This window comes from Streptomyces sp. JH34 (assembly GCF_029428875.1).
In the GTDB taxonomy this organism is placed as follows: domain Bacteria; phylum Actinomycetota; class Actinomycetes; order Streptomycetales; family Streptomycetaceae; genus Streptomyces.
This window is the reverse complement of sequence record NZ_JAJSOO010000001.1, coordinates 1,361,763-1,823,135: the sequence shown is the minus strand read 5'-3', so window position 1 is coordinate 1,823,135 and position 461,373 is coordinate 1,361,763. Positions and strand designations below refer to the sequence as shown.

At 71.3% G+C, this 461,373-nt stretch carries 342 protein-coding genes, 7 pseudogenes and 2 riboswitches (2 of these 351 running past the window's edge); of the genes and pseudogenes, 212 read left to right on the top strand and 137 right to left on the bottom strand.

The genetic code is table 11. The features are described from left to right. Positions 1 to 662: the 5' portion of an MBL fold metallo-hydrolase gene (locus tag LWJ43_RS07830; RefSeq protein WP_277331575.1), read on the bottom strand. Its footprint begins 253 nt before the window's first position; only the first 662 of its 915 coding nucleotides appear in the window; the start codon lies at positions 660 to 662; the stop codon falls past the left edge of the window. A 237-nt stretch (positions 663 to 899) separates the two neighbouring features. Beyond that, positions 900 to 1,445 (bottom strand): hypothetical protein, encoded by a 546-nt coding sequence (locus tag LWJ43_RS07825; protein WP_277336067.1) that lies wholly within the window; start codon positions 1,443 to 1,445, stop codon positions 900 to 902. A gap of 474 nt (positions 1,446 to 1,919) precedes the next feature. Between LWJ43_RS07825 and LWJ43_RS07820 the strand changes: the two genes are divergently transcribed. The 5 genes from LWJ43_RS07820 to hflX all read left to right on the top strand — a co-directional run bounded on the left by LWJ43_RS07820 (position 1,920) and on the right by hflX (position 8,859). Further along, positions 1,920 to 2,357: a hypothetical protein gene (locus LWJ43_RS07820; protein ID WP_277335833.1), complete on the top strand. Its 438-nt coding sequence runs from the start codon at positions 1,920 to 1,922 to the stop codon at positions 2,355 to 2,357. Between the two features lie 67 nt (positions 2,358 to 2,424). After that, positions 2,425 to 3,297, top strand: coding sequence for a diaminopimelate epimerase (dapF, locus tag LWJ43_RS07815; protein ID WP_277331574.1), 873 nt, complete (start codon positions 2,425 to 2,427; stop codon positions 3,295 to 3,297). Between the two features lie 140 nt (positions 3,298 to 3,437). Further along, positions 3,438 to 5,585: a RelA/SpoT family protein gene (locus tag LWJ43_RS07810; RefSeq protein ID WP_277331573.1), complete on the top strand. Its 2,148-nt coding sequence runs from the start codon at positions 3,438 to 3,440 to the stop codon at positions 5,583 to 5,585. Between the two features lie 101 nt (positions 5,586 to 5,686). After that, the gene (locus tag LWJ43_RS07805) at positions 5,687 to 7,204 is read left to right on the top strand and encodes a M1 family metallopeptidase (RefSeq protein WP_277331572.1); all 1,518 of its coding nucleotides are present in this window, start codon (positions 5,687 to 5,689) and stop codon (positions 7,202 to 7,204) included. A gap of 134 nt (positions 7,205 to 7,338) precedes the next feature. Beyond that, positions 7,339 to 8,859, top strand: coding sequence for a GTPase HflX (hflX, locus tag LWJ43_RS07800; RefSeq protein WP_277331571.1), 1,521 nt, complete (start codon positions 7,339 to 7,341; stop codon positions 8,857 to 8,859). Positions 8,860 to 8,984: 125 nt separating this feature from the next. Here hflX and LWJ43_RS07795 read toward each other — a convergent pair whose 3' ends face one another. After that, complete coding sequence (locus LWJ43_RS07795; RefSeq protein WP_277331570.1) at positions 8,985 to 10,196, bottom strand: trypsin-like serine peptidase; 1,212 nt, start codon at positions 10,194 to 10,196, stop codon at positions 8,985 to 8,987. 337 nt (positions 10,197 to 10,533) lie between these two features. Between LWJ43_RS07795 and LWJ43_RS07790 the strand changes: the two genes are divergently transcribed. Genes LWJ43_RS07790 through LWJ43_RS07770 form a run of 5 tightly spaced genes read left to right on the top strand, consistent with a single transcriptional unit; the run spans position 10,534 to position 18,565 of the window. Beyond that, the gene (locus LWJ43_RS07790) at positions 10,534 to 11,925 is read left to right on the top strand and encodes a diaminobutyrate--2-oxoglutarate transaminase family protein (protein WP_277331569.1); all 1,392 of its coding nucleotides are present in this window, start codon (positions 10,534 to 10,536) and stop codon (positions 11,923 to 11,925) included. Positions 11,926 to 11,953: 28 nt separating this feature from the next. Continuing rightward, positions 11,954 to 13,876 carry an IucA/IucC family protein gene (locus LWJ43_RS07785; protein WP_277331568.1) on the top strand — a complete coding sequence of 641 codons (1,923 nt, stop codon included), beginning with the start codon at positions 11,954 to 11,956 and terminating at the stop codon, positions 13,874 to 13,876. A gap of 31 nt (positions 13,877 to 13,907) precedes the next feature. Then, complete coding sequence (locus LWJ43_RS07780) at positions 13,908 to 14,627, top strand: GNAT family N-acetyltransferase (protein WP_277331567.1); 720 nt, start codon at positions 13,908 to 13,910, stop codon at positions 14,625 to 14,627. 60 nt (positions 14,628 to 14,687) lie between these two features. Next, positions 14,688 to 16,547 carry an IucA/IucC family protein gene (locus LWJ43_RS07775; RefSeq protein WP_277331566.1) on the top strand — a complete coding sequence of 620 codons (1,860 nt, stop codon included), beginning with the start codon at positions 14,688 to 14,690 and terminating at the stop codon, positions 16,545 to 16,547. Positions 16,548 to 16,597: 50 nt separating this feature from the next. Then, positions 16,598 to 18,565, top strand: coding sequence for an ATP-dependent DNA helicase (locus tag LWJ43_RS07770; protein ID WP_277331565.1), 1,968 nt, complete (start codon positions 16,598 to 16,600; stop codon positions 18,563 to 18,565). 178 nt (positions 18,566 to 18,743) lie between these two features. Here LWJ43_RS07770 and lexA read toward each other — a convergent pair whose 3' ends face one another. Then, positions 18,744 to 19,541, bottom strand: a complete 798-nt coding sequence (gene lexA, locus LWJ43_RS07765; RefSeq protein WP_277331564.1) for a transcriptional repressor LexA — start codon at positions 19,539 to 19,541, stop codon at positions 18,744 to 18,746. Positions 19,542 to 20,075: 534 nt separating this feature from the next. Between lexA and nrdR the strand changes: the two genes are divergently transcribed. Next, entirely contained in the window at positions 20,076 to 20,591 is a 516-nt protein-coding gene (nrdR, locus tag LWJ43_RS07760; protein WP_277331563.1) for a transcriptional regulator NrdR, read from the top strand. A 156-nt stretch (positions 20,592 to 20,747) separates the two neighbouring features. Beyond that, a complete protein-coding gene (locus LWJ43_RS07755) occupies positions 20,748 to 23,651 on the top strand; it encodes a vitamin B12-dependent ribonucleotide reductase (protein ID WP_277331562.1) in 2,904 nt (967 codons plus the stop codon). Positions 23,652 to 23,778: 127 nt separating this feature from the next. Here LWJ43_RS07755 and LWJ43_RS07750 read toward each other — a convergent pair whose 3' ends face one another. After that, a complete protein-coding gene (locus LWJ43_RS07750; protein ID WP_277331561.1) occupies positions 23,779 to 24,309 on the bottom strand; it encodes a TerD family protein in 531 nt (176 codons plus the stop codon). A gap of 204 nt (positions 24,310 to 24,513) precedes the next feature. Between LWJ43_RS07750 and LWJ43_RS07745 the strand changes: the two genes are divergently transcribed. The 6 genes from LWJ43_RS07745 (at position 24,514) to LWJ43_RS07720 (ending at position 31,150) form a co-directional block, all read left to right on the top strand. After that, a complete protein-coding gene (locus tag LWJ43_RS07745; protein ID WP_277331560.1) occupies positions 24,514 to 25,119 on the top strand; it encodes a YdbC family protein in 606 nt (201 codons plus the stop codon). Between the two features lie 91 nt (positions 25,120 to 25,210). After that, positions 25,211 to 25,870 (top strand): histidine phosphatase family protein, encoded by a 660-nt coding sequence (locus LWJ43_RS07740; RefSeq protein ID WP_277331559.1) that lies wholly within the window; start codon positions 25,211 to 25,213, stop codon positions 25,868 to 25,870. A gap of 12 nt (positions 25,871 to 25,882) precedes the next feature. Further along, positions 25,883 to 26,794 (top strand): ADP-ribosylglycohydrolase family protein, encoded by a 912-nt coding sequence (locus LWJ43_RS07735; RefSeq protein ID WP_277331558.1) that lies wholly within the window; start codon positions 25,883 to 25,885, stop codon positions 26,792 to 26,794. A 356-nt stretch (positions 26,795 to 27,150) separates the two neighbouring features. Continuing rightward, a complete protein-coding gene (locus LWJ43_RS07730) occupies positions 27,151 to 29,100 on the top strand; it encodes a DUF4153 domain-containing protein (RefSeq protein ID WP_277331557.1) in 1,950 nt (649 codons plus the stop codon). A gap of 641 nt (positions 29,101 to 29,741) precedes the next feature. Continuing rightward, positions 29,742 to 30,452, top strand: coding sequence for a ribonuclease HII (locus tag LWJ43_RS07725; protein WP_277331556.1), 711 nt, complete (start codon positions 29,742 to 29,744; stop codon positions 30,450 to 30,452). Positions 30,453 to 30,511: 59 nt separating this feature from the next. Continuing rightward, positions 30,512 to 31,150: a hypothetical protein gene (locus LWJ43_RS07720; RefSeq protein WP_277331555.1), complete on the top strand. Its 639-nt coding sequence runs from the start codon at positions 30,512 to 30,514 to the stop codon at positions 31,148 to 31,150. Positions 31,151 to 31,207: 57 nt separating this feature from the next. On the opposite strand, the gene LWJ43_RS07715 is transcribed toward LWJ43_RS07720, so the two are convergent. Next, positions 31,208 to 31,840, bottom strand: coding sequence for a hypothetical protein (locus LWJ43_RS07715; protein WP_277331554.1), 633 nt, complete (start codon positions 31,838 to 31,840; stop codon positions 31,208 to 31,210). Positions 31,841 to 32,057: 217 nt separating this feature from the next. Next, positions 32,058 to 34,229: a RecQ family ATP-dependent DNA helicase gene (locus LWJ43_RS07710; RefSeq protein ID WP_277331553.1), complete on the bottom strand. Its 2,172-nt coding sequence runs from the start codon at positions 34,227 to 34,229 to the stop codon at positions 32,058 to 32,060. 111 nt (positions 34,230 to 34,340) lie between these two features. Between LWJ43_RS07710 and LWJ43_RS07705 the strand changes: the two genes are divergently transcribed. The 6 genes from LWJ43_RS07705 to LWJ43_RS07680 all read left to right on the top strand — a co-directional run bounded on the left by LWJ43_RS07705 (position 34,341) and on the right by LWJ43_RS07680 (position 42,362). Further along, positions 34,341 to 35,681: a DUF4192 family protein gene (locus tag LWJ43_RS07705; RefSeq protein ID WP_277331552.1), complete on the top strand. Its 1,341-nt coding sequence runs from the start codon at positions 34,341 to 34,343 to the stop codon at positions 35,679 to 35,681. Positions 35,682 to 35,803: 122 nt separating this feature from the next. Next, complete coding sequence (locus tag LWJ43_RS07700) at positions 35,804 to 36,568, top strand: NUDIX hydrolase (protein ID WP_277331551.1); 765 nt, start codon at positions 35,804 to 35,806, stop codon at positions 36,566 to 36,568. Positions 36,569 to 36,714: 146 nt separating this feature from the next. Beyond that, on the top strand, positions 36,715 to 38,484 hold the full coding sequence (locus LWJ43_RS07695; RefSeq protein WP_277331550.1) for an ABC transporter ATP-binding protein: 1,770 nt from the start codon (positions 36,715 to 36,717) through the stop codon (positions 38,482 to 38,484). Between the two features lie 181 nt (positions 38,485 to 38,665). Further along, entirely contained in the window at positions 38,666 to 39,532 is an 867-nt protein-coding gene (locus tag LWJ43_RS07690; protein ID WP_277335832.1) for a FadR/GntR family transcriptional regulator, read from the top strand. 323 nt (positions 39,533 to 39,855) lie between these two features. Then, positions 39,856 to 41,397, top strand: a complete 1,542-nt coding sequence (locus LWJ43_RS07685) for an RNA polymerase sigma factor (protein WP_277331549.1) — start codon at positions 39,856 to 39,858, stop codon at positions 41,395 to 41,397. Positions 41,398 to 41,531: 134 nt separating this feature from the next. Next, complete coding sequence (locus LWJ43_RS07680; RefSeq protein WP_277331548.1) at positions 41,532 to 42,362, top strand: S1 family peptidase; 831 nt, start codon at positions 41,532 to 41,534, stop codon at positions 42,360 to 42,362. 114 nt (positions 42,363 to 42,476) lie between these two features. Here the strand turns inward: LWJ43_RS07680 and LWJ43_RS07675 are convergent, their stop codons facing one another. After that, the gene (locus LWJ43_RS07675) at positions 42,477 to 42,710 is read right to left on the bottom strand and encodes a DUF7455 domain-containing protein (protein WP_014153643.1); all 234 of its coding nucleotides are present in this window, start codon (positions 42,708 to 42,710) and stop codon (positions 42,477 to 42,479) included. 432 nt (positions 42,711 to 43,142) lie between these two features. Between LWJ43_RS07675 and LWJ43_RS07670 the strand changes: the two genes are divergently transcribed. The 3 genes from LWJ43_RS07670 (at position 43,143) to LWJ43_RS07660 (ending at position 47,636) form a co-directional block, all read left to right on the top strand. Continuing rightward, entirely contained in the window at positions 43,143 to 45,269 is a 2,127-nt protein-coding gene (locus tag LWJ43_RS07670) for a DNA gyrase/topoisomerase IV subunit B (RefSeq protein WP_277331547.1), read from the top strand. A gap of 304 nt (positions 45,270 to 45,573) precedes the next feature. After that, complete coding sequence (locus tag LWJ43_RS07665; RefSeq protein WP_277331546.1) at positions 45,574 to 46,047, top strand: DUF485 domain-containing protein; 474 nt, start codon at positions 45,574 to 45,576, stop codon at positions 46,045 to 46,047. Continuing rightward, entirely contained in the window at positions 46,044 to 47,636 is a 1,593-nt protein-coding gene (locus tag LWJ43_RS07660) for a solute symporter family protein (RefSeq protein WP_277331545.1), read from the top strand. Before LWJ43_RS07665 ends, LWJ43_RS07660 begins: the two co-directional genes overlap by 4 nt. Before the next feature lie 40 nt (positions 47,637 to 47,676). Here the strand turns inward: LWJ43_RS07660 and LWJ43_RS07655 are convergent, their stop codons facing one another. Continuing rightward, entirely contained in the window at positions 47,677 to 48,354 is a 678-nt protein-coding gene (locus LWJ43_RS07655; RefSeq protein WP_277331544.1) for a DUF7342 family protein, read from the bottom strand. Then, entirely contained in the window at positions 48,351 to 50,129 is a 1,779-nt protein-coding gene (locus LWJ43_RS07650) for a sensor histidine kinase (RefSeq protein WP_277331543.1), read from the bottom strand. The genes LWJ43_RS07655 and LWJ43_RS07650 overlap by 4 nt, the downstream gene beginning before the upstream one ends. Before the next feature lie 337 nt (positions 50,130 to 50,466). On the opposite strand from LWJ43_RS07650, the gene LWJ43_RS07645 reads away from it, so the two are divergent. Continuing rightward, positions 50,467 to 51,474: a LacI family DNA-binding transcriptional regulator gene (locus tag LWJ43_RS07645; protein ID WP_277331542.1), complete on the top strand. Its 1,008-nt coding sequence runs from the start codon at positions 50,467 to 50,469 to the stop codon at positions 51,472 to 51,474. Positions 51,475 to 51,504: 30 nt separating this feature from the next. Here the strand turns inward: LWJ43_RS07645 and LWJ43_RS07640 are convergent, their stop codons facing one another. Next, on the bottom strand, positions 51,505 to 52,845 hold the full coding sequence (locus LWJ43_RS07640; RefSeq protein ID WP_277331541.1) for a citrate synthase family protein: 1,341 nt from the start codon (positions 52,843 to 52,845) through the stop codon (positions 51,505 to 51,507). A 141-nt stretch (positions 52,846 to 52,986) separates the two neighbouring features. On the opposite strand from LWJ43_RS07640, the gene LWJ43_RS07635 reads away from it, so the two are divergent. Further along, positions 52,987 to 54,150 (top strand): citrate synthase/methylcitrate synthase, encoded by a 1,164-nt coding sequence (locus LWJ43_RS07635; protein WP_277331540.1) that lies wholly within the window; start codon positions 52,987 to 52,989, stop codon positions 54,148 to 54,150. Positions 54,151 to 54,171: 21 nt separating this feature from the next. Then, complete coding sequence (locus LWJ43_RS07630; protein WP_277331539.1) at positions 54,172 to 55,233, top strand: CobW family GTP-binding protein; 1,062 nt, start codon at positions 54,172 to 54,174, stop codon at positions 55,231 to 55,233. 60 nt (positions 55,234 to 55,293) lie between these two features. Here LWJ43_RS07630 and LWJ43_RS07625 read toward each other — a convergent pair whose 3' ends face one another. Next, positions 55,294 to 57,747 (bottom strand): DNA gyrase/topoisomerase IV subunit A, encoded by a 2,454-nt coding sequence (locus tag LWJ43_RS07625; RefSeq protein WP_277331538.1) that lies wholly within the window; start codon positions 57,745 to 57,747, stop codon positions 55,294 to 55,296. A gap of 246 nt (positions 57,748 to 57,993) precedes the next feature. Here LWJ43_RS07625 and LWJ43_RS07620 point away from each other — a divergent pair, with 246 nt between their 5' ends. The 4 genes from LWJ43_RS07620 to LWJ43_RS07605 all read left to right on the top strand — a co-directional run bounded on the left by LWJ43_RS07620 (position 57,994) and on the right by LWJ43_RS07605 (position 62,858). Then, positions 57,994 to 59,355: a M16 family metallopeptidase gene (locus LWJ43_RS07620; protein WP_277331537.1), complete on the top strand. Its 1,362-nt coding sequence runs from the start codon at positions 57,994 to 57,996 to the stop codon at positions 59,353 to 59,355. 26 nt (positions 59,356 to 59,381) lie between these two features. Continuing rightward, on the top strand, positions 59,382 to 60,764 hold the full coding sequence (locus tag LWJ43_RS07615; RefSeq protein WP_277335831.1) for a M16 family metallopeptidase: 1,383 nt from the start codon (positions 59,382 to 59,384) through the stop codon (positions 60,762 to 60,764). Between the two features lie 200 nt (positions 60,765 to 60,964). Beyond that, positions 60,965 to 61,132, top strand: a riboswitch (cyclic di-AMP (ydaO/yuaA leader). 13 nt (positions 61,133 to 61,145) lie between these two features. Continuing rightward, complete coding sequence (locus tag LWJ43_RS07610) at positions 61,146 to 61,937, top strand: M23 family metallopeptidase (protein ID WP_277331536.1); 792 nt, start codon at positions 61,146 to 61,148, stop codon at positions 61,935 to 61,937. Between the two features lie 234 nt (positions 61,938 to 62,171). Further along, complete coding sequence (locus tag LWJ43_RS07605) at positions 62,172 to 62,858, top strand: GntR family transcriptional regulator (RefSeq protein ID WP_277331535.1); 687 nt, start codon at positions 62,172 to 62,174, stop codon at positions 62,856 to 62,858. Positions 62,859 to 63,039: 181 nt separating this feature from the next. On the opposite strand, the gene LWJ43_RS07600 is transcribed toward LWJ43_RS07605, so the two are convergent. Beyond that, complete coding sequence (locus LWJ43_RS07600) at positions 63,040 to 63,321, bottom strand: HPr family phosphocarrier protein (RefSeq protein WP_277331534.1); 282 nt, start codon at positions 63,319 to 63,321, stop codon at positions 63,040 to 63,042. A gap of 165 nt (positions 63,322 to 63,486) precedes the next feature. Here LWJ43_RS07600 and LWJ43_RS07595 point away from each other — a divergent pair, with 165 nt between their 5' ends. The 4 genes from LWJ43_RS07595 (at position 63,487) to LWJ43_RS07580 (ending at position 68,970) form a co-directional block, all read left to right on the top strand. Beyond that, positions 63,487 to 66,393 carry a bifunctional acetate--CoA ligase family protein/GNAT family N-acetyltransferase gene (locus tag LWJ43_RS07595; RefSeq protein ID WP_277331533.1) on the top strand — a complete coding sequence of 969 codons (2,907 nt, stop codon included), beginning with the start codon at positions 63,487 to 63,489 and terminating at the stop codon, positions 66,391 to 66,393. Between the two features lie 87 nt (positions 66,394 to 66,480). Further along, positions 66,481 to 67,077 (top strand): DUF5998 family protein, encoded by a 597-nt coding sequence (locus tag LWJ43_RS07590; RefSeq protein WP_147959848.1) that lies wholly within the window; start codon positions 66,481 to 66,483, stop codon positions 67,075 to 67,077. Then, on the top strand, positions 67,077 to 68,264 hold the full coding sequence (locus LWJ43_RS07585) for an alkaline phosphatase family protein (protein WP_277331532.1): 1,188 nt from the start codon (positions 67,077 to 67,079) through the stop codon (positions 68,262 to 68,264). The genes LWJ43_RS07590 and LWJ43_RS07585 overlap by 1 nt, the downstream gene beginning before the upstream one ends. A gap of 55 nt (positions 68,265 to 68,319) precedes the next feature. Further along, the gene (locus tag LWJ43_RS07580) at positions 68,320 to 68,970 is read left to right on the top strand and encodes a thymidine kinase (protein ID WP_277331531.1); all 651 of its coding nucleotides are present in this window, start codon (positions 68,320 to 68,322) and stop codon (positions 68,968 to 68,970) included. Between the two features lie 180 nt (positions 68,971 to 69,150). On the opposite strand, the gene LWJ43_RS07575 is transcribed toward LWJ43_RS07580, so the two are convergent. Then, complete coding sequence (locus tag LWJ43_RS07575; RefSeq protein WP_277331530.1) at positions 69,151 to 69,927, bottom strand: VOC family protein; 777 nt, start codon at positions 69,925 to 69,927, stop codon at positions 69,151 to 69,153. Positions 69,928 to 70,166: 239 nt separating this feature from the next. Between LWJ43_RS07575 and LWJ43_RS07570 the strand changes: the two genes are divergently transcribed. Further along, on the top strand, positions 70,167 to 70,994 hold the full coding sequence (locus LWJ43_RS07570) for a sulfurtransferase (RefSeq protein WP_277331529.1): 828 nt from the start codon (positions 70,167 to 70,169) through the stop codon (positions 70,992 to 70,994). Positions 70,995 to 71,077: 83 nt separating this feature from the next. Here LWJ43_RS07570 and sepH read toward each other — a convergent pair whose 3' ends face one another. Then, positions 71,078 to 72,130 carry a septation protein SepH gene (gene sepH, locus LWJ43_RS07565; RefSeq protein WP_277331528.1) on the bottom strand — a complete coding sequence of 351 codons (1,053 nt, stop codon included), beginning with the start codon at positions 72,128 to 72,130 and terminating at the stop codon, positions 71,078 to 71,080. Between the two features lie 495 nt (positions 72,131 to 72,625). Between sepH and LWJ43_RS07560 the strand changes: the two genes are divergently transcribed. Continuing rightward, positions 72,626 to 73,657 carry a hypothetical protein gene (locus tag LWJ43_RS07560; protein WP_277331527.1) on the top strand — a complete coding sequence of 344 codons (1,032 nt, stop codon included), beginning with the start codon at positions 72,626 to 72,628 and terminating at the stop codon, positions 73,655 to 73,657. Positions 73,658 to 73,682: 25 nt separating this feature from the next. Here LWJ43_RS07560 and LWJ43_RS07555 read toward each other — a convergent pair whose 3' ends face one another. Next, the gene (locus tag LWJ43_RS07555) at positions 73,683 to 75,002 is read right to left on the bottom strand and encodes a D-arabinono-1,4-lactone oxidase (RefSeq protein ID WP_277331526.1); all 1,320 of its coding nucleotides are present in this window, start codon (positions 75,000 to 75,002) and stop codon (positions 73,683 to 73,685) included. Further along, positions 74,962 to 76,206 (bottom strand): MFS transporter, encoded by a 1,245-nt coding sequence (locus LWJ43_RS07550; RefSeq protein ID WP_277331525.1) that lies wholly within the window; start codon positions 76,204 to 76,206, stop codon positions 74,962 to 74,964. Before LWJ43_RS07550 ends, LWJ43_RS07555 begins: the two co-directional genes overlap by 41 nt. Before the next feature lie 126 nt (positions 76,207 to 76,332). Between LWJ43_RS07550 and LWJ43_RS07545 the strand changes: the two genes are divergently transcribed. After that, positions 76,333 to 77,457 (top strand): ferrochelatase, encoded by a 1,125-nt coding sequence (locus LWJ43_RS07545; protein ID WP_277331524.1) that lies wholly within the window; start codon positions 76,333 to 76,335, stop codon positions 77,455 to 77,457. A 64-nt stretch (positions 77,458 to 77,521) separates the two neighbouring features. Further along, the gene (locus LWJ43_RS07540) at positions 77,522 to 78,322 is read left to right on the top strand and encodes an inositol monophosphatase family protein (protein ID WP_277331523.1); all 801 of its coding nucleotides are present in this window, start codon (positions 77,522 to 77,524) and stop codon (positions 78,320 to 78,322) included. 113 nt (positions 78,323 to 78,435) lie between these two features. Here LWJ43_RS07540 and LWJ43_RS07535 read toward each other — a convergent pair whose 3' ends face one another. Continuing rightward, positions 78,436 to 78,609, bottom strand: coding sequence for a hypothetical protein (locus tag LWJ43_RS07535; RefSeq protein WP_176740391.1), 174 nt, complete (start codon positions 78,607 to 78,609; stop codon positions 78,436 to 78,438). Between the two features lie 358 nt (positions 78,610 to 78,967). On the opposite strand from LWJ43_RS07535, the gene LWJ43_RS07530 reads away from it, so the two are divergent. The 4 genes from LWJ43_RS07530 (at position 78,968) to LWJ43_RS07515 (ending at position 82,528) form a co-directional block, all read left to right on the top strand. Beyond that, a complete protein-coding gene (locus LWJ43_RS07530; protein ID WP_014153613.1) occupies positions 78,968 to 79,621 on the top strand; it encodes a response regulator transcription factor in 654 nt (217 codons plus the stop codon). Positions 79,622 to 79,628: 7 nt separating this feature from the next. After that, complete coding sequence (locus LWJ43_RS07525) at positions 79,629 to 80,870, top strand: sensor histidine kinase (RefSeq protein WP_277331522.1); 1,242 nt, start codon at positions 79,629 to 79,631, stop codon at positions 80,868 to 80,870. Positions 80,871 to 81,274: 404 nt separating this feature from the next. Next, the gene (locus LWJ43_RS07520) at positions 81,275 to 81,571 is read left to right on the top strand and encodes a DUF4193 domain-containing protein (protein WP_003965732.1); all 297 of its coding nucleotides are present in this window, start codon (positions 81,275 to 81,277) and stop codon (positions 81,569 to 81,571) included. A gap of 12 nt (positions 81,572 to 81,583) precedes the next feature. Continuing rightward, positions 81,584 to 82,528 carry a hypothetical protein gene (locus LWJ43_RS07515; protein ID WP_277331521.1) on the top strand — a complete coding sequence of 315 codons (945 nt, stop codon included), beginning with the start codon at positions 81,584 to 81,586 and terminating at the stop codon, positions 82,526 to 82,528. 11 nt (positions 82,529 to 82,539) lie between these two features. Here the strand turns inward: LWJ43_RS07515 and LWJ43_RS07510 are convergent, their stop codons facing one another. Further along, positions 82,540 to 82,995, bottom strand: coding sequence for a DUF3093 domain-containing protein (locus LWJ43_RS07510; protein WP_277331520.1), 456 nt, complete (start codon positions 82,993 to 82,995; stop codon positions 82,540 to 82,542). Between the two features lie 58 nt (positions 82,996 to 83,053). On the opposite strand from LWJ43_RS07510, the gene LWJ43_RS07505 reads away from it, so the two are divergent. The 8 genes from LWJ43_RS07505 to LWJ43_RS07470 all read left to right on the top strand — a co-directional run bounded on the left by LWJ43_RS07505 (position 83,054) and on the right by LWJ43_RS07470 (position 90,591). Further along, a complete protein-coding gene (locus LWJ43_RS07505; protein ID WP_277331519.1) occupies positions 83,054 to 83,638 on the top strand; it encodes a PaaI family thioesterase in 585 nt (194 codons plus the stop codon). Next, positions 83,638 to 84,165: a dUTP diphosphatase gene (gene dut, locus LWJ43_RS07500; RefSeq protein WP_014153608.1), complete on the top strand. Its 528-nt coding sequence runs from the start codon at positions 83,638 to 83,640 to the stop codon at positions 84,163 to 84,165. Before LWJ43_RS07505 ends, dut begins: the two co-directional genes overlap by 1 nt. Before the next feature lies 1 nt (position 84,166). Continuing rightward, complete coding sequence (locus LWJ43_RS07495) at positions 84,167 to 84,937, top strand: DUF3710 domain-containing protein (RefSeq protein ID WP_277331518.1); 771 nt, start codon at positions 84,167 to 84,169, stop codon at positions 84,935 to 84,937. Between the two features lie 151 nt (positions 84,938 to 85,088). Beyond that, on the top strand, positions 85,089 to 85,823 hold the full coding sequence (locus tag LWJ43_RS07490; protein ID WP_277331517.1) for an ABC transporter ATP-binding protein: 735 nt from the start codon (positions 85,089 to 85,091) through the stop codon (positions 85,821 to 85,823). A gap of 182 nt (positions 85,824 to 86,005) precedes the next feature. Continuing rightward, positions 86,006 to 88,549, top strand: a complete 2,544-nt coding sequence (locus tag LWJ43_RS07485) for a sensor histidine kinase (RefSeq protein ID WP_277331516.1) — start codon at positions 86,006 to 86,008, stop codon at positions 88,547 to 88,549. Positions 88,550 to 88,622: 73 nt separating this feature from the next. Continuing rightward, positions 88,623 to 89,330: a response regulator gene (locus LWJ43_RS07480; protein ID WP_277331515.1), complete on the top strand. Its 708-nt coding sequence runs from the start codon at positions 88,623 to 88,625 to the stop codon at positions 89,328 to 89,330. Positions 89,331 to 89,400: 70 nt separating this feature from the next. Beyond that, on the top strand, positions 89,401 to 89,817 hold the full coding sequence (locus tag LWJ43_RS07475; RefSeq protein ID WP_277331514.1) for an OB-fold nucleic acid binding domain-containing protein: 417 nt from the start codon (positions 89,401 to 89,403) through the stop codon (positions 89,815 to 89,817). 3 nt (positions 89,818 to 89,820) lie between these two features. Further along, the gene (locus LWJ43_RS07470; RefSeq protein WP_277331513.1) at positions 89,821 to 90,591 is read left to right on the top strand and encodes a DUF3159 domain-containing protein; all 771 of its coding nucleotides are present in this window, start codon (positions 89,821 to 89,823) and stop codon (positions 90,589 to 90,591) included. A gap of 73 nt (positions 90,592 to 90,664) precedes the next feature. Here the strand turns inward: LWJ43_RS07470 and LWJ43_RS07465 are convergent, their stop codons facing one another. Both LWJ43_RS07465 and LWJ43_RS07460 read right to left on the bottom strand, forming a co-directional pair. Next, complete coding sequence (locus LWJ43_RS07465; protein WP_277331512.1) at positions 90,665 to 91,342, bottom strand: potassium channel family protein; 678 nt, start codon at positions 91,340 to 91,342, stop codon at positions 90,665 to 90,667. Further along, the gene (locus LWJ43_RS07460) at positions 91,342 to 92,010 is read right to left on the bottom strand and encodes a potassium channel family protein (RefSeq protein WP_277331511.1); all 669 of its coding nucleotides are present in this window, start codon (positions 92,008 to 92,010) and stop codon (positions 91,342 to 91,344) included. The genes LWJ43_RS07465 and LWJ43_RS07460 overlap by 1 nt, the downstream gene beginning before the upstream one ends. A gap of 345 nt (positions 92,011 to 92,355) precedes the next feature. Between LWJ43_RS07460 and LWJ43_RS07455 the strand changes: the two genes are divergently transcribed. From LWJ43_RS07455 to LWJ43_RS07440, 4 genes are all read left to right on the top strand, one after another. After that, positions 92,356 to 94,407, top strand: coding sequence for an APC family permease (locus LWJ43_RS07455; RefSeq protein ID WP_277331510.1), 2,052 nt, complete (start codon positions 92,356 to 92,358; stop codon positions 94,405 to 94,407). A gap of 133 nt (positions 94,408 to 94,540) precedes the next feature. Next, positions 94,541 to 95,884, top strand: coding sequence for a class I SAM-dependent RNA methyltransferase (locus LWJ43_RS07450; RefSeq protein ID WP_277331509.1), 1,344 nt, complete (start codon positions 94,541 to 94,543; stop codon positions 95,882 to 95,884). 184 nt (positions 95,885 to 96,068) lie between these two features. Continuing rightward, positions 96,069 to 96,263, top strand: a complete 195-nt coding sequence (locus LWJ43_RS07445; RefSeq protein ID WP_277331508.1) for a ribbon-helix-helix protein, CopG family — start codon at positions 96,069 to 96,071, stop codon at positions 96,261 to 96,263. Then, a complete protein-coding gene (locus tag LWJ43_RS07440) occupies positions 96,260 to 96,652 on the top strand; it encodes a type II toxin-antitoxin system death-on-curing family toxin (protein WP_277331507.1) in 393 nt (130 codons plus the stop codon). Before LWJ43_RS07445 ends, LWJ43_RS07440 begins: the two co-directional genes overlap by 4 nt. Positions 96,653 to 96,819: 167 nt before the next feature. Here LWJ43_RS07440 and LWJ43_RS32865 read toward each other — a convergent pair. From LWJ43_RS32865 to LWJ43_RS07430, 3 genes and pseudogenes are all read right to left on the bottom strand, one after another. After that, positions 96,820 to 97,095, bottom strand: a pseudogene (locus LWJ43_RS32865) (FtsX-like permease family protein); the annotation flags it as partial. 154 nt (positions 97,096 to 97,249) lie between these two features. Then, the gene (locus LWJ43_RS07435) at positions 97,250 to 97,669 is read right to left on the bottom strand and encodes a DUF7919 family protein (protein ID WP_277331506.1); all 420 of its coding nucleotides are present in this window, start codon (positions 97,667 to 97,669) and stop codon (positions 97,250 to 97,252) included. 143 nt (positions 97,670 to 97,812) lie between these two features. Then, positions 97,813 to 98,079, bottom strand: coding sequence for a hypothetical protein (locus LWJ43_RS07430; RefSeq protein WP_277331505.1), 267 nt, complete (start codon positions 98,077 to 98,079; stop codon positions 97,813 to 97,815). A 325-nt stretch (positions 98,080 to 98,404) separates the two neighbouring features. On the opposite strand from LWJ43_RS07430, the gene LWJ43_RS07425 reads away from it, so the two are divergent. The 3 genes from LWJ43_RS07425 (at position 98,405) to LWJ43_RS07415 (ending at position 101,728) form a co-directional block, all read left to right on the top strand. Further along, on the top strand, positions 98,405 to 99,154 hold the full coding sequence (locus LWJ43_RS07425; protein ID WP_277331504.1) for a hypothetical protein: 750 nt from the start codon (positions 98,405 to 98,407) through the stop codon (positions 99,152 to 99,154). A 417-nt stretch (positions 99,155 to 99,571) separates the two neighbouring features. Further along, positions 99,572 to 99,898 carry a plasmid stabilization protein gene (locus tag LWJ43_RS07420; protein ID WP_277331503.1) on the top strand — a complete coding sequence of 109 codons (327 nt, stop codon included), beginning with the start codon at positions 99,572 to 99,574 and terminating at the stop codon, positions 99,896 to 99,898. Between the two features lie 297 nt (positions 99,899 to 100,195). Beyond that, entirely contained in the window at positions 100,196 to 101,728 is a 1,533-nt protein-coding gene (locus tag LWJ43_RS07415; RefSeq protein WP_277331502.1) for an FAD-dependent oxidoreductase, read from the top strand. A gap of 87 nt (positions 101,729 to 101,815) precedes the next feature. Here LWJ43_RS07415 and LWJ43_RS07410 read toward each other — a convergent pair whose 3' ends face one another. Continuing rightward, positions 101,816 to 102,385, bottom strand: coding sequence for an SMI1/KNR4 family protein (locus tag LWJ43_RS07410; RefSeq protein ID WP_277331501.1), 570 nt, complete (start codon positions 102,383 to 102,385; stop codon positions 101,816 to 101,818). Between the two features lie 99 nt (positions 102,386 to 102,484). Then, on the bottom strand, positions 102,485 to 103,069 hold the full coding sequence (locus LWJ43_RS07405) for a TetR/AcrR family transcriptional regulator (protein WP_277331500.1): 585 nt from the start codon (positions 103,067 to 103,069) through the stop codon (positions 102,485 to 102,487). 139 nt (positions 103,070 to 103,208) lie between these two features. Here LWJ43_RS07405 and LWJ43_RS07400 point away from each other — a divergent pair, with 139 nt between their 5' ends. Then, on the top strand, positions 103,209 to 104,084 hold the full coding sequence (locus LWJ43_RS07400; RefSeq protein ID WP_277331499.1) for a class I SAM-dependent methyltransferase: 876 nt from the start codon (positions 103,209 to 103,211) through the stop codon (positions 104,082 to 104,084). A 192-nt stretch (positions 104,085 to 104,276) separates the two neighbouring features. Here the strand turns inward: LWJ43_RS07400 and LWJ43_RS07395 are convergent, their stop codons facing one another. Continuing rightward, the gene (locus LWJ43_RS07395) at positions 104,277 to 105,278 is read right to left on the bottom strand and encodes a hypothetical protein (RefSeq protein WP_277331498.1); all 1,002 of its coding nucleotides are present in this window, start codon (positions 105,276 to 105,278) and stop codon (positions 104,277 to 104,279) included. A 281-nt stretch (positions 105,279 to 105,559) separates the two neighbouring features. Between LWJ43_RS07395 and LWJ43_RS07390 the strand changes: the two genes are divergently transcribed. Together LWJ43_RS07390 and LWJ43_RS07385 are read left to right on the top strand one after the other, a co-directional pair. Further along, entirely contained in the window at positions 105,560 to 107,635 is a 2,076-nt protein-coding gene (locus LWJ43_RS07390) for a M4 family metallopeptidase (protein WP_277331497.1), read from the top strand. A gap of 297 nt (positions 107,636 to 107,932) precedes the next feature. Next, a complete protein-coding gene (locus LWJ43_RS07385) occupies positions 107,933 to 109,237 on the top strand; it encodes a YncE family protein (protein WP_277331496.1) in 1,305 nt (434 codons plus the stop codon). 119 nt (positions 109,238 to 109,356) lie between these two features. On the opposite strand, the gene LWJ43_RS07380 is transcribed toward LWJ43_RS07385, so the two are convergent. Beyond that, positions 109,357 to 110,241 carry an aldo/keto reductase gene (locus LWJ43_RS07380; protein WP_277331495.1) on the bottom strand — a complete coding sequence of 295 codons (885 nt, stop codon included), beginning with the start codon at positions 110,239 to 110,241 and terminating at the stop codon, positions 109,357 to 109,359. A 567-nt stretch (positions 110,242 to 110,808) separates the two neighbouring features. On the opposite strand from LWJ43_RS07380, the gene LWJ43_RS07375 reads away from it, so the two are divergent. After that, positions 110,809 to 111,720, top strand: coding sequence for a helix-turn-helix transcriptional regulator (locus LWJ43_RS07375; RefSeq protein WP_277331494.1), 912 nt, complete (start codon positions 110,809 to 110,811; stop codon positions 111,718 to 111,720). Positions 111,721 to 112,047: 327 nt separating this feature from the next. On the opposite strand, the gene LWJ43_RS07370 is transcribed toward LWJ43_RS07375, so the two are convergent. Then, complete coding sequence (locus LWJ43_RS07370; protein WP_277331493.1) at positions 112,048 to 113,712, bottom strand: M4 family metallopeptidase; 1,665 nt, start codon at positions 113,710 to 113,712, stop codon at positions 112,048 to 112,050. A 542-nt stretch (positions 113,713 to 114,254) separates the two neighbouring features. Between LWJ43_RS07370 and LWJ43_RS33045 the strand changes: the two genes are divergently transcribed. Further along, positions 114,255 to 115,037, top strand: a complete 783-nt coding sequence (locus tag LWJ43_RS33045) for a hypothetical protein (RefSeq protein WP_462100868.1) — start codon at positions 114,255 to 114,257, stop codon at positions 115,035 to 115,037. A gap of 224 nt (positions 115,038 to 115,261) precedes the next feature. Beyond that, the gene (locus tag LWJ43_RS07360; protein WP_277331492.1) at positions 115,262 to 115,549 is read left to right on the top strand and encodes a metal-sensitive transcriptional regulator; all 288 of its coding nucleotides are present in this window, start codon (positions 115,262 to 115,264) and stop codon (positions 115,547 to 115,549) included. A 21-nt stretch (positions 115,550 to 115,570) separates the two neighbouring features. On the opposite strand, the gene LWJ43_RS07355 is transcribed toward LWJ43_RS07360, so the two are convergent. From LWJ43_RS07355 to LWJ43_RS07345, 3 genes are all read right to left on the bottom strand, one after another. Then, positions 115,571 to 116,314, bottom strand: a complete 744-nt coding sequence (locus LWJ43_RS07355) for a sulfite exporter TauE/SafE family protein (protein ID WP_277331491.1) — start codon at positions 116,312 to 116,314, stop codon at positions 115,571 to 115,573. Next, positions 116,311 to 116,676, bottom strand: a complete 366-nt coding sequence (locus LWJ43_RS07350; protein WP_277335830.1) for a rhodanese-like domain-containing protein — start codon at positions 116,674 to 116,676, stop codon at positions 116,311 to 116,313. The genes LWJ43_RS07355 and LWJ43_RS07350 overlap by 4 nt, the downstream gene beginning before the upstream one ends. A 100-nt stretch (positions 116,677 to 116,776) precedes the next feature. Further along, entirely contained in the window at positions 116,777 to 118,135 is a 1,359-nt protein-coding gene (locus tag LWJ43_RS07345; RefSeq protein ID WP_277331490.1) for an MBL fold metallo-hydrolase, read from the bottom strand. Between the two features lie 300 nt (positions 118,136 to 118,435). On the opposite strand from LWJ43_RS07345, the gene LWJ43_RS07340 reads away from it, so the two are divergent. The 3 genes from LWJ43_RS07340 to LWJ43_RS07330 are packed head-to-tail and all read left to right on the top strand — an operon-like array spanning position 118,436 to position 119,714. Beyond that, complete coding sequence (locus LWJ43_RS07340; RefSeq protein WP_277331489.1) at positions 118,436 to 118,897, top strand: SRPBCC domain-containing protein; 462 nt, start codon at positions 118,436 to 118,438, stop codon at positions 118,895 to 118,897. Between the two features lie 2 nt (positions 118,898 to 118,899). Then, complete coding sequence (locus LWJ43_RS07335) at positions 118,900 to 119,256, top strand: ArsR/SmtB family transcription factor (RefSeq protein WP_277331488.1); 357 nt, start codon at positions 118,900 to 118,902, stop codon at positions 119,254 to 119,256. Between the two features lie 14 nt (positions 119,257 to 119,270). Further along, positions 119,271 to 119,714, top strand: a complete 444-nt coding sequence (locus LWJ43_RS07330) for an SRPBCC family protein (protein ID WP_277331487.1) — start codon at positions 119,271 to 119,273, stop codon at positions 119,712 to 119,714. A 115-nt stretch (positions 119,715 to 119,829) separates the two neighbouring features. On the opposite strand, the gene LWJ43_RS07325 is transcribed toward LWJ43_RS07330, so the two are convergent. Both LWJ43_RS07325 and LWJ43_RS07320 read right to left on the bottom strand, forming a co-directional pair. Next, positions 119,830 to 120,051, bottom strand: coding sequence for a hypothetical protein (locus LWJ43_RS07325; RefSeq protein ID WP_277331486.1), 222 nt, complete (start codon positions 120,049 to 120,051; stop codon positions 119,830 to 119,832). Between the two features lie 93 nt (positions 120,052 to 120,144). Further along, positions 120,145 to 121,104: a GNAT family N-acetyltransferase gene (locus tag LWJ43_RS07320; protein ID WP_277331485.1), complete on the bottom strand. Its 960-nt coding sequence runs from the start codon at positions 121,102 to 121,104 to the stop codon at positions 120,145 to 120,147. Positions 121,105 to 121,164: 60 nt separating this feature from the next. Here LWJ43_RS07320 and LWJ43_RS07315 point away from each other — a divergent pair, with 60 nt between their 5' ends. After that, positions 121,165 to 121,797, top strand: coding sequence for a TetR/AcrR family transcriptional regulator (locus LWJ43_RS07315; protein ID WP_277331484.1), 633 nt, complete (start codon positions 121,165 to 121,167; stop codon positions 121,795 to 121,797). A 113-nt stretch (positions 121,798 to 121,910) separates the two neighbouring features. On the opposite strand, the gene LWJ43_RS07310 is transcribed toward LWJ43_RS07315, so the two are convergent. From LWJ43_RS07310 to LWJ43_RS07290, 5 genes and pseudogenes are all read right to left on the bottom strand, one after another. Further along, entirely contained in the window at positions 121,911 to 122,495 is a 585-nt protein-coding gene (locus tag LWJ43_RS07310) for a M78 family metallopeptidase domain-containing protein (protein WP_277331483.1), read from the bottom strand. Beyond that, positions 122,398 to 123,582 carry a reverse transcriptase domain-containing protein gene (locus LWJ43_RS07305; RefSeq protein ID WP_277331482.1) on the bottom strand — a complete coding sequence of 395 codons (1,185 nt, stop codon included), beginning with the start codon at positions 123,580 to 123,582 and terminating at the stop codon, positions 122,398 to 122,400. Before LWJ43_RS07305 ends, LWJ43_RS07310 begins: the two co-directional genes overlap by 98 nt. A 737-nt stretch (positions 123,583 to 124,319) precedes the next feature. Beyond that, positions 124,320 to 125,462, bottom strand: coding sequence for a MarR family transcriptional regulator (locus LWJ43_RS07300; protein WP_277331481.1), 1,143 nt, complete (start codon positions 125,460 to 125,462; stop codon positions 124,320 to 124,322). 648 nt (positions 125,463 to 126,110) lie between these two features. Next, on the bottom strand, positions 126,111 to 127,691 hold the full coding sequence (locus tag LWJ43_RS07295; protein WP_277331480.1) for an MFS transporter: 1,581 nt from the start codon (positions 127,689 to 127,691) through the stop codon (positions 126,111 to 126,113). A 157-nt stretch (positions 127,692 to 127,848) separates the two neighbouring features. Beyond that, positions 127,849 to 128,094 (bottom strand): annotated as a pseudogene (locus LWJ43_RS07290) (ATP-binding protein); the annotation flags it as partial. Positions 128,095 to 128,268: 174 nt separating this feature from the next. Here LWJ43_RS07290 and LWJ43_RS07285 point away from each other — a divergent pair. Further along, positions 128,269 to 129,150 (top strand): helix-turn-helix domain-containing protein, encoded by an 882-nt coding sequence (locus tag LWJ43_RS07285; RefSeq protein ID WP_277331479.1) that lies wholly within the window; start codon positions 128,269 to 128,271, stop codon positions 129,148 to 129,150. Next, the gene (locus tag LWJ43_RS07280) at positions 129,147 to 129,338 is read left to right on the top strand and encodes a DUF397 domain-containing protein (protein ID WP_277331478.1); all 192 of its coding nucleotides are present in this window, start codon (positions 129,147 to 129,149) and stop codon (positions 129,336 to 129,338) included. Before LWJ43_RS07285 ends, LWJ43_RS07280 begins: the two co-directional genes overlap by 4 nt. 54 nt (positions 129,339 to 129,392) lie before the next feature. Here LWJ43_RS07280 and LWJ43_RS07275 read toward each other — a convergent pair whose 3' ends face one another. The 3 genes from LWJ43_RS07275 to LWJ43_RS07265 all read right to left on the bottom strand — a co-directional run bounded on the left by LWJ43_RS07275 (position 129,393) and on the right by LWJ43_RS07265 (position 133,146). Next, complete coding sequence (locus LWJ43_RS07275) at positions 129,393 to 129,737, bottom strand: hypothetical protein (protein WP_277331477.1); 345 nt, start codon at positions 129,735 to 129,737, stop codon at positions 129,393 to 129,395. 128 nt (positions 129,738 to 129,865) lie between these two features. Then, positions 129,866 to 131,842, bottom strand: coding sequence for a beta-N-acetylglucosaminidase domain-containing protein (locus tag LWJ43_RS07270; protein ID WP_277331476.1), 1,977 nt, complete (start codon positions 131,840 to 131,842; stop codon positions 129,866 to 129,868). A gap of 311 nt (positions 131,843 to 132,153) precedes the next feature. Then, the gene (locus LWJ43_RS07265) at positions 132,154 to 133,146 is read right to left on the bottom strand and encodes a mannose-binding protein (protein ID WP_277331475.1); all 993 of its coding nucleotides are present in this window, start codon (positions 133,144 to 133,146) and stop codon (positions 132,154 to 132,156) included. A gap of 571 nt (positions 133,147 to 133,717) precedes the next feature. Between LWJ43_RS07265 and LWJ43_RS07260 the strand changes: the two genes are divergently transcribed. From LWJ43_RS07260 to LWJ43_RS07245, 4 genes are all read left to right on the top strand, one after another. Next, positions 133,718 to 134,473, top strand: coding sequence for a type VII secretion system-associated protein (locus tag LWJ43_RS07260; protein WP_277331474.1), 756 nt, complete (start codon positions 133,718 to 133,720; stop codon positions 134,471 to 134,473). Then, complete coding sequence (locus LWJ43_RS07255; RefSeq protein ID WP_277331473.1) at positions 134,470 to 135,675, top strand: ricin-type beta-trefoil lectin domain protein; 1,206 nt, start codon at positions 134,470 to 134,472, stop codon at positions 135,673 to 135,675. Before LWJ43_RS07260 ends, LWJ43_RS07255 begins: the two co-directional genes overlap by 4 nt. Positions 135,676 to 135,822: 147 nt before the next feature. After that, positions 135,823 to 139,134: a right-handed parallel beta-helix repeat-containing protein gene (locus LWJ43_RS07250; RefSeq protein WP_277331472.1), complete on the top strand. Its 3,312-nt coding sequence runs from the start codon at positions 135,823 to 135,825 to the stop codon at positions 139,132 to 139,134. Further along, positions 139,131 to 140,405 (top strand): S8 family serine peptidase, encoded by a 1,275-nt coding sequence (locus LWJ43_RS07245; protein WP_277331471.1) that lies wholly within the window; start codon positions 139,131 to 139,133, stop codon positions 140,403 to 140,405. Before LWJ43_RS07250 ends, LWJ43_RS07245 begins: the two co-directional genes overlap by 4 nt. A gap of 71 nt (positions 140,406 to 140,476) precedes the next feature. Here LWJ43_RS07245 and eccCa read toward each other — a convergent pair whose 3' ends face one another. After that, on the bottom strand, positions 140,477 to 144,517 hold the full coding sequence (gene eccCa, locus LWJ43_RS07240) for a type VII secretion protein EccCa (protein WP_277331470.1): 4,041 nt from the start codon (positions 144,515 to 144,517) through the stop codon (positions 140,477 to 140,479). Positions 144,518 to 144,928: 411 nt separating this feature from the next. Between eccCa and eccD the strand changes: the two genes are divergently transcribed. From eccD to LWJ43_RS07185, 11 genes are all read left to right on the top strand, one after another. Further along, positions 144,929 to 146,338 (top strand): type VII secretion integral membrane protein EccD, encoded by a 1,410-nt coding sequence (gene eccD / locus LWJ43_RS07235; RefSeq protein ID WP_277331469.1) that lies wholly within the window; start codon positions 144,929 to 144,931, stop codon positions 146,336 to 146,338. Between the two features lie 47 nt (positions 146,339 to 146,385). Then, positions 146,386 to 147,996, top strand: a complete 1,611-nt coding sequence (gene eccB / locus LWJ43_RS07230; RefSeq protein ID WP_277331468.1) for a type VII secretion protein EccB — start codon at positions 146,386 to 146,388, stop codon at positions 147,994 to 147,996. Between the two features lie 469 nt (positions 147,997 to 148,465). Then, positions 148,466 to 148,801 (top strand): hypothetical protein, encoded by a 336-nt coding sequence (locus tag LWJ43_RS07225; protein ID WP_031098256.1) that lies wholly within the window; start codon positions 148,466 to 148,468, stop codon positions 148,799 to 148,801. A 93-nt stretch (positions 148,802 to 148,894) separates the two neighbouring features. Continuing rightward, the gene (locus tag LWJ43_RS07220) at positions 148,895 to 149,203 is read left to right on the top strand and encodes a WXG100 family type VII secretion target (RefSeq protein WP_277331467.1); all 309 of its coding nucleotides are present in this window, start codon (positions 148,895 to 148,897) and stop codon (positions 149,201 to 149,203) included. A gap of 134 nt (positions 149,204 to 149,337) precedes the next feature. Then, the gene (locus LWJ43_RS07215) at positions 149,338 to 149,802 is read left to right on the top strand and encodes a type VII secretion system-associated protein (RefSeq protein WP_277331466.1); all 465 of its coding nucleotides are present in this window, start codon (positions 149,338 to 149,340) and stop codon (positions 149,800 to 149,802) included. A gap of 128 nt (positions 149,803 to 149,930) precedes the next feature. Further along, on the top strand, positions 149,931 to 154,100 hold the full coding sequence (locus LWJ43_RS07210) for an AAWKG family protein (RefSeq protein WP_277331465.1): 4,170 nt from the start codon (positions 149,931 to 149,933) through the stop codon (positions 154,098 to 154,100). A 180-nt stretch (positions 154,101 to 154,280) separates the two neighbouring features. After that, a complete protein-coding gene (locus LWJ43_RS07205; RefSeq protein WP_277331464.1) occupies positions 154,281 to 154,736 on the top strand; it encodes a YbaB/EbfC family nucleoid-associated protein in 456 nt (151 codons plus the stop codon). A 2-nt stretch (positions 154,737 to 154,738) separates the two neighbouring features. Further along, the gene (locus tag LWJ43_RS07200) at positions 154,739 to 155,107 is read left to right on the top strand and encodes a hypothetical protein (protein WP_031098241.1); all 369 of its coding nucleotides are present in this window, start codon (positions 154,739 to 154,741) and stop codon (positions 155,105 to 155,107) included. A gap of 81 nt (positions 155,108 to 155,188) precedes the next feature. After that, the gene (locus tag LWJ43_RS07195) at positions 155,189 to 192,970 is read left to right on the top strand and encodes a lonely Cys domain-containing protein (protein WP_277331463.1); all 37,782 of its coding nucleotides are present in this window, start codon (positions 155,189 to 155,191) and stop codon (positions 192,968 to 192,970) included. 67 nt (positions 192,971 to 193,037) lie between these two features. Next, positions 193,038 to 193,790 carry a type VII secretion system-associated protein gene (locus LWJ43_RS07190; protein ID WP_277331462.1) on the top strand — a complete coding sequence of 251 codons (753 nt, stop codon included), beginning with the start codon at positions 193,038 to 193,040 and terminating at the stop codon, positions 193,788 to 193,790. Continuing rightward, a complete protein-coding gene (locus tag LWJ43_RS07185) occupies positions 193,783 to 194,475 on the top strand; it encodes a type VII secretion system-associated protein (protein WP_277331461.1) in 693 nt (230 codons plus the stop codon). Before LWJ43_RS07190 ends, LWJ43_RS07185 begins: the two co-directional genes overlap by 8 nt. 137 nt (positions 194,476 to 194,612) lie before the next feature. Here the strand turns inward: LWJ43_RS07185 and LWJ43_RS07180 are convergent, their stop codons facing one another. Then, positions 194,613 to 195,260, bottom strand: coding sequence for a dihydrofolate reductase family protein (locus LWJ43_RS07180; protein WP_277331460.1), 648 nt, complete (start codon positions 195,258 to 195,260; stop codon positions 194,613 to 194,615). 102 nt (positions 195,261 to 195,362) lie between these two features. Beyond that, positions 195,363 to 195,524, bottom strand: a complete 162-nt coding sequence (locus tag LWJ43_RS07175; RefSeq protein ID WP_277331459.1) for a hypothetical protein — start codon at positions 195,522 to 195,524, stop codon at positions 195,363 to 195,365. Between LWJ43_RS07175 and LWJ43_RS07170 the strand changes: the two genes are divergently transcribed. The 3 genes from LWJ43_RS07170 to LWJ43_RS07160 all read left to right on the top strand — a co-directional run bounded on the left by LWJ43_RS07170 (position 195,523) and on the right by LWJ43_RS07160 (position 198,745). Further along, the gene (locus LWJ43_RS07170; RefSeq protein WP_277331458.1) at positions 195,523 to 197,034 is read left to right on the top strand and encodes a cryptochrome/photolyase family protein; all 1,512 of its coding nucleotides are present in this window, start codon (positions 195,523 to 195,525) and stop codon (positions 197,032 to 197,034) included. The genes LWJ43_RS07175 and LWJ43_RS07170 overlap by 2 nt on opposite strands. Before the next feature lie 61 nt (positions 197,035 to 197,095). Then, entirely contained in the window at positions 197,096 to 198,271 is a 1,176-nt protein-coding gene (locus LWJ43_RS07165; RefSeq protein WP_277331457.1) for a spore photoproduct lyase family protein, read from the top strand. 90 nt (positions 198,272 to 198,361) lie between these two features. After that, positions 198,362 to 198,745: a VOC family protein gene (locus tag LWJ43_RS07160; RefSeq protein ID WP_277331456.1), complete on the top strand. Its 384-nt coding sequence runs from the start codon at positions 198,362 to 198,364 to the stop codon at positions 198,743 to 198,745. 12 nt (positions 198,746 to 198,757) lie between these two features. Here the strand turns inward: LWJ43_RS07160 and LWJ43_RS07155 are convergent, their stop codons facing one another. Next, a complete protein-coding gene (locus LWJ43_RS07155) occupies positions 198,758 to 199,504 on the bottom strand; it encodes a dienelactone hydrolase family protein (protein WP_277331455.1) in 747 nt (248 codons plus the stop codon). A gap of 207 nt (positions 199,505 to 199,711) precedes the next feature. On the opposite strand from LWJ43_RS07155, the gene LWJ43_RS07150 reads away from it, so the two are divergent. Beyond that, entirely contained in the window at positions 199,712 to 200,329 is a 618-nt protein-coding gene (locus tag LWJ43_RS07150) for a TOPRIM nucleotidyl transferase/hydrolase domain-containing protein (RefSeq protein WP_277331454.1), read from the top strand. A 239-nt stretch (positions 200,330 to 200,568) separates the two neighbouring features. On the opposite strand, the gene LWJ43_RS07145 is transcribed toward LWJ43_RS07150, so the two are convergent. The 4 genes from LWJ43_RS07145 to LWJ43_RS07130 form a co-directional block, all read right to left on the bottom strand. Then, positions 200,569 to 201,861, bottom strand: a complete 1,293-nt coding sequence (locus LWJ43_RS07145) for a vWA domain-containing protein (RefSeq protein WP_277331452.1) — start codon at positions 201,859 to 201,861, stop codon at positions 200,569 to 200,571. Continuing rightward, on the bottom strand, positions 201,858 to 203,138 hold the full coding sequence (locus LWJ43_RS07140) for an AAA family ATPase (protein ID WP_277331451.1): 1,281 nt from the start codon (positions 203,136 to 203,138) through the stop codon (positions 201,858 to 201,860). Before LWJ43_RS07140 ends, LWJ43_RS07145 begins: the two co-directional genes overlap by 4 nt. A 116-nt stretch (positions 203,139 to 203,254) precedes the next feature. Then, a complete protein-coding gene (locus LWJ43_RS07135; protein WP_277331450.1) occupies positions 203,255 to 204,667 on the bottom strand; it encodes a hypothetical protein in 1,413 nt (470 codons plus the stop codon). Between the two features lie 193 nt (positions 204,668 to 204,860). Beyond that, positions 204,861 to 205,931: a glycoside hydrolase family 43 protein gene (locus LWJ43_RS07130; protein ID WP_277331449.1), complete on the bottom strand. Its 1,071-nt coding sequence runs from the start codon at positions 205,929 to 205,931 to the stop codon at positions 204,861 to 204,863. Between the two features lie 547 nt (positions 205,932 to 206,478). Here LWJ43_RS07130 and LWJ43_RS07125 point away from each other — a divergent pair. From LWJ43_RS07125 to LWJ43_RS07110, 4 genes are all read left to right on the top strand, one after another. Then, positions 206,479 to 207,687 carry a CaiB/BaiF CoA transferase family protein gene (locus LWJ43_RS07125; RefSeq protein ID WP_277331448.1) on the top strand — a complete coding sequence of 403 codons (1,209 nt, stop codon included), beginning with the start codon at positions 206,479 to 206,481 and terminating at the stop codon, positions 207,685 to 207,687. Between the two features lie 516 nt (positions 207,688 to 208,203). Then, complete coding sequence (locus LWJ43_RS07120) at positions 208,204 to 209,751, top strand: pectate lyase family protein (RefSeq protein WP_277331447.1); 1,548 nt, start codon at positions 208,204 to 208,206, stop codon at positions 209,749 to 209,751. 394 nt (positions 209,752 to 210,145) lie between these two features. Then, entirely contained in the window at positions 210,146 to 211,363 is a 1,218-nt protein-coding gene (locus LWJ43_RS07115; protein WP_277331446.1) for a cysteine desulfurase-like protein, read from the top strand. 292 nt (positions 211,364 to 211,655) lie between these two features. Further along, positions 211,656 to 212,873: an IS110 family RNA-guided transposase gene (locus LWJ43_RS07110; RefSeq protein WP_277330547.1), complete on the top strand. Its 1,218-nt coding sequence runs from the start codon at positions 211,656 to 211,658 to the stop codon at positions 212,871 to 212,873. 87 nt (positions 212,874 to 212,960) lie between these two features. On the opposite strand, the gene LWJ43_RS07105 is transcribed toward LWJ43_RS07110, so the two are convergent. Next, positions 212,961 to 213,749 carry an IclR family transcriptional regulator gene (locus tag LWJ43_RS07105; RefSeq protein WP_277331445.1) on the bottom strand — a complete coding sequence of 263 codons (789 nt, stop codon included), beginning with the start codon at positions 213,747 to 213,749 and terminating at the stop codon, positions 212,961 to 212,963. Between the two features lie 160 nt (positions 213,750 to 213,909). On the opposite strand from LWJ43_RS07105, the gene LWJ43_RS07100 reads away from it, so the two are divergent. The 3 genes from LWJ43_RS07100 to LWJ43_RS07090 all read left to right on the top strand — a co-directional run bounded on the left by LWJ43_RS07100 (position 213,910) and on the right by LWJ43_RS07090 (position 217,651). Further along, positions 213,910 to 214,818 (top strand): 5-dehydro-4-deoxyglucarate dehydratase, encoded by a 909-nt coding sequence (locus LWJ43_RS07100; protein WP_462100941.1) that lies wholly within the window; start codon positions 213,910 to 213,912, stop codon positions 214,816 to 214,818. 116 nt (positions 214,819 to 214,934) lie between these two features. Beyond that, complete coding sequence (locus LWJ43_RS07095) at positions 214,935 to 216,272, top strand: gluconate:H+ symporter (protein WP_277331443.1); 1,338 nt, start codon at positions 214,935 to 214,937, stop codon at positions 216,270 to 216,272. Positions 216,273 to 216,322: 50 nt separating this feature from the next. Next, positions 216,323 to 217,651, top strand: coding sequence for an enolase C-terminal domain-like protein (locus LWJ43_RS07090; RefSeq protein ID WP_277331442.1), 1,329 nt, complete (start codon positions 216,323 to 216,325; stop codon positions 217,649 to 217,651). A gap of 175 nt (positions 217,652 to 217,826) precedes the next feature. On the opposite strand, the gene LWJ43_RS07085 is transcribed toward LWJ43_RS07090, so the two are convergent. Then, positions 217,827 to 218,702, bottom strand: a complete 876-nt coding sequence (locus tag LWJ43_RS07085; RefSeq protein WP_277331441.1) for an SDR family NAD(P)-dependent oxidoreductase — start codon at positions 218,700 to 218,702, stop codon at positions 217,827 to 217,829. A 144-nt stretch (positions 218,703 to 218,846) separates the two neighbouring features. Between LWJ43_RS07085 and LWJ43_RS07080 the strand changes: the two genes are divergently transcribed. Beyond that, complete coding sequence (locus tag LWJ43_RS07080) at positions 218,847 to 219,806, top strand: LysR family transcriptional regulator (RefSeq protein WP_277331440.1); 960 nt, start codon at positions 218,847 to 218,849, stop codon at positions 219,804 to 219,806. A gap of 82 nt (positions 219,807 to 219,888) precedes the next feature. Here the strand turns inward: LWJ43_RS07080 and LWJ43_RS07075 are convergent, their stop codons facing one another. Next, complete coding sequence (locus LWJ43_RS07075; protein WP_277331439.1) at positions 219,889 to 220,908, bottom strand: hypothetical protein; 1,020 nt, start codon at positions 220,906 to 220,908, stop codon at positions 219,889 to 219,891. 196 nt (positions 220,909 to 221,104) lie between these two features. Between LWJ43_RS07075 and LWJ43_RS07070 the strand changes: the two genes are divergently transcribed. Both LWJ43_RS07070 and LWJ43_RS07065 read left to right on the top strand, forming a co-directional pair. Continuing rightward, complete coding sequence (locus LWJ43_RS07070) at positions 221,105 to 223,378, top strand: heavy metal translocating P-type ATPase (RefSeq protein ID WP_277331438.1); 2,274 nt, start codon at positions 221,105 to 221,107, stop codon at positions 223,376 to 223,378. 96 nt (positions 223,379 to 223,474) lie between these two features. Next, entirely contained in the window at positions 223,475 to 223,927 is a 453-nt protein-coding gene (locus LWJ43_RS07065; RefSeq protein ID WP_277331437.1) for a flavodoxin family protein, read from the top strand. A gap of 9 nt (positions 223,928 to 223,936) precedes the next feature. Here LWJ43_RS07065 and LWJ43_RS07060 read toward each other — a convergent pair whose 3' ends face one another. After that, positions 223,937 to 224,332, bottom strand: a complete 396-nt coding sequence (locus tag LWJ43_RS07060) for a TOBE domain-containing protein (protein ID WP_277331436.1) — start codon at positions 224,330 to 224,332, stop codon at positions 223,937 to 223,939. A 330-nt stretch (positions 224,333 to 224,662) separates the two neighbouring features. Between LWJ43_RS07060 and LWJ43_RS07055 the strand changes: the two genes are divergently transcribed. From LWJ43_RS07055 to LWJ43_RS07040, 4 genes are all read left to right on the top strand, one after another. After that, entirely contained in the window at positions 224,663 to 225,310 is a 648-nt protein-coding gene (locus LWJ43_RS07055; protein WP_277331435.1) for a TetR/AcrR family transcriptional regulator, read from the top strand. Between the two features lie 106 nt (positions 225,311 to 225,416). Beyond that, positions 225,417 to 226,604, top strand: a complete 1,188-nt coding sequence (locus LWJ43_RS07050; RefSeq protein ID WP_277331434.1) for an NAD(P)/FAD-dependent oxidoreductase — start codon at positions 225,417 to 225,419, stop codon at positions 226,602 to 226,604. Positions 226,605 to 226,652: 48 nt separating this feature from the next. After that, positions 226,653 to 227,876: a cytochrome P450 gene (locus LWJ43_RS07045; RefSeq protein ID WP_277331433.1), complete on the top strand. Its 1,224-nt coding sequence runs from the start codon at positions 226,653 to 226,655 to the stop codon at positions 227,874 to 227,876. A gap of 53 nt (positions 227,877 to 227,929) precedes the next feature. Continuing rightward, positions 227,930 to 228,121: a ferredoxin gene (locus LWJ43_RS07040; RefSeq protein ID WP_277331432.1), complete on the top strand. Its 192-nt coding sequence runs from the start codon at positions 227,930 to 227,932 to the stop codon at positions 228,119 to 228,121. Between the two features lie 94 nt (positions 228,122 to 228,215). Here the strand turns inward: LWJ43_RS07040 and LWJ43_RS07035 are convergent, their stop codons facing one another. Together LWJ43_RS07035 and LWJ43_RS07030 are read right to left on the bottom strand one after the other, a co-directional pair. Further along, positions 228,216 to 228,350 (bottom strand): hypothetical protein, encoded by a 135-nt coding sequence (locus tag LWJ43_RS07035; RefSeq protein WP_277331431.1) that lies wholly within the window; start codon positions 228,348 to 228,350, stop codon positions 228,216 to 228,218. A gap of 216 nt (positions 228,351 to 228,566) precedes the next feature. Beyond that, positions 228,567 to 228,797 (bottom strand): hypothetical protein, encoded by a 231-nt coding sequence (locus LWJ43_RS07030; protein ID WP_277331430.1) that lies wholly within the window; start codon positions 228,795 to 228,797, stop codon positions 228,567 to 228,569. 384 nt (positions 228,798 to 229,181) lie between these two features. Further along, a riboswitch (cyclic di-AMP (ydaO/yuaA leader) is annotated at positions 229,182 to 229,341 on the top strand. Positions 229,342 to 229,343: 2 nt separating this feature from the next. Between LWJ43_RS07030 and LWJ43_RS07025 the strand changes: the two genes are divergently transcribed. Further along, on the top strand, positions 229,344 to 230,213 hold the full coding sequence (locus LWJ43_RS07025) for a transglycosylase SLT domain-containing protein (RefSeq protein WP_277331429.1): 870 nt from the start codon (positions 229,344 to 229,346) through the stop codon (positions 230,211 to 230,213). Between the two features lie 273 nt (positions 230,214 to 230,486). Beyond that, positions 230,487 to 231,071, top strand: coding sequence for a hypothetical protein (locus LWJ43_RS07020; protein ID WP_277331428.1), 585 nt, complete (start codon positions 230,487 to 230,489; stop codon positions 231,069 to 231,071). A 64-nt stretch (positions 231,072 to 231,135) separates the two neighbouring features. On the opposite strand, the gene LWJ43_RS07015 is transcribed toward LWJ43_RS07020, so the two are convergent. Continuing rightward, entirely contained in the window at positions 231,136 to 232,029 is an 894-nt protein-coding gene (locus tag LWJ43_RS07015) for an SIS domain-containing protein (protein ID WP_277331427.1), read from the bottom strand. Between the two features lie 405 nt (positions 232,030 to 232,434). On the opposite strand from LWJ43_RS07015, the gene LWJ43_RS07010 reads away from it, so the two are divergent. The 17 genes from LWJ43_RS07010 to LWJ43_RS06930 all read left to right on the top strand — a co-directional run bounded on the left by LWJ43_RS07010 (position 232,435) and on the right by LWJ43_RS06930 (position 250,720). Beyond that, on the top strand, positions 232,435 to 233,427 hold the full coding sequence (locus LWJ43_RS07010) for an MBL fold metallo-hydrolase (RefSeq protein WP_277331426.1): 993 nt from the start codon (positions 232,435 to 232,437) through the stop codon (positions 233,425 to 233,427). Between the two features lie 81 nt (positions 233,428 to 233,508). Beyond that, positions 233,509 to 235,002 carry an ATP-binding protein gene (locus LWJ43_RS07005; protein ID WP_277331425.1) on the top strand — a complete coding sequence of 498 codons (1,494 nt, stop codon included), beginning with the start codon at positions 233,509 to 233,511 and terminating at the stop codon, positions 235,000 to 235,002. Beyond that, the gene (locus LWJ43_RS07000) at positions 234,999 to 235,421 is read left to right on the top strand and encodes a roadblock/LC7 domain-containing protein (RefSeq protein ID WP_124275220.1); all 423 of its coding nucleotides are present in this window, start codon (positions 234,999 to 235,001) and stop codon (positions 235,419 to 235,421) included. Before LWJ43_RS07005 ends, LWJ43_RS07000 begins: the two co-directional genes overlap by 4 nt. Then, a complete protein-coding gene (locus LWJ43_RS06995) occupies positions 235,418 to 235,771 on the top strand; it encodes a DUF742 domain-containing protein (RefSeq protein ID WP_277331424.1) in 354 nt (117 codons plus the stop codon). Before LWJ43_RS07000 ends, LWJ43_RS06995 begins: the two co-directional genes overlap by 4 nt. Continuing rightward, positions 235,749 to 236,363 carry a GTP-binding protein gene (locus LWJ43_RS06990; RefSeq protein WP_277331423.1) on the top strand — a complete coding sequence of 205 codons (615 nt, stop codon included), beginning with the start codon at positions 235,749 to 235,751 and terminating at the stop codon, positions 236,361 to 236,363. The genes LWJ43_RS06995 and LWJ43_RS06990 overlap by 23 nt, the downstream gene beginning before the upstream one ends. After that, positions 236,360 to 237,667, top strand: a complete 1,308-nt coding sequence (locus LWJ43_RS06985) for a cytochrome P450 family protein (RefSeq protein ID WP_277331422.1) — start codon at positions 236,360 to 236,362, stop codon at positions 237,665 to 237,667. Before LWJ43_RS06990 ends, LWJ43_RS06985 begins: the two co-directional genes overlap by 4 nt. A gap of 75 nt (positions 237,668 to 237,742) precedes the next feature. Next, entirely contained in the window at positions 237,743 to 238,150 is a 408-nt protein-coding gene (locus LWJ43_RS06980) for a cell division protein SepF (RefSeq protein ID WP_277331421.1), read from the top strand. A gap of 55 nt (positions 238,151 to 238,205) precedes the next feature. Then, positions 238,206 to 239,378: an AAA family ATPase gene (locus LWJ43_RS06975; RefSeq protein ID WP_346771978.1), complete on the top strand. Its 1,173-nt coding sequence runs from the start codon at positions 238,206 to 238,208 to the stop codon at positions 239,376 to 239,378. Next, positions 239,375 to 239,734, top strand: a complete 360-nt coding sequence (locus LWJ43_RS06970) for a nucleotide pyrophosphohydrolase (RefSeq protein WP_277331419.1) — start codon at positions 239,375 to 239,377, stop codon at positions 239,732 to 239,734. Before LWJ43_RS06975 ends, LWJ43_RS06970 begins: the two co-directional genes overlap by 4 nt. A gap of 136 nt (positions 239,735 to 239,870) precedes the next feature. Further along, positions 239,871 to 240,407: a DUF6099 family protein gene (locus LWJ43_RS06965; protein WP_277331418.1), complete on the top strand. Its 537-nt coding sequence runs from the start codon at positions 239,871 to 239,873 to the stop codon at positions 240,405 to 240,407. Between the two features lie 162 nt (positions 240,408 to 240,569). After that, entirely contained in the window at positions 240,570 to 241,493 is a 924-nt protein-coding gene (locus LWJ43_RS06960) for an LLM class F420-dependent oxidoreductase (RefSeq protein WP_277331417.1), read from the top strand. Between the two features lie 124 nt (positions 241,494 to 241,617). After that, positions 241,618 to 242,553 carry a homocysteine S-methyltransferase gene (gene mmuM / locus LWJ43_RS06955; RefSeq protein WP_277331416.1) on the top strand — a complete coding sequence of 312 codons (936 nt, stop codon included), beginning with the start codon at positions 241,618 to 241,620 and terminating at the stop codon, positions 242,551 to 242,553. Between the two features lie 43 nt (positions 242,554 to 242,596). After that, positions 242,597 to 244,072 carry a 3' terminal RNA ribose 2'-O-methyltransferase Hen1 gene (locus LWJ43_RS06950; RefSeq protein ID WP_277331415.1) on the top strand — a complete coding sequence of 492 codons (1,476 nt, stop codon included), beginning with the start codon at positions 242,597 to 242,599 and terminating at the stop codon, positions 244,070 to 244,072. After that, on the top strand, positions 244,069 to 246,612 hold the full coding sequence (locus LWJ43_RS06945) for a polynucleotide kinase-phosphatase (protein WP_277331414.1): 2,544 nt from the start codon (positions 244,069 to 244,071) through the stop codon (positions 246,610 to 246,612). The genes LWJ43_RS06950 and LWJ43_RS06945 overlap by 4 nt, the downstream gene beginning before the upstream one ends. Positions 246,613 to 246,680: 68 nt before the next feature. Further along, positions 246,681 to 247,913 (top strand): arginine deiminase, encoded by a 1,233-nt coding sequence (locus LWJ43_RS06940; RefSeq protein ID WP_277331413.1) that lies wholly within the window; start codon positions 246,681 to 246,683, stop codon positions 247,911 to 247,913. Between the two features lie 140 nt (positions 247,914 to 248,053). Further along, positions 248,054 to 249,070 carry an ornithine carbamoyltransferase gene (gene argF, locus LWJ43_RS06935; RefSeq protein ID WP_277331412.1) on the top strand — a complete coding sequence of 339 codons (1,017 nt, stop codon included), beginning with the start codon at positions 248,054 to 248,056 and terminating at the stop codon, positions 249,068 to 249,070. Positions 249,071 to 249,247: 177 nt separating this feature from the next. Next, the gene (locus LWJ43_RS06930) at positions 249,248 to 250,720 is read left to right on the top strand and encodes an amino acid permease (protein ID WP_277331411.1); all 1,473 of its coding nucleotides are present in this window, start codon (positions 249,248 to 249,250) and stop codon (positions 250,718 to 250,720) included. On the opposite strand, the gene LWJ43_RS06925 is transcribed toward LWJ43_RS06930, so the two are convergent. Then, positions 250,674 to 251,120 carry an ATP-binding protein gene (locus LWJ43_RS06925; RefSeq protein WP_277331410.1) on the bottom strand — a complete coding sequence of 149 codons (447 nt, stop codon included), beginning with the start codon at positions 251,118 to 251,120 and terminating at the stop codon, positions 250,674 to 250,676. The genes LWJ43_RS06930 and LWJ43_RS06925 overlap by 47 nt on opposite strands. A 267-nt stretch (positions 251,121 to 251,387) precedes the next feature. Between LWJ43_RS06925 and LWJ43_RS06920 the strand changes: the two genes are divergently transcribed. Continuing rightward, entirely contained in the window at positions 251,388 to 252,215 is an 828-nt protein-coding gene (locus LWJ43_RS06920) for an enoyl-CoA hydratase family protein (RefSeq protein WP_277331409.1), read from the top strand. A 4-nt stretch (positions 252,216 to 252,219) separates the two neighbouring features. Then, positions 252,220 to 254,556, top strand: coding sequence for a bifunctional salicylyl-CoA 5-hydroxylase/oxidoreductase (locus LWJ43_RS06915; protein ID WP_277331408.1), 2,337 nt, complete (start codon positions 252,220 to 252,222; stop codon positions 254,554 to 254,556). Positions 254,557 to 254,627: 71 nt separating this feature from the next. On the opposite strand, the gene LWJ43_RS06910 is transcribed toward LWJ43_RS06915, so the two are convergent. Continuing rightward, a complete protein-coding gene (locus LWJ43_RS06910) occupies positions 254,628 to 255,449 on the bottom strand; it encodes a GNAT family N-acetyltransferase (RefSeq protein WP_277331407.1) in 822 nt (273 codons plus the stop codon). Positions 255,450 to 255,500: 51 nt separating this feature from the next. Continuing rightward, a complete protein-coding gene (locus LWJ43_RS06905) occupies positions 255,501 to 257,123 on the bottom strand; it encodes an AMP-binding protein (protein ID WP_277331406.1) in 1,623 nt (540 codons plus the stop codon). Positions 257,124 to 257,214: 91 nt separating this feature from the next. Between LWJ43_RS06905 and LWJ43_RS06900 the strand changes: the two genes are divergently transcribed. The 11 genes and pseudogenes from LWJ43_RS06900 to LWJ43_RS06850 all read left to right on the top strand — a co-directional run bounded on the left by LWJ43_RS06900 (position 257,215) and on the right by LWJ43_RS06850 (position 266,789). After that, positions 257,215 to 258,348: an acyl-CoA dehydrogenase family protein gene (locus tag LWJ43_RS06900; RefSeq protein ID WP_277331405.1), complete on the top strand. Its 1,134-nt coding sequence runs from the start codon at positions 257,215 to 257,217 to the stop codon at positions 258,346 to 258,348. After that, positions 258,345 to 258,746, top strand: a complete 402-nt coding sequence (locus LWJ43_RS06895; RefSeq protein ID WP_277331404.1) for a RidA family protein — start codon at positions 258,345 to 258,347, stop codon at positions 258,744 to 258,746. The genes LWJ43_RS06900 and LWJ43_RS06895 overlap by 4 nt, the downstream gene beginning before the upstream one ends. 170 nt (positions 258,747 to 258,916) lie before the next feature. Next, entirely contained in the window at positions 258,917 to 259,159 is a 243-nt protein-coding gene (locus LWJ43_RS06890; RefSeq protein WP_277331403.1) for a hypothetical protein, read from the top strand. 159 nt (positions 259,160 to 259,318) lie between these two features. Continuing rightward, positions 259,319 to 261,664, top strand: a pseudogene (locus LWJ43_RS06885) (Na+/H+ antiporter subunit A); the annotation flags it as partial. A gap of 94 nt (positions 261,665 to 261,758) precedes the next feature. Further along, positions 261,759 to 262,223 carry an MnhB domain-containing protein gene (locus LWJ43_RS06880; RefSeq protein WP_346771977.1) on the top strand — a complete coding sequence of 155 codons (465 nt, stop codon included), beginning with the start codon at positions 261,759 to 261,761 and terminating at the stop codon, positions 262,221 to 262,223. Further along, positions 262,220 to 262,813 (top strand): Na(+)/H(+) antiporter subunit C, encoded by a 594-nt coding sequence (locus tag LWJ43_RS06875; protein WP_014153481.1) that lies wholly within the window; start codon positions 262,220 to 262,222, stop codon positions 262,811 to 262,813. Before LWJ43_RS06880 ends, LWJ43_RS06875 begins: the two co-directional genes overlap by 4 nt. Continuing rightward, positions 262,810 to 264,456 carry a Na+/H+ antiporter subunit D gene (locus LWJ43_RS06870; protein ID WP_277331401.1) on the top strand — a complete coding sequence of 549 codons (1,647 nt, stop codon included), beginning with the start codon at positions 262,810 to 262,812 and terminating at the stop codon, positions 264,454 to 264,456. Before LWJ43_RS06875 ends, LWJ43_RS06870 begins: the two co-directional genes overlap by 4 nt. Then, complete coding sequence (locus LWJ43_RS06865; protein WP_277331400.1) at positions 264,453 to 265,085, top strand: Na+/H+ antiporter subunit E; 633 nt, start codon at positions 264,453 to 264,455, stop codon at positions 265,083 to 265,085. Before LWJ43_RS06870 ends, LWJ43_RS06865 begins: the two co-directional genes overlap by 4 nt. Further along, entirely contained in the window at positions 265,082 to 265,402 is a 321-nt protein-coding gene (locus LWJ43_RS06860) for a monovalent cation/H+ antiporter complex subunit F (protein ID WP_277331399.1), read from the top strand. Before LWJ43_RS06865 ends, LWJ43_RS06860 begins: the two co-directional genes overlap by 4 nt. Then, positions 265,399 to 265,794 (top strand): monovalent cation/H(+) antiporter subunit G, encoded by a 396-nt coding sequence (gene mnhG / locus LWJ43_RS06855; RefSeq protein ID WP_277331398.1) that lies wholly within the window; start codon positions 265,399 to 265,401, stop codon positions 265,792 to 265,794. The genes LWJ43_RS06860 and mnhG overlap by 4 nt, the downstream gene beginning before the upstream one ends. A gap of 263 nt (positions 265,795 to 266,057) precedes the next feature. Next, a complete protein-coding gene (locus tag LWJ43_RS06850; protein ID WP_277331397.1) occupies positions 266,058 to 266,789 on the top strand; it encodes a CDP-alcohol phosphatidyltransferase family protein in 732 nt (243 codons plus the stop codon). Here LWJ43_RS06850 and LWJ43_RS06845 read toward each other — a convergent pair. Continuing rightward, the gene (locus tag LWJ43_RS06845) at positions 266,758 to 267,207 is read right to left on the bottom strand and encodes an adenylyltransferase/cytidyltransferase family protein (protein ID WP_277331396.1); all 450 of its coding nucleotides are present in this window, start codon (positions 267,205 to 267,207) and stop codon (positions 266,758 to 266,760) included. The genes LWJ43_RS06850 and LWJ43_RS06845 overlap by 32 nt on opposite strands. A gap of 166 nt (positions 267,208 to 267,373) precedes the next feature. On the opposite strand from LWJ43_RS06845, the gene LWJ43_RS06840 reads away from it, so the two are divergent. The 3 genes from LWJ43_RS06840 to LWJ43_RS06830 are packed head-to-tail and all read left to right on the top strand — an operon-like array spanning position 267,374 to position 271,541. After that, positions 267,374 to 268,618 (top strand): glycosyltransferase, encoded by a 1,245-nt coding sequence (locus LWJ43_RS06840; protein ID WP_462100940.1) that lies wholly within the window; start codon positions 267,374 to 267,376, stop codon positions 268,616 to 268,618. After that, entirely contained in the window at positions 268,615 to 270,303 is a 1,689-nt protein-coding gene (locus LWJ43_RS06835; protein WP_277331393.1) for a lipopolysaccharide biosynthesis protein, read from the top strand. The genes LWJ43_RS06840 and LWJ43_RS06835 overlap by 4 nt, the downstream gene beginning before the upstream one ends. After that, positions 270,300 to 271,541: an MATE family efflux transporter gene (locus LWJ43_RS06830; protein WP_277331392.1), complete on the top strand. Its 1,242-nt coding sequence runs from the start codon at positions 270,300 to 270,302 to the stop codon at positions 271,539 to 271,541. Before LWJ43_RS06835 ends, LWJ43_RS06830 begins: the two co-directional genes overlap by 4 nt. Here LWJ43_RS06830 and LWJ43_RS06825 read toward each other — a convergent pair. Further along, positions 271,510 to 273,045, bottom strand: a complete 1,536-nt coding sequence (locus tag LWJ43_RS06825) for a hypothetical protein (RefSeq protein WP_277331391.1) — start codon at positions 273,043 to 273,045, stop codon at positions 271,510 to 271,512. The genes LWJ43_RS06830 and LWJ43_RS06825 overlap by 32 nt on opposite strands. Before the next feature lie 110 nt (positions 273,046 to 273,155). On the opposite strand from LWJ43_RS06825, the gene LWJ43_RS06820 reads away from it, so the two are divergent. Continuing rightward, entirely contained in the window at positions 273,156 to 274,319 is a 1,164-nt protein-coding gene (locus LWJ43_RS06820) for a glycosyltransferase (protein WP_277331390.1), read from the top strand. A 12-nt stretch (positions 274,320 to 274,331) separates the two neighbouring features. On the opposite strand, the gene LWJ43_RS06815 is transcribed toward LWJ43_RS06820, so the two are convergent. From LWJ43_RS06815 to gmd, 5 genes are read right to left on the bottom strand one after another with little or no spacing between them, the layout of a single operon-like run. Further along, entirely contained in the window at positions 274,332 to 275,159 is an 828-nt protein-coding gene (locus LWJ43_RS06815) for a glycosyltransferase family 2 protein (RefSeq protein WP_277331389.1), read from the bottom strand. Next, complete coding sequence (locus LWJ43_RS06810; RefSeq protein ID WP_277331388.1) at positions 275,156 to 275,857, bottom strand: hypothetical protein; 702 nt, start codon at positions 275,855 to 275,857, stop codon at positions 275,156 to 275,158. The genes LWJ43_RS06815 and LWJ43_RS06810 overlap by 4 nt, the downstream gene beginning before the upstream one ends. Beyond that, positions 275,854 to 278,109, bottom strand: coding sequence for a LamG domain-containing protein (locus LWJ43_RS06805; RefSeq protein ID WP_277331387.1), 2,256 nt, complete (start codon positions 278,107 to 278,109; stop codon positions 275,854 to 275,856). Before LWJ43_RS06805 ends, LWJ43_RS06810 begins: the two co-directional genes overlap by 4 nt. Continuing rightward, the gene (locus LWJ43_RS06800; RefSeq protein WP_277331386.1) at positions 278,106 to 278,543 is read right to left on the bottom strand and encodes a DNRLRE domain-containing protein; all 438 of its coding nucleotides are present in this window, start codon (positions 278,541 to 278,543) and stop codon (positions 278,106 to 278,108) included. The genes LWJ43_RS06805 and LWJ43_RS06800 overlap by 4 nt, the downstream gene beginning before the upstream one ends. Beyond that, a complete protein-coding gene (gene gmd / locus LWJ43_RS06795; protein WP_277331385.1) occupies positions 278,540 to 279,553 on the bottom strand; it encodes a GDP-mannose 4,6-dehydratase in 1,014 nt (337 codons plus the stop codon). The genes LWJ43_RS06800 and gmd overlap by 4 nt, the downstream gene beginning before the upstream one ends. Positions 279,554 to 279,668: 115 nt before the next feature. Between gmd and LWJ43_RS06790 the strand changes: the two genes are divergently transcribed. Further along, positions 279,669 to 280,652 carry a GDP-L-fucose synthase family protein gene (locus LWJ43_RS06790; RefSeq protein ID WP_277331384.1) on the top strand — a complete coding sequence of 328 codons (984 nt, stop codon included), beginning with the start codon at positions 279,669 to 279,671 and terminating at the stop codon, positions 280,650 to 280,652. A 72-nt stretch (positions 280,653 to 280,724) separates the two neighbouring features. Here the strand turns inward: LWJ43_RS06790 and LWJ43_RS06785 are convergent, their stop codons facing one another. Then, entirely contained in the window at positions 280,725 to 282,272 is a 1,548-nt protein-coding gene (locus LWJ43_RS06785; protein WP_277331383.1) for a sugar transferase, read from the bottom strand. 202 nt (positions 282,273 to 282,474) lie between these two features. Between LWJ43_RS06785 and LWJ43_RS06780 the strand changes: the two genes are divergently transcribed. Next, entirely contained in the window at positions 282,475 to 282,852 is a 378-nt protein-coding gene (locus LWJ43_RS06780; protein WP_277331382.1) for an ankyrin repeat domain-containing protein, read from the top strand. Positions 282,853 to 282,976: 124 nt separating this feature from the next. Here LWJ43_RS06780 and LWJ43_RS06775 read toward each other — a convergent pair whose 3' ends face one another. Then, the gene (locus LWJ43_RS06775) at positions 282,977 to 284,443 is read right to left on the bottom strand and encodes a catalase (protein ID WP_277335829.1); all 1,467 of its coding nucleotides are present in this window, start codon (positions 284,441 to 284,443) and stop codon (positions 282,977 to 282,979) included. Then, entirely contained in the window at positions 284,436 to 284,915 is a 480-nt protein-coding gene (locus LWJ43_RS06770) for a Fur family transcriptional regulator (protein WP_277331381.1), read from the bottom strand. The genes LWJ43_RS06775 and LWJ43_RS06770 overlap by 8 nt, the downstream gene beginning before the upstream one ends. A gap of 132 nt (positions 284,916 to 285,047) precedes the next feature. Here LWJ43_RS06770 and LWJ43_RS06765 point away from each other — a divergent pair, with 132 nt between their 5' ends. The 8 genes from LWJ43_RS06765 to LWJ43_RS06730 all read left to right on the top strand — a co-directional run bounded on the left by LWJ43_RS06765 (position 285,048) and on the right by LWJ43_RS06730 (position 295,242). Next, positions 285,048 to 286,535 (top strand): AlkA N-terminal domain-containing protein, encoded by a 1,488-nt coding sequence (locus LWJ43_RS06765; RefSeq protein WP_277331380.1) that lies wholly within the window; start codon positions 285,048 to 285,050, stop codon positions 286,533 to 286,535. A 79-nt stretch (positions 286,536 to 286,614) separates the two neighbouring features. Further along, positions 286,615 to 287,124 (top strand): methylated-DNA--[protein]-cysteine S-methyltransferase, encoded by a 510-nt coding sequence (locus LWJ43_RS06760; RefSeq protein WP_277331379.1) that lies wholly within the window; start codon positions 286,615 to 286,617, stop codon positions 287,122 to 287,124. Positions 287,125 to 287,135: 11 nt separating this feature from the next. Next, positions 287,136 to 287,804 carry an alpha-ketoglutarate-dependent dioxygenase AlkB family protein gene (locus LWJ43_RS06755; RefSeq protein WP_277331378.1) on the top strand — a complete coding sequence of 223 codons (669 nt, stop codon included), beginning with the start codon at positions 287,136 to 287,138 and terminating at the stop codon, positions 287,802 to 287,804. A gap of 123 nt (positions 287,805 to 287,927) precedes the next feature. Further along, positions 287,928 to 288,446, top strand: a complete 519-nt coding sequence (locus LWJ43_RS06750) for a hypothetical protein (protein ID WP_277331377.1) — start codon at positions 287,928 to 287,930, stop codon at positions 288,444 to 288,446. Next, a complete protein-coding gene (locus LWJ43_RS06745; protein WP_277331376.1) occupies positions 288,446 to 289,834 on the top strand; it encodes a hypothetical protein in 1,389 nt (462 codons plus the stop codon). Before LWJ43_RS06750 ends, LWJ43_RS06745 begins: the two co-directional genes overlap by 1 nt. Beyond that, positions 289,831 to 291,255: a vWA domain-containing protein gene (locus LWJ43_RS06740; protein WP_277331375.1), complete on the top strand. Its 1,425-nt coding sequence runs from the start codon at positions 289,831 to 289,833 to the stop codon at positions 291,253 to 291,255. The genes LWJ43_RS06745 and LWJ43_RS06740 overlap by 4 nt, the downstream gene beginning before the upstream one ends. Before the next feature lie 82 nt (positions 291,256 to 291,337). Then, positions 291,338 to 292,450 carry an ATP-binding protein gene (locus LWJ43_RS06735; RefSeq protein ID WP_277331374.1) on the top strand — a complete coding sequence of 371 codons (1,113 nt, stop codon included), beginning with the start codon at positions 291,338 to 291,340 and terminating at the stop codon, positions 292,448 to 292,450. Then, positions 292,447 to 295,242, top strand: a complete 2,796-nt coding sequence (locus tag LWJ43_RS06730) for a DUF5682 family protein (RefSeq protein WP_277331373.1) — start codon at positions 292,447 to 292,449, stop codon at positions 295,240 to 295,242. Before LWJ43_RS06735 ends, LWJ43_RS06730 begins: the two co-directional genes overlap by 4 nt. Before the next feature lie 105 nt (positions 295,243 to 295,347). On the opposite strand, the gene LWJ43_RS06725 is transcribed toward LWJ43_RS06730, so the two are convergent. Together LWJ43_RS06725 and LWJ43_RS06720 are read right to left on the bottom strand one after the other, a co-directional pair. Continuing rightward, positions 295,348 to 295,818 (bottom strand): DUF3291 domain-containing protein, encoded by a 471-nt coding sequence (locus LWJ43_RS06725; RefSeq protein WP_277331372.1) that lies wholly within the window; start codon positions 295,816 to 295,818, stop codon positions 295,348 to 295,350. A 48-nt stretch (positions 295,819 to 295,866) separates the two neighbouring features. Then, positions 295,867 to 296,526 carry a helix-turn-helix transcriptional regulator gene (locus LWJ43_RS06720; RefSeq protein ID WP_277331371.1) on the bottom strand — a complete coding sequence of 220 codons (660 nt, stop codon included), beginning with the start codon at positions 296,524 to 296,526 and terminating at the stop codon, positions 295,867 to 295,869. A gap of 174 nt (positions 296,527 to 296,700) precedes the next feature. Here LWJ43_RS06720 and LWJ43_RS06715 point away from each other — a divergent pair, with 174 nt between their 5' ends. From LWJ43_RS06715 to LWJ43_RS06690, 6 genes are all read left to right on the top strand, one after another. Further along, the gene (locus LWJ43_RS06715) at positions 296,701 to 297,324 is read left to right on the top strand and encodes a DUF6058 family natural product biosynthesis protein (RefSeq protein ID WP_277331370.1); all 624 of its coding nucleotides are present in this window, start codon (positions 296,701 to 296,703) and stop codon (positions 297,322 to 297,324) included. A 926-nt stretch (positions 297,325 to 298,250) separates the two neighbouring features. Then, positions 298,251 to 298,493, top strand: coding sequence for an MbtH family protein (locus tag LWJ43_RS06710; protein WP_277331369.1), 243 nt, complete (start codon positions 298,251 to 298,253; stop codon positions 298,491 to 298,493). Positions 298,494 to 298,859: 366 nt separating this feature from the next. Further along, the gene (locus LWJ43_RS06705) at positions 298,860 to 313,352 is read left to right on the top strand and encodes a non-ribosomal peptide synthetase (RefSeq protein ID WP_277331368.1); all 14,493 of its coding nucleotides are present in this window, start codon (positions 298,860 to 298,862) and stop codon (positions 313,350 to 313,352) included. Then, positions 313,349 to 320,881, top strand: coding sequence for a non-ribosomal peptide synthetase (locus LWJ43_RS06700; protein WP_277331367.1), 7,533 nt, complete (start codon positions 313,349 to 313,351; stop codon positions 320,879 to 320,881). The genes LWJ43_RS06705 and LWJ43_RS06700 overlap by 4 nt, the downstream gene beginning before the upstream one ends. A gap of 57 nt (positions 320,882 to 320,938) precedes the next feature. Further along, a complete protein-coding gene (locus tag LWJ43_RS06695) occupies positions 320,939 to 321,400 on the top strand; it encodes a GNAT family N-acetyltransferase (RefSeq protein WP_277331366.1) in 462 nt (153 codons plus the stop codon). A gap of 323 nt (positions 321,401 to 321,723) precedes the next feature. Next, positions 321,724 to 322,089 (top strand): hypothetical protein, encoded by a 366-nt coding sequence (locus tag LWJ43_RS06690; protein WP_277331365.1) that lies wholly within the window; start codon positions 321,724 to 321,726, stop codon positions 322,087 to 322,089. 139 nt (positions 322,090 to 322,228) lie between these two features. On the opposite strand, the gene LWJ43_RS06685 is transcribed toward LWJ43_RS06690, so the two are convergent. Continuing rightward, positions 322,229 to 322,822, bottom strand: coding sequence for a GNAT family N-acetyltransferase (locus LWJ43_RS06685; protein ID WP_277331364.1), 594 nt, complete (start codon positions 322,820 to 322,822; stop codon positions 322,229 to 322,231). A 21-nt stretch (positions 322,823 to 322,843) separates the two neighbouring features. Further along, entirely contained in the window at positions 322,844 to 324,109 is a 1,266-nt protein-coding gene (locus LWJ43_RS06680) for a hypothetical protein (protein ID WP_277331363.1), read from the bottom strand. Between the two features lie 417 nt (positions 324,110 to 324,526). On the opposite strand from LWJ43_RS06680, the gene LWJ43_RS06675 reads away from it, so the two are divergent. After that, the gene (locus LWJ43_RS06675) at positions 324,527 to 324,727 is read left to right on the top strand and encodes a hypothetical protein (RefSeq protein ID WP_277331362.1); all 201 of its coding nucleotides are present in this window, start codon (positions 324,527 to 324,529) and stop codon (positions 324,725 to 324,727) included. A gap of 259 nt (positions 324,728 to 324,986) precedes the next feature. Here the strand turns inward: LWJ43_RS06675 and LWJ43_RS06670 are convergent, their stop codons facing one another. Next, a complete protein-coding gene (locus LWJ43_RS06670; protein ID WP_346771976.1) occupies positions 324,987 to 325,415 on the bottom strand; it encodes a MerR family transcriptional regulator in 429 nt (142 codons plus the stop codon). 77 nt (positions 325,416 to 325,492) lie between these two features. On the opposite strand from LWJ43_RS06670, the gene LWJ43_RS06665 reads away from it, so the two are divergent. Then, on the top strand, positions 325,493 to 326,200 hold the full coding sequence (locus LWJ43_RS06665; protein ID WP_277331359.1) for an SDR family oxidoreductase: 708 nt from the start codon (positions 325,493 to 325,495) through the stop codon (positions 326,198 to 326,200). A 337-nt stretch (positions 326,201 to 326,537) separates the two neighbouring features. Here the strand turns inward: LWJ43_RS06665 and LWJ43_RS06660 are convergent, their stop codons facing one another. The 5 genes from LWJ43_RS06660 to LWJ43_RS06640 form a co-directional block, all read right to left on the bottom strand. Beyond that, positions 326,538 to 327,755, bottom strand: a complete 1,218-nt coding sequence (locus LWJ43_RS06660) for an IS110 family RNA-guided transposase (RefSeq protein ID WP_277331358.1) — start codon at positions 327,753 to 327,755, stop codon at positions 326,538 to 326,540. Between the two features lie 503 nt (positions 327,756 to 328,258). Then, positions 328,259 to 329,770: a N,N-dimethylformamidase beta subunit family domain-containing protein gene (locus LWJ43_RS06655; protein ID WP_277331357.1), complete on the bottom strand. Its 1,512-nt coding sequence runs from the start codon at positions 329,768 to 329,770 to the stop codon at positions 328,259 to 328,261. Positions 329,771 to 330,031: 261 nt separating this feature from the next. Then, complete coding sequence (locus LWJ43_RS06650; RefSeq protein ID WP_277331356.1) at positions 330,032 to 331,135, bottom strand: FG-GAP repeat domain-containing protein; 1,104 nt, start codon at positions 331,133 to 331,135, stop codon at positions 330,032 to 330,034. Between the two features lie 92 nt (positions 331,136 to 331,227). Then, positions 331,228 to 332,112, bottom strand: coding sequence for an IS3 family transposase (locus LWJ43_RS06645; RefSeq protein WP_277331355.1), 885 nt, complete (start codon positions 332,110 to 332,112; stop codon positions 331,228 to 331,230). Further along, positions 332,109 to 332,414 (bottom strand): transposase, encoded by a 306-nt coding sequence (locus LWJ43_RS06640; RefSeq protein ID WP_277331354.1) that lies wholly within the window; start codon positions 332,412 to 332,414, stop codon positions 332,109 to 332,111. Before LWJ43_RS06640 ends, LWJ43_RS06645 begins: the two co-directional genes overlap by 4 nt. Before the next feature lie 99 nt (positions 332,415 to 332,513). Here LWJ43_RS06640 and LWJ43_RS06635 point away from each other — a divergent pair, with 99 nt between their 5' ends. Then, positions 332,514 to 333,362, top strand: a complete 849-nt coding sequence (locus LWJ43_RS06635) for an ATP-binding protein (protein ID WP_277331353.1) — start codon at positions 332,514 to 332,516, stop codon at positions 333,360 to 333,362. A 264-nt stretch (positions 333,363 to 333,626) separates the two neighbouring features. Here the strand turns inward: LWJ43_RS06635 and LWJ43_RS06630 are convergent, their stop codons facing one another. Together LWJ43_RS06630 and LWJ43_RS06625 are read right to left on the bottom strand one after the other, a co-directional pair. Further along, positions 333,627 to 336,086, bottom strand: a complete 2,460-nt coding sequence (locus tag LWJ43_RS06630) for a tetratricopeptide repeat protein (protein ID WP_277331352.1) — start codon at positions 336,084 to 336,086, stop codon at positions 333,627 to 333,629. 2 nt (positions 336,087 to 336,088) lie between these two features. Then, positions 336,089 to 336,490: a hypothetical protein gene (locus tag LWJ43_RS06625; RefSeq protein WP_277331351.1), complete on the bottom strand. Its 402-nt coding sequence runs from the start codon at positions 336,488 to 336,490 to the stop codon at positions 336,089 to 336,091. Between the two features lie 235 nt (positions 336,491 to 336,725). On the opposite strand from LWJ43_RS06625, the pseudogene LWJ43_RS06620 reads away from it, so the two are divergent. Next, a pseudogene (locus tag LWJ43_RS06620) lies at positions 336,726 to 336,893 on the top strand (IS630 family transposase); the annotation flags it as partial. Between the two features lie 266 nt (positions 336,894 to 337,159). Here LWJ43_RS06620 and LWJ43_RS06615 read toward each other — a convergent pair. The 3 genes from LWJ43_RS06615 to LWJ43_RS06605 form a co-directional block, all read right to left on the bottom strand. After that, positions 337,160 to 338,689 (bottom strand): helix-turn-helix domain-containing protein, encoded by a 1,530-nt coding sequence (locus tag LWJ43_RS06615; protein WP_277331350.1) that lies wholly within the window; start codon positions 338,687 to 338,689, stop codon positions 337,160 to 337,162. Between the two features lie 149 nt (positions 338,690 to 338,838). Next, the gene (locus LWJ43_RS06610) at positions 338,839 to 339,039 is read right to left on the bottom strand and encodes a DUF4236 domain-containing protein (RefSeq protein WP_277335828.1); all 201 of its coding nucleotides are present in this window, start codon (positions 339,037 to 339,039) and stop codon (positions 338,839 to 338,841) included. 78 nt (positions 339,040 to 339,117) lie between these two features. After that, complete coding sequence (locus LWJ43_RS06605; RefSeq protein WP_277331349.1) at positions 339,118 to 339,876, bottom strand: GNAT family N-acetyltransferase; 759 nt, start codon at positions 339,874 to 339,876, stop codon at positions 339,118 to 339,120. Positions 339,877 to 340,281: 405 nt separating this feature from the next. On the opposite strand from LWJ43_RS06605, the gene acnA reads away from it, so the two are divergent. The 3 genes from acnA (at position 340,282) to LWJ43_RS06590 (ending at position 344,594) form a co-directional block, all read left to right on the top strand. Beyond that, positions 340,282 to 342,996 carry an aconitate hydratase AcnA gene (gene acnA / locus LWJ43_RS06600; RefSeq protein WP_277331348.1) on the top strand — a complete coding sequence of 905 codons (2,715 nt, stop codon included), beginning with the start codon at positions 340,282 to 340,284 and terminating at the stop codon, positions 342,994 to 342,996. 70 nt (positions 342,997 to 343,066) lie between these two features. Further along, positions 343,067 to 344,296 carry an ROK family protein gene (locus tag LWJ43_RS06595; RefSeq protein ID WP_277331347.1) on the top strand — a complete coding sequence of 410 codons (1,230 nt, stop codon included), beginning with the start codon at positions 343,067 to 343,069 and terminating at the stop codon, positions 344,294 to 344,296. 103 nt (positions 344,297 to 344,399) lie between these two features. Next, positions 344,400 to 344,594: a nucleotidyltransferase domain-containing protein gene (locus LWJ43_RS06590; protein WP_277331346.1), complete on the top strand. Its 195-nt coding sequence runs from the start codon at positions 344,400 to 344,402 to the stop codon at positions 344,592 to 344,594. 735 nt (positions 344,595 to 345,329) lie between these two features. On the opposite strand, the gene LWJ43_RS06585 is transcribed toward LWJ43_RS06590, so the two are convergent. From LWJ43_RS06585 to xylA, 5 genes are all read right to left on the bottom strand, one after another. Further along, positions 345,330 to 346,709, bottom strand: coding sequence for a GH1 family beta-glucosidase (locus LWJ43_RS06585; RefSeq protein ID WP_277331345.1), 1,380 nt, complete (start codon positions 346,707 to 346,709; stop codon positions 345,330 to 345,332). A 10-nt stretch (positions 346,710 to 346,719) separates the two neighbouring features. Continuing rightward, positions 346,720 to 347,574, bottom strand: a complete 855-nt coding sequence (locus tag LWJ43_RS06580) for a carbohydrate ABC transporter permease (protein ID WP_277331344.1) — start codon at positions 347,572 to 347,574, stop codon at positions 346,720 to 346,722. A gap of 5 nt (positions 347,575 to 347,579) precedes the next feature. Further along, the gene (locus LWJ43_RS06575; protein ID WP_277331343.1) at positions 347,580 to 348,551 is read right to left on the bottom strand and encodes a carbohydrate ABC transporter permease; all 972 of its coding nucleotides are present in this window, start codon (positions 348,549 to 348,551) and stop codon (positions 347,580 to 347,582) included. Between the two features lie 11 nt (positions 348,552 to 348,562). After that, positions 348,563 to 349,825 carry an ABC transporter substrate-binding protein gene (locus tag LWJ43_RS06570; RefSeq protein ID WP_277331342.1) on the bottom strand — a complete coding sequence of 421 codons (1,263 nt, stop codon included), beginning with the start codon at positions 349,823 to 349,825 and terminating at the stop codon, positions 348,563 to 348,565. A 148-nt stretch (positions 349,826 to 349,973) separates the two neighbouring features. Continuing rightward, positions 349,974 to 351,143: a xylose isomerase gene (xylA, locus tag LWJ43_RS06565; protein WP_277331341.1), complete on the bottom strand. Its 1,170-nt coding sequence runs from the start codon at positions 351,141 to 351,143 to the stop codon at positions 349,974 to 349,976. A 325-nt stretch (positions 351,144 to 351,468) separates the two neighbouring features. On the opposite strand from xylA, the gene yicI reads away from it, so the two are divergent. Both yicI and LWJ43_RS06555 read left to right on the top strand, forming a co-directional pair. Next, positions 351,469 to 353,706, top strand: coding sequence for an alpha-xylosidase (gene yicI / locus LWJ43_RS06560; protein ID WP_277331340.1), 2,238 nt, complete (start codon positions 351,469 to 351,471; stop codon positions 353,704 to 353,706). Between the two features lie 200 nt (positions 353,707 to 353,906). After that, entirely contained in the window at positions 353,907 to 354,530 is a 624-nt protein-coding gene (locus LWJ43_RS06555) for a histidine phosphatase family protein (protein WP_277331339.1), read from the top strand. A 50-nt stretch (positions 354,531 to 354,580) separates the two neighbouring features. On the opposite strand, the gene LWJ43_RS33040 is transcribed toward LWJ43_RS06555, so the two are convergent. Then, positions 354,581 to 354,862, bottom strand: coding sequence for a DUF397 domain-containing protein (locus LWJ43_RS33040; protein ID WP_462100867.1), 282 nt, complete (start codon positions 354,860 to 354,862; stop codon positions 354,581 to 354,583). 44 nt (positions 354,863 to 354,906) lie between these two features. Here LWJ43_RS33040 and LWJ43_RS06545 point away from each other — a divergent pair, with 44 nt between their 5' ends. After that, a complete protein-coding gene (locus LWJ43_RS06545; RefSeq protein ID WP_277331338.1) occupies positions 354,907 to 355,986 on the top strand; it encodes a lytic polysaccharide monooxygenase auxiliary activity family 9 protein in 1,080 nt (359 codons plus the stop codon). Between the two features lie 79 nt (positions 355,987 to 356,065). On the opposite strand, the gene lepB is transcribed toward LWJ43_RS06545, so the two are convergent. From lepB to LWJ43_RS06525, 4 genes are all read right to left on the bottom strand, one after another. Continuing rightward, positions 356,066 to 356,734 (bottom strand): signal peptidase I, encoded by a 669-nt coding sequence (gene lepB, locus LWJ43_RS06540; RefSeq protein ID WP_277331337.1) that lies wholly within the window; start codon positions 356,732 to 356,734, stop codon positions 356,066 to 356,068. A 120-nt stretch (positions 356,735 to 356,854) separates the two neighbouring features. Continuing rightward, entirely contained in the window at positions 356,855 to 357,505 is a 651-nt protein-coding gene (locus tag LWJ43_RS06535; protein WP_277331336.1) for a class F sortase, read from the bottom strand. Positions 357,506 to 357,557: 52 nt separating this feature from the next. Next, the gene (locus LWJ43_RS06530) at positions 357,558 to 358,238 is read right to left on the bottom strand and encodes a hypothetical protein (RefSeq protein ID WP_277331335.1); all 681 of its coding nucleotides are present in this window, start codon (positions 358,236 to 358,238) and stop codon (positions 357,558 to 357,560) included. Positions 358,239 to 358,604: 366 nt separating this feature from the next. Then, entirely contained in the window at positions 358,605 to 362,453 is a 3,849-nt protein-coding gene (locus LWJ43_RS06525) for a GH92 family glycosyl hydrolase (protein WP_277331334.1), read from the bottom strand. A 496-nt stretch (positions 362,454 to 362,949) separates the two neighbouring features. Between LWJ43_RS06525 and ngcE the strand changes: the two genes are divergently transcribed. From ngcE to LWJ43_RS06505, 4 genes are all read left to right on the top strand, one after another. Then, the gene (ngcE, locus tag LWJ43_RS06520; protein WP_277331333.1) at positions 362,950 to 364,398 is read left to right on the top strand and encodes an N-acetylglucosamine/diacetylchitobiose ABC transporter substrate-binding protein; all 1,449 of its coding nucleotides are present in this window, start codon (positions 362,950 to 362,952) and stop codon (positions 364,396 to 364,398) included. Between the two features lie 50 nt (positions 364,399 to 364,448). Further along, entirely contained in the window at positions 364,449 to 365,372 is a 924-nt protein-coding gene (locus LWJ43_RS06515) for a carbohydrate ABC transporter permease (RefSeq protein WP_277331332.1), read from the top strand. 97 nt (positions 365,373 to 365,469) lie between these two features. Next, positions 365,470 to 366,387, top strand: coding sequence for a carbohydrate ABC transporter permease (locus LWJ43_RS06510; protein ID WP_277331331.1), 918 nt, complete (start codon positions 365,470 to 365,472; stop codon positions 366,385 to 366,387). Positions 366,388 to 366,734: 347 nt separating this feature from the next. Further along, a complete protein-coding gene (locus LWJ43_RS06505; protein ID WP_277331330.1) occupies positions 366,735 to 367,076 on the top strand; it encodes a hypothetical protein in 342 nt (113 codons plus the stop codon). Positions 367,077 to 367,244: 168 nt separating this feature from the next. On the opposite strand, the gene LWJ43_RS06500 is transcribed toward LWJ43_RS06505, so the two are convergent. Together LWJ43_RS06500 and LWJ43_RS06495 are read right to left on the bottom strand one after the other, a co-directional pair. After that, positions 367,245 to 367,712, bottom strand: a complete 468-nt coding sequence (locus tag LWJ43_RS06500) for a hypothetical protein (protein WP_277331329.1) — start codon at positions 367,710 to 367,712, stop codon at positions 367,245 to 367,247. Between the two features lie 10 nt (positions 367,713 to 367,722). After that, the gene (locus LWJ43_RS06495; RefSeq protein ID WP_277331328.1) at positions 367,723 to 367,938 is read right to left on the bottom strand and encodes a hypothetical protein; all 216 of its coding nucleotides are present in this window, start codon (positions 367,936 to 367,938) and stop codon (positions 367,723 to 367,725) included. Positions 367,939 to 368,596: 658 nt separating this feature from the next. On the opposite strand from LWJ43_RS06495, the gene LWJ43_RS06490 reads away from it, so the two are divergent. The 6 genes from LWJ43_RS06490 to LWJ43_RS06465 all read left to right on the top strand — a co-directional run bounded on the left by LWJ43_RS06490 (position 368,597) and on the right by LWJ43_RS06465 (position 377,026). After that, positions 368,597 to 369,796, top strand: coding sequence for an ROK family transcriptional regulator (locus tag LWJ43_RS06490; protein WP_277331327.1), 1,200 nt, complete (start codon positions 368,597 to 368,599; stop codon positions 369,794 to 369,796). A gap of 119 nt (positions 369,797 to 369,915) precedes the next feature. Then, complete coding sequence (locus tag LWJ43_RS06485) at positions 369,916 to 371,025, top strand: sugar ABC transporter substrate-binding protein (RefSeq protein WP_277331326.1); 1,110 nt, start codon at positions 369,916 to 369,918, stop codon at positions 371,023 to 371,025. Between the two features lie 194 nt (positions 371,026 to 371,219). Next, complete coding sequence (locus LWJ43_RS06480) at positions 371,220 to 372,008, top strand: ATP-binding cassette domain-containing protein (protein WP_147959947.1); 789 nt, start codon at positions 371,220 to 371,222, stop codon at positions 372,006 to 372,008. Next, a complete protein-coding gene (locus LWJ43_RS06475; RefSeq protein WP_277331325.1) occupies positions 372,005 to 373,282 on the top strand; it encodes a sugar ABC transporter permease in 1,278 nt (425 codons plus the stop codon). Before LWJ43_RS06480 ends, LWJ43_RS06475 begins: the two co-directional genes overlap by 4 nt. Positions 373,283 to 373,455: 173 nt before the next feature. After that, on the top strand, positions 373,456 to 375,369 hold the full coding sequence (dxs, locus tag LWJ43_RS06470; RefSeq protein ID WP_277331324.1) for a 1-deoxy-D-xylulose-5-phosphate synthase: 1,914 nt from the start codon (positions 373,456 to 373,458) through the stop codon (positions 375,367 to 375,369). A gap of 154 nt (positions 375,370 to 375,523) precedes the next feature. Further along, on the top strand, positions 375,524 to 377,026 hold the full coding sequence (locus tag LWJ43_RS06465) for an amino acid permease (protein ID WP_277331323.1): 1,503 nt from the start codon (positions 375,524 to 375,526) through the stop codon (positions 377,024 to 377,026). Between the two features lie 42 nt (positions 377,027 to 377,068). On the opposite strand, the pseudogene LWJ43_RS06460 reads toward LWJ43_RS06465, so the two are convergent. Continuing rightward, positions 377,069 to 377,250: pseudogene (locus tag LWJ43_RS06460) on the bottom strand (NTP pyrophosphohydrolase); the annotation flags it as partial. Positions 377,251 to 377,291: 41 nt separating this feature from the next. After that, positions 377,292 to 378,383 (bottom strand): LCP family protein, encoded by a 1,092-nt coding sequence (locus tag LWJ43_RS06455; protein ID WP_277331322.1) that lies wholly within the window; start codon positions 378,381 to 378,383, stop codon positions 377,292 to 377,294. Between the two features lie 233 nt (positions 378,384 to 378,616). Between LWJ43_RS06455 and LWJ43_RS06450 the strand changes: the two genes are divergently transcribed. Further along, positions 378,617 to 379,747: a hypothetical protein gene (locus LWJ43_RS06450; protein ID WP_277331321.1), complete on the top strand. Its 1,131-nt coding sequence runs from the start codon at positions 378,617 to 378,619 to the stop codon at positions 379,745 to 379,747. An 80-nt stretch (positions 379,748 to 379,827) separates the two neighbouring features. Here the strand turns inward: LWJ43_RS06450 and LWJ43_RS06445 are convergent, their stop codons facing one another. The 11 genes from LWJ43_RS06445 to LWJ43_RS06395 all read right to left on the bottom strand — a co-directional run bounded on the left by LWJ43_RS06445 (position 379,828) and on the right by LWJ43_RS06395 (position 394,866). After that, positions 379,828 to 381,462, bottom strand: coding sequence for a glycosyltransferase family 2 protein (locus LWJ43_RS06445; RefSeq protein ID WP_277331320.1), 1,635 nt, complete (start codon positions 381,460 to 381,462; stop codon positions 379,828 to 379,830). Positions 381,463 to 381,465: 3 nt separating this feature from the next. Continuing rightward, on the bottom strand, positions 381,466 to 382,275 hold the full coding sequence (locus tag LWJ43_RS06440; RefSeq protein WP_277331319.1) for an Ig-like domain-containing protein: 810 nt from the start codon (positions 382,273 to 382,275) through the stop codon (positions 381,466 to 381,468). Next, entirely contained in the window at positions 382,272 to 383,087 is an 816-nt protein-coding gene (locus LWJ43_RS06435) for a rhamnogalacturonan acetylesterase (RefSeq protein ID WP_277331317.1), read from the bottom strand. Before LWJ43_RS06435 ends, LWJ43_RS06440 begins: the two co-directional genes overlap by 4 nt. A gap of 35 nt (positions 383,088 to 383,122) precedes the next feature. Then, positions 383,123 to 384,634: a bifunctional cytidylyltransferase/SDR family oxidoreductase gene (locus LWJ43_RS06430; RefSeq protein ID WP_277331316.1), complete on the bottom strand. Its 1,512-nt coding sequence runs from the start codon at positions 384,632 to 384,634 to the stop codon at positions 383,123 to 383,125. A 57-nt stretch (positions 384,635 to 384,691) separates the two neighbouring features. After that, positions 384,692 to 386,716 carry a hypothetical protein gene (locus LWJ43_RS06425; RefSeq protein ID WP_277331315.1) on the bottom strand — a complete coding sequence of 675 codons (2,025 nt, stop codon included), beginning with the start codon at positions 386,714 to 386,716 and terminating at the stop codon, positions 384,692 to 384,694. A gap of 315 nt (positions 386,717 to 387,031) precedes the next feature. Next, positions 387,032 to 388,057 carry a signaling protein gene (locus LWJ43_RS06420; RefSeq protein ID WP_277331314.1) on the bottom strand — a complete coding sequence of 342 codons (1,026 nt, stop codon included), beginning with the start codon at positions 388,055 to 388,057 and terminating at the stop codon, positions 387,032 to 387,034. Positions 388,058 to 388,230: 173 nt separating this feature from the next. After that, the gene (locus LWJ43_RS06415) at positions 388,231 to 390,360 is read right to left on the bottom strand and encodes a 3-hydroxyacyl-CoA dehydrogenase NAD-binding domain-containing protein (protein WP_277331313.1); all 2,130 of its coding nucleotides are present in this window, start codon (positions 390,358 to 390,360) and stop codon (positions 388,231 to 388,233) included. A 73-nt stretch (positions 390,361 to 390,433) separates the two neighbouring features. Continuing rightward, positions 390,434 to 391,660, bottom strand: a complete 1,227-nt coding sequence (locus tag LWJ43_RS06410; protein WP_277331312.1) for a thiolase family protein — start codon at positions 391,658 to 391,660, stop codon at positions 390,434 to 390,436. Between the two features lie 274 nt (positions 391,661 to 391,934). After that, positions 391,935 to 393,209, bottom strand: a complete 1,275-nt coding sequence (locus tag LWJ43_RS06405) for an HRDC domain-containing protein (RefSeq protein ID WP_277331311.1) — start codon at positions 393,207 to 393,209, stop codon at positions 391,935 to 391,937. 115 nt (positions 393,210 to 393,324) lie between these two features. Beyond that, positions 393,325 to 393,987, bottom strand: a complete 663-nt coding sequence (locus LWJ43_RS06400) for a helix-turn-helix transcriptional regulator (RefSeq protein WP_069169388.1) — start codon at positions 393,985 to 393,987, stop codon at positions 393,325 to 393,327. 219 nt (positions 393,988 to 394,206) lie between these two features. Further along, positions 394,207 to 394,866, bottom strand: a complete 660-nt coding sequence (locus LWJ43_RS06395) for a DUF3000 domain-containing protein (RefSeq protein ID WP_277331310.1) — start codon at positions 394,864 to 394,866, stop codon at positions 394,207 to 394,209. A 92-nt stretch (positions 394,867 to 394,958) separates the two neighbouring features. On the opposite strand from LWJ43_RS06395, the gene hemE reads away from it, so the two are divergent. Further along, complete coding sequence (gene hemE, locus LWJ43_RS06390; RefSeq protein ID WP_462100866.1) at positions 394,959 to 396,068, top strand: uroporphyrinogen decarboxylase; 1,110 nt, start codon at positions 394,959 to 394,961, stop codon at positions 396,066 to 396,068. Here hemE and LWJ43_RS06385 read toward each other — a convergent pair. Further along, positions 396,065 to 397,447 carry an FAD-dependent oxidoreductase gene (locus tag LWJ43_RS06385; RefSeq protein WP_277331309.1) on the bottom strand — a complete coding sequence of 461 codons (1,383 nt, stop codon included), beginning with the start codon at positions 397,445 to 397,447 and terminating at the stop codon, positions 396,065 to 396,067. The two genes, hemE and LWJ43_RS06385, sit on opposite strands and share 4 nt — an antisense overlap. A 51-nt stretch (positions 397,448 to 397,498) precedes the next feature. After that, positions 397,499 to 398,458 carry a DUF4349 domain-containing protein gene (locus LWJ43_RS06380; RefSeq protein WP_277331308.1) on the bottom strand — a complete coding sequence of 320 codons (960 nt, stop codon included), beginning with the start codon at positions 398,456 to 398,458 and terminating at the stop codon, positions 397,499 to 397,501. A 127-nt stretch (positions 398,459 to 398,585) separates the two neighbouring features. On the opposite strand from LWJ43_RS06380, the gene hemG reads away from it, so the two are divergent. Together hemG and hemQ are read left to right on the top strand one after the other, a co-directional pair. Continuing rightward, on the top strand, positions 398,586 to 400,073 hold the full coding sequence (hemG, locus tag LWJ43_RS06375) for a protoporphyrinogen oxidase (RefSeq protein ID WP_277331307.1): 1,488 nt from the start codon (positions 398,586 to 398,588) through the stop codon (positions 400,071 to 400,073). A 4-nt stretch (positions 400,074 to 400,077) separates the two neighbouring features. Then, positions 400,078 to 400,791, top strand: coding sequence for a hydrogen peroxide-dependent heme synthase (gene hemQ, locus LWJ43_RS06370; RefSeq protein WP_277331306.1), 714 nt, complete (start codon positions 400,078 to 400,080; stop codon positions 400,789 to 400,791). Positions 400,792 to 401,075: 284 nt separating this feature from the next. Here the strand turns inward: hemQ and LWJ43_RS06365 are convergent, their stop codons facing one another. From LWJ43_RS06365 to LWJ43_RS06355, 3 genes are all read right to left on the bottom strand, one after another. Then, the gene (locus LWJ43_RS06365; protein WP_277331305.1) at positions 401,076 to 401,852 is read right to left on the bottom strand and encodes a TIGR04222 domain-containing membrane protein; all 777 of its coding nucleotides are present in this window, start codon (positions 401,850 to 401,852) and stop codon (positions 401,076 to 401,078) included. A 168-nt stretch (positions 401,853 to 402,020) separates the two neighbouring features. Further along, on the bottom strand, positions 402,021 to 403,043 hold the full coding sequence (locus LWJ43_RS06360; RefSeq protein ID WP_277331304.1) for a TIGR04222 domain-containing membrane protein: 1,023 nt from the start codon (positions 403,041 to 403,043) through the stop codon (positions 402,021 to 402,023). A 5-nt stretch (positions 403,044 to 403,048) separates the two neighbouring features. Then, positions 403,049 to 404,341 carry an MbnB/TglH/ChrH family RiPP precursor modification enzyme gene (locus LWJ43_RS06355; RefSeq protein WP_277331303.1) on the bottom strand — a complete coding sequence of 431 codons (1,293 nt, stop codon included), beginning with the start codon at positions 404,339 to 404,341 and terminating at the stop codon, positions 403,049 to 403,051. Positions 404,342 to 404,930: 589 nt separating this feature from the next. Between LWJ43_RS06355 and LWJ43_RS06350 the strand changes: the two genes are divergently transcribed. Further along, positions 404,931 to 406,289 carry a family 43 glycosylhydrolase gene (locus LWJ43_RS06350; RefSeq protein WP_277331302.1) on the top strand — a complete coding sequence of 453 codons (1,359 nt, stop codon included), beginning with the start codon at positions 404,931 to 404,933 and terminating at the stop codon, positions 406,287 to 406,289. A gap of 181 nt (positions 406,290 to 406,470) precedes the next feature. Here the strand turns inward: LWJ43_RS06350 and LWJ43_RS06345 are convergent. Then, a pseudogene (locus tag LWJ43_RS06345) lies at positions 406,471 to 407,236 on the bottom strand (peptidyl-tRNA hydrolase). A 74-nt stretch (positions 407,237 to 407,310) separates the two neighbouring features. Between LWJ43_RS06345 and LWJ43_RS06340 the strand changes: the two are divergent. From LWJ43_RS06340 to LWJ43_RS06325, 3 genes are read left to right on the top strand one after another with little or no spacing between them, the layout of a single operon-like run. Beyond that, positions 407,311 to 407,988, top strand: a complete 678-nt coding sequence (locus LWJ43_RS06340) for an AIM24 family protein (RefSeq protein WP_277331301.1) — start codon at positions 407,311 to 407,313, stop codon at positions 407,986 to 407,988. After that, positions 407,985 to 409,610: an ATP-binding cassette domain-containing protein gene (locus LWJ43_RS32860; RefSeq protein WP_346771975.1), complete on the top strand. Its 1,626-nt coding sequence runs from the start codon at positions 407,985 to 407,987 to the stop codon at positions 409,608 to 409,610. Before LWJ43_RS06340 ends, LWJ43_RS32860 begins: the two co-directional genes overlap by 4 nt. A 14-nt stretch (positions 409,611 to 409,624) precedes the next feature. Then, the gene (locus tag LWJ43_RS06325) at positions 409,625 to 409,804 is read left to right on the top strand and encodes a hypothetical protein (RefSeq protein WP_277331300.1); all 180 of its coding nucleotides are present in this window, start codon (positions 409,625 to 409,627) and stop codon (positions 409,802 to 409,804) included. 21 nt (positions 409,805 to 409,825) lie between these two features. Here LWJ43_RS06325 and LWJ43_RS06320 read toward each other — a convergent pair whose 3' ends face one another. From LWJ43_RS06320 to zapE, 4 genes are all read right to left on the bottom strand, one after another. After that, on the bottom strand, positions 409,826 to 410,689 hold the full coding sequence (locus tag LWJ43_RS06320; RefSeq protein ID WP_277335825.1) for a polysaccharide deacetylase family protein: 864 nt from the start codon (positions 410,687 to 410,689) through the stop codon (positions 409,826 to 409,828). A gap of 109 nt (positions 410,690 to 410,798) precedes the next feature. After that, positions 410,799 to 412,175: an alkaline phosphatase PhoX gene (locus LWJ43_RS06315; RefSeq protein ID WP_277331299.1), complete on the bottom strand. Its 1,377-nt coding sequence runs from the start codon at positions 412,173 to 412,175 to the stop codon at positions 410,799 to 410,801. Positions 412,176 to 412,318: 143 nt separating this feature from the next. Continuing rightward, entirely contained in the window at positions 412,319 to 412,744 is a 426-nt protein-coding gene (locus tag LWJ43_RS06310) for an OsmC family protein (RefSeq protein ID WP_015579261.1), read from the bottom strand. Positions 412,745 to 412,826: 82 nt separating this feature from the next. Continuing rightward, a complete protein-coding gene (gene zapE, locus LWJ43_RS06305) occupies positions 412,827 to 413,918 on the bottom strand; it encodes a cell division protein ZapE (protein ID WP_277331298.1) in 1,092 nt (363 codons plus the stop codon). 59 nt (positions 413,919 to 413,977) lie between these two features. On the opposite strand from zapE, the gene LWJ43_RS06300 reads away from it, so the two are divergent. From LWJ43_RS06300 to msrB, 4 genes are all read left to right on the top strand, one after another. Continuing rightward, the gene (locus LWJ43_RS06300; protein WP_277331297.1) at positions 413,978 to 414,757 is read left to right on the top strand and encodes a pyrimidine reductase family protein; all 780 of its coding nucleotides are present in this window, start codon (positions 413,978 to 413,980) and stop codon (positions 414,755 to 414,757) included. 152 nt (positions 414,758 to 414,909) lie between these two features. Further along, complete coding sequence (locus tag LWJ43_RS06295) at positions 414,910 to 415,362, top strand: indole-3-glycerol phosphate synthase (RefSeq protein ID WP_277331296.1); 453 nt, start codon at positions 414,910 to 414,912, stop codon at positions 415,360 to 415,362. A gap of 43 nt (positions 415,363 to 415,405) precedes the next feature. Further along, positions 415,406 to 416,800: a UDP-N-acetylmuramate--L-alanine ligase gene (murC, locus tag LWJ43_RS06290; RefSeq protein ID WP_277331295.1), complete on the top strand. Its 1,395-nt coding sequence runs from the start codon at positions 415,406 to 415,408 to the stop codon at positions 416,798 to 416,800. Between the two features lie 10 nt (positions 416,801 to 416,810). Continuing rightward, positions 416,811 to 417,218 carry a peptide-methionine (R)-S-oxide reductase MsrB gene (gene msrB, locus LWJ43_RS06285; RefSeq protein WP_277331294.1) on the top strand — a complete coding sequence of 136 codons (408 nt, stop codon included), beginning with the start codon at positions 416,811 to 416,813 and terminating at the stop codon, positions 417,216 to 417,218. A 127-nt stretch (positions 417,219 to 417,345) separates the two neighbouring features. Here msrB and LWJ43_RS06280 read toward each other — a convergent pair whose 3' ends face one another. From LWJ43_RS06280 to LWJ43_RS06265, 4 genes are all read right to left on the bottom strand, one after another. Further along, a complete protein-coding gene (locus LWJ43_RS06280) occupies positions 417,346 to 419,520 on the bottom strand; it encodes an MMPL family transporter (RefSeq protein ID WP_277331293.1) in 2,175 nt (724 codons plus the stop codon). Between the two features lie 40 nt (positions 419,521 to 419,560). After that, positions 419,561 to 420,109: a TetR/AcrR family transcriptional regulator gene (locus tag LWJ43_RS06275; protein WP_277331292.1), complete on the bottom strand. Its 549-nt coding sequence runs from the start codon at positions 420,107 to 420,109 to the stop codon at positions 419,561 to 419,563. Between the two features lie 191 nt (positions 420,110 to 420,300). Continuing rightward, positions 420,301 to 420,777, bottom strand: a complete 477-nt coding sequence (locus LWJ43_RS06270) for a hypothetical protein (RefSeq protein ID WP_277331291.1) — start codon at positions 420,775 to 420,777, stop codon at positions 420,301 to 420,303. 95 nt (positions 420,778 to 420,872) lie between these two features. Continuing rightward, on the bottom strand, positions 420,873 to 423,290 hold the full coding sequence (locus tag LWJ43_RS06265) for a GTPase-associated protein 1-related protein (RefSeq protein ID WP_277331290.1): 2,418 nt from the start codon (positions 423,288 to 423,290) through the stop codon (positions 420,873 to 420,875). 197 nt (positions 423,291 to 423,487) lie between these two features. Here LWJ43_RS06265 and LWJ43_RS06260 point away from each other — a divergent pair, with 197 nt between their 5' ends. Next, positions 423,488 to 424,324: an alpha/beta fold hydrolase gene (locus LWJ43_RS06260; protein WP_277331289.1), complete on the top strand. Its 837-nt coding sequence runs from the start codon at positions 423,488 to 423,490 to the stop codon at positions 424,322 to 424,324. Positions 424,325 to 424,377: 53 nt separating this feature from the next. Here the strand turns inward: LWJ43_RS06260 and LWJ43_RS06255 are convergent, their stop codons facing one another. Both LWJ43_RS06255 and LWJ43_RS06250 read right to left on the bottom strand, forming a co-directional pair. Then, positions 424,378 to 425,970, bottom strand: coding sequence for an MFS transporter (locus tag LWJ43_RS06255; protein ID WP_277331288.1), 1,593 nt, complete (start codon positions 425,968 to 425,970; stop codon positions 424,378 to 424,380). 152 nt (positions 425,971 to 426,122) lie between these two features. Further along, on the bottom strand, positions 426,123 to 426,596 hold the full coding sequence (locus LWJ43_RS06250) for a MarR family winged helix-turn-helix transcriptional regulator (RefSeq protein ID WP_277331287.1): 474 nt from the start codon (positions 426,594 to 426,596) through the stop codon (positions 426,123 to 426,125). 143 nt (positions 426,597 to 426,739) lie between these two features. On the opposite strand from LWJ43_RS06250, the gene LWJ43_RS06245 reads away from it, so the two are divergent. From LWJ43_RS06245 to LWJ43_RS06230, 4 genes are all read left to right on the top strand, one after another. Continuing rightward, positions 426,740 to 427,195: a MarR family winged helix-turn-helix transcriptional regulator gene (locus LWJ43_RS06245; RefSeq protein ID WP_277331286.1), complete on the top strand. Its 456-nt coding sequence runs from the start codon at positions 426,740 to 426,742 to the stop codon at positions 427,193 to 427,195. A 252-nt stretch (positions 427,196 to 427,447) separates the two neighbouring features. Next, entirely contained in the window at positions 427,448 to 428,476 is a 1,029-nt protein-coding gene (gene tdh / locus LWJ43_RS06240; protein ID WP_277331285.1) for an L-threonine 3-dehydrogenase, read from the top strand. A 42-nt stretch (positions 428,477 to 428,518) separates the two neighbouring features. Continuing rightward, the gene (locus LWJ43_RS06235) at positions 428,519 to 429,712 is read left to right on the top strand and encodes a glycine C-acetyltransferase (RefSeq protein ID WP_147961206.1); all 1,194 of its coding nucleotides are present in this window, start codon (positions 428,519 to 428,521) and stop codon (positions 429,710 to 429,712) included. A 30-nt stretch (positions 429,713 to 429,742) separates the two neighbouring features. Further along, positions 429,743 to 430,648, top strand: coding sequence for a LysR family transcriptional regulator (locus LWJ43_RS06230; RefSeq protein WP_277331284.1), 906 nt, complete (start codon positions 429,743 to 429,745; stop codon positions 430,646 to 430,648). A 15-nt stretch (positions 430,649 to 430,663) separates the two neighbouring features. Here LWJ43_RS06230 and LWJ43_RS06225 read toward each other — a convergent pair whose 3' ends face one another. Beyond that, positions 430,664 to 431,050, bottom strand: a complete 387-nt coding sequence (locus LWJ43_RS06225; RefSeq protein ID WP_147961208.1) for a VOC family protein — start codon at positions 431,048 to 431,050, stop codon at positions 430,664 to 430,666. 99 nt (positions 431,051 to 431,149) lie between these two features. On the opposite strand from LWJ43_RS06225, the gene LWJ43_RS06220 reads away from it, so the two are divergent. The 3 genes from LWJ43_RS06220 (at position 431,150) to LWJ43_RS06210 (ending at position 433,788) form a co-directional block, all read left to right on the top strand. Beyond that, on the top strand, positions 431,150 to 431,776 hold the full coding sequence (locus LWJ43_RS06220; protein ID WP_277331283.1) for a nucleoside/nucleotide kinase family protein: 627 nt from the start codon (positions 431,150 to 431,152) through the stop codon (positions 431,774 to 431,776). 92 nt (positions 431,777 to 431,868) lie between these two features. Continuing rightward, a complete protein-coding gene (locus LWJ43_RS06215) occupies positions 431,869 to 432,999 on the top strand; it encodes an aminopeptidase P family protein (RefSeq protein ID WP_277331282.1) in 1,131 nt (376 codons plus the stop codon). A 120-nt stretch (positions 433,000 to 433,119) separates the two neighbouring features. Next, entirely contained in the window at positions 433,120 to 433,788 is a 669-nt protein-coding gene (locus tag LWJ43_RS06210) for a hypothetical protein (RefSeq protein WP_277331281.1), read from the top strand. A 24-nt stretch (positions 433,789 to 433,812) separates the two neighbouring features. Here LWJ43_RS06210 and treZ read toward each other — a convergent pair whose 3' ends face one another. Beyond that, positions 433,813 to 435,573: a malto-oligosyltrehalose trehalohydrolase gene (treZ, locus tag LWJ43_RS06205; RefSeq protein WP_277331280.1), complete on the bottom strand. Its 1,761-nt coding sequence runs from the start codon at positions 435,571 to 435,573 to the stop codon at positions 433,813 to 433,815. A 203-nt stretch (positions 435,574 to 435,776) separates the two neighbouring features. Between treZ and LWJ43_RS06200 the strand changes: the two genes are divergently transcribed. Continuing rightward, positions 435,777 to 437,162, top strand: a complete 1,386-nt coding sequence (locus tag LWJ43_RS06200; RefSeq protein ID WP_277331279.1) for a GH1 family beta-glucosidase — start codon at positions 435,777 to 435,779, stop codon at positions 437,160 to 437,162. Here LWJ43_RS06200 and LWJ43_RS06195 read toward each other — a convergent pair. Next, positions 437,134 to 438,045 carry a GNAT family N-acetyltransferase gene (locus LWJ43_RS06195; protein ID WP_277331278.1) on the bottom strand — a complete coding sequence of 304 codons (912 nt, stop codon included), beginning with the start codon at positions 438,043 to 438,045 and terminating at the stop codon, positions 437,134 to 437,136. The two genes, LWJ43_RS06200 and LWJ43_RS06195, sit on opposite strands and share 29 nt — an antisense overlap. A 205-nt stretch (positions 438,046 to 438,250) precedes the next feature. Further along, positions 438,251 to 439,210: a GNAT family N-acetyltransferase gene (locus LWJ43_RS06190; RefSeq protein WP_277331277.1), complete on the bottom strand. Its 960-nt coding sequence runs from the start codon at positions 439,208 to 439,210 to the stop codon at positions 438,251 to 438,253. Positions 439,211 to 439,374: 164 nt separating this feature from the next. Here LWJ43_RS06190 and LWJ43_RS06185 point away from each other — a divergent pair, with 164 nt between their 5' ends. Then, entirely contained in the window at positions 439,375 to 439,941 is a 567-nt protein-coding gene (locus LWJ43_RS06185; protein WP_277331276.1) for a DUF1707 and FHA domain-containing protein, read from the top strand. Between the two features lie 61 nt (positions 439,942 to 440,002). Here the strand turns inward: LWJ43_RS06185 and treY are convergent, their stop codons facing one another. Then, positions 440,003 to 442,393, bottom strand: coding sequence for a malto-oligosyltrehalose synthase (gene treY, locus LWJ43_RS06180; protein WP_277331275.1), 2,391 nt, complete (start codon positions 442,391 to 442,393; stop codon positions 440,003 to 440,005). A gap of 97 nt (positions 442,394 to 442,490) precedes the next feature. Continuing rightward, complete coding sequence (gene glgX / locus LWJ43_RS06175; protein WP_277331274.1) at positions 442,491 to 444,647, bottom strand: glycogen debranching protein GlgX; 2,157 nt, start codon at positions 444,645 to 444,647, stop codon at positions 442,491 to 442,493. A gap of 379 nt (positions 444,648 to 445,026) precedes the next feature. Here glgX and LWJ43_RS06170 point away from each other — a divergent pair, with 379 nt between their 5' ends. Both LWJ43_RS06170 and LWJ43_RS06165 read left to right on the top strand, forming a co-directional pair. Beyond that, entirely contained in the window at positions 445,027 to 446,259 is a 1,233-nt protein-coding gene (locus LWJ43_RS06170; RefSeq protein WP_277331273.1) for an SAV2148 family HEPN domain-containing protein, read from the top strand. Between the two features lie 80 nt (positions 446,260 to 446,339). Then, positions 446,340 to 447,074, top strand: a complete 735-nt coding sequence (locus LWJ43_RS06165) for a 3'-5' exonuclease (RefSeq protein ID WP_277331272.1) — start codon at positions 446,340 to 446,342, stop codon at positions 447,072 to 447,074. A gap of 18 nt (positions 447,075 to 447,092) precedes the next feature. Here the strand turns inward: LWJ43_RS06165 and LWJ43_RS06160 are convergent, their stop codons facing one another. Both LWJ43_RS06160 and LWJ43_RS06155 read right to left on the bottom strand, forming a co-directional pair. Continuing rightward, a complete protein-coding gene (locus tag LWJ43_RS06160) occupies positions 447,093 to 447,446 on the bottom strand; it encodes a DUF4333 domain-containing protein (RefSeq protein WP_277331271.1) in 354 nt (117 codons plus the stop codon). Between the two features lie 76 nt (positions 447,447 to 447,522). After that, positions 447,523 to 448,389 carry a phosphotransferase enzyme family protein gene (locus LWJ43_RS06155; protein WP_277331270.1) on the bottom strand — a complete coding sequence of 289 codons (867 nt, stop codon included), beginning with the start codon at positions 448,387 to 448,389 and terminating at the stop codon, positions 447,523 to 447,525. Between the two features lie 125 nt (positions 448,390 to 448,514). On the opposite strand from LWJ43_RS06155, the gene LWJ43_RS06150 reads away from it, so the two are divergent. From LWJ43_RS06150 to LWJ43_RS06105, 10 genes are all read left to right on the top strand, one after another. Beyond that, a complete protein-coding gene (locus LWJ43_RS06150) occupies positions 448,515 to 449,453 on the top strand; it encodes a carbohydrate ABC transporter permease (protein WP_277331269.1) in 939 nt (312 codons plus the stop codon). After that, positions 449,450 to 450,289 carry a carbohydrate ABC transporter permease gene (locus LWJ43_RS06145; RefSeq protein ID WP_277331268.1) on the top strand — a complete coding sequence of 280 codons (840 nt, stop codon included), beginning with the start codon at positions 449,450 to 449,452 and terminating at the stop codon, positions 450,287 to 450,289. Before LWJ43_RS06150 ends, LWJ43_RS06145 begins: the two co-directional genes overlap by 4 nt. Beyond that, on the top strand, positions 450,289 to 451,593 hold the full coding sequence (locus LWJ43_RS06140; protein WP_277331267.1) for an ABC transporter substrate-binding protein: 1,305 nt from the start codon (positions 450,289 to 450,291) through the stop codon (positions 451,591 to 451,593). Before LWJ43_RS06145 ends, LWJ43_RS06140 begins: the two co-directional genes overlap by 1 nt. A gap of 64 nt (positions 451,594 to 451,657) precedes the next feature. Next, positions 451,658 to 452,851, top strand: a complete 1,194-nt coding sequence (gene mgt, locus LWJ43_RS06135) for a macrolide-inactivating glycosyltransferase (protein ID WP_277331266.1) — start codon at positions 451,658 to 451,660, stop codon at positions 452,849 to 452,851. Positions 452,852 to 453,138: 287 nt separating this feature from the next. Beyond that, a complete protein-coding gene (locus LWJ43_RS06130; RefSeq protein ID WP_277331265.1) occupies positions 453,139 to 454,341 on the top strand; it encodes a S8 family peptidase in 1,203 nt (400 codons plus the stop codon). A gap of 95 nt (positions 454,342 to 454,436) precedes the next feature. Next, on the top strand, positions 454,437 to 454,985 hold the full coding sequence (locus LWJ43_RS06125) for a DUF1697 domain-containing protein (RefSeq protein ID WP_277331264.1): 549 nt from the start codon (positions 454,437 to 454,439) through the stop codon (positions 454,983 to 454,985). After that, a complete protein-coding gene (locus LWJ43_RS06120; RefSeq protein ID WP_277331263.1) occupies positions 454,978 to 455,361 on the top strand; it encodes a nuclear transport factor 2 family protein in 384 nt (127 codons plus the stop codon). Before LWJ43_RS06125 ends, LWJ43_RS06120 begins: the two co-directional genes overlap by 8 nt. Positions 455,362 to 455,910: 549 nt before the next feature. Further along, positions 455,911 to 456,825, top strand: coding sequence for a S1 family peptidase (locus LWJ43_RS06115; RefSeq protein WP_277331262.1), 915 nt, complete (start codon positions 455,911 to 455,913; stop codon positions 456,823 to 456,825). 95 nt (positions 456,826 to 456,920) lie between these two features. Beyond that, complete coding sequence (locus LWJ43_RS06110; protein WP_277331261.1) at positions 456,921 to 457,922, top strand: ketopantoate reductase family protein; 1,002 nt, start codon at positions 456,921 to 456,923, stop codon at positions 457,920 to 457,922. Between the two features lie 66 nt (positions 457,923 to 457,988). Next, positions 457,989 to 458,576, top strand: a complete 588-nt coding sequence (locus tag LWJ43_RS06105; protein WP_277331260.1) for a TIGR03086 family metal-binding protein — start codon at positions 457,989 to 457,991, stop codon at positions 458,574 to 458,576. A gap of 282 nt (positions 458,577 to 458,858) precedes the next feature. Here LWJ43_RS06105 and LWJ43_RS06095 read toward each other — a convergent pair. The 3 genes and pseudogenes from LWJ43_RS06095 to LWJ43_RS06085 all read right to left on the bottom strand — a co-directional run. After that, a pseudogene (locus LWJ43_RS06095) lies at positions 458,859 to 459,541 on the bottom strand (IS701 family transposase); the annotation flags it as partial. Between the two features lie 157 nt (positions 459,542 to 459,698). Then, complete coding sequence (locus LWJ43_RS06090; protein ID WP_277331259.1) at positions 459,699 to 460,487, bottom strand: class I SAM-dependent methyltransferase; 789 nt, start codon at positions 460,485 to 460,487, stop codon at positions 459,699 to 459,701. A gap of 156 nt (positions 460,488 to 460,643) precedes the next feature. Next, positions 460,644 to 461,373, bottom strand: the 3' portion of a protein-coding gene (locus tag LWJ43_RS06085) for a sirohydrochlorin chelatase (protein ID WP_277331258.1). The gene runs 35 nt beyond the window's last position; 730 of the gene's 765 nt are visible here — the last part of the coding sequence; its start codon lies off the right edge, out of view — the gene reads right to left on this strand; the stop codon is at positions 460,644 to 460,646.

The following is a 461,373-nucleotide window of genomic DNA, read 5'->3' as shown; positions in this document are numbered from 1 at the left end:
CGGATGATGCTGTGGCCGGGGGTGTGACCGCCCGTGCGCTTGATCAGCACGCCCGGAGCCACCTCGCGTTCAGTCTCGAACGGCTGCAACTGGCCGCGGTACACGTCCAGGAACCGCGCGGCCGTCGTACGGAGTACCTCGGGCACCGGTGCGGGCATGGCAGTGCGGGAGAAGTCCGGCGCTTCCCAGAACTCGGCTTCGGCCGCTGCCAGATGTACGCGCAGATCCCTGCGGAGCCGCCCCCTCAGGCCTTCGACGAGCAGCCCTCCGATGTGGTCCATGTGCAGGTGGGTGAGCACCACGTCGGTCACGGACGCGGGTGAGATCCCGGCCGCCTCCAGCCTCATGGCCAGCTGCCCGGCCCTGGGGAAACCCGGGAACTCCGTCCCCAGCCCGGAGTCGACGAGGATGGTCTGCTCCCCGCTGCGCACCACCGCCACGTTCAGCGGGTAGTCGATCACATCAGGTGAAAGGAAGTTGTCACTGAGCCAGGCCGACAGTTCGGCCTTCTCCGCGTTGGTGGCAAGCGTCGCGGGATCGATGGCAAGCACCCCGTCGCTGATCACCAACACCTCGATGTCGCCGACGTTCAACGCGTAACGCGACGGGACAAGTTCATCCCTCCGAAGTGCGTCAGGCTGTGCGGCGTGGCTATGCGTCATGCTGAACTCCTCCTGCAGAGCGTCCACCGAGGGCATCGGCGGGAAACGGTGTCACTCCGTCCGTTCTCTCTCTGAGACCGGACAGGGCCCCGGCCTGTGACATGTGCTCTGCTCGCACCACTCACGTGGTTATTCGGAACTCGCCCCTGCAGTAACTCATTTGGCCATCCGCCCAGGTCATCGAACGGCCGGCCGGCCGGTCCTGGTCGACCGCGACCGCACCGCCTTGCGGCCGCATCATCTGTGGGGCCGGGCATGACGTATGTCCGCACATGGTTGGGTGGGCGTGCACGTGGTGTCCGACAGCGAGCAACGGATCTGTCCGAGGCCGGCCGGTACTTCAAGTCCCGGCGTCCCCAAGTGGACAAGGCATGCAGCGGCCGTCACCTGAGCGAATGGCTCTGTGGCGTGCGCACTGGGGTGCGTACCGCCCGCAAGCGAGTCGAGTCCGGGCAGCATCGGCTTTGACAGGTCACCCACGCGATCGGATGGGCGAACGCGCATGATCGATCCGGCGAGGCCGCCGCGCGTTCGGATCGCCGCGGCGTCGATGACGAGGTCCGCGCGCATGTGGCCGGCGATCGCCCAGCGGGCCAGACGTCGCGATGCGAGGTCGATGACGGTGAAGCGTTCCACCACGAAGCTGTCGAAGGAGCGCATCCTGCGTGAGCCGGTCTCCGGATAGGCGTGGGTGCGCATCCGGGACTCGGTCGCGGCTTGCCTGCTGCCGGTGAGTCCGCGCTTGCGGGCGAACCATGCCTTCGCGTACTCCTCGAAGGCCATTTCGTCGAGGGTCTCCTGTTGTTCGGCGAAGGTCCTCGGGGTGGTTTTGCGGGCGGTGCAGAGCTCGGTCAGGCGCTCGACGGCGGCGTCCTGGGTGGGGAAGCCGGACTCCTCGGCCTGCTTGCCCCGGGTGTTGCGGAAGCGGATCGTGCAGAGGTGCGCGCAGCCTGGCGGGCGGCGGCACTCGCAGGGCTGAAGAAGCTCCCCATACTCCGCGCAAGCTTGTTCGACATGGTTCCTTCTCTGGCTGGCCGCGGCTGGTCAATCCGGCGCTGACCTGCGGCTATTGCTGACCTCTGGCTGACTCGCCGACCAGCGGCAGGCGCCTGACCTGCATAAACCCTCAAGCGGGGCTATAACAGCCTGATCACGTGATGGCATCGGGAAGCTCCGCCCGTCATTTCGGCGGCCGGCGGCGTGCCATCATCGAGCATCGATCGACCAGTGGAGTCCGAGTTGGGAGGGCGCGTGGCGATGGAGGCCGGCCCTCGCGACACAGACCGAGACGCACCGCACACGCGGCACGAGGCAGGACGTCTGAGCCCTGACGGGCCGGACGAGCACGACATCGTCCCCGAGGTCGAGGTCGAGCTCCGCCCCGCCCGCCGGGTGCGCATCTGGCAGCTCGCACCGATCGTGGTGCTGGCGGCGGCCGGTTCCCTGATGTTCGCCTTCCCGCTCGCCTTCGAGTTCGGCGGGGGCGGCGCCGTGGTGGCGATGCTGGGGCTCCTGATCAGCTGCTGCGCCGCGGGCTGGGGCATGATGGCGGCGCGGCGTGTCGGTCACAACTGGCCCGGTCTGCCGGTCGGAGGAACGAACGAGCGCGCCGACTGGCGGGTGATCGCGCTGTACGTCGGCGTGTGCGGGGTACTGGTCGCCCTGGCCGTCTGGCGCGTGGCCCGCCTCCGCTGAGGAGCCGCGGCCGACGGCGCGGCCCCCGGACCGGCGAACCGCCGGCACGGCCTCGTACAGTTGATCCGTGAGCACCTCGCAGATCGCCTTCCTCAAGGGACACGGCACCGAGAACGACTTCGTGATCGTTCCGGACCCGGACAACTCCCTCGACCTGCCTGTTCCCGTCGTGGCCCGGCTCTGCGACCGCCGCGCGGGCATCGGCGGCGACGGACTCCTGCACGTCGTCCGGTCCGCCGCGCACCCCGACGCCCGCGCCATGGCGGAGGACGCGGAGTGGTTCATGGACTACCGCAACGCCGACGGGTCGGTCGCCGAGATGTGCGGCAACGGGGTCCGTGTGTTCGCCCGCTACCTGCAGCGTGCCGGGTTCGCGGCCGAAGGCGACCTGGCCGTCGCGACCCGGGGCGGGGTCAAGCGCGTGCACATCGCCAAGGACGGCGACATCACGGTCTCCATGGGGCGGGCGGAGCTCCCCGACGCCGGAGTCACGGTCACCCTGGACGGCCGTAGCTGGGACGCCCGGAACGTGAACATGGGCAACCCGCACGCCGTCGCGTTCGTCGAGGACCTGGACCACGCCGGGGACCTGCTCTCCGTACCGCCGTTCAGCCCGCAGTCCGTCTACCCGGACGGCGTCAACATCGAGTTCGTCGCGGACCGCGGACCGCGGCACGTCGCGATGCGCGTCCACGAGCGCGGCTCCGGCGAGACCCGCTCCTGCGGCACGGGCGCCTGCGCCGTGGCCGTCGCGGCGGCACGCAGGGACGGCGTGGACCCCGCGCAGACGGGAGCCCCTGCGACGTACACGGTGGACCTCCCCGGCGGCACCCTGGTGATCACCGAACACGCCGACGGCGGGATCGACATGACAGGCCCGGCGGTCATCGTCGCCGAGGGCGTGATCGACTCCGCATGGGTCGAAACGGTGATCGGTTAGAGCTTCGCTCGAATGGGTGATCCGTTTCACGCTGGGCGAGAGCTGGACTGCGCCACGTGGTGGGGTCGATAGCATCAAGCACCGGCCCTGGGGTGCATCCGCATCCCTTCCCTGCCGGTCGACGTCGCCGGAGGTGCCCCATGAGCGCAGAGGCCGCCAATCCAGGTGCTCCCCTTCGCAAGCGCGGTCGTGCGCGGATCGATCTGCGCAGGCTGGGCCGTGTCGCCCTGCTCGGGCCGGCCTCCCGTGACCGGCTCCCCGACGCCATCGGGCACGTGGCGGAGGCGCACCGCGCGCACCACCCGGACGCCGACCTGTCCATTCTGAGCAGGGCCTACGTACTCGCCGAGTCCTCCCACCGCGGCCAGATGCGCAAGAGCGGTGAGCCCTACATCACCCATCCCCTCGCGGTCACCCTCATCCTCGCCGAACTCGGTGCCGAGACGACGACCCTGACGGCCTCCCTGCTCCACGACACGGTCGAGGACACCGAGGTGACCCTCGATCAGGTGCGGGAGGAGTTCGGCGACGAGGTCTGTTACCTGGTCGACGGCGTCACCAAGCTCGAGAAGGTCGACTACGGGGCCGCCGCCGAGCCCGAGACCTTCCGCAAGATGCTCGTCGCCACCGGGAACGACGTCCGCGTCATGTCGATCAAACTGGCCGACCGGCTGCACAACATGCGCACCCTCGGCGTCATGCGGCCCGAGAAGCAGGCCAGGATCGCCAAGGTCACCCGGGACGTGCTCATCCCGCTCGCCGAACGCCTCGGCGTGCAGGCGCTCAAGACGGAACTCGAAGACCTCGTCTTCGCGATCCTGCACCCGGAGGAGTACGAGCGCACCCGTGCCCTGATCTCCGCCTGGGAAGGTGCGCAGGACCCGCTCTCGGAGATCGCCGACAGGGTCAGATCCACCCTGCGGGAAGCCGGCATCAACGCCGAAGTGCTCATCAGACCCCGCCACTTCGTCTCGGTGCACCGGGTCAGGATCAAACGCGGCGAGATGCGGGGCACCGACTTCGGACGGCTGCTCGTGCTGGTCGGGGAGGACGCCGACTGTTACGCCGTCCTGGGCGAACTGCACACCTGTCTCACACCGGTGATCTCCGAGTTCAAGGACTTCATCGCGGCCCCCAAGTTCAACCTCTACCAGTCACTGCACACGGCGGTGGTCGGTTCCGAGGGCGCGGTCGCCGAGGTCCTCATCCGCACGCACCGGATGCACAAGGTCGCCGAGGCCGGAGTCGTCGCGCTCGGCAACCCCTACACCCAGGACGGCACCACCGCCGGGCAGCAGCCGGAACCCGCGGACGGCGAACGTGCCGACCCGACCAGGCCCGGTTGGCTCTCCCGCCTCCTGGACTGGCAGGAATCGGCGACCGACTCCGACACCTTCTGGGCCACACTGCGCGCCGACCTCGCCCAGGACCGGGAGATCACGGTCTTCCGCACCGACGGCGGGACGCTCGGACTGCCGGCCGGCGCCAGCTGCGTCGACGCCGCCTACGCGCAGTACGGCGACGAGGCCCACGGCTGCATCGGAGCCCGTGTCAACGGCCGGCTGGCCACCCTCAGCACCGCACTGAACGACGGCGACACCGTGCAGCTCCTGCTCGGCCAGGACGCCTCGTCCGGACCCTCCCCGGAGTGGCTCGACCACGCGCGCACTCCCGCCGCCCGGATCGCCATCACCGGGTGGCTCGACGCCCATCCCGACGGCGCGCAGGGGGCGGGGAAGAGCCGGCCCGACACGCCGAGGCCGCAGGCGCAGCCCGCCGAGGACACGGCGAACAGCCGGAGCCGGGCCGCCGACCGGGCGGCCGACGTGGTCGTCGACATGCCGGGGGCGCCGGTCCGGCTCGCCGGATGCTGCACCCCCGTGCCGCCCGACAGCATCATCGGGTTCACCGTGCGCGGCGGGGCGGTCACCGTGCACCGCGAGGAGTGCCCGGCGGTGGCCCGTATGCGGGGGATCGGCCGGGCGGCCGTCGGGGCCCGCTGGAACGACCCGGGCGACTGGAGCGGCACCACCGACTACAAGGTCACCCTCGTCGCGGAGTCCTTCGGGCGTCCCCGGCTCCTCGCCGACCTCACCGAGGCCATCGCGACCGCGGACGCCGCCATCGTCTCGGCGACCGTCGAGCCGCCCAGCGAACAGCGTGTCCGGCACACCTACACGCTGCAGCTGCCGGACGCCGCAGGCCTGCCGGGCCTCATGCGGGCGATGCGTGACGTGCCCGGCGTGTACGACGTGAGCCGCGCCCAGCAGCCCGCCGCCACGGGCTGACCGCCGCCCCGGCCTCTCCTTGCCGCTGCGGGGCGACCCCGTTCGGGTGGTGCGGCGCGCGCCACTCCCGCGCGGACGGCGCACGCTGGTAGCCGTAGTCCATGCCGCTCACCTCCCGCCGACTGCGTGCAGCCCTGCTCGCCACCGCGTCGGTCACCCTCGTCGCCGCCACCCTGCCCGCACCCGAGCCGCTCGGCATCGGCGACCGACTGTTCCCCCACCTGGGCAACCCCGGATACGACGTCCTCTCGTACGACATCTCGTTCACCTACACGGGCGTCAACACCAGGCCCCTCGAAGCGGTCACCACCATCGACGCGCGGACCACGGCACCCCTGGACCGGATCAACCTCGACTTCGCGCGGGGCACCGTCCGGTCCGTCGAGGTCGACGGGCTCGGCTCTGAGTTCGCCACCGCGGGTGAGGACCTGGTCGTCGACACCCCCTCGTGGCTCCCGGCGGGAACGCCTGTGCGGATCACCGTCCGGCACACGAGCGACCCCTCGGGGGACAAGGCCAACGGAGGCTGGGTACCGACCTCCGACGGACTCGCGATGGCGAACCAGGCCGACGCCGCTCACCGCGTCTTCCCCGGCAACGATCACCCCGCCGACAAGGCGTACTTCACCTTCCGGGTGACCGCGCCGAAGGAGTTCACGGTCGTCGCCGGCGGTCTGCCCGCCGGGAGGCGCGAACACGCCGGCGCGACCACCTGGACCTACCGCACCGAGCATCCGATGGCGACGGAACTGGCCCAGGTGTCCATCGGCCGCTCCGCCGTCCTGCACCGAACGGGACCGCGGGGACTGCCGGTGCGTGACGTGGTGCCCGCCGCCGACCGGGCGAAGCTGGAGCCCTGGCTGAAGAAGACCCCGGCGCAGCTGGCCTGGATGGAGGAGCAGGTCGGCCCGTACCCGTTCGAGACGTACGGGCTCCTGGTCGCCGACGCCGAGACGGGCTTCGAGCTGGAGACCCAGACGCTCTCGCTCTTCGAACGCTCCCTGTTCACCGGGGCCGGCTACCCCGAGTGGTACGTCGACTCCGTGATGGTGCACGAGCTCGCCCACCAGTGGTTCGGCAACAGCGTCTCCCCGCGGTCCTGGTCCGACCTGTGGCTCAACGAGGGACACGCCACCTGGTACGAGGCCCGCTACGCCGAGGAACACGCGCGGAAGCCGATGGAGCGGCGGATGCGTGAGGCCTACGCCCGTTCCGACGCCTGGCGCGCCGCGGGCGGCCCGCCCGCCCGCCCCGACGCCCCCACCCCCGACCACAAGATCAGCCTGTTCAGGCCGGTCGTGTACGACGGGAGCGCGCTCATCCTGTACGCGCTGCGCGAGGAGATCGGCGAGGCCGCGTTCGACCGTCTGGAACGCACCTGGGTCCGGGCCCACCGGAACGGGTCGGCGACCACGCGGCAGTTCACGGACCTCGCGTCGAGGATCGCGGGGCGGGACCTGACGGCGTTCTTCGACGGGTGGCTGTACGGGGAGAAGACCCCACCGATGCCGGGGCACCCCGACTGGCGCAGCGAGACGCCCAGGAGCGCCGGAGGCGGTGGGAGTCCCGCGCCCGCCGTGCACGGGCAGGGCCCCGGGCAGGCACCGAAACCCCGGTGACGCGCCGGGCGGGAACATGTCACTATCGACGCGTCGGCACGGCGGCCGGCCGGTGGATCGCCCCACGGGGGAATCTTCCGGCGGGGTCACACGTTGTGACTGACGTATCGGACTTCTATCGACGTAAGGATCCAATGACCTCCTCTTCCTCCCTTCCCCAGGACGCGCAGGACGCGCAGAGCGCCACGGAAGCCAACTCCGAGAGCCTCACCGAGAGCCTTCGGGCCGACGCCCTGATGGAAGAGGACGTCGCCTGGAGCCACGAGATCGACGGAGCGCGGGACGGAGACCAGCTCGACCGTTCAGACAGGGCGGCACTGCGCCGTGTCGCGGGACTCTCCACCGAGCTCGAGGACGTCACCGAGGTCGAGTACCGGCAGCTGCGCCTGGAGCGCGTGGTTCTCGTCGGTGTCTGGACATCGGGGACCGTCCACGACGCGGAGATCTCCCTCGCGGAGCTCGCGGCCCTCGCCGAGACGGCGGGCGCCCAGGTGCTCGACGCCGTGTTCCAGCGGCGCGACAAGCCCGACCCGGCCACCTACATCGGCTCGGGCAAGGCGCTGGAGCTGCGTGACATCGTCCTCGAATCCGGGGCCGACACCGTCGTCTGCGACGGTGAGCTCAGCCCCGGCCAGCTGATCCACCTGGAAGACGTCGTCAAGGTCAAGGTGGTCGACAGGACCGCGCTGATCCTCGACATCTTCGCCCAGCACGCCAAGTCCCGCGAGGGCAAGGCGCAGGTGTCGCTGGCACAGATGCAGTACATGCTCCCGCGCCTGCGGGGCTGGGGTCAGTCGCTGTCCCGTCAGATGGGCGGTGGCGGTTCCAGCGGCGGTGGCGGCATGGCGACCCGTGGTCCTGGTGAGACCAAGATCGAGACGGACCGTCGGCGGATCCGCGAGAAGATGGCGAAGATGCGCCGGGAGATCGCGGAGATGAAGACCGGCCGCGAGATCAAGCGCCAGGAACGCAGGCGCAACAAGGTGCCTTCGGTGGCCATCGCCGGATACACCAACGCCGGGAAGTCCTCGCTGCTCAACCGGCTCACCGGCGCGGGCGTACTGGTGGAGAACGCCCTGTTCGCCACCCTCGACCCGACCGTGCGCCGCGCCGAGACACCGAGCGGCCGGATCTACACCCTCGCCGACACGGTCGGCTTCGTGCGGCACCTTCCCCACCACCTGGTCGAGGCGTTCCGCTCCACCATGGAGGAGGTCGGCGACTCCGACCTCATCCTGCACGTGGTCGACGGCGCGCACCCGGTGCCGGAGGAGCAGCTCGCCGCCGTGCGTCAGGTGATCCGGGAGGTCGGCGCGGTCGACGTACCCGAGATCGTCGTGATCAACAAGGCGGACGCGGCGGACCCGCTCGTGCTGCAGCGCCTGCTGCGCACCGAGAAGCACGCGATCGCGGTGTCGGCGCGTACCGGAGCCGGTATCGACGAGCTGCTCGCGCTGATCGACGCCGAGCTCCCGCGCCCGTCCGTCGAGATCGAGGCACTCGTGCCGTACACCCAGGGAGCGCTCGTCTCCCGGGTGCACGCCGAGGGCGAGGTCCTCTCCGAGGAGCACACCCCGGAGGGCACGCTCCTCAAGGCCCGGGTCCACGAGGAACTGAGCGCGGACCTCGGGATGTTCGCACCGGTCGCCCACTGACGCGACCGACGCACGGAGGCCGGGCCCCCTTCCTGGGGGCCCGGCCTCCGTGCGTCGTCCCGCTGTCGGTCATGCCCGGGACACCGTGGGGAGCCCGGGCACGACCGTCCGGCGACGGCCGCGGTCTACCGTCCCGCGTACTTCTTGCTCACGGCCTCGTAGACGCCCTTGGCCTCCTTGCCCAGGCGCGGGCCGGCCAGCCAGCCCGCCCTCACCGGGCCGATGGAGGTGTTCGAGACCAGGGCGGGCTCACCGTCCTGCCCCTCCGCGACCCAGCCACCACCGGAGGAACCACCGGTCATCGTGCAGCCGACGCGGTACATCGTCGGCTGCGCCTCGAAGACCGACAGGCGGCCCGGCCGGTCGGTGCACTGCAGCGCCTTCTGCCCGTCGTACGGCGGGGCCGCCGGGTAGCCGGTCGCCGTCATGCTGTCGATCTCGGGGACGGCCGGGGCGTTGAACTCCACCGGGAGCGCCGAACCGACGGTCTCCTCGAGGGACTTGCCTGTCGAGCCCTTCTCCGGAGCGACCTGCAGCACGGCGAAGTCGTAGGGAGCGCCCTGCCCGCCGGTCGCGGCGCCCTGGTTGATCCACTGGTCGGAGGTCTGCGCCCACTGGCCCCACCACAGGCCGTACGGAGCGATCTCCTCCTTGGAGGCGTTCTGCAGCTCGGCCGTCGACATGCCGCTGTCGTTGTACGAGGGCACGAAGGCGATGTTGCGGTACCAGCCGCCGTTCTTGCCCGCGTGCACACAGTGGCCGGCCGTCCAGACCATGTTGGACTTGCCCGGGTGGGCCGGGTCCTGCACGACGGTCGCGGAGCAGACCATCGAACCCTCGGGGCCGTCGAACAGGAGCTTCCCGGACGCGGGCGCGCTGTCGTGGTACGGGGTCTTCAGGCCCGCCGCCTCGACCGGTGCGGGGGTCGGGTCAGTCACACCCTCGTCGCCGGAGATGTCGTTGTCGACGGGGTTCTCCGGGGGCTTGTCGGCCTCCCGCATCCGGTCCGGGTCCCAGAGGTCCTCGATGATCGGGTTGACGTAGTCCTTGGCCTCACGCAGCCACGTGTCCTTGTCCCAGTTCTTCCACTCGCCGTCCCGCCATTTGTCGAGGTCGATCCCGTGCTCCTTGAGCCGGTCCTTGAGATCGTCCGGGATGGTGACCTTCCCGTCGGAGGACTGGCCGGTGGAACTGCTCGGTTCGCTGATCGCGCCGTTCTCGTCCGGCCCGCAGGCGGCGGCGGTGAGCGTCAGGACACCGGCGAGGGCGGCTGCGGCGAACACTCGGGGGGTGCGGCGGGCACTCCCCACGCGGTGTGCGGTATCGGTCGGGCGCATGGGTCGCATCTGGTGATCCCCCTGGGACTTCGTCACTGACGTCGGTACTGCACTGCGGACTCGGGGTGCGCGGTACGGAGTTGCCTCGACCGCGCACGCTTCGGAGCGGCGGCTCCGCCCCCGGTGCGGCCCCTACTATGCCGGTGCCGATGGGGACGGTGCGCGCCAGGGCCGCGGTTCCGCCTGCGCAAGGATCTTCCGATTCAGCCGTGATCTCCCGCGTTCCGCGTCGTTGGTACGTACGGGGGACACCCGGACGGCGTTCATGGGCGCGGTCCGTCTTCGCGGGACCGTACGCATGGCAACCCAACTGTTACAGCAGGAGGACCGAACAGCCGTGGCCGTGACCGAACCAGCTCCGGTGGGACTTCCCCCCGCGCACGAAGGCATCCTGCGGCGTCAGGCCCTCCGCGAATCGGCCGCCCGCACCTATGCGCGGTCCCTGCCGATCGTGCCCGTACGCGCGCGGGGCATGACCATCGAGGGGGCGGACGGCCGGCGCTACCTCGACTGCCTGTCAGGGGCGGGAACCCTGGCCCTCGGTCACAACCACCCCGTCGTGCTCGAGGCAGTCAGGAAGGTCATCGACTCCGGCGCGCCGCTGCACGTGCTGGATCTGGCCACACCGGTCAAGGACACCTTCACGACCGAGCTGTTCTCCACCCTGCCCAAGGAGCTGGCCGACAACGCCCGGATCCAGTTCTGCGGTCCGGCGGGCACCGACGCCGTCGAGGCGGCGTTCAAGCTCGTCCGTGCGGCGAGCGGACGCAGTGAACTCCTCTCGTTCACCGGCGCCTACCACGGGATGACCGCGGGCGCGCTGGCCGCATCGGGCGGCGCGACGGACGTGCGCGTGACGAGACTGCCCTTCCCGCACAGCTACCGCTGCCCCTTCGGAGCGGGCGGCGAGCGCGGCGCCGACATCGCCGCGCGCTGGACGGAATACCTCCTGGACGACCCCAAGGGCGGTGTGCCCGCACCGGCCGCCATGATCCTCGAACCGGTCCAGGGCGAGGGCGGGGTGAACCCCGCCCCGGACGGCTGGATGCGCCGGATGCGGGAGATCACCCAGGAGCGGTCCATCGCCCTGATCGCGGACGAGGTGCAGACCGGGGTCGGCAGGACCGGCACCTTCTGGGCGGTCGAACACAGCGGTATCGTGCCCGACGTGATGGTGCTCTCGAAAGCCATCGGAGGCTCGCTTCCCCTTGCCGTGATCGTCTACCGCTCGGAGCTCGACCTCTGGCAGCCGGGTGCCCACGCGGGCACCTTCCGGGGCAACCAGCTCGCCATGGCGGCCGGCGCCGCGACGCTCGCCTACGTGCGGGAGAACCGGCTCGCCGAACGCGCCGGAACGCTGGGCGCGCGCATGCTCGCCAGGCTCCAGGCCCTGAGCGCGGACCACCCGAGCATCGGTGACGTCCGGGGCCGCGGTCTGATGATCGGCATCGAGCTCGTCGACCCCGAGGCCGGGCCGCCGACCGTCACCGCGGAGAACGGCTCCGCCCCACCGCCCGACCCCGCGCTCGCCGCGGCGGTGCAGCAGGAATGCCTGCGCCGGGGCCTCATCGTCGAGATCGGCGGTCGCCACGGTGCCGTGGTCCGGCTGCTCCCTCCTCTCACGCTCACCGACGAACAGGCGACGGCGGTCGTCGACCGCCTCGCCGACGCGCTGAGAGCGGCCGAGTGCTCGCCGAACCGCCGGGCGGCCGCCGGGCCGACCCGCTGACTCCGGACCCCTCACAAGGAAGACAGCCGTGAACCCCACCCCCACGCCGCCCGAGGCCGACGGCCCCCCCACCGGCCGCCAGCGCGGACACGACCTGCCGGAGGGCCCGCTCGCCGTCGAGTCGACGACCGTGCCGCGCCAGAAGGCCGGTCCGCACGGAACCCCGCGTGCCGGGGCGACCGACCCCACCGGCGCCCCGGCCGACCGCCCCTGCCCCACGGAGCCGGATCCACTGGACCATCCGGATCCGCTCCGGGCCGCCGACTCGGCCGGTACGGAGAACCTGCTGCGCTGCTGGACCAGGGAGAACGACCTGCCCCGTCCGCAGGGCGACACCCTGCGCGTGCCCCTTCCCGCAAGCGGTACCGCACTGATCGTCCCGGTCACCCACTGGTCCGCCACCGGCTGGCACCGCTTCGGGTCCCCGGCCCTGGAGGGCGCGCCCGCGGGCGCACCGGGCGTCGACGCCGTCACCGTGGCCGCGCTCCTGAGCCGTGAGAGCGAGCGGAACTCCGCGGTCGATCTGGTGGCCAGGGTCGCCGACTCCGTACGGCACACGGCTGCCTTCATCGCGGCCCGGCGCCGCACACCCATCACGTCGTCCGAGGCCGACCTCTTCCTCACCGCCGAGCAGTCCCTGGTCCTCGGCCACCCCCTGCACCCCACACCCAAGAGCCGCGAAGGCCTCTCCGAGTCCGAAACGCTCCTCTACTCACCCGAGTTGCGCGGTTCCTTCCCGCTCCACTGGATCGCCGTGGACCGCTCCGTGCTGGCCACGGAGTCGACATGGACGAAGGCCGGCAGGCCCGTTCCGGCGGAAGCACTCCTCGCTCCGCACGCCGAAGGCCTGAGCCTCCCCGAAGGGAGCGCGGCCCTCCCGCTCCACCCCTGGCAGGCCGCGGAGGTCCTGCGACGCCCCGACGTCGTCGCACTGTGCGAGAAAGGCCTGCTGCACGACCTCGGCCCGCACGGGGAACGCTGGCACCCCACCTCCTCCGTCCGCACCGTGCACCGTCCCGGCTCCGACGTCATGCTGAAGCTGTCCCTGGGCGTGCGCATCACCAACTCCCGCCGGGAGAACCTCCGCAAGGAACTGCACCGCGGGGCCGAGGTCCACCGCCTGCTGCGCACCGGTCTGGCCGACCGGTGGCAGGAGGCGCACCCGGGCTTCGACATCGTCCGGGATCCCGCATGGCTGGCGGTCGACCACCCGGACGGCGGGCCCGTCCCCGGCCTCGACGTGATGCTCCGCCACAATCCCTTCGGCCCGGCCGACGACGCCGTGTGCATCGCCGGCCTCACCGCCCCCCGCCCGTGGCCAGGCCGGGCGGGCACACACTCGCGGCTCGCCGACACGATCCACTCGCTGGCCGCCCGCACGGGCAGGGCGACCGGTGCGGTGTGCGCCGAGTGGTTCCTGCGCTACCTCGACCGCGTCGTCCTCCCCGTCCTCTGGCTCGACGCGCACGCCGGCGTCGCACTGGAAGCCCATCAGCAGAACACGCTCGTCATCCTCGACGCGGACGGCTGGCCCGTCGGCGGCAGGTACCGCGACAACCAGGGCTACTACTTCCGGGAGTCCCACCGGTCCGCGCTCGAACGACGGCTTCCGGGCATCGGCGCCGTCAGCGACACCTTCGTCTCGGACGCCGTCACCGACGAGCGGCTCGCCTACTACCTCGGCATCAACAACGTGTTCGGTCTCATCGGAGCGTTCGGCGCCCAGCGGCTCGCCGACGAACAGCTCCTCCTCGCCGCGTTCCGACGCTTCCTCGAAGGCGCCGTACGGCTGGGCTCCCCCCTGCCCGCCTACCTTCTGGAAACCCGGCAACTGCGCTGCAAGGCCAACCTGCTGACCCGGATGCACGGCCTCGACGAGCTGGTCGGGCCGGTGGACACGCAGTCCGTGTACGTCACCATCGCCAATCCACTCCGCGGCGACACGGCATGACCGTCTGAACCCACGAGAGGAGAGCGTCACGGTGCATCACGCCGATGCCCACACCGAGACCGATGGCGATCCGTCCGACGCCACCGGCACCGAGGACACCCTGGAGCTGCGGCTCACCGAGGAACTCCTCGCCCTGCTCGGTGACCCCCCTGCGGCCGCGGCCGCAGGGGGTGACGCCTCCGCTCTCGTCGGCCGGCCCGGAGGGTGGAGCCCCGTCACCACCTCCGCCGGGGTGTTCCAGCTGGTCACGGTGGAACCGGAACGCGACCTGGCGGTGATCAGCCGCTGGATGAACGACCCCGCGGTCGCCGCCTTCTGGGAGCTCGCCGGACCGGATTCGGTCACGGCCGCCCACCTCGGCCGGCAGCTCGCGGGGGACGGCCGCAGCGTCCCCTGTCTGGGCGTCCTCGACGGTGTGCCCATGAGCTACTGGGAGGTCTACCGTGCCGATCTCGACCCGCTGGCCCGCCACTACCCGGCACGGCCGCACGACATGGGGGTCCATCTCCTCATCGGTGGCGTGGGCAACCGGGGACGGGGCATCGGGAGCGTCCTGCTGAGGACCGTCGCCGATCTCGTGCTCGACAACCGGCCCCTCTGCGCACGCGTCGTCGCGGAGCCGGACCTGCGCAACACCCCGTCCGTGTCCGCCTTCCTGAGCGCCGGCTTCCGCTTCTGCGCGGAAGTGGACCTTCCCGACAAGCGAGCCGCCCTGATGGTCCGTGACCGAGCCCACCGCGAACACCTGTGAACAACTCGCCGCACCGTACAGCCCGCTCGAACCCCATCGGTCCCACCCGGAGGAGTCAACGTGCCTGCATATCCCGCGAGTCACCATCAGACGGAGCCGCATACGCCGATCGACACACCGGAACTCAACCGGACCGTCTGGGACCGGGTGGCCGCGAGGCTCCTCGCCAAGATGCTCGGTGAGCTCGCCTACGAGGAGGTCGTCGAGCCAGTGCCCCGGTCCGGCGACGACGCGGGGCGGACCGGCCACTACGCCGTGCGCCTCGACGACGGGGCGACTCTGGTCTTCCACGCCAGGCGCGGCGTCTACGGCGGCTGGCGCGTCGACCCCGCGACGATCCGTGAGCTCCCCGGCGAAGGGCCCGGGGACCGGAGCGGCGACGGGACACCCTTCCGGGACCCACTGCGTTTCCTCGCCCGCGGACACCGCCTTCTGGGCCTCGACGGCGCCACGCTCGCCCACCTCATCCGCGAGCTGACCACCACACTCACCGCGGACGCCCGCCTCGACCACACCGCGCTCAGCGCGGCACAGCTCGCCGAGCTCCCCTACGCCGAGCTCGAAGGGCACCAGACCGGCCACCCCTGGCTCGTGGCGAACAAGGGACGCATCGGGTTCTCCGCCGGTGACGCGGCCCGCTTCGCACCGGAAGCCCGCTCCGCCACCACACTGCCGTGGATCGCCGTGAGCACCCGCATAGCGGACTACCGGGGAGTGGGCGGTGTCGCCACCCCCGACGACCTGTACGGCCAGGAACTCGACCCGGACGTCCGGGAGTCCTTCACCAGGATTCTGCGTGGACGCGGGCTCGACCCCGCCGACTACCTGTTCCTCCCCGTGCATCCGTGGCAGTGGGACGAATGGGTCGTCCCACTCTTCGCCCCCGCGATCGCCGGCGGCGACATCGTGCCCCTGCACCCCGACGCCGACCTCCGGCTGCCGCAGCAGTCCATCCGCACCTTCACCAACGTGGGGTGTCCCGACCGGCACACGGTCAAGCTGCCCCTGTCGATCCTCAACACCCTGGTCTGGCGCGGTCTGCCGACCGAACGCACGCTCGCCGCCCCGGCCGTCACCGCGTGGGTCCAGGGGATGTGCGAGAGCGATCCGTTCCTGCGCGACACCTGTGGCGTCATCCTTCTCGGAGAGGTCGCCTCGGTTGCCGTCGAGCATCCGCTCTACGACCATCTCCCCGAGTCGCCCTACCAGTTCAAGGAGATCCTCGGGGCGATCTGGCGGGAGCCTCTTCAGCCGCGGCTCGCCCCGGGCGAACGCGCCCGCACCCTGGCCTCGCTGCTGCACACGGACCCGGCCGGCCGCTCCTTCACCGCCGAGCTGGTCGCCCGCTCGGGACTGGCCCCGGCCGCCTGGCTGACCCGGCTCTTCGCGGCGCTCCTGCCTCCGCTCCTGCACTTCCTGTACCGCTACGGCACGGTCTTCTCCCCGCACGGTGAGAACGCCATCGTCGTCTTCGACGACAACGACGTGCCGGTGCGCCTCGCGATCAAGGACTTCGTCGACGACGTCAACGTGAGCGCCAGGCCGCTGCCCGAGCACGCGTCGATGCCGCCGGACGTCCGCGCCGTCCTGCTCACGGAGGACCCCTCCTTCCTCACCCAGTTCATCCACTCCGGACTCTTCGTGGGCGTCTTCCGCTATCTGTCCCCGCTCTGCGAGGAACAGATGGGCGTACCGGAGGGTGAATTCTGGTCACTCGTCCGTGCGGAGATCCTGAGGCACCACGGCCGCTTCCCCGACCTCAAGGAGCGGTTCGAGATCTTCGACATGCTGACGCCGACGATCGAGCGTCTGTGTCTCAACCGCAACCGTCTGCATCTGGACGGCTACCGCGACCGGCCGGAGCGCCCCCACGCCGCCGTCCACGGCGTCGTACCCAACCCGCTTCACCCCTCCGTGTGAGTCCGGGACCGGCTGCTGTTGTCAGTGGAGCGCCGTAGGGTGGACGCGCTATGACGAAGCCATCTCTCTCCGAGCTCCTCCACGCCGCCGTCACCGCTGTCGGCGGTACGGAACGGCCCGGCCAGGTCTCCATGACCGAGGCCGTCGCCGAGGCCGTCGACGACAACGCCCATCTGCTCGTCCAGGCCGGCACAGGGACGGGCAAGTCGCTCGGCTACCTGGTGCCCGCGCTGGCACACGGCGAGCGGGTGGTGGTGGCCACGGCCACACTGGCCCTCCAGCGCCAGCTGGTGGAGCGGGACCTTCCGCGCACGGTCGACGCGCTGCACCCGCTGCTGCGCCGCCGGCCGCAGTTCGCGATGCTCAAGGGCAGGTCGAACTACCTCTGTCTGCACCGGCTCCACGAGGGAGCCCCGCAGGACGAGGAGGAGGGGCTCTTCGACCAGTTCGAGGCGGCGGCGCCGTCGAGCAAACTGGGCCAGGATCTGCTGCGCCTGCGCGACTGGTCGGACGAGACGGAGACCGGCGACCGGGACGACCTGACACCCGGTGTCTCGGACCGCGCCTGGGCCCAGATCTCGGTCTCCTCGCGTGAGTGCCTCGGCGCCACCAAGTGCGCTTACGGTGCCGAATGCTTCGCGGAGGCGGCCCGTGAGCGGGCCAAGCTCGCCGATGTCGTCGTCACCAACCACGCGCTGCTCGCGATCGACGCGATCGAGGGAGCCCCGGTGCTCCCCAAGCACGAGGTGCTCATCGTCGACGAGGCCCACGAGCTGGTCTCCCGGGTCACCGGGGTGGCCACCGGCGAGCTCACCCCCGGCCAGGTGAACCGGGCGGTGCGCCGCGCGGCGAAGCTGGTCGACGAAAAGGCCGCCGACGCCCTGATGACGGCGTCGGAGGGGTTCGAGCGGGTCATGGAGCTGGCGCTCCCGGGGCGCCTCGAAGAGGTTCCGGAGGACCTCGGCTACGCGCTGATGGCTCTGCGTGACGCCGCGCGCGCGGTGATCACCGCGCTCGGTGGCACCCGCGACAAGTCCGTCCAGGACGAGGACGCGGTGCGCAAGCAGGCCATGGCGTCGGTCGAGTCCATCCACAGCGTCGCGGAGCGCATCACGCAGGGCTCCGAGTACGACGTCGTCTGGTACGAGCGCCACGACCGCTTCGGCGCCTCGGTGCGGGTCGCGCCGCTGTCGGTGTCCGGGCTGCTGCGGGAGAAGCTCTTCGCCGACCGCTCGGTGGTGCTGACCTCGGCCACGCTCAAGCTCGGCGGCGACTTCAACGGAGTGGGAGCGTCCCTGGGACTCGCTCCCGAAGGCACGGCCGGCGACGACATCCCGCAGTGGAAGGGCCTCGACGTCGGCTCGCCCTTCGACTACCCGAGGCAGGGCATCCTGTACGTCGCCCGCCACCTGGCCACGCCGGGGCGGGAGGGTTCCCGCACCGACATGCTCGACGAGCTCACGGAGCTGGTGGAGGCGGCGGGCGGCCGCACCCTGGGCCTGTTCTCGTCGATGCGGGCGGCTCAGGCGGCCGCGGAGGAGCTCCGAGGCCGGCAGGACAAGCCGATCCTGCTGCAGGGCGAGGAGACACTCGGCGAGCTGATCAAGAATTTCGCGGCGGATCCGGAGACCTGTCTGTTCGGGACGCTGTCGCTCTGGCAGGGCGTCGATGTCCCCGGTCCCAGCTGCCAGCTCGTGGTCATGGACCGGATCCCGTTCCCCCGGCCCGACGACCCGCTGATGAGCGCCCGCCAGAAGGCGGTCGAGGAAGCCGGCGGCAACGGGTTCATGGCCGTGGCGGCGACCCATGCGGCGCTGCTGATGGCACAGGGTGCCGGGCGGCTCGTCCGCGCCACGGGTGACAAGGGTGTCGTCGCGGTGCTCGATCCGCGGCTGGCCAACGCCCGGTACGGGAGCTACCTCCGTGCCTCGCTGCCCGACTTCTGGTACACCACGGACCGCAACCAGGCGAGGCGCTCGCTCGCGGCCATCGACGCGGCTGCCAAGACCACGGAGTGAACCGGCGGGCCGCGGTCGATCGAGATACGGCCCGTCAGGTGTCACGGGCGGGCCCTACCGCGCTCGGTCCGACGCCTGTGCGGTCGTAGGGCCTGTCGACTCGCGGCACGCACCGCAGACGCGTCAGAGCCCCGGGACCGGCGCAGGGGTCCCGGGGCCCAGGCCGGGCCGGCGGAGCTCAGACCCGCCGCAGCACAGCGACGACCTTGCCCAGGATCGTCGCTTCGTCACCGGGGATCGGCTGGTAGGCGGCGTTGTGCGGGAGCAGCCACACATGGCCGTCCTCGCGCTTGAAGCGCTTGACCGTGGCCTCCCCGTCGAGCATGGCGGCGACGATGTCGCCGTTCTCCGCGACGGGCTGGCGGCGGACCGTGACCCAGTCTCCGTCCATGATCGCTGCCTCGATCATCGAATCGCCGACGACCTTGAGCACGAAGAGCTCGCCGTCACCGACGAGCTGGCGGGGGAGCGGGAAGACGTCCTCGACGGACTCCTCGGCGAGGATCGGCCCACCGGCGGCGATCCGGCCGACCAGTGGCACGTACGAGGCGGCGGGCTTCCCGGTGGTGTCGGTCGGCTGCGTACTGGGCTGGTCCGAGCCCCGGACCTCGTAGGCGCGCGGCCGGTGAGGGTCGCGGCGCAGGAAGCCCTTGCGCTCCAGAGCCATCAGCTGGTGGGCCACGGACGAGGTGCTGGACAGCCCCACCGCCTGGCCGATCTCGCGCATCGACGGGGGGTATCCACGCCGCTGCACGGAATCCCGGATCACCTCGATCACGCGCCGCTGCCGGTCGGTGAGCCCCGAACTGTCCGCCCGGATTCCTGGGGGGCGGCCGGGCAGGGAGCGCGCGGGTCGCGCCGACTCTGGCCCCTCCGCGTTCATGACTGGGTCATTCATGGCATGCACCGGCTCAAGTCGGCTCTGGGAGCGGTGGTCATGGGCAGTGATGGTTGCACTGTCTGCGGTGGTGGTCACGTCGGCCCCTCTCGAGTGTTCTCCCTAGTTAGCCAACGGTAGTAGCTTTCGAAAGGTTGCGCCAAACACACGTTCGAGTGAAAAACAAATAAAGGGCTGTCACGGTCTTGCCGAGAGGTGTATGAGCTGGCGAGCGGACCTGGATCGAGCGGTGGCTCCCGGGGTCCCACGCTAGCCTCCGGCGGGTCCGGCCCCGCGTGCGGGGTGCGTGTCCCGGGCGGTCCCTGAGGCGCCTTTCCGGGCCCTGCCCGGGGCCGCGGCCGCGCGGGCCCGAGGGTCAGCCCTCCGCTCGCTTCCCGTACCCTCGTGCCGGGCCGTAGGCTGCCTCCCGGCCCCGGGGAAGCGCGACACGCGCGGGGGGCGGAGGCGGAGTAAAACCCTAGATGTAGTGGTTGCGTCGCTGTCGCCACCCACAAGTAGTGGTCCCCGGTCGGACGGGGTCTGGTTCATCGCCTATGCTTGTGACCGTCCTCAGGGGCCCTGAACAGGGCACGGAGGGCTATTCAGTCGTGCTGTGAAGGAGGGTTCGGAGACATGCACTGCCCCTTCTGCAGGCACCCCGACAGCCGGGTCGTGGACAGCCGCACGACGGACGACGGGACGTCGATCCGGCGGCGGCGTCAGTGCCCCGACTGCTCCCGTCGCTTCACGACGGTGGAGACCTGCTCGCTGATGGTGGTCAAGCGCAGCGGCGTGACCGAGCCCTTCAGTCGCACCAAGGTCATCTCGGGAGTCCGTAAGGCGTGCCAGGGCCGTCCCGTCACCGAGGACGCCCTGGCGAAGCTCGGACAGCGGGTCGAGGAGGCCGTGCGTGCCACGGGCAGCGCCGAGCTGACGACCCACGACGTGGGTCTGGCCATACTCGGCCCCCTGCAGGAACTCGACCTCGTCGCGTACCTGCGTTTCGCTTCGGTGTACCGGGCGTTCGACTCGCTCGAGGACTTCGAGGCCGCCATCGTGGAGCTCCGCGAACAGCGGCCCCGCGCAGAGCGGTGCGGGAGCGGTGAGGCCCCCGGGGTCCCCGCCCCCGCCGCGGTCGCCGCTGATTGATCATCGAGCCGGCCGCCGGAGGCGGAGGAGCCGGCGGCGGGCTGCACCAGACCTGTTCCGAGACGTGTGCGTGGCGTCCGGAGCATTCAGACACACACTGTGCCCTGGGAAGAACTGGGCACTTCAGGGCGTTTTTGCCCACATATGGGAGGCGGCATGACAGAGACGGCGAGCGGCCCGGCACGAGGTTCCCGCACCAAGGGAGCCAAGTCGACTGCGACCAAGCAGGGCCTGCGCATCGAGCGCATCCACACGACCCCCGGCGTGCATCCGTACGACGAGGTCGCGTGGGAGCGCCGTGACGTCGTCATGACCAACTGGCGCGACGGCTCGATCAACTTCGAGCAGCGTGGCGTCGAGTTCCCCGACTTCTGGTCGGTGAACGCGGTCAACATCGTCACCAGCAAGTACTTCCGGGGGGCTGTCGGCACGCCGCAGCGCGAGACCGGTCTGCGGCAGCTGATCGACCGGATCGTGAAGACGTACCGGAAGGCCGGCGAGGACTTCAGCTACTTCGCTTCCCCCGCCGACGCCGAGATCTTCGAGCACGAGCTGGCCTACGCCCTCCTGCACCAGATCTTCAGCTTCAACTCCCCGGTCTGGTTCAACGTCGGGACGCCCCAGCCGCAGCAGGTCTCGGCCTGCTTCATCCTGGCCGTCGACGACTCCATGGAGTCGATCCTCGACTGGTACAAGGAAGAGGGCATGATCTTCAAGGGCGGCTCCGGTGCCGGCCTGAACCTGTCGCGCATCCGCTCGTCCAAGGAACTGCTGTCCTCCGGCGGCAACGCCTCGGGTCCTGTCTCCTTCATGCGGGGTGCCGACGCCTCCGCAGGAACGATCAAGTCCGGTGGCGCCACCCGCCGCGCGGCCAAGATGGTCATCCTCGACGTCGACCACCCCGACATCGAGAACTTCATCGAGACCAAGGTGAAGGAGGAGGAGAAGATCCGCGCCCTGCGCGACGCGGGCTTCGACATGGACCTGGGCGGCGACGACATCACGTCCGTCCAGTACCAGAACGCCAACAACTCGGTGCGCGTGAACGACGAGTTCATGAAGGCCGTCGAGGCGGGCGGGAAGTTCGGCCTGCGCGCCCGGATGACCGGTGACGTCATCGAGGAGGTCGAGGCCAAGTCCCTCTTCCGCAAGATGGCGGAAGCCGCGTGGGCGTGTGCCGACCCCGGCATCCAGTACGACGACACCATCAACCAGTGGCACACCTGCCCGGAGTCCGGCCGCATCAACGGCTCGAACCCCTGCAGCGAGTACATGCACCTGGACAACACGTCGTGCAACCTGGCTTCGCTGAACCTCATGAAGTTCCTCAAGGACGACGGTGAGGGCCACCAGTCCTTCGAGGTCGAGCGCTTCGCGAAGGTCGTCGAGCTCGTCATCACCGCGATGGACATCTCCATCTGTTTCGCGGACTTCCCGACGCAGAAGATCGGCGAGAACACCCGCGCCTACCGCCAGCTGGGCATCGGCTACGCCAACCTGGGCGCCCTGCTGATGGCCACCGGTCACGCGTACGACAGTGACGGCGGCCGCGCGCTCGCCGGTGCCATCACCTCGCTGATGACCGGCACGTCCTACCGCCGCTCCGCCGAGCTCGCCGCGGTCGTCGGCCCGTACGACGGCTACGCCCGCAACGCCGAGCCGCACCAGCGCGTCATGAAGCAGCACTCCGACGCCAACGCCGTGGCCGTCCGCATGGACGACCTCGACGCACCGGTCTGGGCCGCCGCCACGGAGGCCTGGCAGGACGTGATCCGACTCGGCGCGAAGAACGGCTTCCGCAACGCCCAGGCCTCGGTCATCGCACCGACCGGCACCATCGGTCTCGCGATGTCCTGCGACACCACCGGTCTCGAGCCCGACCTCGCCCTGGTCAAGTTCAAGAAGCTCGTCGGCGGCGGATCGATGCAGATCGTCAACGGCACGGTCCCGCAGGCGCTGCGCCGGCTCGGCTACCAGGCGGAGCAGATCGAGGCGATCGTCGCCCACATCGCCGACCACGGCAACGTGATCGACGCCCCCGGCCTCAAGACCGAGCACTACGAGGTCTTCGACTGCGCCATGGGCGAGCGTTCCATCTCGGCCATGGGCCACGTCCGGATGATGGCGGCCATCCAGCCGTGGATCTCCGGGGCGCTGTCCAAGACGGTGAACCTGCCGGAGACGGCCACCGTCGAGGACGTCGAGGAGGTCTACTTCGAGGCGTGGAAGATGGGCGTCAAGGCGCTCGCGATCTACCGCGACAACTGCAAGGTCGGCCAGCCCCTCTCCGCCAAGACCAAGGAGAAGGAGAAGGAGGCGGTCACCGCCAAGGCCGAGGACACCATTCGGACGGCCGTCGAGAAGGTCGTCGAGTACCGCCCGGTCCGCAAGCGTCTGCCCAAGGGCCGTCCCGGCATCACCACCTCCTTCACGGTGGGTGGCGCCGAGGGGTACATGACCGCCAACTCCTACCCGGACGACGGTCTCGGCGAGGTCTTCCTGAAGATGTCCAAGCAGGGCTCCACCCTCGCCGGCATGATGGACGCCTTCTCGATCGCCGTCTCGGTCGGTCTGCAGTACGGCGTGCCGCTGGAGACCTACGTCTCCAAGTTCACGAACATGCGCTTCGAGCCGGCCGGTATGACGGACGACCCGGACGTGCGGATGGCGCAGTCGATCGTCGACTACATCTTCCGCCGCCTGGCGCTCGACTTCCTCCCGTTCGAGACGCGTTCCGCGCTCGGTATCCACTCGGCCGAGGAGCGTCAGCGCCACCTCGACACCGGTTCGTACGAGCCCGCGTTCGGGGACGAGGACCTGGAGGGCCTGGCCCAGTCCGCTCCGGTGCCCGTGGAGCCGCTGAAGGCCGTCGCCCCGTCCGAGGAGAGCGTCGCGGAGAAGCCGGCCCCCAGGGCCGCGCACACCTCGGCCGAACTGGTCGAGATGCAGCTCGGTATCAGCGCGGACGCACCGCTGTGCTTCTCGTGCGGTACGAAGATGCAGCGTGCGGGCTCCTGCTACATCTGCGAGGGCTGCGGCTCGACCAGCGGGTGCAGCTGAGCATGACCGCAGCCGCACCGGACGGAACGTCCGGTGCGGTCCGCGGGGACAGCTGATCAGCAGTTGACGAAGGGGACCGGCCGACGGCCGGTCCCCTTCGCCCTGCCGGGGCTGAGGCCCGCCCGTGTCAGCCCGCGCGGCTCCCCATCACGGCGGCGAACGAATCAGGATCGCCGTCGAATCCGCGTAGGGTCCCGAGGAAGCCCCAGGCCCCCGAGGTGTCCCGGACGAACTCCGCGACGACCGCGGCTGTGGCGGATCCCACCGACGAGAAGTCGTCCTCCGCCAGATTCGTGTAGCCCTCGCGGATCTGCACGGCCGTGTGCTCTATCCGGTCGAAGGTCTTGTGGCCGTCCCGCTGCTGGATGGCCACACCCACCACGACCCTCGCGTAGGCGTCCGACAGCCGGTCCAGTTCGAGCGTCATGACCTCGTCGAAGCCGAAGCCCTGCCCCGTCCGGCTGTCCCGGTTCAGTGTGATCGTCCCGTCCGGTGACCGGCTGTCGAAGTGCACGAGATAGGCGGGGCTGCCGTAGGGGGCGTCCGTCCCGTACGTGGCCGCGATGATGTCGAGGTCGTTGGCCGGCTCACCGGCGGCGCTGGGGTCCCATTTGACCCTCACCTCGACCTTCTCGATGTCCTTGTTGGGAGTGCTCATCACACGTGCCTCCTCGCTGCTGAACCGACGGACCTCATCCATCCTCAGATCATGTCGGTAACTGTCGGTGAAACCAACCGTGTTGGAAACGGACGTCACTTTCGGGCCATGGTGTGGCCGGGGAAGGTGCGCGGAGCGGTGCCGGCCGGCCCCCGTACGTCCGGAGCGTGACCCGCGCCGTGCCGGGCGCCGTACGATGGCGCAGTGCTGGTCAAGTGGATTCGCTGCACCGTGGTGGACCGCCACGGTTTCGAGCGGGGGCAGCGGAAGTGGGCGGGGCTGCTCGGTGAGCCGGGATTCCGGACACAGAGCGGTGGGTGGAGCCGAGGGCAGCCCGATGTCGCCCACGTGTTCGCGTTCTGGGAGAACAGGGTCTTCTACGACTCGTTCATGGCCCGAGGGCACGACCGGTTGGCCGCCCCGCAGTCCGGCATGTACAAGGACATGCAGGTCAAGCTCTTCGAGTACCGCTTCGACGTGAAGACCGGCTTCGAACCGGATTTTACGGACGCGGACGTGGTGAGGGTCGCGCACAGCCGGGTGTACGAGGACCGTGTCGACCACTTCTCGCTCGTGCAGCAACGGGTGTGGAACCCGGCCATGGCGGGTTCCCCGGGAATGCTGCGCGGAGTCTTCGGAGAAGCTCCGGGCCCTGAGTTCCTGGTGCTGTCCATGTGGCAGTCGAGCGCGGAACGCGGCAAGTACCGGCCCCGGAGCGCCGCCCGGCTCGCGGCGCGGGCGGAGACGGAACGGGACGTCGAGGCGCTCACCGGGGACGTGGTGCAGCTCGAACCGTCATGGACGGTCTGACGCGCGCCCCAGGACGGTTCCCTTGGTCACATACGCTCGATGGGGTCCGCGCAATTGCTCGATCGTGTCGGGCGGCATCTAGGGTCGGTACATGGCACGACCGCAGCGCATCGTCCTCGTCCGGCACGGTGAGTCCGAGGGCAATGCAGACGACACGGTCTACGAACGCGAGCCCGACCACGCTCTGAAGCTCACGGCGAAGGGCCTGGACCAGGCGCGGGCCGCAGGCTCCCGGCTGCGTGAGACCTTCGGCGGCGAGCGTGTGAGCGTCTACATCTCGCCCTACCGGCGCACCCACGAGACCTTCAGGGCCTTCGGCCTCGAAGCGGAACTCGTGCGTGTCAGGGAGGAGCCCCGGCTGCGCGAGCAGGACTGGGGCAACTGGCAGGACCGTGAGGACGTCAGACTGCAGAAGGTCTACCGGGACGCCTACGGGCACTTTTTCTACCGGTTCGCACAGGGCGAGTCCGGGGCTGACGTGTACGACCGGGTGGACGCGTTCCTGGAGAGCCTCCACCGCAGCTTCGAGGCGCCCGACCATCCGCCGAACGTCCTGCTGGTCACACACGGGCTGACGATGAGGCTCTTCTGCATGCGCTGGTTCCACTGGTCGGTGGCGGAGTTCGAGTCCCTGTCCAATCCTGGGAACGGCGAATCCCGGACACTGCTGCTCGGCGAGGACGGCCGCTATACGCTCGACCGGCCCTTCGAGCAGTGGCGCACCCCTGAGCCGTACGGCAGCACCGGATAGAGTGGCAGAGCGATGACCGCTGACTCCGCTTACGACCGCTTCGAACGCGCTCTGGCCAGCCTGCGTGGACTGTCCGTGGGAGATGCCCTCGGCTCCCAGTTCTTCGTCCCGGCCAATTACCCCCTGCTCAAGAACCGGACCCTGCCGCCCGGCGACTGGCAGTGGACCGACGACACCGAGATGGCCTCGTCCGTGCTCGCGGTGCTTGCCGCACACGAGCGCGTCGACCAGGACGCGCTCGCCCACTCCTTCGCACGGCACCATGACTTCGACCGGGGCTACGGGCCCGCGGTGAACCGGCTGCTCAGGCTGGTCAGGGAGGGTGGGGACTGGCGCGAGCTGGCGTCCGCGCTCTTCCAGGGCCAGGGTTCGTGGGGGAACGGTTCGGCGATGCGTATCGCGCCGCTGGGCGCCTGGTACGCGGACGACCCGGAGCAGGCCACCCATCAGGCCGAGGTCTCCTCGTACACCACGCATCAGCACCGCGAAGCCGTGGTGGGAGCCATGGCCGTCGCGGCGGCGGCCGCTCTCGTCGCCGCGCCCGGGCGGCCTCCGACGCCGGAGGCCCTGATCGACGGCGTGGTCGCCCTGATTCCGCGCAGCGCGGTCGGCGCAGGGCTGCGACGGGCGCGCGACATGCTCGACTACGGGGACGCCGGGACGGTCGCGGCGGTGCTCGGCAACGGACGTCGCACGAGTGCGCACGACACGGTGCCGTTCGCCCTCTGGTCCGCGGCACGGAGCCTCGGCGACTTCGAACAGGCCTTCTGGGCGACGGCTCAGGCGGGCGGCGACGTGGACACCACCTGTGCCATCGTCGGCGGAATCGTCGCCGCCGAACCGGTCGGCGCTCCTCCGGCCGACTGGCTGGCCCGGACGGAAGAACTGCCCGAATGGCTTCCACCGGGCCCGGTGCGCCGCTGAGACCAGGGCTCCCCCTGTGGGCTGCTGAGTACGAGGTTCCGTTCGGGATGCTGAGCACGAGGTCTTCGGAAGGCTGCTGAGCACCAGGTCTCCGATGAGCTGCTGAGTACCAGGATTCCGGTGAGTTGCTGACGGTCCGACGACGCGCTGCACAGTCGGGACCTCCACCGGGCCCCGCGCTTCCCTTGTCACGGTCCTGCCACAGCGCCGGCCCTGGTCGGCCGAACGCCCCGGGCGGGACTTACTCTTTCGCCCACGCCGCCCTCATCGATCTTGGTGGGCGTGCGCCTAGAGACGCCGGGGCCGACGCGCCGCGATGTGGCCGTGCGAGCGGACCTCGGTGAGGGAGGGGTCCCATGTCCGAACAGTCGTCCGATGCGTCCAGCAGGCCCGATGCGTCCGACAAGCCCGATGCGTCACCGGAGCCCGGTGACGCGGGACAGCCCGCGTCCGGCACCGCGCCCGAGCCGGGGAGCGACGCGGTGGGGGCCGTCGTATCACCGCGGCCCGGTGACGCGGACGCTTCCGACGGCGCGGGCGCTGCCGGTGATGCGGTGGGTTCGGGTGATGCGGGCGCTGCCGGTGATGCGGTGGGTTCCGGTGATGCGGTGGGTTCCGCTCCCGAGCCGGGTTCCGAGGAGCCCGCCAGGACGAGGGCGGCGGCCGGGGCGGCGCAGACTTCCGGTCGGCCGGTACCCACGCAGAACGCCGGTCCGGACGTGCCGAAGGTGCCCGCCCAGCCCCGGCCCGCGCAGCCGGCGGACGTCTGGCAGCGCCGGGGGCAGCAGCAGCCGCCCGGCGTGCTGACCCGGCTGCGTGCCGCGTCCCCGCCCGCGATCGGAGTGGGCACCCTCTGGTCGGTCTTCGCCACGGCCCTTCTGAGTGCCCTGCTGCTCGGCGACGGCCTGGGGGCGAACCTTCTGATCGTGGCTGTTCCCGCAGCCCTGGGGGCCTTCTTCGCCGCCCGCTCGGCGGGACGCCGGTTGCGGCCCTGGACCGCGGTCTGGGCGCTCGGCGGCCTGGCGCTCCTGGCGATCCCCGCCCTCCGCGACGCGGGGTGGCCGGTCTTCCTCGCCGTGGTGTCGGCCCTCGCCCTGGGTTCGCTCGCCCTGCACGGAAGCCGCAGCTGGCCAGGTGTGCTGCTCGGGTCGGTGGGCCTCGTCCCCTCGGTGGCGGGTGGGGCGCGCTGGGGGTGGCGCGGGGTGCGTGCCAGGGCGGACGACTCCCGCGGCCGGGTGCGCACAGTGGCGCGAACCACGGCGGTGGCCGTCGTCCTGCTCGTCGTGTTCGGCGCACTCTTCGCTTCAGCGGACGCCGCCTTCGCCGATCTGCTGGGCGGCCTCATCCCCGACGTGTCGATCGGTGACAGTCCCTGGCGTGTCTTCCTCTTCGTCCTCGGCCTCCTCGGGGCCCTCGCCGCCGCCTACAGTGCCGCGGCGCCGGTGCACTGGGACAACATCACCGTCCGCCCGGGCAAGGCCCGTAACAGGGCGGAGTGGGCGCTGCCGCTGATCGTGCTCAACCTGCTCTTCGCCGTTTTCATCGGACTCCAGCTGGTCGTTCTCCTGGGCGGGTACGACAAGGTGCTGGAAGAGACCGGCCTGAAGCCCGCCGAGTACGCACGACAGGGCTTCTGGCAGCTGCTGTGGGCCACCGTGCTGACCCTGCTCGTCATCGCGCTCGCCCTGCGCTGGGCCCCGCGGGGCAGACCAGGCGACCGGACGCTGGTCCGGAGCGTCCTCGGGGTCCTGTGCGTGCTCACGCTCGTCGTCGTGGCCTCCGCGCTGCGGCGCATGGACCTCTACGTGGACGCCTTCGGCCTGACCAGGCTCAGGATCTCCGTGGCCGCCGTCGAGCTCTGGCTCGGCGTGGTGCTGGTCCTCATCCTCGCGGCCGGAGTGTTCGGTGCCAGGCTGCTGCCGCGCGCCATCGTGGTGAGCGCCGCCGCCGGTGTGCTCGCCTTCGGGCTGATCTCGCCCGACGGGCTGATCGCCGAACAGAACGTCCAGCGGTACGGCAGCGGCGGGACGATCGACATCGAGTACCTCAAGGGGCTCTCCGCAGATGCCGTGCCGGCTCTGGACGGGCTGCCCGAACCACTGAGGTCGTGCGCCCTCGAGGACTTCCAGCGTGACCTCGCCCTCCCGGACGCTCCCTGGTACTCCACCAGCTGGGGCGAAGTCAGGGCCCGGGACATCCTCGAGGAGCACCCGGCGGAGAGCCACGGGGTCAAGTGCTACGACCTCGGCCGGGATGCCGACGAGCGGGACGGCTACGAGGAGGAGGACTCCTACGACCCGTACTGAGCGATGTCCCCCGGCCCCACCGAGCGCGGGACCGCCGGTTCTCGTCCGTAGTCACCCGCCGACACGAAGTTACCCGCCGGCACCCCGAGTCCTGGAACAACCCCTTGAGCGAGTGGTGTTCGAGGGGACTCTCCCGCGGGGACGGCCGACGGCGCAGGGGTGATCGGCACCCGGTGGGGGAGAGCTCGGCGACCAGTCGCCCTGCCCCCGGCTGAGTCGGCCCCGGGCCGGGGGCACCCAGTACGTGATGTTCGCTCCTGCGATGACGGGGTCGGGGACATGTTGGTGGGTGTGCGTCCCAGGTGGACGCAGGCGGTCGGACCGAGCTCTCGTAAGGGGCTGTGTAATGCGGTGAGGACCGCCTCGGCTCCTGGGTGCGGGCCATCGGCGCATGATTTTCGGTAGCGGAGATCGATCACACCGGTATGTGCAGAAGTGAAAGTCTGGGCCTGGGTGCAGGATGCGTGACGACCGGGCCGCGAAGCCGGTCGTCACGCCACGGCGCGGTCGCACCCCCGCAGCGACACCTTGTCCCCGCTCACCGTTCGCGGTGTCCCGGACGTGGCCGGACACAGGCCGGAGCGACGGACGGTGCCCCGGGGTGTTCTTGCCGTGGCCATCGGCGTAACCTGGCATGCGCCATGCCGTACGAACCACCCACGCACACCGTCGAGCGCTCACTGCGCGCCACATCCGGTGCCAGGACCGTCGCCGGTGTCGACGAGGTCGGACGCGGAGCGTGGGCCGGCCCCGTCACCGTGTGCGCGGCCGTCACCGGTCTCCGCAGACCCCCCGAGGGCCTCACCGACTCCAAGCTGCTCACCCCCAAGCGCCGGGCAGAACTCGCCCCGACGCTCGAGAAGTGGGTCACGGCCTACGGGCTGGGGCACGCGTCACCACTGGAGATCGATGACCTCGGCATGACCGCGGCGCTGCGTCTCGCGGCCGTAAGGGCGCTCGAAGCGCTGCCCGTTCGGCCTGACGCCGTGATCCTCGACGGCAAGCACGACTACCTCGGCCCGCCCTGGAACGTCCGCACCGTGATCAAGGGCGACCAGTCCTGCGTCGCCGTCGCCGCGGCCTCGGTGATCGCCAAGGTCCACCGGGACACGCTGATGGCCGAACTGGGCGCGGAAACGGGGCAGTACACAGACTTCGCCTTCGGTGCGAACGCCGGTTATCCGTCACCGGTACACCGGGCAGCACTGGAGGAGCGGGGGCCTACGCCTCACCATCGCCTCAGCTGGGCCTATCTCGACGCGCTGCCGAGGTGGCAGCACCTGAAGAAGGTCCGATTCTCCGCCGAGGCGGCGGCACTGGAAAGCGGGGGCCAGCTCGGCTTCGACTTCTGATCGCGCAGGCGCAACCCGTCCGCCGACACCTTCGCGTCGGCGGCGACAGACAACCATTCATGCCTCTCACCCCCGAGGAGCCTCAGATTCCCGAGAGCGCCCAGGGTCCCCGCGTAGCTCCGGCCGCCGGCCGCACCGCGCCGACCCCCCGTCCCGTCCCCGGCCCGCGTTCCGCGGCCACACCGCGTCCCGGAACCCCGGGCCGCAGCCCCGTGCGGCCCGCGCCCCCGGCGCAGCGCCCGCACCACACCCCCGCCTCTCCGGCTGTACCGGCTCCTGCCGGACGGAAGGGGACTGAGGCGACTTCCGTAGTACAGCTCCAGCTGATCCCTGCGACGGCGGAAGGCGCGGTCGACGCTGCCGACGAAGCCGTCGACCTGCTGCTCGACTCCGGTCAGGCACCCGGCGGCATCCTGGTGCTCACCACCGGTGAGCAGCACCCCTGGGCCGCTCACGAACTCTCCTTCGGAGAGGCCGCGTACTGGGCCCAGCACGACGCGGGTGACGACGTCTTCTTCGCCCGCACGGCGAACGCCGACCGTTGCGCCTCCCGTTCCGTCGTCGTTGTCGCCGTCAACGGAGAGCTCGACGAAGCGGCTGCCCGCGCGCTGTCCGGTCTGCGGGAGCGAGCCGGTGCGCTGCTGATCGTGTGCGGAGACCCGCAGAAGATCAACTCCGTGCTGGGCGCGGCGGTCTGAGCCGTTCGTCCGTGGGTCCCGGCCGTCTGTGAGGACGTCCGGGACCCACGTCCTGTTTCATCGTGCGGCGCTCCGCCGCAGTGCCTCTGCGGCCCCGCCGCCGGTGCGCAGCGGAACGAGGTCATGGTCGGTGGAGGTGTCCGCCAGGGCCGACGGACTGGACAGCAGCGTCGGTCTGCGACCGCCCCGGCCCTCGCCGAGCACCTGCCAACCTCCGCGCGTCAGAGTGATGTAGGCCCCGCAACGAAGACCGTGCAGTGTGCAGGCGTCTCTGAGCCCCCACATCCACGCACCGTCCTCCTCCGTCCAGCGCTCGTCGCCCTCACGGCAGTAGAGCAGGACTGCGGTGCGCACCGGGGTGCGGCGGCGCAGGTCGTGCGGTATCACCCGGCGCAAGTGCGCCAGCAGGGCGTTCCGGAACTCCCAGCCGTCCGGGGGCATGGTGGACCGTCGGACGAACGAGGCGCTGGCTGTGAGGCGTTCCTCGTGGTCGAGCACGGCGACGACCGCGGTGGCCGGGGTCGGCCGGTGTCGTGCGTGGAGCCCACTGACGACCTCACGCGGACTGCGCAGCAGAGGTATGCCCGCCGCGGCCCACTCGGCCGGTTCGAGCAATCGGGCGAGGTGGTTGACGGAGCCCGCGGACGCCGACAGTGAAGTGGCTGCGGACGGAGCGAATCCGAAGGTCACGGTCCTCCCTTCGCTACGCGCCCACGATGCGGGCAGGGTCGAGTGAGGGCGCGCCGCGGCACAGCCCTTCCGGGCCCGCTGGAAGACCGTGCGGGGAGCGACTCCAATTCTTCCTGTCGTATCGGCAGGCGGCAACGAGCAATTGGCTCGGCTGACGGGTATCTGACGGAATGACACGGATATCCCTGCCCGTTTCGGTGACGAGCAAAGCCAGGTGTCAGGCCTGAACCGCGAGGACCAGCGGAAACACCCCCTCCGCTCCCGCCCGTCGGAGCAGTCGTGCCGCCACGGCCAGTGTCCATCCGGTGTCCGAGAGGTCGTCGACGAGCAGCACGGGCCCTCCCGCCGCCGTGAGTGCCTCCGCGAGTGCGGGCTCCACGACCAGGCTCTCGTGCAGCGTCTTCACCCGCTGGGCGCTGTTGGTCTGCGAGATCCGCAGATCCTCGCCACCCGGGGCGTAGGTGACCGTACCCAGCAGAGGCATCCGTCCGACCTCGGCGATGCGGCTGCCGAGTGAGTGGACCAACTGCGGCCTCCGGCGCGAGGCGATCGTGACGACACCCACCGGCCGGGGAGCCGCGTCCGGCCCCCCGGACGCCCAGCCGCCGGGGCCCTTCGCCCAGTCCGCGATCACCGTGACCACCGCGCTCGACACGTCGTCGGGAACGGGAGCGTCCTGCGCCTGGGGCGCGAGCAGCGGACGGAGCCTGTTGCCCCAGCCGATGTCCGAGAGCCTGCCCAGGGCCCGGCCCGGGCGGGCAAGTTCGCCCGCCGGGATCCGGCCCTTGAGATCGACACCCACCGCTGAGAGTCCCGTGGGCCACATCTTGCGCGGCTCCACCTCCACCCCGGGCCTGCCCAGCTCACCGCGCGCTCCGTCGAGAGCGGCCGTGGAGACCTTGTCGTCGAAACGCGCACCCGCGCAGTTGTCACAGCGTCCGCAGGCGGTGGCCTCGTCGTCGTCCAGCTGGCGCCGGAGGAACTCCATGCGGCAGCCGGTCGCCGACGCGTAGTCGCGCATGGACTGCTGTTCGGCGGCCCGCTGCCGCGCGACCCAGGCGTAGCGCTCCGAGTCATAGACCCACGGCTCGCCCGTGGAGATCCAGCCGCCCTTGACCCGCTTCACCGCACCGTCGACGTCCAGCACCTTGAGCATCGTCTCCAGGCGGGTGCGCCGCAGGTCGACCAGCGGTTCCATGGCGGGCAGTGACAAGGGACGGCCGGCCTGGGCGAGGACATCGAGAGTCCGGCGGACCTGCTCCTCCGGGGGGAAGGCGACGGAGGCGAAGTACTGCCAGATGGCTTCGTCCTCCTTGCCCGGGAGCAGCAGCACCTCGGCATGCTCGACGCCGCGGCCCGCGCGACCGACCTGCTGGTAGTAGGCGATGGGCGAGGACGGCGATCCCACGTGCACGACGAACCCGAGGTCCGGCTTGTCGAAGCCCATGCCGAGCGCGGACGTGGCCACCAGGGCCTTGACCCGGTTGGCCAGGAGATCGTCCTCGGCCTGTTGCCGGTCGGCGTTCTCCGTCCTGCCGGTGTACGAGGCGACCGGGTGCCCGCACTGGCGCAGATAGGCGGTGATCTCCTCGGCGGCTGCGACGGTGAGCGTGTAGATGATGCCCGAGCCCGGCAACTCCCCGAGATGGTCACCCAGCCAGGCGAGACGGTGCGCGGCGTCGGTCAGTTGCAGTACCCCGAGGCTGAGGCTCTCCCGGTCCAGAGGGCCCCGCAGCACCAGGGCGTCGGTGCCCGCCCCGGTGCCCAGCTGCTCCGCGACGTCCGCGGTCACACGGGCGTTGGCGGTGGCCGTCGTGGCGAGCACGGGGACGCCCGCGGGAAGATCGGCGAGCATGGTCCGAAGTCTCCGGTAGTCCGGGCGGAAGTCGTGGCCCCAGTCGGAGATGCAGTGCGCCTCGTCGACCACCAGCAGGCCCGTCGCAGCGGCCAGACGAGGCAGCACCTGGTCGCGGAAATCGGGGTTGTTGAGTCGCTCCGGACTGACCAGGAGGACATCCACCTCGCCGGCCGCCACCTCTGCCTGGACCGTGTCCCATTCCTCCGTGTTGGAGGAGTTGATCGTGCGGGCGCTGATACCGGCCCTGGCCGCCGCCGCCACCTGGTTGCGCATCAGGGCGAGCAGCGGCGAGACGATCACCGTCGGCCCGCTCCCCTGCGCGCGCAGCAGTGACGTGGCCACGAAATACACCGCGGACTTGCCCCATCCCGTCCGCTGGACGACCAGGGCTCTGCGCCTGTCGGCGACGAGGGCCTCGATGGCCCGCCACTGGTCCTCGCGCAGCCGGGCGGTGCCGGTGGCGTCCCCGACCAGTCGGGCGAGTACGGAGTCGGCCGAGGCCCTGAGCTCTGCGCGGTCTGCGTTGGTCATGCCCCCATGCAACCCGATGCCTACGACAAACCGCGAACGGTGGCCGACCCCCTGTGGACAAAGTTATCCACAGGGGTCGCGCGAATCGGCGGCCCGGGGGACGGTCGTGCCATGAACAAGCACGATGCAACCACCGGACCGTCCGACGTGCAGCAGATCACCCTGCGCGGCCCCGCAGAGCTTGCCGACGCCCTGCCGTATCTCATGGGCTTCCACCCGAACGACAGCGTGGTCATGGTGGCCCTGCACGGAGGCCGGGGCCGCTTCGGGGGCAGGCTCAGGCTGGGCATCCCCAAGGATCCGGAGGAGTGGGCGCCGGTCGCCGACCAGCTGGCGCAGAGCCTGATCGCGGGGAGCGAGCGGCGTGAGTCACGTCCCGACGCGATCGTCGTCTTCCTCTGCCAGGACCCGGTCGAGGGTGAGAGCGCTCCTCAGGCCATGGAGCGGCTGAGGCCGCTCGCGCAGCGCCTGCGCACGGCCTGCGGGGCGCTCGACGTTCCCGTGCTCGAGGCGCTGTGCATCTCCGACGGCCGCTACTGGTCCTACTGCTGTCCCGATGCCCGGTGCTGTCCGGCCGAGGGCAACCCGCTGGCGCTCCCCGGCACCACGGTGATGGCGGCCGCCGCCGCGTACGCCGGGGTCCAGGTGCGCGGATCACTGAGGGACATGGAGGCGCGGCTCACGCCGTGGGAATCCGTGGCGGCACAGGAACAGGAGCTGGCTCTGGACTCGGCGGGCGCCGTGCTGGTCTCCCGCATCCTCGACGTGGACGGCCGCGGAGAGGTGGCGAGGGAGACCTTGCGGCTCGCGCGTGAGCTCATGGAACGCCTCGGGAGCGCACCGGCGGCGGTACCCGTCGAGGCGGACAGCAGCGACGACGGTCTGATCGCCCATGGTGAGGCGGCGGCCGTGATCCTCGGGCTGCAGGACCGTGAGACGAGGGACCGGGCCGCCGAGTGGATGGAGGGCCGCGAGGCCGAGACGGCGCTGCGGCTGTGGCGAGCCCTCGCCCGTCGGTGCGTCGGCCCGTACGTGGAACACGCCGCCGCTCCGCTCACACTGGCCGGCTGGGTCTCCTGGTCCAGCGGCGACGAGGCGGCTGCCAGGGTGGCGCTGGGGCTCGCTCTGCGGGCCGACCCCGACTACACGTTCGCTCAGCTGTTGCACCAGGCGTGCAATCAGGGCCTGGACCCGGAAACCCTGCGTCGCTGTCTCCGCGGGGAGCGTGTGCTGCGCGACGGGACCGGGGGCGACACCGCCGCCGGGCAGCGGGGCGGAGGGCGGGCGGAGCGTCGGAACAAGCCGCGGCCGGGGCGCGCACCGGCCGGGAAGCGGAGGGGCGGCACAGCGCACCGGCGGGCACCAGGTGGCGCCTCCCGTCCGGCGCCGGTCGCGGGCCGGGCCGGGGACACGCGACCGCTGGGGCAGCGCGGAGCCAGGAGCCGCGATTGAGCGACCGCCTTCCGCAAGGTGGGCGAAGTCCCGTGCCGGTCTTGTCGGGGCCGGAGGAGGAACGCCGGAACGGGTGTCGCGAAGGGAGTGTTTATCGTCAGGCAGACGACTATGATTTCGGCATGCCGCCCTACGACCCGTCGACCTTCCCGCCCTTCGCCGTCACCGTCGACCTGGTCGTCCTCACGGTGCGACGTCACGCGCTCTGTGCGCTGGTGGTACGCCGTGGCGAATCGCCGTTCCAGGGACGGTGGGCGCTACCGGGCGGATTCGTCCGGACCGATGAGGATCTGGGTGCGGCCGCGGCGCGTGAACTCGTCGAGGAGACCGGGCTCTGCGCACATGACCCGGCCGCCCCGGCCGTCGGGAACGGCGCCCACCTGGAACAGCTGGCCACGTACGGCGACCCGGGGCGTGACCCCCGCATGAGAGTCGTCAGCGTCGCGCATCTCGCTCTGGCACCCGATCTGCCCGCCCCGCGGGCCGGCGGTGATGCGAACAGCGCCCGCTGGGCCTCGGTCGCGGACCTGCTCGGGCCGGGGGGCGGTTTCGGCCGCGAGGACGAGCCGGCCGCGCAACTGGCCTTCGATCACGCGAGGATCCTCGAGGACGGGGTGGAACGCGCCCGCTCGAAGATCGAATACTCCTCGCTGGCCACGGCGTTCTGCCCGCCGGAGTTCACCGTCGGCGAGCTGCGGCGGGTGTACGAGGCGGTGTGGGGCGTGGTTCTGGACCCCCGCAATTTCCACCGCAAGGTCACGGGCACCCCCGGCTTCCTGGTTCCGTCCGGGGGGACGACCACCCGTCAGGGGGGACGCCCCGCACAACTCTTCAGGGCTGGGGCGGCGACCGTACTCAACCCTCCGATGCTGAGGCCCGAAGTCTGACCGGGCTCGGTGTCGGAGGCTCACACCGAGCGAGTCGGCGGAACGCCCACAGAAGCATCGGTGCACCAAAAGTCTGAAATGTCGCGTTATCTTGCTGAGGTACCCCGCCCTGCCGCCGGGCGGTCACACCCTCCTCGAGAGAAGCGATGCTCCAGGCCATCGGACTCACCAGCGCCCCTCGCCGCGACGGCCCTCCCGTCGTGGACGACCTGACCTTCGAAGCGCGGCCCGGCAGTGTCACGGCGCTGCTCGGCGCTCCTGGCTCCGGCAAGACCACGGCCCTCCGCCTGATGCTTGAACTCGAAGCGGGGAGGGGGGTCACCTACTTCAGGGGCCGCCCGCTGCACCGCATCGGTCACCCTGCCCGCGAGGTCGGGGTGCTCTTCGGGGACGTGCCTGGTCATCCCGCACGCACCGCGCGCGGCCAACTCCGCATGCTCTGCGCGGCAGCAGGGGTCCCCGCTTCACGAGCCGACGAACTGCTCGAGGTCGTCGGCCTCGCGGGGCTGGGGGACCAGCGCATCGGTACCCTCTCGGCGGGCATGGACCGGCGGCTGGGTCTAGCCTCGGCGCTGCTCGGCGACCCGCACACGCTCATCCTCGACGAGCCGGCCGACGGGCTCTCGCCACGGGAGAAGAGCTGGCTCCACGGCCTGCTCCGCGCGCACGCGGCCGAGGGCGGAACGGTCCTGCACACGACCGGGGATCCCAAGGAGGCGGCCCGCGCGGCCGACCGTGTGGTCACCATCGACGAGGGGCGCCTCGTCGCGGACCAGGACGTCGCCGACTTCTCCCGTACCCGCCTGCGGCCCCGGGTCGCCGTGCGCACCCCCCATGCGGCCCGGCTGGCCTCCGTGATGGGCCGTGAGGCCCGGGCCGCCCGGCGCTCGGTCGAGGTGGTGGCGGAGGGGGGCAATCGGCTGTCGGTGTACGGCAGCAGCTGCGCGGAGGTCGGGGACACGGCCTACCGGCACGGTGTCCCGGTGCACCAACTCGCGGACGAGACCGGGGACGCCGGCCCCGTGGCTCGTGCGGGAGGCGGTGCGGAGGGTCCGGGTGGTGGACCGGTGCGGGCCGCGCTCCCCGGTCCCGCGTCGACCGTGGCGCTCTCGCACCTGCCCCCGCCCATCCCCGTGCGTCCCGCACGGGGTCCGCTCCGACCTCTGCGGTACGAACTGCGGCGCCTCTTCGGTGTCAGGACGACCGCGCTGATCATGGCGGCCGTTCTGATCGTCTCCGCCGGTCTGTCCGTGCTCCTGGCCCGCTCCGGGAAGGTGCCCCTGCCCGATTTGCTGGTCGCCTGGCCCGACCTGTTGCCGCTTCCGCCCGCAGCGTTCGCCGCCGGACTGCTGGGCGCTCTCTCCTTCGGTGACGAGTTCCGCTATCCGGCGCTTGCCGCAGGGCGGGGGACGGTGCCGCGTCGTATCGGCCTGTTGATCGCCAAGCTGGTGGTCTCGGCGGGTGTCGCACTGCTGGTCGCCCTGCTCGCCGTGCTGGCGGACGCTCAGGCCCTGCGCCTCGCCTACGGCGGGGACTTGGTGACGGTGCCGGAGAACGCCGTGCAGCTGGCCTTCAGTTGGGCTGGACTGGCGGTCGGGTGCGCGTGGGCCGGGCTGCTGGGGGCCGGTGTGTTCCGGCTGGCGGTCGCCGGTGTAGCGGCCGTGCTCGCGGTTCCGGTACTCGTCGTACCGCTGATGCGGAAGCTCCTGGAGGGGCCGTCCGCCCGTTCGGTCGGCGGGCTGCCGGGCCGGTTGCGTGAACTCGGCTGGCTGCAGTGGCCGTACGAGGCGGACCGATGGGCCTTGATCGCTGTACGGGTTGTCGCCCAACCCGTGGGGTTGGCGCTTTCCTTGTCGTTGTCCGCCTTGATCTGCGCGTATGTGTTCACGAGCCTTCGCGGGAGGGCCCGTTGGTGACCACGTCGACAGCGCTTGATGTCACGCAACGGACAAGTGCCCTGAAAACATATGATTTCTACCGGTAACCCGTCAATTGCGGGGTGAGTGCCGATCACCCTTTCGTGTGCTTTTCAGCAAAGACCTCAAGGGGTGGGTGAGCCGCGCCGACAAAGGATGCGTGAGTACCCTTGCGCACACCATGATGACCGCCGCCCGCTCCGCCGACTCCGGCCTCGCCGGCCCGGGCGAACTCGACCGCTTTCCCTATACGGAGTCGCCGGCCGGCGAGCGTGCCGCCGTCCGTCCTCCCTGGGGTGGCCCCGAATCCGAACTGGGGCGGGCGAGCCGGCGTGGCACGGCCAGTCGAGGCCGTGGACTTCACGGCCAACTGGTCCAGCAGTTGGGTCAGATGATTGTTTCCGGTGATCTCGGTGCCGACCGTCCGCTCGTCCCGGAGGAGATCGGCCAGCGATTCGAGGTCTCCCGCACCGTCGTGAGGGAGTCCCTGCGCGTTCTCGAGGCCAAGGGCCTGGTCAGCGCCCGGCCCAACGTGGGCACGAGGGTCCGGCCCGTGAGTGACTGGAATCTGCTGGACCCCGACATCATCGAATGGCGCGCCTTCGGCCCGCAGCGTGATGACCAGCGCCGCGAGCTGGACGACCTCCGCTGGACCATTGAGCCGCTCGCTGCCCGGCTGGCCGCAGGCCATGGACGTGAGGACATTCAGCAGCGCCTCGGCGACATGATCGAGATCATGGGGCACGCCATGGGGCAGGGGGACGCCATCACGTTCTCCCGGGCCGATGCGGAGTTCCACGCCCTGCTGATCCAGGCGGCGGGAAACCGCATGCTCGAGCACCTTTCCGGGATCGTGTCGGCGGCCCTGCATGTCTCCGGTGGGCCCGTGACCGGCTGTGACCGCCCCGCCGAGGCGTCCCTCGGCCACCACGCGCGGATCGTCGAGACTCTCGCGTCAGGTGATTCCGCCGGTGCCGAGGCCGCCATGCGGCAGCTGCTGGTCGGCCCCACCGACGCAGGGGTGGTTCCCGCGCCCCGCGAGCACTGAGCGCCGCACGACCGGGTATGCGCACCGTGTGCCGCCGGGCCCGAGCGGCTCGGCGGCATGATTACACGGAAATGTGATCTCTGGTTCTGTTTGTCGCGAATGAGGTGTGACTGGGGCCACGCGAATTGGGCGTAACACTCCTCGAAACAGTGCGATGACCTAAGAGGTGACCGCCGCGGAAGGAATACAGCAGCCACGTAGTGCGCTGTGCAGTTCTGAGGCCAAGCCCGCGACGTCGGCGACATCCCCAGCCGACGGTCGTCGGTTCCAGCCCTCTCCAGGGCCGGGCCGGAAGCCGTTTCCATCGTTCCGAGAGGTTGTTCGTGTCGGCCAGCACATCCCGTACGCTCCCGCCGGAGATCGCCGAGTCCGAGTCTGTGATGGCGCTCATCGAGCGGGGAAAGGCTGATGGGCAGATCGCCGGCGATGACGTGCGTCGGGCCTTCGAGGCTGACCAGATTCCGCCAACCCAGTGGAAGAATGTTCTGCGCAGCCTCAACCAGATCCTCGAGGAAGAGGGTGTGACGCTGATGGTCAGTGCCGCGGAGTCGCCTAAGCGCGCCCGCAAGAGCGTCGCAGCGAAGAGCCCGGTCAAGCGCACCGCCACCAAGACCGTCGCCGCCAAGACCACCGTGACGCGGACCGTCGCGGCGTCTGCCGCCTCGACGGCCCCGAGCGCGGACGTGGCGGCCGACGACGCTGCCGCTCCTGCGAAGAAGACCGCAGCCAAGAAGACGGTTGCCAAGAAGACCGCCGCGAAGAAGACCGCGGTCAAGAAGACCGCGGCGAAGAAGGCCGGCAAGCAGGACGACGAACTGCTCGACGGCGACGAGCCGGTCGAGGAAGTAAAGACCGGCAAGGGTGAGGAAGAGGAGGGCGAGGGCGAGAACAAGGGCTTCGTCCTCTCCGACGACGACGAGGACGACGCACCCGCGCAGCAGGTCGCCGTCGCCGGCGCCACGGCCGACCCGGTCAAGGACTACCTGAAGCAGATCGGCAAGGTCCCCCTCCTCAACGCCGAGCAGGAGGTGGAGCTCGCCAAGCGCATCGAGGCCGGACTCTTCGCCGAGGACAAGCTGGCGAACTCCGACAAGCTCGCACCGAAGCTCAAGCGCGAGCTGGAGATCATCGCCGAGGACGGCCGCCGCGCCAAGAACCACCTGCTGGAGGCCAACCTCCGTCTCGTGGTGTCGCTGGCCAAGCGTTACACCGGTCGCGGCATGCTCTTCCTGGACCTCATCCAGGAAGGGAACCTCGGCCTGATCCGTGCGGTCGAGAAGTTCGACTACACCAAGGGCTACAAGTTCTCCACGTACGCCACGTGGTGGATCCGCCAGGCGATCACCCGCGCCATGGCCGACCAGGCCCGCACCATCCGTATTCCGGTGCACATGGTCGAGGTCATCAACAAGCTCGCCCGGGTGCAGCGCCAGATGCTCCAGGACCTGGGCCGCGAGCCCACTCCGGAGGAGCTGGCGAAGGAGCTCGACATGACCCCTGAGAAGGTCATCGAGGTCCAGAAGTACGGCCGCGAGCCGATCTCCCTGCACACCCCGCTGGGTGAGGACGGTGACAGCGAGTTCGGAGACCTGATCGAGGACTCCGAGGCCGTCGTGCCCGCCGACGCGGTGAGTTTCACGCTCCTCCAGGAGCAGCTGCACTCCGTGCTCGACACGCTTTCCGAGCGTGAGGCCGGCGTGGTGTCGATGCGCTTCGGTCTCACCGACGGTCAGCCGAAGACCCTGGACGAGATCGGCAAGGTCTACGGGGTGACGCGTGAGCGCATCCGTCAGATCGAATCCAAGACGATGTCGAAGCTGCGCCACCCGTCGCGTTCGCAGGTGCTGCGCGACTACCTCGACTAGATCGTCCGCAAGCGGACATGGGCCGGGGCCCGGAACCTGACATGGTTCCGGGCCCCTACCCATGTCCGCATGCGGCGGGGGCAGGGGCGGATGACGCTGAGTGGGCACTGTTCATCTCGGCGTAAGGAGTCTCCATGCCCCGCATTCCGGTTCGCACCCTCCCGGCCGTCTGCACCCTGGCGGTCGCCGCGGCGGTGATACCGCTCGGCCCCCCGGCCCCCGCGGCGGCGGACAGCATCATCGTCGGTGGGAAGCCGGTGGCCGTCGCGGACAGTCCGTGGGCCGTGGCGCTGTCGAGCCGTGACCGGTTCGGAGGAATGCGCGCCGGCCAGTTCTGCGGGGGAGTCGTGATCGCACCCACCAAGGTGCTGACGGCCGCGCACTGCCTGCGGGAGGACGTCCTGGGAGCCGCCGTGTCCGAGGTCGGAGATCTCCGCATCATCGCCGGACGCGACGAGCTGGACGGACCCGGCGGTCAGGAGGTCCCCGTGCGTTCGACGTGGGTCAACCCTGGTTACGACCCCGGCTCGAATTCCGGCGACCTCGCGGTCCTCACTCTGGCCGGTGCTCTGCCCGAGGGCAGCGCCATCCCGATGGCACGAGCCGGGAGCGCCGCCTACGAGCCGGGCACCTCGGCGAAGGTGTACGGCTGGGGGGACACGACCGGATACGGGGCCTACGCGCCCCGGCTGCGGGCCGCCACGGTCCGGGTGCTGCCGGACGGCGACTGCGTCCGGGCGTACCCCGGAGGCACGCAGGGTGCGTACGACGCCTCATCGATGCTCTGCGCCGGTGACACCGCGGGAGGGCGGGATGCGTGCCAGGGGGACAGCGGAGGCCCGCTGGTGGCCCGTGGGCGCCTTGTCGGGCTTGTTTCCTGGGGCAGCGGCTGCGGCAGCCCGGACAGCCCCGGGGTGTATACGCGCGTCTCCGCGGCCATCCGGTGGATGGCTGACCGAAGCTGATCACTGGGACCGCACCATCGGGTCACAGTACGAGAACGGGCGGCTTTCCCCGGAGGGAGGCCGCCCGTCGGCCGGTCCTGGACCGTGCCCAAAGCTCGTCGTGGATGCGAGGTGTCAGTGTTGTTCCTCGTCGGCGGCACTTGCCTGTACGGCGGTGAGCCGGTCCGTCTCATCCTGTATTTCCGCGGCGATCTTCTTGAGTTCCGGCTCGAACTTGCGTCCGTGGTGGGCGCAGAAGAGCAGTTCACCGCCGCTGATCAGGACGACGCGCAGATAGGCCTGGGCGCCGCAACGGTCACAGCGGTCTGCTGCGGTCAGCGGGCTCGCGGGGGTCAGAACAGTAGTCACGTCGCCTCTTCTCTAGCTCGACGAGCTGTCGTACCAGGGTCAACATCCAACCAGGCCGAAAACGTTCCCGCTCGTGGCATTTCTTCGAAACTTCTTCTCGAGATGGCTGTCTGTTGCCGGTTGGCGGCGAATGTGCCGTATTGCGTAGCGCTACGGTTTCGCGTTGCTTGTGTGGGCCGGTCCGCCGGCTGGGTTGCCGGTTGTTCATGAGGACGTGCCCGGAGCCTAAATGGTTCATGCCTCGAAGGGAACGTGATGTGCACGTCACTCCAACGAATGATCGAACGCGTATGCGAGGCTGCACTAGCATGAGGATTCCCCCTGGGTGGCGTTACAACCGCTCTACCAGGCCTCGGTAGGCTCTCAGCGGCTACCGAGGCCGAGCCCCTGACCCACAGGGCCCCAAATGAAATTCAGCGAGGAGCGAACCGCGTGACCGCCGATTCCGTGCCGTCCACTGCGCTGCTGACCGGAGCAGGCGGCGCAGACAGGGACAGCTCCAACTACACCGCGCGGCACCTTCTCGTCCTCGAAGGGCTCGAAGCCGTCCGCAAGCGCCCCGGGATGTACATCGGGTCGACGGACAGCCGTGGACTCATGCACTGCCTCTGGGAGATCATCGACAACTCCGTCGACGAGGCTCTCGGGGGTTACTGCGACAACATCGAGGTCATCCTCCACGACGACGCCTCCGTCGAGGTCCGCGACAACGGCCGCGGCATCCCCGTGGACGTCGAGCCCAAGACCGGGCTCTCCGGCATCGAGGTCGTCATGACCAAGCTGCACGCCGGCGGAAAGTTCGGCGGAGGCTCCTACGCGGCGTCGGGCGGCCTGCACGGCGTCGGCGCCTCCGTCGTGAACGCCCTCTCCGCCCGGCTGGACGTCGAGGTCGACCGCAACAGCGCGACCCACGCCATCAGCTTCCGGCGCGGTGTCCCGGGCATGTTCACCGAGCAGGGACCGGACGGCCCCTTCGACCCCGCCAACGGCCTCCGCAAGGGCAAGCGCGTCCCGAAGACCCGGACGGGTACCCGGGTGAGGTACTGGGCGGACCGCCAGATCTTCCTCAAGGACGCGAAGCTCAACCTGGAGACGCTGTACCAGCGGGCTCGCCAGACCGCGTTCCTCGTGCCCGGCCTCACCATCGTCGTACGCGACGAGCGGGGCATCGACGGCGAGGGAAAGACGGAGGAGACCTTCCGCTTCGACGGCGGGATCAGCGAGTTCTGCGAGTACCTGGCCCAGGACAAGGCGGTCTGTGACGTTCAGCGCCTGAGTGGCACGGGAACGTTCAAGGAGACCGTGCCGGTCCTGGACGACCGCGGTCACATGACGGCGACCGAGGTCACCCGTGAGCTGGGTGTCGACATCGCCCTGCGCTGGGGCACCGGCTACGACACCAACCTCAAGTCCTTCGTCAACATCATCGCCACCCCGAAGGGCGGCACCCACGTCACCGGATTCGAGCGGTCCCTCACGAAGACGGTCAACGAGGTCCTGCGCTCCGCCAAGCTGCTGCGCGTCGCCGAGGACGACATCGTCAAGGACGATGCGCTGGAGGGCCTGACTGCGGTCGTGACCGTGCGTCTCGCGGAGCCGCAGTTCGAGGGGCAGACCAAGGAGGTGCTCGGCACGTCCGCGGCCAACCGGATCGTGGCCAACGTGGTCGCCAAGGAGCTCAAGGCGTTCCTGACGTCCACGAAGCGCGATGCCAAGGCTCAGGCGAGGGCGGTGCTGGACAAGGCGGTGGCCGCGGCCCGCACCCGCATCGCCGCCCGCCAGCACAAGGACGCGCAACGCCGCAAGACCGCACTCGAATCCTCCTCGCTGCCCGCGAAGCTCGCGGACTGCCGGAGCGACGACGTGGAGCGCAGCGAGCTCTTCATCGTGGAGGGGGACTCGGCCCTCGGCACCGCGAAGCTGGCCCGTAACAGTGAGTTCCAGGCGCTGCTCCCGATCCGGGGCAAGATCCTCAACGTCCAGAAGTCGTCCGTCTCGGACATGCTCAAGAACGCCGAGTGCGGGGCCATCATCCAGGTCATAGGAGCAGGCTCCGGGCGCACCTTCGACATCGACGCGGCGCGCTACGGCAAGGTCATCATGATGACGGATGCCGATGTCGACGGTTCTCACATCCGTACGCTGCTGCTCACGCTCTTCCAGCGCTACATGCGGCCGATGGTCGAGGCGGGGAGGGTCTTCGCGGCCGTGCCCCCGCTGCACCGGATCGAGCTCGTCCAGCCCAAGAAGGGCCAGGACAAGTACGTCTACACCTACTCCGACAACGAACTCCGGCAGACCCTCCTGGAGCTGCAGCGGAAGAACGTCCGGTTCAAGGACTCGATCCAGCGGTACAAGGGCCTGGGCGAGATGGACGCGGACCAGCTGGCGGAGACCACGATGGACCCGCGCCACCGGACGCTCCGCCGCATCAACATCGGCGACCTGGAGTCCTCGGAGCAGATCTTCGATCTGCTCATGGGCAACGAGGTCGCCCCTCGGAAGGAGTTCATCACCAGCTCCGCGGCCACCCTGGACCGTTCGCGCATCGACGTCTGACGGCTCCACCCGTGGGTGGCGAGGTCTTCTCCACCCGCGGTCGGCCCGGCGGCCGGTCCCATGACCGCCGCGCTTCCGTGGCGTCGAAGACATCACGTCCGCACGTCCTTCGGATTCTCCACGGCGGGCGCACGCGACAGGACAGGGGGCCGTGCGCCATGCGTACGGCCGGGGCCTCGCGCACCCACCCGGCACTTCCGTCACCTGAAATGGTGAAGCACCCCGAATGAAGTGCCCGGGATCTTCCCGGTCTGCCCATTCTTGGCTACGCGGCCGAAAAGGCTCGTGGACAAGGGAGTTGTCGGTGGAGAAGGAAGCAGGGCCGGACACCGCTGTGCTACGGCTCGACGATCCGTGGGACGAGGGGCCGGCCGCCGGGTGGGGCGAGCCGGACCTCGCCGGTGCCATGGCGGCCGACGGGCGGGCCCGGCCGGCGCAGCAGCGCGCCCACACGGCGGCGGAGGTCTATCTGGAGGTGCAGAACAGTCCGGCGTTCCGCGAAGTGCGCCGCCGCTACCGGCGGTTCGTGGTTCCCGCGGCGACGGCCTTCCTGCTCTGGTACCTCGCCTACGTGATCGCGGCAACCACCGCGCACGACCTGATGGCTCGGCCCGTGGCCGGCGCGCTCAACGTGGCGATGGTGGCCGGTCTCGGGCAGTTCCTGACCACGTTCCTGCTGACCTGGGCGTACGCCCGGCACGCGCGTCTGCACCGTGACCGTGTCGCTCTCGAACTCCGCTGGGAGACGCAGGAGATGACGAGAGGTGCCGGCCGGTGAGGGGGGACCACCAGACGCTGGCGCTCGTGCTGTTCAGCGTCTTCATCGCCGTCACGCTCGGCATCACCACCTGGGTCGGCCGGAACAGGCAGGGTTCCGCCGAGGAGTTCTACGCGGGCGGGCGGCTGTTCTCCCCCATGGAGAACGGATTCGCCATCGCGGGTGACTACATGTCCGCGGCGTCCTTCCTCGGCATCTCGGGGCTCATCGCTCTCTTCGGCTACGACGGGATGCTCTACTCCGTCGGCTTCCTCGTGGCCTGGCTCGTCGTGCTGCTTCTCGTCGCCGAACTCGTACGCAACTGCGGGCGGTTCACGCTCGCGGACGTGGTTGCCGCGCGCATGGCGGAGCGGCCCGTGCGCACAGCGGTGGGCACCTCCTCCGTCACCGTCTCGGTCCTCTACCTGGTGGCCCAGATGGTGGGCGCGGGGAGCCTCGTCGCGCTGCTGCTCGGCGGCACGAGCGACACCGTCCGGTCATGGACCGTGGTCGGGGTCGGAGCGCTCATGGTGGTCTATGTGTCGCTCGGCGGCATGCGGGCGACGACCTGGATCCAGATCGTCAAGGCTGTCCTGCTGATGGCCGGAGCCGTCGCGCTCACCGTGCTCGTGCTGGTCAGGTTCCACGGGGACTTCAACGCCCTGCTGACGTCCGCCGCCGAACGCAGCGGACACGGGCGTGACTTCCTGTCGCCGGGGCTTCGGTACGGCGGGAGCTGGACCGCCAGGTTCGACTTCGTCAGCCTCGGTCTGGCGCTCGTCCTCGGCACGGCCGGCCTGCCGCACATCCTGTCGCGCTTCTACACGGTGCCCACCGCGCGAGCGGCGAGACGCAGCGTCGTCTGGTCCATCGGACTGATCGGCAGCTTCTACCTGATGACGGTGGTGCTCGGGTTCGGTGCGGCCGCGCTCGTCGGTTCAGCCGAGGTGAGGGCGTCCAACGCGTCCGGGAACACGGCTGTTCCGCTCCTGGCGCTCGTCCTGGGAGGAGGAGAGGGTTCCACCGGCGGTACGGTGCTCTTCGCCGTCGTGGCAGCCATCGCCTTCGCCACGATCCTCGCGGTGGTCGCCGGGATCACCCTCGCCTCCTCCGCCTCCGTCGCGCACGACCTCTACGCTTCGCTCAGGCGCCCGGGCGCCAAGCCGCGCAGCGAGGTGGGGGTGGCCCGTGTCGCCGCGGCGGGCGTCGGAGTGGTGGCCATCGGGCTCGGCCTCCTCGCGCAGAACCTCAACGTCGCGTTCCTGGTGGGGCTGGCCTTCGCGGTCGCCGCCTCGGCCAATCTCCCGGCGCTGCTCTACTCGCTGTTCTGGCGGAACTTCACCACCAGGGGAGCGGTCTGGGCCGTCTACGGCGGACTCGTTCCGGCTGTCCTGCTCGTCCTGGTCTCGCCCGTCGTCTCGGGCAGCCCCACGTCGCTCTTCCCCGGCGTGGACCTCGCGTTCTTCCCTCTGGAGAACCCGGGGCTGGTATCGATCCCGGCGGGCTTCCTGGCCGGCTGGATCGGCACGGTCATCTCACCTGAGCCGCCCGATCCCGCCAAGCACGCGGAGACGGAGGTCAGGTCCCTCACCGGGGCGGGTGCGGCCTGAGGCCGGGGGCTGGGGAGCGCGGGCCGCAGCAGCGGCGCCGTCAGGTGCCGGATGCCCAGGTGTACCGGTGTTCCGGGCGGCCCGTTTCGCCGTATCTGAGGGACAGCCGCACCCTGCCCGTGCGTTCCAGCAACTTCAGATAGCGCTGGGCCGTCTGCCGGCTCATTCCGGCGCTCTCCGCGATCTCCTGTGCGGAGAGCGGACCGTCGGCCGAACGGAGGGCCTTACGGACCAGTTCCGCCGTCGTGGTCGAGTGACCCTTGGGGAGGTCGGATCCGCCCGTGGCCCACAGGGCTCCGAACAGTCGGTCCACTTCGGTCTGCTCGGCGTCCCCGCCCCCGTCGAAGGTGCGGCGCAGCGCCGCGTAGGCCTCCAGCTTGGTGCGCAGACCTGCGAAGGCGAACGGTTTCACCAGGTACTGGAGGGCTCCGTGGCGCATCGCCGCCTGGACGGTGGCGACGTCGCGTGCGGCCGTCACCATGATCACATCGGTGTGACGGCCGAGTTCGCGCAGTTCCCGCACCACGGCCAGACCGTTGCGATCGGGCAGGTAGTGGTCGAGGAGGATCAGATCGACGGGAGTCTCGTCGATCCTCGCGAGAGCCTCGGTCGCCGAGTGAGCCACAGCGGCCACCCTGAAGCCGGGCACCTTCGCGACGTAGGCCGCGTTGATCCGGGCGACCCGTACGTCGTCGTCCACGACCAGGACCTCGATCACGGGGCGTCTCCTGACGTCGGGGGGCGCGCGGGAGCCGCCGCGCCGCCCGGGTGGGAGGCGCCCGACGCATCGGCATCGCCTCGGGCGGGGATGCCCGGCCGGGTGGTCGCTCCCGGGCCGTGGGCGGTCGCCCCCGGGCGGGGGGCGCCGAGCCCGTTCGGTTCGCGCAGGGCCTCCGGCAGGACGACGGTGAACACCGCTCCGCCCTCGGGAGAGGCCGACACGGACACGCTCCCGCCCTGTCGCTCGGCGAGCCGTCGTACCAGCGGCAGGCCCAGGCCGCGCTTGCCGTGCGCCGGGAGTTCCTTGGTCGACCAGCCCTCCATGAAGATGGACTCGTGGTCACCGGCCGGTACGCCCGGGCCGCTGTCGCGCACCCGCAGTACCACCGTACGTCCGTCGGCCCTCAGCCCGACCTCGATCCGTGAGGCCGCGGAACCCGCGGCCGCGTCCAGCGCGTTGTCGACCAGATTGCCGAGGACCGTGACGAGTCCGCGTGGATCGACCAGCCGGTCCGGCAGCATGGTCTCCTCCGCCATGCGCAGGGCGACGCCGCGCTCGGCCGCGACGGTGGCCTTGCCCACCAGGAGGGAGGCCAGTAGGGGATCGTGGACCTTCTCGGTGACCTGCTCGGCCGTCGCCCGGTGGACGCCGACGACCTCCGTGACGAACTCCACCGCTTCGTCGTGCATCTCCAGCTCCAGCAGCCCCAGAAGGGTGTGCAGCCGGTTGGCATGCTCGTGGTCCTGGGCGCGGAGCGCGTCGATCAGGCCGCGGGTGGAGTCGAGTTCCCGGCCGAGGTACTCCAGCTCCGTACGGTCGCGCAGAGTGGCCACGGCCCCGCCGTCCTCGGTCGGCACCCGATTGGCGAGCAGGACCCGGCTGCCGCGGACCGCCACCAGGTCGTCGCCGACCACTCTCCCGGCCAGTACGTCGGTGGTCCGGCCCTCGCCCAGTGCCTCGTCGAGACGCATCCCAGCGGCGCCGGGGCCGAGACCGAGCAGCCGCTGGGCCTCGTCGTTCAGGAGCCTGATGCGCCCGGTGCGGTCGAGCGCGACCACGCCCTCGCGGATGCTGTGCAGCATGGCCTCACGTTCGGTCAGGAGCGCCGAGATGTCGGAGAACGCCAGGTCATGGGTCTGTCGCTGGAGGCGGCGGGAGATCAGGTAGGCGGCAAGCGCTCCCGCCGCGAGGGCTCCTCCCGCGTACGCCAGCAAGCCGGGGATCGCGGCGAGCAGCCGGGCGCGGACGCTGTCGTACGCGATACCGACCGACACGGCCCCGACGACCCGGTCCGACCGGTCCAGCAGCGGTACCTTGCCGCGGGCCGAGCGGCCGAGCGTCCCGCTGTCGATCTCCATCACCGACCTGCCGGCGAGGGCGGTGCTGGGGTCGGTGGACACGACGTCGCCGATGCGCGAGGTGTCCGTGTGGGACCAGCGCACGCCCCGCTTGTCCATGATCACGACGTACTCGGCACCGGTCGACCGCCTGATCCGCTCCGCCGCCGCCTGGACGGGGCCGTCCGCGCGCGGCCTCGTGGCGATCAGCGAATCGGCGATCTCCGGCTGTGCCGCCGTGCTCTGCGCGATCGCCAGGGCGCGGCGCATCGCCTGGTCGTCGAGCTGGTCGCTGAGGGGCGCCAGGAAGAGACCCGTGACGAGGACGGTGACGCCGGTGATGATGGCCAGCTGCATCAGCAGGACCTGCGAGAAGACCCGCTTCGGCCAGCCGATCCGGCGCGGTCCCCGTGAGGTGGGCGGTGGGGCGCTCATCGTACGAACGGTAAGGGGCAAACCGTGCTCACAGAAATCCCGGTCGGCCGACCGCCCCGCGGCCGCCGCTCGATCGCCGGAGAAGCGCCCGCCGAGCGGCCCGCGCCCACCCCACCGCCCCCGCTGCCCTTGCGGGTCGCCCCGCCACCTCCCGCCCGCTCCTGCAGGCCGCCGCGCCCCCTCAGCCGGCGCCTGCGCGCCGCCCCGCTCCCGCTGCCATGCGCCGGCCGACCGAGAGGAAGCGCGGCTCTTGCCTCCACGCCCTCCATCTGTGAGCGTTCTATGGGTATCAGCAATAACGCAATCTTCTTGCGTTTTTTGCGCTAATCTTGCGTTCATGACGCGACGACTTGCTCAGGTTGCCCAGAAAGTAGGAGTCAGCGAGGCCACGGTCAGCCGCGTGCTGAACGGCAAGCCGGGCGTCTCCGACGCCACGCGGCAATCGGTTCTCTCCGCTCTGGACGTGCTCGGCTACGAGCGTCCGACGCAGCTCCGAGGGGAGCGTGCCCGGCTGGTCGGGCTCGTCCTGCCCGAGCTGCAGAACCCGATCTTCCCGGCCTTCGCGGAAGTGGTCGGAGGCGCGCTCGCCCAGCAGGGGCTGACCCCGGTGCTCTGCACGCAGACCAAGGGCGGGGTCTCCGAGGCCGACTACGTCGAGCTGCTCCTGCAGCAGCAGGTGTCCGGAGTCGTGTTCGCCGGTGGACTTTACGCCCAGGCCGACGCCCCGCACGATCACTACAAGGTGCTGGCCGACCGCAAGATCCCCGTCGTCCTGATCAACGCCGCCATAGCCCACCTCGGATTCCCCGCGGTCTCGTGCGACGACTCGGTGGCGGTCGAGCAGGCCTGGCGCCACCTCGTCTCGCTCGGCCACGAGCGGATCGGGTTCGTCCTCGGCCCGGCCGACCACATGCCCTCGCAGCGCAAGCTCACCGCGGCCCGTGCGCTGGCGGCCCAGTCGGGGGTGACCCTGCCGGACGAGTGGGTGTTCCGGGCCATGTTCTCGCTCGAGGGCGGGCAGGCCGCCGCCACGCGGCTGCTCGACCAAGGGGTCACCGGCATCATCTGCGCCAGCGACCCGCTGGCCCTGGGCGCGGTTCGCGCGGCACGCCGCCGCGGTCTGTCCGTGCCGGGGGACGTCTCGGTCGTCGGCTACGACGACTCGGCGTTCATGAACTGCACCGAGCCCCCGCTGACCACGGTGCGCCAGCCGATCGAAGCCATGGGCAGGGCCGCCGTGGAGCTGCTCTCGGTGCAGATCGGGGGGCGCGCGGTGCCGTCCGACGAGCTCCTCTTCGAGCCGGAGCTGGTCGTTCGCGGTTCCACCGCACGCCTGCCCCGGTAGAGCTTCGGAGAGAATTTGCGTCGGCTGTAGCTATTTTGCGGGGCCGTGCCCTGATGGAGCTGCCGCCGGCAAGGGCGCCCCGGCGGGCAGCGGCTGCGGCGGTCGCGGACCGACGTACTGTCCGCTCGGCCGCATCCGCAGTGGCCGTTCCGCGTACTCCTCCATCGCGTGGGCGATCCAGCCGGCCGTGCGGGACACGGCGAACACCGTCTCGCCCGTCTGGACGGGCAGGCCGCACGCGACCGAGAAGACGGCCAGCGCCAGGTCGACGTTGGCGTGCAGAGGAGTGTGACGCGTGGTGGTCGCGACCACGTCGCGGGCCGCTGCCAACGCGGGGCCGGCCTGGGGCATCTCGTCCAGCAGCGAGAACAGCGCAGCCGCCCTCGGATCCTCCCCGGCGTAGAGGCGGTGCCCGAGCCCCGGAATCCGCCGGCCCGCGCGCAGGTGGTCCGCGACGACCGGAGCCGCGCCGCCCCGCTCCACGACCTCGGACAGCATGCGGTGCGCCGGCCCGCTCGCGGCGCCGTGCAGCGGGCCCTCCAGGACGCCCAGCCCCGCGGAGACGACGGCGTACGGGTGTGCGTGGGTCGACGCGGCGACGCGGGCCGCCAGCGTCGAGGCCGCGAGGTCGTGATCGGCCAGCAGCGCGAGTGCGGTGTCGAGGACGGTCAGCGACGCCGCGTCGGCGGGCCGCCCGGAGAGCTTCGGCCACAGCTGCGCGGCGAGCGAACCGTCGCCGCCTGCCCCGCCGTCGGGCTCCCCGGCCGTCGGCAGCGCGCCGACCAGGGTGGGAATCAGGCTCCGCGCGCTGTTGAGCACCGCTTCGGGTGAGAGGTCGAACCGCAGGGGATCGGAGGCGGCGGCCGCGGCGACAGCGGCCCGGAGCCGGTCCGTCGAGCTGCTGTGCCGTGGCAGTGAGGCGGCGGTGAGCCGCGCCGCCGCCAGGGACTCCGCCGCCGCCGTGAAGCGGATCCCCGGGCGGAGCTCACCCGTCCAGATCCACTCGGCGACCTCCTCGTAGCCGTAGCGGCGGGCGAGATCGGTCGCGTCCACTCCGCGGAAGTAGTAGCGGTCCGGCTCGATGAGCGTGACGCCGGTACGGAACACCAGGCCGTCCGTCGCGGGAGGAGGGTTTTCACGGCGTCCGGTGCGGCGGGCCAAGGCGTCGACCTCGGCGGCGTCGAAGGTGCTGCCGCGTCCGCCGGGAGTCCGCCTGCTGGTCAGCTGCCCCCGGCTCACGTACGCGTAAACGGTTTCCGGCTTCACCCCGAGACGCTCGGCCGCCTCCCTGGTGGTGAGCCTGCGGGCCGACGGGTCCCCTTCGGGTTGCGCGTCCTGCGTGCCGCTCCGGTGCACCGTGTCATGCGTCATGGCGCCCACCGTATCCGTAACCGTTGATGGCTGATCACCTCTGACGCACTTTTACATTGATCCAATCAATATTGACAGAGATTGAGTCAATCATGGACAGTCGAATCAATGTACAACTCATTGGTGGAGGAGAGACCTGTCATGCCTGCCACGCATACGGAAACAGCCCCGCTCGACGTGCCCAGGGGGCTCGCCGGTGTGATCGTCACCGACACCGGGCTCGGAGACGTGCGCGGACGCGAAGGCTTCTACCACTACCGGCAGTACTCCGCGATCGAGCTGGCGCAGAGCCGCAGCTTCGAGGACGTCTGGTTCCTGATGTTCCACGGCGAGCTCCCCGGCCGCGCGGCGAGCGCCGCCTTCGCCTCCCGCACCGCCGGCCTGCGCCGGCTGCCCGCGGAGGTGCGGGAGGCGCTGCCCGCGATCGCCCGGGCCGGCGTGGTCTCCGGACCGCTCGCCGGACTGCGCACCGCCCTCTCGCTGCTCGGAGCCGCAGCCGGGTTCCGCCCGGTGTACGACATCGACGCCGACCGCCGCCGCGAGGACGCGCTCGCCGTGTCCGCCGCGGTCCCCACCGTGCTGACGTCCCTGTACCGCCTGGGCCAGGGGCTTGAACCGGTCGAGCCGCGCGACGACCTCCCGTTCGCCGCGAACTACCTCTACATGCTCACCGGCGAGGAACCGGACGCCGCACGGACGGCGGCAGTCGAGCGCTACCTCGTCTCCACGGTCGACCACGGCTTCAACGCCTCCACCTTCACCGCCCGGGTGATCGCGTCCACCGGTGCCGACATCGCCGCCTGCCTCGTCGGAGCCGTCGGCGCGCTCTCCGGCCCGCTGCACGGCGGAGCGCCCAGCCGTGCGCTGGACACCCTGGACGCCATCCGCACCCCGGACCGGATCGACGGCTGGATCCGCGAGCGCGTCCTCGCGGGGGAGCGGATCATGGGGTTCGGGCATCCCGTCTACCGCACCGAGGACCCGCGCTCACGCATGCTCCGCTCGGTCGCCCAGAGCTTCGGCGGCCCGCTCGTGGACTTCGCCGTGGAGGTGGAACGCCAGGTGGAGGCGATCCTCGCCGAGCTCAAGCCAGGACGTGAGCTCCACACGAACGTGGAGTTCTACGCGGGCGTCGTCATGGAGCTCTGCGGGCTGCCGAGGGAGATGTTCACCCCCACCTTCTGTGCCGCGCGCATGATCGGCTGGAGCGCCAATATCCTGGAGCAGGCGGAGGACACGAAGATCATCCGTCCGGCGGCCCGCTATGTGGGGCCCCCGCCCCCGCATCCCGTACCGGCACTCTGACCGACCCCGAGGAAGGCACCGTTGACCCCGCCCCGCGCTCCGCAGATCCCGGTCGTCGTCCTGGCGGGGTTCCTCGGATCCGGTAAGACGACCCTGCTCAACCATCTGCTCCGCAACAGGGCGGGCAATCGGATCGGCGTCGTCGTCAACGACTTCGGATCCATCGAGATCGATGCCATGACCGTCGCGGGCCAGGTCGGGTCGACGGTCTCGCTGGGCAACGGCTGCCTCTGCTGCGCCGTCGACGCCAGTGAGCTCGACACCTACCTGGAGACGCTGACCGCGCCGGCCGCCCGCCTCGACGTGATCGTCATCGAGGCGAGTGGTCTCGCCGAACCCCAGGAACTCGTACGGATGCTGCTGGCCAGCGACAATCCGCACATCCGGTACGGGGGACTGGTCGAGGTCGTCGACGCCGCCGAATTCCCCACCACGCGGGAGCGGCACCCCGAGATCGACCGCCACCTCGCCGCCGCCGACCTGATCGTGCTGAACAAGACCGACCGGGTCACCGACGCCGGACTGCGGGCCGTGCGGGAGGCGGTCGGCACGGCGGCCGGAAACGCTGCGGTCATCTGCTCCGTCCACGGGAGGATCGACCCGGAGCTCCTCCTCGACCCCGTGCTGCGGACCGACGAGGACGGCTCCTTCCGCCAGCTGACCTTCGAGGACCTGCTCCCCGAGGCCGACCGCACGCACGACGAACACCTGCACGCGGCCTACGACAGCGTCTCCTTCACCACCGACGTGCCGCTCGGCCCCCGCCCCTTCATGGCGTTCCTCGACTCCAGGCCCGCGGGCCTCTACCGGATCAAGGGCTTCGTGGACTTCGGCGCGGGTGACCCCGGCAACCGGTACGCCCTGCACGCCGTCGGCAGGTTCCTGCGCTTCGTACCGCAGCGCTGGGCCCGCGACGAACCGCGGAGGACGCAGCTCGTCCTGATCGGCGCAGGTATCGACGCCGAGTCGCTGCGCAAGGAACTCGAGGGCTGCCGGGACGCGTGGCAGGACGCCACCGAGGAGCTGGAGCGCAGCATGTGGGGCGTCCTGCGGTACGTGCGACAGCCGGACGGCGAGGCCTGAGATCGGGGGCCCCGCGTCCGGATCAGGTGCGATCCGGACGCAGGGCCCCCGACCGTCGGTCTACTGCAGCGGTTCGGCGATCACCGCGACCGGGCTCGTGAGCGGAGTCCCCGAACCGTCGCGGCGCGGATCCGGTGCGGGCAACTGCGCCGGTGCGCCGTTCTTCTGTGCCGCCCGCGCCGGCATCCGGCCGGCCCAGGCGAACACCAGGACGTCCTCCCCCTTGAGGAAGCGCTGGCAGCGCACCCCGCCCGTGGCCCTGCCCTTGCGCGGGTACTGGTCGAACGGGGTCAGCTTCCAGGTCCGCTCGGAGTCGTCGAGCGTGCCGTGCGACCCGGCGACCGTGAACACCGCTGCGTCCTGAGAGGGGTCCACCGCGTTGAACGAGAGGACCGTCGTCCCCTCGGCGAGCTTGACGCCCGCCATGCCGCCCGCCGCCCGTCCCTGCGGACGGACCGAGGCCGCCGGATAGCGCAGAAGCTGCGCGTCGGACGTGATGAAGACCAGGTCCTCCTCGCCCGTACGCAGCTGGGTCGCGCCGACGATCCGGTCACCGTCCTTCAGCGAGATGACCTCCAGCTCGTCCTTGTTGGCGGGATAGTCGGGCACGACACGCTTCACCACCCCCTGCAGGGTGCCGATGGCCAGCCCGAGTGCCTCCTCGTCCAGGGTGGTGAGGCAGATCAGCTGCTCGTCCGCCTCCAGGGTGAGGAACTCCGCGACCTGGGCCCCGCCGGACAGGTTCGGAGCCGCGTGGGTGTCCGGCAGCTGCGGCAGGTCGATCACCGAGAGCCGGAGCAGCCGTCCGGTTGACGTCACCGCGCCCACGTCGCCGCGTGCCGTTGCCGGGACGGCCGACACGATGGCGTCGTGCTTCGTACGCCTGGCGTCCTCGGTCTGCTCGAGCGGCTCGGCGTTGGCCGTGCGGGCGAGCAGACCGGTCGAGGACAGGAGCACCTGGCACGGGTCGTCTGCGACCTCCAGGGGCACCGAGGCGACCTGCGAACCCGCCGACTCCAGCAGCACCGTACGCCGGTCGGTGCCGAACTTCTTGGCCACCGCTGCCAGTTCGGACGAGACCAGCTTGCGCAGCTCGGCGTCCGACTCCAGGATCGCCGTCAGCTCCGCGATCTCCTGGGAGAGCTTGTCCCGCTCGGTCTCCAGCTCGATCCTGTCGAAGCGCGTGAGCCTGCGCAGCGGGGTGTCCAGGATGTACTGGGTCTGGATCTCGCTCAGCGAGAAGCGCTCCATCAGGCGCTCCTTCGCCTGCGCGGAGTTGTCGCTGTCCCGGATGAGACGGATGACCTCGTCGATGTCGAGCAGCGCCACGAGGAGGCCCTCGACCAGGTGCAGCCGGTTGCGGCGCTTGGTCCTGCGGAACTCGCTGCGCCGGCGCACCACGTCGAAGCGGTGGTCGAGGTAGACCTCCAGGAGCTCCTTGAGCCCGAGGGTGAGCGGCTGTCCGTCGACCAGCGCGACGTTGTTGATGCCGAAGGACTCCTCCATCGGCGTCAGCTTGTAGAGCTGCTCCAGCACGGCCTCCGGCACGAAGCCGTTCTTCACCTCGATCACCAGACGCAGGCCGTGCGCCCGGTCCGTGAGGTCCTTGACGTCCGCGATGCCCTGGAGCTTCTTCGAACCGACCAGGTCCTTGATCTTGGCGATCACCTTCTCCGGGCCGACGCTGAAGGGCAGTTCGGTGACGACGAGGCCCTTGCGGCGGGCCGTGACGTTCTCTATGGCGACCGTGGCGCGGATCTTGAACGTGCCGCGGCCGGAGGCGTAGGCGTCCTTGATGCCGCCGAGGCCGACGATCCTACCGCCGGTGGGCAGGTCGGGGCCGGGGACGAAGCGCATCAGCGTCTCGAGGTCGGCGCCCGGGTGCCGGATGAGGTGGCGGGCGGCGGCGATGACCTCGCCGAGATTGTGCGGGGGCATGTTGGTCGCCATGCCGACCGCGATCCCGGAAGCGCCGTTGACCAGGAGGTTCGGGTACGCGGCCGGAAGGACGACCGGCTCCTGCTCCTGGCCGTCGTAGTTCGACTGGAAGTCGACGGTGTCCTCGTCGATCGACTCCGTCATGAGCGAGGTGGCGTCGGCCATCCGGCACTCGGTGTACCGCATGGCGGCCGGCGGGTCGTCGTTGCCCAGCGAGCCGAAGTTGCCGTGCCCGTCCACGAGGGGCAGGCGCATCGAGAACGGCTGTGCCATGCGCACCAGTGCGTCATAGATCGACGCGTCACCGTGCGGGTGCAGTTTGCCCATCACCTCGCCGACCACGCGTGCGCACTTCACGTAGCCGCGGTCGGGGCGGAGTCCCATCTCGTTCATCTGGGACACGATGCGGCGGTGCACGGGCTTCATGCCGTCGCGGGCGTCGGGCAGAGCCCTGGAGTAGATCACCGAGTACGCGTACTCGAGGAAGGAGCCCTGCATTTCGTCGACGACGTCGATGTCGAGGATCTTCTCCTCGAAGTCGTCCGGCGGCGGGGTTTTCGTGCTGCGGCGGGCCATCGCGGCTGCGACTCCTTCACAGATTCTGTCGGGCAACCTCAGGTTCTGACGCCGCCCATTGTGGACCGCCGTACCGACAACGCCGACCTCGACCCGTCCGAAGCGACCCCCGGGCCCTGCACGGAGCCCCTGATTACGGCAGCATCTACGACAACATTCACCCGACGGGAACTTCGCCAGGTGCCCGTGCGCTTGCCTAGAGTGGCAGGTCCGGCAGGAAATCCTGTACCGATCGAAGGGACGTACATGCCCATGGGTCACACGGCCACAGCCCAGGCCGGTTCCGGCGGCTTGACGGCGACCGAGCACCGTCTGGCCAACGGCCTGCGCGTGGTGCTCTCCGAGGACCACCTGACCCCAGTCGCCGCGGTCTGCCTCTGGTACGACGTCGGCTCCCGGCACGAGGTCAAGGGACGCACGGGCCTGGCTCACCTTTTCGAGCACCTGATGTTCCAGGGCTCGGGCCAGGTCAAGGGGAACGGGCACTTCGAGCTGGTGCAGGGGGCCGGCGGTTCCCTGAACGGCACGACCAGCTTCGAGCGCACCAACTACTTCGAGACGATGCCCACGCACCAGCTGGAGCTGGCCCTGTGGCTCGAGGCCGACCGGATGGGCTCACTGCTCGCCGCGCTCGACGAGGAGTCCATGGAGAACCAGCGGGACGTCGTGAAGAACGAGCGTCGTCAGCGCTACGACAACGTTCCGTACGGCACGGCCTTCGAGAAGCTCACCGCGCTCGCCTACCCGGAGGGCCACCCGTACCACCACACGCCGATCGGCTCGATGGCCGACCTGGACGCGGCGACCCTGGAGGACGCGCAGGCGTTCTTCCGCACGTACTACGCGCCGAACAACGCGGTGCTCTCCGTCGTCGGGGACATCGACCCGGAGAAGACGCTCGCCTGGATCGAGAAGTACTTCGGTTCCATCCCCTCCCACGACGGCAAGCAGCCCCCGCGCGACGGCTCGCTGCCCGGCATCATCGGCGAGCAGCTGCGCGAAGTGGTCCAGGAGGAGGTCCCCGCGCGTGCGCTGATGGCCGCGTACCGCCTGCCGCAGGACGGCACGCGCGAGTGCGACGCCGCGGACCTGGCGCTGACCGTGCTCGGCGGCGGCGAGTCGTCCAGGCTGCACAACCGCCTGGTCCGCCGTGACCGTACGGCCGTCGCCGCGGGTTTCGGGCTCCTCAGGCTGGCCGGGGCGCCCTCGCTGGGCTGGCTGGACGTCAAGACGTCCGGCGGTGTCGAGGTGCCGCAGATCGAGTCGGCCGTCGACGAGGAGCTGGCCCGTTTCGCCGAGGAGGGCCCGACCCCGGAGGAAATGGAGCGGGCGCAGGCGCAGTTGGAGCGCGAGTGGCTGGACCGGCTCGGCACGGTCGCCGGCCGCGCTGACGAACTGTGCCGGTACGCCGTCCTGTTCGGTGACCCCCAGCTCGCCCTGACCGCGGTGGGCCGCGTCCTCGACGTGACGGCCGACGAGGTCAAGGCCGCCGCCCGGGCGCACCTGCGCCCCGACAACCGTGCGGTCCTGGTCTACGAGCCGGTCGAACCGGCCGAGGAGACCGACGGGACCGACGGCACCGACGCGCACGAGGGGGCCGACAAGTGACCGACGCCGCCGTGACTGGAGTAGCGATGGAGTACCACCCGCAGCCGACCGCCGGCGAGGCCCGCCCCTGGGCCTTCCCCGCGCCCGAGCGCGGCACCCTGCCCAACGGGCTGACCGTGCTGCGCTGTCACCGGCCGGGCCAGCAGATCGTCGCCGTGGAGATCTTCCTCGACGCCCCGCTGGACGCCGAGCCGGAGGGCCTGGACGGTGTGGCCACGATCATGGCGCGCGCACTGTCCGAGGGCACGGACAAGCGCTCCGCGGAGGAGTACGCCGCCGAGCTGGAGCGGTGCGGCGCCACGCTGGACGCCCACGCGGACCACCCGGGCCTCCGCGTCTCCCTGGAGGTCCCGGTCTCCCGGCTGGCCAAGGCCCTCGGCCTGGTGGCCGAGTCCCTGCGCGCCCCGGCCTTCGCGGAGAGCGAGATCGAGCGGCTCGTGGGCAACCGGCTCGACGAGATCCCGCACGAGCAGGCCAACCCGGCCCGCCGGGCCGCCAAGCAGCTCTCCAAGGAGCTCTTCCCCGCCACGGCGCGGATGTCCCGTCCACGCCTGGGCACGGAGGAGACGGTCCGCCGGATCGACGCCGCCGCCGTACGCGCCTTCTACGACGCCCATGTCCGCCCGTCCACCGCCACGGCGGTCGTCGTCGGCGACCTCACCGGGGTGGACCTGGACGCGTTGCTCGCCGACACCGTCGGGGACTGGTCGGGCAACGCCGGCCAGGCCAGGCCCGTCCCCCCGATCACCGCGGACGACACCGGCCGCGTGGTCATCGTGGACCGTCCCGGGGCCGTGCAGACGCAGTTGCTGATCGGCCGCATCGGCGCGGACCGGCACGACAGCGTGTGGCCCGCCCAGGTCCTCGGCACGTACTGCCTGGGCGGCACCCTGACGTCCCGGCTGGACCGGGTGCTGCGCGAGGAGAAGGGCTACACCTACGGTGTCCGGGCCTTCGGACAGGTGCTGCGCTCGACGGCACCGGGGTCCTCGTCCGGGGCGGCCGGCGCCGCGATGCTCGCCATCAGCGGCTCCGTCGACACGGAGTCCACCGGTCCCGCGCTCGACGACCTGTGGAAGGTCCTGCGCACCCTGGCGTCCGAGGGCCTCACCGACGCCGAACGTGAGACGGCCGTCCAGAACCTCGTGGGCGTCGCCCCGCTGAAGTACGAGACGGCGGCCTCCGTCGCGGGGACGCTCGCCGACCAGGTGGAGCAGCACCTGCCGGACGACTACCAGGCCGAGCTGTACGCCCGCCTGGCCGGGACCGGCACGGTCGAGGCGACCGCCGCCGTGGTCAGCGCGTTCCCCGTCGACCGGCTCGTCACCGTCCTCGTCGGGGACGCCGCGCAGATCGCGGAGCCCGTCAGGGCGCTGGGTATCGGCGAGGTGTCGGTCGTCAGCGGCTGACGGAGAGCTGACGGAACGGACGTGACGGAACCCCGGCGACATCGGTCGCCGGGGTTCCGCCATGTGTCCGTTTCAAGTGTTATAGCGGCATTCATCCTGTGGGATGTGCGACAAAAGGCCCTTTCTGTTTGGTGAGGGAAAGTGCCCCGTTCTAGCGTCGGCCGGGCTGTCCGCCGGACGACTGCCGCGCCCGCGGCGCCGGACAGCCATCGCCGAGTCCCCGTCAGGCGCGAGCCTGGGGAGCCGGGGACCCACGAAGTCCCTGGGGTGAATCGGATCTCCGTGCCTCGTCAGAGGCCCGGTGGCCCGTAGGAGACCTTCCTGCTCCGAACCCGTCAGCTAACCCGGTAGGCGAGAAGGAAGGAAAGGATCAGCCCCTCCATGGCGTTCACCCGTGCCACCGGGAAGCACCGTGCCCCGAGCCGCCTGACGCGCAAGAGCGCCAAGGTCGCCGGCATCGCGGCCCTGGCCACCACCGGCGTCATCGGCGCCACGGCCTCCCCGGCCCTCGCCGCGGACTCCGAGGTCGCCGCCGGCAGCACCGGCCTCACCCAGACCGTCGCCCTCGACACCACCCTTGCCGCTCAGATCGAGGCCCAGGCGAAGGCCCAGCAGCACCAGGCCGACGTCGCCGCGAAGGCCGCCGCCGAAGCCAGGGCGAAGGCCGCCGCGAAGGCCGAGGCCAAGCGCAAGGCCGAGGCCCGCGCCAAGGAGGCCCGTGAGGAGAAGGCCCGTGCCGCCCGCGCCGCCGAGCGCGCCCGGCTGAACGCCTTCCACCTCCCGGTCGCCGGTTCCCACGTGACCACCGGCTACCAGTCCGGCGGCGCTCTCTGGTCCTCCGGCACCCACTCCGGCGTGGACTTCCAGGCCGCGTCCGGCAGCACCGTCGTCGCCGTCGGCGCCGGCACGGTCGTCGAGGCCGGCTGGGGCGGCGCGTACGGCAACAACATTGTGCTCAAGATGAAGGACGGCACGTACACCCAGTACGGCCACCTCTCCTCGATCGGCGTCTCCGTCGGTCAGAGCGTCGGCTCGGGCGAGCGGATAGGTGTTTCCGGCTCCACCGGCAACTCCACCGGCCCGCACCTGCACTTCGAGGCCCGCACCGGCCCCGAATACGGCTCGGACATGGACCCCGTCGCCTACCTCCGTGCCCACGGCGTCCAGGTCTGACCCCACGCGACACGACACCGCGTCCGACGGACACGACGAAGGGCCCCGGCATCCGCCGGGGCCTTCGTCGCATCACCGCCCGGACGCGCGCCGAAGCCCTCGCGGAAGTGGTTCCCGGCCAAAAGATATCCATGGATTCCACCCCGCCGTCGGAAATTCCGGCCGGTTGCAATAGAGTCACCGAACAGGCGTCGATCGGCCGCGTTCCGCGGGGATTAAGGCGGAGGTTCGGACATGCGCATTCCAGCGCATTCGGTATGCACGGCAATCCGTGACGACATCGTCTCCGGTGTCTTCGAGCGGGGCAGCCGCCTCACCGAAGAGGTGCTCGCGCGTCGGTACGGCGTCTCCCGCGTCCCCGTGCGCGAGGCGCTGCGCACCCTGGAGTCCGAGGGGTTCGTCGTCACCCGGCGGCACGCCGGTGCGTGTGTCGCCGAGCCCACGGAGCAGGAGGCCGCGGACCTCCTGGAGATCCGCATGTTCCTGGAGCCCCTCGGCGCCGCACGAGCCGCGCAGCGCCGCACCGAGGCGCATCTCAAGGTGCTCCGTGGCCTGGTCAGGCTGGGGCAGGAGCGCGTTCGCAGGGGTGAGGGGGAGGATCTGCGTTCGCTGGGCGGCTGGTTCCACGAGACGCTGGCGCAGGCATCGGGCAGCCCCGCGCTGATCGCCCTGCTGACCCAGCTCCGGCACAAGATCGCCTGGATGTACGCCGTCGAGCAGCCTGTCCGCCCCGCCGATTCGTGGGCCGAGCACGGCGCCCTCGTCGACGCCGTGGCGCGTCGCGATGCCGAGCGGGCCAGGACGCTCGCCGCCCAGCACGCCGAGCGGGCCACCTCCGCCCACCGACTGCGGCGCGCGGACCGCCCGGCCCGGGTGAGGACTTCGCAACACCCCGTAAACATCGCGGGAGTCCGCCATTAACAATTGCGCCGTATACAAAGAGGGTAATTATCGAAGGGCTTTCTTTTTGCTGCCCTGATTCAAGTTTTCCGAGTCCTGCCCGATCCGGTGCGCGTCGGATCGTAAATCAAAGAAAGCCGCGGATCCCCTGGGGGGTGCCGCGGCTTTCCGTAGAAATCATTCCGGCTCGGGGCGGCCGGGATCAGACGGTCTCCGGAAGCTCCTCGAGCCCCTCGGCGACCAGCTTCGCCAGGCGGTCCAGGGCGACCTCGGCGTCGTCCGCCTCGGACGCGAGGACGATCTCCTCGCCACCCTGGGCGCCCAGGCCGAGCACCGCGAGCATCGACGCGGCGTTGACCGGGTTGCCGTCGGCCTTGGAGATCGTCACGGGGACGCCGGAGGCCGTGGCGGCACGGACGAAGATGGAAGCGGGGCGGGCGTGCAGGCCCTCGGCCCAACCGACGTTGACGCGGCGCTCAGCCATGGTTCTGCCCTTCACGTAACGATGAGTTGTCTAGACCAGTCTCTCATGCGGTGCGGACTGCTGTGCCGGGCACCGCGAGCCGGTCGTCCGACGCCCACCGGCTCCCACAGCGTGCCCCTGCCACCGCCCCGCCGCGACCGGTGTCCCGGGCCGTAGGCTTTGCACATGGAGTCCACTCCCGAGCAGAGTCCGCATCACGCGTACCCCGATCACTGGGAGGCGGACGTGGTGCTCCGCGACGGCGGCACCGCGCGCATCAGGCCCATCACCACGGACGACGCCGAGCGGCTGGTCAGCTTCTACGAGCAGGTGTCCGACGAGTCGAAGTACTACCGCTTCTTCGCCCCGTATCCACGTCTCTCCGCCCGGGACGTGCACCGCTTCACCCATCACGACTACGTCGACCGGGTGGGACTGGCCGTCACGATCGGCGGCGAGTTCATCGCCACCGTCCGCTTCGACCGGATCGACGACCGGGGCAGGCCCGCCTCCGCCCCCGCGGACGAGGCGGAGGTCGCCTTCCTCGTACAGGACGCCCACCAGGGCCGCGGCGTGGCGTCGGCCCTCCTCGAACACATCGCCGCGGTTGCCAGGGAGCGGGGCATCCGCAGGTTCGCCGCCGAGGTGCTGCCCGCCAACAACAAGATGATCAAGGTGTTCCGGGACGCCGGGTTCACCCAGCAGCGCAGCTTCGAGGACGGGTCCGTCCACCTCACCCTCGACCTGGAACCCACGGCCGAGTCGCTCGCCGTCCAGCGGGCCCGCGAACAGCGTGCCGAAGCGCGTTCGGTCCAGCGCCTGCTGGCCCCCGGGTCCGTCGCGGTCATCGGCGTCGGCCGAGCGCCCGGTGGCGTCGGCCGGACCGTGCTGCGCAATCTCCTCGGCTCCGGCTTCACCGGACGCGCCTACGCGGTGAACACGTCGTTCGCCGAGGGCCTCACCGAGGTCGAGGGTGTGCCCGCCCACCGCTCCGTGGGCGGGATAGGGGAGCAGGTCGATCTCGCGGTCGTCGCCGTCCCTGCTGACCGGGTCCCCGAGGTCGTCGCCGACTGCGGGGAACACGGGGTCCAGGGACTCGTCGTCCTCTCCGCCGGATACGCCGAGCGCGGCACGGAAGGGCGGGAGCGCCAGCGGGAACTGGTCCGGCAGGCACGCTCGTACGGCATGCGCATCATCGGCCCGAACGCCTTCGGCATCATCAACACCTCCGACGCGGTCCGCCTGAACGCCTCCCTCGCCCCCGAGTCGCCCGAGCCCGGGCGCATCGGCCTCTTCACCCAGTCCGGCGCCATCGGGATCGCCCTCCTGTCCGGTCTCCACCGCAGGGGCGCCGGGCTGTCCGCCTTCATCTCCGCGGGCAACCGGGCAGACGTGTCAGGCAACGACTTCCTGCAGTACTGGTACGAGGACCAGGGCACCGACGTCGCCCTGCTGTACCTCGAATCACTCGGTAATCCCCGCAAGTTCACCCGGCTCGCCCGGCGGACAGCGGCCGTGAAGCCCGTGGTCGTGGTGAAGGGGGCCCGGCACAGCGGGACCAATCCGCCGGGCCACGCCGTACCGGTGAGCCGCATCCCCGACGCCACGGTCTCCGCGCTGATGCGCCAGGCGGGCGTGATCCGCGTCGACACCGTGACGGAGATGGTCGACGTCGGTCTGCTCCTCGCCGGCCAGCCACTGCCGGACGGTCCGCGCGTGGCGATCCTGGGCAACTCGGAGTCGCTCGGCCTCCTCACCTACGACGCCTGCCTGGCGGAAGGTCTGCGTCCGCGCCCGCCCCGCGACCTCACCACGGAGGCGAGCCCGCAGGACTTCCGGCGCGCGCTGGCCGAGGCGCTCGCCGACCGGACGTGTGATGCCGTGGTCGTGACGGCGATCCCCTGGGTCGGCGAGAACGGCGAAGCGCTGACCGGAGAGGGCGAGGTCCTGGCGGCCGCGCTGCGCGAGGCGGCGGCCACCGGTCCCGCGAAGCCGGTGGCGGTGGTGCACGTGGAGATGGGCGGCCTGGCCCAGGCCCTCGCCGCCGCCACGAGCACGGCCGGCCGAGCGGCCACCCGGCCCGGGCCGCGGCCGACCGCTCCGGACCCGCGGGCTCGGACCTCCACCCCGGCCGGGGCCACGACGCCGGCCGGGCCCGCAGGGGGAGCGGGTACCACCGACGGAGCGGCCCCCACCGGCGGAACCGGGTCCTCCGCGGGGCGGATCCCCGCCTACCCGGCCGCCGAGCGGGCCGTCCGCGCGCTCGCCGAAGTGGTGAAGTACGCCCAGTGGCGGCGCCACGCGGCGGCCCCCGGCAAGGTGCCCGAGTTCCTGGACGAGACCATCGACGAGCACGGCACCGCGGGGCTCATCGAGACGCTCCTCGGCCCGGACCCCGACCCCCGTGGCCGTCCGCTCACCCACGACGAGGCACGGGAACTGCTCGCCCGCTACGGAGTGACGGTACGGCCGGCGCTCCCCGCACCCGATCCCGAGGCGGCCGTCGCAGCCGCCGCGAAGCTCGGCTGTCCGGTGGCCCTCAAGACCACCGCACCCCATCTGCGGCATCGCGCCGACCTCGGCGGTGTCCGGCTCGACCTCGTCGACGAGAACGCCCTGCGCCGGGCGTACGACGAGCTGACCGAGCTGCTCGGCACGCCCGCCGAACTCCGGCCCGTCGTCCAGGCCATGGCCCCCAGGGGCGTCGACACCGTCGTCAGGGCGTCCATCGACGCGGCCGCCGGTGCCGTCCTCTCCTTCGGCCTCGCCGGCGCGCCCTCCGAGCTGCTGGGTGACACGGCCCACCGCCTGGTACCCGTCACCGACCGTGACGCCGCCGAGCTGATCCGTTCCATCAGAGCGGCTCCGGTGCTGTTCGGCTGGCGCGGCGCCGCTCCGGCGGACACCGCGGCACTGGAAGAACTGCTCCTGCGGGTGTCCCGGCTGGTCGACGACCACCCCGAGGTGGTCTCGGTCGCCCTGGAACCCGTCGTCGTGGCCACGCAGGGCCTGACGGTCCTCGGGGCGAGCGTCCGGCTGGCCCCGCCGCCGGCCCGCAGCGATCTGGGCCCCCGCCGGCTCCCCAGCTACTGACCGCGAGCGCGGGCCCGCGCGGTACTCCGTCCACGGACCCGTGCACGGAGTCCCCGGCAGCCACCGGCCCCCCGTAGGATGGTCCGCATGGCAAAGACCGGTACGACGACCCAGGGGCTGCGCGCGGCGATCGAGCGCAGCGGCTACTACCCGGCCCTCGTGGCCGAGGCGGTGGAGGCCGCCGTCGGCGGGGAGCCGGTCGCTTCGTACCTGGTGCACCAGGAGACCACCTTCGACTCCAACGAGGTCCGCCGCCACGTCACGGTCCTCGTCCTGACGGACACCCGCTTCATCGTGAGCCACACCGACGAGCAGGCAGCCGACACGAGTTCCCCCACGCCGTACGCCACGACGTCCACCGAGTCGGTCAAGCTGGACCGGATCTCGTCCGTCGTGGTCAGCCGCGTGGTCGCCAACCCCGAGAAGTACGTGCCCGGCACGCTGCCCCGCGAGGTCGTCCTGACCATCGGCTGGGGTGCCGTCTCCCGCATCGACCTCGAGCCCGCGGCCTGCGGCGACCCCAACTGCGAGGCCGACCACGGCTACACCGGCAGTTCCACCGCCGACGACCTGAGCCTCCGCGTCAGCGAGGCGGGGGACGGTCCGGACACGGTGCGCCAGACCCTCGCCTTCGCCCAGTCCCTCTCCGAGGCCACGGCCGCGACAGCGCCGACCGCCCGCTGATGGTCCAGCCCGCCTGGCAGGACCCCGTCCTGCTCGCACCCGAGGCCGCGCCCGCACCCGAGTACGGCACCGGCTCCCTCGCGGACCTGCTGCCGACCCTCGTCGCGGGGCAGGGCGTACCCGGCTTCGAGGCGGCGATCCCGGAGCTCGCCCCCGCCGACCGGAACTGCGTCTTCCTGATCGACGGGCTCGGCTGGGAGCAGATCAAGGCCCACCCGGACGAGGCGCCCTTCCTGCACGCGCTGCTCCCCACCTCCCGGGGCGGCACGGGCCGGCCGATCACCTCGGGCTTCCCGTCGACCACGGCGACCTCGCTCGCCTCGGTCGGTACGGGCCTGGCCCCGGGCGAGCACGGGCTCCCCGGCTACACGGCGCGCAACCCGGAGACGGGCGCGCTCATGAACCAGCTCCGCTGGAAGCCGTGGACCGCGCTCAAGGCCTGGCAGCCGTACCCGACCGTCTTCCAGCTGGCCGACGCCGCCGGGGTACGCACGGCACAGGTATCCGCCCCCGGCTTCGAGCAGACCCCCCTGACCAAGGTCGCGCTCAGTGGCGGCTCCTTCCTCGGCCGGCTCACCGGCGAGGACCGGATGGACCTCGCCGCGGAGCGGCTCGCCGCCGGCGACCGGTCGCTCGTCTACACCTACTACAGCGAGGTCGACGGCCAGGGCCACCGCTACGGCGTCGACTCCGACGCCTGGCGGGGCCAGCTGATGTACGTCGACGGGCTCGCCCGGCGCCTCGCCGAGCAACTGCCGCCCCGTTCGGCGCTGTACATCACCGCCGACCACGGCATGATCGACATCCCGTTCGACGAGGAGTCCCGTATCGACTTCGACGAGGACTGGGAGCTGAGCGCCGGAGTCGCCCTGCTGGGCGGCGAAGGGCGCGCCCGCCACGTGTACGCGGTCCCCGGTGCCCAGGCGGACGTGCTGACCGTGTGGCGCGAGGTGCTCGGCGAGCAGTTCTGGGTGGCGAGCCGAGACGAGGCCATCGCGGCGGGCTGGTTCGGCCCGAGGATCGACGAGCGGGTGTACGGCAGGATCGGCGACGTGGTGGCGGCCGCCCACGACGACGTGGTGATCACCGCTTCCGTCAACGAGCCCCACGAGTCCGCGATGGTGGGCATGCACGGTTCGCTGACGCCCGTGGAACAGCTGGTCCCGCTCCTCGAAGTACGCTCGTAGCCGACGTTCTCGTCGCCCGCCACTTCCCCCACCTCCGAAAGGCGCTTCCCCTCTCATGCCCGAGCTCGTGTTCTTCTCCGGAACGATGGATTGCGGAAAGAGCACGCTGGCTCTCCAGATCGGCCACAACCGGTCGGCGCGCGGTCTGCAAGGTGTGATCTTCACGCGGGACGACCGGGCGGGGGAGGGGAAGCTGTCGTCGCGGCTCGGTCTGGTGACGGAGGCGGTCGAGGCCGCCCCGGGGATGGACCTGTACGGCTACCTCGTGAACCGGATGTCGCAGGGCGACAAGGTCGACCACGTGATCGTGGACGAGGCCCAGTTCCTCGCCCCCGAGCAGATAGACCAACTGGCCCGTGTCGTCGACGAACTCGGCCTCGACGTCTTCGCCTTCGGCATCACCACGGACTTCCGCACCAAGCTCTTCCCCGGCTCGCAGCGTCTGATCGAGCTGGCCGACCGCCTGGAGACGCTCCAGGTCGAGGCGATGTGCTGGTGCGGCGCCCGTGCCACGCACAACGCCCGGACGGTGGGCGGGGTCATGGTGGTCGAGGGGGAGCAGGTCGTGGTCGGTGACGTGGACCGGCCGGCCGCGGACATCGGCTACGAGGTCCTCTGCCGCCGCCACCACCGCCGCCGCATGACGAGCGCCGCATCCCACGCGGGCGCGCTGTCACCGGACGTGCTGCCGGTCAACCACGGCTGACCGCGGCCCCGGAGGGTGACCGGCGCCCTCGGGCGCACGCCGGGCTGGTGGCCGCAGGCCAGGGGCCTCGGAGCAACGCCCTTGTGTCTGAAGCCGGTTGGCGCCGTCACACGTACGCGGCCACCGGTGCCCGCGGTCGTCACACGTACGCCGCCACCGGTACCCGCGGGCCGGCGCCGCTCAACTCCCCGGTGGGCGCACGATCGTGAAGACGGCGCCCTCCGGGTCCGCCACCGTGGCCAGCCGGCCGCTGGTGGCCTCTCGCGGCGGCTGGAGGACGTGTCCGCCCAGCTCCACCACGCGTGCCGCCGCCTCGTCGGTGTCGGCGACCTGGAAGTAGGTCATCCAGTGCGGGCCCCGGTCGCGCGGCAGGCCGTGTCCCACACCGTGCAGGGCGGCCACGGGACGGCCCTGGAGGTGGAGCGTCTGGTAGTCGAAGTCGGCCGAGACCACCGCCTCGATCTCGAATCCGAACACCGCCTGGTAGAACTTGGCGACCGACGCGGTCTCCCGGGTCACCAACTCGTTCCACACCGGGGTGCCCGGTGTGCCGGCGAGGGCAGTGCCGAGGTGCTCGGCGGCCTGCCAGGCCCCGAAGACGGCGCCGCCGGGATCGGACGCCAGAAGCAGGCGTCCGGCGTCCCCGGCGTCGAGAGGGCCGACGGCCACCGTCCCGCCGCAGGAGCGGATCGCCTCCGCCGTCGCGTCCGCGTCCTCCGTGGCCAGATAGGTCGTCCAGGCGATCGGGAGGTGCCGGCCGGGCGGGAGCTGCCCGATGCCCGCGACCTCCTTGCCGTCGAGGAGCGCCCGGACGTACGGCCCCAGCTGTTCGGGGCCCGGCCGGAACTCCCAGCCGAACAGCCGGCTGTAGAAATCCTGGGTCGCGGTCAGGCCGTGCACGATCAGACTCACCCAGCACGGTGCTCCGGGCGTGCGCCGGGTGGCAGCCTCGGTCATCTTCTTCCCTCTCCTCGTACCATCGGGGTCGCCGTACGGGGGGACGGGGCCTGAACGGCGTCCAGCGGTACGGATACGGGTGCGTACGCTCCGTGCAGATGCTCGCACCACTGGGGCGCCGAGGCACCCCGGCCGCGCCGCGTTTTCCGGCTTCCGCTCACGCCGAGGACCGATTTGATGTGATACGACCGTATTGGTGCGGCGGCATCAGGGGCGGCCTCTGGGCGAAGATGGCAGCCATGAAGCCCATCATCACCGAATCCGAATACCTGAGCGAGTCGGCGGGGCCGCGCCCGCCGGTGCTCCTGGACGTCCGCTGGCAGCTCGGCGGGCCGAACGGCCGCGCCGACTACGAGGCCGGTCACATCCCCGGTGCGGTGTACGTCGATCTCGACTCCGAGCTCGCCCGCCCGGCCGGCACCGGCGGTCGGCACCCCCTGCCGGACCCGGAGGACTTCGGAGCCGTCATGCGGCGGGCCGGCGTCGGACGCAGGACCCCCGTGGTCGTCCACGACGGCGGCCAGGGCTGGGCGGCCGCCCGCGCGTGGTGGCTGCTGCGCTGGACCGGGCATCTCGACGTCCGGGTGCTGGACGGCGGCCTCTCCGCGTGGACGGGTGCGCTCTCCACCGACATCCCGAAGCCCGAAGAGGGCGACTTCGAGCCGCAGCCGGGCGCGATGGGCCTCCTGGATGCGGACGGCGCCGCGGAGCTCGCCCGCTCCGGACTGCTGCTCGACGCCCGGGCCGCCGAGCGGTACCGGGGGGACGTGGAGCCAGTCGACCGCGTCGGCGGCCACATCCCGGGAGCGGTGTCCGCCCCGACCACGCAGAACGTCGACGAGGGCGGGTACTTCCTGCCCGCAGGCTCGCTCGCCTCCCGCTTCACGGCACTGGGCGCCGACGGCACCACGGAGGTCGGCGTCTACTGCGGCTCCGGCGTCTCGGGTGCCCACGAGGTGCTGGCGCTGGAGCTCGCCGGACACCGGGCCGCCCTCTACGCGGGGTCCTGGTCGGAATGGTCCTCCGACGAGTCCCGGCCCGTGGCCACGGGTCCGGAGCCCGCCTGACCCGGCCGGCACCGGAACGGAGCGAGGGCCCGTACGCCGTGGCGTACGGGCCCTCCTCGTGACGCGGGCCACCGGGCCCGCTCTCAGTCCTGCTTCTTCCGGCGGGTGCCGAAGACGATCTCGTCCCAGCTCGGGACCGCCGCCCGGCGGCCCGGCCGTACGCCGTCGGCCTCGGCCTGGCGGTCCGTCGTCCCCGTCAGCCGGTCACGGTGGCCCGCCACGGCGCGAGGCATCAGCACATCGGCGTACGCGGAACCCGCACCGGCCGCCGCGGCCGGGGGCTCGTCCGCCTCCGGTTCCTGGTGCGGCGCGGGCTCGAGCGCGGGCGGCTCCGGCTGCGAGGGCCGCTCCGGGACGACCATGTCGCCGCGGAAGCTCGGCACCGCCTCCAGGAGGCTGGTCAGCGAGTCCCGCTCGCCGGCGGACACACCGCTCACCCGGTCCTCCGGCTCCGGGGGAGCGGGACGCTCGAGCTGACGGTCCAGGGAGCGGTCCAACGGCCGGTCGCGCGGCAGCCGCGCGATCCGGGGCACGAACGGGAAGCTCGGCTCCGGGGCGGCGACGTCGTCGCTCTCGCCGATCAGCGAGCGCGCCTCCTCGTCCACGGCCTGGACCAGGCGCCGCGGCGGGTCGTACGTCCAGCTCGCGGAGTGCGGTTCGCCCGCGACGCGGTAGACCAGGAGGACCTCCCAGGTGCCGTCGTCGCGGCGCCAGGAGTCCCACTGGACGGTCTCCCTGTCGGCGCCACGCAGCAGCAGGCGCTCCTGCACCGCCTCGCCGAGCTGGGGTCCGGTGTTCTCGCCGGGACGGCGCACGGGAGTCTTCCGGGCACGCTCGGCCATGAACGCGCGCTCCGCGAGCACCGGGCCCTCGAAGCGGCGCACCCGGTCGACCGGGATGCCGGCGAACTGGGCGACCTCCTCGGCGGAGGCACCGGCACGTATACGCGCCTGGATGTCGCGGGGGCGGAGATGGCTCTCCACCTCGATCTCGATCTGGCCGAGCCGGGCGCGGTCGTTGCGCACGGCGGCACGCAGCCGTTCGTCGATCGGAAGCGTGTACTCCGTGCTGTCCGCAGCCTTGAGCACCAGTCGTGTGCCGTCGTTCGAGACGGCCACGACACGCAGTTCGGGCATGGGAACCTCCCGGGTGGTGCCTGCCGACGTCACGTGCGTCGCTGCTTCCGCTAGTCGAGTGTGACCTGCCCGGGTTCAGCCTGCCACAACCTTGCCAAGTTGCCCGGCGTGTCGGGCCTTGGCCCTGGAACGCCACGATGGCACGGTTACCTGGTTACGACGCGGAGCGACCGGTTGGCCGCTCCATGTAGCAGGCGCCCGTGCGATGCCGCGGCGCCGCCGGTTCGGGGGCCTCCTTCGGCCCCCTCCCGTGGTCCCGGACACCCGTGTGGGAGTCCGGCCCCAGGGCTCGTCACAGTACTCCATTCGGGCCACGTGGGTGGACCGGCGCGCCGCCGAAGTTCTCACCGGGCACGGGAGTTGGCTTACCCCGTTGTTCGCGGTATGCCCCCGATGCGTGTGGTGCTTCACAAAACCTCCAGAATCGGAACTATCTGATCCGCTCACATGTCCCTTCTGGTGCAAGGTGGCGTAGGTGTCGAGCAGGGGCAGGTCATGGTGCATAAGCCGCAGAGTGATGCGGAACACAAGGAAAGGCGCATAGATCTGAGTCTGCCCCAGGTCGCGGGCAGTGCTGTCGCGGCGGTGGCGGCGGCGGTGATGGCCTCGCAGCTCGGTGTGTACGGGACGATCGTCGGCGCGGGCGTGATGAGCGTGGTGGCCACCTGCGGCGGTTCCGTCTTCCAGCACTTCTTCCGTCGCACGGGGGAACAGATCCGCGAGGTCACCGTCCAGGTGAAGCACCCGGCGGGCCGACAGGTGACCGTGCGCACCAGGGAGACGCTGTCCGCGCCCCCGCGACAGGAGGACGATGCCACCCGGGTGCTGGGCACGGTGGGGCGATACGGCGACGCGGGCGGCGCGGACCGCACGACGGTGCTGCGCGCGGTGGAGCCCGGAGCGGACCGCACGACGGTGCTGCGGCGGTTCCGGCCCGGCGGGGCGGGCTCCGGCGACGGGCGTCCGGGAGAACCACGCCCCGGCGACGCTTCCACGGACGACACCTGGTCCGACGCCCGCACGCACGGCACCCGCGTCCGCGGCTGGAAGCGATCGGCCCTCGCGGCGACCGGGGTCTTCGTCCTGTCGATGGCCGGCATCACCGTGTACGAAATGGTCTCCGGCCACGATCTGGGGGGCGGCGGGCGGACGACCATCGGCTCCGTCGTCGGTGGCGAGCGCAACGGGGGCACGACTTCGCCCTCGCCCGCGTCCTCGGACGGCACGGGCCAGGAGGGCGGTCCGGACCGCGGCGACGACGGGTCCGTGCCGGAAGGCGGGAGCATGACTGCGCCCGGCACCGACCAGGGCGGAGGCGGGAGCGCGCGGCCCGACCCCTCCGGCGGCGACGGACCGGCCGACGATCCCGCCCCCACGCCTTCGGCCTCCGGTGACGCATCGGCACCGGCGACCGCCACCCCGACCACGCCGGGGGCGGACGGCACCACCCCTGCCACGCCGGATCCGACCGGCGCCGACGAGGTCCCGGACCAGCAGGGCGGGGCCGGGACGGACGCGGTCCGGTGATCCGGTCCTGTCCGCCGCCCCGGGCTCACCTCCCGAGCACGCGCCGCAGGTAGTCGTTGGCGAACAGCCGGTCCGGGTCGAGCCGGTCGCGCAGGGCGGTGAACTCGCCGAACCCGGGGTAGGCCCCGGCCAGGTAGCCGGAGTCCCGGGTGTGGATCTTGCCCCAGTGCGGGCGGCCGTCGTAGCCCGTCATGATCCGTTCGACGGCCGTGAAGTACGCCTGGTGCGGCGTGCCCCGGTACAGGTGCACCGCGATGTAGGCACTGTCGCGACCCGAGGCGGTGGAGAGCGTCATGTCGTCCGCGGGCGCCGTGCGGACCTCCACGGGGAAGCTGACGCGCAGCGGCGAGCGCTCCACCATGGCCTTGAGTTCACGCAGGGCGTCGACCGCCGCCTCGCGCGGCAGGGCGTACTCCATCTCGACGAAGCGCACCCGCCTCGGGCTGGTGAAGACCTTGTACGGGATGTCGGTGTACGTCCGGGCCGACAGGGCGCGGCTGGAGACCCTGGCTATGGAGGGGATGGCGGCGGGGACCGCCCGGCCCACCGAACAGGCGACCTGGAAGACACCGTTGGAGAGGAGCTCGTCCTCGATCCAGCCGGCGACGCGCCCGGGCGGAGCGGCGGGGCCGGCGCTGCGGTTGTTGCGCTTGGTGTTGCAGTTACCGGTGTGCGGGAACCAGTAGAACTCGAAGTGCTCGTTCTCCGCGACCAGCTGATCGAATTCGGACGTGACCCGGTCGAAGGGCATCGGCTCCTCGCGGGCCGTCAGGAAGAAGACGGGTTCCACGGCGAACGTCACCGCGGTGATCACGCCCAGCGCCCCGAGCCCGATGCGGGCCGCCGCGAAGACGTCCGGGCGGTCGTCGGCCGAGCAGCGCAGGACCGTGCCGTCGGCGGTGACCAGCTCCAGCGCGCGGATCTGCGCGGAGACCGACGCCGAGTCGCGGCCGGTGCCGTGGGTGCCCGTGGACGTCGCACCGGCGACGGTCTGCTCCATGATGTCGCCCATGTTGGTGAGGGAGAGCCCCTCACGGGCGAGCGCGGTGTTGAGGCGCTTCAGCGGTGTCCCGGCCTCGACCGTCACGGTCATCGCCTCGCGGTCGACGGCGCGGATGCCGGTGAGCAGGTCCGGGCGTACGAGGACCCCGTCGGTGGCGGCGGCCGCTGTGAAGGAGTGACCGGTGCCGACGGGCTTGACCGTCAGCCCGTCCTCGGAGGCCCTGCGGAGCACCTCGGCGAGCTCGTCGACGGAGGCGGGGGACTCCACGCGGGCGGGCCGGGCGGTGACGTTGCCCGCCCAGTTACGCCACGTGTTCGCCGTCCGTGCGTAGGTGTCGGTCATCTTCCCCGCGCCCTCCCGTAGGCGCCGGCTCCGCGAGCCGGCGGTACCCCAGGAGCGCCACCGCGGCCGCGAGCGCTCCCGCCACGGCGGGCACCGCGTACCCCGACTCGGCCCCGGAGGCGTCGACCACCCAGCCTGCGGCGGACGAGCCGAGCGCCACTCCGACGGCGAGTCCGGTACTGGTCCAGGTCATGCCCTCGGTCAGCTGGGTGCGCGGTACGTGCTGCTCGACGAGGGCCATGGTGGTGACCATCGTGGGTGCGATGGCGAGGCCCGCGACGAAGAGCGCCACGGCCAGGAACGGCAGGCTCCCGGCCAGTTGGAGGGGGATCATACTCACGGCCATCGCGCAGACCCCCACCAGCCACCTGGTGGACGGCTTCCCCTGGAGGTGGAGCAGGCCGAAGACCGCTCCGGCGAGGCAGGAGCCCAGGGCGTAGACAGCGAGGACGAGGCTGGCCGCCGCCTTGTGACCGCGCTCCTCGGCGAAGGCCACCGTCACCACGTCCACCGCGCCGAAGATCGCCCCGGTGGCGACGAAGGTCAGCACCAGCACCTGGAGGCCCGGCGAGCGGAGCGCCGAGCCGCCGGTGTGCTGCTCCTTCGGGTGCGGCCTGGGTTCCGTGGCGCGCTGCGCGGTCAGCCAGAACACGCCCGCCACCAGGAACCCGCCGGCCAGCAGGGGCCCCGCCTCGGGGAACCAGGCGGTGGACAGGCCGATGGAGACGATGGGGCCGAAGATGAAGCACACCTCGTCGACGATCGACTCCCAGGAGTACGCGGCGTGCAGCTGCCGCCCGGACCCCCGGTAGATCTCGGCCCAGCGGGCCCTGACCATCGACCCCACGCTCGGGACGCACCCGGCGCCCGCGGCGAAGACGAACAGCGTCCAGTCCGGGAACCGCTGTTGCGCGCAGACCAGAAGCCCGGCGACCGAGGCGGCCGCGAACAGGGTGACCGGGCGCAGGACGCGGCGCTGTCCGTAGCGGTCGACCAGCCGGGAGACCTGCGGTCCCATGACCGCCGCCGCCATGGCGAGCGTCGCGGAGAGCGCGCCGGCCAGCCCGTAGCGGCCGGTGAGCTGGGAGACCATCGTCACCACGCCGATCCCCATCATGGAGAGCGGCATCCTGCCGAGGAGTCCGGCCGCCGAGAAGGCCCGGGTTCCGGGTGCGGCGAAGATGGCGCGGTAGGGGCTGGGCAAGGGGTAGCTCCGGTGAAGCCTGTCAGGTGTGCGGATGGCTGACACAGCTTACGGGTGGCCGGTGACACGGGGCACCGGCCGATGGCGGTCGCCGCGCTGTCGGCGGCGGGTGGCAGGATCGGGTACATGTCCGATCTGCGCGATCCCGCTCCGTACGACGCCCTCCTCCTGCTGTCCTTCGGAGGTCCCGAAGGCCCTGACGACGTGGTCCCGTTCCTCGCGAACGTGACGCGGGGCCGGGGCATCCCCGAAGAACGGCTCAAGGAGGTCGGCAAGCACTACTTCCTCTTCGGCGGCGTGAGCCCGATCAACGCCCAGAACCGCGCGCTCCTGGAGGCGCTGCGCGAGGACTTCGCGGACCACGGCCTCGAACTGCCCGTGTACTGGGGCAACCGCAACTGGGCTCCGTACCTCACCGACACCCTCCGCGAGATGATCACGGACGGCCACCGCAGGATCGCCGTGCTCGCCACCAGCGCCTACGCCTCGTACTCCGGCTGCCGCCAGTACCGCGAGAACCTGGCGGAGTCGCTGTCCGCGCTGGAGTCGGAGGGACTGCCGGTGCCCCGGGTGGACAAGCTGCGGCACTACTTCAACCACCCGGGCTTCGTGCGCCCCATGGTGGACGGCGTCCTCGCGTCGCTGGCCGACCTTCCCGAGGACGTCAGGGCGGGGGCGCACCTCGCGTTCACCACGCACTCCATCCCGACCGCCGCGGCCGACGCCTCCGGACCGGACGGGACGCACGGCGACGGCGGCTCCTACGTGGCCGAACACCTCGACGTCGCCCGGCTGATCACCGAGGCGGTGCGCGAGGAGACCGGTGTCGACCACCCCTGGCAGCTCGTCTACCAGTCGCGCAGCGGCGCCCCGCACATCCCGTGGCTGGAGCCGGACATCTGCGACCACCTGGAGGCACTCCACGGCGACGGTGTCCCGGCGGTCGTCATGGCCCCCATCGGCTTCGTGTCGGACCACATGGAGGTGCTGTACGACCTCGACACGGAGGCGACCGCGAAGGCCGCCGAGATCGGACTCCCGGTGCGTCGCTCCGCGACGGTGGGGGCGGACCCCCGGTTCGCCGCCGCCGTCCGGGAACTCCTCCTGGAGCGCGCCGCCGCCGAACAGGGCCGCCCCGTCACGCCGTGCGCCCTGGGCACGCTGGGTCCCTCCCACGACGTCTGCCCGGTCGGCTGCTGCCCCGCCAGGGCCCCCAAGCCGGCGGCCGCCGGCGCCGACAGCCCGTTCTAGCCGCCCGCCTTCCCGCCGCCCGGGCGCGGACAAGCCCGTCCCGGGACACCACCTCTGGAGTGTCGTGACCGACCCCCTCCTGTCCGAACTGCTCGACCTCGCCCTGGAGGCGGCCCGCAGGGCCGGTGCGCTGCTGCGCGACGGCCGCCCCGCCGACCTCGGGGTGGCCGCGACGAAGTCCAGCCCCATCGACGTCGTCACCGAGATGGACATCCGGGCGGAGAAGCTGATCACCGGCTACCTCTCCGAGCACCGCCCCGCCGACGGCTTCCTCGGCGAGGAGGGCGCCAGCGCCGAGGGCAGCAGCGGGATCAGGTGGGTCATCGACCCGCTCGACGGCACCGTGAACTACCTCTACGGCCTCCCGACCTGGTCCGTCTCCATCGCCGCCGAGCGCGACGGCGAGCGGGTCGTCGGCGTGGTCGAGGCCCCGATGCGCCGCGAGACGTTCCACGCGGTCATCGGCCGCGGCGCCTACGGGAACGGCGACGCGCTGCGCTGCCGCCCCACAGCCCCCCTCGACCAGGCCCTGGTGTCGACCGGCTTCAACTACGTCACCGAGGTCCGCACCCACCAGGCCGCCGTGGCCCAGCAGATGATCCCCCGGCTGCGGGACATCCGGCGCGGGGGATCCGCGGCCATCGAGCTCTGCGACGTCGCGGCGGGCCGCCTCGACGGTTACTACGAGCGCGGGCTGCACCCCTGGGACGTGGCGGCCGGCGACCTGATCGCCCGGGAGGCGGGTGCGCTCACCGGAGGCCGGCCCGGTCTTCCCGCGGACGGCGACCTCACCGTCGCGGCGACCCCGGGGGTCTTCGAGCCGCTGCAGGCGCTCCTCGAGGAACTGGGGGCCTGGCACGACTGACCGGACACCTCCCTGACCTTGTCGAGACGCCCTGGGAGGGCGCCGGCAGGCGCCGGCACACGAGGAGGGCCCCGGACAGCCATGACGGCTGTCCGGGGCCCTCTCGTAGCGGCTCAGACGCTTGTGGCGCCGATTTCCACGCCGTGCTCGGCGGCGAGGCGGTGCAGGTCGTCGAGCTCTCCCTGCTCGACGTCCGCGAGGAAGTCGTCGCCCGTCTCGCGAGCCTTCGTGAGGTCGGACTCGGTGGTCTTGATTCGTTGCAGCAGACCTGCGGTGAAAGCGTCCATGAAGCGCCCCCTCGTCGTGGGTCGGTGGCACGGGGGTGTGCCCGGTGGTCCCCCGGCCGGGCCGGGGTGCGGGTGATCACGCAGTCCCTCTGGATGCAGGACGGGCTGTGGTACGCCACATACATGGCGTGATCGCGGGTGTGAGAGCGTCCTCCCCGCCGTGAACCTCTGAGAAACCTCAACTTGCCCGGAAATCCGATCAATTCCCTGGAGCGGCGGCCCGGCCCGCGTCGTCTTACCGCCGGTTTATGCGCGTTACAGGCAGGATGGACGCGCACAGTCGGTGCCGCTGACGTGCAGCGAGCGGCCGGATCGAGGGCCGCTCGCCGTTTTTCGGGATCTAGGGAAGGACTGCGCCGTGCGCGTACTCGTCGTCGAGGACGAGCAGCTGCTCGCCGATGCGGTGGCCACCGGACTGCGCCGGGAGGCCATGGCCGTCGACGTCGTCTACGACGGAGCGGCGGCGCTCGAACGCGTCGGGGTCAACGACTACGACGTCGTCGTGCTGGACCGCGACCTCCCGCTGGTGCACGGCGACGACGTCTGCCGCAAGATCGTCGAGCTCGGCATGCCCACCCGGGTGCTCATGCTCACCGCCTCCGGTGACGTCAGCGACCGGGTCGAGGGACTGGAGCTCGGCGCGGACGACTACCTGCCCAAACCCTTCGCCTTCAGCGAGCTGACCGCACGGGTGCGCGCCCTGGGGCGCCGCACCACGGTCGCACTGCCCCCCGTGCTCGAGCGGGCCGGCATCAAGCTCGACCCCAACCGCCGGGAGGTCTTCCGCGACGAGCAGGAGATCCAGCTCGCCCCGAAGGAGTTCGCGGTGCTGGAGGTCCTGATGCGCAGCGAGGGCGCGGTCGTCTCGGCGGAACAACTGCTGGAGAAGGCCTGGGACGAGAACACCGACCCCTTCACCAACGTGGTGCGGGTGACCGTCATGACCTTGCGCCGCAAGCTGGGCGAGCCCCCCGTCATCGTCACCGTCCCCGGCTCCGGATACCGGATCTGAGGACGTGATGGCAGCCTCCCCGGCGCCCATGAAGGCACCACCGAAACCCACCTGGGAACCCAAGGCGCAGGAGTCCCCGTACCCCTGGCTGCGCCCGACCATCCGGATACGGCTCACGCTGCTGTACGGCGGCATGTTCCTGATCGCGGGCATCCTGCTGCTGTCGATCATCTACATGCTGGCGGCGCAGGCGCTGCACGACGCCGGTGGGCTCGATGTCCAGGTCAAGGGCACGAGCGTCCAGATCTCCAGCGACATGTGCCCGCAGCTGAGCTCCGCTCTGAACAACACCCAGCTCAACGAGATGCTCAAGGACTGCACCGCCGCGCAGCGGCAGCACGCGCTCGACAGCCTGCTGAACAGGGCGCTCCTCGCCCTCGTGGGTCTCAGCATCATCGCCTTCGCCTTCGGCTACGCCATGGCCGGACGCGTGCTGTCCCCCCTGGGCCGGATCACCCGTACCGCCCGCAGGGTGGCCGGCACGGACCTCACCCGGCGCATCGAGCTGGACGGTCCGGACGACGAGCTGAAGGAGCTCGCGGACACCTTCGACGAGATGCTCGACCGGCTGGAGCGGGCCTTCACGGCCCAGCAGCGGTTCGTCGGCAACGCCTCGCACGAGCTGCGCACGCCCCTCGCGATCAACCGCACCCTGCTGGAGGTCCATCTCTCCGACCCCGAGGCCCCGCCGGAGCTCCACCAGCTGGGCAAGACGCTCCTGGCGACGAACGAGCGCAGCGAGCAACTCGTGGAGGGCCTGCTCCTGCTGGCCCGCAGCGACAACCAGATCGTGGAGCGGAAGCCCGTGGACCTCGCCGAGGTCGCGGACCGCGCCATCGACCAGGCCAGGTCGGAGGCGGCCGGCAAGGGCGTGCGGATCGTGGGGGAGCGCGCTCCCGCGGTCGTCCAGGGCAACGGAGTCCTCCTGGAGCGGATCGCGCTCAACCTCGTGCAGAACGCCGTGCGCTACAACGTGGCGCAGGAGGGCTGGGTGGAGGTCACCACCGAGTTCCAGCACGGGCAGGCGCTCCTGGTGGTGTCGAACACCGGGCCCGTGGTTCCGGCGTACGAGATCGACAACCTCTTCGAGCCGTTCACCAGGCTGCGGACGGAGCGCACCGGCAGCGACAAGGGCGTGGGACTCGGCCTGTCGATCGCGCGATCCGTCGCGCGGGCGCACGGAGGCCGTATCATCGCGGAGCCTCGTGAGGGCGGTGGTCTCGTGATGCGCGTCACCCTGCCCGTCTGAGAGGCTTCACGGTGTGAGGCCGCATCGGATCGCTCTGTTCGCTTTGGGCGGAATTTTCGAACCCCGTTTCCGTTCTGTCCCTGTGTGATCGATCACAGAAGCGGTTTTCGGTCTCTCTACTCTCCGTGATCACATCGCCGCCCGAAAGCCTGGAAACGTCCGGGTTTCCGGGGGGTGATATCACGGGAAGTACACGGGGTGGCGCCCGTGAACTGCAGCAATCGGACCGTGTACGGTCCCCATCGCCACCCAAGCTGATCGCTCACGAGGGATCCGGTTGGGTGTCGATTGAGTAACAGACCTTGATGTGAGGCAAAATCTCCGCCTCAGGTCGGGCACAAGTCCGGCCTCTCACGCGTTACGTGCGCTGAGACACCGCAGACACCCATGAGGGGGAGAGCGACATGGCAACGGATTACGACACCCCACGCAAGACCGACGACGACGTCGATCAGGACAGCCTCGAGGAGCTCAAGGCTCGTCGGAGCGACAAGACGGCATCCGCCGTCGACGTGGACGAGTTCGACGCGGCTGAAGGACTGGAGCTGCCCGGCGCGGACCTGTCCAACGAAGAGCTCGCCGTGCGGGTCCTGCCCAAGCAGGCCGACGAGTTCACCTGCATGAGCTGTTTTCTCGTGCACCACCGCAGCCAGCTGGCGCGCGAGAAGAACGGCCAGCCCATCTGCCGCGACTGCGACTGAGGTAGGCCGGCCGTGGCAGGCGACACACCGTTCCGGAAGCGGCGCTTGCGGCGCACGAAGTCGTCGGAGGCACACCAGGGCGGCGCGGGCCCGGCGAAGGGCGAGAGCCCCACAGCCGAGCACCGGACCGCCCTGTCCGCCTCTCCCGGCAGCACACCTGACGACGAGCGGGGCCGTCCGGCCTCGCTCGAGGCGCTACGAACAACTGACACACCACCCGGTCAGGAGGGGTCCCCGAAAGGCGCCGGCCGCCTGCGCGCACTGGGACGAGGCGTCGCCAGGAGCAGGGAGAGCGCCCTGACCGCCCTGGGCGCGGTGGCCGACCGGATCATCGACATCGCCCCCCGCGTCCCGGTGCGTGACCTCGCCACCCTGCGCAGACAGTTCCCGGGGCTCGGCCCCGAAGAGCTAGCCGACAAACTCGTCGCGGGCGCCTGCAACGCCACGGCGACCGTCGGCGCGGGCATCGGCGCCGCGGCGATGATGCCCGTCCCACCGGCCATGCTCGCCGAGCTGGCAGCCGAGATCACCGGAGTGGCCGCTGTCGAGCTGAAGCTCGTCGCCGAGCTCCACGAGGTCTACGGCCGACGCCCGCAGGGCAACCTCGGCCGGCGCAGCACCGCCTATCTGACGTCCTGGACGGAGGAGCGCGGCATCGACGTCTCCCGCCCCACCACGCTCGACGCGGCGCTGGGCGGACAGATGAAGCGCGAACTGCGCCAGCAGATCATCAAGCGCACCGTGCGCGACCTGCCGAACCTCATCCCGTTCATGATCGGCGCGGCCGTCGGCGCGATGATGAACCGGCGGGACACCAGGAAGCTCGCCGACCGGGTCAGGAACGACCTGCGGCGCCACCGGATCCCCTGGGACCGCCTCCCCGAACTCCCCCCGCTGGAACAGCCGGCGAAGCCCCCCGAGGAACTCCCCGAGGGGCTGGAAGGCCCCGGCCGCTGAATCCGGTCCTGTCAGGCGGCCACGGGCGCGAGTGCCGCCACCAGGGCCTGCGGCTCACGGGTCGACAGGTAGACGTACGGCGTCGGGTCCTGCGGGTCCGTGACCTCCACCCGCACCGCCGTCGGGATGTAGCTGCGCAGCAGCATGAAGGCGCGCGGATCCGCCTTGTACGAGCGCCAGGCGCGCGCCTCCTCCCCGTCCAGCACCTCGGCGTCGCCGAGCGCCTCCAGGGGGATCCGGGCATCGCCCGCGACGAGGGCGCCCGCGACGACACGGATGCGGGCGGAGCCGTACGAGCTGACGGCCACGCACGCCGCTGCCGTACCGGCCACGAGGCCGCCGAGCATGGGCAGCAGGCCGAGCGGCAGGAAGACGAGCGCGCACGCGACGCCGATCCCGAAGGCGATGAGCCACCACGAACGGGGCGCTGTGAGACGTTCGTCGAAGGGCGGTGCGGAAGGCTGCATGAAAGCAAGCTTGGCACGGCGCGACCCGCGGTCGACGGCGCGGGTAAGGTCTGCGGCTGTGAGTGGAACATCTGCACGTCTGACACCCCCGGCCGACGCGGTGAAGCCCGTCCGCCATCCTGACGCCCCCGCGCCCGGAGAGCTTCTCGGCTCCCACTACGAACACTGTTTCGGCTGCGGTGGCGGGCAGCCGCACGGGCTGCACCTCCAGGCGACGGCAGGGGAGGGCGTGAGCGTCACCGCCGAGTTCACCGTGAAGCAGGCCCACCAGGGCGCTCCGGGACTGGCGCACGGCGGTGTCCTGGCCACGGCGATGGATGAGACGCTCGGCGCGCTGAGCTGGCTGCTGCGGGTCATCGCGGTGACCGGACGGCTGGAGACCGACTACGTCCTGCCGGTCCCGGTCGACACCGTGCTCTTCCTGGAGGCCGAGGTCACCGCGGTCCACGGCCGGAAGATCTACTGCCGGGCCACGGGACGGACCGGCGGCCCCGAGGGGCCCGTCGCGGTCCGTGCGGAGGCCCTCTTCATCGAGGTCAAGGTGGAGCACTTCATCGACAACGGACGGCCGGAGGAGATCCAGGCCGCCATGTCCGACCCGGACCAGATCCGGCGTGCCCGCGCCTTCGAGGTGAACCCCTGATGCGCCACCCCGTCGACGTGCTCATCCGCCGGGTCGACCCGGACGTGCCGATCCCCGGCTACGGGCACCCCGGTGACGCGGGTGCCGACCTGGTCACCACCGAGGCCGCGGAGCTCGCCCCGGGTGAACGGGCGGTGCTCCCCACCGGGGTGTCGATCGCCCTGCCCGACGGGTACGCCGCCTTCGTGCACCCACGCTCCGGCCTCGCGGCCCGCTGCGGAGTGGCTCTCGTGAACGCCCCAGGGACGGTCGATGCCGGGTACCGTGGAGAGATCAAGGTCATCGTGGTCAATCTCGACCCACGCGAGACCGTGAGGTTCGAACGGTTCGACCGGATTGCCCAACTGGTCGTCCAGCAGGTCGAGAAGGTGCGCTTCCACGAGGTGACGGAGCTCCCCGGCTCGGCGCGGGCCGAGGGGGGCTTCGGATCCACCGGCGGCCACGCCGCGGTGGACGGCGTCACGGGCGGTAACACCCAGGGTGGGAACAGCTACGCTTCGGTCGTATCCGACCGGGAAGGACGTTGACGTGTTCGGACGTCGCAAGAACAGTGGTTCCGCCGAGGACACGGCGGACGAAGCGCGCGAGGCCGAGCAGGTCGCCGACGAGCTCGACGGCACCGGGGCCGAGAACGGCTCGCGCCGCACGAACCTTCCGCCGGCCCCCCGCCCCGACGGGCCGTGGGACATCTCCGAGGTCTCCCGGCCCGGCGAGGGCCGGGTGGACCTGGGCGGCATCTTCGTGCCCGGGGTCGAGGGCATGGAGCTCCGGGTGGAGGTCGCCGGTGACGCGATCGTCGCGGCCACCGTCGTGCTGCGCGACAGCGCGGTCCAGCTGCAGGCCTTCGCGGCCCCCAAGAAGGAGGGCATCTGGGGCGAGGTGCGTGAGGAGATCGCCTCGGGCATCACCCAGCAGGGCGGGGTCATCGACGAGGTCGAGGGCCCGCTGGGCTGGGAACTGCGCGCCCAGGTCCCCGTACAGCTCCCGGACGGGAAGAACGGCGTACAGCTGGTGCGCTTCGTCGGCGTCGACGGACCGCGGTGGTTCCTGCGCGGTGTGATCTCCGGCCAGGGCGCGGTGCAGCCGGACGCCGCCGGGCTGCTGGAGACGATCTTCCGGGACACCGTCGTCGTCCGCGGTGACGGCCCGATGGCCCCGCGCGACCCCATCGTCCTCAAGCTCCCCGACGACGCGCAGATGGTGCCCGAGGGCGTGCAGCAGGAGGACCAGGAGAGCTCGAAGTTCTCCGGTGGCATGGGCCAGCTCCAGCGCGGGCCCGAGATCACCGAGGTGCGCTGACCGCGCCCCCAGCTCGTTCCGGCCGGTGGGCCGCGTCCCGGAGAGGGGCGCGGCCCACCGGCCTTTCCATTGCCTCACCGGGCGCCTCACGCACATACTGGCCGTTGCCGAGGGAGCGGTACGCACGGCCGCGTACGCACGGGGGAGAGCGATGACACCGAGCACCGACGGACAGAGCGGCACGGGCCTGGCCGGGAGCCCGGCCGGCGGCCCCATGGTGCGCGTCGAGGACCTGCACCGCTCGTACGGCACCGGCGCCGCAGCCGTGCACGCCCTGCGGGGGGTCTCCTTCGAGGTCCCGCGCGGCGAACTCGTGGCGCTCAAGGGACGTTCGGGATCGGGCAAGACCACCCTGCTCAATCTCGTCGGCGGCCTCGACGCACCGGACGGCGGCAGGATCACCGTCGGTGGCACCGACCTCTCCGGACTCGACGAGGACGGCCTGCTGGAGCTGCGCAGGGACCGGATCGGCTTCATCTTCCAGTCCTTCGGGCTGATCCCGATCCTGACCGCGGCCGAGAACGTGGGCGTGCCCCTGCGCCTGCGGAAGGCCGATCCTCACGAGCGTGAGGAACGAGTGGCACTGCTGCTCTCCCTGGTGGGCCTCGGCGACCACAGCCGGCAGCGCCCGGGGGAGCTCTCCGGAGGCCAGCAGCAGCGTGTCGCCATCGCCAGGGCACTCGCCAACCGGCCCGCCCTCCTGATCGCCGACGAGCCCACCGGGCAGCTCGACGCGGAGACGGGCCTCTCGGTCATGCACCTGCTGCGGGCCGTCGTCCGCAGCGAGGGTGTCACCGTCCTCGTGGCCACCCACGACCCACAGCTGCTCAGCTTCGCCGACCGGGTCCTGGAGCTCAGCGACGGGCACATCGTCGAGCACGCGTAGCGGCGGGCGGGGCGGGGCCGACAGGGCTGTGACCTCGGCCCCGCGTCGGGTGCGGCCGCATCAGAATCCCGTCAAGACGGTCCCCGCGTCCGGCCCTGACCCCATATGCCGGATTTCCTCGGGGTAGCTTCGACACCGGCTCCCGTATCGGCGGCGGCCCGTTCAGAGAAGACAATGGGGCCATGGCACGCGGCAAGCTTCGGATCTACCTGGGTGCGGCACCCGGCGTCGGCAAGACGTACGCGATGCTGGCCGAGGCCCACCGCCGGGTGGAGCGGGGCACGGACTGCGTCGTCGCCTTCGTGGAGCACCACGACCGGCCCCGCACGGAGGTGCTGCTGCAGGGCCTGGAGCAGATCCGCCGCCGCGACATCGAACACCGCTCGGCCGTCTTCGCGGAGATGGACGTCGACGCCGTCCTGGAGCGGGCGCCCGCCGTGGCGCTCGTGGACGAGCTCGCGCACACCAACGTGCCCGGCTCCCGCAACGCCAAGCGCTGGCAGGACGTCGAGGAACTCCTCAAGGCCGGCATCGACGTGGTGTCCACCGTCAACATCCAGCACCTGGAGTCCCTCGGCGACGTCGTGGAGGCGATAACCGGGGTGCGACAGCAGGAGACCATCCCCGACGAGGTCGCCCGGCGCGCGGACCAGATCGAACTCGTCGACATGTCGCCACAGTCGCTGCGGCGCCGCATGGCCCACGGCAACATCTACCAGTCCGACAAGGTCGACGCAGCCCTGTCCAACTACTTCCGCCCCGGCAACCTCACCGCCCTGCGCGAGCTGGCACTCCTGTGGGTCGCCGACCGGGTCGACGAGTACCTCCAGCAGTACCGCGGCGAACACGACATCAGCGCCCCCTGGCAGGCCCGCGAGCGCATCGTCGTCGGGCTGACCGGCGGACCGGAGGGCCGCACGCTCATCCGCCGCGCCTCCCGGATGGCCGCAAAAGGATCCGGCAGCGAGATCCTCGCCGTGTACATCGCCCGCAGCGACGGCCTGACCTCCGCCTCCCCCAAGGAGCTCGCCGTCCAGCGCACCCTCGTCGAGGACCTCGGGGGCACCTTCCACCACGTCATCGGCGACGACATACCCTCCGCGCTCCTCGCGTTCGCCCGGGGCGTCAACGCCACCCAGATCGTCCTCGGCTCCAGCCGCCGCAAGGCCTGGCAGTACATCTACGGCCCCGGGGTGGGAGCGACCGTCGCCCGCGAGTCCGGGCCCGACCTCGACGTGCACATCGTCACGCACGAGGAGGTCGCCAAGGGGCGCGGGCTGCCCATCGCCCGCGGAGCCCGGCTCAGCCGCACCCGGATCATCTCGGGCTGGCTGGCCGGCGTCGGCGGACCGGCCCTCCTGACCCTGCTCCTGCACGGCATGGAGAACGGGCCGGGGCTCGCCAACGACGTGCTGCTCTTCCTCTTCCTGACCGTCGCCGCCGCCCTCCTCGGCGGCCTGGCACCCGCGCTCGCGTCGGCCGCCGTCGGTTCCATGCTCCTGAACTACTGGTTCACGCCGCCCACGCACACCCTGACCGTCCAGGACCCGGAGAACTTCGTCGCCATCGTGATCTTCTTCGCGGTGGCGGTCTCGGTCGCCTCCGTGGTCGACCTGGCGGCACGACGTACCCACCAGGCGGCCCGCCTGCGTGCCGAGTCGGAGATCCTCTCCACCCTGGCGGGGAGCGTCCTGCGGGGCGAGACCGCCCTGGACGCCCTGCTGGGCAGGGTCCGGGAGACCTTCGGCATGGAGTCCGTCGCCCTCCTGGAGCGGCAGAGCGACGTCGATCCCTGGACCTGCGCCGGATCCGTCGGCCCCGCGCCGGTCGCCCGGCCCGACGACGCGGACGTGGACATGCCCGTCGGCGACCACATGGCCCTGGCTCTCTCCGGCCGCGTGCTGCCCGCTGAGGACCGCCGGGTCCTGGGCGCCTTCGCCGCCCAGGCCGCCGTGGTCCTCGACCGGCAGCGCCTGGTGGGGGAGGCGGAGGCGGCCAGACGGCTCGCCGAGGGCAACCGGATCAGGACCGCGCTGCTCGCCGCCGTCAGCCACGACCTGCGCACCCCGCTGGCCGCCATCAAGGCCGCCGTGAGCTCCCTGCGCTCCGACGACGTCTCCTGGTCCGACGCGGACGAGGCGGAGCTCCTCGAAGCCATCGAGGACGGGGCCGACCGCCTGGACCACCTGGTCGGCAACCTGCTCGACATGTCACGTCTGCAGACCGGCACGGTCACCCCGCTGATCCGGGAGCTCGACCTCGACGAGGTCGTCCCCATGGCGCTCGGCGGCGTACCGGAGGGCAGCGTCGACCTGGACATCCCCGAGACGCTGCCCATGGTGGCCGTCGACCCGGGGCTGCTGGAGAGGGCCGTCGCCAACATCGTCGAGAACGCCGTCAAGTACAACCCCGGCCGGGAACGCGTCACGGTGGCCGCCAGCGCCCTGGGGGAACGCGTCGAGCTGCGGGTGGCCGACCGCGGGCGCGGAGTCCCCGACGAGGCCAAGGAACGCATATTCGAGCCCTTCCAGCGCTACGGTGACGCTCCGCGCGGTGCCGGCGTCGGGCTGGGGCTCGCGGTCGCCCGCGGCTTCGTGGAGTCCATGGGCGGCACGCTCGACGCCGAGGACACCCCCGGCGGCGGCCTCACCATGGTCCTCACCCTCACCGCCGCGCCCGGACAGGTGCGGGCCGGCCCGGTGCCTCCCGCACACATCAGCTCATGACATCCCCCGAGCTCATGAGGTCCCCGGGGCGCACCCCCACCCCGTACACGTATTTCCGAAAGGCAGGTCCGCGATGACCCGGGTGCTCGTGGTCGACGACGAGCCGCAGATCGTGCGCGCCCTCGTGATCAACCTGAAGGCACGCAGATACGAGGTGGACGCGGCGCCCGACGGGGCGACCGCCCTGCAGCTGGCGGCGGCCCGCCACCCCGACGTCGTCGTCCTCGACCTCGGTCTGCCGGACATGGACGGTGTCGAGGTGATCAGGGGGCTGCGCGGCTGGACCCGGGTGCCGATCCTCGTGCTCTCGGCCCGTCACACCTCCGACGAGAAGGTCGAGGCCCTGGACGCCGGGGCCGACGACTACGTCACCAAGCCGTTCGGCATGGACGAGCTCCTGGCCCGGCTGCGCGCCGCCGTACGCCGGGCGGAACCGGTCGGCCAGGACGGCGGCGACGACCTGGTGATCGTCGAGACCGAGGGTTTCACCGTCGATCTGGCGGCGAAGAAGGTCCACCGTGAGGGGCGCGACGTACGCCTCACGCCCACCGAGTGGCACCTGCTGGAGGTCCTCGTCCGCAACGCCGGGCGGCTCGTCAGCCAGAAGCAGCTGCTCCAGGAGGTCTGGGGCCCCTCGTACGGCACCGAGACCAACTACCTGCGGGTCTACATGGCCCAGTTGCGCCGCAAGCTGGAGGCGGACCCCTCGCACCCCAGTCACTTCGTCACCGAGCCGGGCATGGGGTACCGATTCGAGCGCGGACGGCCCGTTCCGGAGTGATCGCGCCTCACTCGTCCGAGTGAGGCTGTCCGGGCCCGTCCCTACCACAGGAGACCGGTACCCTTCGGGTATGAGCGCTGTTCCCCGATTCGAGAAGCCCGGCAGGGCGGCAAAGCCGTCCGGCCGCTTCCGCCGCATGCTCGACCGGCTGGCCAGCTCCCAGGAGGACCTCGAGTCCGAGGAGCTGCGGGAGGACACGCACGCGTCGGGCTGCACGCGCATCTCCGAGTGCACGGACCGCCAGATCGTCAAGGTCACTGGTACCTTGCGGACCGTCACCCTGCGTCCGCGGGCCGGAGTGCCCGCCCTGGAGGCGGAGCTCTTCGACGGCACCGCACCGCTCGACGTGGTCTGGCTCGGCCGGCGTTCCATCGTCGGCATCGAGCCGGGGCGCAAGCTCATCGCGTCGGGCCGCGTGGCCATGAGCCACGGTCGCCGGGTGCTGTTCAACCCCAAATACGAACTCCGACCACTCGGCAAGGAGTAGCCGGTGACGTCTCTCGACAAGCCGACGTCCGATACGGACCAGCCCCACCGCACCGACCAGCAGGACGCCGACGCGAAGGCGGTCACGGAAGCCGCGCTCTTCGAGGCCTTCGGCGGCGTGCGCGGCATGGTGGAGACAGTCCTTCCCGGGCTGCTCTTCGTCACCGTCTTCACCATCAACAAGGACCTGACGGCCTCGGCGGTCGCCGCGCTGGCCATCTCCTTGCTCCTCGTCGTCGTCCGGCTGCTCCGCAAGGACACCGTCAAGCACGCCTTCGGCGGCGTCTTCGGCGTGGCCTTCGGTGTGCTCTTCGCGAAGATGACGGGCACCGCGAAGGCCTTCTACCTGCCGGGCATGCTCTACACGCTCGGCCTCGCCCTCGCGTACCTGGTCACGACCCTCGCGGGTGTGCCGCTGATCGGCCTCATCCTCGGACCGGTCTTCAAGGAGAACCTCTCCTGGCGCACCAGGAACCCCGGCCGCAAGAAGGCGTACGCCAAGGCCAGCTACGCGTGGGGGCTGATCCTCCTCGCCAAGTGCGCGATCCTCTTCCCCCTGTACTGGTGGGCCGACACCACCCAGCTCGGCTGGGTCCTGGTCGCGCTGAAGATCCCGCCGTTCCTGCTCGCGGTCTACCTGACCTGGGTCTTCCTGGCCAAGGCGCCGCCGCCAATCGACGTCTTCGCCGAGATGGAGGCGGAGGAGCAGGCCGAGAAGGCACGTGAGGCGGAGCGGAGCGCCGGCGCCGCGGAGGCCCGCAACTCCGAGTTCTGACGCACGACGACGTACACGCGTGTGGGGCCCGGACCGTGCCACGGTCCGGGCCCCACACGCATGTACCGCCCGCTCAGTCCTCGGCGGGCTCGCGGCGGACCGACAACAGGTCCTCCAACTGCTCCTCGCGCGCCTGGGCGGCCACGAACAACAGCTCGTCGCCCGCCTCCAGGGTCTCCTCGGGGCTGGGTGTCAGCACCCGCGTGCCGCGGATGATCGTGACGAGCGAGGTGTCCTCCGGCCAGTCCACGTCACCCACCCGGATGCCGGCCAGCGCCGACTCCGGGGGCAGTGTCAGCTCGACCAGGTTGGCGTCGCCGTGGCTGAAGCGCAGCAGCCGGACCAGATCACCGACGCTCACCGCCTCCTCGACCAGCGCCGACATCAGACGCGGGGTGGAGACCGCGACGTCGACGCCCCAGGACTCGTTGAACAGCCACTCGTTCTTCGGGTTGTTCACCCGGGCCACGACCCTCGGCACGCCGTACTCGGTCTTCGCGAGCAGCGAGACGACCAGGTTGACCTTGTCGTCACCGGTCGAGGCGATCACGACGTTGCACCGCTGGAGCGCCGCCTCGTCGAGCGACGTGATCTCGCAGGCGTCCGCCAGGAGCCACTCGGCCATCGGCACGCGCTCCACCGAGATGGCGGTCGGAGCCTTGTCGATCAGCAGTACCTCGTGCCCGTTCTCCAGGAGCTCTGCCGCGATGGAACGGCCCACCGCACCGGCCCCGGCAATCGCGACGCGCATCAGTGACCGCCCTCCTCGGGACCTTCGGCGAAGGCCTCCTCGACCTTCGCGATCTCGTCCGTACGCATCATCACGTGAACGAGGTCGCCCTCCTGCAGAACCGTCTGCGACGTGGGCAGTATGGCCTCACCCAACCGGGTGAGGAAGGCGACGCGGACGCCGGTCTCCTCCTGCAGGGTGCTGATCTTGTGCCCGATCCAGGCCGGTGTGGTGTGCACCTCGGCGAGCTGCACACCACCGCTCGGGTCGCGCCACAGCGGCTCCGCGCCCGACGGCAGCAGACGCCGCAGCATCTGGTCCGCCGTCCACCGGACGGTGGCGACGGTGGGGATGCCCAGCCGCTGGTAGACCTCGGCGCGCCGCGGGTCGTAGATGCGCGCCGCGACGTTCTCGATGCCGAACATCTCGCGGGCCACCCGGGCGGCGATGATGTTGGAGTTGTCGCCGCTGCTGACCGCCGCGAACGCCCCGGCCTCCTCGATCCCCGCCTCACGCAGGGTGTCCTGGTCGAAACCGACCCCGCTGACACGACGGCCGCCGAAGCCGGAACCGAGGCGACGGAACGCCGTGGGGTCCTGGTCGATCACGGCGACCGTGTGCCCCTGCTGCTCCAGGGTCTGCGCGAGAGCGGCTCCGACGCGCCCGCAGCCCATGATGACGATGTGCACCTCGCGCCTACCTCGCCGTCCTGGTCGTCCGGATGACCTGCGAAAACACCCTGCTCACACTTCTCTCTCAGCTTGCGGGGCAAACAATGGGGCAACCACCTTCGGCGTTGCCCGTGGATGAGCTTATGCGGCGACGTCCGTGCCGCCTCATCCGAGTGTGCGTACGCTGCGGGCCGATGAGCAAAAGCGGGACCGGCCCGGAGCTCCGGGGACCTCCGCACCGCAAGGATTTCGTTAAGGATTCCATGGACTTCTGCGGTGAGGGCGGGTAATTATGAAGGTTTTCGGGGTGCCGAGGGGGTGGTGCCTCGGCGGCGTGTCCCGGCAGCGCTTACGATCCTCACCGTGTCCAAACTGACCGACGTGCCCAAACGGATCCTGATCGGCCGGGCGCTGCGCAGCGACAAGCTGGGGGAGACGCTCCTCCCCAAGCGCATCGCGCTCCCCGTCTTCGCATCCGACCCCCTGTCCTCCGTTGCGTACGCACCAGGAGAAGTCCTCCTCGTGCTGTCCATCGCGGGCGTGTCGGCGTACCACTTCAGCCCCTGGATCGCGGTCGCGGTCGTGGTCCTGATGTTCACCGTCGTCGCCTCGTACCGGCAGAACGTACGCGCCTACCCGAGCGGTGGCGGCGACTACGAGGTCGCCACCACCAACCTCGGCCCGAAGGCCGGCCTGACCGTAGCCAGCGCGCTCCTCGTCGACTACGTCCTCACCGTGGCGGTGTCGATCGCCTCGGGCGTCGAGAACCTCGGATCCGCGATCCCCTTCGTCGTCGAGCACAAGACGGTCTGCGCCATCGGGGCCATCGTGCTGCTCACGCTGATGAACCTGCGCGGCGTGAAGGAGTCGGGCAAGCTCTTCGCCATCCCGACGTACCTGTTCGTGGCCGGCGTCTTCGCGATGATCCTCTGGGGGGCGTTCAGGGGACTCGCCCTCGGGGACACCATGCACGCGCCCACCTCGGACTACGAGATCAAGCCCGAGCACCAGGGGCTGGCGGGTTTCGCGCTCGTCTTCCTGCTGCTGCGCGCCTTCTCCTCCGGCTGCGCGGCCCTCACGGGCGTCGAGGCGATCAGCAACGGCGTCCCCGCCTTCCGCAAGCCGAAGAGCAAGAACGCCGCGACCACGCTCGCGGCGATGGGCCTGCTCGCCGTCACGATGTTCTGCGGCATCATCGGCCTCGCCATGGCCACCGACGTGAAGATGGCCGAGAACCCGGCGAAGGACCTCATCCACAACGGTTCCCCGGTCGGCGCGAGCTTCACCCAGGACCCGGTGATCTCACAGGTCGCCGCAGCCGTCTTCGGCGAGGGCACGTTCCTCTTCGTCTTCCTCGCCGCGGCCACCGCGCTCGTGCTCTTCCTCGCCGCGAACACGGCGTACAACGGCTTCCCGCTGCTCGGCTCGATCCTCGCCCAGGACCGCTACCTGCCGCGCCAGCTGCACACCCGCGGCGACCGGCTGGCCTTCTCCAACGGCATCGTGCTGCTCGCCGGGGCCGCGATCCTGCTCGTCTGGATCTACGGTGCGGACTCGACCCGGCTGATCCAGCTCTACATCGTGGGCGTGTTCGTCTCCTTCACGCTCAGCCAGACCGGCATGGTGCGGCACTGGAACCGTCATCTGCGCACCGAGAAGGATCCCGCGGCGCGGCGCCACATGATCCACTCCCGGGCGATCAACACCTTCGGCGCGTTCTTCACCGGTCTCGTCCTGGTCGTCGTGCTCGCCACCAAGTTCACCCACGGCGCCTGGGTCGCGCTGCTCGGCATGGTCATCTTCTTCGGCACGATGACCGCGATCCGCAAGCACTACGACCGGGTCGCCGAGGAGATCGCCGCCCCGGAGACCCGGTCCGACGACAGCATCCGCCCCTCGCGCGTCCACTCGATCGTCCTGGTCTCCAAGCTCCACCGGCCCACACTGCGCGCCCTCGCGTACGCCAAGCTGGTGCGTTCCGACCAGCTGGAGGCCCTCTCCATCAGCGTCGACCAGGCGGAGACGAAGGCACTCAGGGAGGACTGGGAACGTCGCGGCATCGACATCCCGCTGAAGGTCCTCGACTCGCCCTACCGCGAGGTGACCCGGCCGGTCATCGACTACGTCAAGAGCCTCCGCAAGGACCGGCCGCGCGATGTGATCAGCGTCTACATCCCGGAGTACGTCGTCGGCCACTGGTACGAGCACCTGCTGCACAACCAGAGCGCGCTGCGGCTGAAGGGCCGGCTGCTGTTCACACCGGGTGTGATGGTCACCTCGGTGCCGTACCAGCTGGAGTCGTCCGAGGCCGCGAAGCACCGGGCCAGGAGGCGCGCGGACTGGATCGCGCCGGGCTCGGTCCGCCGCGGCCCCGTGGAACGGCGGCAGCCCAAGGAACCCGGCCAGAAGGGCTGACCCCGCACTCCGCCTGTGGTGAACGGCCGGCTTCCGCCCACGTAGACTGGTGGGCTGTTGTCCGGCCGTTTCCCGTCTTCCGTTCCGGCTTCCTCCTCTTCTCTCTCATCCCGATCTCTGGAGCCACCCCCTCATGCAGAACGAATCCACGTCGTCGCAGGCCGGGGAGTCGCTGATCGGCCAGGAGTACGAGGTCGAGGTCGGCCCCGTGGCCCACGGCGGCCACTGCATCGCCCGCACGTCCGAGGGCCAGGTGCTCTTCGTGCGCCACACCCTCCCCGGTGAGAAGGTCGTCGCCCGGGTAACCGAGGGCGACACCGACTCGCGCTTCCTGCGCGCCGACGCGGTCACGGTCGTCGAGGCGTCCAAGGACCGCGTCGAGGCCCCCTGCCCGTACGCAGGCCCCGGCAAGTGCGGCGGCTGCGACTGGCAGCACGCGAAGCCGGGCGCGCAGCGCCGCCTCAAGGGCGAGGTGATCGCCGAGCAGCTCCAGCGCCTCGCGGGCCTCACGCCCGAGGAGGCCAACTGGGACGGCACGGTCATGCCTGCCGAGGGCGACAAGCTCCCGCCGGGCGAGGTCCCGGCCTGGCGCACGCGCGTCCAGTACGCCGTCGACCAGGACGGCCTGGTGGGACTGCGCAAGCACCGCTCGCACGAGGTCCAGCCGATCGACCACTGCCTGATCGCCGCCCCCGGCGTCTCCGAGCTCGGCATCGAGAAGCAGGACTGGCCGCAGATGGCCACGGTGGAGGCCATCTCCGCCACCGGCTCCCACGACCGCCAGGTCATCCTGACCCCGCGTGAGGGTGGCCGGCTGCCGCTGGTCGAGCTGGACAAGCCCGTCTCCGTGATGCGCGTCGACGAGAAGGACGGCGGTGTCCACCGCGTCCACGGCCGCGCCTTCGTGCGCGAGCGCGCCGACGACCGTACGTACCGGGTCGGCTCGGGCGGCTTCTGGCAGGTGCACCCGCAGGCGGCGGACACCCTGGTCCGCGCGGTCATGCAGGGGCTGCTGCCCCGCAAGAACGACACCGCGCTCGACCTGTACTGCGGTGTGGGCCTGTTCGCGGGCGCCATCGGGCAGCGGATCGGCGAGAAGGGCGCGGTGCTGGGCATCGAGTCCGGCAAGCGCGCGGTCGAGGACGCCCGTCACAACCTGAAGGACCTGGACCGGGTCCGCATCGAGCACGGCAAGGTCGACCAGGTCCTGCCGCGCACGGGCATCACCGAGTGCGACCTGATCGTCCTGGACCCGCCGCGCGCGGGCGCCGGCAAGGCCACGGTGAAGCAGCTCGTCGCCCTCGGCGCCCGCCGCATCGCGTACGTGGCCTGCGACCCGGCGGCGCTGGCCCGGGACATCGCGTACTTCCGGGATGGGGGGTACCGGGTGCGGACGCTGCGGGCGTTCGACCTGTTCCCGATGACGCATCACGTGGAGTGCGTGGCGATTCTTGAGCCCGTGAAGAAGGACGACTGACCTGCGGTTTCGCGGATTGGGTGGGTCGCTCGCCTCGCACGGGCATCCTGCTGCCCCTCCTCGGCGGCGGCGCGAGCTGCCGTGTGCGGCCCGTCCGGGGCGTCACAGGGTGGCTTCGCGGTCCATGATCTCGAGTGGCTGTTGTCACCTCGCCGCACAGATACCAGCTTGGTATCATCGCTGTATGGCGATGACACTCCGGCTCCCCGACGACCTTGACGCCAAGCTCACCGAGCGTGCTCGTCGGGAGCGCCGCAGCAAGCAGGAGCTTGTGATTGAGGCCATTCGTGACGCCCAGGCCCGGGCCGAGCTGAAGGTCGATGACGTGCTGGCCGAGCTGATGGACAGCGATGCGGAGATCTTGGACTACCTGAAGTGACCGAGGTGCGCTACATCCAGATCGACGAGATCCTCGCCATCGCTCGTAAGGTCAACGGCACGGAGCACAGCGTGCGTGACATGGGGCTTCTGGTGTCTGCGATCGAACGGCCCCGGACCAACGTGTTCGGGGCCGAGCTTTATCCCGCACTGCACGAGAAGGCGGCGGCACTGCTGCACTCCGTGGCCCGCAATCACGCGTTGATCGACGGTAACAAGCGCACCGCCTGGCTCGCCATGCGTGTCTTCCTGCGGCTCAACGGCGTCAGCGCTCGTATCGCCCCGCCACCCGTCTCCACTGCCGGACCGTTCGTCGAGGACGTCGCGCAGGACCACATCGATGTCCCGGTCATCGCCAAGCGCCTCTCGGCCTGGTTCCCCGTTTCCTGACACGCGACGACGGATGGGCCGGGCACGCGCGTGCCCGGCCCTACGCACCTGCCGGTGCGCGTGCCCGTAAGGGCGGCCCGATCCCACGGGCCCGGGCCGCCCAAGGCGGCTGGGACCAGCGCGCCCAGCACTGCGATCACGACCCCGCCGAGCCCCGGCAGGAGCAGTTGCACAGGTCCGTACACATCAAGGAGGAGCGACGGCAGGCCGGTGCGTACGGCACGCCCCGTCACCGGCATGACGACGTGGTGCAGCGCGTACCCCGCAGGGACGCCGATCAGCCCGCCGACCACGCCGATCGCGGTCACCGAGGCGAGCACGAGGCTCACGGTCTGCCGCGGCGTCATACCGATCGCCTTGCAGACGACCAGGTCGTGGATGCGTTCCCGGGTGTCCAGGACCACGGAGTCGAGTACGCCGAGGCCGGCCGACGTGATCAGCATGAGTGAGCAGCACCGCGATCGCGGCCATGATGAGGATGACGCCCTCCTGCCCCGAGGGGGTTTTGGTGGTGGCGTCGCCGCCCAGCGGCTGTACGACTGCGGCGACCTTCTGGGCGTATCCGTCGTAGTGGACATTCGCCTTTGGCGCATCACACTAGTCAGCCAGGGCCAGCTCGTCGGTGGCATCCATCCCAGCCGTCCTGACCACCGCCCGGCAGAACTCCACGGGAGGGCAGTAGCGGTGCTCCGTGATGTAGTGGATGACGAGGTTGGGGGCCGAATAGACAGTGCCGTCGGTGTCCTGCGCCCGGATCTCGGCAGAGCCGAGCCACACCTGGGTGTCGAAGGCCGGACCACCAACAACGACGGGCCGTTCGGTGGAGCAGAACTCGCAGTGGTGGACACCGCGCATCTGGTTGTCGTAGGCACTGCTGAGGGCCTTCAGCGCATCTGTCACACGGTCGTCCACGATCCCGGTGCGGTAAGCACGATCGGGCGCCAGCCAGCCGACGTTGAGCATTTCCTGGTCCGATGTGTCGTACACGTAGGTGGTCATGTCGGGGTAGTGGGGCATCACCACTCCTCGGCGTGGGTTGCGGTGTTCTCTGCAGAAAGCGACCTCGCGGTGGGCGTTGGAGTCGTAGCCGCTCCGAGGGGCTGGGTCGAAGTGACCGACCTGTGGCCTGCGGCGCTCTGCCGGTGCTTCGACCCGTCAGTTCAGAAGAGGTCGAGCTCTGCGGACTCGACCGCACCCAGTAGTCGGCATTCTCCGGTCCTTCCGTCAACGCGCAGGTAGCCCGTGCCGACAGCCATGTCCTGGGGGTCTCCGTCGCGGAGCCAGGCAGCTGACTGGCAGTCGAAATAGAAGTGGTCTCCCACTCGGGCGCGTTCCCCTTCGGCGAGTGCGAAGGTCATGCCTTCGTGGCTGACCTGCTGGTCCAGAAAGTTCTGGGCCAAAACGGCAGCATCCTCGATGTCCAGCATCAGTCCGTCCTCACGAGAGGGAGGTCCCGTGTGCTCCTCTGGCCGATGACGATACCTCTGGCACCATCTCCTGCGCTTCGATCTCATCGACGCTGCCGGAGCTGGTCATGACGTGAACTGCGGCGCTCCGTAAGGAGTTTCGAGCGGTGTGGTCGAGTCGGCCGCGGATGTGCCCGGCGTCGAGGAGGGAGTGGCGAACACGAGGGTCGGCGTCGTGATGCTCTGGCCCCGCATCCTGTCCGGCGGATAGTGTGATCGCGGGGGCGAAACGGTCAACTCCGATGAGCAACGCCGGTGTTGTGTGCCGGCACCAGGGGGAGAGCTCATGATCGGTCGGTGGCGAAAGAAGTCCGCACCGGAGAAGAACGAGCCGATGACGGGCACGCGGGAGCGCTTGACGGGGTCGGTACGCGGGACGCTGCCTGCGCACATCGACGGACCCGGCGGACGGAGGGCGGTGACGCTCGCCGTGCACGACGACGGGGTGGTGCTGACCGACGGCGATGAGCATCGCGCCTACGTGTGGTCGGAGGTCGCCCATGTGTGGCACGCCAACGACATGGACGGCGAAGCGGCCGATGGTGTGATGATCACGGAGTGGCTGCACGAACTGCTGCTGGAGTTCACCGACGGCACGGTCGTGAACTCACTGCTGGCCGACCCGCCCGTCGTCACGCCGGAGTCCGAGTTCCGCACCGGCCGGCTGTCATCCTCGCCGCCCTCTGTCATCGCGCCGATGATGCAACGCGTCAACGCACCGGTGACCGAGCTGCATCTCGCCAGGGCGAAGGCGACGCTCGCGGCCGGCGGCCAGGTGGAGTTCGGTCCACTGACCGCCACGGCGGACGGGCTGCGCCATGACGGTAAGAGGATTCCCTGGCACACCATCACCTCATGCCGCTACGGCTTCGTCGTCTTCCACGAGGACGAGGACGAGCTGGGTGCGATGCTCCGCGTGGAATACGAGGTCGCCGGCGGTGCGAACGGGTTCCCGTTCGCCTGGCTGCGGATACCGGCGCTCGACGTCCCGGACCTGGATGTCCTGGTGCGGCTCGCCGACGAGAACCGCACCTGAGCAGCAGCGGCACCCGCCGCGCACCACTCCCACCGGCTTACCCGTCCTCCCGGCTCAAGGCCTACGTCCACCGCGGGCCCCCGCAGCTTCGACGCTGCTCAAAGGCCTCGGCGAGGGCTCGAGGTCCCGACCCGACACCCGAGGCTTCGCCGTGCAGTCCCGGCCGGCCGAGTGCGGACGGTCCGTGTACGAGCCCCGAGGGCCGGCGATTCCACTCCGGCTCACGCACCGTCCCGCGGATGCACAGCTGACGTCGTAGCCCGATCGGCTCATCGCGTCGGACGCCCGGTGGCCGGTTGTGCCGCGAGTGGTGCCCTCTGGGATCGCGAGCGCCAGGTTTTGCGCGTGTGATGGGGGTAGCCGTTCATGTGCCGCAAGTCGGGAGGCTTGTCGGCTGCCCAAGAAGGGGAGAGTGTCATGCCCGCCGGATCGAGTCCCAAGCGTGAGCGCCAGTACGAGCACATCAAGGAGGGCGCCGAGAAGCGCGGCACCTCCGAGAAGCGGGCCGCGGAGATCGCCGCACGCACGGTCAACAAGGAGCGGGCCCGCTCAGGGGAGTCGGAGTCGGCGAGCAGGACCTCCACGCGTGACCCCGAATCCGCCTCTCGACGTGGCGGCCGGCGCTCCCACAGCGGCCCCGGAGGACCTACCAGGGACCAGCTCTACGAGGAGGCCAAGAAGAAGAACATCGAGGGACGCTCGTCCATGAACAAGGAGCAGCTGAGCAAGGCATTGGGCCGCTGAGCACGCGCCACGGACCATGCTCGGCATCGACGCCGGGCCAACGGTGACCTGCCGGGATTCCGTAACCGGCAGAACGACGCCCACGTGGGCGGAACTGGCCGAGGTATGGAACGCCGCTGGAGACCGACACCTTGATCGGATGTCTGACGCCGCAAATCCTCGACAGTCTCTGACGCCTGCGCCGGCTGTGCCCGGACCTGCGCCGACTGTGTCCGGAGGACCACGGATGTCTGGGCCGCTCAGGGGAAGAAACCGTTCACGCCGTCTCCATCCGGTCGCCGGGGGAACACGTGGCCCATGACCACACGAGACACGCTCCCTGGAATGGCCGAGTCCTACTGGATGGCCACGACACCAGGCACTTCCTGGCCGCCGCCGGAAAACGAGATCACCACGGATGTCGTCGTGATCGGAGCCGGGATGGCAGGCCTGAGCACGGCCTGGGAGCTGACCGAAGCCGGACGGCACGTGGTCGTACTGGAAGCGGACCGCGTGGCCGCGGGCGTGAGCGGATACACGACCGCGAAGCTCACCGCTGCGCATTCCCTCGTCTACGACCGGCTCCGCCGCACGCGAGGGAGCGAGGGGGCGCGTCAGTACGCCCGTTCGCAACAAGCGGCGGTCCAGCGCGTCGCATCCGTCTCGGCTGAGCTCGGCATCGAGTGTGACCTCGAGCCCGCGTCAGCTCTGACCTTCACCACGGACCCCGGCGAACGTGCCACGTTCGAGGCTGAAGCCGCAGCAGCCGCGGAAGCAGGCCTCGACACCGACTTCGTGACGGAGACCGACCTGCCGTTCCCGGTGGCCGCAGCAGTGCGCGTCGCGCACCAGGCACAGTTCCACCCGCGCAAGTACCTTCTGGCACTCGCGGAGAACATCACCGCGCGAGGCGGTGTCATCCACGAACGAACCCGTGTGACCGGCCTCAGCGAAGGCAGTCCGTGCACCGTGACGACCGAGCGGGGAACGAAAATCACCGCGCGGGACGTCGTCGTCGCGACGCACTACCCGGTCTTCGACCGCGCTCTGCAGTTCGCGCGCCTGTCCCCACGCCGCGAACTGGTTGTCGCCGCGCCTATGCCCGCTGCCGGGGCCCCCGAGCACATGTACATCACGAACGACATGGGCAAGCGATCGGTACGTACCGCTCCCCTCGACGCGGAGCAGCGGCTGCTCATCGTCACGGGGGAGAGTTTCACGCCCGGTACGGGCGATGCCGGCGAACGGTTCAAGAAATTGGACGCGTGGATGCACGAGCACTTCCGGGTCGGCGCCACTGCCTACCGATGGGCGGCCCAGGACAACGATGCGAGCGACGGCGTACCGCTGGTGGGCCCCTTCCATCCGGGCGCCCGCCACGTGTACGTCGCGACGGGATTCGGCGGCTGGGGCATGAGCGGCGGCGCCATGGCCGGACAGTTGCTGGCCGCCACCCTCACGGGTGCCGTTCCCGACTGGGCCGGTCTCTACGACCCGCGTCGTCTGTGGCCCACCCTCCGGGAAGGCGCGACGCTGCTGAAACAGCAGGCCGAGGTCGCCAGGCATTTGGTGGGCGACAGGTTGAAGACCACTCACGTCGACTCGGTCGCCGAGATCGCTCCCGGTTCAGGAGCGGTCGTACGAATCGAGGGACGGCGCTGCGCCGTCTACCGGGATGAGGACGGTACAGCCCACGCCGTGTCCGCGCGCTGTACACATCTGGGGTGCCTGGTCGCCTTCAACGAGGCCGAGACCGCTTGGGAATGCCCGTGCCATGGTTCGCGGTTCAACATCGCTGGCGAGGTCCTCCAGGGCCCAGCTCTGCGGCCGCTGCCTCCCCGCGGCATCTGAGGTGCTGTCGCCGACGCGTCGCGGAACTTCCGCATACGGTGCAAGCCTTCGGCACTCTCCTGGCGGCGCAATCGGCCCCCATCCGGCTCAATCGATCGGGTAGAAGTCAGGCTCCGGCATCAGCCTCGCGATCGAGAACGGCGCGAACTCAGGATCCGTCAGTACGCGGTAGACGAACTCGCCTGTGGACATATTCACTTCTTTCCAGGGATACGGGTCGCCCCGCGTCACAATTGGCCAGTTCGCCGGATCCTCCTCGGCGGATGCCAGCCAGAAGTAGCTGCACCGCATCTCGCCGAACGCCCAGGGGATGAGACCGCGCTGGTCATGGCGGTACGTCCGGTAGGGGCTGAAGGCGGGGTCGGGCCCGCTCTCCGGGCCGCCGTCGAGGAACTTCTTCCAGATCCTGATCAGATCGAACTGCCTCGTGGCATCGACGGTGAAAATGCGCAAGAACTCCGAGAACTCTCCTTTGCCGAACGTACTGGCAAGCAGTTTGTAGTCCTCGGGCAGTGCCGTGCCGAGCTCCTCCTCAACGGTTTTCCAGGCAATTTCCAGCCGGGCCGGCTCCCAGTGCGTGGCCTCGGTGATTCGCTCGATCCACATTCTCTTCACACTTTCCGCGATCTGATCGGCGGCTTGGGCCGAGGTCACCACGTTGAGCTGGTGGGCTCGGTCCTCGCTTCCACCAGTCGGCAGACCAGGGCGGCGGCTCCTCCGGCCCGTCGAGTCGGTCCCTGACTCGCCAGACGGTCCCTAGCTCTGCACCAACGAGGCCACCAGGCGTGTCATGGCGGACCGTGGGTCAGGTGTGCCGGGCCAACTGGTCATCAGGAGATGGTGAGCGGTACCGACGATCGCGAGAGCGGCGGTGTGAGGGTCGACGGTCTTCGCCACCCTGCCGAGCCCCTGCTCGGCCTTCAGGTAAACGGTGATGGCCTCCTGGATCGCGTTGAAGCCCGGTGCCCCGCCGTGCAGGGCCGTGCGGATGCGCAACGCAGCGGCAGGGCGAGTCATGGCCAGGCCTGACAGGGCCGGGCCGCCTGAGTCGAACAGTGCGAGGACGACAGCGTCGAGGTTCCGCGCCACCGTGCCCTGCCCGGCGAGTACCGACAGCTCCTGCGCCTTCGTCGACGTCCGTGCGAACCGGTCGAGGCACAGCTCGGCCACGAACTCGTCGAACCCCGCGAAGTGCGCGTGCAGCAGCCCCTTGGCGCAGCCCGCCTCGGTGGTGACGGACCGACTGGTGAGCGCGCCGGGGCCGTCCCTCTCCACGACACGCTCGGCGGCCGCGAACAGCCGCTCGCGCACGTCCGGCGTCGCCACTCCGCGCGGTGACATGTGCCTCTCTTCCGTTCTGCCGCCATCGCCCCAAGGGGCACAACCCCGCTGATGGTAGCGGGGGATTGCCCATTTGGGCACGCGCCCATACAGTTTGGGCGCACGCCCATTCTCCGTTGTCCCGCCTCAGGAGGCGCCCGTGTCAGACGTCGTCAACATCGAGCAGGCAAAGGCGTGGAACGGTCCCGAAGGTGCCCACTGGGCACGCAACGAGGGCCGCTGGAACGCCGTGAACGAGGGGTTCAACGAACCGCTGCTCGAAGCCGCCGCGCTAACCGCGACTCATCGGACCCTCGACCTCGGCTGCGGCTCCGGCCAGACCACGCGCCTCGCCGCGGTCCGGGCACCCCGAGGGAGCGCGCTGGGCCTCGACCTGTCCGGCCCCATGCTGGCTGAGGCGCGGGCCCGCGCGGAGCAGGACGGCGTCACCAACGTCTCCTTCACGCAGGGCGACGCGCAGGTGTACCCCTTCGAAGCCGGCGCGTTCGACGCGGCCATCAGCCGCTACGGGGTGATGTTCTTCGCCGACCCCGTAGCAGCCTTCCGCAGCGTCGGCCGGGCACTGCGGCCCGGCGGGCGCCTGGCGTTCGTCTGCCCGGCCGATGCCATGCTCAACGGCTGGGTGGCGGCGCTGGCGTCACTGCGCGACTTCCTGCCGGTCGGCGACTTCGGGAGGTCGGGGCTGCCCGGCATGTTCTCCCTGGCCGCCCCGGACCACATCCGTGACGTCCTCGCCGCGGCTGAATTCACCGGCATCACCATCACCGAGGCGCAGGCCTACGGGGCATGGGGACGTGGAGCCGAGGACGCGGCGGAATTCCTGCTGGGAACGGGCCCCGGTCGACACCTGATGGAGCAGGCCGACGCGGCTGCACGGGCCGGAGCCCGCCGCACCCTGACGGAACATCTGCGCGACCACGAGGCGGCGGACGGCACGGTCCGGCTGCGCAGCACATCGTGGCTGGTCACGGCAGATCGCCCGGGCGACTCGTCGGAGAGGCGCCGGACGCATTGATCACGGGCGTTGTCGGCTTCCGGGGAAGTGACCTGGTCGGCGCCCCTCCCGCTGCTCGACGGCCTCAGCCGGCGCCACGGACTGGACCAGGACCCTCTCACCGGGCAACGGGAACGTGCGGTGCGCGCCCACCTGCTGCGGACGACCGGGGACACGCCGGCGGCGAGCGGAAGCGGCCGGCCGACCGGGACTTCACCGCCACTCCCAGCGCAGCGCACGGAAGCCGGGACCCGGGTTCTCGAAGACCGCGTGGACCCGTCCGGCCGCGCTGATCCACACCGGTTCCGCGGACAGCGGTATCCCGGTCACCGCGGTGCTGGAGCAGCGCAGGCAGCGCACGGGTACCGCGTCCGGGTGGAAGGCGACCTCCAGGGTGTAGAGGAGTGCCGGTGCGTGGAACCCCCGTCCGCACTCCTCGGCGCGGCGGCCGTTCTTCGGGAACCGCAGGGTGTACTCGACCAGCGTGGTCCCGCCCTCGGAGAGCGTCCGGTCCAGGAACAGTTCGGCGACCACCAGCGGCACACTGCGGTCCGAACGCAGTCGGCCCAGGCGGGCGTTGTGTACGCCGGTGAACTCAGGCAGCGCTCTGTCCGGGTCCTCGCCCCGGAGGACCACCACACAGCGGTCCACCCGGTCCCGGGTCGCCTTGAGCGTCAGACGGGTGGTCAGCCGGATTCCGGCGCCCTGCGCGTCGAGCTCGTAGCTGTCGTGGGCGGCTACCCGGAGCAGGCCGTCGTCCGTGCTGCCCAGCTCGGCCAGCAGCTCGGGGAGGCTGCCGAACTCCCGCCACAGGCGCTCGGTCTCCAGCACCTCGGAGTCACGGTTGACCCACCGGCCACGGGGGCGGCGCGGGCCCAGGAGTGAGACCAGGCCGTCGGTGGGGATGTCCAGCAGCTCCTCCAGGAGTCGGACCGCCTGCCGGGACTGCGGCCGTTCGGGGCGGCTGCGGCCGCGCCTCCAGTAGCTGAGCGTGGTGACGCTGATCTCCACGCCGCGCTCGGCGAGCCGGTGCTGGATGCGTTCGAGGCTGAGCCCGCTGGCCCGGACGGCGGAGTCCAGGGCGGCCTCGAAGGGGCCGGTGCGGAGTACGTCGAGGAGGTCGCCCGCTCCCTCCCGTGGTCGCACGGCCTTCAGCTCCGCGAGCCGTGGGATCTGGACCGTCCGCCCGAACCGTGTCGTGCCACTGGTGTCCACCGGTCTCTCGCCTCCTGCACCGACGTCGCGTGCCTGGGGATGGGGGCGCTGCCTGTGACAGCGTTCTCGTGGGGGATGAAATAGATCCACAGGTTAGCCATGGGCAGGCTGGATATCGCCGTTACGTTGGACAGTCTGTGAACAGTTTTGACCAAACCTGAGCGCGCGCCAGAGCCGTGACCGGGGGAGGAGCCGGACACGGGCCTCTTCACAGTGCCCGTAATTAAACAGAGTTGGCGTTCGTTGACCCGGGCTCCCGGCGGCGGCAACGATCCCGGCCCATGAAGCGAACTGTTCTTGCCACATCGATCTCGCTGGCCGTCAGCGCCCTGCTGATAGCCGGCGCGGGATCCCCCGCCTCCGCTGCCGACACCGCTCGGCCTCACCCGCCGAAGGCCGACAGGAGCCAGGCCGTCCAGGACGCCCGCGACTCGATCGCCGCCCACCCCGCGGCCGTTCGGGCGAGCTCGGACGACACCTTCAAGTCAGCCTCGGTACAGCTCGACAAGGACGGCACGCGTCATGTGCACATGACGCGTGAGTACCGCGGCCTGCCCGTGCTGGGCGGTGACGTCGTCGTGCACTCCGCGCCCAGCGGGGCGTTCCGCGAGAGCACCCTGACCCTCGAGGACAGTCTCTCCCTGCCGGTGACCCCCAAGGTCGGCGCCCGGCACGCGGAGACCCTGGCGCAGAAGAAGTTCCAGGGCAAGCGCGCCGGGACGACCAGCAAGCTGGTGGTGAACGCTCTCTCCGGCACCCCGCGGCTGGCGTGGCAGGTGACCGTCGACGGCATAGCCCCCGACCAGTCGCCCAGCCACTTCAACGTGCTGGTGGACGCCCTGACCGGCAAGGTCGGGCAGACGTGGAACGACTTCCACACCGCGGACGGCACCGGCCACGGCTACCAGGTGGGCGACGTCCCGCTGACGACCACCGCGGTCTCCGGCGGCTACCAGCTCAAGGACGCCACCCGGGGCAACGGCGAGACCAGGGACGCGCAGAACCTGACCGCGACCAACGACAGCCCGCCTGCCGGCTGGGGCAAGGCGTTCACCGACACCGACAACGTGTGGGGCAATGGCACGCTCAGCGACCGCGCCACCGTCGCGGCCGACGCCCACTTCGGCATCCAGGCGACCTGGGACTACTACAAGAACGTGCACGGCCGCAGCGGCATCAAGAACGATGGGGTCGGCGCCCGTTCGTTCGTGCACTACGGCAACAACTACGCCAACGCCGGCTGGGACGACACCAGCTTCAGCATGATCTACGGCGACGGTGCCCCCGGCGACAAGCCGTTCACCGAGCTCGACGTCGCGGGCCACGAGATGAGCCACGGTGTCACCTCCGCCACCGCCAACCTGAACTACTTCGGCGACGCGGGCGGCCTGAACGAGTCGACCAGCGACATCTTCGGCACCCTGGTGGAGTTCAACGCCAACAGCTCGGTGGACACTCCCGACTACCTCATCGGCGAGAAGATCAGCTCCACACCGCTGCGGTACATGGACGACCCGAAGAAGGACGGTGTCTCGCAGAGCTGCTGGACCACCGGCACCAAGAACCTCGACCCGCACTACTCCTCGGGTGTGGGCAACCACTTCTTCTACCTGCTGGCGGTCGGCTCGGGCTCTTCCCAGTGGGGCAACAGCCCGACCTGTGACGGCGGCACGGTGACCGGCCTCGGCAACGCCACCGCGGGCAAGATCTGGTACCGCGCGCTCACCACCTACATGACCTCGGGCACCACCTACCCCGAGGCCCGTACCGCGAGCATCAAGGCCGCGACCGACCTGTACGGCGCGACCAGCAGCCAGTGCGCCGCGGTGGAGAAGGCGTGGAGCGGCGTCGCCGTCGCCGCCACCGCCACCACCTGCGGGGGCGGCGGCACCCCGCCGAGCGGCTCCAACCTGCTCTCCAACGCGGGCTTCGAGTCCGGCGCGGTCAACTGGACCGCAAGCTCCGGCGTGATCACCAACGACGCCTCCGGCACCCCGCACTCCGGCTCGTACTACGCCTGGCTGGACGGGTACGGCAGCGCGCACACCGACACCCTGTCCCAGTCGGTGACCGTCCCGGCCACCGCCGCGGCACCCAAGCTCAGCTTCTTCCTGGCGATCGACACCAGTGAGTCGGGGACCACGCCGTACGACACGCTGAAGGCACAGGTCGTCAACGGCACCAGCACCACCACCCTCGCGACGTACTCCAACGCCACGCCGGGCGGCTACACCCAGCGCACGCTCGACCTGTCGGCGTTCAAGGGCAAGACGGTCACGATCAAGTTCACCGGTACCGAGGACTCCTCCGCGGCCACCAGCTTCATGATCGACGACACCGCGGTCACCACCGGCTGAGCCTGTCCACAGGCTCCGCGGATGCGCGCGGTGGGCCCCGGCCGGGGCCCACCGCGTGTCCCTGACCTCGGAGCCCAGGACGGGAGTGTCCGGCCGAGAGGCCGGCGAACGCCCCTCTTCTCAGGTGGCGGACCTGACCGCCCCGGCCCTCCGCCGTTTCCCTGCCCTCTGCCGGAAGCGGCAACGACCGCTGTCCGGGCTCTGTTCAACATCCGTCTCTCCTGGTTACGTTACCTCTGGTAACAGAAGCGGGCCTGCCTGACGGCGCGCCGTCCCCCTCTGCCTCTGGAGTTCACCGTGACTCGTTCCTCCGCCCGTCGTCCTCGCCGCCGGCGCTCGTTCGGCACGGCCGCCCTCATCGCCGCGGGACTCACCGCGGGCACTCTGCCCTCCGTCCCCGGCCCGGCCGGTGCCACCGAGGTATCCGAGCGGGCGCGCCGAGCCGCCCCGGAGGAGCTCAAGGAGGTGTTCTTCGTGGGAAACAACTGGGAGGGCACCGCCGACGTCATCAACTCCCGTGGCGACTACGCCAAGATCGGCCGGATCGACATGATCCCCGACAAGAAGGAGCGCCTGCGGGAGATCTACCTCAACCCCGTCAAGCTCGCCTTCTTCCTCGGTATCCGGCTCGGCCCGGGCGAGGGCCACGACCAGTACGTCGACGACATGTACACCACGAAGGACGGCAGGTCCGTCGTGGCCTCCCGGCCGAGCTTCGCCGACGTGGTCTCCATCGACGTGGAGAGCGGGCGGATCAACTGGCGCTTCCCGGTGTCCGGCTTCCGCTCCGACCACATGGCGGTCTCACCCGACGGCACCCAGGTCGCCGTGTCCTCGTCCACCGCCAACACCGTGCACGTCCTCGACATGGCGACGGGCAAGGAGGCGGGCAACTTCAAGACGGGCGACAAGCCGCATGAGAACGTGTACACCGACGGTGGCGAGTACCTCTGGAACATGGCCATCGGCGAGGTCAACACCGACATGGACGCGCCCTGGCAGGACTTCACCAAGGGCGACCGCCGCATCACCGTCGCCGACGCGAAGACCTTCGAGGTCAAGAAGATCATCGACATGCGCGAACGGCTCGACGCCTTCGGCCGCAAGGACCTGTCCGACGCGCTGCGGCCCGTCGCCTTCACGCCCGACGAGTCGAAGATGTACTTCCAGGTCTCCTTCTTCAACGGCTTCGTCGAGTACGACGTGGACGCCGACAGGGTCACCCGGGTGAAGACGCTGCCGAAGAACCCGCAGACCAGCGACGACCGCACGACCTTCGTCAACGACTCCCGCCACCACGGCATGTCCATGAGCCCCAGGGGCGACAAGATCTGCATCGCCGGGACGATGGACGACTACGTCACCGTCGTGAACCGCGAGACGCTCCAGGAGGGTCCGCTCGTCACCGCCTCCAAGCCGTACTGGGCCACCGTCAGCGGGGACGGCAAGCACTGCGTGGTGTCCGAGAGCGGCACCGACCAGGTGACGGCGATCGACTTCGCCACCGGCAGGAAGGTCGTCTCGATCCCCGTCGGAGACCACCCGCAGCGGGTCCGCCTCGGCCACGTCCCCACGGACTGGACCGGTCCCGCCACCGGCTGAGACCCCCGGAACCCGCCTCTCTCCCGACCACGGTCTGCCGGGCCACGGCTCTCGAGGCGCGGAGGGGCGGGTTCCACCGGGCCTACGGAGGGCGGAGGGCGGGTCCCTCCGGACGTCCGTCAGGCCTCGGGGATGGCGCGGCCGTAGTCGGCGAGCGTGACGGCCTCGGGCTCGGGGCCGCCGCGCCGACCGGTCTCCAGCGCGTCGAGGGCGGCGAGTTCACCGGCGGTGAGCTCGAAGTCGAAGACGTCGATGTTCTCGGCGATCCGCGCGCGCTTGGTGGACTTGGGGATGACCGAGCGGCCCTGCTGGAGGCCCCAGCGCAGGAGCACCTGGGCCGGGCTCTTGCCGTGTGCCTCGGCGATGCGTGTGACGGCGGGGTCCTGGAGGACGCTCCTGCGGTCCTCGCCGTAACCCGGGTAGAAGGTGATCCCTCCGATGGGGGACCACGCCTGGTTGAGGATGTGGTGCCGGTCGTCGAAGTCGAGGACGGCGCGCTGCTGGAAGTAGGGGTGGATCTCCAGCTGGTTGACCGTGGGAACGACGGCGGTGGCGTCGAGCAGTGCGGTCAGGTGGTCGACCATGAAGTTGCTGACGCCGATGGCGCGCACCTTTCCGTCGGCCAGGAGCTTTTCCAGGGCGCGGTAGGCGGCGAGGGTCCTGTCGAAGTCGGACGGCAGTGCCTGGTGCAGGATCAGCAGGTCGATCCGGTCGACACCGAGCTTGGCGGCGCTCTTGTCGAAGCCGTGCAGGGTCTCGTCGTAGCCGTAGTCGCTGATCCAGATCTTGGTCTCGACGAAGATCTCCTCGCGGGGCACCCCTGAGTCGCGGAGGGCCTGGCCGACCTCGCGTTCGTTGCCGTAGGCGGCGGCGGTGTCGACGTGCCGGTAGCCGAGTTCGAGCGCGGCCTTGACCGCGTCCCGTGTCTCGTCGGGCGGGGTCTGGAAGACGCCGAGCCCGAGGGCGGGCATCTCGACGCCGTTGTTGAGTGTGAGGGTCCGCATCACAGGAACCTTTCGTTTCGTACGGCCCGTGCGGGCGCGATGAGGGTCAGGACGGTCACGGCTGCCGGCGTGAGCAGGCCAGGGCGGAGAGGGCCGGTGCCGCGGCGCTACGCCCTGGAGCGCGCGTCCGCGCTGATCAGCCACCGCCGGGCCTGCGCGGGATGATCGTCCGGACGGCGGACGGAGGTGCCGCCGACGCGCCACCGTGATCACAGGTTGCCTGCTCACAGCCGTACCAGCACCTCGAGGGCTTCGCGCACGGTGTTCCTCCACGCCGGCTTCCTGTCCGGGCCCGTTCCCGACTCGCGGTCCCGGGCCTCCTCCAGACAACCGCAGACGGGCGGACAGGTGGGAGTCACCGCTCTTCCCGGTAACGGCAGTACCTCGCAGGTGCTCGCCGACGGACCTACCGTGAAGCGGACGGCTCACATCCGCGCCGCCCGATCAAGAGGAGGTCCCCGTGCCACTGGCCGCCACCGAAGCCCTCACCCACTCCGTGTCCGACACCGGCCGGTCGACGGTCACGTCCGTCCAGGGCGTCGCGGAACCAGCTCCCGGGAACTGACCATGGCCGACGACGACAGGAAGAACCTGGCCGCCGAGGTGCGCCAGTTCCTCGGCACCCGGCGGGCGCGTATCACCCCGGAGCAGGCCGGGCTGCCGGTCTACGGCGGGAAGCGCCGCGTCGCGGGCCTTCGCCGTGAGGAGGTGGCCCTGCTGGCGGGCATGAGCGTGGACTACTACGTGCGGCTGGAACGCGGGAACCTCAGCGGAGCCTCCGACTCGGTCCTCGAGGGCCTCGCGCACGCACTGCAGCTGGACGAGGCCGAGCGCACCCACCTCTACGACCTGGCCCGCTCGGCGACCCCGTCGGGCCGTCGCCCCACGGTGACCGCGTCCCGCGTACGGCCCACGATCCTGCGGCTGCTCGACTCCATGGCCGACGTGCCGGCGTACGTACGCAACGCCCGGTTCGACATCCTGGCCACCAACGCGCTGGGGCGGGCTCTGTACGCACCGGTCTTCGATTCGCCGCTGTTCGCTCAGCGCGGCCCGGTCAACAGCGCTCGTTTCATGTTCCTGGATCCCGCGAGCAGGGACTTCTGGACCGACTGGGACAAGGGCGCCGACGACGCGGTGGCCTTCCTGCGCACCGAGACCGGCCGGGCGCCCCACGACAAGGCGCTGACCGACCTGATCGGCGAGCTGACGACGAGGAGCGACGACTTCGCACGCCGGTGGGCACGGCACGACGTGAAGTTCCACCGCTCAGGCGTGAAGAACCTCCGGCATCCGCTGGTCGGCGAACTCGCCCTGCCCTACGAGGCGATGGACCTGCCGTCCGACCCCGGGCTCCGGCTCAACTTCTACACCCCGGAACCGGATTCGCGAGAGCGGGAGGCACTCGGCATCCTCGCCGGCTGGACCAGCACGGGCACGGCCGCCCCATCGAGGAACGGCCGGCCGAGGAACGCCTGACCGCACTGACGCCGACCGCCCCAGAAGCCGGAACCGGCCGAGGGCGCGAGTCCGGACGAGGTCGAGCGCGACGTCCCGGCCCTCGTCGCGGGCCTCCGTAACCTGATGCGCACGCCCTGAGCGGTCCGTACGCCCGCCGCGCGGCTCCCCGTCCCGGCCGGCGCATCCGTCTGAGCACGGCCGAGCGCCTGGCCCGGGGCGAAGAGCGGGCCCCGGGCCAGGCGCCATGACGTCGGCGGGAAAGCCGGACGTGTCGAACCGGTCATGCGACACGCAGTGCGGCGATGTCAGCCGCCGGAGTCGGGGACGGGGCCGCCCCGGCCCGGATCAGCCGACGTTGACCGCGGTCCAGGCGGCGGCGACGGCCTTGTACTCCGTGCTGGTGGAGCCGTAGAGGGACGACGCCGCGGAGAGTGTGGCCGTGCGGGCGCCCGAGTACTTGGTCGTCGACGTCATGTACGTCGTCAGCGCCTTGTACCAGATCTGCAGTGCCTTGGCCCGGCCGATCCCGGTGACCGTGGAGCCGTTGTAGGTCGGCGAGCTGTAGCTGACCCCGTTGATGGTCTTGGAGCCACTGCCCTCCGCGAGGAGGTAGAAGAAGTGGTTCGCGACACCCGACGAGTAGTGCACGTCGAGGTTGCCGAGGGTGGAGGACCAGTAGTCCTTCGAGCCACCGTCCTTGCTCGGCTTGTCCATGTAGCGCAGCGGGGTGCCGTCCCCGTTGATGTTGATCTCCTCGCCGATGAGGTAGTCGCCCACGTCGGAGGAGTTCGCCGCGTAGAACTCGACGCCCGTGCCGAAGATGTCGGACGTCGCCTCGTTCAGACCGCCGGACTCACCCGAGTAGTTGAGGCCCGCGGTGTTGGAGGTGACGCCGTGGCTCATCTCGTGGCCCGCCACGTCCAGCGAGGTCAGCGGGTGCGTGTTGCCCGAGCCGTCGCCGTAGGTCATGCAGAAGCAGCTGTCGTCCCAGAAGGCGTTCACGTACGCGTTGCCGTAGTGGACCCGGGAGTACGCCGCCACGCCGTTGTTCTTGATGCCGCTGCGGTTGAAGGTGCTCTTGTAGAAGTCCCAGGTCTTCTGGGCGCCGTAGGCGGCGTCGACGGCCGCGGTCTGGTCGGTGGTGGAGCTGGAGGCGGCGCCGGTGCCCCAGATGTCGTCGGCGTCCGTGAACAGGGTGCCCGCGGAAGAGGTGCTGGCGTGCGCCTTGTTGTAGGTCTTGTGACCGCCGCGCGTGCCGTCCGTCAGGTTGTACGTCGAACCCGACAGGGTGGTGTTGAGGGTGACCGTGCCCGAGTAGAGGCTCTTGCCGGTACCGGTCTCGATGCCCTGGTACTCGTAGAGCTTCTCGCCGGTGGCGGCGTCGGTGATGACGTGCAGCTCGTTCGGGGTGCCGTCGTCCTGGAGGCCGCCGACGACGGTCTCGTAGGCGAGGGTCGGCTTGCCGGTGGCGGCCCAGATGACCTTGCGGGGCGCCTGGTCGGCCGCGGTCTTCTCCGAGCCCGCGTCCCGGGCGGCGCTGACCGCCTGCTTCTCGGCCTTGGCGGCGGTGATCGTCGCCTTGAGGGAGGAGACCTTGATGGTCGCCTTCGTGGCCTTGGTGACGCCCTCGGCCTTCCCCGCCCTGGTCTCGTGCACGACGAGGTCGCCACCGAGGACCGGAAGTCCGTTGTACGTGCGTTCGTACCGCGTGTGAACCGTGCCGTCGACGTCCTTGACGACGTCTCTGACGAGCAGCTTCTCCTGTGTGCCGAGACCTATCTCCTGTGCCGTCTCCGCCGTGGAGGCGTCGGCCTGCTGGATGAGGGCGGTCCGTGCGGAGGCGGAGAGCTGGAGGGGCGAGCCGGCGAGAGGGGCGGGCTTGCCGGTGGGGAGCGCCGTGGTCTGGGCGGCGGCACCGGTGGTCATGCCGGTGGCGAGCAGGGATCCGGCGGCGACAGCGGTGGCGATCGCCAGCGTGGTCCGCTTGTGACGCGCGTAGAAGTGGGTCACGGAAGCTCCTTCTTGTGGGGACGACCCGACGGCCTGGGGTGGCCGGCGGGGCGCTGATAAGGGGGGTGCCACGTGCGATGGAACTTTGGCACTCATGCCCTGTTCATGTCATGAGGTGGCGGAGGGGTTGGCTGAAACACGCCGCATCCCGCATTGTTTCGGCCCTGTGAACAGTGCGTCGCGACGCGGGACGGGCCTGATACAGAGCCACGCTTCCGGTTACATGTCGCTGGTGAAACGGGCTGAGGCGCAGTCACCGATTGGTCTCCGGGACCGGAGTCAGTCCCGCGTGTGGCTTGAATTCACCCATCGGGCACGCACCCCTGTTTCGGGACGGTGCCGGTGCCGCGTACCGGCCACATCCGAGGCGCGTACGCACGGCGCACCTGGTGGCGGGCGCCGCGCGCCGACGTCGTGAGGCGCAGGACAAGCACCGCCCGCCCGTACGCCCTGCTCGTCGCGGAACTCCCGCCGGCGCCGCCACGCACGGGCGGGTTCCGGGCCGGGACTTCGAGGGCGTCGCTGAGGTCCTCGGCCGGACCGTGCGTATCGCGGTCTCCGACGCCTGGGGCGATCTTCGGCCGCCTGCCCCGGACTGGCTTCGTTCACCTTCAGGGACAGCGTTTGTCGACGAGTTCGGGTTCTGGTCCGACTTCCATGAAACGGTCACGCCTTGGTGCAGGCGGCGCGGGTTGTCAGCGGCGAGTGCGATGATCGCCTTCGTGGACCGCTACTCGGCTGATCAGATCCAGGTAATCACCTTCGAGGAGCGTGTTCGGACGCATCCTGCGATGTACTTCCGGGTCGCCCGGGAAAGTCCTGAGCTTCCGACAGAGATTCTTCAGCAGGTGGTGTGGGACGCGCTGCACCACCGCGACGGCACGCATGGCCAGATCAGCGTGGAGATCGAATCGGACCTGGTCTTCACCGTGGAGGATGATCAGCGCCGTACTTGCGACGAGCGGGATGGACCCATCCCTGGATTCTTCGGTTCTCTCCTAGACAAGGAGCGATGGGCGCCCGCGGCAGCCGCGGTCCTCAGCGTCCGTACGGTTGTCGAGGTGCGGCTGGACGGGCGAGGCCTCCGCCAGGAACTGGTCGGCGCCGTGCCGTCGGGTGACTGGGAGGAGTTCGCCACATCCAAGCCCTCTGGTACACGGACCACATTCCAGCTGGACCCGTCGTACTGCGGCCCCGACGAGGCCATCGCCTGGGCGTTGCGCCCGGAGGAACTTCACGGCCGAGGATGCGACGCGAGTCCTTCGCCGGTGACCTTCTCCATTCATGACCTGCGCGCCGAAGCTGAGAACTCAGCCGGCGAGTAGGACTCGCTTCCGCAGCAGCCCGAAGCCGGCGCACGCCATGTGACGCGATCTCCGTCACCTGGCGCGGTGGGCCGGGCCGTTTCCTGCTTTTCCTCTCACCGCTGCTCCCGCCTCGCGGATGATGGTCCTCGGCGCATCGTCACCGTCGTCGAGTCATCACGTTCGACGGTGTCCCCTTCAAGGGGAGTACATTTACCCCAGGGGGTATTTCATGAGGAGAGACCATGGAGCTTGATCTGGCGGCAGCGGAGCTGAAGGCGGTCCTGAACCGGCTGAGGCGGGCGCAGGGGCAGATCGCCGGGGTGATCCGGATGATCGAGGAGGGCCGCGACTGCGAAGAGGTCGTCACTCAGCTGGCAGCCGCGTCGCGCGCGCTGGACCGTGCCGGGTTCGCGATCATCGCCACCGGGCTCCAGCAGTGTCTGACCGAGACGGAGAACGGCATGCGCTCCGGCGAGAGCCGTGACGAGATGCGCGGCCGACTGGAGAAGCTGTTCCTCTCCCTGGCCTGAGTCTCCCGGTGGCGGCCGCGCTCAGACGATCACGTCGACGAGCATGAAGGCCGCCACCCCCAGCAGCACGCACGCGAACACCCTCTGCAGTCTGTGGCCCGTGAGCTTCGAGCCGAGCCGTTTCCCGTCCCAGGCACCGAGGATCGCGGCTCCGGTGAACGGCGCGATCACCTCCCACCGCAGGTCGCCGCCGGTACCCGCGCGTGAGGTCAGCGCGGCCACGGAGTTGACGGTGATGACCAGCAGACTGGTGCCGACGGCCTGCTTCATGCGCAGGCCCAGGACGCTCACGAGGGCGGGAACGGCGAGGAATCCGCCGCCCACGCCGAGGAAACCCGTCACCGCTCCGAGCCCGGCGCCGGCTCCCGCCGCGCGGGCGGGCCGTATCCGCTCCGGCGGCTCGGCGCGGGACGGCCGCAGCATCCGGAGGGCGGCCAGCGCGGCGACGACCGCGAAAGCCGTGGTGAGCGCCGCCGCCGGGAGACGGCCGGCGGCGTTCCCGGCGAGGAACGCCGGAACGATGCCCGCCGCCGCGAACAGCGCGCCGGTCCGCCAGGCCACGTTGCCGTCCCGCGCGTGGGCGTAGAGAGCGGTGGCGGAGGTGGCGGCGACGATGATCAGGGCGGCGGTGGTCGCCGACACCGGTGAGAACCCGAGCAGATAGATCAGCGCGGGTACCGCGAGGACGCTCCCGCCACCCCCGAGGGCACCGAGGGCCAGACCGATGACGGCTCCGGCCACCAGGGCCAGGACCAGGGCGCTCACGCTGTCGGTCCGCTGGTCCCGCGTTCGCCGACGACCGGGTATCCGGCGGCGGTCCACGCGTTCATACCGCCCTTGACGTCCACCACCTGTGCGCCCCGGGCGGCAAGGATCTTCGCGGCCTGCTGCGAGCGGTGCCCGCTGCGACATATCGCCGCGAGCGGGAGGCCCCGCGCATCCTCGGGCAGGGCGGCGCCCGCCGCGAGTCCGGACAGCGGGGCGTGTACCGCCTCCGGGGCGTGTCCGGCCCTCCACTCGGACTTCTCCCGCACGTCCAGCAGGACGGCCTCGGGCCGGTCGCCGCTGGTGCGGGTGCGCGCCTCGTCCACGGACAGTCGCTGTTCGCGCCTACGGAAGAGGAACATCGTCGGCGTCACCTTTCCTGTTTCCTGTGTCCTGGTTCTCGTTCATGTGCGGTCGGCCTGGTCAGCCCGGTCGGCCCGGTCGGACGGACCTGATACCGGTTCAGCCGGTGACGACGGTCAGCCCGGCCTCGGTGGCGGCGGCGAAGCCGTCGTCCACGGCGACGACGCGTCGCCCCGCGGCGTCCAGCAGCGATGCGGCGATCCCGGCGCGCATTCCGCCCGCGCAGTGCACCCAGACCGTGCCGTCGGGCACGTCGCCGATGCGGCGGTGCACCTCGTGGACGGGCACGTGCACCGATCCCTCGATCCAGCCCTCCGCACGCTCGGATGCGCGGCGTACGTCGAGTACGACGATCCCGTCCCTCGCCTGTGCCGAGAGTTCCGCGAACGTGGCCCGGGGGAAGGACGCCGCGCTCTCGTCGTCGCGGAGCCACGAGGCGGGGCCGCCGGTCGCGGCCGCGGCCGGGCGGTCGATGCCGACCCGCACCAGTTCCCGCTGGGCGGAGGCCAGTTGCTCGGCCGACTCCGCGAGGAGGGTGACCGGCTTGCCCCACGGGATCAGCCAGGCGAGATAGGTGGCGAGCTTTCCGTCGGCCTCGAAGTTGAACGAGCCCGCCACGTGCCCCTCGGCGAACGCGACCCGGTTGCGCAGGTCCACGACCCACTCCCCGGCCGCGAGGCGTGCGGCGATCTCCTCCGGGTCCGCGAACGCGGGCGGGGTCAGGTCGAGGGGGGCGGCGCCGGCGGCGTTGGCGGGGGCCATGTGAGCGTAGTACGCGGGCACGTCCTCCAGCCCGGAGAGCAGGTCGGCGACGAAGGTGTCCACGTCCGTGGTGAGGGCGGTGTTGCCGGCCCTCTCCTTGCCGATCGTCGTGGCGTCGCCGTCCGCCTGCGCGGAGGAGCAGAAGCTGCCGAAACCGTGCGTGGGCAGGACCGTGGTGTCGTCGGGCAGGGCGTCGGCGAGGCGGTGGGCCGAGGCGTGCTGGGCGCGTGCCAGCCGCTCGGTGAGGCGCGGCTCGACGAGGTCGGGCCGGCCGACGGTGCCGATGAGCAGCGAGCCTCCGGTGAACGCGGCGACCGGCTGCCCCGCCTCGGCGAGTACGTAGGCGGTGTGGTGCGGGGTGTGGCCCGGCGTCGCCACCGCCGCCAGGGTCAGGCCGTCGTCGACGTCGACCGTGTCCCCGTCGGCGACGGGGGTCCGGGCGAACGAGACGTGCGCACCGGCCGGGACGAGATAGACGGCGCCGGTCACGCGTGCGAGCTCCAGGCCGCCGGTGACGTAGTCGTTGTGGACGTGCGTCTCCACCACGTGGGATATCCGCACCCCCCGCCGGGCCGCGACGGCCAGGACCTGATCGAAGTCGCGCGGCGGATCCACGGCCACGGCCGCCCGGCCGCCGCCGGCGAGGTAGCTGCGGTTGCCCAGGCCCTCGAGCTCGATGGTGTCGATGAAGAACACGGGGATCCTCTCGTCGAAAATTACCCCCCGGGGTATTTGGTTTACCGTAACACCGTACCCCCGGGGGTATATTTCGGGGGAGGTGCGCCGTGCGGTGAACGGGCTGACCGGGCGTTTCATGGGCTCGGCCAGGCGTGCAGGGTCGGACCAGGTGACCTCCGGGCGCGTGGTGCGCGCCGTGTGCCGTGCGCTGTCACCGGCACGACCTCTTCGGCCTACCGTCACGCAACTAACGGTTGCGTAATCCTCGACGAGTCGACTAGGTTGATACGCAACCAAACGTTGCAGAAGGTGGCGAGCATGGAATTCGGAACGATAGAGCGGGAGATCCAGATCGACGCCTCCCCCGAGGTCGTCTTCGACGTGGTGAGCAGTCCCGAGCACCTGCGCGAGTGGTGGCCGGACGAGGCGGAGTTCCCGGCCGCGCCCGGGGGAGCGGGGCGGATCGGCTTCGGGGACTGCTCGCAGGGCGGTACCTGGGTGCAGTTCGCGGTCGTGGACGCCGTGCCGCCGCGGCTCTTCTCCTTCCGGTGGACCCACGAGGAGGGGGAGTCAGCCGCCCCGGGCAACTCGAACCTAGTCGTCTTCGAGCTCGAGCCCGTCGGGACGGGGACGCTCCTGCGGATGACCGAGAGCGGCTTCCGCGAGCGCGGCTGGGACGAGGCGAAGGTTGCCGCCGAGTACGCCGAGCACGTCACCGGTTGGGACTTCTACCTGCCGCGGCTGCCGGAGTACGCCGCGAAGGTCGGAGCGGGTGCGTAAGCGTGATGGTGGACGACGACCTCTGGTCGGCGGTCGGCGACCCGACCCGGCGCCGGATGCTCGACCTGTTGCTGAGCGAAGGCAGTGGGACGGCGACCAGCCTGAGCGAGCACCTGCCGGTGACCCGTCAGGCGGTGGCGAAGCACCTCGTCGTCCTGGACCGGGTCGGCCTGGTGCACGCCACCACAGCCGGCCGCGAGAAGCAGTTCCGCGTCGATCAGGCCCAGCTCGCCCGCGCCGTCACCCAGCTCGCCGACGTCGGCGCTGCCTGGGGCTCCCGTCTCCAGCGCATCAAGCGCCTCGCCGAGACGATCCAGCGCGGCAAGGAGACGAACAACGAGACCGAGAAGAAGCAGTAGAGAGGAACACGGAGATGGCAGACATCCTTCACCGCATCGGCGTCGAGCAGTCCTCGCCGGAGGACGTGTACGAGGCGCTGACCACCTTGGACGGTTTGTCCGGCTGGTGGACCGAGAAGACGTCGGGGGAGACCGACCCCGGGGGCGTGATCGAGTTCCGGTTCGGGCCGGGCGGGTTCGACATGAAGGTCGTCGAGCTCGATCCGGGCCGGCTCGTCCGCTGGGACGTCGTGGACGGACCGCAGGAGTGGATCGGCACCAGTGTGCAGTGGGACCTCCGTCAGGACGGCGACTACACGATCGTGCTGTTCAAGCACGAGGGCTGGCGTGAGCCGGTCGAGTTCATGTACCACTGCACCACCAAGTGGGCCACTTTCCTGATGAGCCTCAAGCGACTCCTGGAGACCGGGGAAGGTGCCCCCGAGCCGCGTGACGTGAAGATCAGCGACTGGCACTGACCCGACGACGCCCGAGGAGGGTTGCGACGACGCCGATCAGCAGGCCGATCAGTGCCGCCACGCCGATGAGTAGGGGAAAGGCGCTCCGGCCTCGCCTTCGCAGCACCTGCCACGGTTAGATCCACAGCAACCAATGGCCACAGCTGTCCGTGAACGTATGGGCGAAGACAGGTCCTGAATCGGCAGGAGACTCATTCGCTCTCGGCGGGCGCTCGATCTGGTGGTCGAGCTGGTTCTGGGCGATGGCCGCGTAACGGCTCGCCGCGGTGCGGGACAGGTTGAGGACCAGGGCGAGGTGCGGCGGGTCGGCGCCGACGGGCAGCGCCTCGTGCAGCACCCGGTCGCCGCGGACGCGTTCGAGGCAGACGTCTTGGTGCAGCAGGTGCCGCTTGAGGTATTCGGCACCGACAGACCCAGTCTGGGGGCCTGTCTAATTGTCCTCCCAGGTCAGCGCGGCCATCCGCCAGCCGGTGGGCGTCCGTACGAACTGGGTCGTCTTGCGGCCCGCGCCCTCGAACCGCTCGCCGTCGTGGAAGCCGGACTTGCGGTATTCGCTGGTGCGGTGCGCGATCGACTCGAAGATCTCCGTCCGCTCGGAGACCTCCCACTCGGAGAACTCCGTCAGCGTCCCGTCGGTGAGCATCTTCGCCCGAGGCTCGATGAACGCGTCGAGGTCGTAGACCACGGGGCCCGTCCCGGTGTTGCTGATGATCATTCCCTGAGGGATGAACACCTGGCGGATCACGTCGACTTCGGGGCTGGAGCCGTTCGTGTTGTCGAACGCGCCGAGGAAGTCGGACATCAGGCGGTCGAGCTCGGCCTTGTCGGTCGGCGCGGTGCTGCCGGATGCGGACGGCCACTCGTCGGAGAGGACCGACCAGATCTCTATGTCGCGTCGCTCGCCCCGGTACTCGGTGTGCCGCCGCAGCACCCCCTCCCTGGTCAGCCCGAGGCGGCGGGCCGCTTCGATGCTCCGGGTGTTGACCGAGGAGACCCACCATTCGACGCGGCTCATCCCGCGCTCCCCGAACGCCCAGTCGATCAGTACCCGGCAGGCCTGGTTCACCAGGCCCTGGCCCTGGCCCGCCTCCTCCGCCCAGCAGCCGATCTCGCAGTTCCCCGACGCCGTGTCGAAGCGCGTGAACATCACGCCGCCGACCAGGGTGCCGTCCCGCCAGATCCCGTAGATCCGGCCCGTGTCGCTGGCCTGCCTGTCGGCGTAGCGCTGGAGGGTGGCCGTGGCGGAAACGAGGTCGGTGCTGAAGGTCGCCCAGGGGATCCAGGGGTCGACGTTCGGACGGGCTCGGTCGATGTGGTCGAGGAACTCCTGTGCGTGCGCGGGCTCCAGGGGGCGGAGCTGGGCGTTCTCGCGGAGCGGGAGTATGAACACGGGGACCTCGGTTCGATGCTGCGGGGTACGTAACGAGCGTTCGGTACGTAAGCTAGCAGCATGCCGCCACCCGCACCCGGAGACCGTGAAGCCCGCCGCAAGGACGTTTCCGAGGCGGTGTGGGCCGTGCTCGCCGACAAGGGGTTCGGCGGGCTGACCCTGCGAGCCGTCGCCGCCGCGATGAACGGCTCGACGGGGATGCTCATGCACTACTTCCCGACCAAGCGCGCTCTGATCGCGCACGCGCTGGACCTGCTGGAGGTACGTACCGCGGAACGCCCGCGCCGCGCGCGGCCCGCCGAGGGGCTGCCGTCGGTGCGCGCCATACTGCTGGACATCCTGCCGCTGACGCCGGACGACACCGCCCGCAACCGCATCTGGGTCAGCTCCTGGGACCTCGCGCTTGCCGACGAGGGGCTGGCCGGCGAGCAGGCCGGGCGCTACACGCGGTTGCGGGGGATGGTCCGGCCGCATCTCGAAGCGGCCAGCCGGTTGGGACAGTTGGGCGATGCGCATGCCGACGCCGAACAACTGGCGGCTGCGGCAGTCGCGTTCACGCACGGGCTGGTCGTGCAGGCGCTCTTCGACCCCGACCGGTTCCCTGCCGACGTGCAGACCGTGATGCTCGACGACTTCCTGGCCTCGCTCGGGCGGTCGCCTCTGCCTTCGCCCGATGCGCGCACACCGGATTGATCGCTCGGCCGACCTCGGCGACAGCGGGCCGTGCCGTCTTCTCGACGCCAGCACGAGCATGCCTGACGGGTCCGCGCCACACTGGACTGACCCGTCCAGGGCGGCGGACCGGTCTACTTCTTGGGCTTCTGGAGCTTGGTAGCAGAGAGGCGCTTTGCGCCCATCTCGATGATCAGGCCGGCGGCCTTGAACGTGAGGTTGAGCGCAACGCTCTCCGGAACCTGCTGGCCGACGCCGAGGTGTCCGATGATGTAGTCGCCCATCTGGACATCCGGGTCCAGCCGTTTGAGGACCATGTAGGCGATGGACTCGGCCTCGACCTCATTGCGGGCATGGGCCGTGACGCGTTCCTCGTCCGAGAAGGGCCGCGATCTCCGGTCGGGCCAGGAGCCCCCGGGGCCCGCACCGAGATGCCCGCACAACAGATGGCCGAGCTCGTGGGCAAGGGTGGCGTACCGGTCCAGCAGAGGCAGGTTCCGGTTGACCTCGATCTCGAACAGCGTCGGGTACCTCTCCGGTCGATCCCCGGGCCTGCTGCCGGAACGCTCGACGAACCCGCCGGACCTGGTGCGATACGCACGCCCGTAGGAGGAGGCCCCGTCATTGACCAGGGTGAGACGGATTCCCAGGGGCGCGAGGTTCGTCCTGGTGTGGTGCCAGACCTCGACGAGCCCCTTCTCGCCGACGCGAGAGGACACCGACGCGGGGGCGGTGATCGTCCTGGGCAAAGGCTGAGCCCCGGGCAGGGCTTCGGTGTCCCCGACGTCGTACACGAGCATGTAGGGCCCGCGCGGCTGGAAGATCAGCAGCGGCGATGCGCTGGGCGCCGCGCACGAGGTCGTCGATGGATGCCTTGGCCAGGTCTGACGACTGCGAGACCTCGACCTCTTCGTCCCAGTACCAATCGAGACCGTGCTGCGTGATCACTGGTTCTTCGTGCTCGAACGGGATCTCGCGCAGCCGCTTCCAGTCCGTGAGTTGTTCCCCGGCCCAGCCGGGCTCGACCATGTGCGCGAACGACAGCAGCCCGGTCACGTGGGCGTCCAAGTCGGCCAGGCCCTTGAACCCCTGGTGACGGCTGTGCTGCTCGATACCGAACGACGCGGCTCCGCGCACATGCTTGGTGATGCGGCGCTTGTACTCGCGCGTCAGCCGCGGAGTGGGGCCGTCGACAAGGATGCCCAGCACGCTGCGGCGCGCGCCGGAACGGGCCACGTAGGTCTTCTTCGTGTTGAGTTTCATGCCCAGCGGGGTCAGTGCCTTCTTCACGCCGTCCACGAGGCGGTCGGCCTTCTCGTGGCGGACGAGCCGCCGGCTGGAGAAGTACATGTCGTCGCTGTAGCGCGTGTAGCGCAGACCCAAGGACTCTGCCAGGTGCGTGATCGCGGCGTCGACGTCGCGCATGACGATGTTCGACAGGTATCCGCTTGTGGGAGCGCCCTGAGGCAGGAACCCCTCGCGGGTGTCCTTGTGGAGCAGCTCGGGCCTACTGACGGTGAAGCTCTGCCCCGTGGCCTCCAGGTACACGCTGCGACGCCCGGTGCCACGGTTCGTCCACGTCCGACTCGGCCCGGGCGGAGACACGGTGACCAGCCGTGCGGTGGTGTACGTACTCAGGGTGCGGCCGACACGACGCAGGCCGACGTCCCGGCGGCCGTCACCGTCCTCCACAAGATCGATCCGGTACTTCCGCTCCGTCGGGCGAGCCCAGGCGTCTTTCAGCGCGGCGTGGACATGTCGCTCGCGGATGCTCCCGAAGAAGTCGGCGATGTCCAGGCGGATCACGGTGTGGGCACGTAGATGGATGGCGGCACAGTCCACGACCGAGCGGCCACCTCGGTAGGCGAACGCTGCCGGGTGAGGCTGGAACCTGGCTGGAAGAGTCCCCAGACGGGCCAGAATCCCCTGCTGCAACACGGACAGCCGCGGGACCGGAGCGTGCAAGGTCCGTATTCCGCCGCTGGGTTTGGGGATCCGGTGCTCGGTGTACGGGAAGATCGAGCCGCCGACCACCGCCTTGAGGAACTGCGTGTGGGAGAGGTGCAGGAAGTTGTCTGCCATGGTCACCGAACCGCCTCGTCCCTCACCTGTGAGACGCAGTCGGCGGGCCTCACCTTGAGTCGTTCCACCGCCCCGCTACTGGCGGTCCGCTGTATCCCTCCGCCACCCTGATGCGGACTCCGTGAACCGACCTCCGTGACCGGCTCACCGGTGCGGACTGGTACGAGGACGAGGACTACGCCGCGTACGGGCTCACCGCCCGGCAGATCGAAGAGCTCAAAGCGTGGGCGCTGGAGTGGGCGGAGGACCTTGGGGCGCGGATTCACGACGAGAACGCCTGACGAGTCCGTGCCCCTCTCCACCAGGCGCGGCCGTATCGCGGCGTCCGTACAGCCCCTCTCATGTCACGCCGGAAGAGCCGTCCGGTCGAGGCGATTTGTGCGGAGCCTTGAGCAGTGCGCAGTGGCGAGCCCTTGAACGAGCGTGACGGATTCCGCCGTCATAGGAATGCGCAGGTCGGTTCACGGAGTCCGCATCAGGTTGCGGAGGCTGCCGACCAGGGCGTGGATGTCGCGTTCGGCGGGCTGGTCGGCGGGGTCTGCGGGGGCGCTTTCGGGTGCCGGGGTGCGGCAGGGGCGGCAGAGGCCGTCGGGGAGTGTTTCGGAGGGGCCGGGCCTGCCGCATTGGGTGCATTCGACGAGAAGGCGCCGTACGGGAGAGTTCGGCGCGGTCGGTGCGGGGGTGGCGGGCAGGTGCGGGGGGAGCTTGTCCCGGAGGCGGCGGCGTACGAAGCCGACCGGGGAATCGACCTGGGTGGGGAGGCCGGAGGTGAGTGCGTGGGTGAGGTAGTCCGTGCTCACGCCCCGGTCCAGCCAGGCGGCGGCCAGCTCCTCGAGAACGGTGCAGTCGGCGGCGGAGAGGGCCAGGCGGGGGTCGGTGAGGCCGAGTCGGGCCAGGGCGAGGTAGGCGGGAGAAGGGTGGCCGCCTGCGACCGGCTCCGGGGTGCGCTGTCGCGGCACGGGCGGGGCGTGAGCGGGGGTGGGCTGCGGGGCCGGTTGCGGGGCCGGGCGTGGGGCGAGCCCGGGGGGCGTGGCGGGGGGTGCTTCGGTGGCCTGCGTGGGGGGTGCCTCGGTGGTTTCGGGGGCGGCGGTCTGCGGGGCCGGTGTCCCTGCGGCGACCTCCTGTTCGGCGGGAGTGTCGACCGGGGCCCACGGGGGCGGCGGCCCGGTCGGGAGCGCTGCGGCTTCCTGGGCTACGACCCGGGTGTTCTCGGCTGCCGCGAAGGCGTTCCACCACTCGTTGTCCCGGGCGGTGCGGGACCAGTACGTGAGAGTGACCCAACGGCTCTCGCCCTCGCCGGTCCGGCACTGTGCGCGTCGCAGGTGACCCGCGACGGTCAGGGCCCTCAGGGCGCTGCCGACGGCCATCTGACCGTACAGCGGAAGGTGCTTGGCCAGCGTCTTGATGTCCATGGCCGAGCCGTCGGGGAGGTGGTCGACGTAACCCGCGATGTGGCGCTCACGCTCGGGCAGCAGCGCGAAGTCGGACGCGTGCGGCGGGCTTTGGTCCGGTGCGGATCGCTTGCCGTAGCCGCGGGGGGACTTCGGGTACGGGCGGGAGGGTGCGGGGGTGCGCAGGGCAGAGCTAAGGTTCTTGGCAGCCACGAGATCGCTCTCTTCGATCTTGGGGTGAGACCCCGGCCTGGTGTTGATCGCACCGCGTCGGGGTCGTTTCGTTGGGGGCACCGTAAGCAGCCGTGACGTCGCGTTGCAAGCTGATCACATTTAGTCATACTTGCTGGCCGTGGCGGGGTGGGGAGGTGGGGAGGTTTTCCCAACCCCCTTCTTCTACCTACCGGTTATCAGAGAGCGCTCGGATCCCGGAGTCCGGATCCCGAGGCCCGAATCCCGAAGCTCGAGCGCCGGGCCCGGCCCTCTCGAGGTACACACGAACGAGTGAGTCGGCGCCTTCCGGAGCTCGGAGCTCGGAGCTCGGAACTCGGCGCTCGGCGCCCGGCGCCCGGAGCTCGGAGGAACGTAGGGCGTAGTGCCGGCCGCGAGCGGGAGTACATCAGCTGCTTCCTGGAGACCAAGTCCCTCGCGCCCGACGCGTTCGAGGAAGCAGAGGACCGGCGTCATCGCGCCCGACGCCGGTCACTACATCCCCCGGGAGCAGCCCGAGGCCGCCGCCGCCCTCACCGAATTCTTCAGCGGCCGCCAGTGCTCTGGTCCGTAAATCCGTTCAAGTGGTCTGGGTGGTCAACAGCGAGCTCGAGAAGGGGTCCCGGGTCATGGCGGGATCCAGGGGGCGCCCTACGGGTCTGGCCGGTCATCTGATCGGGGCCCGGCGACGGTGGCGTCGGCTTTGCTTCGGCGGGGCCACAGGAGGAATACGGCCGCCGTCCCCACGAAGGTGAGGACGGCCGTGACCGCCATCGTGTCGGCGACACCGGATGAGAACGCCGAGACGGCTGCCTGCTGCACGGTGCGCCCGAGGTCGGGCGGCAGTGAGGCGATCGCTTCCCGGAAGGACGAGGAGTTCACCAATGCCTGGCGGAACTGGGAGATCTCCGCCGGAGTCAGCCCCGACGCCTCGACGACAGAGGCCGCGTCTCTCGTCGTGAGTTCTCTGACGACCGCGGTGAGGACGGCGACCCCGAGGGCGCCACCGAGCATGCTGGACATCTTGAACACACCGGCAGCGGTGCCCGCAAGACCGATCGGGACCTCTCCGACGGTCGTGTTGGCCACCGGGGTGCTCACCAACCCCAGACCGAGCCCGATGACGATGAGTGCGACAGCGAGGTACTCCGTCGAACTGCGCGTACCGAGAGAACCGAGCAGAGTCAGGCCGGCGCCGGCCACGACGAGCCCCACCACCGCGGGAAGCCGTCCGCCCCGCCGGATCGCGAGCCTGCCGCCGAGCGGAATGAAGAGGAAGACCCCGACGGTGGCGGGCAGCATCAGCACCCCGGCCTCCACCGCGCTGTAGCCGCGTGCGTTCTCCAGCCAGAGCACGAGGAGGAAGCTCATCCCGGCAAAGGTGAAGTTCATCGTGAGGTTGGCCGCGAGCGCGCCGTTGTATGCCCGGATCTTGAACAGCTTCAGGTCCACGAGCGGCTGGCTCACACGGCGTTCGACGAACCACCACACGACCGCCAGCACCGCGGTTGCCACGAACAGCGCCACGATCAGCGGGCTGCCCCATCCCCGGCTCGGCCCTTCGGTGAGCGCGTACAACAGTGCGAAGACCGCAAGGACGATGGATGCCAGCCCCAGCCAGTCGATCGTGTGACCGGCCTTCTCGTCGCGGGACTCCGGAGTCGTGACCCGGACGATTACGAGAGTGATCGCAGCGAGCGGCAGGTTGATCCAGAACAGCCAACGCCAGCCGAGGCCGTCCGTGATGACCCCGCTGAGCGCGGGCCCGACGGACAGCCCGCCCCAGGCCACCGCCTGCCAGATACTGAACGCGGTGGTTTCCTCCTTTCCGGAGAACTCGGGCGGGATGAGCGCGAGCGAGGCCGGCAGAATCAGCGCAGCGCCGATGCCCATGAGACCACGGCTGAGGACCAGCCATCCGATGTCGGGCGCGAGCGCGGCAGGCACGGAGAAGGCAGCAAGCAGCACCGTGCCCACCTGAAGCATCCGGCGGCGGCCGAAGAGATCGCCGAACTTGCCGGCGGTGATCACGAGGGCACCGGTGACGAGGCTGAAGGCGTTGTTCGCCCACTGCAAGCTCGACAGGTTGCCGCTGAACTCGTCGGCGATCTGCGGAATCGCCACACTGAGGTCGCCGAACGCAAGCCAGACCATCCCTGCGGCCGTGCAGATCGCAAACAGTGAGACCCACCGGTGCGCGACGGCGGGGCTGCTGGAAGGGGGTTCGTTCATGGCGATGCTCCGGCTCCGTGCCGTCTCCGTTGGCTGTCGGTGTTTCCCGGCATGCGCACGGAGAGTAACAACCCGGTCGGGTGGCAGCGCGCCTGACGCGCCGCCCGGCGATCAACTCACGGAAACGCGGTCGCGCATGCTGCCGATGCGCTCCTACGGCCGCCGGGTCGTAGGCGAGGGTGAGCCGGAAGCAGCGACCCGGTACGAGGCCGTGGAGGACGGCGTTGGCCGCGAGCTCCGCGACCACGAGCTCGGCACGCTCCGTGAGGTCCTGCGGGGAACCCCATGCCCTCAGCTCGGTCCCGGCGAGCAGTCTGGCCAGCCGGGCGCCGCGTCGCGTGGACGACAGGAGCTGGGAGAAGGTGCGGGTGGGGCGGCCGACTTGGGGCAGCGCGTGGTTCATGGCGCCACAGTGACGGCAGGACGCGCCTGGGGACGAGAGCCGCACCCCGTACGCGGAGTCATCGTACGGGCACGAAGAGTGGACAGTACGGGGTCCGCTCCGTCACGCTGAGTGGTGAGCCCGGGGCGCTGTCAGGAGCCGTCGCGGTGCCGTGCGGAGAAAGGCGGGGGCCGGATGAGCATCGGTGTGGGGCAGGCGGCCGGGGGCGTCGGCGCGCAGGGAGTTCCGGCGGGGGAGTGGGAGCGGGAACCCCACCCGTCCGACAGTCTGCGCACGTTCGGCGCGGTCGTCCAGGCGTTGCGCGAACACGCCGGACTCAGCCGGATCGAGCTCGGCGCCCGGGTCCAGTACTCCAAACACACGGTGGAGTCGGTGGAGTTGGGCCGACGGATGCCGGACGAGGTGTTCGTGGAGCGTGCGGAGGAAGCGCTCGGCAACACCGGTGCCCTGCGGAAGGCCGCCTGCCATCTCACCCGGGGCGAGGCGGGCCTCGCGGCGTGGTTCCGGCGGTGGGCGCGGCTGGAGCGGGAGGCGGTCAGCCTGTGCACGTACGAGTGCCGGCTGGTGCCGGGGTTGTTGCAGTCGGAGGCGTACGCGCGGGCGGTGTTCGAGGGCACGATCCCCCTGCGGACGGACGTGGAGCTGGGCGAGCAGCTGGCGGCGCGGATGGAACGCAAGGCGATGATGCGGGAGCGGCCGACTGTGCCGTTCAGCTTCATCGTCGAGGAGCACGTGTTCCGGCGGCGGTTCGGTGGTGCGGAGATGATGTGCGAGTTGGTGGACCATGTCATTGAGCTCACCGCCCCACGCAACGTGACGCTTCAGGTGGTGCCGCTGGAGGCCGGGCTGCACGCGTGCCTGGACGGGCCGGTGCAGGTGCTGGAGACCCCGGAGGGGCGGCGGTTGGGCTACTCCGAGGGGCAGAAGAACGGGCGGCTGATCTCCGACCCGAAAGAGGTGAGTGTGCTCTGCCAACGCTATGACACACTGCGCTCGCAGGCCCTGAGCCCCAACGAATCCCGGGCCTTGCTGGAGCGACTTCGAGGAGAGCGATGAACAGCGGTACTACGGAACTCGCCTGGTTCAAGTCCAGCTACAGCGGGAGCGAGGGCGACAGCTGCGTGGAGGTCGCGGTCGCCGAACAGGGCGTGCACGTAAGGGACTCCAAGGACGTGACCCTTCCTGCGTTCGCGGTGGACCGCGAAGGCTGGGGACAGTTCGTGCGGTTCGCGTCGGAGTGCTGAGCGACTTGAAGGCGTGCCGTCCGCTGAGTGGTGGACGGCACGCTTTCGCCGGGCTCAGGAACCCTTGGTCTCGGTGTAACCGAGGGCCGCGCGGTTGATGAAGCGGTCACCGAGGCCGCGCACGGGCGCGGGCTTCGGCTTCGGTACGGCCTTCTTCGCCGTCGACTTCTCCGGCGCGGGCTTCTTGCCGCCCGCACGCTTGGCCGGCGCCGCCTTCGCCTGCCGGGCGTTCTTCGCGGCCGGTGTGTTGCGCGCCGCGTACTTCTGCCGGATCGCTGAGAGTTGCTCGCGTTCTTGAAGGGCCACGTCGACGGGGAGGGCGTTGACGAGGGCAGGGGCCCGGCTGAGCGCGTAACGCGCCTCGTTCCAGTGCTTCGTGTCGATGGCCAGGCGGGCCACCCCGCGCTTGTCCGCGGCGCCGGTCGGAATGTTCTGCTCACTGGCCCGGTAGCGGCACCTGTTGCAGGCGCGACAGCCAACGGCGGACGGCCCCGGGCGCCTGATCCGGGGCCGTCCGGGGCCGCGCGTCACATCGTGGGTGCCCGCCCGATGAACGTGTCCAGCACCCCGTCGGCCACCTTGACCGTGCCCTGCGGCCGGGTGGTGCCCGGGATGGTGGTGAACGCGGCGGCCTGCCTCGCCAGGTCGGCGGCCTCGGCGAAGTCCGCCTGTCCGCCGCCGGAGTGGAGCTGGGCCCGCAGCCCGTCCAGGGTGGCGTTCAGGGAGTCGCCCCATACGTCGAGGGCGTCCAGCCACGGTTTCGTCTGGGCCAGGAAGGCCGGGTCCCGGACGCCGGCGCGGATCTGCTCGGGAGCCCCGGCCAGCACGTCGGCGTAGGCACCGAGCTCACGCAGCGCGGCCTGCCGTCGGGCACGGGATCCGCTGTCCCATGCCTCGGTGAAGTCGGCCAGCCGCGCGGCCAGTCCGGGTGCCTGAGGCTGCCAGTCGGTGTCGCCGAAGGTCGGTGCGAGGTGCTGGGTGTCGAAGAACGCCAGCAGTGCCCGGGCGGTGGCCCGGTCACCGCCGGCCAGGTAGCCGGCCGCCGCGCGCCACGTGCGGTCCGGGTCGTAGTCCTCGTCGTTCCAGGCGAACGACGCACCGCCGAAGAGAGCGACCTTGCTGGCGGCCGCCTGGTTCATCGGATTGAGCACGATGCCGCTCAGTGCCTTGTGAAGGCCGGCTTCCCGCTTGTCGTACGGGGCCATCAGCAGCCGGCCCGTCGTCTGCCCGTAGTCGTTGACCGGGTAGTTGTCCCAGAGGAACACCTTGCGTCCCCACACCGCCGAGGCGGCCTCGGCGTCCGCCACGCTGATCGAGGGGGGAACGACGTCCGTGCCCGTCCACTGCACGACCACCTTCGGGTCCAGCTGCTCGCGCAGTACGGACTTGTAGGCGGAATCGGCCGTGTCGGAGTACTCCGTGGGCACGAACTGGAGCGGCTGGGCGTCCGGGTGGGCGTCGATGAAGTCGTGCTGCACGGCGTTGAGCAGGTCGGCCTGCGCCTGCCCGGCGCTGCCCCGGCCCGGGGCGCCGTACTTCTCCTTGTCGGCGTCGCAGTTCCACTTCGTGTAGCTGATGTCGTCCAGCGCCACGTAGAAGCCGCGCGCCCCCTGGTCGTAGAGGGCGCCCAGCTTCGTCTTGAGGGCGTTCACGTCACCGGGGTCGCTGTAGCAGACGGACAGGCCGGGGGAGAGGGCGTAGGTGAAGTCGACGTGGTGGGCGGTGGCCCGCTCGATCAGTTCGCGCAGTTCGGCCAGCTTGTCCGCGGGGTAGGGCTCGCGCCACTCCTCCCTCAGATACGCGTCGTCCTTCGGTGTGTAGATGTAGGTGTTGGCCTTGATGTCGCCGTAGAAGGCGAGTTGGTCGAGCCGGTCGGAGTGCGACCAGGGCGCGCCGTAGAAGCCCTCGATGCTGCCCCGCAGCGGCATGGCCGGGTGGTCGGTGATCGAGACGGCCGCCAGGGTGTGCTTCCCGGTCACCAGTTGCCGCAGCGTCTGGGCGGCGTAGTAGACGCCGTCCCCGTCGTTGCCGGCGAGCACGATGCTGTCGCCGCGGGAGGCGAGGGAGTAGCCCTCCGCGACCAGGGTGCCGGGTACGGTTCCGCCGGTGGCGCGCAGGGCGGCCGCCACCGCGCGGTCCATGACGGAACCGGCCATGACGGTGAGCTTCGACCGACCGGCGGGGGACGCCGCCGTGTCGATGTGACGTGCGCCGGCCGAGGCCAGTGCCTTCTTGATGACGTCGGCGCTCGCGGCGTCCACGTCGTCGCCGAGGACGAGGCGGACGCGGTCCGGGACACGGAGGTCCCGTCCCGCCGACTCCATGTGCTGAGGGGTGGGGGTGACGACGGGGGTGGCCGCGGACGGGGCGGGCGCCGGCGCGGTGGCGGACCCTCCGGCCGCCCACGCGGGAGCGGAGAGCGTACCCAGGGCGAGCAGGGCCGCGGCGCCGAGAAGGGGGAGCCGGGGGACACGGGGCGGACAGTACGGATGGCTTTCAGGCATACGGATCACTGCACCTCCACGTAAGTGGACCACCACATTCAGGTGGAGTGGTCTAAACCACCACTCGTGGGAGCCGGTGTCAAGATCGAGCCCTCGGAAAGAAGGAACGAATGAGCCGGGACCGGCCGCCGTGACGCGCACGGTGGCCGGCCCCGGCTCATCTCTGACCTGCCGCCTCGGGGCGCACGGTCGGCCCGGTGCACGGGGACGGGCCACCCGCCTTCATCGGCCGGTGGCCGGCCCCGCGAGAACGCGGCCGGCCCGCGCGCGGCAGGCCGGGAGCGGCGTGCCGGACGCGGCGCGACAGGGTGTCAGGTCGACCAGACGACGTTTCCGTTGTCCAGGACGACCACCCTGCCGTCCGCGCGCAGGACCAGCTGGGCTCCCGGGTGGTCGTGGGTCTTGGAGGCCCAGATCGGGCGGTCGTCACCGTTGTGGATGACGAGGTTGCCGTCGGGCTGGAAGATCGCCCGGTGGTTCTGGCCGAAGGTCATCGCAGCCCAGATCGGCTTGCCGAACTCGTTGAGGACCACGAGGTTGCCGTCGGTCTGCATGACCATCTTGATGCGGTTCGTCGTCCAGGCCTGGTTGACCTGGATGACGCTGGGAGCCGAGATGGCCACCGTGCTCCAGTCCGGCTTCGGGGACGGCTTGGGCTTCGGCTTGACCTTGACCTTGGCCTTGGGCTTCGTCGCGGACGGGCTGGGAGTCGGCTCCGGCGCGGGGACGACAGGGGCGACGGCCTTCGGTTCGACCGGCTTCGGCTTCTCCTTGGTCGGGGACGGGCTCGGCTTCCCGGCCACGTAGTCCTCGAGGTCGGCGGGGGCGGAGTCGGGGTTGAGGACGGTGTCGGCACCCCCCGCCACCGGCCGCATCGGTGTGTCGTCCCCACCCTTGTCGTTGGCGCTTCCCACCAGCAGCAGGGGTATGGCGACCAGGGCCGCGCCGAGGAACGCGGCACCCGCCAGGACCGGCGTACGGGGGCGGCCGCCGTTGACGCCGGTGGCGGTCTTGGTTCCGGGCGCCGTCACGGCTGCCGTCGCGACGCCGACACCCTCCTCGGATGCCTCGGGCGCCTCGGACTTGGCGGCCGCGGGAGGGGTGGCCGCGGCGTCCCCGGCCGGGGCGGCGCCGGACTCCGCCCCGGGGGCGGCCGCGAGGGTCGGTGTCTCCTCGGCCGGTGCCGGTGCCGGTGCCGGTGCCGGTGCCGGTGCCGGTGCCGCGGGCCGGGAGCCGGCCTCGTCCGCGTCGGGGGCGGCGGCCGCCGTCGTGTTCGCGCCGGGGGTGGGGGGCTGGGAGGACATGCGGTTACTCCTTCTCGGTGGCGGAGCTGTCGGTGGGCAGCGGTGGGGCCGGAAGAACACCTGCGAGCCCTCGACGCATCGGCGGACGTCCCGTCGAGGGGGCCGGGACGCCCCGGTCCTCGCAGTCGATGCCGGGTGACCCGGCGCGGTGGCGGCCACTGGTCCGACGCCCTTCCGAGCTGTGAGGTGGTGCCGTGCGGCCCAGGTCCAGGCGTCCGGACCGTGAGGTGCCGCACGTCGAAGAGGCCGATGGCGTACACAACGTAGCCCTTCGGGGCGAGAACGGCCGCTCCCCAACCCCGACACCCCCTGTCGCTTTGTCCTCTTCCTGCTCACTGCTCCCGGAAAGTTCTTCATTCGGGCAGGGAACGGGCACGTCAGCGGCCCAAACAGACCCACTCCGAACTCCCATGGGCAGGACTCGTATGACATCCTGTTGGCTCCCCGATCTGATCAATGTCGGCGTGCGCGCGTGGCGTTTCAACAGCCGAGAATTCGTACAGACCCAAGAGTTCAGGTGGAGATGCGGCCCGGAGAGCGACAAGAGGGCGCGAACGGCGCCCCGTTCGTCATGCCCGAAGCCCCGGACCCGGCCGCCGGACGCGGGGTGAACGCCACCGAGGACACCGTCGCCGCCGACATACCCGAAGCCGTGAAGGCCGCAGCCCGCCGTGCTCCGGGACACTGGATCGGGGTGGTGGACCCGGAATGGACCGAGGAACGCACACCGGCCGAGTGGGCGGTGCTGGGGGAGTGGCAGTCGGACGAGAGCGGCGAAGTAGGGGAGTACCGCCCCAACCCGGCGTACCGGCCCTCGGCACGGATGCTCGGATGGCCGGAGCCCACCGATCCGGTGGACGCCGCCGCGCAGCGGGCCGCCACCGGCTACGGCTCGGTGGAAGAGGCTCTTGCCGCGCTCGCCGAGGCGGACGTCACCGTGGCGCGCGGACCCGAGGGCGGGCCGCTGACGGCAGCCGGGCGGGACGGGGCGCCGGTGGTCCTGTTGTTCACCTCGCCCGCACACGAGTTCATGTCGTCGGCACTTCACCATGACAGGCTGCCGGTACAGGAACTGTCCCGCTCACTGAAGGATCCCGGCACCATGCTGATGGTCAACGCGGGAGCCGCCGCCCCGTTGCTCGTCCCGGCACGGAGCCTTCCCGGGGGCCCTGCGCGAGCCGAGGGGGACACATGGGCGCCCGCGGCGGAGTACGGCTCCGCCTCCGCTGCCGCGGACCCCGTCGGCACCGAGGCCGCGGAACCGGCCGCGGACCGGACCGACAGCACATCCGAACACCGGCCCCACACCACAGGGAGGACCCCGTGACGAGTTCGTCCCAGCAACCCCCCGCCTCCCCGAAGGCACGCGCCGAGTCGGCCGCCTCCGGGGGCGAGGAGCCGGCCGCCGGCACCGCCTCGGCCCCCGGCACCGCGTCCGCCGCCCCGGCCGCGCCCGCGTCCGGATCCGCAGGGTCGACGACCGCGGCGGAGCCCAGCACGGCCGGTACGCAGGCCGCGGAGGCCGGGAAGGCGTCCGGAGAGGCCGCGAAGAAGCCCGGCGAGACCGTGAAGGAACCCGCGGGATCCGCAGAGGGCACGACGGCCGGCCCCGGAGCCGGCGCCCGGTCGGATTCCGAGTCCGAGGCCGAACAGGGCGGCACCGCCGCCGCGCAGAGCCGGCTGCCCGCGCTCGTGCGGACCATGACCGCGACCGCGATCGGCCGGCCGGAGCACGACGCCGGCCCCGTGGGCAGGCCCGGCAAGGCGGTACTGGCCGGAGCGGCGGTGGCGGGGGCGCTGCTCGTGTCCGTGCCCTTCCTGATACTCGTCGGCAACGACGACAAGGGCCCCGAGCAGCCGTCGGTGGCCGCGGCGGGGACCGTGCTCGACGGGAGCGGGCCGGACGCACCGGGTGACTTCGCCGTGACGCCGGCCGAGACCACCTCACCGCCCGCCGAGAAGACGAAGGCCGCCGACAAGCCGGTGACCGAGAAGCCGGTGGAGAAGGTGCCGGTGCCGGAGAAGGCGAAGGACGTGCCGAAGAAGGCGGCCGAACCGGAGGAGCAGCCGAAGAAGGAGAGCGCGGAGAAGAAGTCCGACAGCGTCAAGAAGCAGCCCGCGAAGGCCGCTCCCGCCGTCACACTCAGTGGGCCCGTCTCCTTCCGCAGCCATCTCTCCGGCCGCTGCATCGACGTACCGGGCCATGACTTCAGCGACGGCAAGGCACTGCACGTGTGGGACTGCAACGGCGCCCCCGCACAGCAGTGGCAGTTCGCCTCCGACGGCACCATCCGCATCAAGGGCCTGTGCCTGGACGTGGCCAACGCGAACTTCAGCGACGGCACACCCATCCAGATCGCCTGGTGCAACGGCAACGCCGCCCAGAAGTTCGCTCTGAACGGTGCGCACGATCTGGTCAACACCGTCGTCGGCATGTGCGTCGACATCGCGGGCGCCGACCGGAACAGCGGGGCGGCGCTGCAGTTGTTGCACTGCTCGGGCAACCCCGCCCAGAAGTGGAGCACCTGACCGCGACTCCTCGACGCCGGAAGCACCGCTCCCGGAACCCGTACGAACCGGGAACGAGGCATGATGGCATCGTCGGCTCGCCGACACGCGCCCCCGGCGAAATGGGGGAGCCCGCAGAAGACGCCGCCGTAGCAAGGAGGTTGGTGCGTGTCGCGCCAGGTACTGTCGGTCGGCCCCACCGACCGCTTTTCGACGATCGGTGAGGCACTCGCCGCAGCCCGCACCGGGGCGCTCATCAGCATCCGGCCCGGTACGTACGCCGAGAACCTGGTGATCCACACCAGGGTCACCCTCACCGCCGCCGAGGGGCGGGGCACGGTGGAGATCAGGCCGCGTTCGGGCAGCGTGGTCGCGTTGCGCGCCGACGCCGTGATGCTCTCCGAGCTGACCCTGCGGGGCGGTGACGCCGAACTGCCGGCCGTGGACGTGCGGCGCGGGCAGGCCGCGCTCGACGGCTGCGAGATCATCGGCGCCGCGTGGACCGCGATGCTGGCCGGGGGTACCGGTTCCCTCGTGCTGAGGAACTGCCGGGTGAGCAACCCGCAGGGCGCGGGCATCGTGGTGACCTCGACCACCCTCACCACTGTCGAGTCCTGCACGCTCGAACACCTGGGAACCAGCGGCCTGGTCCTCGCCGAGCAGGGCGAGGCACGCATGCGTGACTGCACGGTGCGCGACGCCCGCGGCAACGGCCTGCTGGCCAACGGTGAGACCCGCGGCAACGTGGAGGACTGCGACATATCCTCCACCGACAAGCCCTCCATAGCCCTGGAAGGGAACTGCACCGTCTCGGTGGTCCGCACCGTGGTGCACGACACCAGCACGGGCGTGCACCTGAGCAGTTCGGGCCGCACGACCCTGGAGGACGTCCGCGTCACCGGGGCCTCCGGGAACGGGATCGCACTGGCCGGGGGCACCGACCCGGTGCTGCGGCGCTGCCGCGTCTCACGCGCACGCGGTCACGGCGTGCTGGTCACCGACCGGTCCCGCGGCACCTTCGAGGACTGCTGGGTGGACGGCGCGCAGGGCGCGGCGCTGCGGGTCGCCGGGGCCGCCTCCCCGGCACTGACCGGCCTGACGGTCCGCGACTGCGACGGTCCCGGACTGCTCCTGGAGGACGACTCGGCACCGGAGCTGGACCGCCTGGAGGTGATCGGCGGCACGCCCGCGGTCGCGGTGGTCGGCGGAGCCAACCCCTTGCTGCGCAGGGCCCGGCTGGTGGAGCCGGCCGGCGACGGCATCGCGGTGACCAAGGACGCCCGGGGCCGCGCCGAGGACTGCGAGATCGTCCGGCCGAAGGGCGCCGGTGTGCGCGTGGCCTCCGGCAGCACCCTCTACCTGGCCGGTGGCGGGGTGTCCGACCCCGCCACCAACGGGCTGGTGGTGGAGGACGGCGGCAACGTCACCGTCCGAGACTTCCGTGTCGAGACAGCCGGTGAGGAGGGCGTGGTGGTCGCCGCGGGCGGCGAGCTGACGGCCAACCGCACCGCCGTGCACGCCCCCAAGGGGCACGGCTACCTGATCCGTGAGGGCGCGCTCGCCTCGCTCAGCGGATGCGAGGCCACCGGCGGATCCCAGGACGGCTTCCGGGTGGAGTCCACCGCGCCGGTCTCGCTCGTCAACTGCCACGCGCGGGAGAACGAGGGCGGCGGTCTGGTGCAGACCGTGCCCGGCGAACGTCTCGCGGTGGACAACCTGAACAGCGTGAGCAACGGCAAGCGGGACGCCTGGGGCACCGGCAGCGCCGAGAACACCGACCCGGCCGGCTCCGGCGCCGCGGACGCGCCCCCGCCGGACCGCGCGGACGGCCCGCTCGGCGCCCTCAACGCGCTGATCGGCCTGGAGAACGTCAAGCAGCAGGTGCGTACCCTGGTCAACCTCACCCAGCTCGCCCAGCGCCGTGAACAGCTCGGCATGTCAGCACCGCCGATGAGCAGACATCTCATCTTCGCCGGCCCGCCCGGCACCGGAAAGACGACCGTCGCCCGCCTCTTCGGCGCGATCCTGGCCGAGCTGGGCTCGCTGCGCAGCGGGCACCTGGTGGAGGTCTCGCGCGCCGACCTGGTCGCCCAGGTCGTCGGCGGCACCGCGATCAAGACCACCGAGACCTTCCAGCGGGCCCTCGGCGGGGTCCTGTTCGTCGACGAGGCGTACACGCTCACCTCGGACAGCGGCAACGGCGGCGCCGACTTCGGCCGCGAGGCCGTGGACACCCTGCTAAAGCTGATGGAGGACCACCGCGACGACGTGGTGGTGGTCGCGGCCGGCTACTCCCGCGAGATGGACTCCTTCCTCGCCTCCAACCCGGGCCTGGCCTCCCGCTTCTCGCGGACCGTCGAGTTCGAGAACTACTCCGTGCCCGACCTGGTCGCGATCATGGAGAGCATGTGCACCCAGCACCAGTACGAGCTGGGCGAGGGCACCGCGGCCGCCCTGGCCGCGCACTTCGAGGCGATGCCACGGGACGCCGGCTTCGGCAACGGCCGTGCCGCACGCGGGGTGTTCGAGGAGATGGTGGACAGACAGGCGGTCCGGCTCTCCGAGCAGCCGCAGGTCAGTGAGCACGACCTGCGGCTCCTGCTGCCGGAGGACGTCTCCGCCACCGCAGCGGCGGCGGCCACCGACACCGCCGTTCCGGACGACGACCCGCTGACCCGCCTCGGCGACATGATCGGCCTCGCCGAGGTGAAGCGCGAGGTCGCGGACCTGGTCAACCTCATCACCACGGCCCGCCACCGTGCCGCTGCCGGACTGCCGGTCCCGTCGCTCAGCAACCACCTGGTCTTCACGGGCCCGCCCGGTACCGGCAAGACCACCGTCGCCCGCCTCTACGGGGAGGTCCTGACCCAGCTCGGGGTACTCGACCGGGGCCAGCTGGTCGAGGCGGCCCGCGCCGACCTCGTCGGCCGCTACATCGGCCACACCGCACAGCTCACCCGCGAGGTCTTCGAACGGGCCCGTGGCGGCGTCCTGTTCATCGACGAGGCGTACACCCTCACCCCGCGCGGGGGCGGTGCCGACTTCGGCCAGGAAGCGGTGGACACCCTGCTGAAGCTGATGGAGGACCACCGCGACGAGGTGGTCGTCATCGTCGCCGGCTACACCGACGAGATGGAGCGATTCCTCGGCTCCAACCCGGGCCTCTCCTCCCGCTTCCCGCGCCGGATCGCGTTCGCCGACTACTCCTCGGAGGAGTTGGTCACCATCGTGCGGACCCAGGCCGCGAACATGGGCTACGAGTGCGGGCCCGGCACCGGTCCCCTGCTCAAGGAGTACTTCGACGCGATGCCCAGGGACCGTTCCTTCGGCAACGCCCGGCTGGCCCGGCAGGTGGTCGAGTCCATGGTCACCCGCCAGGCGGGACGGCTCAGTTCGCTGGCCGCGCCGACCCTCGACGACCTGCGCGTCCTCCTCCCCGCCGACGTCACGGCCGCGGCACCGAAGGTGGCGCCCCGATGAGGCCTCAGGGGAACGGGGCCGCCCGCCTGCTGTCCGGTGCCGGCCTCGCCGCCGCGCTGCTGCTGCCCACGGCCCTTCCGGCGCAGGCGGCACCCCCCTCGCGCGTCCCCGCGGCCGACGGGAAGAAGGGCCAGGAACTGCCCGGGATGCCCTCCGCCCTCGACCCCGAGGCCGAGGAGGTGGTCTGCACCCCGGCCTCCCGCGAGACGGCGAAGAAGCAGGACTGGTCGCGCCAGCGCCTCGACCTGGACCGACTGCACCGGCACAGCACCGGTGCCGGGGTGACCGTCGCGCTCATCGGCACCGGTGTCGCCCCCGGCGCGGCCGGGCTCAAGGGCCGGGTCACCGCCGCCGGTGAGGCCGCCGACGACTGCGTAGGAAGCGGCACGTTCCTGGCCGGCCTGATCGCCGGGACCGGCGGGGACAGCCCCCCTCTGGCCGGGGTGGCCCCGGGTGCCAAGATCCTGGCCCTGCGCGGCACCGACCGACGTGGCGGGGCGAGCGCGGACCTGGTCGTGGACGCGTTGCGTGCGGCGACCGAGGCCCGCGCCGAAGTGATAGCGGTGACGGTGGCTCTGCCGCGGCAGGACGCGGCACTGAGCAGCGCGGTCGCGGAGGCCCGCCGCGCGGGCGCCGTCGTGGTCGCGGCGGCCACCCCCGACCCGCCGTCCCGGGGCGGGTCCGACGAGGTACCGTCCCGCACCTACTGGCCGGCCGGTGAGCCCGGCGTCCTCTCGGTCGCCGACATGCTTCCCGGCGGCGCCCGTCCGGAGGGCTCCCTGCCCACCGACGGCGTCGACCTGGCCGCCCCGGGTGCGGGGGTGGTCTCCGGCGGCCCGCGTGGCAAGGGCCACTACCTCGGCGGCGGCGTCCCGGTGGCCACCGCCTACGCCGCCGGGGCCGTCGCGGCCGTCCGCGCCGCCCACCCCGACGACTCGCCCGAGGACGTCGTGCGCCGTCTGACGGCCACCGCCTACCCGGCCGACATCCCTCAGCTGGACGCCTACGCCGCCGTCACCTCGGTGCTCGGTGAGCCTGTCGCGTCCGCCGGGTCCGCCGGGTCCGCCGGGTCCGCCGCGGACAAGGACGGAACGGAACCCGTGACCGTCCGCGACACGGCCGCCGCGGACCGCGCCACCGGCCGGGCCACCCTCTTCGTCCTGCTCGGCTCGGCCGCCGTCCTCGCCGTCCTCTGGGCCGGTTTCGCCCTGTCCCGGGCCCGCGCCCGGGGGTGGCGCCCGGCGGGAGCGGCCGCAACGACGTCCGACTGACCGATCCGTGGCATGACGACGACACCCTCCTGAGGTACCGCCGCAGGAGGGTGTCGTCGTCATGCGTTCCGTCAGTCCTGGCTCCGGCTCTCCTCGATCAGCGCCGTCTGCATGAGACGCGGCCGGCGGCGCGCGATGTGGAGGGCCCGGCCCGGCGGGAGGTTGAGGGGCTTCGCGTCGCCGAAGAGACGGCCCTCCGTGGGCGGGCAGGAGAGCAGGACCGCGGGGTTGTTGGCCTCGTCGAGGCGGCGGATGAGCCCGTCGCTGAGGCCGCGGCCGGCACCCATGGCACTGCGGGCGACGACCAGGTGCAGACCCATCTCGAAACCGAGCGTCAGATTCTCGAAGAGCGGTTCGAAGGGACTCTGGAAGGAGTTGCCGGAGACCATGTCGTAGTCGTCGATCAGGACGAACAGGCGGGGCCCCGTCCACCAGTCGCACTTGCGCATACGGGCGGGCGCGATGTCGGCGCCGGGGACGCGGGACTTCATCGCGCGGGCCGCGCCCTCGATGGTCTCCTTGAGGTTGTCCAGTGAGATCACGTGCCCGATGCGGTACTCCTCGGGGATGGCGTCCACCAGGGTGCGGCGGTAGTCCACCGCGATGATCTTCGCCTCCTCCGGGGTGTATCGGGTGGTGATGTTCTTGGTGATGCCGCGCAGCAGGTTGGTCTTGCCGCTCTCGGTGTCGCCGACCACGATCAGGTGCGGTGTACGGCTGAAGTCGTGCCAGACCGGTTCCAGCGCGTCCTGGTCGATGCCGAGCGGGATGCGCATGCCGCCGCCCTCGGTGGCCTCGGGTGCCGGGAGGTCGGAGGCCGGGAGCCTGTGCGGCAGCATCCGGACCTGCGGCGCGGGTGCCCCCGTCCAGTGCCGGGAGATCTCCGCGACCAGGTGCGTGACTCCGTCGCCGAGGTCGTCGAGGGAGCCGCTGCCGTCCAGCCGGGGCAGGCCGGCGAGGAAGTGCATCTTGCTGTCCGCGGTGATGCCGCGTCCACCGCTGCGCGGCACCGAGCGGGCCTTGCGGGTGTCGATCTCGGAGTCCATCGGGTCACCCATCCGCAGTTCCAGGCGGGTGGCCGCCTGGTCACGGACCTGGGCGGACAGCTCCACCCAGCGCGTGGTGGTGATGATCAGGTGGATGCCGTAGTTGAGCCCCCGGGCGGCGAGTTCGTTGAACTTCGGGATCAGGTCGTCGTAGTCCTGACGGACCGTGGACCAGCCGTCGACCACCATGAACACGTCGCCGAACGGCTCGTCGGGGAACTCCCCGGCGGCCCGGCGGCGGCGGTAGGACTGCATGGAGTCGAGCGTGTGGTCCACGAAGAACTGCTCGCGGCGGGCGAGCAGCGTCATCACCTCGGCGACGGTCCGGTGCACCCGCTCCGGGTTGAGGCGTGCCGCGACCCCGCCGACGTGCGGAAGGGCGGCGAGCTGCGACAGGCCGCCGCCGCCGAAGTCGAGGCAGTAGAACTGGATCTCGGCGGGGGTGTGGGTGAGGGCGAGGGCGGCGATGAGCGTGCGGGCGAGTGTGGACTTGCCGCTCTGCGAACCGCCCGCGACGGCGACGTGGCCGCCGGCTCCGGAGAGGTCCACGACCAGCGGGTCGCGGCGCTGCTCGAAGGGCTTGTCCACGAGACCGACCGGGACCCGCAGCCGTCCGGTGCCCGGCCACCCGGCGGCGGTGAGGCCGCGCTCCGGGTCGGGCGTGATGCCGGGCAGCAGGACGTCCAGCGGGGAGGGCTCGTCCAGCGGCGGCAGCCACACCCGGTGGGCGGCGGGCCCGGAGCCGCGCAGCCGGTCGAGGGCCACGTCGAGCAGGGCCTCCTCCTCGCCCGTCTCCTCGGCCTCCGGCTCCGGCTCGGTGGCCGGGTCCAAGGTGCGCGGCACCACCCAGCCGCTGGTCCACGGCACCACCTGGCTGGCCACCCGGGCCTGGACGACCGCGCCGGTGCGGCGCCCGTACGTGCCGGACGAGTAGGCGGCGCGGAAACGTGTGAGGGCCTCCACCCCGGACTTCAGGTAGCCGCTGCCCGGCTGGGCAGGCAGCTCGTAGGCGTCCGGAACGCCGAGCACACCGCGGCTCTCCATGGCGGAGAAGGTGCGCAGACCGATGCGGTACGAGAGGTGGCTCTCGAGCTGGTGCATGCGGCCCTCGTCCAGGCGCTGCGAGGCCAGCAGCAGGTGCACCCCGAGGGAGCGGCCGAGCCGGCCGATCATCACGAACAGGTCCATGAACTCCCGGTGCGCGGACAGCAGCTCACTGAACTCGTCGACCACCACGAAGAGGCTGGGCAGCGGGGTGAGGTCCGTCCCCCCGGCGCGGGCGCGCTCGTACTCCAGGGCGGAGGTGTAGTTGCCGGCGGAGCGCAGCAGCTCCTGGCGCCGGATGAGTTCGCCGTGCAGGGCGTCCTGCATGCGCTCGACCAGGGCGACCTCGTCGGCGAGGTTGGTGATGACGGCGGAGGTGTGCGGGAGTTCCTCCAGACCGAGGAAGGTGGCACCACCCTTGAAGTCGACCAGGATGAAGTTGAGGGTCTCGGAGGAGTTGGTCAGGGCGAGACCCAGGACCAGGGTGCGCAGGAGCTCGCTCTTGCCGGAGCCGGTGGCTCCGATGAGCATGCCGTGCGGGCCCATGCCGCCCTGCGCGGACTCCTTGATGTCGAGGTCCACCGGGCGGCCGTCCACGCCGACCGCGATCGGTACCCGCAGCCGTGCGGAACCGGTGTGCCGGTTGAAGAGGGTCTGCGGGTCGTGCCGGTGCAGGTCGGGGATGCCCAGCAGCGTGGTCAGCTCCACGTCCGTGTCCATCGGCTGCGCGATGTCGGTGCCCAGGCTCATCCGGCGGGGGGTGATCAGCCGGGCCAGCGACTCCGCGCCGAGGAGGCCGAGCCGGTCCGGCCGGCCGAGCGGCACCGAGCGCTCCTTGCGGCTGCGGTCGGTGCGCACCAGGCTCACCTGGTCCGTCCCGACGGTCAGCCTCAGGGTGTTGCGGCCCGGGCGCCAGCGCAGCGCCCCGGATATGTCGAGGGCGAGGGCGTTGCGGTAGCCGTGCCCCTCCCAGCGGTGGCCCTCGGGCACGGTGACGCCGTCCAGGACGACGATCGTGTAGGGCTCGTCGCGGCCGGGGCGCGCTTCCGGGTCGAAGCCGGGACGTTCGGCGAACTCGGCACCGAGGAGGTCGTCGAGTTCGGTGACGTCGGCGGTGATCCGGCGGGCCTGCCCGGCGCCGTCCTCCTCGTACGGGTCCAGCGTGTGCGGAAGCCACTTGGCCCATTCCCAGTCGGGCCGCCGCTCGTCACTGACGCAGAAGGCGATCCACAGCTCCTCCGGTGCGTGGAACACCGCGAGCTGCCCGAGCACGGCGCGCACCAGGGCGCGCACCGCCTCCTCGCCAGCCTCCCCGGACGGCGGGTCGCCCGCCCCGGCGGTCTCCTGGCCGGGTGTCTCCTCGGGGCGCAGCAGGATCCGGGCCGAGGACCGCAGGTAGAGGCCGAGGGGCTGCCCGGGGATCGTGGAGTAGGCGCGGACGAAACGGCGCAGGGCGTGCGCGCAGAGGGGTTCGAGGTCCTCCACCGGGCGGGTGGAGACCGGGGTCAGGGTGAGCGCGAGCTGCTGCTCGCCGACCGCGAGCCGGACCTCGCCGAAGTCCTCGTCGGCGGGACGGCGCTCCCACAGCCGTGAGGTGCGGGCCAGCGAGCGGAGCGACGCGGGCTCCGGGTGGCGCCAGGCCAGCGCCCGCTGCTGCTCCGTGATGGTGGCGCGGACCCGCTTGCGGATCTGTGCCAGGTACCGCAGGTAGTCGCGGCGTTCACCCTTCAAACGCTGCTTGCGCTCACTGGAGCGGCGCATCAGCTGACCCAGCAGCATGGCGCCGGCGGAGAGCGCCATGACACCCATCGCCAGGTACATGAAGACGCCGTTCCCGCCGCCGGGGCGCAGGAACATCAGCATCATCGAGACCGACATCAACGCCATCGGCAGATAGGTCCAGATCGCCGATGTGTCGGGCACCGTCTCGGCGAGGACCGGCGGCTCCTGGAGGGTCAATTGCCCTTCGGGCATCTCCGGCCCGCGCCTGCGGGCCGGGCGACGAAACAGCACGACACTCAAGGGAACAGAACCTCCGGTTCACTGAACTCTCCGGCCCGCACCGGAATTCCGGCGCACCCGGCGGTGGAAAGGGCCGCACCGCACTGATTCCCCGGGCACCACGTGACGCGCGGTGAACGCCGGATGAATGTTTCGAGCGGATGGCCGGGTGCGGGCACTTCCGTGATGGCCAACCACATACCGGATAAATGGAGTCCGGTCCGCAGCACGACCCCGTGGTCGTAGGCAGTAGTGTGCATTCACGGAACGCGACCTGTCCACGCGGGAGCGGTCGTCGCCGGGGCCCGCGGAGGCAAATTCCGCGCCCGGCCCCCCGGTTCGCGGCCGCGCGGACCTTCCGTACTGTTCGCACATCCCCTCTCGCGGGGAAGTCCTCCTGTCAAAGCCTTCCGGAAGACGAGAGTTCAGCTGATGACCGACAGCGCGGTGGCCGAATCGTGCCGCCTGACCGTACGTGCACCGAGCGTCAGCATCGATCTGGCGGTGCCCGCCGACGTACCGGTCGCCGATCTGCTGCCCACACTGCTGCGTTACGTCGGCGAGGAGGCCGAGGAGGCCGGACTCGACCACGCCGGCTGGGTGCTCCAGCGGCTGGGCGACGCCCCGCTCGACGAGGAGACCACCCTGGCACGTGCCGGGCTGGCCGACGGCGCCGTGCTCTACCTGCGCCCGCACACCGAGGCGCTGCCCGAGGCACGGCTCGACGACCTGGTCGACGGCATCGCGGAGACCGTGGGCCGACGGCTGCGCACGTGGTCGCCCGGCGCCGCCCGTGGCCTGCTGATCGGCACCGCGGTGGCGACCGTGGTGACCGCCCTCGTGCTGGTCTTCTGGCCGGGGGTGACGACCAGCTCCGGCGCCTCCCGGGCGGCCTGCGCGGCCTTGGTCGGGCTACTCCTGCTCGCGGGGGCGGGCTCCGCCAGCCGCGCGGTCGGTGACCGCCTCTCCGCGACCGCGCTCGGCCTGCTGGTCGCACCGTGCCTGGCGCTGGTCGGCTGGGTGCTGCCCGGCGGCGACCTGACCGGCCCCGACGCGGAGCAGGTCGCCGGCGCCCGGCTCCTGGCCGCGGGCGCCGCGGGCGCGGGAGGCGCGGTCCTCGCGCTCGCCGCCACCGCGGTCGGCGCCCCGGCCCTGCTGGCCACCGCGATGGTCGCGGTGGCCACGGCGATCGCCGGGGCACTGATGGGATACACCGGCCTGGACGTGCCTGCCGCGGTGGCGCTGGTGGCGACGGTGATGGTCCTCGCCGCCGGGGCGGTCGCACCGTTCGCCTTCAAACTGGCCGGGATGCGGATGCCTGCGCTTCCGTCCACCGCCGGACAGCTCCAGGAGGGCATCGACCCCTACGTGGGTGACGAGGTCGCCGAACGCACCGAGCTGGCCGGACGCTGGGTCACCGCGCTCTTCGCCGCCACCGGCACCATCGCCGCGGCCGCCCTGGTGGTCCTCGCCGAGAGGCCGAACCTGCCCGAGGTGCTGACGGGACTCGCGCTGAGCCTCCTGCTCCTCCTGCACAGCCGGGGCCTGGTGCACATCGGACAGCGGCTGACCCTGGCGCTGCCCGGGGTCCTGGGGCTGCTGCTGATGGCCAGGGCCTGGGCGTTCGACAGCGGGGCGGACGGCCGGGTGGTGGTCTTCGGCGTGCTGCTCGCCGCGGCGGCCGGACTCGTGACCGCGTCCTGGATACTGCCCGGCCGCCGTGTGCTGCCGTACTGGGGCCGTGCGGCGGAGCTGGCGCACACCGGCCTCGCCGTCGCGCTGCTGCCGTTCACCCTGTGGGTGGCGGGACTCTTCGGCTGGCTGCGCGGCCTGTTCGGCTGATGACGACAGCCGGACGCCGTTACACGAGAACGAGTTGAGGAGAGGCTGTGCAGTCCAAGCGCGACCAGGTACAGGCCCACGGTTTCATGATGGGCAGGCTCAGCTCGGGCCTGCTGACGGCCGACCCTGACGCCCCGGAGAGCCCCCTCGGGCGCACCACCCGGGGCGTGGTCTTCGGCGTGCTGGTGACGGTCCTGATCGGAGCGGGCGCCACCGTGTACGGATTGCTGCGCCCCGGCGGCAACGACGGCTGGCGTGACGCGAGGAACCTGGTGGTCAACAGGGACACCGGCGCCCGCTACCTGTGGACCGGCACCGACGGCGTGCTGCACCCCGTACGCAACTACGCCTCGGCGCGCCTGATCGGAGGCTCGGACCTTCCCACCGTGGACGTCGCCACCGCCTCGCTGCAGGACGTACCCGTGGGGTCCCCGGCCGGCATCCCCGGGGCACCGGACGCCCTGCCCGGACCGGGGCAGCTCGACGAAGGCGCCTGGCACATGTGCGTCACCGGGCCGGGCGGGGCGCTGGCCAGCACCTCAGGTGCCGCGGAGGGGACCGGGGTGGAGAAGCCGGGAGCCACGACCGTGGTCGCCGGGGCACCCCTGGACTCCCGCGGCGTCGGCGCCGACCGCGGGGTGCTCGTGCGCGGCCCGGACCGCACCGAGTACCTGGTGTGGCGGGGCAGCAGGCTGGCGCTGGACCGCGCCTCCGACGCCCGTACCGCTCTCGGTTACGGCTCCGAGCAGGCCATGCCCGTCTCGGCGGCCTTCCTCGACGCCCTTGCCCCCGGCCCCGCCCTGAAGCCGCCCGAGGTGGAGGGGCGCGGCGGGGAAGGACCGGTGCTCGGCGGTGAGGCCAGCCGGACCGGCCAGCTGTTCAAGGTCAGCGTGCCCGGCGGAGGCACCACGTACCACCTGCTGCGGAAGGACGGCCTGGTGCCGCTGACCCGGCTCGGCGCCGCGCTCGTACTGGGCGACCCGGCCACCCAGAAGGACGCCTACGAGGGGCAGTCGCCCGAGGCGCGTGCGCTCGGCGCTGACGCGCTGCGCGAGCACAGGGCGGAGGACTCCGGCACCGCCGGGTCCGCGGAGCTGCCCGAGACACCACCGGTCCCGCAGTCGGCGCCGCGGGGAACCGCGCTCTGCGCCCAGGTGGACGGCGACAACGGTGGCGCGCGGATCAAGTCGGTGCTGGTACCGCTGGCCGAGCTCGCCCCGGTCGCCGTGTCGGAGGGAACCGCCCAGCCGATCGAGGCGGCCTGTGTGAGGACGGACATCACGGTGGTGCGTCCCGGTCACGGGGCGCTCGTCCGCGCCCTGCACGCGAGCGGTGCCGCGCACGCCGGCACCACCTACCTGGTGGCGGAGAACGGCGTGAAGTACCGGGTTTCGGCCAAGGACTCCCTGGCGGCGCTCGGCTACGCCGAGAAGGACATCAGCTCGGTACCCGCACCCATGCTGGCAGCCCTGCCGACCGGCGCCGACCTCGACCCGGCAGCCGCGTCCGGTGCCGCGCAGGCCAAGGTCACGGCCCCGCGGTGCGGTCCCGACGAGCCGGGGAAGCAGGGCGGGGGGACGGCCGAGAAGGACGAAGCGGAGCGGGTGGACCAGGCCGCAACGGAGGGCGCGTCCGGGGCTGCCGGCTCCACGTCCTGAACACCCCGGCAACCGGCTCCCACAGCGTCGAGGAATGGGACGGGGAGGGCGGGTGTCACTTTATGCTGCGCTCTCGTCGCTCTGAGGTGAATTAGCCGCGCGTCGAACGCGGCGCGAAAGCTCAGAATTTGCTCAAACTTTTTCGACCGCCGCGCTCCCGGAGGCCCGGCCCCCGGTCACGCCCGCTTCACCGGAAACGGGCGGCTCCGATGACCGTTCACGGCGAAGGGCCGCCCGTTTACTGACCGCATGATTCGGAACGGGGCGTTGGCGGCCCATCCGCCCTGCCCACCGGGTGTCGCATGTTCATTTTGCGGAAACATCTCGACAACTCCATTGCCGTGCAGGGATTCCGGCGAGCTGACCTATGCTCAAATCTTCCCAGCATCCGTTGCGCCGGACGGTGGATTCTCTTTAGCCTCAGCGGGCAACGGTGCGAGGAGACTCGCCTGAACGAAGGGAGCGTGACATGGCGGACGGTTCCGGCAGGAAAGCGGAATATGCCAAGGGCTTGGGAGGTGTCTCCTCCCTGGAGTCGGCCCGGGCCGCGGTCGAGAAGATCCAGAACAACGTGGCCGAGGTCGCGGCGCGTTCGGGTGTCGGCGGCGACGAGGGCCAGGCTCTGCTGAAGCTCTTCCGCAGCTGGAACTCCGAGGCGCAGAAGGTCGTCGTCCAGATCAGCAAGATGATCGACGCGCTCCAGGAGAACGTGACCTCGGCCAACCGCCTGGCGAAGGAGAACCAGGACCTGACCGAGGTGCTCAACAGCAAGACCAGCCAGGGTGTCTTCGAAGCGCTGCGCTGACCCACCCCCCCCAGCGGCATCCGGCCCCTTCGAGGGGGCCGGCACCCGTGAGCTTCCCGGGCCTTGACGCCCGGCCACCCGAGAGGAGACGTCATGGCCGACGGCATCATCGATGTGCAGTACTCCACGGTCCGGAACGCGATTGAGGAGCTGAAGGGCCAGACCCAGCAGATCATCACGACCCTCAACAACCTGGAGGACGAGCTGAAGCCGCTCGTGCTGTCCTGGGAGGGTGACGACCAGCAGATGTACCGCGGAGTCCAGGCGGAGTGGGACCAGGCCACCAAGAACATGGCCCTGCTCCTCGGCGACAGCGGTGACCTGGTCCAGAGCATCCACGACAACCACTCCCGTGACGAGCGCAGGAGCGCCGACAACTGGGGCAATGTGCGAGCTCGCTGAGGTCTTCCGTGCGGGTCGTGTCGGGGCGTCGTGCCCCGGCACGACCCGCACGGCAGGTCCCCGGGGCCGGCCGGACTCCTCTTCGTCCGGCCGGCCCGCGTTCCGTCCGGTACCGAACGGCAGGAGGACGTCCCATGGCTGGTGAGAAGGCCGACGTCAAGCATTTCGACCTCAAGCAGATGGAGAACTTCCGGGACAACGAGGTGCAGCCGGTTTACACCAAGGCGAAGAAGCACCGGGAGGACGGCGAGCCGCCCAACATCCGGCCGCTCGGTGACCTCATCGACGGGCACACCAGCCCGGACAACCTCGTGCAGGGCCAGCAGCTCCTGCGCATCGGCAAGATGGCCACCGAGACGCTGGTCTCGGGACCCAAGCTGATCGAGGGGGTCCGCACCGCGGCCGAGGCGATCGACAAGCTGCTCGGCGACCAGATGGACCTCTTCAAGGAGCTGCAGGAAGCGCTCACCGACACCATCGAAGAGGCCAACAAGACCAAGAACAAGAACCTGGACGCGATCGACGCCCAGACACTGCTGCAGACCTTCGAAGAGGTCGACACGCTCACCAGCGGGTCATCGGAGACAGAGGGCACCTGACTCCGGTGCCGCGTGTGGCGGGGACGCCTCAGCCGCTCAGCACACGCACGTGAGAAACACCCGGTTGTACCCCCGCGCGGACGGGCGGCAGGCCGGCGCGGACGACAACCGACCAGAAAGGGTGCCCGGTGGCCGATCGGTACGATCCCAACTCCGTCACCAACATCGACAAGTACGACGACACCGGCGCAGCGTCTGCCGACACCTGGGCCACCCTGGTCACCCACATCACCGGCTATCCCGTGCCGGACCGCGCCACCGTCTTCGACAAGCTCCGCTCCGACCACGGCGGCAAGCTCTTCCGGATGGACATCAAGGAGCGCAGCCTCAGCCTGCTCGTCAAGGACTCCGGCTTCCTGCAGAACAAGGGCGAGGACTACGACATATGGTTCTTCGACAGCGGCAAGAAGCGCTCCATCATGCAGGCCCGCATCGTCTTCGAGGGGCGGGTGAAGGCCGGTGAGGAGGTCATCTTCGCCGGTACCGACTCCGACGACGTGCACAACGTCCAGGTCCGTGAAGGCAACGAGTTCACGGACTACAACAAGGACAAGATGAGCACCATCCCGCTCGCCCAGTACATGAACGGGCCGCGGGCGGCGCTCCTCGAACTCCTCAAGGGCGGCACCCAGGACGCCCGGTTCAGCAACCTCGGTGTGGCCGAGGAAGCCGTGGTGGACCTGAACTCCTTCAACCGGACGGGCGACTCCTTCGACTTCGCGGCGAAGTTCTTCAAGGACCAGGCGCCGCTGCTGAAGGACTGGGAGGACCGCTTCGGCCGGGACGACGCCAGCTGGAAGGGCGAGGCCGCCGAGGTCTTCCGCAGCCTGCTGAAGAAGGTCCGCGAGAACTACGACAGCTACGTCGAGACCTTCAACTCCTCGCCCGGCACGGGGGACGAGACCGGAACGGGTAACACGGTCTACTCGCGGGCGCTCTCCCTGGGCCGCTCCTACCTGGTGGACGCCGCCAACACGCTGTTGTCCGCGTGGCTGACGTGGGCCAAGTCCCCGTACTACGACCCGCACCGGGTCCTGCGCTACGTCCTGGACGACCTCGCGCAGTGGGTGGACGCCGAGAACGTGGCCAAGACGGACATCAAGTCCTACACCAGCCGCTACACGACGACCGTGAGCCACAGCCCGCAGGCCGGTTTCTCCCAGGTGCACCCCGACTACGGGGACCTCTCCGACATCGCCAACTGGGCCAAGGTCGGCGACAAGGCGGTCGAGATCTGGAACAGGGGCGTCGACGATCTCCTGGTCACCCCCGCCCGCCAGGTCCAGTCGGCTCTGAACAACCACTTCCTCGACCTGGGCAAGGACTTCGCCGACAACGTACCCAAACCGAAGTCGACCAGCACGGCCTCGGAGGAGTACGAGGAGAAGAAGCTCGAGGAGGAGAAGGAGGAGATCAAGAAGGAGAACGCGGAGAACAAGCAGTACCAGGACGAGCTGCGCGAGGAACAGCGGAAGCAGCGCGAGGAGGACAAGAAGTACCAGGACGAGCTGCGCGAGGAACAGAGGCTGCAGCGAGAGGAGGACAAGAAGCTCCAGGACGAGCTGCGGAACGAGCAGAACCAGCAGCGCGAGGAGGACAAGAAGTACCAGGACGAGCTGCGCGAGGAACAGAAGCGCGAACAGGAGGAGGCCAAGAAGCTCCAGGAGGATCTGCGGAACGAGCAGAACCAGCAGCGCGACGAGGACAAGAAGTACCAGGACGAGCTGCGCGAGGAGCAGAAGCGCGAGCAGGAGGAGGCCAAGCGGGAGGCCGAGGAGCAGCAGAAGATCGTGGAGGAGAGCCTCGGCGGCCTCAACGATCCGAACGCTCCCAACACACAGAACCTCGACGACCTGTTCAACGTGCCGGTCACCGAGAGCAACGGTGATCTCGGCAACATCAACAACCCGAGCGGCGCCGACGACCTGAACAACACGATCACCGAGGAGCTCGGCAACCTCGGCGACGTGAACAACCCCGGTGGCGAGAACCAGTCGCCCGCAGGGGTCGTGCCGCCCGTCTCCCAGAACCTCGGCAGCCTCGGCAACCTCAACAACGGCCCCGGCGGGACGAAGAACGCCACCGACGCGGCCAACGAGGCGATCGCCCAGAACCTGGGCAACCTCGGTGACCTGAACGGTGGTGCCGGCGGCTCCCTGGACACGCCGACCGGGGGCAGCACCCAGCTCGGTGACAATGGATTGACCACGGACTTCCCGGACGGCAGCAGCACGCAGTTCGACCCGGACAGCGGTGTGCTGACCACCACGCATCCGGACGGCAGTGTCACCACGCAGAACCTGGGTGACGGCGCACGGGTGACCAACCCGGACGGGTCGGTGACCTCGCTGGGTGACGACGGCAAGCTGACGACGACGTTCCCCGACGGCACCAAGCAGGTCGTGGACCCGGCGACCGGCCAAGCGGTCTCCACCGCTCCCGACGGCACCGTCACGACCGAGAACCTCGGCAACCTCGGCGGTCTGAACAGCGGAAACGGCGGCCTCGGAGACCTCGGCGACATCAACTCCTCGCTGCCCACCGACTCGATCGGCGACCTGGGCAACCTCGGTGACCTGAACGGTGGTGCCGGTGGCTCCCTGGAGACGCCGACCGGGGGCAGCGTCGAACTCGGTGACAACGGTCTGACGACGGACTTCCCGGACGGCAGCAGTACGCAGTTCGACCCGGACACCGGTCAGCTGACCACCACGCATCCGGACGGCAGTGTCACCACGCAGGACCTGGGTGAGCTGGGGCAGGTGACCAACTCGGACGGGTCGGTGACCTCGCTGGGTGACGACGGCAAGCTGACCACCACGTTCCCCGACGGCACCAAGCAGGTCGTGGACCCGGCGACCGGTCAGGCCGTCTCCACCGCTCCCGACGGCACCGTCACGACCGAGAACCTCGGCAACCTCGGGAATCTGAACGGTGGTGCCGGTGGCTCCCTGGAGACGCCGACCGGGGGCAGCGTCGAACTCGGCAACAACGGTCTGACGACGGACTTCCCGGACGGCAGTAGCACGCAGTTCGACCCGGACACCGGTCAGCTGACCACCACGCATCCGGACGGCAGTGTCACCACGCAGGACCTGGGTGAGCTCGGGCAGGTGACCAACTCGGACGGGTCGGTGACCTCGCTGGGTGACGACGGGAAGCTGACCACCACGTTCCCCGACGGCACCAAGCAGGTCGTGGACCCGGCGACCGGTCAGGCCGTCTCCACCGCTCCCGACGGCACCGTCACGACCGAGAACCTCGGCAACCTCGGGAATCTGAACAGCGGGAACGGCGGCCTGGGAGATCTGGGTGGCCTCGGGAACCTGGACGGCCTGGAGACCCCGACGGGCGGGCAGACCGGACTCGTCGACGGCGACTTCGCCACGATGTTCGCGGACGGTGGCTCGACGCGCTTCGATCCGGAGAGCGGGATGCTGACCAGCACCGGTCCGGACGGCTCCACCGTGGAGACCGATCTCACCCACGGGGCGAGGGTGAACAACCCGGACGGCTCCACGACCTTCCTGGACGACGGCCAGCTGACGACCACCTTCCCGGACGGCAGCAAGCAGATCATCAACCCGGACACCGGCGTCGCCACCGTCACCGATGCCCAGGGCAGGACCGAGACGGTGGACCTGAAGGACCTCAACTCGTCGATTCCGACCAACAGTTCAGGAATCCTCGACGAGCTGGGTGGCCTCGGTGATCTGGATGGCCTCGGTGGTTCCGGCGGTGGCGGCGGTGGTGGCACCACCAGCCGCGACGTACCGTTCTCCGAACTGGGCCTCAGCGGGGGCCAGATGACTGCCGGTGCGGCAGGCGGCGGCATCCCGGGAGCCTCCTTGGACGGCATCGGGACGGGCCAGGTCGCCCCCCTCTCCGACAGTGCCACCGCCGGCGTGGGAACCCCGCTCGCTGCCGCCGGGGGCGCCGGAGGTGCCCCCGGTGCCCCCGGCACGCCCGGCAGCCCCGGGATGCCGATGGGCGGCGGCATGGGCGGCATGGGCGCCGGCGGCGAGAAGGGCAACGGCGAGCGCGTGCGTTCCGTCCTGGTCGACGCGGCGGAGGAGAGCGAGCGCCGCACCCGCCGTCGGCGCAGCCCGTGGAACCGGCAGGAGGACAGCGACACCTTCCTGTCCCCGGCCTCCCGGGTGACGACCACCGGCGGCGATTCCCCCGAGGAGCCGGCCGAGCCGGGCCGCAGGCCCACCACGTCCGCCGACTACCTCGAAGAGGACGCGGACGTGTGGGGCACCGAGGAGGGCGGCACCCCGTCGGTGATCGGCCGGTGACCACCACCCAGGTGCGGCCCCGATGGCGGTGAGAGCGGCCCGGACCGACCCCGGCTTCCACAGCGGGGTCGTCACCAGGCAAGATCAACACAGTGGCCGGTGACCGTGGCCGGACACGGCCCGGTGGGCGCGAGAGCACCCGGACGCACGGACAGACGGACGGAGAGGGAGGGAACGAGCATGACGGAACCGCTGGAGAAGCGCCTCGAGAAGGCCATGGCCGAACTGCAGTCGGCCCAGGAGGCGGTCGCACGCACCGAACGCGAGCTGCGGACGGCGTCGTTCGCAGCACTCTCCTCCGACCGTGCGGTCCGAGCCACCGCGGGCCCGCAGGGTGAGCTGACCGGGATCGACTTCCTGGAGAACAAGTACCGCGACATGTCACCGCAGGAGTTGGCCGCCAGCGTTCTGGAGGCCGCGAGCGCGGCACGCCTCAAGATGAACCGTCATGTGATGAAGGCGATGGCGCCCTTCGCCGAGCCCAGCAGCAACGTGCCGGAGCTGAAGGGCTTCGAGATGGACTGGGAGCGCATCTTCGGTCCCGAGGTGTTGCGCGAGGACGACGGGGACACGGCTCGCGATGCTCAGGCCGCGCCCGCCTGGCGGGACGCGATCGGCGAAGAGGGAGAGGACTGACGATGGGACAGCGGTACTACGTAGACCCGCATCGCATCGAGGCCCTGGCCAAGCAGCTCGAGGAGATCGGCACCCTGACCAGGAGCATGACCGAGGAGTTCCTCGACGAGCTGGCACCCACGGTCAGCTGGCCGGGCACGGAGGGCGAGTTCGCGGAGAAGGCCAAGCCGCAGGAGCAGAAGGAACGGCAGACCACGAAGGACACCATGCTGTCCATCCGTGACGCACTGGTGGGCATCACCGACGCCACGCTCGGCAACGTACGGATGATGAAGGACACCCGCGACCGCAACATCGAGAACGTCGAGCAGGGCACCAACCGCATCAACACCGATGGACTCGACGGCCCGGGCGGGCATGGGCGCCGCTGACCTCCGCGCCGCAGGCCGCTCCCACGCCATGACGGGAGCGGCCGCTCCGTCCTGCCCGCGCGGGCACGAGGACGGCCCCCGATGAGCATCCGGGTGTCGCCCGAGGTCAACGCGATGATCTTCATCCTCACCGGGGAGAGGCTCATGGACGCCGACGAGGATCTCGCGTTCGAGAGCCGTCGGCCGTACTCCGGCCTGGGCCGCAAGCTGGACAGGCTGTCCTCGCTGATCGACAAGTCGGTCCACGACATCGGCGAGTCCATGCCGGACGACCTCGCCAAGTCGTACAGCAAGGCGATGGGCATGCTCATCGACGACGGCGGCAAGAACTACCTGCGCGACTTCGCCGAGCAGCTCGACAAGATCGCCGAGGGCCGGCGGAAGACCTCCATGGACATCATGGAGTCCAAGTGGCAGGTCATCGCCGAGATCATCCGGCTGCTCATCGAGATCGCCATCTATCTGGCCATGTCCTTCTTCACCGGCGGCGCCTCGGCCAGTCAGATCATGCTGGCCAAGATGCGCAGCCGGTTCTTCATCCTGACCACGCTCAGCCACCTGCTCCAGCGGCTGCACCTCGCTCCCTCGCTGACCGAGGCGTTCGCCGAGGCGTTCACGACCTTCGCGGTACGGCTGGCGATGATGAACTTCGCCCCGGACGGCCGCCGCCCCGACGGCATCGACTGGAGCGACATCGGCAAGGCCGCCGCGTTCGGTGCCGCGGCGGGCTTCCTCACCAGCGTCTTCGACAAGTTCGCGCGCGGCATCGTCAAGAGCTTCGACAACAACTTCCTCAAGAACGCCCCGGACCTCGATTTCAAGAACCCGCCCAATCCGAAGAACACCCCCGACCTCGACCTGCCGAACGACCGACCGAATCCCCGGCCGACCCCCGAGCCGAACCCGAAGCCCGACCGCGACAGCCTCCTCGACGACCGCCCCGACCCCAACCCGTACGGGAACGGCCCCGGCCCTTCGAGCAACCCGCCGGTCACCTTCCGGAACAACCCGCTGTCCTTCCGGAACAACCCCGAGCTGTGGCGCAACAACCAGCTCCTGCGCTTCAACGCCGACCGGCCGGGTGCGCTGGCCGGGCACTACGGACTGAAGGGCACGGCGGACTTCCTCGCCGCCGGCTCCGGTGAGGCGCTCGCCGAGATCCTGATCAAGGGCGCCTTCGACGGTGACTGGTCGACCAGCTGGTCCACCTTCGTCGGCGCGGGCATCAGCAGCCAGGTCGAGGCGACGCTCAGCGACACGGCCGTGAACAGCGCCGCCGAGCTGCGTCACGTCATCGACAAGCTGCGCAACCCGCCGCCCACCGTGTCCGGCGGCACCACCGACTCCGGCGACGGTGCGTCGCGCTCCGGCGGCGGCTCGGACCGCGCCGACGGTCCCTCGCGTCCGGACACCACGGGCGGCGACGGCCCCACGCCCACCTCACTTCCCCCGGTCTCCCAGCAGACCACCGGACCGGGGTCCGTCACCGGCAGCCAGTCGCCTCCGCCGTACGTCTCCGAGAACCCGCCGCCGTACACGTCCCTGGACCCGCCGCCGTACTCACCGGGGCCGCTGCCGGTGACCGCCACCGAGAACGCGCTGTGGCAGCAGGTCCACCAAGGCCCGGCCGAGGTGCGTGAGCAGGCGCTGCGTGACCTGGCCGCCCTGCGCGGCTCCCAGCCGCCCGGCACCTCCGAGATCGGTGTCCGCGACAGCCTGCACGGCAACCTGTCGCAGCTGCCCGAGGTCCGGGTGGTGCCCGCCGGCGGCAGCCCCGCGAACCAGATCGACACGGACGAGGTCCGCCGCGCCCTCGACGGCTTCGGCACCCAGATCACCGTGGACGCCCCGATCGCGGTGGGCGCCACACCTGGCGCGGTGGACGGCGCGGTGGACGGGCCGGGTGCGGTGAACGGTGCCGGCACCTCCGGCAACACGTCCGGCACGGTCGGCAGTCCCGGCGCGGTGGACGGGCCGGGTGCGGTGAACGGTCCCGGCACCTCCGGCAACACCCCCGGCACGAACACCGGGACCCCCGCCGCACGTCCGACCGGGGACAACGCAGACCTTGTGGTGGACCACGGCGCGGACGCGACGCCGGAGAACGTGGAGAACGGGCCGGGCGCCGCGCCCGGAACGTCCCCTGAGAACGTCACCGTGGACGTTCCGGTGGATTCCGCTGTGACGTCGCCGACCCCGGAGGGCAACACGCAGGGGTCTCCCAAGGGCAGCGTCCAGGGTGCTCCGGAGGGCAACACGCAGGGGTCTCCCGAGGACAATGTCCAGGGTGCTCAGGAGGGCAACACGCAGGGGGCCCCGGAGAGCGAACTCCAGACGTCTCCTGGGGAAGCGGCGGGCCGGAACGACGACACGGCCGCCGTGCCGGGTGGCCAGGGGAACGCCACTCCCGTGGCCACCGGCGGCAGCCCCACGGCCTCCACCACCCCCGCAACGGGCAACGGCGCCCGACCGGGTGGCGTGCCCACGGCGGGCGGTGCCCCGACTTCCTCCGCCACGTCCCCGCAGGGCACCCGCACTCCGGAGGGCGCAGCTCCGGTGGACGGCTCGCCGACCACGACGGACGACTCCCCGCAGAGCACTCCCGCTCCGGAGACCGTCGATCCGAACAGGCCCGAGGCCACGACGGACCCCGAGGCAACGACGGCCCCTGGCGTCACCACGGGTCCCGGCGTCACCACGGCCCCCGGTGCGACGACGGACCCCGGTGTGACGACAGACCCTGGTGTGACGACAGACCCTGGTGTGACGACAGACCCTGGTGTGACGACAGACCCTGGCGGGCGCGTCCCTGCCTCCGTCGGCGACAGCACCACGGTGGACACCGCCACAGACCCTTCCGTCGCACCCACCACCGACACCACTCCCGGCCTCGCTGCCGACACCGTCACGGCTCCGCCGAAGGTGAGCACCGTCGGCTCGTTCACCGACTCCGACTCCGGCGATGTACGCGATGTCAGCGGCACCACCGACGTGAAGTCCGACCCCACACGCGCCGTGGACCCCGCCTCCACCACGGCGCCGCCCCTGACGATCGTGGTGTCGCAGGTGCCGCCGCCGGGTGAGGGGTCGCGGCAGGCGGCCGAGCTGCTGGACGGAGCCGGCACCGACCGGGCCGTGGTGCTCGGGCCGGCCGTCGCGCCCGACGGGACGGGACGCCCGGTACGCGCCGCGGTCGAGCTGACCCGCGAGGGGCCGGGAGCCCCGGTCCAGGTCCGCACCCTCACCGGCCCGACGCCCGCCGCGACGGCTGACGGCACCGTGGACACCGCGTTCCCCGGCGCGGACGTGCTCCTGCCGCTCGCCGACGCACTCGGCCCGATGCCCCGCCCCGCCACCCAGAGCACCGAGACCGGCGACGGCGTCCCGGCCGTCACCTCCACCGACACGCTCCCGCCGACGGGTCCCGCGGAGAAGGCGACCCCCGTACACGGCAACCCGGTCGTCCCGGACTCCACCACCGCCACGACGCCCGCCCCCGACAAGCTCGCCACCCTGTCGCGGCCCTGGAGCGAGTCGGCCACCGACGTGTACCTGGAGTCGGGCGACCGCGACAGCGACCGTGACGGAGCCGGCGGACGGGCTCCCGGCCCCGGCACGGGACACGGCACCGGTAACGGCGGCACCCCGCCCCCGCTCGCCCCGGTCACCGCCGAACCCTCCCCCACGACACAGCCCGTGGCCCTTCCCCCGCCCAAGGCCCGGATCGTCGTGCGCCCCGTGGACGGCGCAGCCACCACCGACGGCGACGGAGACGGGACCGGCAGGCCCACGAGCGAGCCCGCCGTCGTCACCCTGGACGGCCTCACGGTGCCCCTCAGCCAATTGCGGCGCCTGGTGTCGGACACGACGTCGCAGCCCCAGCCGGGCCGTGCCGTCCGGACGCTGACCATCTCGCAGAGCCCGGCCGAGGACGGCACGCGACGCGACGCGGGGCGCCGGGCGCTGCTCGGCCAGGACACGTTCCGCGGGGTACGCACCGTGTCCGACGACGGCTCCCCCTCCTCGTCCCCGCGAGTCGGGACGGACGCCGCCGCGGGTACCGAAGCCCAGCAGTCCGCCCCTCGCACCGTCTTCACCGGCCCGGCGGTCCCACTCCCCGGTGCGGGCACCGAAGAGGGCGCCGATTACTTCGTGGAACACGGCACCCCCCGTACCGTCACGCTCGGCACCGAGGACGCGGCGCTGCCCAGCGTGGAGGTCAGCGGTGTCCAGTTCGGGAAGGCGCTCAAGTTCTGGGCGGTGGACGGCGATGAGAACCGGCCGCTGGTGCTGTTCTCCTGCAAGACCGGACAGCAGCCGGCGATCGCGGGCCTGCCGGTGGCGCAGCACGCCGCGAACGAGACCGGTCGGTCGGTGTGGGCGCCGACCACCGAGGTGGGCACCGCCCGGGACCGGGACGGCGAGGTCCGCGCTGTGCTCACCGAGGGCGCGGACGGGCCGGGGCGCTGGCGGTTGTTCACCCCGGAACCCAAGGGCGCGGACCTGGACCGGGTGGCGCGCGACGCCGGTCTGCACGCGGGCCCCGGTCCGGCCGACCCGTTCGCCCGGGCCCGCACCCTCCAGCAGATCCGTACACTGCGTGACGCCCTCGGAACGGACGCCGAACAGCGCCCCGAGAACGTGGAGTTGCTCGCCGGTCTCGCCTACGTGGACGGTCTGCGCTGGCTGAACGCGGACAGCGCCGCCCGTTACGGTGACGGCCGCATGACCCCGGACCTGCTGCGCCGCATGGTCACCGACTGGCACGCCGCCACCGGTGCCACGACGGCCGACCCGTCCGCCGACCCCACTGTGGAGCAGTACACGGCGTTCCTTCGCGCGGCGGCCGGATTGCGGGCCGGTGCCGGGCCCGAGACCACGCTCGTTGACCTGCTGCCCCCGCCGCCCGTCCAGCTGTCTCCGACCGCGTTGGTCTCGCGGGAGGACGTGCGGGGACTTTCCTACGCGCCGTCGGCGGAGGTGGCCTGGTCGTTGTCGAGCGCTCCGCTGCCGCTGTCCGAGCTGGCCCTCGGCCCCGAGGACACCGCCGAACTGGCTAGGCGCCTGAACGACCCGGCGCCCACGACCACCGGCCGGCAGGAACAGCCGACGCCCGAGCCGCTGAAGGCCGGTGAGGTCGATTCGTATGCGGCGCGTCATGTGTACGGGATGGCGGAGAAGGGGTTCAAGGAGTTCCGTGATCTGGCGCGGGACAAGAACGTGGTCATCGATGTGCGGCCGACGAATCCTCTGGCTCCGAAGTGGCTCGAGGCGGGGGCGTTGCCGAAGCCGGCGGAGATCAAGGCGAAGACGGTCGACGATGTCGATGTCCTTCTGGGTGCTGATCCCGCGGTTGTCGGGCTCGTGGGTTATTTCAAGCCGGTGCTGGCTGATGTGGAGGCTGTTCCGGAGGGTGATCGGGACAGGGTCCTGTCGCGTTTCAATCAGCGGTCGACGGAGTTTCACGAGCTCGCCGGGAAGATGGCGGGTTTCGAGGCGGAGAACAGGTTCGTCGTCCGGGACGGTGTGGTCCACGGGAGGAGGCCGGACGGTGAGTGGCGTCCGCTCACCGGTGACAACGACGTGTTCGACATCTCGACGCCTGACGGGGTGCGGGTCACGCTGCCGGAGCATGATGCGCTGATCGAGGAGATGCGGGCGAGGGACATCGCCGTGATGCACGGCGCGCACATGTTCTGGAATCCGCCGACGGCTTTCGACAAGTCGGTCTTCGACAAGATCGTCGGTTCTCATCAGGGGCCGGACGGCGAGCCGTTGCTCCGGTTCCGCCGGGAGAGCAACAACGCCGAGCTCACCTGGACCGAGCCGCTGAAGGCCGGTGAGGTCGATTCGTATGCGGCGCGTCATGTGTACGGGATGGCGGAGAAGGGGTTCAAGGAGTTCCGTGATCTGGCGCGGGACAAGAACGTGGTCATCGATGTGCGGCCGACGAATCCTCTGGCTCCGAAGTGGCTCGAGGCGGGGGCGTTGCCGAAGCCGGCGGAGATCAAGGCGAAGACGGTCGACGATGTCGATGTCCTTCTGGGTGCTGATCCCGCGGTTGTCGGGCTCGTGGGTTATTTCAAGCCGGTGCTGGCTGATGTGGAGGCTGTTCCGGAGGGTGATCGGGACAGGGTCCTGTCGCGTTTCAATCAGCGGTCGACGGAGTTTCACGAGCTCGCCGGGAAGATGGCGGGTTTCGAGGCGGAGAACAGGTTCGTCGTCCGGGACGGTGTGGTCCACGGGAGGAGGCCGGACGGTGAGTGGCGTCCGCTCACCGGTGACAACGACGTGTTCGACATCTCGACGCCTGACGGGGTGCGGGTCACGCTGCCGGAGCATGATGCGCTGATCGAGGAGATGCGGGCGAGGGACATCGCCGTGATGCACGGCGCGCACATGTTCTGGAATCCGCCGACGGCTTTCGACAAGTCGGTCTTCGACAAGATCGTCGGTTCTCATCAGGGTCCTGACGGCCAGCCGTTGCTCCGGTTCCGCCGGGAGAGCAACAACGCCCAGCTCACCTGGACCGAGCCGCCCGGACGACCTCCGGGCCTGCCTGCGACGGCGTCGGTCTCGCGGGAGGACGTGCGCGGACTCTCCTACGCGCCCTCCGCGGAGGCGGCCTGGGCGTCGTCGAGCGCACCGCTGCCGCTGTCCGAGCTGGCCCTCAGCCCCGAGGACACCGCCGAGCTCGCCCGCCGCAGACCCGATCTGCTGGTGCCGTCCGCGCAGCACCGGGCGGAGAGCCTCGCCGAGAGTCTGGCCCTGTTCGACAAGGGCAAGGGCCCCGTGACGACGCCCGACCCGGCGGACCTCGTTTGGGCGCAGGGCCGCGCCTTCCGACGGGTTGACGTCCCGGGTGACGGGAACTGCCTCTTCCGGGCGGTGCTCGACAGTGCGCGCGGTCGCGACGTGCCGCCCGCCTGGGCCGCGCGGAACATCGCCGGGCTGCGCGGACTGGTGCGTGACCGCGTCGCCGGGTCGGAGCTGGGCACCGTCGCCGACGCCCTCGTGCCGGACCCGGTGTTCACCGTGGTGGACGACCTACGGATACGCGCGCTGGCCGGCGTGACCGACGCGGACGAGCAACACAGGATCACCGAAGCCTGGAACAACGTCGCGCAGGCGGTCATCACCGACGGCGACGCCGACCGGTGGCGGCAGATCCTCGCCGACAGCGACTACCCGCAGCTCGCCCAGGTGGCGCCCACCCCCGCCGACGCGCGTCGGCTCGGCGGACGCGGCCTGCTCGCCGCGGCCGCGGAGCGGTCCGGACTGTGGTCGTCCCCCTTCGCCGACCTGCTCCCGGACGCGCTGGCGCACACCCTCGACCTCGATCTGCGTCTCGTACGGCCCGACCCGCAGACGACGGGCGCGCTCCTCGTCACCGAGCTGCACCCGGGCGGCACCGGCGGCACCCTGCATCTGGCGTACAACGGAAGCGATCACTACGACGCGCTGGTCCCCGCCCCGGAGCCCGCCCCGGACCCGGAAACCACGCCCGAGCCGAAGCCGAAGCCGGACCCGGAAGCGAAGCCGAAGCCGGACCCGGAAACCGAGCCCGAGCCGAAGCCGGACCCGGACCTCGTCACGCCCCCCGTGCCACCGGTCTCCCAGCAGCCGGACGGTTCCGACCCGTTCGGGGAGTGGCTGCGCAGCATGGCCGGGATCACCGGTTCCGACGATGCCGGGACCCCTGACCGGGGCGACCCGGTGCCACTGGAGACCCAGCTCGAACGGCACCGCCCCGCCCGTCTGCTGACCGGCGACGACGTCCGTCCGCCGGGGCCGGCCCCGCGCACGGTCACCTTCGAGGACGGCAGCAGGCTGCCCTCCGTCCTGATCAGGCCGGGCGCCGACCCGCGTGACACCGCCCCGGCCGGGGCGCCGCGGGGCGCGCGCACCGGGCTGCTCACCGGCCCCGGCACGCTCACCCTGCGCTCGCCCGAACTGGTGGCGCGGGAGATCCTCGACAAGCTGCCGGCCACGACGCGGGCACGCTTCGACGAGGCGGAGCTGCTGCGTCTGCTGACCCACCACCCCTCGGCGTTCACCGCCCCGCGCGGCGCCCGCATCGTGGGCCGGGAGAAGTCCGGGGTCGGCCTGGAGATGACGGTCGAGGCCATCCCGTACCACCGGTGGGAACGCTTCTCCGACGTCGGCGGTGCCACGGTCCGGGTGGACACGATGCGGCGCGGGCAGGCCGGTACGGGCGGCGGCCGCAGCGTGGGCTTCGGGCGCCGTATCGCCGGCGGCGTGGGCATGGGGCCGCCGCTCAACTGGCTGCTGAAGATCGGTACGTCACTGGGCTGGAGCCGCAGGACGGACTACTCCCAGGGCACCTCGGCGTACAACCAGGCCGAGCACCGCGCCCACGAGGGCTCGCACCTGCACCTGGACGACGTCCACTACCGGGTGCGGGTGGAGCGGGTCACCGAGGCGCCCAAGGCCACCGAGGCGCCCGAGGCCATCGGGACCGACACCGTGACGACCGGTCCCGTGGCGAAGCCGCGTTGGCAGCGCACCCAGGTGCACACCGCGGAGTTCGGCATGCGGGACGGGCTGACCTGGCGGCTGCCGGACGACCTCACCGTGCCGTTCACGGGGCCCCGCCGGGCACCGGAGACACTGACGTTCCCGGACGGGGTGGAACCGCGGCTGAACGACTCCACCGCCCTTCACCTGACGACCCCGCCGGAGGACATCGCGCTGGCCCTCTCCGGGGCCCGACCCGGCAGTTCGGCGCACCGCACGCTCGTCTCGTACGTCCGCCCGGGGAGGCTGCTCGGGCTGTTCGGGCGGCTCACCGGGCCGGTCAGCGGCCCCGAGCTCACCCGGGGCAGCGGCCAGCACCCGATGGGGCACCTGGTCGTGGAACGCTCGGTGCCGCACCGGGCCGTGCTGGTCACCGAGTCGGTCAAGGCGGAGGTGCGCGACCTCACCCAGACCACGTACCAGAACCAGCGCGGTCACGTCCGCGACACCAAGTTCGGCTTCCAGGTCACCGCCGGTCCGAACTACACGCTGCCCGGGCTCGAGACCGACGTACGCCTCCAGGGCGGCCCGCTGGTCCGCGCGGACCTCGGTGTCGGGCGGGGCCACTACCTGGGCACCGACGCGGCCCGCAAGGTCACCGGCCGGGTCCGCAACCATCCGATGGCGCTCTACCAGGTGGAGCGCACCCTGATGGTCCGCAAGGCCGGTGAACCGGCGTCCGCGGCCCGGCCGGTGCGGGTGGTCAGCCTGGACTGGATCTCCACCCAGGACGCCCGCCGGCTCGCGGGCTGGGACAGCCGTACGCCCGGCCGCACCGGACCGAACCCGGACGCCGAGCCGCCCGTGCCGTGGTACCTCACCCGAGAGGACCCGGTCCACCTCGGCGGCCAGGTCCGCGCGGAGGGCTTCCGCCCGCAGGCGCGCGCCGGGACACAGCCGCCGACGACGCAGCAGACGCCGCCGCCCGTCACCGATCAGCAGTCACCGCCGCCCGTCACCGATGAGCAGGCGCCACCGACGACCCAGGAGCAGGCACCCCCGACGGCCGGCCGGCAGACGCCGCCCCCGGTCCAGCAGCAGCCCGCCCCGCAGGACGGCACCACCCCGCAGGACGGCACCGTCGCGCCGGACCCCATGCGGGTCTTCACGGACGCCGTCCTGGACACCCTGCACCGCTCGTACCCGTCGATGTTCGTGCCGCCGATGATGCTGAAGCACCCCAAGCTGGCCCGGTTCTGGTACGGCGACGGGCGGTTGCGGACCGCCCTGCACAACGACCGGCAGGTACGCGAGGCGCTGAACCGGCCCACCCTGACGCAGAGCCTCGACGAACTGACCACCACCGGGGTCCCGGTCACGCTCACCGAGGACGGCATGGTGCGCCGCGGCCACCACACGCTGATCCTGCGGGCCTCGCTGACCGACCGCCGGTTCGAGACCACCATGAGCGAGCGGTCACTGCGCAACGCGGTGATCGGCAACGAGGTCTCCGGTCAGGGGCAGCAGGACTCCAGCACGTACTCCGCAGGCCTCGAGGTCGGCGTCTCGCCGCGCGACCACGACAAGGTGCCCGGACCCGATCTGCCGCGCCGGGCCGGCAACGTCTCGTTGGGCGCCCGCTACGCCCGCACCTACCAGAAGGCCACCCGGAACACGGTCACGGTCGCCCACGACCACCTGACGTTCCAGAACGGCGCCGATCTCTACAGCTACCAGGTGGAACTCGGCGCGACCTTCGAGGGCCACCGCCGGCCGCGCGGCTGGGCCCGGCTGCTGACGGTCGGTCTGCTCGGCGCGGGCGTCTTCGTCAGCAAGGTCGAGGAGCGCCCCCTGTTCAGCCGGGGCACGGAGACCGTGGGACGGGTGGAGCTGGCCGTGCCCGCCGCCCACGGATCCGACCGCCACGCGCCGGCCGACCCGCCCGCCGACGGCACGACACCCGCGCCGGCACCCGCCCCCACGCCGCAGCGCCTCTCCGCCGCGGAGGCGGACCAGCTCCTCGACGGCACCCGCCCGCTGCCCAGGGTGGACTCGGACGGCCGACGGCTCGTCCGGCAGCTGCTGAGCGCACCGCACGTCGTGCTCAGCGCCGAGGGCGGCCCGCAGCGCCAGCAGCTGATGCAGGACACCGCCGACCGCGCGTCGGGCGCCACCTGGCACGTCAGCGCGCCCGGGGCGCCGGTGCGCACCGCGCTGCGCCGGGCGATGGCCAACCTCGGTGTGGCCGGTCAACTGGGCCAGTACCTCGGGCCGTTCGGCTCCCGGATCGCCGGACTCAACGGCGCCGGGCCGTTCCGGACGCACTACCTGAAGGCCGCGGTCCGCGGTGAGCTCGACAACCTACGGGTCAAGAGCGATCCGAAGCCGGCCAGCCTCGAGAGCACCATCGCCAACGACCACCGGGTCGTCGGCAGCACGAGCACCGTCTCGCGCACCACACTGGGCGTGCAGGGCGGCTACATGCCGTTGCAGCAGCTCCCCGGCAAGGAGCCGGTCGTCGGCTCGTACTCCTCCGCCCTCCAGTACGCCTGGGGCAAGGGCCGCGGATTCTCGCAGGCCCTGACCCGGGGACGCAGCACCACCGTGACCTTCGCCGGGCGGATGTACCTGGTGGTCGCCGACGCCACCGAGACCGTGGCGGTGCGGGACCGCTGGACGGCCGCGGTGGGCACGGTCGGCACCCGTGCCGGGGGCCGCCTCAGCTCCGTCGCCGGGAAGGTGTCCAAGAGGCTCGGGCGCGGTCTGTCCCCGCGCCGGGCCGCCGCCGCGCTCCAGCGGATCCGTGACGCGGTGATGTTCCACCTGCCGATGCAGGACGCCATCGAGGCCGGGCTGGCCCCCGACGGGCTGGGCCCCACCACCCCGAAGAACCTCGGCGGCGGCTACCGGGTCCCGGGCTTCCTGCGCGGCCGGCGCTTCCCGACCCACCCCAGCGGCCAGCTGGACGCGAGCCGGGCCGCGCAGGTGCTGCTGCCGCGCCTGGAGAAGATCGGTGTGCCCTCGCACGACCGCGAACAGGTCCTGCAGCGGCTCTCGCCGGACTTCCTGCGCGCCCACCTGCACGAGCTGACCACCGAGGGGATGAGCCTGCCGGTCCGCTACCGCGCCTGGACCAGCCCGCACCTGCTGCCGGTCGGGGGCAGCCCCGGGCAGGTCCGGTTCAGACTGACACCGATCACCACGACCGTGCAGCGGCTGCGCACCGGGTTCGAGCTCGAGGACTACCGCAACATCACCCGTGACGACGCGGACAACACCCACCAGGACCGTGGCGCCGACCTCACCCTGAGCGCCGGCGAGCGCGCGGCGGAGAACGGTGTGCTCATCGCCAACCCCTCGCTCCAGGGAACGGCGGCCAAGCAGCGGGCGAGCAACCGGACCGAGACCGTGGGCACCACCTCCATGCCGAACATCGCCACCACGCAGGCGCACGCGGAGATCGTCACCGGCTACACCCTGACCGTCACCATGACGGACGCGGCCGGTGACCCGCTCGCGCCGCGTGCGGTCGCCCAGGTCGGCACCCTCAACGAGATCGCCCCGGCGGGTCTGCTCACCCCGGTGGGCGACGGCGACGACGGAGCGGTCACCGAACAGGACGTGCCCGAACCGGACCGTTCGGTACACCTGCTGACGGCCGAACAGGCCCTGCCGGACGGCATCGCCGCCTGGCGTGCCTCCGACGACGGCACGAGCGGCCCCGACCCCGACGTCCTGCCCTTCGACGACCGGATCGGCTCCGGCATCCTCGCCGTCGACATGCGCGGCGCGACGGGCGTGAACGACGCGCTGACCCTCGCCACCGCCCGCGCCGACGGCCTGGGCGATTCGGACCTCGGCAGCCGGCACACCGGCAAGGTCCTCGCCTCGCGCGTACGCATGGCCCGCCACACCCCGCTCACCGGCCTGGGAACGGCCCCCGCGCAGGCTCAGGCGGAGGCCACCTCCCAAGGGGGTCTGACCGCGGGATTCCGCGAGGCGCTCGGCGCGGGCGGCTCCCAGCTGCCCGTCCAGTCCTCCGCCCGTCTGTTCGGCCAGTCCCACACCGCCGACTCCCGCCTCTACGCGAAGATGCACCGCCGCGGCGCGCGGCTCCTCGCCGTGGAGAGCAAGCCCCGCATGGAGGCCATGCAGCGGGCCAAGACCTCCGACGCGCTGGAGGCCGGCATCACCGACAACGTCGAGGGCATGGCAGGCACCGCGCCGCTGGCCGGCAACAGCAACGCGGGTATGACCAATCCCGGTGGCGCGGTACCGATCGGCGGCTCGAACGACGGCACCACGCTCAAGGGCGCCACGGACACCACCCTGGGCACCCACGTCAAGGTCGTCACCGACCGCAGCATGCTGTTCGCGGTGCCGGTGACCTGGTTGGCGGTGGCCGAGGTGGACCACCGGATCACCGACAGCCGCCCGTTCCGCGCCCTCGGAGCGGCCCGGCGGGGACCGCGCGCCGCCGAGGCCGCGACCACCGCGCTGATCTGGCTGCGCGAGGACATCGCCCGCGACTACGGCCTCCTGGACGACAGCTCGTTCCCGGCCGAGGCAAGCACCGCCTGGGACGACATGGCCAAGGCGGCCGCCGACCTCGCCACGGCGGAGAAGGAGTACTACGACGCCCGCGCGCGGGCCCGTGAGGCCTGGCTCTCCCTGAGCCCGGCGGAGCAAGGCACGCTCGGCGACCCGCCCCTGACGACCGTGCTGCCGCGGGAACTGTCGCAGTCCCCGACGGTCATCACCTGGCAGGCCGCCCGCGCAGACGTACGGCTCTGGGAAGGCCGCACCGACGCGGCCGCCGCGGACCACCACCGGCTGCACCTCGCCGCCTCCCGTCTCACCTCCCACCACCAGGGCTCGGCGTCCGTCCCGGTCGCGGACGCGCCGCAGGAGTACACGGCGCCGGGATGGCGGTCCGAGGCGCCGGAGCCGTACGGGATCACCGACGCCACCGGCTCCGTCCCGCGCACCCTCACCTCGCCGGACGGCGCCACGGTGCGCGAGGTGCACGACGTGCCGCACGACGGCGCCTCGTTCTTCCACGCGCTGCTCGCCGCCGCCGACGTCAGGGGCCAGCTGCCCCGCCTGCTCGGCGGCGACCTCGCCGAACGCTTCGCGGAGGCCCCCGGCGACCCGGTGGTCGGCGCCGAGGCCATCCGCGCCGCCCGTGACCGCCTCGCCTGGGCCCTGGGTGAGGACGGCAACGAGGATCTGCTCGACGCCCTCGCCCTGGATGCCGCCGACACCTTCACCCAGGCCGAACTGGATGGCGCGGGCGTGGTGCTGACCACAGCACAGCAGGCCGAGTTCGACGCCTTCGGCCGTCTTCCGCTGACGCTCTGGCCGACGCCCGACCAGCGTGTGGCGCTGGCGACCGCCGCCCTGTCCCGTCCGTTCACGAGCGAGCCGTCCGGCACCGGTCGGCCGGAGGGCGCTCCGGCCCCGCCCGAGCGCCGCGCCGGGGACCACGGCGGCGCCGACCTGCTGCCCGCCCTCGCGGCGCGGGTCCTCGGTACCCCGCTGACCGTGGTGACCGGTGAGGGCCGCGATCAGCTGTTCCTCCCGCACGGCACCGATCCGGCCGCCGTCGATCCGGCCGCCGACCCGGTGCTGTTCTCCACCGGGGGCTTCTTCCACGCCGCCCTCCCACCGGGCTCACCCGCCCCGGCCACCGGCGCGCTGCCCGCCCCGACGGCCACCGGTACCACCGGCAGTGACGCCGGGGTCACCACGACCGCGCAGCCGGCCGCGCACCGCAGCCACACCACCGCGCCCTGGCTGCCGCCGGCCGACAGCAGCGGGCCCCGCTACCGTCTCGCACGCGACGGCGTCCTCACCGCGCCCGACGGGGCCACCTACACCCAGGGAACGCCCACGGGACGAGGCAACGGCTTCTTCGGCGCGCTCTCCACGGCCCTGCGCGACGCCGCCGGCCTGCCGGGGACGGACCGCCAGGACGCCGCCCGGCTGCGGATGCGCTCCGGGGCGATGCCGACCCAGCTCATGCGGCTGGCCGGCCTCCCGGGCGACCCGGCCGAGCGGGACGCCCTGTTCGCACCCCCGCCGCTCGTACCGCGCCGCGGTGCTCCCACGCCGAGCAAGGACGCCCTGGAGGGGCGCCTGCGCCGCCACCTCGCCGAGGCCCCCTGGGGCCCCGGGGCCGACCGGGCGGTCGCCGAGTGGGCCGCCGGCGCGACCGGCACCACCGTGACCCTGATCGAGGAGAACGGCACCGCCCACACCTACCCCGGCCCGGCCGGCGACAGCGGTCCGCACATCCGGCTCCGCCGCCGCGGCGGCGACTTCGTCCCGCTGGTCCCGCGCACCGCGGCGACCGGAACGGGAACCGAGGCCACGCCGGTGAAGGGGCCGCAGACCGACGGCACCACGCGGCACACCCCGACGACGCAGGTCACGTCGTCCTCCACCGTCCCGCCGGTGGCGGACCAGGAGACGCCGGTCCCGCCGCCGCTCCACGAACCCGCCTCCGACCCGCTGTCCCCGTCGTCGGCCCCCGGCGGAACGCCGGGTCTGCAGGGCGAGGAGGAGGCGTACGAGCTGGACACGCTGTCCGGCCGGCCGCGCCCCTCGCAGTCCGACGCCGCGGCGCTGGCGCAGTTCCGGTTCACCGACGACACCAGCGAATCCGAGAGCGATTCCGAGTCGGAGTCCGATTCCGACTCCGACTCGGACTCCGGCAGCGAGGACGGCACCACCGGGAGCACCCACGAGGCCTGGCTCGACCTCCTCTTCGGACCCGCGGTCCGGGACGACTACTCGCCCGAGATGCTCGTCGGCACGGCGCTGTCGCTGCGGGAACTCGCCCGGAGGGCCCCGCAGCCGGCCACCGGTGCCCGCGACCCCATCCGCGACCTGACCAGGCGTGTGCTGAACCTCGGCCCCGACGTCGCGGTGAGCGGGCAGCACCTCCTGCTCCTCGGTTCGCTGGCCCTCGGCGCGTCCCCGGCCGAGCTGGCCGACGAGGGCGCCCTCGCCTCGCACCTGCGGCGGCACGACGCGGCCCTGGACCGCAGCACCGCGCTGGTGTCGCAGGACGCCACCGTGCGCAACTGGACCGGCACCGGGGACCAGGTGCCGCCCCTGGACTCGTACGCCGTGGAGGGGGACGACGGCCGGGTGAGCACCTGGCCCGCGCCGTGGTCCGACCCGTACGTGGTCCTCGCCCAGGACAGCGAGGAAGCGGTCCTGCTGAACACGCCGCGCGGCACGTTGACGCTGGACGACCTCGGGGACTTCGCCCAGCTCGTCGCACGGGACCCGGCGAGGCCCGCGGACGCCGACGTCGTCCTGGCCTTCCCCCACCCGGACATCGAGGACCTGGCGCGGTACGTCGCCGAGCTGACCGGTTCCAGGGTCTGGTACTCGGAGCACGCCCCCCGCCCGTCCACCGACTGGCGGACCGGCACCGAGCGCATCACGCTGGGCCCCGCCGGGGACGACGTCGGCAGGGTGTGGAAGTCCGTCCAGCCGGCCCAGGACGCGGACGGCGCGGGCGACTTCGACGAGCTCATCGGCCTGTACGAGGACGACTCCGACGAGGACGACTCCGACCGGGCCGACTCCGGCCGGGCCGACGGGATCGCGGCGCGCCGGCCGGACCCGCTGACCACGACGGACTACGGCGTCGTGGACGACAGCGGCGAAGGAGTGCTGTTCCGCAGGCCCGGGGGCATCGGCGGCCGCTGGCAGACCCCCCGGGCGCTGAGCGGTACGGAGGACGCCCCCGAACTGGCCATGTCCGTGCAGGAGTACGGCAACACGCTCGTCAGCGACCGGCCCGCCCTGCGGATCTCCCCGGACCGCACGCTCGCCGTCGAGGACGGTGCCCACGGGCAGCAGGTCTTCGCCACGGAGGAAGCCGTCGCGAGCGCCTCCGTCAAGCTGTCACGTGCGGGCCTCGCGGTGCGGCTGCGGGCCGATCAGGAACTGAGCATCATCCTGCCCACCCCCGACGGGGGCAGCAAGCGACTGTTCCGCGTCACCCCCGTCTTCCTGACCCGTTCCGGTCAGTCCACGGAGGAGATCTGCCGGGACTTCGCGGACATGCTGGCCGACGGTGCCCGCACCTCGCACATGGTCTTCCGCGGTCCGGGGGGCGGACCGGCGGTCACGGCGCCCGTCAACGCCTCCGACGGCGCGGAGGTCACCGGCACCCATCACCTCGCCGACACCCTGAGCCACGTCGCGGACGGTGACATACCGGCGGAATCCGCGGATCCGGCCTGGGCGGCCTCCCTCGCCCGCCGGGACGACCGGCCCACCGGCGGCGACGGGGGTCCGCTGCCCGGCCGCGCGTACGGCAGCGCGCTGAGCCTCGACCAGCCGGACGACCCGCGCCGCGACGCCCTGTCGGACGCCGCACGCCGGATCGGGGTCAACGAGCACGCGTGGGCCGACATCGGCGAGGGCTACGTCGTCCAGTCCGTCGCGGCGGCCGGCGCACAGGGCCAGCCGAGCCTGGAGCAGAATTACGCCAAGCCGCAGAACGCCGCCGGAGGCGCGCACTTCGGCTACCACTTCGCCACGGTCGTCCTGGCAAGCGAGGACGGCAGCCACCAGATCTCCCTCGAGAACCACGCGCGTTCCTCGGTGCGCAACCACCGGCACCGCAGGACGGTCCGGGCGAACCTGGACTCCCTCACGGTGGACGAGATGCGGGAGAACGCGGCGCTCCTGCGCCAGGCGATCGAGGGGCGGCAGGAGACCGGGGACGACGAGCACCTCACGGAGCTGCGCGGCCACCTCGACCTGACCCTGGCCATGATCAGGGCCGGCCAGGCCCGTACGGAGATGCTGGCGGCGCCGGCCGGGTCGCCGGAGCGCGCCGCGGCCGAGCGAACCCTGGAGGCGGCCACCCGCGCGGCCGCGGCGCGCGTCGGACAGCTCGAAGCGGTCATCCCGGGCAAGCGGCAGTGGTACATGCGGATGTACGCGCAGCGTCCGGGGGAGTCGGCCCACGACACCAACGCGGAACTGCTGTCCGACAAGCCCTCCGCCGAGGCCAACCCGTTCACCGCCGTCGTGCTCCGCGGCCAGCTGGCACTGCCGGTGTCCGTCACCTTCGCCAAGGACGCGCAGCAGACGCCCGAGAGCGCGAAGCACCCCGTCCGGCACCTGGCCAAGGTGGTGGCCAGGACGGGGCTGTGGAACGCCGCGAACGGCCTGCCGCTGCCCGACGTCAGGATCAGCGGCGTGCGCGGGGGCCGCCTCCTCGGCCGGGACCTCACCAGGACACGTGCCGAGGCGGTCGCGGACTCGTTCCGGCAGGAACTCGCCGACGCTCTCGCGGAGTACCAGGAGGGAACCCCGCGACCGCACCTCACCGCGGACCGCTTCACCCTGGAAGCCGTCGCCGTGCGCGGCCGCCGGCCCTCCACCGGAGACGCGGGTACCGCCACCGTCGACATCACGGTCGACGACCACCGCGGCGGGCCCCGGGACGTCGCCACCCGCGGTCCGCGCGGCGGTTCCCAGCCGCGCCTGCCGGGCGGCTCCCGCGACGACGGCCTCGACCCGGTGGCGGAGCAGTGGCCCATCGGCCGCCCGGTCACCGTCATGCGGCCCCGCTACGGCGTCGACCCGGGCTTCGTCGTGTCCGCCGCCGACGTACCCGACACGAGCACACCCGCGACGGGTACACCCGCGGACGCCGGGAAGGGCAAGGCCCCGGCCGTCCCGGACACGGACGACGCACCGGCCACCGCGGGACCCCGGCCGAACCGGTGGTTCACGTACACGCGTTCCGCCGAGTCCCGCTCGGAGCCCTTCCGCTACGAGGTCGCCGACACCGGCCACATCCGGCTCCCCGGAGGGGACGAGATCCCGCCGACCGGGTGGACCAGGTTCGGTCACGACTTCGTCCACGGGACGGGCGCGATCCTGCGGGGCGACAGCGGCTGGATCGGCCGGGTGGACAACATGGAGACGCTCTCGCTCCTCATGGCCGACCTGGACCAGGACTCCACGCCCCACCGGGTCGTGGCGGACACCTCGGCCCTGTACGTGGTGCCGGAGGGCGACGGGGACTCGGCGCTGCGCATTCCGCTGCGGGAGACCGCCGACGCCACGCCCCCCGGGCCGTCCCCCTCCGAGCCGCCCCGTGCCCGCCTCGACGACCGGCCGCGCATCGTCGTGCGGTCGGCCTTCGACGTGCGGCGCCTCACGCACGGCGGCGAGACCGTCACCGACCTGACCGTGCGGCTCGCCCTCCGTCCCGGGGACGGACAGGCGGACACCGACGCCGTCCTGACGCGGGTGCTCCAGGGCGTGGAGGAGTTCTACAACCGGCCGGAGCACAAGCTCCCCAACGGGGACCGGTTGCACGTCACCGTCGAGCCCGTCCGGCCGGACGGGAACCCCCACCTGACGGTCGATCTCGTAGGCCGTGACCAGCGGATGAACCAGCGGGCGTGGTGGGCCGATGCCGACCCGGCGGACTTCGCGCACGAGCTGGCGCACCAGCTGTTCCTGCGCGACGAGACGCGCGACGCGAGCAACCCCGAGCGCCTGCACGCGCCGGGCAGCCTGCTCGGACCGTTCCGGGAGCAGGCCCCCGAGGGTCTCGCGCAGACCGGCCTGCGCCCGCGCCACCTCCAGCTGTGGGCGGCGGTCGCCGGGGACATCGACGCCCACACCTCACCGGAGGGCACGAGCTGGGCCGACGCGCGGACGGACGCCCCGGCGGAGAGCCGCGAGCCCGTGTGGGTCGACCCGGTGTCGCTCCCCGCCGCCTCGCCGCAGACCGGTCCGGACGGCGCGGTGCCGCCCCCGCTGCCGCCCGGGCGTGACCTCTCCCCGCTCGCGGAGGAGTCCGACGACTCCGACAGCGACTCCGACTCCGACGACGAGGCGTCCGACCCGGGCTGGCTGGACACCGTGTTCGGCCCGCACCGGGGAAGCATCCCGCGTGCCCGGCTCCGCGAGACCTCCCAGGCGCTGTTCGACCTCGTCCGGGAGGAGGCGGCCGCGCACCCGACGTCACGGGAGCTGCGCCACGGCCTGAACCGCGTCACCCACGAGGTTCTGCACATGGCCGGCGGGGCCCGGCCGGGCCCCGCGGACTTCCTGCTACTCGGTTCGCTGGCGCTCGACGCGTCCTCCGACGACCTCGCGAGCGTCGAGCGACTCGCCCTCTATTTCATCGAGCGGCAGATCGAGACGGGCCGCGGCGCCCTGGTCGAGGGCACGCTGCTGCGTGACGACGACGGGACCGCCGTAGGCCGTGACTTCACCGGGCAGGGGTTGCCCGCCCCCGAGCGGGCCTCCTACGCCGTGCGGGGCCGGGGCCGGGTCATCCCGCGTCCCGCCCCGTGGCAGAACCCGTACATGGTCGTGGCCAGGGCGGCCGGCCACGCCGTCGAGGTCGCCATGCCGGGGCGTACCTTCCGGGTCGAAAGCCCCGACGAGCTGGCCATGCTCATCTCGTACGACTCCCGGCGGCCCCGCGGCGCCGACATCGTCCTGGCGCTGCCCCCGGCGTACGCCGCGGCCGTCGCCTTCCTGGTCACCGGGACGACGGGCCGCCGCGTCTGGTACCCCGAGGCACCGGTCGACGTGGCCACGCACCCCACCGCAGGGACCCGGCACCTCATGCTGGACCTGAACGACGGCAACACCGGTGCGGGCTGGGTCTCCACTGACCCGTCCGAGGGCGACGGCCTGCCCGGAGCCCGCGACTTCGACAGCGACTTCGACAGCGACTTCGGCAGCGGACGGGACCCGGACAGCGACGACCCGTCCAGCTCCGACGGGGACGCGGAGTTCGACCGGCTGGCCGACCAGGCCGTCCGCGAACGAAAGATCGAGGAGCTCCGCCCCCGGCCGCTGACGACGCGTGACTACGGCGTCATCGACAAGCGCGGTACCGGGGTCCTGTTCACCCGGCCGCTCCCGCCCACCGCCGGCGAGGTCCGGGCGGGCACCGGCCCCGACGCGCTGGTCCTGCCGCGCCAGGACCAGGCGGCCGTCCCCATGGCCGGCCGGCCGCCGCTGCACATCTCCGAGGACCGGACGCTGGCGATGCTCGCGGGCGACGGGGACACCACCGGCCGCAGCCGCCAGGTGTACGCCACCCGAGCGGCGATAGGACGTGCCGCGGCGCGGCTGACCGCGGCCGGTGCCGGAGTCCGGCTGAAGGCCGACGAGTCGGCCGGCGTACTGCTGCCGGAGGAGGACGGTTCGTACGGCGAACCGCTGTTCCGGGTGGAGCCGGAGTTCCTGACGGCTTCCGGCGGTTCGGAACACGCCTTCACACGGTCCTTCGCCCAGATGGTGGCCGGCTCGGCGGACGCGCCCCTGTCCCACATCGCCTTCCGCGGCCCCGGCGGCACCATGGTCTCCACGGCGCCGGTCAACGGGCAGCACGGCCGTGAGGTCACCGGGACGCACCACCTGGCCCAGGCGCTGACGGAGGTCGCCGAGGGCTCGCGCCCCGCCACCGACGTCACCCCCCGCTGGGCCGCCCGCCAGACGGGCCGGGACAAGCGCTTCACCGGTGGCGTGGTGGGCGCCCCCACACCGGGCGAGCGCTACGGCCGGGCCCTGAGCTACGAACCGGACAACCCGCTGCGCACCCCGCTGGCGTCGGCCGCGCGGCGCATCGGTGTCAACGAGTACGCGTGGGCGGGGGTCGGCGAGGGCTATCTGATCCAGTCGGTCAGCACCACGAACGACGGCGGCGCGCAGTTGTTCACGCACAACCACGCCAAGCCCGGCGACCGGGTGGGCCCGCACGCCCCCTACCACTTCGCGCAGGTCGTGCTGGAAAGCGAGGACGGCACCCACCAGATCACCCTGGAGAACGAGACCCACTCCCGGAACGGGATCTCCGCCGAGGTCCTCGACGACGTCATCGACGAGAACCTCGACCGCTACTCGGAGCACGAGCTCCTCGAGCTGGCCCGCGGCGCCGAACGGCACGTCGCCGAGGCACGGGAACGCGGGGCGGACCCGTCGGAGACGGACGGCCCGGCGGGCTTCGCACGGGTGGCCAGGGCGCTGGCCGCTGTCCACGACGCCGAGCAACTGCCCCCCTTCTTCGACGAGGACCGGCCCGAACACGCGCTGGCACTGGGTGAGGTGGACCGGGCGCGCTCCCGCGCGAAGGAAGCGATCCGGGACGCCGCGCCGGTGATGGACGACAAGGACCTCTGGTCCTTCCGTGCGTACAGCAAGCGGCCCGGTGAGTCCGCGCACGAGGTCAACGCGGCACTGCTGTCCGACTCCTCGCCCGCGGTGGCCAATCCGCTGACGACGGTGGTGCTGCACGGCCACGCGCCGCGCTGGCACCAGCAGGCGATCCACTTCGACGAGGGGGACCACGCCGTCCCCGCCGACGCGGGCGGCACGATCGACGGCCTGGCGCAGTCGCTGGCGCGCGCGGGGCTGTGGAACCGCGCCCACGGACTGCCCCTGCCCAGGATCACCCTCACCGGGCACGGCAACCGCTCGCAGGCCAGCGGCCAGGACCGGGCGGACGCCGTCGCGAGGGCGCTCGCGGCGAGGCTGGCCCAGGTACTGACCACCTTCCAGGCGGACATGAGCGGGCCGCGCGTCGGCGTACGGGACTTCGGTCTCACCAAGGGCGCCAAGCGGGTGCGCAGGGCCACCGATCCGGCCCAGGGGCGCGTGGTGACGATCGAGATCGACGACCACCGCCGCGTCCCGCCGGGTTCGTCGGAGCCGTCGGGGACCACCACGCCCGTCAGGGAGACGGCTCCGTCGGAGCGGCCCGCACCCGAGCGGACCTCAGGGTCCCCGGTCACAGGGCAGGAGACCGGGGAATCCCCGTCCACCGGGCCCGAGGAGACCGCCGAGCGTTTGACGGTACCCACCCCCGAGCGCGGCAGGTCCCGCTCACGCGGCCGTTCCGCGCGTCCGAGCCCGGAGCGCAGGAACAGCGACGCGCCCCCGTGGGTCCTGACGCGTATCCGCTACGCCGAGGAGTCCGCCGCCTTCGACCGCCGGCTGGGCGAGTACCTGGCCGAACACGAGGCGGTCACCGCCGAGTTCAGGAAGATGGCGAGTGCCGCGTGGGCGGCGGCTCGCATGCGGCATCCGCGCGCGCTGGCGACGTTCGGCGACACCAGCAAGTTCAAGGCGGGCGTCGTCGGCACGTCCCGCGACGCGCTCCAGCGTGTGCTGAGGAGTGGGAACCTGCGGGAGCTCGTGGCGTTCCTCTACGAGGGGATCTCCGAGAACCTCGTGCCGGAGATGCTCGGCGGTGTGGAGGAGCAGCATCCGGAGATCGCCGCCGAGCGGCCGAGCCGCCGGCAGCGGGAGGCCTACGCCGAGTACATGCGGCGCGCCATCGAGATCCAGCAGTCGGCCATGACCCTGGAGGAGAAGGAGGCCGCCGTCAGGGAACTGCCGCGGCCCGTGGCGGACCCGGCACATCCGGACACCGCGCGTCCGCCGCTGAGCGCGGCGGAGCGCCGGATCGCGGTCGACGAGGCCGGACTGACCTGGATGCCCGCGACGGCGGTGTACGACCTCGCGATGAGCGCCGACTTCCAGGGCCGGTCCGAGGACTCGGGCGGCCTGGTGGCGACCGGCACCGCCGGGTCCACGTACCGCTTCGTACTGCACGCCGCCCGGATGCGGGACCAGTGGGGCCTCGACCTGGACCTCGGTCTGATCCGGGCCGGGATGCTGGCCATCTCGCTGACCGTGGGCCACCACACCGCCCATGAGGTGATGCGCGGCGCCCAGCTGGCACTGGACGGCGTCCCCGGCCACGACCCGGCCCTGGACTACGCGGACAACTGGGGCCGGTACTGGAACGTCTATCCCCTCGACGAGCGGGAGCTGAGGGAGAACGTCGCGCGGGACGGGCTCTTCCCCGACGAGCACGCCCAGGCCCTCCTGGACGAGCTGGAGCCGAAGCCCGTCGGCGGCGTCGTCCGCCAGGACGGCGCGTACACCCATGCGACGCTCCCGCACCGCCCGGGTCCGGCCCGCCGTCCGGTCCACACCCGGCCCGTCGCCTCCGAGCCGAACCACCCGGCTCCCCAGATGCCGAACCCTCCCGCCCCGCACCAGGGCACCACCGCCACGTCGCAGCAGGTGTCGCCCGACGACGCGGAGCGGCACCGCGAGGCGGTCCTCGACGCCCTGTACGGCCTCGGCGCCCTGAACGGCGTCGACCGGGGGCGCGCCGTCGAGGGGCTGGAGCGGCTCGACCGGCTGCGGGCCTCGGACCCGGAGCTGCGCGGCGGCTTCCTGGACCTGGACGCGCTGGTCCGCCGGACGCTGCTCCTCGACCCCTCCGACACCGTGAACGCCGCCGCCCGCGGAGCCCTGGTACGGCTGGTGACGGACCCCTCCACCGCAGGCGCCGCCACGCTGAGCGCGGTGTCCGCCCACTACCTCGCCCGACGCGGCGCCTTCCACGCGGACTTCCGGATCACCGACGCACACGGCCGCCCGCGCGGCTGGAACTGGCTCGGCAGGCCCCTGCCGGCCGACTTCGACCCCGGCACCACCGGCCGCGTCTCGCGCGCCCCCGACGGCACGACCGGCCACAGCGGGCCCGAGACCGCGCCGTGGCTCCCCACGCCCGGCCACCCCGACCCGTACCTCCTGATGCTCGGCGGGCGGTCCGACGCGGTCGTGGTGCGCGGGCTCGGCGGCTTCGCGCGTCCCGTACCGCCCGAGGTCCTGCACGAGCTGATGGCCCTCGACCGGAACCTCGCGGGCCGGCCGGGGCCGCTGCTGCTGCACGTCGACCGGCCCGGAGCAGCGTCCCTGGACCTGCCTCGCGGGCTCGCCGACCGCCTCGGCAGAGAGGTGTGGGCCACCACCGGCCGGTCGGCCGTCGGACGCCTCCCCGGAGCCCCGGACCGCTCGGTCGTCCTGCTGCTGGACGAGGAGAAGCAGGCGCCCAGGGGCCAGTGGTTCGCCAACGCGCCCGCCACAGCTCCCACTTCGACCGCCGACACGACGGACGACCAGGTCAGCTCCCTCTCCATCGCCCACCACGGGAACCGGTCCACGGGATACATCTCGATGGACCTCGCCGACTCCGACGACGGGGGCTGGTCGCGGACCCTGAACCACAGCCGGCTGGGGACGGTCACCTCGTACACCTTCCAGCGCACCTCCTACGACTTCACGCAACCCATGGCACCCGTGCCCTGGGTCGAACTCAACCTGCCGACGCCGTACTTCCCCAACAACCACGGTCTGCCGGGCTCCGTCATGTGGCACACCCCGCAGGGGGAGCGGACCGACGACGGGCCGCAGTTCGCCCGCAGGCTCGCCCGCCGCCGCAGCCTGGCCTCCCTCGCCCCCGAACACCCCGTGGTGCTGCTCGTCTGCTACGCGGCGGCGACCCCCGGCATCGGGGAGATGCACGGGCAGCACATCGACGGCCCGCTGCCGTTCACACCCGACCCGCTCGCGGACGTCGCGGTCGGCCAGCACACGGCCAACGAGACGGGCCGCACGGTGTTCGCGACCACCCTCATGAACGCCGCCGTCCAGTCGCGGCACGGCGCCCAGGAGGCCTACCTCAGCCTCCACACCGACGCGCGCGGCCGCGCCTACCCGTGGGCCATGTTCCGGCCGGAGCCCACCGGGGCCGCACTGGAGCAGCGGGCCCGCGACGCAGGGCTGCACCACGGCCCCGGGCCGGTCCCCGAGGCCGTACAGGAACGCACCCTGCGGCTGGTCCGCGCGCTGCGCCAGATCTTCGGCGCCACGGTCGACGACGCCCCGGACCACCATGTGCTGCTCCGCGGCATCGGCGCGCTCGACCTGATGCGCGAGGCCGATCCCTACCTGGACCGGGACGGCGCGCGCACGTTCACCCTGGACCTGTACGAGCAGCTCATGACCGGCCACCACACGGGAGGGTTCGCGACGGGGCCGGCACCGCAGTTCACGCCGGACGCCCACCGGAGCCTGCTGACGGAGGCGGCCCGGCGCCGGGACGTGGGGCCGCTCGAACCCCTGACCCGGTGGATCGCGCTGCCGCACCTGGTCCACATGCTGACGGACCTCGCCGCCACGCCCCGCCGCGAGGAGATCGCCCGCGACGTCCTGGGGCTCGACCTCTCGGCGCCGGTGGGCGAGGCCGAGTGGTCGCGGCTGGTGTGGGCGTCGTTCAAGGTCGCCCTGACGACCGGGCAGGTGGACCAGGGCGTGTTCGCCGCCACCGTGCTGCACCTGCCCGCGCCCGACCCGGCGCGGTTCGGTGAAGCGGTCCTCGTGGCACGGCGGGCCGCCGCCGCCGGCCGCGACCCGTGGCAGCTGAGCGAGCTGGCCGCACACCACCTGGAGCAGCAGGGCGCGCTGGACTCGGACCGGCTCCTGACGGACGACGACGGTACGGCCTGGGGCCGGGCGCTGGACGGTGTGTCGCGGCCCCAGGGCACGTTCGACCCTGACGTCGTCACCCTGCTGGGATACGCGCCCGACGGCACGCTCGTGCCCGTCGGCACCGAGCCCGCGCCCTGGACCGCCGACCCGCACCGCCCGCGGCCCTTCGTGTACGTCGCCGACGGTGACGCCGACGGTCTGCGGATGCAGGGACCGGTGCCGCCCGGCGAGTTCGGCGAACTCGTCTTCCGCGACCCGGAGCTGCTCTCCGAGGACGGGTACGCCGAGGTCATCGCCGTGGTGCCGCACGGCAGGCCGTCCGGTGCGCGGCCCGTCGAGGGCAGCGTCCCCGGTGAGGGCGCCCGCAACTCGGCCCGCAACTGGTGGGCCACCCACAGCGCCACCACGCTCCACCACGACCCGGCGACCGGGACGTACACCGTCGCGGTGCTGCCGGGTCCCGACGGACAGCCGGCCACGGCGGGCACCTGGGGGCGGATCACGAGTGCGGAGGGCGACGGCCCCGGCAGCACCGGCACGGCGGTGGCCACCAACGCGAAGTCGCCCCGCACGGCCCCGCAGACCTCCCCGCCTGCGGGAACCCGCGCGGGGACCGGCACCCCGGAGCTCGACGCCGCCCGGGACGCGCACGCACGGGCGCTGGGCGCACTCGGCGAGACCGCGGCCGAAGCCGCCACGACGGAGCGGATCAGTGGTGACGAGACCGCGGTGGCCGACGCCTGGGCCGGGGTCGACGGGGCGCGCCGCCTGGTGGAGGACGCCGAGGCGCGGCTGTGGGCCCTGGGCGTCACACCCGACGCGCGGGACACAGACCCGGACGACCCCTCCGACGCCGGTGACGCGGCCCCGGTGGTCCCGCGGGACGCCGATGAACGCGCATGGATCGCACGGCAGTTGACCGAGGGTGACCTGCCGCCCGCCCCGCTGCGACCCGCCGAGGACGAGACCTTCGGCCCGCAGGAACGCGAGGCCGTGGGCATCACGCTCTCCGTCGGCCAGCGGACCGAGATGATGCTGCGCGGCGACGACCGGCTGCCCGCGGGCGCGCTGTCGCCGCTGGACCTGATGCGGGTGCGGATGGCGGGTGACGGCGCCTGGTCGGACACGCTGGACACGGCCGCCGCGCACGCGTCACGACGGCTGTGGGCACGGGCGTACGCGGACTTCGCCGAAGCGGCTCCCGAGGGAACGGGCGAGAGCGGGACCAGCCGCGCCTGGGACGCCGCCGTCTCCCTGGTGCTGCCGGCGGAGCCGCACCCGGTCCTCGCCGACTCCCGGTACGCCGGTGACGGCTTCCGCGACGCCGTACGCCGCGTCGCCGGCCACCTGCTGGGCACCTGGACCGGCACCGGGGCCGCACCGGTGTCCGCCGTGGAGCTTGCCGACACGCTCCGCTCCGGGCTGGGCCTGCGGCACCGCTGGACGGCGCCCGCCACGGACACCGGCGCCGAGGCGGAAGCGACGACCCCGGCCCCGACCCCGGTGGCGCAGTCCGGCACCGACGCCGGAGCGACCCCGTCGGCGCAGTCCGGCACCGACGCCGACATGCCCGACATCGACATGTCGGTCCTGGACGAACTGGGCCTGGACACCGGCGACACCGGCGACCTCGACATGTCAGCGTGGGACGGCCTCGACCTCGGGGACTTCGACCCCGCAGACTTCGACTTCGGTGACTTCGACTTCGGCCTGCTCGGAACGGGCCTCGAGGACCTGACCGCCCCCGAGGCGACCGACGTGGACATGGCCGACGCGGAGCCCACCGGCCCGGACCCGACGGCGCTGGAAACGGGCGGCGCGCAGCCGGTGTTCGCCGCACCGACGGCCGCCGCCCCGGCCCGGCCACTCGCACGCCTGCCCCGGCAGAGCCTCGTGACGTACGGCCAGGGAGAGACGCGCCCCTCGGCCGACGCCCAGGAGAGCGTCGAACGGCTGGCGTTCCAGGTCGCCCGGGCAGGTCTGCGCAACCTGCGCACCCGGGTACCGCTGCCGAGGATCGACATCGCCGGCTTCGGTGCCGACGCCCGCGGGGCCGGAACCGCGCAGGAGCGGGAACAGGCCGCCCGGCAGAGGGGCGACCAGCGTGCCCGGACCGCGCACGACCTGTTCGTCCGCAAGCTCGACGACGCGCTGCGCGCCCTCCAGACGAACCTGCCGGCGGGGCGGACCCGGCTGACCCCGAAGGACTTCAAGATCACGCAGCGTGGCCGGGCGCGCCTGCCCGCCCAGGGCGGCACCGCCGGCATGCCCGGGTCGGTGAGCCGCGCGGACCTGGGCCGCCAGGCCACCATCGCCGTCACGTCACCGGGTCACGCGGCGGCGGTCGAGGCCCTGGACGCGGCACGCCGCGACGACCGGGAGCTGCGCACCGGGACGTTCGACGTGGACGCGGTCGCCCGGCGCGTCCTCCACCTCGGCCCGTCCGTCCTCGTCGACCCGGAGATGCGCAGGGACCTCTACACGATGGTCGAGCGGGCGCTCGCGGCCGGCCGGGCGGACGGCCTCGCGGCCCTCACGGCGTTCTCCCTCGAGGAGGAGGGCGTCCTCGCCGCGGACCGCGCCCGGCACGTCACCGTGGGCGGGGCCCGGGTGGCGGGCCTGAACTGGGCCGGATCCGACGTCGTCGAACTGGACAGCATGTTCATCGAGGGACTCCGGCCCGACGGGTCCGGCGGCTTCGAGTCGATGGGCATCACGGACTTCGCCCCGTGGACGTGGAGCGAGACGCCGTACGCCGTTCTGGCCGACGGTCGCCACGACACGGTGACGGCGCGGCTGCCCGACGGGACGACGCGCGACCTCCGCGCCGACGAGTTCGCCGAACTGGTGGCCGCCGACCCGGCGTTGCAGGGCCTGCCGGCCGGGATCCCGATCGTGCTGGCCGTCCCGTCGGCCGGTGACCGGTACCTGGACCTGCCGCGCACGCTCGCCGAGCGCACCGGCCGCACCGTGTGGGTCCACAGCGGCCAGGCGCGGCGTAACCCCGGTCCGGCCGGGCAGAGCACCATCGCCTTGATCCGCGAGGACGGACAGCCGCACGGCTCCTGGGTCCCGGTCCGGCCCGGCCTCGCGCCGGACGCCGACGACGGCGCACCGGACTGGCACCGTGACGTGCTGACCCAGCCCGTCGTCAGCGCGCTGACCGGAGAGCAGATCGGCCGCAGCCTGCACGAGCCCGGTGAGCTCGCCGGGTCACGCGAGCACAACTTCGGCCGCCTCGACCAGATGACGCTGTACGTCCACTTCGACCCCGCCACCGGCACGTACTCCGCGAAGCTCCCGCTGGACGATCCGGGGCCGAAGGACAAGGCGTACCACCTCGCGGGCCACGGCCTGCCGGGGCAGCTGGTGCTGCCGCTGGCCGGCGGCGGGTCGAGGACGGCGGACCGGCACGAGGCGGGCGAGTGGCTGCGCCGGCGCAAGAGCCTGTCGAGCAGGCCAGCCGACCACTGGATCGACATGGTGGTCTGCTATTCCTCGACTCCCCTGGACGGCACCACACAGGACCTCTCCCAGGCCGGCCACTCCTTCGCCGTGCCGTTCGCCGCCGATCCGCTCGCGGACGAGGCCCTCTCCCTGGGGCAGCACCTGGCGAACGAGACGCGGCGCACGGTGCGCCTCTCCTACGCCCTGCAGGGCGCGTTCACCTACCAGGACGACCCCGTGCGGGTGCTCTTCACCGAGGCGAGCGGCCGCCAGTGGTGGTGGGAGACCCGTCGTCCGGAGCCCGACGAGGCCGAGCTCGACCGGCTCGCGGGACTGGCCGGGTTCGAGGGTGCGGCGTCGCCGCGCAGCCGTGCCGCGCTGCTTCGCCTGGTGCGGGCCATGCGGCTGGTCTTCGGGCACGACGTGGAGGACGCGGACGACTTCACGACCCTGATCCGCGGAGCCGCCGCGGTCGTCAACATGTGGCACGCCGATCCGGACCTCGGCCCGACGGGACCGTTCTCGCACGACCTGCTGCGACGGGTGATCGCCGCCCACCCCGAGGCCGCGTCCGGCGTGGACCGGGACGTCACCCGTCGTGTCCTGGCCGCGGCGGCACAGGCATGGCAGGCCGGCCCCTCCCTGCCGGTGAGCCGCTTCGTCGACCTGCCGGTGCTCGACTCGGCCGCCCAATGGCTCACGGACACCGCGGAGGTGGACGCGGCGGCCGTCACCGCGCTGAAGCTCTCCGGCCCCGACGAGGTGGGCGAGGCCGGGCGGGCACGGATGTTCTGGGCGCGGGTCAAGGCCGAGGAGACACTGCTCGCGGCCCAGGACGCCGACGCGCTCACGACGAGGATGCTGCACCTCGACCCCGACGTCGAGGTGGACGAGACCCTGCGCGGCGAGGCACTGACCCTGCTCACCAAGGGCTTCGCGGCGGGCCGGAACATGACCGACGCGGATGTCGCGGCAGCCTACGACCTGGAGGCACGCGGCGCCTTCGACCGCACCTCGGCGGCCACGACCATGGGGGCCGCCCTGGGCGGCGGTCTCGACTGGAAGGACGGCGCCGCCGCCCTCCTGCCCGGACTGGACACGTTCCGGGTGCCGAGCGGCGTCGTCGCCGCCCCGTGGGCCGGGCAGGACGCCTCCGGCACGGCCAAGCCCGTCCCCTACCTGGTGCGGGCGTCCGTGGACCTCCAGGACGGCAACAACCTCCATGTGACCTTCAACGGCGCCGAGTACCAGGTGCAGGCCGCCGAGTTCGCCGAACTGCTCGCCGCTGACGTCGAGTTGCGACGCAAGGACCTGACGACCCCCGTCCTCCTGGTGCTCGACGGATTCGACGGGCCCGCACCCGGCGTCGCGGACCTGGTGGCCCAGCGGCTCGGCCGCGGCGTGTGGTGGAGCCCGTTCCCGGTGGAGCTGTCCGGCACGGACGACGCGGGTGTCACGGTGCCCACGCTCGTCGGCTCGCTGATGACACTGACCAGCCCGACGGCCGCCGACTGGCGAGAGGCGCGGCCCGTCGACCGGGGCGGGGTCCAGGAGGGCCGCCGCCCGGTCGATTCGCCCCTGCCCGCGGCACCGCCGTCCGGGACGGCCTCCACGGCCACGGGCGACGCCACGCCCGGCGACGCCGCTGCGGTTACCTCCCCCGCGAGGGCCCGCTCCTCGGCCGGGGACCCCATGGAGGGTGTCGAGACGGCCTCCGACCCCATGCAGGGGGTGGAGACCGCCTCGACACCCGTGTTCACCGCGCCCGTACACACGGCCCCGGCCGCCCCACCGCCGCCCGCGCTGCCCACGCGCAGCCTGGTGGCGTACGCGCACGGGGGCACGACACCGTCCGCGAACGGCACGGAGACCCTGCGCCTGCTGGCCTCCCAGGTGGCCACCGCGGGACTGCGCAACCAGCGGGCGGGCGTGTCGCTGCCGCGCGTCGCCGTCACCGGCTACGGCGCCGACGCGCGCCGGGCCGACGGCGCGCACCGTGACGAGCAGGTCACCACGGCCAGGCGGCGCGCACAGACAGCGCGGACCCTGTTCCGGCGGCTGCTGGCCCGCGCGCTCGACGACCTCCAGCAGGGCCGCCCCGCCGGCGAACCGCGCCTGACCGTCGATGACTTCACGGTCGGGGCGCGGAGCCTGACCCGGCCCGCCGAGGACTGGGTGGGCACGGGTGCCCTCGACGGCGTGACCCGGGCCGAGCTCGGCCGGCAGGCCACGATCGGCATCTCCCAGCCGCCCGACGCGGCAGCGGTGCAGACCCTGGACACCCTGCGGCGCCGGGACCCGTCGCTGCGCGACCGCCCGCTGGACATCGACGCCCTCGCCCGCCGCGTGCTGCACCTGGACCCCGGTTCGGATGTCGGACAGGACCGGCGTGCGGAGCTGTTCGCCCTGGTGGAACGGTCCACGGCGGCCGGAGCGGCGACGAGCCTCGCGGCACTGGGCGCCTTCCACCTCACCGAGCTGGGTGTGAGGGCACCCGGCCGCGCGCGCCACTTCACGGTCCAGGGCCGCCGGGTGCCGGGTCTCAACTGGGACGACGACGCCGTCGCGGAGCTGGACACCGCCAACGGCGACGTGCTGGAGGACACCCCGTCCGGTACGTACGACGTCCTCGACACCCAGGGGACCCCCTGGCCGCAGGGCGTGACCCCGTACGTCGTGGCCGCCGGCGGAGCGCACGACCGGGTGGAGGCACGACTGCCGGACGGCTCGACGCGCGAGCTGGGCGCCGACGAGTTCGTGGAGCTCGTCGCGGCGGACGTGGCGGGGGAGGGGCTGTCGCAGGGCACCCCCATCGTGTTGGCCGTCCCCTTCGCCGCGGACGCCTACCTCGACCTGCCGCGCAAACTCGCGGACCGTACCGGCCTGACGGTGTGGGCGCACAGCGGCGAGGCGACGCTCAGTTCGGCGCCCGGCGCGGCGAGCACCATCGACGTCGTCCGTCGCCCCGGCATCCCGCAGGGCGACTGGATCGCGAGCGTGCCCGGCCTGGCGCCCGACCCCGACGACGACGCACCGGACTGGCACCGCGACGTGGTGACACGGCCCATCGTCAGCGCCCTGAGCGGGAAGCAGATCGGCCGCGCCTCGCACCACCCCGCCGAGTACGCCAAGCACTTCGAGGACGAGGGCCGCCACTTCGACCGGATGACGACGTTCGTGCACCACTACCCCGCCACGGGCGGGATGTCCCAGGAACACGACCTGCCGCGCCCGGGACCCGAGGACACCGCCTACCGCCTGGACATGCACGGCGAACCGGGCGTCCTCCAGCTGGCGATGCGGGACGGCGGCGTCCGGCTGGTCGACGAGCGTGAGGCCGGGCCGTGGCTCAAGCGCCGCAAGAGCCTGGCGAGCCTGCCCGCGGACCACTGGATCGACATGGTGGTCTGCTGGAGCGGAGCGCCCAGGGGCAGCGCCGTGCCGGCCCCGGACACCGTGAGCGACGCCTTCCCCGGCCCGTTCGTCCCCGACCCGCTGCGCGACGTCTCGATGGGGCAGCACCTGGCGAACAGCACGGGACGCACCGTTCGCCTGGCGTACAGCTCGCAGGGGACGCGGTCGGCCGACGGCCGCTACATGCGCACCCTGTACGCGGACGCGCAGGGACGCCACCGGGCATGGGACCTGTTCCGGCCGGAGCCCACGGGCCCCGCACTGGACCGCCTGGCCGAGGTCGCCGGCTACCACCCGGGCGACGGACCCGTCACGGACGAGACGCGGGAGAGGACGCTGCGCCTGGTGCGGGCGTTGCGGCTCACGTTCGGGCACGAGGTGGACGACGCGCCCGACTTCGGCGATCTGCTGCGCGGTGCGGCGGCGGTGGACCACATGTGGAGCAGCGACTCCGACTTCGACGCGGCCGGCCCCTTCACGCTGGACCTGCTGCGCCGGGTGGCCGAGGCGCACGCGGGCGGCGCTGCCGCCGTGGACCAGGAAGCCACCCGTCGTGCGCTGACCGCCGCCGCCGAGCAGTGGTCGACGTGGCCCGGCGACGTGCTGGTCAGCTTCGTGGATCTGCCGGCGGTGGAGGCCGCCGCACAGTGGATGCGGGACGGCGACCCCGCGGACGAGGCCGCGACCGCCCTGGACATCGAGACCAACGAGGTCGGCGTGACCGAGCGGTCACGCATCTTCTGGGCCCGGGTCAAGGCCGAGGAGACGCTGCCCGACACCGACCCGGACCAGGGCGAGTTCATCGCGCAGGTCCTCCACCTGCCCCTGGGCGCCCGGACGGGCCGAGCGGAGCGCGACGAGACGCTGGACCTGATCACCCGCGCCTTCGCGGTGGGCCGCGAGGCGTCCGACCCGGACGTGGCGGCGGCATACGCCCTGGAGGAGTCCGGCGCGTACACCACCACCCGTCTGCGCACGGTCCAGGACGGCGTACACGGGGGCGGCCGCGACTTCACCGGCGGACAGCTGCCGCCGAGCGTGGACCTGGCGCAGTTCCACACACCCGCCGGGACGACGGACGCGCCGTGGAAGCAGGGGACGGACACACCGGTCCCGTACCTGGTGCGTGTCGCCCCGGACCCGCACGACCCCGACCTCCTCCAACTGTCCTACGACGGCGAGACGTCCAGCGTGCCCACCGGCGAGTTCGCGGAAGTGCTGGCGAACGACCTGCCGTTGATGCGCCGGGAACTGACCACCCCCCTGGTCCTGGCGTTCTCGGGACCGCCCGCCGACGCCGGGGACGTCGCCCACCGGCTCGCCCAGCGGCTGGGCCGCTCCGTCTGGTGGACCGACTTCCCGGCGGACCTGTCGGCGGCCGGCGACTCCGGACAGCCGGTGCTGACCCTGCACGACTCGCCCGTCGCGGGGAGCGTGCCGACCGCCGACGTCTGGCACGAGACGAGCCCGGTCCGGTACGCCGCACCCGGGGACGCGCCCCGCACGCTCCCCGCGCCGGTGCCCCGGTCCACCGGACGGGGCACCGCGAGCCCGGCCGTGTCCGAGCCGGCGTCCACCGCCTCGCTCCCGTCCGTCGCCGACGCCGCGGACCCGCTGCTGTCCGAAGCCACGCTGATGACCGACGCCCAGGGCGCTCCGCACGGGCGCGACTGGACCGGCACCGGCATCGAGAGCGTCGACGCCTCGCTGATCCGGCTCCAGGAACAGCGGGGCGGCGAGCTGCGGACGGTCTCCGAGGGGGCGTCACCGTGGGGCGAGACGGCGTACGTGGTGGCGGCCGAGGCCGGCTACGACGAGGCCCTGTTCGCCGACGGCCGTGAGCTCGGCCCGCAGGCGCTGGCAGACCTCCTGGCCGCCGATCCGGTGCTGGCCGCGCTGCCGCCGGACGTACCGGTGGTGCTGGTGAGCCCGTACGCGGGAGCGCAGTACGGGCCGCTGGCACGGGCCGTGGCGGAGCGGCTGGGCCGCAGGGTCTGGGCACCCAGCGGCGACGGCCGCCTCACCGGGACCGAGACCGGCCCCGACGTCACCACCGCCGGCCCCGACGTCACCACCGCCGGGCCCGTCGTCTCCGTACCGTCGCTCGTCGACTCCGACCCCGACGACGCCTACGGCGACTGGGTGCCGTTCGATCCCCCGGCGGACGGGACCGTGCGGCCCGAGGACCGCGAGTGGGTCACCGTGGACGGCGTCCGGTTCCGGGACAGCGACGTGGACACCCGCCCGCTGGTCGGGGCGGACCACCGCTTCGAGGGCCGCGAGTCGATGCCCGACGACGGCCGCAGGCGGCTGCGGGAACGGCGGCTGAGGCTGTACCGGGGCATGCGGGAGCGCACGCACGTGCTCCGCCTCGGCGACACCTTCCACACGGTCGGCGCCGAGGAGACCGCCCCGGACCCCGAGGCGTCCGTCTACACCTTCCACGCCCACGGAGTCCCCGGCGGACTGAAGCTGGCCGGCAAGGACGGCCGGGTGCTGCTGCTCGGCTCCGAGGACGGCGGGCGCTACATCGGCGGGCTGCCCGAGGTGGTCACGCGGGCGGCCGGGGACGCACTGCACGTCGCGAGCTGCTACGGCGCCGTGGCCGGCGACCCGCTTCGCCCGCAGTCCCTCATCAGGCCCGCGCCGCTCGTCGACGACCCCCTGGAGGAGGTCGCGCTCGCGCAGCACGCCGCCAACCACAGCGGGCGCACCACCACGGCCGCCACCGGCAGGACGGGCTACAACGACACCGTGCGGCTGCTCGCGGCGACACCCGAAGGCACTCTGGCGCGGATGGAGACCTTCCTTCCCGAACCGGTCGGCGCGATCGCCGAGTTGACGGAGGCGGCGGGCCTGCGACCCCTCCCGCGCCCCACCGGCCTCCCCGCCTGGGACGACGAGGCGCCGCGCGCCCTGCGGCTGGTACGGGCGCTGCGGCTGGTCTTCGGCAACGAGGTCGAGGCCGATCGCGGTGTGCCGGGCGGCCGTCACGAGCGGCTGCTGCGCGGGATCGGCGCCCTGGAGACGCTGCGCGCGAACGACCCGGCACTGAACGGGTACACCCCGCTGCGCATGGAGCTGTGGCAGCTCCTCGCGCCGACGCCCGACGGGGGGCCCGTCCCGCGGCCGGCCGACTTCGAGGCCGTGCTCGACCGGGCCCTGGCCGCGCCGGGGGACGCCGCGCTCACCGCCGTGTGGGACGTGCCCGCGCTGCGGGCCGCGTCCGACCGGCTCACCGCCGGTGGTGACGGAGCGGTGCGGTCGGTGCTGCGGATGGCCACCGGACCGCTCACGCGGCGCGCGTACGCCCGCGCGCTGTGGGCGATGACCGGCGCCGCACGGCTGTTCGACGCCAAGTCTCCGGCGGAACGCGAGGAGATGGGGCGCGCGGTGCTCCATCTGTCCGCCGGCACCACGTGGGACGCGGCGGCGGAGGCCCGGCTGAGGGAACTGACCGAGCAGGCCTTCGCCACCGGACGGGACTCCGGCCACCCGGACGAGTTGGCCGTCTTCCACCTGGAGACGATGGGGGCGTTCGCCGACGGAAGCCGGATGCGCACGCCCGACGGCCCCCTCCAGGGCCGCAACTGGGGCCCCACGCCGACCCCCGGCGGGCTGGATCCCGCACGTCTGTACACCGTCGGGGCCGGTGACACCGGCTCGCCGGAGTTCGCCCCGTGGGCCCAGGACGGTGCCGTCGCTCCGTACTTCGTGTACGCGGAGACGGACCCCGCCGGTGCGGTGGTCCTGCGGCTGCCGGGCGGCACCGCGCAGGTCACCGTGCGGGAGTTCCACGCGCTGCTGGAGGCCGACCCGGAGCTGTCGCTGATCGGCGCGCACCGCCCCCTGGTCCTGCTGGTGCCCGGCGTCGGCGCAGGGGAACCGCGCGATCAGCAGGGCTTCTCCCTCACGAACGACCGGACCGTGTGGAGCTTCGACGGCGCGTTCACCGTGTCCGGTGGCAGCGCGACGCAACCGGGCATCGTCACGGCCCTCCCGCGGCCGGAGACGCCGGAACCCACGTCGGACACCGCTGACGTGCGGCGGCCCGGTGGCTGGCACAGGACCGTGCCGCGGCTTCCGTCCACCCCGCCGTCCCCCACGGCTGACAGGACTGACACGGCCGACACGGCCGACATGGCTGACACGGCCCGGACCGCGGAGTGGAACGCGAGCAGCGCCACCGAGACCGACGCCGGTGCGGCCCCGGCCGGGCAGGCCCTGCCCTACTCGGCGGACGGCCGGTTCGACGAGCGGTTCGCTGAGACCCTTGAGGCCTTCCCCGTGGCCGCCTCCACCGACCGTCACACGGTGTGGGGTTACGGCCAGGAGGACGCGGAGTTCCACGTGTTCGTGGCCGAGATACCGTCGCTCGGACTGCGCGGCGAGTACACCTCCGACGGCCCGTCCGCCGGCGGTGTCACCGACATGGCCGGGAGGGTCTACTCCGACGGGCCGGCCTGGGACTGGTACCTGCCCGGCCGCGGACTCGTCGCCTCCTCCCGCCTGCTGACGGAGCCGCACACCGCGACCGAGGACGGCCCTCCGCCCGTACCGGTCATCTGGCCCGCCACCGGCCCGGTGAGCACCACCCCGCCCGTCGCCCCGGCCGCCGTCGCCGCCGACCCGGCCGCACTGGCGGGCAGCACGCTCCCTGACGCGCTGTGGCGCGACCACGACGGCCCGCTGTTCCGCTTCAGCCCCGACGGGCCCGAGCGGGTCTTCGATGAGGGCCTCCGGCCGTACGGCCCCGACATGGTGCACCTGATCGACCACGTCTACGGCGGCAGCTCCCTGGTGCCGACCACCGTCTTCGCGAGCACCACGGCGAACCGTCACTACGTGCGCGACAGCGCCCGCGCGAACCCGATGGGCGCCCCCGCCCTGTACCACCGCTACCGCTGGCGCTACGACATCCAGGTCCCCGGCGGCATCGACGTGAACGCCACCCTGGGCCTGGCCTCACCCTTCCCCGACCAGGAGGAGGTGCTCTTCCCCGGAGGCATCGACCGCCGGTACATCCGCGGCGCGCAGCCGATGGAGTACGGCATGCCGCTCGGACCGTACGTCGCCAACCCGCACTTCGCGCCCGCCCCGCCGCCCGGCAGGAACGGCGAGGACGACGGGCCGGGGGCGGGGGACGCCGGCGGTGCGCACGGGTGATGAGATGTCCTCGTGTCTTCCTCCGCGAGCCGGGCCTCCGCGCGGCGTGACTGTCTGGAGTGACCCCATGCCGACCACCAGCGGACAGCCGGGCGGCGCCCCCGGGCCCGGCGCGGTCCCCGCCCCCGTGTCCGCGCCGCCGCGCGTGACCGTCGCGCGGGGAGAGCCGGACTTCCCCGTCCCGCCCGAGGACGTCGTCGCCGCGGCCCGTACGGCCCCCGACCACTGGCTGTCCGTGACGGACCGGCACTGGCTGGGCGCGACGGAGGACGAGCCCGCGCCCCCTTGGGCCGTGCTCGGCCGCTGGCGCAGCAACGCACGAGGCCGGATCGTCTCCTGGGAGGCCAACCCGGACTACCGGCCCTCGCCCGCCGCGCTCGGCTGGGCTCCACCGGTCGACGACGCCGACGCCGCCCTGCACCTGGCAGCCACCGGATACGGTCCGGGCGAGGACGTCACCGAGGCGATCGCGGAGGCCGGTGCCGTGGCCGTGTGCGTCGCCGAGGACGGGGAGCCGGCGTGGACGCGGGCACCCGGGGGCGCACACACGGTGCCCGTCTTCACGTTGCCGCCGGGGGCGCCGGCGGACCGACTGCCCGCGCACGTGACGATGACGCTTCCCGATCTCCTGGACCGACTGCCGTCCGGCCGGGACGTGCTCCTCCTCAGTCCGTCGGCCCCGGCCTCGCTGCTCGTCCCGGCTGACGAGCTGCGTGCACGGTGGCAGGAGACGTCCGGCGAATTCGTGCACCGGGCCCGGACGGCCGGGCGCTCCCGCACCGAATCAGGTACCCCCAGCAAGCGAGGCCAAGATGAGTGAGTCCGGCGCCGAAACCCCCGCCACCCCCAAGGATCCCGTTCCGCCCGAGGAGTTCGTCCAGGCCGCCCGACTGGCACCCGACCACTGGCTCTACCTGGCCGATCCCGCCTGGCAGGGGGAGGGCCCGCCACCCGAGTGGGCCGTGGTCGGCCAGTGGCGCTCCGACTCCGAGGGCGAGATCGTCGAGTGGGAGGACAACGAGGCCTACAGGCCGTCACCCGAGGCGATGGGATGGCCCGAGCCCGCCGACGACGTGGACCGCGCGATCCAGCTCGCCACCACCGGGTACGGCCCGGTGGAGGACGTCACCTCCGCCCTGGCCGGGACCGAGGTCGCCGTGCTGGTCACGGCGGACGGCGAGCCGGTGAGCGCGTCGGCGTCCGACGGCACGGCGGTGGTCCCGGTCTTCACCTCCCCCCGCTATCTCCAGGCCGCAGGGCCGCTGGGCTTCGAACGGCTGCCGGTCGTGGACCTGCTCGGCCGGGTCCCTTCCGGTCACAGCCTCTGCCTCAACAGCTCGGCCCCGGTCAGCATGGTGCTGACCACGGACGGGCTCGCGGAGGTGCTGCGCGAGGCGCCGGGGCCCGGGGCCGCCGGCTCCCCGGCCGACGCGCCGGAGCGGGGCGATCTGCCGGGGGCCGGAGCCGGGGCGACGGCGGGCCCTCCCTCCGCCGAGGCTTCCTGACACCTGCCATCTGACACCGCACACCCTCCCGGCTCGTGCTGCCGTTCACCAGTGCCTGATCCGGCGATCGCGGCTCCCGCCGGAGACCTCCCGCGGCGGGCGCCGTACCGTCGCGGTGGGCTCCGGGGATCCCGCCGTCACCTCCGCCAGAACAAGTGGTGCGTCACGCCGCTCGGGCTGGGCACGACCTCCAGGTGGAACCTGTCGAGCAGCTCGTCGGGCGCGTCCCAGAGACGGAGACCGGAGCCGAGCGTGATCGGCGACACCGCCACGTGGAGGGTGTCGACGAGACCGGCGTCGAGGAACTGCCGGATCGTCGTCACCCCGCCGCCGAGCCGCACGTCCTTGCCCCGCGCGGCCTCCCGTGCCTGCGCGAGGACCGCGGCCGGGTCGTCGTCGACGAAGTGGAACGTGGTGTCGGAGAGCGTGAACGACGGGCGCACGTGATGGGTCATCACGAAGACCGGAGTGCGGAACGGAGGCTCGTCGCCCCACCAGCCCTGCCACTCGTGGTCGGTCCAGGGGCCACGCTGGGGGCCGAACTTGTTGCGGCCCATGATCTCGGCACCGATGTTGCGCGCGAAGTCCCGGGTGAAGTAGTCGTCGAGGCCGCGGCTTCCGCCGGGATCGGTGCGCCCGGGCCAGCTCGCCGTGGCGCCGGCCCACGCGACCAGCCGCTGGGGATCGACATGGCCGCCGAAGGGGTGCTCGAGGCTCTGGTCCTCACCGGCGGCGATGCCGTCACTCGAGATGCAGAAGTTCTGGACTCTCAGCAACTGGGTCATGCGTTTCTCCTGTGTCGTCGGTAACGCCGTTGAGACTCCCCGGACGGGAAGAACTCATCGTCGCGCCCGTGGCGGTCGCTGTCGCGGAACCGGACCGGTACATCACGCGACCGCGTCCACCGGGGCGCCGGCCGGAAGCCCCTGGGGTGACGCCCCCGGCGTGTGCTGGGTACGGGCCGCGCCGTCGTGCGCTTTGATCGTGAAGGGAAGCGTCGCGCGGTGCGCGCCGGCCAGGCAACAGACCGTCATCGGAGCGCTCGGCATGACTGAGGAAGAGTCCGGCACCCCACATTGGCTGTTCGGCGATCAGCTGGGCCCCCATTTCGTCGACCCCGCGCGGGGAGGCCCCCACCGGGACGCCCCGCTGCTGATGATCGAGGCCCGCAGTGTCTTCCGGCGACGGCGGTTCCACCGCGCCAAGGCCCATCTGGTCCTCTCCGCGATGCGCCACAGAGCCGCCGAGCTGGGTGACCGTGTGCGGTACGTCAAGGCCGACACCTACCGCCAGGGTCTGCGCGAGACGGTGGGGGACGGAAAGGTGACCGTGCACCACCCCACCTCCCACGCGGCCCACGCCTTCGTACGCTCCCTGCCCTCGGTGCGCGTCCTGCCGGCGCGCGGGTTCCTGGTGACGCACGACGAGTTCCGCACATGGGCGGACGACCGCGGCACGAAGCACCTCCGGCAGGAGGACTTCTACCGATGGGTCCGCGGGACCCACGACCTGCTGATGGAGGGCGACCAGCCGGTCGGGGGCCGGTGGAACCTCGACCACGACAACCGGCAGCCCCCGCCACGCGGATCCACCGACCTGGGCGTTCCGGCACCGTACCGCCCCCGGGAGAGCGAGATCGACGACGAGGTGCGCTCCGACCTCGACCGGTGGTCGCGCGACGGGGACGTCGAGTTCGTCGGCGAGGACGCGCCGCGCAGGTTCCCCGCCACCCGCCGGGAGGCACTCGCCGCGCTGCGCCGCTTCGTGGAGCACAGGCTCGCCACGTTCGGCGCGTACGAGGACGCGATGCTCGCCGGGGACACGACGATGAGCCACAGCCTGCTGTCCTCGTCGCTCAACCTCGGCCTGCTGGATCCCACGGAATGCGTCGAGCGGGCCGAGGCACGGTGGCGGTCGGGCGACGTGCCGCTCAACAGTGCCGAGGGGTTCGTGCGCCAGATCGCCGGATGGCGCGAGTTCGTCTGGCACGTGTACTGGTACTTCGGAACGCGCTACCGGGAGGGCAACGCCCTGCGCCACCACGCTCCGCTGCCCGACTGGTTCACGGAGCTGTCCTCGGACGCGACCGGTGCGAACTGCCTCTCCCACGTCCTCGACCAGGTCAGAACGACCGGCTGGACCCACCACATCCCACGCCTGATGGTCCTGGGCAGCTTCGCCCTGCAGCGCGGATGGGATCCCCGTGCCGTCACCGACTGGTTCCACCGCAGCTTCGTCGACGGCTACGACTGGGTGATGGTCCCCAACGTGGTGGGCATGTCGCAGTACGCCGACGGGGGCCGCATGACGACCAAGCCCTACACCTCCGGCGGCGCCTACATCGACCGCATGAGCGACCTCTGCGGCTCCTGCCGCTACAAGCCGTCCGTACGGGTCGGCGAGGACGCGTGCCCCTTCACCGCCGGGTACTGGAACCTCCTGCACCGGCATCGTGACCGCTTCGAGCACAACGCGCGGATGACCCGGGCCGTGCGCGGCCTGGACAGGCTCACCGACCTCGACGAACTGCTGGAGCAGGAGCGCCGCCGCCGGGACTGAGATCCTTGGGCAGGAGGCGTCGTGCGCTGCCCAGGTCGCGGCGCGCGGAAAGGACGGGCACATGGATCAGCCGGCGGCAGAACCCCCCTCGGGGGAACCCGGGCAGCAAGCACTCTTCGGGTGGTCGGACACGACGCCGGCCGAGGCCCCGCACGGGACCTTCCGGGACAGTCCGCAGGCCCGTCGGCTGCTCGACGTGCGCGAGGTCTACGCGGAGCCCGCCGCCCTCGACTCACCGCGCGGCAGACAGATCATGGACCGTCTGCCCGAAGTGCGCGTGACCGAGATCGCCAACCACTGGGGCATCCCCTCCCTCCACGGCAACGACGGCAACATCGCCCGCTGGGTCCGGATCAAGAACGGGACGCTGGTCCTCGGCGTCAAGCACACACTCCGGACACGCCCCAACGGCAGATCGGCCGACTTCATCGCCCCCGGCCCCTCCAACGGGTGCGCGATGGCCTGCGCCTACTGCTACGTCCCGCGCCGCAAGGGCTACGCGAACCCCATCACGCTGTTCACCAACATCGAGGCGATCGTGGCCCACGTCCGCCGCCACGTACGGGCGCAGGGCCCCAAACCGGAGCCCAACCAGTGCGACCCCCGGTCATGGGTCTACGACATCGGCGAGAACGGCGACTGCTCCGTCGACGCCCTCGTCTGCGACAACACCGCGGATCTCGTCGCCGCGTTCCGCGGACTGCCCACAGCGAAGGCGTCCTTCGCGACCAAGTTCGTCAACCCCGACCTGCTCGCACTCGACCCGCAGGGGCGCACCCGGGTGCGCTTCTCCCTCATGCCGCCCGACGACGCCCGGCTGCTGGACATCCGCACCAGCCCGGTCCCGGAGCGCATCGCGGCGGCGGCCGACTTCCTCGACGCCGGCTACGAGGTCCACTTCAACCTCTCGCCGGTCGTACTGCGCCCGGGCTGGCAGCGGGACTGGGCCGACCTGTTCACCCACCTCGACGACGTGCTGCCCGCCCGGGTGAAGGAGCAGGCGGCCGCCGAGATCATCATGCTGACCCACAACCAGGCGCTCCACGAGGTCAACCTCGGCTGGCACCCCCGGGCCGAGGAGGTGCTGTGGCAGCCGGCCGCCCAGGAGACCAAGCGCTCGGAGAACGGGGCCCTCAACGTCCGCTACGCCCGCGAGATCAAGCAGCGTTCCCTGACGCGCATGCGGGAGCTGCTTGCAGCGCACGCGCCGTGGCTGCGCGTCAGATACGCCTTCTGACGCTCGCCGCGCGGACGGCACGCGGCGGTGGCGGCGCGAGGGCCCTTCACGCGCCGGTCCGAACGTGTGTCTGCTGTCTAGGCTCGCCCCATGCTGAGACTCGGAATCCCCGTCATCGGGGCCACGGACGTCCCCCGTGCGGTGGCCTTCTGGACCGCCGCCCTGAATCTGGTCGCCACCGAGGAGCGGGAGAGCGAGACCTGGCGGACGCTGGAACACGCCGATGGTTCCGGCCGCGCCCTCGGCCTGATCCACAGCACGTCGGCGGCCGAGCCCCGCCCCCGTGTCCACCTGGACCTCTTCGCGCAGACACGGGACGAACAGCGATCTGAGATCACGCGGTTGCTCGGACTCGGCGCCCGGACCGTCGACTGGGACCTCTATCCGCCGGATCCCGACTTCGTCGTCCTCGCCGACCCCGACGGGAACATCTTCTGCGTGGTGGACCTGAGCCACGTGCCCAGCGAGGGGTGACCGGCCGGGGCGTCAGCCCTGGCGCAGGGTGCGGCCGAGGAGGGGGAGCAGACGGTCCCAGTGCCGCTGAAGCGCGGAGGCGCTGAAGGCGTCGGTGTCGGACATGGTGAAGCCGTGGACCGTGCCGGCATAGATCTCCGACGTGTGGTCGAGCTCCGCGGCGTCCAGCGCCTTGTTCAGCTCGCCGAGGGCCTCCGGCGTCAGATCGCTCTCGGCATGGCCGAGGTGGACCTGCGCGGTGATGGGCGAGAGGAGGCCGTGCAGGCCGTCCGGTCCGTCACCGACCACGGGACTGTGGAACCCGGCGACGGCGGCCACCCGGCCGGGGTGCGCCGAGGCGGTGCGCATCGCCAGCAGCCCGCCGACGCAGTAGCCGGTCACCGCGACCGGGCCGGGAGCGACCTCGGGCTGCGCGGCGAGGAAGCGGAGGCAGGCGTCGGCGTCGTTCAGGACGCGGTCGGTGGTGTGTGCCTCTATCAGGGGCATCAGCTCGGCGAAGATCTCACGCCTGGCGTCCTCCCCGATGTGCTCGGGTAGGGCGACCACGGGCGCCGGGCCGTTCCGGTGCAGGAAGTTGGGGACGAGCACGTGGTACCCGTGCCCCGCCAGTTCGAGGGCCATCTCCCGCAGTACGGGACGGATACCGAAGCCGTCCGGGTACATCAGCACCCCCGGGTGCCGCTCTCCGTCGTCGGGGAAGGCGGCGAAGCCGTCGGCCACGCCGTCCTCGGTGGGGATCCGCAGGTTCCTGAGGGGCAAGAGTTTCCTTCCCGGAGTCCACCCGACGGCGTCGGGCGCACCGACGTCCTCGGCGCGAGCGAACGTACATCGCCGGTCCGGCCGGCGCAACGGACCGAAGGGGGGCCGTGTCCGGGGCCGTGGCGGGGGCGTGTCCGACCGCGGTACGCGCAGGGCCTGCGGGGAAAACCGGTACCGCGGCGGTGCGGGGAGGGGGAGACTCGCCTCATGCCAGACATGGGGTCCTTCCGGGAAGCGGTCACCGCATGGGCGGCCGGTGGCCCCGGTGAACCGGCGCGGGAGCTGGCCCTGAGCCTGCCCGTCCGGGCCGTCGTCCTGCTCGAAGGGCCGAGCGACGTCGCGGCGGTGGACGCGCTGGCCGCCGGCCGCGGCCGGGACCTGGCGGCCGAGGGAGTCTGCGTCCTGTCGATGGGCGGCGCGATGAGCGTCGGGCGCTTCGCCCGACTCCTGGGTCCGACCGGTCTGGGCCTCCGCCTCACGGGCCTGTGCGACGAGGCGGAGCGTGGCTACTACACCCGCGGCCTGGAGCGCGCCGGCGCGGCACAGCAGACGTTCTTCGTCTGTGCGGCGGATCTGGAGGACGAACTGATCCGCGCGCTGGGAGTGACGCGGGTGGAGGAGCTCGTCCGGGTGGAGGGTGACATGCGTGCCCTGCGGACCTTCGTGAACCAGCCCGCGCAGCGTGACCGCAGCGCGCAGCAACAGCTGCGGCGCTTCCTCGGCACGAAGAAGGGCCGCAAGATCCACTACGGCCGCGTCCTCGTGGAGGCCCTCGATCCGGCCCGCGTTCCCGCCCCGCTCCACGGACTGCTCGCCGGCCTCTGACAGCCCTGCGGTCCTCCGTATCCTGCCGGCGCGTGGCTCGCACGGGCAGTCCCGCCGCTCCCGCGCCCCGTGGGGACCGCACCGCTCGGGGGTGGACGCGCACGGTCCTCGACCACGGCGGCCTCACCGGCCCGCCGGCCGCCTCCTCGACCGAAGTGTCGGGAAGCGACCGGCAGTGACCGACAGTGGCCGTTATCGATCGGATGCTACGGGCCCCCGCACCGGCGGCGAGCCCCCTCCTACCCGATGGTCACCGTCCGCGCCCACGCGGGCGGTCCGTCGGGTACGTACTCGGGGTTCGACTCGTCGTACGACGAGCGTCCGTGGTGCCGGCCGAACAGGCCGATCACCGTCCGGCACGGGGGCCGCCGGGACGGCCACGGGGTCTGGCCGTCCGTCAGCATCACCAGGACGTCCGGACGCGGACGGGACTCCAGTGCACGCGCGAACCCCGCACGCAGGTCCGTCCCCCCGCCGCCCAGCAGTTCGACGCCCTCCGCACCGCCGCACAGGGGCCGGACGCGGTCCGCCGCCGCGTCGCACGGGAGTACGCCGACGAGGTCACGGCGGCCGCCCACGGCCCGCGAGATCGCAGCCACCTCCAGCAGCGCGCTGCCCAGTTCGGCGTCACTGACCGAGCCGGAGGTGTCGATCACCACGACGACCCGCGTCGGCCTGCGCCGCAGGCTCGGCAGGACCGCGCCGGGGACCGCAGCCGACCGGCGTGCCGGTCTGCCGTAGACGTAGTCGTCGCCCGAGCCCGGCGCGGACGCGGCCGCCCGCACGGCCGCTCCCAGCAGCTGCCGCCAGGGCTGGGGTGGATGGAAGGCCTCATCGGCCCATCGCCGCCAGCCGGCCGGCGCGTTCCCCGGACTCCCGGTGATGCCCCGCGCCACCCGGAACCGCACCGCGTCCCGTTCCTGCGCACTGAGCCCGTCCGCGCCCTCCGGCCCCAGATCCCATGGCCGCGGGAGACCGTCCGCGCCGCTCCCGCACTCCAGCCACGCCAGGTGGGCGGTGTGCGGCCCCAGGCGGAACTGGCGGAGGTAGTCCTCCATCAGCTCCCCGTCCCTCAGCCCCAGGGACGCCGGACGGACGGCACCCTCGGGCGCCACCAGGCCCTCGCCGAAGACGTCGTCGTTGATCTCGCAGTCGGCCGCGATGTTCATCCGCAGCCGCTCCGCCGGTCCGGACAGGCCGTGCCGGTGCGCGTAGCGGTCGCCGCGCCCGTGGTGGTCGCGCAGCAGGTGCGACACCTCGTGCACCCACACGCCGGCCAGCTCCTCGACGGATGTGCGGTCCACGAAGGCCGGAGACACGTAACACCGCCAGTACGGGTCGACGGCCATCGTCGGCACGTGACGGGACTCCACCGGGTGCAGGGCGAACAGCGCCGTGGCCAGATAGGGCCGCGCGCGTACCGCCTGGAGACGGGCGGCGAAGAGCTTCCCGGTGTCGAGCGTGTCCGCGCGAACGCCGCGTGGGAGCACGGACCGTGGCGCGGCCGGCCGGCCGGGGGGGTGCGCGCTCATCGGTCCCCCCGCGTCACCGGGAGCGCACGGACCTTCGCCCGGTCCGCACGCTGCGAGACGGACACCACTCCGGCGAGACCCTCGATCGACACCGGCACCTCCCAGTCGTCGCGGCGCAGCGTGGCGAGTGTCGTCGCCGGGACCACCAGCAGATCCGGAGCACCGGTCTCCGCCGCCCTCGCCAACAGGGCCCAGGCGGCGTCCCAGCGGTCCCGCCCGGGGCGCGAACGGACCGCGGCGACCACCGCGTCCAGTGCCGCCTGGCGCAGATCACCGCGCTCCGGCAGTTCCGCACCCCCGGGGTCCGCCAGCAGGTCCTCCGGGTCCGGCAGGTCCATCCTGTCCAGGTAGGCCAGGAACTCCAGCCCGGGGCCGTCGCCCACCGTTCCCCTGACCAGCATCGACAGGACGTCGCGGGACGAGCCGGCCGCGGTCGCGAACGCGGTCAGGCACAGTGCCATGTCCCAGCTGCGCGGTGACGGCCACGCCCCGCCCCGCAGCGCCTCGCCGGAGGGCAGCCGGTGAACCAGCGCGGGCCGTGCGCCCAGCAGACCGCACACCGCTCGACGCGCGAACGCCACGGCGTCGGGCAGCTGTTCGGCGTCGAGTGTCGGCAGCACGGCCCGGGGCCAGACACCGCCCAGGCCCTGTACGACCACGTCGGCGTCGTGCACCCACCGCAGGTGGACGAACCGGTTGGCGAGCGGCGGACTCAGCTCCCAGCCGTCGGCCGCGGAGGACCGGGGATTGGCGGCGGCCACGATCCGGACACCGGGCGGCAGACGCAGTGCACCGACCCGGCGCTCCAGGACGAGGCGCAGGAGCGCCGCCTGCACGGCGGGCGGGGCGGTGGACAGCTCGTCGAGGAACAGCAGCCCGCGGCCCGCCCGCACCAGCCTGACCGCCCAGTCCGGCGGAGCCATCGGGATGCCGTTGCCCGCCGGGTCGTCCCCGATGACGGGAAGACCGGAGAAGTCCGACGGTTCGTGCACGCTGGCGATCACCGTGGTCAGCGGCAGGTCCAGGGTGGTGGCGAGCTGGGTGAGCGCCGCCGTCTTGCCGATGCCGGGTTCACCCCACAGCAGCACCGGCAGGTCGGCCGAGACGGCCAGGGTCAGCGCCTCCAGTTGCGGATCGGGACGTGGAGCGGTGGTCGTGTCACGGAGCAGGGCCAGCAACGCGCCGGAGACATCGAGCCGGGAACCACGTGGGGAGGGAGCCGGAGTGTCCGGGGTACCGGTGGACAGGGGTGCGGAGAGCGGGGCATATATGGACATGAGACATCACCTGAGGGTTCGTCGAAGGCCGCGCCCCGGGGTGAGGGGCGCGCGGAAGGCGGGAAGGACGGCACCGGGGTGCCGGACGGCGAGCGGCGGATCAGCGCTCGGGGCGGTCAGCGGTAGGCGGCGTTCCGTGGCCGGGTGCGGTGGACGCCGACGCGGAACCGTTCCCGTCCGGTCACGGGCTCCCTGGGCCCGGGATCGGCCAGACCGGCCCTGAACAGGCCGTGCCGTACCCGCTGCCGGGCCGCGTCGGTGAGCAGGTCGCGCAGGTCCCCGTCCCTCAGCAGCGCCTCGGCGCCGAGCAGCCTCTCGATCCCGGCCAGCGCCCCCGCCGGGTCCCCGTGGGCCAGCCGGTCACGGACGTCGTCCAGGCAGTCAGGCCGGCGGTGCGCCGCGTCGATGACCTGGAGGCAGGGGAGGGGAGTGCCGGTGAGCGCGGCGAGCAGTTCCTCCCGCCGGATCTCGTCGGGATCGTGGTCCAGGGGCACCAGTACCCCGTCGACCAGCCCGATCCGGTGCCGGGCGCCCCGGCAGTCCACCTCGCGCGGCGGCCCGTGGTCGTCCACGCGGGAGGAGCCGGACACCGGTGTTCCCGGAGCCAGGGCGGCCGCGACCAGCGGGTGCAGCCGTTCCGGGGCGACAAGACCCGAGCGCAGCAGCGCCAGGTCGGGCAGCACCCACGTCGCGGCGTCGGGGAGGACCGGGAGCCCGGCGGAGGCGCCCGCCCGCACGAACCGGGCGGACCGCACCCCGGGCGTACCGGCACCCTCGCGCGACGGGCCGGGGGAGAGCCGTACGTCCAGCAGCAGCCGGTGCCGTCCGCCGAGGCGCACGGCGACCTCGCCCCCATCCGCACGCCCCTCCGCGGCCAGGAGCAGGGCCGCCTCCTCGGCCCACCGGCCGAGCGCGAACCGCTGCGGCCCGGGCACCCGGGAGGCCCAGAGGGGTACCGGACCGTCGTCGGGCCCTGGCCCGTCCGCCCCGGCGCGCGGGCGCAGTTCGTGACTGCGGCTCGCGTCCCAGAGGTGCCGGTGCAGGTCCAGGCGGAACCGCCGGTCGGGAGGCCGGTAGCCGCGCGGCCCGTGGGCGCGTCCGTGCGGGGCGGGGCCGTCCCACACCGTGAGGCTGATCCGCTGCCCGGCCCCCGCCCACGCGGGTGCGGTACGCACCACGAGACGCACGGGACGGGGAGCCCCCGGCTCGTGGTACCGGGCGAGTGTGACGGTCGTACCGGTGCGCAGCAATCCGTCCGGTGCGGTCCTGGGCATGTGCCACCGCAACAGGTCGGGCGCCAGCCGGCGCAGGTCCGCCCGGAGCCGGGCGGCCAGGCCGCTGCCATGGACACGTGTGACGGTACGAAGGTCGAGATCGACGTCGAATCCGGCGGCGGCGCACGCCCCCGCCCAGTCGCCGGCGGTGCGCCGGGCCGTCGCGGTCTCGACCATGGAGGGCGGCACGGCGATCTCGCGCACGCGCGGCCAGAAGGAGGGGCGGGTGTCCTCGAACGCGGTTCCGGTGAGCATCAGCACTCACCTTGCGCGGTCAGGACCCCCAATCCACGGGCATGTCGGTTAGTCATCGGCGGAGCGTAGCCCGGACGGGCGCGAAGGGCCACGCCTTTTTCACCGACGGACGGACGCACGGCCGGACGGAGTGTCGGACAGGGGGCCGGGCGGACAGGAGTACAGCCAGGCGGACGGCCGCGGGCCGGGGCCGTCACTCGAAGAACTTGAGGCTCCAGCCGGTGCTGGTGTTGGAGCCGGGGACGTTGGCCCTGCTGTAGGTGATGTCGCCCCACCAGGCGAACGTACCCGTGTACCAGTACCGGTTCGCCCACGAGTACGGAGTCCCCTTCGCCACCGCGTGGAACATGAGAGGGAACCGCGGGCCGGCCGGCGGACTCGTGCCGATGTCGCCGTCCAGCAGGACGAAGCTGTGGTGGCCGGGTCCGTCCACGTACAGGGTGGGGTCCCAGCCGGGCATCATCGTCGCGCGGGCGGAGCCGAAGAGGCAGCCGTTCGACTTGTACCAGTCCCATACGTAGGTGGGGTCGCCCCCGGCCCTGAGGCGCAGGTCGGCCAGGCAGTACCGGTCGCTCCAACTGCCGTTGGCGGAGTACACGATGTGCAGCTGACCGTTCGGGTCCTTGATCGCCTCGGGCGCCTCGTTGATGAAGGGGTTGCCCACCACCCTTTCCCAGCTCTCCCGCGGCTGCGAGATGACGTACCGTGCTCCGGTCGGTGCCTTCGGGCTGCTCATCCGGCTGATGTAGAGGTTCTGTTCGACGTTCGTGTCGTCCGCCCAGCCGGACCAGACGAACCAGCGCTGCCCGTTGAAGGTGAACAGCGTGCCGTCGATGGCCCACTTGTCGTCGGCCAGCGCGAGCTTCGTCTCCCCGGTGTATCCGCTGTCGGGTGCGGCCGAGTCGATGACGTACATCCGGTGGGCCGCGCCTCGCCCCGCCGAGAAGTAGATGTAGTAGCGGCCGCCGTCCCGCACGATCTCCGGAGCCCAGACCTCGCCGAGGTCGCGGGTGTCCGACCAGACCTGCCGGGCCGGTGCCGAGGCGAGGGCCGCCGTCGAGGAAGCCTGCCGCACGGCGATGCCGCCGCCGGTCGACTGCACCGAGATGTACGTGCCGCCGACGCGCAGGACGCTGGGGTCCGCGGCCCGCAGGCCGGTCCGGTCGGCCCGCGCGGATCCGGCGGAGGCGAGGCACATCGCGGCGGCGAGCAGGACGGAGAGAGCGAACGCGGCGATACCGGAAAGGTGACGAGGAAGCTTCATCATCCCGCTCCATGGTCGGCCTCCGCGCCGCGACGCGGCAACCGGGGGAGCGGTCGCCGGCACGCGGACGGGGACTGGTCAGGACCACGTCGGAGAGGACACGAGGGATGACGGGCCGTCATGTCCCCCGCCTCCGCACCGACATGTACATCGATGAAAAGAGCGCTCTCACAGCATCACGAGTGGGTCTGCTCATGTCAATAACGAGGTGCCGTCGAGGACGGCCTGACCGCGTGGGCCCCGCGAAGGGCGCCCCGCTCAGGCCAGGAAGCCACGGACCACGGAGCCGGCCGGGTCCCGGTGCTCCTCGAAGTAGGCGTGGAGGATCCGCGTGGGTGCGGACACGGCGGGGAGGGCGTCGCACGCGTCGCGCCCGTCACTGGCGCGCAGGCGGCCGCGCCGGGCGTGCGGATGCGTCCGCGGGTCGCCCAGGGTCCGGTGTCCGTGTCCCGCGCGGCAGCGTCACGCGGTGTCGGTTCTCCGGGCCTCATGTGAACGCACATGATGGGACTCCCGCCCGGTTGACCGACCCCCGGAGGACGAACACATGGCCGAGGAAGCAGCGCCCGCCGGCGAGCTGCCGTTGTCCGGCATCACCGTCGTGAGCATCGAACAAGCGGTGGCCGCCCCCTTCGCCACCCGCCAGCTCGCCGATCTCGGAGCACGGGTGATCAAGGTGGAGCGCCCGGACGGCGGCGACTTCGCCCGCCGGTACGACACCACGGTGCACGGCCAGTCCAGCTACTTCGTGTGGCTGAACCGCTCCAAGGAATCCGTGACCCTGGACCTCAAAGCGGAACAGGGACGGAAGGTACTGGAGGAACTCCTCTCGGGGGCCGACGTGTTCGTGCAGAATCTCGCGCCAGGTGCGGCCGCGCGCATGGGCCTGGCCGCGGACGACCTGGCGGAGCGGTTCCCGACGCTGATCCCGTGCTCGGTCACCGGCTACGGATCGAGCGGGCCCTGGGCGGACCGAAAGGCGTACGACCTGCTGGTGCAGTGCCAGACAGGCCTGGTCTCCCTCACCGGTAGCGCCCGTGAGGCCGCCCGGGCCGGGGTGTCGGTCGCCGACATCGCCGCGGGCATGTACGCCTACAGCGGCATCCTCACCGCGCTGTTCACGCGTGCCACCCGCGGCTCCGTGCGCGCCGTGGAGGTCTCGCTGTTCGAGGCGCTCGCCGAGTGGATGGGGCAGCCCGCCTACTACACGGCGTACAGCGGTGCGCAGCCGCCGAGGGTCGGCACCCGGCACGCCACCATCGCCCCGTACGGCACCTACACCGCGGCCGACGGCAAGGACGTACTGCTCTCCGTGCAGAACGAACGCGAATGGGCCTCCCTCTGCGAGCGGTTCCTCGGCGACCCCGGCCTCACCGACGACCCCCGCTTCGCCACCGGCTCCGCCCGCGTGAGCCACCGCGAGGAGGTCGACGCACTCCTGGCCGGTCGTGTCGCGGCGTCGGGCAGCGGTGAGGTGATGGAGCTTCTCGACGCCATCGGCATCGCCAACGCCCCCGTGAACGACGTGAAGCAGTTCCTGGAGCATCCCGTACTGGCCGGCCGGGACCGCTGGCGGGAGGTGGCCGTACCCGGCGGAGAGACGGTGAGGGCGCTGCTGCCGCCCGTCGACCTGGCGGGCACCACCCCACGCATGGACGCCGTACCCGCGGCCGGCGAGCACACCCGGCCCATCCTGGCGGAACTCGGATACACGCCCGGGCGGATCGCGGAACTGCGGGCCCAGGGCGTCATCTGACCACCGGTCGGCGAGCAGGGGAGGCCGCCCACACGGGCCTCCCCGGCGTCCTGTCCGAGGAGCTGGCCTCCAAGTCCCCTGTACCTCTGGGGTGTTGTGGCTCCGGCTCGGTGGCCGAGTCATGGATCCAGGCCTGTCATGAACCTTGTCAGTTCGGTGGCGGGCCCTCTATTGTCACGGGCAGAAAGCGCTTTCCCTTCCTGGGTCCGGACCGGTGGAAGCGTCCCTCGCGACGGCCGTCGTGAAGGACGCGCGTGAGCCGCCACCTGCTCGGCCCGGGGCCTCAAGAGGAAGCCGGCCCGCCGGCGGACGACGGTGTACCCCACCTGTCCGCACCGGGCCCGGCCGCCTCGCTCGTCCCGGGACCGGCGGAGACCGCCGCCCCGACCGCTCGAGAAACATGCACCACCTGCCGACGGGTGCTGCCCGGCGCAAAGCCTCAGCCCCGCCGGTTCGCCGTTGCGACCGCGGCATGGAGCAGCAACACAGCATGTGAACACGAATGGGGACACCAACATGAGACGACCAGTCGCGCTGCGACTCAACGCCGCCCTGGCCACGCTGGCCGTGGCGGCCGCGACCGGCGTGGTGCTGTCGATGCCCGAGGCGGCGTCGGCGGCGGCGACCGGGAGTGCCACCGGATACGCGACCCAGAACGGCGGGACCACCGGCGGTGCCGGCGGGACGACCGTGCGGGCCACCACGGGTACCGCGATCCACACGGCCCTGTGCAACCGGGCCACCAGCAGCACCCCGATCACCATCCAGGTCGAGGGCACGATCAACCACGGCAACACCGCCAAGGTGTCAGGGAACAGCTGCAACACCGCCGCCGGTGTGATCGAGCTCAAGCAGATCAGCAACGTCACGCTCGTCGGCGTCGGCAGCGGTGCCGTCTTCGACCAGCTGGGCATCCACATCCGTGAGTCCAGCAACATCATCATCCAGAACGTGACCGTCAAGAACGTCAAGAAGTCCGGCTCGCCGACGTCCAACGGCGGTGACGCCATCGGCATGGAGAGCGACGTCCGCAACGTCTGGGTCGACCACACGACCCTGGAGGCCTCGGGCGGCGAGTCGGAGGGCTACGACGGCCTCTTCGACATGAAGGACAACACCCAGTACGTCACGCTGTCCTACAGCACCCTGCGCAACTCCGGCCGTGGCGGCCTGGTCGGTTCCAGCGAGACCGAGCTCTCGAACGGCTACATCACGTACCACCACAACCTCTACGAGAACATCGACTCGCGGGCACCCCTGCTGCGTGGGGGCATCGCCCACATCTACAACAACTACTACGTGAAGCTCAACGAGTCCGGGATCAACTCCCGGGCCGGAGCAAGGGCCAAGGTCGACAACAACTACTTCAAGGACTCCAAGGACGTCCTGGGCACGTTCTACACGGACGCGGCCGGATACTGGCAGGTCAGCGGCAACACCTTCGACAACGTGACCTGGTCCGCCAAGGGCAGCGAGAACAACCCGGCCGGTCCCGACCCGAAGTCCAACACCACCGTCAGCATTCCCTACTCCTACAGCCTGGACAACGCGAGCTGCGTCCCGGCGATCGTGGGTGCGACCGCGGGCGCCAACAAGGGGCTGAAGGTGTCGGACGGCAGCTGCTCGCCGACGACACCCACTCCCACGCCGGACCCCACGGACCCGACACCGGACCCGACCGACCCCACCGAGCCCGGCGGCACCAACCTCAGCATCGGTGCCGGATCCGACGGCTCCAGCAAGGCGAGCGGATCCAGCTACGGCAATGTGCGGGACGGTGACATGAGCACCTACTGGTCCCCGGCCGGCTCGACCGGTTCCATCTCGATCAAGTGGGGGACCGCCACCTCCGTGTCGAAGGTCAACATCCGCGAGGCGTCGGGTTCCACCGGCACCATCGGATCCTGGCGGCTCGTCAACGGTGACACCGGCGCGGTCCTTACCTCCGGTACCGGCGCCGGCGCCGTCACCGTCCCCAAGACCTCGCTGAAGAAGATCACCTTCGAGATCACCGGTTCGTCCGGGACCCCGAAGGTCGCCGAGTTCGAGACGTACGCCGGGTAGCGGAACGGTCCCGGCGTACGTCCGGGACCGGAGGTCTCCCGGAAGGCACCGGGGCGGCGTCAACGCACAGGGCAGGTGCCCAGGAACCACGGGCCGCTGTCGAACGCCCGGATCGGGGGCCGTCGGACGCGACGGCCCCCGATTCCGCGCGTCCGGGCGCGCGGCGGGGCCGGCGTCGGCCCGTGGGCTCCCCCTCCGGCCTCCTCTCCCGGGGCGGCCGCCGCGGGCTGAGACCCTGTGGTGGAATCGGCAGGGCGGGCAGGACACCCCACCGGCCGATCCGGTCCCGACGCATGGACAGGAACCCTCGATGACCAGCACGGACTCCGCGCCCTACGCGTCCGGATGCCGTCCTGGCCGACGAGCCCCACCCTCACCCCTCCCGGAGTATCCCTTGAGCAACGACACCGGCCACACCCTCGACGTGCGGGCGATCCGATCCTGCTTCCCGGCGCTCGAGGCGGGGACCGCCCGCTTCGACGCGCCGGGCGGCACCCAGACACCCCAGCAGGTCGTCGACGCGATCAGCGAGACGCTCACCCGCCCCCTGGCGAACCGCGGCGTGCTCACGGAGGCCGCGCGCAACGCCGAGGCGATCGTGGCCGGCGCACGGTCGGCCCTGGCCGATCTCCTCGGCTCGGAGGCCGGCTCGGTGGTGTTCGGGCGCAGCGCCACCCAGCTCGTCTACGACCTGGCGCGCACCATGGCCAAGGACTGGGGCCCGGGGGACGAAGTGGTGGTGTCCCGGCTCGATCACGACTCCAACATACGGCCCTGGGTACAGGCCGCCGAGGCCGTGGGGGCTACGGTCCGGTGGGCCGATTTCGACCCCGCGACGGGTGAGCTCGACGCAGGGCACATCGAGGCGGTTCTGTCCGGCCGCACCCGGCTCGTGGCCGTCACGGCCGCCTCCAACCTCATCGGAACCTGCCCCGGCGTCCCCGCCCTCGCCGCCCTGGTGCACGATGCCGGCGCGCTCCTCCACGTCGACGCGGTGCACTACGCCTCCCACGTCACGGTCGACCTGGCCGCGCTCGGTGCGGACACCCTGGTCTGCTCGCCGTACAAGTTCCTCGGACCGCATCTCGGTGTGCTCACCGGCCGGCGGGAGCTGCTCCACAGCCTGCGGCCGGACAAGCTGCTGCCCTCCAGCGACGACGTCCCGGAGCGCTTCGAACTGGGCACGCTTCCCTACGAGTTGCTCGCGGGTGCGACGGCTGCGGTGGACTTCCTCGCCGGGCTCGCCCCCGGTGACGGCAGCCGGCGGGAGCGTCTGGGCCGGGCGTTCACGGCGCTCGCCGCGCACGAGGACCGGCTGCGCGACCGCATCGAGGAAGGACTGGCCGCGCTGGACGGCGTCACCGTCTACTCCCGTGCGGCGCGGCGCACCCCGACCACGCTCTTCACGGTGGCGGGCAGGACCCCCGGGGAGGTGTCCCGGCAGCTGGCCGCACGCGGGGTGGACGCACCGGCCGGGTCCTTCTACGCCTTGGAGGCGTCCCGCCGGCTCGGACTGGGCCAGGAGGGCGGCGTACGGGTCGGCCTCGCGCCCTACACCTGCGACGAGGACGTCGACCGGCTGCTGGACGCGCTCGACGTGCCGCGCCGCTGACACGGCGGAAGATCCCCGGGGCGCTTGATCCCCGTTATGTTTTTCGCGGTCCTGCAACGGGGCCGCTGGCCTCTGGGCCCGGCATGACTGTGTCCCCCTGTCGAAGGCATGACCTGGGGGGTGGTGTCACCGGGTCCGGGGGTGTTCGTCGGAGACGCTGATCAGAGGTCCGGCCACCGTCCGGTCCGGCGCAATGCCGGACAGTTCGCGGGCGGCAGGTCTGCATAACGTGGATGCGCGAGCACGACACCCGAGCCGAGGCCGGCACCGTCAAACCCCCTGGAAGGGCGCGATGTTCGAGATCGAAGACGTGGGCGTGTTCCTCGGCCTGGACGTCGGCAAGTCCGCTCACCACGGGCACGGGCTCACCCCGGCCGGGAAGAAGGTCTTCGACAAGCCGCTGCCGAACAGCGAGCCGAAGCTGCGGGCCGTGTTCGACAAGCTGACCGCGAAGTTCGGCACCGTCCTGGTCATCGTGGACCAGCCCGCCTCCATCGGCGCTCTGCCCCTGGCCGTCGCCCGGGACACCGGCTGTCGCGTCGCCTACCTGCCCGGCCTGGCTATGCGCCGGATCGCCGACCTCTACCCCGGCGAGGCCAAGACCGACGCCAAGGACGCGGCCGTCATTGCCGACGCCGCACGGACCATGCCGCACACCCTGCGCTCGCTCGAACTGACCGACGAGATCACCGCCGAGCTGACCGTGCTGACCGGCTTCGACCAGGACCTGGCCGCCGAGGCCACCCGCACCAGCAACCGGATACGCGGCCTTCTCACCCAGTTCCACCCCAGCCTGGAGCGCGTCCTGGGGCCCCGCCTGGACCACCAAGCCGTCACCTGGCTCCTTGAACGCCACGGCTCCCCGGCCGCCCTGCGCAAAGCCGGCCGACGCCGCCTCGTCGAGCTGATCCGGCCCAAGGCCCCGCGCATGGCCGCACGGCTGATCGACGACATCTTCGACGCCCTGGACGAGCAGACCGTGACCGTTCCCGGCACCGGCACCCTCGACATCGTGGTCCCGTCCCTGGCCCGCTCGCTCGCCGCCGTCCACGAACAGCGCCGGGCCCTGGAAGCCCAGATCAACAGCCTGCTGGAGGCCCACCCTCTTTCCCAAGTCCTGACCTCGATGCCCGGCGTCGGCGTCAGGACCGCCGCAGTCCTGCTGGTCACCGTCGGCGACGGCACCAACTTCCCCACCGCCGCCCACCTGGCTTCCTACGCCGGCCTCGCACCGACGACCAAGTCCTCGGGCACCTCGATCCATGGCGAACACGCGCCCCGCGGCGGGAACCGGCAGCTGAAGCGGGCCATGTTCCTCTCCGCCTTCGCCTGCATAAACGCCGATCCGGCCTCCCGGACCTACTACGACAAGCAGCGAGCCCGCGGCAAAACCCACACCCAAGCCCTTCTCCGCCTCGCCCGCCAGCGCATCAGCGTCCTGTTCGCCATGCTCCGCGACGGCACCTTCTACGAATCGCGGGCGCCCAAGAACGTCGAGCTCGCCGCATAACCCCAGCAACACCGAACCACCCCAAACCCGACAGGGTGCCTTGACGAACGACATAGAGGCACCCCCCGCCGGCGGACGCGGGGCGGGTCAGCGCCAGTCGGGGGCGCCGGACGCGGGGGACAGGACGCTCTCGATCTTGGTCCGGATGTCCCGCATGACCGCCACGACCCGCCTCTCGTGGTCCTCGCCGAGCCGCGCCACCGGCACCGAGCAACTGATGGCGTCGACGGCCGGTGAGTCGTACCGCAGGGCGAAGCCGAAGCCGGCGATGCCCGTCACCGTCTCCTCGCGGTCGATCGAGTAGCCGCGCTCGCGCACCCCGGCGAGGTCTGCCAGCAGCGTGGCGCGTTCGGTGTGCGTGTTCTCCGTACGGGGCGTCAGGGGCCCCTCGGGGAGCGGCAGCCGATCGTCCGGGCGCTCGGCGAGCAGGGCCTTGCCGAGCGCTCCGGCGTGCGCCGGGATGCGGCGGCCGACCCGGTCGAGGGTGCGTACGTACTCGTGGGACTCGCGCGTCGCGAGGTACACGACGCTCGAGCCGTCGAGCCGTGCCAGATGGATCGTCTCGCCGAGCGCGTCCGAGGCCTCGTCGAGATAGGGCCGCGCCGCGCGCACATGCGGATCGCTGTCCAGATAGCTCGTCCCCGTGTGCAGGGCGCGGATGCCGATGCCGTACAGGGAGCCGGTCGTGTCGGTGCGTACCCAGCCGCAGTCGACGAGGGTCCGCAGCAGCTGGTACATGCTGCTGCGCGGTACGCCGAGTTCCCCGGCGAGTTCGTCGAGCCGCGCCGGCCGGTCGCCCCGGGCGGCGAGGAGTTCGAGCAGGGCGACCGTACGGGACGCCGACTTCACCCCACGGACCCCGCTGTTCTCCGGCATCCGCCCATCTTAAATCCGCGCTGTCGGACCCATTGACCCTGTCGCGTTCACCCGCCTAACCTCCGTTCCCATACATGTACGCCATCTGCATATGAGGATGAGATTTGTGGAGCGCATCAACGCGGACACCGAGGACGTCGTCCAGAGGCTGCGGGACGGCATGGCGAACGGAGTGCTCTCGTTCCCCCTCACCAGCTTCCGTGAGGACGGCGGTCTCGACCTGGAGTCGTACCGGGCGTATCTGAGTGGCCAGGTGGCAACCGCACCCGGCGCGCTGTTCCCGGCCTGCGGGACCGGCGAGTTCGGCGCCCTCGACGAGGACGAGTACCGGACGGTCGTCCGGGCGGCGGTGGAGACCGCCGACGGCCGGCTGCCCGTGGTGGCCGGCACCGGCTACGGCTGGGCGCAGGCACTGCGCTTCGCGCGCATCGCGGAGGAGGCCGGTGCGGACGCCCTGCTGGTCATGCCCCACTACCTGGTCGCGGCCCCGCAGGACGGACTCGTCGAGCAGTTGCGCCGGATCGCGGCCGGCACACGGCTGCCGCTGATCGCCTACCAGCGCGGCCAGGTCACCTTCACGGCCGACAGCGTGCGCCGGATCGCCGAGATCCCCACGGTCGTGGGCCTGAAGGACGGGCACAGCGACCTCGACCGGCTCCAGCGCCTCACCCTCGCCGCTCCCGACGGCTTCCTCTTCTTCAACGGTGCCGCCACCGCGGAGATCCAGGCCGGCGCCTACGCCACCGTCGGCGTCCCCGCCTACTCCTCCGCCGTCCACGCGTTCGCGCCCGAGATCGCCGACGCCTTCTTCACCGCCCTGCGGGACGGCGACGAAACCGTGACGCGGAAGCTGCTGCGCGGCTTCTACGTACCGCTGGTCGAACTGCGGGACCGGGTCCCCGGTTACGGCGTCTCCCTGGTCAAGGCGGCGGCCCGGCTGCGCGGACTGCCGGTCGGCCCCGTGCGCGCCCCGCTCACCGATCCGGGGCCCGTCGACCTCACCGACCTGGAGAAGGTCCTCGACACCGGGCTGGACCTGGTCGGCGCCGCCCGCCACCGCACCGCCTGAGCCGTGCCCCCACCGCTCCGGCCGACGGCTCCCGCGGAGGAGCCGTGCGGCGCCGGCGGTCCGACAGCCCGACAGCCCGACAGCCCGACAGTCCGACAGTTCGAAGGGGAACTGACATGCCGCTCGTCGTAGTGGGGATCAGCGTCGTGGCGCTGCTGCTCCTGATGACCCGTATGAAACTCAACGGCTTCGCCGCCCTGTTGCTGGTGGCCGTCGGCGTGGCTCTGGTCCAGGGGATACCCGCGGTCGAGATCCCGGACGTCCTCTCGGCGGGCATCGGGGACCAGATCGGCGACACCATGCTCACCATCGGCCTCGGTGCGATGGTCGGGCGGATCATGGGTGACTCCGGAGCGGCCCAGAGGATCGCGGGCAAGCTGCTCGACGCCTTCGGGCCGCGCGGGGTCCAGCTGGCCATGGTGGTCACGTCGATGCTCATCGGCGTGACCATGTTCTACGAGGTCGCCTTCATCATCATCGTGCCGATCGCGTTCACGCTCGTCAGGGTCACCGGGGTGAACCTGCTGTGGGTGGGCCTGCCGATGTCGATCTCACTGTCCACGATGCACAGCTTCCTCCCGCCGCACCCCGGTCCCACCGCCGTCGCCGCGACGTTCCACGCCTCCGTCGGCCACACCCTCTTCTACGGCCTCTTCATCGCCGTGCCGGCCGGTGCGCTCGTCGCGCTGCTGTGGCCGCGGCTGCCGTTCGTGAAGGCGATGAACCCCTCCATACCCAAGGGCCTGGTCAGTGAACGCGAGTTCACGGACGAGGAGATGCCCGGCATGGGGTGGTCGCTGTTCGTGGCGCTCTTCCCGGTGGTGCTGATCGCCGGCGCCGCCGTGGTCGACATGGCCGCGTCCGGCGACAGCCCGTTCCTGCACGGGGTCGCCTTCGTCGGCTCCGCGCCGATCGCTCTCCTGCTGGCCCTCCTCCTGGCGGCCTGGGCCTTCGGGCCGCGGATCGGCCGCAGCCTGGCCGACGTCGGCGCCTCCTGCGCCTCGGCGGCCCAGGCGATGGCGATGATCCTGCTGGTCATCGGTGCGGGCGGAGCGTTCAAGAACGTGCTCGTCGAGGGCGGGATATCCGACTACATCAAGGACATCACGGAGAGCTGGCCCGTCTCGCCGATCATCCTGGCCTGGCTCATCGCCGCCATCCTGCGCATCGCGCTCGGCTCGGCGACGGTCGCCGTGGTCACCGCCTCGGGCGTGGTGCTGCCGCTCCTCGCGGGAAGCGGCGCACACCCCGAGATGATGGTGCTCGCCGTCTCGTGCGGATCGATCGCCTTCTCCCACGTCAACGACCCGGGATTCTGGCTGTTCAAGGAGTACTTCAACCTCTCGGTCATCCAGGCGATCAAGGTCCGCACCGGCTACACGACCGTGCTCGCCGTCCTCGGTCTCGGCGGTGTCCTCGCGGCCGAGTGGACCCTCGACGTCATCGGCCTCTGAAGGCCCCCGCCCCGGCCCGTCCTCTCTCGCACCCAAGGAACCCGACCAGCATGAACCAGCCGACCGTCACCCACTTCGCCGTCTATCCCGTCGCCGGCCGCGACTCCATGGAGCTGAACCTCTCCGGCGCCCACGGCCCCTTCTTCACCCGCAACGTCGTCGTCCTGAAGGACTCCGAGGGCCGCACGGGACTCGGGGAGGTGCCCGGAGGCGAGAGGATCACCCGGACACTCCGCGACTCCGAGTCGCTGGTCCTCGGCGCGAAGGTGGGCGACTACCAGCGCGTCCTGCGCGAGATCGGAAGCAGGTTCGCGGACCGCGACTCCGGCGGACGCGGCGCCCAGACCTTCGATCTGCGGACCACCGTCCACGCCGTCACGGCCGTCGAGTCGGCCCTGCTCGACCTGCTGGGCCAGCACCTCGACGTGCCGGTCGCGGCCCTGCTGGGCGACGGTCAGCAGCGGAACTCCGTCAGGGTGCTGGGCTACCTCTTCTACGTCGGCGACCCCGACCGCACGGAGCTGGACTACGTCCGCGAGCCCGGGTCCGACGTCGACTGGTACCGCATCCGCCACGAGGAGGCCCTCACCCCCGGGGCGATCGTCCGCCAGGCCGAGGCCGCCCACGACCTGTACGGCTTCCGGGACTTCAAGCTGAAGGGCGGAGTCCTCGCGGGGCCCGAGGAGGTCGAGGCCGTCCGCGCGCTCAAGGACCGCTTTCCCTCGGCGCGGATCACCCTGGACCCGAACGGCGCCTGGTCGCTGCGCGAGGCGGTCGAACTGTGCTCCCCGCTCGTGGGCACCCTCGCCTACGCCGAGGACCCCTGCGGGGCTGAGGACGGCTACTCGGGGCGCGAGGTCCTGGCCGAGTTCCGCCGTGCCACGGGTCTACCGACCGCGACCAACATGATCGCCACCGACTGGCGGCAGCTGACCCACGCCCTCGCCCTGCAGTCGGTCTCCATCCCGCTCGCCGACCCGCACTTCTGGACCATGCGGGGATCGGTGCGCGTGGCCCAGCTGTGCAACGCGATGGGCCTGACCTGGGGCTGTCACTCCAACAACCACTTCGACATCTCCCTCGCCATGATCACCCACTGCGGTGCCGCGGCCCCGGGGGAGTACAACGCCCTGGACACGCACTGGATCTGGCAGGAGGGCCTGGAGCGGCTCACCGTCGCCCCGCCGCGCATCTCCGACGGCGAGATCGCCGTCCCCGACGCACCCGGGCTGGGCGTCGAACTCGACACGGACCGCCTCCACGCCGCCCACGAGCTCTACCTGAAGGAGGCCCTGGGGGCGCGTGACGACGCCGACGCCATGCAGTACCTCGTACCCGGCTGGACGTTCGACGCCAAGCGGCCCTGCCTGGTGCGGTAGACCCGGCGGAGCCCGGTGCGCGTGGCCCCACGCGACCGGAGCGGTGCGGGGCGGTCCCGCCGGACGGCGCCGGCTCCTCGCTCCGCAGGCCGATCCGGCCGGCACCGCCCCGTGCGCCCGTCCGGCGGGCACCGGCGTCCGTAGGCCGGTGCCCGCCCGGCGAGGCGGCGCCCCGTCAGGACCCGTGGCCCGCCTTCGCCAGAAGCTCGGCCGTCCAGACACGCACGGCCTCGGTGAGTTCGGGGGAGACGAAGGCCAGGAGTGTCTCGTCCACGGTCCCACCGGACCCGATCACCAGACCGGTGCGTCCTTCCATCGCCGGATCGGTGGCGGCGGCCAGGGGCCCCGCCGCGGCCGCCGCCACCGGGGCCGAGACACCCTTCTTGATCTCCTCCCAGTGGGGCCGCAGCGCGGGAGGCAGGATGTCGACCGTCATCTGTGCCGCGTTGTCCGTCGCGGCCGCACCGGGGTCGGCGGCGAAGACCGAGATGCCCCGGGGGCGAAGCCGGCCGGCGAGCTCCAGGGTATGGGCGAGATGGGCCAGCTTGGCCCGTCCGGTGGCGGCGAGACCGTAGTGGGGGCCGGGCGGTTCGGCCGCGTCGAACACCCCCTGCGCCGCGGCGACGGCGCTCGACGTGACGTTCACGATGCGGCTCGGTGCCGCCTCGGCGAGCGCGTCGGTCAGCGTCCCGGTGAGGACGTAGGGCGAGAGGTGGTTGAGGGCGATGCTCATCTCGACGCCCTCCGGGCTCTCCCGGCGCTCGGTCCACATGCCACCCACGTTGTTCACCAGCAGGGCGAGGCCGCCCTCGCCGGCGAGTCGCTCTCCCAGCCGCCGGGTCTCGGCGAGTGACGACAGATCCGCGCTGACGAAACGCCCGGCGCGGCGCCCCGCCGCCTCGTCGACGCGGGCCACCGCCGCCCCGCCCCTGTCCTGGTCGCGACCGACGAGCGTGAGGTCCCACCCCCGGCGCGCCAGCCCGAGGGCCGTCTCCAGTCCAATGCCGCCGGTGCCGGCCGTCACCACTGCCCTCGGGGCGTACTGAGTCATGCTGTGCTCCTGCTCGATGCCTCGGCCGGGGCGGGGTGCCGCCGTCCGTGCCTCCAGCAGACCGCCCCGCCGACGGTCATGGAAGTTCCGATCCCGCATGGCCCGATGCCGCGCGGGCATGGGGCCAGGTGGGAGGATGCGCGTATGGGTGACGTGGAGATACGGCAGGTCCACTACTTCATCGCCGTGGCGGAGGAGGGCAACTTCACCCGCGCCGCACACCGCCTGTCGATGACACAGCCCGCGCTCTCGCGCGCGGTCCTGGCCCTGGAGAAGTCCGTCGGCGCCGCTCTGCTGCTGCGCACACCGAAGGGCGTCACGCTCACCGCCGCCGGCCACGCGATGCTGGAGGAGGGCAGGTCGCTCCTGGCCCAGGCGGGGAACATGACCTCACGGGTACGCCGGGCTGCCGAGCGGAACGCCTCGGTGACGGTGACCGGCCCCGGCTGTGACGCGGCCCTGCTGGACGGGATGGTCCAGTCGTACAACGAAGCCGACCCGGCGCATCAGGCCCGGACGGCCGTCGGCACGATCGACGACCAGCTCGGCCGGCTGCGCTCGGGTGAGGCCGACATCGCCCTCGTCCGCGCCCCCGTCGGCGGCAACGGACTGAGCGGCGTGGTGCTGCGCCGCGAACGGATCAGCGTGCTGGTGGGCGCCCAGCACCGGCTGGCGGGCGCGAAGACCCTGCGGATCGCCGACCTGGCCGGTGAACCACTGCTCGGCTGGCAGGGCGCAGGCCCCCAGCTCAACGACCCGCGCCTCTGGCCGGACGGGCTGCCGGGGACGCCGGGCCCCCAGGTGAGCGACGGTCTGCAGATGCTGGCTGTGGTCCGGCTCGGGCAGGCGGTCGCGCTCGCCGCGTCGCCTTCGGGCGGCGCCGGCGCACCTGAGGGAACCGTCGGCATCCGTCTGGAGGACGGGCCGGCCGTGCCCCTGCGCCTGGTCTGGCCGAAGGAGCGGACGACACCCGGCATCCGGCGCTTCGCCGGACACGCCGTCGCGTTGTTCCGGGAGCCGGCACGGGGCGGTCCGGCGCAGGAGGTGCCGGACCGGGCGGCGGGCAGGAGCGCCGGGACCCGGTCCGCCGCCACGGCCGGCTGAACCGCGGCCCCTTCGTCAGCTTCCCCTGCCACCCCCGGGAGGACCGGGCCCCGCAGCTGCGCCGGGCGGCCGTCACCGATGCCTACGAGGGCCGTACCGGCACCGACGCCGAAGCCGCGCGCCTGGCCGCATGCCCGCCCGACGTGCCGTCGCCGTGCCCGTCCTCGTGCCCGTCCGCCGGTGCCGACGGGTGGGGCGTCCGCGTCGCCGCTCCGGACGGGAGGGTGAAGGCCGCCGTCCGGACGGTGCCGTCGTGCTTGAAGTCCAGGAACAGCCGGTAGGTGGCGGGACCGGGCGCCGTCGCGGTGAAGGAGACGCCGGGACCCGGCTTCGTGGAGCCGTCGCTGGGTTCGCCGTCGGGATGGACGTGAAGATGGGCGAGGTCTCCGGCGCGCAGGGCGACGAGGTGCCCGTACGCGCCCAGATAGGGCTGCAGGTCGGGGACCGGACGTCCGTTCTTCCGCACGGTGAAGGTGAGACGTTCCGGCACGTCGGGGCGCAGGGTGCCGTTCAGGGTGATCGTGTATCCGTCGACGACGGCCGTCGCGGCGGGCTTCGGGAGCTCCGCCGCCTTGTACGGCCCGGACACGGCCAGATCCGCTCCCAGGGTCAGACCGACGGCGTTCGCGTCCGCGGGTGTGAAGTCGGCGAAGACCCGGTAGTCGCCCGCCGCCGGCAGTTCGACCGGTGTGCTCCACGTGCCGTCGGCCGCCCGGGTCGGGTGCAGATGGCGGTAGGTGACCAGGTCGCGTGAGGCGAGGACCAGATGGAGTTCCTTGCCGTGCTCGCGCCGGTACTCCGTGACCAGTCGCCCGGCCAGGTCCCGGATGGCGAACCGCAGTTCGCTCCGCTGTCCGGCCTCCACTCGCGGGGTCCTCAGGTCGAGTGTGTAGCCGCCCTCGGTGAGCTGGAGGCCCCCCGGGGGATGCGCCGAGCGGCTCGGGTCCGTGTGCGGCGCCGAGCTCTCCGCGTGTCCGGCCCGCTCGTCGGGGGAGCCCGAGGTTCCGGTACCGGGGCCCACCGCGGCCCCGATGCCGAACGCGGCGCCGAAGGAAGCCGTGAGTGCGGTGACGAAGGCGGTGATCTTCGCGGCGGGGTTCATGACTGCTCCTGCTCCTGATGGCTCTGCTCGGAGGGGCCCGCAAGGGCGCCGATCTCGCTCGAGCGTATACCCGGCGGGGGTATACGCGACCGCTGGTGCCGAGATTTGCCATGCATACGGGTGGGGGGTATATCTGGAGAGGGGAAAGCGATACCCATGAGGGGTATGCTGATCCCGTACGGACGAGGAGCAGGAAATGACTCCCACCACTCCCGGCGCGGCCCGGGTCGAGCTAGCCGTCGGCGGCATGACCTGCGCTTCGTGCGCGGCCCGGATCGAGAAGAAGCTCAACCGCATGGAGGGGGTCCAGGCCACCGTCAACTACGCCACGGAGAAGGCCATGGTGGCCTACGCCGAGGACGTCTCGGTCGACGACCTGATCGCCACGGTCGAGGCCACCGGCTACACGGCCCAGCCGCCCGCCCCACCACGGGCCGAGCCCGGGACCGCCGACGACCGGGCCGGCGGCGGAGCCGAGGACGAGCGCGCCGACACCGAGCTGCGGTCCTTGCGGCAGAGGCTCGTCACCGCGGTCGTGCTGGCCGCGCCGGTCGTCGCGATGGCGATGGCCCCGGCTCTTCAGTTCGAGTACTGGCAGTGGCTCTCCCTCACGCTGGCCGCGCCGGTCGTGACCTACGCGGCCTGGCCCTTCCACCGTGCCGCCTGGACCAACGCCCGGCACGGCGCCGCCACCATGGACACCCTGATCTCGGTCGGCACGTCGGCGGCCTTCCTTTGGTCGTTGTGGGCGCTCTTCCTGGGGACCGCGGGGATGCCGGGCATGACGCACCCCTTCGAATTCACCATCAGCCGGAGCGACGGAGCGGGAAACATCTACCTGGAGGCCGCCGCCGGTGTCACGGCCTTCATCCTGGCCGGCCGGTACTTCGAGGCCCGCTCGAAGCGCAAGGCGGGTGCCGCGCTCAAGGCACTCATGGAGCTGGGCGCCAAGGAGGTCACCGTGCTGCGCGACGGCCGTGAGATCACCCTGCCCACGGCCGGGCTGCGGGTCGGGGACCGCTTCCTGGTGCGCCCCGGCGAGAAGATCGCCACGGACGGCACGGTGGTGGAGGGCTCTTCCGCCGTCGACGTCTCCATGCTGACCGGCGAGTCGGTGCCCGTCGAGGTCGCCGCCGGTGACCCCGTCACGGGAGCGACCCTCAACGCGGGTGGCCGACTGGTCGTCGAGGCCACCAGGGTCGGTGCCGACACCCAGCTGGCCCGGATGGCCGCGCTCGTGGAGGAGGCGCAGAGCGGGAAGGCCTCCGCCCAGCGGCTCGCGGACAGGATCTCGGCGGTCTTCGTGCCCGTCGTCATGGGGCTGGCGCTCGCGACACTCGGCTTCTGGCTCGGTTCGGGCGCCGGACTCACCGCCGCGTTCACCGCGGCCGTCGCCGTGCTGATCATCGCCTGCCCCTGCGCTCTCGGCCTTGCCACGCCGACCGCCCTGCTGGTCGGCACCGGGCGCGGGGCCCAGCTCGGCATCCTGATCAAGGGGCCGGAGGTCCTGGAGAACACCCGCAAGGCCGACACGATCCTGCTCGACAAGACGGGCACCGTCACCACGGGGCGCATGACGCTGCTGAAGGTCCACACCGCCGGACCCGCGGACGAGACCGAAGTGCTGCGCCTCGCGGGCGCGTTGGAGCACTCCTCCGAACACCCGATCGCCCGGGCCGTCGCCGAGGGCGCCGCAGCGAGGGTGGGAGCGCTGCCCGTGCCCGAGGACTTCGCCAACGTTCCGGGCCTCGGCGTCCAGGGCGTCGTGGACGGCCGTGCCGTGCTCGTCGGCCGCGAGAAGCTGCTGGGCGAATGGGCCATCGAGCTTCCCGAAGAGCTCAGGACCGCCGGGGAGGAGGCCGAGAAGAACGGGAGGACGGTGATCGCCGTGGCGTGGGACGGCGAGGCGCGTGCGGTCCTGGAGGTCGCCGACGCGGTGAAGGACACCAGCGCCGAAGCGGTCCGCAGGCTGCGCGCGCTCGGGCTGACCCCCGTCCTGCTGACCGGCGACAACACGTCGGTCGCCGAATCCGTCGCGGCGCAGGTCGGAATCGACGAGGTCGTCGCCGAGGTCATGCCGCAGGACAAGGTCGACGTCGTCAAGAGGCTCCAGGCGGAAGGGCGCAGCGTCGCCATGGTCGGCGACGGTGTCAACGACGCCGCGGCGCTCGCCCAGGCGGACCTGGGCCTGGCCATGGGGACCGGCACGGACGCCGCCATCGAGGCCGGCGACCTGACACTCGTACGAGGGGACCTGCGGGTCGCCGCCGATGCCATCCGGCTCTCCCGCAGGACGCTGGGCACCATCCGCTCCAATCTGTTCTGGGCCTTCGCCTACAACGTCGCGGCCCTCCCGCTGGCCGCGGCCGGTCTGCTCAACCCGATGATCGCGGGGGCCGCCATGGCCTTCTCCTCGGTCTTCGTCGTCGGCAACAGCCTTCGTCTGCGCGGCTTCCGCGCCGCCGGCTGAGGCGGGCCCCCGGCCCCGGCGACGGCGTCCCGCCTGCGGTGCGGCCGGGGCGGCGCGGGTTGCGTCCGGGCAGCCGGGGCGGCAGGGTTCGGGGGTGTGGCCACTCTGCTGATCGTGCATCACACCCCGTCGCCCAACTGCCAGGCACTGTTCGAGGCGGTGGTCTCCGGCGCGACGACGGAAGACATCGAGGGCGTACGGGTCGTGCGGCGGGCCGCGCTCTCCACCACGGCGTCCGACGTACTCGCGGCCGACGGCTATCTGCTCGGCACCCCGGCGAACCTCGGGTACATGTCCGGCGCCCTGAAGCACTTCTTCGACCAGGTCTACTACCCGTGCCTGGACGCGACGAAGGGCCGCCCCTTCGGCTACTACGTGCACGGCGGGAACGACGTCACCGGTGCCGTACGCGGCATCGAGGCCATCACGACGGGCCTCGGATGGCGTCGCGCGGCGGACGCCGTGACCGTCACCGGCGAGCCGGGCAAGGCCGACACCGAGGCCTGCTGGGAGCTGGGGGCGACGGTCGCCGCCGGACTGATGGACTGACGGGGGGCGTCAGGCGCGGTCGATGTGCACGCTGGTCGACTTCACACGTGCCGTCGCCTGCATCCCGACCTCCAGCCCCAACTCCTCCACGGCCTCCCGGGTCAGCAGGGACACGAGGCGGTGCGGTCCTGCCTGGATCTCGACCTGGGCGGCTACGTCACCGAGCTTCACCGCGGTGACGATGCCCGGGAAGGCGTTCCGCGCCGAGGTGTAGGAGGTCTCCTCCTCGCCGGATCCGGCCTGCGCGACCTCGACGGAGAACGCCGCCAGGTCACGCCCGTCGATGAGGCGGCGCCCGCTCTCGTCACGATGGGTCGTGACCCGGCCGGCATCCGCCCAGCGACGGGCGGTGTCCGGGCTCACGCCGAGAAGACGTGCCGCCTGGCCGATGGTGTAGGACTTCATGGGCGACACCATATGTGGCCCGCGCGCGCGGACCTCACCACGCGCACGCGCTCCGGCCGGGGACGGCTTTGCGCCAACCCGGTCCACCCAGCGGGCCCGCGCGTCCCGGGGCCCCGCGGCCACGGGCGGTGCGCGGTGGCCCGGCGCGCGGGCGTGACCGATGCCGCTGAGCGACCGATCACCGCAGGTGGCAGGGGTCTTGAGGCACCCGGGGGCATCAGGTGGCGGACGTGTGACCATCTCGGCCATCTTTAAATCAGTTGCTTGACTGATCTGCCGGTGCCGGATTGCCTTGATCTTCCGAGACGCCTTCGACCGAGGAGCCGGCGGATGGAACGCACGGTGCGGGCCGAGCAGGTCAGCGGGACCAGGGAGCGGATCCTGCACACCGCCGAGCGGCTGTTCGCCGAGCGCGGGGTGTACGCGGTGTCCAACCGCCGGGTCAGCGAGGCCGCGCAGCAGGGCAACAACGCGGCGGTCGGCTACCACTTCGGGACGAAGGCCGACCTGGTGCGCGCCATCGCCCGGAAGCACAGCCGGCAGATCGAGGAGGCCCGTGAACGTCGGCTCGCCGGCATCCGGGACCCGTCGGACATAGGGGAGTGGGTGGCCTGCCTGGTGCGCCCCACCACGGAGCACCTCGCCACGCTGGGCAGCCCCACCTGGTTCGCGCGGTTCTGCGCCCAGGTCATGACCGACCCGGCGCTGCAGGACATCATGGCCGAGGAGTCGCTCGCCTGCCCGCCGACCCTGCGGACCCTCGAAGGGCTCAACCGGTGCCTCCCCGACCTGCCCGCCGACGTCCATGCCGAGCGGGCCGCCATGTCGACCAACCTGATCCTCCACACCTGCGCGGAGCGTGAACGCGCTCTCGCGGACAACACCTCCACGCCCCGCACGAACTGGCACGACACCGCCACCGGTCTGATCGACGCCGTCGTCGGACTCTGGACGGCACCGGTCACGCCCTGCCGCTGACCCCTCCCGACTCCGCCACGGCCCGTTCCTCCTTCCCTCCTTCTTCTCCCCGACCGTGTCCGGGACGGCCCGATCCGGGCTGCCCCGAACCGAGGACAGAGGCTCCATGACCCCCTCCCGCGTTCTCGTCGTCGGCGCTTCCGCAGCCGGACTGGCAACCGCTGAGGCACTGCGCCGCAAGGGCTACGGCGGCACGCTGACCCTGCTCGGCGGCGAACCGCACCCGCCCTACGACCGCCCTCCCCTCTCCAAGCAGGTCCTGGCCGGCAGCAGGACCCCCGACACGACCCGGCTGCGGGCCCCCGAAGCTCTGGCGGCCCTGGACGCCGAACTGCTCCTCGGTGACCCGGCGGTCCACCTCGACCCCCGGACCCGGACGGTGCGTACCGCGTCGGGGCGCGAACTGCGCGCCGACGCCGTCGTGGTCGCCACCGGACTGCGGGCCAGAACCCTGCCCGGCCGGACCGGCGCCGACGGAGTGCACGTACTGAGGACGCTCGACGACGCCCTCGCGCTGCGGTCCGGCCTGCTGGCCGCGCGGCGGCTCGTCGTGGTCGGTGAAGGAGTCCTCGGCTGCGAGATCGCCGCCACCGCGCGCACCATGGGCCTGGAGGTCACCCTGGCCGGCCCCAGGCCGGGGCCCATGCTCACCCAGTTCGGCCCCGTGGTGTCGGACCTGCTCGCCGCGCTGCACACCGGGAACGGCGTACACCTGCGGCTGGGTCACGCGGTGACCGGACTGACCACGGAACAGGGCCGGGTCACCGGAGTGCGTCTGGACACGGACGAGGTGCTGCCCGCCGACGTGGTGGTCGTCGCCATCGGGGGAGACCCCGCCACCGGCTGGCTGGAGGGCAGCGGGCTGCGCGTCGACGACGGAATCGTCTGCGACTCCCGCTGCCGGGCGGCTGAGGGGATCTACGCCGTCGGGGACGTGGCCTCCTGGCACCACGAACTCCTCGACGCACCCATGCGCCTGGAGAACCGTACGAACGCCACGGAACAGGCCATGGCCGTCGCCGACAACATCCTCGGCGCCGACCGGCCCTACGTCCCCGTGCCCTATTTCTGGACCGACCAGTTCGACGCCCGCGTCCAGGCCCACGGCCTGCTCGGGCCGGACGCCGACGTGACCGTCGTGGACGGCGATCCGGCCACCGGGCGTTTCGTCGCCCGCTACGAGCGCGACGGCAGGGTCACGGGCGTCCTCGGCTGGAGCATGCCCAAGCAGGCGCGACTGCGCCGCCAGGAGATCGGCGGCCCGGCCCCGACCCTCGAACCGTCCGCGCCGTGAAAGCGGCCGACGCCACGTCAGCCACCCGCACGACGAAGTGAGGAAGCGATGACCAGCACGGTATCCACGGAAGGGGCGCACGCGCCCTCGGCCCCGGAATTCCCGATGCCCCGGGCGGCGGGCTGTCCGTTCGACCCACCGCCCGCACTGAAGTCGGAGCAGGAACTGGGGTCGCTCAGGAAGGTCCGGCTGTGGGACGGGACCACACCCTGGCTGGTCACCCGCTACGCCGACCAGCGCGCCCTCCTCGCCGACCCGAGGATCAGCGCCGACGTCACCCGCCCCGGCTACCCGAGCCCCACGCCCTTGCGGGGGGCGAGCTTCAGCTTCATCCTCATGGACGACCCCGAACACGCCCGTCAGCGGCGGATGGTCACGGCTCCCTTCACCATCAAGCGGGTCGAGGCGATGCGCCCGGCCGTCCAGAAGATCGTGGACGGTCTGATCGACGACATGCTGGCGGGGCCCCCACGGGCCGACCTCGTCCAGGCCTTCGCCCTCCCCGTCCCCTCGCTCGTGATCTGCGAACTGCTCGGAGTGCCCTACACCGACCACGACTTCTTCCAGGAGAACAGCAAGACCCTCATCAGCCGCAGCGCGGCACCCGAGCAGCGGGGCGCGGCCCACGCCAACCTGACCGGCTATCTGGACGAGCTGATGGGCCACAAGATCGCCCGGCCCGCCGACGACCTCCTGTCAGGTCTCGGCACCCGCGTCGAGGCGGGGGAACTGTCCCGCCGGGAGGCGGCGGAGATGGGCGTGCTCCTGCTGCTGGCCGGACACGAGACCACCGCCAACATGATCGCTCTGGGCACCCTCGCCCTGCTCGAGCACCCCGACCAGCTCGCCCTGCTGCGCGGAACCGAGGACCCCAGGGCGGTCGCCGGCGCCGTCGAGGAACTGCTGCGCTACCTCAACATCACCCACGGGGGCCGCCGTCGCGTGGCCCTCGAGGACATCGAGATCGGCGGCGAGGTGATCCGGGCCGGTGAGGGGGTCATCGTGCCCAACGACATCGGCAACCGCGACCCCGAGGTCTTCACCGACCCGGACCGGCTCGACCTCGGGCGGGACGCCCGGCGCCATGTGGCCTTCGGTTTCGGCGTGCACCAGTGCCTCGGGCAGCCGCTGGCCCGCATGGAGCTGCAGGTCGTCTACAGCACCCTCTACCGGCGCGTCCCCACCCTGCGTCTGGACGCCCGCCTGGAGGAAGTGCCGTTCAAACACGACGGGTCCGTGTACGGCGTGTACGAACTGCCCGTGGCCTGGTGACCTCCCGGGCCACGGCCCCCACCCCACGACGGAACCCCGATGAAGGAGTGCTCATGAAAGTGACCCTCGACCAGGACAAGTGCGTGGCGTCCGGCCAGTGCGTGGTCGCCGCGGACGACGTGTTCGACCAGGACGACGACGGCATCGCCGTACTGCTCGATCCCGCGCCGCCGTCGGCCCGCGCCGACGACGTCCAGCAGGCCGCAGCCGTCTGCCCCGCCCTCGCCATCCGTATCCAGGACTGACGCGAGCGGCCCGCCCGGCGTACCGGGCGGGCCGGACGGGTCCTGCGGACCGGGGGAGCAGATCCTGCTGCTGCGGAGCACATCCCCGCGCGGTTCAGGACAGGGACCGCACCGTGGAAAGCCCCGAGCAGAGCAGCGTCCCGGCGCGGCGTACGACGCGCACCGGCACCCGGACGGCCGTCCCGCCGCCCCGCACGTCGTACACGCCTTCGCCGCCCGTCGGCTCCACGACGGGCGGCGAAGGCGTCCCCGGACACGAAGTGCGCCGGTCCGGACCGCCTTCGCCTTCTCCCCGGTGGAGGTCGGCCCCGGCGACCGTCGCTCCCCGGCCTTCTACCAGCCGCGCCAACGTCCGTCCCGGGCATCCGGGCATCCGGGCGCCGAGTGCCCCGGCGCGGTCCGCCCCGGGAGCGCGGCACCGGGCCGGCGCCTTCCTGCGGTCCGCTCAGTGCGGCTTCCAGCGGAGCTTGCCGCCCCCCACCCACCGGACGGCGGCCGGGTCGTCGAGATCGTGGACCGGGATGCCGGCTGTCGCGGCGGCGATCAGCACGTCCGTCATGGCGGTGGCGCTCCCGATGACCTCGCCGTCGATCTCCACGACACGGAAGGGCGGGTCCCCGGGCTGGACGGGCAGGACGGTGATCCGCGGGGCCGAGGTGTGGGGGTTCTCAGTCATGGCGGATCGGTTCCACGTCGGCGTTCCAGGTATGCGCGACGGTCCCACCCACAAGTCGCATGCCCGTTTTGATACGTTTTTAGAATTTGATCCTGTAATCCATAAAAGGCCATTTCGTGTGACCTGAACCGCTTCGCTCTGGAGCAAATCGCCCGAATCGGACTCCGTGACCAGGGTCACTTGATGCCGCCCTGACGCCCGGGAGCGGCGGTCGGTTCCCTTCTGCGCCAAGAGAACCGGTCGGCGCGGTGTGCGGTGGATTACATGAATTCCCGTGAATTGATCTTGCGAATGAATTTTGATCACCGAACCAGGCTTGTTCCTTTCCCTATTTCTCGCCTACGGTCACCATCACTCCGGGCGGAACGCCGAATCCTGCCGCCGCCCGATTACCCGACCACTTCTCGTACGGCAGGAGCGGGGGACCCAAGTAAGCGCCGATCCGGTTTCCGGAGCGGCTCGGGGTGAAGTCGCATTCGCGTGCGGCCGGGCATCTCCAGCCCGAACCCGACAGCTCACTTCGCAGGCGACGGAGAGGAAATCAGCATGCCCGAAAACGGTAAGCACCGTCGTTTCAGGACCAGTTCGCTCACACGCGGCATCATCGCCGTGACCACGGGTGGAGCTGCCCTGGCCCTCCCTCTGATCGGTGCGACCGGCGCCTTCGCGGCCCCGGCCCAGTCGCCCGCCGTCGCAAAGGCTGTGACGTCGACTGCCGCGACCGGCAAGGGAATTGCCGCGCAGAAGTCCGAGTCGACCAGCTATTCCGTGATCTTGGGTGACACCCTCGCCAAGATCGCTCGTGAGCATTCCGTCAACGGTGGCTGGAAGGCCCTTTACGAGGACAACCAGAAGGCTGTCGGTGGAAACCCGGACCTGATTCACCCCGGTCTGAAGCTGACCATCGGCGCCAAGGCCGGCAACAAGTCGGCGGACAAGGCGGAGAAGGCCGAATCCAAGGCATCCGCCTCCTCCGACCGTGCCGACAAGAGCGCTGACCGCGCCGACCGCTCTGAGCGCACGAGCACCTCCCTGGCCGCGGAGGGCGCCCCTGCCGCCACCGAGGCCACTCCCGCCGCCGAGCCGGTCAGCTACACGAACGACCTCGACGGCTGGATCAAGGAGTCGCTCGCCGTCATGGCGGAGCACGGCATCCCCGGCACCTACGAGGGCATCCACCGCAACATCATCCGTGAGTCCGCGGGCAACCCCCAGGCGATCAACGACTGGGACATCAACGCGATCAACGGTGTCCCGTCCAAGGGGCTGCTCCAGGTCATCGACCCGACCTTCCAGGCCTACCACGTGCCCGGTACGTCGATGGACAGCTACGACCCGGTCGCCAACATCACGGCCGCGTGCAACTACGCCGCGGACAAGTACGGTTCGATCGACAACGTCTTCGGGGCCTACTGAGTCCTGGACCAGGCGAAGCCTCCGGCACCCGGGTGTGTGACGGAGGGGCAGGGATGACGGGTGGTGCGGGTTCGGCGGAACCCGCACCACCCGCTTCTCGTTCTCCGGGACCGTTCGCGCCCGGGCCGTCGGATCGCCGTGTCGCGGGCAGCGGTGCAGCGGTGCGGCGGTGCAGTGGCGTCGCGGTGGAGGAGGCGGGCGATGCCCCGGCGACAGGCCCGTCGGAGCGAGGGTGACTGGTCTCGTACAGGTTCGTCGTCCATACTGCCCGCCGTGGAGCAGCGCATAGATTCGAAGACCAAGCCCGAGTTCGCCGCGGGGACAGACCCGGCGTACATCCCCGGCCTGACGGCCCCTGCCCCCGCGCGGACGGAGGCGGAAGCGGAGAAGGCCGAGCCCGCGGAGCCCGAGGCCGCCGAAGCCGCGGAAGCGCCCGCCGAAGGGGCGGCGGACGAGGCCGTGGACGACGTCACCGCCGTCGCCGACGCGGACCCCGACGACATTGCCTCCCCTGACGTGGAGGAGAAGGGCGACGCCGACGAGAAGGCCGGTGCCGACGAGAAGACCGGTGCCGGGGACGGCCCCGTCTTCGAGGTCAGTGACCGGCGCGGATCCATCAGGGTGGACGCCGAGGGTGTCCGCTTCCGGCTCGACGACCAGGAGGCGGAGTTCGACTGGTCCGAGATCGGCGCGGTCGAGGTCACGACCGGCCGCTTCGGGCGCCGGTTCACCGTGACCGTCCACGTGTCGAGCCGCCGCTGGTTCAACGCCGAGGTCGAGGCGGCGGCCCGTAGCGACCTCAAGAAGTGGACCGCGGAGCTCGACGAGGCGCTGGACGCCTACTTCGAAGAGGCCTGACCTCCACGGTCACCGCCGCGCACCGGGCCGCCCGCCGGCCCGGTGCGCGGCATGCCGTGAGACGTCAGGTCCCGGCGGCCGTGCCGAGCACCACCGACCGGGTGAGGTGACGCGGCAGATCGGGATCGAGACCCCGGGCCGCCGCACGCGCGATCGCCAGGCGCTGGACCCTGACGAGGTCGGCGAGGGGGTCCAGGCCGCTCTCCACCCAGAGCGCCCCGGTGGCCCGCACCTGCTCCCGCAGTCCTTCCGGGGCGGTGCCGAACATCCAGGTCGCGGTCCCGGCCGTGGCGATGCTGATGGGGCCGTGACGGTATTCCATCGCCGGGTACGACTCCGTCCAGGACAGGGACGCCTCCTTCATCTTGAGCGCTGCCTCGTTGGCGAGCCCGACCGTCCAGCCGCGCCCCAGGAAGCTGAACTGGTCGCATGCCAGGAGGCCTTCGGGCAGTGGCTCCGCCAGGGCGGCCTCGGCGTCCCGGACGACGTCCTCGGTGTGCAGCCCGAGGTGCGCGCGGAACAGGGTCAGTGCGGTGGTCGCGAACCTCGTCTGGACCACGGACCGCTCGTCGGCGAAGTCGAGGACGACCACGTCGTCCGCGGCGTCCATCACCGGAGTGCGCGGGTCGGCTGTCACCGCGACGGTCCGTGCGGTGCCCCGCAACCGGGTCAGGAGGTCGAGCACCTCGGTCGTCGTCCCCGAACGCGTCAGCGTGACGACCCGGTCGTACGCGCGCCCGACAGGGAACTCCGAGGCGGCGAACGCGTCCGATTCGCCCTGCCCGGAGGCCTCGCGGAGCGAGGCGTACGCCTGCGCCATGTAGTACGAGGTTCCGCAGCCGACGACGGCGACGCGCTCGCCTGCGACGGGCAGGGCCGCCTCCCGGTGGGCGGCCACCTCGGCTGCGCGGCGCCAGCACTCCGGCTGGCCGGCTGTCTCGGTCTCGACATGCGACATGTCCGCACTCCGCTTCCGCTGCTGCTCGCACCTGATGGGGTGAGCTGGGTGAAATCGACGTCTGCTTGTTCAGTTCTGCATGTCAGTCAGGGTATTCGAGCAAGAACAAGCAAAGGGTCCACTCCTTCATGATCGTCGCAGCGGCTGTTTTCGGCCATGCTCGGTGGGTAGTCGGCTCAATCCGGTTCCGTCGTCGCCGTGTGGGTATCTGTTCGGTGGTGCAAGCCCTGTAGGGGATATGTCGCACATCTGACGGAAAATCTCCCGTGATGGCGATCTTTGACAACCTCGGACCGTCACCGTCGGGTGGGGAGATGTTCGAGAGGGGGTCGGTTTCGCGTCACCGGGATGCACTCCTGGCCGAGTTCGAACGCGCGGGCGTATCCAGGTCGGCATAATCGCCCCATGTCGATCACGGGTGGGGACGTCGTTGACCTCGGCAGGGGCCTGCACGCCTGGCTGCCGCCGAAGCGGGGCTGGGGGCTGGCCAACTGCGGCCTTCTCGTGTCGCCGCGCGGCGCGCTGTGGATCGACACCCCCTACGACCCTTTTCTGGCCGGTCAGTTCCTGGTGGAGAGCCGGAAGCGGCTCCCCGACGGTGTGGACATCGGCCGGGTGATCGTCACCCATGCCAACGGGGACCACTTCTGGGGTGCCGGAGTGCTTCCGGACGCGGAGATCATCGCGACCCGGGAGGCCCGGGAGCACATCCGTCACGACCCCACGCCCCAGCAACTGCACGCCCTGGTGGCCGGAAGTGATCCGTCCACACCCCTCGGTGCCTACCTCGGCCGGCACTTCGGCGTCTTCGACTGGTCCGCCACCGGGACGGTGCGTCCGACGACGTACTTCACCGGAGAACTCGAACTGACCCTGGGGGACTACGCGGTCCAGCTGTCGTCCCTGCCGCCCGCGCACACGGCCGGCGACCTGATGGTGTACCTGCCCGCCCAGCGAGCGGTGTTCAGCGGCGACGTGATCTTCTCCTCCACCTCCCAGCAGCCCGGAGACCACCCCGTGCACTGGGTGGGCCCCCTGGGCAACGTGATCGACGCCTGCGAACGCGTACTCGCCACCGGAGCCGAAGTGATCGTGCCCGGACACGGGCCGGTGCTCGACCCGGCCGGAGTGCGCGAGCACATGGACTATCTCGCCCACGTACGCGACCGTGCCCACTGCCTCCACGCGGCAGGCGTGCCAGCGGTCGAGGCGGCCCGCCGGGTGATCCGTGAGGGCCGCTACCCGGCGCTCGGCCTGCCGGAGCGGCTCGTCGTGACCATCGGGAGCGAATACCGCCACCTGGACGGCTCGGAACTCCCCGGAGTGCTGCGGGTGATGGCCGACGTGGCCGCCGTCGCCCACGAGACCGGAGCGGCGTGTACCGGCGGGTCCGCGTGACGGCCGGCCGTCACGACAGCCGCACCCCCCGCCGCCGCGCGGGCCGCAGACGCTCCCCGACAACAGAGACGCGGTGACGCCGTGCTGGCATGGATCGTGGCCCTGATCGCCGTGGTGGTGGCGACGTGGTCGGCCGTTGGTACCCATCAGGCCAGGCGGGAGGCGTACGGAGCCTCGGCCCGCGCGGAGCTGACCGAGCGACAGGCCAGGGCTGCCGAGGCCCGCACCCTGGCCCTCACCGAGGAGATCCGGCAACTCGCCCGCAAGCGGATACCCGCCGCGGCGACCGCGCTCTCCCACCGGACGGCGCCCGTCCCGGGACTGCGGGAAGCCGCGGACATCGAAGGCGACGCCGCCCGTCTGCTGACCGAGGCCGTACAGGCCGCGCGCACGGCGGTCCTGGAGGAACGCGCACGTGTCGACGCCGCGGCGAGGTCCGCCATGCGGGGCACCTCGGCCAAGATCCAGTCGCTGCTCAACCAGTCGCAGCACCTCCTGCACGAGCTCCAGCACGACTACGACGACCCCCGGATCCTGCAGCTCGACTTCCGTAACGAACTGGCGCTGCGCCGCACCCAGGCCACGGCCGTGCTCTGCGACGCCTGGCCCGGGCTCGCCCGGCAGAACTCCTCGCTCGTCGAGATCGTGCTCGGCGCCCAGTCCCGGGTGCCCGGGTACGAGCGGATCAAGGTCGCCAACCACCTGCGCCAGGAGCGGCTCGCCCTGGTCGCCAGGGCGGCCGAACCCCTCGCGATCGCGCTCGCCGAACTGCTCGCCAACGCCACGGCCTACTCCCACCCGGACACCGAGGTGCCCGTGACGGTCCAGCAGACCGCCGGGCGTGGGGCTCTGATCCTGGTCGACGACGCCGGGATCGGCATGGACGACGACGCCCTGGAGCGGGCCCGCGCGCTGCTGTCGGGCCCCTCCGAGGTGCTGCTCACCGAGCTGGGGGACCCGCCGCGGACCGGCTTCGCCGTGGTGGGCCGGCTCATCGCGCGCTACGGATTCAGCTGCCACATCGAGTCCTCGCCGTACGGCGGGATGCGCACGATGCTGCGCGTTCCCGCCCATCTGCTGACCGTGATGGACGACGACCGCACCCTGTCCGTGCTCGCACCGAAACCGGTGCACGCGCGGGGGGCCGGCGCCGCTGGAATCCAAGAGCCCGCCGCGTCCTCCGGGCCCGCGGAGCCCGCCGCGTCCTCCGGGCCCGCGGAGCCCGCCGCGTCCTCCGGGCCCGCCGCGTCCTCCGGGCCCGCCTCGGCCACCGGGCCCGAACCGGCCGGACCCGTCACGACCACGCCCGCCGGACCCGCCCCCGACGCTGAACCGGAAGCGCGTCCGGCAGGGCTGCCCACCCGGCGCCGCAGATCTCGTCGGACGGACTCCCCGGAGGCGTCCACGACCCGGCCGCAGGCGGCGGAGGAGCCCACGCTCCGCACGCCCGAGCAGGCCGGAGCAGCCTGGACCGCCCTCCAGGAGGGCACCCTCAGCGGCAGGAAGGCGCCCGTGCCTCCGGCACAGGCGCCCGCAGCATCCCCATCGGACGACCAAGGAGACGACGAGACGTGAGCACCACCCCCACCGCCGGTGATCTCGCCTGGGTGCTGACCCCCCTGCTGGAACTGCCCGGCGTACAGCACGCCGTGGTCGCCACCGGGGACGGACTCGTCGAGGGCGCCTCGCCCGGCCTGGACCGCGCGTCCGCCGAGCGTGTCGCCGCGATGACGGCCACGCTGCACGCGGCGGCCCGCGCCTTCACCACCGCCTTCACCGAGGCCGAGTCACCGCGCCTGGCCCAGACGGTCGTGGAGTCCGACCTCGGCTTCGCCGTCGTCGTACCGGCCGGGAGGAACACCACCCTGGCCCTGTTCGCCGCGCCCGACGCGCACCTGGGGAACATCGCGTACCAGATGCAGGTGCAGGTCACCGCGCTGACCCGCGCCATGCACGCCCCCACCCGCCAACCGGACGCTGCCACCCGGCCATGACCCCCGGCCCAGGGCGCCGCCTGATTCCCGCCTACCTGGTCACCGGTGGACGTTCCGCGCCCACCGGTCCCGCGCTCGACCGGCTCGCCGTGCTCCTCCGCACGGACTCGTCACTGCCGCCGAACACCGGTTCGGAGCAGAGCAGGCTGTGTGAACTCCTGGAACCGGGAGCACTCACCGTCGTCGAATGCGCCGCCCACCTGGAACTGCCGGTCAGCGCGACGGTCTTCCTGGCCACGGACCTCGTGGCCGCAGGACATCTGCACGCTCGACCACCGATCCCCAGCGCCGGTGAGATCGACCGGTCGCTCGTCGAGAGGCTGCTCGTTGGACTCCGTTCCCTCAACTGACCTGGGCGGCGTCGGCTATCTGCCGAGCGCCGCCGAGACCCTGATGAAGCTCGTCGTCACGGGCCCCTTCGGCGTGGGCAAGACGACCCTGATCCGCACGCTGTCCGAGATCCCGACCCTGCACACGGAGGAGGTGATGACGCAGTCCAGTACGGGGCTCGACGACACCGCCGGGCTCCCGGAGAAGACGACGACCACGGTCGCCATCGACTTCGGCAGGCTGACCGTCCAGGACGACCTGGTGCTCTACATGTTCGGCACGCCGGGCCAGGAGCGCTTCCTGCCCCTCTGGGAGGACATCGCGCGCGGTGCGCTCGGAGCCCTCGTCATGGTCGACACCCGCCGTCTGGAGGACTCCTTCGCCGTCATGGACCTGGTGGAGGAGCAGGGACTCCCGTACGCCGTGGCCGTGAACCGCTTCCCCGACGCACCCGCCCACGCGGACGAGGTCCTGCGCAAACACCTCGACCTCGACCCGCGCACCCCGCTCGTGCAGTGCGACGCCCGCGAACGCCGGGGCAGCATCGATGCCCTGATCGCCCTCGCCGAGCACGTGCTGACCGGTCTGCCCGCGCCCCAGGAACCCTCATGACCCCTCCCGTCCCCGGCACCCCGCCCGGCGCCGCCCCCTCGCTCCTCGAACCGCCGGCGCTGTACGGCGCCGGCTTCGCCGCCGATCCGCACGGCCACTACCGGGCGCTGCGCGCCCAGGGGCCGCTGGCCAGGGTCCGCATCGCCCCCGACGTCGACGCCATGCTGGTCACCGACTACCACGCGGCCGTCGAACTGCTACGGGACACAGAGACCTTCACCAAGGACCCGCGCGCCTGGCAGGAGGGCGTGCCGGCCGATTCGCCGGTCCTTCCCGTGCTCGGCCACCGGCCCACCGCTCTCTTCACCGACGGCGCCGTCCACGCCCGCTACCGCGACGCCATCAACGACACCCTCGCCCTGATCGAGCCCCATCTGCTGCGCGCGGAGGTCGCCCGCGTCGCGCAGCGGCTCATCGCCGCCTTCTCGGCCACCGGCACCGGTGACCTCATCGCCCAGTACGCCCGCAGGCTCCCGCTGCACGTCTTCACCGCCTCCTTCGGCGTGGCCCCCGAGGACACCGAGCGGGTCATCCGCGGGACCGCCGGGATGATGGATCCGGCGGCGGACGCGACAGCGGCCTACGACGACCTCGTCGGCGTCGTCACCGCGCTCGTGGCCGAACGGCGGCGTAGACCGGGACGCGACCTCACCACGTACCTGCTCGCGCACCCGGCAGGTCTCGACGACGACGAGACGGTGCGTCAGATCACGCTCATCATGAGCGTGGGTCACGATCCGACGACCAATCTGATCGGCAACGCACTGCTGCGGATGCTGAGCGACACCGGATACCGGGGCTCCCTGCACGGCGGCGCCGTGACCGCGCACGAAGCGGTGGACGACGTGCTCTGGCGGGACCCTCCGCTGGCCAACATGGGGGCGCACTTCCCCCGCCACGACACCGAGTTCCACGGGGTCCCGCTGCGCGCCGGGCAGCTCGTACTGGTCTCGTTCGCCGCCGCCAACACGCAGTCACCGCCGTCCGTCACGGATCCCGCGGTGCGTTCGGGGGACGGCGCCCACCTGGCATGGTCGACAGGACCGCACCGCTGCCCGGCCAAGCAGCCGGCCCTGTTGATGGCGATGACCGCGATCGAGCAGCTCACCAGTCAGCTCTGCGATCTGGAACTGGCCGTCGAACCGGACGCGCTGATGTGGCGGCCGGGACCGTTCCACCGTGCCCCTGCCCACCTCCCGGTGCGCTTCACACCCCTCGGCACGTTCCCGGAACCGGCCGGTCCGGGTGCCGAACGGGCCGCTGATCCTGGTCCGACCCGTGTCGGTGGTACGCCGAACGGGTGAGGGGCGAGAGAATTGCCCGATGAACAGCGAGCGCAGCCGGCGCACAGCCAACCGGCATACGGACGGGGTGGTCCTGTGAGCAGGTACGACAGGTACGACAGATACGACCCCACCGACGAACAGTGGGAGGGGCTCGCCCAGGTCGTACCCCTGAGGGGCCGCAACGAGTGGCCGTCGCGGGTCGACCACCGGGCGGTCCCCGAACAGCGGGAATCGGCCGAGCAGCGGCGCCTGGTCGTCCTGCGGGTCCAGGTGTTCGCGGACGCGCGCGAGGTGGCCGAGTACCTGGTGGCGCAGATCCCGGTCCTTCTGGACCTGACCGGCGCGGAGACCGATGTGGCCAAGCGGATCCTGGACTTCAGCAGCGGCGTGGTCTTCGGTCTGGGCAGCGGGATGCACCGGGTGGACCGCAACGTCTTCCTGCTCGCGCCGGTCGGCATGGAGGTCGAGGGGGTCACCGCGGCGGGCGTACCTCAATCGTAGGAAGGTCGTGCGGGCGGAACGGTTCGCCGCTCACGGGCGTGCGTACGGTCCGCTCATGACTGTGATCTCCTCCGGGCCGACGGCCCCGTCGCCGTCGGGCGCGACCCGTCCCGCACGTCCCCTCGTCGGTGAACTCCGGCTCGACGCCTTCGCCTCGCACCGCCGCACCGTCATCCCGCTCGGGCCGCTCACGCTGCTCGCCGGACCCAGCGGCAGCGGCAAGTCGACCGCCCTGCGCGGATACGAGGCCCTCGCCCGGCTGGCCGCCGGTGATCCACTGGAGGACGTCTTCCCCGACCCGGCGGCCTGGGTACCGGAACGGGCGGAGGCCGACGCGCAGGGGCGGCGCGGATTCAGACTCGGCTGCACGGTGGAGGGCCCGGCCGGCCCGGTGAGGCTGGACCTCGCCGTGCAGGCCGAGCCCGCGCTCCGCATCGTCGGCGAGCGGCTGACGGGCGGCGGGGAGACTCTGCTCGCCACCGCGCTCAGGGACCCCCGGCGTTCTCACGTCCAGGCCGCCTGGCACACCGCGGGCGCCGTGCCGGTGACGCGCGCGCCCTTTCCCGACGACCGGCTCGGCACGGCGCTGCTGCCGTTGCGCGTCGCGGGGACCACGGACGGGCAGCTCAAGGTGCTGGCCGCCGCCGAACAGGTGGTGGTGGCCCTGCGCTCCGCCTTCGTCTGCGACCCTGAACCGCGGCGGATGCGTGCGGCGGTGCCGGCCGGGGAGGGGCGGCTCACCTCGAGCTGCGACAACCTCGCCGACGTCCTCCTCCGCACCCACGGCCAGTGCGCCCAGCGGCACGCCAGACTGGTCGCCACCGCGGACACCGGATGTGCGGGGACGGTGACGGGACTGTCCGTCGAACGGCTGCCGGACGGGACCGTGCGCGCCCTGGCCGGCCGGGGGCCGGACCGCGGCACGCCGCTGGGCCGCCTCGGCGACGGCGAACTCCGCTATCTGGCCCTCGCCCTGGTGCTGCTGACCGGCCCGCATGTCCTGGTGGTGGACCCGGCGGCGGAGGTGCCGGACGCCATGCAGGCCCTCACGGTCCTGGCCGACGGGCTCGACCGGGATCTGGACGCGCGGCAGACCAGGGCACTGCTGGCACTCGCGGCGTCGATCTGCGCCGACGGGCACATGCGCCTGTTGGGGACGGTCGGTGAGGCGGCCGCGGCGACGGCCCGCGGGACGGCCGGTGCGACGGTGGTAGACCTGGCACCGTGACGGAACTGGATATTGCGCAACTGCAGCGGCGACTGGCCGACTTCGCGGCGTCCCGGGCCTGGGAGCCGTACCACACCCCCAAGAACCTGTGCGCCGCGTTGAGCGTGGAGGCGTCCGAACTCCTCGAGATCTTCCAGTGGCTCACACCGGAGCAGTCGGCGAGGGTGATGGAGGACTCCGGCACCGCGTTCCGCGTCACGGACGAGGTCGCGGACGTGCTGGCGTATCTGCTGCAGTTCTGCGAGGTGTTGGGCATCGACCCGCTGGCGGCCCTCGCGGCGAAGATCGACCGGAACGAGAAGCGATTCCCCGTGCCGGACGGAGGGGAGCCGTCGAGTCGTCACTCTTCGGAGTGATCGATTTATGCACAATCGACTTCCTGTCCACAGATTTCCGATTTCCTCTGGCGTTTGTGTGCCATGACCCTCACTGTGGGTAATGAAGAGGTGAGCGGGTTCTTTGTACAGGTGGTCTCGGCGACGGGGGAATCGCATGGAAGCGGAGCGACTGATCGCGGCGGGCCGGAGCGCGCTGGCAGGGAGCCGGGGAGTGCCGGCCGTCATGGCGGAGGCATGGCAGGCCCAGGCACTCGCCCGGGCGGTCGGCGGGCAGCTGGCGCGATACGGCCCGGCGGAGTTACGCACGGAGGCGCGCGGGCTGAGCGAGACCTGCGCCCTGGGCAGTGCGGTGCTCGACCACCCGATGGTTCCGGCGGGAGGGGTGAGGGCCTCGCAGCTCACCGAAGTGGCCCATGTGGCAAGGGCCCTGGCCGCTCTCGCGCTGCTCCTCGGCGAGGCGGGCATCGCACTCGTCGGTGTTGCCTGCGGGACCGAGGAGGAAGGGCTGTACTGGCAGTGCATCGAGGCGATAGACGCCGTCGACGAATCCGTGGACCGGGTCCAGGGCATGCTGCGACGGCTCGCCGAGCAGGAGCGCGAGGGGCAGCGTGAGCAGGCGCTGGAAAGCGAGCGGGACGGTCCGTTCGGAGTGGTCCACGGGCCGGCCGGGTTCGTCGCGGGCCAGCCGTGAACCGGCCGGTCGAGCCGCGGATGGTGGGACGGCCGGGAGCGGCGGGGCCGGGCACGATCCGAGCGAGGACGGAGCGGCGGCGTCCACGGACGGAGAGGGCCGGGCCGGCAGGTGAGGCAGGGCAGACGCGGCGCGGCGGGCTCGAAGGTGCAGGATGGAGACATGGATCTTCGCATTTTCACCGAGCCCCAGCAAGGGGCGAGCTACGACACCCTGCTCACCGTCGCCAAGGCCACCGAGGACCTCGGCTTCGACGCCTTCTACCGGTCGGACCACTATCTGCGCATGGGCTCAGGTGACGGCCTGCCCGGTCCGACGGACGCGTGGATCACCCTGGCCGGACTGGCCCGCGAGACCAAGCGGATCCGCCTCGGCACCCTGATGACGGCGGGTACCTTCCGTCTGCCCGGGGTGCTGGCCATCCAGGTCGCGCAGGTCGACCAGATGTCCGGGGGCCGGGTCGAGCTGGGCCTGGGCGCCGGCTGGTTCGAGGAGGAGCACAAGGCCTACGGCATCCCCTTCCCGAAGGAGAAGTTCGGCCGGCTGGAGGAGCAGCTGGCGATCGTCACCGGCCTCTGGGAGACCGAAACCGGCAAGACGTTCAGCTACGACGGTACGTACTACCAGCTCACGGACTCGCCGGCCCTGCCGAAGCCCGCCCAGGCGAAGGTGCCTGTCCTGATCGGCGGACACGGCGCGGTCCGCACCCCGCGCCTTGCCGCGCGGTACGCCGACGAGTTCAACATCCCCTTCGGCTCGATCGATGACAGCGAGAAGCAGTTCGGCCGGGTCAGGGACGCCGCCGTGGCAGCCGGCCGCGCGCCCGACGACCTGGTGTACTCCAACGCCCTGGTGGTGTGCGTCGGGAAGGACGACGCCGAGGTGGCACGACGTGCGTCCGCCATCGGACGGGAGGTCGAGGAGATCAAGGCGAACGGGCTGGCGGGATCTCCCGACGAGGTGGTCGACAAGATCGGCCGCTACGCCGCGGTCGGAGCCTCGCGGATCTACCTCCAGGTCCTGGACCTGGACGACCTGGATCATCTGGAACTGATCTCGTCGCGGGTCCAGTCGCAGCTGGGCTGACGGAAGGGGCTCATGTGATCCGGCGACCGTAGGACGGCGCATGTCGGCCGGAACGGATCAGCAGGCAGGACAGGACCGTGGGAGCGCGGGACCGACCGCGGTCAGCAGACAGCGAGGAGCAGTTGTGCACAACATCCGGACACCGGATGTCCAGCCCGGCCGTACGCTCGGCGACGCGCTCGCCGAGGGGACCGTGCTGCTGGACGGGGGTCTCTCCAACCAGTTGGAGGCGCAGGGGTGCGATCTGTCCGACGCCCTGTGGTCGGCCAGGCTGCTGAGCGACGAGCCCCAGCAGATCGAGGCCGCCCACCGGGCCTACGCGCAGGCGGGCGCGCGGGTACTCATCACCGCCAGCTACCAGGCCACCTTCGAGGGGTTCGCGCGGCGAGGGATCGGACGGGCCCGGGCTGCCGAGCTGATGGCGGGCAGCGTGGACCTGGCGCGCCGGGCCGGTGCGTCGACGGGCCGTGAGTTCTGGGTCGCCGCCTCGGTCGGTCCGTACGGGGCGATGCTCGCCGACGGCAGCGAGTACCGGGGCCGGTACGGGATGACCGTCCGGGAGCTGGTGCGCTTCCACCGGCCCCGGGCGGAGACACTCGCTGCGGCGGGACCCGATGTGCTGGCCCTGGAGACGGTGCCGGACACCGACGAGGCAGAGGCACTGCTGCGGGTGGTACAGGATCTCGAGGTGCCGGTCTGGCTCTCGTACAGCGTGGAGGGAGACCGGACCAGGGCGGGGCAGCCCCTGGCGGAGGCGTTCGGGCTCGCCGCCGGCATCGACCAGGTGGTGGCGGTCGGCGTGAACTGCTGCGACCCGGCCGACGCCGACCGTGCGGTGGAGGTGGCCGCCGCGGCCACCGGTAAGCCGGTCGTCGTCTACCCGAACAGCGGGGAGGAGTGGGACGCCGAGGGCCGGGACTGGACCGGCAAAGGCACGTTCGAACCGAGCAGGGTGCGGGACTGGCAGAAGGCGGGCGCCCGACTGGTCGGGGGATGCTGCCGCGTCGGCCCGTCCGAGATCGAGGCGCTGGCAGCTCGACCGGAGTTGTCAGGGGTGTGAAAACTCCTGGTGGGAGAGGGATCACCGGACCATACTCGGTCACGTGTTCCTGACTATCAGCACGACCGGCACCCCTGAGCGTCCCGCCACCGATCTCGGCTATCTGCTGCACAAGCATCCCGACAACGCGCAGACGTTCTCCACCTCGCACGGCACCGCGCACGTCTTCTACCCCGAGGCGTCCGCCGAGCGCTGTACAGCCGCGCTGCTGCTGGAGGTGGATCCCGTGGCCCTGGTCAGGCGCGGCAAGGGAAAGGGTCGCGGCGGGGCCCCCGACGCGGCGCTCGCGCAGTACGTCAACGACCGCCCCTACGCGGCCTCGTCGCTCCTCTCGGTGGCGATGACGACGGTGTTCAAGTCCGCGCTGAAGGCGGCCTGCCGGGCCATGCCCGAGCGGGCCCGGGAACCACTGCCGCTGCGGATCGAGGTGCCCGCGCTTCCCGCACGCGGGGGCGCCGACCTCGTGCACAGGCTGTTCGGGCCGCTCGGCTGGACACGCGTCGACGCCGTGGCCGTACCGCTGGACGAGCGCTTCCCGGAATGGGGCGACTCGCGCTACGTACAGCTGGTGCTGGAGGGTGAGCTGAGGCTCGCGGACGCCCTGCGTCAGCTGTACGTGCTGCTGCCGGTGCTCGACGACGCCAAGCACTACTGGGTCGCACCCGACGAGGTCGACAAGCTCCTCCGGGCGGGTGAGGGCTGGCTGGCGGGGCACCCGGAGCAGCGGCTGATCACCAGCCGTTACCTCTCGCGCCGCGGGGGGCTCACGAGGCAGGCGATGGAGCGGCTCGAACTGGTGCGGCTGGCGGAGTCGGACGACCTCGAGGTGGAGAGCGTCGACAACGCAGTGGACGAGACCACGGACACGGAGGAGAAGCCGGTGCCGCTCGCCGGGCAGCGCCGCGACGCGATCCTTCAGGCCCTGCGCGCCGCCGGGGCGAACCGGGTGCTCGACCTGGGCTGCGGTCAGGGCCAGTTGGTGCAGGCGCTGCTCAAGGACGTGCGCTTCACGGAGATCGTCGGGGTCGACGTGTCGATGCGCGCCCTGACCGTCGCCGCCCGCCGGCTGAAGCTGGACCGGATGGGCGAGCGGCAGGCCGGGCGGATCACCCTCCGCCAGGGCGCTCTCACCTATACCGACAAGCAGCTGAAGGGGTACGACGCCGCAGTGCTGAGCGAGGTGATCGAGCACCTCGACCTGCCGCGGCTACCCGCCCTGGAGTACGCGGTGTTCGGCTCCGCGCGGCCCCGCACCGTCCTGGTGACGACGCCCAACGTCGAGTACAACGTCCGCTGGGAGACCCTTCCCGCCGGGCACGCACGGCACGGGGACCACCGCTTCGAGTGGACCAGGGACGAATTCCGCGACTGGGCGGGGCAGGTGGCCGGACGCCACGGATACGCCGTGGAGTTCGTGCCCGTGGGACCGGACGACCCCGAGGTGGGGCCTCCCACACAGATGGCCGTGTTCACGATGACCACGGCCCACGGGACGACGAAGGAGGAGAAGGCCGCATGACCGGTACCTCTCGCACACTGCCCGTGACCGACCTGTCCCTCGTCGTCCTCGTGGGCGCCAGCGGCTCGGGCAAGTCCACGTTCGCCCGCAGGCACTTCAAGCCGACCGAGATCATCTCATCCGACTTCTGCCGGGGGCTGGTCGCCGACGACGAGAACGACCAGAGCGCCAGCCGTGACGCCTTCGACGTGCTGCACTACATCGCCGGCAAGCGGCTCGCCGCGGGCAGGCTCACCGTCGTCGACGCCACCAACGTGCAGCCGGAGAGCCGGAAGCAGCTCGTCCAGCTGGCCCGGCAGCACGACGTGCTGCCGATCGCGATCGTGCTCGACCTGCCGGAGGAGGTCTGCCAGGCACGCAACGCCGGCCGCCCCGACCGCGTGGGCATGCCCCGCCATGTGGTGCAGCGTCACCGCCGTGAGCTGCGCCGCTCGCTGCGCGGCCTGGAGCGCGAGGGCTTCCGCAAGGTCCACGTCCTGCGCACCGAGGAGGAGGCCGAAACGGCCGAAGTCGTCATCGAGCGCCGCTACAACGACCTGCGGCACCTCAACGGCCCCTTCGACATCATCGGCGACATCCACGGCTGCAGCTCCGAACTCGACACCCTGCTCGGCAGGCTGGGCTACGAGAACGGGGCCCACCCCGAGGGGCGCACCGCCGTGTTCGTCGGAGACCTCGTGGACCGCGGCCCCGACAGCCCCGGTGTGCTGCGCCGCGTCATGTCCATGGTGGCGTCGGGCGACGCGCTGTGCGTCCCCGGCAACCACGAGAACAAGCTCGGCCGTTACCTCAAGGGGCGCAAGGTCCAGCACAGCCACGGACTCGCCGAGACCGTGGAGCAGTTGGAGCGCGAGGACGCCGAGCACCCCGAGTTCCGCGAAGAGGTGGCGGAGTTCATCGACGGACTGGTCAGCCACTACGTCCTGGACGGCGGCAAGCTGGTCGTCTGCCATGCGGGGCTGCCCGAGAAGTACCACGGGCGCACGTCGGGGCGGGTCCGTTCGCACGCGCTGTACGGGGACACGACGGGCGAGACCGACGAGTTCGGCCTGCCCGTGCGCTACCCGTGGGCCGAGGAGTACCGGGGCGCCGCCGCAGTGGTCTACGGCCACACACCGGTGCCCACCGCCTCATGGGTGAACAACACCCTCTGCCTGGACACCGGGGCCGTCTTCGGCGGGAAGATGACCGCCCTGCGCTGGCCGGAGCGCGAGATCGTCGACGTCCCGGCCGAGCGCGTCTGGTACGAGCCGGTGAAGCCGCTGACCACCGAGGCCCCCGGGGGCAGGGAGGGCAGGCCGCTCGACCTCGCCGACGTGCAGGGCCGCCGCATCGTGGAGACCCGGCACATGGGCCGGGTCGCGGTGCGCGAGGAGAACGCGGCCGCCGCGCTCGAGGTCATGAGCCGCTTCGCCGTCGACCCCCGGCTGCTGACCTATCTGCCGCCGACCATGGCTCCGACCGCGACCTCCCGGGAGGAGGGCTTCCTGGAGCACCCCGCAGAGGCCTTCGCGCAGTACCGGGCGGACGGCGTCACCGACGTCGTGTGCGAGGAGAAGCACATGGGCTCGCGCGCCGTGGCGCTGGTCTGCCGCGACGCGAGCGCCGCTCGTGAGCGCTTCGGGGTGGACGGGCCCACCGGCGCCCTGCACACCCGCACCGGGCGGCCGTTCCTGGACGACACCGCGCTCACGGAGGTCGTCCTCGGCCGGCTGCGCGCCGCCGTCACCGCGGCCGGGCTCTGGGAGGAGTGGGACAGCGACTGGGTGGTGCTCGACACAGAGCTGATGCCCTGGTCCCTCAAGGCAGCCGGGCTGCTGCGCTCGCAGTACGCGGCTGTGGGCGCGGCCGCCGGTGCCGTCCTGCCCGTGGCGGAGAAGGCGCTGACCGCGGCGGCCGCCCGCGGGGTGGACGTCGGAGCCCTGGCCGGCCGCCGACGGGAGCGCGCAGAGGACGCGGCCGCCTTCACGGAGGCGTACCGCCGCTACTGCTGGAGCACCGAGGGGCTCGACGGCGTGCGCCTGGCACCGTTCCAGATCCTCGCGGTGCAGGGGCGCTCGCTCGCCTCCGTACCGCACGACCAGCAGCTGGCGTGGCTGGACCGTCTCGTCGAGCACGACCCGACCGGACTGCTCCAGGTCACCCGGCGACTCGTCGTCGACACGCGGGACGAGGCCTCCGTGCGCTCCGGCACCGACTGGTGGCTGGAGATGACCGGCCGCGGCGGCGAGGGCATGGTCGTCAAGCCGATGGGCGCCCTCGTCCGCGACGAGAAGGGCCGGCTCGTCCAGCCGGGCATCAAGGTGCGCGGCCGTGAGTACCTGCGGATCATCTACGGGCCGGAGTACACCCGGCCGGAGAACCTGGAGCGGCTGCGTTCCCGCTTCCTCGGCCACAAACGGTCGCTGGCCCTGCGGGAGTACGCCCTCGGCCTGGAGGCGCTGGACCGGCTGGCCGAGGGGGAGCCGCTGTGGCGGGTCCACGAGGCCGTCTTCGCGGTGCTGGCCCTGGAGTCGGAGCCCGTCGACCCCCGGCTGTAGGACGGCCCGCCCGGAATCGGGTGGCGGTTCGCAGGGTGAACGGCGCCCCGCGCGGTGAGGATGAAGGCATGGGATTCCATGTCGATTCCGAGGCCGGGCGGCTGCGCCGCGTCATCCTGCACCGCCCCGATCTGGAGCTGAAGCGGCTCACCCCCAGCAACAAGGACGCGCTGCTGTTCGACGACGTGCTGTGGGTGCGCCGCGCCAGGGAGGAGCACGACGGCTTCGCCGATGTGCTGCGCGACCGGGGCGTGGAGGTGCATCTCTTCGGTGACCTGCTCCGGGAGTCCCTCGACATCCCGGTGGCGAGGCGGCTCGTCCTCGACCGGGTCTTCGCGGAGAAGGAGTACGGGCCGCTCGCCACCGAGCATCTGCGTGCCGCCTTCGAGGAGCTCTCGGCCGCGGACCTGACCGAGGCCCTGGTGGGCGGGATGACGAAGCGGGAGTTCCTCGAACGGCACGCCGAACCGACCTCCGTCCGCTTCCACGTCATGGATCTGGACGACTTCCTGCTCAGCCCCCTGCCCAACCACCTCTTCACCCGCGACACCTCCGCCTGGATCTACGACGGTGTGTCCATCAACGCGATGCGCTGGCCCGCCAGACAGCGCGAGACCGTCCACTTCGAGGCGATCTACCGGCACCACCCCCTGTTCACCGGCCCCGAGGCCGGGGTGTTCCACCACTGGTCGGAGGGCCAGGACGACTACCCGTCCACCATCGAGGGCGGCGACGTCCTCGTCATCGGCCAGGGCGCCGTCCTGATCGGGATGAGTGAACGCACGACGCCGCAGGCCGTGGAGATGCTGGCCAGAGGACTCTTCGACGCCGGGTCGGCCCGGACGATCGTGGCGCTCGACATGCCCAAGCGCCGTGCGTTCATGCACCTCGACACGGTGATGACGATGATCGACGGCGACACGTTCACGCAGTACGCCGGACTCGGCATGCTCCGCTCCTACACGATCGAGCCCGGCTCGGGCCCGCGCGAGCTGAAGGTGACCGATCACCCGCCCGAGCACATGCACCGGGCCGTCGCCGCCGCGCTCGGCCTGGACAGGATCCGGGTGCTCACCGCCACCCAGGACGTGCACGCCGCCGAGCGGGAGCAGTGGGACGACGGCTGCAACGTCCTGGCCGTGGAGCCCGGTGTCGTCGTCGCCTACGAGCGCAACGCCACCACCAACACCTATCTGCGCAAGGAAGGGATCGAGGTCATCGAGATCCGGGGCAGCGAGCTGGGTCGGGGCCGGGGCGGCCCGCGCTGCATGAGCTGCCCCGTGGTGCGCGACCCGGTGTGAGGCGGGGTACGCGGAGGCCGGGCGTACGTTCACGCCCTCCGTCCGCACGGCCACGGACACCTCTGTATAGCAATACGGTGCCTCGTATAGACTTCCAGGGCAGTTGTCTCGTACGTCCGTAGCCCGACCCAGGAGTCATCATGGCCATAGACCTCACAGGCCGCCATTTCCTCAAGGAGCTGGACTTCACGGCCGAGGAGTTCCGCGGCCTGGTCGCCCTGTCCGCCGAGCTCAAGGCCGCCAAGAAGGCGGGCGCGGAGGTGCAGCGGCTGCGTGGCAGGAACATCGCGCTGATCTTCGAGAAGACCTCGACGCGTACCCGTTGCGCCTTCGAGGTGGCGGCCGCGGACCAGGGCGCGTCCACCACGTACCTCGACCCCTCGGGCTCCCAGATGGGGCACAAGGAGTCGGTGAAGGACACCGCCCGGGTGCTCGGCCGGATGTTCGACGGCATCGAGTACCGGGGTGACAGCCAGCAGGCCGTCGAGGAGCTGGCGGCGTACGGCGGTGTGCCGGTCTACAACGGGCTCACCGACGACTGGCACCCCACCCAGATGCTCGCCGACGTGCTCACGATGACCGAGCACAGCGCGAAGCCCCTGGAGGAGATCTCCTTCGCCTACCTCGGTGACGCCCGCTTCAACATGGGGAACTCCTACCTGGTCACCGGCGCCCTGCTGGGGATGGACGTCAGGATCGTGGCGCCCGCCTCCTACTGGCCGGCCCAGGACGTGGTGGACCGGGCGCGGGAACTCGCCGCGGCGAACGGCGCCCGCATCACCCTCACCGAGGACATCGACGAAGGCGTGCGGGGCGCGGACTTCGTCGTCACCGACGTCTGGGTCTCCATGGGGGAGCCCAAGGACGTCTGGGACGAGCGCATCGCCTCCCTCTCGCCGTACGCCGTGACCATGGACGTCCTGCGCGCCACGGGCAACGACGACGTGAAGTTCCTGCACTGCCTCCCCGCCTTCCACGACCTCGGGACGAAGGTGGGCAGGGAGATCCACGAGCGGCACGGACTCTCGGAGCTCGAGGTCACCGACGAGGTCTTCGAGTCCTCGCACTCGGTCGTCTTCGACGAGGCCGAGAACCGGATGCACACGATCAAGGCGGTGCTGGTCGCGACGCTGGCAGGCGACGCCCGGTCCGCATGAAAATGCACCCGATTGGGTGAACATGCGCGCAAGTGGCTACGATGGCGCTACTTGGTGGGGTTCGGGCTCGCACGCTCGAACCCCTTTTCATGTGCCCGGTCCGGACCACGCCCCAGGGTGAGAGCCCCCCACAGGCTCCGTCTCCCCGCACCGCCAGAGAAGAGACCTCGTCCCCCCATGAGTGCCGTCCCTCCCACCCCGCCCATCCCCTCCCGCGTGAGCGGGGCGCGCGTGAAGAGCCCCGAACTGCTGCTCGCCGAGTCCGGAGCCGACCTGGAAGGTCACGGCCTACGGCGCACCATGGGGCTGTTCCAGCTCGTGTGCTTCGGTGTCGGTGCGATCGTCGGCACGGGGATCTTCGTCGGTCTGTCCGACAGCGTTGCCGAGGCGGGCCCCGCGGTGGTGCTCTCCTTCGTCCTCGCCGCCATCACCTGCATTTTCACCGCCTTCTCCTTCGCCGAGCTCGGTGGCGCCATCCCGGTCTCCGGTAGTTCCTACTCCTTCGCCTACGCCACACTCGGCGAACGGGTCGCCTTCCTCGTGGGCTGGTGTCTGCTCCTGGAGTACGGCGTCTCGGTCTCCGCCGTCGCTGTCGGGTGGAGCCAGTACGTCAACGAGCTGCTGGACAGCATCGTCGGCTGGAGCCTGCCGGCGGCGCTCTCCGCCGGGCCCGGTGACGGCGGTGTGATCAACCTGCCGGCCATCGTCGTGGTCATGATGGCGGCCGCGCTCCTGGTCCGCGGCATCAGGGAGAGCGCGCGGGCCACGGCCGCGATGGCGGTGCTGAAGATCGGCATCCTGGTCGCCTTCTGTGCGATCGCCTTCACCGCGTTCGAGGACGGGCACCTCTCGCCCTTCGCCCCCCAGGGCATGGCGGGGGTCACCGCCGGCGCGTCGGTGGCGTTCTTCTCGTACATCGGCTTCGACGCCATCACCACCGCGGGCGAGGAGGTCAAGAACCCCCGCCGGAACATCCCGATCGCCATCCTGATCTGCATCGGCGTGGTCACGCTGCTCTACTGCGCGGTCGCACTCGGGGCCATCGGGGCGCTGGGCTCCGACGCGGTGTCCGACAAGCCCGCCGCGCTCTCGCTGGTCGTCGACCAGGTCACGGGGTCGAGCGTCGGCGGCGGGATCATCGCCTTCGGCGCGGTCGTCGCGATCGCCTCCGTCGTGCTCGCGGTGATGTACGGCCAGACCCGGATCCTCATGTCGATGTCCCGCGACGGGCTGGTCCCCCGCGTCTTCGAACGGGTGTCGCCGAAGACCCGTACACCGGTCGCCAACACCTGGATCGTGGCGGTCCTCTTCGCGGTCCCCGCCGCGTTCTCGTCCCTCGACGTCGTCGTGAACCTGACGACCATCGGCACGCTCGCCATCATGGCGGTCGTCAACATCGCCGTCATCACCCTGCGCCGCCGCAACCCGGAGCTGAAGCGTTCCTTCCGGGTGCCGTTCTACCCGGTCAGCCCCATTCTGGGCGTCGGCTTCTGTCTGTACCTGATGTACGGGACGGGCTGGACGACCTGGGTGCAGTTCGTGGTCTTCCTGGTCGTGGGAGCCCTGGTGTACGCGGGCTACAGCCGCAGCCGTTCCCGGCTCGTCAGGGAGCCGCAGGACCGGACGGCACCGGGCTCGACGGAAGGGTGAACCAGACCGCCTTGCCGTGTTCGGTGGGGCGGTGGCCGCACGCGGAGCTGAGGGCGCGGATCAGGAGCAGCCCCCTGCCGTGCTCCTGCCAGGGATCGGGTGCGCTGCCCGGCAGCAGGCGGGACAGGCCGCCGGGCGGTCCCGGATCGTGGTCGTGCACCTCGACCTGGCAGCCGGACGCCCGGAGCTCGACCACCAGCTCGATGGGTCCGGAGCCGTCGGTGTGCTCCACGGCGTTGGCGACCAGCTCGGCGGTCAGCAGCTCGGCCGTGTCGCTGTCCGCGGGCGCCTCGAGGTCCGCCAGCGCCGTGCGTACCAGCGCGCGGGCGATCGGCACCGCGGCCGTGGAGTGCGGCAGGGCGATACGCCAGGAGGAGGGCGGGGGGACGTCGGGCGGCAAGGTGGGGGCTTCCGTTCGGCAGCGGGACATCCGGCGGGCGCACGTGCCCCCGCCGACTGCGTCCTGGCCGCGTGGTCCGTACCAGGACTTCCTGCGCTCCACCATACGAAGCGGAGCGCCCCGGACATAGAGGCGGTCGGCCGGCACAAAAGGGACTTTCGCCACAGCGGCGACCTCGAGCTATTGCGTTCTCATGACGATGGTCACGTATCGGTGATAACTTCGAAGCGCATCTGCCGCAGCCCGACGGCTGGAGGGGACCCTTCCATGAGCCCGTTCACCGGCTCCGCCCAGCGGACCGAACGCTGGAAGCATCTGCGCCTGACCATCGACGACGGCGTGGCGACCGTCACGCTCGCCCGTCCCGAGAAGCTCAACGCGCTCACCTTCGGCGCCTACGCCGACCTGCGCGACCTTCTCGCCGAACTCTCCCGCGAACGCTCCCTGCGCGCCCTCGTGCTCGCCGGTGAGGGGCGCGGGTTCTGCTCGGGCGGCGACGTGGACGAGATCATCGGCGCCACACTCGCGATGGACACCGCGCAGCTCCTGGACTTCAACCGGATGACCGGGCAGGTCGTACGGGCCCTCCGCGAGTGCCCGTTCCCCGTCGTCGCCGCCGTGCACGGAGTCGCCGCCGGTGCCGGGGCGGTCCTCGCCCTGGCCGCGGACTTCCGGGTCGCCGCCCCGTCCGCCCGCTTCGCCTTCCTCTTCACCGCCGTCGGCCTCTCCGGGGGCGACATGGGCGCCGCCTACCTCCTGCCCCGCGTCGTCGGCCTCGGCCACGCCACCCGGATCCTGATGCTCGGCGATCCCGTCCGTGCCCCCGAGGCCGAGCGCATCGGACTGATCAGCGAGCTGACCGGCGAAGGTGAGGCCGACACCCGGGCAGCCGCTCTGGCCCGCCGCCTCGCCGACGGCCCGGCCCTCGCCCTCGCCCGGACGAAGGCGCTCCTCACCGCGGAGCTCGACATGCCGCTCGCCGCCTCCGTGGAGATGGACGCGTCCACCCAGGCCCTCCTGATGAACGGCGAGGACTACGCCGAGTTCCACGCCGCCTTCACCGAGAAAAGGCCGCCGAAGTGGCGGGGCAGGTGACGCGATGCCCTCCCCGGACACGCAGCGGATCGCGGTCATCGGCGGAGGACCCGGCGGGCTCTACGCCGCCGCACTCCTCAAGCGGCTGCGCCCCGGCCGCGAGGTCACCGTGTGGGAACGCAACGCCCCGGACGACACCTTCGGCTTCGGCGTGGTCCTCTCCGACGAGACGCTCGGCGGCATCGAACACGCCGACCCCGTCGTGTACGCGGCACTGAGCGACGCTTTCGTCCGCTGGGACACCATCGACGTCGTGCACCGGGGCGCCACCCAGACCTCCGGCGGCCACGGCTTCGCCGCGCTGGAGCGCCGTACCCTCCTGCGGATCCTGCACGAGCGCTGCGCCTCCCTCGGTGTGCGGCTCCGCTTCCGTGCCGAGGCGCCGCCCGCCGCCGAGCTGGCCGCCGCCCACGACCTGGTCGTCGCCGCGGACGGCGTGCACAGTGCGACCCGCGAGGCCCACGCCCGTCACTTCCGCCCCACGGTCACCCACCACCGCAACCGCTACATCTGGCTCGCCGCCGACTTCGCGTTCGACGCCTTCCGCTTCGAGATCGCGGAGACCGAGTACGGCGTGATGCAACTGCACGCCTATCCCTTCGCCCGCCCCTGCGACCACCGCCCCTCGACGAGCGTCCCCGGCCCGCCGGACGGATCCGGTGCCTCCACCGTCATCGTCGAGATGCGCGAAGAGGTCTGGCGGGCCGCCGGGCTCGACACCCTCCCCACCGCCGAGTCCGCCGAACTCTGCGCAGGTGTCTTCGCCGAGGCGCTCGTCGGCCGGCCGCTGCGCTCCAACAAGTCCTCCTGGCTCACCTTCGCCACCGTCACCAATCAGCACTGGTCGCACGGCCGCACGGTCCTCCTCGGAGACGCCGCCCACACCGCCCACTTCTCCATCGGCTCCGGCACCAAGCTCGCCGTCGAGGACGCCCTCGCGCTCGCGGCCTGTCTCGAGGAGCAGCCCGACCTGCCCGCGGCCCTCGCCGCCTACGAGGCGGAGCGCCGCCCCGTCGTCCTGTCCACCCAGCGGGCCGCCGCGGCCAGCCTGCGCTGGTTCGAGGAACTCCCGCAGTACACACACCAGTCGCCCAGGCGGTTCGCCTTCAACCTCCTCACCCGCAGCCGCCGCGTCACCCACGACAACCTGCGGCTCCGGGACCCCGCCTTCACCGGGGCGGTCGAGGAGGAGTTCGGCTGCCCGCGCGGCACCCCGCCGATGTTCACCCCCCTGAGGCTCCGCGGCCTCGAACTCCGCAACCGTGTCGTCGTGTCGCCCATGGACATGTACTCCGCCGCCGACGGCGTGCCCGGCGACTTCCACCTGGTCCACCTCGGCGCCCGCGCGCTCGGCGGCGCCGGTCTCGTCATGACCGAGATGGTCTGCGTGAGCCCCGAGGGCCGCATCACCCCTGGCTGCACGGGCCTCTGGACCGACGAACAGGCCGACGCCTGGACCAGGATCACGCGTTTCGTCCACGACACGGCCCCCGGTACCGCGATGGGCGTCCAGCTGGGTCACTCCGGCCGCAAGGGATCGACCCGGCTGATGTGGGAAGGCATCGACCAGCCGCTGGAGGAAGGTAACTGGCCGGTCGTCGCCGCCTCACCCCTCCCGTACGCGCACGGTGTCAACCAGATCCCGCAGGCGCTGGACAGGGACGGGATGGACGCGGTGCGAGACCGGTTCACCGAGGCCGCCCGCCGCGCCGCCCGCTGCGGGTTCGACCTCCTCGAACTGCACTGCGCCCACGGCTACCTCCTCTCCGGCTTCCTCTCCCCGCTCACCAACCTGCGCACCGACGCCTACGGCGGGTCCCTGGAGAACCGGCTGCGCTTCCCCCTGGAGGTCTTCGACGCGGTCCGTGCCGCATGGCCGCAGGACCGGCCCATGACCGTACGCGTCTCCGCGACGGACTGGGTCCGGGGCGGTACGAGTGACGAGGACGGCCTGGCGGTCGCGCGCGCCTTCGCCGCTCACGGCGCCGACGCCATCGACGTCTCCACCGGCCAGGTCGTTCCTGAGGAACGCCCCGAGTACGGCCGCTCCTACCAGACCCCGTACGCCGACCGGATCCGCAACGCCCTGGACGTGCCCGTCATCGCGGTCGGCGCCATCTCCTCCTGGGACGACGTCAACTCGCTGCTGCTCGCCGGCCGGGCCGACCTCTGCGCCCTGGCCCGCCCCCACCTCCACGACCCGCACTGGACGCTGCACGCCGCGGCCGAGCAGGGCTACTCGGGACCTGGTGTCTCCTGGCCGCTCCCGTACCGTGCGGGCAGCCGCCATCCGCCGACCGGCCGCACCGACGCCCCGAAGCCCCGCCTCACCCTCGACTGAGCGCCGGACAGGCGCGCCCGGGACGGGGCTCGGATCCGCCCGCCGGGCCGGACGGACGGCCCGCCGCGCCGTCACTCCGGCTCCGCGGTGATCAGCAGGCGGTCGGAGACGGCCTCGTAGCCGATGCGGAGGTACACGCCGTTGCTCGTCGGGTTGGAGAGGTCGGTGAAGAGCAGCACCTCCGCGGCCCCGCCCTCCCGGGCCAGGCGGCCGGCCTCCGCCGTGACCGCCGCCGCGTAGCCCCGTCCTCGGTGTTCCGGCGGGGTGTAGACGGCCGACACCCGCACCGTGCCCGCGATCATGCGCGAGACCCCCGCCATCGACACCGGCTCCCCGCCCGACTCCCAGAGGGTCAGCCCGCCGTGCGCCATGCGCTCGTCCACGACGCGTTCCGCGCGGTCGCCGGACTGCCCGGTCTCCGCACCGAACGCCCGGATCCACGCGACGAGCAGCGGGCGGTCGGCGGCGGTCGCGGACCGGGGCCTCCCGTCGGGTGCGGGGGAGGGCGGCACTGCCGTGCCGAGCCGGTACAGCCGGTGCTCCTCGTCCACACGGTGGCGCGGCCAGCGGGCGGCCAGCGCCAGGGCCGCCTCACGGTCCGCGTCGATGCCGGCCAGCGGCAGCGCGTCGGCCAGCGCGCCGACGGCCTCCGGGGCGGCCGAGCCCAGGACCGGCGGGAAGGGCGGCGTGCGCACCAGCGCCCCGGCCACCTCCCCGTCCGCCCCGCGCCACCAGCCCAGCACGGGAAACCCCGCGCCGTAGGCGTGCGGTCCGCCGTCCCGCAGGGTGGCGGTGACGGTCAGCAGCAGGGTGTTCTCGGCGGGCCGGGCGGCCAGTGACGGTCCGGCCGCCTCCAGGAAGGCGTCGACGTCGTCGGTGAAGGTCCAGGACATGCCTCATCCTGTCCGGCCGCCGCCCCCGTGGCACCCCGTTTTCACGGGCGGTCACTCCGGAGGGGTGGGCCCGCGCAGCAGGAAGCGCTGGAGCTTCCCCGTCGCGGTCCTCGGAAGCTCGGGCACGAACTCGACGGCACGCGGGCACTTGTGCGGCGCCAGCTCGCCCTTCGTGTGCGTACGCAGATCGTCGGCCGACAGGGACGCACCCTCACGCAGGACGACGTACGCGGCCACGATCTGCCCGCGCAGATCGTCGGACCTGCCCACCACGGCAGCCTCCGCCACGTCGGGGTGGCGCAGGAGGGCCTCCTCCACCTCGGGGCCGGCGATGTTGTAGCCGGCGGAGATGATCATGTCGTCGGCGCGTGCGACGTAACGGAAGTAGCCGTCGGGCTCCCGGACGTAGGTGTCGCCGGTGATGTTCCAGCCGTGGCGCACGTACACCCGCTGGCGTTCGTCGGCGAGGTACCGGCAGCCGACCGGACCGCGCACGGCCAGCAGGCCGGGTTCTCCGTCGGGCAGTTCCACGCCGTCCTCGTCCACCACACGCGCCTGCCAGCCGGGCACGGGTACGCCGGTGGTGCCGGGCCTGATCGCTCCGTCGGCCGCCGAGATGAAGATGTGCAGCAACTCGGTGGCACCGATGCCGTTGATGATGCGCAGCCCCGTCCGTTCGTACCAGGACCACCAGGTCGCGGCGGGCAGGTTCTCCCCGGCCGAGACGCAACGGCGCAGGGCGGACAGGTCGTGGCCGTCGAGCGCGTCGAGCATCACGCGGTACGCGGTCGGCGCGGTGAACAGGACGGAGACGCGGTGGGCTGCGAGTGCGGGCAGCAACTGCTTGGGTCCCGCCTGCTCCAGCAGCAGGGCCGAGGCGCCGGCCCGCAGCGGGAAGACGACCAGCCCGCCCAGCCCGAAGGTGAAGCCCAGTGGCGGGCTGCCCGTGAACACGTCGTCGGGTTCCGGCCGCAGGACGTGTCGCGCGAAGGTGTCCGCGACGGCCAGCACGTCGCGGTGCGTGTGCATACAGCCCTTGGGCCGACCGGTGGTGCCCGAGGTGAACGCGATGAGCGCGATGTCGTCCGCGGCGGTGTCCACCGCCCGGTAGGGTTCCGGCCGGGCCGCTGCCGCGAGCTCCGTCAGATCGTCGGCGGAGCCGCCTCCGTACGTCGTGACGCGCAGCCCCGGAACTCCGGCGGCGAGCAGGTCGTCCAGCGACCGGACGTCGCACAGGGCGTGGCCGACACGGGCGATGGAACAGATCGTGGCGAGTTCCGGGGCCCGCTGCCGGTCCAGCACCGTCACGGCGACCGCCCCCGTCTTCATCACGGCGAGCCAGCATGCGGCCAGCCAGGGCGTGGTGGGACCGCGCAGCAGCACGCGGTTGCCGGGGACGACGCCCAGATCATGTGTCAGCACCCGGGCGACGCGGTCCACCCGGTCGCGCAGTTCCCCGTAACTCCACACGGATCCGTCCCCGCTGCGGAAGGCGGGCCGGTCGGGGCCGAAGGCGGCGACGGTGCGGTCGAGCAGCTCGAATCCGCAGTTCAGCCGGTCCGGGTAGGCCAGTTCGGGGAGTTCGAAGACCAGCTCGGGCCAGTCCTCGGCGGGTGGGAGATGGTCGCGCGCGAAGGTGTCGGTGTGCGCGCTCGCGGTACCTGACGGCTTCATGAAGCATCGCCCCCTTGCAGCCCTTGGAGCGTATCGTTTGAGTGACGGTAGTCAACGGTCCGCGATAAGACGCGACAAGAGAGGCGCCGGTATGACGGCATTCTCCCTCGATCCCGGTCAAACCGCCTGGTGCGAAGAGTTGTACGCACTCGCCCGTGAGGAACTCCGGCCGCTCGCGGAGAAGGGCGAGCCGGGCCACGTCAACCGCCCGCTCGTCGCCGCGCTCGGCGGACTGGGACTCCTGGACCGGCTCCTCGGCTCGGGCGCGCTCGATCTCTGCCTGCTGCGCGAGTCGCTGGCGCGCGGATGCACGGAGGCGGAGACCGCGCTCGCGCTCCAGGGCCTCGGAGCCGGTCCGGTCCGTCTGGCGGGCACCGAGGCCCAGCGCGCACGCTGGCTCCCCGAGGTGCGCGCGGGCCGCGCCGTCGCCGCCTTCGCGCTCAGCGAGCCGGGCGCGGGTTCCGACGCGGCCGCTCTCGCCCTCGCAGCCCGGCCGGCCCCCGGCGGTGGCGGCTGGCGGCTCACCGGCGAGAAGTGCTGGATCTCCAACGCCCCCGAGGCGGACTTCTACACCGTCTTCGCCCGGACGGGAGAGGGCGACGGATCCCGTGGCGTCACCGCCTTCCTCGTCCCCGCCGACCGGCCGGGGCTCACCGGGGAGGCGCTGGACATGCTGTCCCCGCACCCCGTCGGGGCGCTGGACTTCGACGGCGTGCCGGTGAGCGCGGACGACGTGCTCGGCGAACCCGGCCGGGGGTTCCGGGTCGCCATGGACACCCTCAACCTCTTCCGCCCCGGCGTCGGGGCGTTCGCGGTCGGCATGGCGCGCGCCGCGCTCGACGCGACCCTGGAACACACGGCGCACCGCAGCGCCTTCGGGGCCCCGCTCAAGGACCTGCAGGCCGTCTCGCACCAGGTCGCCGAGATGGCCACCCGCACCGAGGCGGCCCGGCTCCTGGTCCTCGCGGCCGCCGCCGCCCACGACGCCGGTGAGCCGGGGGTGCCCCGGCGCGCGGCCATGGCCAAGCTGTACGCCACCGAGACCGCGCAGTACGTCGTCGACGCGGCCGTCCAGCTGCACGGTGCCCGCGCCCTGCGCCGGGGCCACCTGCTCGAACATCTCTACCGGGAGGTCCGCGCCCCCCGGATCTACGAGGGCGCCACCGAGGTGCAGCGCACGATCATCGCCAAGGAGCTGTACGCGACACGGGAGACCCCCGCATGAATCCGATCAGCCGTATCAACCCCGCCGAACTCTCCCCGCCCACCGGCTTCTCGCACGCCGTCACGGCCACCGGTGGCCGACTGGTCTTCCTGGCCGGCCAGACCGCACTGGACGGGGACGGGAAGGTCGTCGGAGACACCCTGCCGGAGCAGTTCGAGACCGCTCTGGGGAACCTGCTCACCGCCCTGCGCGCGGCGGGCGGCGCCCCGACCGCCCTGGCCAGGGTCACCGTCTACACCACCGACGTGGCCGGGTATCGCGCACACGCCCGCGAACTGGGCGCCGTCTGGCGGAGGCTGGCGGGGCGTGAGTATCCGGCCATGGCGGTCATCGGGGCGGTCAGGCTGTGGGACGAACAGGCCATGGTCGAGATCGACGGCATCGCCGTGCTGGACTGAGACGGGAGGCGGAGGGGCGACGGCGGGAGGCGGGGCACGCCGAAGCGGCGGTGCGCTCGGCCGCACCCCTCTCGCCGAAGTGTCGGGGATGCCCGCCGTGCCCAGGTAGCGGTGCACACGCTCCGGAGTCACGCTGGAGACCGGGGTACGCGCACAGGGAGGCGACGGCGATGACCACAGGGCCGTCCCCGCCCACGGTGAACAGGTCACCCGACGGTGACGGCATCACCGTGCGCGAAGAGGCGCGCTGCGGTCTCCGCGCGACCGGATCCGTCCCCGGGATGCCGGACGAGATGCCCGACGAACCGCGCCATCTGTCCCTGAACGCCGACCGGGTGTTCCGCGGCGGGCCGGAAGGATCCGGGGCCGCCGCGCAGGAACGCTCCCACGTCATGCCGTGTGACCACGGGTGAACAGGGCAGACGCCGTTCTGTGACCACAACGGGACGACAGCCGGCCGCCACCGACGCGGACCGGGACCAGCGGGCCGGCGACCGCGCGGCGCGCCGGACGGGTGAACCGGGCCGGGGGATATATCTGTATTCGGTGGCCTTTGTTCCGGAACACCCGTCGTGACCGTTCTCATCCTCTGTCATTTCGCGCTGGCGGCGTGCGCCGTGCCGCTGGTGCGACGACTCGGCCGTCACGCCTTCGTCGTGCTCGCACTTCCCCCCGCCGCCACGACGGTGTGGGCGTTCACCCAGTGGGGCGCCACGGCGGACGGCGGGGCGGTCACCTGGTCGTGGGAGTGGATCGCCACCTACGACGTCTCGGCGGCCCTGCGCCTGGACGCGCTCGCCGAGCTGATGGTGCTGCTCGCGGCCGGTGTGGGCATGCTCGTCCTGCTGTACTGCGCGTCCTACTTCACCGACACCTCACCCCGACTGGCGCCCTTCGCGGGCAACCTGCTGGCCTTCGCCGGCGCCATGCTGGCACTCGTCCTCGCGGACGACCTGATCACCCTCTACGTCTTCTGGGAACTGACCACCGTCTTCTCGTACCTGCTGATCGGGCACACCAGCGAACTCAAGAAGAACCGACGCTCCGCCCTCCAGGCCCTGACGGTCACCACGCTCGGCGGACTCGCCATGCTGGTCGGCTTCCTGATCCTCGGTGAGGCGGCCGGCACCTACCGGATCTCCGCGATCGTGGCCGACCCCCCGGAGACGACCCTCGCCGTGTCCGTGGCCGTCGTCCTCGTGCTGTGCGGGGCCCTGTCCAAGTCGGCGATCTGGCCGTTCAGCCTCTGGCTGCCGAACGCCATGGCCGCTCCCACCCCCGTCAGCGCCTACCTGCACGCCGCGGCCATGGTCAAGGCCGGTGTCTACCTCGTGGCACGGCTCGCCCCCGCCTTCGCCGACGTCCCCGTCTGGCGCCCCGTCGTCCTGGTGCTGGGCGGAGCGACGATGCTCCTCGGAGGCTGGCGCGCCCTGCGCCTCCACGACCTGAAACTCGTCCTCGCCTACGGCACCGTCAGCCAGCTCGGCTTCCTCACCGTGCTCGCCGGGGCGGGCAACCGGAACGCGGCGCTCGCCGCGGTCGCGATGATCCTGGCGCACGCCCTGTTCAAGGCCGCCCTGTTCCTCGTCACCGGCATCGTGGACCACGCCGCCGGTACCCGTGATGTGCGCGTGCTCTCCGGACTCGGCCGCACCACGCCCTACGTCTGCGCGGTCGGCGTGCTCGCCGCCGCCTCCATGGCCGCCCTGCCGCCGTTCCTCGGATTCGCCGCCAAGGAAGCCGCGCTCGAAGCGCTGCTGCACGGCGACACCGCCGACCGCTGGACGCTCGCCGTCGTCGTCCTCGGCTCGGTGCTGACGGTCGCCTACACCCTGCGCTTCGTATGGGGGGCGTTCGCCCGTAAGCGCGGGGTCGCCGACACCCCCGTCCACCGCGTCGGCGCCGCGCTCCTCGCCCCGCCCGCGGTGCTCGCCGTCGTCGGGCTGGTCCTGGGCCCCGGTGTGGCATGGACGGACCGTCTGTTCGCCGCGTACGCCGACGTCTTCCCCGCCCCCGAGGACCCCTACCACCTCGCGCTCTGGCACGGCCTCGGGACCGCCCTGCTGCTGTCCGCCGCGACGTGGGCGGGCGGTGCCGTGCTCTTCGCGGTACGCGGGACGGTCACCAAGGTCTCCCGCCGCGTCGCCTGGCCGACCGCCGACAGCGTGTTCGGCCACCTCCTGCTCGGCCTGGAGCGCGTCGCCCTCCAGATCACCGGCTTCGTCCAGCGCGGTTCCCTGTCCGGCTACCTGGCCATCACCATGGCGGTGATGCTGGCCGGCCAGCTCGCGGTGCTGGTCACCGACCGCCCCTGGGACGGTGCGGTCGCCCCCCGGGTGTGGGACGTCCCGCTCCAGGGCGCGGTGGCCTTCCTCACCTGCGCGGCCGCACTCTCCTGTCTGACCGTCAGCCGCCGGATGAAGGCCGTCGTCCTGGCGGGACTGACCGGCTACGGGGCCGCCCTGCTGTTCGTCGTGCAGGGCGCGCCCGACCTGGCGCTCACCCAGTTCTGCGTCGAGACGGTGTCGATGATCGTGTTCGTGCTGGTCCTGCGCAGGCTGCCGGTGCGCTTCGAGGAGTCGATCGGCACCTGGCGGAGGGCGCTGCGGATCCCGGTGGCGCTCGGCGCGGCGGCGACGGTCGGGGTGGCCGTCTGGACGGCGGGCGCCGCACGCGTCGCCGAGCCCGCGGGCGCCGCGATGGTCGAGGAGGTCGCCCACCACGGACTCAAGGACGTCGTGGCCACCATCCTCGTCGACCTGCGCGCCTGGGACACGATGGGGGAGTCCGCCGTCCTCGCGGCGGCCGCGATCGGCGTCACCAGCCTCATCTATCTGCACCGCCGCAGCGAGGCCTCCATGAACAGGGAGGAACTACGGGGGGGAGACCGCGTGGACGCTGTCGGGCCGGCGGCTCACCGGCTTGCCGCAGGGCGACGACACCGCGCCAGAACGCAGCTGGCTGGCCGCCGGCGCCACGCTCGCGCCCGAGCACAGGTCCGTCGTCTTCGAGGTGGTGGGGCGCCTCCTCTTCCACCCCATCCTGGTGCTCTCCCTGTACCTGCTGTTCTGCGCGGAGAACATGCCGGGCGGCGGATTCGTCGCCGGGCTGGTGGCCGGACTCGCCCTCATCACCCGCTACCTGGCAGGCGGGAGGTTCGAACTCGCGGAGGCCGCGCCGCTGCAGCCGGGCCTCTTCACCGGACTCGGGCTGTTCGTGTCCACCGCCGTCGCCCTGGGCGGCCTCGCGGAAGGCACGGTGCTGCACGCCTGGACCTACCACGGGCACCTGCCCGTGTTCGGTGACTACCACCTGAGCACCTCGGTCCTCTTCGACTTCGGCGTCTATCTGCTGGTCCTCGGCGTCGTCCTCGACATCGTGCGGGCGCTGGGCGCCAAGGTCGACCGGCAGATCGAGCGGGCGGCGGGCGCGCTGGCCCCGGCGACCGATTCCGGGACGGGGGAGCCCAACCGATGACCATGAGCGTCTCGCTCCTCGCCACGGCTGTGGTCCTCTGCGCGGTCGGCGGCATCCTCATGCTCACCCGGCCGCTCACCCGCATCCTGCTCGGCGCGGTGATCGCCGGCAACGGCATCAACCTGCTGGTCCTCTCGTCCACGGGGTCGGCCGGCGCCGCGCCCCTGCTCTACGGGGTGCCGCTGCGCCGGGTCACCGATCCGCTGCCCCAGGCCATCGCCCTCACCGCCATCGTCATCACGCTCGCCACCACGGCCTTCCTGCTCGCGATGGCCTACCGCAGCTACCAGCTCACCGGCACGGACGAGGTCCACGACGACCTGGAGGACCGGCGCATCTTCCTGCGCGCCGAGGTGCTGGGGGAGCGTGCCGAACTCCGTGAGGAATACCGGGCGGAGCCCGGACGCACCCGCAAGGAGCGCGCACGCTACCGGCAGGAACGCCACCGCCTGCGTGCCCGGCTGCGCGCCGACCGCGCACTGCAGGCCCGGGGCCGGGACGCCGGTGGCGACCTGTGGCACGACGTGCTGGGCGCCGATCCGGAGGACTACGTGAACGACACGCACGACGACCGAGGAGCCGCCGGATGAACGCGCTCGTCCCGCTGCCGGTCCTGCTGCCACTCTGTGCCACCGGGGTGAGCCTCGCCTTCGGCGTCAGGCTCGCACGCTTCCAGCGCTTCATCAGCGTCGCCGTGCTCACCGCCGTCCTCGCGCTCTCGGTGACCCTGATGATCGCCGCGGACCGGCAGGGCCCCCTGTCCGTCCATCTCGGGGACTTCGCCCCGCCGCTCGGCATCACGCTGGTCGCCGACCGGCTGTCCGGGCTGATGCTGACCGTCTCCTCGGCCGTCACCCTCTCCGTCCTCGTCTACTCCCTCGGCCAGGGCATGGCGGACCGGGACAAGGAGACGCCCGTCGCCGTCTTCCACCCCGCCTACCTCATCCTGGTCGCCGGGGTCTCCCTCACCTTCATCGCGGGCGACCTCGTCAACCTCTACGTCGGCTTCGAGATCATGCTGGTCGCCAGCTTCGTCCTGCTCACGCTCGGCGGCACCGGACCGCGCATCCGGGCCGGTTCCACCTACGTGATCATCTCGTTGTTCTCCTCGATGCTGTTCCTCACGGCGATCGCCATGACCTACGCCGCCACCGGCACGGCCAACTTCGCCCAACTGGCGCTGCGGCTGCCCGACCTGCCGCTCGGGGTGCAGACCCTGGTCCAGGCGATGCTCCTCACCGTCTTCGCCATCAAGGCCGCCGTCTTCCCCCTGGCCGCCTGGCTCCCCGACTCCTACCCGACCGCGCCGGCGCCCGTCACCGCCGTCTTCGCGGGCCTGCTGACGAAGGTCGGCATCTACTGCATGCTGCGGACGGAGACCCTGCTCTTCCCCGGCAACCGGCTCGGGGACCTCCTCATGGCCGTCGCCCTCGCCTCGATGATCGTGGGCATCCTCGGCGCGGTCGCCCAGACCGACCTGAAGCGGCTGTTCTCCTTCACCCTCATCAGCCACATCGGCTACATGGTCTTCGGAATCGGCCTCGCCACCCGTGAGGCGTACGGCGGCGCGATCTTCTACGTCGCCCACCACATCACCGTCCAGACCAGCCTCTTCCTCGTCGCCGGGCTCATCGAGCGCCGGGGCGGCACCAACGAGCTCACCCGGCTCGGCGGACTGGCCAGGTCGGCCCCGCTGCTCGCGGCCCTCTTCTTCGTCCCCGCCATGAACTTCGCGGGGATCCCGCCGCTCTCGGGCTTCATCGGGAAGCTCGGGCTCATGCGGGCCGGCGTCGCGGACGGCAGTGTCTGGGCCTGGATCCTCGTCGCCGGAGCTACGGTGACGAGCCTGCTCACCCTGTACGTGATGGCCAAGATCTGGAACCTGGCCTTCTGGCGCGCCGAGCCTCCGGGCCAGGCCGCCTACGGCACCGTCCTGGAGACCGCCGACGACAGCGACGACGACGACGATCCCGGCCCCGACCGCATCCCCGGCACGGGCGACGAAGGAGTCGGACCGGGACCGGCCGGCCGGACCGTGGCCGCCACCCTCGAGGGGCAGGCCGTCACCACCACCGTCCGTCCCCCCCGGGCCATGACCGCCGCCACCGCCGGTGCCGTCGTGCTCGGCCTGGCCTTCACCGTGCTGGCGGGCCCGCTGACGGCCTTCACCGACCGCTCGGCGGCCGAACTCATCGCCCGCCGGCCCTATGTGGAGGAGGTCCTCGGACCGTGAGGCGCCTGATCACCTTCTCGTACCGCAACCCCGAGCTGCCGCCCTTCAGTATCGGGTTCGCGGGCCGTCGGCGCCGGGTGCTCGACCTCCCGCTGATCGCCTGGCTCACCTTCATCTGGGTCCTGCTGTGGTCCACCCTCACCTGGGCCAACGTCGTCACCGGTGTGGTCGTCGCGGTGGCCGTCTGCCTCGCGTTCCCGCTGCCGCAGGTCGACCTGGGGCTGCGACTGCACCCCTGGGGCATCCTCCGGCTCGCCGCCTACCTGCTCTACGACATGTACACCTCGGGGGTGAAGGTCACCCGGCAGATCTTCGCCGACCGGCCCCACCGGCCCGCCGTCATCGGCGTCCCCCTGCGGTGCCGGAGCGACCTGATGCTCGCCGCGACCGCCGTCACCGTGTCGAACGTGCCGGGCGGCTCCGTGATCGAGGTGCGCAGGGCCACGGCCACGCTCTTCCTGCACGTCCTGGACGCCGACAGACCGGCGGAGCTGGAGGCTGCCCGGCGCTCCGTCTGGAAGCTGGAGGAGCTGACCGTCAGGGCGTTCGGCACCCCCGACGAGATCGCGCGGGTCTCCGGACCACCGCCACCGGTTCCCGGTTCCGACACCGGAGAGGAGAGGACATGAGTGGGCCCGAGACCGTCGACCGGGTGCTCATCACCGCGGCCGTCGTGTTCGTCGTCGTCGCGGGGGCGCTGCTGCTCTTCCGGATCAGCCGCGGCCCCTCGATGCTGGACCGGGCCATCGCACTCGACGTGTTCGCCGCCGTGGTCATCGCCGGCCTGGGCGCCAAGTCGGCGTTCGCCCGCGACTCGTTCTACTTCCCGATCATGCTGGTGCTCGCGTTCCTCGGCTTCACCGGCTCGGTGGGCATCGCCCGGTTCATCGCCGTACGCGACAAGCCGCTGTCGCGGCGCAGGCCCGGTAAGGAGGGGCGGAAATGAGCGTCTGGCTCCAGATCACGGACACGGCGGGGGCGGTGCTGGTGTTCCTCGGCGCGGCCATCTGCCTCCTCGGCGTGGTCGGCATGCTGAAGCTGCCGGACGTCCTGTCGCGCAGTCACGCGGCGACCAAACCGCAGACCCTCGGACTGCTCCTGGTACTGGCCGGCGTCGCGCTGAGGCTGCGCAGCGGCATGGACTTCGCGACGCTCGCGCTCATCGGCTTCTTCCAGCTGATGACGGGTCCGGTGGCCTCCCACCTCGTGGCGCGGTCGGCGTACCGGACGGGGCAGATCGAGCGCGGTGAGCTGCTGTTCGACGACCTCGACGCGCAGCTCACCGAGCCCGGTCAGGAGGCGGGTGAGCGGCCGGACCCCGGCACGGGGCGGAGCTGAGGGCGTGGGCGGCCGTCGAGCAGCCGCCCGCGCGGGGCGCGGACCGTGGCGTCGGTGACGCCGGGCCGGCCGGTGACGTACCCGCGGACCGAACCGTGCAGAGCTGTCAGGTCGGTGAGGAACACCTGACGAGCTCCTCGGGCGTGCCGACCGGGTCGCGGAAGTCGTGCAGTCCGCCGAACGTGAGGAGTCCGGGTATCTCCACGCCGGACACACTGTTTCTGCGATGATGCGGCGGGGAACCACCGGGCGCTGGGGGGCGTATGTCAGGCACGGGTACGGTGCTGCGCGAGTTGCGCGGCGCACAGAAGTCGTCCAAGGGCGTCTCGCTCTACTCGCGGTACGTGAACAGGCCGGCCGGGCGCCTGCTCGCGGCGGGTGCATACCGCGTGGGACTGACGCCCAATCAGGTCACCATGATCAGCGCGCTGTTCACGTTCTCGTCGATCACCGCGGTCGCGCTCCTCGAGCCGTCCTGGTGGCTGGGAGCGGCTGTGTACGCCGGTCTGGCCGTCGGCTTCGCCTTCGACTCGGCCGACGGGCAGCTCGCGCGGCTGACCGGCCGCGGCGGGCCTGACGGCGAATGGCTGGACCACGTCGTGGACTGCGCGAAGATGATCCTCGTCCACAGCGCCGTACTGATCTCGTTCCACCGCTTCGGCGTCCTGCCCGGCGAGGGATGGCTCCTGCTGCCGCTCGGCTTCCTCTTCGTCGCCGTGCTCACCTTCTGCGCGGGACTGCTCCGGGAACAGCTCGGCAGGGCGGCGGCTCCCGCCGGACCCGCGGCCACGGGGCCCGCGGCTCCGGTGTCCCGGGTCAGGGCCGTGGCGCTGCTGCCCGCGGACTACGGGGTCTTCTGCCTGGTCTTCCTGCTGCTCGGCGCACCCGGCGCCTTCCGGGCCGGGTACGCCGCACTCGCGGTCGTGCACGCCGTGTTCCTGGTGGCGTTCCTGGTCAAGTGGTTCAGGGAGCTGAAAGCGCTCCGGGCCGGCTGACGAGCACGTCCAGCGCCCGCCTCAGCTGGGTGCTGGACGTGTGCACCGTGTAGGGGAAGTAGACGACCTCCACCCCGACGGCGGCGAAGTCCCGCTCGAGGCGCTCACCCTTCTCGGTGCCCCGCCAGTCGTCGCCCTTGAAGATGACGTCGAAGCGGACCTGCTGCCAGGTCTCGACCTTGTCCGGAACGGTCTCCACGAACGCCGCGTCCACGTGGCGCACACTGCGCACGATCTCCAGCCGCTCGGTCAGTGGGATCACCGGGGTGTGGCCCTTGGCCAGCGCGGCCATCTCGTCGGAGACCACTCCGGCCACCAGGTAGTCGCACTGACTGCGGGCGTGCCGCAGGATGTTGAGGTGGCCGACGTGGAACAGGTCGTACACCCCCGGCGCGTAGCCGACTCTGTGCTGCACCATCCGTTCTCTCCCCCCACGGTGGAACTGGTTCAACGACCTTACTGTGAAGAACACTTGTGCAACCCGTGAACGGATAAGCTCGGACGAGAGGCTGTTCCGGGGGGAAGGCGATCATCCGTTGTCCGCTGCTGAGCATCAGAGTCCGTTCGAGAACCGCCACCTTCTCGTGGTCTCCACCAACTACGCCCCCGAGCTGACGGGCATAGGGCCGTACGCCACCCAGCTCGCCGAGCACTGGGTGGCGTCCGGGGCGAGGACCCAGGTCCTGACCGGTATGCCGCACTACCCCGCCTGGCGCGTGGACGAGCGTTACCGGGGAGTGTGGCGCACGGAGGAGAGCCGCGAGGGGGTCCGCGTGCACCGGCGGCGTCACTATGTGCCGCCCCGGCAGACCGCGCTGCGCAGAGCCGCCTTCGAGGCCTCCGTGCTGATCCACGGCATCCTCGCCCCACCGCCCGGACGCCCCGACGCGGTGATCTCGCAGATGCCGAGCCTCGCGGGCGGCGTGATCGGGGCCCGGCTCGCGCGCCGCCACGGCGTCCCCCACATACCCGTCGTCCAGGACCTGATGGGAGCCGCCGCCGCGCAGAGCGGCATCCGCGGGGGAGGCAGGGCGGCGGTGGTCGCCGCGAGGGCCGAGCGTCACGCACTGCGCGGCGCCGCCCTCGTCGGGGTCATCCACGAGAGCTTCGTGGAGGGCGTCACCGCCCTCGGCGTGGACCCGGGCCGCATCCGTGTCGTCCCCAACTGGACGCATGTGCACAGTCCTTCGGCCGATCGTGCCGCAACCCGCGCCAGGCTCGGATGGGCCGAGGGCACCCCGGTACTGCTCCACTCCGGGAACATGGGCCTCAAGCAGGGGCTGGACGTCCTGGTCGACATGGCGCGGCTGGCCCCGGACGTCCGGGTCGTCCTGATGGGCGACGGCAACCAGCGTGACGGTTTGCGGGAGCGGGCCGCAGGCCTGCCCAACCTTGACTTCCTCCCGCCCGCGGGCGCGGACGACTTCACCGACGTGCTTGCCGCCGCCGACGTCCTCGCGGTGACCCAGCGGGCTTCCGTGCTCGACATGAGCGTGCCGTCCAAGCTGACCTCGTACTTCGTCTCAGGACGCCCCGTCGTCGCCTCCGTGGCCGACGAGGGCGGTACGGCCGATGAGGTGCGCCGTTCGGGCGCAGGGGTCCTCGTGGCTCCCGAGGACCCGGCCGCGCTCCTCACCGCCGTACGCCGGCTGGGAGCCGATCCGGTGGCGGCCGAGGCGCTGGGAGCACACGGCCCGCGGTACGTCGCACAGCACCTGAGCAGGGAGGCGGGTCTCGCCCGCTTCGACGCCCTGCTCGCCGAGGCGCTCCGGGAAGCACCGGCCGGCGCCACGCGTACCGGGGAATCACAAGGGGGAGCAAGCCGATGAGTCACCAGATCCGTCCCCTGGACGACCAGGACGAACCGGCGCTGCTGCGCGACCAGTTCCGCCAGCTCCTGCGCTACCGCGCCCTGCTCGCCGGGGGCGTCGTCGTGGGCCTGCTCGGCGGCGGGTTCCTCGCGCTCAGCGGCGACGACACCTACACGGCCAGCGGCGAGGTGCAGGTGCGCTCCGCGACCTCGGACCCCTTCGCCACCGGAGCGTCCGCCGACAAGGGCATCAACATCGGCTCCGAACGGCAGACCGCGGTCAGCGACACCGTGGGAGACCTGGCCGCCGGAACCCTGCTGAAGAAGGGCGACGACGTCACCGCCCGGAAGCTGCTCGCAGGCCTCCAGGTCACCAACCCGCCCAACACCCTCACCCTGCGCTTCTCCTACACCGGTGCCACCCCCGAGCAGGCGCGAGCCCGCGCCGAGGCCCTGGCCGAGGCCTACCTGACGCACCGCAAGGCGCGGACCCAGGAGAGCATCGACAACATGGCCGACGGCTACCGCGCCCAGCTCGACCCGCTTGAGGAGAAGCGCGACCTGCTGGAGGAAGGCACCGGGGTCGACGCCGCGGGCGACGTCAGCAGCGCACGCGCCAACATCATCGTCTCCATCTCCGAACTGAGCCGGAAGATCTCCGAGCTCAAGGCACTCGACACCACCCCCGGCTACCTCAACAAGAAGCCGGTCGCGCCCACCGAGCCCGCCGGTGCAGGGCTGCCGCTGCTCCTCGGGCTGGGCGCGGTCGTCGGTCTCGCCCTCGGACTGCTGCTGTCCTGGGTACGTCTCGTCTTCGACCCGGCCGTCCGCTCCCCCCGGGAGCTCGTCCGTTCCCTCGGGGCGCCGCTGCTCGGCACCCTGCCCAGGGAACGCGCCGCGGCGGGCACCCTTCTCGCGATCGGGCGCAGCGGTTCGCGGCTCGCCGAGGAGTACCGCGCGGTGGCCTTCCGGCTGGCCTACGACCCGTCGTTCGCGGAGAGGCGCCGGCTCCTGGTCACCGCCCCGCGCGGGGACAACGCCGCCGCGGCCGCCGCGGCGGTCAACCTGGCGGCCGCCTTCGCCGAGATGGGCCGCGACGTCCTGCTCGTGGAGGCCGATCTGCGCACCCCGTCCCTGGCCCGTGACCTGGGGCCGGCCGCCCACGAGGTCCGGCCGCCGAGCTGGGCCGCCGATGAGGGCGACCGCACCTGGCCGGCGGGTGGCCGCTCCAACGTGGACGTGCCCGGCTCCGGCGCGTTCGCCCTGGTGGCGGGGACCACCGCGGACAACGTGCCACGCGCCCTGACCTCCGCGTCCGTCGCACGGATCGTCGCCGAGGCCGACCGCCCCGGTGCCGTCGTCATCGTCCTCGCCCCACCGGTGCTGTCCTACGCCGACGCGGTCGCGCTCGTCGACCGGGTCGAGGGCGTCATGATCGTCTGCGACCCGCGCGAGGTCCACCGAAGCGACCTGGAACGCATCCGCGAGATCATCGGTGCCTCCGGAGGCCAGGTGCTCGGCGCCCTGCTCCACACGAGCCGGGACAGGCTGGGGCGGAGGGAGGCCCGGCCCGGGTCCGGCCGGCGGCGCGGAGGCGGCGGACCGGGCACGCCGGTCCTCGGGGCGGACGCGCCGGAGCTCACAGGGAACCCCGACGAGACCATGGGGCTGCGCTCCGTCACCCTCCCGGGGGCGCGCCGGTGAGAGCCCGCACCGCGATCCTCTGCTCGGTCGCGGACCAGGGCGTGGCGGCGCTCACCAACATCCTGGTGCTCGTGGCCGCCGCCCGGCTCTCCACCGTCGCCGACTTCGCCCGCTTCTCCGCCGTCTACCTCGTCTTCACCGTGCTGCTGGGCGTGTCGGGCGCGTACACCGGGCAGCCCCTGGTCCTCCGGCGCGGCGCCGGTGAGGACATCCGGGGCGCCTGCCGCTCGGCCGTGGTGTTCACCGTGGGTGCCTCGGCCGCCCTGGGCGGCCTGCTCGCCGCCGTGTGCCTGTTCGTCCCGGGGGACACCGCACGCGCCCTCGTGATGCTGGGCGCCGTCCTGCCGGTCGTACTGGGGCAGGACGCCCTGCGCTACGCCTTCTCCACCCTCCAGAGACCTCATCTCGCCCTGATCGCGGACCTGCTGAGGCTGGCCTGCGTGCTCGGCGCGCTGTCCGCCCAGGACCACGGAGCGACGCCCGCCCGGCTGATCCTGGTCTGGGGACTCTCCGCCGCGCCCGCCCTCCTGCTGTCCGCCGCGCTGCTGCACCGCTCGACGGCCGGGGCCCCGCTTCTGCTGCGCCCGATGCTCCGTCGAGGTCACCTCGGACAGCGCTTCGTCGTCGAATTCGGTGTCGGCAACGCGACCGGCCAGCTCTCCGTCCTCGGCCTCGGAGCCGTCGGCAACCCGCTCCTGGTCGGCGCGCTGCGTGGCGCGACCACCCTGTTCGGTCCGCTCAATGTGCTGTTCACCTCCGCCACGTCCTTCGGCCCGCCGCTGCTCGGCAGGATCGGCGACGAACGACGCCGGGTCCGGGCCACCGCCGGGCTCGCGGCCGTCCTCTCCGCCACCGCCGCCCTCTGGGCCACCGTGCTGGCCCTGCTGCCCGAGCGGGCGGGCCGGGAACTCCTCGGCGACACCTGGCCCACGGCGGCCACCCTGCTCCCGGCGACCGGCAGCCAGTACGCGGCGATGGCCGCCGGCACCTGCGGACTGCTCGCCCTGCGCATGCTCGACCCGCGCACGACGCTGAGCATCCAGGTGGTCTTCTCGCTCACCGCCGTGGCCCTGATGGCCGGCGGCTACCTCATCGGCGGCGTCCCCGGTGCGGCCTGGGGGCTGTGCCTGGGGTCGGTCTGCAAGGCCGCCGCCACCTGGACCCGGGTGGCCCGGCTGCGCCGAGGCGCTCCGGCGGGGGAGACCGTCAGCGCCGACGCGCTGCCCTCTGCTCCCTGAACGTGGTGATCAGCAGCAGGCACAGGGCGGCGATGGCCAGCTTCCCCGCCGCCTGGAGCAGGGGACCGCGCAGCAGGATGAAGGTGTAGCCGGCGATCAGCGGCGCCGCGATCGCCAGCACACTGCCGGGGCCGGGGCCGGCCCTGGTCACGGCCAGCGCGTACCTGCGGTCGGTACGCGCCGCGGCGTAACCGATCAGGGCCAGGCCGCCGATCATGCCCGAGGCGCCGAAGTCGACCCAGAACTCGGTCCACAGAGGGGCCGAGAGGTTGGTCATCCGCAGCCCCATCCACTGCCCGACCCGTACCCCGGTGTCCTCCGGCTTCCCGCTCCACACCGCGCGCGGCACGAAGAACAGGGCCGAGCCCGCGAGCTGGCGGCCGTAGGTGTGCTCCCGGGTGTCGACCCACGAGATGGTGTTGGCGAACATCACCATCTGGTCGTAGTCCTTGGTCACCAGCGGCTCGAAGACCGAGGCGGACTGCGCGGACCGCTGTGCCTCGTCGTCGTACCGGAACTTGTCCGCGTACGGGAACACCACCAGCGCCCCCACCACCCCCGTCGCCAGCACCGTGCGGTAGACCGCGGCACTGCTCGGGAGCGCGGTGAACACGAACGCCATCAGCACCGTCAGGAACCAGTAACGGGCGTTGGATATCGGGTTGTTCACCACCAGGTTCAGCGCCCCGAGAGCCACCCACACCAGCACCGTGGACGGGGTGCGCCTGGCCCGGTAGGAGGTCGCCAGGCGGCGGGTGTAGAGAAGCAGCGCCAGCAGCGCCGGGACCTGGCCGAAGCCCTTGAGGAACGCCGAGCCGACATTGGACCCCTCCGCCGCGACCCCGGTCGCCGCGACGGTCTCGTTGATCTCCTGCCGGCTGGAGAAGAAGACCGCGGGCCCGCCCAGCTTCAGCACGTAGAACGCGCTCGCCGCGAACGCCACCAGCACCAGCAGCCGCAGCCGCACGGGATGCGCGAGAGCAGGCCCCCAGCTCCGCACCGAGACCGTACGGCGTCGCAGCGGGCGCCGCGAGGCGAGCAGCGCCCCCAGGTCGTAGGCGGCACACCCCACCAGAACCATCGCGATGGCCGTGACCAGGTCCTGGCGCGGCCCCACCATCGGCGTCGGCGTCTGCCCGATCACCACCTGGGCGAACGGGGCCACGCCCATCGCGATGTACACGAACATCCAGAAGACGCCCTGGAGCAGCCGCCGCCGGGTGGAGAGGATCATCGTCGCGAGCCGGGCCCCGGCGTAGCAGGTCAGCACCAGCTGGAGCCAGTACGCCGTGTCCCGGACCTCGCTGCCGGGCTGGGCGGCGATCACCGCAGGCAGGAAGCAGACCAGCCCCAGGATGAGCGGCACGGACAGGGCCCGCGACAGCATCGACCAGGCGATCGGCTGCTCGGGCGGCTCCGGAACACCGCCCCTGGCCCGTGAGTACTCCGGACGCGCGACCGTGCGGGCGGCCTGTTCCCGCGCCGATGTGTGCACCGACGTCATGCGCCCCCCCCCGGGATCAGTGAACCGCTGAACACTCTAACGAATCAGCCCACTTGAGGGGGCGCGATGACTACCCTGTGAATTATTGGCCGCAGTCGAGGGGAACTCTGGTGAAGGTCCTGCATGTTGTCACGCTCCACACTCCGGACCACGCCTTCGGCGGGCCGACCCGGGTGGCGTTCAACCTCTCCAAGGTCCAGCGGGCGAACGGCGACGACGCCCGCGTCATGGCCCTCGGCGACGGCTTCCCGGACGGCGAACTGCCCAGTCATGTGGAGGGAGTTCCCGTCCACCTCTTCCAGGCGCGTCATCTGCTCCCGATGTTCGAGGTCAGCGGCATCACCTCCGCCGCACTGCTGCGCACCGCACGCCGCATGATGCGTGGTGCCGACCTCGTACACGTCCATCTGATGCGGGACCTGGTGACCCTGCCTGCGGCGCTCCTCGCGCTCGCGACCCGTACACCCCTGGTCGTCCAGACCCACGGCATGATCGACCCCACCGAGAAGAAGGTCGCCCAGCTCACCGACGTCCTGGGGGTCCGCAGGGTACTGCGCGAGGCCGACGCCGTCCTGCACCTCACCGAGATGGAGCGGGGCGATGTGAACGCCGTCGCGGCTCCCGTGCCGCTCACCCGTACCGTACGGCTGGTCAACGGTGTCCGCCCGCAGGAGCGCAAGCCCGCCCGCGACCCCGGCCGCCCGCCGACGGTGCTGTACCTCGCCCGCATCCAGGAGCGAAAGCGGCCCGAGGACTTCATCGCCGCGATGCCGCACGTCCTCGCCCGCCACCCGGAAGCCCGCTTCGTGCTGGCCGGCCCGGACACCGGCGCGCTGGCCGGCACCCTGGCCCTCGCCCGGAAGCTGGGCGTCACGGACTCCCTCGACCATGTGGGCCCGCTGGAGCACGACGAGGTCCTCGCCGCCGGACGCGAGGCCGATGTGTACGTTCTGCCGGCGATCGAGGAGCCGTTCCCGGTCTCGGTCCTGGAGGCGATGTCGGTCGGCACTCCGGTCGTCATCACCCGCACCTGCGGGCAGGCCCCCGACGTGTCGGGGGCCGGTGCGGGCCGGGTCATCGACAGCCGGGTCGGCGAGGACGCGGCCAACGCCCGTAAGGTCGCCGACGCGATCCTGGAGCTGCTGGAGCCGGAGGCCGCAGAGCAGGCGGGCAAGGCCGCCTGGCAGCTGGTCAACGACCAGTTCACCATCGAGGCCGTCACCGCCACCCTCCGGCGGACCTACGAGGACGTGGTCCGCCGGAGGCGAGGGTGAGAGCTCGCCCCATCAACGTACGGGGTTCTCGCGGGACTTGAGAGCGATCTGCCAGCGGTAGAAGCTCATCGCGAGGGCGAAGTCCAGGCCCGCACGCCCGTCGAGGAATCCCTTCCGGTAGACGTACATGTAGGCGAAGGACACCAGCGGCTTGAACGGCGCCTTGTGGAAGAGCTGCCCCTGACGGGACTTCACCTTCCGCACCTGTTCCTTGACGTCGGGGTGGTGCTCCAGCCACGCCTCCCAGTCCGAGTAGCGGTTGTGCCGCTCGAACCAGGCGGTGACGGGATCCAGGTCCTGGTGCTCGATGGGGTTGCTCAGTGCCTCCGCCGTGGTGGCGACCGGCTGGTAGTGCCCCTCGACCTCACCGATGCCGGGGGCCGCGAGGTCCCCGACCTCCGGGTAGTAGCACCTGGTCCGGTCGGTCAGGGACCGCTTGCGGATCGTGTAGCCGTGCCGGAGCCGCTTCCCCGAGAACCAGTAGCCCAGCGGTATGTCGTAGGCCGCCGGTTTCGGACCGTCCCTGTCGGCGAAGATCCTCCTCAGCTCCGCGAGCAGCCCGGGGCTGAGCCGTTCGTCACCGTCGAGCAGCAGGATCCAGTCCAGATCGGTACGGACGTTCTCCAGGCACCACTGCTTCTTGCGGGGATGCCCTCCGTCCCAGGTGTACGTGACCACCTCGGCCCCGCACTCCTCGGCGATCTTCGCCGTGTCGTCGGTGCTGTGGGAGTCCACCACGACGACCGCCTCGAAATGGCCCAGGACCGACTTCACCGCTTCGGCGATGTTCAGTCCCTCGTTCTTCGTGGGGATCGCGACGGCGATGGGCAGCTTGCTCATCTGTTCTCTCCTCTGGGCAACCAGGCGTAGCAGCCTGTGGAGGTGAAGGTGCGGGCGGATTCCGGGACGGTGATCTCCACCTGCTTCCCGCCGGCGGAGGAACCGGAATCCAGCTCCTTGCCGCCGGCCCCGGTCAGTTGCCAACTGCACGCGGTGGTGGGGGAGGCTGCCCTGTACCGTCCCGGCCGGACCTTCGCCCCTTCGTAGGTGCCGTCGGCGTAACCGAGGGCGGCCTCGTCCACCAGGTCCTGGTGCCGGGGGCAGAGATGGGCGACGGCCGGCTTCGCGTCCGCGACCTCGCCGGAGACGATCGCGCCGACGGCGATGTCCCGGTCGGCCTTGACCAGATAACGGAGCCTGTCACAGGTCTCCTGCCCCGTCTGGAGCACCGCGGCGGGGTCCATCCCCTTGGGCACGCGGTCGGTCAGGTACTCCTTCTGCTTCTCGGTGAAGGAACCCGCGGCCGGGGTGATGTCCCTGGCGGGCGCCTTCGGAACCTCGCCGGACTTCTGGGGCTTCGGTGCCGTCGTACCGGCCGCCGGTCCGGCCACGGAGGGTGTGGCGGGGGCCGCGGCGGACGGCTTGCCGCCCGCCGCGGCCCCCATGCCCCCGTCGCCGGGCCCGTCGGACGATCCGCAGGCGGCCAGCACCGCCGTCGCGAGGGCGACGGCGGCACCGGCCAGGAACGGGTATCTCACTCACTCGTCCTCAGGGCGTAGTGCGCGCTGACCTGGGAAGCGCTCAGCGCGGTCGGGTACACGGCCGTCTCGTCGATCTGGCCGGCGAAGAAGTTGCTGGTCGGGCGGTTCGGCCAGTTGGCCAGGTTGTCGCCGCCGACCCGCCAGTACCCCGGGTAGTTCTCGTTGCCGGAGTAGAGGAAGTTGGACGCCCGCAGCTGCCCGTCCACGTAGAGCGCCATGCCGCCGGTGCCCTGCGTGGCGACGACGTGGTGCCAGTTGCCGTCGTTGTAGGCCCCCGTCGTCGTGACGGTGCGGTAGCCACCGCTGTAGACGCCGAAGACGAGGCGCCCGTTGTTGGCCATGTAGACCTGCTTGTCGTAGCGGCTGCTGTTCTGCATGGTCAGGTTGCCGTAGCCGATGACCTTGCCGCCACGGGTGGTGGTGGTCTTGATCCAGGTCTCCACGGAGAAACGGGTGGGCGCCGTGTGCAGCTTGTTGCTGTACGCGTATTCGGAGGCCCCGTCGAAGCCGATGGCGGTCGAATCGCCCGCGATCGCGGCCGGCGTCTGCCGGTAGGACGGCCCGTTGCGCAGGAAGCCGTTGTCCAGCTGGCCGGTGGTGTCCGCCGCGAAGGTCGAGGTGCCCTCGTCGTAACGCCAGTAGAGGGAGGCGCCGTCGGACAGCACCCGTGCCGGATAGGGCTGGGTGGAGGCCGCCACGGTCGCCGACTGCGCGGTGGACTTGGCGCTGGTGTTGGTGCCGTCGCTCGCGGTGACGCGGTACGAGTGCGTCTCACCCACCGCCACGTCGGTGTCCGTCCACTTCAGCTGCGGACGGTTCCAGAAGAGCGAGTAGCCCGTGACGGTGTGCACGGGAGTGCTCGCACCGTCCTTGTAGACCCGGTAGGTCAGCTCGCCGTCGTCGGAGTCGAAGCTGGTCTGCCACTGGACGTCGATCCGTCCCGGGGCGACCGTGGAGAGACTGACGTTGGGCACCCAGGGCGTCCCCGTGTCCGGGCCGTCGGCGAACCGGGTCAGCCCTTGCTGGCCGGAGCCGTTGACGGTGGTGAACTCACCGCCCACCCAAAGGTAGTGGCGGCCGCCCTTGTCGGTCTGCGTCATGACCCGCGGCCCGACGGGCTCACCGATGCCGTCGTTCGTGTCCGGGAACCAGGGCAGGAGCGTCGGGTCGTCCACCGACTGTGCCAGCAGGTGCCTGCGTGGCTGGTCCGGGAAGCCGCCCATGCTGGCGCAGTCGTGGGCGTGGCTCCCGCTGTACAGCACGCCCGAGTGGACCAGCACGGCCTGGGTGGCGCCCAGGCAGGTGTCCCGCCAGCGCTGCTGGTAGTCGTCGAGGTCGATGGCGATCCGGCCGTCGAAGACCCCGCCGCCGGTGCCCTCGTTGGCGGTGTACAGCCCGGTCGCGTCCGTCGTGAGGTCCTGCACCGTCGAGGTGTTGGGGATGAAGCCCGGGTAGCTCTTGGTGAGCGCGCCCGTGGTGGCGTCGACCACCGCCAGGGCGTGCGAGGTGGTGCCGTTCACAGTGAAGAAGTCACCGCCGAGCGCCACGTGCTGACCGTCCGGGGTCACCTGGACCGCCCTGGCCACCTCGTCCGCGTTCGCGGTCCACGGCAGCAGACCGGCGGCCGTGGTGACCGCGGCGAACTTGTTACGGGTCTGGCCGCCCACGCTGTTGAAGTCGCCGGCCAGGTAGACGGTGTCCGCCGTGACGTCCAGGGCCCGGACCGTCGCCGAGACGGCGATCTTGAAGTCCTGGCGCGGCGTGCAGGTCGCCGTGTCGACGGCCACGATGTTGCTGACGCCCACCCCGTTCACCGCGCCGAACTGTCCGCCGGCGTAGAGGGTCCCGCCGTCCGGGGAGAGCGCGAGAGCCCGTACGGTCGCGCTCCCCGAGGACAGCGTGAACGACAGGCTGCACCCCGTCGGCGCTCCCGTCGCCGCGTCGAAGGCCGCGAAGTTGACCGCGGGTTCCTCCGAGGTGCCCGCCGCCGCATCGGGCGGCCGGACGGTGGAGAAGGTGCCGCCGGCGTAGACGACCCCGTCAGTCGCGGCCATCGACCACACGATGCCGTTGGTCTGCCAGGTGGTGAGGTCGTCCGCCGTGATGGACACCGGCGGTGTGAGCGCCGCCGCCGGGGAGGCCCCGGCCGCTGTCGCGGTCAGGGCTCCGGCGAACAGGCAGAGCGCGGCGGACGCGGCCCGTACACGGCCGCTCCCCCCAGGTCTCCGCCCCGTGCTTCCGTTCATCATTCATCTCCGAAGGTGAGAACGAGCTGCGGCCGGTGGGCCGCGGTTGCCTCGCTCGACCAGATGCGGAGACTGTCCGTCCCGCTGCTGGTCAGGGCGAGTGAGGTGACGGAGCCGAGAGCCCCGTCCAGAGCCGTCGCGTCGAGCTCCGCCGAGTGGTCGGTGGAGACCGCGGACGCGCCGGTGATGGTCCCCGGCACGGACGTGGAGAGCGTCGGCCGGGTGCTGTGGGTGACCGCCGACTCGGTCCACGCGCCGGTGACCGGCACGATGCTGTGGCTGTCGGCCGAACCCGCCGTCGAGTCCGACGAGGTACGGAAGGTGAGCCGCGCGCTCCTGAGCACCTGGCCCGCCGGAGCGGACGGCAGCGTGAGCAGCGGACAGCTCCGGTGGGCCGATGCGAAGACGCCGGCCCGGGTACGTCCGGCCTTTTTCACCGGTCCACCCGGACCGCGGACCCCGTGAGCTGGTCGCTCAGCAGCCGGATGTCGGCGTCCACCATGATCTGTGCGAGCTCGCGCGACTTCACCTCCGGCTTCCAGCCCAGGAGTTCCTCCGCCTTGGACGCGTCACCGATCAGCGCGTCGACCTCGCTGGGGCGTTCGTACTTGGGGTCGTAGCGCACGTGCTCCGCCCAGTCGAGGCCCGCGTGCTCGAAGGCGTACTCCAGGAACCGCCTCACACTGACCCCCTCGCCGGTGGCCACCACGTAGTCGTCGGGGGTGTCGCACTGGAGCATCCGCCACATCGCCTCCACGTATTCGGGGGCGTACCCCCAGTCGCGTACGGCGTCGAGGTTGCCCAGATGCAACCGGTCCTGCAGACCCGCCTTGATCCTGGCCACCCCGCGGGTGATCTTGCGGGTCACGAAGGTCTCGCCGCGGCGCGGGGACTCGTGGTTGAACAGGATCCCGTTGGTGGCGAACATCCCGTACGCCTCACGGTAGTTGACCGTCGCCCAGTACGAGTAGACCTTGGCCACGCTGTACGGGCTGCGCGGGTGGAACGGGGTCTTCTCGTTCTGCGGGGGCGGGCTCGCGCCGAACATCTCGGACGAGGACGCCTGATAGACCCGGGTCTCGATGCCGCTCGCCCGGACAGCCTCCAGCAGCCGCACGGTGCCCAGGCCGGTGACGTCACCGGTGTACAGCGGCGCGTCGAAGGACACCCTGACGTGCGACTGGGCACCCAGGTTGTAGACCTCGTCGGGCTGGATGTCCCGCAGCAGGTTCACCAGCGCGACGCCGTCGGAGAGGTCGGCGTGATGGAGCACGAAGGAACGATTCGCTTCCTCGGGGCCCTGGTAGATGTGGTCGATCCGCTCCGTGTTGAAGCTCGACGAACGCCGTATCAGGCCGTGGACCGTGTACCCCTTCTCGAGCAGCAGCTCCGACAGGTACGAACCGTCCTGTCCGGTCACACCGGTGATGAGTGCGGTCTTTGCCATGACTCCCCCCTTCTGTCGTCGCCCTTGGGGCGGTTTGTGTCACCGAAATCACTGGATTTGAGCGGAATGCGGCAAAGCGTCACCCGGCTGTCGCGCTGCTGGCACAATCCGAGCCATGACGACTGAAACCCCTGGCCCGGCCCAGGAATCCACCCGCCCCCTGCTGCACCCGGGCGCCCGCATATTCGTCGCGGGCCACCGCGGCCTCGTCGGATCGGCGCTGGTGCGCCGCCTCACCGCCGACGGCCACGAGGTGATCACCCGCGGCCGGGACGAACTCGATCTGCGCGAGGCCGCGCCGACCGAGGCCTTCCTGCGCGAGACCCGCCCGGACGCGGTGGTGCTGGCGGCCGCCAAGGTGGGCGGGATCATGGCCAACAGCACCCGGCCGGTGCAGTTCCTGGAGGACAACCTCCGGATCCAGCTCGCCGTGGTCGCGGGCGCCCACGCGGCCGGCGTCCGGCGCCTGCTCCTCCTCGGCTCGTCGTGCATCTACCCCAAGCACGCCCCCCAGCCGATCCCCGAGAGCGCCCTGCTCACCGGCCCACTCGAACCCACCAACGAGGCGTACGCGCTGGCCAAGATCGCCGGAATCGTGCAGGTCCAGTCCTACCGCCGGCAGTACGGCGCCTCGTACATCAGCGCCATGCCCACCAATCTCTACGGCCCCGGGGACAACTTCGACCTGGAGACCTCGCACGTGCTGCCCGCCCTGATCCGCCGCTTCCACGAGGCGAAGCGGGACGGCGCCGACGAGGTCACCCTGTGGGGTTCCGGAAGCCCCCGGCGCGAGTTCCTCCACGTCGACGACCTGGCCGCCGCGTGCGTGCGGCTGCTGGAGGTGTACGACGACGCCGAACCGGTCAACGTCGGCTGCGGCGAGGACCTCGCCATCAGCGAACTGGCGGACACCGTCGCCGATGTGACGGAATACCAGGGACGTATCGTCTGGGACACCTCGAAGCCCGACGGCACCCCGCGCAAGCTCCTCGACGTGTCCCGGCTCTCCTCCCTCGGCTTCAAGCCGCAGATTCCGCTGCGGGACGGCATCGCCCGCACCTACGCCTGGTGGCTCGGCCGTCAGACCCCTCAGGGCTGACGGTCCGGCCGGACGGCCGCGGTCCGTCCTGATCCCGTGCACGCGGCCCCCCTCGTGACCCCCCACCACGTCTCAGTACGCTCCCCGGCCGTCGGTGACGGCGCGTACCGTCCGGGCGAGGAGCCCCATGTCCGTCGCCACCGACCAGTTGTCGACGTACCAGAGGTCCAGCGAGACCGTCTCCTGCCAGGACAGGTCCGACCGTCCGCTGACCTGCCACAGGCCGGTCAGTCCCGGCCGCACGGCCAGCCGCCGCAGCTCACGCTCGTCGTAGCGCGACACCTCCTCCGGCAGCGGCGGCCGGGGGCCTACCAGGGACATGTCACCCCGCAGCACGTTGAGGAGCTGCGGGAGCTCGTCCACCGACGTCCGGCGAAGAGCCTGGCCGATCCGGGTCACCCGTGGATCGCGACGCATCTTGAACATCGGCCCCCCGCTCTCGTTCGCTGCCGAGAGCTGCTCCCTGCGGGCCTCCGCGTCCGCCACCATCGTGCGGAACTTCCACATGGTGAAGGGCCTGTTGTGACGGCCGTGACGGGTCTGGCGATGGAAGACGGGACCGGGCGACGAGAGCCGCACCGCCAGCGCCACCCCGCAGAACAGCGGGGCGAGCGCCAGGAGGCCGAGTGCGGCGCCGGCCCGGTCCACCACCGCCTTGAGCACGGCCTGCGGACCGTGCCGCAGCGGCGGCGCCACGTGCAGCAGCGTCAGTCCGGCCGCGGACGCGGGCCGCACGCGGGCGGCGGCGACCCCCGACAGCTCCGACAGCACGCAGAGGGCGAGGCCGCCGTCGTGCAGGCCCCACGCCAGCCGGCGCAGCCGGTCCTCGTCCAGTTGCGGCCCGGGCGCGACGAGGACCAGATCCGCGTCGTGGGCGAAGGCGCCGCCCAGCACCGTGGACACGTCGTCGTCGGCCGGTTCGGGTGCCAGCCGGCCCGGCACGGGCGTCCCGCAGTCCGGTGCCTCCGGGCCCACGGGGACCACCGCGACCGCCGTGTACGGATGCCCCTTGCGGGAGTTCAGCAGACTCACCGCCCGGTCCAGCCCTGCCGCCTCACCGACCACCAGGACCCGGCGCGCCCCCCGGCGCCCCGCCGTCCGCAGCCGGGCCACGGCCCCCACGAGGACGGTCAGTGCCAGACCCGGCACCAGCGCCGCGACGGCGGTCGCCGGGTCCACGCCCCCGCCCGTCACGGCCAGCAGCACGGCCAGCACCCCGGTCAGCGCGAGCCAGTCACCCAGGGGCGCGTAGGGGCCTCCGGTGGATTCCCCCGGAAGCGACCGCGCGTACCGTCCGCGTGCCCCGCGCACCCCGGCCCACACCAGCGCCACGGACGCCGCTGCGGCCTGTGGCCCCGGCTGGTCGCCGGTCCGCAGCACCAGCCAGGCGGGTACCCCCATACCCACCAGATCGGTCAGGACGAGTAAGGGCACACGCGGATCGTGCCTCTTTCTCGCCCGCGGTCTCTCCGCGTGGTCGCGCCCGACGGTCTTCGGGGCTCTCCACACGTGCCCGGGAGCCACCCCGCGGTTCCGGGAGGCGGCGGTACGCGGTCGTGGTGCCCCCGCCAGCCCGACCGGCCCGGATATATCCGATTCAGGTATTTCGACATGCCCCATGAACCCCCCAGCCACAGTTGCATCCCCACAAACGGGGCGCATCCGCCGATCCCATGGACAGACGGATGCGCCCTCGCTCGGTGCACGATATCCACACACGTGCCATTTCGCTGGAGTTCCCGTGAAGTTCAGACAGGACGGACGTGGTGATGCGTATCGCGCTGTCCGAAGGGTTTGAGGGGCGCTCGCCTAGAATGGCGGTATGGAACCGCTTTCCGAGGAACAGACCGGCCGGCTCGTCGTGATCGTGACGGACCTGGCCCGGCAGGGGCGCACGGACGAGCTCCTGGAGTTCTTCGACCACGGCCTGCCGGTCGACGTCCAGGACCGCGAGGGCAACACGGCGCTGATGCTCGCCGCGTACCACGGGCACACCGGGACGGTGCGCGCGCTGATCGGGCGCGGCGCCGACGTCGATCTGCGCAACGCCCGGGACCAGTCACCCGTGGCCGGAGCCCTGTTCAAGGGCGAGGACGCGATCGTGGAGGCGCTGGTCGCCGCGGGCGCCGACCTCGACGCGGGGACGCCCAGCGCGAGGGCGACGGCGCAGATGTTCGGGCGGACGGCCCTGCTCGGGTAGCCGTGCGCCGCCCGGTGCGCAGGGGCGGCGGGCGGTCCCCGCGCGGGAACGGCGGACGTGAAACGAGGGTCCCCGGGCGACGATCTCGCCCGGGGACCCTCGTGCGCTACGGCCGGAAACAGCCCTACTTGGCCGCCTGCAGGGCCTCGATCGCCTTGCGGACACCCTCGCCGTAGGCCGGGTCGGCCTGCGTGCAGTGGCCGATGTGGCGCTCGATGGTGGCCTGGGAGGCACCGTCGATGGCCCGTGCGGTGTTGCCGAACAGCGCGTCCTGCTCGTCCGGCGTCATCGCCCGGAAGAGGTTCCCCGGCTGCTCGAAGTAGTTGTCGTCGTCCTCGCGGTAGTCGAACCGGTCGGCCGCGGCACCGTCGAGCGCCAGGCCGGGCTCGGCGAACTGCGGCTGCTCCGCCCAGCGTCCGTAGCTGTTCGGGGTGTAGCCGGGCACGGCGCCCTGGTTGCCGTCCACGCGCAGCTGGCCGTCACGGTGGTAGGTGTTGACGTTCTTCGCGCCGCGCGGCTGGTTCACCGGGATCTGGTGGTGGTTGACGCCGACGCGGTAGCGGGCGGCGTCACCGTACGAGAACAGCCGGCCCTGCAGCATGCGGTCGGGCGAGGCGCCCACGCCGGGAACGAGGTTCGCCGGGGTGAAGGCGGCCTGCTCCACGTCGGCGAAGTAGTTCTCCGGGTTGCGGTTGAGCTCGAACTCGCCGACCTCGATGAGCGGGTAGTCCTTCTTGGACCAGACCTTGGTCAGGTCGAAGGGGTGGTAGCGGTACGTCGCCGCGTCCGCCTCCGGCATGACCTGGATGAAGAAGGTCCACTTCGGGTTGTCGCCGCGCTCGATGGCGTCGAACAGGTCCGCCTGCGAGGACTCGCGGTCGTCGGCGACGACCGCGGCTGCCTCGGCGTCCGTCAGGTTCTTGATGCCCTGCTGCGTACGGAAGTGGAACTTCACCCAGAAGCGCTCGTTGCTCCCGTTGACGAACGAGTAGGTGTGCGAACCGAACCCGTGCATGTGACGGTAGCCGTCGGGGATGCCGCGGTCCGACATCACGATGGTGATCTGGTGCAGGGCCTCGGGGAGGTTGGTCCAGAAGTCCCAGTTGTTCTCCGCCGAGCGCAGGTTGGTGCGCGGGTCGCGCTTCACGGCGCGGTTCAGGTCGGGGAAGTGGTGGGGGTCGCGGTGGAAGAACACCGGCGTGTTGTTGCCGACGACGTCCCAGTTGCCCTCCTCCGTGTAGAAGCGGAGGGCGAAACCGCGGATGTCGCGCTCGGCGTCGGCCGCGCCGCGCTCACCGGCCACGGTCGAGAAGCGGGCGAAGACCTCCGTCTCCTTGCCGACCTCGGAGAAGAGGGCGGCCCGGGAGTAGCGCGTGATGTCCTGCGTCACCCGGAACGTGCCGAAGGCGCCGGAGCCCTTGGCGTGCATACGACGCTCCGGGATGACCTCACGGCTGAAGTGGGCCAGCTTCTCCAGGAACCAGACGTCCTGGAGCAGCATCGGTCCGCGCGGACCGGCGGTGACGGCGTTCTCGTTGTTCGCGACCGGTGCGCCGGCGGCAGTGGTCAGCGGCTTCGTGTTGTCAGAAATTTTCCTGCTCCTCTTTGTGAAAACTTCGGTGCGCCGACTCCGGATCCCGACGGTCGCGTCCGGTCCGGCATCCGGGGCACAGGCCCCAGTACGTGACCTCGACGCGGTCGACGGTGAACCCGTGGTCCTGGGGCGCCTCGGGACGCGGAGCGCCCTGCGGGACATCGATGTCGGCGATCGTGCCGCACGAGCGGCAGACCACGTGCTGATGGTTGTCCCAGAACTGTCCCTCGTACCGTGCCGCGGAATTCGGCAGGTCGATCCGTCGGGCCAGTCCCGCGTCGACGAGCGTCTTGAGCACGTCGTAGACGGCTTGGGTGGAGACCGCGCCGATGCGTGTCCGCACCAGGGTGAGGAGGGTACTGGCATCGGAGTGCGGGGCCTCGTGGACCGCCGAGAGCACGGCGACCCTGGGGCGGGTCACTCGCAATGACGCTCCGCGAAGGAGTGTCCTGGCCTCGGTTTCGATCACATGCTCAGTCAACCACTTTTCTGGAATGATTCCAATCAAAGACACATAAGAGAACTGTGATCGATCAAACCTGCGAAACGTGCTGTCCGATACCCGCCAGCACCGGCGGGCGCGATACCGCACCCTGGAGGCATGACCAGCGACGACAGCAGGTACGAGGCGGTGACCAGCCGCGACGCCCGGTTCGACGGCGAGTTCTTCTTCGCCGTGTCCACGACCGGCATCTACTGCCGCCCGAGCTGCCCGGCCACCACTCCGAAGCGCCGGAACGTGACGTTCTTCCCCACCGCGGCCGCGGCCCAGGGCGGCGGATTCCGTGCCTGCAGGCGCTGCCGGCCCGACGCCGTACCCGGCTCCGCCGGCTGGAACGTCCGTGCCGACCTGGTGGGCCGGGCGATGAGGCTGATCGGGGACGGGGTCGTCGACCGGGAAGGCGTGGCCGGGCTCGCCGCGCGCCTCGGCTACAGCACCCGCCAGGTCCAGCGCCAGCTGAACGCCGAGGTCGGCGCCGGACCCATCGCGCTCGCCCGCGCCCAGCGGGCCCACACCGCGCGGGTCCTGCTGCAGACCACCACCCTGGGTGCCGCCGAGATCGCCTTCGCCGCCGGTTTCGCCAGCGTGCGGCAGTTCAACGACACGGTGCGGGAGATCTACGCCCTCACGCCCGGGGAGCTGCGCACCGCCCGCCCGGGCGGATCCGCCCGCCACGGCTCCGTCGGCACCGCAGCGGGCGGCGGGGGAGTGCCCCTGCGGCTCGCCCACAGGGGCCCGTACGCCGCCTGCGAGATCTTCGACCATCTCGCGGCGCGGGCCCTCACCGGCATCGAGGAGGTGGCGGGCGACAGGGGCGACCGCACCTACAGACGCACTCTGCGCCTGCCGAACGGCACCGGCATCGCCGAGGTCCGCGAGAGGACCGGCGACGGCTGGCTGGAGTGCCGGCTGCACCTCGGCGATCTGCGCGACCTGACGACCGCGACCCAGCGGATGCGCCGCCTCTTCGACCTGGACGCCGACCCGGACGCGGTCGCCGAGCGCCTCTGCGCGGACCCCGCACTCGCCCCGCTCCTCGCCCGTACACCGGGGCTGCGGGCACCCGGCGCCGCCGACGTCCACGAACTGGCCGTCCGGGCGGTCCTCGGCCAGCAGGTCTCCGTGGCCGCCGGACGCCGGCTCGGCAGCGCGCTGGTGGCGGCCCACGGCTCACCGCTCCAGGTTCCCAGCGGCGCCCTCACCCATACGTTCCCCGACCCCGGGGACCTCGCCGAGGCCGGCCTGGACGAGCTGGGCACGCCCGGCTCCCGGCGCGCCGCCCTGCGCACCGTCGCGGCCGCGCTGGCCGACGGCACGATCGGCCTGGACCCCGGCGCCGACCGGGACCAGGCCGAGCAGGACCTCCTCGCGCTGCCCGGCGTCGGCCCCTGGACCGCCGGCTACATCCGCATGCGGGCGCTCGGAGATCCCGACGTGCTGCTGACCGGTGACGCGGCCGTCCGGACGGGGATGCGGCAGACGGGGGCGGAGGCCGCGGAGACCGGGGCCTGGCGCCCCTGGCGCACGTACGCCGTGCACCACCTCTGGAACGCCGCCGCGGTCCGGCGCCGCCTCGCGGCGGCGTGAGTCCGGATCCCGCCGGCCGCACCGCCCGGAACCCCGCACCCTTGACGTGTACGACGACGAATCCGGAAGGACCCCGACCATGACGCTCTACACCACGACCGACAGCCCGCTCGGCGAGCTGCTGCTGGTGGGCGAGGAGTCGGCCACCGCCCGCGGCGGCACCGCGCTCGCCTCGCTCTCCGTGCCCGGCCAGAAGGGCGGCGCCACGGTCCAGGACGCGTGGACGCGGGACGACGCGGCCTTCGCCACGATCGCCGCCGAACTGCGCGCGTACTTCGAGGGCGGCCGGACCGGCTTCGGCATCGAATACGCGGCCGGCCGGGGCACCGACTTCCAACGGCGCGTGTGGCAGGCCCTGGACGCCATTCCGTACGGCAGCACGCTCAGCTACGGCGAGATCGCCGCACGGATCGGAGCCTCGCGCATGGCCGTGCGGTCGGTCGGCACGGCCATCGGCGCCAACCCGCTCCTGGTGGTACGCCCCTGCCACCGCGTGATCGGCGCGAGCGGCGCCCTGACCGGCTATGCGGGCGGGCTGGAGCGCAAGCGGCTGCTGCTCGACCTGGAGAACGGCCACCGAGCGGCCTGAGAGGAACCACCGTGAACGCCCTGATCCCCCGCCCCGCCAGGGAGGTCGCACCGGGCGCCTGGCACGTGCCGGACTGGCTGACCCCGGCGCAGCAGCGCGAGTTGGTGACGGCCTGCCGAACCTGGGCCACCGGCCCCGTCCCCATCCGCCACACGCGGCTGCCGCGCGGTGGCGTCATGTCCGTGCGGACCGTCTGCGTCGGCTGGCACTGGCAGCCGTACAGGTACACCCGCACGGCGGACGACGTGAACGGCCGGCGGGTCGCGGAGTTCCCGGACCGGATGGTCCGGCTGGGCCGTCGCGCCGTCCTCGCGGCGTACGGCGACGAGGCCGCCGCGCAGGACTACACCCCGGACGCCGCGCTGATCAACTTCTACGACGGCCGGGCCAGGATGGGCATGCACCAGGACAAGGACGAGCGGTCGTCCGCCCCGGTGGTCTCCCTGTCCATCGGCGACACCTGCGTCTTCCGCGTCGGGAACACCGAGACCCGCACCAAGCCGTACACGGACGTCGAACTCCGCTCGGGCGACCTGTTCGTCCTCGGCGGCCCCTCACGCTTCGCCTACCACGGGGTGCCGAAGGTCCACGAGGGCACCGGTGACCCGGACACAGGGCTCACCTCGGGACGGCTCAACATCACCATGCGGGTCACGGGGCTGGACCGGCCCGGGGAGTGACGGGGCGTCCGCTGCTCCCCGGCCCCGGCGCGCACTCCCGCCTGCGGCGACCGCGTTGTCAGTGGGCGCGAGTAGGTTCAGTCGTGTTCCGCCGGTCCGGCGAAAACGACCCCTTAGTTGTGCATGGGAGATGGCGTGTTGTCCGATTGGGAGAGGTCGAGCACGGCACGGGTGATACCACCCGCGCGGCCGCGCAAGCTCGCCAAGGTTCCGTTCGTCGAGCTGGCCGACGGACGCCTGCAGGGTGTGGTGTCCAGCGGATCGGACATCGGGCGGGTCTACGTCTCGTCCGTCGCCACCGGGTCCTACGCCTTCGCGTGCAGCACCAACAACAACCGGCCCTGCGGCGGTGCGCGCGGGTCCTTCTGCAACCACATCGGCGCCCTCATCAACGAGGCGGTCCTGCAGTACGGCGCCGAGCGCGTGGTCCGCTATCTGAAGGCCGAGGTCCCGGAGGGGGAGGTGGACGGCGCCGTGCTCGCCTCCGCCCTGCGCAACACCCGCCCGGAGATGGACACCACGAAGGCCGCCGCATCCGTCTTCAGCCGCTTCCTGCGTCACCTCACCTACCTCGAACACGCCCCGGCCACACTGCCGTTGCCCGAGATGCAGTTCTTCCCGCCGACCAGGGCGGTGGCGTGATGCGCGCCGACCTGCTCGCCGGGCCCGTCGACGGCCTGGACGAAGCGCTGGAGGCCGTCGACGCCTTCGACCGGGCGCTCGTCACCGGCCTGCTCCGCCCCCAGCCCGCGGACTCCGGACCCGCACGCCTCGCCGACGCCGTCGTGGGGACGCCCCTGGCGGCCCGGGTCGCCGAGGCGGCCGCGAAGGCCGCGGCCGGTGCGGCGGGTGAGGACCACTTCCTGGCCCTGGCAGGTGCCCGCACCGCGCTTCTCGGTTCGGTCCACGACGCGTTGCTGGAGCGTGTGGAAGAAGCGGCCGGCCGTTCGCGCGGCGCCGGGACCACACCTGCGGCCGGAGCGGGGCAGGCACAGAACGTCCTGGCCGCCGCCCGGGCCTGGCTCTCCGACCTGGCGCGCTGTGGATGGCAGGGACTCGACCACGAGGTGGTGTCCGGGGCGGCCGAGGTCGTCTCCGCGATGCTGCCCGACCCGTCCCTGCGCCGCCTCGCGACCCTCCTCGACGGCTTCGCCGCCGAACTCGCAGCGTCCTGCCCCGGAGCCTCGGCGGAGCGCTTCCCGGTGCGCCGCTGGGCCGACCTCTGGTCGCGGGGGATGCTCCTGACGGTGCCCGGCGCGGCTGCCGCGCCCGTCACGGGGACCGCCGACGGACGCCTGCTGCCCCTCGGCATCGACGTGCAGGAGCACGCGACCGCCGCACAGGCGCAGGTGCACGCGGTGTTCGAACCCGTCGACGGCTCCGGACCCCGGCTGGTGCGCGCCAGCGTGTCGGTGCCGAAGCCCGACACGGTCGTCGGAGCCGGGATCTGGCAGCTGCTCCGCCCGCACATGTCGCTCCTCGCGGCAGTCGGCGAGGGCCGCTCGATGGACCTCACGGGTATGCCGGTCACCACCGAGGGCGATCTCGTCTGGAGCGACGAGCACGCCCGCGCGGGTGAGCCGGCCGAGGCGTTCGCCACCGCCCGCGTGGCCCTGCCCACCGCGGTCGCCCACGTGACCGCACCCCTGGACCGGCATCCCGCACGCCTCGCCGTCCCCGTGTTCCTGGAGGGCTACACCGCTCGGACGGATGACGACGGCGTACTGACCTTCACCGTCGCCGGCCTCGACATGCTCGTCGACACCGACCGCGTCCCGGCCGCCGGGCCTCTCACCCCCGAGGCCGTCGCCAGGTCCGGGGCGTGCATCGCGCTCATCCGCTGGGACGCCGGGACGTTCCACGTGCAGCCGCTCGCCGTCGAGACCACGGTGCGCAGGAAGGTCACCTCGGTGCACGCGGGGGCGTGGGCCGGAGGGACGACGGACAAGGCCGGGGTCAGGGCGGAGAAGGCCGCGACCGACGCCGCGAAGGTGCTGGGCGAGCGCGCGGGAAGGCTGTTGCGGAAATGACCGGACAGCAGAGCCCCGGGACGGCCGGGGGACCCTCGTACGAAAACCGCCGCCAGGTCATGTACTGGCGCCTCCTCGCCCGCCTCTTCGACCACGAGGAGCAGGCCGCCCTGGAGTCGGCGAGCCTCGCCGTGGTGGAGGACATCGGGCTGCCGGCGAAGCTGCTGGACCCGCAGGCGTCTGTCGACTCCGTGGTGCAGCGCCACCCCGATCTGGCCGCCGAGTTCGACGGACTGATGGTGCCGGACGAGGACGCCGGCGGTGAAGGGACGGACGACGACGCCCGCGACCGGGCCGCCGAGGTGCGCCGCGCCGCGCTCGTGTCGAAGGTGCTGCTGAACGTCTTCCACTCACCGCCCGGCACCGTCACCGCCGGCCAGCTGTCCCGGTGGCAGTCCGACGCCGGATGGCTGGAGCGCGCGTTCGGCTGCGGGCCCGGGGAGCTGCGGGGCGGCCGCGCCGGAGGGCCGGGAGCCGGCCCGACCGGCACGGGCGGCGGAGGCCGGACACCCGACCTCAGCCGGCTCATCCCCGAGATCGGTCCGGCGCTCGGCTCCATCGAGGCCGGGCTCGTCAAACGGATGCGCCTGCGCGAGGTGCTCGCCGACCCCCAGCTCGCCGGGCAGCTGACGCCGAGCATGTCGCTCATCGAGCAACTGCTGCGCGACAAGGACAACTTGTCCGGTGTGGCCCTGGCCAACGCCAAGGCGCTGATCCGCCGCTTCGTCGACGAGGTCGCGGAGGTGCTGCGTACGCAGGTGGAGAAGTCGACCGTCGGCGCCCTGGACCGTTCGGTCCCGCCCAAGCGGGTGTTCCGCAACCTGGACCTCGACCGCACGATCTGGAAGAACCTCACCAACTGGGACCCCGAGGAGGAACGGCTCTACGTCGACCGCCTCTTCTACCGCCACACCGCGCGGAAGACGACACCCCAGCGGCTCATCGTCGTCGTGGACCAGTCGGGCTCGATGGTGGACTCGATGGTCAACTGCACCATCCTCGCCTCGATCTTCGCCGGCCTGCCCAAGGTGGACGTCCACCTCATCGCGTACGACACCCAGGCGCTCGACCTCACCCCATGGGTGCACGACCCGTTCGAGACCCTGCTGCGCACCAACCTCGGGGGCGGCACCGACGGCACGGTCGCCATGGCGCTGGCACAGCCGAAGATCGCCGAGCCCCGCAACACGGTCGTGGTGTGGATCTCGGACTTCTACGAATGGCAGACCGAGCCGCTGTTCGAGAGCATGGCGGCCATCCACCGCTCCGGCGCCAAGTTCATCCCGGTCGGCTCCGTGACCAGCTCCGGCCGCGCCAGCGTCAACCCGTGGTTCCGGGAGCGTTTCAAGGACCAGGGCACACCCGTGCTCTCCGGCCACATCCGCAAGCTCGTCCACGAGCTCAAGACCTTCCTCACCTAGGGCCGCCTCCCGGGGCCGAAGGCCCCGGAGAGCCCCCGCCCAGGTGCAGTCGAAACCGAACATCCCAGAAAGGCTCACAGACATGTCCGACCTGTTGCGCGCCCCTGCCGAGATCAAGTACGCCGAGGAGCTCGACTGGCTCGAGTCGGTCGACGACGGCCCCAAGCCGTTCTCCTGGCGGCTGTCGCCGAAGATGGTCCGCCTCTTCATCCTGGGCTCCGAGCGCGCGGACGGACTCGACCGGGAGATCCCCCAGAAGTGGTACGGCGACCGCAGCTTCGTCGAGCGCTCCATCGTCACGCTGGCCTCTGACCGGGGGCTGCTGCTCATCGGCGACCCGGGCACGGGCAAGAGCTGGCTGGCCGAGCTGCTGTCCGCAGCCATCTCCCGTAACTCCACCCTCGTGGTGCAGGGGACGGCCGGTACCACCGAGGACCACATCAAGTACTCCTGGAACGTGTCCATGGTGATCTCCAAGGGGCAGTCGCGGGAGTCGATGATCCCCTCGCCGATCATGACGGCCATGGAGTCCGGGGTGATCGGCCGCTTCGAGGAACTGACCCGCTCCACCAGCGACGTGCAGGACGCGCTGATCTCGATCCTGTCGGAGAAGTACATCTCCGTCCCCGAGATGGACAGCGACAACATCGTCTTCGCCAAGCCGGGCTTCTCCGTGATCGCCACGGCGAACAGCCGCGACCGCGGTGTCAACGACCTCTCCTCCGCGCTCAAGCGCCGCTTCAACTTCGTGCGCATCCCCGTGGTGACGAACAAGAAGAGCGAGGCGGAGATCGTCCGCTTCCGCACCGAGGAGCTCCTGAAGCGGCATCAGATCGAGCTGGACGTGCCGCCGACCCTGCTCGACGTGCTGCTGCAGAGCTTCGCGGACCTGCGGGCCTCCGCGGCCGCGGCCGGCAGCGACGACGAGAAGCTGGAGTCCGCGCTGTCGAGCGCCGAGCAGATCGGTGTGCTGGAGGACGCGATCCTGCACAGCAACTTCTTCGGCGAACGTGCGCTGACCGCCCGCACCCTTGCCTCCTCGCTCGTCGGCTCGCTGGCCCGGCGCGAGCCCGAGGACCTGGCCATCCTCAACAAGTATCTGCACGGTGTCGTCGAGCCGCGCAGCAAGGAGGAGGGAGGCTCCTGGCCGGAGTTCCTGGAGGGCGGCCGCGACGCGATCGCCACCCTGTCATGAGTGCCGTGGACGAGGGAACGCCCTTCGAGGCGTTGCGTAACCAACTCCAGGACGCCGCGACTGAGTTCGCCGACGGACCGGGCGCCCTGGAGGGCATCCTCCTCGGCATCGTCGACGACGTCGACCGTGCCGTGCGCGAGCCGCTGGAGATATTCCCCGTCTGCCACCACTCGCCCGCGTCCGCGGTCGCGATGGCACGCCGGCTGCGGGAGAAGCAGCCGAAGGTGGTCTACCTGGAGCTGTGCGAGGACATGGCGCCCCTCCTGCCGGAGCTCCGCAACTGCCGGCTGCCGGTGGCCGTCCAGGCGTTCGCGAGCGAGGTGAAGGGCTTCCCCGCGGAATGGGCGCCCCTGTCGGTCGTCGCCCCGGTCACCGAGGCGTCGGCCGAGTACCAGGCCATCGCCTACGCACTGGACACGCCGGGAGTCGAACTGGTCCTGGTCGACCGCTCCTCGGACCACGTGTTCCAGTGGCAGGCGGGCGGGAAGGAGCCGGCCGGACCGGACGACCTCCCCGCCGAGGAGGAGGCCGCACTGCACGGCGACGCCGTCGGTGTGGAGATCGGTGACCTGCGGCCCCGCTTCGCGGAACTGGAGGAGCACCTGCTGCACCACGGCCGCGTGCGGCACTGGTCGGAGTGGTGGCACCAGTACGTCGAGCTGCCGCTCGGTGACAGCGACCACGACACCTACCGTCAGGTCATGCTGCTGATCGGCAGCCTGTTCCGCCGCCTGGCCCCCGGGGACACGGACCGGGTGCGGGTGGACGAGGACCGCGAGCGCTACATGTGGACCCGGATGCGCGAGCACCTCGCCGCGACCGGGACCGACCCCGAGGACTGTCTCTACGTCTGCGGCGCGTTCCACGCGTCCAGCAGGGTCGAGGAGTTCGGCGTCCACGGCACCGACACCTTCGAGATCACCCCGCCCGGCGAGAGCACCTGGCAGCACGGCCTCATCCCGTCCAGCCACGCGGCGATCGAGGCCCAGTTCGGCCTGGCCGCCGGTTCCGTGTCGATCGCCGCCACCCAGTGGGCGAAGAACCTCAAGCGGACCCGGGTACAGCCCTTCCGGCTCGAGGGCCAGGCGGGGGCCAAGAAGGCGGCGAAGCCGAGGAAGGCCGCGGCTCCGGCCGGCCCAGTGACACCGGAGGCACCCACCGACAAGCTCTCCGGATTCCTGCAGAGTCCGCCGGCCCTCGACCGACTGGACCAGGCCGAACTGCTCGGCTGGTCCGTGGAGATCGTGCGCCTGGCCCGGCGCAACGGCTACCTCGCCTCGACCGCGGACGCCATCGCCGTGTTCGAGACGTCGATCCTGCTGGCCGGCATGCGGGACCGGGCCAGGCCCACCCCGTACGACTTCCAGGACGCGGCGGTCACCTGCATCGAGAAGGAGACGGTGCCGGGCAGGCGCGACGTCCGCCGACTCGTGGAGATCCTGATGGGCGGTGACCGCGTCGGCCAGGTCGGCTACGACGCGCTGCCGCCCCTGGCCCGTGACGTGCACGACCGGCTCGCGCCGCTGGACCTCAAGCTCCAGCAGCGCGGTGTGCAGCGCGCCCTCCTGGACATGACCTCGCGGCCGGAACTGCGCCGGTGCTCCGACGTGCTGTGGATGCTGCGCCACCTGATGCCGCACGGCGCCGCACGGCCGATCATGGGCGAGCGGGAGCTCGGCAAGCAGTCCGTCCAGGAGTCCTGGGACCTGGCGCTCGGCACCCACCAGCGCGCGCTCATCGAGCTCGGCTACGAGGGCGTCAGCATCGAGCAGGTCCTGGAGCAGCGCCTGCGCCGCGTCGCGTACGCCCCGAACGCCACCACGGCTCAGGTCCTCGCGGCCGTCGAGGACGCCGTGCTGCATCTGCGCGGCGACCGCCTCGCCGACGAGCTGGGCACCCACGCCCTCGACGTGCTCGCCACCGAGCGCAGCGTCGACGGGGCGCCGGAGGTCCTGCGCCGGGTGCGCCGGCTCCTCGCGTACTACCGGATCAGCCGGCCGGTACTGCCGACGTGGATCGAGTCCTTCGCCAAGACGGGGTACGCGCACTACTGCACGCTCCTGCCGACGGCGTTCACGGACGAGGACGCGACGGTGCGCCAGGTCGCCGCGATGCTCGGGTTCCTCTTCAGCATGGAGAGCCTGGCCCTGTCGCTCGGCTGCGACCGGACCCAGCTGGATCTGGCCTTCGCCCAGTCCCACCCGCAGGAGCCATCGAGGGTGGCGCTGCTGTGGTCGGCCCAGGTGCACCTGGGGCAGCTGTCCCGCGCCGAGCTGAGGGAGCGGTGCGACGGGCTGCTCGCCGACCCGCTGGTGGTCCCCGCCTACCCGCGCTACCTCAGCGGGTTCCTCCACGCCCTGGAACCGGTGCCCCAACTGGCCGACTTCGTCGTGGAGGCGGTCTCCAACGCGTTCGCGCGGCTGCCGGACCCGGTGCTGCTGCCCTGGCTGCCGAAGCTGATCACCACGCTGCGCTCCGAGGGCGCCGACCTGGCACCCCTGCTGATCCGCGAGGCCGGCCGCGTCTTCCCCGCCCGCCTCGAGGCCCTGGACGCCTGGGTCGCGCCGTGGCAGGCCGCCCCCGAGGCGCCGGCCGCGCCGACGGCAGTCGGCGGCGGTGCCCGGCGTGCCTCACTGCTCGTCGCCCACCCGGAGACGTGCGACAGCGTGGCGGAGCTGCTGGGCTGCGAGGGCGGCTGGGAGGAGGCGGCACCGGAGCCCTCGGGCGCGGTACTCGTCGGCCGTCACCCGGAGACCGCGGAGGCGGTGGAGCTGCTGCTGACGGGAGCCTGACGGGAGGCTCCGGCCGGCCCGCCCCGAGACTTCAGGCGAGAGCGCCGGGGGTCTCGGGGCCGTCGGCGTGGGAGCGGCCTCGAGGCGGCGGCGTCGGGAGGGGCCTCAGGGCGTGGGCGCGCCGGCCGGCGGCGGGTGCGGGGCCCGGAAGGTGAAGGCCCCGGGCCCCTCGCCCCTCTCCCGGATCAGGGCGACGCGCTCCATCGCCTCGGCGACGGTCGGGCGGTGGCCGGCGGGGACCCACCACAGCGCCAGGTGGAAGTCGGCGAGCCGCTCGAACCACTCACGGCGCCGGGCCAGCACCTTGAGGTGCTCACTGCGGTAGGTGAACTCCCGCAGGGCCTCGACCGATTCCCAGACGGAGCAGTTGATCAGCAGCAGTTCGTCGTCGTCCTCGGGACGCAACGACGTCGAGTCGGCCCCGTCGTCGTCGACGAGGCGCCAGACGAAGCCGGGAGCGTGGTCGGCCAGGGTGTTGATCTCGGGAAGCTGTGCGACGAAGTCGGCCAGTCGAGGACTGCCGAGCGGGGCGAGGATCCGCCCGACGTTGACCTGGGCAAGGTGGAAGTCGTTCACGGCGTCAGCATGCCCGGGTGAACCTTCTAAAGTCAACGAATTTTGTTTTTAGTTGTCGCCGGTCGCCTTCAGGGCTACGCAGCATCCCCGCGGAAGCGGATCCATCTCCGCGCTCCAGCCCTGATCGTCCGTCAGTCCCGCCAGCAGGCCCTCGATCCCGGCCAGGTTCATCCCGCAGACCAGGGCGGGGAACCGGTCGGCCAGCGCGTGGAACGGGCAGTTGTTGAGCCGCAGCGTCCCGCCGTCCCGGAACGGCTCGTAACCGCGCGCCCGAAGGACCTCGACCGGGTCGGTCGCGCCCGCGGCGGTCTCGCCCTCGGCCTCCCCGGCAGCCCTTGCCGCAGCCTGCAGCTCGGCGTCCAGCCCTGCCCGCTCCACCACCTCGGCGAGCAGTCGGCTCACCGTGTCGTAGGAGCGTGGAGGCACGGACACCGCCTGCTCGCCCTCGGCCCGCCGGTACATCTTCGCGGGGCGTCCGGCACCCGGACCGCTGCGCCCCGACAGCCGTCGGAAGGACACCTCGAGCAGTCCGGCGTCGACCAGCTTGTCCAGGTGGAAGGCGGCCAGCGAGCGCGAGATCCCGGCAGCCTCGGCCGCCGCGTCCCGTCCCACCTCGCCCGGTGTTCCGCTCACGTGCCGGTACAGTCCGCGCCGCACCGGGTCACCCAGCACGGCCAACGCCTCGAGGGCGGCATCGTCACTGCTCACGGGCGCAATTCTATGACCAACGACGATTGACGCGGATGACACCCGCCCAGCCGGGACGCCCCCGGCCCCCGCCGACACTTCGGCGGGGGCCGAACAACCGGACGGATAGCGTCCTGGACGCGTCCCGGGAGATGCCCGGGCGAGTGGTGCGACGGAAGCGATGAGGTGCGGTTCATGGAGTCCAGGACGGAGAGCGACCCGAAGCGGGAGCTCGCGGAGCGGTTCCGCGAGGTCAACGGTGACCATCCGATGACCGACGCCGACGACGCCTACGTCAGTGCGCAGTTCGTCGTCCTGGAAGATCTCTGTGCGGCCCGCGGCCGTGACGCCGACGAGGTCCGCCGGCTGATGCTGGGGCGACTCCTGCCGCTTCCGGGATACCTGCGCTCCGACGGCGCGGAGATGGTGCCGGCCGACCTCTTCGCCCTGAGCGACGAAGCCGGCGGCACGGACGGACTCGAAACCTGGTTCACCGCCCACTGGGCCGATCCCACCGTGGGCCGGGAGGAATGGCACGCGTACCTCGACGGACAGTACGTGTGCCTGCACTCGGTCAGCCCGGCCACCATCCTGCGCAAGGACGCCCTGACGGCCGCCATCACCGCCGCACCGGACGAGCGGGACGCCGGATCGCCGCGGTGGTCGGCACGCCTGCACCGGATGATCGACGAACTCGACGTGCTGGAGCCCGCGTTCACCGCATACGACCGGCTGCGCCTCGACGGCCCCACGTCACGGGACACGTGCATCGTCGCGATGCGGGCACGCTTCCCCCGGCAGGCAGTCCTCGAATCCTGACGAACGCGGTGCCTGCCCGCCTCCGCGGGAGCCGTCGGACTCCTGGAAGCTCGGCCGGTGCGGATGCGCCGGGTCGGCCGGGCGGGTGTGGACGCGCATCAGCCCCCGTCCGAGGTGGACACCGGCCGGGTCGGGGGCGCACCGGCCGTTCTTCCGTCCGACAGGAGGTGCCCCGTCCCCTTCTTGTGCGCGGCCGTGCACACCGGCCACGGCTCGTCGGCCGGCCACAGCAGGGGGCCGCCACCGAACTCTCCTGTGCCCTCGCGGTGCCGGGCCGGGGGTGCGGTCGTGTGGTCGTACGCCGATGGGCGGCCGGATCTGGAAGGCTCCCCCCATGCCCCGTACCACGCCGCGCGCGGCGGCGATGTCACCGGTGGAGGTGGCGCGTTCACGGTCCGGCCCTGAACCGGGCGGGCCGGTGGGCCGCTGTCCGGTTCGGCGGCCGCGCGGGGGCGCGTAACCGGCGCATGGGGGCTCGGCGGGATCTTCGCTCGTCACAGGAGTACGCGGGCGCACTACGGAGCGCTATCCGAAAACGCACGGTCCATATCAAGTGCTACCGGACTATAGGGACATCGTGGTGGCTGGAATTTTGCGTCAGTCGCCGGCCGGCATATTCCCCGGGCGGAATCGCCCGGCTGTGCCGCAGTGGGCGCTTGTAAGTAATCAGGCGAATACGCGCCGTTCGTGGCCCGGAATCCTCTAATGTGATCGGCGTGAACGGGCGACATCGGATTGGCGGTGGATCGGTCAAGGATCCGCCGGTGTGAACGGAGGCGTAACGTATCTCCGTTGCGAAGAGGTGAGACCTCGCCTCAGGGGTGTTGGGGGCTCGACGGTGTGTCACGCAAACGACCGACGCGATATGCCCGGATACAGCTGATGAACAAGTCACGGAGAACGTGAGAACAAGTGGGGGGACAGTCGTGACCAATCCTTTCGATGACGAGTCGGGACGATTCGTGGCGCTCGTGAACGACGAGGGGCAGTACTCGTTGTGGCCCGCGCACATCGACGTGCCTGGCGGCTGGCGCGCCGACGGACCGGAGGGGTCGCGCCAGGAATGTCTCGACGCGATCGAAGGTGCCTGGACCGATATGCGGCCCGCCGGCCTGGTGCGGGCGTCGGGTTCCGACGCCGGACGGGCCGGCGGCCGGGCTGCCGGGTAGCCCCAGGTAGGACCGTGTGCCGGTACTCCAGTCTGATCGATTTCGCTCTCGCTCGGGCGGAATCGATCAGATTTGATCGAGTCATCGCCGCGCTCTGCTCGTAAATGCTCATACCGCCTTCATGTGGCGTTCATAAAGCATCGATGGGCTGTTCGTGTGCGCCCGCGGTGAGTGAAGGCGACGCGATCCCCTGTGGGCGGTGAGCCCCCCTTGCGGGATCCCGGCCGCGCCCGGGGAAGCGGGTGCGGCGATGTTCCCTCTCCGATTGCGCCGGCCCCGGCGTCGATGATCGGTGCACTGGTACGGCCGGTTCCTTCCGGCCTTCTTCACCGTCCCCGAAATCTCTCCCCAAAGGTGTGGACCGGCATGCACGAAATCCGTTCGATTCCGACCGGCGTGGTTCCCGGTGAGCTTCTCGAACTGACCGCGGCGCAGCAGGGCGTGTGGTACGGCCAACTCGTCGATCCGGACAGTCCGAAATACAACATCGGTGAATGCTTCCGGATCCACGGTGACCTCGACGAGGAATTGTTCGCCGCGGCACTGGATCGCGCCGTGGCGCTTTGCGACAGCCTCAACCTCGAGTTCGTCACCCGGGGTGAGACGGTGCGCCAGCGCGTGGCCCACCGCTCCGCGACCGACACCGAACGGCTCCGCACGGTCGACCTGTCCGGCACCGACGACCCCGTCGCCGCGGCCGAGAGCTACATGGCCGGCGACATGTCGACCGTGGACCGGCTCGACGCCCCGCGCCACCACTTCGCGCTGCTGCGTCTCGGTGCGCGGCTGCACTACTGGTACGTCCGCTTCCACCACATAGCCGTCGACGGCCTCGGCGGCGCCGTCTTCGGACGTGCCGTGGCCGAGCTCTACGGGCGCGCCGTGCGCGGGGAGGACCTCGCGGCAGCCGGACTGCCCGCCGCGGCACCCCTGCGCGACCTCGTCGCGGACGAGGCGGCCTACCTCGGCTCGGACCGCTACGAGGCCGACCGCGCCTACTGGACCGGCAGGTTCGCCGACCTGGCCGGTGACGCCGCGGCCGATGCCGCCGGTGCCGGCACCGGGGCCGACGGCGACGAGCACGCGCGCGGCGGTGCCGCGCTCGTACGCCGCCGCACCGATGCCCCCGCGCCCCTCGCACCGGCCGGGGCCGACGTCCGGATGCACACCGGCGAGACGCTGCCCGTGACCGTGCTCGACGCCCTGCGCCGGCTCGCGGCCGGCCATCGCACCAGCTGGACCGCCGCCCTCGTGGGAGGCGTCGCCGCCTACGTCGGCCGGGTCGGCGGAGCGCAGGACGTGAGGGTGGGCCTCGCCTCCAACGGCCGTCACGGCGGGCTGAGGCACATCGTCGGCATGACCTCCAACATCCTGCCGCTCCGGCTGACCGTCACGGTCGACATGACGGTCGGCGCCCTCGTGCGTGCCGCGGCCGACGAGATGCGCGGAGCCCTGCGCCACCGCCGTTTCTCCCGCGAACAGCTCGCCCGCGAACTGAACATGACCGACGGCGCGTCACACCTGACCGACGTCGTCGTCAACATCATGGGTTACGACTACGACCTCGACTTCGCCGGCAGCCCCGCCCCCTCCCGTGTGCTGTCCATCGGCCCGGTCGGCGACGTGTCGCTCTTCGTGTCCGAACGGGCCGAGGGCAGAGGCCCGTTGATCGGCTTCGACGCCAACCCGGAGCTGTATGACCCCGAGGACGTGCGGCTGCTCCAGCAGGCCGTCGTCTCCTTCCTGACGACCCTGGCCGACGCGGACGCCGGAACGCTCCTGCGTGATCTGCCCTTTCTCGACGGCGCCGCGGCCGAGACGCTGCTCGCCCAGGGGCGCGGCGCGGCACTGCCCGCGGGGCGGACGGCTGCCGTGAGCCTGCCGGAGGCGTTCGGCGCGCAGGCACGGCTGACCCCGGACGCCCCGGCGGTCGTGGACGGTGCGGTCACGCTGTCCTACCGGGAGCTGGCACGGACGGCGGACGAACTCTCCGCCCTCCTCGTCCACTCGGGCATCGGCGCCGAGGACGCCGTCGGCGTCCTCGTGGGGCGCTCCGCCGCAGTGGTCGCCGGCACGGTCGGTGTGGTCGGCGCGGGAGCCGCGTACGTGCCCTTGGACCCGTCCTGGCCCGCCGAACGGCTCGACCGCGTGGCCGGGGTCGCCCGCGTGCGCGCCCTGGTGGTCGACGAGGCGGCCGCCGCTCAGCCGTGGACGGAGCGGGCCGCCGCCACCCTGCCGGTGATCGTCGTCGACGCGCTCGGCGGCGTCGTGGGCCACGCCCCGCCCGCGCCGGGGACGCTGCCGCGAGTGGCCCGTGGCGACCGGCTCGCCTACGTGATGTTCACCTCCGGCTCCACCGGTCTGCCGAAGGGAGTCGGCGTCACGCACGCCGACGTACTCGCGCTGACCGCCGACTCCGCCTGGGAGAGCGGCGCCACCGACGCCGTACTGATGCACTCGGCGTACGTCTTCGACGCCTCCACGTTCGAGATCTGGGTGCCGCTCCTGAACGGCGGCCGGGTGGTCGTCGCGCCCGGCGGCGCCCTGGACGCCCCCGCCCTGGCCGACGTCGTGGACCGGCACGGGGTGACCGCCCTGTTCCTGACGACCGCTCTGTTCAACGTGGTGGCCGAGGCCGATCCCGGGGCGTTCGCCGGGCTGCGCCTCGTCGCCGCGGGTGGCGAGGCCGCCACCCCGGACCTGATGCAGCAGGTGGCGGCGGCCGTCCCCGGCACCCGCGTCCTCCATGTGTACGGGCCCACGGAGACCACGACGTTCGCCACCCGCCACGAGGTCGTCGCGGGTACGCGGGGCGTGCCGCCCATCGGCCGCGCACTGGACGGTACGCGCCTCCTCGTCCTCGACGGCTCGCTCGCGCCGGTGCCGCCCGGCGTGGTGGGGGAGCTGTACGTGGGCGGCCGGGGTGTCGCCCGCGGTTACCAGGGCCGCCCTGCGCTGACGGCCACCCGGTTCGTCGCCGACCCCTACGACGCGGGGGGCGGCCGCATGTACCGGACGGGCGACCTCGTGCGCTGGACCGCGCGCGGTGACGTCGAGTACGTCGGACGCGCGGACGGACAGGTCAAACTCCGGGGCTTCCGCATCGAGCCCGCCGAGATCGAGAACACGCTCCTCGCCGACCCGGACGTACGCGCCGCCTGCGTCCTGGTGCGTGAGGACATACCCGGCGACCGGCGGCTCGTCGCGTACCTCGCCGCGGCTCCCGGCACCCGGCCGGACGAGGCCGCACTGGCCCGCCGGGTGGGACGCACACTGCCCGCGTACATGGTGCCCTCCGCGTTCGTCCTCCTCGACGCGCTGCCCCTGAACGTCAACGGCAAGGTCGACCGCCGCGCACTGCCCGCCCCCCGTGCCGCCGCCACCGCGGGACGCGCCCCGCGCACCGCCTACGAAGAGGTACTGGCCGGTCTGTTCGCCGACGTCCTCGGCGTGGCGTCCGTCGGCGTCGACGACAACTTCTTCTCCCTCGGCGGCCACTCCCTGCTCGCCACCCGCCTCGCCGGGCGGGTCCGCGCCACCCTGGGCGCCGAACTCGGCATGCGCACCCTCTTCGACCACCCCACCGTCGCCTCCCTGGCCTCCGCCCTGGACACGGCCGCGACGTCCCGGCCGGCCTGCACCCCGCAGCGCCGGCCCGAAGCGGTGCCGCTGTCCTACGCGCAGCAGCGCCTCTGGTTCCTCAACCGGTCCGAGGGGCCCAGCGACACCTACACCGTCCCGCTGGTACTCGAACTCGAAGGCGCCCTGGACACGGACGCCCTGCGCGGAGCCCTGGCCGACGTGGTCGCCCGGCACGAGAGCCTGCGCACCGTCTTCGCCGAGCACGACGGCACAGCCCGCCAGGAGGTCCTCGGCGCGTCGGTCGCCGCCACGCTCGTCCCCCTCGTCACCGAGGAGTGCCCGGCCGGGGCGAGCGCCGACGTCTGGGCCGAGGAGACGGTGCGCCGGCTGTCAGCGGTGCCCTTCGACCTCAGCGGCGACGTCGGCGTCCGCGCCCATCTGCTGCGTCCGGGCCCCGACCGCCACATCCTGCTGCTCGTCCTCCACCACGTCGTCGCCGACGGCTGGTCCCTCGCGCCGCTCAGCCGGGACCTCGGCGCCGCCTACCGCGCCAGGAGCACGGGCAGCACGCCGGACTGGCCCGCGCTGCGGGTGCAGTACGCCGACTACGCGGTCTGGCAGAGGGACATGCTCGGCGCCGCCGACGATCCGGACAGCCTGGCCGCACGCCAGCTCGCCTTCTGGCAGGAGGCCCTGCGCGGTGCCCCCGACCTGCTGGACCTGCCGCTCGACCGCCCCCGGCCGGCGGTCGCGGGCCACCGGGGCGACGCGGTCCCCTTCGAGCTGCCCGCCCCCACGCACGCCGCCCTCGACCGGCTCGCGCGGACCGCCGGCTGCACCCCCTTCATGGTGCTGCAGGCCGCACTCGCCGTGACGCTGCACGCCCACGGCGCCGGCACCGACATCCCGCTCGGTGCCGCGGTCGCCGGGCGCACCGACGAGGCACTCGACGACCTGGTCGGCTTCTTCGTCAACACCGTCGTCCTGCGCGCCGACCTGTCCGGGGACCCGACCTTCCGTGAACTCCTCCGAAGAGTCGCGGAGTTCGACATCGCCGCCTTCAGCCACGCGGACGTCCCCTTCGAACGGGTCGTGGAGGCGCTCAACCCCGAACGGTCCGCCGACCATCACCCGCTCTTCCAGACCATGCTCGTCCTCCAGAACCAGGAGCGGGCGGAACTGGGTCTCCCCGGCGTCACCGTCACCGACCGGTCCCGGCACACCGGGGTGAGCAAGTTCGACCTGACGTTCTCACTCACCGAGCACCGCGTCCCGGCCGACGGCACGTCCGCGGGCCCGTCGGACGCGGCAGGCGGCATCGGCGGCCACCTCGAATACGCCACCGACCTCTTCGACGCCGCCACCGCCCGCGCCCTCTGCGCCCGCTTCGCCCGCGTCCTCACCCTGGCAGCGGCCGACCCCGACCGCCCCGTCGGCGGCCTCGACCCCCTCGCACCGGGCGAGCGGGACCTCGTCCTGCGCCAAGGGCGGGGAGCAGAGCGGCCGTTGCCGGCGCCGACCGCCCCCGAGGCGGTCCGGGAGTGGGCCGCGCGCACCCCGCACGCCGTCGCCGTGCGCGACGCGCACACGAGCCTCACCTACGCCGAGCTCGACACCCGCGCCGACGCCCTCGCCCACGTCCTGCGCGAGCGGGGCGCAGGCCGCGAGGACCGGGTGGCCCTCGCCGCACCGCCGTCCGCCGACACCGTCGTCGCCATGCTGGCCGTGCTGCGCGCCGGCGCCGCCTACCTGCCGGTCGACCCGCAGTACCCGCCCGCCCGCATCCGGTACATGCTCGACGACGCCCGCCCCGTCCTGCTGCTCACCACCACGGACGTCCGATCCGCCCTGCCGGACTGTGACGTGGAGTGCCTCGTCCTCGACGGTCCGGACGCCGTGCCCACGGGGCCCACCGCGCACCTCCCGCACACCCCTCACCCGCAGGACCCCGCGTACGTCATCCACACCTCGGGCTCCACCGGCCGCCCCAAGGGCGTCGTCGTACCGCACTCCGCCCTGGCCGGCCACATGGCGTGGATGGCCGGGCACCTGGCCGTGACCCCGCAGGACCGGGTGCTCGCCCGTACCTCCACCAGCTTCGACGCCTCCGTGTGGGAGATCTGGCTCCCGCTGATGAACGGCGCCGAAGTGTGCGTCCTGCCCCACGAGGCGAACCGGGAACCCGGCGCCCTCGTCTCCTGGATGAACCGGTTCGGCGTCACCGTCGCCCAGTTCGTGCCCTCGCACCTGGCCCTCGTCCTCACCGAGGCCGCGCACGCCGCGCCCCTCCCCGGGCTGCGCGCCGTCCTGTGCGGCGGGGAACCGCTGCCGCGCTCCCTCGCCGACGACGTCGCCGGCCTGTGGCGGGCCGAGGTCCACAACCTGTACGGGCCGACCGAGGCGACCATCGACGCCACCGCACACCGCGCGGACGGTCCGGCGGCCGACGGACACGGGGACGCCCGCACACCGTCCGAGAGCGTGCCGATCGGCCTCCCCGTCGACACCATGCGCACCTACGTCCTCGACTCCCGGCTGCGGCCCGTGCCGCCCGGTGTCACCGGGGAGCTCTACCTGTCGGGTCCCCACCTCGCCCGCGGCTATCTGGACCGACCGGGTCCGACCGCAGCCCGGTTCGTCGCCGACCCCTTCGACGCCCCCGGCGCCCGCATGTACCGGACGGGCGACCTCGTACGGTGGAACCGGCACGGTCTGCTCGACTACGTCGCCCGCGCCGACGACCAGGTCAAACTCCGCGGCTTCCGCATCGAACTCGGCGAGGTCGAGGCCGCGCTCCTCGCACGGCCCGGCGTCACCGCCGCCTGCGCCGTGATCCGCGAGGACACCCCCGGCCACCGCCGGCTCGTCGCCTACGCCGTCACCGGGGGCCCCGATCCGCGCCCCACCGCCCTGCGGGACGCCCTCACCGAGACCCTCCCGCACTACATGGTGCCCGGCGCCGTGGTCCTCCTGGACGACCTCCCCCTCCTGCCCAACGGCAAGGTGGACCGGCGCGCCCTGCCCGAACCCGAGCCGGGTGCGAGCGACCCCGCCGGCACGGGCCCCCGCACCCTCCAGGAGGACCTGCTCGCCGGGATCTTCTCCGACGTCCTCGACAGACCCCTGGTGGGCCCGCACGACAGCTTCTTCGACCTCGGCGGCCACTCGCTCCTCGCGATGCGGGTCGTCAGCCGGGTCCGCGCCGTCCTGGGCGCGGAGATCGCCGTACGCACCCTCTTCGAGCACCCGACCGTCGCCGGCCTCGCCCGGGCCCTCCCCACACCGGGCCCGACCCGCCCGCCGGTGGTGCGGGCCGCGCGGCGGCCCGACCCGATGCCCTTGTCCTCCGCGCAGCAGCGCCTGTGGTTCCTCGACCGCCTCGAGGGGCCCAGCTCCGCCTACCACATCCCGCTGGTGCTCGAACTCGAAGGCGCCCTGGACACCGACGCGTTGAGATCCGCCCTGCGCGACGTCGTGCGGCGGCACGAGGCGCTGCGCACCCTCTTCCCCGAACAGGACGGCGTTCCGTATCAGTCGGTCCTGCCCGTCGACAGCGCGGCACCCCGGCTGCCGGTCGTCGCCACGGCCCCCGGCGACCTGGAGGCAGCCGTCCTGGCCGCCGTGCGCGAGCCGTTCGACGTCGTCACCGACCCGCCGCTGCGCGCCCTGCTGCTCCGCCCCGCACCGGACCACCACGTCCTGGTGCTGGTGCTGCACCACATCGCGGGCGACGGCTGGTCCCTCGCCCCGCTCGCCCGCCAGCTCGGCGACGCCTACCGGGCCCGCGTCGAGGGCCGCGAGCCCGAGACCGCCGGCGCGCCGCTCCAGTACGCCGACTACACGCTCTGGCAGCACGAGACCCTGGGGGACGGTGCCGCCCCGCAGAGCGTCCTGCGGCAGCAACTCGACCACTGGCGCACCGCCCTCGCCGGTCTGCCGGGACTGATCGACCTGCCCCTGGACCGGCCGCGCCCCGCGACCACCGATCCGCGCGGAGCCGTCCACACCTTCGACGTGCCGCCCCCGGTGTACGACGGACTCCTGCGCCTGGCGCGTGAGTCGGGCAGCAGCCTGTTCATGGTCCTCCAGGCCGCCGTCGCCACCCTGTTGCACCGGCACGGCGCGGGCGACGACATCCCGCTCGGCTCGCCCGTCGCCGGCCGCCCGGACGAGGCGCTGGAGGACCTGGTCGGCTTCTTCGTCAACACGCTGGTGCTGCGGACGGACCTGTCCGGCAATCCGTCCTTCCGTGAACTCCTGGTACGTGTGCGAGAGTTCGACCTCGCCGCGTACGCACATCAGGACGTTCCCTTCGAGCGTCTCGTCGAGAGCCTCAATCCCGTCCGGGCACGCGACCACCACCCGCTGTTCCAGACCATGCTGGTCCTCCAGAACCAGGAGACGGCCCGCCCGGACATGCCCGGTCTCCGCGTCGAGGACCGGCTCGTCCACAACGGACTGAGCAAGTTCGACCTCACCTTCGCCTTCACGGAGGAGCGAGGGGAGGGCACCGAGGGGCGGAACGGGGACACGCAGGAGCAGGACGGGGGCCGCCTCACCGCAGGGATCGAGTACGCCACCGCCCTCTTCGACCGGACCACGGCCGAGACACTCGCCACCCGCCTGGTCCGTCTCCTGGAGCAGGTGGCCGCCGACCCCGGCCTGCCCCTGGCCGGTTACGGCCTGATGACGGCCGACGAGCACGCCGAGGTCACCCGGTGGGGGACCGGCCGCCGGCTGCCCGCGGACACCGTGGACGCCACCCTTCCCGCGCTCTTCGCCGCCCAGGCGCACCGCACACCGGACGCCGTGGCCGTCACCGGTGACGACTCCACGCTCACGTACGCCGAACTCGACGCGATCTCCGACGACCTCGCCCACGCCCTGGCGGGGCACGGCGTCGGTCCGGAGTCCGGGGTGGGCGTGCTCCTGACCCGGTCTCCGGCCGTCGTGTCGGTGTCCCTGGGCGCGGTCCGGGCGTCCGGCGCCTACGTCCCGCTGGACGCGCGCTGGCCGGAGGAGCGGCTCGACCGGGCCGCCGGGGTGGCGGCCGTGCGGGTCCTCGTCGTCGACGAGGCGGCCTCCGTCTCCGCCTGGGTGACCGCGACGGCCCGCCGGACACCGGTCGTGGTCGTGGACCGGCTCGGCCGGATCCTGCGGGGAGCACCCGGGCGGCCGGTCCGGCCGGCCCCGGTGCCGGGTCCCGGAGCCCTCGCCTACGTGATGTCCACCTCCGGCTCGACCGGCCTGCCCAAGGGCGTCGGCGTCACGCACGCCGACGTCGCGGCACTCACCGCCGACTCCGCCTGGGAAGGCGGCGCCACCGACGCCGTTCTCATGCACTCGGCGTACGTCTTCGACGCCTCCACCTTCGAGATCTGGGCGCCGCTCCTCAACGGCGGGCGGATCGTCGTCGCACCGGACGGCGTCCTGGAGGCGGGCGCCCTCGGCGACGCGGTCCGTGAGCACGGGGTGTCCGCGGTCTTCCTGACGACGGCCCTCTTCAACGTGATCGCCGAGACCGATCCGGGCGCGTTCTCCGGTCTCCGGCTCGTCTGCGCCGGCGGGGAACTGGCGTCACCGGACGCCATGCAGCGGATCGCCGGCAGCGCGCCGGGCGTACGGGTCCTCCATGTGTACGGGCCCACCGAGACCACGACCTTCGCCACCCGCTACGACGTGCGGGCCGGCCTGCCCTCCGGCCCGCCGCCCATCGGCCGCGCCCTGGACGGCATGCGCCTGTACGTCCTCGACAGCTCCCTCGGACCGGTCCCGCCCGGCGTCACGGGCGAGCTGTACCTCGCGGGACGCGGCGTGGCCCGGGGGTACACGGGACTCCCCGGGCTGACCGCCACCCGCTTCACGGCCGACCCGTTCGACCCGGCGGGCGGACGCATGTACCGCACCGGCGACCTTGTCCGATGGACCGGCGACGGACAGATCGCCTATGCCGGCCGCGCCGACGGACAGGTGAAGCTGCGCGGCTACCGCATCGAACTCGGTGAGATCGAGGCAGTGCTGGCCTGCTGCGAGGGCGTGGCCGACTCCTTCGCCGTCGTCCGGGAGGACGCCCCCGGCGACCGGCGGCTCGTCGCGTACGTGGTGCCCGCCGAGGGAGCGAGCCCCGACCCCGGTGACCTCGCCCGGGCCGTCGGGCGGTCCCTGCCCGCCTACATGGTGCCCTCGGCGTTCGTCATGCTGGACGCGCTGCCGCTGACCGTCAACGGCAAGGTGGACCGGCGGGCCCTGCCCGCCCCGGACCGCCCCGCGCCGGCCGGAGGGCGCCCCGCCCGTACCGTCCGCGAGGAGATCCTGTGCGGGCTCTTCGCCGATGTGCTCGGCCTGGACACCGCGGGGGCCGACGACGACTTCTTCTCCCTCGGCGGCCACTCGCTGCTCGCCACCCGGCTCGTGGCCCGCGTCCGCCCCGCGCTCGGCGTGGAGGTCCAGGTCAAGGCCCTCTTCGAACACCCGACCCCGGCGGCGCTGGCCGCCGCGCTGGACGGCGCCGCAGCGGCCCGGCGCCCGCTGGAGCGGGCGCCGCACCGCCCCGACCCGATGCCCCTGTCCGCCGCGCAGCAGCGCCTGTGGTTCCTGAACCGGCTCGAGGGGCCCAGCGCCACCTACAACGTGCCGCTCGTGCTCCGTCTGCGCGGCCCGCTCGACGCGGAAGCCCTGGAGAGCGCCCTCGCGGACGTCGTGGGGCGTCACGAGAGCCTGCGCACCGTCTTCCCGGAGACCGACGGCGTGGCGCGCCAGCTCGTCCTCGACGCCGACGGCGCCGACCTCGACCTGACGCCCCGCGTCACCCCTGCCGGCCGTCTCGACGAGGTCCTCGCCGCCGAGGTGGCGCACGCCTTCGACGTGAGCACCGACATCCCCGTACGGGCACGGCTCGTGCGGCTGGACGCCGAGGACCACGTCCTCGTGCTGCTCGTCCACCACATCGCGGGCGACGGCTGGTCCCTCGCGCCGCTCGCCCGCGACCTCGGCACGGCGTACCGGGCCCGGAGCGAGGGCGTGGAGCCCCCCTGGACGCAACTCGCCGTCCAGTACGCCGACTACACCCTCTGGCAGCGCGCTCTGCTCGGGGACGAGGACGACCCGGCCGGCCAGGCCGCCCGCCAACTGGACTTCTGGCGCACGGCGCTCGCGGGTGCCCCCGACGTCCTCGACCTGCCGTACGACCATCCCCGGCCCGCCGTGACGGCGCACCGCGGCGACGCGTTCGCGTTCCCCGTGGACGCGGACACCCACCTGGCCCTGGCGGGGCTCGCCCGCGCCCGCGGCTGCAGCCTGTTCATGGTGCTCCAGGCGGCCCTGTCGGTACTGCTCTCGCGGCACGGCGCCGGTGAGGACATCCCCCTCGGCACCGCCGTCGCGGGCCGCACCGACGAGGCCCTGGACGACCTGGTGGGCTTCTTCGTGAACACCCTCGTCCTGCGCACCGATCTCAGCGGTGACCCTTCCTTCGCCGAAGTCCTGGACCGCGTGCGGGAGTTCGATCTGGCGGCGTACGCCCACCAGGACGTGCCGTTCGAGCGGCTGGTGGACGCCCTCGACCCGGTCCGGGCGCAGAACCACCACCCGCTGTTCCAGACGATGCTCGTCCTCCAGAACCACGCGGACGCGGTCATCGACCTGCCGGGCCTCACGGCCACGGAACAACCCGTGCACACCGGCATCAGCAAGTTCGACCTGACCTTCACCTTCACGGAGAAGCACGACGGCACGGGGCGCCCCGCCGGCCTCGACGGCGTACTGGAGTTCTCCACGGAGCTGTTCGGCCACACGACCGCGCACACCCTGGCCGCCCGGCTGACCCGGCTGCTCGGCACGCTGGCGGCCGACCCCGGCCGGCGCGTCCACACCGTGGACGTCCTGGACGCCGACGAGCTGCGGAGCCTCGACCGTGCCGCGCACGGCCGGATCCGGCAGCCCGCGGCACGCACGGCGCCCGACGCGTTCCGCGCCCGGTGCGCGCGGACCCCGGCGGCGACCGCCGTGCTGGACGGCACGCACCGCCTCACCTACGGCGAACTGGACGCCCTCTCCGACGACCTGGCGCACCACCTGTGGAGCCGGGGCATCGGCCGCGGCGACCTCGTCGCCCTCGCCCTGGAAGGCACCACCGACCAGGTGGTCGCGACGCTGGCGGTGGCCAAGGCCGGGGCCGCGTACCTGCCGCTGGACCTGGAGTACCCCGAGGCCCGTGTCGCCCACATGATCGACGACGCCCGCCCCGCACTGCTCCTCACCCACGGCACCGCACGCGCCGCACGGTACGAAGGCTCCGTGCCCTGCCTCGCGCTCGACGACCGGGCCGTGTGGGCCACCGGCTGCCCGGCCCCGCCCGCCGCCGCGCCGGCCCCGCAGGACGCGGCGTACGTCATCTACACCTCGGGCTCCACCGGCCGCCCCAAGGGCGTCGTCGTCACCCACGCCTCCCTCACCAACCACATGGCCTGGATGGCGGACCACCTCGGCCTCACCGACGACGACCGCGTCCTCGCCCGTACGTCGCCGAGCTTCGACGCCTCCGTCTGGGAGACCTGGCTCCCTCTCCTGCACGGCGGTTCCACCTGCCTCGTGCCGCCCGCCCTCAACCACGACCCGGCCGGGCTGCTGGCGCGGATGCGCGACGAGGGCACGACCCTCGTCCAGTTCGTGCCCTCGCACCTCTCGGTCGTCCTCGCCGAGACCGGGGCGGACGAGGCGCCCACCACGCTGCGGGCCGTGCTGTGCGGCGGCGAACCCTTGCCCCGTGCGCTGGCCGAGCGCGTCGGACGGACCTGGCACGCCGAGGTCCACAACCTCTACGGGCCCACCGAGACGACGATCGACGCCACTGCCCACCACCACCGGGACGGGGAGACCGACGCCTCTGCGGGGGAGGGGACCGTGCCGCTCGGACACCCCGTCGACAACACCCGCGCCCATGTCCTGGACGCCGCACTGAGGCCCGTACCGCCGGGAGTCACCGGCGAGCTCCACATCGCCGGCGACGGCCTCGCGCGCGGCTACCTGGGGCGCCCCGGCCTGACGGCCGCACGGTTCGTCGCCGATCCGTACGGCCCGGCCGGGAGCCGCATGTACCGCACGGGCGACCTCGTCCGACGGGACGCCGACGGCCTGCTCACCTATGTCTCGCGCGCCGACGACCAGGTCAAGCTGCACGGCTTCCGCATCGAGCTCGGCGAGATCGAGGCCGCTCTCACCGCCCTCGACGGCGTCGCCGCCGCCTGCGCCCTGGTCCGGGAGGACCGGCCCGGCGAGCGGCGGCTGGTCGCCTACACCGTCGCCGACCCGCGCGACGGGACCACAACCCTCACCGACGGCGAACTGCGCGCCCGGCTGACGGCCGTCCTGCCGCCCCACATGGTGCCCGCCGCCCACGTGCCCCTCCACGCCCTGCCGCTGCTGCCCAACGGCAAGACCGACCGGCGCGCCCTGCCCGCCCCCGAGCGCCCCGCCGCCACCCGGCCCGGAGGCCGGCCGCGCACCGCACCGGAACGCGTCCTGTGCGACGTGTTCGCCTCGGTGCTGCGCGTTCCCGCCGTCCGCACCGACGACGACTTCTTCGCGCTCGGCGGCGACAGCATCCTCTCCATCCAGCTCGTCAGCCGGGTCCGCGAGGCCGGCCTCGGCGTCACCCCGCGCGACGTCTTCGTCCACCGCACACCCGAGGCCATCGCGGCCGTCGCCACCGAGCTCGGCCGGGCAACCGCCGTCCCGGCAGGGCAGGGCACCGGACAGATGCCCCCGACACCGATCGCCGCCTGGTTCCTGGAGCGGCCCGGTGCCACGGACGGCTACAACCAGTCCGGGGTGCTGCGCACACCAGCCGGCGCCGACGAGGAAGCCCTCGTCGCCACCCTCCAACTCCTGTTCGACCACCACGACATGCTCCGGCTCCGCGTCACCCGCCCGGCCGACGGCTCCCCGGTCCTGGAAGCACTGCCGCCCGGCTCCGTGCCGGCCCGGCGTCATTTCACCCGCGTCGACGTCGCGGGGCTCGACGCCGCTGAAGTGAGCGCCGCACTGACCGAGGCGGGCGAGGAGGCCCGCAGACGGCTGAGGCCCGCGCGCGGGGAGGTCGTCGAGGCCGTCTGGTGCGACGCAGGGCCGGACGTGCGCGGGAGGCTGCTGCTGGTCGTGCACCACCTGGCCGTCGACGCGGTCTCCTGGCGCATCCTCGCCACCGATGTGGCCGCCGCCTGGCAGGCCGTCACCAACGCACCCGACGCCCCCGGACAGGCGGCGCTCCCCGCGCCCACCACCTCCTACCGGCAGTGGGCCGGGCTCCTCGCCGCCCAGGCGCTGCAGCCGGCACGCGAGGCCGAACTCCCGCTGTGGCAGCAGGTACTGAGCACCCCCGACCCGCGACTCGGCTACCGGCCGCTCGACCCCGACCGGGACACCGCCGACCGCACACGCACCCTCAGCACCCACCTGCCCGCCACCTGGACGAACCCCCTGCTCACCACCGTCCCCGCGGCCTTCCACGCCGGGGTGGAGGACGTCCTGCTCACCGGCCTCGCCCTCGCCGTCTGCTCCTGGCGCGCGGAGCGCGCGGCCACCCCCGGCGGGGCGCGGCCCGCCGGCACCGCGGTCCTCCTCGACCTGGAGGGGCACGGCCGCGAGCAGATCGCCGACCACCTCGACCTCTCCCGTACGGTCGGCTGGTTCACCAGCCTCTACCCCGTCCGGCTCGACCCCGGACCCGTCGACACCCGCGATCCCGGACGGTTCGACGCCGCGCTGGTCGAGCGCGCCCTCAAGCGCGTCAAGGAGCAACTGCGCACCGTCCCCGACCACGGTGTCGGCTACGGGATGCTGCGCCGCCTCAACCCGGCCACCCGCGCCCGGCTGGCTCCCGAGCCCGACCCTCAGATCGGCTTCAACTACCTGGGCCGCTACGCCTCCCCGCAGGAGTCCGCGGGCGGGGGCGCCGACTGGGACGTGCTGCTCGACGGCGGCGGCCCGCGCGCCCAGGACCCCGACATGCCCGTCCACCACGTCCTCGACATCAACGCGCACACAGAGGACCTGCCGGACGGCCCCCGGCTGGTGGTCCGCTGGACCTGGCCCAGCGACCTCCTCAAGGAGGAGGACGTGGAGGCCCTGGCCGAGGCGTTCACCCGGGCGCTGCGCGCCACGGCCGAACACGCCGAAGGACCCGACGTGGGCGGCTGGACGCCGTCCGACCTTCCCCTGGTCTCGCTCGACCAGGCCCAGATCGACCGACTGCAGAACAGATGGGGTGGACGCAAGTGACCGGGTTCCGACTGGAAGACGTACTGCCGCTGACGCCGCTACAGGCGGGCATGCTGTTCCACGCCCTGTACGACTCCAGCGCCGTGGACGTCTACACCGCACAGTTCGTCTTCGAACTCGAAGGCCCCGTCGGCGTCCCCGCCCTGCGCGCCGCCGTCGGAGGGCTGCTGCGGAGGCACGCCAACCTGCGGGTCGGCTTCCTCCACGAGGACCTGGACGAGCCCGTGCAGGCCGTCGCGGCGGAGGTGCCGGTGCCCTTGGAGGAACTGGACCTGACCGGTGCGGACGCCCCGCAGAGCCGTCTCGCCGCGTTCCTCGCCGCCGACCGTACCCGCCGTTTCGACCTCGCCACCCCGCCGCTGATGCGCTTCACCCTGGTGCGTACCGCGCCGGACCGCCACCGCCTCGTCATGACGAGCCATCACATCCTGCTCGACGGCTGGTCGATGCCCCTGCTCGTGCGCGAGCTCTTCGAGCTGTACGCACACCACGGCGACGACCGCACCCTGCCGCGCGTCGCCCCCTACCGGACCTACCTCGCCTGGCTGGCCCAGCAGGACCGGGCGGCCGCTCTGGACGTCTGGCGCACCGCCCTGGCCGGGATCGAGGCACCGACCCTGCTCGCCGGCCGGGGCGGGGCGGACGTTCCGGGCTCCGGAGACCTGCCCGGCACGCTCGTCCTCGACCTGGACCCGGCAACGACACACCGCCTGCGCGAGACGGCCCGCGCCCACCGGCTCACCCTCAACACCCTGGTCCAGGGCGCCTGGGGCCTGCTGCTCGCACACCTCACCGGACGCCCCGACGTCGTCTTCGGCACCACCGTCTCCGGACGGCCGCCGGAGATCCCCGGCATCGAGTCGATGGTCGGGCTCTTCATCAACACCGTCCCGGTGCGGCTCCGCCCGGAACCCGGCGAGACCCTGGCCGCGCTCCTGACCCGGCTCCAGGAGGAACAGGGCCGGCTCCTCGGCAGCCAGTACGTGGGTCTGACCGAGATACGCGGCGTCACGGACCTGCCCGAACTCTTCGACACGCTCGCCGTGTTCGAGAACTACCCGATGGACGCCGAGGCCCTGCGCACCGCGCAGCAGGGTCTGCCCGGTGTCGCCGTGACCGGATTCAGCGGCACGGACGCCGCGCACTACCCGCTCACCCTCACCATCGCCCCCGGCGACGCCCTGAAGATCACCTTCGGCTACCGGGCAGCCGTCCTCGGCCGGGACGAGGTGGCCCGCACGGTCGCCCGCATGCGGCTCCTGCTGACCGCCATGTCGGAAGGACTCGACCGCCGCGCCGACACCGTCCCCGTACTCCTGGAGGGCGAACGCGAGGCACTGCTCTCCCGTAGCAGAGGCGCCGGACTCCGCCACGCGACCGATGGGATGAGCATCCCGGACGAGGTGGCCCACCGCGCCGCCCGACACCCCGACGCGGTGGCCGTGACCGGCGCGGGCGAGCGGCTGACCTACGGCGGGCTCCGCGACCTCTCGGACGACACGGCCCGCGCCCTGACCGGGCTGGGCATCGGCGCGGAGGACGGTGTCGGCATCCTCCTGGGCCGCTCGGCCGCCACGGTCACCGCGTCCCTGGCGGCTCTGCGCGCGGGCGCCGCCTATGTGCCGCTCGACCCGCGCTGGCCGGCCGAACGGCTCGCCCGCGTGGCCGAGGTGGCGGGCCTGCGCGCACTGATCGTCGACGGAACCACCCGCACGCACCCCTGGGCCGCCGGGCTGGGTCCCGAGGTGGCCGTACTGACCGTCGACGCCGCGGGCCGCGTGGTGCACGGAGAGCCGGCCGTCCCCGGCGCCCTCCCCGCCGTCACGGGCGGCGCCCGGCTCGCGTACGTCATGTTCACCTCCGGCTCCACCGGCCTGCCGAAGGGCGTCGGCGTCACCCACGCCGACGTGGCCGCGCTCGCGTCCGACCGGACCTGGGGCGACGGCGTGGCCGACGCGGTACTGATGCACTCGGCGTACGTCTTCGACGCCTCCACCTTCGAGATCTGGGCTCCCCTCCTCAACGGCGGCCGTGTCGTCGTCGCCCCGGAAGGCGCACTCCAGCCCGCCGTCCTCCGCGACCTCGTCGCACGCGAGGGCGTCACGGCGGCGTTCCTGACGACGGCTCTCTTCAACGTCGTCGCCGAGACCGACCCCGGCGCCCTCGGGCTGCTCCGGCTGGTCGCCTCCGGAGGTGAGGCCGCGGTGCCCGGACTCCTCCAGAGCCTCGCCGCCGCGCACCCCGGCACCGCCTTCCTCAACGTCTACGGGCCCACCGAGACCACCACGTTCGCCACCCGGCACCGCGTACACCCGGGCGCCCCCGACGGCGCGCCCCCGATCGGCCGGCCGCTGGACGGGACGCGCGCCCACGTCCTGGACGCGGCGCTGCGGCCCGTGCCGCCGGGCGCCGAAGGCGAGCTGTACGTCGCGGGAGCCGGCGTCGCCCGCGGCTACCTGGGATGCCCCGGTCCGACGGCCACCCGCTTCGTCGCCGACCCCTTCTCCGGCACCGGGGAGCGGATGTACCGCACCGGTGACCTCGTGCGCCGGGACCCCGACGGCACCCTGCACTACGTGGCCCGGTCCGACCAGCAGATCAAGCTGCGCGGCCACCGCATCGAGCCGGCCGAGATCGAGGCCGTGCTCCGCTCCGACGACTCCGTGCGCGCCGCGTGCGTCCTGGTCCGCGAGGACCTGCCCGGCGACCGCACCCTGACCGCCTACGTCGTCCCCGCCCCCGGGCACACCCCGGACCCCGGCTTGCTCGCCTCGTACGTCGGCCGCCGACTGCCCGCGTACATGGTGCCCGCCACCATCCAGTGCCTCGACGCGCTGCCCCTGACCGCCAACGGCAAACTCGACCGGTCCGCCCTGCCCGCCCCCGCCACCGCGCCGGCCACGGGAAACCGCCCGCCCCGCACGGCCCACGAGGAGATCCTCGCCGGGCTGTTCGCCGACGTCCTGGGCGTCGCACGCGTCGGGATCGACGACAACTTCTTCGCCCTGGGCGGCCACTCCCTGCTCGCCACCCGCCTCGTGGGCCGCGTCCGTACCGCCCTGGACACCGAGACCGAGATCCGCACCCTCTTCGAGAACCCCACCGTCGCCACGCTCGCCACCGCCCTGAGGGACGCGGACCGGGCCGCCCGCCCCTCCCTCGTGCCCCAGGAACGCCCCACCCTGCTCCCGCTGTCCTACGCCCAGCAGCGCCTGTGGTTCCTCCACCGTCTCGAGGGCCCCTCCGCCACCTACAACATCCCCGTCGCCCTGCGCCTCGACGGACCGCTCGACGCGGGAGCCCTGCGCCGTGCCCTCCACGACGTCGTCGCCCGGCACGCGGCCCTGCGCACCGTCTTCCCCGAACACGACAGCAGACCGCACCAGCTGATCACCGCCCCCGACGACGTCCGCCTCCCGTTCACGGCCGAAGCCGTCGACGAGGGCCGCCTGCCCGCCCGCATCGAGGCCGCGGCGACCGCACCCCTCGACATCGAGCACCAACTCCCGCTCCGGGCGACCCTGCTGCGCCTGGACGACACCACCCACGTCCTGGTCCTCGTGATCCACCACATCGCCGCCGACGGCTCGTCCCTGGCCCCCTTCGCACGCGACCTCGGCGCCGCCTACCGCGCCCGCGTGCGCGCCGGGGCGCCGCAGTGGACGGACCTTCCCGTCGACTACGCCGACCACACCCTCTGGCAACGCCGCCTGCTCGGCGACGAGCGCGACCCCGACAGCCTCCTCGCGCGTCAACTCGGGCACTGGAGAACCGCGTTGGACGGGCTTCCGGAAATGATCGAGCTGCCCTGGGACCGGCCGCGCCCCGCCGCACCCCGGCACGCCGGCGCCACCCACGACTTCGCTCTCGACCCCGCCACCGCCCGGCAGGTCGCGGAACTGGCCCGCGCCGGCGGCTGCAGCATCTTCATGGTGCTCCAGGCCGCACTGTCTGCCGTCCTCTCGCGGCACGGGGCGGGCGAGGACATCCCCCTGGGCACGGCCGTCGCCGGACGCACCGACGAGGCCGCCGCGGACCTCGTCGGCTTCTTCGTCAACACGCTCGTGCTGCGCGCGGACCTGACCGGCGACCCCACGTTCCGGGAACTCCTGCACCGGGTGAAGGAGTTCGACCTCTCCGCGTACGCGCACCAGGACGTTCCCTTCGAGCGTCTGGTGGAGCTGCTCAACCCCGTGCGCTCGCAGAACCACCACCCGCTCTTCCAGACCATGCTCGTCCTCCAGAACCACACCCCCGCCGCCCCGGTCGACCTGCCCGGCATCACCGCCCGCGGCATCCCGGTCGACCCCGGTGTCAGCAAGTTCGACCTGTCGTTCACCTTCACCGAGACGTACGACGACGACGGCGCGCCCGGCGGAATGCGGGCCACCGTCGACTACGCGACGGAACTCTTCGACGCGTCCACCGTCCGCGACCTCGCCGGACGGCTCGTCCTGCTGCTCACCGCCGTCACCGCCGACCCCGACCGCCCGCTGAGCACGTACGACGTGTTCACCGCCGCCGAGCGCGACCGCCTTGCCGCGTGGGGGACCGGCCCCGCCGACGACGGGCCCGGGGCGACCGTCCCCGCGCTCTTCGAGCGGTGGGCCCGGCGCACCCCGGACGCCCCGGCCGTCCGCGACGCGGGGACCACCCTCACCTACGGCGAGCTCGACGCCCGCGCCGACGCCCTCGCCCGCCACCTCGCCGCACGGGGCATCGGCCCCGAGGACCGGGTGGCGGTCGCCCTGCCCCGCACCGCGGAACTCGTCGTGGCCCTGCTCGGCATCCTCAAGGCCGGGGCGGCGTACGTTCCCCTCGACCCGGACTACCCCGCCCAGCGCCTGTCTCACATGCTCGACGACTCCCGCCCGCGGCTGCTCCTCACCACGCCCGCCGTCCGCAGCCGCCTGCCGGAAACATCGGTGCCCTGCCTGTACGCCGGCGACCCCGGGGACCCCGGGGACTGCGCACCCACGTCGGCGTACCCTCCGGCCCTGCTCCCCGCGCACCCGGCGTACGTCATCTACACCTCGGGCTCCACCGGCCGTCCGAAGGGCGTCGTGGTCACCCACAGGGGCGTCGGCGCCATGGCCAGGACGCAGCGCGAGCGGCTGCGCGTCACCCCGGACAGCCGGGTGCTGCACATGGCGTCCGTCAGCTTCGACGCCGCGTTCTGGGAACTGTGCATGGGCCTCCTCTCCGGGGCCTGCCTGGAGATCGACGAACGCGAAGCCCTGCTGCCCGGCCCCACGCTCGCCGCCCTGGTCCGCGAACGGGGCGTCACCCACCTCACCCTGCCGCCCGCCGCGCTCGCGGTGATGCCGCCGGAATCGCTGCCCGCCGGGACGACGCTGGTCCTCGCCGGTGAGGCGTGCACCCCTGCCCTGGTGCACGCCTGGGCGGCGGACCGCTTCCTCGTCAACGCCTACGGCCCCACCGAGACCACCGTCTGCGCGACGATGAGCGCCTTCCAGCACGCCGACGGTCCGCTCGCCCCCGACCGCGCCGTGCCCATCGGCGTCCCCGTCGACGGCACCCGCGTCCACGTCCTGGACGACAGGCTGCGCCCCGTGCCCCCCGGCGTCACCGGCGAACTCCACGTCGCAGGCGAGGGAGTGGCCCGCGGATACCACGGCCGGCCGGCCCTGACCGCGTCCCGATTCGTGGCCGACCCGTTCTCCGGCACCGGGGAGCGGATGTACCGCACCGGTGACCTGGTGCGGTGGACGGCCGACGGGCAGCTCGTCTACGTCTCCCGCGTCGACGACCAGGTCAAACTCCGCGGCTTCCGCATCGAGCTCGGTGAGATCGAAGCCGCGCTCACCGCTCTGCCCGGCGTCGCCGCGGCCTGCGCCGTCGTCCGCGAGGACCGGCCCGGCGACCGACGGCTAGTCGCCTACACCGTGCCCGCCGACGGTGCCGACGGCCCGGACGACGAGGAGATCCGCGCGCACCTCGCAGCCACTCTGCCCGACCACATGATCCCCGCCGCCCACGTACGGCTCGACGTCCTGCCCGTCACCCCCAACGGCAAGACCGACCGACGTGCCCTGCCCGCACCGGACCAGACCGTGCCGACCGGCGGCCGGGCACCGCGCACCGCCCGCGAACGTGACCTGTGCGAGGCGTTCGCCGAGGCACTCGGTGTACCCGAAGTGGGCGTCACGGACGACTTCTTCGCCCTCGGGGGCCACTCCCTGCTCGCCGTCACCCTCGCCCAGCGCATCGAGGAGCGGTGCGGCCGGCGCCCCTCCCTGCGTACCGTTTTCGAGGCGCCCACCGTCGAGGGCATCGCCCGCGTCCTGGACGACGGCGCGGGGGAGGACGACGAACCGGACCTCCTGTCCGGGGTGCGGCTGGCGACTGACATCACCGGGCGGACCGGCCCCGGCCCCGTACCGGCCCCCGCCCGCCCCGCGGCCCGCCCCCTGCTGACCGGGGCCTCCGGCTTCCTCGGCGCCTTCCTCCTGCGCGACCTCATCGAGACCACCGGCGGGCCCGTCGACTGCCTCGTACGCGCCGAGGACGAGCAGCACGCCGCACACCGCCTGCGGGCCAACCTGGAGCACTACGGCCTGTGGCGCCCCCGGTACGCCGACCTGATCCACGCCGTCCCCGGGGACCTCGCGGCCCCCGGTCTCGGCCTGTCCCCCGAGGACCGGGCCGCCCTGGTCCGCCGCCTCGGAACCGTCGTCCACAACGGCGCGCACGTCAACTTCGCCGCCGGGTACGGCGATCTGCGCGCGCCCAACGTGGCCGGAACCGAGGAACTGCTGCGGCTGCTCGCCGACTCCGCCTCACCCGGGATGCACTACCTCTCCACGACGAGCGTCTACGCCCCGGCGTCCGGCCCGGACCCCGTCACCATCACGGAGTCGACCCCGCCCGGCCCGGCGTCCGTCCTCCCCGACGGATACGCGCGGAGCAAGTGGGCCGCCGAGCAACTCGTCGGGCAGGCCCGCGAACGCGGCCTGCCGGTCACCGTCCATCGCCCCGGCCGCATCAGCGGCGACACCACCACCGGCGCCTGCCAGGAACGTGACCTCCTGTGGCAGCTCATCAAGGGATGCCTCCAGGCGGGCGCGGTACCGGACCTGCCGTACGGGTCGACCGACTGGGTGCCCGTCGACTACGTCAGCGCGGCCGTGGTGGCGCTCGCCACCTCCGGCGGGACGGACGCGGAGACCTACCACTTCACCCACCCCGACGCACCCGGCCTGGACCGCGTCTTCGACGCCGCCGCCCGGCTCGGACACGAGCTGAGCACCGTTCCCGCCGCGCACTGGCAGGCCCGCGTCGCCGCCCGCCACGACAACGCGGCCCAGCTGTTCCTCGGCGAGGCGGGAGGAGCCCGGCACGAGGCCACGGACCACCGCGGCTTCGACTCCAGCCGGACCACCGAGGCCGTCGCGGCCCTCGGCGTCCATCTGCCCGCGCTGACGGACGAGGTGCTGACCCGCTACCTGACCTACTTCCAGGCAACGGGCTTCCTGCCCTCGCCGCAGGGGGTACGGGCCGCGAGCTGACGGGCGCGGACGTCTGCCACCCGGGATTGTCAGTGGCGGGTGGCAGACTCCGTCGGCATGACTGAACAGGTGTGTCTGAGAGACGTAGTCCAGGACGATCTGGAGGTGTTCCTCGCGCAGGAACACGACCCGGAGTCCGTGCGCCGGTCGAACTTCCCGCCCCGTGAACGCGAGGCCTTCATGAGGCACTGGACGACGAAGGTACTGGGGGACCCGTCCAACCGCGTACAGGCCGTCACCGTCGACGGCGTGCTGGCGGGCAATCTGGTGGCGTGGTGGGACGAGGACCGGCGCTTCATCGGGTACTGGCTCGGCCGGCAGTACTGGGGCCGGGGCATCGGCACACGCGCGCTGGCGCTCTTCCTGGAACAGGAGACCAACCGGCCGCTGTACGCCGACCCGTTCGCGGAGAACACCGGTTCGGTCCGCCTGCTGGAGAAGCACGGCTTCCGGAGCAGTGGGACCGTCATGTACGGCGAGCACGAGCACATCATGCTGGTGCTGAGCGAAGGCAGTTGACCGCGGTCCGGAGCCCCTCGCACGAGGGGCCCGGCCCGTCAATCCGGAAACGCCAGGAGGTGACCACGCCGAATCCCCTTCTGAGCCTGATGACCAGTCGGATGAAGGACGCGCAGGACTACTTCGTCTGACCTCCTCCTGCACGCCGCACCGCGCGACGGCGGAGACCCGTCCCCGGACGGGCCTCCGCCGTGAGGTCACTTCCCGTCCCTCCAGCGAGACATCCCCTGCGTGGTGGTCAGGGGTCGGCCCGGCGGTCCGAGGACCGGACGCGGCGCCCGGCGTATCCTGGCAGCACCGCTGGGGAGCTGGGAGGGGGAGCGATGAACTGGATCTGGATCCTGCTCATTCTGTTCTGGACGGGGGGTTTCGCATGGGTGGCGGACAACGTCCGAACCGCGCTGCGCAACCGGCACGAGCGCAGGATGGAGCTGATGCGGGAGGCGAAACAGGAACGCCTGGCGGTCGAGGCGGCCAACAGGACGCCGGAACCCGTCTGCGGATGCACGCACCACCTCGCCAAGCACGACACGTCGGGCCGCTGCCATGAGCGCGTCGAGGTACCGACGGCCTGGGACGAGGAGAAGAAACCCTTGCGCTACGAGGCCGGGCAGTGCAACTGCCAGCGGTACGTGGGTCCGCAGCCGCTGTCACAGGTCTTCGCGGAGGAGCTGACGGACCGGGCGTAACCAGTCCGCGACGGTCCTTGGGCCGAGTGGGTCACGGTGATCCCCGGCCCGTCGGCCGGATCGCTCCCGCTGCATGGGCTGTCGGCGCTCGGGGGGCAGCCATGCGCGCGTGATGACCTTGGGCCGACCGCCGGGACGGTTATGTCGCTCCTGCCGCGAACCCGCCCGCCGCAGCCCCTGCCTTCGCGGTGCGATCGTTCGCGAGATAGAGGGTGTCCACTCCGTCGGCGCGGTCGTCCTGGAGACGGAGGATGCTGGTGAACCCGAGGCGGTCGAGGAGTTCGAGGTGACCGGTGTTGGTGGACCAGGTGCGCAGCACGACCCACCGGGGCAGGGATGCCGGGAGGGCGAAGAGCTCTTCGTAGAGGGCGCGTGCGATGCCGTGCCGCCGGTTGCCGTGTCGTACGGCGATGGTGCTCACGTACAGGCAGGGGCATAGCTCGGCGTAGCGCGGGTCCTGGTGGTTGCTGCGGAAGGAGATGAAGCCGGCGGCCTCGCCCTTGTGCCTGGACATGATGAGCTCCTGCTGGAGCATCTCGTCCAGGTAGCCGTTCCCGGGGGAGGGGGCGGCCTCGGGGCCGCGCTCGCGAAGGTCGGACACGGCGGTCCCACCGCGCAGGGTGAGTGGGGGGACGAACTCGCCGGCGACCTCCGTGAACATGTCCGTCAGCTCACGGACCTGGACGGCGGGGATCGCCCCCGGCCGGTACCACCGTGCGCTGATGTCGTTCACGCCACTCCTTCACCGGACCGCTCATGGTCGTCGGCGCCGCCTCCCGAACCGTCGGCGCACACCGGTGAAATCTACTGCGAACAAGGCCCAGAAACCAAGCAGGGGAATGACGGTGGCCGCCACGTGGAGCAAGGTGAATCCGACATCGGTGAGGGAGGGGACGAGGCTGGCTATGCCGGCGGCGGCTGAGATCGCGAACAGCACCTGGACACGGCGGAGTTCCGTCTCGTTGTTGTGATCCGCCAGCTGACGGGAGTGGTTCTCGAGGGCGTGCAGGAGCGACATGGCGGTCTCCTTGTGCCTGCGGACCTTGAGGTTGGTCTCCAGGTACTCCGCGACCCGCAGCAGGACAGGGTCCTTGAGCATGACGTCGAGATTGTCGATCTCGGAGAGGTCCTGCACGAGAGCCGTCTGATTCGCGGCAAGGACGTGGGCGCCCGCCAGCCGACTGCCCGCGCCTCCTTGCTGTCCCCGCAGGTCGTGGGCGTTGATCCATAACTGGCACACGTACCACTGGGCGTGGACGAGGTTCAGCAGGGTGGTGACCGTCTCTGCCTCGGCGGCCACCGCCCCGGGCTCCCCCCGGACCACCGTCGACCAGCCGGAACTCGCGACCTCCAGGCCCCTGAAGCCGAGAGGGTGGGTGAGTCCGTCCTCAGGGAGGGCGGACTCACCGTCGGACAGCCAGAGCAACTGCCTTACCCGCTCGTCGGGAAGGCTGTCGGAGTCGCCGATGAAGCACAGGCGGAAGTCGTGGAAGGCGTAGAGGAACGGCCTGGGCTCGATGATCCCGGCCGTGGCGCTCCGCAGAGCCCGCACGGCGGAGCCGTGCGCCTCGGAGTCACCGGCCCTCAGGCCCGGGGGAATCCGGAGACTCAGGTTGTCGCTGAGGGCGTGGCATCGTTCGAGGTAGGGCAGGTAGTCCCGGTTCTTCCAGTCGACCAGGTCGTCGTAGAAGTGCTCGATGTCGGCCACGCCCTCGACGAGGGTGAACGTGTAGTCGACCGAGACCACACCGAGCCACGGATACACCCGCATCCGGCAGTCGAAGGACCACTTGGCCCCGGCGAGCACCGTCTCCCCTTCGGACAGCGCGCATGAGAGGACCGGTGAGTGCCCGGCCAGATACGACAGGTTCCAGCTGCGCAGCATGGTCATGTCCACGCTTACGGTGCCGTGCCGGGCCTCCACTGCCTGCATCAGGCGCCTGGTGTCGAAGATGGTCCCGCCGAGGTCGTACTTGACGGGTACAAAAACCTTCAGCTCTGCAGTGCGATGCGCTTCCACGCACCCTCCCCCGAGTCGGAGCCCCATGCCCGCGCGCAGCCCGCACGTTCAGCATACGTCCCGAGACCGGCATGCGCCTCAACTCCCCTTGTTAGCAGCCTACTTGCCGACGTGGCTGCTGGTGATCCACCGCAGCCGGCGCGTTCTCGGACGCCTCGGAAACCAAGAGTCGTCGCCGCCCCGCTCACCTCCATGCATACGAGTGGGCAGGAGGTGGCGGTTCGGGGATCAGACGTCCCGGGAGAGACCAGTGAAGGCAGTGATCTGCCGCGATGAGCTATTGATCCAGGAGCGCTTTCTGCGGTGCTGCGAGCGGGTGTCGAACGTCTGACAGGCGAGGGCGGCAGCAGCCTCGGCTGACCCACTCCCACGCGGCTCGGTCCCCCTGGCAGCACAGGCAGTGAAGACGCACGAGCAATGCGCAAGCCGAAAGCCCGGCAGGGGCAGGCCGCGGCGCGCGCCAAGGCCGGGCGCGACGGGCGCTCCTCGTGCGATCCGCGCCCCCTGTTCGCGTGCGGCCTACGCTCCCTGCGTCGCCGCCGCCTCACCTACGCGGCCACCGCTTGTGCGGTGGCCGCCACGGTGGCCGGCGTCATTGCTGTGGCCGGAGGCGAATGACCACCGGCGGCCGGTCCCCGACACCCGCGCCCGGACCCATACGGAAGCCGACGCCTGCCCGCTCTCGCCGTCGCACATACGGTCAAGGCCGCCGGCCACCGATCATTGGCGTCACCGGCGGGTCAGGAGTCGAGCACCGTTCTCTCGGCGGGCAGGTCCCGCTGCGGCACAACCGGATCGGGAGGCAGGCCGAGCGCTCTGAGCACGTGAAAGGGGGCCGGCTGCGACCCACTCGTCGACCCTCGACCTGCGACCGCCGTCAGCGCCTGTTCGGCCGCAATCCCGGGATGCGCTCGCGCGGTAGCCGCGCGGCTGACGACATGGCGGGGCCTTCGTCCGCCTCGCAGGTAGCCGGGGAGTCCTTGTACGCGGCGGCGAGGCGGATCAGTTCCTCGAGCCTGTCATGAGCCTTGGTCAGGTCGCCGATCTGGGCTTTGATCCGGTCACGCTCGGCCTCGAGCCGGCGTGCCATGCGAGGGGTCGCGACAAGGGTGTCCAGGAACGGCAGGATGGGCAGGATCGCCTTGCTCGACAGCCCTGCCGCGTAGAGCAGTTGGATGAATCTCACCCGCTCCACGGCGGAGTCCGGGTACTGCCGGTGGCCGCCGGGCCCGCGGTCGGCGACGACGAGTCCCTGTTCCTCGTAGTACCGCAGCGCGCGGACGCTGACCCCGGCGCGCTCGGCCACCTGCCCGATCCTCAAAGCGCCTCCCGCCGGCTCCCGACTTGATTCTCACGTCGACGTCAGGTTTTAGCGTACGCGACATGAACCTCAACGGAGCCACCGCGCTCATCACCGGAGCCAACCGCGGCATCGGCCGCCACCTCGCCGCCCAGCTCGTCGAGCGAGGAGCCAAGGTCTACGCGACCGCCCGCCGTCCCGAGTCGATCGACCTCGAAGGCGTCCAGGTCCTCGCCCTCGACGTCACCGACCCGGAGGCCGTCGCGAACGCCGCTCGCGTCGCCGCCGACGTGAACCTGCTGGTCAACAACGCTGGTATCGGAGGCGGTCCTCTGCTCGGGGACCTGGATGGCGTCCGAGCCGCGCTGGACGTCAACTTCTGGGGCTCGTTGTCAGTGTCCCGCGCCTTCACACCGGTCCTCGCGGCCAACGGCGGGGGCGCGATCGTGAACATCGCCTCCTCGGCCTCCTGGTTCGTCTTCCCAGGCAACGGCGCCTACGGCGTCTCGAAGTCCGCCCTGTGGAGCATGAGTAACGCGCTGCGCCAGGAACTGACCGGCCAGGGCACACGCGTCACCTCCGTGCACCTCGGCGCGGCCGACACAGACATGATGAAGGGCTACGACGTGCCGAAGACGGACCCGGCCGACGTTGCCCGTATCACCCTCGACGGTGTCGAGTCCGACGCGTTCGAGGTGGTCCTGGACGAGTTCACCGCCATGGTCAAGGCGTCGCTGGCCGAGGACCCGCGGGAGTTCGACACACGGTTCCAGCGGTTTCTGAGCGCTTGACACCGCGCCCCCTGGTCGCCTGGCCGCTGTTCCCGGGGACGCGCGAACGGGCGTCCGGTGGGCCCCACCGCTCGCGGCGCCAGCCGAGGGCCAGGGGACGAAGCAGTAGTGGAGGGGGTTCGTCGATCAGGTGGCAGAGCCGGTCAAGAGACAGGCGCGATCAGGGATGACGCTTCGGCAGGCATGGTCTTCCACAGGGTCGCGGGGCGTCGAGAACTCTGTGATCTCTTGTGGGGCCGTGCCTGCTTCGCATGCCGCAACGCTGCCGAGGGGGGGTGCCTCTATGTCGTTCGTCAAGGCACCCTGTCGGGTTTGGGGTGGTTCGGTGTTGCTGGGGTTATGCGGCGAGCTCGACGTTCTTGGGCGCCCGCGATTCGTAGAAGGTGCCGTCGCGGAGCATGGCGAACAGGACGCTGATGCGCTGGCGGGCGAGGCGGAGAAGGGCTTGGGTGTGGGTTTTGCCGCGGGCTCGCTGCTTGTCGTAGTAGGTCCGGGAGGCCGGATCGGCGTTTATGCAGGCGAAGGCGGAGAGGAACATGGCCCGCTTCAGCTGCCGGTTCCCGCCGCGGGGCGCGTGTTCGCCATGGATCGAGGTGCCCGAGGACTTGGTCGTCGGTGCGAGGCCGGCGTAGGAAGCCAGGTGGGCGGCGGTGGGGAAGTTGGTGCCGTCGCCGACGGTGACCAGCAGGACTGCGGCGGTCCTGACGCCGACGCCGGGCATCGAGGTCAGGACTTGGGAAAGAGGGTGGGCCTCCAGCAGGCTGTTGATCTGGGCTTCCAGGGCCCGGCGCTGTTCGTGGACGGCGGCGAGCGAGCGGGCCAGGGACGGGACCACGATGTCGAGGGTGCCGGTGCCGGGAACGGTCACGGTCTGCTCGTCCAGGGCGTCGAAGATGTCGTCGATCAGCCGTGCGGCCATGCGCGGGGCCTTGGGCCGGATCAGCTCGACGAGGCGGCGTCGGCCGGCTTTGCGCAGGGCGGCCGGGGAGCCGTGGCGTTCAAGGAGCCAGGTGACGGCTTGGTGGTCCAGGCGGGGCCCCAGGACGCGCTCCAGGCTGGGGTGGAACTGGGTGAGAAGGCCGTGTATCCGGTTGCTGGTGCGGGTGGCCTCGGCGGCCAGGTCCTGGTCGAAGCCGGTCAGCACGGTCAGCTCGGCGGTGATCTCGTCGGTCAGTTCGAGCGAGCGCAGGGTGTGCGGCATGGTCCGTGCGGCGTCGGCAATGACGGCCGCGTCCTTGGCGTCGGTCTTGGCCTCGCCGGGGTAGAGGTCGGCGATCCGGCGCATAGCCAGGCCGGGCAGGTAGGCGACGCGACAGCCGGTGTCCCGGGCGACGGCCAGGGGCAGAGCGCCGATGGAGGCGGGCTGGTCCACGATGACCAGGACGGTGCCGAACTTCGCGGTCAGCTTGTCGAACACGGCCCGCAGCTTCGGCTCGCTGTTGGGCAGCGGCTTGTCGAAGACCTTCTTCCCGGCCGGGGTGAGCCCGTGCCCGTGGTGAGCGGACTTGCCGACGTCCAGGCCGAGGAACACGCCCACGTCTTCGATCTCGAACATCGCGCCCTTCCAGGGGGTTTGACGGTGCCGGCCTCGGCTCGGGTGTCGTGCTCGCGCATCCACGTTATGCAGACCTGCCGCCCGCGAACTGTCCGGCATTGCGCCGGACCGGACGGTGGCCGGACCTCTGATCAGCGTCTCCGACGAACACCCCCGGACCCGGTGACACCACCCCCCAGGTCATGCCTTCGACAGGGGGACACAGTCATGCCGGGCCCAGAGGCCAGCGGCCCCGTTGCAGGACCGCGAAAAACATAACGGGGGCGGTGTCGTTGTCGGCGAGGATGAGCTGGAGCCGCGGGCCGTAGGCGTCGGTCAGGGCTTTGAATCGGCCGTAGATTCGGCGGCCTCGTTCCTGGTCTTCGCGGTTGCTGCCCAGTGCTCTGCGGGGCGAGTCGATGAGCAGGATCGACGGGACGAGGATCTGGGCAAGCCCCCGATCCTGACCTCAGTGTCTTCCAGACCTGTGAACGACTGCTGTCGTTCCAACAGAGACAGTCCTGCTATGGCCTATTGCGAGGTTCCAGCATGCGAGTGATGAGGTTGCCGGTGGCTCGCTGGACGTGCGGGTTGCGGTGGTCGGGGTCGTTGAGAGCGAGCGGCCAGTGGAAGGTGCCGGCGACGAAGACGAGGGTCCCCTGATGGTTCTCGCAGAGGCTGGTGTTCTGTACGGCGCGGCCCCGGTTGCGGCTGTCGACGTAGGGGGATGCGGCGAGCAGGGTCTGCTTGGTGTCGGCGGGCTGGGGCATCGCGGGGTTGAAACCGTCTGCTTCGACGGCGATCAGGTCAGGTATTTCGTCTCCGTCCCGCAGGCCCGTTCCTGACCAGAACCAGTGCTTGCTCTCGCTGACCACCAGGGGGACGGGTTTCGCGAGGATGCCGTTGTACTGGACGCCTATCAGGCGCTGTTCGGCTTTATGGTGCTTTTTGCCGAGGTGGCGCCATCGCATGGTCGGGCCGGCTTCGCCTGGTTCCGGGTCTGGGGCTTCCTTGTAGCAGGTCACCACACGGGAGGGCCGGTCTTCGGTGCCTGCCTCGAGACGTATGTGGAAGTAGATGTTGTTCGAGGCGAGGAACGCCAGGTGGGTTCCGGCGTCCACGGCGCTCTCGGCGCAGTCGCGCATCTCCTTGGACCAGTATTCGTCGTGTCCGGAGAAGACGATCGCGGTGTACTGCGAGGGGTCGATGCGTCCCTCGTGCAGATCGACGCTGGTGGCATAGGTGATGTCGTAGCCGGAGCTCTCCGCCCACCGTGCCGCGCTGATATCCATGTCGAACCAGCGGGGCAGGCCGAGCTGCATGTACGGCCGGTCGAAAGAGACCTTGAAGGCGCGTTCCGGGTTGCCGCCTATCTCACCGTCGGCGGTGTACCCCTTGTACAGGTTTTTCCCCGTACGACCATCGAGCGGCCACATGTTGTACGCCTGATACGTGGTGAAGGGGACGACCATCAGGACATCGGAACGGCGGGCGGTGTCCCGCACGACGAAGGGCGTGTAGCTGCGGTGGCCGTCCTGGGAGGTGAAGACAGCCAGGAATATCCCCGACACCCACGTGTTCGGTATTTCCAGCGTCCAGGAGACCGGCCAGTCGCAGGAGATGAGACCGGTCTCCGGATGCGGGTCTGGCTTCTTCTGCGGTTTGACCTTCACCGGCTCGCTGGTCAGGAGATGCCGGGCACCGACAGCTGCGTAGTGACCGATGCGGTAGACCGCTATGGTGCAATTCTGTGCGGTATGCGAGGCGATATGAAAATCGATGGATTCGCCGTGGCTGACCGAGGTCGCTGATGCGTAGCCCTGGACCTGCGCAAGATCATCGGTCACGCCCTTGAGACCGTCACGTCCCAGCGGCCACTGGTCCGAGCCGATGGCCGTGTTCTCCCGGACGGCGGGGTTGTTGCCGGTTCGCGCTGCCGGACGCGTGGGAAGAGGTCCGGCCTGTTCGCGCAATTGATAGCCGACGAAGCCGACTGCACCGAGACTGATAGCCCCCAGCGCGGTACGACGGGTCACCTTCGACACAGGAATGCTCCGAAGCCTGGACGCCAGGCCTCACGCCTCTCGCGTCGATTCAAGGTGTGACCGGTGAGCAACGAAACCTCTTGGGTGCTTCCAGTCAACAGTCGGTTCATCATATGCATGTAATGCCCATGCCGAGTCATGGCTGTGAGGTGTCATGGAACACACCGGGGCCTGCTGGTCACGGAGTCCGGGGCCAGAGGCGCGTTGAGTCCCGGGGTGGCGGCCCTCCGTGGAGGACCACCACCCGTTCAGTCAGCTTCCGTATCGCTCAATCACGTAGGACCGTGGGTAGCTGTAGCCAGAAGTGACGCCCCAGCTGCTCACAGGCTTGGCGAACTTGCGCCCCGCTGTTGCCGACCACGTCCAGGCCTTGATGCTGCCGTCGTCGTAGCCGTACAGAGCGCCGAGGTCGTCGAGGCCGTCCCCGTTGTAGTCACCGATGACGATCGACATGTGGTCTCGCCACATGTTGTCCGGAGGCGTGGTCCACGCCTCTGCCACGGAACTGAACGTGCCCGTCGTGCTACTCGGGAAGATGTAGATGCTGTCGTGTCCGTCGGCGTAGTCGTACCATGCTGCGATGTCGTCCCGGCCGTCCCCGTCGAAGTCGCCGGCGTGCACCGACGTCCGGTCCCAACTACCCCACGTGGTACTGCTCCACGAGCCGACAGGGTTGCCGAAGCCTCCTGTGGGTGTGGCGAGGAATGTCCAGATCTTGTTGCTGCCGTCCGTGTAGCCATGGAAGACGGCCATGTCGTCCCTGCCGTCACCGTTGAAGTCTCCGGTCACGGGCTTGTCCCTGGACGCTTCCCAGCCTCCGGTGGGGCGGGTCATCGACTCGAACGGAGCGTTGAAGCCTCCCCGGACATTCGCGGTGAAGGTCCACAGCGTGTCCCGGCCGTCGGCGTAGTCGTACCAAGCGGCGACATCGTCCCTGCCGTCACCGTTGAAGTCTCCGCTGCTGACCGTCATCCGCGCGAAGCTCCAGTTGCCGGCCGGGACCTGCCAGGACTTGGAGGGCGCTGAGAACTTACCGCTCGTGCTTCCCAGCCACGTCCACAGCGCGACCTGTCCGTCGGCATAGCCGTAGACAGCGGCCACGTCACCGATTCCGTCGCCGTTGAAGTCGCCTGTGGTGCGCTTCATCCTGCTTGCCGTCCACCCTGTCGGCACGTTCCACCCGGTGAGCGGGTTTTTGAACGTCCCGTCAGAGTTGGTCAGGAAAGTATGAATCGTGTCCGACCCGTCTGCATGGTCGTACCAGTCGGCCATGTCGCTTCGGCCGTCGCCGTTGTAGTCATGCCGCTGAGCTGTGCCGCTGCTCCACAGCGACTGGCCTCTGACGTTATGGATCACGAGGCTGCCACGGTCCTGCAGGACGGCGTATCCCTCGGCGCCAGTGGTCTTGGAGTCCCTGAAGTGACCCCTCAGGTCCCGACACTTCCGTTTTATGCCGCGAGGTCCAGTCGTTGATGGCAGCGGATCCTCGCCTGGTATGGCGTGATGTAGCCGATGGTCGAGTGGAGCCGCTCCCGGTTGTAATGTTCCGCGATCCACTGGAAAACGTCCTGCCGAGCCTGCGCCCGGGTTTCCCAGACGGTCGTCCCAATCTCTGCTTTCAGGACGGCGAAAAAGCTCTCCGCGGCAGCGTTGTCGAAGCACGAACCGGTGCGCCCGGCGCTCTGTCGGATGTCCAACTCGCCGAGTAGCGAGCGGAATTGATGGGACGTGTATTGGGATCCGCGATCGGAGTGAAAGATCGCGTTTCCTGCAGTGTGTCCACCCGCATGGGCCATCCGGATGGCGTCCGCAACCAGTTCGGTGCGCATGTGGCCGGCCATCGACCAGCCCGCGACCTCCCGCGTGCACAGATCGATCACCGTCGCCAGATACAGCCATCCCTCGGCCGTCGGCAGGCAGGTGATGTCCCCGACGAATTTCAGACCCGGCAGCGGCGCGGTGAAGTCCCGCAGGATCAGATCCGGAGCCGGCGGCGCCGTGCGGTCCTGTCGCGTCAGCGACCGCGACTTCCGTCGCGTTATCCCGACGATTTCACGCTCCCGCATGATCCGGGCGACGCGCTTGCGGTTCACCATGTGACCCTGGTCCCGGAGTGTCCGGGTGATCCGCAGGGCCCCGTAAGCTCCCCGGGAATCGGTGTGGATCTCCCGGATTCGGCAGGCCAGGACCTCTTCCTCATCGGCCTTCTCCTGCCGCGCCTCCTTGTTCTGGTGCCAGGCGTAGTAGCCGGAGCGGTCCCATCCGAGAACATCACACATCCGCTTCACCCTGTGGGCGCCTCTGTGCTCGTCGACGAAACGGAAGCGGATCACCGTGTCGTCTCCCGCGCGAAATAGGCGGCGGCTTTCCGGAGGATCTCGTTGTCCTCCTTCAGCCGGGCGTTCTCCCGCCGCAGGCGCTTGAGCTCTTCCTTCGCGTCAGGGGTCACGCCTGCGTCACCCCCGCCGTCCGCCGCCTGGACACGGGTCCGGTCCTCCCGGACCCACTTGCGCAGGGTCTCCAGATGGATGCCCAGGCCGTGAGCGATGTCGGTGAGGGAACGGTCCGGCGAGGAACGCACCAGGTCCACCGCGTCCCGCTTGAACTCTTCGGGATAGTTCTTCCGCTTTGCCACCTTGGATCACTTCCCCTGGATGACGAAACATCCAGCGTCCAGGTGTCGGAATTTCGGGGGTCACTCCACTACGGAGCCGACCCCCAAGCGCTGTCGGACGTGCTGCTGCTCGCCCCCGCCGCCCAGGTCGCCGACCACCGACGGAATTTCCCCGGCATCGACGTCCAGCCGCTCGCCTTCTCCTCCGCTGAACTCCAGTCGTCCCACTGGCGCTTCCTCATGGGAGCGGTCGGCAACCAGTCAACGTACATCCGGCAGCTGACCCGCATCATGAGGTCGAACCGCAACAATCTGAACCTCGGCGTCATCCGGCAGGGCGTGGCCGATTCCGGTATGCCTGACCACGTCAAGCAACTGGCCCAGGAGCGGCTCAACCTCGCCGAGGACTACATCGACGACAATGCCCGGCTCGCCAGCCTCATCCGACCAGGCCGGCTGATCGTCGTTGACCTCCGCGACGAGTACATTGAGAAGGACGAAGCACTCGGCCTCTTCGTCGTCCTGATGCAGCTGTTCGCCGAGGGCCGCAGCGGGGACGAACACTTCAACAAGCTGGTCGTCTTCGACGAAGCGCACAAGTACATCGACAGCCCGGACCTCGTCGCCGGCCTAGTCGAGACCGTCCGCGAGATGCGCCACAAGGGAGTGAGCATCCTGGTCGCCAGCCAGGACCCGCCCTCGGTACCGATCTCTCTGATCGAACTCTCCGACCACGTCATCCTGCACAAGTTCACCTCGCCGGCCTGGTTGAAGCACCTCCAGAAGGCAAACACCGCCTTCGCTAGTCTGCGCGCTGAGCAGATGGCGCAGCTTCAGCCCGGTGAGGCGTACGTGTGGGCGAGTAAGTCCACTGACCCGGCGTTCACTCACGGAGCCGTCCGAATGCGATGCCGTCCTCGGGTGACCCAGCATGGCGGAGGGACGAAGACGGCGACGGGTGGACAGTGAGCTGGCGGCACGTCGCCCAGAGTCGGACTTCGAACGAGTGGCGGGGGGACCTCGGCTTCGGCCTTGGGGCAAGGCCCCAGTCAGATTTCACGACGCCATCTGATCACCGCACCCGACTACCGCACCGAGATGCAGCACCGCTTTACCCTCTGGAACCAGATCGCCGGCGTAGCCACCGCGGTCTGAACACACCACCACCACCGGCCGCCATTCCTGACGTGCCATCAGTCAGCCCGCTCGCGGATAACTTGACAACGCCACTCGTCACTGAGCTCGCAGGGAGCGAATATCGTCGCGCATGTTGACGACGGCTGGATCGTTAGGCCCCAGTCTGCTGGCGGCAAATTCAAGCGTCTCCTCGTAGAGCGGAATCGCCCGAGCGAGGTCTCCGGCAAGCTTGTATGCGTAGGCGAGATTATTCCGCGAGTTGAACGTGTCTTGATGCTCCGGTCCAAGGACTCGGGTACGGCCGATCAGTGCCTGTTCGTAGAAGATAATGGCACGGGGAAGATCACCAACTGCGCTGTACGTGAATCCCAACATGTTCTGGGTTGCGAGGGTCGTGGGATGGTCGACTCCAATAATCTGGATACGATTTTCCAACAGCTGGTTGTAAATTGAGATGGCGCGATCCGGCTGCCCTGTTGAAATATACAGGCTGGCGAGTCTTTCTTGCGTGCTCGTCAACTCGGCGCTATCGGGGGCGAAGATGCCTGGCGCATCATCGATCACCTGCTCCAAGAGTGGAATAGCGCGGTGTGGTTCATCAACCTCGCAGAGAGCAATTGCGAGGTTGTTCCGCGACGTCACTGTGTCCAGGTGATCCCTCCCCAGTATCCGAACCCTCACGCCAAGGGCCAGTTCTAGATAGGGGATGGCGCCAGATGGATCCCCGTTGGCGAGATGGACGCCGCCGAGTAGGGCTGATGAAGCGGCAGTTGCTTCGTGATTCAAACCGAGCGTATGCAACCGATCGAACAGGACCTGGCTGTACAGTGACATCGCTGTGGCTATATCTCCGCTGGTCTCATACGCAAGACCAAGGCAGGCTCGCGCGGTGAAGGTCAGCGGGTCCTCCCCGCCAAGGATGTTTACGCAGTCGGACACCGCGTCGTCGAGCATGGAGATCGCAGCAGAGTGGTCGCCCCCTGCGAGGATGGCCCGCGCATAGTTCACCCGATAGGTCAAAACGCTTCGGCTGTCTTCGCTAAATCTCGGAGTCGCTTCATCCAGCGCCCATTTGAAGTGCTCCGTAGCCCCCGACGCGTTCTCTGCGGCAAATTGTATCTGTCCAAGCAAGTTTTGGATGTCTGGTGAGCCTGAAGGTCCCGCTCCGATCCGGACTATTACCTGATGTGCCCTCTGCGCATAGTAGTTTGCCTGTCCCAACTGGCCTTGGTGCAATAGAAAATATGCGGAAATCCGATAGAGTGCGGCTGCTCCAAGGGTTTCGTCGCTCGCTTCAATTTTCGAGGTCAGCGAGTCGACGTGCGGCATCAGACTGCGACGCCACCGTGTTTTGAAACCCTCCTCGGGATCCTCATCGCCCAGTGCCTGACACAGAATATCTGTAGCGGTAAACGATGACTCGAACGTCCCATCAGGGGAGGTTCGACTCCAAGCAATGACTAGCTTTTGCACGAGGCGGTGGACATTCAATGTCGGCTCGTCGGCACCTTCGGTCCAACGGATCACGCTGTATTTCGCGAGAAGTCCGACCGCTGTGCGCACCGCTTGTGGAGACTCCATCCGGAAAAATAGCGAACGGGGGATTCCGTCAGGCGCAAACCATGCCATTACGCGCAGCAGCTCTTCCGCAAGTGGATGGCCGCTGAGTCTCTTAAGGTTTGCCTGAAGGACCCTGGCAACTGTGTGCGCTGAGTCCTCGGAAGCCGAATGGTCGATGAGTACGTCGAGCGGGGCGGCACTCAGGTTCTCAAGATAGTGGCGTGGTCTGGTTCGGGTCTGCGCGATATTGGCTGCCGCTAATTCGATCGCGAGCGGTAGATAGCCCAGCTCTTCACACACGAGGGCAGCGTCGCTCAGGTCCTCACTGTTCAGGGCTGACCGTCCGGCGATTGTGACCAGTAGGCCCAGCGCAGCGTCAGGGTCCAGAACGTCGAGTGGCATCACCGGGCCGATGTGGTGCCAGCCCGTGGCCTGTTGGCTGGTGACGATGAATCGTCCCCGAGGCAGCTGGCTGAGTAGAGCGCGTACGTCCCTGGGGGATGAGGCATTGTCCAGAACGAGCAACCAGTCGTCATGAGTCTGAAGCCAGGCTCGCGCCCACTCCGCAGCAACTTCGCTCGGCTGATCGACCAGCCCAGGGTCAATGCGACAGGCCAGCCGGGACAGGCCGTACTCGATCTGGGTCGCGTCTCCGGCCGATATTTCCCAAACAGGGTTGTACTTGCCCCGGTACTCGGAGGCTGTCTGAGCGGCCAACGACGTTTTGCCCACGCCGCCGCATCCAGTGATTACAGCGACCGAACCGGGGGGCCCGCCGAGGATGCCCTTCAAATGTTTCTGCTCGCCGATCCGGCCAGAGAAAACCGGGCTCTTGCCGCTGTGGAACCCGAACACATCGGGGGGCGCAGGCACCGCCGCTGTCGGCTTCGGTGCGCCCGGCGCAAGAGTGATCTGGGTGATCGAGGCATTGTCACCGGTGGAAACGATCCCGGTGTTGTTCCCGACAAGGACGGATCGTTCGAAGCCCTGATCCACGCCTACCTCTGGATGGTCGCGTTGTCGCCTGTGGAGATGACTCCGTCGTTGTGCGTGACGGCGACGGAACGTGTTCCCGTCGCCTGAGCCGTCACAGGCGAGTCAGTCAGAAGCTTCTTGAGGTCGGAGGCCAAGTCGGTGTCTTCTGCAAGGGCCTTCTTTATCTGGGCGCGCAATGCGCCGAGGAAGTCCTCGTCGTCGAGGGCACTGGTCAGATCCTGAACGGCAACATCGATACGGGGCTGCACGTCCTCATTCCGTCGCAACCGTGCCAGCAACCGTTGTCCCAGGCGCACGGTCTCCATGGCCGCCGCGTCCTCGGCATGCACCAAGACGTTCGCTCCGTAGGCGGCGACGGCTGCCGTCACGCTGGGCATCACCGCATCGACAAGCGATGGATCCACGCATTCCTCCCCAGAGGTTGATCGAGTGCGTAAGAGATGTCCACTGTATCGAACAGCCTTGAGGTGCAGGGCCGTTGATTCCAGACGGTGCGGGGCAGCTCTTGTGGATGGGCGGCCGGCGCTGTGGCGCACCCGCGGGGTGCAGCGCTGGGCTGGTGCCCCAGTCACGAAGTCATCGAGGCAGCGGGAGAACTAGAAACTGGAATCTTTCCTGTCGTAGACGGGTCACGCCGAAGGCCGCCACCGCAATCCGCCCGAGCGTGCGGTGGTGCTCTGTGTCGACGAGAAGTCCCAGGTGCAATGCCTGGGACGATCGCAGCCCGTGCTGCCGGGGATGCCTGAGCGCCGCACCCACGACTACCTGCGGTACGGCATTACCAGCCAGTCCGCCGCATTCGACGTGGATGGTCGACCAGACGCAGTCGGCGTGACACGGCCGACATCGAATGTTGCGAGGCCACTTCGGCGACAACTCTCCGTAAAGGCTGACTGGCGCTCAGGTTTTCCTGACATACCGTCAACCATGCAAGATCATCTTGCACATGCGTTGCACAAGGTGCTGAAAAGCAACGGTGATCGTCGAAGGGGTGTGAAGGTAAGTATTCGCAGGTCAGCTCGCATATTGAGGTGTCGTGCCCCTTGCCCTCAAGGGGCACGACACCCCGCCGGTCAGATGTCCCGGAAGATCTCGATCTGCGCCCCCACCGAGTTCAGCCGCTCCGCCAACTCCTCGTAACCGCGGTTGATCACGTACACGTTGCGGAGCACGGACGTGCCCTCGGCCGCCATCATCGCCAGCAGGACCACCACCGCGGGCCGCAGGGCCGGCGGGCACATCATCTCGGCGGCGCGCCAGCGGGTCGGGCCCTCGACCAGGACGCGGTGCGGGTCCAGCAGCTGGAGCCTGCCGCCCAGGCGGTTCAGGTCGGTGAGGTAGATGGCGCGGTTGTCGTAGACCCAGTCGTGGATCAGGGTCTGGCCGTGCGCGGAGGCCGCGATGGCCGCGAAGAACGGCACGTTGTCGATGTTCAGGCCGGGGAACGGCATCGGGTGGATCTTGTCGATGGGGGCCTCCAGCTTGGAGGGCCGGACCGTCAGGTCCACCAGCCGGGTGCGGCCGTTGTCGGCCGCGTACTCCGTCGTGCGGTCGCAGTCGACGCCCATCTCCTCCAGGACCGCGAGCTCGATCTCCAGGAACTCGATCGGGACCCGGCGGATCGTCAGCTCGGACTCCGTCACCACAGCGGCGGCCAGCAGGCTCATCGCCTCGACCGGGTCCTCGGAGGGGGAGTAGTCGACGTCCACGTCGATCTCCGGCACGCCGTGCACGGTGAGGGTCGTCGTCCCGACACCGTCGACGCGTACGCCGAGCGCCTCCAGGAAGAAGCACAGGTCCTGGACCATGTAGTTGGAGGACGCGTTGCGGATGACGGTCGTGCCGTCGTGCCGCGCGGCGGCCAGCAGGGCGTTCTCGGTCACCGTGTCTCCGCGCTCGGTCAGGACGATGGGGCGGTCCGGCCGGACCTCGTGGTCGACCCGCGCGTGGTAGAGCCCGTCGGTCGCCGCGATCTCCAGGCCGAAACGGCGAAGCGCGATCATGTGCGGCTCGATCGTGCGCGTGCCGAGGTCGCAGCCTCCGGCGTACGGGAGGGTGAAGCGGTCCGTGCGGTGCAGCAGCGGGCCGAGGAACATGATGATGGAGCGGGTCCGGCGTGCGGCGTCCGCGTCGATGGCGTCCAGGTCGAGCTCGGCGGGCGGGAGGATCTCCAGGTCGACGCCCTCGTTGATCCAACGGGTGCGTACGCCGATGGAGTTGAGGACCTCCAGGAGCCGGAAGACCTCCTCGATGCGCGCCACCCGGCGCAGGACGGTGCGGCCCTTGTTGAGCAGGGAACCGCAGAGCAGCGCGACGCACGCGTTCTTGCTCGTCTTGACGTCGATGGAGCCGGAGAGGCGGCGTCCGCCGACCACGCGAAGGTGCATGGGTCCGGCGTAGCCGAGCGACACGATCTCGCTGTCGAGGGCTTCACCGATGCGGGCGATCATCTCAAGGCTGATGTTCTGGTTGCCGCGCTCGATGCGGTTGACGGCGCTCTGGCTCGTGGCGAGCGCCTCGGCAAGCTGACTCTGTGTCCAGCCACGATGCTGACGGGCGTCACGGATGAGCTTGCCGATACGTGCGAGGTAGTCATCTTCCATGGCTGCACGCTATCTCAGATATGAGATGACGATCTGCTGGGGGTGTGCCAGTCGGGTAACCACACCGTGCCGGGTCGCGTGGGGGCGCCTGATTCGAGGATCGGGCGCGCCCGGCGGCCCGGCGTGCGGTGCTGCGCCGATCGGGTGAGTCAGCCTCGGCGGGTGCGCCTCGTCGTCCTCCGCCACCCGAAGGGGCCGGGCAGGTCCATCGACGTGGTGCGCCGGCCGGTGCTGCTGTGCGTGCGCTTCGGGCCGTGCCGTCCGCCCGTGGTGACGGACCAGGAGCGGCGGTTGATGTTCAGCCGGACGCCCGGAAGGATCTGGAAGCTCTTGCGGAACGTGAGCGGCATCTGCTCCTCCTCTGTCAGGAGTAGGAGCGGCATGGGCTCCTCCTCTGTCAGGGGTACGCGTATCCCGAAGCGGCCGGGTCATGCGCGCGGCGCGGATCCGGGCGGACCTGTCCGTGTGTCCCGTGGGCCGCGCTGCCGGCAGGCCCTCGGCGCGGTGGCGGCCCTGGCGGAGTCCGGGCCGGCCGGGCCCGGCCCGCGCAAGGCGTTAGCCAAGGGCGCCTCCACCCTCCATCCCGTCGCCTCGTACAGGGCGCGGCCCTCCGCCGACGACGCCAGCAGGCCGACCAGGGCGCCCCGTTCGGCGGCCGTCGTGGTGAGGGTGCCCATGACCACCCGGCCGAACCCGCGGCGCCGGTGTGCGGGATGGGTCTCCACCTTGTCGACGACGGCGGTGGCGCCGTCGACCGAGGCCTGCCCTCGCGCGGCGGTGGTGCCGTCGGGGGCGTGCACCCGCGCGTGGACGACTCCGGCGCTGGTCCAGCTGTGGAGCCGGTAGCCGTCGAGGAGCGGGGCCGGAGCGCCCGCGGAACAGGAGTCCAACGCGGTGGACATCAGGAAGCCGGGCGGGTCGGGGAGCGACCAGTCCGGTGCGATCCAGGAGGCCAGTGAATTTGCCGGCACGAACGCCTTGAGCCGGACGCCCGGACCGGTGGCGCTCGTGGTCAGCTCCCGCACGGTCGCCTCGTCGGCGGCCGGCAGGACGTGGCTCACGTTCCCGGCGGGCCCGTTCGTCACCGTGAAGCCCCAGGGTGTCGGGCTCGGTTCGCCGGCGCCGCGGGAGAGGGCCCAGCCGTGGACCCATGCCCGCACGGTCTCAGAGGTGTCGATGAAGTGCACTGCACCCTCTCCGGGCAGGGGTGGACGTCGGTGTACGGCGGTCGCACCGGGCGCCCGTGGGGGTGCCGCGCACGGTGACCTCTCGTCACGCTCGGGCACACGCATCCTGCCGCACCGACGGAAGCGCGGCCCCGTCGGATTCGGACTGGACCCGTCCGGCCCCTGGTCGTGGCCGTGCGTCATCGCGGAGTGGCGCCGGACACGGGCTCCCGGGCATGACCGCGCGGCGGCGATGTACTAGAGTTATCTCGACATCGAGATATCTGCCGAGGCGCACCGCAGCCGCCGCTCAGTAAGGGTTACCTAACTAATCCTTACCTTAGCGGATGGTGGGGGCCGCAGGCGGCGCCGGCCGCACATGAGGCGCGGCGCGGTTGAACGCGCACATTGAAGAAGGAGACTGTCGTGTCGGCGAACAGCTTCGACGCCCGCAGCACGCTGCGCGTGGGCGACGAGTCGTACGAGATCTTCAAGCTGGACAAGGTCGAGGGCTCCGCGCGCCTCCCTTACAGCCTGAAGGTGCTGCTGGAGAACCTGCTCCGCACCGAGGACGGCGCGAACATCACCGCCGACCACATCCGGGCGCTTGGCGGGTGGGACTCGCAGGCCCAGCCCAGCCAGGAGATCCAGTTCACGCCGGCCCGCGTGATCATGCAGGATTTCACGGGTGTCCCGTGTGTCGTGGACCTCGCCACCATGCGTGAGGCCGTCAAGGAGCTCGGCGGTGACCCGGCGAAGATCAACCCGCTGGCCCCGGCCGAGCTGGTCATCGACCACTCCGTCATCGCCGACAAGTTCGGCACCAACGACGCGTTCGCCCAGAACGTCGAGCTGGAGTACGGCCGCAACAAGGAGCGTTACCAGTTCCTGCGCTGGGGCCAGACCGCCTTCGACGAGTTCAAGGTCGTCCCCCCGGGCACCGGCATCGTCCACCAGGTCAACATCGAGCACCTGGCGCGCACGGTCATGGTCCGCAACGGCCAGGCGTACCCCGACACCCTCGTCGGCACCGACTCGCACACCACCATGGTCAACGGCCTCGGTGTGCTGGGCTGGGGCGTCGGCGGCATCGAGGCCGAGGCCGCGATGCTCGGCCAGCCGGTCTCGATGCTCATCCCGCGCGTCGTCGGCTTCAAGCTGACCGGTGAGCTCCCGGCCGGCACCACCGCCACCGACCTCGTGCTGACCATCACCGAGATGCTCCGCAAGCACGGTGTCGTCGGCAAGTTCGTCGAGTTCTACGGTGAGGGCGTCGCCGCCACCTCCCTCGCGAACCGCGCCACCATCGGCAACATGTCCCCGGAGTTCGGCTCCACCGCCGCGATCTTCCCGATCGACGACGAGACGCTGAACTACCTGCGCCTGACCGGCCGCGACGCGCAGCAGGTCGCGCTCGTCGAGGCGTACGCCAAGGAGCAGGGCCTCTGGCTCGACCCGGCCGCCGAGCCCGACTTCTCCGAGAAGCTCGAGCTCGACCTCTCCACGGTCGTCCCCTCCATCGCCGGCCCGAAGCGCCCGCAGGACCGCATCGTCCTCGCGAACGCCAAGGCGCAGTTCGCCCAGGACGTCCGTAACTACGTCGCGGACGACGAGGAGGCGGGCAAGGAGTCCTTCCCGGCCTCCGACGCCCCGGCCGCCTCCGACGGTGTCCCGACGAACCCGGTCACGGTCACCGCCCCCGACGGCACGACGTACGAGATCGACCACGGCGCCGTCACCGTCGCCGCGATCACCTCCTGCACCAACACCTCGAACCCCTACGTCATGGTCGCCGCGGCGCTCGTGGCGAAGAAGGCGGTCGAGAAGGGCCTGACCCGCAAGCCGTGGGTCAAGACCACCCTCGCCCCGGGCTCGAAGGTCGTCACCGACTACTTCGACAAGGCGGGCCTCACCCCGTACCTCGACAAGGTCGGCTTCAACCTCGTCGGCTACGGCTGCACCACGTGCATCGGCAACTCCGGCCCGCTGCCGGAAGAGGTCTCCAAGGCGGTCAACGACCACGACCTGGCCGTCACCTCGGTGCTCTCCGGCAACCGCAACTTCGAGGGCCGGATCAACCCCGACGTCAAGATGAACTACCTGGCGTCCCCGCCGCTGGTCGTCGCGTACGCCATCGCCGGCTCGATGAAGGTCGACATCACCAAGGACGCCCTCGGCGTCGACCAGGACGGCAAGCCCGTCTTCCTCGAGGACATCTGGCCCTCCGAGGCCGAGGTCAACGACGTCGTCGCCAACTCCATCGGCGAGGACATGTTCAACAAGTCCTACCAGGACGTCTTCGCGGGCGACGCCCAGTGGCAGGCGCTGCCGATCCCGACCGGCAACACCTTCGAGTGGGACTCCGAGTCCACCTACGTGCGCAAGCCCCCGTACTTCGAGGGCATGACGATGGAGACGACCCCGGTCGAGGACATCACCGGCGCCCGTGTGCTCGCCAAGCTGGGCGACTCGGTGACCACCGACCACATCTCCCCGGCCGGTGCGATCAAGGCCGACACCCCGGCCGGCAAGTACCTCACGGAACACGGCATCGAGCGTCGTGACTTCAACTCCTACGGCTCGCGCCGCGGTAACCACGAGGTCATGATCCGCGGCACGTTCGCCAACATCCGCCTGCGCAACCAGATCGCGCCGGGCACCGAGGGCGGCTTCACCCGTGACTTCACACAGGCCGACGCCCCCGTGTCGTTCATCTACGACGCCTCGCAGAACTACCAGGCCGCGGGCACCCCGCTCGTGATCCTGGCGGGCAAGGAGTACGGCTCCGGCTCGTCCCGCGACTGGGCGGCCAAGGGCACCGCGCTCCTGGGCGTCAAGGCCGTCATCGCCGAGTCCTACGAGCGCATCCACCGCTCGAACCTCATCGGCATGGGCGTCCTCCCGCTGCAGTTCCCCGAGGGCCACACCGCCGAGTCCCTCGGCCTGACCGGCGAGGAGACCTTCTCCTTCACCGGCGTGACCGAGCTGAACGACGGCACCACGCCGCGCACCGTCAAGGTCACCACCGACACCGGTGTGGAGTTCGACGGCGTCGTCCGCATCGACACCCCCGGTGAGGCGGACTACTACCGCAACGGCGGCATCCTGCAGTACGTCCTGCGCAGCCTGATCCGCAAGTAAGGGTTCAGGAAGTGGGCGAAGGGCCGCACCCCCGGGGTGCGGCCCTTCGCCCGTTAGGCTCGAAGGTCTGATGAAGAACAACCTCACGTCGCCGGCGGCCAAGGCCGGACACGAGTCCGTGCGGCGCCACAACCTGAGCCTGGTCCTGCGGACCGTCCGCGACGAGGGCGAGGTCACCCGGGCCAGGGTGGCGAGCCTCGTGGGACTGACCAGGGCCGCCGTGTCCTCCCTCGTCGAGGAACTGCTCGCCCTGGACTGCCTCAGCGAGTCCGGCAAGACCTCCAGCGGATCCGCGGGACGGCCCGGTACCGGCTTGAAGCTCTCCCGCACGGGCCCGGCGGGGCTCGGCGTGGAGATCAACATCGACTACGTCTCCGTGTGCGCCGTCGACCTCACCGGCACCGACCGGGTCCGGGTCACCGAGCACACCGACCACCGGGACGTGCCGCCCGCCGAGGTCCTGGCCCACGCCGCCCGGCTCACCAACCGCGTCATCGCCTCCACCCGGGAACAGGAACTGCGGGTGGTCGGCGTCGAACTGGCACTGCCGGGACTCGTCTCCGGCGGCGTCGTCCGGCAGGCACCGAACCTCGGCTGGACCAGGGTCGCGGCCGAGGGCATCTTCGGACAGGCGCTCAGCACGCTGCGTCCGGCCGGGCGGGCGCTGGCCGTCGGCTCCGGGAACGAGGCAAATCTGGCGGCCCTGGCCGAGCTCTGGTTCGGCGGCCTCGAAGGCGTACGCACCTTCCTCTATCTCACGGGTGAGATCGGCGTGGGCGGCGCGCTCGTGGTGAACGGCGAGATCCTGCGGGGCGCCCACGGGTTCGCCGGCGAGATCGGCCACGTCGTGGTCGACCCGAAGGGCCCGCTCTGCCGGTGCGGGGCGCACGGCTGCCTGGAGCAGTACGCGGGCCGGGCGGCGCTGCTGCGGGCTGCCGGCATCGACCCGGACACGGGCCTGCGCGGCTTGGCGGAGCTGGAACAGCGGGCCGCGGCCGGGGAGAAGCGGGCCGTCACCGCGCTGCGTGAGGCGGGGGACCGGCTGGGCGTGGTCCTGGCCGGCGCGGTCAACCTCTTCGACCCGGAGGCCGTCGTGCTGGGCGGGATCTACCGCGGCCTGATGCCCTGGCTGGAGGGCCCGGCCGACGCCCAGCTCACCGCCCGGGTCGTCTCCGGCCGCTGGCACGAGAACGGCAGCCGGCTGCGCGCCTCGTCCCTCTCCGGTGACGCGGCACGGGGCGCGGCGGCCCGGGTGGTGCACGACGTCCTGGACAACCCCGCGGCGTTCGCGGTGCGTTGAGCACCTTCCCGGGAAAGCGATGTTCCGGGGACCCGATATCCGGAGGGGACGCAGGGGCGGGAGTGATACGTTCGAAGACTTTGTTCCCGCCCGAAGGAGAGCCATGGACGTCCCCTCGCTTCACGGTCGGTTCCTCGGCGAGGTACTCCCGCGGATCCGGCAGGACCCCCGCGTCGCCGGAGCCGCCGTCGCGGGATCCCTCGCGGCCGGGCGCCCCGACGTCCACTCGGACGTCGATCTGATCGTGGTCGTCGAGGACGATGCCTCGACGACGTCATGGCGGAGCGTCTCGCGCTGATCGGGTCGTGGACCGACCTCGTCGCCGGCTTCACCGGCGAGCACGTGGGGGGACCCCGGCTGATCGTCACCCTCGTCGGACCGCCCCTGCTCCACGTCGACTTCATGTTCGTCCGCGCCCGCGACTTCGGCGAGCGGCGGGAGGATCCGGAGGTGCTGTGGGACCGGGACGGCCGACTGGCGTGCTCGCTCGCGGAACATCCGCTGCGGGCCACGTCACCGGACCTCCAGTGGATCGAGGACCGGTTCTGGATCTGGGTGCACTACGGGGCGACCAAGCTCGGTCGCGGCGAACTCTTCGAGACCGTCGGGTTCCTCGGCTATCTGCGCGACACCGTACTGGGCCCGATGGCCGCGCTGCGTGTGGGTGCTCCGCCCCGCGGCGTCCGCCACCTGGAGTCCGTCGCACCGGCCGAGGCACGCGCGCTGCGCGCGACCCTCTGCGGACACGACCGGCAGGACGCCGGGAGGGCCGTCCTGGCCTGCGTCGAGCTCTACAGGCAGTGGCGCGACGACATCGGACGCAGCCCGAACGACGCCACCGGGCCGAGGAACTCGCCGTGGGGTATCTCCACGACGTCATCGCCGGGACCGTCGCCCCCGACGTCATTGCCGGGACCGTCGCCCCCGACGTCATCGCCGGGACCGTCACCCCGCACTGATCCCCGGAAACACGAAGCGGGGGCGTACGCGGCGTGGTGCTCGCGTACGCCCCCGGTCGTGAGCCGGCGGCCGGTCAGGCCTTGTGTGCGGCGATCAGCTGCTGATACCAGCGGTAGCTGTCCTTCGGGGTCCGCTCCAGGGTGTCGTAGTCGACCCGGATGATGCCGAACCGCTTCGCGTAGCCCAGCGCCCACTCGAAGTTGTCCAGCAACGACCACACGTAGTACCCGCGCACGTCGACACCGGCGTCCATCGCGGCCCGCAGCGCCGTCAGATGGGTACGCAGGTACTCCACCCGGTCCGCGTCGTGGACGGAGCCGTCCGCCTCGACACTGTCGAACTCCGCCGAGCCGTTCTCCGTGATGTGCACCGGAGGCAAGGCGTCGCCGTAGGTCTGCTTCAGCACGGTCAGCAGATCGGTGAAGGACTCCGGCACGACCGGCCAGCCCATCGCCGTCTTACGGACATCCGGGTAGTTCCCCTCCGCATACCGGTTGTCCGTGGCCACGCGCAGTGCCGGGTCCGCCTCACGGTGCGGGGCGGCGCCCACGACGATCGGGCGGTAGTAGTTGATGCCCAGGAAGTCCATCGGCTGGGAGATCAGCTCCAGGTCGCCCTCACGGCGGAAGTCCTGCCCCGTGATCAGCTCGCCCCAGGTCTCCTCCTCGGTGGCCGGGTAGCGGCCCGCGAGGAGCGGCTCGGTCCACACCAGGTTGTGCTGGGTGTCCGCCCGGACGACGGCCGCGAGGTCGGCGTCCGACTCGGTGGCCGGGACGTTGCGGTCCAGGTTGAGCGTGATGCCCGCCTCTCGGACACCCGCCGCGCGCAGCGCGTTCATCGCGTGCCCGTGGCCGACCAGGAGGTGGTGTGCGGCGGCCAGCGCCCCGCGGCCCTCCTGCGCGCCCGGCGCGTGGCGTCCCACCGAGTAGCCGAGGAACGCGCTGCACCAGGGCTCGTTGAGGGTGATCCAGCGCGGCACCCGGTCACCCAGGTGCTCGGCCATGATCGCCGTGTACTCGCCGAAGCGCTCCGCCGTCTCCCGTACCCGCCAGCCGCCCTTGTCCTCCAGGGCCTGCGGCAGGTCCCAGTGGTACAGGGTGGCGGCCGGCTCGATGCCCGCCTCGAGGAGCGAGTCGACGAGCCGGGAGTAGAAGTCCAGCCCCTTGGGGTTGACCGCGCCGCTGCCCGTGGCCTGGATACGGGACCAGGCGATGGAGAAGCGGTACGACTCCACGCCCAGGTCGCGCAGCAGCGCCACGTCCTCCGGGTAGCGGTGGTAGTGGTCGCAGGCGACGTCACCCGTGTCGCCGCCGTCCGTCCGTCCGGGCGTGTGGCTGTAGGTGTCCCAGATGGACGGGCCGCGGCCGTCTTCCTCCACGGCGCCCTCGATCTGGTACGAGGCCGTGGCCGCGCCGAAGACGAAGCCGGGCGGGAAGACCGGGAAGTCACTCATGGGGGAACCCTTACTTGACCGAGCCACCGGTGATACCGGCGGCTATGTACTTCTGTGACAGGACGAGGAGGACGGCGGCCGGTACCGCCGAGAGCACCGAGGCGGCCATGACCGAACCCCAGTCGCCGACGTGCGCGCCGATGTACTGGTAGATCCCCAGCGTGATCGGCTTGACGTCGTCCGTGGTGTTCAGCGTGAGCGCGAACATGAAGTCGCTCCACGCGTAGAGGAACGAGAACAGCCCGGCGGTGATCAGCGAGTTCCGGCTCATCGGCAGGACGACCTGGACGAACGTACGGAAGCGGCCCGCACCGTCCACCTCGGCGGCCTCGATGACCTCACGCGGGATCGACACCATGAACGAACGCATCAGCACGATCGCGAAGGGGATGCCCAGCGAGGCGTCCGCCAGCATCAGCCCGAAGTAGGAGTTCACCAGACCGAGGTCCACGTACGCGCTGTACAGGGCGTTCGCGATGACGATGCCCGGCACCATCTGCGTGATGAGCGTGCCGAAGACGATCGTCTTGCTGCCGCGCAGGTTGAACTGCGCCAGCCCGTACGCCGCCGGCGCGGAGATCGCCAGGCAGATGGCCACGGCCCCGAGCGCCACGGCCAGCGAGGTCAGCAGGTTGGTGCCCTGCTCGGTGATGGCGGACGTGAAGCCCGAGAAGTCCACCCCCGTCGGGACGGGGCCCACGTCGACCAGGCCCGCGTCGGGCTGCAGCGCGGTGTTGATCATCCAGTACAGCGGGAACAGCATCACCGCGAGGGCGACGACGCCGAAGACGGTCGCACCCCAGCGGCGCTTCGGCCGGTGGACGGCGGGAGCCGGGGCGGCGGAGATCTGGGTGGTGGTCGCCATGCCGGTCACTTCCCCTCGTTGCGGTTGACCCGCAGGTAGAACACCGCGAAGACGGCGGAGATCAGGATCAGGATGTTGCCGACCACGGCACCGGCCCCGAAGTCCATCTGGACGAAGGAGTTCTGGTACGTGAGCGTGCCGAGCGTCTGGGTGGAGTCGGCGGGCCCGCCGTCCGTGAGCGCGAGGACCAGGTCGAGGATCTTGACCGTCGACATGAAGCCCAGCACCAGCACCACGGTGATCACGGGCTTGAGCATCGGCAGGGTGACCGAGCGGAAGGTGCGCCAGGCGGAGGCGCCGTCGAGCGCGGCGGCCTCGTTGAGCTCCTTGGGGACCTCCTGGAGGCCGCCGTAGAGGATCACCATGTTGAACGGGATGCCGATCCAGATGTTCACCAGGATCACCGAGATCAGCGCCATGCTGGTGCTCGTCAGCCAGGGCGTGTCACCGGGGAGGCCGACGGTGCCCAGGAAGCTGTTGAGAACACCGGTGTCCTGGTCGAAGATGCGCCGCCACACGATGCCGGAGACGACCATCGGGACCAGCCACGGCAGCAGGATCAGCGAACGCAGGATCCCGTTCAGCGGGAAGCGGCGGGTGAAGAAGACCGCGAGGGCCAGGCCGATGCAGAACTGGCCGACCAGCGATCCGATCGTGAACAGGATGGTCTGCCACAGGGCCTTGCCGAACAGCCCGTCGTTGAAGACGTTGCTCCAGTTGTCCGTGCCGTTGAACGGCGCCTCACCGGTGAAGAAGGTGGACGGCGAGTAGTCCTGGAAGCTCATCACGATGTTGCGGACGAGCGGGTAGCCGAAGAACAGCGCCATGAAGATCACGGCCGGGGCGATGAACCCCCACTGGGCGAGCGACTTGCGCCGCCTGGCGTTCCGCGGGTTCACGGGCTTCCTGACCGCGTCGGCCTCGGGGGCCTTCGGGTCGGCCGGCAGCGCGGCGGCCGAGGCTGTGGTGGATGACATGGTTCGTTACCTCAGTTCCCGCTCGTGACCTGCTGCTGGGCACGCTTCAGGGCGGCCTCGCTGGACGCGCCGGTGAGCGCGGACTGGAAGGCGCTCTGCAGGGCCAGCGACACGGACGACCACTGCGCCCCGACCTTCGCGGTGCGGGACCGGGCCGTCGAGACCTGTCCGGCCAGGGCGGCCAGCTCGGGGGCCTTCGTGCGCCAGACGGCGGCGGCCTTGGTGTTCGCGGGGACCATCCAGCTGTTCAGAGCGTAGGTGATCTGCTCCTGCTCGCCCGCCATACAGCCGATGATCTTCGCGGCCGTCTTCTCGCGCTCGGTGTCGCCTGTGTTGGGCACGGTCAGCACACCGCCGCCCAGCGGACCGACCGAGTCGTCGCCCGCCTCGGGCACGGGGATCTCGGCGATGCCCCAGTCGAGCCCCTTCTTGGCGTTCAGGGTCTCGACCTGCCACGGGCCGTTGATCATCATGGCCGCGTTGCCTGCCATGAACTGGTCGTTCACGTCCGCCTGCGTCCAGTTGACCGTGGACTTGGAGAGCGAGCCGTCCTTCAGGAGGGCCTTCCAGTAGTCCAGGGCCTCGGCCACCTCGGGGGTGTCGAGCTTGGACTCGTCTCCGCCGTTGGACCACATGAACGGGGTGAACTGGAAGACACCGTCCTCCGCGCCGCCCGCGCTGAGCGCCAGGCCGTACCGCTTGCCCTGGGTCAGCTTCTTCGCGGTGGACTGCATCTCGGCCCAGGTCGTGGGCACCTTCAGCCCGGCCTTGTCGAGGGTGTCCTTGTTGTAGAACAGCGCCAGGGTGTTCACCGTGCGCGCGGCGCCGTAGTACTTCCCGTCGAACGAGCCGAAGTCGACGATCCCCTCGGGGATGTCCGTCGTGGTCAGCCCGAGGTCCTTCAGCGGGATGAGCCCGCCGGCCTCGGCGAAGGTCGGCATCTCGGACGCGTCCAGCTGGAGGACGTCCGGCAGCGACTTCGAGGACGCCATGCGCAGCGCCTTCGTCATCAGCTGCGCGGCCGGCACGCTCTGCTGCTCGATGGTGATCCCGAGCTGCTTGCTGCAGCGCTTGAGGGTGTCACCGTCCCAGCGGTGGTACGACTCGTCGGTCGAGGAGTTCATGACGGTGTAGACGTCTTCGTCCCGCTGCTGGCCGCACCCCGACAGAACGGTGCCGGCGACGATCGCGGAGACGACGGTGAGGGGGACGACGATCCGCCTGGTGCGGCGGCTGCGGCGTCGGATCCGCCCGTCCGGGGAAGGTTCTGTCACGGTGGTGCCCTTGCGGTAAGAGGGGGGCCGGCGCCCATGGGAACGCTCCCACGGGGTTGTCGTCAAGCCCTTGCGCGGATCCGGCGGTGTCACGGCAGGGAGGGGCGGGGCGCCCGGTGGGTTCCCGGGCACCCCTGTGCGTGGTGGGTCAGCGGACGCCGAGGAGGTGTTCCATGGCGAGCTGGTCGAGGGCTTCGAAGGCCATGGAGCGTTCCGCGGCGGCGGTGGCGTCGAAGTTCTCGTAGGCGGAGGTGTCGGCGAGGAGGGCCTTGAGGCCGTCGTCGGCGGTGGGGCGGGCGAGCTGGTCGAGGCGGGAGGCGGTCAGGGCCTCCTGGACGGCGGGATCCGCGCGGAAGGCGGCGGCGCGCTCCTTGAGGATGAGGTAGTTGCGCATGCAGTTCTTCGCGGACTCCCAGACCCCGTCGATGCCGTCGGTGCGCACGGGCTTGAAGTCGAAGTGCAGGCTGCCGTCGTAGCCCGCGGTCTCCAGCAGGTCGACGAGCCAGAACGCCTGGCGCAGGTCTCCGGCGCCGAAGCGGAAGTCCTGGTCGTACTTGATGCCGGACTGGCCGTTGAGGTCGATGTGGAAGAGCTTGCCGGCCCACAGGGCCTGCGCGATGCCGTGGGGGAAGTTCAGCCCGGCCATCTGCTCGTGACCGGTCTCCGGGTTCACCCCGACCAGCTCGGGGCGCTCGAGGCGCTCGATGAACGCCAGCGCGTGCCCGATCGTGGGCAGCAGGATGTCACCGCGGGGCTCGTTGGGCTTGGGCTCGATCGCGAACCGCAGGTCGTAGCCCTGCTCGGTGACGTAGTCGCCCAGCAGGTCGAAGGCCTCCTTCATCCGGTCCAGCGCCAGACGCACGTCCTTGGCACCCCCGGACTCCGCACCCTCACGCCCACCCCAGGCCACATAGGTGCTCGCGCCGAGCTCGGCGGCCAGATCGATGTTCCGGATGACCTTGCGCAACGCGAAACGCCGAACGTCACGGTCGTTCGAAGTGAACCCGCCGTCCTTGAACACCGGATGCGTGAACAGGTTCGTCGTCGCCATCGGGACCTTCATCCCGGTCCGCTCCAGCGCGTCCTTGAACCGCCCGACCAGCCGGGCCCGCTCCGCCTCGTCCGCCCCGAACGGGATCAGGTCGTCGTCATGGAACGTCACACCGTGCGCACCCAGCTCCGCGAGCCGCTCCACCGACTCCACCGGATCCAGCACCGGACGCGTCGCGTCACCGAACGGGTCATTGCCACGCCAGCCCACCGTCCACAGACCGAAGGTGAACCTGTCCGCGGGAGTGGGAGTGAAGCGGTCCGACATTGCACAGCCTCTTGTCGACGTCAGGCCCGGACGGCGTTCCTGCCGGGCAAGTCAATTTGTTTGCTTGCAGTACTAATACTGCATTCGGTCGAGGGTTTCTAGACCGTTTCCGTCACGTGTCGAACACGTGGCGCAAACATGGCCGGTCCGGGGCCCGGTGCCGCGCTTCGGCTTCTCGGGCAATACGGGAACTCCTGCCATGTTCCGGCCTTCTCGGTCAGATTTGTTTTGTGTACGATCAAAATCGAGAGGACCCGCAGCCGCGCTCGCCGCAGGCGCCCTGACGTCCCGCCCAGCACCTCCTGATCGGCTAAGGACCACCCCCATGAAGTTCACCGACGGCTTCTGGCAGATGCGCAGTGGTGTGCACGCCTCGTACGCCACGGAAGTCCGCGATGTCCGCCTCGACGACGACCGCCTCGCCGCCTACGCCGCTGTCAAGCGCGTCGAGCGCCGCGGCGACACGCTCAACGCCCCGCTGATCACCGTGGAGGCCCACGCCCCGGCCGAGGGTGTCATCGCGGTGCGACTCACCCACCACGCCGGCAGGCGCCGCAAGGGCCCCGACTTCGAACTGCCGGGCGCCGCGGCGCAGTCCGCCGCCACGACCCGCACCCAGGGCTCGACGGCCGAGCTGACCAGCGGCCCGCTCACCCTGCGGCTCCCCACCGAGGGCGCCTTCGGCCTGGAGTTCCTCGACGGGGACGGCCGGGTCCTGACCTCGGCCGGCCGCAAGGGCAGCGCCTTCGCCACCGTCGACGACGGCAGCCACCACATGTTCGCCCAACTCGCCCTCGGCGTCGGGGAGACCGTCCACGGACTCGGCGAGCGATTCACGCCGTACGTGAAGAACGGTCAGACCGTCGACATGTGGCAGGCCGACGGCGGCACCAGCAGCGAGCAGGCGTACAAGAACATCCCGTTCTACCTCTCCTCACGCGGCTACGGCGTCTTCGTCAACCACCCCGGCAAGGTCTCCTTCGAGGTCGGCTCCGAGGCCGTCGGACAGGTCCAGTTCAGCGTCGAGGACCAGACGCTGGAGTACTTCGTCGTCGCGGGGCCCACGCCGAAGGACGTCCTGTCCCGGTACGCCTCCCTGACCGGCCTCCCCGCGCTTCCCCCGGCCTGGTCGTTCGGCCTCTGGCTGACGACCTCCTTCACCACCTCGTACGACGAGGCCACCGTCACCTCCTTCGTGGACGGCATGGCGGAGCGCGGCATCCCGCTGAGCGTCTTCCACTTCGACTGCTTCTGGATGCGCGAGTACCAGTGGTGCGACTTCGAGTGGGACCCGGCCGTGTTCCCCGACCCCGAGGGCATGATCGCCCGGCTCAAGGACAAGGGCCTGAAGATCTGCGTCTGGATCAACCCGTACATCGGGCAGAAGAGCGCCCTGTACGAAGAGGGCGCCGAGAAGGGCTACTTCGTCCTGACGCCGGACGGTGACATCTGGCAGTGGGACAAGTGGCAGGCCGGCATGGCACTGGTCGACTTCACCAACCCCGAGGCCACCGCCTGGTTCCAGGCCAAGCTGAAGGTCCTCCTCGACCAGGGCGTCGACGGCTTCAAGACGGACTTCGGCGAGCGCATCCCGACGGACGTCGTCTGGCACGACGGCTCCGACACGGAGCGCATGCACAACTACTACACGCACCTCTACAACAAGGCCGTCTTCGAGCTCCTGGAGTCGGAGCGCGGCCAGGGCGAGGCCGTGCTCTTCGCCCGCTCGGCGGCAGCGGGCGGCCAGCAGTATCCGGTCCACTGGGGCGGCGACTGCTGGTCCTCCTTCGAGGCCATGGCCGAGTCCCTGCGCGGCGGCCTCTCGCTGTCCCTGTCCGGCTTCGGTTTCTGGAGCCACGACATCGGCGGCTTCGAGGGGACCCCGGACCCGGCGGTCTTCAAGCGCTGGCTGGCCTTCGGCCTGCTGTCCTCGCACAGCCGGCTGCACGGCTCGTCGTCGTACCGCGTGCCGTGGGAGTTCGGCGACGAGGCGGTGGACGTGGCCCGGCAGTTCACCCGCCTCAAGCACCGCCTCATGCCCTACCTGTACGGCGTCGCGGTCGAGGCCCACCGCACGGGCGTCCCGACGATGCGTCCGCTGCTGCTGGAGTTCCCGGACGACCCGACGGCCCGCACGGTGGACCGCGAGTACCTGCTGGGCCCGGACGTCCTGGTCGCCCCCGTCTTCACCGACGACGGCGAGGTCGAGTACTACGTGCCCGAGGGCACCTGGACCCACCTGCTGACGGGGGACACGGTCACCGGCCCCGCGTGGCGCCGCGAGACCCACGGCTTCGACAGCCTGCCCCTGCTGGTCCGCCAGGGCGCGGTCCTGGCGCTGGGCGCCGACGAGTCCCGCCCGGACGGCGAGTGGCTCGACGACCTCGAACTCCGCGTGTTCGCCCCCGCCGGAACGGCCGACTTCACCCGCACGGTGACCGTCCCCGACCGCACGAGCGCGGTCGCGGCGACGTACGAGGTGGTCTTCGAGGGCGGCGAGGCCCGTGTCACGACGGACACGGACCGGCCGTACACGGTCACGGTCGTTGGGGAGCGGGCCTGACGGCCACCGCCCCCTGATCCCCGCCCCGGCGGGCACCGGAGCGATCCGGTGCCCGCCGGGGCGGACGGCGCATGCCGTACGCGGGCGACGTCGCCGGGGCGAGCCGCCCCGCGCGGGGAGGGGCGGAATGCGATCGTGGGCCGGCAGGTTGCCACCAGTGGCACACACGTACGAACACGGCGCACAGAGCGGAAGTATCCATGGGCGAGTTGATCCTGATCCGGCACGGCGAGACCGAGTGGTCCCGGTCCGGGCAGCACACGAGCTGGACCGACCTGCCCCTGACCGAGCTGGGCGAGCGCCAGGCCCGCGCCCTCGTGCCGCTCCTCACCGAACGGGAGATCGGGCTCACCCTGGTCAGTCCCCTGCTCCGGGCCCGCCGCACCGCCGAACTGGCCGGCCTGAAGGCGCCCCGCGACACACCTGACCTGCGGGAGTGGGACTACGGGGCCTACGAGGGCATCACCACGGTCGAGATCCGGCGCACCCGTCCGGACTGGAACCTCTGGACCGACGGTGTCGCCACCGGCCCGGAGGGGCACCCCGGTGAGAGCCCGCAGGAGGTGGGCGACCGTGCGGACCGCATCCTGGCGGAGGTGCGGGCTGCGGCGTCCCGTCTCGGTGAAGCGGACATCGCACTGGTGGCCCACTCGCACTTCCTGCGCGTGCTCACCGCGCGCTACCTGCGACTGACACCCGCGAGCGGCGAACTGTTCCAGCTCGCCACCGGCGCGGTCTCACGCCTCGGCACGGAACACGGAAAGCCGGTCGTCACCGCGCTGAACATGTCGCTGCCCGAAAGGCTGTTCAACGCCATCAACTGACCTGGAGCGGCGCCGGCCTGGGGCGAGCCGCGCCCAGGCCGGCCGCACACCTACAGCGAGCCGCTCCTCACGGCGTCCACGAACGGTGCCCAGCCCGCGTCGGTGAAGGCGAGAGCCGGTCCGCCGGGAGTCTTGCTGTCACGGACGGGGACGATGCCGGGGAAGCCGTCGGCGACCTCGACGCACTCGCCGCCGTCGCCGTTGCTGTAGGAAGACTTGCGCCAAGCGGTCGTGCTCCCGTGTGTGGTGGTGAAAGCCGTTCCGCGCGAGGCGTTTACATGATTTGGGGTCGGCGCTAGCCTCCGATTATGGGAGCGCTCCCAAGCTCGCACAGCATCCCGGCCCCACCCGGCGCCGCAGCGAAGGGACGTACATCGTGATCCATCTGTCCAGACACCGATTACTGGTCGGCACCCGCCGAAGAGCAGTACTCCTCACCCTGCTCGCCCTGCTCACGACCATCCCCGCCCTCGGGCTCGTCCTCACCGCGGGGGAGAGGGCCGAGGCGCACGGCACGCCCATGAAGCCCGCCAGCCGCACCTTCCTCTGCTGGCAGGACGCGCTGACCGACACGGGTGAGATCAAGCCCGTGAACCCCGCCTGCAAGTCCGCCGCGCAGCAGAGCGGGACCACCCCGTTCTACAACTGGTTCTCCGTGCTGCGCTCGGACGGCGCCGGCCGTACCCGAGGCTTCGTGCCCGACGGTGAGCTGTGCAGCGGTGGCAACACCAACTTCACCGGGTTCAACAAGCCGAGCGCCGACTGGCCGGTGACCCACCTGACGGAGGGTGCCACCATCGACTTCTCGTACAACGCCTGGGCCGCGCACCCGGGTTGGTTCCACGTCTACATCACCAAGGACGGCTACGACCCCACCCAGGCGTTGACCTGGGACGACGTCGAGGAGTCACCCTTCCTGTCCATCGACCACCCGCCGCTCAACGGCAGCCCGGGCACGGTCGAGGCCGACTATCGGTGGACGGGTGCGCTGCCCGAGGGCAAGGACGGCCGCCACGTCATCTACATGGTGTGGCAGCGCTCCGACAGTCAGGAGACCTTCTACTCCTGCTCCGACGTGGTCTTCGACGGCGGCAACGGAGAGGTGACCGGGGTCAAGGACGGATCCGGCAGCACCCCGACCGAGCCCCCGCCCGGCGCGTGCACCGCCACCTGGACCACCACCGGCAGCTGGAACGGCGGGTACCAGTCGGAGGTGAAGGTCACCAACTCCGGCAACGTGCCCATGCTCGGCTGGATGGTGGAGTGGACGCAGCCCACCGGGCAGAGCGTCGCCAGCCTCTGGAGCGGAGCGATGACGACCCAGGGGCAGGAGGTGATGGTCCACAACGCGGGCTGGAACGGTTCGCTGGACCCCGGTGAATCCACGACCTTCGGCTATGTCTCGCAGGGTGGTGCTCCTGATTCCGCTCTCCGACTCGGCTGCAGGGTGGGCTGACCCCACGGTGTGAGACCGGCCGGTGCCCTGGCACGGAGAAGGGCACCGGCCGCGATCGGCGCGCGCGAGGTCCGCCCGGTCAGACGGGCGACGGCGGCCACACGGCCCTGGGGCGGCCGCGCCGCCGGGCGACGATCGCGGTCACGACCGCGGTGACGGCCAGAGCCAGGCCGAACAGCATCGAGAGTCCCAGGCCCGCGAGACCGGTCCGGTCGTGAAGTGTCCGGCCCAGGACGGCGGTGGCCGCGACCGTGCCGGACCGGTCGTCGAGGAAGGAGCGGGAGTCCCGGGCGTTGGCCCGGAAGTCGCCGAGCACGAAGATCCGGCCCTCGGGGACCATGACGTCGTACTCGAGAGCCATGCCGGACGGATCGCCGTCCTTGACGTACGGCTCGGCCAGCGGTGAGCCGTTCACCGTCACGGGCGCGCCGGAACGCTGCACGACGTGATCGCCGCCCGTCCCGATCACACGTCCCAGCACCGCCAGGCCCTCGTAGCGGTCCGGTACCCGGTAGAGCACGACGTCCCCGCGCCGCACGTCACGCGCCTCGATCCGTTCGAAGGTGACGCGCTCGCCGACGGAGTACGTCGGCTCCATGGAACCGCCGGACACCCGCGCCGTCGTCCAACCGGAGCCGAACAACGCCGCGGGCGCCACGATCAGCGCCGCTCCGATGGTCCCCGTGACCCACGCGGTGACGCGCAGCCCTCTTCCCGCCCGCCTCATGTCCAGCCTCTCCGAACGCACGTGCGGGGAGATTAGCCCATGTGACGCGAACAGCACGAACGGCCGGTACCTCGCCCCCGAGGCACCGACCGGTTCCGTGTGGCGCCCAGGCCGGAGGCACCTACTTCGTGTGGCTTCCGGTCAGGCCGCCTGCTTCTTGAGCGACGTGAGGTGGGCGAAGACGACAACGTTGGCCGAGTAGCCGTTCTTCTTGTCGAAGCGCCCGCCGCACGTCATGAGTCTGAGCTCCGGACGACCGGTGGCGCCGTATACCTTCTCGTCGGGGAACTTGTCCTTCGTGTAGGTCTTCACCTCGTCGACGGTGAACACCGCGATCCGCCGGTCGGCCCGGGTCACCTTCACGGTGTCACCCCGGCGCAGGACGTTGAGATTGAGGAAGATCGCCGGCCCCGTCGCGGTGTCGCGGTGGCCGACGAGCAGGGACGTACCCGCCTCTCCGGGGGACGGTCCCTTGCGGAACCAGCCCACCAGCTTCGGCTTGCTCAGCGGCGGGGCGCCCAGGCGGCCCTTCTCGTCCAGGCTGAGGCCGGTGACCGGGGCCTCGATGTAGATCGCGGGAATGGCGACCTTCACCGGACGGGAGTGCACCAGCGGCGCGTGCGAGGCGGGCACCTTCTTCGGCGGCGTGTGAGGTGCTCGCTCGAAGGGCGGTGCCCCGCCGCCCGCGGCATCGCTGCCGCGGGCGGCGGTGACCGACGAGGCGTCCTCGGGCGAGTCCGAACCCGCCCACACGATGCCGGTCACCAGCGAGAAGGTCACGCACAGGGTCATCGTGAGCCGGCATGCACGGCTCGGACCCCGCCGTCGCCGTCGGCCGCGCGTGTTATGCCTCGTTGCGGGCACGACGGCGTGCGGATCGACGGACCATGATCAGCCCCGCGATTCCGGCGGCACCGGCCACCAGGGCGGCCGAGGCGCCGACGTTCGACTCGCCCTCCGAGCTGACGCCCTCCATGTCGGGCACGCCGCCGCCACCCGCGGGCACGGCGCCGGACGGCTTGTCGTACTTCTTCTCGTGGTGCTTCTCCGACGACGAGGACGAGTCCCGGCCCTCACCCTCCGCGCGGTTGCCGCCCTGGCCGCGCTCGGAGCAGTCGACCTCGAAGCCCTTCGTCTTCTGGCCCGAGGGGGTGACCCACAGCAGCTGGTAGGTGCCCTCCGGGAGCAGGTATTCCTGGCTGCGGGCCTTGCCGTCGACGAGGGGGAGGGTGGCCGACAGCGTGGCCGGGGGGTCGGACGGGGGCTGCTTGGTGATCGTCCAGAGGACCGAGGGGAGCGACGAGAAGTTGTTCGCCACGAGGGCGAACTGGCAGACCTCGACCCCGTTGCGGTCACCGCGCGAGTGCCAGCCGAGGGAGCTGATGTCGATGTCACCGCTGTCGCCGGGCGCGGCGAGCGCGGCAGGGGCTCCGGCCAGGGTGACGACGCCGGCAGCGGCGACCGCAGCGGCCACGGTGGTGCCCATGCGGATGCTGCGGGAGCGGAGGGAAGCGGAAGTGCGCATGCTGGGCTCCTTCAAGCCGAGATGATTGTCGTACTGATCACCTGATCGCCCAAGAGATGACATGGATCTTCGGAAGAGTGTGTCGGGACACCACGAAACGGCATGAAAGTAGCCTGACTGGCCCATAGCGATCGGCGCGTGTCTCGGTGGAAGGCTCAGCCCGCTCGTCGGCGTCGCCGCAGGTACACGGTTGCCAGGACCACGGCCGCGACGGCGCCCACGGCGACCGCGGCCCAGGTCACAGGGTGAAGGCCGGACCGGTGGGGCAGGCCGAATCCATGACAGCATGCGCAGCACCATGAGGCCGGGGGCGGCCACCCGGACTTCGCGGGTGGCCGCCCCCGGCCCGTAACTCCGTCTCGACGATCAGGAGATCAGTTCGATCTCCGCCAGCGTCGCCGCCTCCGTGCTGACCAGCCTGTACTTCGCGTAGGCCTTCGGCGCCTGCACCGAGAACACCCGGGTCTGCTTGTCCCAGGCGAACGTCTGGCCGGACCGCTTGTCGAGGTCCTTCCAGGAGGTGCCGTCCGCCGATCCCTGCAGCACCCAGCCCGCCGGGGCCTTCGCGGCGGTCGCGGAGGTCAGCGTGTACTGGACCGCCTTCGTGCCCGCGGCGGCCGGCAGCTCCACCGACTCGACCTGGGCCGAGGTCGCGGAGGTGTTGTCGAACAGTGCGCCGTCGCCCTTGAGCACGTCGGCCTTCGGCGCGGGCACCTTGTCGTCCTGGGTGATGGAGACCGGCGCCGCGTCCTTGCCCGTGCCCCACGACGAGGGCTTGGAGCCCATGTCGAACTCCAGCACGCCGCCCTTGGCGAGCAGGTCGTGCGGCAGCGAGGTGGAGTTCCACTTCTTGCCGTTGACCTTCAGGCCCTGGACGTAGATGTTCGTGGCGCTGTTCTTCGGGGCCTTGACGACGAGGTCGCGGCCGTTCTCCAGGTGCACGGTCGTCTTCGTGAAGAGCGGCGAGCCGATCGCGTACTCACCGCTGCCCATGACCAGCGGGTAGAAGCCGAGCGAGGAGAAGAGGTACCAGGCCGACTGCTCGCCGTTGTCCTCGTCGCCGTGGTAGCCCTGGCCGATCTCGCTGCCGGTGTACAGCCGGCCGAGGACCTCGCGGACCTTCTCCTGGGTCTTCCAGGGCTGCGAGGCCGCGTCGTACATGTACGTGGCGTGGTGGGCGACCTGGTTGCTGTGGCCGTACTGGCCCATCCGGACGTCGCGCGCCTCGGTCATCTCGTGGATCACGCCGCCGTACGAGCCGACGAACTCGGGTCCGGCGGTCTCCGGGGTGGAGAAGTACGTGTCCAGCTTCTTCGCCAGGCCGTCACGGCCGCCGTAGAGGTTGGCCAGGCCCCGGCTGTCCTGCGGGGCGGTGAAGGCGTAACCCCAGCCGTTGGTCTCCGTGTAGTCGTAGCCCCAGACGCGGGGGTCGTACTGGTCGGAGGGCAGACGCCAGTCGCCGTTCGCCTTCTTGCCCTGGAAGAAGCCGGCCTTGTCGTCGAAGAGCTTGACGTAGTTCTGGGCGCGGTTGAGGAAGTACTCGGACTCCTCCTTGTAGCGCGCCTTCTTCGTCTTCTCGTAGAGCGCCTGACCCATCTGCGCGATGCCGTAGTCGTTGAGGTAGCCCTCGAGCGACCAGGAAAGGCCCTCGTGCGTCGAGGTGTTGGCGTACCCGGTGAAGACCGAGGTGTCCATGCCCTTGCGGCCGACGCCCGAGGACGGCGGGGTCACCGTGGCGTTCTTGACCGCCGCGTCGTACGCCGCCTCCGCGTCGAAGTCGACACCCTTGACGTACGCGTCCGCGAAGGCCACGTCGGAGCTGGTGCCGGTCATCAGGTCGGAGTAGCCGGGGGAGGACCAGCGGGAGATCCAGCCGCCGTCCTTGTACTGCTGGACGAAGCCGTCGACCATCTTCCCGGCCTGCTTCGGCGTGAGGAAGGAGTACGCCGGCCAGGTCGTGCGGTAGGTGTCCCAGAAGCCGTTGTTGACGTACACCTCACCCTCGACGATCTTCGCCCCGGTGTGGGTCGGGGTGTCGGTGCCTGTCTGCGGCGAGAAGGGGCTCGCGTAGGTGCTCTTGCCGTCGACCTGCTCGAAGCCCGAGTTCGGGTAGAGGTAGAGCCGGTAGAGGCTGGAGTACAGGGTGGTCAGCTGGTCGGCGTTCGCGCCCTCGACCTCGACCTTCCCGAGGATCTTGTCCCAGGCCTTCCGGGCGTTCTTCCTGACCTTGTCGAAGGAGGTCTTCGCCGGCAGCTCCATGGCGAGGTTCTTCTTCGCCTGGTCGACGCTGATCAGCGAGGTGGCCAGGCGCAGGCCGACCTTGCGGTCCTTGCCCGCGTCGAAGCGGAAGAACCCGGTCACGTCGTCACCGCCGCCGCCCTTCAGCTTTCCGCTGTCGGTGACCGGCGCGTCGAAGGTGCCGTACACGAAGAGACGGGTGGCCCCGGTGGAGCCGCCGCTCTTCACGTCGGAGTAACCGGTGAAGGAACCGGTCTTCGCGTCGAGGGTGAGACCACCGTCGTTGGAGACGTTGTCGAAGACGAGGCTCGCGTCGTCACCGGGGTAGGTGAACTGCATCCGCGCCGCGTGGTCGGTGGGCGTCATCTCGGCCTTCAGGCCGTTCTCGAACGTCACCCCGTAGTAGTGCGGGGTCGCGGTCTCGTTCTCGTGGCGGAACGGCAGCGCGCGGGCCGTGCGGGAGGCGTCGGGCGTGCCCGAGGCCGCCGACGGCATCATCTGGAAGGTCTGGCGGTCACCCATCCAGGGGCTCGGCTCGTGGCTGGCGCTGAACGCCTGGAGCGTGGGCAGGTTGTCGTCGTTGTTGCCGCGAGAATAGTCGTACAGCCAGCTCGTGGAACCGGCGTTGGTGACCGGCGTCCAGAAGTTGAAGCCGTGCGGGACCGCGGTGGCGGGGAAGTTGTTGCCGCGCGAGAAGCCGCCGCTGGAGTTCGTGCCGCGCACCGTGGACGCGTAGTCCGCCAGGTGCGCCTTGCGCTTCTCCGGGGCCTTCGGCGCGATCGAGATGTCGTCGACCCAGCCCTGGAACTTCGACGGGCCCTTGGGGGCGTCGTACGCCACCAGGATCCGGTCGACGGTCTTGCCAGCGGCCACCGTGCCGATGCGCGAGGCCACCTTGTTCCACTGGTTCACGTAGAGCCGCTTGGCGTCCGCCTGGCCCTGCGGGGTGAGCAGCCCGCCGTGGCTGTCGGTCGCCTTCAGCTCGCTCAGGTAGGTGCCGTCGGTGAAGGCCAGGTCCACCGCCACGTGCGTGGCGGGGTAGCTGAGGTCCGTCTCGCCCATCTGCGGGTAGACCAGGTAGGACAGCTGGGTGTCCTTCGTGACCGCCGTGTCGACGTCGAAGACCTTGTTGTACGAGTAGGCGCGGCCGTCCGGCTTGTGCGTACCCGCGTAGCGCAGCGCCTTCTTCCCGGTGAACCCGGCGCCCTGCTTGGCGGTGGGGGAGCCGGAGGGCCCCCGGTCGGCCTGGGTGCGCATGTCGTCGGGGGCGGGGGCGGAGGTGTCCCCGTTCGAGAACTGGACGTCGGCGAGCTGCAGCGCGTCGGACGCCCCGTTGTTCTTCGTGATCTCCAGCCGGAAGTGCTGGTAGGCGGTGTCCGTGCTGAAGTCGTACGACGTGGTCTGGAAGCGCTTGGAGAACGTCTGGCCGGTACGGGTGTCCAGATCCGTCCAGGTCTTGCCGTCGGTGGAACCCTTCAGGGTCCAGTCCTTGGGGTCCCGCTCGGCGTGGTCGTTGGCCGAGGTGAGGGCGTAGGTCACGACCTTGGTGGGTGCGGCCAGATCGAATTCGACCCAGCCCGTCGGGGCGAAGGCCAGCCACTTGGTGCCGGACTCGCCGTCGGCCAGGTTCTCCTTGACCTCACCGCCGGAACTGTTCTCGCCGCTGGCGCGCAGATCCGTGATCTGGTCGGTGACACTGCCCGGTATTCCGGCGGAGAAGCCACCGTCGACACCCGATGCCCTCTTCTTGCCGTCCGGTCCTTCTTCGACCGTGTTGCGCCAGTCCGGCTGCTTCTCGTCGGCCTCGAACGAGGAGCTGAACGACGTGTCGCCGGTGGGCTTCTTCGCCGTGCCGGACGGCTGGGCGAGGGCTGCGGTGGGGGCTGCCAGGGTCATGGCGAGAGCGGCGGCGAGGACCGCGGCGGACTGGCCGCGTCTCTGGCGCGAGCCGTGCTGAGGACCACGTAGGGGCTGCATACGGAGCCGTTCCTCCTGGGGACATGCTTGGACAACGTTGTCATAAGGGGATGCGGGTTCCAGTAGGGAGCCAAGTGGCTGTGCGTGTCAAGGGTGTTGCGTGGGGGCGGCGCCGGTGATTCGACCGTATTGCGGAAAAGGCCGTTTCCGTGCGGAGGCGCGCGGTGCCGAGGTGTCCGTGAGGTCTCAACTCGGGAAAGACTGCCGCTCAACCATGCATTCGATCTTGCTCAGTTGGCGGCAAGTGGACTATACCTGTCGGCGTCTGCACAGCCGCTTCACAACGGCGCGCGGGCGCGGGGGAGGGCGGAACAGCTGTGGGCGCGTGAGGTGGCCTGCCGTGCGTTCCCCCGGAACTCCTCCACTGCATCTGGTAATCCGGCAATCTGCACGACCCAAGCGCAACTGACCGCGGTGGCGGGACCCTTCGCCTAGGCGAATTCCTTACGGGTGACCGGTACACCGCCTGAGTCCTGGAGAAGGCGAGGACTTGAGCATGGGATCCACCTCAGGCCGTACGAATGAGGGCCTCGGCCGTCGCGATGTGATCAAGCGTTCTGCCGCACTCGGCCTGATCGCCGTCCCGACGATGAGCTTCCTTTCGGCGTGTGCGAGCAGCGACAGCGGAAGCGACGAGAAGGTCGAAAAGGGCACCAAGAGCGCGAAGAACCCGCTCGGTGTCAATGAGACCGCCGCCCTCGAAGTCGTCATCTTCAACGGTGGCTTCGGCGAGCAGTACGCCATCGACGCGGAGAAGAAGTACAACCAGGCCTTCCCCAAGGCCCCGAAGGTCAAGCACGCCGCGACGGAGAAGATCCAGTCGACGCTGCAGCCCCGCTTCAACGGAGGCACCCCGCCGGACCTGATCGACAACTCGGGTGCCGAGCAGATGGACATGGGTGTCCTGGTCGGCAAGAAGCAACTGGCCGACCTCACACCGCTGATGGACGCCCCGTCCTACGACGACCCCGCCAAGAAGGTCCGCGACACGCTGCGTCCGGGTGTCCTGGAGATGGGCCAGTTCGACGGCGACCCGGTCTGGATCATGTACTACGCGTACACGGTCTACGGCGTCTGGTACTCGCAGACCAACCTCGAGAAGCTCGACGCGACGTACCCGGAGAACTGGGACGACATGCTCGCGCTGTGCGAGAAGGCGAAGAAGAAGGGCATCGCCGGCTGGACGTACCCCGGCAAGTACCCGTACTACCTGCCCTTCTCGCTCTACCCCTTCATCGGCAAGATCGGTGGCCGCGAGGTCCTCGACAAGATCGACAACCTGGAGCCGAACGCCTGGAAGGACCCGGCCGTCAAGGCCGCGTTCGAGGCGTACTACGAGCTCTTCAAGAAGGGCTACATCCTCAAGGGCACGCCCGGTCTGACCCACATCCAGTCGCAGACGGAGTGGACCAAGGGCAAGGCGCTCTTCATCCCGAACGGTTCGTGGGTGGAGAACGAGGCCGCGCCCACCACGCCGGACGACTTCAAGATGATGGTCGGGGCGCCGTCCAGCCTGGACGCCTCCGACAAGCTTCCCTTCGGCACGGTCTGGGCCTCGGGCGGTGAGCCGTTCGTCGTCCCCGCGAAGGCGAAGAACCCCGAGGGCGGCATGGAGCAGCTGCGCATCATGCTCAGCGAGGAGTCCTCGAAGAACTTCACCAAGTCCGTGAAGTCCCTCAGCGCCTTCAACGGCGGCACCGACGGCCTCACCCTGTCCACCGCCATGCAGTCCGGCGTCGACGTCCTGAAGAAGGCCGGCGAGAACGTCGTGAACCCGCGCCTGCAGGACTGGTACGTCAAGCTCCAGAAGGAGCAGATCGGTATCGCCGGCATCGGCGAGATGATGGCCGGCCGCGCGACCCCGGCGGAGACCATCAAGAAGATCCAGGGCTTCGCCGACGCCGCGGCGAAGGACCAGTCCATCAAGCACTACAAGCACCAGTGAGCCACCGTCACCAGCGGCGGCACCCGCTCGGAAATCGGGGTCGGTAAACGATGCAGCACGGCAAGTACCGGTTCATCGCGGGATTCCTGGCAGTCCCGTTGGCGCTGTACGCCATCTTCGTCATCTGGCCCTTCGCCCAGTCCATCTACTACTCGTTCACGGACTGGACCGGACTGAGTCCCGACTTCAAGATGGTCGGCTTCGACAACTACAGCCGGATGCTCGACGACGACATCTTCTGGAAGTCACTGCAGCACAGTGTGCTGCTGGCGCTGCTGCTGCCGCTGGTGACGCTGGGCCTCGCACTCTTCTTCGCCTTCATGCTCAATGTCGGCGGCCGGAGGCGCAAGAACGCCGCGGTCGCCGGCGTGCGGGGCTCCTCGTTCTACAAGATCGCCTATTTCTTCCCGCAGGTGCTGTCGATCGTGATCGTGGCCCTGCTCTTCCAGTTCGCCTTCAACCCGACGTCCGGAATGCTGAATTCGACGCTGAAGGCCGTCGGACTCAAAAGCCTCCAGCCGGACTGGCTGGGCGATCCCGACCTGGCGCTGTACTGCGTGATGGTCGTGCTGATCTGGTCGACGGTCGGATTCTTCGTCGTCCTCTTCTCGGCCGGCATGGCGTCCATCCCGAAGGACTTCTACGAGGCCGCGCTGCTCGACGGAGCCGACCGCATCACGACGTTCTTCAGGATCACGCTCCCGCTGCTCTGGGACACCGTGCAGTCGGGCTGGGTCTACATGGGCATCCTGGCGCTCGGTGTGGAGGCCTTCACCGCCGTACAGGTCATGACGGTGGGCCCCGGTGGTCCCGACTACTCCACCACCGTCCTGCCGCTGTACGTCTACCAGACGGCCTTCCGCGACGCCCAGGCCGGCTACGCGACCACGATCGGCGTCGGGCTGCTCATCGTCACCATGCTCTTCGCGGGCATCGTGATGCGGCTGGGCCGGCGTGAGCGGCTGGAGTTCTGATGCGGGTCCCCGCGCGGCACGGCGACCGGACTACCGGCGGCACGCAGAACAGTTCGGTCCCGGTGGCCGGCCCGACAGTTGCACGAGGTGAGCACACATGAAGGTCACTGAGACCCCACCCGCCGTCCCCGCCCCGCGCTCGCCGGTGACCAAGGTGGACGCCCCGGACGCCGGACCGGCGAGGAGCAGCGAGGGCAAGGTCCTCAACGTCTTCTCCCACGGTGTGCTCGTCATCTGGGCCGTCCTCGTCATCATGCCGCTGCTGTGGGCGGTGATGGCGTCCTTCAAGACGGACGACTCGATCCTGTCGACGCCGTGGGCGCTGCCGGACAGGCTGCACTTCGAGAACTGGTCACGGGCCTGGAACCAGGCGCACATGAGTGACTACTTCCTCAACACCATCCTGGTGGTGGGCGGTTCACTCATCGGTACCCTGCTGCTGGGCTCGATGGCCGCGTACGTGCTGGCGCGGTTCGACTTCCCCGGGAACCGCTTCGTCTACTTCCTCTTCATCGGGGGGATGAGCTTCCCGATCATCCTGGCGTTGGTCCCGCTGTTCTTCGTCATGAACAACATGGGCCTGCTGAACTCGGTGCACGGGCTGATCCTGGTCTACATCGCCTACTCGCTGCCGTTCACCGTCTTCTTCCTCACCTCGTTCTTCAGGACCCTGCCCACCTCGATCGCCGAGGCGGCCATGCTCGACGGTGCCTCGCACACCCGGACGTTCTTCCAGGTGATGCTGCCGATGGCGAAACCGGGCCTGATCAGCGTCGGTATCTTCAACTTCCTCGGGCAGTGGAACCAGTACATGCTGCCGACGGTGCTGAACACCGACCCGGACGGCAAGGTGCTCTCCCAGGGGCTCGTGGAACTGGCCACCAGCCAGGGCTACAAGGGGGACTGGTCCGGTCTCTTCGCGGGTCTGGTCATGGCGATGCTGCCGGTTCTCGCCGCGTACATCGTCTTCCAGCGCCAGGTCGTCGCGGGGCTGACGGCGGGGGCGCTCAAGTAGGGATGATGCCGGTGCGCGGGTGGCGGCGCCGATGTTCTTCCCGCCGGCCTCGCGCACGGTGAAACGGGCACCCTGGTCCTCGGTCGACACGGCCGAGGACCGGGGTGCCCGTTCCCCTGCCGGAGGCGCACACCGTCCGCCAGGCCCGGCAGGACACCCGGCGCGCCGGACCGGGGGATCGTCAGCTGCACTTGGCCGACCACCGCTGGCACACGTACCGTCCGGGACGCACCGCAGGAGCCCGAGTCGATCGGCTGTACGACATACTGGGCGGCGCTACACGATCAGCCGCACCCAGGAGGCAGTCGAAGGGCATGCGAATCCGGAAATCATGGGTGCCTCCGGCAGTGAATCTGTTCCTGGGACTGCCCGCGGTCGTGCCGGTCTTCCTCGTCTGGTACTTCCTGAAGAACGGTCCGCTGGCATCCCTGGGGTGGACGCAGCAGGACCCCAACGAGGACGACGGCATGCTGCTGTGGCTTGTCGTCATCGTGCCCGTCGTCGTCTTCTTCGCAGCGCTGTGGGCACTCGTCAATCTTTCGATGAGGGACAAGCTGCTCGCCGAAGAACCGCCCTATCCCTACTGGCCGGTCTCCGTGGTGCTCACCCTCGTACCGTCCCTGGGCCCGATCGCGTTCGGTTGGGCCTACTCCGTCGGTCAGAGCATGCTGGACCAGGGCCTGTCGTGAAACTGCCGGTCACAGGCACTCGTCGACAGCCCGGCAGGCCGCGGCGCGGTCCGTGCACGGCGACGGCGGCCAGGGGCCACGGCGGCGACGTCCGCGACACCACACGGTAACGCGCCGGTCCGTGCCCTGCCGGGCACGGACCGGCCTTCCGACGGGACAGGTGCACGGTCACTTCCTCGTCCCCTCGGGCCAGTACTTCGGGCGGGCGGCGCAGGCCAGCGCGGCGGCGGTCGCGCCGAAGAGCCCCGCCGCGGGGTTCACATAGCCGGGCACTGCGGCCCCGTACGTCTCGCCGCCGGTGACGCGGCACCTGAACTCCATGGGGAGGAAGGCGTATTCGTATCCGTCGACGGACCGTGCCCGCTCGGCCCCCAGGCGCTCCTCGCAGACCTGGGGCCGGCGGCTCTCGTCCAGGGACGCGAAATGGAGCAGCCCCCAGGTGTAGAAGCCGAACGCGCAGGCCCACGCGGCGGCTGCGGCGCCCCTGACGAGGGTGTGCGCATCGCGCGCGCCGCGCCGCCCGAGCAGCAGCCGCAGACCGCGGATCGTCATCCAGAGCGTCAGACCGGTGCCCAGCGGTGTCAGCAGGAACACGAGACCGAGGTGGAGGTCGCCGGAGGAGTCGATCACCAGCATCCGACGGCTCCTACCAGTCGTGCGGGGCGATGGCGCCGTGCGACTCCATGCTCCGGCTGAGTGCCGTCCACTGCCCGGCGCGCACCGCCACGGCGTCGGTGCCCTGTTCCCGGCGGAGGATCTGGAAGATCTCCGGTTCCGGACCGTTCGTACACACCGGACTCAGCGGCGTCTCCTCCGGGCCCGCCCCCGGCGCCCCGCCCGTGTTCCGAGAGTGGGTCGGCACGGTCGGCAGGGTGAACGGGTCGTCGTGGCGGCAGCCCGCCCATGGACTCCTGCGCCTTGCGCACCATCTCGTCGGCCACGGGGGCTCCTTCAGTCACGCCGGGAGGGACCTTGCAGGCGGCCGGGAGGAGGAAGTGCGCAGAGACGCACGGTGCGCGGCCGGCTGTTTCCGGCCCGGATGACACGCCCCCCGCGACGCTCGCCCCGCTCGTGCCGCCGCACGCCGAGGCTCTGGGGCCTCGGTGTGCCCGGTCAACTCAAGTGCCAAGCGGGCCCCATGGGGAAGTAAAAACTCTGAACGGCGTCGAAGATGTCTCGAAAAAATCGATTGACGTGAAGGTGTGGACGTGGGGTGCCGTCAGCGGCACCACCGTCGAGGTCCGTCCGCGAGAGGCGGCCCTTCCCGACGCACGCGGAACGGCTGATTCCGGACACTTCGAGGACCTGCTGGGTCGTCGGGCCGTGTGCCGCCGACCTCGGCGTAAGGGACTCGTTCGAGAGTTTCAGGCGGACGTCAGGGCTTCGGCCGCGTTCCGGCCGAGAAGGGGAGTGTCGCGCTCGACAGAGGCTCCCGCTGCTCAAGGTCTTGACGGGGGGCACCCCAAAACGCTCAGCTTAGGGTTCACATGTTAGAGAAAACGGCAGGAGTGAGTGAGTCGATGGAGACTCCGGGGTCGCAGACGTCTCTGCATCGCGCCAACCTTGAGCGGGTCGTACGTGCCGTGAGGATGGCTGGGTCGCTGACCCAGGCCGAGATCGCCAGAAGCACGGGCCTCTCCGCAGCCACCGTCTCCAACATCGTGCGTGAACTCAAGGACGGCGGCACGGTCGAGGTGACCCCCACCTCGGCCGGTGGGCGCCGCGCCAGGAGCGTCTCCCTGAGCGGGGACGCGGGCATTGTCATAGGGGTTGATTTCGGACATACGCACCTTCGGGTGGCCATCGGGAACCTGGCCCACCAGGTGCTGGCCGAGGAATCCGAGCCGCTCGACGTGGACGCCTCGTCGGCACAGGGCTTCGGGCGGGCGGAACAGCTGGTCAACCGCTTGATCGAGACCACCGGGATCAGCCCCGGGAAGGTGATCGGCGTCGGACTCGGTGTGCCGGGCCCCATCGACGTCGAGTCCGGCACGCTGGGCTCCACCTCGATCCTGCCGGGCTGGACGGGCATCAATCCCAGCCAGGAGCTCGCCGGACGCCTCGGGGTGCCGGTGTACGTGGACAACGATGCCAATCTCGGAGCCCTCGGTGAGCTGGTCTGGGGCGGAGGCAGGGGCGTCAAGGACCTCGCGTACATCAAGGTCGCCAGCGGTGTCGGCGCCGGTCTGGTGATCGACGGGCACATCTACCGGGGGCCCGGTGGCACGGCCGGCGAGATCGGCCACATCACCCTCGACGAGTCGGGCCCCGTGTGCCGCTGCGGGAACCGCGGCTGCCTGGAGACCTTCACCGCCGCCCGGTACGTCCTGCCGCTGCTGAAGCCCAGCCACGGGTCCGATCTGACCATGGAGCGGATGGTCCAGCTGGCCCGGGAGGGCGATCCGGGCTGCCGCAGGGTCATCGGGGACGTCGGCCGGCACATCGGCAGCGGAGTGGCGAACCTGTGCAACCTGCTCAATCCGAGCCGGGTCGTGCTCGGCGGATCCCTCGCGGAGGCCGGGGAGTTGGTGCTGGCGCCGATCCGGGACTCGGTCTCGCGCTATGCCATTCCCAGTGCCGCGCGGCAGCTCTCGGTGCTCCCCGGGGCCCTCGGAGGGCGGGCCGAGGTGCTGGGGGCGCTGGCTCTCGTGCTCAGCGAGATGGGGGATTCGACCCTTTTGGAGAACGGCCTCTCCACGGCGACGCCTGCCTTCACTTAGATAACGAATGGCACCGTTGTCATCTCGTTAAGAATTTACTCCTTGACGTCGCCCCTGCGGCCGAGTTGACTTCCAGCCACCTCGGCCGCAACGTCGCGGCCTCGTCAGGGAGGTTCGAAATGAACACGCGTATGCGTCGTGCCGCCGTTGCCGTTGCCGCCACCACCATGGCCGTCTCGCTCGCAGCCTGCGGAAGCGCCAAGGAGTCGGGCGACAAGACCAGCTCCGACTCGGCGAAGAAGGGTGACGCTCTCAAGATCGGCCTGCTTCTCCCCGAGAACGTCACGGCCCGTTACGAGAAGTTCGACAAGCCGATCATCGAGAAGAAGGTCGGCGAGCTCACCGGCGGCAAGGCGGAGGTCACCTACGCCAACGCCAAGCAGGACGCCACGCTGCAGGCGCAGCAGGTCGACACCATGATCACGAACAAGGTCGACGCGCTCATCATCGACGCCGTCGACGCCAAGGCCATCGAGAACAGCGTCAAGAAGGCCAAGGACGCGGGCATCCCCGTCGTCGCCTTCGACCGCCTCGCCGAGGGCCCGATCGACGCCTACACCTCCTTCGACAACGAAGAGGTCGGCCGCGTGCAGGGCAAGGCCCTGCTGGAGGCCCTGGGCAGCGCCGCCAAGCCCACCATCGTCATGATGAACGGCTCGATCACGGACCCGAACGCCGCGCTCTTCAAGAAGGGCGCCAAGTCGGTCCTCGACGGCAAGGTGACCTACGGCAAGGAGTACGACACCAAGGAGTGGAAGCCGGAGAACGCCAACTCCAACATGGAGGGCGCGATCACCGCTCTGGGCAAGGACAAGATCGCCGGCGTGTACTCCGCCAACGACGGCATGGCCGGCGGCATCATCCAGGCCCTCAAGTCCGCCGGGCTCTCCAAGCTCCCGCCGGTCACGGGCCAGGACGCCGAACTCGCCGGTGTGCAGCGCATCGTCACCGGTGAGCAGTTCATGAGCGTTTACAAGCCCTACCCGCAGGAGGGCATCGTCGCCGCGGAGATGGCCGTCGCGCTCGCCAAGGGCGAGAAGCTCGACTCCATCGCCACGTCCAAGGTCGACAACGCCGGCACCAAGGGCATCGCCACCGTCCTCGTCCCGGTCGTCTCGCTGACCAAGGACAACATCAAGGACACCGTCCTCAAGGACGGCATCTGGACGCTCGACGAGATCTGCTCGGCCAAGTACAAGGCCGCCTGCGACGCCGCGGGCCTGAAGTAGGCCCCGAACCGCCCGGCCGGCCCTCCACGGCCCACCGGGCGGCCCCGAAGCCTGTCCGGCGCCCCGCCCACCGAACTGTCCCGCTACCGGGCGGGGCGCCGGACGGAACGCTTCGGATCTTCCACAATTCTTCTGCTCGACCACCGCGCCTTCCCCCAGGCGCGGCATCCCCGCCGGGTCAGGCGGCGAAGGAGATGGTTCACGTGTCCGCTACGCCCGTGTTGGCGTTGCGAGGGGTCTCCAAGCGATTCGGTGCCGTCCAGGCGCTCACCGACGTAGAGCTTGAGGTCCACGCCGGTGAGGTGGTCGCCCTGGTGGGTGACAACGGAGCCGGTAAATCAACGCTGGTCAAGACGATCGCCGGAGTGCATCCCATCGATGACGGTGTCATCGAGTGGGACGGCCGGGCCGTCCAGATCAACAAGCCGCACGACGCCCAGAGCCTGGGGATCGCGACCGTCTACCAGGACCTCGCGCTCTGCGACAACATCGACGTCGTCGGCAACCTCTACCTCGGACGGGAGCTCCGCAAGTTCGGAATCCTCGACGAGGTCGAGATGGAGCGGCGCTCCCGCGAGCTCCTCAGCACGCTGTCGATCCGCATCCCCAGCGTCCGCATCCCGATCGCGTCGCTCTCCGGCGGTCAGCGCCAGACGGTCGCCATCGCCCGTTCGATGCTGGGCGAGCCCAAGCTCGTCATCCTCGACGAGCCCACCGCCGCCCTCGGCGTCGAGCAGACCGCGCAGGTCCTCGACCTCGTCGAGCGGCTGCGCGAGCGAGGCCACGCGGTCATCCTCATCAGCCACAACATGGCCGATGTGAAGGCCGTCGCCGACAAGGTCGCCGTACTCCGGCTGGGCCGGAACAACGGGGTCTTCGACGTGAAGACCACCTCGCAGGAAGAGATCATCTCCGCCATCACGGGTGCCACGGAGAACGCCGTGACCCGTCGTGCGGCGCGCAACGCGGAGGCCCAGAAGTGACAACCGACAAGACGTCCACCGCAGTGGTCAACCCGGAGGCGGCCAAGGGCGCCGACACCGCGGTCGACCCCCGGCTCCTCGTGCGCGAGCAGGGCCTCGGCGGCTACATCACCGAGTTCAAGCGCAAGATGCGAGGCGGTGACCTCGGCTCGATCCCCGTGGTCATCGGCCTGCTCATCATCTGCGTCGTCTTCCAGAGCCTGAACTCCGAGTTCCTCTCGGCGAAGAACGTCAGCGACATCGCCGTGACGATGGTGGCCACCGGCATGATGGCCGTCGGCATCATCTTCGTGCTGCTGCTCGGCGAGATCGACCTCTCGGTCGGCTCGGTCAGCGGTGTCTCGGGTGCGGTCGTCGCCGTGCTCAGCGTCACGCACGGCATGAACGAGTGGCTCGCCATACTCGTCGCCGTCCTCAGCGGTGCGGTCATCGGAGCCATCCACGGCTTCTTCTTCGCACGGATAGGCGCCCCCGCCTTCGCCGTGACCCTCGCCGGTCTGCTGTTCTGGCTGGGCTTCATGCTCCAGCTGCTCGGTGACACGGGCACGATCAACCTGGACAGCGACGGCGTCGTCGGCAACCTGACCACGTACTACTTCTCGGACGTGGCCGCCGCCTACGGCCTCGCCGCCGTCGCCGTGGCCGGTTACTTCCTCTCCGCGTTCCTGGACACCCGCCGCCGTGAGGCCGCGGGCATCCCCGCGCGGCCGCTCGTCGACATCGTGGTGCGCACCGTCGCGCTCGCGGTGTTCGCCTTCGGCGCCGCGTTCATGTTCAACCAGTACCGCGGCCTCCCGCTGGCCCTGGTCCTCTTCCTGATCGTCCTGGTCGGTACGGACTTCGTCCTGCGCCGCACCTCCTACGGACGGAAGATCTTCGCGCTCGGCGGCAGCGTCGAGGCGTCCCGCCGCGCCGGCATCAACGTCACCGCGATCCGTGTCTCGGTCTTCTCCATCGCCGGAACCTTCGCGGCGATCGGCGGCCTCTTCTGGGCGTCGAAGATCGCGGCGGCCAACCAGGGCTCCGGAGCCGGTGACCTCCTGATGAACGTCATCGCCGCGGCCGTCATCGGCGGCACCAGCCTCTTCGGCGGCCGGGGACGCACCTGGAACGCGCTGCTCGGTGTCATGGTGATCGTCTCGATCCAGTACGGCCTGGCGCTGGAAGGCATCGCCACGCCGATCAACTACATGATCACCGGTGCTGTTCTTCTCATCACGGTCGTCATCGACTCGATCACCCGCAAGACGCAGAAGACCGCCGGCCGCGCCTGACCGTCGTACCTGCGCACATGTGCCCGGCATCCTCCGCGATGCCGGGCACCTGCGCGTCCGGCGCGCCCCGGCGCGGTGCGGCTGAATGCGCCGCCCGATGACCGGGGCCGCCGGCGGAACATTAGACTCATCGGATCGACTCGCTCGACCAGCTCACACGCAAGGAGGCACGGGTGGATCTGCTGACCCGCATCAGGGGACCGCGCGACCTGGACCGGCTCGACTCCGAGCAGCTGGACCAGCTCGCCGGGGAGATCCGTACCTTCCTCGTCGAGGCGGTGTCCAAGACCGGTGGCCATCTCGGCCCGAACCTGGGCGTGGTCGAGCTGACCATCGCCCTGCACCGCGTCTTCGAGTCCCCGCAGGACAAGGTCCTCTTCGACACCGGCCACCAGAGCTACGTCCACAAGCTGCTCACCGGCCGGCAGGACTTCTCGAAGCTCAAGAGCAAGGGCGGACTCTCCGGATACCCCTCCCGCGCGGAGTCCGAGCACGACGTCATCGAGAACTCCCACGCCTCGACGGTGCTCGGCTGGGCCGACGGCCTCGCCAAGGCCAACGAGGTCCTGGGCAAGGACGACCACGTCGTCGCCGTCATCGGTGACGGCGCGCTCACCGGCGGTATGGCCTGGGAGGCGCTGAACAACATCGCCGCCGCCAAGGACCGCCCCCTCGTCATCGTCGTCAACGACAACGAGCGCTCCTACGCCCCGACCATCGGCGGCCTCGCGAACCACCTCGCCACCCTCCGGACCACCGACGGGTACGAGCGGTTCCTCGCCCGCGGCAAGGACCTCCTGGAGCGCACCCCGGTCGTCGGCCGGCCGCTGTACGAGACCCTGCACGGCGCCAAGAAGGGCCTCAAGGACTTCATCGCCCCGCAGGGCATGTTCGAGGACCTCGGCCTGAAGTACGTCGGCCCGATCGACGGCCACGACATCGAGGCCCTGGAGTCCGCGCTCCAGCGGGCCAAGCGCTTCGGCGGCCCCGTCATCGTGCACTGCCTCACCGAGAAGGGCCGCGGTTACACCCCCGCCCTCGAGGACGAGGCGGACCGCTTCCACGCGGTCGGCAAGATCCACCCGGACACCGGTCTGCCGATCTCCACCTCCGGACTCGACTGGACGTCGGTCTTCGGCGAGGAGATGGTCAAGCTCGGCCACGAGCGCGAGGACATCGTGGCCATCACGGCCGCCATGCTCCAGCCCGTCGGCCTCGGCAAGTTCGAGGAGGCCTTCCCGGACCGCATCTACGACGTGGGGATCGCCGAGCAGCACGGCGCGGTCTCCGCGGCGGGCCTGGCCACCGGCGGCCTGCACCCCGTCTTCGCGGTGTACGCCACCTTCCTGAACCGCGCCTTCGACCAGGTCCTGATGGACGTCGCCCTGCACAAGTGCGGTGTGACCTTCGTCCTGGACCGGGCCGGCGTCACGGGCACGGACGGCGCCTCCCACAACGGCATGTGGGACATGTCGATCCTGCAGTGCGTGCCGACCCTCCGGATCGCCGCCCCGCGCGACGCCGACCAGGTCCGTGCCCAGCTGCGCGAGGCCGTCGCCGTCGACGACGCGCCCACCGTCGTCCGCTTCTCCAAGGGCGCCGTCGGCCCCGCCGTCAAGGCGGTCGGCACGGTGGGCGGCATGGACGTGCTCCGCTCGCCGGGCGCGGACAAGCCCGACGTCCTCCTGGTCTCCGTCGGCGCCCTCGCCCCGATGTGCCTGGAGATCGCCTCTCTGCTGGACGCCCAGGGCATCTCCACGACCGTGGTCGACCCGCGCTGGGTCAAGCCCGTGGACGAGGCGCTCGCCCCGCTCGCCGCCGAGCACCGGGTCGTCGTCACCGTCGAGGACAACAGCAGGGCCGGCGGTGTCGGCTCCGCCGTCGCCCAGGCACTGCGCGACGCCGGTGTCGACGTACCGCTGCGCGACTTCGGCATCCCGCCGGTCTTCCTCGACCACGCCTCGCGCGGCGAGGTCATGGCGGAGATCGGGCTGACCGCACCGGACATCGCCCGCCAGGTCACCGGCCTGGTCGCGAAGCTCGACGGCAGGTACGAGAGCCGCGTCGTGGAGCCCGCCCGCGACTGATCCGCACGCACGGCACTGGGCCGGTCGCCCACCCCACCCGGGTGGTCCGACCGGCCCATTCGCGTGAAATACGCGCTCACCACGCGTTCACGGTCGGTCCGGGGCCGCCGGTTCCGAATCATGGCGTACACGACGAGTGCGTGGAGGTACGCCGGTGAGCACGCAGCAGGACACGCCCCCCAGCGGAGACGGGCTGTTCCGGACCAAGACGGTCGAACAGTCCATCCGCGACACGGAAGAGCCGGAGCACGCGCTCAGGAAGTCCCTCTCCGCGCTGGACCTCACGGTCTTCGGAGTGGGCGTCATCATCGGTACCGGCATCTTCGTCCTCACGGGCAAGGTCGCCAAGGAGACGGCGGGCCCGGCCACCGCCCTCGCCTTCGTCGCGGCGGGCATCGTCTGCGCGCTCGCCGCGCTCTGCTACGCCGAATTCGCCTCCACCGTCCCGGTGGCCGGATCGGCGTACACCTTCTCGTACGCCTCGCTGGGCGAACTGGTCGCCTGGATCATCGGCTGGGACCTGGTGCTCGAATTCGCCCTGGGCACCGCGGTCGTGGCGGTCGGCTGGTCAGGCTACGTGCGCTCGCTGATGGACAACATCGGCTGGACGATGCCCGAGGTACTCTCCGGCCCCGACGTGGCGAGCGGCTTCGGCTTCGACATCCTGGCCTTCGCCCTCGTACTGGTCCTCACCGTCATCCTGGTCCTCGGGATGAAGCTCTCCGCGCGGGTGACCACGGTCGTCGTCGCCGTCAAACTGGCCGTCGTCTTCATCGTGATCATCGCCGGCCTCTTCTTCATCAAGGCGTCCAACTACTCGCCCTTCATCCCCGAGGCCGAGAAGCAGGAGGGCGGTTCGGGCCTTGACGCCCCGCTGGTCCAGCTGATCTTCGGCTACGAACCGACCAACTTCGGCGTCATGGGCATCTTCACCGCCGCGTCCATCGTCTTCTTCGCCTTCATCGGCTTCGACGTCGTCGCCACCGCGGCCGAGGAGACCAAGCTCCCGCAGCGGGACATGCCGCGAGGCATCCTGGCCTCACTGGTCATCTGCACCCTGCTCTACGTCGCCGTCTCCGTCGTGGTCACCGGCATGCAGAACTACTCGGAACTCTCGGTCAGCGCCCCGCTCGCCGACGCGTTCAAGGCCGTCGGCCACCCCTTCTACGCGGGGGTCATCAGCTTCGGCGCCGCGGTCGGCCTCACCACGGTCTGCATGATCCTGCTGCTCGGCCAGACCCGGGTGTTCTTCGCGATGAGCCGCGACGGACTGCTGCCGCGGTTCTTCTCCAAGACGCACCCGCGGTTCAGGACCCCGTACCGCCCCACCATCCTGCTCGGCACGATCATCGCGATCGTCGCCGGCTTCACGAGCATCAACGAGCTCGCGACCCTGGTAAACATCGGTACGCTCTTCGCGTTCGTGGTCGTCGCCCTCGGCGTGATCGTGCTGCGCCGCACCCGCCCCGAGCTGCACCGCGCCTTCCGCACCCCGTGGGTGCCGCTGCTGCCGATCGTCTCGGTGGCGGCCTCGGTCTGGCTGATGCTGAACCTGCCGGCGGAGACCTGGCTCAGGTTCGGTATCTGGATGGTGATCGGCGTGATCATCTACTTCGCGTACGGGCGCCGCAACAGCCGTATGGCGAAGAGCCGCTGACACCCGTCGGACGCCGCGTGAGGGCGGCACCGGCCGCCTCGGTCACCTCGGGGCCGGCGGCAGCGGCCGCACCGTGCGAGGGCCCGTGCAGCGGGCCGCCCGGGCCTCGGCCCGCTGCCGCAGTCCCGGTCGGCCGTGACGACGACGCAGGACCGGGCGCCGTGGGCGGCGGCGGCCGGCTCGGCGACGAGATCGCCCCCGCTGCCCGGCGCCGCTTCCACACCAGGGTCCTGAGAGGTCCACCATCCCCTCAGGACGCCGGTCGTCAGCCTCCGGTGGCCGGAGACTTCTTCGCCGACTCGGGGATCGTGCCGTCCGTACGGATCGCCTTCCACAGGGCGCCGGCCTCCGGCTCCGCGGACACCACACGGTTCGGGTCCTGCTTGTCATAGGCGACCGGCAGCATGATCGTCTCCATGGAGGAGGGATCGACACCGTTCATCGAGCGGGCGAACTCGCTGAGCGAGGTGAGCGAGGCGAGCCCCTCGTCGGTCGTCAGGGACTTCGTCGCCGAATTGGCGATCTTGTACGTCGTCGTCGGACTGCCCAGCAGGTCCTGCGACTTGATCTCGGTCAGCAGCGCGAGCAGGAACTGCTGCTGGAGCCCGATGCGGCCGAGGTCGCTGCCGTCCCCGACGCCGTGCCGGGTGCGGACGTAGGCGAGGGACTGGGTGCCGTCGAGCTTGTGCGTACCGGCGGCCAGGTCGAGGCCGGAGGCCTTGTCCTTGATCGGTTCGTCGACCTTGACGGTGACGCCGCCGATCGCGTCGACGAGGTCCTTGAACCCGGCGAAGTTGATCTCCAGGTAGTGGTCGATCCGGACCCCGGACATCTTCTCCACCGTCTTCACCACACAGGCCGGACCGACCTGGGAGTACACGGAGTTGAACATGACGCGCTCGGCGGACGCCATCGTCGAACCGTCCGACTTGGTGCACTCGGGCCGGGTCACCAGGGTGTCGCGCGGGATGGATACGGCGACTGCCTCGGTGCGGCCCTCGGGTATGTGCACCACCAGCGCGGTGTCGGAGCGCGCCCCGCTGACCGCACCGCCCCCGCCCAGCTCCTGGTTCTCCGCCCCGGCGCGCGAGTCGGAGCCGAGGACGAGCAGGTTCTGACCGGTGGTGGGGAGCTTCTCGGGACGGTCCTCACCGAGCGCCTTGTTGATGTCGACGCCCTGGATGTTGCCGTCGAGGTCCTGGTACATCCAGTACGCGGCACCGCCGCCCGCGAGCAGCAGCACGAGGAGCACCGCGAGGGTGATCTTGAGGCCGCGGCGCTTGCGCGGCTTGGCGGCCCGTCGGGAGCGCGTGCTGTCGGACCCGTGTGAAGTGGTGCCGGTGGACTGGTCAGTCATGGGCTCGTCTGGTTCTTCCGTGAGACGCGCGGTCGCGCGCGAGAGGGACCGGGCGGCAGAGGGGTACCAGCCCACCTGTCAACAGCAGGATTCAGTGAATAATAGACAGGAGTTCGAGTGATACAAGGTGTGGGGTTCTTTGTTGCAAAGTGAAGACAGAGTGAAGCGTGTGACAAGCTTCTGGTCCGAGGGCGACTGAGAAACCCTGCGGCAGTGGAAAGGCAGGACGGGCCGTGAACCGTGGCAGGAGTGGTGGCCGGGCCGCCGACTCCCGGGGCCGGGTGGGCTCCCGTGGCGGTACGACCGGACCGGTGACGGCGGCCCGGGGCCGATGGCTCTTCACCGGGCGCGACGGCCGGATGACGGCGTACGGGACGACCCCCGAGGGACTCGTGCGATGGACCGAACCCCTCCGGGGTGAGGGGAGTTGGGCCGGGCCCGAGCAGATCGACGTCCCCGCCTGGGCGGGTCGCGTCGCGATGGCGCGCAGCAGGGAGGGGTACGTGCACTTCGCGGCCCTTCAGGGCGACGCGGGGCGACCGGAACGGGTCGCCGTGGCCACACAGTTCCAGACCGGTCTGGCACTGTCCGGCTGGCACGATCTCGGACTCCCGGCGGCCCGGGGAGGCGCACCGGACGACACGTTGCTCCACGGGCCTCTGATCGCCGTCAACCCCGCCATCGGGTCGGTGCACGTGCTGGTGTCCATGAGACACGGCGGGATCTTCCGGCGCAGCCGCAAGCCCGAGGGCAACTGGGGCGGATGGAAGCCGGTCACGGACCGCGCGTACGCGTCCGAGCCGGGGGTGGTCATGACCGAGGGCGGCCCGCTGGAGATACTCGCCGGAGGCCCGGACGGAGCCGACTACTGGGTCGGCACGTCCAACGGCCGGTTCGAGTGCGCCGACCGCGTCGGCAGCCCGATCGTGGCCGGTACCGTCACCGCCTACGAGACCGGACCGAAGAGGGCCACGTACTTCTGGCGGTACCCGGTCGACGGCTCGCTCGTGGCATGGCGTCGGCAGCAGGGAACCACGGCAGGGCTGATGTCGCTCGGAGGGGCGGGCGGCTCCGGAGCGCCCAGCGTGACCCGAGCGCTCGTCGGTGGGTACGACTGCACCGTGCTCGCCCAGACTGGCGTGGAAGGCACCGTCGAGGTCACCGCCTACGTCACCGAGAACGAGAGCTACGGCATGTGGTGGGCGCGCGTCGAGGGGCCGGGCGCCGAATCGCCCCAGGTGACCGTGGACGGCGCCGGACGCATCGTGGTCGCCGCCCTCGACAAGGCCGGCGCCCTCCTCGTGGCCAGGCAGGACCCGCACCAGGAAGGGCTCGCCTTCGGGCCGTGGAGCATCGCCGGCTGAAAGCCCGTCCGCGGGGTCGTCGGGCCCCAGGACGTCCTCGGCCCGCCCGCGCGCCCTGCCGGGAGTCGCCTCGGCGGGTGTCACCGGGAGGCTTCGGTGAACACCGCTCCGTCCCCCGTCGGCAGGGGGAGCCGCTCCGCCATCTCGATCGAGAGGTCCCCGGCCTCGGTGCAGAAGAGCGTGGCCGCCAGTTCGTGCTGTGCCGACCTGGGCGACGGAGCGATGCGCACCGGCGCCCGAGCGGTGAGGTCGACGTCCTGGGCACGTTCGCGGCCGACCCGGACCTCCTTGGTGATCCCCTCGAAGCTCACCGAGAGGTAGACGTCCCAGATCCCTGGCGCGACCGGCCAGCCGCTGGAGGTCTGCCGCAGGTTGACGCGCGCGGAGTAGCGGCCCATCGCCCGCGGCTTCCCCTTGGAGTTCACCAGCTTCTCGTCACGCCTGGCCGTCACGGAGAAGCGTTCCTCGGCCCCGCTGAGACGCTCGCGCAGCACCACCTTGGTCGCCCGGTCCCGGGTGGAGAGCTGCTCGAAGAACGCGTACCCGTCAAGTTGAAGGATCGAGCCGGTCCACCGGACGCCGGACAGTTGCTGGCCGACGGTCATGCGGTCGGTGATGTCGAAGAGCTCGTCGGGCAGCCCGGTCCCGGGGTCCCTGAAGAACGGAAGCGTGGTGAAGACCCGGCCGCCCTCCACGGTCTTACGGGGCGCGGGCCGTTCCTTGTCCGTCTCGTAGGCGATCATCTCGTGCATCTCGGCGAATCGGCCTGCCGACAGCAGGGCGAGACGAACCGCCAGAGGCCTCGGGAGGAGTCCGAGGGCTCCCGGGGTCAGGTGGGTGTTCAGGATGTCCCTGGCCGCCCAGGAGACCCGTTCACGCTCGTCCCGGCTCGTGAGCCGGGCGAGCGGCGCTCCTGTGGCGGTTCCGAGTTCGACCTCCAGGTGCCGGGAGAGAAGATGGTCCCGCCGGCTGCCGGCAGGCAGCAGCGAACTGACCAGCCGCATCATGTAGTCGGCGAGGTCCACCCACTCCATCGGGGTGCGCGTGGCCCCTCCGGCGGGTCCCCTGACCAGGCAAGGGCTGTCGGCGACCACGGAGATGCCGTCGGCCGACACCAACGCCGCGGCGGTGAACGCCATGTCGTCGCCCCCTGCCATGGAGTCGAGCGGGAACTCCAGGGCGCGCCGACGGAGCAGATCGGTCCGGAAGAGCTTGTCCGCCGACAGGGACCAGTAGGCGCGGGATTCGTAGAGATCGGTGTAAGCCCGGCTCCGGCGGTACAGAGCCGGGGGAGCGGAGCTTCCCGCGAGGCTCTCCGGCTTGCCCAGCACCACATCCGTCTCGTGCTTGTCGGCCGCCGTCACCATGCGCTCCAGCGCGTCGGGGACGAGGCGGTCGGAGCCCTCGACGAAGATGACGTAGCGTCCGGTCGCCTGGCTCAGGGCCCAGTTGCGCGCGGCGGCGGGCCGTACCCCGATGGGCTGTCGGCCCGTGCGCACGAGAGCCGGATGCCTGCTCGCGATGCGGGAGAGCAGTGACGGCCCGTCGTCGGTGGAGCCGTCGTCGACCGCCACCACGTCCAGGCGGTCCACACCGATCGACTGGGCCAGCAGTGACTCGAAGCAGGCGTCGATCGACGCCGCGTGGTCGCTGACGCGCACGACGACGGTGACGTCACGTATGTCCGCGGGGCGTACGGGTTGCGAGGTGTACATGGTCTATCGGTTCCTCGGGGACTCTTGCGGCCGGGGCCAGGGCATCTCTCCGGTGAGTTCGGGCCACTCCCAGGAATGGAATCCGGTCTCGACCGCGCTCGGGGGGAACACGCCCGGAGCCAGGCCCAGATCGCCCACGAAGACGTTGGCCGCAGCCGTGACCTTCGCCGAGTCGTCCGTCCCGACCGTGTACTCGAAGCGGTCGTACCCCGTGAACCCCGGGGCCGGGTCGTAGGCCACCCAGCCGTCGCGGGAGAGCTGCGCGCTGCCGTGACGCGGTTGTGTCACGGAGATCGCGAAGCTGCCACGCGGCGCCTGCGCCAGCACGTTCACCGTTCCCCGGACACCTGGTTCCGTGGTGATGCGCAGTCCCGGCACGGAGTGGGTGCGCACCGGCAGCGAGTGGCCGGAGAGCCGGGCGGTACGGACCAGCTTCTGGCCCCCCGCGTCCGGGACGGCGACCATGATCTGAGGACGCAGCCGGGGAGCACCGCGCGGAGTGGTGATCCGCAGGGAGAGCGCGCCGGTGCGGGTCTCGCCGGCGTCCGCGCGCACGCGGAACCAGCGCTGCTGGGGGAAGTACTCCAGGGCTTCGGCCGAGAGGATCTCCGCGGCATCGGTCAGAGAGTTCTCCATGACGTAGGCGCAGCCGCGTGGGGCGCCCCCGTCCGCCGCCACGGACAGTCCCAGCTGGATGATCTCCCCCGGCACGGCGCCCGCCCGCGGGTCCGCCGAGCTGTAGAGACCCGCGTACACGACGCCCTGCGCGGGGTCCGCTGCGACGGCCCGGCCGTTGCACAGCAAGTGGTTCACGCGCCTGCCTCCCGCACGGGGTGGGCGGACACCCTCTCCTTCGTCCGGCGGACGAAGGTCTCGTCGTCGAGCCAGCCGAGTTCGTCGTACGAGAACGTCCGGCGGTCCAGTCCGGTGACCCAGTGGGCCGGGACGATCTGCTGGGTCAGGAGACCGCGGGCCACGAACCGGGCGCACTCGATGGCGCCCTCGGCGCGCAGGTGGACGTTGTCCGCGTCCTGCACGATCTCCTGCAGGGGCTCACCCGGGCGCAGGTAGGTGAAGGCGTGCTTCGAGTTCTCCGGCCCGAGCTCCTCCCACCAGGCGATGCTCTGGCCGTAGAGGTCGATCACCGGCAGATGCTCCTCCCACGCCAGCCTGCGCATGGCCGTGGGGTAGTCGCCGAGGAACCGGGACACGTTGCCGTGCACGTCCACACGGCGCCGCTCGAAGGGGAGCAGCACCACGGGATGCCCCTGGGCCGCCCGCGCCCCTACGGCATAGGCCCGCATGTGGTCCATGAACGACCCGAAGGGTTCGGTGTGGAGGCCGGCGTCGGGCTTCCAGTCGATCTGGCCGAACCCATAGACCAGGTAGTCACCCGGTGCCATGTTGTCCAGGATCCATCCGAGCCGTCCCCGCTCATGGAAGCTCTTGGAACTCGCCCGGGCACGAGCGCAGTTGACGACCTCGACATCGGGGCTGAGGAACAGAGGGAGGGCTTGCGCCCAACCCGCCATCGGCAGGTGGCTCACCGGGCGGGTGACCGCCGTGGAATCGCCGGCCACGAAGATGCGTGCCCGGTGCCCGTAGGGCGCCGTCGAGTGGTTCATGGTCCTCCCTCACCAACTGGACGCTGTGGACGTGGTCACGAGGAGACGTCGGCCTGTTCGTGAAGGACGGATGCGAGGGCCTTCTCGAAGCCGGAGGCGTTGCCCGGAGCGGTGGGGTCCTGCTGACGCACGTCGATGACGTGGCCGGTCAGCGCGGACAGCAGTACGTCCAGCGAACTGCGCGCGACCGTCTCGGACGTGAGCAGCGAGCCGCCGGGCTCCTGGCCGAAGGCCTTCGTCCGCATCGGTGTGGCGGTCCGCTCGGGGTTCACGCAGTTGACCCTGATCCCGTCCTCGGCCCATTCGTCCGAAAGGGCCTGGGTCAGGTTCACCATGGCCGCCTTCGTGGAGGAGTACAGGCTGTACTCGGCACGCCCACGCGTGTAGCTGCTGGAGGTGAAGAGCAGCAACTGCCCCCCGCTCTCGGCGAGGTACTTGTAGGCCGTGCGCGCGATGTTCACCGGAGCGAGGAAGTTGACCTCCATGGCCTCCCGGACGGTCGCGTTGTCCGTCGCGTCGAGCCGCCCGATCCGCAGCACGCCCGCGGTGTTGACCACGTAGTCGATACGTCCGGTCTCCGCGTAGGCACGGGCGAACGCCTCGTCGACCTGGTCGGGGTTCTCCACGTGGGTGCCCGTGGTGGAACGCCCGAGTGCGTAGACCCTGGCTCCGTACTCCTCGGCGATCCTGGCGATGTCCGCGCCGATCCCGTACGACCCGCCGAAGACGAGCAGGGTACGGCCCGAGAGACGGTCCCGGTAGAACGACTCACCGCTGTGCGCCGGGGCGGTGGTCGAGGCGAGCTGGAAGAGCTTGTCGGCGATGAAGACGTCCACCGGCTGAGTGATCTTCATGTTGTACTCGTCGCCCATGACCACGTGGACGGGGACGTCGGGCAGGTACTTCACGACGACCGAGCAGTCGTCGGTGGCCTGGAAGAGCGGATCGGCCGCCGCCAGTTCGTACGCGCGCCGGATGGTGGAAAGACGGAACCCCTGAGGAGTCTGCCCGCGCCTGAGCCGGGCGCGGTCCGGCACCTCGGTGATGAACTCGCCGTCGTCGCCGTGGGTCCGCGTCACGATCACCGTGTCGGCCGAGGGGATGGCCACGTCGACGGCGCGGTAGCGCTCCAGCGCCTCGACGCACTCCGTGATCACCCGCTGGGACAGCAGCGGGCGTACGGCGTCGTGGAAGAGCAGGTTGCGGTCCTCGTCGCCCCCTTCGTCGCCGCCGGGAAGGGCGGCGGCCGCGCGGATGGCCAGCGTGGTCGTCTCACTCCGGGTCGCGCCTCCCGCGAGGACCCGGTGCACCTTGCGGAACCCGGCCCGGGTCACGATCCGCTGGGCCTCGGCGACGTGGTCCGGCGTCATCAGGACCAGGACGTCGTCCACGTCCGCGGCAGCCTCGAAGATCTGCAGGGTGTGCTCGAGGATGGGCTTCCCGGCGATCTTCAGGAGCTGCTTCGGTATGGAGAGGCCGATGCGCTGCCCCGTACCGCCGGCGAGGACGACGGCGACGGTACGGCGGCGGGCGGTGCGGGAGGTCAAGACGTCCTGCTTCCTTCACGGAGGGCGGAGGGGGTACGGGCGGCGAACGTGTCGTGGTCAGGCCGGCTGGCGCGGCTGCGCACCGGGCTGGCCGGAGGGCTCCTCGTACACCGGGTACTCGATCGGGAAGTCCTGGAGCCCGCGGTGGTAGAGGTCGTTCGCGGCGCCGTTGAACCGCACGGTCGACGGCGGGTGGTCCGTGCCGAGCAGGTAGTCCTTGAGCTGCTCCCGGTAGGGGGCCATGACGTCCTTGGCGGGCTCCAGCGTCGCTGTGAGCGCCTCCTCCAGGCCGTTGCACTCGGAATCGAGCAGATACGAGGCGTAGGCGGTCCGCTGCTCGTTCCTGAACTCGGCGTCCGGGAGACCCTCCAGGTTGAAGATCGCGTACGGCTTCCTCGTCGCCACGAAGTCGGAGACCACGCTCGACATGTCGCCGATGAGCAGGTCCGAGTGGTTGAAGCAGTCGTACAGGGTGGGCACCCTCTCCGTCACCACGTGGTGGGCGTCGACGGGCAGTGAGTCCCAGTAGAGCGTGCCGGCCTGGTCGCGGAACTTGCGGATGCGCGCGGTCCGCTCCTCCTCGGACAGGTCCGGGTACTTCGACCGGACCCCGCGCTCCTGGAGGTCGGTGAGCCGCTTGTCGATGCGTGCCAGCCGGCGGGCGGCGGTCTTCGAGTCGGTGATCTTCCTGCCGAAGCGGCGGGTGTTGTCCTCCTGGAGGAGGGCGATGATCCGCCGGTGCGCGGCCGCCGCGGCGGGGGAACGGGTGCCGGTCAGGGGGTGGGGCTTGTAGATGACCCGCAGTCTCCGTTCGTGGGAGAGCAGCATGCGTATGAGGTGCTCGCCGGCGGGGATGACCGAGGTGTAGCAGGCGTCGTCGGTCCAGCCCTCCCAGGTGGGGGCGTAGATGACGGTGGGTGTCTCGTTGCTGACCGAGCCGGTCCACCGGCGCAGGGGCATCAGCTGCGGACGTCCGACCTCCACGATCTGGTGGGCGGACACCGCGTGCTTGATGCGCTCGTAGCGGTCGCGTCCGGCGCGGCCCGCGACCCAGATCTCGTCGAAGACCTTGCTGACGCGGTTGCTGCTGGCCAGTTTGTCGCTGTCGCCGTGGCCGATGAAGACGTGCTTGACCTCGTGGCGCTGCAGCATGTGCACGTTCTTGCCCGCGTTGCCCGGGTAGAGGGTGACGCGGAGCTCCGGCATCTCGACCCGCGCCAGGTTCTCGGCCTTCGGGACGCAGATGACCGGCACGGAGGTGGCGTCCAGGAAGCGCAGGGTCGCGCGCTCGCGCAGGACGATGATGGGGCGCAGGTCCAGCGCCTCCAGTGACTCGAGCCACATGTTCACCTGGTACATGAAGTCCCGGGACACGGCGGCGAAGGTGAAGTACAGCGCGACCTGCGGCCTGTACTGCCCCAGCTGCCAGTTGAGCTCGTCCAGGGCGTCGTCGGGGCTGGGCAGGATCAGCGCGTTCTTGGCGCCGGGCAGCAGGACCAGCACCGCGACGAAGGCGAGCCAGACGGTCGCGATCCCACCGAACGTCACGTACCGCCAGTCGTCCGTGGCGATCGTGCCGATGGCGCCGGCGACCAGCGGGACGTCCAGGTGCAGCATCTTGCGGACGTGCTTGTCCATCAGGAACGGGTGCGGCAGGCGCCTGATGCCGAGCGCCTCCAGGTCCAGCCCGCGTGTGGTGAAGGGCAGCGCCGCCCGCTCGGACCGGACCCGCTTGAGCAGGGCCCCGTAGACGAGCTGCATGACGAAGAGGAGCAGCAGTCCGACCGCCGTCATCTGCACGACGAAGGAGTCGAGGTCGATCATGACGCCGCACAGGGCCAGCAGCAGGAACTGCCGGATCAGGAAGCGGATGGTGAGGCCGAAGCGTGAGTCCCGGAGGCGGTCCAGCGTCGTGGACTGGGCGGTGTGAAGGAGCAGGTCCGCTCCGTAGCTGACCGCCGCTGCGTAGGCGAAGACGGGGAGGGAGACCATCACGACCGCCGCCATCATGGCGACGAAACTGCCCACCAGGGCAACCGTGATCAGAATACCGAGCGCCGCCTGGCGCTGTGGCTTGCCCATCAGGGGACAGCCCCTCCTTCAGTGATCTTGTGCGAACGCACGGCGACGGTGCCGGCGGGAGCAGGGGGTGCCGCACGTCATCACAGTGGGGGCCGAGCCGCGGGGTTCAGATGAAAGGCGGACGGTGCGTCAGGAGCTCGTGAAGCATCAGACCGAACTTTAGATTGTCATGAAAGATTTAGTGAACTTTCAGAGGGTAAAAGTCGAACATTGGACCGCCGGATACCGAACGGTTATATATTGCTCGCTTCATGTGATCGCGCGCCCATCAGCTATCACGCTGGGTGACGGTCGTGCCGGTCCGGTCCGCCGTCGTCAGGACGGACACGCGTAGACAGCGACGTTTCGTCTGTCGCCGGACTTCACGGAGAACGCCACACACAGCTCGGGACGGGCCCCCGGCCGGACGGCGAGTCCCTCCGGTTCCCGGAAAGGGAGGTGGGGTGCGACGGAGACCTTGCGCCGGCCGATGGTCCTCCCGCTGCGCACGTCGATGGCCGACACGTAGGTGTTCCCGCCGCCCTCCGGCGGATTGGCACCCTCCGGGTCCGTGTAGGGAGTCCCCGTGAGCTGGTAGATGTGATCGCCGTGCACGGCGCAGCCCTGGAGTGTCTCGCCGCCGCGCAGGGCATGGTTCCTGAGGTCGGCCAACGGCTTGTACGAGCCCGAGAGGAAGTCGTCCAGGGCGTAGACCGTGTACCGCTGGGACCGCCCAGCCCGGTGGCTCAGCAGGACGCGCCCGCCGGCCACGTCCACGGCCGGGTGGATCCGGTGGCTGCCGGGCAGGGGCCGGTGGTGGCGTACCGAGGGGGACGTACTGTCCAGCACCGTGCCGTGGTGGAAGGGGACACGGGCCACGGCGCGTCCGTACCCGGTACCCGTGTCGGCGTCGCACTCCACCCAGAGCAGCGGGCCGTCGCCGGACGGCTCGACGCCCATCGAGATGCCGTGTCCGAATCCGCGCAGGTACATGTGCCCCGCGGCCGCTCCGCCACGGGCGTACGCCGTGACGCACATGTCCCCGGCCAGTCGCCGCGCCTTCCCGGACGCGGGGCGCTCCTCGTCCGGCAGCCGGATGCCACCCTGCATGACCTGGAGCGCGTACATGCGGCCGTGCTCGTCGAACGCGATCGACTGCGGTCCGGTGATGTCGTGAAGCGGAGTGGGCCGTAGCAGTTCCGCGGCCGCGTCGATGTCGAACAACCCCACGGCACCCGGGGGAGGAGGTGTCTGCTTCTCACGCCTGGCGAGGACCACGCCTGCAGCGGTGGCGGCGGCCACGGTGCCGCCTCCCGCGAGGAGGAGTGCTCGCCGGCTCACCGGCCTGTCGCTGATCGTCATGAGCGCCGTGACCGCCGATTCTCCCGGAACGGGATGACCGTCCAAGCTTTGGGGTGAGATGCAACATTCTGTCACGAGCCTGTCGGGTCCAGCGCTCCACGGGCAATGCGAAGGGCACGACCCGTGACCGAGCCGTGCCCTTCACCGCTTCACGCGGGGTGCTGCTCTGTGCGTTATGCCGGAACGCTCGCCACGCCCTGCTCCAGGAAACGCTTCCCGTTGACCCGCTCGGAGACGCCCTCGCGGTCCAGGTACGGCGTGATGCCGCCCAGGTGGAAGGGCCAGCCCGCGCCGGTGATCAGGCAGAGGTCGATGTCCTGCGGCTCGGCGACGACGCCCTCGGCGAGCATCAGGCCGATCTCCTGCGCCACCGCGTCCAGGACGCGGTCGCGGACCTGCTCCTCGGACAGGACGGAGTCGCCCTGCTCGAGGAGCGCGGCGACCTCGGGGTCGAGGACCGGCGCACCGGAGTCGTAGACGTAGAAGCCGCGCTTGCCCGCCTTCACGACCGCCGCGAGGTTCTCGGAGACCGTGAAGCGGTCCGGGAACGCGCGGTTCAGGGTCTCGGAGACGTGCAGGCCGATGGCCGGGCCCACGAGCTCCAGGAGCACCAGCGGGGACATCGGCAGGCCGAGGGGCTCGATGGCCTTCTCCGCCGTCTCGACCGGGGTGCCCTCGTCGATGATGTTCTGGATCTCGCCCATGAAGCGGGTGAGGATGCGGTTGACGACGAACGCGGGGGCGTCCTTCACCAGCACCGCGGTCTTCTTCAGCTTCCGGGCGACGCCGAAGGCCGTGGCCAGCGAGGCGTCGTCGGTCTGCTCGCCGCGGACGATCTCCAGGAGGGGGAGGATCGCGACCGGGTTGAAGAAGTGGAAGCCGACGACCCGCTCGGGGTTCTTCAGCTTCGACGCCATCTCGGTGACCGAGAGGGACGAGGTGTTCGTGGCGAGGATCGCGTGCGCCGGGGCGACCGCCTCCACCTCCGCGAACACCTTCTGCTTGACGCCGATCTCCTCGAAGACGGCCTCGATGATGAAGTCGGCGTCGGAGAAGCCCTCCGCCTTGTCCAGCACGCCGGAGACCAGGGCCTTGAGGCGGTTGGCCTTGTCCTGGTTGATGCGGCCCTTGCCGAGGAGCTTCTCGATCTCGGCGTGGACGTAGCCCACACCCTTGTCGACGCGCTCCTGGTCGATGTCCGTGAGGACGACCGGGACCTCGAGGCGGCGCAGGAAGAGCAGGGCGAGCTGGCTGGCCATCAGGCCCGCGCCCACCACGCCCACCTTGGTGACCGGGCGGGCCAGAGCCTTGTCCGGGGCGCCGGCCGGGCGCTTGGCGCGCTTCTGGACGAGGTTGAACGAGTAGATCCCGGAGCGCAGCTCACCGCCCATGATCAGGTCGGCGAGGGCCTGGTCCTCGGCGTCGAAACCGGCGCCCAGGTCACCGGACTTCGCCGCGGCGATGATCTCCAGCGCGCGGTACGCGGCCGGGGCGGCGCCGTGCACCTTGGAGTCGGCGATCGCCTTGCCGCGTGCGACGGCCTGGTCCCAGGCGTCACCGCGGTCGACCTCGGGGCGCTCCACCGCGATCTCGCCCTTGAGGACGGACGCGGTCCAGATCAGCGACTGCTCCAGGAAGTCCGCACCCTCGAAGATCGCGTCGGCGATCCCGAGCTCGAAGACCTGCTTGCCCTTGAGCTGGCGGTTCTGGTTCAGCGAGTTCTCGATGATCACCGACACGGCGCGGTCGGCGCCGATCAGGTTGGGGAGCAGCGCGCAGCCGCCCCAGCCGGGGACCAGGCCGAGGAAGACCTCGGGCAGCGAGAACGCCGGCAGCGCACTGGAGACGGTGCGGTAGGAGCAGTGCAGCCCGATCTCGACGCCACCGCCCATCGCCGCGCCGTTGTAGTACGCGAACGTCGGGACCGCGAGGCCCGACAGACGGCGGAAGACGTCGTGGCCGCCCTTGCCGATGGCCAGCGCGTCCTTGTGCTCCTTGAGGAGTTCGACGCCCTTGAGGTCCGCGCCGACCGCGAAGATGAACGGCTTGCCGGTCACACCGACACCGACGATCGTGCCCTCGGCCGCTTCCTCCTCGACCTGGTCGACGGCGGCGTTCAGGTTCGCCAGCGACTGCGGGCCGACGGTGGTCGGCTTGGTGTGGTCGAAGCCGTTGTCCAGCGTGATGAGGGCGAAGCGGCCCGCGCCGCCGGGAAGGTCGAGGTGGCGTACGTGCGCCTGCGTGACGACCTCGCCGGGGAACAGCTCGGCCGCGCCCTTCAGAAGCTCGGTGGTGGAGCTCATGCCTGACCCTCGCTTCGCTCGGCCCAGCATTCGCTCGGGCTGCACCTCTTGTCTGTTCCCTCGCTGCGCTCGCTCACTTGTTGCCTCCGGCGTTCTCGAAGTGCGGGTTCTCCCAGACGACCGTCGCGCCCATGCCGAAGCCGACACACATGGTCGTCAGGCCGTAGCGGACCTCCGGCTGCTCCTCGAACTGGCGGGCCAGCTGAGTCATCAGGCGGACGCCGGAGGAGGCGAGCGGGTGGCCGTAGGCGATGGCGCCGCCGTACTGGTTGACGCGCTGGTCGTCGTCGGCGATGCCGTAGTGCTCCAGGAAGGCGAGGACCTGCACGGCGAAGGCCTCGTTGATCTCGAAGAGACCGATGTCGTCGATGGAGAGACCGGCCTTGGCCAGGGCCTTCTCCGTCGCCGGGATCGGGCCGTAGCCCATGACCTCCGGCTCGACGCCCGCGAAGGCGTACGACACGAGACGCATCTTGACGGGGAGGCCCAGCTCGCGGGCGGTCTCCTCGGACGCGAGCAGCGAGGCGGTGGCGCCGTCGTTGAGCCCCGCGGCGTTACCGGCCGTCACGCGGCCGTGGGCGCGGAACGGGGTCTTCAGGCCGGCCAGGGACTCCATGGTGGTGCCCGGGCGCATCGGCTCGTCGGCGGTGACCAGGCCCCAGCCCGTCTCGCCGACCGCCGGGTCGGTGCGGCGCACGGAGACCGGCACCAGGTCCTGCTGGATCTTGCCGTTGGCGTACGCCTTGGCGGCCTTCTCCTGCGAACGGACCGCGTACTCGTCGGCGCGCTGCTTGGTGATCGAGGGGTACCTGTCGTGCAGGTTCTCCGCGGTCATGCCCATGAAGAGGGCCGACTCGTCGACCAGCTTCTCCGACACGAGGCGCGGGTTGGGGTCCACGCTCTCGCCCATCGGGTGGCGGCCCATGTGCTCGACACCGCCGGCGATGACGACGTCGTACGCGCCGAAGGCGATGGAACCTGCCGTCGAGGTCACGGCGGTCAGGGCGCCCGCACACATGCGGTCGATGGAGTAACCGGGGACCGACTGGGGCAGACCGGCCAGGATTCCGGCGGTACGCCCGAGAGTGAGGCCCTGGTCGCCGATCTGGGTGGTCGCGGCGATGGCGACCTCGTCGATCTTCGCGGGGTCCAGGTCCGGGTTGCGGCGCAGCAGCTCCCGGATGGCCTTCACGACGAGATCGTCGGCGCGGGTCTCGTGGTAGATGCCCTTCGGGCCCGCTTTGCCGAACGGGGTGCGGACGCCGTCGACGAAGACGACGTCCCGGATGGTACGAGGCACGGTGGCTCTCCTCCAGGGTGCGGGATGGCACTGCTGCGGGCGCACGCATCGGTGCGCCACGTCCCTCATGCTACTTGCGGGTAACCAGACTGCCCACCCCCCGTCGCCGGAGCGGCGAACGTCACACACGCTGGGGGTGCCGCCGGTGACCCGGCGGGACCGGGTAACTGGCGTGAATTCGATCCTCCTCGATGAAGCTGCCCCTGGTGCGGTCCCGACACGCGTACGCCCCCGTGCCGGACCCGGCATGGGGGCGTACGCGTGTCCGAAGGCGTCAGACGTCGGTGTCCAGGGCGCGCAGCAGCAGCGGGCCCACCTGTTCGATCTGCCAGTGGCGCGCACCGTGTCCGGCCAGCGCGGTCTCGACCGCGTCGGGGGTCAGTGCCTTGGGCGGCTCCCAGCAGACCCGGCGCACGGTGTCCGGGGTGATCAGATTCTCCTGTGGCATGCGCAGCCGCTCGGCGAGCTCCGACACGGCGGTGCGGGCCGCCGACAGCCGGGCCGCGGCGGCCGGGTCCTTGTCCGCCCACGAGCGGGGCGGCGGAGGACCCGCCGGCTGCTGGCCGGGCTGCGGGAGTTCGGACTCGGGCAGCTGCCTGGCGCGGTCGACGGCCGCCTGCCACTGCTCGAGCTGGCGGCGCCCCATCCGGTGCCCGAAGCCGGGCAGCGCGGTCAGGGCCTGCACGTTCACCGGGAGCGCCAGGGCCGCCTCGATGATCGCGGCGTCGCCGAGGACCTTCCCGGGGGAGACGTCCCGGCGCTGCGCCACCTGGTCACGGGCGGTCCACAGCTCCCGTACGACCGCGATCTGGCGGCGGCGGCGCACCTTGTGCATGCCGGAGGTCCGGCGCCACGGGTCCTTGCGCGGGGGAGCGGGCGGAGCCGAGGCGATCGCGGCGAACTCCTCCAAGGCCCAGCCGAGCTTGCCCTGCCGGTCCAGCTCCTCCTCCAGGGCGTTGCGCAGGTCCACCAGCAGCTCGACGTCGAGCGCGGCGTAGCGCAGCCAGGGGTCGGGCAGGGGGCGGGTGGACCAGTCGACCGCGGAGTGCCCCTTCTCCAGGGCGTAGCCGAGGACGTTCTCGACTATGGCCCCCAGCCCGACACGCGGGAATCCCGCCAGCCGTCCGGCGAGCTCCGTGTCGAAGAGCGAGGTCGGGGTCATGCCTATGTCGCGCAGGCAGGGCAGGTCCTGGGTGGCCGCGTGCAGGATCCACTCACTGCCGGTGAGGGCGTCGCCGAGCGCGGACAGGTCGGGGCAGCCGACCGGGTCGATCAGCGCGCTGCCCGCGCCCTCGCGGCGCAGCTGCACCAGGTAGGCGCGCTGCCCGTAGCGATAGCCGGAGGCGCGCTCCGCGTCGACGGCGACGGGGCCGGTCCCGGCGGCGAAGTCCGCCACCACACGGGCCAGCGCTTCGTCGGTCGCCACCACCGGGGGAATTCCCTCGCGCGGCTCGAGCAAGGGGATCGGCGCCGGGGCGACGTCGTCCGGGGGAGCGCCCCCGGTGGTTCGCAGTGATGTGTCTGCTGCGGTCTCTTGGGCGTCGGTCACATGCCAAGGGTATCTGTGTAAACGCGTCGCCCGTCGACGGAACGTTCCGCCGACGGGCGACCATGCACGTAAACCGGCCGGTTGTGCATCTGTGCAGGTGCCGGTGGACGCGGGGTCAGTGGATGATGCCCGTACGCAGGGCGACGGCGACCATTCCGGCGCGGTCTCCGGTGCCGAGCTTGCGGGCGATGCGGGCGAGGTGGCTCTTGACCGTGAGGGCGGAGAGGCCCATCGAGACGCCGATGGCCTTGTTGGACTGGCCTTCGGCGACCAGGCGGAGCACCTCCACCTCACGGCCGGACAGTTCGCGGTAGCCGCCCGGGTGGCTCGGGGAACCGGGGGGCCTGCGGTGCATGCGGGCGGCATTGGCTCCGATCGGGGCCATGCCGGGTCGGGTCGGGTGGCCGATGTTGGTACGGGTACCGGTGACGACATAGCCCTTCACGCCGCCCGCGAGGGCGTTGCGCACCGCGCCGATGTCATCGGCGGCGGAGAGGGCGAGGCCGTTCGGCCAGCCGGCGGCTCGGGTCTCGGACAGCAGGGTCAGCCCGGAACCGTCGGGCAGGTGGACGTCGGCAACGCAGATGTCGCGCGGGTTGCCGACGCGGGGGCGGGCCTCCGCGATGGACGACGCCTCGATGACGTCACGAACTCCGAGCGCCCACAGATGGCGGGTGACGGTGGAACGGACGCGCGGGTCGGCCACGACGACCATGGCCGTCGGCTTGTTCGGGCGGTAGGCGACCAGGCTTGCGGGCTGCTCGAGGAGAACGGACACCAGGCCTCCTGGGGAGTGGCGGGGCGGGCCGGCTCGGGGATGAAGCCGGGGCGAACCATGCTTGAAGGGTCATTGACCTCTTCGGCAGCAGATGCGTCCTCCTTTAGGGGAAGATCACGATTTAGTGAGTAACAATTCGGGCAAATCGGACGGGCGATCGATTGTACGAAAAGAGAGCCGGTCGCTGTGCGACCGGCTCTCTCCGAAGGTGACGCAGTGTTAGGGGACCTGGGGGCCCCGCCGCTGCGGCAGTGTCACCACCGCCGCGTCGGCCGTGCCCGACGGAGGCAGTCCGGCGAGCTGGCAGAGCAGATCGCCCCAGGCGACCAGGTGCGCCGCCACGTCAGGCACACCGCCGCGCCCCTCACCCGGCGTCCACGAGGCCCGGATCTCGATCTGCGTCGCCGGGCGCCGCGCGGACAGCGCGCCGAAATAGTGCGAGCCGGCACGCGTCACCGTCCCGCCCGCCTCCCCGTACGAGAGTCCCCGGGCGTCCAGCGCCCCCGTGAGCCAGGTCCAGCACACCTCGGGCAGCAACGGGTCGGCCGCCATCTCCGGTTCCAGTTCGGCCCGCACGAGCGTCACCAGGCGGAACGTGCCCTGCCAGGCGTCGTGTCCGGACGGGTCGTGCAGGAGGACCAGACGGCCGTCGGCGAGGTCGTCCTCGCCGTCCACCACGGCCGCCTCCAGCGCGTAGGCGTGCGGGGCGAGCCGCTGCGGCGGCCGTGTGGGCTCGACCTCCAGTTCGGGGCGCAGCCGGGCGGAACGCAACGCGTCGACCGCCGACCGGAACGCGAGTGGGACGCCGTCGCCGTCCGCACCCTCCTCGCTGTCGGTGCCATCGGAATGATCGGAGAATTGTCCCTGAGCCGGAGCCATGCCGGGAAGAGTAGGCGGAACCGGAGCGTCGTGCAGGGAGGGACACCCATGCGGCGTCCGGCTCGTTGCCACTCCGTGCGAAGATTCTGTGCGTGAGTGCCAACGACCTTCCCCAAGAGCTCAGCTCCGTCCGATCAGGGGAGGGCCCGTCCTCGGGCCTGCGGACCACCCCCGCCACCCACGAGTCGGCCTTCCTCAAGGCCTGCCGCCGTGAGCCGGTGCCGCACACTCCGGTCTGGTTCATGCGCCAGGCGGGACGCTCGCTGCCCGAGTACCTCAAGGTCCGCGAGGGCATCGCGATGCTCGACTCCTGCATGATGCCGGAGCTGGTCACCGAGATCACCCTGCAGCCCGTGCGCCGTCACAAGGTCGACGCCGCGATCTACTTCAGCGACATCGTCGTACCGCTCAAGGCCATCGGCATCGACCTCGACATCAAGCCCGGCATCGGCCCGGTGATCGCCGAGCCGATCCGCACCCGCGCCGACCTGGCACGGCTGCGCGACCTCACGCCCGAGGACGTCACGTACGTCACCGCGGCCATCGGGATGCTCACCGCCGAGCTCGGGGCCACGCCCCTGATCGGCTTCGCCGGTGCGCCGTTCACCCTGGCGAGCTACCTCGTGGAGGGCGGCCCGTCCCGCAACCACGAGCGCACCAAGGCCATGATGTACGGCGACCCGGAGCTCTGGGCCGACCTGCTCGACCGGCTCGCGGAGATCACCGGTGCCTTCCTGAAGGTCCAGATCGAGGCCGGCGCCTCCGCCGTCCAGCTCTTCGACTCCTGGGTCGGCGCCCTGGCGCCGGCCGACTACCGCCGCTCCGTGATGCCTGCCTCCGCGAAGGTCTTCGACGCCGTCGCGTCCTACGGCGTCCCGCGCATCCACTTCGGCGTCGGCACCGGCGAGCTGCTCGGGCTGATGGGCGAGGCCGGCGCGGACGTCGTCGGCGTCGACTGGCGTGTCCCGATGGACGAGGGCGCCCGCCGGGTCGGTCCCGGCAAGGCCCTCCAGGGCAACCTCGACCCGGCGGTGCTGTTCGCGCCGACCGAGGCGGTGGAGGCGAAGGCCCGCGAGGTGCTCGACGCCGCCGCCGGCCTCGAGGGCCACATCTTCAACCTCGGGCACGGCGTCATGCCGTCCACCGACCCGGACGCCCTGACGCGCCTGGTGGAGTACGTCCACCAGCAGACGGCCCGCTAGCCGGTGCCGGCCGCCCGCACCGCCGACACGGCCTTGCGGGCGGCCACCAGCACCGGGTCCCAGACCGGGGAGAACGGCGGGGCGTAGCCGAGGTCGAGCGCCGTCATCGCTTCCACGGTCATCCCTGCGGTGAGTGCCACCGCCGCGACGTCCACGCGCTTCGCCGCTCCCTCGCGGCCGACGATCTGCACCCCCAGGAGACGGCCGGTGCGGTACTCCGCGAGCATCTTCACCGTCATCGGCCTCGCTCCCGGGTAGTAGCCGGCACGGCCGGTCGACTCGATCGTCGCCGTGACGTAGCGCAGCCCGGCCGCCCTCGCGTCCTTCTCGCGCAGCCCGGTCCTGGCGATCTCCAGGTCGCAGACCTTGCTCACCGCCGTACCGACGACCCCGGGGAACGTGCCGTAGCCGCCTCCGACGTTGGCTCCGATGATCTGGCCGTGCTTGTTCGCGTGGGTGCCGAGCGCGATGTGCCGGGTGCGGCCGGCGACGAGGTCCAGGACCTCGACGCAGTCGCCGCCGGCCCAGATGTCGTCCTGCCCCGCGACCCGCATCGACAGGTCCGTCAGGAGACCGCCGTGCGGGCCCAGCGGCAGACCGGCCTCACGGGCCAGCGCGGTCTCCGGCTCGACGCCGATGCCCAGCACCACGATGTCCGCGGGGTAGGTGTCCCCGTCCGTGGCGACCGCCGTGACCCGGCCGTCCGGACCGGTGTCGATCCGGGTGACCGCCGCCCCGTTCACCGTCGTGATGCCCAGGCCGTCCATCGCCTCGTGGACCAGCCGCCCCATGTCCGGATCGAGTGTCGCCATCGGCTGCGCGCCGCGGTTGAGCACCGTCACCTCGAAGCCGCGCTTGAGCATCGCCTCCGCCATCTCGACGCCGATGTAGCCCGCGCCGATGACGACCGCCCGGCGCCCCGGGGCCCGGTCGAGGGAGTCCAGGAGCGCCTGGCCGTCGCCCAGGGTCTGCACTCCGTGGACGCCCGGGGCGTCGATGCCGGGCAGGTCCGGCCGCACCGGCCGGGCACCGGTGGCGATCACCAGCTTGTCGTACCCCGTCCACGAGGTCTCTCCGCTGTCGCGGTCCAGTGCCCGCACCCGGTGCCCGGCGACGTCGATCTCCGTCACCTCGGTACGGGTGCGCAGATCGATGGAACGGGCCCGGTGCTCCTCGGGCGTCCGCGCGATGAGGGCGTCGGGACCCTCGACGTCACCACTCACCCAGTACGGGATGCCGCAGGCGGAGTACGACGTGAAGTCGCCGCGCTCGAAGGCGACGATGCTCAGCTCCCCGGGTTCCTTGAGCCTGCGCGCCTGCGACGCGGCGGACATGCCCGCCGCGTCGCCTCCGACGACCACCAGTCGCTCCGCCGCCATGCCGGGTCCCTTCGCCGCCGTGTGCAGGATCAGGGGCCCACGCTACGGCGCCTACGGGGCGGGCGGGGCCGCAGTGGTCTCCGTGGCCCGCGGGGGCGTCGTGCGGCGCCGTGGCATGCGGCGGCGCAGCAGGCGCCACAGGAGCACCAGGACGGCCGCGGTGGCGAGGAACGGAGCCGTGGCACCGATCGCGACCATGATCCACCGAAGCATCGTCACGAACGCCTCCCAGCCGCTGCCCAGCGCGTCCAGGAAGCCGGTGTCCCCCTCCGGATCCCCGGCGTCCGCCTCGGGCTCACTCAGTTCGAGTGTGACGGTCGCGAGCGTGGTGCGGTCCTTCAGCGACGCCTGCTGGGCGAGGAGCGACTCCAGGGCGGCCTGCCGGCTGCTGAGTTCGCCCTCCAGCGTCACCACGTCGGTGAGCTTCTCCGCCTTGTCCATCAGGTCGCGGACCCGTGCGACGCTCGCCCGCTGGGTGGCGATCCGGCTCTCGACGTCCACGACCTGCCCGGTCACGTCCTTCGCGTTCGAGGTGCGGGACACCAGCTTCCCGGTCCCCGCGAGGCCGCGCAGCACCTCGTCGTACCGGGCCTGCGGCACACGCAGGACGAGATGGGACATGTCGTGGGTGTCGTCGACCCGTTCGGTGTTCTCCTCGGCGACGAGTCCACCCGCACCCTCCGCGACACCCCGGGCCGCGGAGACGGCCTTCGGCACACTCCTGACCTCGACGTACAGCGTGGCCGTCCGGATGACGTGGACGGCGAGGGCCGAGCCCGGGTCCGGCGCGGACCCCACCTTGCCGGAGGGCCTGTCGGCCGGTTCCGCCCCGGCCCCGGCCGCCCGGGGCGCCGCCGCCTTGGAATCGGACATGGAACCGCTGTCGGAGGAGGCCCCGCACGCTCCGGTGGCCAGAAGGACCGCGAGCAGTACGGCGGCGGCCTGCGCGGGTGGGCGGCGGCGGACCGGCCGGGCGGGCGGGTGATCGTCCGTGTGGCGTTCGTCAGGCATGAGCGTCCCCCCAGGGCACGTTGTCGATGGTGCTGGTTCGACGTGCCGTACCCGTGCGCGGGTTGCCCGTCGGCGGTTTCGAAGTGGTCACGTTCGGGACTCGGAGCGGGTTTGAGAGAGTGGACCCATGCAGCGTCCTCTTCAGCGCGACACCACACGCACGGCCCACGTCGTCGTCATCGGCGGTGGCATCGCCGGACTCGCCGCCGCCCACCGGCTGTTGGCCTCCGGTGTCCGGGTCACCGTCCTGGAGGCGACCGCGCGGCTCGGCGGCAAACTGATGACCGGCGAGATCGCGGGCACCCGTGTCGACCTCGGCGCGGAGTCGATGCTCGCGCGCCGGCCCGAAGCGATCGGGCTCGCCACCGCTGCCGGGCTCGGAGACCGGCTCCGGCCGCCCGCCACCGCCACCGCGTCGGTCTGGACCCGGGACGCCCTGCGCCCCATGCCCAAGGGCCATGTGATGGGTGTGCCGGGCGACCCGGCGGCGCTCGGCGGGGTGCTCTCGCCCGAGGGCCTGGCCAGGATCGCCGAGGAGCGCGACCTGACCCCGACCGCCGTCGGCGACGACGTGGCGGTCGGTAGTTACGTCGCGGACCGGCTCGGCCGCGAGGTCGTCGACCGGCTCGTCGAACCGCTGCTAGGCGGGGTCTACGCCGGGGACGCCTACCGGATCTCGATGCGAGCGGCCGTCCCCCAGCTCTTCGATGTGGTCAAGGCGGGAGGTTCGCTCCTCGACGGTGTGCTCCGCATCCAGGAGAGGGCCGCCGCACGGCAGCAGACCGGGCCGGTCTTCCAGGGCATCGAGGGGGGCATCGGCACCCTGCCGGGCGCCGTGGCCGACGCCGTGCGGGCCGGGGGCGGCGAGATCCTCGACGAGACCCCGGTGCTCGGTCTGACCCGGGCCGGCCAGGGCTGGGACGTGCGCACCGACAGCCGGGTGATCGCCGCCGACGCCGTCGTCCTGGCCACCCCGGCCTGGTCCGCGTCCACCCTGCTCGCCGCCGAGTGCCCGGCCGCCGCCGTCGAACTCGCCGCCGTCGAGTACGCCTCGATGGCCCTGGTGACCATGGCCTTCCGGCGTTCCGACATCGCGGACACCGAGGCGCTCCAAGGACGTTCGGGCTTCCTCGTGCCGCCCGTGGACGGGCGCACCATCAAGGCGGCCACCTTCTCCAGCAACAAGTGGCAGTGGGTCGCCGACGCGGCCCCCGACCTCTTCGTGCTGCGCACTTCCGTGGGCCGCTACGGCGAGGAGGAGCACCTGCACCGCGAGGACTCCGAACTGGTCGCCGCGTCCCTGGGCGACCTCGCCTCGGCGGCCGGGCTGACGGCCCGGCCCGTGGACACCGAGGTCACGCGGTGGATCGGCGGGCTGCCCCAGTATCCCGTCGGCCACCTCGACCGCGTCTCCAGGATCCGCGACGAGGTGGCCAAGCTGCCCGGTCTGCGGGTGTGCGGAGCGGTGTACGACGGCGTGGGGATCCCGGCCTGCGTGGCGAGCGCGCACCGCGCCGCGGACGAGATCGTCCAGGACCTGACGGCCCCGGCGGCGGGGGAGATCGACAACACCCCGACCCGGGTTCGGGGCACGGGGAGCGAGGCGGGACAATAGCCGTATGAGTGCGCCAGAAAAGCTTCCGAACGCAGGCAAGAAGGCCAAGGACCTCAACGAGGTCATCCGCTACACCCTGTGGTCCGTCTTCAGGCTGAAGGACGTCCTTCCGCTCGACCGCGCCGGTTACGCCGACGAGGTCCAGGAGCTGTTCGACCAGCTCGCGGCCAAGGACGTCACGGTCCGGGGCACCTACGACGTGTCCGGTCTCCGGGCGGACGCCGATCTGATGATCTGGTGGCACGCGGAGACCTCCGACGAGCTCCAGGAGGCGTACAACCTCTTCCGGCGCACGAAGCTGGGCCGCGCACTCGAGCCGGTCTGGTCGAACATGGCGCTGCACCGCCCCGCCGAGTTCAACAAGTCGCACGTGCCGGCCTTCCTGGCCGACGAGACCCCGCGCGACTACATCAGCGTGTACCCCTTCGTGCGCAGCTACGACTGGTACCTGCTGCCCGACGAGGACCGCCGCCGCATGCTCGCGGACCACGGCAAGATGGCCCGCGGCTACCCCGACGTGCGGGCCAACACCGTGGCATCCTTCTCGCTGGGCGACTACGAGTGGGTGCTCGCCTTCGAGGCCGACGAGCTGTACCGCATCGTCGACCTCATGCGCCACCTGCGGGCCTCCGAGGCACGGCTGCACGTCCGTGAAGAGGTCCCGTTCTACACCGGACGCAGGAAGTCCGTCGCAGACTTGGTGGCCGGACTCGCATAACCAGCGTTTCCGGTCATCCTGACCCGGAAGATCAGTTGGCGGGCAACGGCGTGTGTGACGCCGCCCGTCGTTCCAGCGACACCGGGTCCGGTGCCGGGTACACATCGGCCGACGGCCGGCGAACCGTCGTGGCCCGCGGGGGAGTCAGCCATTCCTCTCCGCGGACCGCCACTCCTCGCCGAGTCCGGCCGATGTGTCCCGGGCCGAACAACTTGATACGTACGGCGCGAGGGCCGCCCCCGAGGGGGTGGCCCTCGCGCCGTACGGGTGCGGTCTGCGGCAGGTCAGCCCCCGGCCCGCGCCCCGCCCAGCATCGCCGCCCGCAGGGCCGGGTCCTCGAGGGCTCCCACGCCCCGCACCGCCACCGCGGCCAGAAGGTCGCGGTCCGCACCGCGCACCGGTGCCGGCAGGGAGTCCAGCCAGCGCTGCCCCGACGGGGAGGCCCAAGGGCTGTACGGGTGGTTCTCCACCCGTGCGATGGCCAGGCAGCCCAGCGTCAGCACCAGGGGCAGCCCGAACCAGGCCGCCACCGGGCCCGCGTAGCCCACCTGCTGACCGGGCATCAGCATGGAGACGACCGCCAGGACGACGACCAGTACCGCGGCGCCCCGCACGGCCCGCGCGGCCGACTCCAGACTCGTCCGGGTCCCGTGCGGCACGGCCAGCCCGGCCGCGACGAGGCGGTCGGCGAGGTTGCGCACCGCGTCCGCCGCCGCGGCGGCGGCCCGTATCGGGGCTATCCGGGACTGGCCCTCCGGACCGATCGCGCGGATCACGGTGCGCTCGACCTCGTCCCGGCCCTCCGGGTCGACGACCGTGGCCCACCCCGTGTGGGCGAGCAGCAGTCGGCGCCGCAGGTGCATGGAGACCAGTGCCAGATCGGCGACCCGCTGGGGGCCGCCGGCCAGGAACGCCGTCTCGTAGAGGTTGAGTTCGGGGGAGAGGGACGCCGGTGCGGCGACCTGCGGCCGGTGCGCGGCACCCGCGGTGACAAGACACAGCCGGATGCACGACACGGCGGCCGCGCCCCACGCGACCAGAAGAAGTACGACCCAGAGCATGGCGGAGTTCTATGCGAAACCTGGTGTGAAGCGCCACAGGGTGTTCACGATACGGACGAATCCCGGTCACAGAAGGTCGTCGGTGGCTGAATCCATACGCTTGCCGACTTCGTACTCCCGCCGGCCGCGCGTGCCCGGTGAGCCGCTACGCGTACCGGCTCCGCACGCTCAGGAGCCGCCCCCGCAACTGGAGCCGCCCCCGCAACTGGAGCCGCCCCCGCAGCTCGATCCGCTGCTGCAGCTGGACCCGCCCCCACCGCCGCAGCTCGATCCGCCGCTGCCGCAACTCGATCCCGAACTGCAGGTGGAACCAGGCCCGGAGCCGCCGCCCCCACCGCTGGAACCGCCGCAGCCGCCCCCGCCGGGGCTCGCCCCCGCGCACCACGTCACGGGCACGAACACGGCTCCGGACGAGGCCGAAGGGGTTCGCCGGGCGGGCCGTTGCCGGGCAGCAGTCGCCAACTGACTGCGGAGCCCGGCGTCGGGCAGTGCGCCCAGGCCCCGGGTGGCGACCAGGTGGGCCGGATCGGTCACCTGGGCGTTGGCGGCTCGGTGGAGGTCGACGGCCCCGCGCCCCGCCCTGGTCAGCCGTGCCCTGGCCGACGCCGCGTTGACCAGGCCGAGGACGGCCCCGGCCACGAGCGCGGGCAGCACCTTCAGGAAGAAGGGGAACGGGATGTCACCGTAACCGTCGTGCGTGGCGTACTGCGCGACGGTCAGGGCGACGGCGGCCGGAATGCCGAGGAAGCACCCGATGCCCTGCGTCAGCCCCCAGACACGGCGGGCCCGGGTCTCGCCCGGCGTGACCAGCAGGCCCCGGGCCGCGAGGCCGTCGCCGATCTCCTGCACCGCCGGGTGCCGCATCACGTTCTCCCGCAGACGGCCCAGGGAACCGTTCCGTGCCGCGGCCAGCTCCTGGAGCACGGCGCGCTCCACCGCTTCACGGGCTTCCCCGCGCAGGACCGTGACGATGCCGGGGCCGCCGATGACCAGCCGTCCGTCCGTGTGCATGCGGGTGAGGGCGGTGTCCACCACCCTGGCGGGGCCGCCACCGAGGAACGCCACCTCGGACATGTCGTGCACGTACGCGTGGGTACCGCCGGCCCGTCGCCCGGCCCGGCGCGTCGCGACGATCAGGAGCGTCGAGGAGACCGCCACCACGAGGGTCAGTACGAGAGCGAGAGCGTTCATCGCGGTCACCTTCCGAGAAGGGCGCTACGGGCGGCCCGGACCAGACGGGTGCTCCGGCGCGGAGGACGAGGGGCGGCGCGCTCCTGCCACCAGCGTGTCAGCCTGCGCCGGGCGGCCCCGTCGGCGGGCCGGCCCGTGACGAGGAGGTGCTCGGCGAAGCCGAGCGCGTCGCGCCGGTATCCGGCGGACATCGGCCGGTTCCTCGCGTACGCGAGGAACGAGTCGCGGTAGCCGTCGCCGAGGATCTCGGGCAGTTCGGGCGCGACCTTGGCGATGACGTCGGCCCGCTTCGCGGCCAGGGCCCGGCTCTGGACCCCCAGGCGCCGTCGGTCGAAGCCGGCCGGTGCCGGGGCGCCGGCCACCAGGGCCGAGAGCAGGGCGGTCTGGGCCAGGCCGGTCCGCTCGCGGGCCCCGGCGGCACGGGTCGACGGCTCCGTGGCCCGGGCGGGCCGCTGCCGGGCAGGCCGGGGCCCTGCGGCGGCGGAGGCCAGGGTGCCGCGGATCGCGGTCAGTTCACCGGCCAGCTCCTCGGCCGGCGGGAAGTCGTCGTCGCGCTCCAGCAGGACCCCCGGCGGGTCGACACGGGAGCGGAGTTCGCTCAGCACGTCCAGGACGGGGCCCGTCACGGGGTGGGCGTGCGTGTCGTGCCAGACGCCGTCCTTCTCGACGCCGCCCGCGACATGGACGTACGCGACGGCCTCCACCGGGAGCTCGTCGAGGGCGGTCGCGGGGTCCTCGCCACGGTTGACGTGGTTGGTGTGCAGATTGGCGACGTCGATCAGCAGGCGCACGCCCGTGCGCTCGACCAGCTCCGCGAGGAACTGACCCTCGGTCATCTCCTCGCCGGGCCAGGAGATCAGCGCGGCGATGTTCTCCAGGGCCAGCGGGACGGGCAGCGAGTCCTGTGCGACCCGCACGTTCTCGCACAGCACGTCCAGCGCGTCCCAGGTCCGCGGCACCGGCAGCAGGTGGCCCGCTTCCAGGACCGGCGAGGCGGTGGGCGGCCCTCCGGCGCGTACGAACGCGATGTGCTCCGTCACCAGGGGGGCGCCCAGCAGTTCGGCCCGCGCCGCCAGGCCCGCGAGGCGGACGGGGTCCGGGCGGTCGGCCCCGCCCAGGCCCAGCGACACGCCGTGCGGGACGACCGTGACCCCGCGCTCCCGCAGCCGCACGAGGGAATCGGGGAGGTGGTCCGCGCAGAGGTTCTCCGCGACCGCCTCGACCCAGTCGACTCCCGGCAGGGCCTCTACGGCGTCCGCGATCTCCGGCCGCCATCCGATACCGATGCCCAGCTTCATGGTGTCCCCTCCCCGTTCCGTGCAGGGGTCATGGCCCCGCCGGGCGCGGGTGAACCCGGGAAAGGGGACGTTCAGAGCTGAACTTGAGGTTCCCGGACGAGGCCGGAGCGTTCCGTTATTCGATCGTGATGTATGTGGTGGGTCGGCCGGAACACCGCCGACCTGCGGAAACGCGGGGCAGCGCAGATATGCCGACGAGCCGGACACTCCGGATTAATTCCATGGTCGGTTGACGGAGATCGACAGGCGTTCGCATGCTGATCGACATGCCATCCAAGGACGGCCCCGCGGCTCGTCTCCGGCGGGGCGCGACGAGCGCGGGCCCGTGCCGACGGGCGCCGGTGCCGTGTCCGGCCGTAGCCGCACCGGTGCCCCGGAAGGGCTGTCCGTGACGGCTCAGCCCGACAGCTGCGCGGCTCGAGCGCCGGCCGGTACCGCTCGTGACGGCCGCGGCTGACCTGACCTGAACTGACCCGAACTGAACCGGCCGGCCCGGTCCGGCGATCCGGCATGCCCGCCGGAGGCCTCCCGGAGGGCGACGGCACCCCGGAGCCCCGGACACCTGGGCCGACGAAGGAGTACGTGACAGATGACCAACACCGAGAACAGGCCGCATCCCGCCCGGCGTTCCCTGCTGGCCCGAGCGGCCGGTGTCGGGGCCGCGGCGGCGCTGCCCGTGGCCGCCGCGCCGGGCGCGCAGGCCGCGGCCGCACCGGCTCCGACCGCCCACACCCCTGCTGCGTCGAAGCGGAGGTACCCGGCGAACTGGCCCGACCCCGAGCCCTACGGCCTCGCGGACACCCGGGCCGACCTGTGGCCCCGCGAGGACAACTCCTTCGTCCTCCCGCTGGAGCTCCGCCCCCGTGACAAGGAGCGCGGAGTGGTGTGGATGCGGGACACCTACGTCAACTGCTTCGTCGTCGACGGCCGTCCGCTCTACGTCGCCACGGGTACCACCCGGGTGCCCGGCCTCGAAGCGGCCGGCCCCTGGAACGACGGCATCTTCGTCTGGACCGCCCGCTCGCTCGCGGGGCCCTGGAAGCTGGCCGACACGACACGGATCCGCCCCGGAGCCGAGAAGGGCAAGGTGTGGTCGCCCGAGTTCACCGATGAGAACCGGCCCGGGCGCACCGTCGTCGCGCCGTGGCAGGAGTACTGGTACGACGAGCAGTTCGGCAAGCGCGGCCAGGCCTGGGCCCCGGAACTGCACCTCTTCCGGGGGAAGTGGTACATGGTCGCCTGCATGGGCGACCACTCCAAGAAGGTCGGCTCGTTCATGCTCGTGAGCGAGGGCGGGGTCGAGGGCCCGTACAGGCTCGTCGAGGGCAATGCCGAGAAGCCGTTCGGTGACTCGTTCATCGGAGGGCCGGGCTTCATCGCGCCCGGCGCCTACCACCACATCGACGGCAGCCTCTACTCCGAGGGCGACGACGCGTGGCTGGTGCTGCACAACAACCTGTACGCGAAGTTCCGCGAAGACATGGAGGACATCGTCCCGACGACGAACCTCCCCGCCTTCCGGCAGACGCCGTACGCGCCGGAGCCGTATCTCGAAGGCGCCTACGTGTTCAAGCACGGAGGGAAGTACTTCCTCCTCCACGCGGCCTGGGACCGCACGTCGGTCGACGCCTACGGCACCCCCAGACACGCCTACGACGTGGGCGGCACAGGCCGCGTGCAGTACCAGTACGACGCCGTCGCCGCCGTCTCGGACAGCTTCGAGGGCCCGTACTCCGGGCGCTGGACCGTCGGTGTCGGTGCCGGGCACAACAACTTCTTCGAGGACTCCCACGGCGACCTGTGGGCGACGTTCTTCCGGAACCCGAACTTCGGTTACTGGTCCAGCCCGTCGCGACTCGCCGACGCCGCCGTTCCCGGCGTCGTACGCGTGGAATGGACCGGCCCGAAGGGCAACCGCCTGTACGTCCGGCGCCAGGCCCGCGACTGAGCCCTCGGCGCCGCGGGCCCCTACTGCTGGGGCAGTGGAGCCGTCGTCGGTGCCACCGGGCGGGAGGTGAACGACTGGTCGCCGCTCGGAGTCACCGGCACCGGGACCTGCGGGAGGAATGTTCAACGGGCACACGGGGAATCGGCGGGGCCGGGCCGGAGGGGCCGGTCCGGACCGCCGGTCAGCGGCGCAGGGCGGGGTGGTCGGAGACGACCGTGCAGGAGCCCGGAGCGATCTCGGTGAACCCGGCGTCCCGCACCACCGGCAGTCCGCTCACGGTCAGTTCGCGCCAGTGGGCGGGTTCCGGGGTGGCGACGGAGAGCGGGAACCCGGCCTCGCGCCACGCCTTGCGCTCGGTGTCCGACAGCTCCCACCAGGCGAGCTGCGCGCCGTGCCCGGCCTGTGCCATCGCCTTGCCCGCCGACATGCCGACGTCAGGATTCATCCAGAGCACCGGGCCCGAGAGGTCGGGCGCCGGCGGGGCCCCGGGGTCCTCCAGCTCGGTCCCCGACACCTGGAGCTTGGCCAGTTCCTTGGGCCAGCCGTCCAGCGGCACCGGAGGGAACACCCGCACCTCGGCGTGCCCGCCCGTGACCGTGATCCCGGGGAGCGTGGTCGCCTTGCGCCACTCCGCGCCGCGCGCCCGCCGCACCACCTTGCGGATCCGGGCGTCCTGCCAGTCGCGCATGACCCGGGCCCACTCGCCCTCGGCGCCGCCCTCCTCCTCACCGAGCGAGCGGGGGTCGGCAAGGATCGTGAGCACCGCGCGGGCAGCGGTCACCAGCGCGTCGTTACGCGCCGGGGGGGTCGGTCTTCTCGAGGTGCACCACCAGCGGCAGGACGAACTGCGGGGCCTCGTCGCGGGCCGTCGGCTCCACACGGAACGGACTGTCGGCGGAGGCCTCCGACGCTGCGGGAAGGGGCTCGGGGACGCTGTCGTTGCTCACGCACTCCAGTCTGCCAGGCCCCTGTGACAACCCGTCCTTGGCGGAACTGAAGGCTCCGGGTGAGGATGCACGGCATGAAGAGCGACCTGTTTTCCAGCGAGCACACGGCGCAGCCGGCCACCGCCCCCGGCATGACCCTGCAGAACACCAAATCCATCAAGTACGCCGTCAACGGTGAGATGCATGCGCGTCAGGGATCGATGATCGCCTTCCGGGGCGATCTCCGGTTCGAACGCAAGGGCCAGGGCATAGGCGGCATGCTCAAGCGCGCGGTGACCGGCGAGGGCCTGGCCCTGATGGCGGTCACGGGCCACGGTGAGGCGTGGTTCGCCCACGAGGCCGCCAACTGCTTCATCGTGGACATGGAGCAGGGCGACGTCCTGACCGTCAACGGCCGCAACGTCCTCTGTTTCGACGCCAGTCTCTCCTACGAGATCAAGACGGTGAAGGGCGCCGGGATGACCGGCGGCGGCCTCTTCAACAGCGTCTTCAGCGGCTACGGCAAACTCGGCCTGATCTGCGAAGGCATCCCCATCGTGATCCCCGTCACCGCGCATCAGCCGGTGTACGTCGACACGGACGCGGTCGTCGGCTGGAGCGCGCAGCTCTCGACCTCGCTGCACCGCTCGCAGAGCTTCGGCTCGATGGTGCGCGGCGGATCCGGCGAGGCGGTCCAGCTGATGCTCCAGGGCGAGGGTTTCGTGATCGTACGTCCCAGCGAACTCAAGCAGGAGAAGGCGTCGGCCCATTGATCCTGCGAGGTGTCGGCCGACGGTACGGCCTGCGCGGTACCTGGGTGCTGCGCGGCCTCGACCTGGAACTGCCCGCGCGGACCCTGGTCCGGATCGAGGGCGGCAACGGCGCGGGCAAGTCGACCTTGCTGCGGCTTCTCGCCGGTATCGACGGGCCGACCGAGGGGAGCGTCACGGGACGGCCGCGCACGGCGTACGTCCCCGAGCGTTTCCCCGCGGCGCTGCCGTTCACCGCTGCCGGCTACCTCGTGCACATGGGCCGTGTCCACGGGCTGCCGACCGGCGAGGCCGCCGCCCGGGGACAGGAGTGGCTGGCGCGGTTCGGGGCCGCGGAACACGCCCGCACCCCCCTCGCGGAGCTCTCCAAGGGAACCAGCCAGAAGGTCGCCGTCACCCAGGCGCTCCTCGCCGAGCCCGACCTCCTCGTCCTGGACGAGGCATGGACCGGACTGGACACCGCCGCCCGCGAGGAGCTGGATCTGGCGGTCGCCGAGCGGGTCGCGCACGGTGCCACCGTGGTGTTCGTCGACCACGACCCGCGACGGCTCGCCGGAGCGGCGGTTGTCGCCCACCGGCTGGAGGGCGGCACCCTGCACGCGGCGACGGCCCTGACCGCCGGTCACGGCCCGCGCGTGCGGATCGAGGCGACGGGCCCGGGGCCCGCCGCCCTCCCGCCCGGACTGCCGGGCGCGCCGACGGTGGAGAGGGACACCGCGAATCCGGCCGCCGTCCGCCTCACGACCACCGCGGCACACTCCGACCTCCTGCTCACCGCACTCGTCACGGCCCGGCCGCCCTGGCACATCACGGGCCTCGCACAACTGCCCGCCGCCGCCCCGCCTGCCGTCCCGCCCGCCGCCGCCCCGCCCGTCGCCGGCCCGGCGGCAGCCACCACCCGGGCGAGGGACACCGCACCGCGCCCGCCCCGGCCGTCCGGCCCGCCGCTCCGCGCCGCTGCGGCCCTGACGCGGTACCGGATCGCGCTGCTGGCCCGCTCCCAGCGCTGGCTCGCGCCCCTCCTCCTGTACGCGGCCGTTCTCGGGGTCGGCATCCAGGCCGGTCAGCCCCTGCTCGACTCGCTCGGTTACGCGGCGGCGGCGGTCCTTCCCCTGTCGGCCTGGCTCGTGCGGCTCTGCGTCACCCAGGAGCCGCCCGCCGCCCGGGACGTCGCCGCCTGCGCCGTCGGGCCGTCGAGCGCCCACTGCGCCTCCCTGCTCGCGGGCCTGGGGTGCGCACTCGCCCTGGGCTGCGCGGGTGCCGGGACCGTGCTGCTGATCAGTGAACCGGTCAGCACCGGTCACACGGTCGCCGTACCGCTCCTGCCCGCCGCCCTCGCCGGACTGCTCGCCGTGGCGTGCTGCGCCCTGCTGGGAGCGGCGGTCGGGGCGCTCTGCGCGCGGCCGGTCGTGAACCGCCACGGCTGGTCGCTCGCCGCCACCGTCCTCGGCGCACTGCTCGTCCTCGTGACCGACGGCTCACCCGCGAAGGCCGCGGTGACGGGCCTGGTCTCCGGTTCGCTGACCGGCACGGTGCGGGTGCCTCTCCTGCCACTGGCCGGAGCCGTCGCCGTCACGGTCGTGGTGGCCGCCGTCACGTCGCGGCTCTCCGCCCTGCGCGGGTGAGTAGGCTCTCGGACATGGACGACGCGTACTGCGAGACGCCCGAGCCGGCCCCCGTCCCCGAGGACGCGGGTCCGCCGTACGCCGAGTGCGTGCTGTGCCGGAAGCCGACCGAGTACCCGGAGTCGACGAAGGGCAGCACGCTCTGTCCGGTCTGTGCCTGGCAGGAGGCGGGACGTACCGCATGCTCCGGCTGACGCGCGGAGACGGGGGCGGGTTCAGCCGCGCATCAGCTCGGAGACCTTGACGAAGCGGTATCCGCGCTCGCGCAGTTCCGGGACGATCCGGCGCAGGGCGTCGTCGGTGACGGGCGCCGCGCTGCGGGTGCAGTGCATGACGACCAGTGACCCCGGCTTCACCTTTTCCAGCACCTGTCCGGCCACCGCGTCCGCGTCGGTGGCGAAGGCGTCACCGCTGACCACGTCCCACTGGACCGCGGTCACCCCCGTCGGAGCCAGGGCCTTCAGCGAAGCGTCGTCGTAGCAGCCGCCGGGGAAGCGGAAGTAGGGCACGACGTGGCGTGCGCCCGTCCGCCGGATCGCGGTGAACGCCCGCTCCACCTCGCCCCGCATGTCTTCCTCCGCGACCGTCGGCAGCCCGTAGCAGGGGGAGGAGAAGGCGTAGTGGCTGAACGAGTGGTTGGCGATCTCGAACAGGGGATCGGTGCCGATCGAGCGTGCCTGGTCCGGATACTCCTGCGCCCACCGGCCGGTCATGAAGACCGTCGACGGGACCTTCAGCCGGCGCAGGGACGCGATCAGCCCGGGGTTGTCGAAGCGCTCGCCCTCGGCGGCGCGCGGCCCCTGGTCCGCCGTCATGTCCGCATCGAAGGTGAGAGCGACCACCTTGTCCGCCGCGCCTGCCCCGTTCCGGACGGCCGAGCCCGCGGCCCGTCGCTCGAATACCGGCGTGAGACCGCCGGGGCCCGGGGCCAGCACCGGCGGACCGGTCTCCGGAGCCCGGGACGGCGTCGTCGTCGCGGGCTTCTCGGAGGCCGTCGGACGCACGACCGTCCCGGCGCGGGTCGCCTCCGGACTCGCGCAGCCGGTCAGCACCCCACCCAGGACAGTCAGCACGATCATCGTACGAACGGAGTTGATCACCGAAGGACGGTAGCTGACCGATGGTCAGACAATATCCACGGCGCTCCGGCCGCCCGTCGCCGGACGGCCGGACCACCCGTCTGCCTGGTCAGCGCCAGGGGCCGGTCACCGCGAACGTCGTCCCCGGTGTGTAGCAGTTGACGAACATCGTTTCGCCGTCCGGTGAGAACGTGACGCCCGCGAACTCGCCCCACTCCGGCTCCGCGTCCGTCCCGATGTTCTGCCGCCCCCGTGCCATCGCGTACACCTCGCCGCGACGGGTCACCCCGAGCACGTGCTGGGCGCCGCCGCCGTCCTCGCAGACCATCAGCCCGCCTCCGGCCGCGAGGCAGATGTTGTCGGGGGACTCGCCCGGCAGCTGGATGTCGGTGTCGGGACCGAAGACGATCACCAGCGTGAGCCGGCGCCGCTTCGGCTCGTACCGCCACACCTGGCCGAAGTGGTCGGCGGCCGACCCGTCCGAGCTGTGCGCGAAGCTGGAGACGAAGTACACCGAGGAGCCGCCCCAGTAGCAGCCCTCCAACTTCTGGGCGTGCGTGATGCCCTTCGCCCCGAAGTCCTGGTGCCGGATCGGCGTCCGCGCCGCCTGCGGGTCAGGTACGGGGACCCATTCGATCCGCTCGAACGTCGCACCCGTCTCCTGGATCACGGAGAGGTCGGGGACCCCCGGCACCCGCATCGCCTCGAGCGCGCCGCCGGCCCGCAGGGACCCCCTCCCGCCGAGCGGCTTCTCGGGGAGGAAGCGGTAGAAGAGCCCGAACGGCTTCTCGAACGCGTCCTCGGTCTCGTAGACGATGCCGTTCCGCGGGTCGATCGCGACGGCCTCGTGCTGGAAGCGGCCCATCGCCGTCAGGGGGACGGCCCCGGTGCGGCGCGGATCGGCGCCGTCCACCTCGAAGACGAAGCCGTGGTCCTTGGTGTAGCCGTTGGTGCCGGCCTTGTCCTCGGTCTCCTCGCAGGTCAGCCAGGTGTTCCAGGGAGTGGGGCCGCCCGCGCAGTTGACGGCCGTGCCCGCGATGGCGACACGTTCACCGCGTACGTTGCCGCGGCCATCGAGTTCGAGGGCCGTACAGCCGCCCTTGCCCATGGGGTCGTAGGTCAGGCCCTCGACCGTGGGGACGGCGATCTTTCCCGTGACGCGGTTCTCGTGGTTGCGCACGAGGTGGACCCGGCCGCCGGAACCGGCGAAGGCGGCCATGCCGTCATGGTTGCTGGGGACCAGGCCCTCGCCCGAGCGGAGCGGATCGCCCTCCCGGGAGAGCACCCGGTAGCGGAAACCTTTCGGCAGATCGAGCAGGCCGTCGGGGTCCGGCACGAGAGGGCCGTAGCCGCTGTGGCCACGGGCCTCGGCGGTACCGGAGAAGAGTTCGGCGAAGGCCCCGGTGAAAGCGACCGAGGCGGCGGTCGCGGCGCTGCCGGCCAGGACCTGTCGTCGTGTTGCGAGTCGTCGAGGTGCGGATGACATGGGGCAACTCCCTGTTGGCGGACAGGTGAAGTGACCCGCATGTGTGTACCACGCATGGTGGCGCGCGGGAACCATGCGGGCCACAGAGCCCCTTGTGTTCCCGTGTGTCCCCGGGGCGGATGACGCACCGGGGACGGGTGGGATCAGGCCAGCGACGCGGTGAGCGTGATCGTGGTGCCCGTGAGCGCCTGACTGACCGGGCAGTTCGCCTTGGCGTCCTCGGCGGCCTTCACGAAGCCCGCCTCGTCCAGACCCGGAACCTCGCCCTCCACCGTGAGGTGGATGCCGGTGATGCCGGTGCCGGGCTGGAAGGTGACCTCGGCCTGGGTGTTCAGCCGGGTCGGCGGGGTGCCCGCCGTGGCCAGGCCGTTGGACAGCGCCATCGAGAAGCAGCTGGAGTGCGCGGCGGCGATGAGCTCCTCCGGGCTGGTCTTTCCGTTCGCCTTCTCGGCGCGCGACGGCCAGGAGACGGGGTACTCCCCGATCCCGGAGGAGTCGAGGGTGACAACACCCTTGCCCTCGAGCAGGTTGCCTTCCCAGACCGTGTGCGCCTGACGCGTGGTAGCCATGCTGGATCCCTTCGAACGGTGTGCGCGGTCATCCGGACGTACGCGGCACCCGCAGGCACCCGTACGCCCTTCGCCCCCGAACCTACTGCCCCACCAGTCCCTTTGCGTCACGCGCCAGTGCGGTCAGCCGCGAGATGGCCCGGAAGTACTTCTTGCGGTACCCGCCGTTCAGCATCTCGTCACTGAACAGCCGGTCGAAGGGGAGGCCGGAGGCGAGCACCGGGACCTCGCGGTCGTACAGCCGGTCGGCGAGCACCACCAGGCGCAGGGCCGTCGACTGGTCGGGCACCGGCCGCACACCGGTGAGGCAGACCGCCGTGATCTCGTCCGTCAGCGCGCCGTACCGGCTGGGATGGACCTTGGCGAGGTGGTCGAGCAGGGACGGGAAGTCGTCGAGCGACGCGCCGGCGGTCGCGTACGCGGCCCTGGTGACCTGGTCGTCGGAGTACGGCGGCGGCGCCTCGGGCAGTCCGCGGTGGCGGTAGTCCTCGCCGTCGATCCGCAACGGACGGAAGTGCGAGGAGAGCCCCTGGATCTCGCGGAGGAAGTCGACCGCCGCGAAGCGGCCCTCGCCGAGCTTGCCGGGCAGCGTGTTCGAGGTGGCGGCCAGCGCGACGCCCGCCTCGACCAGCCTGCTGAGCAGGGAGGACACCAGGACGGTGTCACCCGGGTCGTCCAGTTCGAATTCGTCGATGCAGAGCAGCCGGTGCCCGCTCAGGGTCTGCACGGTCTGCTGGAAGCCCAGCGCGCCGACCAGGTTGGTCAGCTCGACGAAGGTGCCGAAGGCCTTGAGCGAGGGTGCGGCCGGGGTGGCGTGCCAGAGCGAGGCCAGCAGGTGCGTCTTGCCGACGCCGTAACCGCCGTCGAGATACACACCGCGAGGCCCGGCGGGCGCGGAGGCCTTCTTGCCGAACCACTTGCGCCTGGCCGATCCCACGGCGTGCGCCCCGCCGAGCCCGGCCGCGAAGGAGCTGAGCACCGTGACCGCCTCGGTCTGGCTCGGCTGGTTCGGGTCGGGCACGTACGTATCGAAGCGCACCGAGTCGAAGCGCGGCGGCGGGACCATCTCCGCGACCAGCCGGTCGACCGGGACACGCGGTTCGAGGGCACACAGGGACTGCGGGGCCGTTTCGGCTATGGGGCTCTGCCCCGGCACGGCTGTGGAGGACGACACAACTCTCCACCTTAAGGCCTCTCCCGGACGGCCCCCCGCGCCGTGCCAGACTGCGGATCATGCGACGCCTGCTCCCCGTGACGGACCCGACCACCCCAGCCGCTGCCGCCGCCGACCGCGAGTGGACGCTCGACGAGCTGGCCGACGCCTACGCCTATCCCGGCGGGAGGCGTCCCTGGCTGCGGGCGAACATGGTCTCCACCCTCGACGGTGCCGCCCAGCACGACGGCCGATCCCAGGGCATCTCCTGCGCGTCCGACATGCGCGTCTTCGGCACGCTGCGCGGGCTGGCCGACGCGGTCGTCGTCGGCGCCGAGACGGTCCGCCTGGAGGGCTACCGGCCCGCGAAGGCCCGCGACGCCTTCGCCGCCCGGCGTGAGGCGGCGGGACAGGGACCCGCCCCGGCCGTCGCGGTCGTCAGCGCGAGCCTGGACCTGGACTTCTCGCTCCCGCTCTTCGCCGCGCCGTTGGTGCCGACCCTCGTGGTCACCGGATCGGCGGCACCCTCCGACCGGGTCCGGGCGGCCCGGGAGGCGGGGACCGAGGTGGTGTTCGCCGGGGACGGGTCCGCCGTCGACCCGGCCCGTGCCGTCGCGGAACTCGGCCTGCGGGGCCTCGGCCGGCTGCTCACCGAGGGCGGTCCGCGCCTGCTCGGCCAGTTCGTGGCGGCGGGGGTGCTGGACGAGCTCTGCCTGACCCTTTCGCCGTTGCTCGTCGCGGGAGGCGCGCAGCGCATCGCGGGCGGGCCCGCCGTCCCCGTGCCGGAACGTTTCTCTCTCGTCTCCCTCCTGGAGGAGGAGGGGTTCCTCTTCACCCGGTACGGGAAGATCCGACATTGAGTGGAATTACCCGTTCCGGTTAGCTCCGGATGGGCACACTTAGTCCTGCCGGCCCCGTGCAATTGCGGGGAAGGATGGTTCCAGCAGCAGCGGCCGGCCTCGCGGCCGACGAGATGAAGCGGAAGGCGCCTGTCGTGTTCACAAGCGTTTTGATGATCGAGAAGCCCCTGACACCCGAGGACGTGGAATTCGTCACCACCCTCCACGGCGAGGAGCAGATCTCGTTCGTCGTGCTGATGCAGCCCCGCAGCGACCAGGCCGACGTACTGCTGCGGGCGATCGACGACGTGGCGATCGGCGAGCTCCGGGAAGCCGTCCGCGAGGGGGACCGGCCGGAGGGGAAGGAAGCCAGGGAGCCGGCCGAGATGGCGCTGGAGTACTCCCTGCGGGAACTGCGCGAGGCGGGTTCGGAGGCTGTCGGACAGGTCGTCGAGGACCATCCCCTGGACAAGCTGAAGACCGTGGTCGAGGACTCGGGGGCCGACGAGGTTATCGTGCTGACGGCGCCGCACTACGTCGAGGAGTTCTTCCATCGTGACTGGGCGTCCCGGGCCCGTCACAAGGTCGGCGTACCGGTGCTCAAGCTCTTCGCGCACAGCGAATAGGCTGGGGCGGACCGACCCACGTCACACCTCGGGAGAGACACGTATGGCACCCGGTATTCCTGCCGCTCTGGAACGGCCGCACTTCATCGGCATCGGCGGCGCCGGAATGTCGGGCATCGCGAAGATCCTCGCCCAGCGCGGCGCGAAGGTGGCGGGCAGCGACGCCAAGGAGTCCGCCACCGCCGAGGCGCTGCGCGCGCTGGGGGCGACCGTCCACATCGGGCACGCCTCCGGGCACCTGGCCGACGACGCGACCTCGGTGGTCGTCTCCAGCGCCATCCGCGCCGACAACCCCGAGCTGGTCCGCGCCGCCGAGCTGGACATCCCCGTCGTGCACCGCTCCGACGCGCTCGCCTCGCTGATGGACGGCCTGCGCTCCATCGCGGTCGCCGGGACGCACGGCAAGACCACCACCACGTCGATGCTCGCCGTCGCGCTGTCCGAGCTGGCCCTCGACCCGTCGTACGCCATCGGCGGCGACCTGGAGGGCCCGGGGACCAACGCCACGCACGGCGCCGGTGACATCTTCGTCGCCGAGGCCGACGAGAGCGACCGCAGCTTCCAGAAGTACGCGCCCGAGGTCGCGATCGTCCTCAACGTCGAGCTGGACCACCACGCGAACTACGCGTCGATGGAGGAGATCTACGAGTCCTTCGAGACGTTCGTCGGCAAGGTCGTCCCGGGTGGCACCCTCGTCGTCGCCGCCGACCAGCCCGGCGCCGTCGAGCTGACCCGGCGGGTCCGCGAACGTTCCTCCCTCACCGTCGTCACCTACGGCGAGTCCGAGGGCGCGGACGTCCGCGTGCACAAGGTCACCCCGCGCGGACTGACCAGCGAGGTGACGGTCGTCCTCAACGGGAAGTTCCTCACCTTCACGGTCTCCGTGCCCGGCCGCCACTACGCCCACAACGCGGTCGCCGCGCTCGCCGCCGGTGTCGCCCTCGGCATCCCCGCGCACAACCTGGCCTCCGCCATCGGCAAGTACACCGGGGTCAAGCGCCGCCTCCAGCTCAAGGGCGAAGCGGCCGGCGTCCAGGTCATCGACTCGTACGCGCACCACCCCACGGAGATGACCGCGGATCTGGAGGCCATGCGGGGCGCGGCGAGCGACGCCCGCCTGCTGGTCGTCTTCCAGCCCCACCTCTTCTCCCGTACCCAGGAGCTCGGCACGGAGATGGGCCAGGCCCTCGCCCTCGCCGACGCCTCGCTGGTCCTGGACATCTACCCGGCCAGGGAGGACCCGGTCCCCGGCGTCACGAGCGCACTGATCATCGACGCCGCCGAGGCCGCGGGCGCCGACGTCACGGCCGTCCACGACAAGGCCGCCGTCCCCGAGGCCGTCGCGGGAATGGCGAAGCCCGGTGATCTGGTTCTCACCATGGGAGCGGGCGACGTCACCGACCTCGGCCCGCAGATCCTGGACCAACTGTCGAGCTGAGGGAGCCACCGTGTCGTACGACGTCGAGAAGCCGGACGAGCAATGGCGGGCCGAGCTGACGCCCGCCGAGTACGCGGTGCTGCGCAAGGCCGGCACCGAACCCGCCTTCGTGGGTGAGTACACCGACACCAAGACGGCGGGCGTCTACTCCTGCCGGGCCTGCGGTGCGGAGCTGTTCCGCTCCGACACGAAGTTCGAGTCGCACTGCGGCTGGCCGTCCTTCTACGACCCGAAGGACACCGACGCGGTCGAACTGCTCCGGGACGACAGCCTCGGCATGGCCCGCACCGAGGTGCGCTGCGCCCGCTGCGGCTCGCACCTGGGGCACGTCTTCGAGGGCGAGGGTTACGCCACGCCCACGGACCAGCGGTACTGCATCAACTCCATCTCGCTGACCCTGGCGCCGGACGGGAGCTGACGCGGGCCGCCCGCGGACGGGCGTGCGCCCGTCCGCGGCGGTGAGCGCCTGACCACGGCGAAGCCCCCGGCCGCCCCGCGCGAGGACGCGGGGAACCGGGGGCTTCGCCGTGCCGGAGACGGTGTGATCAGACCTTCACGAGCTCCACCGGCTCCCGCTGCACCGGGATCTCCCGCTGCAGCCGCTCGCCCTCGATGTCGAGGTCGGGCAGGATGCGGTCGACCGGGCGCGGCAGCCACCAGGCCGCGCGCCCCAGAAGGTGCATGACCGCCGGGACGATCGCCATGCGGACGACGAAGGCGTCGACGAGCACGCCGATCGCCAGGGCGAATCCGATGGACTTGATGATCGGATCGGGCATGAGGACGAAGCCGCCGAAGACCGCGGTCATGATCACCGCGGCGGCCGTGACCACCCGCGCGTTGTGGCCGACCCCGCTGATGACGGATTCCCGGGCGTCGGCGCCGTGGACGAAGTCCTCCCGCATGCGCGAGACGAGGAAGACCTCGTAGTCCATGGCCAGCCCGAAGAGGATGCCGATCAGGAGGATGGGCAGGAAGCTCACCAGCGGACCCGGCGTGTCGAGACCGACCAGCGACGCGAGGTGGCCCTCCTGGAAGATCGCGACGGTGATGCCGAACGTCGCGCCGATGGTCAGCAGGAAGCCCAGAGCCGCCTTGAGGGGTACGAGGACCGACCGGAAGACCAGCATCAGCAGCAGGACCGACAGTCCGACCACCAGCAGGAGGTAGACCGGCAGCGCGCCGGCCAGCTTCTCGGAGACGTCGATGCCGACCGCGGTGGCACCGGTCAGCGAGATCGCCGCGCCCTCGACGCCCTTCACCCGGTCACGGATCTCGTGGACGGTGTCCTCGGTCGTGGCGTCGGTGGGACCGGTTTCGGGGATCACGGCGAGCAGAGCGGTGGTGCCCTTCTCGTTCAGCTGCGGGGCGGCCACGGCCAGCACCCCGTCGGTGCCCATGACGATCGCGGCGGTCTCCTCGGCCGCCGCCCCGGTCGCCTCCGCGGTGTCGCCGGACACGACGGCGACCAGCCGTCCGTTGAAGCCCTCGCCGAACCCCTCGGTGGTCAGGTCGTACGCCTCGCGGTTGGGCGAACCGACTGCCTCCGTGCTCGCGTCGGGCAGCGCGAGACGCATGTCCTGCACCGGCAGGGCCAGGACGCCGAGGCCGGCCACCCCGAGGACGAGGACGGGGACGCGCAGCCGCGCCACGATCCGGCCCCAGCGGAAGCCGAAGGCGGACTCGGAACCGACGGGGGAGGAAGCCCGGTCCTGCGCCCGGTCCGTCCGGTGCTTCCGGGGCAGGACACGGACGCCGGCGAAGCCGAGGACGGCCGGCAGCAGGGTGAGCGACACCAGGACGGCGAGCGCGACGGTGGCCGCGGCGGCCAGGCCCATCACCGTCAGGAACGGCACACCGGCCACGGTGAGCCCGGCCAGTGCGATGACGACGGTGGCACCCGCGAACACGACCGCCGAACCGGCGGTTCCGGCCGCCCGGCCCGCCGCTTCCTCCGCGTCCATGCCCTCGGAGAGGTAATGGCGGTAGCGGGAGGTGATGAACAGGGCGTAGTCGATGCCGACGGCCAGGCCCAGCATGAGCGCCAGGATGGGCGCGGTGCTGGTCAGTTCGACGGTGCTGCTGAGGGCGAAGAGTCCGGCCATGCCGGCCGCCACGCCGACCAGGGCGTTCAGCAGGGTCATGCCGGCCGCCACGAGGGAGCCGAAGGTCAGGACGAGCACGAGGGCGGCGACCGCGACACCGATGGCCTCGGTCGAGCCGACCTCGGGAACGCCCCGCATGATCTCGCCGCCGTGTTCGACGCGCAGATCCGGGACGGACTCGCCGGCCTTCGAGAACGCCTCCCGCTGGCTGTCGGTGATGCCGTCGACGCCCGAGTCGAACTGCACCTGGACGAGGGCGTGACGGCCGTCCCGCGAGACGGCCTTGGACACGAACGGGTCGACGGCCGCGAGGACGCCCGGGACCTTCGAGGCCTCCTCGGTCACGGGAGCCACGGCCTGGGGCGTGAGTTTCGCGCCCTCGGGTGCCGCGACGACTATGCTCCCCGTCGCGCCGCCCGCCTGCGGGAACTCCCGGGCGAGTGAGTCCAGGGCCTTCTGCGACTCGGTGCCTGGGATCGAGAACTTGCTGGTGGTGGGCCCGCTGAAGGCGGCTGCGCCCCCTCCCAGCAGTGCGAGCAGCAGGAGCCAGAGGGCGAGGACACGCCCTCGGCGCCGGAAGGACAGCCGGCCGAGCCGGTACAGCAGGATTGCCATGCGAAAGAGGCGTCTTTCTCTTCGATCTGGACGACTTCTGTCAGCTGGTCCGACGCCCGAGGGTTCGCAGCGCTCCCTGGACCAATTCGGTACGCATCGTGCCGGGTTCGACATCCACGTCGGAGGCGACCGTGACAGCCACGCCGCCGATCACCATCTGCGCCCCCACGCGCGCCCACGGCTCCTCGGAACGGCCCGCCAGGGCGTCGGCGAGCTGGCCTACGGCCTCGGGGATGACGGCCAGCACCGGGTTGTCGAGCATGTCCGGCAGCTCGGCGAAGATGATCTTGACTTCCAGGTGGAAGCGCATCGCGAGGCCGATGAATCCGTTGACGGCCGGTTCGACGGCCTGGTCGCCGTCCAGGCCGGCCAGTTCCCCGCTCAGGGCGGCGAGGCTCTCGGCCGGCGGTGTCAGCAGTTCGGCGAGGATCGCGTCCTTGCCCGCGAAGTGGTAGAGCAGGGACGCCTTGGAGCAGTGGGCCTCGACTGCGATGTCGTGCAGCGAGGTCCCCTTGAAGCCGTGCTCGGCGAAGAGGCGCAGCGCGGAATCGAGGATCTGACGGCGCATCGCGGAGGGCGGACGTGGCATGGGTCCACCGTAGCTGACCGATCGGTCAGCCCTGACCGATCGGTCAGGCGTGTTCTGTGACCCGGGCCACTTCGGCATCGAGGTCCGGGGGCCGCCGGAAACACGGCCCGTGCCGGGGCGGCGTGAAAAGGGCGATGGCCCTCAGCGGGAGGCTGAGGGCCATCGGCGAACTCGTGGTCCGGGCGGAGTACTCAGTCGTCGTCGGACCCGGACTCCGAGGTCACCTCGGCGCGCAGCAACGGGTGTGCCACCCCGGGGAACACCCGGGCCCGCACGACCTCCTCGGCCGAACCGCCCCGCACCACGGTCTCGGCGACGCCCCACGGGCGCCCGGCCAGGCGGACGGTCAGTGTGTACGAGGACGAGCAGCCCGTGCACTCGTAGCGGTCGGCCCAGACCTCCACGTCCGTGACGCTGCCCGGGTAGCGCTTCACGTGCCGGTGCCTGGCGTGACAGTGGTCGCACGTCTCGCCCGGCTCGCACGTACCGCCGCACGGACAGGGCACGTCCAGCGACTCCGAGGGCAGCCACCGCTGGATCAGCCGGGCCTCGCGGGTGGCGGCCGTGTCCTTCATCGCCTTCAGGTTCCGCGCGGCGACGTTGTACGACTCGCCGGTCGCGGCCATCCGGTCCCGGATCACGTCCTTGCGTCCGCGGTTCGTCGTCATGCCGTCTCCTCCTGGGATGTCACGCAGCCCGCCAGGAGGCACACGAGATCAGAACGCTCCACGGTACCTGCCGTACGGCGTGTCCGACGACCTCGTCACCCTCTGCGCACCCGTCCGGCTATGCGTCTGCCGAGGCGGCCCAGCGAGCGGGACGGCCGGTTCCAGGCGCGGAACGCGTCCAGGGTGCGGCTGTTCCCCTCGGCCTCCACGGCCCGCTCCACCGCCGCGAGGCCTTCCTGGGAAAGGCCGCGCACCACGGGGCGCAGCACCTCCTCCAGCAGGGCGGTCCTGGTCCGGGTCCAGTCGGCACCGGCGTGCGGGTGGGCGTTCCACACGGTGAAGCAGTCCGCGACGTACGCGGGATCCGCCCCCAGCAGCGCCAGGACCGCTTCTCCCCGGGCGGCCGTGCCGTACGCCGCGATCAGGTCCTCGTCCCCGCTGTGCACGAACGCGTACAGCTCCTCCCCGGGCCGCCCCGGAGCGAGCAGCCGCTCGGCCAGGGCGCCGAAGGCGTGCTGCAGGGGAGCGGGAGGGCCCGCCGGTTCGGCACGGGCGCGCAGAGCCCGGGCACGGTCGGCCCAGCCCGGTTCCGGCGCACCCGAGCGCAGCTCGCGCGCGAAGTCCAGCAGCATCAGACGGGCGCGCACCTGCGCGCCGAGCTCCTGCGGGAAGCCGCGCAGCAGTTCGTGGGCGAGCTCGGTGGAGTCCTCGTCGCCGGCGGGGGCCGCGAGCGCCGCGTCGACCAGGTGCGACCAGGTGCCCGCCGTCCGATGGGCGTCGGACGTCGTCTCGCCCAGCAGCGTCCTGGCCTCGCCCGCCGTCGGCGTGTCCTCGCCCCACACCAGGCCGACGGCGGTCCGCAGCACCAGCGGCTCGGCGAACGGGGACATGCCCGCCGCGCGCAGCACCGTGTGCAGGACCGCCACCCGGTCCGCGCCCCGCGCCTTCGCACCGGGCGCCTCGGCGCACATCCGCAGATGCGGCAGAGCCTGCGTCCCCGTGAACGGCAGGGCCACCCGGGCCAGCAGCCGCTCCGCGTCCGCGGGGTGGTCCGGGGCGAGCCGGTCCAGCTCACCGAGGAGCGCCGTACGGACGTCGAACTGCTCGTCCAGCAGATCGAGCAGCGCGCGGCGGGCGCCCGCCCCGGGATCGTCGAGCAGGGCGCGGGCCAGCCGGCCGACGACGGCGGGGAGCAGGTCCGCGCCGTCGACGCCGAGGAGCCGGGCGATCCGCAGCAGCTGCACGGTCCGCGCGACACCCAGGGGCACCCCGGCGGTGAGCTCGGCCAGCAGTTCGTCGCCGAGCTCCTCGACCAGTGCGGCGAGCGCGCGCTCCCCGGCGGGCTCGTCGAAAGCGGAGCGCGCGGGAGGCTCCAGGTCCACGTCCCCGCCCCGCACCGCCTCCGTCACCAGCAGAGCGGCCAGCGGAGCCGTGACCGCGGCGGGGCAGCGCCCGTCGAGGGCCGTCAGCAGACGCAGGGCCGCCGCGCACTCCGCGGCCGTACGGTCGTCGGCGGGAGCGGTCAGCGCGTCGGTCAGCTGCAGGGTGCGCTTCTCGTCCAGCGCGTAGGGCCGCTCGGCAGCCCAGTCGGCCGCCGCGGCCCGCTCCCCGGAGCCGAGCGCGATGCCGGCGCCGAGCGCCGTGACGGCCAGCGGGCCGGCGGCGAACGGCTCGCCCGGAAGTTCCGCCGCCTCCCGGAAGAGCTCGGGGGACCGGTTGCGCCAGATGCGGGCCGCGGTCCCCGCCCACGCGTCGGCCACCGTCCCGGAGGGGCGCGGACCCGACGCGGTGTGGACACGGAACCGCGGATCGCTGATGTCGGGCGCGTCCTCCGGGAGGACGCCGATGACCTGGTGCGCCCTGCGTCCGGGGTGGCGTGTGTACGTCGTGAAGGTCAGCCGCTCGGCGTGCTCCCGGGGCAGCACGGCCGTGGCCAGGGCGATCCAGCGGGCCACGTCCGCGCTCTGCCGCTCCACGAGGACGACCCGGGGCGCGGACGGGTCCTCGCTCACGCGCCGCAGATCGCTGAGCACGGCGGCGATCCACGGGCTGCGGGACACCGCGAAGTCGCCGAGCCCCTCCCTGGTGAGCCCCCGCGAAGGGCCGTGCGCGGTCGCCATCGAGGTCAGGGGATCGGGCAGCATGCGGCCGGGGGGCGAGGAGAGCCATCCGGCGGCCCCCCACGCGGCGACCGGGAGCACCCGGCCGGGTATCGGCGCGCCGGGCGGGAGGTGCACGGCGTGGGCGTGGAAAGCACCCGCACCCGTGGCGACCGTACGGCTGAGGAGATGACTGCCGTCGGAGAGCGCGGCGAAGGCGAACGCCACCGGCAGTGAGCGGAGCCGGGCGTCGGTGAGCCGGTCGGGAGTGCCCTCAGGGGCGTCGTACGCCAGGAGCGGTGCGGCCTCCGCGCGCACCGGTCCGGCTATCGCGGGGTCCACCACGGTGAACCGGCCGGCGGGCACCTCGTCCCCGGACGCCACGGAGGTGTAGTGCAACTGCGGGAGGCTCATGCGTAGGCCCTCATCGTCCCTGCCACGTGCGTCCCCGTCACACGCACCGGCCGCCGCTCGCCGCCCTGTCGGTGCGGCCCGGCCCGGCGGAGCGACGACCCCGGCGGGGAGCTTTCCGTAGTCGTGCGGGCGACGCTATCAAGCCCTGACGCCCCGTTGGGCCGCACACCGGCGGCGGGCGCCCTAGGTTGGAGTCCATGACCGAGGTGACGCTTTCCGCGGGAGTGGTGGAGTACGAGGACACCGGTGGTGAGGGGCCCGTGCTGGTCCTGCTCCACGGGGTCGCGATGAACGGGTCGCTCTGGCGCCACGTCGTCGAAGGGCTGGCCCCCGGATACCGGTGCGTCGTACCCACGTTGCCCCTGGGCGCCCACCGCAGGCCCATGCGACCCGACGCCGACCTGACGGTCCTCGGAGTCGCCCATCTGGTGGGGGAGTTCCTGGAGGCACTGGACCTCCACGACGTCACCCTGGTGATGAGTGACTGGGGCGGCGCGCAGGCGCTCGTCGCGGAGGGCAGGGACCAGCGGATCGGCAGGCTGGTCATCACGTCCTGCGAGGCGTTCGACAACTTTCCGCCGGGCCTGCCCGGCCGCAATCTGTACGCCGCGGCCAAGGCGCCCGGCGGGCTGCGGCTCGCCTTCGCCCTGCTGAAGCTGAAGCCGGTGCGCAGGCTCCCCCTGACCTGGGGGTGGATGAGCAAGCGGCCGGTCCCGCACGACGTGATGGACGAGTGGTTCCGGCCGCTGTGGACCTCCGCCGCGATCCGGAGGGACCTGCGGGCGTACGTACTCGGAGTGCCGCCCAGGGACGAACTCCTGGCGTGGGCGGATGCGTTGCGCTCGTTCGACCGGCCCGCGCTCGTCGTCTGGGCGGCCGAGGACAAGGTCATGCCGCCCGCCCACGGCCGACGACTGGCGGACCTGCTGCCCCGGGGCGAGCTCGTGGAGATCGCCGACAGCTACACGCTCATCCCCGAGGACCAGCCGCAGCGGCTGGCCGAGGCCGTCAGGGCGTTCGTACCGCTGCCGTGAGAGACCCGGCCGGGCACGCTCGCGTAGCCGGCCGGATGGTGACGGGCAGGTCCTCAGGCCACGGTGGCCTCCGGTCCCGAGGCCCGGCGCATGCCGAACCCGGCCAGCAGCGCGCCCACGGCACACAGCACGGCGGTCACGATCACGGCGGAGTGCACACCGTTCATGAACGCGTTGCCGCTGCCCTCGATCACGGCGGCCCTCAGCTGCGCCGGCATGTCCGCCGACACGGGCGAGACTCCCATGGACACCGCGTCCTCGGCCTTCTCGAAGCCTGCCGCCGCGCCCGCCGGGACACCGGCGGAGGTCAGCTCGCCGGTGAGGGTCGAGCCCACTCTGCCGCTGATCAGCGACACCAGCACGGACGTGCCGAGGGCGCCGCCGATCTGCAGCGAGGTTGCCTGGAGCCCGCCCGCGACGCCGCCGTCCTTCCTGGGGGCGTTGCCGACGATCGCGTCGGAGGACGCCGACATCACCATGCCGACACCGAGACCGATGGCGAGGAAGGGCGGCCACATCGCCGCGAACGCCGAACCGGCGTCCCAGGTCAGCATCCACAGGGAGGCCGCCGCCTGGAGGACCATGCCCACCGGCATGGTGACCCGCGGGCCGAAGCGCTGCGTCAGGGTGGCGCCGAGCGGTGCCGCCACCACGGTCGCGAGGCTGAACGGCAGCGTGCGGACACCGGCCTCGACCGGGGAGAAGCCCCGCACGTTCTGCAGGTACAGCATCACGAAGAAGATGACGCCCAGCATCACGAAGAAGTTGATCGCGGTGACGATCGTGCCGATGGTCAGCGAACGGCTGCGGAAGAGGCGCATCGGCAGCAGCGGGTGCTCCTGACGGGTCTCGTACCAGCAGAAGACGGCCAGCACGGCCAGGCCCGCGGCGATCGATCCCAGCGTCCCGCCGGACGTCCAGCCCCATGTCTCCCCCTTGACCACGCCGAAGATCAGGGCGACCAGGCCGACGGCGAGGAGGATCACGCCGGGCACGTCGAAGCGGTGGTGTCCCGTGGAGTCCTTGCTCTTCGGGAGCACGAACAGGCTGAAGACCAGCGCGAAGAGGCCGATGGGGGCGTTGATCCAGAAGACCGACTCCCAGTCGACGTGCTCGATGAGCAGCCCGCCGACGATCGGCCCGAGCGCGGTGGAGCAGGACGCCACCATGGCCCACAGGCCCACGGCCATACCGAACTTCCGGGGCGGGAAGACCGCGCGCAGCAGACCGAGGGTGTTGGGGATGAGCAGGGCGGCGAAGAGCCCTTGCACCGCACGGAAGGCGATCACGCCCTCGATGGAGCCCGCCAGCCCGATCGCCACGGAGGCGAGGGTGAAGCCGACGGTGCCGACCATGTAGACCGTGTGCCGGCCGAGCCGGTCACCCAGCTTGCCGCCCAGGATGAGCAGGGCGGCCATGGCTATCAGATAGGCGTTGGTCACCCACTGCAGGTCGGCGGTGGACGCGTCGAGGTCCCGGCCGATCTCCGGGTTGGCGATCGCGACGACGGAACCGTCGAGGTTGACCATGAACAGGCCGACGGCGACGGCGATCAGCGTCAGCCAGGGGTTGGCGCGCCTGCCCCTCGGCGCGTCCGGCGGGCTGCTTTCGGGCAGTGAGGAGGTGTCCACGGTGGTGGAGGACATGGTGGAGCCTTGTCTGTGAAACGTCGGTACGACGGGAAGGGATGCGCCGGGACACGACGACCGCGGCGCGGTCGTCGGCACATGGCGGCACATGGCGGCACCCGGCGGCAGCCGGCCGGTGGGACCGGCACGGCCCTGCCGGGCGGAGGAAGTCAGCCTGCGGGGGAGTGCAGACGTCCGTTCAGTGACGCCAGCGCGCCCAGGGCCGCTCCGAGGGCGTCGAGCTGTCCCTCGGTGAGGGTGTGCAGCGCGCGGGCCAGATGCGCTTCCTTGAGCGCCCGCGCCGCGGCGAGCCGCTCGCGGGCGGTGGGCGTCGGGTGCAGGTGGGCGATCCGCCTGTCGGCCGTGTCCCGCCTGCGCTCCAGCAGCCCGAGATCGGTGAGCTGGGAGACCAGGGCGCTGACGTTGTTCGGCTTCATCACCAGGGCTTCGGCCGTCTCCCGGACGGTGATCCCCTCGCGCTCCTCGACGAGGAACAGCAGTGCCAACTGGCCGTCGGGGAGCCGGGGATGCGGGAACTCCTGCGCGACCTTCCGCTCCAGACCCCGGTACAGCGCAGGCAGGGACGCCACGAGCGCGGAGGCTACGCGGTCGACGGCCTGGGCGGGCGGGGTCGGATCGGGCACCCCCGCAGCATAGGTACTGGATAATAGCTATGTCAACATACCTAAATGTGGCGTCGGCCCGACCGGCTTCCGGGTGGTATACGTGCCGTCGAGAGCCCCGAGGCACCGCTCACGCGGTCGAGACAAGGACTGTGACTCAGGCGATGGACAAGCCGACGCACCTGATCGAGTTCGAGACGATGCTGCTGGGGCGGCACCTCCAGCTCGGCGCGCCCCGGTCGAGGCGGGACGGCGGGCGGCTCGACCGCAGCGCCTACACGCTGCTGAGCCGGATCCGAGTGCAGGGCCCGATGTCCATCGGGCAGCTCAGTGACGCCTTCGGCCTCGACGCGTCCACCCTGAACCGGCAGACCGCCGCCATGCTGCGGGCGGGTCTCGTCGAACGCATCCCGGACCCCGATGGGGGCATCGCCCGCAAGTTCCGCATCACCTCTGAGGGTGAGCTCGGCCTGGCCGCGGAGCGTGCGGAGAACATCGGAGGGCTGGAGCGCGTCATGGCCGCGTGGTCGCCGGACGAGGTCGCCGTCCTCGCCGCATGTCTGAAGCGCCTCAACACGGACATCGAGAACCTCGACGGACGGCCCTGGCCACGGCCCTGAAGCGAGGGCCCGCGCCAGGCCCGGGAGTGAGTCCGGGGCGGGCCTGAAGAGGATCTACCGCGGAGCTTAAGAAATCCTCGATGGACCTGGGGCGCCGGGTGCGGCACATTTCTCGGTGACGGCAGAGAACGGTGACAGGCGGTTCGTCCTGTCCCGTCCGCCGCATCCCCCGCAACCCCGGGCCGCAGGCCGGCTTCGGCATGTCCCGGGCCGGGGGTGTCCACCACGCACCAGGTACAGGGAGCCGCAGCCGTGAAGGCACTCGTGAAGCACAAGGCCGAGCCGGGACTGTGGCTGATGGACGTGCCCGAGCCGGAGACCGGCCCCGGGGACGTGCTGATCAAGGTCCTCCGCACCGGCATCTGCGGGACCGACCTGCACATCCGCGACTACGACGGCTGGGCGCAGCAGGCCGTGCGCACCCCGCTCGTCCTGGGCCACGAGTTCGTCGGCGAGGTCGCCGGGATCGGCGCGGACGTCGTCGACATCAAGGTCGGCGACCTGGTCAGCGGCGAGGGCCACCTGGTCTGCGGGAAGTGCCGCAACTGCCTCGCCGGGCGCCGGCACCTGTGCCGCTCCACCCTCGGCCTCGGCGTCGGCAGGGACGGGGCGTTCGCGGAGTACCTGGCGCTGCCCGCCTCGAACGTCTGGGTGCACCGGGACAAGGTCGACCTCGACGTCGCCGCGATCTTCGACCCGTTCGGCAACGCCGTGCACACCGCCCTGTCCTTCCCGCTGGTCGGTGAGGACGTGCTGATCACCGGGGCGGGCCCGATCGGCATCATGGCGGCCGCCGTGGCGCGTCACGCGGGCGCCCGCAACGTCGCCATCACCGACGTCAGCGAGGCCCGTCTCGACCTGGCGAGGAAGGTCGGCGTCGACCTCGCCCTGAACGTCTCGGGCGAGACCATCGCCGACGGCCAGCGCCGGCTCGGTCTGCGCGAGGGCTTCGACATCGGCCTGGAGATGTCCGGGCGCCCCGAGGCCATGCGCGACATGATCGCCAACATGACGCACGGCGGCCGGATCGCGATGCTCGGACTGCCGTCCGCCGAGTTCCCCGTCGACTGGTCCCGGATCGTCACCTCCATGCTGACGATCAAGGGCATCTACGGCCGTGAGATGTACGAGACCTGGTACGCCATGTCCGTGCTCCTGGAGGGCGGGCTCGACCTCGCCCCCGTGATCACCGGCCGGTACGGCTACCGCGACTTCGAAGCCGCGTTCGACGACGCCGCGAGCGGACTCGGTGGCAAGGTTCTCCTCGACTGGGCCGCCTGAAGCTCCTCGTACGCACCCGTATCCACCTGGGAGACACCCTTCATGTTCGATTCCGTACGCGACGACCTGCGCATCACCCTCGACGAGATCCGCGACGCCGGACTCCAGAAGCCCGAGCGGGTCATCGGCACCCCGCAGTCCGCCACCGTCGCCGTCACCGCCGGGGGTCGCGCGGGCGAGGTGCTGAACTTCTGCGCCAACAACTACCTGGGCCTCGCCGACCACCCCGAGGTCGTCGCCGCCGCCCACGAGGCGCTGGACCGCTGGGGCTACGGACTCGCGTCCGTCCGCTTCATCTGCGGCACCCAGGAGGTCCACAAGGAGCTCGAGCAGCGGCTCTCGGCCTTCCTCGGCCAGGAGGACACGATCCTCTATTCCTCCTGCTTCGACGCCAACGGCGGAGTCTTCGAGACGCTGCTTGGCCCCGAGGACGCGGTGATCTCCGACGCCCTCAACCACGCCTCCATCATCGACGGCATCCGCCTCTCCAAGGCGAAGCGCCACCGCTACGCCAACCGCGACATGGCGGACCTGGAGCAGCAGCTCAAGGAGGCGTCCGGGGCGCGCCGCCGCCTCGTCGTCACCGACGGCGTCTTCTCCATGGACGGTTACGTCGCCCCGCTCGCCGAGATCTGCGACCTCGCCGACCGCTACGACGCCATGGTCATGGTCGACGACTCGCACGCCGTCGGCTTCGTCGGTCCCGGCGGCCGGGGCACCCCCGAGCTGCACGGGGTCATGGACCGGGTGGACATCATCACCGGCACGCTCGGGAAGGCGCTGGGCGGCGCTTCCGGCGGTTACGTCGCCGCGCGCGCCGAGATCGTCGCGCTGCTGCGCCAGCGCTCCCGCCCGTACCTCTTCTCCAACTCCCTCGCCCCGGTCATCGCCGCCGCCTCCCTCAAGGTCATCGACCTGCTGGAGTCCGCGGGCGACCTGCGCGAGCGGCTCGCCGCCAACACCGCGCTCTTCCGCTCGCGGATGACCGAGGAGGGCTTCGACATACTGCCCGGCGACCACGCCATCGCCCCCGTCATGATCGGGGACGCGGCGAAGGCGAGCAGGATGGCGGAGCTGCTCCTCGAACGCGGGGTGTACGTGATCGGGTTCTCCTACCCCGTCGTCCCGCAGGGGGCCGCCCGCATCCGCGTCCAGCTCTCCGCCGCGCACTCCACCGAGGACGTCAACCGCGCCGTGGACGCCTTCGTCGGCGCACGGGCCGCGCTGGAGGCGTAGAACCGCCCTGCGAGCTGGGACAATGAGCGCATGATCGATGCACGGCGGCTGCGCATCCTCCGTGCGGTGGCCGACCACCGCACGGTGACCGCCGCGGCCGCCGCGCTGTACCTGACCCCTTCGGCCGTCTCCCAGCAGCTGGCCGCCCTGGAGCAGGAGACCGGTCACCGGCTGGTCGAGCGCGGCGCGCGCGGTGCGCGGATGACCGCCGCCGGGGAGATCCTGCTCACCCACGCCAACGCGGTCCTCGCCCAGCTGGAGCGGGCCGAGGCGGAGCTCGCCGACTACGGTGCGGGTGTGGCCGGGACGGTCACCGTCGCCGCGTTCGCCACGGGCATCGGGCTCGTGCTCGCCCCCGCGATCGCCGAGCTCACCCGCACCGCGCCGGGCATCCGGGTCCGGGTCCAGGACGCCGAGGGCGACGCCAGCGTGCCGATGGTGCTGGACCGGCAGGTCGATGTGGCGGTGGCCGTCGAATACCGGGGCGCGCCCGGTGACGACGACCGCCGGCTGACCCGGGTGCCGCTGTACTCCGAGCCCTTCGACGCGGTGCTGCCGGTCGGGCACCGTCTGGCGGGCCAGGACCACGTCGCCGTCGCCGATCTGGCCAAGGACAGCTGGATCGGCCCGTACCCCGGCAACCCCTGTCACGACGTGGTGGTCCTGGCCTGCGAGTACGCCGGGTTCGAGCCGCTGCTGGAGCACTCGTCCGACGACTTCCACGCCGTGGTCGCCCTGGCCGGGGCGGGTGCCGGGGTGGCCCTGGTGCCCCGCTCGGCGCTGCGCGGCACGGACCTCGGCGGAGTCGTCGTGCGGCCGGTGGAGGGCGCCGCCCCGACCCGGCGCGTCTTCGCCGCGGTGCGGCAGGGCGCCGAGGGGCACCCTCTGATCAAGCCGGTCCTGGAGGCGCTGCGCGCGGCGGCGGGGCCCGTCTGACGTCGGGGTACGAGGTCACGCCGGCTGCAGCAGGTCCCACCGGTTGCCGTACAGGTCCTCGAAGACGGCGACCGAGCCGTACGTCTCGTGCCGCGGTTCCTCCAGGAAGCGGACCCCGGCCGCCCGCATCCGCTCGTGGTCACCCGCGAAGTCCTCCGTGTGCAGGAAGAATCCGACCCGGCCGCCGGTCTGCGCCCCGACGCTACCGAGCTGCGCCTCGTCCTTGGCGCGTGCCAGGAGCAGACCGGTACCGGACGTGCCCCGGGGACGGACCACCACCCAGCGGGAGCCGTCGCCCCGGTCGGTGTCCTCCACCAGCTCGAACCCGAGGGCGTCGGTGTAGAAGGAGAGAGCCTCGTCGTAGTCGCGGACGACCAGCGTGACCAGGGCGATGTGGGACATGGGGATCCTCGTCCTCAGCAGTGCGGGAGCAGCACGGTCCATGTGTGAGTTATACGTAACACTAACGCGTGTCGTCCCGCCCAGGGGACAATGCCCGCCATGGACACGAGCGACCTCGACGCGCTGACGGAACGCGCCCGCCGACTCGCCACCGGCGGCGGACGCCGCATCCTCGGCATCGCGGGGGCGCCCGGCGCCGGGAAGTCCACGCTGGCCGCCCGCATCGTCGAACGGCTCGAAGGGAACGCGGTTCTGGTCCCCATGGACGGCTTCCATCTGGCGGGCGCCGAACTGGAACGCCTCGGCAGAGCCGGACGCAAGGGCGCCCCCGACACCTTCGACGCCGCCGGGTACGCGGCCCTGCTGCGCCGGCTGCGCCACCCCCAAGGCCAGGACCCGGTGTATGCGCCCGCCTTCGACCGCGCGCTGGAGGAGCCGGTCGCCGGATCCGTGCGCGTCCCCGCTGACATCCCCCTCGTCGTGACCGAGGGCAACTACCTGCTCCTGGACGAGGGCCCCTGGGCGCCCGTACGCGGACTGCTGGACGAGGTCTGGTTCCTGGACGCCGATCCCGCACTGCGGGTGCGCGGGCTGGTGGACCGGCATGTGGCCTTCGGCAGGTCACGCCCGCACGCCGAGCACTGGGTGGCAGGTTCCGACGAGCGCAACGCCCGGCTCGTCGAGCGGCACCGCGACCGCGCCGACCTCGTCGTACGGCTTCGCTGAACCGGGCGCGGCACGCGTGGAATCCCGCTCGCGCCCGCACCGGCGGGCGGGCAGGATGCTGTGTGCCGCGTCGCCCCGCCAGGAGGTACCCCATGCCCAGCACCGACCAGCCCGCCCCCTTCACAGCCGACGACTACCGGGCCAGGATGACCCGCGCCGCCGAGTCGGCCGACGCCGCGGGACTGGCCGGCGTCCTCGTGGCACCGGGGCCCGACATGGTCCACCTCACCGGATACCGGCCGACCGCGGACACGGAGCGCCTCACCCTGCTCGTCCTCAGGGCGGGCCACGACCCCGTCCTCGTCGTCCCGGCCCTGGAGGCGGCGGACGCGGAACGGGCTGCCGGTTCCCCCGCCCTGACCCTGCGGGACTGGACCGACGCCGCGAACCCGTACACCCTGACCGCCGGACTGCTCGACGCCAAGGGCCGGTTCGGGATCAGCGACAACGCCTGGGCCCTGCATCTGCTGGCCCTGCACAAGCTGCTCCCCGACACCTCCTACGCCTCGCTGACCGACACCCTGCCGATGCTCCGCGCGGTCAAGGACGCGGCCGAGCTGGAGAGGCTCGCAGCAGCGGGGGCCGCGGCCGACGCGACGTACGAGCAGATCCTGAAGGTCCGCTTCTCCGGCCGCAGGGAGAGCGACGTGGCCGCCGACCTGGCCGCACTCCTCATCGGACACGGGCACTCCCAGGTCGACTTCACGGTGGTGGGGTCAGGACCCAACGGCGCAAACCCGCACCACGAGGCGAGCGACCGCACCATCGAGCAGGGCGACATGGTGGTCCTGGACTTCGGCGGGCTGAAGCACGGTTACGGCTCCGACACCTCCCGCACGGTCCACGTCGGCGAACCCACCGCGGAGGAGCAGCGGGTCCACGACGTCGTACGGGAGGCCCAGGAGGCCGGCTGCGGCGCCGTGCGGCCCGGAGCGGCCTGCCAGGACGTCGACCGGGCCGCACGCGCCGTCATCACCGAATTCGGCTACGGCGAACGGTTCATCCACCGCACCGGCCACGGCATCGGCGTCACCACCCACGAGCCGCCGTACATGATCGAGGGTGAGGAGCAGCCGCTGGTCCCCGGGATGTGCTTCTCCGTCGAGCCGGGCATCTACCTCCCCGGCCGCTTCGGCGTCCGCATCGAGGACATCGTCACGGTCACGCGGACCGGCGGCAGGCGGCTGAACACCACCGCCCGCGAACTGGCGGTCGTCGAGTAGCGGACCACTGCCGGAGGCGGAGCTGCCGGCCCGCGGGACCGGTGCGCCCCCATCCGCCACAGCCCTTAGGATTCGAACGCTCCTCGTACCGGCGAGGAGGGTGTCACAGGGGGATGCCTGATGTTCGGATCACTGACGATGCGTCACCAGCTCCGACCGGGCGGCGCCGGCTCGGAGACGGTCGCCCGCACGATCAACTTCTTCGCCAAACCGGGGCCGTCCCGGACGGTGGGTCACGTGGAACGGGAACTGCCGTCGGGCGGCGTACCCGCCTATCTCGCGGCCCGGGGCAGCGGCGTGCGCTCCTTCGTGCTGTGGGCGGACGAGTACCGCGGGGCGCGCGTCGCCACCGTGGTCACCGCCTTCTGCGAGAAGGGCGTCTCGGTCTACCAGGTGCTCGGCGCGCACGGCGAGCTCCTCTGTACCGTCCGGCGTGAGAAGGCGTTCACGAAGGGGCTGCGCACCCGGTGGACGGTGAGCGGGCCCGGCGCACCCGACGTGGTCGGATACAAGGGCCGGATCATCTGGTGGTGCGTGTGGTGGCTGTTCTCGCCCCTGGTGCCGCTCTTCTACCTGGCGTCCCTGCTCAACGGCGACGGTGAGCCCCTCCGGGGGCCCGGCCGCATCATCTGGCGCGAGGGCGGCCGGGTGCCCCTGCAGTACAAGGCGCACGGAAAGATGCTGTATCTCCACGAACCGCTCCTGGATCCGCGGGCAGGGGCCGGGCTGCTGGCGCTGGTCCGTTCCTTCGACGGCCGGCTGTTGGCGTGGGACAGGGGGAGGAACTGAGACCGCCCCTCACCGGGCCCGGTCTCAGTCGTCGGCCAGCACCACGCACGACTCCGCCGGCAGGTGCAGCACGCCGTCGGTGCCGGGGGCCACGGCCGGCTCCCAGGCGGCCAGCACCCTGCCCCCGCCGGCCCGGTGCCGGCCGGCGCCCAGCGGGATGGCGGCGGGCTCCCCGGAGAGGTTGACGGCGATCCGCAGATCGCCCCTGCGGCAGACGATCCAGCGCGCCGTCTCGTCGTACGCCGTCCGCACGGACGCCAGGTCAGGGTCGGAGAGGTCGGGCAGGGCGCGGCGCAGGGCGATCAGCTCGCGGTACCAGGCGTACAGCCGCGCGTGCGGCTCCCGCTCCGGCTCGCTCCAGTCGAGACAGGAGCGGGCCCGGGTGGCCGGGTCCTGCGGGTCCGGGATGTCCTCCTCGGCCCAGCCGTGCGCCGCGAACTCCCGTCTCCTGCCGTCGCGTACGGCGCGGGCGAGTTCCTCGTCGGTGTGGTCGGTGAAGAACTGCCAGGGGGTGCGGGCTCCCCATTCCTCGCCCATGAACAGCATCGGGACGAACGGCCCGGTGAGCACCAGCGCCGCCGCGCACGCCTGGAGACCCGGGGAGAGCCCGGCGGCGAGCCGGTCGCCGAGGGCGCGGTTGCCGATCTGGTCGTGGGTCTGCGCGTAGCCGACGAAACGGTGGGCGGGGGTCCGGGTGGCGTCGACCGGGCGGCCGTGCGCACGGCCCCGGAAGCTGGAGTACGTCCCGTTGTGGAAGAAGGCCTTGGTCACGGTCTTCGCGAGCGCTGCCAGCGGGGCGGTCGCGAAGTCGGCGTAGTAGCCCTGGGACTCGCCGGTGAGCGCGGTGTGCAGGGCGTGGTGGAAGTCGTCGTTCCACTGGGCGTGCAGCCCGATCCCGCCCTCGGTGCGCGGAGTGGTCGTGCGGGGGTCGCAGAGGTCGGACTCCGCGATCAGCGCGAGCGGCCGCCCGAGCTCCGAGGCGAGCGCGTCGACGGAGGTGGCGAGCTCCTCCAGGAAGGTGAGCGCCCTTCCGTCGGCCAGTGCGTGGACGGCGTCCAGACGCAGTCCGTCCAGGCGGTAGTCCCGCAACCAGGCGAGTGCGCTGCCGAGCAGATAGGCGCGGACCTCGTCCGAGCCCGGGGCGTCGAGGTTGACGGCCGAGCCCCAGGGGGTGTGGTGCGTGTCCGTGAAGTACGGGCCGAAGGCCGGAAGGTGGTTGCCCGAGGGCCCCAGATGGTTGTGGACCACGTCCAGGACGACGGCGAGACCCAGCCCGTGCGCCGTGTCGACAAAGCGCTTCAATCCGTCCGGACCGCCGTACGGCTCGTGCACCGCCCAGAGCGACACCCCTTCGTACCCCCACCCGTGGGTTCCCGGGAACGGGCAGACGGGCATCACGGACACATGCGTGATGCCGAGGTCCACCAGATGGCCGAGCCGCTCGGCCGCGGCGTCGAAGGTGCCCGCGTCCGTGAAGGTACCGACGTGCAGTTCGTACAGGACCGCGCCGGGCAGCCCACGCCCCGCCCAGGTGTTCCGCCAGGCGTACGCGTCCTGGTCGACGACCGCGCTCTCGCCGTCCGGCCCCTCCGGCTGGCGCCGGGAGCGCGGATCGGGCAGCACGGGGCCGTCGTCGAGCGAGAAGCCGTAGCGGTCGCCGTCGGCGGCCTCGGCCTCCGCCGTCCACCAGCCCGCGCGCTGCGGGTCGCGCTCCATCGGCCGGCGTCCCTCCGCCGTGCACAGCGCGGCCGACCCGGCCTCGGGGGCCCACACCTCGAACTGCATTCAGCACTCCTCGTCCATGAACCTGATGCCTCGCCGGAGGCCCCATGATCGGCGGAATTCGCACGCACGGCCCCGGGACACTGGAGCGAGCCCGCAACTGGCGATTAGGGTCTGGTCCTGATCATTGCCCTACCGGGTTCTGCTCATTCGCGGCGAGCCCGGGCAGTACCACGAGGTCCCCCTTACGGCTGCTGGAGGCCGAGATGACCGTGCCGACCTTCCCACCCGGCTTCCTGTGGGGCGCATCCGCCTCCGCCTTCCAGACGGAAGGGGCCTTCGACGCCGACGGCAAAGGGCCCTCCGGCTGGGACGCCTTCGCCGCCCAGCCCGGCCGGATCAAGGACGGCACCGACACCACCCGGGGCACCGGCTTCCACGAGCACTACCGCGAGGACGTCGCCCTGCTCGCCGGACTCGGCGCGGACGCGTTCCGTTTCTCCATCAGCTGGCCCCGGGTCGTGCCCGGCGGCAGCGGCTCGCTCAACCCCGCCGGACTGGATTTCTACGACCGGCTCGTCGACGAGCTCTGCGCCCACGGCATCACCCCCGCCCCGACCCTCTACCACTGGGACACGCCGCTCCCGCTGGACGAGGCCGGCGGCTGGCTCAACCGGGACACCGCCTACCGCTTCGCCGAGTACGCGGGCATGGTCGCCGAACGCCTCGCCGACCGGGTCCCCATGTGGATCACCATCAACGAACCCGCCGAGGTGACGATGCTCGGCTACGCCCTCGGCGAGCACGCCCCCGGCCGCACACTGCTCTTCGACGCACTGCCGGCCGCCCACCACCAGCTGCTCGCCCACGGCCTGGCCGTGCGGGCGCTGCGCGCCGCGGGCGCGGGCAACATCGGCATCGCGCTCTCCCACTCGCCCGTCTGGACGGCGGGGGACACCGACGAGGACCGCCTGGGCGCGGAGCTCTACGACACCCTCACCAACTGGCTGTTCGCCGATCCGGTCCTCACCGGAAGGTACCCGGACGAGGGCTTCGCGGCCCTGATGCCCGGCCCCGTCGAGGACGACCTCAAGATCATCTCGGCCCCCCTCGACTGGTACGGCGTCAACTACTACAACCCGACCCTCGTCGGCGCCCCCAGGCCCGAAGCGCTGGACTCCTTCTCGGGCTACTCGATGCCCGCCGGCCTCCCCTTCGGTATCAGGGAGATCGAGGGGTACGACACCACCGACTTCGGCTGGCCCGTAGTGCCCCAGGGCCTCGCCGAGACACTCGGTCAGCTGCGGGACCGCTTCGGCGACCGGCTGCCGCCGGTCTACATCACGGAGAACGGCTGCGCCGTCGACGAGCCCGTCGCCGACGGACGCCGCATCGCCTTCCTGGAAGGACACCTGGAGGCGCTGCGCACGGCCATCGACGCGGGCGTCGACGTGCGCGGCTACTTCACCTGGTCACTGACAGACAACGTCGAATGGACCGAGGGCGCGAGCAAGCGGTTCGGCCTGGTCCACATCGACTACGAGACCCTGCGAAGGACCCCGAAGGAGTCCTACGCCTGGTACCGCGACGTGATCCGCGCACAGCGCACGGGGGGTTCGCCCCTCACACCAGGTGAACGCGCTCCTGGATGACGCGGTGGCCCGCCCGGGCGAACGCGGCGGCCATCGGCACGTTGCCCCGGTCCGTCGCGCCCGCGACGGCGGTGGCGCCCTCGCCGGCGAGGAAGCGGGTGCACTCGACGAGCAGGTCGTAGCCGTAGCCGTGCCCGCGCGCCTCGGGAACGACCCCGATGAAGCCGACGCACGGTCCGCCCGGATTACGGGCGGGCACATGGATGCCCGCGAGCGCGCCGTCCGGGGTGTGGGCGAGCTGCCACCAGGAGCGGGGCGAGGGACACCAGTTGAAGAAGTCCAGCTCCTCGCGGGCGGCCTGCTCCAGACCGCCCGGGCCCGCGATGGTGCGCAGCGCGTGGGCGTCCAGCGTCTCGGAGTGGACCCGGCGCAGCACGTCCAGGATCACCGCGTCGTCGGGCTCCTCGCGGAACACCAGCCGGCCGGGGCGCTCGGGCAGGCCGTCCGCGGGCGTCCACTCGTAGCGGTAGCGCTCGACCAGCGGCCTCATCCCGGCCGCCTCGGCCGCCGCCATCCGCCCCGATGCGGCCGCCCGTACCGCAGGCGTGTCCCGCCAGCCGGCCGGCACGATCAGCTCGTACTCGACGGACCACGGGGCGCGGCGCAGCAGTTCGGCGCCCGCCTCGTCCTCGCCCTCGGCGAAGTCGAAGTAGTTGAGCAGCAGGGGCTCGGTGTCCTCGGGCCCGCCCCACCAGGCGGCCCGGGCCACGACGACGTCGTCGCGCAGGGCGACCCAGGTCCACTCGGGGCGGTAGTCACCGCCGTCGGCCGTGGTGGCCCAGCGGTGGCCGAACGCCGACCGGCCGACGAGACGGGGGTCGTGAAGCGAATGGAAGAGATGGGCGTCGCTCGGGGTGAGCGGACGGATGACCACATCGGTCATGGGGCGTGTCCTCCGGGACTCGGTGAGAGAGGTGGCGCTCCCGGTCAGACCGAGTCCGACACCGTCCTGCGGACGGAACGGGAGCGCGTGATCGTGGTGCCGCGGGTGGTGCCTGGGTCGCGCACGGGTCTCGCCTCCTTCCCTGCCGGGCGGGTGTCCGGGCGCCGACGCTACGGCCCCCGGACCCCTCACGTCCACCGGTTTCTCAGTCTTCCCACACCATGTCGAAGGCCCGCTCGAAGTTGACGTAGCCCAGGCGCGCGAAGGACTTCGCCATGGGGACGTTGCCCAGGTCCGTCGCCGCCCTGATCCGCTCCACGCCGTCCTGGGCGGCGAGCACCCGCGTGCCCTCGGCGAGGATGTCGTCTATGTGACCGTGCCCGCGGTGCGCCGGAAGCACCCCGATGTAGGAGATCATCGGGTGGTAGTTGTTGCGCGCGGGGATGACGAAGCCCACCGGTCCGCCGTCCGGCAGTTCGGCGATCCGCCACCACTCCCGCGGCGTCCGCAGACCGGCGAAATCCTCGTCGTAGTGCTTCTCCGCCGCCTCACGGGGGCTCAGTCCTGACGCCAGGTCCGCCTGTCCGTGCGCGTCCAGGGTCCCCTCCATCACCGGGGCCATCAGCGCGAGGAGGTCCTCGCGATCGGAGACCTGCCGGAACACCAGCCGGCCGCTGTCCTCGGGCACCGGTGTGCCGGCCCGCCACTCCAGACGCAGCCGCTCGACCAGCATCCGGGCGCCGCTCGCCTCCATCACCCGTATCCGGGCCTCGACGACATCGCGGGCGGCGGGATCCTCACGCCAGTCCGGGGGGATGAACCGGCCGTACTCCGGCCGGGGGTTCCCGGCCGGGACGACCGCGGCCGTCGCCCTCTCCAGCAGCTCGAGCCCGATCGCGCCGCGCTCCGGCTCCGGCAGGGTGTCGTCCAGGTCGAAGAAGTCCAGGAACTGGGGACTGCCGCCCTCCCGGCCCGTCCACCAGGAGAGCCGGCCGACGACGTGGTCGCCGCGCAGGGCCACCCACATCCAGTCCGGGCGGCGGCGCCCCGAGGCGAGGTCGTCGGCGAGCTCGTGGTCGAGCACGTAGGAAAGGCGGCGGAAGAGACCGAGCTCGTCCGCTCCGGTGAGCGGACGGATGGTCAGTTCCGGTGGTGCAGGGGTCACGGAGTCTCCTCGACGGGGGTGCCGCGCCGGAAGGCGGCGGCGCCGGAGGATAACAACCACCCGGCCTCCGCCGGGCGGTATTAATCCCCTGCCGCGCAGGTCAGAGATGGGCGGAAACGGACATCGTCTGGACACTGCGGGGCTCTCGGACCGACAATCGTCCCGTGACGTCCTCCTTCGAGCACCACACGTATCCCGCGCGGCTCTCGGACGCCGAGCGCGACCGTGTCCTCGGTGCGCTCAGAGACGGCGCCGCCCAGGGAAAGCTCTCCCACGACACCTTCCTGCGCCGCATGGAACTCGCCCTGACCGCCCGGCGTTCGGAGGAGCTGAAGGCGCTCACCTCGGACCTGGACACGGGCGGGGGCTGGTCCCGGGGCCTGTTGCGGGCGGTGAGCGAGGTCTCCGCCTTTCCGGCCCGGCTGCGCAGGGCGTGGCAGTCCGAGCGGCTGCCGAAACTCCTGCTGCCCGTGCCCGGCCCGCACCCGCTGAGCATCGGCCGTGACCCGGGCAACGGACTCCGGCTCAGCCACGAGACGGTGTCCCGTACGCACGCCGAACTGATCGCGCACGGAAGCCGGTGGATCCTGCACGACCTGGGCTCGACGAACGGCACCTGCGTCAACGGACAGCGCGTCGTCGGATCCGTCGTGGTCCGTGACGGCGACCAGGTGAGCTTCGGCCGGATCACCTTCCGGCTCACCGCGTCGCTGCCGGTACCCCCGGCCTGAATCCCGCACGCCGCACGCCGCACGCCGCCGCCGCACGCCGTACTCCCGTGCCGGACGTCCGTCAGCGCCCGCCGGGAGACCTGACGAGAAGCGCCACCGGCCGGTCCGCGAAGAGTTCCGCCACGGCGACCACGCGCCCCGTGAACTCCCGCCCCGGCGACAGCAGATCGCTCCATGTGCCCTCGCCGGGCAGCGTCAGCTCCGTGTCACGCCAGCCGCCCTCCTCGTCGAGCCGCAGCGACAGCCGGGTCACCGCCGTGACCACCTCGCCGGACCGGCCGAACGCCAGACAGTGCGCGGCGGCGGGGCCGTGCGCCACCAGCGGGGCGTAGGTGCCCGACTCGCCGAAGAGCTCCGGGCGCTCCCGGCGCAGGCGCAGCGCGGCCGTGGTGAGCGCGGCCTTCTCGTCGTCACCCGTGGGCGGCCTCACGAAGGGCCGTCGGTTGTCCGGGTCGACCAGGGCGATGTACTCCCGTTCCGTGCCCTGGTACAGATCCGGCACCCCGGGCATCGTCAGGTGCACCAGCGCGGCACCCAGCACGTTCGCCCGGGCGAAGGGCGCCAACGCCTCGGCGAACCGGGTCATCGTCGACCGCGCCTCACCGGAGTCGGCGCCCGGGCCGGCTGCCACGAAGTCGGTCACCGCCCGCTCGTACACCGGATCCGGCTCGGTCCAGCTGGTGAACAGCCCGGCCTCCCGCACGGCCTTCAGCAGCGCGGGCTCCAGCCTGCCCGCCATCTCGCCCGTGGGCAGGCCCGCGCACCCGTACGCCGACTGCCAGGCCTGCCAGGCCAGCTGAGGGTCGGGGGACGGCACGGGCGTCGCCCCGGAGAGCTGTGCCACCAGCGAGGACCACCGCTCCGGGCACTCGGACAGCACCGCGATCCTTGCCCGGACGTCCCCGCTGCGCTTGGTGTCATGGGTGGTCAGCACCGTGCCGGTCGCCGGCCAGTCCCGCGCGACACGGGCGCAGAAGGCATGGAACTCCTCCGGGCTCACCGCCGGCCGGCCGGGGTCGCCGCCCACCTCGGTCGCCGAGATCAGCGGTACGTAACGGTAGAACGCCGTGTCCTCCACCGACTTGGCGTGCAGCGCGGACGCCGTCTGTGCGAAGCGGGCGCAGAACGCCGCGTGCGCCGGCCCGTCACCGAGCCGGCCCAGGGCCAGATCCCGCACCACGTCGACGGCCTCCGCCTCCTGAGGGACCGCGAAGGCCGACTTGGCGTCCCGCACCGCCTCGGCCGGGAGCGTCGACTCCGCGATTTCCGTGAGGGGGCCGCCCGCCGTCACGTACGGCCGGTACACGGGCACCCGGACCAGCAGTTCGCGCACCGCCGTGCGGAGGGCCCACGGCGCGTGGTCCCGCCGGGCGGGGTCCCCGGCGCACACCTCGACGGCGAGGCGGGTCAGCCACTCCGTCTCGGCGGCCAGCTCGTGGGTGACCACGCGGTACGCCGCCCGTCGGACGGTCGCGGTCCAGTAGCCGCCGCGATCGCCCGGAGGCCCCGCGAAGTCCCTGTAACGGCCCAGGAGATCTGCCGCGCCCATCGGGTCGGTGAACAGTCCGTCGATCCGGTGCAGGGCGTCGTACCCGGTCGTCCCCGCGACCGCCCAGCCGGCCGGCAGGGTCTCGGAGCCCGTGAGGATCTTCTCCACCACCGTCCACCGGCCGCCGGTCTCGTCACCGAGCCGCCCGAGGTACGCGGCGGGGTCGGCCAGCCCGTCCGGGTGGTCGACGCGCAGCCCGTCGACGACTCCGTCGCGGACCAGCTCCAGGACCTTGCCGTGCGTCGCGGCGAAGACCTCGGGATGCTCCACCCGGACGCCGATCAGATCAGAGATGGTGAAGAAGCGCCGGTAGTTCAGTTCGGTCCTGGCCAGCCGCCACCAGGCGAGGCGGTAGTGCTGCGCGGCCAGCAGTTCGGGCAGCGGCAGGTCCGCCGTGCCCTCGCGGAGCGGGAACTCCAGGCCGCCGTGGCGGAGCACGGACGAGCCGTCGTCCCCGGTGCCCAGCTCGAAGGCGCCGCTCTCCTCACCGACCCGCCCCGCCAGCACGGGAAGCAGCACCTTCCCGCCGCCCGAGGCCCAGTCGATGTCGAACCACCGGGCGTACGGGGACGCCGGGCCCTCGCGCAGCACCTCCCACAGCGGGCGGTTGTGCCGGGGCGTGGCGGCCATGTGGTTCGGCACGATGTCCAGGATCAGGCCGAGGCCGTGGGCGCGTGCCGTGCCGGCCAGCTCCCGAAGGCCCTCCTCGCCCCCGAACTCGGCCCGCACCGCGCCGTGGTCGACGACGTCGTAACCGTGCCCCGAGCCGGGCACCGCCTCCAGGACGGGGGACAGATGCAGATGCGAGACGCCGAGCCCGGCGAGGTACGGCACGGCGTCGGCGGCGGCGGCGAACGGGAAGTCCGGTTGGAGCTGGAGCCGGTACGTGGCGGTGGGCGTCATGGACTCGTACGTACCCACCGGGGCGCCTCTCTCCCACCTTCCGGCCACCCGGCACCGGCCAGGCGGCCGCTCGGCCGGTGCCCGTCACCCCAACGGCCTACGCCGGACGCTTGAGCACCGTCAGACTGCGCCCGACCAGCGTCACCCGCTCGCCCGCGGACACCTTGGGTCCCGCGCCGGGCGGCACCCCGTCCGGAATCGCCGTGTCCACGACGACCTGCCACCGCTTGCCGTGATGCGTCGGGACGGTGAACTCCAGGGTCTCGGCGCCCGCGTTGAACATGAGCAGGAAGGAGTCGTCGGCGATCCGCTCCCCGCGCGGGCCCGGCTCGGAGATCGCGTGACCGTTGAGGAAGACGGTCATGGCCTTGGCGTGCGCCGCCTGCCAGTCCCGCTGCGTCATCTCCTCGCCCCGCGGGGTGAACCACGCGATGTCGGACAGCTCGTCGTGTGTGCCCTCCACCGGACGGCCGTGGAAGAAGCGTCTGCGCCGGAAGACCGGGTGGTCCCGGCGCAGCCAGACCATGGACCGGGTGAACTCCAGCAGGCTCGTGTCCGTGGCGGCGGCGTCCTCCTCGCCGTCCTCCGCGTGCGAGGTGGCGGCCGGGTCCGGCCAGTGGACCCAGGAGAGCTCGTTGTCCTGGCAGTAGCCGTTGTTGTTGCCCCGCTGCGTGCGCGCGAACTCGTCGCCGTGACTCAGCATGGGCACGCCCTGGGAGAGCATCAGGGTGGCGACGAAGTTGCGCATCTGACGACTGCGCAGCTCCAGGACCTCCTTGTCCTCGGTCTCGCCCTCCGCCCCGCAGTTCCACGAACGGTTGTGGCTCTCGCCGTCCCGGTTCCCCTCGCCGTTGGCGTCGTTGCGCTTGTCGTTGTAGGAGACCAGGTCGTGCAGGGTGAAACCGTCGTGGCAGGTGGTGAAGTTGATCGAGGCCAGCGGGCGCCTGCCGTCGTCCTGGTAGAGGTCGGAGGAGCCTGTGAGGCGGCCGGCGAACTCCGCGAGGGTCCGGGGCTCACCCCGCCACAGGTCCCGCACCGTGTCCCGGTACTTGCCGTTCCACTCGGTCCACAACGGCGGGAAGTTCCCCACCTGGTAGCCCCCCTCGCCGACGTCCCAGGGCTCGGCGATCAGCTTCACCTGGCTGACCACCGGGTCCTGCTGCACGAGGTCGAAGAAGGAGGACAGCCGGTCCACCTCGTGGAACTGGCGTGCGAGGGTCGCCGCCAGGTCGAAGCGGAAGCCGTCCACATGCATCTCGGTCACCCAGTAGCGCAGTGAGTCCATGATCAGCTGGAGGACGTGCGGCGACCGCATCAGCAGGGAGTTCCCCGTGCCGGTGGTGTCCATGTAGTACTTCTGGTCGTCGGCCAGCCGGTAGTACGAGGCGTTGTCCAGGCCCCGGAACGACAGTGTCGGACCGAGGTGGTTGCCCTCGGCGGTGTGGTTGTAGACCACGTCGAGGATCACCTCGATCCCCGCCTGGTGCAGCGCCTTCACCGCCTGCTTGAACTCCAGCACCTGCTCGCCGCGGTCGCCCCAGGAGGCGTAGGCGTTGTGCGGGGCGAAGAAGCCGATGGTGTTGTAGCCCCAGTAGTTGGCCAGGCCGGCGTCGGCGAGGCGGTGGTCCTGGACGAACTGGTGCACCGGCATCAGCTCGATCGCCGTGACCCCGAGCTCCGTCAGATGGGCGATGATCTCGGGATGCGCGAGCCCCGCGTAGGTGCCGCGCAGCTCCTCGGGCAGACCCGGGTGAAGCATCGTCAGGCCCTTCACATGGGCCTCGTAGATCACCGTGCGGTGGTAGTCGGTGCGCGGACGGCGGTCGTCGCCCCAGTCGAAGTACGGGTTGACCACGACCGAGCTCATCGTGTGCGGCGCCGAGTCCAGGTCGTTGCGCTCGTCCGGCTTGCCGAACGGGTAGCCGTACACCGCCTCGCCCCACTGGATCTGCCCCGAGATCGCGCGCGCGTAGGGGTCGAGGAGCAGCTTCGCCGAGTTGCAGCGCCGCCCGTGCTGCGGCTCGTAGGGCCCGTGCACGCGGAAGCCGTAGCGCTGCCCCGGCATCACCCCGGGCACGTAGGCGTGACGGACGAAGGCGTCGGTCTCGCGGAGCTCCACCGCCGTTTCTGAACCGTCGTCGTGCAGCAGGCACAACTCGATCCGGTCGGCGGCCTCCGAGAAGACCGCGAAGTTGGTTCCGGCGCCGTCGTACGTGGCGCCGAGCGGATACGCGTGTCCCGGCCAGACCTGCATAGATAGGACTCTTCCACTTCTGATCCGGGTGCTGGGGGTTTTCGCCCCGATACTCCCCGAAAGACGGTCCTGTACCTAGTACGTCGAGCGGTGCGGCCGGGTCCCGTCGTGTCGTCCCGCCGGGCCGGTCAACCTGGGACACCTCGGTGTCGCCCGGACAGGGGGTCCGGACCGCCGGGCGGTCCCTCCGTCCGTCGTGCGGCCTGCCAAGGGGTGCCCAATCACTATGAACCATCTCACTCCACCCGATCTCACCGTAAGGAACGGGCCTCCCGTATAGGGGAGTTGAGTAAGGAGCCTGTGCATCCTGCTGCACCGGCTCCCGCTACCGGAGTACCCTTCCTTGATCGTTGGTGGGGGAGTGGAAGGCGGTACACGGGTGAGCTCGGGAGGGTTCGAGCTGCCCCCAGGTGACGCGGGTCACGAGGGGGAACCGACCGATGCCCCGCCAGGGGCGGTCTCCCTCGCACAGCCCATGGAGATCGGTGCTGAGCTGGACTGGGGAGCGGACGCCTGGAACGAGGTGCGCACGCGCGCCCAGCGGGCCGGACGCGCCTACATCTGGCTGAATCTGGTGGAACAGCGGCTGCGTGCCGTGGTCTCCGCCGTGATCCGACCGATCTACGAACCGGTGCACGGCGAGGACTGGGTGGTGGCCGCCGCGGGACCCGCGGGGCAGGAGTGGGTGCAGCGCGCCGTCGCCGTCCGGGAGGTGTCGCGCCGCAAGGGCTATCTGCTCGACCCGGCCGACGACAACGTCCTGAGCTTCCTCACGCTGCCGCAGCTGCGCGAGCTGATGGTCCAGCACTGGCCGTGCTTCGAGCCGTACTTCGACGACCGCCGCGAGGTGGAGCTCGCGCTCGACGAGCTGGAGGTGGCGCGCAACGTCGTCTCCCGCAACCGGGCGCTGAACGAGGCGGTCCTGGCCCAGGCCGAGAGGGCGTCCGCGCGGCTGCTGGAGATCCTCGGCAGCGGGGCGGCGGTCCCGTCCGCCGACCGGCTGCCCGTGGACGCCGTGGAGGAGCTGGTCGGCGACCGCTACGCCGACGTGGTCTCCGTCCACCCGGACCGGGTGCGGCTGCAGCGTCAGCTGCCCGCCGAGGACCTGTTCGGCGGTGCGCGCCGGCTGGACGCGATCGGTATAGGCCTCAACCTCCTCACGCAGAACTTCTCGGGACGCCGGCTGGTCCGCCTCGCCGAGTCGGGCTGCCGGGTCCGGCTGCTGTTCATCAACCCGGCGAGCAGCGCGGTCAAGCGCCGGGAGCGTGAACTCGGGCTCAAGAAGGGCGAGCTGAGCCGCTCCGTGGAGATGAACATCCTCCACATGCGCCGGGTCCGCTCCAGGCTCCGCGATCCCGGGGCCTTCCAGATCCACGTCTTCGACGAGACGCCGCGCTTCACCGCCTACCTGGTGGACGGGGACGGGGCCGACGCGGTCGGCGTCGTCCAGCCGTACCTGCGCCGCGCACGCGGCATGGAAGCACCCGTGCTGGTGCTGCGCGGCGGCGGGCGTGCGGTGGTCCGGGCGGGGCAGGACAGTGAGCACGGCCTCTTCGAGACGTACCGCGAGGAGTTCGAGTCGGTCTGGACGGACTCCAGGCCCGTCTCCTGACACCCCTTCCGGCGTTGTCAGTGCTGCGTGCGAAGGTGGTCGTCACTTGGGGGAACGCACCACGGAAGGGAAGGTACGGGATGAGCTGGATCAGCGGGCCGCTGCTGGCGTTCGACCTGGAGACCACGGGGACGGACGTCGAGACCGACCGCGTCGTGACGGCGGCGGTCGTCCGGCTGGAGGCCGACGGATCGGTGTCGGCGGAGCGGACCTGGCTGCTCGATCCCGGGGTCGCCATACCCGAACAGGCGTCGGCGATCCACGGCATCTCGACGGAACGGGCCCGTGCGCACGGGATGCCGGCGGCCTCCGCGATCGAGGAGATCACGGGTGCCGTCGCCGAAGGGCTGCGCTCAGGGACGCCCCTGGTCGTGATGAACGCACGCTATGACCTCTCCCTGCTCGACCGCGAGTGCCGGCGGTACGCCGTCGCGTCGGTCAGTGAGCGGCTGGGTGCCGCGCCCTCGCCGGTCATCGATCCGCTGGTGATCGACAAGCACGTCGACAAGTACCGCAAGGGCAAGCGGGCCCTGCACGCCCTGTGCGCCCACTACGGCGTGCCGCTCGACGACGCCCACGACGCGCGGGCGGACGCGGTGGCCGCCGCCCGCGTGGTGCGGCGCATGGGGGAGGAGCACCGGCCTGTCGGGGCGATGCCGCTGGAGGAACTGCACGGTCTCCAGGTGCGCGCGGCGGCCGAGCAGTCACTCTCCCTGCAGGCCTATCTGCGGCGCACCGCGGACCCGGCGGCGGTCGTCGAGCCGGCGTGGCCGCTCGTTCCCCGGAGGCGGGAGCCGGCGGGCGGAAGAAGCTGATCCGGCCGTCCCGGGATGTCAGCCCGGAGTTGGTGACGCCGTCTCGTCGGCCTCGATGCCGAAGTCGATCTGCTCTCCCTCGACCGAGGTGACGGTGACCGTCACGCCGAGCGTGCTGCCGTCGTCGGCCGTGAGCTCGCACCGGGTCGTGGTGCCGACCTTCCCGGCGAGGTCCTCGGGGCAGGTGATGTCAGGCTTCGGCCGGCCCGTCGTCCGCGCGAGTTTCCCGGAGACGGTGGTGGCCAGCTCGTCCGCCGACAGCTTCGGGTCGGTCTTCCCGACGCTGACCGACGCGGAACAGCCGGCGAGCAGCACGCCCGCGCCCACGGCCGAAAGGCTCCACCTCGTCGCGGCCGAGCGGGATATGGCCACGGGGGCTCCGTTCCGAAGGACGGCCCGCCCCCTCGGGCAGCGCGCCGGAACGCCCCGGCCCGGGGCGGAGCGCCGGTCAGAAGGGGTACCAGCGCACCTCGGGGTCGTCCTCGCGCAGTGAAGCCACCCTCCGCCTGAACTCGGCCAGCGCCCTGGGGTTCGCCGGTGCGTGCTGGGAGACCCAGGCGCAGCTCGCCGTCTCCCGAGCGCCGCGCAGCACCGCGCACCCTTCCCAGTCGCGCACGTCCCAGCCGTACGCCTCGGTGAACGCGTCGTAGGCGTCGGGGGCCAGACCGTACCGGTCACGGGAGAGCGCGAGGACCACCAGATCGTGCTCGCGCAGGTCCGCGGAGAAGGTCTCCAGATCGACGAGCACCGGCCCCTCCGGGCCGACGTGGACGTTGCGGGGGAGGGCGTCGCCATGGATCGGGCCCGGCGGCAGGTGCGGGGCGAGGGCCGCCGCGGCCTTCGCGAAGCCGTCGCGCCGGCCACGCAGGTAGTCGGCGTCGGCGGGGTCGATCGCGTCGCCCGCGAGCCGCAGCCAGCGCTCGACACCGCCTAGAAGCTCACGGCGCGGGAGCGTGAAGCCCTCCGGGGCGGGCAGCGCGTGCACCTGGGTGAGCAACGGGGCGAGATCGCGCGGTTCGGACGGACGTACGGCGTCGGGCAACCGGTGCCACACGGTCATCGGGTGGCCCTCCACCAGGCGGGCCGTGGGTTCGGCCGCCCGTACGGCGGGCACGCCCGAGGCGGCGAGCCACCGGGCGACGGCCACCTCGCGCTCGGCCCGCTCCCGCAGCTCCGGGTGGTGCGTGGCGTCCCGGCCGGTCTTGACCACCAGGTCGCCGACGACGAACACCGCGTTCTCGCCCAGCGCGAGGAGTTCCGCCCCGCCGGGCAGTCCGGCCGCGGTGAGTACCTCGCGTGCGCGCATCTCGTCCATGGCCCGATTTTCTCATCCGTGCAGGCCACCTTGACGAACGGGCGGCCCGTCAGCACGATGACGGGGACCGCCCGGGCGGCAGTACAGGGATGAAACCGATCCGAAGAGGTAAAGGGGTCGAATTCATGACACTGGCGACCGCGACGGCGCGGTCCGGGCGAAAAGCCCCACGGAGCGGACGGGGTGACGGTCGCCGGAAAGACGGCGCCACCTGGTTCCTGGTGCTGCCCGCGCTGATCCCCATCCTGATCCTGAGCGTCGGCCCCCTGCTGTACGGCATCGCGCTGGCCTTCACCGACGCCCAGTCCGGCCGCACCCGCTCCACCCAGTGGGTCGGGGCCCTCAACTTCCAGGACCTGCTGCACGACACCCTGTTCTGGGAATCCTTCCGGATCGGCCTGCTGTGGGCGGTCGGGGTCACGGTCCCGCAGTTCGTGCTCGCCCTCGGTCTCGCGCTGCTGCTCAACGCGAACCTGCGGATGCGCTGGCTCGCCAGGGCGCTGGCGATCATCCCCTGGGCCATGCCCGAGGTCGTCGTCGGCATCATGTGGCGCCTGGTCTACAACCCGGACGCAGGCATCCTCAACGAGACAGTCCGCGATCTCGGACTGGGCGACGGCAGGGACTGGCTGACCGGACTCGCCACCGCGCTGCCCGCCGTGATCGTCGTCGGCATCTGGGCCGGGATGCCGCAGACCACCGTCGCGCTGCTGGCCGGGCTGCAGAACACCCCGCACGAACTCCACGAGGCGGCCGCCCTCGACGGCGCCGGCGCATGGCGTCGCTTCCGCACGGTCACGTGGCCCGCCGTCAGGCCGGTGGCCCTCGCGATCAGCGCGCTCAACTTCATCTGGAACTTCAACTCCTTCGCCCTGGTCTACGTCCTGACCAGCGGCGGACCGGGCGGCCGCACCCGGCTCCCCATGCTCTTCGCCTACGAGGAGGCCTTCCGCTACGGCCAGTTCGGTTACGCCGCCGCGATGGGGTGCGTGATGGTCGCCGTCATCTCGGTGCTCCTCGCCGTGTACCTCGTCGGCCGCCTCAGGGGAGGCGAGGACGCATGAGCCTCCGTACGAGCCGAACCGCGCGCGCCGGGCAGTACGCCGCACTCCTGTGCTACCTCGTCTTCCTCGCGTTCCCCTTCCTCTGGCTGATCTCCACCGCCTTCAAGCCGGCCCGTGAGCTCGGCTCGCTGCACCCCACGTGGATCCCCGAGGACCCCACCCTGGACAACTTCCGGCAGGCCTTCGACGAACAGCCGCTGCTCCGGGCCGCGGCCAACTCGCTCACCGCGGCGCTCTGCGCCGCGCTGATCGCGGTCGTCATCGCCACGCCCATGGCCTATGTGATGGCCCGGCACCGCGGGCGCCTCTCCACGGCGGCCACCGGATGGGTCGTGGTCAGCCAGGCCTTCCCCTTCGTCCTGGTGATCATCCCGTTGTTCCTGGTCCTCAAGCACCTGCACCTGATCAACTCGCTGTGGGGGCTGATCCTGGTGTACGTGGTCTGGTCGCTGCCCTTCGCGCTCTGGATGCTCGCCGGATACGTACGTGCCGTGCCGCCCGAACTGGAGGAGGCCGCCGCCGTCGACGGGGCGGGCAGGGTACGGATACTCGTCTCGGTCACCGCGCCGCTGCTGGCCCCGGGGATCGTCGCCACCGCGCTCTTCGCGTTCATCACCGCATGGAACGAGTTCTTCTTCGCGCTCGTCCTGCTCAAGGCCCCGGAGAAGCAGACCTTGCCGGTCGTACTCACGCACTTCCTCGGCGCGGAGGGAGTGGCCGACCTCGGGCCGCTCGCCGCGGCCGCGTTCCTCGCCACCCTTCCCTCCCTCGTGCTCTTCGCGGTCATCCAGAAGCGCATCACGGGCGGTCTGACGGCCGGGGCGGTGAAGAGCTGATGCGCCGCCGACTCCTGCCCGCACCGGTCACCGCGGCCGTCGCCGCTCTCGCCCTCCTGCTGGCCGGCTGCTCGGGCGGCGACGGCCGCGGCACGGACGCGGACGGCGTGATCCGGCTCAGCTTCCAGTCGCTGGCCTGGCAGAAGGAGTCCGTCGACGCCAACAAGCGGCTCGTGCGGGAATGGAACGCGGCCCACCCCGACATCCAGGTGGACTACGTCCAGGGCAGCTGGGACAACGTCCACGACCAGCTGCTCACCTCCTTCGAGGGCGGCGAGGCGCCCGACATCATCCACGACGCCTCCGACGACCTCGCGGACTTCGCGTACGGCGGCTACCTCGCCGACCTGAGGACCCTGCTGCCGGACCGGCTGGCCGAGGACATCCCGCAGCAGTCCTGGTCGACCACCACCTTCGGCGACGGTGTCTACGGAGTCCCCTTCCTCCAGGAACCCAAGGTCCTGATCGCCAACAAGAAGATCCTCGAGTCCTCCGGCGTCCGGATCCCGACCCCGGACAAGCCCTGGAGCTGGCCGGAATTCCGGCAGATCACCGGGAAGCTCACGAAGAAGGGGACGTACGGGGTCGCCTGGCCGCTCAAGGAGCCGGTCTCCGTCACCCTCAACCTGGGCCTGTCCTCCGGTGGGCAGCTCTTCCACCGCGGCGCCGACGGAAAGGTCACGATCCGGTTCGACGAAGGCGACCGGGTCATGCCGGGCACGGTCCAGGACCAGGTCGTCTCCGACCGCAGCGCCGCCCGTCCGTCCCTCGGCATGGGAGGTTCGGACACCCTCCCCGGCTTCTTCGGCGGAAAGTACGCCATGGTCCCGCTGGGCTTCTCCTACCGTCAGCAGGTCGTCGAGCAGGCCCCCGAGGGCTTCGAGTGGACGGTGCTGCCCGCGCCGGCCGGCAGCGGAGGACTCGCTCAGGGGGTCAGCCCGCAGACCCTCTCGGTCGCCGAGGACAGCCCGCACAAGAAGGAGGCCGTGCGGTTCATCGACTTCCTGCTGCGCCCCGCGAACATGGTGCGGCTCGCCAAGGGTGACTGGATGCTGCCGACCGGCACCGAGGCGCTGGCGGATCCCGCCCTGCACGCGACGGAGAACGGCTGGGCCACGGGCACCGCGCTCGCCCGGGCGCTGCGCCCCGCCCCCGCGCAGTCGGTGCGCGGTTACCCCGAATGGAAGGACAAGGTCGCCACGCCGGCGCTCCAGGAGTACTACAGCGGGGCCATCGACACCGAGGAGCTGAAGAAACGCCTGGTCGAGGACGGGAACCGCGTACTGGCCCGCTACCAGCGCTGATTCCGGACGGGGGCTCGGCCGAAAACAACTGGACGAGACGTATCGTCTCGCTTAGCTTGATGGCATGACAACGCCACCGCGCGCCCACATCGCCATGTTCTCCATCGCCGCCCACGGGCACGTGAACCCGAGTCTCGAAGTGATCCGGGAACTCGTCGTCCGTGGTCACCGCGTCAGCTACGCCGTCCCCGCCTCCTTCGCCGAGAAGGTCGCGGCCACCGGAGCCGAGCCGGTGGTCCACACCTCGGTGCTGCCCACCGCGCCCGAGGACTGGGGCACCGAACTCATCGACCACCTCGAGCCGTTCCTCGACGACGCCGTGCAGGCCCTCCCGCAGCTGGCCGCGGCATTCGAGGGCGACGAGCCGGACCTCGTCCTGCACGACATCGCCTCGTATCCCGCCCGGGTGCTCGCCCACCGGTGGGGCGTGCCCGCCATCCAGCTCTGGCCCAACCTGGTGCCCTGGGAGGGGTACGCGGAGGAGGTGGAGGAGCCCGCGACCGCCGGACTCAAGCAGACCGACCGGGGGCGTCGCTACTACGCGCGCTTCGCGGACTGGCTCGCCGCCAACGGCCTGGGCGACCTCTCGTCCGACGACTTCGTCGCCCGGCCCCGCCGCGGCCTGGTGCTGATCCCGGAGGCGCTCCAGCCGAACGCCGACCGGGTGGACCACGAGAGGTTCACCTTCGTCGGCGCCTGCCAGGGCGAGCGGGCCGATCAGGGCGAGTGGAGGCGGCCGGCCGACGCGGAGAGGGTCCTGCTGGTCTCCCTCGGGTCGTCGTTCACGAATGAGCCCGCGTTCTACCGCGAGTGCGTCGAGGCCTTCGGCGGCCTCCCGGGCTGGCACGTGGTGCTGCAGACCGGCGCACAGGTCGACCCGGCGGAACTGGGGCACGTACCGCCGAACATCGAGGTGCACTCCTGGGTCCCGCAACTGTCCGTGTTGAAGCAGGCGGACGCCTTCGTCACCCACGCGGGAGCCGGCGGCAGCCAGGAGGGACTCGCCACCGGCACCCCGATGGTCGCGGTCCCGCAGGCCGTCGACCAGTTCGGCAACGCGGACGTGCTCCAGTCCCTCGGAGTCGCCCGGCACCTGCCGAAGGAGGAGGCGGACGCCGCGTCCCTGCGCGCCGCCGTCCTCGCCCTGGTGGACGATCCCGGCGTGGCGGCGCGGCTGGCCCGGATCCAGGAGCGGATGGCGGACGAGGGCGGGACCGGACGGGCCGCCGATCTCATCGAGGCCGAACTGCCCGCCTGAGCGGGCCCTTCGCCGTCCCCGAGCCGTTCCGGCTGCGGACTGCCTCCACGTCGAGTTCACTCGTACGGAACGTGAGCACATTCCTGTGATCGGGAGCCGGCCGGCGGTTTGTCCTGAACGGGCAGGAGTGCGCAGGTTTTCTGTGGCGAAAGCTTGCCGAGTGCGTGACGGCTACATGAAGGCCTTGATCTGGGCGCGTCAATCGAGCAGTGTTTCGAACCAGCCCCCGGAGATTTTCCGGCCGAGGGCCAATCCCCCCACAAAGAATGACGAGGAGACCCCTCTTCATGGCAATTCACAAGCGCGCGCGCTCGGTCAAGCTCACCGCCTCGATAACCGCCGTGGCAGCGGCCGCCGGTGTCACCCTGCTCGCCACCCCGTTCGCCGGAGCCGCTCCGGCGCCCGCCACGGGCATCGTCTACGGCGCGGACGCGGCGACCGCCGTCTCCGGCAGCTACATCGTGATGCTGGACCAGAAGGCCGACAAGGCCGGCCTGGCGAAGGAGTACGGCGGCACGCTCCAGCGGAACTACAAGTCGGCCCTCAACGGCTTCTCGGCCAGCGGGCTTTCGGAGACCGAGGCCAAGCGGCTCGCCGCCGACCCCGCCGTCTCCAAGGTCGTCCAGAACAAGAAGTTCCACATCGACGCCACCCAGGACAACCCGCCGTCATGGGGGCTGGACCGGATCGACCAGGCCGAGACCGCCGGTGACGGCGCGTACACCTACCCGGACGCCGCGGGCGGGGACGTCACGGCGTACGTCATCGACACCGGTGTCCGCGTCACCCACAAGGACTTCGAGGGCCGGGCCACCTCCGGCTTCGACGCCGTGGACAACGACGAGGACGCCGACGACGGCAACGGGCACGGCACGCACGTGGCCGGGACCATCGCCGGTGCCGCCCACGGTGTCGCCAAGAAGGCGAAGATCGTGGCCGTCCGGGTCCTGGACGACGCCGGTTCGGGCACCACCGAGCAGGTCGTGGCGGGCATCGACTGGGTCACCGCGAACCACGAGGGCCCGTCCGTCGCCAACATGAGCCTGGGCGGGGGCGCCGACCCGGCGCTCGACGCCGCGGTGCAGAAGGCCATCGCCTCCGGCGTGACCTTCGCGGTCGCCGCGGGCAACGAGTCGAGCGACGCGGGCGAGGGCTCCCCCTCCCGCGTCCCCGAGGCCATCACGGTCGCCTCGTCCACGAAGGACGACGAGCAGTCGTCGTTCTCCAACTTCGGCTCGGTCGTGGACGTCTACGCCCCCGGCTCGGACATCACGTCGGCGTGGAACGACAGCGACGACGCCACGAACACCATCTCCGGTACGTCCATGGCCACCCCGCACGTCGTCGGCGCCGCGGCCGTCTATCTCGGCGGACACCCCGACGCCACCCCTGAGGAGGTCGCCACGGCGCTCACCGAGGGGGCCACCCCGGACGCCGTCTCCAACGCGACCGAGGGCACGGCGAACAAGCTCCTGAAGATCGTGGAGTAGCCCGGACGGATCGGGCGATACGAGCAGGCGGCCGCCGCGCCCTCCCCCACGGGGCGCGGCGGCCCTCTGCCGGTGGGAAGCTCTAGGGTGGGGGAATGGGCACGATGTACGCGGCGCTGCTGCGGGGGATCAACGTCAGCGGCCACCGCCGGGTCCCGATGGCGGAGCTACGCACGCTGCTGGGGGAGCTGGGGCACGAGGACGTCGCCACGTACCTGCAGAGCGGCAACGCCGTCTTCCGCAGCGCTTCGGACGACGAGAACGCCCTCGGCGCCGGGCTGGAGCGGGCGATCCGGGAGCGGTTCGGCTTTCCGGTCGACTGTCTCGTCCGCCCGGGTGACTACCTCGCGGGCGTGGCCGACGCCTGTCCGTTCCCGGCCGCCGAGCTCGAGGGCAAGCAGCTGCACGTCACCTACTTCGACCAGGCCGTCGAGGCCTCACGGTTCGCCTCGGTCGACACAGACACCTTCCGTCCCGAAGAGTTCCGGCTGGGCGACCGCGCCCTGTATCTGTACGCGCCCGACGGACTCGGGCGTTCCCGCCTGGCGGTGGCGCTCGGCCGGCCGGCCGTCACCCGGGGCCTCGTCGCCACCAGCCGTAACTGGAACACCGTGCTCAAGCTTGTGGAGATGACGCGTGACTGACCCCTCGCCCGCCGTGGCCACGGCCATCGAAGGTGAGCTCCGCCTCCTCGATCCCGTGGTACGGGCCTCCGCGGACATCCTCGCCACCCTGCTGCACCCCGACTTCCGGGAGATCGGCACCAGTGGACGGCTCTGGGAGCGGGACACGATCATCGCCATGCTCACGGATCCCGGCGCGCCGGCCCTCGGGCCGCTCACCGCGTCGAGGATGAGGGGCGACCAGCTCGCCGCGGATCTGGTGCACCTCACCTTCGACACGGAGTCCAAGGGGCTGCGCTCCCACCGCAGTTCCCTGTGGCGGCTGACCGGCGACGGCTGGCTGCTCTACTTCCATCAGGCCACGCCCTTCGTGGACGACCCGTTCGCCGAGGTCTGAGCCGGCGGCCCCGTCGGCATCCCGGCTCCATCCCGCAGCACACACCGGAGCGGCGTCGCAAGAGTGCCGCCCCGGTCTCATCTGTGCGCCGGGTCCGGCCGGTTCCCGCCGGAAGGGCTAATTCCGGCCAACTGGAGTGCCCGGGCAAAACGCTGGTAAAGCGCCTGAACGGGCGGGGTGCCGAGAGCCCCGGTCCGGGCCGGAGGCGCTCTCCGGCGACCCCTTTCCGGGCGACTGCGGCGTGTGTGAACGCGATGCGCGTAGACAGGAGCCGATGTCCTCCGCCCGCTTCACGCTTTGCTGCAATTCGCAGACCCGCTCCGTTCGGTGAGCGGACGCCCGCGTTCGGAGGCCACCCGCACGCATAGCGGAGTTCACGGTCCGTTCTCCGCCACGGGTCCGGAAGGCGACCTTGCCACGGGCTCAAGCGGAGTCAAGGATTCGAGGCGTGCGGTTGGCAGGTCCACGACCAGAACCCCGGTCGCGGACAGCCGTACGCCCGGTTCGCCCACCCAGCGGACCGGACACCCCCCAAATACGGAGGATCCTGTGACCTTCAAGCGCTTCGCTCCCCTCGGCTCGATCTCCAGACGTGCTCGCCTCATCGCCGCCACCTCGGGTCTGGTCACCGCCGTGGCGCTTGCCGCTCCGACCGCGGTCGCCCAGGCCGCGCCGGACACCGTGACGAAGGCCGAGCTCGTCGAGGCCAGTTCGGCCGTCGGCACCGCCGACATCGCGGGCACCGCCTGGTACACCGAGGCGAGCACCGGCAAGGTCGTCGTGACCGTCGACAGCACCGTCACGGCCGCCGAGATCGCCACGATCAAGAAGTCCGTCACCGACTCCGGTGCCAAGGCCGACATCAAGCGGACCCCGGGCACGTTCAACAAGCTCATCGCCGGCGGACAGGCCATCTACGCCGGCGGCGGACGCTGCTCCCTCGGCTTCAACGTCCGCAGCGGCAGCACCTACTACGCGCTGACCGCCGGGCACTGCACCGAGATAGGCAGCACCTGGTACACCAACTCCGGCCAGACCACCACGCTCGGCACGAGGGCCGGATCCAGCTTCCCGACGAACGACTACGGGCTGATCCGCCACTCCAACTCCGCGGCCGCGGACGGCAGGGTCTACCTCTACAACGGCAGCTACCAGGACATCACCTCCGCCGCGAACCCCAGCGTCGGTCAGTCCGTCAAGCGCAGCGGCTCCACCACCGGCGTCCACAGCGGCACCGTCACCGGTCTCAACGCGACGGTGAACTACGGCGGCGGTGACGTCGTGTACGGCATGATCCAGACCAACGTCTGCGCCGAGCCCGGCGACAGCGGTGGTTCGCTCTTCTCCGGCTCCACGGCGCTGGGCCTCACCTCGGGCGGCAGCGGTAACTGCTCCTCCGGCGGCACCACGTTCTTCCAGCCCGTCGTCGAGGCGCTGAACGCCTACGGCGTCAGCGTCTTCTAAGACCTCACGCACCGTCGACGGGCCGCGCTCCCCGAGCGCGGCCCGTTGCCGTGCCCGCTTCCCGCGCGGGCGGGCGCCGTGCGAGGCTCGCGGGCATGCGCTACATCATCGTGGGAACGGGCGCCGTGGGCGGCGCTATAGGCGGACGACTGGCCGAGGCGGGCCACCAGGTGGTGCTGGTCGCCCGAGGAGCGCAGTACACGGCTCTGCGTGAGAACGGGCTGAGCCTCACCACACCGGACGGCACCCGCACCCACCGCCTCCCCGTCGTCGACGGCCCGTCGGCACTGGAACTCGAGGCGGACGACGTCCTCGTACTCGCCGTCAAGACACAGGACGCCGTCGCGGCGCTCGACGCCTGGAGCGCCAGGCCGGTGGCGGGCGGCGGGACGGCGGGGGAGCGGCTCCCCCTGGTCTGCGCGCAGAACGGGGTCGAGAGCGAACGCCTGGCCCTGCGCCGGTTCAGCCGGGTCTACGGCTGCTGCGTCTACCTCCCCGCCGGCTTCGTGGAGGCGGGCCGGGTCGTCGCCGCCGGCGCCCCGCTCACCGGCATCCTGCACCTCGGCCGTTACCCGTCCGGGACCGACGACACCGTGCGGGCGATCGCCGCGGACTGGGAGAAGGCGAAGCTGGAGGCTCCCGTCGTCCCCGACGTGATGCGCTGGAAGTACGCGAAGCTGCTCTCCAACCTCGCCAACGCGATCGAGGCGGCCACCGGGGTACTCGCCGGCCCCGAGGCGTTCGCCCTGTTCGAACGGGCCCGGGCGGAAGGGCGAGCGGTGCTCGCGGCTGCCGGGATCGAAGCCGTGGGGAGCGAGGAGCAGGACGCCGCCCGCAGCGGCAGGATCCGCTTCGACCCGTTCGACGGCTCCGAGCGGAGCGGCGGATCGTCCTGGCAGAGCCTCACCCGTGCCACCGGCACCATCGAGGCCGACTACCTCAACGGCGAGATCGTCCTCCTCGGCCGGCTGCACGGCATCCCGACCCCCGTGAACGACGTGCTGCGGCGCACCGTGAACGCCTTCGCCCGGGAGCGCCGCGCCGCCGGCTCGATGACACCGGCCGAGCTCACCGCCCTGGTCGACGCGGCTTCCTGATCACCCGCGCTCCCGCTGTCGCATTTCTTCAAGACCGGCCGTCCGGGCAGAGCGCACGATGGGTCCATGAAGAACGCGTACGAACACATGGCCGAGTGTGCGGCCGAATCCGCAGGGATCGCCCGGGGCGCAGGGGCCACGCCACCTGTCTCCACGACGACACCCTGCCACGACTGGGACCTGCGGGAACTGATCAACCACTGGGTGCTGTACAGCGCGCACGGGCTGGAGCACCGGGCCCTGCGCACTCCGATCCCCGACGAGCTGACGGCCCGTGACTTCACGGCCGACGCCGACTGGCCGGAGCGCTACGCCGCCCAGTTGGACCGGGCGGTCGCCGCCTGGTCCGACCCCGCGGTCTGGGAAGGAACCATCGACACGGGGCACGGCTCCACCCCCGCTCCGGACATCGCCAGGATGCTCGTCATGGAGACCGCGCTGCACGGCTGGGACGTGGCCCGTGCCACGTCCCAGGAATTCCGGCTCTCCGGCCCGGCGGCGGCCTTCCTCCTGGAGTCGGTCGAGGGGACAGCCGAGCTCTACCGGCAGTACGAAGGCTTCGCCGGTGAGGTGGTCCCGCCCGCCGAGGCGTCCGACTTCGAGCGTGCTCTGGCCCTCAGCGGCAGGGATCCGCGCCCGGTCGCCGCCGCCTGAGCGTCACGCGGCGGGCTGGCGGGTACGGACGGGCGGCCCCGGCCCCGGCTAGTACTCCAGTCTGGTTTCGTGGCCTCCAGCAGGTTCGTCGAGAGACCGCCGTTGGTAGTGGCTGCGCCGGGCTGTTGCCTGGTGGCGTCTGCGCCAGATGGACCAGTGCAGCAGCCTGGCTGCGGTCGCGGCCGGCGGGGCGAAGACCGCGGTGAGCAGATGGCGGATTTCGGGGACGGTCAGGGAGATCGGGTCGCTGTCCTGAGTCGGGAAGTTCCGGTCGGCGGGTCGGCCGGGGGCCGCGTCGGCGGCGACGGCGGTCAGGAAGGCCAGGGCGAGCATGGCGAGGGTGATGTGCCGGTGCCACGATGTCCAGTGCCTGACCTGATAGTGGTCGAGCCGACATGGCTCTTGGCGGCCTGGAAACACTCCTCGATGCTCCAGCGGACACCGGCGACGCGCACGAGTTCGGCCAGCGTCGCGGTGGTGGGTGACCAGCACAGGTGGAAGGCGAGTTCGCGGCGCTCGGGATCGGTGCTCCAGGAACGCTCGGGCAGGTAGAGCCGGCGGTCGATCAGGGCCCGGCCCCGGCGGGTGACCAGGGCGAGGAACACGCCGACCTGGGCGTTCTCGATGTGTCCGGCGGTGCCCGTGTACTGCCTCTGCACTCCCGCCGAGGACCGGCCCTTCTTCAGGAAACCGGTCTCGTCGACGACGAGAACAGCATCGTTGGTGCCGAGGTGTTCGGCGGCGTAGGAACGCAGGTCGTCGCCGACCGCATCGGCGTCCCATCGGGCATACCTCAGCAGACGCTGCAGGGGCCCGGGCCGCTTATGCCCCGCTCGTTCGGCCAGCTGCCGGCAGTTCTTCCGCTCGACGCCCGCCAGTCGCCCGAGCAGGTAGGAACGGGCCGCCGCCCGAGGCTCAACGCGCCCGAACCTGCCCGCGATCCGGGCCATGACCTGGTCGAACATCGCCCGCCATCGGTCAGGGTCTACGCTATGGCCTGCGGCTACCGCCCGATCTTCAGGAGTCCACACAACCCTTGATCATCTCGCGGCGGCCGCCCGCGTCAGGCGCTGCCGTACTGCCGTCGTCGCCTGGGCCATGGCGAGACTGCACACCGGAGTACTAATCCGCTTGCAGTGCGAAGAACAGGAAACACAGGAAGCGCGGCTCGGCCGCGATGGCCTCGGGGAACAGCTCGCGGGCGGCGGGATCAGGCTCCGGCTCGCTGATGACCGTAATCCGGAAACCGGCCCCGGTGAAAGCCTCGATCATCGCGTGCAGCGGCCTGTTCCAGCGACTCACCAGGGTGGTCTGGCCACCCAGGCTCCACTCTACGGTCCACTTGGTGGTGTCGAAATAGTCGCACTCGGCCTCGCGACCGGCCTCGCGGTGAATGAGGTTGACGGCAAAGGGATGGTCGACAGACGCAATCAGCCGACCGCCGGGCCTGAGTACGCGTCGCAGCTCGGCCAGCGCCGGCCCCCAGTCCTCCAGGTAGTGCAGCACCAGGGACGCCACTACATCGTCGAACGTGTCATCAGGGTAGGGAAGCGGGCTGCCCAGCTCCGCCACCTGCAGATCCGCACCGTCGCCGAGCCGCTGCCGAGCCAGCCCCAGCATCCCGGCACTCGAATCGAAACCACTCACAATGGCGCCACGGTCGCGCAGCCCGGCAAACAGGGCCCCCGACCCACAGCCGGCGTCGAGGATCCGCCGGCCAGCCACGTCTCCAGCGAGGGCCAGCATCGCGGGACGCTCGTAGTAGGCATTGACCAGGTTGGTTTCGTTCACGGCCGTGTACGCCTCGGCGAAGCTGTTGTAGTCGTTGCTCTTCGACGGATCCACACATACCGAGGACGGTGAAACCAGCCTGGTGGAAAACGGGTGCTCTTGGTGCTCGCTTGAGGTCATGGTGCGGGAGACGTGTGCTCCAGTAGTTCGGTTCCTGGCCCGACCATCCATATGTGTGCCCACCGAGCCCGCCTGCAACTGCGGCTCGACTCAAGGGGCTTCCTACAGGTCTGGGCGCAGTCGACCCGCACGTGACCACGAAACCACGCTGGAGTACTAGGCGGTCATCGCCCCGGTCACCGGGACGCGCGCCTCGTCGTAGCGGGTCAGCAGCAGCCGGGCGAGGGCCGGGGACGGGCCCAGGACATCGGCCAGTACGTCGGCCCCGGCCTCCTCGGCGCCCGTGGCGATACGGTCGGGGAGACGGCCCGGGGCGATGACGTACGGCGCCACCGCCACCCGCCGTACCCCGTCGGCCCGGAGGGCGCGCACCGCGTCGGCTGTGCGGGACGGGCCGTCGGCAACCACAGCGGAGGCGAACGCAGGCCGCACGGCGCACCAACCGGTGTGCCGCAGCTCCCGCGCGATTTCAGCGATCACTGCGATCGCCTCCGGGTCGGTGGAGCCCGCCGAGGCCAGTACCAGCCCCGTCGAGCCCTTGTCCCCGGGAGCCACCCCGGCCTCGAACAGCCTCTGTTCCAGCGCCGAGTTCAGCAGCGGAGACGGACCGAGCACGTCGGCCTGGCGGATCCGCAGCCGGGGAAGCCTGCTCCGGGCCTCCCTCAGCACCGAGGGGATGTCCGACTTGGCGTGGAAGGCCCGGGTCAGCAACAGCGGGAGCGCGACGACCTCGCCGGACCCCTCCGCGGCCAGGCGCTCCAGCACCCGGGGCACGGACGGGGCGTTGAAGTCCAGGAAGCCGGTCTCCACGCGCAGCCCGGGCCGCAGCGACCGCACACGCGCGGTGAGCGCGTGCACGGTCGCCGCGTGCCGCGGGTCGCGGCTG

What these genes read in the sequence shown, in the direction of transcription:
- LWJ43_RS07825 (WP_277336067.1), bottom strand. Translation starts at nt 1,445, where the DNA reads ATGGCCTTCGAGGAGTACGCGAAGGCATGGTTCGCCCGCAAGCGCGGA.
- LWJ43_RS07820 (WP_277335833.1), top strand. Translation starts at nt 1,920, where the DNA reads ATGGAGGCCGGCCCTCGCGACACAGACCGAGACGCACCGCACACGCGG.
- LWJ43_RS07810 (WP_277331573.1), top strand. Translation starts at nt 3,438, where the DNA reads ATGAGCGCAGAGGCCGCCAATCCAGGTGCTCCCCTTCGCAAGCGCGGT.
- LWJ43_RS07805 (WP_277331572.1), top strand. Translation starts at nt 5,687, where the DNA reads ATGCCGCTCACCTCCCGCCGACTGCGTGCAGCCCTGCTCGCCACCGCG.
- hflX (WP_277331571.1), top strand. Translation starts at nt 7,339, where the DNA reads ATGACCTCCTCTTCCTCCCTTCCCCAGGACGCGCAGGACGCGCAGAGC.
- LWJ43_RS07795 (WP_277331570.1), bottom strand. Translation starts at nt 10,196, where the DNA reads ATGCGCCCGACCGATACCGCACACCGCGTGGGGAGTGCCCGCCGCACC.
- LWJ43_RS07770 (WP_277331565.1), top strand. Translation starts at nt 16,598, where the DNA reads ATGACGAAGCCATCTCTCTCCGAGCTCCTCCACGCCGCCGTCACCGCT.
- nrdR (WP_277331563.1), top strand. Translation starts at nt 20,076, where the DNA reads ATGCACTGCCCCTTCTGCAGGCACCCCGACAGCCGGGTCGTGGACAGC.
- LWJ43_RS07755 (WP_277331562.1), top strand. Translation starts at nt 20,748, where the DNA reads ATGACAGAGACGGCGAGCGGCCCGGCACGAGGTTCCCGCACCAAGGGA.
- LWJ43_RS07750 (WP_277331561.1), bottom strand. Translation starts at nt 24,309, where the DNA reads ATGAGCACTCCCAACAAGGACATCGAGAAGGTCGAGGTGAGGGTCAAA.
- LWJ43_RS07740 (WP_277331559.1), top strand. Translation starts at nt 25,211, where the DNA reads ATGGCACGACCGCAGCGCATCGTCCTCGTCCGGCACGGTGAGTCCGAG.
- LWJ43_RS07735 (WP_277331558.1), top strand. Translation starts at nt 25,883, where the DNA reads ATGACCGCTGACTCCGCTTACGACCGCTTCGAACGCGCTCTGGCCAGC.
- LWJ43_RS07730 (WP_277331557.1), top strand. Translation starts at nt 27,151, where the DNA reads ATGTCCGAACAGTCGTCCGATGCGTCCAGCAGGCCCGATGCGTCCGAC.
- LWJ43_RS07725 (WP_277331556.1), top strand. Translation starts at nt 29,742, where the DNA reads ATGCCGTACGAACCACCCACGCACACCGTCGAGCGCTCACTGCGCGCC.
- LWJ43_RS07720 (WP_277331555.1), top strand. Translation starts at nt 30,512, where the DNA reads ATGCCTCTCACCCCCGAGGAGCCTCAGATTCCCGAGAGCGCCCAGGGT.
- LWJ43_RS07710 (WP_277331553.1), bottom strand. Translation starts at nt 34,229, where the DNA reads ATGACCAACGCAGACCGCGCAGAGCTCAGGGCCTCGGCCGACTCCGTA.
- LWJ43_RS07705 (WP_277331552.1), top strand. Translation starts at nt 34,341, where the DNA reads ATGAACAAGCACGATGCAACCACCGGACCGTCCGACGTGCAGCAGATC.
- LWJ43_RS07700 (WP_277331551.1), top strand. Translation starts at nt 35,804, where the DNA reads ATGCCGCCCTACGACCCGTCGACCTTCCCGCCCTTCGCCGTCACCGTC.
- LWJ43_RS07695 (WP_277331550.1), top strand. Translation starts at nt 36,715, where the DNA reads ATGCTCCAGGCCATCGGACTCACCAGCGCCCCTCGCCGCGACGGCCCT.
- LWJ43_RS07690 (WP_277335832.1), top strand. Translation starts at nt 38,666, where the DNA reads ATGATGACCGCCGCCCGCTCCGCCGACTCCGGCCTCGCCGGCCCGGGC.
- LWJ43_RS07680 (WP_277331548.1), top strand. Translation starts at nt 41,532, where the DNA reads ATGCCCCGCATTCCGGTTCGCACCCTCCCGGCCGTCTGCACCCTGGCG.
- LWJ43_RS07650 (WP_277331543.1), bottom strand. Translation starts at nt 50,129, where the DNA reads ATGAGCGCCCCACCGCCCACCTCACGGGGACCGCGCCGGATCGGCTGG.
- LWJ43_RS07645 (WP_277331542.1), top strand. Translation starts at nt 50,467, where the DNA reads ATGACGCGACGACTTGCTCAGGTTGCCCAGAAAGTAGGAGTCAGCGAG.
- LWJ43_RS07640 (WP_277331541.1), bottom strand. Translation starts at nt 52,845, where the DNA reads ATGACGCATGACACGGTGCACCGGAGCGGCACGCAGGACGCGCAACCC.
- LWJ43_RS07635 (WP_277331540.1), top strand. Translation starts at nt 52,987, where the DNA reads ATGCCTGCCACGCATACGGAAACAGCCCCGCTCGACGTGCCCAGGGGG.
- LWJ43_RS07625 (WP_277331538.1), bottom strand. Translation starts at nt 57,747, where the DNA reads ATGGCCCGCCGCAGCACGAAAACCCCGCCGCCGGACGACTTCGAGGAG.
- LWJ43_RS07620 (WP_277331537.1), top strand. Translation starts at nt 57,994, where the DNA reads ATGCCCATGGGTCACACGGCCACAGCCCAGGCCGGTTCCGGCGGCTTG.
- LWJ43_RS07615 (WP_277335831.1), top strand. Translation starts at nt 59,382, where the DNA reads ATGGAGTACCACCCGCAGCCGACCGCCGGCGAGGCCCGCCCCTGGGCC.
- LWJ43_RS07610 (WP_277331536.1), top strand. Translation starts at nt 61,146, where the DNA reads ATGGCGTTCACCCGTGCCACCGGGAAGCACCGTGCCCCGAGCCGCCTG.
- LWJ43_RS07605 (WP_277331535.1), top strand. Translation starts at nt 62,172, where the DNA reads ATGCGCATTCCAGCGCATTCGGTATGCACGGCAATCCGTGACGACATC.
- LWJ43_RS07600 (WP_277331534.1), bottom strand. Translation starts at nt 63,321, where the DNA reads ATGGCTGAGCGCCGCGTCAACGTCGGTTGGGCCGAGGGCCTGCACGCC.
- LWJ43_RS07595 (WP_277331533.1), top strand. Translation starts at nt 63,487, where the DNA reads ATGGAGTCCACTCCCGAGCAGAGTCCGCATCACGCGTACCCCGATCAC.
- LWJ43_RS07590 (WP_147959848.1), top strand. Translation starts at nt 66,481, where the DNA reads ATGGCAAAGACCGGTACGACGACCCAGGGGCTGCGCGCGGCGATCGAG.
- LWJ43_RS07585 (WP_277331532.1), top strand. Translation starts at nt 67,077, where the DNA reads ATGGTCCAGCCCGCCTGGCAGGACCCCGTCCTGCTCGCACCCGAGGCC.
- LWJ43_RS07580 (WP_277331531.1), top strand. Translation starts at nt 68,320, where the DNA reads ATGCCCGAGCTCGTGTTCTTCTCCGGAACGATGGATTGCGGAAAGAGC.
- LWJ43_RS07575 (WP_277331530.1), bottom strand. Translation starts at nt 69,927, where the DNA reads ATGACCGAGGCTGCCACCCGGCGCACGCCCGGAGCACCGTGCTGGGTG.
- LWJ43_RS07570 (WP_277331529.1), top strand. Translation starts at nt 70,167, where the DNA reads ATGAAGCCCATCATCACCGAATCCGAATACCTGAGCGAGTCGGCGGGG.
- sepH (WP_277331528.1), bottom strand. Translation starts at nt 72,130, where the DNA reads ATGCCCGAACTGCGTGTCGTGGCCGTCTCGAACGACGGCACACGACTG.
- LWJ43_RS07560 (WP_277331527.1), top strand. Translation starts at nt 72,626, where the DNA reads ATGGTGCATAAGCCGCAGAGTGATGCGGAACACAAGGAAAGGCGCATA.
- LWJ43_RS07555 (WP_277331526.1), bottom strand. Translation starts at nt 75,002, where the DNA reads ATGACCGACACCTACGCACGGACGGCGAACACGTGGCGTAACTGGGCG.
- LWJ43_RS07545 (WP_277331524.1), top strand. Translation starts at nt 76,333, where the DNA reads ATGTCCGATCTGCGCGATCCCGCTCCGTACGACGCCCTCCTCCTGCTG.
- LWJ43_RS07535 (WP_176740391.1), bottom strand. Translation starts at nt 78,609, where the DNA reads ATGGACGCTTTCACCGCAGGTCTGCTGCAACGAATCAAGACCACCGAG.
- LWJ43_RS07525 (WP_277331522.1), top strand. Translation starts at nt 79,629, where the DNA reads ATGGCAGCCTCCCCGGCGCCCATGAAGGCACCACCGAAACCCACCTGG.
- LWJ43_RS07520 (WP_003965732.1), top strand. Translation starts at nt 81,275, where the DNA reads ATGGCAACGGATTACGACACCCCACGCAAGACCGACGACGACGTCGAT.
- LWJ43_RS07510 (WP_277331520.1), bottom strand. Translation starts at nt 82,995, where the DNA reads ATGCAGCCTTCCGCACCGCCCTTCGACGAACGTCTCACAGCGCCCCGT.
- dut (WP_014153608.1), top strand. Translation starts at nt 83,638, where the DNA reads ATGCGCCACCCCGTCGACGTGCTCATCCGCCGGGTCGACCCGGACGTG.
- LWJ43_RS07490 (WP_277331517.1), top strand. Translation starts at nt 85,089, where the DNA reads ATGACACCGAGCACCGACGGACAGAGCGGCACGGGCCTGGCCGGGAGC.
- LWJ43_RS07485 (WP_277331516.1), top strand. Translation starts at nt 86,006, where the DNA reads ATGGCACGCGGCAAGCTTCGGATCTACCTGGGTGCGGCACCCGGCGTC.
- LWJ43_RS07480 (WP_277331515.1), top strand. Translation starts at nt 88,623, where the DNA reads ATGACCCGGGTGCTCGTGGTCGACGACGAGCCGCAGATCGTGCGCGCC.
- LWJ43_RS07475 (WP_277331514.1), top strand. Translation starts at nt 89,401, where the DNA reads ATGAGCGCTGTTCCCCGATTCGAGAAGCCCGGCAGGGCGGCAAAGCCG.
- LWJ43_RS07465 (WP_277331512.1), bottom strand. Translation starts at nt 91,342, where the DNA reads ATGCGCGTCGCGATTGCCGGGGCCGGTGCGGTGGGCCGTTCCATCGCG.
- LWJ43_RS07450 (WP_277331509.1), top strand. Translation starts at nt 94,541, where the DNA reads ATGCAGAACGAATCCACGTCGTCGCAGGCCGGGGAGTCGCTGATCGGC.
- LWJ43_RS07445 (WP_277331508.1), top strand. Translation starts at nt 96,069, where the DNA reads ATGGCGATGACACTCCGGCTCCCCGACGACCTTGACGCCAAGCTCACC.
- LWJ43_RS07435 (WP_277331506.1), bottom strand. Translation starts at nt 97,669, where the DNA reads ATGCCCCACTACCCCGACATGACCACCTACGTGTACGACACATCGGAC.
- LWJ43_RS07430 (WP_277331505.1), bottom strand. Translation starts at nt 98,079, where the DNA reads ATGCTGGACATCGAGGATGCTGCCGTTTTGGCCCAGAACTTTCTGGAC.
- LWJ43_RS07425 (WP_277331504.1), top strand. Translation starts at nt 98,405, where the DNA reads ATGATCGGTCGGTGGCGAAAGAAGTCCGCACCGGAGAAGAACGAGCCG.
- LWJ43_RS07420 (WP_277331503.1), top strand. Translation starts at nt 99,572, where the DNA reads ATGCCCGCCGGATCGAGTCCCAAGCGTGAGCGCCAGTACGAGCACATC.
- LWJ43_RS07415 (WP_277331502.1), top strand. Translation starts at nt 100,196, where the DNA reads ATGACCACACGAGACACGCTCCCTGGAATGGCCGAGTCCTACTGGATG.
- LWJ43_RS07405 (WP_277331500.1), bottom strand. Translation starts at nt 103,069, where the DNA reads ATGTCACCGCGCGGAGTGGCGACGCCGGACGTGCGCGAGCGGCTGTTC.
- LWJ43_RS07390 (WP_277331497.1), top strand. Translation starts at nt 105,560, where the DNA reads ATGAAGCGAACTGTTCTTGCCACATCGATCTCGCTGGCCGTCAGCGCC.
- LWJ43_RS07380 (WP_277331495.1), bottom strand. Translation starts at nt 110,241, where the DNA reads ATGCGGACCCTCACACTCAACAACGGCGTCGAGATGCCCGCCCTCGGG.
- LWJ43_RS07375 (WP_277331494.1), top strand. Translation starts at nt 110,809, where the DNA reads ATGGCCGACGACGACAGGAAGAACCTGGCCGCCGAGGTGCGCCAGTTC.
- LWJ43_RS07360 (WP_277331492.1), top strand. Translation starts at nt 115,262, where the DNA reads ATGGAGCTTGATCTGGCGGCAGCGGAGCTGAAGGCGGTCCTGAACCGG.
- LWJ43_RS07350 (WP_277335830.1), bottom strand. Translation starts at nt 116,676, where the DNA reads ATGTTCCTCTTCCGTAGGCGCGAACAGCGACTGTCCGTGGACGAGGCG.
- LWJ43_RS07340 (WP_277331489.1), top strand. Translation starts at nt 118,436, where the DNA reads ATGGAATTCGGAACGATAGAGCGGGAGATCCAGATCGACGCCTCCCCC.
- LWJ43_RS07330 (WP_277331487.1), top strand. Translation starts at nt 119,271, where the DNA reads ATGGCAGACATCCTTCACCGCATCGGCGTCGAGCAGTCCTCGCCGGAG.
- LWJ43_RS07315 (WP_277331484.1), top strand. Translation starts at nt 121,165, where the DNA reads ATGCCGCCACCCGCACCCGGAGACCGTGAAGCCCGCCGCAAGGACGTT.
- LWJ43_RS07295 (WP_277331480.1), bottom strand. Translation starts at nt 127,691, where the DNA reads ATGAACGAACCCCCTTCCAGCAGCCCCGCCGTCGCGCACCGGTGGGTC.
- LWJ43_RS07285 (WP_277331479.1), top strand. Translation starts at nt 128,269, where the DNA reads ATGAGCATCGGTGTGGGGCAGGCGGCCGGGGGCGTCGGCGCGCAGGGA.
- LWJ43_RS07280 (WP_277331478.1), top strand. Translation starts at nt 129,147, where the DNA reads ATGAACAGCGGTACTACGGAACTCGCCTGGTTCAAGTCCAGCTACAGC.
- LWJ43_RS07270 (WP_277331476.1), bottom strand. Translation starts at nt 131,842, where the DNA reads ATGCCTGAAAGCCATCCGTACTGTCCGCCCCGTGTCCCCCGGCTCCCC.
- LWJ43_RS07265 (WP_277331475.1), bottom strand. Translation starts at nt 133,146, where the DNA reads ATGTCCTCCCAGCCCCCCACCCCCGGCGCGAACACGACGGCGGCCGCC.
- LWJ43_RS07260 (WP_277331474.1), top strand. Translation starts at nt 133,718, where the DNA reads ATGCCCGAAGCCCCGGACCCGGCCGCCGGACGCGGGGTGAACGCCACC.
- LWJ43_RS07245 (WP_277331471.1), top strand. Translation starts at nt 139,131, where the DNA reads ATGAGGCCTCAGGGGAACGGGGCCGCCCGCCTGCTGTCCGGTGCCGGC.
- eccD (WP_277331469.1), top strand. Translation starts at nt 144,929, where the DNA reads ATGACCGACAGCGCGGTGGCCGAATCGTGCCGCCTGACCGTACGTGCA.
- LWJ43_RS07225 (WP_031098256.1), top strand. Translation starts at nt 148,466, where the DNA reads ATGGCGGACGGTTCCGGCAGGAAAGCGGAATATGCCAAGGGCTTGGGA.
- LWJ43_RS07220 (WP_277331467.1), top strand. Translation starts at nt 148,895, where the DNA reads ATGGCCGACGGCATCATCGATGTGCAGTACTCCACGGTCCGGAACGCG.
- LWJ43_RS07215 (WP_277331466.1), top strand. Translation starts at nt 149,338, where the DNA reads ATGGCTGGTGAGAAGGCCGACGTCAAGCATTTCGACCTCAAGCAGATG.
- LWJ43_RS07205 (WP_277331464.1), top strand. Translation starts at nt 154,281, where the DNA reads ATGACGGAACCGCTGGAGAAGCGCCTCGAGAAGGCCATGGCCGAACTG.
- LWJ43_RS07200 (WP_031098241.1), top strand. Translation starts at nt 154,739, where the DNA reads ATGGGACAGCGGTACTACGTAGACCCGCATCGCATCGAGGCCCTGGCC.
- LWJ43_RS07195 (WP_277331463.1), top strand. Translation starts at nt 155,189, where the DNA reads ATGAGCATCCGGGTGTCGCCCGAGGTCAACGCGATGATCTTCATCCTC.
- LWJ43_RS07190 (WP_277331462.1), top strand. Translation starts at nt 193,038, where the DNA reads ATGCCGACCACCAGCGGACAGCCGGGCGGCGCCCCCGGGCCCGGCGCG.
- LWJ43_RS07185 (WP_277331461.1), top strand. Translation starts at nt 193,783, where the DNA reads ATGAGTGAGTCCGGCGCCGAAACCCCCGCCACCCCCAAGGATCCCGTT.
- LWJ43_RS07180 (WP_277331460.1), bottom strand. Translation starts at nt 195,260, where the DNA reads ATGACCCAGTTGCTGAGAGTCCAGAACTTCTGCATCTCGAGTGACGGC.
- LWJ43_RS07170 (WP_277331458.1), top strand. Translation starts at nt 195,523, where the DNA reads ATGACTGAGGAAGAGTCCGGCACCCCACATTGGCTGTTCGGCGATCAG.
- LWJ43_RS07175 (WP_277331459.1), bottom strand. Translation starts at nt 195,524, where the DNA reads ATGCCGAGCGCTCCGATGACGGTCTGTTGCCTGGCCGGCGCGCACCGC.
- LWJ43_RS07165 (WP_277331457.1), top strand. Translation starts at nt 197,096, where the DNA reads ATGGATCAGCCGGCGGCAGAACCCCCCTCGGGGGAACCCGGGCAGCAA.
- LWJ43_RS07160 (WP_277331456.1), top strand. Translation starts at nt 198,362, where the DNA reads ATGCTGAGACTCGGAATCCCCGTCATCGGGGCCACGGACGTCCCCCGT.
- LWJ43_RS07150 (WP_277331454.1), top strand. Translation starts at nt 199,712, where the DNA reads ATGCCAGACATGGGGTCCTTCCGGGAAGCGGTCACCGCATGGGCGGCC.
- LWJ43_RS07145 (WP_277331452.1), bottom strand. Translation starts at nt 201,861, where the DNA reads ATGAGCGCGCACCCCCCCGGCCGGCCGGCCGCGCCACGGTCCGTGCTC.
- LWJ43_RS07140 (WP_277331451.1), bottom strand. Translation starts at nt 203,138, where the DNA reads ATGTCCATATATGCCCCGCTCTCCGCACCCCTGTCCACCGGTACCCCG.
- LWJ43_RS07135 (WP_277331450.1), bottom strand. Translation starts at nt 204,667, where the DNA reads ATGCTCACCGGAACCGCGTTCGAGGACACCCGCCCCTCCTTCTGGCCG.
- LWJ43_RS07130 (WP_277331449.1), bottom strand. Translation starts at nt 205,931, where the DNA reads ATGAAGCTTCCTCGTCACCTTTCCGGTATCGCCGCGTTCGCTCTCTCC.
- LWJ43_RS07125 (WP_277331448.1), top strand. Translation starts at nt 206,479, where the DNA reads ATGGCCGAGGAAGCAGCGCCCGCCGGCGAGCTGCCGTTGTCCGGCATC.
- LWJ43_RS07120 (WP_277331447.1), top strand. Translation starts at nt 208,204, where the DNA reads ATGAGACGACCAGTCGCGCTGCGACTCAACGCCGCCCTGGCCACGCTG.
- LWJ43_RS07110 (WP_277330547.1), top strand. Translation starts at nt 211,656, where the DNA reads ATGTTCGAGATCGAAGACGTGGGCGTGTTCCTCGGCCTGGACGTCGGC.
- LWJ43_RS07105 (WP_277331445.1), bottom strand. Translation starts at nt 213,749, where the DNA reads ATGCCGGAGAACAGCGGGGTCCGTGGGGTGAAGTCGGCGTCCCGTACG.
- LWJ43_RS07100 (WP_462100941.1), top strand. Translation starts at nt 213,910, where the DNA reads ATGGCGAACGGAGTGCTCTCGTTCCCCCTCACCAGCTTCCGTGAGGAC.
- LWJ43_RS07095 (WP_277331443.1), top strand. Translation starts at nt 214,935, where the DNA reads ATGCCGCTCGTCGTAGTGGGGATCAGCGTCGTGGCGCTGCTGCTCCTG.
- LWJ43_RS07090 (WP_277331442.1), top strand. Translation starts at nt 216,323, where the DNA reads ATGAACCAGCCGACCGTCACCCACTTCGCCGTCTATCCCGTCGCCGGC.
- LWJ43_RS07085 (WP_277331441.1), bottom strand. Translation starts at nt 218,702, where the DNA reads ATGACTCAGTACGCCCCGAGGGCAGTGGTGACGGCCGGCACCGGCGGC.
- LWJ43_RS07080 (WP_277331440.1), top strand. Translation starts at nt 218,847, where the DNA reads ATGGGTGACGTGGAGATACGGCAGGTCCACTACTTCATCGCCGTGGCG.
- LWJ43_RS07075 (WP_277331439.1), bottom strand. Translation starts at nt 220,908, where the DNA reads ATGAACCCCGCCGCGAAGATCACCGCCTTCGTCACCGCACTCACGGCT.
- LWJ43_RS07070 (WP_277331438.1), top strand. Translation starts at nt 221,105, where the DNA reads ATGACTCCCACCACTCCCGGCGCGGCCCGGGTCGAGCTAGCCGTCGGC.
- LWJ43_RS07060 (WP_277331436.1), bottom strand. Translation starts at nt 224,332, where the DNA reads ATGAAGTCCTACACCATCGGCCAGGCGGCACGTCTTCTCGGCGTGAGC.
- LWJ43_RS07055 (WP_277331435.1), top strand. Translation starts at nt 224,663, where the DNA reads ATGGAACGCACGGTGCGGGCCGAGCAGGTCAGCGGGACCAGGGAGCGG.
- LWJ43_RS07050 (WP_277331434.1), top strand. Translation starts at nt 225,417, where the DNA reads ATGACCCCCTCCCGCGTTCTCGTCGTCGGCGCTTCCGCAGCCGGACTG.
- LWJ43_RS07045 (WP_277331433.1), top strand. Translation starts at nt 226,653, where the DNA reads ATGACCAGCACGGTATCCACGGAAGGGGCGCACGCGCCCTCGGCCCCG.
- LWJ43_RS07040 (WP_277331432.1), top strand. Translation starts at nt 227,930, where the DNA reads ATGAAAGTGACCCTCGACCAGGACAAGTGCGTGGCGTCCGGCCAGTGC.
- LWJ43_RS07030 (WP_277331430.1), bottom strand. Translation starts at nt 228,797, where the DNA reads ATGACTGAGAACCCCCACACCTCGGCCCCGCGGATCACCGTCCTGCCC.
- LWJ43_RS07025 (WP_277331429.1), top strand. Translation starts at nt 229,344, where the DNA reads ATGCCCGAAAACGGTAAGCACCGTCGTTTCAGGACCAGTTCGCTCACA.
- LWJ43_RS07015 (WP_277331427.1), bottom strand. Translation starts at nt 232,029, where the DNA reads ATGTCGCATGTCGAGACCGAGACAGCCGGCCAGCCGGAGTGCTGGCGC.
- LWJ43_RS07010 (WP_277331426.1), top strand. Translation starts at nt 232,435, where the DNA reads ATGTCGATCACGGGTGGGGACGTCGTTGACCTCGGCAGGGGCCTGCAC.
- LWJ43_RS06995 (WP_277331424.1), top strand. Translation starts at nt 235,418, where the DNA reads ATGACCCCCGGCCCAGGGCGCCGCCTGATTCCCGCCTACCTGGTCACC.
- LWJ43_RS06985 (WP_277331422.1), top strand. Translation starts at nt 236,360, where the DNA reads ATGACCCCTCCCGTCCCCGGCACCCCGCCCGGCGCCGCCCCCTCGCTC.
- LWJ43_RS06975 (WP_346771978.1), top strand. Translation starts at nt 238,206, where the DNA reads ATGACTGTGATCTCCTCCGGGCCGACGGCCCCGTCGCCGTCGGGCGCG.
- LWJ43_RS06965 (WP_277331418.1), top strand. Translation starts at nt 239,871, where the DNA reads ATGGAAGCGGAGCGACTGATCGCGGCGGGCCGGAGCGCGCTGGCAGGG.
- LWJ43_RS06960 (WP_277331417.1), top strand. Translation starts at nt 240,570, where the DNA reads ATGGATCTTCGCATTTTCACCGAGCCCCAGCAAGGGGCGAGCTACGAC.
- LWJ43_RS06945 (WP_277331414.1), top strand. Translation starts at nt 244,069, where the DNA reads ATGACCGGTACCTCTCGCACACTGCCCGTGACCGACCTGTCCCTCGTC.
- LWJ43_RS06940 (WP_277331413.1), top strand. Translation starts at nt 246,681, where the DNA reads ATGGGATTCCATGTCGATTCCGAGGCCGGGCGGCTGCGCCGCGTCATC.
- argF (WP_277331412.1), top strand. Translation starts at nt 248,054, where the DNA reads ATGGCCATAGACCTCACAGGCCGCCATTTCCTCAAGGAGCTGGACTTC.
- LWJ43_RS06930 (WP_277331411.1), top strand. Translation starts at nt 249,248, where the DNA reads ATGAGTGCCGTCCCTCCCACCCCGCCCATCCCCTCCCGCGTGAGCGGG.
- LWJ43_RS06920 (WP_277331409.1), top strand. Translation starts at nt 251,388, where the DNA reads ATGAGCCCGTTCACCGGCTCCGCCCAGCGGACCGAACGCTGGAAGCAT.
- LWJ43_RS06915 (WP_277331408.1), top strand. Translation starts at nt 252,220, where the DNA reads ATGCCCTCCCCGGACACGCAGCGGATCGCGGTCATCGGCGGAGGACCC.
- LWJ43_RS06910 (WP_277331407.1), bottom strand. Translation starts at nt 255,449, where the DNA reads ATGTCCTGGACCTTCACCGACGACGTCGACGCCTTCCTGGAGGCGGCC.
- LWJ43_RS06905 (WP_277331406.1), bottom strand. Translation starts at nt 257,123, where the DNA reads ATGAAGCCGTCAGGTACCGCGAGCGCGCACACCGACACCTTCGCGCGC.
- LWJ43_RS06900 (WP_277331405.1), top strand. Translation starts at nt 257,215, where the DNA reads ATGACGGCATTCTCCCTCGATCCCGGTCAAACCGCCTGGTGCGAAGAG.
- LWJ43_RS06895 (WP_277331404.1), top strand. Translation starts at nt 258,345, where the DNA reads ATGAATCCGATCAGCCGTATCAACCCCGCCGAACTCTCCCCGCCCACC.
- LWJ43_RS06890 (WP_277331403.1), top strand. Translation starts at nt 258,917, where the DNA reads ATGACCACAGGGCCGTCCCCGCCCACGGTGAACAGGTCACCCGACGGT.
- LWJ43_RS06875 (WP_014153481.1), top strand. Translation starts at nt 262,220, where the DNA reads ATGACCATGAGCGTCTCGCTCCTCGCCACGGCTGTGGTCCTCTGCGCG.
- LWJ43_RS06870 (WP_277331401.1), top strand. Translation starts at nt 262,810, where the DNA reads ATGAACGCGCTCGTCCCGCTGCCGGTCCTGCTGCCACTCTGTGCCACC.
- LWJ43_RS06860 (WP_277331399.1), top strand. Translation starts at nt 265,082, where the DNA reads ATGAGTGGGCCCGAGACCGTCGACCGGGTGCTCATCACCGCGGCCGTC.
- mnhG (WP_277331398.1), top strand. Translation starts at nt 265,399, where the DNA reads ATGAGCGTCTGGCTCCAGATCACGGACACGGCGGGGGCGGTGCTGGTG.
- LWJ43_RS06850 (WP_277331397.1), top strand. Translation starts at nt 266,058, where the DNA reads ATGTCAGGCACGGGTACGGTGCTGCGCGAGTTGCGCGGCGCACAGAAG.
- LWJ43_RS06845 (WP_277331396.1), bottom strand. Translation starts at nt 267,207, where the DNA reads ATGGTGCAGCACAGAGTCGGCTACGCGCCGGGGGTGTACGACCTGTTC.
- LWJ43_RS06835 (WP_277331393.1), top strand. Translation starts at nt 268,615, where the DNA reads ATGAGTCACCAGATCCGTCCCCTGGACGACCAGGACGAACCGGCGCTG.
- LWJ43_RS06825 (WP_277331391.1), bottom strand. Translation starts at nt 273,045, where the DNA reads ATGACGTCGGTGCACACATCGGCGCGGGAACAGGCCGCCCGCACGGTC.
- LWJ43_RS06815 (WP_277331389.1), bottom strand. Translation starts at nt 275,159, where the DNA reads ATGAGCAAGCTGCCCATCGCCGTCGCGATCCCCACGAAGAACGAGGGA.
- LWJ43_RS06805 (WP_277331387.1), bottom strand. Translation starts at nt 278,109, where the DNA reads ATGATGAACGGAAGCACGGGGCGGAGACCTGGGGGGAGCGGCCGTGTA.
- gmd (WP_277331385.1), bottom strand. Translation starts at nt 279,553, where the DNA reads ATGGCAAAGACCGCACTCATCACCGGTGTGACCGGACAGGACGGTTCG.
- LWJ43_RS06790 (WP_277331384.1), top strand. Translation starts at nt 279,669, where the DNA reads ATGACGACTGAAACCCCTGGCCCGGCCCAGGAATCCACCCGCCCCCTG.
- LWJ43_RS06785 (WP_277331383.1), bottom strand. Translation starts at nt 282,272, where the DNA reads ATGGGGCATGTCGAAATACCTGAATCGGATATATCCGGGCCGGTCGGG.
- LWJ43_RS06780 (WP_277331382.1), top strand. Translation starts at nt 282,475, where the DNA reads ATGGAACCGCTTTCCGAGGAACAGACCGGCCGGCTCGTCGTGATCGTG.
- LWJ43_RS06765 (WP_277331380.1), top strand. Translation starts at nt 285,048, where the DNA reads ATGACCAGCGACGACAGCAGGTACGAGGCGGTGACCAGCCGCGACGCC.
- LWJ43_RS06760 (WP_277331379.1), top strand. Translation starts at nt 286,615, where the DNA reads ATGACGCTCTACACCACGACCGACAGCCCGCTCGGCGAGCTGCTGCTG.
- LWJ43_RS06750 (WP_277331377.1), top strand. Translation starts at nt 287,928, where the DNA reads ATGGGAGATGGCGTGTTGTCCGATTGGGAGAGGTCGAGCACGGCACGG.
- LWJ43_RS06745 (WP_277331376.1), top strand. Translation starts at nt 288,446, where the DNA reads ATGCGCGCCGACCTGCTCGCCGGGCCCGTCGACGGCCTGGACGAAGCG.
- LWJ43_RS06740 (WP_277331375.1), top strand. Translation starts at nt 289,831, where the DNA reads ATGACCGGACAGCAGAGCCCCGGGACGGCCGGGGGACCCTCGTACGAA.
- LWJ43_RS06735 (WP_277331374.1), top strand. Translation starts at nt 291,338, where the DNA reads ATGTCCGACCTGTTGCGCGCCCCTGCCGAGATCAAGTACGCCGAGGAG.
- LWJ43_RS06730 (WP_277331373.1), top strand. Translation starts at nt 292,447, where the DNA reads ATGAGTGCCGTGGACGAGGGAACGCCCTTCGAGGCGTTGCGTAACCAA.
- LWJ43_RS06715 (WP_277331370.1), top strand. Translation starts at nt 296,701, where the DNA reads ATGGAGTCCAGGACGGAGAGCGACCCGAAGCGGGAGCTCGCGGAGCGG.
- LWJ43_RS06705 (WP_277331368.1), top strand. Translation starts at nt 298,860, where the DNA reads ATGCACGAAATCCGTTCGATTCCGACCGGCGTGGTTCCCGGTGAGCTT.
- LWJ43_RS06695 (WP_277331366.1), top strand. Translation starts at nt 320,939, where the DNA reads ATGACTGAACAGGTGTGTCTGAGAGACGTAGTCCAGGACGATCTGGAG.
- LWJ43_RS06690 (WP_277331365.1), top strand. Translation starts at nt 321,724, where the DNA reads ATGAACTGGATCTGGATCCTGCTCATTCTGTTCTGGACGGGGGGTTTC.
- LWJ43_RS06675 (WP_277331362.1), top strand. Translation starts at nt 324,527, where the DNA reads ATGCGCAAGCCGAAAGCCCGGCAGGGGCAGGCCGCGGCGCGCGCCAAG.
- LWJ43_RS06665 (WP_277331359.1), top strand. Translation starts at nt 325,493, where the DNA reads ATGAACCTCAACGGAGCCACCGCGCTCATCACCGGAGCCAACCGCGGC.
- LWJ43_RS06660 (WP_277331358.1), bottom strand. Translation starts at nt 327,755, where the DNA reads ATGTTCGAGATCGAAGACGTGGGCGTGTTCCTCGGCCTGGACGTCGGC.
- LWJ43_RS06615 (WP_277331350.1), bottom strand. Translation starts at nt 338,689, where the DNA reads ATGGAAGATGACTACCTCGCACGTATCGGCAAGCTCATCCGTGACGCC.
- LWJ43_RS06610 (WP_277335828.1), bottom strand. Translation starts at nt 339,039, where the DNA reads ATGCCGCTCACGTTCCGCAAGAGCTTCCAGATCCTTCCGGGCGTCCGG.
- LWJ43_RS06595 (WP_277331347.1), top strand. Translation starts at nt 343,067, where the DNA reads ATGAAGAACAACCTCACGTCGCCGGCGGCCAAGGCCGGACACGAGTCC.
- LWJ43_RS06590 (WP_277331346.1), top strand. Translation starts at nt 344,400, where the DNA reads ATGGACGTCCCCTCGCTTCACGGTCGGTTCCTCGGCGAGGTACTCCCG.
- LWJ43_RS06585 (WP_277331345.1), bottom strand. Translation starts at nt 346,709, where the DNA reads ATGAGTGACTTCCCGGTCTTCCCGCCCGGCTTCGTCTTCGGCGCGGCC.
- LWJ43_RS06580 (WP_277331344.1), bottom strand. Translation starts at nt 347,574, where the DNA reads ATGGCGACCACCACCCAGATCTCCGCCGCCCCGGCTCCCGCCGTCCAC.
- LWJ43_RS06575 (WP_277331343.1), bottom strand. Translation starts at nt 348,551, where the DNA reads ATGTCATCCACCACAGCCTCGGCCGCCGCGCTGCCGGCCGACCCGAAG.
- xylA (WP_277331341.1), bottom strand. Translation starts at nt 351,143, where the DNA reads ATGTCGGACCGCTTCACTCCCACTCCCGCGGACAGGTTCACCTTCGGT.
- yicI (WP_277331340.1), top strand. Translation starts at nt 351,469, where the DNA reads ATGAAGTTCACCGACGGCTTCTGGCAGATGCGCAGTGGTGTGCACGCC.
- LWJ43_RS06555 (WP_277331339.1), top strand. Translation starts at nt 353,907, where the DNA reads ATGGGCGAGTTGATCCTGATCCGGCACGGCGAGACCGAGTGGTCCCGG.
- LWJ43_RS06535 (WP_277331336.1), bottom strand. Translation starts at nt 357,505, where the DNA reads ATGACCCTGTGCGTGACCTTCTCGCTGGTGACCGGCATCGTGTGGGCG.
- LWJ43_RS06530 (WP_277331335.1), bottom strand. Translation starts at nt 358,238, where the DNA reads ATGCGCACTTCCGCTTCCCTCCGCTCCCGCAGCATCCGCATGGGCACC.
- LWJ43_RS06525 (WP_277331334.1), bottom strand. Translation starts at nt 362,453, where the DNA reads ATGCAGCCCCTACGTGGTCCTCAGCACGGCTCGCGCCAGAGACGCGGC.
- ngcE (WP_277331333.1), top strand. Translation starts at nt 362,950, where the DNA reads ATGGGATCCACCTCAGGCCGTACGAATGAGGGCCTCGGCCGTCGCGAT.
- LWJ43_RS06515 (WP_277331332.1), top strand. Translation starts at nt 364,449, where the DNA reads ATGCAGCACGGCAAGTACCGGTTCATCGCGGGATTCCTGGCAGTCCCG.
- LWJ43_RS06510 (WP_277331331.1), top strand. Translation starts at nt 365,470, where the DNA reads ATGAAGGTCACTGAGACCCCACCCGCCGTCCCCGCCCCGCGCTCGCCG.
- LWJ43_RS06500 (WP_277331329.1), bottom strand. Translation starts at nt 367,712, where the DNA reads ATGCTGGTGATCGACTCCTCCGGCGACCTCCACCTCGGTCTCGTGTTC.
- LWJ43_RS06490 (WP_277331327.1), top strand. Translation starts at nt 368,597, where the DNA reads ATGGAGACTCCGGGGTCGCAGACGTCTCTGCATCGCGCCAACCTTGAG.
- LWJ43_RS06485 (WP_277331326.1), top strand. Translation starts at nt 369,916, where the DNA reads ATGAACACGCGTATGCGTCGTGCCGCCGTTGCCGTTGCCGCCACCACC.
- LWJ43_RS06480 (WP_147959947.1), top strand. Translation starts at nt 371,220, where the DNA reads ATGGTTCACGTGTCCGCTACGCCCGTGTTGGCGTTGCGAGGGGTCTCC.
- LWJ43_RS06455 (WP_277331322.1), bottom strand. Translation starts at nt 378,383, where the DNA reads ATGACTGACCAGTCCACCGGCACCACTTCACACGGGTCCGACAGCACG.
- LWJ43_RS06445 (WP_277331320.1), bottom strand. Translation starts at nt 381,462, where the DNA reads ATGTACACCTCGCAACCCGTACGCCCCGCGGACATACGTGACGTCACC.
- LWJ43_RS06435 (WP_277331317.1), bottom strand. Translation starts at nt 383,087, where the DNA reads ATGAACCACTCGACGGCGCCCTACGGGCACCGGGCACGCATCTTCGTG.
- LWJ43_RS06425 (WP_277331315.1), bottom strand. Translation starts at nt 386,716, where the DNA reads ATGGGCAAGCCACAGCGCCAGGCGGCGCTCGGTATTCTGATCACGGTT.
- LWJ43_RS06420 (WP_277331314.1), bottom strand. Translation starts at nt 388,057, where the DNA reads ATGACGATCAGCGACAGGCCGGTGAGCCGGCGAGCACTCCTCCTCGCG.
- LWJ43_RS06415 (WP_277331313.1), bottom strand. Translation starts at nt 390,360, where the DNA reads ATGAGCTCCACCACCGAGCTTCTGAAGGGCGCGGCCGAGCTGTTCCCC.
- LWJ43_RS06395 (WP_277331310.1), bottom strand. Translation starts at nt 394,866, where the DNA reads ATGGCTCCGGCTCAGGGACAATTCTCCGATCATTCCGATGGCACCGAC.
- LWJ43_RS06385 (WP_277331309.1), bottom strand. Translation starts at nt 397,447, where the DNA reads ATGGCGGCGGAGCGACTGGTGGTCGTCGGAGGCGACGCGGCGGGCATG.
- LWJ43_RS06380 (WP_277331308.1), bottom strand. Translation starts at nt 398,458, where the DNA reads ATGCCTGACGAACGCCACACGGACGATCACCCGCCCGCCCGGCCGGTC.
- hemG (WP_277331307.1), top strand. Translation starts at nt 398,586, where the DNA reads ATGCAGCGTCCTCTTCAGCGCGACACCACACGCACGGCCCACGTCGTC.
- hemQ (WP_277331306.1), top strand. Translation starts at nt 400,078, where the DNA reads ATGAGTGCGCCAGAAAAGCTTCCGAACGCAGGCAAGAAGGCCAAGGAC.
- LWJ43_RS06365 (WP_277331305.1), bottom strand. Translation starts at nt 401,852, where the DNA reads ATGCTCTGGGTCGTACTTCTTCTGGTCGCGTGGGGCGCGGCCGCCGTG.
- LWJ43_RS06360 (WP_277331304.1), bottom strand. Translation starts at nt 403,043, where the DNA reads ATGAACGCTCTCGCTCTCGTACTGACCCTCGTGGTGGCGGTCTCCTCG.
- LWJ43_RS06355 (WP_277331303.1), bottom strand. Translation starts at nt 404,341, where the DNA reads ATGAAGCTGGGCATCGGTATCGGATGGCGGCCGGAGATCGCGGACGCC.
- LWJ43_RS06350 (WP_277331302.1), top strand. Translation starts at nt 404,931, where the DNA reads ATGACCAACACCGAGAACAGGCCGCATCCCGCCCGGCGTTCCCTGCTG.
- LWJ43_RS06340 (WP_277331301.1), top strand. Translation starts at nt 407,311, where the DNA reads ATGAAGAGCGACCTGTTTTCCAGCGAGCACACGGCGCAGCCGGCCACC.
- LWJ43_RS06325 (WP_277331300.1), top strand. Translation starts at nt 409,625, where the DNA reads ATGGACGACGCGTACTGCGAGACGCCCGAGCCGGCCCCCGTCCCCGAG.
- LWJ43_RS06320 (WP_277335825.1), bottom strand. Translation starts at nt 410,689, where the DNA reads ATGATCGTGCTGACTGTCCTGGGTGGGGTGCTGACCGGCTGCGCGAGT.
- LWJ43_RS06315 (WP_277331299.1), bottom strand. Translation starts at nt 412,175, where the DNA reads ATGTCATCCGCACCTCGACGACTCGCAACACGACGACAGGTCCTGGCC.
- LWJ43_RS06310 (WP_015579261.1), bottom strand. Translation starts at nt 412,744, where the DNA reads ATGGCTACCACGCGTCAGGCGCACACGGTCTGGGAAGGCAACCTGCTC.
- LWJ43_RS06300 (WP_277331297.1), top strand. Translation starts at nt 413,978, where the DNA reads ATGCGACGCCTGCTCCCCGTGACGGACCCGACCACCCCAGCCGCTGCC.
- LWJ43_RS06295 (WP_277331296.1), top strand. Translation starts at nt 414,910, where the DNA reads ATGATCGAGAAGCCCCTGACACCCGAGGACGTGGAATTCGTCACCACC.
- murC (WP_277331295.1), top strand. Translation starts at nt 415,406, where the DNA reads ATGGCACCCGGTATTCCTGCCGCTCTGGAACGGCCGCACTTCATCGGC.
- LWJ43_RS06280 (WP_277331293.1), bottom strand. Translation starts at nt 419,520, where the DNA reads ATGGCAATCCTGCTGTACCGGCTCGGCCGGCTGTCCTTCCGGCGCCGA.
- LWJ43_RS06275 (WP_277331292.1), bottom strand. Translation starts at nt 420,109, where the DNA reads ATGCCACGTCCGCCCTCCGCGATGCGCCGTCAGATCCTCGATTCCGCG.
- LWJ43_RS06270 (WP_277331291.1), bottom strand. Translation starts at nt 420,777, where the DNA reads ATGACGACGAACCGCGGACGCAAGGACGTGATCCGGGACCGGATGGCC.
- LWJ43_RS06265 (WP_277331290.1), bottom strand. Translation starts at nt 423,290, where the DNA reads ATGAGCCTCCCGCAGTTGCACTACACCTCCGTGGCGTCCGGGGACGAG.
- LWJ43_RS06260 (WP_277331289.1), top strand. Translation starts at nt 423,488, where the DNA reads ATGACCGAGGTGACGCTTTCCGCGGGAGTGGTGGAGTACGAGGACACC.
- LWJ43_RS06255 (WP_277331288.1), bottom strand. Translation starts at nt 425,970, where the DNA reads ATGTCCTCCACCACCGTGGACACCTCCTCACTGCCCGAAAGCAGCCCG.
- LWJ43_RS06245 (WP_277331286.1), top strand. Translation starts at nt 426,740, where the DNA reads ATGGACAAGCCGACGCACCTGATCGAGTTCGAGACGATGCTGCTGGGG.
- LWJ43_RS06235 (WP_147961206.1), top strand. Translation starts at nt 428,519, where the DNA reads ATGTTCGATTCCGTACGCGACGACCTGCGCATCACCCTCGACGAGATC.
- LWJ43_RS06230 (WP_277331284.1), top strand. Translation starts at nt 429,743, where the DNA reads ATGATCGATGCACGGCGGCTGCGCATCCTCCGTGCGGTGGCCGACCAC.
- LWJ43_RS06225 (WP_147961208.1), bottom strand. Translation starts at nt 431,050, where the DNA reads ATGTCCCACATCGCCCTGGTCACGCTGGTCGTCCGCGACTACGACGAG.
- LWJ43_RS06220 (WP_277331283.1), top strand. Translation starts at nt 431,150, where the DNA reads ATGGACACGAGCGACCTCGACGCGCTGACGGAACGCGCCCGCCGACTC.
- LWJ43_RS06215 (WP_277331282.1), top strand. Translation starts at nt 431,869, where the DNA reads ATGCCCAGCACCGACCAGCCCGCCCCCTTCACAGCCGACGACTACCGG.
- LWJ43_RS06210 (WP_277331281.1), top strand. Translation starts at nt 433,120, where the DNA reads ATGTTCGGATCACTGACGATGCGTCACCAGCTCCGACCGGGCGGCGCC.
- treZ (WP_277331280.1), bottom strand. Translation starts at nt 435,573, where the DNA reads ATGCAGTTCGAGGTGTGGGCCCCCGAGGCCGGGTCGGCCGCGCTGTGC.
- LWJ43_RS06200 (WP_277331279.1), top strand. Translation starts at nt 435,777, where the DNA reads ATGACCGTGCCGACCTTCCCACCCGGCTTCCTGTGGGGCGCATCCGCC.
- LWJ43_RS06195 (WP_277331278.1), bottom strand. Translation starts at nt 438,045, where the DNA reads ATGACCGATGTGGTCATCCGTCCGCTCACCCCGAGCGACGCCCATCTC.
- treY (WP_277331275.1), bottom strand. Translation starts at nt 442,393, where the DNA reads ATGACGCCCACCGCCACGTACCGGCTCCAGCTCCAACCGGACTTCCCG.
- glgX (WP_277331274.1), bottom strand. Translation starts at nt 444,647, where the DNA reads ATGCAGGTCTGGCCGGGACACGCGTATCCGCTCGGCGCCACGTACGAC.
- LWJ43_RS06165 (WP_277331272.1), top strand. Translation starts at nt 446,340, where the DNA reads ATGAGCTGGATCAGCGGGCCGCTGCTGGCGTTCGACCTGGAGACCACG.
- LWJ43_RS06155 (WP_277331270.1), bottom strand. Translation starts at nt 448,389, where the DNA reads ATGGACGAGATGCGCGCACGCGAGGTACTCACCGCGGCCGGACTGCCC.
- LWJ43_RS06150 (WP_277331269.1), top strand. Translation starts at nt 448,515, where the DNA reads ATGACACTGGCGACCGCGACGGCGCGGTCCGGGCGAAAAGCCCCACGG.
- LWJ43_RS06145 (WP_277331268.1), top strand. Translation starts at nt 449,450, where the DNA reads ATGAGCCTCCGTACGAGCCGAACCGCGCGCGCCGGGCAGTACGCCGCA.
- LWJ43_RS06140 (WP_277331267.1), top strand. Translation starts at nt 450,289, where the DNA reads ATGCGCCGCCGACTCCTGCCCGCACCGGTCACCGCGGCCGTCGCCGCT.
- mgt (WP_277331266.1), top strand. Translation starts at nt 451,658, where the DNA reads ATGACAACGCCACCGCGCGCCCACATCGCCATGTTCTCCATCGCCGCC.
- LWJ43_RS06130 (WP_277331265.1), top strand. Translation starts at nt 453,139, where the DNA reads ATGGCAATTCACAAGCGCGCGCGCTCGGTCAAGCTCACCGCCTCGATA.
- LWJ43_RS06125 (WP_277331264.1), top strand. Translation starts at nt 454,437, where the DNA reads ATGGGCACGATGTACGCGGCGCTGCTGCGGGGGATCAACGTCAGCGGC.
- LWJ43_RS06110 (WP_277331261.1), top strand. Translation starts at nt 456,921, where the DNA reads ATGCGCTACATCATCGTGGGAACGGGCGCCGTGGGCGGCGCTATAGGC.
- LWJ43_RS06105 (WP_277331260.1), top strand. Translation starts at nt 457,989, where the DNA reads ATGAAGAACGCGTACGAACACATGGCCGAGTGTGCGGCCGAATCCGCA.
- LWJ43_RS06090 (WP_277331259.1), bottom strand. Translation starts at nt 460,487, where the DNA reads ATGACCTCAAGCGAGCACCAAGAGCACCCGTTTTCCACCAGGCTGGTT.